At 70.6% G+C, this 346507-nt stretch carries 329 protein-coding genes, 3 tRNA genes, 1 pseudogene and 1 riboswitch; of the genes and pseudogenes, 179 read left to right on the top strand and 154 right to left on the bottom strand.

Annotated elements, in window-relative coordinates:
* Positions 1-27: 27 nt before the first annotated feature.
* Positions 28-1266, bottom strand: coding sequence for a glycoside hydrolase family 3 N-terminal domain-containing protein (locus ACIBHY_RS30045; protein ID WP_397308432.1), 1239 nt, complete (start codon positions 1264-1266; stop codon positions 28-30).
* Between the two features lie 151 nt (positions 1267-1417).
* On the opposite strand from ACIBHY_RS30045, the gene ACIBHY_RS30050 reads away from it, so the two are divergent.
* Entirely contained in the window at positions 1418-3046 is a 1629-nt protein-coding gene (locus tag ACIBHY_RS30050; protein ID WP_397308433.1) for a DUF3089 domain-containing protein, read from the top strand.
* A gap of 4 nt (positions 3047-3050) precedes the next feature.
* Here ACIBHY_RS30050 and ACIBHY_RS30055 read toward each other — a convergent pair whose 3' ends face one another.
* The 3 genes from ACIBHY_RS30055 to ACIBHY_RS30065 are packed head-to-tail and all read right to left on the bottom strand — an operon-like array spanning position 3051 to position 7027.
* Positions 3051-3929: an alpha/beta fold hydrolase gene (locus tag ACIBHY_RS30055; protein ID WP_397308434.1), complete on the bottom strand. Its 879-nt coding sequence runs from the start codon at positions 3927-3929 to the stop codon at positions 3051-3053.
* A gap of 47 nt (positions 3930-3976) precedes the next feature.
* Positions 3977-6013 carry a BTAD domain-containing putative transcriptional regulator gene (locus ACIBHY_RS30060; RefSeq protein ID WP_397308435.1) on the bottom strand — a complete coding sequence of 679 codons (2037 nt, stop codon included), beginning with the start codon at positions 6011-6013 and terminating at the stop codon, positions 3977-3979.
* 9 nt (positions 6014-6022) lie between these two features.
* Positions 6023-7027, bottom strand: coding sequence for a rod shape-determining protein (locus ACIBHY_RS30065; protein ID WP_397244553.1), 1005 nt, complete (start codon positions 7025-7027; stop codon positions 6023-6025).
* 163 nt (positions 7028-7190) lie between these two features.
* Between ACIBHY_RS30065 and ACIBHY_RS30070 the strand changes: the two genes are divergently transcribed.
* The 8 genes from ACIBHY_RS30070 (at position 7191) to ACIBHY_RS30105 (ending at position 13245) form a co-directional block, all read left to right on the top strand.
* Positions 7191-7763, top strand: a complete 573-nt coding sequence (locus ACIBHY_RS30070) for a CDP-alcohol phosphatidyltransferase family protein (protein ID WP_397308436.1) — start codon at positions 7191-7193, stop codon at positions 7761-7763.
* The gene (locus tag ACIBHY_RS30075) at positions 7760-8545 is read left to right on the top strand and encodes a phosphatidate cytidylyltransferase (RefSeq protein ID WP_397308437.1); all 786 of its coding nucleotides are present in this window, start codon (positions 7760-7762) and stop codon (positions 8543-8545) included. Before ACIBHY_RS30070 ends, ACIBHY_RS30075 begins: the two co-directional genes overlap by 4 nt.
* Positions 8542-9123 (top strand): lysophospholipid acyltransferase family protein, encoded by a 582-nt coding sequence (locus tag ACIBHY_RS30080; protein ID WP_397244544.1) that lies wholly within the window; start codon positions 8542-8544, stop codon positions 9121-9123. The genes ACIBHY_RS30075 and ACIBHY_RS30080 overlap by 4 nt, the downstream gene beginning before the upstream one ends.
* Before the next feature lie 6 nt (positions 9124-9129).
* Positions 9130-9918: a class I SAM-dependent methyltransferase family protein gene (locus tag ACIBHY_RS30085; protein ID WP_397308438.1), complete on the top strand. Its 789-nt coding sequence runs from the start codon at positions 9130-9132 to the stop codon at positions 9916-9918.
* Complete coding sequence (locus ACIBHY_RS30090) at positions 9903-10757, top strand: aldo/keto reductase (RefSeq protein ID WP_397244540.1); 855 nt, start codon at positions 9903-9905, stop codon at positions 10755-10757. Before ACIBHY_RS30085 ends, ACIBHY_RS30090 begins: the two co-directional genes overlap by 16 nt.
* A 72-nt stretch (positions 10758-10829) precedes the next feature.
* The gene (locus ACIBHY_RS30095) at positions 10830-11030 is read left to right on the top strand and encodes a DUF5302 domain-containing protein (protein WP_184960130.1); all 201 of its coding nucleotides are present in this window, start codon (positions 10830-10832) and stop codon (positions 11028-11030) included.
* 164 nt (positions 11031-11194) lie between these two features.
* Positions 11195-11332, top strand: a riboswitch (cyclic di-AMP (ydaO/yuaA leader).
* Positions 11333-11534: 202 nt separating this feature from the next.
* On the top strand, positions 11535-12356 hold the full coding sequence (locus tag ACIBHY_RS30100; RefSeq protein ID WP_397308439.1) for a hypothetical protein: 822 nt from the start codon (positions 11535-11537) through the stop codon (positions 12354-12356).
* A gap of 25 nt (positions 12357-12381) precedes the next feature.
* Positions 12382-13245: an alpha/beta fold hydrolase gene (locus ACIBHY_RS30105; protein ID WP_397244536.1), complete on the top strand. Its 864-nt coding sequence runs from the start codon at positions 12382-12384 to the stop codon at positions 13243-13245.
* A gap of 44 nt (positions 13246-13289) precedes the next feature.
* Here ACIBHY_RS30105 and ACIBHY_RS30110 read toward each other — a convergent pair whose 3' ends face one another.
* From ACIBHY_RS30110 to ACIBHY_RS30130, 5 genes are all read right to left on the bottom strand, one after another.
* Positions 13290-13661 (bottom strand): hypothetical protein, encoded by a 372-nt coding sequence (locus tag ACIBHY_RS30110; protein WP_184960524.1) that lies wholly within the window; start codon positions 13659-13661, stop codon positions 13290-13292.
* Between the two features lie 20 nt (positions 13662-13681).
* Positions 13682-14056, bottom strand: a complete 375-nt coding sequence (locus tag ACIBHY_RS30115; RefSeq protein WP_397244534.1) for a roadblock/LC7 domain-containing protein — start codon at positions 14054-14056, stop codon at positions 13682-13684.
* Positions 14057-14115: 59 nt separating this feature from the next.
* Positions 14116-14814 carry a hypothetical protein gene (locus ACIBHY_RS30120; RefSeq protein WP_397308440.1) on the bottom strand — a complete coding sequence of 233 codons (699 nt, stop codon included), beginning with the start codon at positions 14812-14814 and terminating at the stop codon, positions 14116-14118.
* Positions 14815-14818: 4 nt separating this feature from the next.
* Entirely contained in the window at positions 14819-15187 is a 369-nt protein-coding gene (locus ACIBHY_RS30125) for a roadblock/LC7 domain-containing protein (protein ID WP_397244530.1), read from the bottom strand.
* A 136-nt stretch (positions 15188-15323) separates the two neighbouring features.
* Positions 15324-16532, bottom strand: coding sequence for a DUF4032 domain-containing protein (locus tag ACIBHY_RS30130; protein WP_379610413.1), 1209 nt, complete (start codon positions 16530-16532; stop codon positions 15324-15326).
* 23 nt (positions 16533-16555) lie between these two features.
* Here ACIBHY_RS30130 and ACIBHY_RS30135 point away from each other — a divergent pair, with 23 nt between their 5' ends.
* Complete coding sequence (locus tag ACIBHY_RS30135) at positions 16556-18127, top strand: DUF885 domain-containing protein (RefSeq protein WP_397244528.1); 1572 nt, start codon at positions 16556-16558, stop codon at positions 18125-18127.
* A 239-nt stretch (positions 18128-18366) separates the two neighbouring features.
* On the opposite strand, the gene ACIBHY_RS30140 is transcribed toward ACIBHY_RS30135, so the two are convergent.
* The 3 genes from ACIBHY_RS30140 to ACIBHY_RS30150 are packed head-to-tail and all read right to left on the bottom strand — an operon-like array spanning position 18367 to position 20552.
* Entirely contained in the window at positions 18367-19014 is a 648-nt protein-coding gene (locus ACIBHY_RS30140; RefSeq protein WP_397308441.1) for a class II aldolase/adducin family protein, read from the bottom strand.
* Positions 19015-19038: 24 nt separating this feature from the next.
* A complete protein-coding gene (locus ACIBHY_RS30145; protein WP_397244523.1) occupies positions 19039-19920 on the bottom strand; it encodes a Clp protease N-terminal domain-containing protein in 882 nt (293 codons plus the stop codon).
* A gap of 38 nt (positions 19921-19958) precedes the next feature.
* A complete protein-coding gene (locus tag ACIBHY_RS30150) occupies positions 19959-20552 on the bottom strand; it encodes a TetR/AcrR family transcriptional regulator (RefSeq protein ID WP_397308442.1) in 594 nt (197 codons plus the stop codon).
* Between the two features lie 49 nt (positions 20553-20601).
* Between ACIBHY_RS30150 and ACIBHY_RS30155 the strand changes: the two genes are divergently transcribed.
* Complete coding sequence (locus tag ACIBHY_RS30155) at positions 20602-21546, top strand: carbohydrate kinase family protein (protein WP_397308443.1); 945 nt, start codon at positions 20602-20604, stop codon at positions 21544-21546.
* Between the two features lie 515 nt (positions 21547-22061).
* Positions 22062-23225 carry an aminotransferase class III-fold pyridoxal phosphate-dependent enzyme gene (locus ACIBHY_RS30160; protein ID WP_397308444.1) on the top strand — a complete coding sequence of 388 codons (1164 nt, stop codon included), beginning with the start codon at positions 22062-22064 and terminating at the stop codon, positions 23223-23225.
* Between the two features lie 679 nt (positions 23226-23904).
* Here the strand turns inward: ACIBHY_RS30160 and ACIBHY_RS30165 are convergent.
* From ACIBHY_RS30165 to ACIBHY_RS30195, 7 genes are all read right to left on the bottom strand, one after another.
* The gene (locus tag ACIBHY_RS30165) at positions 23905-24387 is read right to left on the bottom strand and encodes a hypothetical protein (protein WP_397308445.1); all 483 of its coding nucleotides are present in this window, start codon (positions 24385-24387) and stop codon (positions 23905-23907) included.
* Between the two features lie 70 nt (positions 24388-24457).
* The gene (locus ACIBHY_RS30170) at positions 24458-26083 is read right to left on the bottom strand and encodes a hypothetical protein (protein ID WP_397308446.1); all 1626 of its coding nucleotides are present in this window, start codon (positions 26081-26083) and stop codon (positions 24458-24460) included.
* The gene (locus tag ACIBHY_RS30175; RefSeq protein ID WP_397308447.1) at positions 26076-26852 is read right to left on the bottom strand and encodes an AAA family ATPase; all 777 of its coding nucleotides are present in this window, start codon (positions 26850-26852) and stop codon (positions 26076-26078) included. Before ACIBHY_RS30175 ends, ACIBHY_RS30170 begins: the two co-directional genes overlap by 8 nt.
* Positions 26852-27292 (bottom strand): Mu transposase C-terminal domain-containing protein, encoded by a 441-nt coding sequence (locus tag ACIBHY_RS30180; RefSeq protein ID WP_397308618.1) that lies wholly within the window; start codon positions 27290-27292, stop codon positions 26852-26854. The genes ACIBHY_RS30175 and ACIBHY_RS30180 overlap by 1 nt, the downstream gene beginning before the upstream one ends.
* Positions 27175-28281: an integrase core domain-containing protein gene (locus tag ACIBHY_RS30185; RefSeq protein WP_397308619.1), complete on the bottom strand. Its 1107-nt coding sequence runs from the start codon at positions 28279-28281 to the stop codon at positions 27175-27177. The genes ACIBHY_RS30180 and ACIBHY_RS30185 overlap by 118 nt, the downstream gene beginning before the upstream one ends.
* 418 nt (positions 28282-28699) lie before the next feature.
* On the bottom strand, positions 28700-29680 hold the full coding sequence (locus ACIBHY_RS30190) for a hypothetical protein (RefSeq protein WP_397308448.1): 981 nt from the start codon (positions 29678-29680) through the stop codon (positions 28700-28702).
* Positions 29681-29881: 201 nt separating this feature from the next.
* Positions 29882-30412 carry a hypothetical protein gene (locus tag ACIBHY_RS30195; protein WP_397308449.1) on the bottom strand — a complete coding sequence of 177 codons (531 nt, stop codon included), beginning with the start codon at positions 30410-30412 and terminating at the stop codon, positions 29882-29884.
* A gap of 280 nt (positions 30413-30692) precedes the next feature.
* Here ACIBHY_RS30195 and ACIBHY_RS30200 point away from each other — a divergent pair, with 280 nt between their 5' ends.
* Both ACIBHY_RS30200 and ACIBHY_RS30205 read left to right on the top strand, forming a co-directional pair.
* A complete protein-coding gene (locus ACIBHY_RS30200; RefSeq protein WP_397308450.1) occupies positions 30693-31640 on the top strand; it encodes a tyrosine-type recombinase/integrase in 948 nt (315 codons plus the stop codon).
* A gap of 83 nt (positions 31641-31723) precedes the next feature.
* Complete coding sequence (locus ACIBHY_RS30205) at positions 31724-32710, top strand: restriction endonuclease (protein ID WP_397308451.1); 987 nt, start codon at positions 31724-31726, stop codon at positions 32708-32710.
* Positions 32711-33005: 295 nt separating this feature from the next.
* Here the strand turns inward: ACIBHY_RS30205 and ACIBHY_RS30210 are convergent, their stop codons facing one another.
* The 9 genes from ACIBHY_RS30210 to ngcE form a co-directional block, all read right to left on the bottom strand.
* Positions 33006-33632, bottom strand: coding sequence for a Crp/Fnr family transcriptional regulator (locus ACIBHY_RS30210; protein WP_397308452.1), 627 nt, complete (start codon positions 33630-33632; stop codon positions 33006-33008).
* Positions 33633-33698: 66 nt separating this feature from the next.
* On the bottom strand, positions 33699-33905 hold the full coding sequence (locus tag ACIBHY_RS30215) for a hypothetical protein (RefSeq protein ID WP_397308453.1): 207 nt from the start codon (positions 33903-33905) through the stop codon (positions 33699-33701).
* Positions 33906-34991: 1086 nt separating this feature from the next.
* Entirely contained in the window at positions 34992-35315 is a 324-nt protein-coding gene (locus ACIBHY_RS30220) for a nuclear transport factor 2 family protein (RefSeq protein ID WP_397244514.1), read from the bottom strand.
* Positions 35312-36406, bottom strand: a complete 1095-nt coding sequence (locus tag ACIBHY_RS30225; RefSeq protein WP_397244512.1) for a low temperature requirement protein A — start codon at positions 36404-36406, stop codon at positions 35312-35314. Before ACIBHY_RS30225 ends, ACIBHY_RS30220 begins: the two co-directional genes overlap by 4 nt.
* A gap of 321 nt (positions 36407-36727) precedes the next feature.
* The gene (locus ACIBHY_RS30230; RefSeq protein WP_397308454.1) at positions 36728-37273 is read right to left on the bottom strand and encodes a superoxide dismutase family protein; all 546 of its coding nucleotides are present in this window, start codon (positions 37271-37273) and stop codon (positions 36728-36730) included.
* A 58-nt stretch (positions 37274-37331) separates the two neighbouring features.
* Positions 37332-37580, bottom strand: a complete 249-nt coding sequence (locus ACIBHY_RS30235) for a 4a-hydroxytetrahydrobiopterin dehydratase (RefSeq protein ID WP_397308455.1) — start codon at positions 37578-37580, stop codon at positions 37332-37334.
* A gap of 10 nt (positions 37581-37590) precedes the next feature.
* Positions 37591-38433, bottom strand: coding sequence for a carbohydrate ABC transporter permease (locus tag ACIBHY_RS30240; protein WP_184960098.1), 843 nt, complete (start codon positions 38431-38433; stop codon positions 37591-37593).
* A gap of 54 nt (positions 38434-38487) precedes the next feature.
* A complete protein-coding gene (locus ACIBHY_RS30245) occupies positions 38488-39330 on the bottom strand; it encodes a carbohydrate ABC transporter permease (RefSeq protein ID WP_397244506.1) in 843 nt (280 codons plus the stop codon).
* 76 nt (positions 39331-39406) lie between these two features.
* Complete coding sequence (gene ngcE / locus ACIBHY_RS30250) at positions 39407-40852, bottom strand: N-acetylglucosamine/diacetylchitobiose ABC transporter substrate-binding protein (protein ID WP_397244504.1); 1446 nt, start codon at positions 40850-40852, stop codon at positions 39407-39409.
* Positions 40853-41017: 165 nt separating this feature from the next.
* Here ngcE and ACIBHY_RS30255 point away from each other — a divergent pair, with 165 nt between their 5' ends.
* Entirely contained in the window at positions 41018-42253 is a 1236-nt protein-coding gene (locus ACIBHY_RS30255; protein WP_397308456.1) for an alkyl sulfatase dimerization domain-containing protein, read from the top strand.
* Positions 42254-42255: 2 nt separating this feature from the next.
* On the opposite strand, the gene ACIBHY_RS30260 is transcribed toward ACIBHY_RS30255, so the two are convergent.
* Positions 42256-43221, bottom strand: coding sequence for a pirin family protein (locus tag ACIBHY_RS30260; protein ID WP_397244500.1), 966 nt, complete (start codon positions 43219-43221; stop codon positions 42256-42258).
* A 63-nt stretch (positions 43222-43284) separates the two neighbouring features.
* Positions 43285-43929: a GntR family transcriptional regulator gene (locus ACIBHY_RS30265; RefSeq protein ID WP_184960088.1), complete on the bottom strand. Its 645-nt coding sequence runs from the start codon at positions 43927-43929 to the stop codon at positions 43285-43287.
* A 110-nt stretch (positions 43930-44039) separates the two neighbouring features.
* Between ACIBHY_RS30265 and ACIBHY_RS30270 the strand changes: the two genes are divergently transcribed.
* From ACIBHY_RS30270 to ACIBHY_RS30310, 9 genes are read left to right on the top strand one after another with little or no spacing between them, the layout of a single operon-like run.
* Entirely contained in the window at positions 44040-45974 is a 1935-nt protein-coding gene (locus ACIBHY_RS30270) for a beta-galactosidase (protein WP_397244498.1), read from the top strand.
* Positions 45971-47293 carry an aminomethyl-transferring glycine dehydrogenase subunit GcvPA gene (gcvPA, locus tag ACIBHY_RS30275; RefSeq protein WP_397308457.1) on the top strand — a complete coding sequence of 441 codons (1323 nt, stop codon included), beginning with the start codon at positions 45971-45973 and terminating at the stop codon, positions 47291-47293. The genes ACIBHY_RS30270 and gcvPA overlap by 4 nt, the downstream gene beginning before the upstream one ends.
* Positions 47290-48870: an aminomethyl-transferring glycine dehydrogenase subunit GcvPB gene (gene gcvPB, locus ACIBHY_RS30280; RefSeq protein ID WP_397244494.1), complete on the top strand. Its 1581-nt coding sequence runs from the start codon at positions 47290-47292 to the stop codon at positions 48868-48870. Before gcvPA ends, gcvPB begins: the two co-directional genes overlap by 4 nt.
* 21 nt (positions 48871-48891) lie before the next feature.
* Positions 48892-50055 carry an ATP-NAD kinase family protein gene (locus ACIBHY_RS30285; RefSeq protein ID WP_397308458.1) on the top strand — a complete coding sequence of 388 codons (1164 nt, stop codon included), beginning with the start codon at positions 48892-48894 and terminating at the stop codon, positions 50053-50055.
* Positions 50052-50792 (top strand): SDR family NAD(P)-dependent oxidoreductase, encoded by a 741-nt coding sequence (locus ACIBHY_RS30290; protein WP_397308459.1) that lies wholly within the window; start codon positions 50052-50054, stop codon positions 50790-50792. Before ACIBHY_RS30285 ends, ACIBHY_RS30290 begins: the two co-directional genes overlap by 4 nt.
* A 19-nt stretch (positions 50793-50811) precedes the next feature.
* Entirely contained in the window at positions 50812-52107 is a 1296-nt protein-coding gene (locus ACIBHY_RS30295; protein WP_397244488.1) for an ABC transporter substrate-binding protein, read from the top strand.
* Complete coding sequence (locus ACIBHY_RS30300; protein WP_397244486.1) at positions 52107-53036, top strand: carbohydrate ABC transporter permease; 930 nt, start codon at positions 52107-52109, stop codon at positions 53034-53036. Before ACIBHY_RS30295 ends, ACIBHY_RS30300 begins: the two co-directional genes overlap by 1 nt.
* 10 nt (positions 53037-53046) lie before the next feature.
* A complete protein-coding gene (locus ACIBHY_RS30305; RefSeq protein WP_397244483.1) occupies positions 53047-53868 on the top strand; it encodes a carbohydrate ABC transporter permease in 822 nt (273 codons plus the stop codon).
* Between the two features lie 2 nt (positions 53869-53870).
* Positions 53871-55409, top strand: coding sequence for an amylo-alpha-1,6-glucosidase (locus tag ACIBHY_RS30310; RefSeq protein ID WP_397244481.1), 1539 nt, complete (start codon positions 53871-53873; stop codon positions 55407-55409).
* Here the strand turns inward: ACIBHY_RS30310 and ACIBHY_RS30315 are convergent.
* Positions 55393-56733: a serine hydrolase gene (locus ACIBHY_RS30315; protein WP_397308460.1), complete on the bottom strand. Its 1341-nt coding sequence runs from the start codon at positions 56731-56733 to the stop codon at positions 55393-55395. The two genes, ACIBHY_RS30310 and ACIBHY_RS30315, sit on opposite strands and share 17 nt — an antisense overlap.
* Positions 56734-56842: 109 nt before the next feature.
* Here ACIBHY_RS30315 and ACIBHY_RS30320 point away from each other — a divergent pair, with 109 nt between their 5' ends.
* Both ACIBHY_RS30320 and ACIBHY_RS30325 read left to right on the top strand, forming a co-directional pair.
* Positions 56843-58552, top strand: coding sequence for an ATP-binding protein (locus ACIBHY_RS30320; protein ID WP_397308461.1), 1710 nt, complete (start codon positions 56843-56845; stop codon positions 58550-58552).
* Entirely contained in the window at positions 58545-59225 is a 681-nt protein-coding gene (locus ACIBHY_RS30325) for a response regulator (protein ID WP_397308462.1), read from the top strand. The genes ACIBHY_RS30320 and ACIBHY_RS30325 overlap by 8 nt, the downstream gene beginning before the upstream one ends.
* A gap of 19 nt (positions 59226-59244) precedes the next feature.
* Here the strand turns inward: ACIBHY_RS30325 and ACIBHY_RS30330 are convergent, their stop codons facing one another.
* On the bottom strand, positions 59245-60090 hold the full coding sequence (locus ACIBHY_RS30330) for a spermidine synthase (RefSeq protein WP_397244473.1): 846 nt from the start codon (positions 60088-60090) through the stop codon (positions 59245-59247).
* Between the two features lie 77 nt (positions 60091-60167).
* Here ACIBHY_RS30330 and ACIBHY_RS30335 point away from each other — a divergent pair, with 77 nt between their 5' ends.
* From ACIBHY_RS30335 to lat, 5 genes are all read left to right on the top strand, one after another.
* Positions 60168-61658 (top strand): penicillin-binding transpeptidase domain-containing protein, encoded by a 1491-nt coding sequence (locus ACIBHY_RS30335; protein WP_397308620.1) that lies wholly within the window; start codon positions 60168-60170, stop codon positions 61656-61658.
* A gap of 41 nt (positions 61659-61699) precedes the next feature.
* Positions 61700-62347, top strand: a complete 648-nt coding sequence (locus ACIBHY_RS30340) for a hemolysin III family protein (protein ID WP_397244469.1) — start codon at positions 61700-61702, stop codon at positions 62345-62347.
* Positions 62344-62709: a PPOX class F420-dependent oxidoreductase gene (locus tag ACIBHY_RS30345; RefSeq protein ID WP_397244467.1), complete on the top strand. Its 366-nt coding sequence runs from the start codon at positions 62344-62346 to the stop codon at positions 62707-62709. The genes ACIBHY_RS30340 and ACIBHY_RS30345 overlap by 4 nt, the downstream gene beginning before the upstream one ends.
* A gap of 46 nt (positions 62710-62755) precedes the next feature.
* Entirely contained in the window at positions 62756-63283 is a 528-nt protein-coding gene (locus tag ACIBHY_RS30350) for an HdeD family acid-resistance protein (protein ID WP_397244465.1), read from the top strand.
* Between the two features lie 82 nt (positions 63284-63365).
* Positions 63366-64637, top strand: a complete 1272-nt coding sequence (gene lat, locus ACIBHY_RS30355) for an L-lysine 6-transaminase (protein WP_397244462.1) — start codon at positions 63366-63368, stop codon at positions 64635-64637.
* A gap of 9 nt (positions 64638-64646) precedes the next feature.
* Here the strand turns inward: lat and ACIBHY_RS30360 are convergent, their stop codons facing one another.
* Positions 64647-65426: a helix-turn-helix domain-containing protein gene (locus ACIBHY_RS30360; RefSeq protein ID WP_397244460.1), complete on the bottom strand. Its 780-nt coding sequence runs from the start codon at positions 65424-65426 to the stop codon at positions 64647-64649.
* Between the two features lie 86 nt (positions 65427-65512).
* On the opposite strand from ACIBHY_RS30360, the gene ACIBHY_RS30365 reads away from it, so the two are divergent.
* A complete protein-coding gene (locus ACIBHY_RS30365; protein ID WP_397244458.1) occupies positions 65513-65845 on the top strand; it encodes a nuclear transport factor 2 family protein in 333 nt (110 codons plus the stop codon).
* Positions 65846-65965: 120 nt separating this feature from the next.
* Here ACIBHY_RS30365 and ACIBHY_RS30370 read toward each other — a convergent pair whose 3' ends face one another.
* The 10 genes from ACIBHY_RS30370 to ACIBHY_RS30415 all read right to left on the bottom strand — a co-directional run bounded on the left by ACIBHY_RS30370 (position 65966) and on the right by ACIBHY_RS30415 (position 77670).
* Positions 65966-66193 (bottom strand): helix-turn-helix transcriptional regulator, encoded by a 228-nt coding sequence (locus tag ACIBHY_RS30370; RefSeq protein WP_184960057.1) that lies wholly within the window; start codon positions 66191-66193, stop codon positions 65966-65968.
* Positions 66194-66352: 159 nt separating this feature from the next.
* A tRNA-His gene (locus ACIBHY_RS30375) sits at positions 66353-66425 on the bottom strand.
* 67 nt (positions 66426-66492) lie between these two features.
* Positions 66493-67086 carry an oligoribonuclease gene (gene orn, locus ACIBHY_RS30380; RefSeq protein ID WP_397244456.1) on the bottom strand — a complete coding sequence of 198 codons (594 nt, stop codon included), beginning with the start codon at positions 67084-67086 and terminating at the stop codon, positions 66493-66495.
* 22 nt (positions 67087-67108) lie between these two features.
* A complete protein-coding gene (locus tag ACIBHY_RS30385; RefSeq protein WP_397308463.1) occupies positions 67109-68503 on the bottom strand; it encodes a DUF2510 domain-containing protein in 1395 nt (464 codons plus the stop codon).
* 37 nt (positions 68504-68540) lie between these two features.
* A complete protein-coding gene (locus ACIBHY_RS30390) occupies positions 68541-69854 on the bottom strand; it encodes a hypothetical protein (protein ID WP_397308464.1) in 1314 nt (437 codons plus the stop codon).
* Between the two features lie 23 nt (positions 69855-69877).
* Positions 69878-71623 (bottom strand): serine/threonine-protein kinase, encoded by a 1746-nt coding sequence (locus tag ACIBHY_RS30395; protein WP_397308465.1) that lies wholly within the window; start codon positions 71621-71623, stop codon positions 69878-69880.
* A gap of 88 nt (positions 71624-71711) precedes the next feature.
* Positions 71712-74003, bottom strand: a complete 2292-nt coding sequence (locus tag ACIBHY_RS30400; RefSeq protein ID WP_397308466.1) for a serine/threonine-protein kinase — start codon at positions 74001-74003, stop codon at positions 71712-71714.
* A 473-nt stretch (positions 74004-74476) separates the two neighbouring features.
* The gene (locus ACIBHY_RS30405; RefSeq protein WP_397244445.1) at positions 74477-75238 is read right to left on the bottom strand and encodes an SDR family oxidoreductase; all 762 of its coding nucleotides are present in this window, start codon (positions 75236-75238) and stop codon (positions 74477-74479) included.
* On the bottom strand, positions 75235-76266 hold the full coding sequence (locus ACIBHY_RS30410; RefSeq protein ID WP_397308467.1) for a phosphotransferase family protein: 1032 nt from the start codon (positions 76264-76266) through the stop codon (positions 75235-75237). Before ACIBHY_RS30410 ends, ACIBHY_RS30405 begins: the two co-directional genes overlap by 4 nt.
* A 9-nt stretch (positions 76267-76275) precedes the next feature.
* Complete coding sequence (locus ACIBHY_RS30415) at positions 76276-77670, bottom strand: PLP-dependent aminotransferase family protein (protein WP_397244440.1); 1395 nt, start codon at positions 77668-77670, stop codon at positions 76276-76278.
* Positions 77671-77742: 72 nt separating this feature from the next.
* Here ACIBHY_RS30415 and ACIBHY_RS30420 point away from each other — a divergent pair, with 72 nt between their 5' ends.
* Complete coding sequence (locus ACIBHY_RS30420; RefSeq protein ID WP_397308468.1) at positions 77743-78381, top strand: pyridoxamine 5'-phosphate oxidase family protein; 639 nt, start codon at positions 77743-77745, stop codon at positions 78379-78381.
* 313 nt (positions 78382-78694) lie between these two features.
* On the opposite strand, the gene ACIBHY_RS30425 is transcribed toward ACIBHY_RS30420, so the two are convergent.
* Both ACIBHY_RS30425 and ACIBHY_RS30430 read right to left on the bottom strand, forming a co-directional pair.
* On the bottom strand, positions 78695-79090 hold the full coding sequence (locus ACIBHY_RS30425) for a hypothetical protein (RefSeq protein ID WP_397308469.1): 396 nt from the start codon (positions 79088-79090) through the stop codon (positions 78695-78697).
* Positions 79087-82104 carry a glycosyltransferase family 2 protein gene (locus ACIBHY_RS30430; protein WP_397308470.1) on the bottom strand — a complete coding sequence of 1006 codons (3018 nt, stop codon included), beginning with the start codon at positions 82102-82104 and terminating at the stop codon, positions 79087-79089. Before ACIBHY_RS30430 ends, ACIBHY_RS30425 begins: the two co-directional genes overlap by 4 nt.
* A gap of 448 nt (positions 82105-82552) precedes the next feature.
* Here ACIBHY_RS30430 and ACIBHY_RS30435 point away from each other — a divergent pair, with 448 nt between their 5' ends.
* Positions 82553-83695 carry a helix-turn-helix domain-containing protein gene (locus tag ACIBHY_RS30435; RefSeq protein ID WP_397308471.1) on the top strand — a complete coding sequence of 381 codons (1143 nt, stop codon included), beginning with the start codon at positions 82553-82555 and terminating at the stop codon, positions 83693-83695.
* Positions 83696-83747: 52 nt separating this feature from the next.
* Here ACIBHY_RS30435 and ACIBHY_RS30440 read toward each other — a convergent pair whose 3' ends face one another.
* Positions 83748-84830 (bottom strand): glycoside hydrolase family 26 protein, encoded by a 1083-nt coding sequence (locus ACIBHY_RS30440; RefSeq protein ID WP_397244431.1) that lies wholly within the window; start codon positions 84828-84830, stop codon positions 83748-83750.
* A gap of 55 nt (positions 84831-84885) precedes the next feature.
* A complete protein-coding gene (locus tag ACIBHY_RS30445) occupies positions 84886-86064 on the bottom strand; it encodes a DegT/DnrJ/EryC1/StrS family aminotransferase (protein WP_397308472.1) in 1179 nt (392 codons plus the stop codon).
* Between the two features lie 62 nt (positions 86065-86126).
* Here ACIBHY_RS30445 and ACIBHY_RS30450 point away from each other — a divergent pair, with 62 nt between their 5' ends.
* Positions 86127-87065 (top strand): glycosyltransferase family 2 protein, encoded by a 939-nt coding sequence (locus ACIBHY_RS30450; RefSeq protein WP_397308473.1) that lies wholly within the window; start codon positions 86127-86129, stop codon positions 87063-87065.
* On the opposite strand, the gene ACIBHY_RS30455 is transcribed toward ACIBHY_RS30450, so the two are convergent.
* The 8 genes from ACIBHY_RS30455 to ACIBHY_RS30490 form a co-directional block, all read right to left on the bottom strand.
* Positions 87003-88349 carry a lipopolysaccharide biosynthesis protein gene (locus ACIBHY_RS30455; RefSeq protein WP_397244425.1) on the bottom strand — a complete coding sequence of 449 codons (1347 nt, stop codon included), beginning with the start codon at positions 88347-88349 and terminating at the stop codon, positions 87003-87005. The genes ACIBHY_RS30450 and ACIBHY_RS30455 overlap by 63 nt on opposite strands.
* Positions 88342-89136: a polysaccharide deacetylase family protein gene (locus ACIBHY_RS30460; protein ID WP_397244423.1), complete on the bottom strand. Its 795-nt coding sequence runs from the start codon at positions 89134-89136 to the stop codon at positions 88342-88344. The genes ACIBHY_RS30455 and ACIBHY_RS30460 overlap by 8 nt, the downstream gene beginning before the upstream one ends.
* Positions 89133-90062, bottom strand: a complete 930-nt coding sequence (locus ACIBHY_RS30465) for a glycosyltransferase family 2 protein (protein ID WP_397244421.1) — start codon at positions 90060-90062, stop codon at positions 89133-89135. Before ACIBHY_RS30465 ends, ACIBHY_RS30460 begins: the two co-directional genes overlap by 4 nt.
* Before the next feature lie 16 nt (positions 90063-90078).
* Complete coding sequence (locus ACIBHY_RS30470) at positions 90079-90912, bottom strand: glycosyltransferase family 2 protein (protein ID WP_397244419.1); 834 nt, start codon at positions 90910-90912, stop codon at positions 90079-90081.
* A 152-nt stretch (positions 90913-91064) separates the two neighbouring features.
* Positions 91065-92183 (bottom strand): GNAT family N-acetyltransferase, encoded by a 1119-nt coding sequence (locus ACIBHY_RS30475; RefSeq protein WP_397244417.1) that lies wholly within the window; start codon positions 92181-92183, stop codon positions 91065-91067.
* A gap of 415 nt (positions 92184-92598) precedes the next feature.
* Complete coding sequence (locus ACIBHY_RS30480) at positions 92599-94140, bottom strand: RNA polymerase sigma factor (RefSeq protein ID WP_397244415.1); 1542 nt, start codon at positions 94138-94140, stop codon at positions 92599-92601.
* 108 nt (positions 94141-94248) lie between these two features.
* Entirely contained in the window at positions 94249-95907 is a 1659-nt protein-coding gene (locus ACIBHY_RS30485) for a substrate-binding and VWA domain-containing protein (RefSeq protein WP_397244413.1), read from the bottom strand.
* A gap of 252 nt (positions 95908-96159) precedes the next feature.
* A complete protein-coding gene (locus tag ACIBHY_RS30490; protein ID WP_397308474.1) occupies positions 96160-96795 on the bottom strand; it encodes a cation transporter in 636 nt (211 codons plus the stop codon).
* A gap of 120 nt (positions 96796-96915) precedes the next feature.
* Between ACIBHY_RS30490 and ACIBHY_RS30495 the strand changes: the two genes are divergently transcribed.
* Together ACIBHY_RS30495 and ACIBHY_RS30500 are read left to right on the top strand one after the other, a co-directional pair.
* A complete protein-coding gene (locus tag ACIBHY_RS30495) occupies positions 96916-97677 on the top strand; it encodes a DUF4184 family protein (protein ID WP_397308475.1) in 762 nt (253 codons plus the stop codon).
* Positions 97674-98489 carry a TrmH family RNA methyltransferase gene (locus tag ACIBHY_RS30500; RefSeq protein ID WP_397245288.1) on the top strand — a complete coding sequence of 272 codons (816 nt, stop codon included), beginning with the start codon at positions 97674-97676 and terminating at the stop codon, positions 98487-98489. The genes ACIBHY_RS30495 and ACIBHY_RS30500 overlap by 4 nt, the downstream gene beginning before the upstream one ends.
* On the opposite strand, the gene ACIBHY_RS30505 is transcribed toward ACIBHY_RS30500, so the two are convergent.
* Entirely contained in the window at positions 98486-99331 is an 846-nt protein-coding gene (locus ACIBHY_RS30505) for a D-alanyl-D-alanine carboxypeptidase family protein (protein ID WP_397308476.1), read from the bottom strand. The two genes, ACIBHY_RS30500 and ACIBHY_RS30505, sit on opposite strands and share 4 nt — an antisense overlap.
* Positions 99332-99448: 117 nt before the next feature.
* On the opposite strand from ACIBHY_RS30505, the gene ACIBHY_RS30510 reads away from it, so the two are divergent.
* Entirely contained in the window at positions 99449-99640 is a 192-nt protein-coding gene (locus tag ACIBHY_RS30510; RefSeq protein ID WP_397244405.1) for a YegP family protein, read from the top strand.
* Between the two features lie 72 nt (positions 99641-99712).
* Here the strand turns inward: ACIBHY_RS30510 and ACIBHY_RS30515 are convergent, their stop codons facing one another.
* Positions 99713-100228 carry a DedA family protein gene (locus tag ACIBHY_RS30515; protein WP_397244403.1) on the bottom strand — a complete coding sequence of 172 codons (516 nt, stop codon included), beginning with the start codon at positions 100226-100228 and terminating at the stop codon, positions 99713-99715.
* 161 nt (positions 100229-100389) lie between these two features.
* On the opposite strand from ACIBHY_RS30515, the gene ACIBHY_RS30520 reads away from it, so the two are divergent.
* The gene (locus tag ACIBHY_RS30520) at positions 100390-100893 is read left to right on the top strand and encodes a hypothetical protein (protein WP_397308477.1); all 504 of its coding nucleotides are present in this window, start codon (positions 100390-100392) and stop codon (positions 100891-100893) included.
* Here ACIBHY_RS30520 and ACIBHY_RS30525 read toward each other — a convergent pair.
* The 3 genes from ACIBHY_RS30525 to ACIBHY_RS30535 form a co-directional block, all read right to left on the bottom strand.
* The gene (locus tag ACIBHY_RS30525; RefSeq protein ID WP_397308478.1) at positions 100862-104230 is read right to left on the bottom strand and encodes a BTAD domain-containing putative transcriptional regulator; all 3369 of its coding nucleotides are present in this window, start codon (positions 104228-104230) and stop codon (positions 100862-100864) included. The two genes, ACIBHY_RS30520 and ACIBHY_RS30525, sit on opposite strands and share 32 nt — an antisense overlap.
* 63 nt (positions 104231-104293) lie before the next feature.
* The gene (locus tag ACIBHY_RS30530) at positions 104294-105346 is read right to left on the bottom strand and encodes a YbhN family protein (protein ID WP_397244397.1); all 1053 of its coding nucleotides are present in this window, start codon (positions 105344-105346) and stop codon (positions 104294-104296) included.
* On the bottom strand, positions 105346-106164 hold the full coding sequence (locus tag ACIBHY_RS30535; protein ID WP_397244395.1) for a PIG-L deacetylase family protein: 819 nt from the start codon (positions 106162-106164) through the stop codon (positions 105346-105348). Before ACIBHY_RS30535 ends, ACIBHY_RS30530 begins: the two co-directional genes overlap by 1 nt.
* Before the next feature lie 39 nt (positions 106165-106203).
* On the opposite strand from ACIBHY_RS30535, the gene ACIBHY_RS30540 reads away from it, so the two are divergent.
* The gene (locus ACIBHY_RS30540; protein WP_397308479.1) at positions 106204-107289 is read left to right on the top strand and encodes a glycosyltransferase family 4 protein; all 1086 of its coding nucleotides are present in this window, start codon (positions 106204-106206) and stop codon (positions 107287-107289) included.
* A 10-nt stretch (positions 107290-107299) separates the two neighbouring features.
* Here the strand turns inward: ACIBHY_RS30540 and ACIBHY_RS30545 are convergent, their stop codons facing one another.
* From ACIBHY_RS30545 to ACIBHY_RS30555, 3 genes are all read right to left on the bottom strand, one after another.
* Positions 107300-108088, bottom strand: a complete 789-nt coding sequence (locus ACIBHY_RS30545) for an NAD-dependent epimerase/dehydratase family protein (protein WP_397244391.1) — start codon at positions 108086-108088, stop codon at positions 107300-107302.
* Between the two features lie 228 nt (positions 108089-108316).
* Positions 108317-109765 carry a DUF2079 domain-containing protein gene (locus ACIBHY_RS30550; RefSeq protein WP_397308480.1) on the bottom strand — a complete coding sequence of 483 codons (1449 nt, stop codon included), beginning with the start codon at positions 109763-109765 and terminating at the stop codon, positions 108317-108319.
* 84 nt (positions 109766-109849) lie between these two features.
* Complete coding sequence (locus tag ACIBHY_RS30555; protein WP_397244387.1) at positions 109850-110230, bottom strand: hypothetical protein; 381 nt, start codon at positions 110228-110230, stop codon at positions 109850-109852.
* 109 nt (positions 110231-110339) lie between these two features.
* Here ACIBHY_RS30555 and ACIBHY_RS30560 point away from each other — a divergent pair, with 109 nt between their 5' ends.
* From ACIBHY_RS30560 to ACIBHY_RS30575, 4 genes are all read left to right on the top strand, one after another.
* Positions 110340-111692: an APC family permease gene (locus tag ACIBHY_RS30560; RefSeq protein ID WP_397244385.1), complete on the top strand. Its 1353-nt coding sequence runs from the start codon at positions 110340-110342 to the stop codon at positions 111690-111692.
* Positions 111693-111748: 56 nt separating this feature from the next.
* Positions 111749-112297: a hypothetical protein gene (locus ACIBHY_RS30565; RefSeq protein ID WP_397244383.1), complete on the top strand. Its 549-nt coding sequence runs from the start codon at positions 111749-111751 to the stop codon at positions 112295-112297.
* A complete protein-coding gene (locus ACIBHY_RS30570) occupies positions 112294-112704 on the top strand; it encodes a hypothetical protein (RefSeq protein ID WP_397244381.1) in 411 nt (136 codons plus the stop codon). Before ACIBHY_RS30565 ends, ACIBHY_RS30570 begins: the two co-directional genes overlap by 4 nt.
* 74 nt (positions 112705-112778) lie before the next feature.
* Complete coding sequence (locus ACIBHY_RS30575) at positions 112779-113882, top strand: aromatic ring-hydroxylating dioxygenase subunit alpha (protein ID WP_397244379.1); 1104 nt, start codon at positions 112779-112781, stop codon at positions 113880-113882.
* Here the strand turns inward: ACIBHY_RS30575 and ACIBHY_RS30580 are convergent.
* A complete protein-coding gene (locus ACIBHY_RS30580; protein ID WP_397244377.1) occupies positions 113852-114400 on the bottom strand; it encodes a DUF1707 domain-containing protein in 549 nt (182 codons plus the stop codon). The two genes, ACIBHY_RS30575 and ACIBHY_RS30580, sit on opposite strands and share 31 nt — an antisense overlap.
* Before the next feature lie 180 nt (positions 114401-114580).
* On the opposite strand from ACIBHY_RS30580, the gene ACIBHY_RS30585 reads away from it, so the two are divergent.
* The 3 genes from ACIBHY_RS30585 (at position 114581) to ACIBHY_RS30595 (ending at position 117465) form a co-directional block, all read left to right on the top strand.
* Positions 114581-115501, top strand: a complete 921-nt coding sequence (locus tag ACIBHY_RS30585) for an anti-sigma factor RsbA family regulatory protein (RefSeq protein ID WP_397244375.1) — start codon at positions 114581-114583, stop codon at positions 115499-115501.
* A 29-nt stretch (positions 115502-115530) separates the two neighbouring features.
* Positions 115531-116682 (top strand): low temperature requirement protein A, encoded by a 1152-nt coding sequence (locus tag ACIBHY_RS30590; RefSeq protein WP_397244373.1) that lies wholly within the window; start codon positions 115531-115533, stop codon positions 116680-116682.
* A 147-nt stretch (positions 116683-116829) separates the two neighbouring features.
* Positions 116830-117465, top strand: a complete 636-nt coding sequence (locus tag ACIBHY_RS30595) for a DUF998 domain-containing protein (protein ID WP_397244371.1) — start codon at positions 116830-116832, stop codon at positions 117463-117465.
* Here ACIBHY_RS30595 and ACIBHY_RS30600 read toward each other — a convergent pair.
* Positions 117426-117575, bottom strand: a complete 150-nt coding sequence (locus ACIBHY_RS30600) for a hypothetical protein (RefSeq protein ID WP_397308481.1) — start codon at positions 117573-117575, stop codon at positions 117426-117428. The two genes, ACIBHY_RS30595 and ACIBHY_RS30600, sit on opposite strands and share 40 nt — an antisense overlap.
* Before the next feature lie 99 nt (positions 117576-117674).
* On the opposite strand from ACIBHY_RS30600, the gene ACIBHY_RS30605 reads away from it, so the two are divergent.
* The 6 genes from ACIBHY_RS30605 to ACIBHY_RS30630 all read left to right on the top strand — a co-directional run bounded on the left by ACIBHY_RS30605 (position 117675) and on the right by ACIBHY_RS30630 (position 122481).
* On the top strand, positions 117675-118133 hold the full coding sequence (locus ACIBHY_RS30605; protein ID WP_397244367.1) for a universal stress protein: 459 nt from the start codon (positions 117675-117677) through the stop codon (positions 118131-118133).
* Between the two features lie 81 nt (positions 118134-118214).
* Positions 118215-119570: an APC family permease gene (locus ACIBHY_RS30610; RefSeq protein ID WP_397308482.1), complete on the top strand. Its 1356-nt coding sequence runs from the start codon at positions 118215-118217 to the stop codon at positions 119568-119570.
* Between the two features lie 59 nt (positions 119571-119629).
* Complete coding sequence (locus ACIBHY_RS30615) at positions 119630-120607, top strand: phosphotriesterase (RefSeq protein WP_397244363.1); 978 nt, start codon at positions 119630-119632, stop codon at positions 120605-120607.
* A gap of 41 nt (positions 120608-120648) precedes the next feature.
* Entirely contained in the window at positions 120649-121035 is a 387-nt protein-coding gene (locus ACIBHY_RS30620) for an STAS domain-containing protein (RefSeq protein ID WP_379610321.1), read from the top strand.
* Between the two features lie 10 nt (positions 121036-121045).
* Positions 121046-121939 (top strand): RNA polymerase sigma factor RpoD/SigA, encoded by an 894-nt coding sequence (locus ACIBHY_RS30625; RefSeq protein ID WP_397308483.1) that lies wholly within the window; start codon positions 121046-121048, stop codon positions 121937-121939.
* A gap of 110 nt (positions 121940-122049) precedes the next feature.
* The gene (locus ACIBHY_RS30630; RefSeq protein WP_397244359.1) at positions 122050-122481 is read left to right on the top strand and encodes a hypothetical protein; all 432 of its coding nucleotides are present in this window, start codon (positions 122050-122052) and stop codon (positions 122479-122481) included.
* Between the two features lie 273 nt (positions 122482-122754).
* Here ACIBHY_RS30630 and ACIBHY_RS30635 read toward each other — a convergent pair whose 3' ends face one another.
* From ACIBHY_RS30635 to ACIBHY_RS30665, 7 genes are all read right to left on the bottom strand, one after another.
* Complete coding sequence (locus tag ACIBHY_RS30635; protein WP_397308484.1) at positions 122755-124032, bottom strand: hypothetical protein; 1278 nt, start codon at positions 124030-124032, stop codon at positions 122755-122757.
* A gap of 296 nt (positions 124033-124328) precedes the next feature.
* Entirely contained in the window at positions 124329-126986 is a 2658-nt protein-coding gene (locus tag ACIBHY_RS30640) for a Tex family protein (RefSeq protein WP_397308485.1), read from the bottom strand.
* A 28-nt stretch (positions 126987-127014) separates the two neighbouring features.
* Positions 127015-128178, bottom strand: coding sequence for an amidohydrolase (locus ACIBHY_RS30645; RefSeq protein ID WP_397308486.1), 1164 nt, complete (start codon positions 128176-128178; stop codon positions 127015-127017).
* A gap of 32 nt (positions 128179-128210) precedes the next feature.
* A complete protein-coding gene (locus ACIBHY_RS30650) occupies positions 128211-128705 on the bottom strand; it encodes a hypothetical protein (protein ID WP_397308487.1) in 495 nt (164 codons plus the stop codon).
* Positions 128702-129139, bottom strand: a complete 438-nt coding sequence (locus ACIBHY_RS30655; RefSeq protein ID WP_397244349.1) for an RpiB/LacA/LacB family sugar-phosphate isomerase — start codon at positions 129137-129139, stop codon at positions 128702-128704. The genes ACIBHY_RS30650 and ACIBHY_RS30655 overlap by 4 nt, the downstream gene beginning before the upstream one ends.
* 15 nt (positions 129140-129154) lie before the next feature.
* Positions 129155-129227 (bottom strand) — tRNA-Arg (locus ACIBHY_RS30660).
* Between the two features lies 1 nt (position 129228).
* A tRNA-Met gene (locus ACIBHY_RS30665) sits at positions 129229-129301 on the bottom strand.
* 264 nt (positions 129302-129565) lie between these two features.
* Here ACIBHY_RS30665 and ACIBHY_RS30670 point away from each other — a divergent pair.
* From ACIBHY_RS30670 to ACIBHY_RS30700, 7 genes are all read left to right on the top strand, one after another.
* On the top strand, positions 129566-130627 hold the full coding sequence (locus ACIBHY_RS30670) for a DUF917 domain-containing protein (protein WP_397308488.1): 1062 nt from the start codon (positions 129566-129568) through the stop codon (positions 130625-130627).
* Positions 130624-132171 carry a hydantoinase/oxoprolinase N-terminal domain-containing protein gene (locus tag ACIBHY_RS30675; protein WP_397308489.1) on the top strand — a complete coding sequence of 516 codons (1548 nt, stop codon included), beginning with the start codon at positions 130624-130626 and terminating at the stop codon, positions 132169-132171. Before ACIBHY_RS30670 ends, ACIBHY_RS30675 begins: the two co-directional genes overlap by 4 nt.
* A 77-nt stretch (positions 132172-132248) precedes the next feature.
* The gene (locus tag ACIBHY_RS30680) at positions 132249-133856 is read left to right on the top strand and encodes an ABC transporter substrate-binding protein (RefSeq protein ID WP_397244343.1); all 1608 of its coding nucleotides are present in this window, start codon (positions 132249-132251) and stop codon (positions 133854-133856) included.
* Entirely contained in the window at positions 133856-134872 is a 1017-nt protein-coding gene (locus ACIBHY_RS30685) for an ABC transporter permease (protein WP_397244341.1), read from the top strand. The genes ACIBHY_RS30680 and ACIBHY_RS30685 overlap by 1 nt, the downstream gene beginning before the upstream one ends.
* Positions 134869-135714, top strand: coding sequence for an ABC transporter permease (locus ACIBHY_RS30690; RefSeq protein ID WP_397244339.1), 846 nt, complete (start codon positions 134869-134871; stop codon positions 135712-135714). Before ACIBHY_RS30685 ends, ACIBHY_RS30690 begins: the two co-directional genes overlap by 4 nt.
* A complete protein-coding gene (locus tag ACIBHY_RS30695) occupies positions 135711-136439 on the top strand; it encodes an ATP-binding cassette domain-containing protein (protein ID WP_397308490.1) in 729 nt (242 codons plus the stop codon). The genes ACIBHY_RS30690 and ACIBHY_RS30695 overlap by 4 nt, the downstream gene beginning before the upstream one ends.
* 86 nt (positions 136440-136525) lie before the next feature.
* The gene (locus ACIBHY_RS30700; protein ID WP_397308491.1) at positions 136526-137329 is read left to right on the top strand and encodes an ABC transporter ATP-binding protein; all 804 of its coding nucleotides are present in this window, start codon (positions 136526-136528) and stop codon (positions 137327-137329) included.
* Positions 137330-137355: 26 nt separating this feature from the next.
* Here the strand turns inward: ACIBHY_RS30700 and ACIBHY_RS30705 are convergent, their stop codons facing one another.
* Together ACIBHY_RS30705 and ACIBHY_RS30710 are read right to left on the bottom strand one after the other, a co-directional pair.
* Positions 137356-137712: a DUF742 domain-containing protein gene (locus ACIBHY_RS30705; protein WP_184959987.1), complete on the bottom strand. Its 357-nt coding sequence runs from the start codon at positions 137710-137712 to the stop codon at positions 137356-137358.
* A complete protein-coding gene (locus ACIBHY_RS30710; RefSeq protein WP_397244333.1) occupies positions 137705-139594 on the bottom strand; it encodes a nitrate- and nitrite sensing domain-containing protein in 1890 nt (629 codons plus the stop codon). Before ACIBHY_RS30710 ends, ACIBHY_RS30705 begins: the two co-directional genes overlap by 8 nt.
* Positions 139595-139756: 162 nt before the next feature.
* Between ACIBHY_RS30710 and ACIBHY_RS30715 the strand changes: the two genes are divergently transcribed.
* Positions 139757-141310: an ABC transporter substrate-binding protein gene (locus tag ACIBHY_RS30715; RefSeq protein ID WP_397308492.1), complete on the top strand. Its 1554-nt coding sequence runs from the start codon at positions 139757-139759 to the stop codon at positions 141308-141310.
* Here the strand turns inward: ACIBHY_RS30715 and ACIBHY_RS30720 are convergent.
* Positions 141286-141459 (bottom strand): hypothetical protein, encoded by a 174-nt coding sequence (locus ACIBHY_RS30720; protein ID WP_184959985.1) that lies wholly within the window; start codon positions 141457-141459, stop codon positions 141286-141288. The genes ACIBHY_RS30715 and ACIBHY_RS30720 overlap by 25 nt on opposite strands.
* 20 nt (positions 141460-141479) lie before the next feature.
* On the opposite strand from ACIBHY_RS30720, the gene ACIBHY_RS30725 reads away from it, so the two are divergent.
* The gene (locus tag ACIBHY_RS30725) at positions 141480-142106 is read left to right on the top strand and encodes a hypothetical protein (RefSeq protein WP_379610463.1); all 627 of its coding nucleotides are present in this window, start codon (positions 141480-141482) and stop codon (positions 142104-142106) included.
* Here the strand turns inward: ACIBHY_RS30725 and ACIBHY_RS30730 are convergent.
* From ACIBHY_RS30730 to ACIBHY_RS30760, 7 genes are read right to left on the bottom strand one after another with little or no spacing between them, the layout of a single operon-like run.
* A complete protein-coding gene (locus tag ACIBHY_RS30730) occupies positions 142096-143160 on the bottom strand; it encodes an ABC transporter permease (RefSeq protein WP_397244329.1) in 1065 nt (354 codons plus the stop codon). The genes ACIBHY_RS30725 and ACIBHY_RS30730 overlap by 11 nt on opposite strands.
* Positions 143157-144137: an ABC transporter permease gene (locus ACIBHY_RS30735; protein ID WP_397308493.1), complete on the bottom strand. Its 981-nt coding sequence runs from the start codon at positions 144135-144137 to the stop codon at positions 143157-143159. Before ACIBHY_RS30735 ends, ACIBHY_RS30730 begins: the two co-directional genes overlap by 4 nt.
* Position 144138: 1 nt before the next feature.
* Positions 144139-144831 (bottom strand): ABC transporter ATP-binding protein, encoded by a 693-nt coding sequence (locus ACIBHY_RS30740; RefSeq protein WP_397244325.1) that lies wholly within the window; start codon positions 144829-144831, stop codon positions 144139-144141.
* Between the two features lie 3 nt (positions 144832-144834).
* Positions 144835-145536 (bottom strand): hypothetical protein, encoded by a 702-nt coding sequence (locus ACIBHY_RS30745; RefSeq protein WP_397308494.1) that lies wholly within the window; start codon positions 145534-145536, stop codon positions 144835-144837.
* Complete coding sequence (locus ACIBHY_RS30750; protein ID WP_397308495.1) at positions 145533-146399, bottom strand: ATP-binding cassette domain-containing protein; 867 nt, start codon at positions 146397-146399, stop codon at positions 145533-145535. Before ACIBHY_RS30750 ends, ACIBHY_RS30745 begins: the two co-directional genes overlap by 4 nt.
* Positions 146396-146749 (bottom strand): GntR family transcriptional regulator, encoded by a 354-nt coding sequence (locus ACIBHY_RS30755; RefSeq protein WP_397308496.1) that lies wholly within the window; start codon positions 146747-146749, stop codon positions 146396-146398. The genes ACIBHY_RS30750 and ACIBHY_RS30755 overlap by 4 nt, the downstream gene beginning before the upstream one ends.
* 30 nt (positions 146750-146779) lie before the next feature.
* A complete protein-coding gene (locus tag ACIBHY_RS30760) occupies positions 146780-147826 on the bottom strand; it encodes an MFS transporter (protein WP_397308497.1) in 1047 nt (348 codons plus the stop codon).
* A 73-nt stretch (positions 147827-147899) separates the two neighbouring features.
* On the opposite strand from ACIBHY_RS30760, the gene ACIBHY_RS30765 reads away from it, so the two are divergent.
* Both ACIBHY_RS30765 and ACIBHY_RS30770 read left to right on the top strand, forming a co-directional pair.
* Entirely contained in the window at positions 147900-150548 is a 2649-nt protein-coding gene (locus ACIBHY_RS30765; RefSeq protein ID WP_397308498.1) for an ATP-binding protein, read from the top strand.
* Between the two features lie 119 nt (positions 150549-150667).
* On the top strand, positions 150668-151474 hold the full coding sequence (locus tag ACIBHY_RS30770) for an inositol-3-phosphate synthase (RefSeq protein ID WP_397308499.1): 807 nt from the start codon (positions 150668-150670) through the stop codon (positions 151472-151474).
* Between the two features lie 172 nt (positions 151475-151646).
* On the opposite strand, the gene ACIBHY_RS30775 is transcribed toward ACIBHY_RS30770, so the two are convergent.
* Positions 151647-152738, bottom strand: coding sequence for an FAD-dependent monooxygenase (locus ACIBHY_RS30775; protein ID WP_397308500.1), 1092 nt, complete (start codon positions 152736-152738; stop codon positions 151647-151649).
* 78 nt (positions 152739-152816) lie between these two features.
* Here ACIBHY_RS30775 and ACIBHY_RS30780 point away from each other — a divergent pair, with 78 nt between their 5' ends.
* From ACIBHY_RS30780 to ACIBHY_RS30790, 3 genes are all read left to right on the top strand, one after another.
* Entirely contained in the window at positions 152817-153731 is a 915-nt protein-coding gene (locus ACIBHY_RS30780) for a TetR family transcriptional regulator (RefSeq protein ID WP_397308501.1), read from the top strand.
* A 63-nt stretch (positions 153732-153794) separates the two neighbouring features.
* The gene (locus ACIBHY_RS30785; protein WP_397308502.1) at positions 153795-154739 is read left to right on the top strand and encodes a hypothetical protein; all 945 of its coding nucleotides are present in this window, start codon (positions 153795-153797) and stop codon (positions 154737-154739) included.
* 116 nt (positions 154740-154855) lie between these two features.
* Positions 154856-156565: a S8 family peptidase gene (locus ACIBHY_RS30790; protein WP_397244304.1), complete on the top strand. Its 1710-nt coding sequence runs from the start codon at positions 154856-154858 to the stop codon at positions 156563-156565.
* Between the two features lie 37 nt (positions 156566-156602).
* On the opposite strand, the gene ACIBHY_RS30795 is transcribed toward ACIBHY_RS30790, so the two are convergent.
* Positions 156603-156983, bottom strand: a complete 381-nt coding sequence (locus ACIBHY_RS30795) for a Cpe/LpqF family protein (RefSeq protein WP_397308503.1) — start codon at positions 156981-156983, stop codon at positions 156603-156605.
* A gap of 61 nt (positions 156984-157044) precedes the next feature.
* Here ACIBHY_RS30795 and ACIBHY_RS30800 point away from each other — a divergent pair, with 61 nt between their 5' ends.
* From ACIBHY_RS30800 to ACIBHY_RS30810, 3 genes are all read left to right on the top strand, one after another.
* Complete coding sequence (locus tag ACIBHY_RS30800) at positions 157045-157635, top strand: hypothetical protein (RefSeq protein ID WP_397308504.1); 591 nt, start codon at positions 157045-157047, stop codon at positions 157633-157635.
* A gap of 65 nt (positions 157636-157700) precedes the next feature.
* Positions 157701-158234, top strand: a complete 534-nt coding sequence (locus tag ACIBHY_RS30805) for an RNA polymerase sigma factor (protein WP_397308505.1) — start codon at positions 157701-157703, stop codon at positions 158232-158234.
* Entirely contained in the window at positions 158234-159145 is a 912-nt protein-coding gene (locus tag ACIBHY_RS30810) for a CU044_5270 family protein (RefSeq protein WP_397308621.1), read from the top strand. The genes ACIBHY_RS30805 and ACIBHY_RS30810 overlap by 1 nt, the downstream gene beginning before the upstream one ends.
* A gap of 5 nt (positions 159146-159150) precedes the next feature.
* Here the strand turns inward: ACIBHY_RS30810 and ACIBHY_RS30815 are convergent, their stop codons facing one another.
* Genes ACIBHY_RS30815 through ACIBHY_RS30840 form a run of 6 tightly spaced genes read right to left on the bottom strand, consistent with a single transcriptional unit; the run spans position 159151 to position 164367 of the window.
* A complete protein-coding gene (locus tag ACIBHY_RS30815) occupies positions 159151-159741 on the bottom strand; it encodes a dihydrofolate reductase family protein (RefSeq protein ID WP_397244295.1) in 591 nt (196 codons plus the stop codon).
* Entirely contained in the window at positions 159738-160568 is an 831-nt protein-coding gene (locus tag ACIBHY_RS30820; protein WP_397308506.1) for a metalloregulator ArsR/SmtB family transcription factor, read from the bottom strand. The genes ACIBHY_RS30815 and ACIBHY_RS30820 overlap by 4 nt, the downstream gene beginning before the upstream one ends.
* A gap of 33 nt (positions 160569-160601) precedes the next feature.
* Positions 160602-161681, bottom strand: a complete 1080-nt coding sequence (locus tag ACIBHY_RS30825; RefSeq protein ID WP_397308507.1) for a hypothetical protein — start codon at positions 161679-161681, stop codon at positions 160602-160604.
* Positions 161671-163356, bottom strand: a complete 1686-nt coding sequence (locus ACIBHY_RS30830) for a thiamine pyrophosphate-binding protein (RefSeq protein WP_397308508.1) — start codon at positions 163354-163356, stop codon at positions 161671-161673. The genes ACIBHY_RS30825 and ACIBHY_RS30830 overlap by 11 nt, the downstream gene beginning before the upstream one ends.
* The gene (gene fabI, locus ACIBHY_RS30835) at positions 163343-164113 is read right to left on the bottom strand and encodes an enoyl-ACP reductase FabI (protein WP_397244287.1); all 771 of its coding nucleotides are present in this window, start codon (positions 164111-164113) and stop codon (positions 163343-163345) included. Before fabI ends, ACIBHY_RS30830 begins: the two co-directional genes overlap by 14 nt.
* The gene (locus tag ACIBHY_RS30840; protein WP_397244285.1) at positions 164110-164367 is read right to left on the bottom strand and encodes an acyl carrier protein; all 258 of its coding nucleotides are present in this window, start codon (positions 164365-164367) and stop codon (positions 164110-164112) included. Before ACIBHY_RS30840 ends, fabI begins: the two co-directional genes overlap by 4 nt.
* 353 nt (positions 164368-164720) lie before the next feature.
* Between ACIBHY_RS30840 and ACIBHY_RS30845 the strand changes: the two genes are divergently transcribed.
* Genes ACIBHY_RS30845 through ACIBHY_RS30885 form a run of 9 tightly spaced genes read left to right on the top strand, consistent with a single transcriptional unit; the run spans position 164721 to position 175705 of the window.
* Complete coding sequence (locus tag ACIBHY_RS30845) at positions 164721-167333, top strand: aldehyde dehydrogenase family protein (protein ID WP_397308622.1); 2613 nt, start codon at positions 164721-164723, stop codon at positions 167331-167333.
* Between the two features lie 20 nt (positions 167334-167353).
* Positions 167354-168598, top strand: coding sequence for a beta-ketoacyl-[acyl-carrier-protein] synthase family protein (locus ACIBHY_RS30850; RefSeq protein ID WP_397244281.1), 1245 nt, complete (start codon positions 167354-167356; stop codon positions 168596-168598).
* Positions 168599-168621: 23 nt separating this feature from the next.
* Positions 168622-169707, top strand: coding sequence for a hypothetical protein (locus ACIBHY_RS30855; RefSeq protein WP_397244279.1), 1086 nt, complete (start codon positions 168622-168624; stop codon positions 169705-169707).
* Positions 169704-170564 carry an SDR family NAD(P)-dependent oxidoreductase gene (locus tag ACIBHY_RS30860; RefSeq protein ID WP_379610274.1) on the top strand — a complete coding sequence of 287 codons (861 nt, stop codon included), beginning with the start codon at positions 169704-169706 and terminating at the stop codon, positions 170562-170564. Before ACIBHY_RS30855 ends, ACIBHY_RS30860 begins: the two co-directional genes overlap by 4 nt.
* Before the next feature lie 20 nt (positions 170565-170584).
* Positions 170585-172057 (top strand): MFS transporter, encoded by a 1473-nt coding sequence (locus ACIBHY_RS30865; RefSeq protein ID WP_397308509.1) that lies wholly within the window; start codon positions 170585-170587, stop codon positions 172055-172057.
* Positions 172054-173286 carry an aminotransferase class I/II-fold pyridoxal phosphate-dependent enzyme gene (locus ACIBHY_RS30870; RefSeq protein WP_397244275.1) on the top strand — a complete coding sequence of 411 codons (1233 nt, stop codon included), beginning with the start codon at positions 172054-172056 and terminating at the stop codon, positions 173284-173286. Before ACIBHY_RS30865 ends, ACIBHY_RS30870 begins: the two co-directional genes overlap by 4 nt.
* Positions 173287-173327: 41 nt before the next feature.
* On the top strand, positions 173328-173879 hold the full coding sequence (locus tag ACIBHY_RS30875) for a Chromate resistance protein ChrB (RefSeq protein ID WP_397244274.1): 552 nt from the start codon (positions 173328-173330) through the stop codon (positions 173877-173879).
* Entirely contained in the window at positions 173876-175051 is a 1176-nt protein-coding gene (locus ACIBHY_RS30880; protein ID WP_397308510.1) for an MFS transporter, read from the top strand. The genes ACIBHY_RS30875 and ACIBHY_RS30880 overlap by 4 nt, the downstream gene beginning before the upstream one ends.
* 21 nt (positions 175052-175072) lie before the next feature.
* On the top strand, positions 175073-175705 hold the full coding sequence (locus ACIBHY_RS30885; protein WP_397244270.1) for a pyridoxamine 5'-phosphate oxidase family protein: 633 nt from the start codon (positions 175073-175075) through the stop codon (positions 175703-175705).
* A 6-nt stretch (positions 175706-175711) separates the two neighbouring features.
* On the opposite strand, the gene ACIBHY_RS30890 is transcribed toward ACIBHY_RS30885, so the two are convergent.
* Positions 175712-176308 carry a dihydrofolate reductase family protein gene (locus tag ACIBHY_RS30890; RefSeq protein ID WP_397308511.1) on the bottom strand — a complete coding sequence of 199 codons (597 nt, stop codon included), beginning with the start codon at positions 176306-176308 and terminating at the stop codon, positions 175712-175714.
* Between the two features lie 62 nt (positions 176309-176370).
* The gene (locus ACIBHY_RS30895; RefSeq protein WP_397244266.1) at positions 176371-177249 is read right to left on the bottom strand and encodes an NAD(P)-dependent oxidoreductase; all 879 of its coding nucleotides are present in this window, start codon (positions 177247-177249) and stop codon (positions 176371-176373) included.
* Positions 177250-177369: 120 nt separating this feature from the next.
* On the opposite strand from ACIBHY_RS30895, the gene ACIBHY_RS30900 reads away from it, so the two are divergent.
* Positions 177370-177729 (top strand): winged helix-turn-helix transcriptional regulator, encoded by a 360-nt coding sequence (locus ACIBHY_RS30900; RefSeq protein WP_397244264.1) that lies wholly within the window; start codon positions 177370-177372, stop codon positions 177727-177729.
* Here ACIBHY_RS30900 and ACIBHY_RS30905 read toward each other — a convergent pair.
* Positions 177726-178190: a MarR family winged helix-turn-helix transcriptional regulator gene (locus tag ACIBHY_RS30905; protein ID WP_397308512.1), complete on the bottom strand. Its 465-nt coding sequence runs from the start codon at positions 178188-178190 to the stop codon at positions 177726-177728. The genes ACIBHY_RS30900 and ACIBHY_RS30905 overlap by 4 nt on opposite strands.
* A gap of 72 nt (positions 178191-178262) precedes the next feature.
* Between ACIBHY_RS30905 and ACIBHY_RS30910 the strand changes: the two genes are divergently transcribed.
* From ACIBHY_RS30910 to ACIBHY_RS30960, 11 genes are all read left to right on the top strand, one after another.
* Positions 178263-179654 carry an MFS transporter gene (locus tag ACIBHY_RS30910; RefSeq protein WP_397244260.1) on the top strand — a complete coding sequence of 464 codons (1392 nt, stop codon included), beginning with the start codon at positions 178263-178265 and terminating at the stop codon, positions 179652-179654.
* Positions 179655-179781: 127 nt separating this feature from the next.
* Positions 179782-181287 (top strand): amidohydrolase, encoded by a 1506-nt coding sequence (locus ACIBHY_RS30915; RefSeq protein WP_397308513.1) that lies wholly within the window; start codon positions 179782-179784, stop codon positions 181285-181287.
* Positions 181288-181302: 15 nt separating this feature from the next.
* A complete protein-coding gene (locus ACIBHY_RS30920; RefSeq protein ID WP_397244255.1) occupies positions 181303-181428 on the top strand; it encodes a hypothetical protein in 126 nt (41 codons plus the stop codon).
* Between the two features lie 50 nt (positions 181429-181478).
* On the top strand, positions 181479-182564 hold the full coding sequence (locus tag ACIBHY_RS30925) for an ABC transporter substrate-binding protein (RefSeq protein WP_397244253.1): 1086 nt from the start codon (positions 181479-181481) through the stop codon (positions 182562-182564).
* A 30-nt stretch (positions 182565-182594) separates the two neighbouring features.
* The gene (gene menC, locus ACIBHY_RS30930; RefSeq protein ID WP_397308514.1) at positions 182595-183701 is read left to right on the top strand and encodes an o-succinylbenzoate synthase; all 1107 of its coding nucleotides are present in this window, start codon (positions 182595-182597) and stop codon (positions 183699-183701) included.
* Complete coding sequence (locus tag ACIBHY_RS30935; protein WP_397308515.1) at positions 183698-185068, top strand: serine hydrolase domain-containing protein; 1371 nt, start codon at positions 183698-183700, stop codon at positions 185066-185068. Before menC ends, ACIBHY_RS30935 begins: the two co-directional genes overlap by 4 nt.
* Positions 185065-186099: a FecCD family ABC transporter permease gene (locus tag ACIBHY_RS30940; protein WP_397244247.1), complete on the top strand. Its 1035-nt coding sequence runs from the start codon at positions 185065-185067 to the stop codon at positions 186097-186099. The genes ACIBHY_RS30935 and ACIBHY_RS30940 overlap by 4 nt, the downstream gene beginning before the upstream one ends.
* Positions 186100-186104: 5 nt before the next feature.
* Positions 186105-187166 carry a FecCD family ABC transporter permease gene (locus ACIBHY_RS30945; RefSeq protein WP_397244245.1) on the top strand — a complete coding sequence of 354 codons (1062 nt, stop codon included), beginning with the start codon at positions 186105-186107 and terminating at the stop codon, positions 187164-187166.
* Positions 187167-187178: 12 nt separating this feature from the next.
* On the top strand, positions 187179-188021 hold the full coding sequence (locus ACIBHY_RS30950) for an ABC transporter ATP-binding protein (RefSeq protein ID WP_397308516.1): 843 nt from the start codon (positions 187179-187181) through the stop codon (positions 188019-188021).
* Positions 188012-188653 carry an FMN-binding negative transcriptional regulator gene (locus tag ACIBHY_RS30955; RefSeq protein ID WP_397244241.1) on the top strand — a complete coding sequence of 214 codons (642 nt, stop codon included), beginning with the start codon at positions 188012-188014 and terminating at the stop codon, positions 188651-188653. Before ACIBHY_RS30950 ends, ACIBHY_RS30955 begins: the two co-directional genes overlap by 10 nt.
* Positions 188654-188875: 222 nt before the next feature.
* Positions 188876-190486, top strand: a complete 1611-nt coding sequence (locus ACIBHY_RS30960; protein ID WP_397244239.1) for a PucR family transcriptional regulator — start codon at positions 188876-188878, stop codon at positions 190484-190486.
* Here the strand turns inward: ACIBHY_RS30960 and ACIBHY_RS30965 are convergent.
* On the bottom strand, positions 190447-191304 hold the full coding sequence (locus ACIBHY_RS30965) for a GNAT family N-acetyltransferase (protein ID WP_397308623.1): 858 nt from the start codon (positions 191302-191304) through the stop codon (positions 190447-190449). The two genes, ACIBHY_RS30960 and ACIBHY_RS30965, sit on opposite strands and share 40 nt — an antisense overlap.
* Before the next feature lie 214 nt (positions 191305-191518).
* On the opposite strand from ACIBHY_RS30965, the gene ACIBHY_RS30970 reads away from it, so the two are divergent.
* Positions 191519-192487: an alpha/beta hydrolase gene (locus ACIBHY_RS30970; RefSeq protein ID WP_397308517.1), complete on the top strand. Its 969-nt coding sequence runs from the start codon at positions 191519-191521 to the stop codon at positions 192485-192487.
* Here the strand turns inward: ACIBHY_RS30970 and ACIBHY_RS30975 are convergent, their stop codons facing one another.
* Both ACIBHY_RS30975 and ACIBHY_RS30980 read right to left on the bottom strand, forming a co-directional pair.
* Positions 192488-192859 carry a MerR family DNA-binding transcriptional regulator gene (locus ACIBHY_RS30975; RefSeq protein WP_397308624.1) on the bottom strand — a complete coding sequence of 124 codons (372 nt, stop codon included), beginning with the start codon at positions 192857-192859 and terminating at the stop codon, positions 192488-192490. It abuts the gene before it with no gap.
* Positions 192859-194061, bottom strand: coding sequence for an MFS transporter (locus ACIBHY_RS30980; protein WP_397308518.1), 1203 nt, complete (start codon positions 194059-194061; stop codon positions 192859-192861). The genes ACIBHY_RS30975 and ACIBHY_RS30980 overlap by 1 nt, the downstream gene beginning before the upstream one ends.
* Before the next feature lie 121 nt (positions 194062-194182).
* Here ACIBHY_RS30980 and ACIBHY_RS30985 point away from each other — a divergent pair, with 121 nt between their 5' ends.
* Both ACIBHY_RS30985 and ACIBHY_RS30990 read left to right on the top strand, forming a co-directional pair.
* Positions 194183-194527 (top strand): VOC family protein, encoded by a 345-nt coding sequence (locus ACIBHY_RS30985; RefSeq protein WP_397244232.1) that lies wholly within the window; start codon positions 194183-194185, stop codon positions 194525-194527.
* A 135-nt stretch (positions 194528-194662) separates the two neighbouring features.
* Positions 194663-195373, top strand: a complete 711-nt coding sequence (locus ACIBHY_RS30990) for a hypothetical protein (RefSeq protein ID WP_397308519.1) — start codon at positions 194663-194665, stop codon at positions 195371-195373.
* Positions 195374-195377: 4 nt separating this feature from the next.
* On the opposite strand, the gene ACIBHY_RS30995 is transcribed toward ACIBHY_RS30990, so the two are convergent.
* On the bottom strand, positions 195378-195677 hold the full coding sequence (locus tag ACIBHY_RS30995) for a hypothetical protein (protein WP_397244228.1): 300 nt from the start codon (positions 195675-195677) through the stop codon (positions 195378-195380).
* 129 nt (positions 195678-195806) lie between these two features.
* Positions 195807-197573 (bottom strand): gamma-glutamyltransferase family protein, encoded by a 1767-nt coding sequence (locus tag ACIBHY_RS31000; RefSeq protein WP_397308520.1) that lies wholly within the window; start codon positions 197571-197573, stop codon positions 195807-195809.
* Between the two features lie 124 nt (positions 197574-197697).
* Between ACIBHY_RS31000 and ACIBHY_RS31005 the strand changes: the two genes are divergently transcribed.
* The 11 genes from ACIBHY_RS31005 to ACIBHY_RS31055 all read left to right on the top strand — a co-directional run bounded on the left by ACIBHY_RS31005 (position 197698) and on the right by ACIBHY_RS31055 (position 209030).
* Positions 197698-198348, top strand: a complete 651-nt coding sequence (locus ACIBHY_RS31005) for a methyltransferase (RefSeq protein ID WP_397244225.1) — start codon at positions 197698-197700, stop codon at positions 198346-198348.
* Complete coding sequence (locus tag ACIBHY_RS31010; RefSeq protein ID WP_397308521.1) at positions 198345-199481, top strand: pyridoxal phosphate-dependent aminotransferase; 1137 nt, start codon at positions 198345-198347, stop codon at positions 199479-199481. The genes ACIBHY_RS31005 and ACIBHY_RS31010 overlap by 4 nt, the downstream gene beginning before the upstream one ends.
* A 91-nt stretch (positions 199482-199572) precedes the next feature.
* On the top strand, positions 199573-200190 hold the full coding sequence (locus ACIBHY_RS31015) for a TetR/AcrR family transcriptional regulator (protein ID WP_397308522.1): 618 nt from the start codon (positions 199573-199575) through the stop codon (positions 200188-200190).
* Positions 200191-200468: 278 nt separating this feature from the next.
* Positions 200469-201266: an alpha/beta fold hydrolase gene (locus ACIBHY_RS31020; RefSeq protein ID WP_397308523.1), complete on the top strand. Its 798-nt coding sequence runs from the start codon at positions 200469-200471 to the stop codon at positions 201264-201266.
* 112 nt (positions 201267-201378) lie between these two features.
* Positions 201379-202491 (top strand): DUF3500 domain-containing protein, encoded by a 1113-nt coding sequence (locus tag ACIBHY_RS31025; RefSeq protein ID WP_397308524.1) that lies wholly within the window; start codon positions 201379-201381, stop codon positions 202489-202491.
* Between the two features lie 8 nt (positions 202492-202499).
* Positions 202500-203243: a YoaK family protein gene (locus ACIBHY_RS31030; RefSeq protein WP_397308525.1), complete on the top strand. Its 744-nt coding sequence runs from the start codon at positions 202500-202502 to the stop codon at positions 203241-203243.
* A gap of 508 nt (positions 203244-203751) precedes the next feature.
* Complete coding sequence (locus ACIBHY_RS31035; RefSeq protein ID WP_397308526.1) at positions 203752-205146, top strand: MFS transporter; 1395 nt, start codon at positions 203752-203754, stop codon at positions 205144-205146.
* On the top strand, positions 205143-206336 hold the full coding sequence (locus tag ACIBHY_RS31040) for an FAD-dependent monooxygenase (protein WP_397308527.1): 1194 nt from the start codon (positions 205143-205145) through the stop codon (positions 206334-206336). Before ACIBHY_RS31035 ends, ACIBHY_RS31040 begins: the two co-directional genes overlap by 4 nt.
* A gap of 34 nt (positions 206337-206370) precedes the next feature.
* A complete protein-coding gene (locus ACIBHY_RS31045; protein ID WP_397308528.1) occupies positions 206371-207486 on the top strand; it encodes a MerR family transcriptional regulator in 1116 nt (371 codons plus the stop codon).
* Between the two features lie 99 nt (positions 207487-207585).
* Entirely contained in the window at positions 207586-208245 is a 660-nt protein-coding gene (locus ACIBHY_RS31050) for a methyltransferase domain-containing protein (protein ID WP_397308529.1), read from the top strand.
* The gene (locus ACIBHY_RS31055) at positions 208242-209030 is read left to right on the top strand and encodes a hypothetical protein (protein WP_397308530.1); all 789 of its coding nucleotides are present in this window, start codon (positions 208242-208244) and stop codon (positions 209028-209030) included. Before ACIBHY_RS31050 ends, ACIBHY_RS31055 begins: the two co-directional genes overlap by 4 nt.
* 18 nt (positions 209031-209048) lie before the next feature.
* Here the strand turns inward: ACIBHY_RS31055 and ACIBHY_RS31060 are convergent, their stop codons facing one another.
* From ACIBHY_RS31060 to ACIBHY_RS31070, 3 genes are read right to left on the bottom strand one after another with little or no spacing between them, the layout of a single operon-like run.
* On the bottom strand, positions 209049-210626 hold the full coding sequence (locus ACIBHY_RS31060) for a bis-aminopropyl spermidine synthase family protein (RefSeq protein ID WP_397244202.1): 1578 nt from the start codon (positions 210624-210626) through the stop codon (positions 209049-209051).
* A gap of 35 nt (positions 210627-210661) precedes the next feature.
* On the bottom strand, positions 210662-211903 hold the full coding sequence (locus tag ACIBHY_RS31065; RefSeq protein ID WP_397308531.1) for an aminotransferase class III-fold pyridoxal phosphate-dependent enzyme: 1242 nt from the start codon (positions 211901-211903) through the stop codon (positions 210662-210664).
* 15 nt (positions 211904-211918) lie between these two features.
* Positions 211919-213469 carry an FAD-dependent oxidoreductase gene (locus tag ACIBHY_RS31070; protein WP_397244198.1) on the bottom strand — a complete coding sequence of 517 codons (1551 nt, stop codon included), beginning with the start codon at positions 213467-213469 and terminating at the stop codon, positions 211919-211921.
* Between the two features lie 276 nt (positions 213470-213745).
* Between ACIBHY_RS31070 and ACIBHY_RS31075 the strand changes: the two genes are divergently transcribed.
* The 11 genes from ACIBHY_RS31075 (at position 213746) to ACIBHY_RS31125 (ending at position 224608) form a co-directional block, all read left to right on the top strand.
* Positions 213746-214759, top strand: coding sequence for a streptomycin biosynthesis regulator (locus ACIBHY_RS31075; protein WP_397308532.1), 1014 nt, complete (start codon positions 213746-213748; stop codon positions 214757-214759).
* Entirely contained in the window at positions 214759-216168 is a 1410-nt protein-coding gene (locus ACIBHY_RS31080; RefSeq protein WP_397308533.1) for a condensation domain-containing protein, read from the top strand. The genes ACIBHY_RS31075 and ACIBHY_RS31080 overlap by 1 nt, the downstream gene beginning before the upstream one ends.
* Positions 216165-217025 (top strand): hypothetical protein, encoded by an 861-nt coding sequence (locus ACIBHY_RS31085; protein WP_397308534.1) that lies wholly within the window; start codon positions 216165-216167, stop codon positions 217023-217025. The genes ACIBHY_RS31080 and ACIBHY_RS31085 overlap by 4 nt, the downstream gene beginning before the upstream one ends.
* A 5-nt stretch (positions 217026-217030) precedes the next feature.
* Positions 217031-217321, top strand: coding sequence for an acyl carrier protein (locus tag ACIBHY_RS31090; protein ID WP_397244190.1), 291 nt, complete (start codon positions 217031-217033; stop codon positions 217319-217321).
* Entirely contained in the window at positions 217318-218448 is a 1131-nt protein-coding gene (locus ACIBHY_RS31095; protein WP_397308535.1) for an acyl-CoA dehydrogenase family protein, read from the top strand. Before ACIBHY_RS31090 ends, ACIBHY_RS31095 begins: the two co-directional genes overlap by 4 nt.
* The gene (locus ACIBHY_RS31100) at positions 218448-219632 is read left to right on the top strand and encodes a glycosyltransferase family 4 protein (protein ID WP_397308536.1); all 1185 of its coding nucleotides are present in this window, start codon (positions 218448-218450) and stop codon (positions 219630-219632) included. The genes ACIBHY_RS31095 and ACIBHY_RS31100 overlap by 1 nt, the downstream gene beginning before the upstream one ends.
* Positions 219629-220414, top strand: coding sequence for a PIG-L deacetylase family protein (locus ACIBHY_RS31105; protein WP_397308537.1), 786 nt, complete (start codon positions 219629-219631; stop codon positions 220412-220414). The genes ACIBHY_RS31100 and ACIBHY_RS31105 overlap by 4 nt, the downstream gene beginning before the upstream one ends.
* Positions 220415-220487: 73 nt before the next feature.
* Positions 220488-221303, top strand: a complete 816-nt coding sequence (locus ACIBHY_RS31110) for a phytanoyl-CoA dioxygenase family protein (protein WP_397308538.1) — start codon at positions 220488-220490, stop codon at positions 221301-221303.
* Positions 221304-221323: 20 nt separating this feature from the next.
* A complete protein-coding gene (locus tag ACIBHY_RS31115) occupies positions 221324-221845 on the top strand; it encodes a GNAT family N-acetyltransferase (RefSeq protein ID WP_397244180.1) in 522 nt (173 codons plus the stop codon).
* Positions 221846-221873: 28 nt separating this feature from the next.
* Positions 221874-222821: a phytanoyl-CoA dioxygenase family protein gene (locus tag ACIBHY_RS31120; protein ID WP_397308539.1), complete on the top strand. Its 948-nt coding sequence runs from the start codon at positions 221874-221876 to the stop codon at positions 222819-222821.
* Positions 222818-224608, top strand: coding sequence for an ABC transporter ATP-binding protein (locus tag ACIBHY_RS31125; protein ID WP_397308540.1), 1791 nt, complete (start codon positions 222818-222820; stop codon positions 224606-224608). Before ACIBHY_RS31120 ends, ACIBHY_RS31125 begins: the two co-directional genes overlap by 4 nt.
* Here ACIBHY_RS31125 and speB read toward each other — a convergent pair.
* Complete coding sequence (speB, locus tag ACIBHY_RS31130; protein WP_397244174.1) at positions 224605-225444, bottom strand: agmatinase; 840 nt, start codon at positions 225442-225444, stop codon at positions 224605-224607. The genes ACIBHY_RS31125 and speB overlap by 4 nt on opposite strands.
* A gap of 278 nt (positions 225445-225722) precedes the next feature.
* Between speB and ACIBHY_RS31135 the strand changes: the two genes are divergently transcribed.
* Together ACIBHY_RS31135 and ACIBHY_RS31140 are read left to right on the top strand one after the other, a co-directional pair.
* Positions 225723-226853, top strand: a complete 1131-nt coding sequence (locus tag ACIBHY_RS31135) for a YcaO-like family protein (RefSeq protein WP_397244172.1) — start codon at positions 225723-225725, stop codon at positions 226851-226853.
* Positions 226841-228532, top strand: a complete 1692-nt coding sequence (locus tag ACIBHY_RS31140) for a TfuA-like protein (protein ID WP_397308541.1) — start codon at positions 226841-226843, stop codon at positions 228530-228532. Before ACIBHY_RS31135 ends, ACIBHY_RS31140 begins: the two co-directional genes overlap by 13 nt.
* Here ACIBHY_RS31140 and ACIBHY_RS31145 read toward each other — a convergent pair.
* The 4 genes from ACIBHY_RS31145 to ACIBHY_RS31160 are packed head-to-tail and all read right to left on the bottom strand — an operon-like array spanning position 228507 to position 234442.
* On the bottom strand, positions 228507-229820 hold the full coding sequence (locus ACIBHY_RS31145) for a hypothetical protein (protein ID WP_397308542.1): 1314 nt from the start codon (positions 229818-229820) through the stop codon (positions 228507-228509). The genes ACIBHY_RS31140 and ACIBHY_RS31145 overlap by 26 nt on opposite strands.
* Positions 229817-231247, bottom strand: a complete 1431-nt coding sequence (locus ACIBHY_RS31150; RefSeq protein WP_397244166.1) for an asparagine synthase-related protein — start codon at positions 231245-231247, stop codon at positions 229817-229819. The genes ACIBHY_RS31145 and ACIBHY_RS31150 overlap by 4 nt, the downstream gene beginning before the upstream one ends.
* Positions 231244-233046, bottom strand: coding sequence for an alpha/beta hydrolase family protein (locus ACIBHY_RS31155; RefSeq protein ID WP_397308543.1), 1803 nt, complete (start codon positions 233044-233046; stop codon positions 231244-231246). The genes ACIBHY_RS31150 and ACIBHY_RS31155 overlap by 4 nt, the downstream gene beginning before the upstream one ends.
* Before the next feature lies 1 nt (position 233047).
* The gene (locus ACIBHY_RS31160) at positions 233048-234442 is read right to left on the bottom strand and encodes an asparagine synthase-related protein (RefSeq protein WP_397308544.1); all 1395 of its coding nucleotides are present in this window, start codon (positions 234440-234442) and stop codon (positions 233048-233050) included.
* 368 nt (positions 234443-234810) lie between these two features.
* Between ACIBHY_RS31160 and ACIBHY_RS31165 the strand changes: the two genes are divergently transcribed.
* From ACIBHY_RS31165 to ACIBHY_RS31205, 9 genes are all read left to right on the top strand, one after another.
* Positions 234811-236538 carry an AMP-binding protein gene (locus ACIBHY_RS31165; RefSeq protein WP_397308545.1) on the top strand — a complete coding sequence of 576 codons (1728 nt, stop codon included), beginning with the start codon at positions 234811-234813 and terminating at the stop codon, positions 236536-236538.
* A gap of 80 nt (positions 236539-236618) precedes the next feature.
* Entirely contained in the window at positions 236619-237416 is a 798-nt protein-coding gene (locus tag ACIBHY_RS31170; RefSeq protein WP_397308546.1) for a type II CAAX prenyl endopeptidase Rce1 family protein, read from the top strand.
* A 160-nt stretch (positions 237417-237576) separates the two neighbouring features.
* Positions 237577-238758 (top strand): lipid-transfer protein, encoded by a 1182-nt coding sequence (locus tag ACIBHY_RS31175; protein WP_397244156.1) that lies wholly within the window; start codon positions 237577-237579, stop codon positions 238756-238758.
* Entirely contained in the window at positions 238755-239159 is a 405-nt protein-coding gene (locus tag ACIBHY_RS31180) for a MaoC family dehydratase N-terminal domain-containing protein (RefSeq protein ID WP_397244154.1), read from the top strand. The genes ACIBHY_RS31175 and ACIBHY_RS31180 overlap by 4 nt, the downstream gene beginning before the upstream one ends.
* Positions 239156-239521 carry a MaoC/PaaZ C-terminal domain-containing protein gene (locus tag ACIBHY_RS31185; RefSeq protein WP_397244152.1) on the top strand — a complete coding sequence of 122 codons (366 nt, stop codon included), beginning with the start codon at positions 239156-239158 and terminating at the stop codon, positions 239519-239521. Before ACIBHY_RS31180 ends, ACIBHY_RS31185 begins: the two co-directional genes overlap by 4 nt.
* Positions 239518-240303 carry an SDR family NAD(P)-dependent oxidoreductase gene (locus ACIBHY_RS31190; protein WP_397244149.1) on the top strand — a complete coding sequence of 262 codons (786 nt, stop codon included), beginning with the start codon at positions 239518-239520 and terminating at the stop codon, positions 240301-240303. The genes ACIBHY_RS31185 and ACIBHY_RS31190 overlap by 4 nt, the downstream gene beginning before the upstream one ends.
* Positions 240296-241384, top strand: a complete 1089-nt coding sequence (locus ACIBHY_RS31195; RefSeq protein ID WP_397244147.1) for an acyl-CoA dehydrogenase family protein — start codon at positions 240296-240298, stop codon at positions 241382-241384. The genes ACIBHY_RS31190 and ACIBHY_RS31195 overlap by 8 nt, the downstream gene beginning before the upstream one ends.
* Positions 241385-241393: 9 nt before the next feature.
* Entirely contained in the window at positions 241394-242932 is a 1539-nt protein-coding gene (locus tag ACIBHY_RS31200) for a long-chain fatty acid--CoA ligase (protein ID WP_397308547.1), read from the top strand.
* Positions 242933-242945: 13 nt separating this feature from the next.
* Positions 242946-244079, top strand: a complete 1134-nt coding sequence (locus ACIBHY_RS31205; RefSeq protein ID WP_397244143.1) for a TetR/AcrR family transcriptional regulator — start codon at positions 242946-242948, stop codon at positions 244077-244079.
* Between the two features lie 4 nt (positions 244080-244083).
* Here the strand turns inward: ACIBHY_RS31205 and ACIBHY_RS31210 are convergent, their stop codons facing one another.
* Both ACIBHY_RS31210 and wrbA read right to left on the bottom strand, forming a co-directional pair.
* The gene (locus tag ACIBHY_RS31210; RefSeq protein WP_397308548.1) at positions 244084-245490 is read right to left on the bottom strand and encodes an MFS transporter; all 1407 of its coding nucleotides are present in this window, start codon (positions 245488-245490) and stop codon (positions 244084-244086) included.
* Positions 245487-246107, bottom strand: coding sequence for an NAD(P)H:quinone oxidoreductase (gene wrbA, locus ACIBHY_RS31215; RefSeq protein ID WP_397308549.1), 621 nt, complete (start codon positions 246105-246107; stop codon positions 245487-245489). The genes ACIBHY_RS31210 and wrbA overlap by 4 nt, the downstream gene beginning before the upstream one ends.
* A gap of 78 nt (positions 246108-246185) precedes the next feature.
* Between wrbA and ACIBHY_RS31220 the strand changes: the two are divergent.
* Together ACIBHY_RS31220 and ACIBHY_RS31225 are read left to right on the top strand one after the other, a co-directional pair.
* Positions 246186-246443, top strand: a pseudogene (locus ACIBHY_RS31220) (MarR family winged helix-turn-helix transcriptional regulator); the annotation flags it as partial.
* A gap of 159 nt (positions 246444-246602) precedes the next feature.
* Positions 246603-247091, top strand: coding sequence for a nitroreductase family deazaflavin-dependent oxidoreductase (locus tag ACIBHY_RS31225; protein WP_397308625.1), 489 nt, complete (start codon positions 246603-246605; stop codon positions 247089-247091).
* Between the two features lie 108 nt (positions 247092-247199).
* Here the strand turns inward: ACIBHY_RS31225 and ACIBHY_RS31230 are convergent, their stop codons facing one another.
* Positions 247200-247817, bottom strand: a complete 618-nt coding sequence (locus ACIBHY_RS31230; protein WP_397244137.1) for a TetR/AcrR family transcriptional regulator — start codon at positions 247815-247817, stop codon at positions 247200-247202.
* 50 nt (positions 247818-247867) lie between these two features.
* Here ACIBHY_RS31230 and ACIBHY_RS31235 point away from each other — a divergent pair, with 50 nt between their 5' ends.
* Positions 247868-248743 carry an alpha/beta fold hydrolase gene (locus ACIBHY_RS31235; protein ID WP_397308550.1) on the top strand — a complete coding sequence of 292 codons (876 nt, stop codon included), beginning with the start codon at positions 247868-247870 and terminating at the stop codon, positions 248741-248743.
* Positions 248744-248786: 43 nt separating this feature from the next.
* On the opposite strand, the gene ACIBHY_RS31240 is transcribed toward ACIBHY_RS31235, so the two are convergent.
* Positions 248787-249491, bottom strand: coding sequence for a TetR family transcriptional regulator (locus tag ACIBHY_RS31240; protein ID WP_397244133.1), 705 nt, complete (start codon positions 249489-249491; stop codon positions 248787-248789).
* A 69-nt stretch (positions 249492-249560) separates the two neighbouring features.
* On the opposite strand from ACIBHY_RS31240, the gene ACIBHY_RS31245 reads away from it, so the two are divergent.
* The 3 genes from ACIBHY_RS31245 to ACIBHY_RS31255 all read left to right on the top strand — a co-directional run bounded on the left by ACIBHY_RS31245 (position 249561) and on the right by ACIBHY_RS31255 (position 252996).
* On the top strand, positions 249561-250463 hold the full coding sequence (locus ACIBHY_RS31245; protein WP_397308551.1) for an alpha/beta hydrolase: 903 nt from the start codon (positions 249561-249563) through the stop codon (positions 250461-250463).
* Between the two features lie 70 nt (positions 250464-250533).
* Positions 250534-251775 carry an SGNH/GDSL hydrolase family protein gene (locus ACIBHY_RS31250; RefSeq protein WP_397308552.1) on the top strand — a complete coding sequence of 414 codons (1242 nt, stop codon included), beginning with the start codon at positions 250534-250536 and terminating at the stop codon, positions 251773-251775.
* A gap of 186 nt (positions 251776-251961) precedes the next feature.
* Positions 251962-252996: a TerC family protein gene (locus ACIBHY_RS31255; RefSeq protein WP_397244127.1), complete on the top strand. Its 1035-nt coding sequence runs from the start codon at positions 251962-251964 to the stop codon at positions 252994-252996.
* Positions 252997-253051: 55 nt separating this feature from the next.
* Here the strand turns inward: ACIBHY_RS31255 and ACIBHY_RS31260 are convergent, their stop codons facing one another.
* Entirely contained in the window at positions 253052-253873 is an 822-nt protein-coding gene (locus ACIBHY_RS31260; protein ID WP_397308553.1) for a serine protease, read from the bottom strand.
* 11 nt (positions 253874-253884) lie between these two features.
* On the bottom strand, positions 253885-255360 hold the full coding sequence (locus tag ACIBHY_RS31265) for an alpha/beta fold hydrolase (RefSeq protein ID WP_397308554.1): 1476 nt from the start codon (positions 255358-255360) through the stop codon (positions 253885-253887).
* Positions 255361-255537: 177 nt separating this feature from the next.
* On the opposite strand from ACIBHY_RS31265, the gene ACIBHY_RS31270 reads away from it, so the two are divergent.
* Entirely contained in the window at positions 255538-256707 is a 1170-nt protein-coding gene (locus ACIBHY_RS31270) for an alpha/beta hydrolase (protein WP_397308555.1), read from the top strand.
* Here ACIBHY_RS31270 and ACIBHY_RS31275 read toward each other — a convergent pair.
* Positions 256678-257328 (bottom strand): TetR/AcrR family transcriptional regulator, encoded by a 651-nt coding sequence (locus ACIBHY_RS31275; RefSeq protein ID WP_397308556.1) that lies wholly within the window; start codon positions 257326-257328, stop codon positions 256678-256680. The two genes, ACIBHY_RS31270 and ACIBHY_RS31275, sit on opposite strands and share 30 nt — an antisense overlap.
* Positions 257329-257406: 78 nt before the next feature.
* Here ACIBHY_RS31275 and ACIBHY_RS31280 point away from each other — a divergent pair, with 78 nt between their 5' ends.
* From ACIBHY_RS31280 to ACIBHY_RS31295, 4 genes are all read left to right on the top strand, one after another.
* The gene (locus ACIBHY_RS31280) at positions 257407-258798 is read left to right on the top strand and encodes a DHA2 family efflux MFS transporter permease subunit (RefSeq protein WP_397308557.1); all 1392 of its coding nucleotides are present in this window, start codon (positions 257407-257409) and stop codon (positions 258796-258798) included.
* Positions 258795-259559, top strand: coding sequence for an SDR family NAD(P)-dependent oxidoreductase (locus tag ACIBHY_RS31285; RefSeq protein WP_397308558.1), 765 nt, complete (start codon positions 258795-258797; stop codon positions 259557-259559). Before ACIBHY_RS31280 ends, ACIBHY_RS31285 begins: the two co-directional genes overlap by 4 nt.
* A 137-nt stretch (positions 259560-259696) precedes the next feature.
* Positions 259697-259993: a hypothetical protein gene (locus ACIBHY_RS31290; RefSeq protein WP_397244113.1), complete on the top strand. Its 297-nt coding sequence runs from the start codon at positions 259697-259699 to the stop codon at positions 259991-259993.
* Positions 259994-260208: 215 nt separating this feature from the next.
* Positions 260209-261081: a serine protein kinase RIO gene (locus tag ACIBHY_RS31295; protein ID WP_397308559.1), complete on the top strand. Its 873-nt coding sequence runs from the start codon at positions 260209-260211 to the stop codon at positions 261079-261081.
* 10 nt (positions 261082-261091) lie between these two features.
* Here the strand turns inward: ACIBHY_RS31295 and ACIBHY_RS31300 are convergent, their stop codons facing one another.
* Complete coding sequence (locus tag ACIBHY_RS31300) at positions 261092-261397, bottom strand: winged helix-turn-helix domain-containing protein (protein WP_397308560.1); 306 nt, start codon at positions 261395-261397, stop codon at positions 261092-261094.
* A 470-nt stretch (positions 261398-261867) separates the two neighbouring features.
* Positions 261868-262824 (bottom strand): GlxA family transcriptional regulator, encoded by a 957-nt coding sequence (locus tag ACIBHY_RS31305; RefSeq protein ID WP_397244105.1) that lies wholly within the window; start codon positions 262822-262824, stop codon positions 261868-261870.
* 114 nt (positions 262825-262938) lie between these two features.
* Here ACIBHY_RS31305 and ACIBHY_RS31310 point away from each other — a divergent pair, with 114 nt between their 5' ends.
* Entirely contained in the window at positions 262939-263874 is a 936-nt protein-coding gene (locus tag ACIBHY_RS31310) for an NADP-dependent oxidoreductase (protein ID WP_397308561.1), read from the top strand.
* Between the two features lie 58 nt (positions 263875-263932).
* On the opposite strand, the gene ACIBHY_RS31315 is transcribed toward ACIBHY_RS31310, so the two are convergent.
* On the bottom strand, positions 263933-264391 hold the full coding sequence (locus tag ACIBHY_RS31315) for a hypothetical protein (protein WP_397308562.1): 459 nt from the start codon (positions 264389-264391) through the stop codon (positions 263933-263935).
* A gap of 201 nt (positions 264392-264592) precedes the next feature.
* Positions 264593-265180: a hypothetical protein gene (locus ACIBHY_RS31320; protein ID WP_397308563.1), complete on the bottom strand. Its 588-nt coding sequence runs from the start codon at positions 265178-265180 to the stop codon at positions 264593-264595.
* A 159-nt stretch (positions 265181-265339) separates the two neighbouring features.
* Here ACIBHY_RS31320 and ACIBHY_RS31325 point away from each other — a divergent pair, with 159 nt between their 5' ends.
* Positions 265340-266929 carry a serine hydrolase domain-containing protein gene (locus ACIBHY_RS31325; protein ID WP_397308564.1) on the top strand — a complete coding sequence of 530 codons (1590 nt, stop codon included), beginning with the start codon at positions 265340-265342 and terminating at the stop codon, positions 266927-266929.
* Here ACIBHY_RS31325 and ACIBHY_RS31330 read toward each other — a convergent pair.
* Positions 266881-267300, bottom strand: coding sequence for a MarR family winged helix-turn-helix transcriptional regulator (locus tag ACIBHY_RS31330; RefSeq protein WP_397244099.1), 420 nt, complete (start codon positions 267298-267300; stop codon positions 266881-266883). The two genes, ACIBHY_RS31325 and ACIBHY_RS31330, sit on opposite strands and share 49 nt — an antisense overlap.
* Positions 267301-267379: 79 nt before the next feature.
* Between ACIBHY_RS31330 and ACIBHY_RS31335 the strand changes: the two genes are divergently transcribed.
* Together ACIBHY_RS31335 and ACIBHY_RS31340 are read left to right on the top strand one after the other, a co-directional pair.
* On the top strand, positions 267380-268021 hold the full coding sequence (locus tag ACIBHY_RS31335; RefSeq protein ID WP_397308565.1) for a TMEM175 family protein: 642 nt from the start codon (positions 267380-267382) through the stop codon (positions 268019-268021).
* The gene (locus ACIBHY_RS31340) at positions 268002-268907 is read left to right on the top strand and encodes an aminoglycoside phosphotransferase family protein (RefSeq protein WP_397308566.1); all 906 of its coding nucleotides are present in this window, start codon (positions 268002-268004) and stop codon (positions 268905-268907) included. Before ACIBHY_RS31335 ends, ACIBHY_RS31340 begins: the two co-directional genes overlap by 20 nt.
* A 5-nt stretch (positions 268908-268912) precedes the next feature.
* Here the strand turns inward: ACIBHY_RS31340 and ACIBHY_RS31345 are convergent, their stop codons facing one another.
* From ACIBHY_RS31345 to ACIBHY_RS31380, 8 genes are read right to left on the bottom strand one after another with little or no spacing between them, the layout of a single operon-like run.
* The gene (locus ACIBHY_RS31345) at positions 268913-271531 is read right to left on the bottom strand and encodes an AAA family ATPase (RefSeq protein WP_397308567.1); all 2619 of its coding nucleotides are present in this window, start codon (positions 271529-271531) and stop codon (positions 268913-268915) included.
* A gap of 51 nt (positions 271532-271582) precedes the next feature.
* Positions 271583-272734: an MFS transporter gene (locus ACIBHY_RS31350; RefSeq protein ID WP_397308568.1), complete on the bottom strand. Its 1152-nt coding sequence runs from the start codon at positions 272732-272734 to the stop codon at positions 271583-271585.
* Entirely contained in the window at positions 272731-273918 is a 1188-nt protein-coding gene (locus ACIBHY_RS31355; protein ID WP_397244089.1) for a glycosyltransferase, read from the bottom strand. The genes ACIBHY_RS31350 and ACIBHY_RS31355 overlap by 4 nt, the downstream gene beginning before the upstream one ends.
* A 13-nt stretch (positions 273919-273931) precedes the next feature.
* Entirely contained in the window at positions 273932-274216 is a 285-nt protein-coding gene (locus tag ACIBHY_RS31360) for an antibiotic biosynthesis monooxygenase family protein (RefSeq protein ID WP_397308569.1), read from the bottom strand.
* On the bottom strand, positions 274217-275317 hold the full coding sequence (tal, locus tag ACIBHY_RS31365) for a transaldolase (RefSeq protein WP_397308570.1): 1101 nt from the start codon (positions 275315-275317) through the stop codon (positions 274217-274219).
* 3 nt (positions 275318-275320) lie between these two features.
* On the bottom strand, positions 275321-276154 hold the full coding sequence (locus ACIBHY_RS31370) for a mycofactocin-coupled SDR family oxidoreductase (RefSeq protein WP_397308571.1): 834 nt from the start codon (positions 276152-276154) through the stop codon (positions 275321-275323).
* Positions 276141-276866, bottom strand: a complete 726-nt coding sequence (rpe, locus tag ACIBHY_RS31375) for a ribulose-phosphate 3-epimerase (protein ID WP_397308572.1) — start codon at positions 276864-276866, stop codon at positions 276141-276143. The genes ACIBHY_RS31370 and rpe overlap by 14 nt, the downstream gene beginning before the upstream one ends.
* On the bottom strand, positions 276829-277527 hold the full coding sequence (locus tag ACIBHY_RS31380) for an HAD-IA family hydrolase (RefSeq protein WP_397308573.1): 699 nt from the start codon (positions 277525-277527) through the stop codon (positions 276829-276831). Before ACIBHY_RS31380 ends, rpe begins: the two co-directional genes overlap by 38 nt.
* 217 nt (positions 277528-277744) lie before the next feature.
* Between ACIBHY_RS31380 and ACIBHY_RS31385 the strand changes: the two genes are divergently transcribed.
* Complete coding sequence (locus ACIBHY_RS31385) at positions 277745-278377, top strand: dihydrofolate reductase family protein (protein WP_397244077.1); 633 nt, start codon at positions 277745-277747, stop codon at positions 278375-278377.
* An 18-nt stretch (positions 278378-278395) separates the two neighbouring features.
* Here the strand turns inward: ACIBHY_RS31385 and ACIBHY_RS31390 are convergent, their stop codons facing one another.
* Positions 278396-278974 (bottom strand): TetR/AcrR family transcriptional regulator, encoded by a 579-nt coding sequence (locus tag ACIBHY_RS31390; RefSeq protein ID WP_397244075.1) that lies wholly within the window; start codon positions 278972-278974, stop codon positions 278396-278398.
* Positions 278975-279063: 89 nt separating this feature from the next.
* On the opposite strand from ACIBHY_RS31390, the gene ACIBHY_RS31395 reads away from it, so the two are divergent.
* A complete protein-coding gene (locus ACIBHY_RS31395; RefSeq protein WP_397308574.1) occupies positions 279064-280455 on the top strand; it encodes an MFS transporter in 1392 nt (463 codons plus the stop codon).
* On the top strand, positions 280452-280886 hold the full coding sequence (locus ACIBHY_RS31400; protein ID WP_397308575.1) for a GNAT family N-acetyltransferase: 435 nt from the start codon (positions 280452-280454) through the stop codon (positions 280884-280886). The genes ACIBHY_RS31395 and ACIBHY_RS31400 overlap by 4 nt, the downstream gene beginning before the upstream one ends.
* A 60-nt stretch (positions 280887-280946) precedes the next feature.
* Here the strand turns inward: ACIBHY_RS31400 and ACIBHY_RS31405 are convergent, their stop codons facing one another.
* Positions 280947-281747, bottom strand: coding sequence for a DUF4097 family beta strand repeat-containing protein (locus tag ACIBHY_RS31405; protein ID WP_397308576.1), 801 nt, complete (start codon positions 281745-281747; stop codon positions 280947-280949).
* A 213-nt stretch (positions 281748-281960) separates the two neighbouring features.
* On the opposite strand from ACIBHY_RS31405, the gene ACIBHY_RS31410 reads away from it, so the two are divergent.
* Positions 281961-283238: an NB-ARC domain-containing protein gene (locus tag ACIBHY_RS31410; protein ID WP_397308577.1), complete on the top strand. Its 1278-nt coding sequence runs from the start codon at positions 281961-281963 to the stop codon at positions 283236-283238.
* 8 nt (positions 283239-283246) lie between these two features.
* On the opposite strand, the gene ACIBHY_RS31415 is transcribed toward ACIBHY_RS31410, so the two are convergent.
* Positions 283247-283561 carry a hypothetical protein gene (locus ACIBHY_RS31415; RefSeq protein ID WP_397308578.1) on the bottom strand — a complete coding sequence of 105 codons (315 nt, stop codon included), beginning with the start codon at positions 283559-283561 and terminating at the stop codon, positions 283247-283249.
* 235 nt (positions 283562-283796) lie between these two features.
* On the opposite strand from ACIBHY_RS31415, the gene ACIBHY_RS31420 reads away from it, so the two are divergent.
* Positions 283797-284888 (top strand): hypothetical protein, encoded by a 1092-nt coding sequence (locus tag ACIBHY_RS31420; protein WP_397244063.1) that lies wholly within the window; start codon positions 283797-283799, stop codon positions 284886-284888.
* Between the two features lie 101 nt (positions 284889-284989).
* The gene (locus tag ACIBHY_RS31425; RefSeq protein WP_397308579.1) at positions 284990-285997 is read left to right on the top strand and encodes an RNA polymerase subunit sigma-70; all 1008 of its coding nucleotides are present in this window, start codon (positions 284990-284992) and stop codon (positions 285995-285997) included.
* Positions 285998-286129: 132 nt separating this feature from the next.
* On the opposite strand, the gene ACIBHY_RS31430 is transcribed toward ACIBHY_RS31425, so the two are convergent.
* The gene (locus ACIBHY_RS31430) at positions 286130-286696 is read right to left on the bottom strand and encodes a dihydrofolate reductase family protein (RefSeq protein ID WP_397244059.1); all 567 of its coding nucleotides are present in this window, start codon (positions 286694-286696) and stop codon (positions 286130-286132) included.
* Between the two features lie 198 nt (positions 286697-286894).
* Positions 286895-287602 (bottom strand): SDR family oxidoreductase, encoded by a 708-nt coding sequence (locus tag ACIBHY_RS31435; RefSeq protein WP_397308580.1) that lies wholly within the window; start codon positions 287600-287602, stop codon positions 286895-286897.
* Positions 287603-287660: 58 nt separating this feature from the next.
* Here ACIBHY_RS31435 and ACIBHY_RS31440 point away from each other — a divergent pair, with 58 nt between their 5' ends.
* From ACIBHY_RS31440 to ACIBHY_RS31485, 10 genes are all read left to right on the top strand, one after another.
* Positions 287661-288068 (top strand): MerR family transcriptional regulator, encoded by a 408-nt coding sequence (locus ACIBHY_RS31440; RefSeq protein ID WP_397244055.1) that lies wholly within the window; start codon positions 287661-287663, stop codon positions 288066-288068.
* A gap of 108 nt (positions 288069-288176) precedes the next feature.
* On the top strand, positions 288177-289388 hold the full coding sequence (locus tag ACIBHY_RS31445) for a serine hydrolase domain-containing protein (RefSeq protein WP_397244053.1): 1212 nt from the start codon (positions 288177-288179) through the stop codon (positions 289386-289388).
* 478 nt (positions 289389-289866) lie between these two features.
* Positions 289867-291309, top strand: coding sequence for an aspartate aminotransferase family protein (locus ACIBHY_RS31450; protein WP_397244051.1), 1443 nt, complete (start codon positions 289867-289869; stop codon positions 291307-291309).
* A complete protein-coding gene (locus ACIBHY_RS31455) occupies positions 291291-292331 on the top strand; it encodes an NAD-dependent epimerase/dehydratase family protein (RefSeq protein WP_397244049.1) in 1041 nt (346 codons plus the stop codon). Before ACIBHY_RS31450 ends, ACIBHY_RS31455 begins: the two co-directional genes overlap by 19 nt.
* Before the next feature lie 20 nt (positions 292332-292351).
* The gene (locus ACIBHY_RS31460; protein ID WP_397308581.1) at positions 292352-293320 is read left to right on the top strand and encodes a UbiA prenyltransferase family protein; all 969 of its coding nucleotides are present in this window, start codon (positions 292352-292354) and stop codon (positions 293318-293320) included.
* A gap of 45 nt (positions 293321-293365) precedes the next feature.
* Positions 293366-294541: a glycosyltransferase family 4 protein gene (locus ACIBHY_RS31465; RefSeq protein ID WP_397244045.1), complete on the top strand. Its 1176-nt coding sequence runs from the start codon at positions 293366-293368 to the stop codon at positions 294539-294541.
* Between the two features lie 2 nt (positions 294542-294543).
* The gene (locus ACIBHY_RS31470) at positions 294544-295509 is read left to right on the top strand and encodes a lysylphosphatidylglycerol synthase domain-containing protein (protein ID WP_397244043.1); all 966 of its coding nucleotides are present in this window, start codon (positions 294544-294546) and stop codon (positions 295507-295509) included.
* Positions 295510-295522: 13 nt separating this feature from the next.
* Positions 295523-296686, top strand: coding sequence for an endonuclease/exonuclease/phosphatase family protein (locus ACIBHY_RS31475; RefSeq protein ID WP_397308582.1), 1164 nt, complete (start codon positions 295523-295525; stop codon positions 296684-296686).
* Positions 296683-297459 (top strand): sulfotransferase family protein, encoded by a 777-nt coding sequence (locus ACIBHY_RS31480; RefSeq protein ID WP_397308583.1) that lies wholly within the window; start codon positions 296683-296685, stop codon positions 297457-297459. The genes ACIBHY_RS31475 and ACIBHY_RS31480 overlap by 4 nt, the downstream gene beginning before the upstream one ends.
* A gap of 396 nt (positions 297460-297855) precedes the next feature.
* Positions 297856-298656, top strand: coding sequence for a BTAD domain-containing putative transcriptional regulator (locus ACIBHY_RS31485; protein ID WP_397244037.1), 801 nt, complete (start codon positions 297856-297858; stop codon positions 298654-298656).
* 100 nt (positions 298657-298756) lie between these two features.
* On the opposite strand, the gene ACIBHY_RS31490 is transcribed toward ACIBHY_RS31485, so the two are convergent.
* Entirely contained in the window at positions 298757-299614 is an 858-nt protein-coding gene (locus tag ACIBHY_RS31490) for an alpha/beta fold hydrolase (RefSeq protein WP_397308584.1), read from the bottom strand.
* 68 nt (positions 299615-299682) lie between these two features.
* A complete protein-coding gene (locus ACIBHY_RS31495; protein WP_397308585.1) occupies positions 299683-300306 on the bottom strand; it encodes a TetR/AcrR family transcriptional regulator in 624 nt (207 codons plus the stop codon).
* Positions 300307-300421: 115 nt separating this feature from the next.
* On the opposite strand from ACIBHY_RS31495, the gene ACIBHY_RS31500 reads away from it, so the two are divergent.
* Positions 300422-300991 carry a DUF6506 family protein gene (locus ACIBHY_RS31500; protein WP_397308586.1) on the top strand — a complete coding sequence of 190 codons (570 nt, stop codon included), beginning with the start codon at positions 300422-300424 and terminating at the stop codon, positions 300989-300991.
* Positions 300992-300999: 8 nt separating this feature from the next.
* On the opposite strand, the gene ACIBHY_RS31505 is transcribed toward ACIBHY_RS31500, so the two are convergent.
* The gene (locus tag ACIBHY_RS31505; RefSeq protein WP_397308587.1) at positions 301000-301323 is read right to left on the bottom strand and encodes a hypothetical protein; all 324 of its coding nucleotides are present in this window, start codon (positions 301321-301323) and stop codon (positions 301000-301002) included.
* A 119-nt stretch (positions 301324-301442) separates the two neighbouring features.
* On the opposite strand from ACIBHY_RS31505, the gene ACIBHY_RS31510 reads away from it, so the two are divergent.
* Positions 301443-302264, top strand: a complete 822-nt coding sequence (locus ACIBHY_RS31510; RefSeq protein WP_397308588.1) for a hypothetical protein — start codon at positions 301443-301445, stop codon at positions 302262-302264.
* 6 nt (positions 302265-302270) lie between these two features.
* On the opposite strand, the gene ACIBHY_RS31515 is transcribed toward ACIBHY_RS31510, so the two are convergent.
* The gene (locus tag ACIBHY_RS31515; RefSeq protein WP_397308589.1) at positions 302271-302945 is read right to left on the bottom strand and encodes an SDR family NAD(P)-dependent oxidoreductase; all 675 of its coding nucleotides are present in this window, start codon (positions 302943-302945) and stop codon (positions 302271-302273) included.
* Positions 302946-303215: 270 nt separating this feature from the next.
* Here ACIBHY_RS31515 and ACIBHY_RS31520 point away from each other — a divergent pair, with 270 nt between their 5' ends.
* Positions 303216-303632: a winged helix-turn-helix transcriptional regulator gene (locus ACIBHY_RS31520; protein WP_397308590.1), complete on the top strand. Its 417-nt coding sequence runs from the start codon at positions 303216-303218 to the stop codon at positions 303630-303632.
* Between the two features lie 215 nt (positions 303633-303847).
* Here ACIBHY_RS31520 and ACIBHY_RS31525 read toward each other — a convergent pair whose 3' ends face one another.
* Positions 303848-304696 (bottom strand): arylamine N-acetyltransferase, encoded by an 849-nt coding sequence (locus ACIBHY_RS31525; RefSeq protein ID WP_397308591.1) that lies wholly within the window; start codon positions 304694-304696, stop codon positions 303848-303850.
* Between the two features lie 75 nt (positions 304697-304771).
* On the opposite strand from ACIBHY_RS31525, the gene ACIBHY_RS31530 reads away from it, so the two are divergent.
* Positions 304772-305425, top strand: a complete 654-nt coding sequence (locus ACIBHY_RS31530; protein ID WP_397308592.1) for a TetR/AcrR family transcriptional regulator — start codon at positions 304772-304774, stop codon at positions 305423-305425.
* Here ACIBHY_RS31530 and ACIBHY_RS31535 read toward each other — a convergent pair whose 3' ends face one another.
* Together ACIBHY_RS31535 and ACIBHY_RS31540 are read right to left on the bottom strand one after the other, a co-directional pair.
* Positions 305426-305986, bottom strand: coding sequence for a TetR family transcriptional regulator (locus tag ACIBHY_RS31535; protein ID WP_397244021.1), 561 nt, complete (start codon positions 305984-305986; stop codon positions 305426-305428). It lies immediately after the preceding gene.
* 30 nt (positions 305987-306016) lie between these two features.
* On the bottom strand, positions 306017-307486 hold the full coding sequence (locus tag ACIBHY_RS31540; protein WP_397308593.1) for an aldehyde dehydrogenase family protein: 1470 nt from the start codon (positions 307484-307486) through the stop codon (positions 306017-306019).
* 155 nt (positions 307487-307641) lie between these two features.
* Between ACIBHY_RS31540 and ACIBHY_RS31545 the strand changes: the two genes are divergently transcribed.
* On the top strand, positions 307642-308778 hold the full coding sequence (locus ACIBHY_RS31545) for a sensor histidine kinase (RefSeq protein WP_397308594.1): 1137 nt from the start codon (positions 307642-307644) through the stop codon (positions 308776-308778).
* The gene (locus tag ACIBHY_RS31550; RefSeq protein WP_397244018.1) at positions 308775-309425 is read left to right on the top strand and encodes a response regulator; all 651 of its coding nucleotides are present in this window, start codon (positions 308775-308777) and stop codon (positions 309423-309425) included. Before ACIBHY_RS31545 ends, ACIBHY_RS31550 begins: the two co-directional genes overlap by 4 nt.
* On the opposite strand, the gene ACIBHY_RS31555 is transcribed toward ACIBHY_RS31550, so the two are convergent.
* On the bottom strand, positions 309422-310027 hold the full coding sequence (locus ACIBHY_RS31555; protein ID WP_397308595.1) for a DUF2306 domain-containing protein: 606 nt from the start codon (positions 310025-310027) through the stop codon (positions 309422-309424). The genes ACIBHY_RS31550 and ACIBHY_RS31555 overlap by 4 nt on opposite strands.
* A 135-nt stretch (positions 310028-310162) precedes the next feature.
* On the opposite strand from ACIBHY_RS31555, the gene ACIBHY_RS31560 reads away from it, so the two are divergent.
* Both ACIBHY_RS31560 and ACIBHY_RS31565 read left to right on the top strand, forming a co-directional pair.
* Positions 310163-311146, top strand: coding sequence for an NAD(P)-dependent alcohol dehydrogenase (locus tag ACIBHY_RS31560; RefSeq protein ID WP_397244016.1), 984 nt, complete (start codon positions 310163-310165; stop codon positions 311144-311146).
* Positions 311147-311226: 80 nt separating this feature from the next.
* Positions 311227-314658: an NACHT domain-containing protein gene (locus ACIBHY_RS31565; protein ID WP_397308596.1), complete on the top strand. Its 3432-nt coding sequence runs from the start codon at positions 311227-311229 to the stop codon at positions 314656-314658.
* Here ACIBHY_RS31565 and ACIBHY_RS31570 read toward each other — a convergent pair.
* The 5 genes from ACIBHY_RS31570 to ACIBHY_RS31590 form a co-directional block, all read right to left on the bottom strand.
* Entirely contained in the window at positions 314651-315568 is a 918-nt protein-coding gene (locus ACIBHY_RS31570; RefSeq protein WP_397308597.1) for a hypothetical protein, read from the bottom strand. The genes ACIBHY_RS31565 and ACIBHY_RS31570 overlap by 8 nt on opposite strands.
* Positions 315565-316932, bottom strand: a complete 1368-nt coding sequence (locus ACIBHY_RS31575; RefSeq protein WP_397308598.1) for a hypothetical protein — start codon at positions 316930-316932, stop codon at positions 315565-315567. The genes ACIBHY_RS31570 and ACIBHY_RS31575 overlap by 4 nt, the downstream gene beginning before the upstream one ends.
* A gap of 252 nt (positions 316933-317184) precedes the next feature.
* Positions 317185-318162 (bottom strand): SDR family NAD(P)-dependent oxidoreductase, encoded by a 978-nt coding sequence (locus tag ACIBHY_RS31580; RefSeq protein ID WP_397308599.1) that lies wholly within the window; start codon positions 318160-318162, stop codon positions 317185-317187.
* Between the two features lie 71 nt (positions 318163-318233).
* Positions 318234-320294: a GTPase domain-containing protein gene (locus ACIBHY_RS31585; protein ID WP_397244011.1), complete on the bottom strand. Its 2061-nt coding sequence runs from the start codon at positions 320292-320294 to the stop codon at positions 318234-318236.
* Positions 320295-320458: 164 nt separating this feature from the next.
* Positions 320459-321142, bottom strand: a complete 684-nt coding sequence (locus ACIBHY_RS31590; RefSeq protein ID WP_397244010.1) for a multiprotein-bridging factor 1 family protein — start codon at positions 321140-321142, stop codon at positions 320459-320461.
* 575 nt (positions 321143-321717) lie between these two features.
* Here ACIBHY_RS31590 and ACIBHY_RS31595 point away from each other — a divergent pair.
* The gene (locus tag ACIBHY_RS31595) at positions 321718-322809 is read left to right on the top strand and encodes a glutamate decarboxylase (protein ID WP_397308600.1); all 1092 of its coding nucleotides are present in this window, start codon (positions 321718-321720) and stop codon (positions 322807-322809) included.
* A 219-nt stretch (positions 322810-323028) separates the two neighbouring features.
* Here the strand turns inward: ACIBHY_RS31595 and ACIBHY_RS31600 are convergent, their stop codons facing one another.
* The 3 genes from ACIBHY_RS31600 to ACIBHY_RS31610 form a co-directional block, all read right to left on the bottom strand.
* Positions 323029-323541, bottom strand: coding sequence for an SRPBCC family protein (locus ACIBHY_RS31600; protein WP_397308601.1), 513 nt, complete (start codon positions 323539-323541; stop codon positions 323029-323031).
* Positions 323538-323750: a hypothetical protein gene (locus ACIBHY_RS31605; RefSeq protein ID WP_397308602.1), complete on the bottom strand. Its 213-nt coding sequence runs from the start codon at positions 323748-323750 to the stop codon at positions 323538-323540. The genes ACIBHY_RS31600 and ACIBHY_RS31605 overlap by 4 nt, the downstream gene beginning before the upstream one ends.
* 126 nt (positions 323751-323876) lie before the next feature.
* Positions 323877-324878: a hypothetical protein gene (locus ACIBHY_RS31610; protein ID WP_397244006.1), complete on the bottom strand. Its 1002-nt coding sequence runs from the start codon at positions 324876-324878 to the stop codon at positions 323877-323879.
* 164 nt (positions 324879-325042) lie between these two features.
* Here ACIBHY_RS31610 and ACIBHY_RS31615 point away from each other — a divergent pair, with 164 nt between their 5' ends.
* Positions 325043-325420 (top strand): DUF4440 domain-containing protein, encoded by a 378-nt coding sequence (locus tag ACIBHY_RS31615; protein ID WP_397308603.1) that lies wholly within the window; start codon positions 325043-325045, stop codon positions 325418-325420.
* A 14-nt stretch (positions 325421-325434) separates the two neighbouring features.
* On the top strand, positions 325435-326592 hold the full coding sequence (locus ACIBHY_RS31620) for a hypothetical protein (protein WP_397308604.1): 1158 nt from the start codon (positions 325435-325437) through the stop codon (positions 326590-326592).
* Between the two features lie 229 nt (positions 326593-326821).
* Here the strand turns inward: ACIBHY_RS31620 and ACIBHY_RS31625 are convergent, their stop codons facing one another.
* The 4 genes from ACIBHY_RS31625 to ACIBHY_RS31640 form a co-directional block, all read right to left on the bottom strand.
* Positions 326822-327871 (bottom strand): pentapeptide repeat-containing protein, encoded by a 1050-nt coding sequence (locus ACIBHY_RS31625; protein WP_397308605.1) that lies wholly within the window; start codon positions 327869-327871, stop codon positions 326822-326824.
* 1223 nt (positions 327872-329094) lie between these two features.
* Entirely contained in the window at positions 329095-330021 is a 927-nt protein-coding gene (locus ACIBHY_RS31630; RefSeq protein WP_397308607.1) for a hypothetical protein, read from the bottom strand.
* A gap of 6 nt (positions 330022-330027) precedes the next feature.
* Positions 330028-330477: a hypothetical protein gene (locus tag ACIBHY_RS31635; protein WP_358153745.1), complete on the bottom strand. Its 450-nt coding sequence runs from the start codon at positions 330475-330477 to the stop codon at positions 330028-330030.
* A gap of 1073 nt (positions 330478-331550) precedes the next feature.
* Entirely contained in the window at positions 331551-331892 is a 342-nt protein-coding gene (locus ACIBHY_RS31640) for a hypothetical protein (protein WP_397308608.1), read from the bottom strand.
* Between the two features lie 671 nt (positions 331893-332563).
* Here ACIBHY_RS31640 and ACIBHY_RS31645 point away from each other — a divergent pair.
* The 6 genes from ACIBHY_RS31645 to ACIBHY_RS31670 all read left to right on the top strand — a co-directional run bounded on the left by ACIBHY_RS31645 (position 332564) and on the right by ACIBHY_RS31670 (position 338871).
* A complete protein-coding gene (locus tag ACIBHY_RS31645) occupies positions 332564-332851 on the top strand; it encodes a hypothetical protein (RefSeq protein WP_397243998.1) in 288 nt (95 codons plus the stop codon).
* Between the two features lie 3 nt (positions 332852-332854).
* Positions 332855-334000 (top strand): phosphotransferase family protein, encoded by a 1146-nt coding sequence (locus tag ACIBHY_RS31650; protein ID WP_397308609.1) that lies wholly within the window; start codon positions 332855-332857, stop codon positions 333998-334000.
* Positions 333993-334967 (top strand): T3SS effector HopA1 family protein, encoded by a 975-nt coding sequence (locus ACIBHY_RS31655; protein WP_397308610.1) that lies wholly within the window; start codon positions 333993-333995, stop codon positions 334965-334967. The genes ACIBHY_RS31650 and ACIBHY_RS31655 overlap by 8 nt, the downstream gene beginning before the upstream one ends.
* Positions 334964-336271, top strand: a complete 1308-nt coding sequence (locus tag ACIBHY_RS31660) for a lanthionine synthetase LanC family protein (RefSeq protein ID WP_397243993.1) — start codon at positions 334964-334966, stop codon at positions 336269-336271. Before ACIBHY_RS31655 ends, ACIBHY_RS31660 begins: the two co-directional genes overlap by 4 nt.
* Positions 336268-338007: an ABC transporter ATP-binding protein gene (locus tag ACIBHY_RS31665; protein WP_397308611.1), complete on the top strand. Its 1740-nt coding sequence runs from the start codon at positions 336268-336270 to the stop codon at positions 338005-338007. Before ACIBHY_RS31660 ends, ACIBHY_RS31665 begins: the two co-directional genes overlap by 4 nt.
* 462 nt (positions 338008-338469) lie before the next feature.
* On the top strand, positions 338470-338871 hold the full coding sequence (locus ACIBHY_RS31670) for a hypothetical protein (protein ID WP_397243989.1): 402 nt from the start codon (positions 338470-338472) through the stop codon (positions 338869-338871).
* A gap of 329 nt (positions 338872-339200) precedes the next feature.
* Here the strand turns inward: ACIBHY_RS31670 and ACIBHY_RS31675 are convergent, their stop codons facing one another.
* Positions 339201-339500, bottom strand: coding sequence for a hypothetical protein (locus tag ACIBHY_RS31675; RefSeq protein WP_397243987.1), 300 nt, complete (start codon positions 339498-339500; stop codon positions 339201-339203).
* Positions 339501-340092: 592 nt separating this feature from the next.
* Here ACIBHY_RS31675 and ACIBHY_RS31680 point away from each other — a divergent pair.
* A complete protein-coding gene (locus ACIBHY_RS31680; RefSeq protein ID WP_397308612.1) occupies positions 340093-340698 on the top strand; it encodes a GPP34 family phosphoprotein in 606 nt (201 codons plus the stop codon).
* Positions 340699-341128: 430 nt separating this feature from the next.
* Here the strand turns inward: ACIBHY_RS31680 and ACIBHY_RS31685 are convergent, their stop codons facing one another.
* Positions 341129-341404 (bottom strand): hypothetical protein, encoded by a 276-nt coding sequence (locus ACIBHY_RS31685; RefSeq protein WP_397308613.1) that lies wholly within the window; start codon positions 341402-341404, stop codon positions 341129-341131.
* Positions 341405-341484: 80 nt separating this feature from the next.
* Positions 341485-344640, bottom strand: a complete 3156-nt coding sequence (locus ACIBHY_RS31690) for a BTAD domain-containing putative transcriptional regulator (protein ID WP_397308614.1) — start codon at positions 344638-344640, stop codon at positions 341485-341487.
* 135 nt (positions 344641-344775) lie between these two features.
* Here ACIBHY_RS31690 and ACIBHY_RS31695 point away from each other — a divergent pair, with 135 nt between their 5' ends.
* From ACIBHY_RS31695 to ACIBHY_RS31705, 3 genes are all read left to right on the top strand, one after another.
* A complete protein-coding gene (locus ACIBHY_RS31695; RefSeq protein ID WP_397308615.1) occupies positions 344776-345912 on the top strand; it encodes a serine hydrolase domain-containing protein in 1137 nt (378 codons plus the stop codon).
* A gap of 243 nt (positions 345913-346155) precedes the next feature.
* A complete protein-coding gene (locus tag ACIBHY_RS31700) occupies positions 346156-346305 on the top strand; it encodes a hypothetical protein (RefSeq protein ID WP_397308616.1) in 150 nt (49 codons plus the stop codon).
* Complete coding sequence (locus ACIBHY_RS31705) at positions 346305-346436, top strand: hypothetical protein (RefSeq protein ID WP_397308617.1); 132 nt, start codon at positions 346305-346307, stop codon at positions 346434-346436. Before ACIBHY_RS31700 ends, ACIBHY_RS31705 begins: the two co-directional genes overlap by 1 nt.
* The last annotated feature ends 71 nt before the right edge of the window (positions 346437-346507 follow it).

The raw sequence follows: 346507 nt of genomic DNA on the forward strand, positions 1-346507 counted from the left end.
TGCGTGATGCTCCTGTGGAGTTGGTTGTTAGCCCACCCCGTGGACGGGGGGCGCCAACCCGTGGCCTCCGACGGGGGGGGGGGCGCGCGCCGCGACGGCCCGCGCCTCCTCCTCCAGCTCGGGTGAACGGCCGGCGTCGCCCAGCCGGTATCCGGGCGCGTACTCCAGCTCCCGCCCGGCCAGCGCGCGCATCTCGGTGAGCACGTCGTCCAGCCGCGTGGGCACGATGTGGGAGCTGCCCGCCCCCTGATATCGGGGGGTACGCGCGAGTTCGCCCACCACCGCCACCGAATCCTGGAACCCCAGAGGCAGCACGCCGTCGTTCTTCAGCAACACGGCACACTGACCGGCCACCTCGCGCGCCAGCCGGTGGTGTGCGCCGGCGTCGAACGTCCCCTCGCCGGGCTGGGCCCGCGCGACCAGCGCCAGGACGCGGGCGGCGGAGGCGTCAAGCAACTCCTGGTCGAGCGCGCCGGCCTCGACCGCCTTGACCACCGACGCGTCGGAGGCGCGGCCGGAGGTCGGCATCTCCAGGTCCAGGCCCGCCCAGAGCGCCGCCACCCGGTCGTCGACCGCGCCCCAGTCGGACACGACGACGCCACGGAAGCCCCACTCCTCGCGCAGCACCTCGGTCAGCAGCCACGGATGTTCGGAGGCGTACACGCCGTTGACCCGGTTGTACGCGCTCATCACCATCCACGGCTTCGCGACGGTGACGACGTGCTGGAAGGCGGGGAGGTAGATCTCGCGAAGGGTGCGTTCGTCGACCTCGGCGCTGACGCGCATGCGGTCGGTCTCCTGGTTGTTGGCCGCGAAGTGCTTGACGGCGGCGCCGACGCCTTGCGACTGGATGCCGAGGACGAGCGCGGCGCCGAGCACGCCGGACAGGCGCGGGTCCTCGGAGAAGTACTCGAAGTTGCGGCCGCACAGCGGGGAGCGCTTGATGTTGACGCCGGGACCGAGCAGCACCTGCACGTCCATCGCACGCGACTCCCGGCCGAGCGCCTCGCCCACCCTGCGCACGAGGTCCGGGTCCCAGGAGGAGCCGAGCGCCACGGCGGGCGGGAAGCAGGTGGCGGGCGTACTGTGCCCGACTCCCAGATGGTCGCCGTCGTCCGGCTGGCGGCGTACGCCGTGCGGCCCGTCGCTGAGCGTGATCGACGGTATCCCGGCCCGCTCGATGGCCTGGGTACGCCAGAGCGACTCGCCGGAGGTGAGCGCGGCTCGCTCGGCGAGGGTGAGCCGGTCGAGAGGGTTGTCTGTCATGCGTTTCCTTTCGCGGTCAGGGCGCGCAGTACGGCGAGGCTAACAAAAACTACCGATCAATTGGTAGGCATTCGCCGAGGCCGTTGACGGGGTGATTCACTGGCCCTACGGTGAGGCTACCAATCAGTCGGTAGGTTTTTTGGAGCAGCGCATGCGCAGACGCACCGCCGTACTGTCCGCCGCCTGCCTGATCACGGCAGCGTGCTTAACCGCGACCACCCCGGCCGCCGCCCACACCACCCCACCCCCAACCACCACCCAAGCGTCATCCGATCAGACCGGGACCGCCCTCACCCTGTCCGGCCAGCACAGCCCAACCACGAACGGCACGCCTGTGAACGGGACGCCCTTGAGGGGCACGCCGGTGAAGGGCAAGGCCACGGACGGACCGTCAGAGGACGGCCGAGCTACGAGCGGCACGCCTGTGAACGGGATTCCCGCGGAGGGGACGTCCGGGGATCGGAAGTCCGCGGACGGACCGGGGCAGCCAGAGGGCGGGACGCCCGCGGGCGGCTCGCCTGGGGACGGCGAGGCTGCGGAGGGCCTGGCGGCGGAAGAGGCGGCCAAGGATTTGCTGACCGGTCCGCTGGCCCAGCCCGTCTGGTTGTGCCGTCCCGGCAAGACGGCCAACCCCTGTGGCCAGGACGCCGCCGGCAACCCCATGGACCCCGTGATCACCGGCAGGTACCCGGACGGCCACCAGGTCGGCCTGGACGCCACCGTCATCCGCCCCGACGGCACCACGACGAACGAACCGCTGCCCCCACCCCAGTCCCCGAAGGTGGACTGCTTCTACGCCTACCCCACCGTCAACCTGCTGGCCAACCCGCTCCTGCTGCTCGGCGGCAATCCGCCGGTCGCCAGGGAGAGCGAGGCCGCCGTCACGCTGACGCAGATGGGCCGCTTGACGAGCAACTGCCGGGTGTTCGTGCCGCTCTACCGCCAGGTCGCTCTCACCGGCTACCTGCTGGGCGCCATCATCCCGCCGCACTTCGAGACCGCGTACCAGGACCTGAAGCAGGCCTTCCGCCAGTACTGGGACACCGACAACATCGACCCGGCCACCGGCAAGCGGCGCGGCGTCATCCTGCTCGGCCACTCGCAGGGCGCCTTCCATCTGGCCCGCCTGCTGCAGGAGGAGTTCGACGGCAACGCGGCCAACACGAAGAGCCTGGTCGCCGCCTACATCGTCGGCGCCGAGGTCAGGGTGCCGGTCGACGCGCCGTCCGGGGGCGGCTCGGACCCGGTCTCGACGTTCCAGCACCTGCCGGCGTGTGAACGGCCGAGCGGCCAGGCCCCCGTGCCGGTCGGCTGTGTGGTGGCGTTCAACTCGGCCGATCTGCAGCCCGGCCACGAGGAGACGGTCGCCTTCGGCCGCGCGCCGGACCCGGCGCACCGCGTCCTGTGCGTGAACCCGGCCGCAGTCCTGGCCGGCGGACCCGCGGACGCGACCACCCCCATGCGCCCCTACATGCCGACCAAGAAGCTCCTCAGGGGGAACCTGCTGGCACCGGCCGGTTCGCTCAGCCTGCTGCTCAACTTCACGCCGACCGCGCATCCGACGGGCTTCGCGGCGTACGCGGACCTGGCCACGGGAAGGTGCGCACGCACCGACACCAGCAAGGGCAGGCTCGACTGGCTGCAGGTGGACGGGCTGGACGGCATCCGCTCCTCCAACTCGGCCCTGGGCCTGCACGTCCTCGACTACAACGTCGACGGCGGCGGCCTGGCCGCACTCGCCGCGGCCCAGGCAGCGGCCTGGACCGCGAGCGCCGAATAGCACCTCACCCACGGGACAACAGGTCGCGGAGGGCCTTGAGCACCAGCTCAGGGTCCTCCTCGGCGACGAAATGCCCGCTGGTGATCGTGCGATGCTCGAGATCCGGCGCCCAGGCGCCCCAGAGTGCGACGGCGTCGTAAGGCAGCACGGCACCCCAGTCCTGCTGCAGTACGGTCACCGGCATGCCCAGCCGCCGCCCCGCCGCCCGATCGGCCAGATCATGCTCACGGTCGACGCCGGCGCTGGCCCGGTAGTCGGCCACGATCGAGGTCACCGCCTCCCGCGAGGCCCGCAGATACTCCGCCCGCACGCCGGCCGGGATCGCCTCGGCCCGGAGTACCCACGTGTCGAGGAAGTGCCCGAAGAACTCGTCGGACGCCGCGGCGATCAGCCGTTCCGGCAACCCGGGCGGTTGCGCCATCAGGTACAGGTGGAACCCGACCGCGGCCGCCACCCCGTTCATGACCTCCCACATGTCGGCGGTGGGCAGCATGTCGATCGGCGCCAGATGGGTGATCGCGTCCGGATGGTCCAGCCCGGCCCGGAAGGCGACGAGCCCGCCCCGGTCATGTCCGGCCAGCGCGAACCGTTCGTGCCCGAGCGCACGGGCCAGCTCGACGACGTCCTGTGCCATGCGCCGCTTGGAGTAGGTCTGCCCGTCGAGGTCGGCCGGCTTGTCGCTGGCGCCGTACCCGCGCAGGTCGGGGACGATCACCTGATGGCCGGCGGCGAGGGCGGGGGCGACGTGCCGCCAGATGAGGTGGGTCTGCGGGAAGCCGTGCAGGAGCACGATCGGCGAGCCGGAGCCGCCGACGGCCACGTTGAGCGAGACGTCCCCGTCGACGGGGACGCGCTGGTAGGTGAATCCTTCGATACCGGTCATGGGGAACAGCCTGGAGCGCGGGTGTTGAAGAACGATGGAATCCGTCTTCAACGCCCGAGCGCGGCGAGTGCGGCCTCCAGGGCGGCTTTGCCGTGGACGACCTGGTGCGTTCCGGCCTCCCACAGGCCGAGGGCGAGCAGGCCGCGGGCGTAGGCGATCCTGGGGTCGGCGGGGGAGAAGGGGTCGGCGGGCGGCGGGTCGAGCGCCCCGACCAGGGCCAGCGCGCGGGCCACCACGAGCGTGCTGCCCACCGTCAGCTCGGGGTCGGGCGCGCCGCGGTGACGCCGGTCCATGGCGGCCAGGCACGACGCCTCCTCCAGCAGAAGGTCACGGGCGCCGGGATCGGTCATGGCACGTTCCGCCGCGCCGGTGACGGCCGCCAGCCAGCTCGCCTGCACGGTGGCGAGCGCCGCGCGCCGCTCCGTCTCGGGCGTGCGGGCGAGCGCGAAGTCCCGCAGCAGGTCGTGGTAGCGGTAGCGACCGGCCGCGGCCGACTCCAGCAGGCTGAGGTCCACGAGTTCCTCGCAGGTCCGCTCGGCCTCCCGCGCGTCGCGGCCGAGCACCGCCGCCGCCAGCTCCACGGTCAGTTCAGCGCTGTCGGGTACGGCCAGCCGCCGAAACCCCCTGGCCAGTTCTTCCCCAAGCTGGTCATAACTCAGCGCGAACGACGCCTCCACCCCCAGATCCCCCACCCGCAGCTCACCCAGCCGCTGCTCGGACAGCCGGGCCAGCAGGTCATCGACGCTCCACCGGGGCCGCGCCGCAAGCCGCGCTCCGGCCACCCGCACCGCCAGCGGCAGGTACCCGCACGCTGCCACCACCTGCGCGGCCGTCCGCCCGGAGGGAACCCGGGCCACCGCGGTGAACAGGGCGACGGCCTCGCGCTCGGGCAGCACGTCGAGGTACACGTGCCGGGCCCCGATGAGGTCGGACAGCCGGGCGCGGCTGGTGACCAGCGCCCCGCTGCCCGGCCCTGACGGCAGCAGCGGCCGGATCTGGGCCGCGGAGGCCGCGTTGTCCAGCAGGAACAGCACCCGCCTGTCCGCGGTGAGCGTGCGCAGCAGGGCGGCCCGCGCTTCCTGGCCGGGCGGGACGCGCCCGGCGCCGAGGGCGTCGAGGAAACGTTCGAGCACCAGGGCGGGGTCGGCCGGGTCCGCTCCGGCGCCGCGCAGGTCCACGTGGAGCTGGCCGTCGGGGTACCGCTCCCTGACTCGGTGCGCGACGTGGACGGCCAGCGCCGTCTTCCCGACGCCGCCGAGCCCGGAGATCGCCACCACGCCGGTCCGCAGAAGCTCCTCGACTGCCTTCACGGCCTCCCGCCGCCCGGTGAAATCGGGAATGTCCCCCGGCAACTGGGCAGGGATCGGGCCCGCCGTACCGGCAAAGGGCGGGCCGGCGGGAAGCGAGCCCGTGATGACCTGCCGGTAGACGTCGGCGAGCTCGGACGACGGCTCGACTCCCAGCTCCTCGTCCAGGACGCGGCGCGCCTCGGTGAAGACCCCGATCGCCTCCGACTGCCGCCCGGCCCGGTACAGCGCCCGCATCAGCAGGGCGCGCACGCTCTCCCGCAACGGGTACGCGGCCACCAGCGCGCCCAGCTCGCCGGTCACCTCCACCCCGGCCTCCAGGTCGGCGGCCAGCCGCCGCTCCAGCACGGCCAGCCGCTCCTCCTCCAGCGCGGCCCGCCTGGCCTCGGCGTAGGGGCCGGGCAGGTCGGCCAGCGGTTCACCCCGCCACAGGGCCAGCGCCTCGGGCAGCCGCCCGGCGTCCCGCAGCCGCTCGAACTCCGCCAGATCGGTCGAGACGCGGACGAGCCGGTAACCGGATCCGACGGACACCAGCGACTCGCGGCCGAGCACGCCGCGCAGCCGGGAGGCGTAGGTCCGCAGGACGTTGCGGGCGGTGGCGGGCGGGTCGTCGGCCCAGAGCACGTCGATCAGCTGGTCACGGCCGAGTGTGCGGCCCTCGGCCAGGACCAGGGCGGCCAGCAGCAGCCGCTGCTTGGGCGAGCCCAGGTCGAGCTCGACCGGCCCGCGCCGCGCGCGGACCGGGCCGAGCAGGCCGAGGTGCAGCGTGTCGTCCATCCTTCGACCCTACGGGTGCATCAGCGCGTCCTTGCTGATCCGGCCGATGTCGTCCACGCAGCGGCCGAGGCCGAGCGCGACCGTCTCGACCGGGCGCTCGGCCCGCTGGACCGGCACCTCCAGTTCGAGCCGCAGCCGTCGCGCCAGTCCGCGCATGAGCGCGCCGCCGCCGGTCAACACCGCGCCCCGGTCGGCGACGTCGGCGGCCAGGTCGGGGGAGCAGCGCTCGATGACCTCGCGGGCGGCCCGTACGATCATGCTGACGGTCTGCCGGGTGGCCTCGTACACCTGCCCGGCGGAGATCGCCACGATGCCGGCCCGGCCGGAGCGGTCGACGCCCCGCACGCTCGCCGTCCGGGTCACGGGCCGCCAGGCCGAGCCGATGCCGCGCTTGGCCACCTCGGCGGACTGCTCGGTGATGTCGAGGCCGTGGTCGTGCTTGACCTGGGCGACGATGGCCCGGTTGACGTCGGCGCCGCCGGACTGGACGGTGGCGGCGTGCACGACGCTGGCGCACGAGACGACGGCGATCCTGGTGGTGTCGCGGCCGATGTCGATGATCATGTTCCCGGCGGCCTCCCTCACCGGCAGGCCGGCGCCCAGCGCGGCGGCCAGGCCGTGGTGGACGAGGTAGACGCGCCGGGCCTCGGCCTGGAAGGCCAGGTCGCGCAGGGCGTTGCCGGCGAAGCCCGTGCTGTCGGCGGGCAGCGCGATGACCATGCGCGGACGGGAGAACGGATGGCCGTGCACCTTGCGCAGGAAGTGCCGGATCATGCGCGTGGTCAGGTCCACGTCGGCGGGGACGCCGCCGACGACGGGCCGGATCGCGACGGGGTCGGGGCCGGTGCCCGGCGGGGTGTCCGCGCCGTAGCCGATCACCTTGCCGGTGGTGGCGCAGCGGACGACGAGTGAGGGTTCGTTGATGACGATGCCGCGCTTCCTGGCGTAGATCTGGGTGCTGGCTGCTCCGAGGTCCAGCGCCAGATCCTGGCCCAGGATGCGCATGGGGTTCATATCGCACCAATCGGTCGGCGGGTCATGTTGAGCCTCATATCCGGCGAAGTTCCACCACAACCTCAAGAACGTTCGATCCTTTGACGGGTTGAGTAGGGCTACTCACCTCATATGCGCTTAAAGCCCCATGTGTCGGACCCTCTCCAGGTCAGAACCTGGTCACATGAACGGCCTCTACGCACTCAAGCCCTGGTACGCCGCCCGGCTGGGTGGCGTGCGCACCCTCCTGGTCGCCCGCGAGGTACCCCCGTGGGCCATCACGGCCGCCGGGGTCGCCTTCGCGGCCGCGGCGGGAGCCGTATTGGCGACCGCTCCCGCGGGGCCGCTCGCCGCGCTCGCCGTCGCGCTGCTCCTGGCCGCCCGGCTGGCCTGCGCCAACCTCGACGGCGGCGTCGCCCGCGAGAGCGGGCGCGCCACCCGGTTCGGCGCCGTCGTCAACGAGCTGGGCGACCGCCTCGCCGAACTGGCCGTGCTCGCCGGCTGCCTCGTCCTGGCCCCGCCCGCGCTGGTGGCGAGCGCGGCGCTGGCGGCCACCCTGCCGTCGTGGGTCGCCCTGGCCGGTGCCGCCGCGGGGGCGCGGCGCGCGCAGGGCGGCCCTGTGGGCAAGACCGAGCGCTGCGTGCTGCTGGTCGCCTTCGCCCTCACGGGCTGGGCGCCGTGGCTGATCGTGCTCGCCGCCGGCTCGGCGATCACCGCCCTGGTACGGCTGGCGCGCATCGGAAAGGAACTGGCGTGATACTCGAGACCGCTCCCTTCCTGGCCGGCGCGCTCGGCGCCAGCGGCGTGGCCGTGTGGATCTCGCACCGGCGCGAGCTCGTCCAGCGCTGGCTGACCTGGGCCGTGGCCGCCCCGGTGGTGACGCTGGCGCTGCTGGCCGGTCCGGCCGGCGCGGCGGCGCTGGCCGCGGCGCTCGGCATCGTGTGCGCCGCCGAGTACGCCCGGCTGGTCCGGTTGCGCCCGCCGGAGGCCCTGATCCTGGCCGGCGCCGCCGCCGTGCTGCCGTTCCTGCCCTCGCCGCTCGCCGCGGGCCCGTTGCTGCTGCTGGCGCTCGTCCTCGTCCCGGTGCTCGGCGGCGACGCCGAGGACGGCGGCAGGCGGGCCGCGTACTCGGTCTTCGGACTGCTCTGGATCGCGCCGCTGAGCGCCCTGGTCACGCTCGCTCCGGCGACCGCGTTCGCCCTCGTCCTGGCCGTCGCGCTCGCCGACGTCTGCGCCTGGTGCGGCGGCAGGCTCCTGGGCGGGCCCGCGCTGTCGCCGCTGTCCCCGGCCAAGACCTGGGGCGGGGTGGTCGGCGGCGCCGTGGGCGGCCTGACCGTCCTGTTCCTGCTGGGCGAGCTCACCCCGGTCACCGCGCTGGCGGTGGCAGCCGGGGCGCCGCTCGGCGACCTGCTGGAGTCGATGCTCAAGCGGGGCGCCGGGGTCAAGGACGCGGGCACCTGGCTGCCCGGCTTCGGCGGCCTGCTGGACCGCGTGGACTCGCTGCTCGTGGCGCTGGCGGTCGTGGTGGTGCTGCCGTGAGGCTCGGGGCCGCGATGCGGCGGCGGCTGTGGCGTACCGCCTTCGCCTGCAGCGGCGGCCTGGCCGTCGAGGGCCCGGTGCCGGGCGGGCCGTGCGTCGTGGTCGCCAACCACTGCTCTCACGCCGACACCGCCGCCCTGCTGGCCGCGCTGCCCGCGCGGCTGCGCCCGTCGGTGGCGGCCGCCGCCGACTACTGGTTCGCCAATCGGGCGCGGGCGCTGGTCTGCCGGACGCTGGTCTCCGGCTTCCCGGTACGGCGGGGCGGTGGCGGCTCCAGGGACCTGGCGGCAGCCGTACGACTGCTGGACCAAGGCCGGGTCCTGGTCGTCTACCCGGAGGGCACCCGCTCGCGCGACGGCCGCGTCGGCGACTTCCACGGCGGCGCGGCGCGGCTGGCCGAGGCGGCCGGTGTCCCGATCGTCCCGGTCCTGCTGGAGGGGACCGGCCGGGTGCTGCCGGTGCACGGCCGCCTGAGCCGCGCCCCGGTGACGGTCCGCTTCCTGCCGCCCGTGTCCGACCTGGAGACGGCACACCACCTCATGCGCTCCCGACAGCTCCCGACAACTCCCGAAGGGTGAAATTTCATGAAGTGGGCACTTATGCGGCTCCTGATGCGCACCGTCGGCCGGACCAGCCGCGGCATCCGCATCGGCTACCGCCACGGCTTCGACAGCGGCACCATGCTCGACTACGTCTACGTCAACAAGGCCCACGGCCGGCCCCTCGACCGGATCTACCTGAACTCGGTCGGCTGGCGGGCCATCCGCGCCCGCCGCGATCTGCTCAAGGAGGTCATCAGGGACGAGGTCTCGGCCAGGGCGGGCCGCGCGCTGATCCTCGACGTGGCCGCCGGGCCCGGCCGCTACCTGCAGGACGTCGCCAGGGAGCAGCCCGAGGCCGAGGTGGTCTGCCGTGACCTGGCCGCCGACGGCCTGCGCCTGGGAAGGGAACTGGCCAAGGAACGCGGTCTGGCGAACATCCGCTACGAGCGCGGCGACGCCTTCGACCCCGAGCCGCTGGACCGGCCGGCCGACATCATCGTGGTCAGCGGACTGTACGAGCTGATCCTGGACGACGAGACGATCAGGAAGTCCCTGGCCAGGCTGCGCGACCTGCTCGCCCACGACGGCGTGCTGATCTTCACCACGCAGACCCGCCACCCGCAGCTGGAGTTCATCGCCAACGTGCTGCCCAACCGCGACGGGCGGCTGTGGGTGATGAAGTGCCGCTCGGCCGAGCAGCTGCACACCTGGGCCGTCGAGGCCGGGTACGCCGACGTCGTCAGCAGGCGGGAGAAGGTCGGCCTGTTCACGGTGACCACGGCGACTCAGCGGCCGAAATGTATGACCATGGACGCATGCAGACACGACTGATCGGTCAGATGAGTGTCAGTGCCATCGGGCTCGGCGCGATGCCGATGTCGGTGGAGGGCCACATGCCCGACGAGGAGCAGTCGATCAGGACCATCCACGCGGCCCTGGACGCCGGGATCACGCTGATCGACACCGCCGACGCCTACACGCCGACGGAGGCCGAGGTCGGGCACAACGAGCGCATCGTGGCCAAGGCGCTGGCGAGCTGGGGCGGCGACAAGGACGCGGTGCTGGTGGCCACCAAGGGCGGGCACACCCGGCCGCGCGGGCGCTGGGACGTGGACGGCCGGCCCGAGTACCTCAAGCGGGCCTGCGACCGCTCGCTCAAGGCGCTGGGCGTCGAGTCGATCGGGCTTTACCAGCATCACCGGCCCGACCCGGCGGTGCCGTACGAGGAGTCGATCGGCACGCTCGTGGACCTGCTCGACGCCGGGAAGATCCGGATGGCCGGGATCTCCAACGCGAACCCGGCCCAGATCAGGCAGGCCAACGAGATCCTCGGCGGGCGGCTGGTGAGCGTGCAGAACCAGTACTCGCCGAGCTTCCGCAGCAGCGAGCCGGAGGTGGACGTCTGTGAGGAGATCGGCGTGGCGTTCCTGCCGTGGGAGCCGCTGGGCGGCATGAACCACGTCGGCCGCCTCGGCCGCCGCCACGCCGCCTTCGGGGAGGTCGCGGCCGAGCGCGGGGTCTCCCCGCAGCGGGTCTGCCTGGCGTGGGAGCTGGCCAGGAGCCCGGTGGTGATCCCGATTCCCGGCTCAAGCCGCCCGGCGACGATCCTCGACTCGCTGGCCGCCGCCGACCTGGAGCTCACCGAGGAGGAGCTGGCCAGGCTGGGCTGACGCGGTGCCCGGTTTCGCGTCAGGTCGGCCGTCGTGCGAAGCTGTTGTGGTCCCCAACACCAGGAGGTCCTCATGGCGGAAACACCGGAGCCGGAAGTCAGCGAAACTCCCGAGGACGAGATGAAGCGCAAGTTCCGGGAGGCCCTGGAGCGTAAGCGCAATCAGCACTCCGACTCGGGTGCGGGTGGCAGGGGCACGGATCAGTCAAAGATCCACGGCGCACACGGCCCTGCTGCCAGCAAGCGTTCGTTCCGGCGCAAGAGCGGCGGCTGAGTCGGCGTTCTGAGGGGGTACGGCTTGGCCGTACCCCCCTTTTTCTTGACCTTCTTAGGTAGATCTTCGCCCGTTTCATGGCGATTGTTTTGCTTTTGCCGTCTTTGGCACTTACAGTCCTAAGCGTTACCAGCTGGCGACCCGACCCTTCACCAGGAAGAGGCGGCCGGCTGGCGCCGAATCCCGTACCCGCGGGAACCGGGGAACCAATGTTCCTTGGGGTGAATCCGACGTACGCGTCGGTAGGGCATCTCCACGCCCGAACCCGTCAGCTAACCCGGTAGGCGCGATGGAGAGGACTGATCTTTTCATGCACCACCGCGATGAACCCCCATTCCGCGTAGTTTCACCCGCCGCCTACTGAGCGGCCCCTTCCCCAGGCTTTCCCCCCGCGCTTTCGCGTAGCGTCCGTTCGGCTTTGTGCCCGGCTACGCCGCTTTGACGAGCGCATTTCCCCTGTCCCCGCACAAAGGACTTCTCTTCTTCATGTCTTCCCGCTTTGGCATGCGTTCTTTCACCATGCTCGCCTCCGTCGCCGTCATCGGCGCGGTCACCCTCAGCACCGGCGCAACCGCACACGCGGATGACTTCTCCGAGAAGAAGCCCCTTCTCAAGGGCTCCACCACCGCCTCCTACTACTGGGACGACGCCTCCGGCCGCAACGGCGACACCGGTCTTCCCGCCTCCGGCAAGCCCATGCAGAAGGGCCTGGCCGCCAGCCCGAGCTGGCCCCTCCTGACCGAGGGCTACGTCATCTACAAGGGCAAGAAGGAGCCGTTCTTCGTCGGCGACCGCGGCCCCGGGGTCCCGTCGAACAGGGGCATCATGCTCGACCTCGACGCCAAGACCTTCGCCTCGCTGACCGGCGGCAAGTTCAACTCCAGCTCGCTGAGCGTCGACGGCGTCGGCGGCCAGGGACACATCAAGATCGAATACGTCATCACCAAGTGGGGCCCCGGCGTGGGCAAGAAGAACCACCCCGTCGCCTTCTCCACCGGCGCCTGGTCCCGCAAGGACGCCCGGCCGGCCACGCCCCCGGTCGTGACCGCGGAGGAGAAGACCGAGAAGAAGGACGAGGAGAGGCCCGAGACCCCGGCCGCTCCCGCCCAGGTCGCCGAGAAGGCTCCCGCGCAGGCCCCTGAGAAGGCCCCTGTGAAGGCTTCAGCGCAGGACAAGGCGCCGCAGGCCGAGCTGGCCGCGGCGGTCACCACCCGCGAGACCGAGTCGAACGGCGTGGGCGGGCTCGCCCTCATCAGCGCTCTGGCCCTCCTGAGCGGCGGCATGTTCCTGGCCCGCGGCCGCATCCGCAAGGCGTTCGACCGCTGACCTCTTTACTCACGAGGAACAGAATGTGATTCTGTTCCTCATGGGTCAGCGCGCCGCCGTCAATGGCATCGAGATCGTCTACGACAGCTTCGGCTCGCCACAAGCACGGCCGCTGCTGCTCATCATGGGGCTCGGCGCCCAGCTCATCCACTGGGACGAGGAGTTCTGCGAGCTCCTCGCCGAGCAGGGCCACCACGTCGTCCGGTTCGACAACCGCGACGCCGGTGAATCCACGCATCTTCACGAGGCGGGCGTTCCGGAATTCGGATCGCCCGCTTCGCCGTACCTGCTGGCGGACATGGCGCGGGACGCGGCCGGGCTGATCGACGCGCTCGGCTGGCCCGCCGCGCACGTCGTCGGCGCGTCCATGGGCGGCATGGTCGCGCAGCAACTCGCACTCGACCATCCCGGGCGGGTGCGCACGCTGACCTCGATCATGTCCACGCCCGGACCGCAGGTCGCGCCGCCCACGCCGGAAGCCGGCGCGGCCCTGATGTCGCCCCCGCCGCCCGACCGCGCGGCCGCGATCGCGCTGGCCCAGCGGACCTGGGCGGTGATCGGCTCGCCCGGATACGACCTGGACACCGAGCGGATCGCCCTGCTGGCGGGGCTCGCCTATGACCGGGCGCACGACCCGGCGGGGACGGCCCGTCAATTGGCCGCCATTCTGGCCTCCGGTGACCGGACCGAAAGGCTGGCCCGGCTGGCCGTACCCACGCTTGTCCTGCACGGAGAGGACGACGCGCTCATTCCGGTCGCCGGCGGCCACGCAACCGCTGCGGCAATTCCGCGCTCAAGACTGGTCACGTTCCCCGGAATGGGGCACGATCTGCCCAAGCCACTCTGGTCGCGGTTCGTGGAAGAGATCACGAAACACACGGCCGGGTGACCCGCGTCGCGCGGCCGTTCCCCCACGGCGGCCGCGCGACGCCCTCAGACCTCCAGCTTCTCCTCCACGTTGCGCAGGTGGTGGCGGGCCATCGCCAGGTTGGCCCGGCCGCGGTCGAGCGCCAGGTAGAGGAACAGGCCCTTGCCGCCGCGCCCGGCCATCGGCCGGATGATGTGGTACTGGGTGCCGAGCGTGATGAGGATGTCCTCGATGGCGTCCTTGAGGCCGAGCGAGTCCATCGTGCGCATCTTCGCCTTGACCACCTCGGTGTTGCCCGCCGCCGCGACCTGCAGGTCGAGGTCCTTGGAGCCGCCGAGGGTGCCCAGCGCCATGCCGCTGCCGTGATCGACCACCGCCGCGCCGACGGCGCCGTCGATGGCCATCATCTCCTTGAGGGAGACGTCCATGCCGGCCATGCGTACCTCCTTGTGTGTGTTCACCGCTGTCGCGATGCGATGGCGGCCAGCGCGGCCGCCGTCTTGCGCCCCTCCAGCCGCAGCAGGCCGAGATTGGCGCCCGGCTCGGCCACGACGGTGAGAACGATGGTGGGTCCCGCGGCGTAAAGGGCGGCGAACCCGGCGCTGGCCGACACCAGCGTCTCCTGCAGCACACCCTTTCCCGCGAGGTCGGCCATGCGCCGGCTGAGCGCCAGCACCGCCGCCGAGAGCGCGGCGGTCTGGTCGCACCGGTCGCCGGGCAGGTCGCCGGCGATCGGCAGCCCGTCCACGGTGCAGGCGACGCTGCCGCTGACCTCGGGCACGCGCTCGCGCAGCCTGGACATCTCGCTGAGCACCCGCTCGCAGAGTTCCACGGAGGGTCTCCTTCCGTTCCGTCGCAGGGCGCGTAGGCGCAGGCTCGTCGCGGAGATCCTCACGCCAGCTCCTCCAGCGCCCTCTTCACCGCGGCCAGGACATTCGGGTCGCTCTGCGGGAGAGCCGGCGGCACGGCCCGATCCAGCGCCCGCCCGCGCCGGCGCGGCATCAGCGGCGCGACCAGGAGCCCCGCGGCGGCCAGGCGGCGGACCGCGAGCAGCACCGAGTAGGCGGGCTGCCCCAGCCGGTCGGCGAGCTCGGCCGGCGTCGCCACCCGGTCGGCACCGAGCAGGATCTCCCACTCCAGCGCGCTCACGGTCGCCCGATGTCCGGGCAGCCGCGCGGCCGGGGTCACCGGGACGTCGTCCAGCTCGGCCGAGGACCAGATCTGCGCCAACTGGGCTCTCCTTCGCGCGCATTCGCCGACCAGCCAGGCGAGCTCGAACTCCAGCCGGGTGTCCGGCCGCGGGCACTCTCCCGGCCGGAACTTCGGCCGCGCCGCCGGGAGCTCGGCCGGCAGCAGGAAGTAGGCGGCGTCCAGCACCGCGCCGGCCACGCAGAACTCCAGCTCGGCCCTGCTGTAGGCGCCCGCCCCGCCGCGCGCGGTCAGCAGCCGCTCGACCGACGGCGTGCGCGGGCACTCCAGGTGGGCGATCCGCCCTTCGCGCAGGTACGCCTTGCCGGCCGGCGGCACGTTGAGCGAACCGGTGGCGCGTTCCCTGGCCAGACCGGTGAGCAGCGTATGGACGGCGGCCACGACGTCAGCCCCGCAGCCGGCCGCTGATCGAGCTGAGCTGGTGGCGGGCCAGCGCCAGGTTGGCGCGGCCGAGGTCGAGCCGCACGTAGATCACCAGCGGGCCGTCGAAGGGCATCTCCACCGGATGGAGCAGGTGGTAGCCGTCGTCGGCGACGACGATCAGGTCGTCGATGCGGACCGTTCCACGGTGGGTGGCGCCGGCGAGGGCGTCCATGGTGACGCGCAGCGTCTCGCCGAGCGCGGGCGCCGACCGCTCGGCCTCGCCGCGCCCGCCGGAGGCCATCACGGTTCCGCTGAGGTGATCCATCACCAGCGCGTCGAGGACGCCCGGGATGTCCATCACGCTGAGGAGGCAGTCGTCAAGTGCGAGCACTGACGCAGCGTAGAGCCGGACGGCCATCCCGCCCCGGGCCGCGGGGAAGGGCTTTGCTCCCCAGCGGAAGATATCCCCACCAGGTGGCATATATAGCCCCCACCAGGCACAATGCCCGGCTACAAACGAAATTTCCTCACATTGTGGGCTCGTCGGGCAGCAGGGCCTTCTCATCCGGCTTGTGGACCAGCACCTCGTCGATGTACGACTTCACCGCCGCGCTCAGCCCCACATCGCTGCCCGCCGCCTCCGACAGGTACCACCGGTGGTCGAGCACCTCGTGGAACACCTGCGCCGTGTCGAGCTTGCGGCGCAGGTCGGCCGGGATCGCCTCTATCGTCGGCTGGAAGGCCTCGGCGAGCCACCGGTGCGCCACGATCGCCTCGTCCTCGTGCCGCAGGCCCTTGGCGACGCGGAAGCCGTCCAGGTCGTTGAGCAGCCTGCGGGCCTGGTTCTCCTCCACGTCCAGGCCGGTCAGGCGGAGCAGGCGTCGCTGGTGGTGTCCCGCGTCGACCACCTTGGGCCGCACGATCAGCCGCCCGGTGCCGACCTTGCGGCGCACCATCATCTCGGCCACGTCGAAACCGAGCAGGTTGAGCCGCCGGATACGCTGCTCGACCTTGTGCCAGTCGACCTCTTCGATGATCTCGTCCTGGGTGATCTCGCTCCACAGCCGGTGGTAGCGGGTGACGATGTCCTCGGCCGTCTCCATCGGATCGATCGACGGGTGCAGCAGGCCACCGGTCTCCAGGTCGAGCATCTCGCCGAAGATGTTGACGTGCGCGGTCTCGATGTCGGCCAGCCGCTGGCCCTCGCTGATCATCGGGTGCATCTCGCCGGTCTCGGCGTCCACCAGGTACGCGGCGAACGCGCCCGCGTCCCGGCGGAAGAGTGTGTTCGACAGCGAGCAGTCGCCCCAGTAGAAGCCGTTGAGATGCAGGCGCACCAGCAGCACGGCCAGCGCGTCGAGCAGCCTGGTCAGCGTGTCGGGGCGCAGCGTGCCGGACATCACCGCCCGGTAGGGCAGCGAGAACTGCAGGTGCCGGGTGATCAGCGCGGCGTCCAGGCCCTCGTCGCGGCCGGTGACGTAGGCGACCGGCTCCACCGACGGGGCATCCAGCCTGGCCAGGTCCCAGAGCAGCTGGTACTCGCGCTTGGCGTACCTCTCGCTGATCTCCTTGATCGCGTAGACCTTGCCGGACAGGCGGGCGAAGCGGACCACGTGCCGCGAGATGCCGCGGGGCAGGTCGACCAGATGGTGCTGCGGCCACTCGGCGAGAGGGGTCTCCCAGGGCAGCCGGATCAGGTCGGGGTCACCCAGCGCGCCGGTGATCTGTAGGGGCATTTCATCAGGATATGGTGCGATCCGTGGACGAGTTTCTCTCCTGGTACTTCACCAACCACCCCATCCTCGCCAACCACCTCGGCGCCGACGGATACGACCACACGCTCGGCGACTTCTCCGCCGCCGGGCTGATCGCCGTCGAAGACGAAGAGCGCCGCTGGATCACCCGCCTGTCCGAGCTGGAGCCCCCGACCCTCGACGACGCGATCGATCGCGACCTCGTCCTGTCGCAGCTGCGCGGCTCCGTCGCCATGGCGCAGTGGCCGGCGTGGCGGCGCGACCCCGCGTTCTACGTGGCCCTCGTGTTCACCTCCCTGAACACGCCGTTCCAGCAGAAGCTCAAGCCCGAGCACGAACTGGTCGCCGCCGCCATCTCGCGGCTGGCCGAGATCCCCGGCGTCCTGGCCGACTGCCGCGCCAACCTCGACCCCACGATCGCCGCGCCGCTGCTCATCCAGCGCGGACTCGGCCAGGCCCGCACCGGCCGCCGCTTCCTCACCTCCACGCTCCCGTCGCTGGTCGACGACCCCGACCTGCGCGCCAAGCTGGCCGCCGCGGCCGAACCCGCCGCCGACGCCTTCGACCAGCTCGTCACCTTCCTCGACGGCTTCGAGTGCGGCGGCACCTGGCGTATGGGCGAACAGCTCTACACCGTCCTCCTGCGCGAGCGCGAGCTCCTCGGGTACGGCGCCGCCGACCTCCACACCAAGGGCGAACACGAGTGGGCCGCCCTCGACACCCGCATGCGCGAGGTGGCCCAGCGCGTCAACGGCACCGAAGACTGGCGCGCCGCCATGGAATCCCTCATGGACGACCACCCGCCCACCCTCGAAGCCATGCGCGCCGAATACGAGGCCGAGACCCAGCGGGCCCGCGAATTCGTCCGCGACCGCGACCTCGTCACCTTCCCCGAAGGGGAGGAGTGCAAGGTGCTGCCCTCGGCCGAGTACACGCGCCCCATCCTCGCGGTGGCCCACTACCTCGCCCCGCCGCCCCTCAGCACCTCCCGCACCGGCATCTTCTACGTGCCCTACACCCCCGACGACTTCACCGACGAGCAGATACGGCAGCGCCTGCGCACCAACGCCCGCGCCCAGATGCCGTCGATCGCGGTCCACGAGGCTTACCCGGGACACCACTGGCACCTGTCGCACATCGCCGAGAGCCGCCGGACGGTCAGGAAGGTGTTCCGCACGCCGTACTTCACCGAGGGGTGGGCCCTGTACGTCGAGAAGATGCTGCACGAGCAGGGCTACTTCGACACGCCCGCCACCGAACTGGCCCACCTGGACTGCCGCATCTTCCGCGCCGCCCGCATTGTCGTGGACACGGCGCTGCACTGCGGGGACATGACGATCGAACAGGCCGAGACCTTCATGGCCACGCGGGCGTCGTTGTCGCCGGGGACGGCGCAGGGGGAGGTCAACCGGTACTGCGCCTGGCCCACGCAGGCGCCTTCGTACCTGACGGGCGCCATCGAGATCGACCGCATCCGGGAGTCCTACCCGGGCACCCTCAAGTCGTTCCACGACCGCCTGGCCGGCTCCGGCGGCCTCCCCCTCGGCCTGGCCGAAAAGGCCCTGACCCACCCCTGACCCCCGAGCCCCCAACCCCGCAGACCCGGGCTCCCACCCCTCCGGACCGCTGCCCTCCGGGAGCCCCGGAGCCCCGGTCCCGCTCCTCCGGCCGCCCTTCCGGCCCGAGCCCACGCCTCCCGGGGCCTTCGGGCTCTTGGGTTGTGGCCCTTCGCGTCTCCTGGTCCCGTCCGCGGGCTTCCCTTCCGGTGTTCTCCCCAAGCTCTGGCTACCGGGGGACCCCGGACCACGAAGGGTGGTCAGGGGGTGCGGCGGGGGAAGGTGGGTGGGTTGAAGGAGCGGTCGATCACCGCGGCCAGCTGGTCCTCGGTCAGCACCGTAGGCTTCCCGATCGACAACCCACGCACGTACACCTCACACAACCACTCAAGCAGCCGACCAGCCTCGAACGCCTGCTCCACCGTGCCGCCGATCGTCACCCCGCCATGGTTGGCCAGCAACGCCGCCTGCTTGCCCTCCATGGCCAGCCTGACGTTCGCCGCCAGCTCGGGCGTCCCATACGTGGCGTACTCGGCCACCCGCACCACCCCGCCCAGCATGAGCGCGTTGTAATGCACCGGAGGCAGTTCGGTCATCGTGGTGGCCACCACCGTCCCGAACACCGAGTGCGTGTGCACGATGGCCCGCGCCGACGTGGTGGCGTAGACGGCGAGGTGCATCGGGGTCTCGGACGACGGCTGGAGGTCGCCCTCCACCAGGTACCCGTCCATGTCGACGACCGGGCACGCCTCCGCGGTCAGCCGGTCGAGCTGGACCCCGGACGGTGTCACCGCGACGAGGTCGCCTTCCCTGGCGCTCAGGTTCCCGGATGAGCCGATGACCAGGCCCTGGTCGACGGCGCGCCGGCCGTACTCGCACATCTGTTGTCTGAGATCGGCCAGCAGCATGCCGGACAATCTACCGCGAACCGGTCAGGGGATCAGGCGGCGGCCGGGCGCGGTCGCCGCGCCGTGGGCGGTGTGGATGATCTCCGTGGCGAACCCGACGCATTCGCCGCAGATCCGCACGCCCGGCCCGTTGACCATCGCCCGCCCTGGATCCACGCAGCCGCAGAACGAGCAGGCCGAAACGTCCCGCTTGCCGAGCTTCCGTCCGCGTCGTCCGGGCCGGGGAGGGGGCGGGATGAGGTCGTTGAGCTCCTTCTTGATCCGCGCGGGGTCGACGCCGAGATCGTCCAGGACGCGCCGCGCCGACGAACCGGGGTCCATGGCCAGGATCCACAGCAGGTGCTGGGTGCGGGTCAGGTTCTGCCCCCTGCTCGCGGCTAGGCGGCGGGCGCGCATCACGTTGTCGTACGCCTCGCCGTCCCCCACCACGCCCCCACGCGGCGCGAGCAGCCGCGCGGCCGATTCGCGGATCCCTTCCCTGGTCACCCCCACCCGGTCGAGCACACTCGCGGCGACCCCCACCTCCAGCAGCCCGAGCAGCAGATGCTGGGTGCCGGGCACGCTTCCCTCCGCGTCCGCGAGGGCCTGCGCGACCTCGACGCACACCGACAGCCGCGGCGCGACCGGCGCCGGTTCGGCCGCGGGCCCGCCGCTCACCTCCAGCCTCGGCGCGAACCGCTGGCGAGCGGCCTGCTTGCTGATGCCGAGCCGTTCGCCGATGTCGGTCCAGGAGAGCCCGGCGGTGCGGGCGGCGTCGACGTAGTGGTCGACCATGCCATCGGCGGCGGCGCCCGCCAGCGCCGCGTAGGCGATGGCGGCTTCGAGCTGTGCCAGAGGCTCCGGCGAGGCGGCCCGCTCGGCCACCGCCTCGATCATGGCCTGAGTGTTCAGCGCGTGGCTGTCCATGCCGACAACGTTAAGTTGTCGACGCCCATTCGACAACCCTAACTTGTCGCGAGTCCGTCGATCGCCACCCTCATGAGCCGTTCAAGGTCCGCATCCCGCAGCCGGCCGGGATACAGCAGCAGATGCACACTCAACCCGTCGACCAGGGCGAGCAGATGCTCGGTGGCATCGTCAAGGTCCGTCTCCGCGCGTACCTCTCCCGCCGCCCGAGCCTCGACCAGCAGTCCGTGTACGGCGGCGCGCAACTCACCCGCCTCCTCCCGCTGCACCTCGGCCAGTTCTTCCGACGCCAGACTCCGGCTCCAGAAGCTGACCTCCAGCCGGGTCTCCTCGGTGCGCTCCGCGTCGAGCGGAAGGTTGTCCAGCAACACCTCCCGCAAGGCCGCGAGCCCGCCGAGCTCGCCGACCTTGGCGGTCAGCCGCTCCCGGATCCGCCGATGCGACTCCCGCAACGCCGACAGCAGGATCTCGTCCTTGTCGGCGAAGTAATGGGACAGAACACCATTGGAGAGCCCCGCCTCCTTGGCGATGGCGCGGGTGGTGGCCGCGTCGATGCCATCCCGCACGATGACCCTGCTGGCGGCGGTCAGCACGTCGCGCCGGCGCTCGTCGTGGTCCACGATCTTCGGCATGCGGGCATTGTATTGACTTTTTAGTCGGACGTCTGTCTACTAACGCGGTATGACGGTCGTCACAGTCGGCGTGCACATCGTCGACATCCTCACCCGCCCCGTGGAACACATCCCCCCGGGCCAGGACACCGTGCTCGTCGACCAGATCCGCCTCACCGCCGCGGGCGCCGCCGCCGGCACTGCCGTGGACTTGGCCAAACTCGGCAACCAGGTGATCTCCCTTGGCGCCATAGGCGACGACGAGCTCGGCGACTTCCTCCTCATGGTCATGGGCCGGCACGGCGTGAACGTCTCCCACATCCGCCGCCGCCCCGGCGAACAGACCGCCGCCTCCATCCTCCCCATCCGCCCCGACGGCGGCCGTCCCAGCTTCCACGTCCCCGGCGCCAACCTCTCGGTCACCCCCGCCGACGTGGACCCCGACATCCTGCGTACGGCCAAGGCCGTCCACCTGGGCGGCGTAGACGTGACCTTCGGCCTGGGCGACCCCGCGTTCTTCGCTCTCCTGGACACACTGCGCGCCGCCGGAACCATCATCACCATGGACCTCCTCTCGGAGATGCCCGACCTCCTGGCCATGGCAAAGGCGTTCCTCCCGCACGTCGACTACGTCCTCCCGAACGAGTCCCAGGCCCTCCTCATGACCGGCGCCCCAACCCTGGAAGAGGCCGCCGCAGCCCTGCTGGCCGAGGGCCCGAAGGCCGTCCTGATCACCATGGGCGAGAAGGGCAGCCGCATCCACACCACCCCCGTGGCCGGAGGCCCGGTGACCGTCGACGTGGTACCAGCCCTGAAAACCGAGGTCAGCGACACAACCGGCTGCGGCGACGCGTACTGCGCCGGCTTCATCACCGGCCTCCTGCACGGCCAGACCGTCCTGACCGCCGCCCACTGGGGCACAGCCGCCGCCGCCCGCGTCGCAACCGGCCTGGGCTCCGACGCCGGCATCACCGACCTCCCCTCCACCTTGACCCTCCTAACCACCCCGACCTAACACCCCCACCCCACCCCAACCACTCACCCCACCCCAACCACTCACCCCACCCCAACCACTCACCCCACCCCAACCACCCGCCCCACCCCCATGCACCACCTCACCCACCACCCGTCCACGCCACCGCTACCCGTCGCCCCGACCACCCCGCCGGACCATCCCGGCGACGCCACCTCGACCCGCCACTGTCCGCTCCTGTGGCCCACGACCGCACTGCCTACCCCCACTTGCCGCCCCAGGCAGCTGGCCCGATCAGCCCACCTCGACCCGCCACCACAACCCCACAGTTCGCCCCACGGCCGGGACGCGCCACCCGGCAGATGCCGCCCGAGAGGTGCGCCACCCGAGGAGCGCGGCATCCAGGACGCGCGAGACCCGAGACGTGCGGTACCCAGGTCGTGCGGTACCCGGGACGTGTGGCTTGGAGGGGTGACTCCTGGGGGGCGACGCCGGAAGGAATTGAGATGACAGATAGCGAACTTCGTCAGCGCGCTAACAAGGTTGTGCCGGGCGGGATGTATGGGCATCTCAACGCTGCCATCTTCGCGCCGGGCTACCCGCAGTTCTTTGAGCGCGGGGATGGGTGTCGGCAGTGGGATGTGGACGGGCGGGAGTACATCGACTTCATGTGCAGTTGGGGGCCGGTGGTGCTTGGGCATCGGCATCCCGAGGTGGAGGAGGCGGCGGCCGCTCAGCTGGCCAAGGGGGACTGTCTCAACGGGCCGGGCGCGGTCATGGTCGAGCTGGCGGAGTTGCTGGTCGACACCGTGCCCAGCGCTGATTGGGCGATGTTCTCCAAGAACGGCACCGATGCCACTACTCAGGCGTTGATGGTGGCCAGGGCGGCCACGGGGCGGAACAAGGTGCTGATGGCCCATGGCGCCTACCACGGGGCCGATCCCTGGTGTACGCCGTCGCCGGCCGGGACCACGCCCAATGAGCGGGCCGATCTCGTGGAGTTCGCCTACAACTCGCTGGCCAGTCTGGAGGAGGCCGCGGCCACGGTTGAGGGGGATGTGGCGGCGATCATCGTGACGCCGTTCAAGCACGACTCGTTCGAGGATCAGGAGCTCGTGGAGCCGGAGTTCGCGCGGGGTGCGCGGGCGCTGGCCGATCGGCTCGGGGCCGCGCTGGTGATCGACGACGTTCGGGCGGGGTTCCGGATCGATCTGCGCGGGTCTTGGGAGCCGTACGGCGTGCGGCCCGACCTGACCGCCTGGTCCAAGGCGATGGCCAACGGCTATCCGATCGCCGCGGTCACCGGCACGGACGCACTGCGCGGGCCGGCGCAGACCCTGTACTCGACCGGCTCCTTCTGGTTCTCCGCCGTGGCCATGGCCGCCGCCAAGGCCACGATCGAGACCCTGCGCGACACGAACGGCATCGCCGCCATGGAGAAGGCCGGCACCCAACTGCGTGAAGGCCTGTACGCGCAGGCCAAGTCCCACGGGTTCACGGTGAAGCAGACGGGGCCGGTGACGATTCCCTGGTTGAGCTTCGAGGGTGACGCCGATCTGTCGGTGGCCATGCATTGGAGTTCGGCGTGCTTGCGGCATGGGGTGTACATCCATCCGTGGCACAACTGGTTCATGTCCGCCGCCCACACGGAGGCCGACGTGGCCCGCGCCCTGGAAGGCACCGACGCCGCCTTCGCCGAAACCCGCGCTCACCTCGGCTGACACCGGCGAACGACCAGGCGACGCCTCCCCTCGCGCGGGGGCCGCCTCAGGGCATCGGGACCCGCGCCCAGGGAGGCCCGTGATGGAGCGGTCCCTGGGCGATCCGTGCTGCCAGGCAGTGCAATGCCTCGGTGTGCGGGTGTGCGGGTGTGCGGGTGTGCGGGTGTGCGGGTGTGCGGGTGTGCGGGTGTGCGGGTGTGCGGGTGTTGACCGCGCAGAGTGTTGAGCGCGGCGAGAATGTCGGTGGATGCGCGGACTTGATGTCAGTGCTTCTGCGGGTGGCGCGGATTTGATGTCAGTGGCTTGTGCCATCCGCAGTGCCAACCACGAAGTCGTTGTCGGCCTCGCCGTACAGCACCTGCTGGATGTGCGCCTCGCTGGTGCGTGTCGGCCGGCGCCACCAGGGCGGTTCGGCGAAGGGGCTGTCGGGCTCGGCGAGGTGGTCGCCTCGGGTGAGGCGCAGGCTGTACTGGACGTCGGCGGAGGCCTCCGCCTTGGTGGGGACGCCCTTGTCGCGGACGAGTCCGCGCAGCCTCAGCTCGCGTTCGAGTTCGAGGTGGCGGCCCCGGAAGTCGGTGTACTCCGGGGAGCGGCCGCACCAGATGACCGACAGCAGCAGGGTCGCCTCGGTTTCAGTGAGGGGCTGGTGGTAGTCGGCGGCGCTGTGGATGGCTTGCTGCTAGGCGCGGCTGAGCAGATCCAAGCGGGGGCGCAGGGTGTAGGTCTCGGGCGGGATGCGTTCGATCGCGTAGGGTCCGGCGAGTTCGGGGTGCGCTTGGGCGTGGTCGAGGGCGGTGTAGACGCGCTGCAGGTCCCACTGCAGCGCGGTGGCGACGTCGTCGAGTAGGAGCGGGACGGCGGCGTGCGCGAGCGCGGCGAGCAGAGCCTGGGCGTCGTTGGCCGGGTCGCCGCTCTGCTGGCGGGGCATGTGCGGTTCGAGGTCGCGCGGGTGGTCCAGGACGGAGTCGAGGTCGCGGATGAGGTCGGCCGGGTGGATGTCCAGGCGGCGGGCCAGTTCGATGAGCGTCTTGACGGGGAGCTGGTCGAGGTATTCGAGCTGCATCGTGTGCAGCAGGTGGGGGTGGACGCCGAGTAGGTCGCCCAGTTCCCAGATGGTGAGCGCGCCTGTGTGGAGGCGGACTTGGAACAGGTGGTGGTCCACGTTCGTCGCTCCTTCACCGTCGTCTGCTGATCGTCTGCTGGCCGCCCGGTCCCGGCGCTGGCGCGGAGGTTCACCCTTCGGGGCCTTGGTAGGTGCTGGGATGTTCGACGTGTGGCAGGTTGGTGGGGTCGAGCAGGTGCACGGTCAGGCAGCGTTCGGTGAGCCAGCCTTGGGTGCGGTGGATCAGGCCGCGGTCGGCGCCGAACTTGCAGTCGCCGGTGTGCAGCCAGGGCGGGGTGGGCAGTTGCAGGCTCTGGCAGGTGCGGCGGATGCCTTGGACCAGGGCGGCGGCCGGGGAGCGGTGTGGCTGGGTCGCGTGCAGGAAGTACGGGTCGTCCGCGCTGGCGCCTTGCAGGTGGCGGTGGGCCAGGTGCGCGGCCAGCAGCCAGCCGGCCGCGGCGGGCAGGTGGATGGTGGTGCCGAGGGAGAGCTCGCGGCGGGCGTCGGCCAGGAAGCGTGCTCTGACGACGGGCCAGGGGCGGCGGTGCTTGGGGTTGGTCGGCAGCATGTCGTGGTCGTCGATGTGGTCGGGGGTGGTGATGGTGGCGGCTTCGGGGTCGATGTCGGCGCAGCGCAGGGTCTCGAAGTAGGTGGGGCCGTGGTTGAGGTGGAGTGACAGGGCGGTCGCGGCGGCGAATTCGGTTCGGCACATCGTCGCCAGCCGGTGGGCGATCGCGGGGGTGAGGGTGCCGGGCAGTTTCTGGGCGGGCTGGGGGCCCAGGGTGCTGGGGTCCCAGCGCAGCAGGATGCCGTGGAGGAACAGGGAGGCTTGGACGGCGCGTAGCCGGATGAGGGCGTGGCCGGCGTCGTCGGCGGGGCCGAGGATGTGGTCGCGCAGCCAGGCGGCCAGGTGGGCGGTGAACACGTCGTCGGAGACGGCGGCGAGGCTCTGGTGGGTGAGGGTCCAGGAGTCGGCACGGGCGGCGATGGCGGAGAACTCGGCGGCGACGGGGGTGAAGGCGTGGCCGGGCAGGTGGCGACGGCAGGCGGCCAGGAAGGTGGTGAAGTCCGCCGAGGGCAGCTCGGGCCAGCCCGGTGTCCGGGACGTCGGGGTGATGTTGCGGCCCGCGAGAGGACGCGCGGACGCCCGGTTGGCGGGTCGGCCGTCGGGTGGCGGTGAGTCGTCGGCGGGCTCGAAGCTATAGCTCAGATACGACACCTCCCTCGTCTGGACGATGCGCCGGGTGAGGGCGGGCAGGCTGGTCTGGAGGTCGGCGAGGTGGCTGGCCTCGCGGGCGCACAGAAGCCATAAGGTCGCGCCGATCTGTTCGGCCAGGCGCAGGAGGTCCCCCAGCCGGTCGGGGTGGAGCAGGTGGGCGCGGTCGACGAGCAGGTCGCTGACCCGGGCGCCGATGAGCCAGGCCGCGCTGTAGTGCAGGGCGTGAGGCTGGGCGCGTTCGGTGCGGGCGGCGTGGGGGTGTTTGCCCAGTGCGGTCAGCACGTCGAGGGCGAGGGTGGCCGGGTCGGTCGCGCCGGGTGTGGGGCGGATGACGACGCGGCCGTGGTCGACGGTGAGCGCCTTGGCGATCGCGGGCGGGATGGGGGCCTGGTCGAAGACGTTGCGGATGACCAGCACGCGGGGCGGGTCGAACGGGGGACGCTCGATCTGCCCGTAGTCCGGCAGGCCGCCGTCCGGCGGAGCGGTGCCCGCGGTGCTGGGGCGGGCGGTTGCTGGTGTCGTGGTGTTGTCATCCATGGAGGCCGCCGCCGAGCAGGGTGCAGGCGTTGGCGATGACCTCGGGGTCGATGTGGTCGCGGCCGGCCTCGGTGCAGATCATCGCGGCGGTGTGGGTGAAGGCGGCCCAGTCGCGTAGGGTGCCGTGGCCGTAGGCGTCGTCGATCTCCCACAGCAGCTTGTCGTCGGCGCCTGTGTAGATGGGGTGGTAGCCGCGCATGAGGGCGGGCACCTGGTCGCGTTTGATCGCTTGGAAGGGCAGACGGCGAAAGACGCGTGAGCGCAGCATCGGTTCGCGTGAGAGCACTTCCCAGCAGCCGTCGCCGCCGACGTACAGCAGGGCGAAGCGGGTGTCGGGGTGGTCGTGCAGGTGGCGCAGCAGCTCGATGCAGTCGCCGGTCAGGCGCTGAGCTTCGTCGACCACCACAAGCCGTGGTGCCGCGGTGAGCAGGTCGGTGAGCGCGGCGGTGAGGTAGAAACGGCTGCGACTGGAGGGCACCTTGGAGCCGGTCAGCGCGCGCAGCAGTTCGTCGGCGACCAGGCGCATGGTCGGGCGGCTGGGGAAGGCCAGATTGACGGTGGTGATGCTGGTGGCGCTCCCGGCGGCCGTGCCACCGCGCAGCGCCTCCAGGGCGGCTTCGACCGCGTAGGTCTTGCCGGTTCCGGCCGGGCCGTGCACGACGCCGGTGGCATGGAAGTCGACCAGGTCGCCGATGATCCTGCCGACCAGCTGGAAGTGGTTGGTGGGCAAGGTGACGGCACCGTGCAGGCCGGCGAAGTGCCTGGGCATCAATCCTCCTGCGGAGCGTCGTCGGATCGCGGTGCCGCAGCGCGCGGGGTACGGCCGGGCCCGCTGGGCGCGGTGGGGTCGGTCAGGCCCAGCAGGCTGGTGCTGGCCCGCCTGCGCAGCTGATCGTCGCGGGTACGGGCCGAGGCCGCCGCCGCGGCGGTGGGCGGCACGATCCTCGACTCGGTCGGCGGGCTGCCTGCGCTGGTCTCGGTGATGGGAACGAGTTCGGCGCGGGCCCGGGCGGTGGCTCGTCGCCGCTCGGCGCCGAGGCGGCGGGCCTCGGCGCGGGTGTGCGCGCGAAAGGCCTCGGTCTGCTCGGGGGTCAGGCGTTCGGCCGGGTGCGCCGTGCACAGGTGGCGGCCCTCCAGGTAGACTTCGACGAAGCGGTCGTCGTGCGGCATGTAGCGGACCTCCACACGCTGGCCGCCGCGCCCTTGGATCTCGGGGGCGATGTAGGCCAGGCCGTGAAGCGGATGCCGTCCTTGCCGATGGTGCGTGTGGTCGCGGCCAGCAGCAGGTGCCGTAGCTTGTCGGCGCCTATCCGGTGCACCGGGCCGGTGTCGGCCTCCCACGCCTGCAGTGGGGTGCGCCCGTCCAGCATCCGGTGGGGCCGCTCGGTGTTGTACCAGCGCGCCCAGTCGGCGAACTTCGCGGCCAGGCGTTCGATCCGCATCGGCTTGGCATGTTGGGGATCGGCGTCGTCCTGCGCGGCGGCGCGGTCGTCGATCGGCCCGTACAGCTTGCCGGCCGCGTCTCGCGGGCCGCCGGTGAAGCCGGGCAGGCCGCGCAGCAGGGTCTCGTCGATGGTGCGGTGGATGCGCTCCACCTTGCCCTTGCGGTGGGCCATGCGGGAGGGCAGCCGGTGGCGGTCGACGCAGAGCGCGGCGAGCACGTCGTAGACGGCGCCGGCGGCGAAGTCCATGCCGCGGTCGATGCGCACCAGCGACGGGACGGCGCCGAACGGGCCACGCTCGACGTCGTAGACCAACGCCATGTGAAAGGCGGTCAGCACAGTGCCGGCGTGCGGGGTGACGGCGATCGCCCAGCCGAGCAGCGCGCGGGTGCCGTCGTCGACCACCGTGGTCAGCCACGGCTTGAGCGCCGGGCCGCGCGGTGGCAGCACCACGATGGGCAACTGTTTGTGATCGGCTTCCCAAGTGTGGTTGCGCGATGAACGGGGGCGGGTCAGGTACACCGAGGCTTGGCGGCGGCCTTCTTCCCCGGTTCGCCAGGCGGCGCGTTCTGCCGGGGTGACCTGGCGGGCGAAAGCCTCCTGCAGGGTGCGCAACGCGAGCGGTCGGGCGCCGGCCCAGCCGTAGCGCAGGAAGTCGGGCACGGTCACGCCCCCGGCCGTCTCGCCGTCGCCGACGACGTTGTGTTCGGCTCCAGCGGGCGAGGAGGCGGTAGCCGCGCTGCGAGCACGATGCACGGCGGCGATGTTGCCGCGGAAGTAGGCGTAGGCTTCCCGGTCGGCCCTCGACAGCGCGTAGGGCCGACGACCAGGAGCGTGAGGTAGTGGGTCGGTGTTCGCGTTCAGCCAGCGCCAGATGGTTCGTTCAGTGACGCCCAGACCGGAGGCAGCCAGTCGTACATGAGCTGAAGTCAGCGACGCTGATTCGCGTAGAGCGCGCAGCCTCGCCACGGTCGCGGCCCGGCGTTCACGATCGACGGCCATCGCGGTCCTCCCGGCCACGGCGTCTGACAGCCTCGATAGATCCCCTTGAGCTCAAGCGCTCATCTCACAGGGGCGAAGCGTTCATTCGGACCGTAGCAAGCGCCCCAGCACTCGTCTTGGAAACCGCCGCGCTGTCTACCGGCAGCGAGCCGACCATGGTCGGACCTCAGCTCTAATCCAGCTGAGAGTCCCTCCACGCGTCGTACGCCGCGTCTCCGTCATCATCGTCGGGCTGGTCGTCAACGACGGCTTCGAGCCCGGCCGCCGTGAACTCATCCGGGCCAGTCAGCCGAAGGCCGCACACACCGCATTCCAGCGCCTTGGCGTGCAGCAACCTGATTTCGCCGATGGCGACAGCGTCGTATCCGCCTTCACCGTCAGGTTCGACATCGACATCGAAATCGATCTCAACGTCGTACAGCACGCTCGCCTTCGGATCGGTGCAGGCTGGACAGGTTTCGTAGAGAAGATCTTCCTCGCGCTCATGGTCGGGGTCTGGTGTGAGCGCCAGCCGGATGCTCGTGCGGCGTGCGGCTCGCCATGGCTCACGAAGTTCTTCCGGGATGTCTCGAAAGATCGCTTCGAGATGGAGACGAGCTGCTGCGATTCGGCCGTTGACGTCCCGCTCGACCTCGGACAGATGCTCAGAGATCAGCGCTTCGACGACCGCCAGGTGGTTTCCCCATCGCTCCTGCGATGGCACCTCAAGTTCCTCGAAGAGGCGGTCGCTCATCCGGAGCCAGGCGACCAACGTCTCCTTGCGCTTGCTGTCGTCGAGTAGTCCTGCGTGGACGACTCCGTCTCTCACGTCGATCAACCGTTCAAGGGGAGTTTTCGACGCTGGCAGCAGCTTCAAGATCTCTTCCACGCGTGCCAGCGCCACGCGCCCACTGGCTGTCCGGATCTTGTCTGGCGTCTTGGAGGACTTGGTGCCGTTACCGGTCAGGTAGAGCAGCGAGTGGAACTGATCGTGCTTGAGCTCCAGCAGAAGGGCAGGGTGCAATGAGCACAGATATGCCTTGCACAAATGCTCCAGGCTGGTGGCTGCGTGCAAGAAGACGCCTCTTGCGTCGTTTTGCATGCTGGCTTCCAGCGCACGGCCGGCGAAGTCTCGGGCCGAGTCAAGCAGCCCATCCCGCGTGATCGTTTCCACGGGCAGAAGCTACGCGACCAGGACAGGCTACGCACGCCAATTTCACCTCCTGCGGATGGTCGGTTCACTCGTCGAGGCGCCGCCCCCGGTTGGAGGCCAGGCAGAGAACGTGGGCAAGGGCTGGCTCGTCAAGATGACGCACCTGAGATTGAGCGCTTCCAGAGCGGAGCAGCACGGATTCGGAATTCTCACAGCACTGGTTCACGCTATGGAGCGCCCGACCCAGGCCAGGTGCTGTCCTGCCACGAGGTCTCCTCGACGATGAAGACCCCTCAAGACGCCGACCCGAGTTCGGCCCTCGATGACCTGCAAACCGCTCCCGCCTGGAGTGAGCAACGCGCGGTCGATCAGGATCGGCCAGCGCTTCCACGTCCCGTGCGCCTGCCAGCACTGCTTCACACCGATATGCAGACCGGCGTTCCGTGCCTTCACCCACCGGTCGGGGTCCTCGGCATATTCCTCGATGCTGCCCTCGTCTGAGGGGCCGGTCGGCATCTCAAGGAAATCCTCCACGGCGATGACCTCGACATCCCAGGCCACCGCAGCCAAGTCCACATCCCCGTAGTCACGCAGGAAGCCGTCGTTGTCAGCGTGGTCGTACAAGAACTGCTCGACGACATCATCGGGCCACTTCAGGGACATCACCTTGCCGTCGGTACGAAAACCCTGGAATCCCACTCCCAGTCGCTCGCGACACGAGACCGCCAGCTTCGTGAACTCATCAAGTCTCACCGCACCCACCCTACGACCGGGGCAGCGGCCCATCAGGTGACGCACGACAGCACGGCTCACTCACCAAGCGCGCAATTGAACTCGCCATCTCGGCGCGTCGCCCACGAACTGAAGTGTCCGGCAGCCACTCGCTGCACAGACATCGCTCATGTACGTGATAATGACCTATTATCCCGTACATGAGCGCGGAGAGATCACTACCGAGCTGGGGATCCGCCATCGCGGCCGATGCGCGACTCCGGCACATTATCCGGTACATCGGACCTGCGGCGGGCGGCCGGTGAGCGCGGCAGGCGCGAAGGTCACCGCACTGCGTGGCCCCGCGATCGACCTCGGCGACGCCGCCGACGCCTTCCTCGGCACACACCGCCTCGCCAACGACAGCACCCGCCGCGCTTACGCCTCGGCGATCGACCGCACCATCACCGCGCTCGGCGGCCGCGACCGCGCCCTGGCCTACGTCGCCGACACCGAGATCGGCAACGCGCTCACCGCGCTGTGGGGGACGAGCGCGCCGGCGACCTGGAACCGCAACCGCGCCGCCATCTCCTCCTGGCTCACCTGGTGCCAGACCAAGAAGCATTGGGCCGCCCCATCGGTCCCGGCCGACGCCGAACGCCGCAAGGAGAGTGCCGACGAGACCCGCGCCGTGGCCAAGACCACCATCCACCGGCTGCTCTCACGCCGCGACATCCCGCTGCGCGAGAAGACGCTGTGGCGGATGCTCTATGAAACGGCGGCCCGGGCCGCGGAGCTCCTCGCGCTGAACGTGGAGGATCTCGATCTGGAGCATCGGCGCGCCCCTGTCCGGGCCAAGGGCGGCACCGTCGAGTGGGTGTATTGGGACAGCGGCACCGCCCACCTGCTGCCCCGTCTCCTCCGGCTCCCCGACGGCAGCACGCGCACCCAGGGTCCGCTGTTCCTGTCCGAACGCCGTCCCGTGCCCGCCCGGCGGCCGGCCGCCGCCGACATCTGCCCGCACACCGGCCGCGCCCGCCTCGGCTACGACCGTGCCCGCGTCCTGCTCGACAAGTACGCCGGGCTCGACCTGCACCAGCTGCGCCACTCCGCCGCCACCCACCTCGGCGAGGCTGAGGTGCCGCTGCAGCTCATCATGGGCAAGACCCGGCACAAGAATCCCCGCACCGCCATGCGCTATGTCAAACCTGGCCCCGAGGCCATCACCAAGGTCACCGAGCACCTCGCCCCGCCGCACCGCCGGCACTGATCCCGGCGGCCATTCCCGCCCCTCGTGGCCGCGCGCACTTGGGCGGGCCAGAAACCGTCGGCCTCCACCGCTACCGTGTCGACATGCCCGCGCGATCCAATGACTTCCAGGCGATCGTCTACTTCATCCGGTCACACATCGATGCCCACGCCGTGGTCACCGAGTCAGCGATGCTGCCCGACCGTACAGGGGCGGGCCTGCGTGAAGTCGACGTCCTCATCACCAGCCGTGCTGGTGATGGCAGGCAGATGCGGATCGGCGTCGAGTGCCGTGAGCACGCCCAAAAGCCGGACATCACCTGGGTCGAGCAGGTGGTCACCAAGCAGGCGGACTTGGAGCTGGATCAGATGGTCATGGTCTCCTCCAACGGGTTCACCGCGGGCGCGGTCGCCAAGGCCCGCTACTACGGCATTGAGCTGGTGACGCCGGAAAGACCGATCCCCGCGGACGGGCCTCTCGGCCGGCTGGGGCAGCCGCACCTGGAATTTCGCGACCTGATTCGAGAACGTCTGATCTCCGTCTCCGGCCAGATCAGCCGGAATGGGGACAGCCAGACCATTCCCTTGCCTGCGGGTGCTGCGGTCTTCGACGCCGAGGGCATCGTGCTGTGCAGCGTCGCCGAGTTGGTGGGGATCTTTCTGGATGGCGCGGACCTGCGTGAAGTGGTGGCTCAGGCTCCCGGCCAGTCCGTGGAGTTGCGCATACAGGTGTCCGATTTCGTGCTTCGCCGTGACGAGGGCGGCGATCCAATCGAGGTGTTCATCGGCACCCGGGACGGGCAATTACTGCACTTGACCGACTTCGACGCCGTACTCGGCGCACGGGTCGAGGCGCGGCCGGTGTTGCTGGCGGCGGCGGAGCTCCAAGGGACGGCCTACGCCGTCGGCGCGGGACGCGTTGGCGATAACCGCGCCTTGGTGATCTTCTCTGATTCCCCTGCCGGAGAGCGCATGTCGGTTCGGATGACTGACGCTGATGGCCAGGTCAGCGACTGGATTGCTGATCGTGCTATCCAGACCTTGCGCCCGCACATCTCTTCAGCCGACCCAGAGGTGAACGAAAGAGCCTGACTACATGGGCGCGAGCCTGAGACCGCACGAGGCAGCCTCTCGGGTCGAGCAGGCCGATCACTGACATTAGATCCGCGCAGCCACTGACATTCTCGCCGTGCCCAAAGGCAGCTCCTGCAGATAGGCCTCGTCGGTGCGTTGCGGCCCTCGCTGCCACGGCGGTTCGGCGAACGAGCTGTCGGGCTCGCACGGGTGGTCGCCGTGGGTCAGGCGCAGGCTGTACTGGATGTCGCCACCTGGCCTGCGACCGACCGTGACCATTGGGTGGGGCGGTAGCCCGCTGCTGTGCCAAGGATCAATCCGGTTCCGCTACCCGCTGGAGCCCAACCGGGTCGACGATCTCAAGCGTTCGATATCCCGTCCTGACGAGACCAAGCGAACGAAATCGCCTCAAGACCCTTTGTGCAGCAACTACTGAGGTCGCTGCCATGCTGGCGATCCCGGCCTGGGTGAGCGGCAGATTGCGGAGGAATTCGTAGCGCTCAGCTAGCGCTAGAAGCAGCCTCGCGATCCGTGTCTCCACGTCGACGGACGCTGCATCAAGGCGTCGGCGGTTCGCCCAGTCAAGCCGGGAACCCAAAGCTCTGGTCAGGATGAAACCCAGCTCCGGCTCCATCGACAAGACACGGCGGAAGCCGATACCAGGAATCAACACTGCCCGCAACTCAGTACCCGCTGTCACCGTAACCTGGCGTACCGCCTGTCCATCGATAGCCGCCATTTCCCCGATGAACTCTCCCGGGCCGCGGAGATCCAACAGGGCATAGCGTCCGCTGCTGTCGTGCATACCGATCGTGACGAATCCTTCAACGATAAACAGGACCTGCTCGGATCTTTCACCTTCCCGGACGAGCGTCTCTCCGGGCTGAAAGCGGCGATGCGTTCCCTGGGAGATCAGAGTGTTCCAAAGGGGCGAGCTCATGGTCGCCAAGGCCCCCGGCTGTGCCGACGACCTTGGCGACTCATCGTTCATGCTTGCCGCTGTCTTCTACCAGGTAGGTACGGCGTAGAGGGCATACACGATGATCGGCAGCACCACCATCAAAGATCCGACTGCGGCGAGGCCGCCAGCCAGCAGTTTGGTGTTGGCGCTCTTGGTACGCGTCAGGCTGCGCACGATGTAGCTGACCAGCAGAAAGAAGGCGAGAGTAACGATCACTCCCGCAACGATCGACACGACGAACTCGATGCGCATCGCGGGCGGCTCCTTCAGAATCTTGGCTGGGATGTGGGCCTTGACTCCTCGCAGCCGATCCGTGAGGCCTCCCGATAGCGAGCTGGAGAGTGGAAGTCTCTGCACGCCCTCGCGGCCGATGCGAGTTGGCGTGACAGTAACTCGAAACCAAGGGAAGAGGAAGGCTCATTTTTCGGGCACACCAAAGAGGCGGAACCGGTCCGGGCTTCCACCTCCGAACCGCCGCCTCTGGTGTCGGCGCCCACGTCCCAGCCAGAGACCTGACACCGTCTGCGCACTATCCTGCGCTAGCAGGCTCAAAAAGAATCCGTCACATGATGGGTTTTGATGACCGAGTTGTGGGCGGGTCCGGAAGCGGGCGGGCGACCCAGGGCCGTCGCGGGCCTGCAGTGCTGCCAGTTCATCGTCACTGCTTCGCTGCGGCTTACCGCTGCTGAAGCCCACCTCCGTGGACCCTTACCAGGCGCACAGATGTGGTCGACAATCGCTGAACGCCCCTTGCCCGGCTCCGAACTGATCTGGAGCGAAGAGTAGATCCGCCTGGCGGCGCATCGACCTCGGCACAGCGCTGACGGGCCACCTGTCTGAGCTTTGGACCCTGCTCTACTGACATTAGATCCGCGCAACGCACTGACATCCTCACCGCGCTCAACACAGAGAGGGCTGGTTCCGTCGAGGGAGTGGGGCGGCGCGATGTGGCCGTAGGAGTTGGGCGGTGCGATGTGGCCGAGGTAGGGGCGTGCGATGTGGCCAGGGGTAGGGGTGTGCGATGCGGCTGGGGGTGGAGCAGCGTGATGTGGCCGTGAGGGTGTAGGGCGGCGCGAGGCGGCCGAGGTAGGGGCGTGCGATGCGGCTGGGGGTGGAGCAGCGTGATGTGGCCGTGAGGGTGTAGGGCGGCGCGAGGCGGCCGAGGTAGGGGCGTGCGATGCGGCCGGGGGTGGAGCAGCGTGATGCGGCCGTGAGGGTGTAGGCGCGCGAACTGGCCTGGGTAGGGCGTGGGTTGTGGTGGAGGCCGGGTTGGACGGCGTACCGGATGAAGGGCGCCGCGCCTGAGGCGGTGCGGCGCGGTCGGGTGAGGAGGGTGGGCTACAGGGGGATGGCGGCGGCGGTTTGGCGCCAGATCCGGCCGTCTCGGATGATCAGGGTGCCGTAGGCGCTGACCTGGTTGTTGTTCACCGTCATGACGGCGTTGTAGAAGATGGTGTCGTTCACGGCCTGGAGGGCTTTGATCTCCGCCACCTGGGGCTTGAGCGCCAGGTAGGCGGTGAAGAAGGCGCGGATCTCCTCGGGGCCCGTTGCCACGTGGTCCAGGCGGACGATCATGGCGTCCTCGTGGTACTGGGCGAGGATGGCCTCCAGGTCGCCGTCGGCGATGGCCGTCAGCTGGCGGGTGAAGAGGTCTTCGATCATTGTGCGTCTCCGGTGACGGGGCGGGCCAGCAGGTACGCGACCTGACCGGCGCCGAGGAGCAGGACGAACAGGAGCACAGCGGTCACCGGGAGCCACGAGAACACGAGGATCAGCCCGGCGCTCGCGGCGCGGACGGTGGAGGAACGGCGGTCGCCGGAGCAGAGGTGTTGCAGGCCGAGCGCCGCCAGTACGAGCGCGGCGGGGATGCCCACCGACCAGCCGGACGATCCCGGATCGGCCAGGGCGTGCTCCACCCCGATGCCGAACGCGGCCAGCCCGAGCGCGAGCGGCAGGTGCGAATACACCCATACCTGCCCCGCCAGCCGCGTGCGCAGGACGACGGACTCGTCGAGGTGCCCGAAGTACAGCCACCAGAAGGCCATCGCCACCGCGATCCCGCTCAGCGCGATCAGGACGCTGCCCGGCGTCACGGCGTGGCTCTTGAGGCCGAACACGACCGCCGCCACGACCTCGCCCAGGACGATCACGACGAACAGTCCGAACCGCTCGGGGAGGTGTTCCGTCTGCGGCGGCAGTGAGCCTTGATGGCGTCGCGCGAGGAACGGCGTCGCCAGGTCGATGGCCACGGCGACGCCCCACAGGACGTACCGGATCGGCGGCTCGAACGCCAGCGACAGCAGCCAGATCGCCGCCGCGATCGCGAAGCCCTGGATGTAGCGGGTGGTGAGCGCGCGGGCCTCGGGGACGTGCTTGCGCGCTCTGATGTAGGCGACGATGAGCAGCAGACGTACGACGACGTACGACACGGCGAACAACGCCGACCGGTTGCCGATGTCGCCGACGCTGGCCGCCATGAGGGCGATCGCGAGGATCTGCGGCAGCATGAGCAGGCGGTGGCTGACATCGTCGGTGTCGAAGCGGTTGGCGTAGAAGACATAGCCCGCCCAGGCCCACCAGAGCGGGACGAACAGGCCGACGAAGGCCAGGCCGTTTCCGTGGGCCAGTACGTCGGCGAGCTCCGCGACGGCCACGACGAACACGAGGTCGTACAGGAGTTCCAGCCAGGTGGCGCGCCTGTGGTCACCCTCGAAAAGCCTTAAGCGGGGCGGCTGCCACCGGCGTTCAGACATTCTTCAAGCCCTTCGACGTAATTGTGTAAGCATCCTAGGGCCATAGCCGACAAGTCCGCCCAGACCTGGGCACGGGAGTGGGGCGCTTCAGTGGGCGTGCGCGAAAGGCCGAGCGCGAAGGGAGCGGCGGCGCGAAACGGGCGGCGGGCGCGGGTGAGCGGGGCGAGGCGAAGCGAAGCGCGCGGCGAGGGCGGGGCACGCAGCGATGCGGACGTGGTGGCGACGTGAAGCGGCGTTGCGAGGGAGAGCGGGTGGCGCGGCGCTGACAGCTGAATGAGCGCCGCCGCCTCCCGGGGAGGGGCGGCCGGGGGAGGGGTGAGGCTAGTTGAGGGTGAGGCAGGCTACTCGGGGGCCTGCGGTGCCCGCTGACGGTCCCGTGCTGGTGGTCGTCTGGGCGTGGATGACCAGGGCGCGGGGGAGATGGCCCGGCTCCAGGGCCCAGTCGTTGCGGGCTGTCGCGCGCCCCGTGCCCTCGGCGTCCGTGGTGAGGTCGAGCCACACCTCGTTCGCCGCACTGGCGCTCTTCCCGTGGTGCTGGAAGTGGGGCCCGGCGTCGTCGGGCTTGGCGCCGCACGGGTTGGTGTGCAGGTGCGCGCCGTACGCACGCTTGGGCAGCAGCCCCTCCACGACCAGCGACGACGTTGTCCTGCCGCCGATCGACTCGGCGGTCAGGCTGGCCTGGGATCCGGCGGGGGCGAGTGCGCGGTCGTAGGCGATGGCCGCGGTGTCGGCGTCGGTGAAGCGGCCGGCGCCCTTGAGCGTCACGGCGGCGGCGGGTGACGGGGCCGCCGCGGGGGTGGCGGACTGCGTGCAGCCCGCGGCCAGCAGCGGCACGAACAACGACAGAAGGATGGCGGGCCGACGCATGCTCTCTCCCCGGAGTGACGGGCTGTGGGCCCGCCAACTCTAGCGAGTGATCGGGCGCCTACGCTCCGTGTTTTGCCGCGATGTCGTCGATGACGGCCGCCAGCCGGTGGTCGAGGTCGGTCAGGCCGCCCGCGTCGTGCGTGGTCAGGACCAGGTGGAGGGTACGCCACCGGATGTCGATGTCGGGATGGTGGTTCATCTCCTCGGCCTTGACCGCGATCTCGTCGACGATGCGGATGGCCGTGGGGAAGTCCGGCGCGGTGATCGTGCGCCGGAGTTCCTCACCTTCGCGGGTCCACTCACTCATGAGGGCAACGTTACTTCAAGGCTCCCGCGCCGAGCCCGGACTGGATCTGGCGCTGGAAGATGATGTAGACGATCAGCACCGGGATGATCGCCAGGTTCATGGCGGCGAACAGAGCAGGCCAGTCGGCCTCATAGCCGGCGATGGTGGAGATGTCGGCGATGCCCTGCGTGATGACCCATTTCGAACGATCGGCCGGCACGAGCGCGAGCGGCAGCAGGTACTGGTTCCACTGGCCCAGCACGTTGAAGATGGTGATGCTGATCAGGCCGGGCTTGGCCATCGGCAGCATGACCTGGAAGAACGTGCGGGTGTGCGAGGCCCCGTCGATCTTCGCCGCTTCCGCTACCGCCTCGGGCAGCGTACGGAAGAAGGCGGCCAGGAAGAACACGGTGAAGGGCAGCGAGTAGGCGATGTAGACGATGATCAGGCCGAGATAGGAGTTGAGCAGCCCGACCTGCTTCACCACGAAGAACAGCGGGGTGATCGCCAGGAACACCGGGAACGCCATGCCGGAGACGAACAGCAGGTAGATGAGCTTGCTGCCGACGAACTTGTAGCGGGCCAGCACGTACGCGGCCATCGAGCCGAACAACATCGTGCCGAGCGTGCTGAAGAACACGACGATCACCGTGTTGATCATGTACTGCCCGACGTGGGCCTTCTCCCAGGCACGGGCCCAGTTGTCCCAGCGGGCCGCGCCGGGGAACTGGAGCGCGTCGCCGAAGATCTCGGTGTTGTCCTTGAACGCGGCCAGGAACGTCCACAGGAGCGGCAGGATGATCAGCAGCGCCCAGACGGCGAGCGCGACGTGCGACAGGCCGCTCAGGGCGCTGGGCTTCGGCTTGTTTCGCATGTCAGAGTCCTCTTGCGGAGCGATGACGGATGGATGCGTGTCGCTTCGGATCCATCACATCTCGATCTTCTCGCGCCGGGTGACGCGCAGGGTAAGCACCGCGAAGGTGACCGTCAGGAAGAACAGCGCCACGCCCATCGCGGAGGCGTACCCGACCTTGCTGTAGGAGAAGGCGGTCTTGAAGATCTCCACGGGGAGCACGGTGGTGGCGCCGTCGGGGCCGCCGGCGTCCAGGGTGAGCACCTGGACCAGGGCGAAGCAGTCGAAGGCGGCGATGCCCAGGTAGACCCAGCCGACCTGGATCGTGTCACGCAGCAGCGGCAGCGTGATGCGGAAGAAGAGGGTGAACCGGCCGGCCCCGTCGAGCGCGGCGGCCTCGAAGTAGTCCTTCGGGATGGCCGACATGCCCGCGGAGAACAGCACCACGTAGAAGCCGACCGCCTGCCAGACCATGACCGCGATGAGCGACCAGAGGGCCAGGTTCGGGTCGCTCATCCAGCCGATCGGCTCGCCGCCCAGTTTCATGACGGCGCCGTTGATCACGCCGCTCTCGTCGGGGCGGTAGATCGCCTTCCAGAGCACGCCGACGATGGCGACGGCCAGAACCTGGGGCGCGAAGAACACGACCTTGTAGAAGGTCGAGCCCCACACGCCCCGCATGCCGGCCCCGCGCGAGCCGCCGCCCAGATTGAGCAGGAAGGCGAAGACCAGCGCGAGGGCGAGCACGACGAGCGGCATCACAAGCAGGACGATCCCGTGGGTCCGCAGGGCGTTCCAGAAGACCTCGTCGTTGAAGAGTCTGGTGAAGTTCTCAAACCCGACGAAGGCGGGGTTCGCCTGGTAGCCGTTCCAGCTCGTCAGCGAGAGCTGAAAAGCCTGGATGTACGGACTGATCACGAAGACTACGTAAAGCGTCACCGGGACGGCGAGAAATCCCAGGACGAAACCGTACTTGCGAAGCCGCTCCATCGAGTTACGCGTTCCTGGTCTGCTTGGCGACGGAGGAGTCGGCCTTGATGTCGTCGGCCTTCTTCTGGACCTTGTCCAGGAACTCGTCGACGGTCATCCGGCCGCCCATGAGGATGTTCTGCTGCGCCCAGGCGTAGTCGAACAGCTCCTTGTACCAGCCCTCGAAGCGCGCGGAGGTGATGAGGCTCTGACCGGCGGCGGTCTGCACCTTGTTGGCCGAGGCCAGGCCCGGGGGCAGGTCGACGCCCTCGGCGGAGCCGTTCACGATGGTGAGGCTCTTGGTCTGCTGGACGAAGCCCTTCGCGCCCTCCTTGGAGAGCATGATGCGCAGGTACTCCAGCGCGCCCTGCGGGTTCTTGCCCTTCGCGGTGGCGAAGAAGACCTCGCCGGTGCCGACCTGGATGGCGCCGTAGGGCATCGTGTCGTTGGCGGTGACGGTGGGGAACGGCGCGAGGGCGTACTCGAAGGTGTCGGGCTTGTCCTTGGCCATCTCACCTTCCAGCCAGGAGCCGGTCGGGTAGAACAGGAACTTGTCCTGCAGGTGCTTGATCTGGGTCTGGGTGTGGTCCAGGCCGAGGTAGGACTTGTCGCTGTACTTCGTGAAGATCTCGTGCCAGGCGGTCACGGACGCCTTGAACGCCTCCGACTTCCAGGCGTTGTCCACCAGGTTGTCGATGTCGATGATGGCCTGGTTGCCGCCGATCTTCGCGGCCTGGTAGAGCATGTTCCACAGCATGTAGTACGGGCCCTTCTGGCCCGGGTAGGCGAACAGGTGGATGCCCTTGGCCTTGGCCTTGTCGCCCAGCGCCTTGAACTCGTCGAGGGTCTGCGGGAGCGTCCAGCCCTCCTTCTCGAAGAGCTTGCTGTTGTACCAGAGCCCGCGGTGGGACACGACGTAGTTGAGCGTCATGTCCTTGCCGTTGAGCTTGCCCTCCTCGAGCGCGGCCGGGGTGACGGTGTCACGGACCTTCTTGCCCGGGTCGTCGAGCGCCGGGGCGTCCCAGAGCGGGCCCAGGTCGGCGACGTGGCCCTCGGCGGCGAGCGCGGCCACGTCCATGGCCTCGGGGCCGGAGTTGTTGACGACGTCGGGCGCGTCGCCGGCCAGGAAGCGCGGGCGCAGCATGGTGCCGACGTTCTGGGTGCCGGTGTGCTTGATGGAGACGCCGGCGAAGGACTTGGTGTACATCGCCTCGTGGACGAGCTTGGCGTAGTCGTCCTTGAAGCCGCCGGTGAAGATGACGACCTCGAGGCCCTTCTTGGCGTCGACGCCGAAGGGGTTCTTCGGGTCGGAGCCGGCGCTGGAGGCGGGTGCGGGGGCGGAGGCGGACGGAGCCGCCGTCCCGCCGGTGGCGCAGGCTGAGAGCAGGCCCACCCCGGGGCCGGCGACGAACGCGGTCAGGCCGATCCGGCGCAGCAGCTGGCGCCGTGTGATCTCTCCCGGGTGGGACATACGGATCTCTCCTGAAGGGGATCAATTAGGAAAGTTTCCTAAACGTTTTGCCGAACGTACGAATGTCCGGTGACTCCCGTCAAGAGGGCGCAATCGACCCGTGACCTTGTGAGGCGCTTCCGTGACCCCTTGCCTAGAATCGTGTTCTAGAACAAGGTGATGCCCATGATTGAGGAGTACGCGGACCGAATCTGGAACGGCGAGTCGGACGACAGCATCGTGGACACGGGCATGGACGGCAAGGGCGTCCAGCCGATCGCGGACGGGCTCGGGTGGTGGCCGGGCTTCGGAAACGTGATCACCTTCGAGACCGAGGGCGAACTGGTCCTCTTCGACACCAGCAGCCCCTTCTCGGCTGCCCAGCTCCACACCGACGTACGCGCCTGGTCGAAGGCCCCGCTGACCACGGCTTTCTACTCTCACGGCCACATCGACCACGTCTTCGGCACCGCGCCCTTCGAGGAGTCCGGACCCCGCGCGACGATCTACGCCCACAAAGCAGTTGTAGCCCGTTTCCACCGCTACGTGCTGACGAACGGCTACAACGCGATCATCAACCAGCGCCAGTTCCAGGCCCCGAACCTGCGCTGGCCCATGGACTACCGTCACCCCGACGTCACCTTCGACGACTCTCTGACGGTACGGCGCGGCAGCCTCACCTTCGACCTTTTCCACGCAAAGGGTGAGACCGACGACGCGAGCGTCTGCTACGTCCCGGAACACAAGCTCCTGCTGCCCGGCGACCTGTTCATCTGGGTCACCCCGAACTGCGGCAATCCGCAGAAGGTCCAGCGCTACCCGCGCGAGTGGGTCCACGCCCTGCGCCGCATGGCGGCCCTGGACGCCGAGATCATGCTCCCGAGCCACGGCGCGCCCGTCTTCGGCCGCGACCGCGTCCGCACGGCGCTCCTGGAGACGGCGGAATGGCTGGAGTCCCTGGTCACCCAGGCGCTCGGCCTCCTCAACACCGGCGCCCGCCTGGACGAGATCATGCACACGGTACGCCCGCCGGCGCACCTGTCCGACCGGCCGTACCTGCGTGCCCGCTACGACGAGCCCGAGTTCGTGGTCAGGAACCTCTGGCGGCTGTACGGCGGCTGGTACGACGGCAACCCCGCCACCCTGAAGCCCGCCCCGGACGCCACCGTGGCCGCGGCGGTCGCCGGGCTGGCCGGCGGCGCCTCGGTGCTGGCCGACGCCGCGCTGAAGGCCCTGGGCGAGGGTGACGAGCGCCTGGCCGGCCACTTGGCCGAGATGGCCGCACTGGCCGCCCCCGGCGACCCGGGCGTGCACCGGGTCCGCGCCGAGGTCTTCGCCGCCAGGGCGGCGGGCGAACAGTCGCTGATGGCCAGAAGCGTCTTCGCGTGGGCGGCCGCGGAATCGGAGAAGCGGGCCGGATGAGGTCAGGCGTGTTCGGCCGGGATGACGCCCAGCTTGCCCGCCTGGTAGTCCTCGAAGGCCTGAACCAGCTCGGCCCGCGTGTTCATGACGAACGGCCCGTAGTGCGCCACCGGCTCCCCGATGGGCTCGCCGCCCAGGACGATCACCTCAAGCGCCGAACGCGGCGCCGCGGTGAGCGTGATCGCCTCACCCGAGGTGGCCATTCCGGGCCGGTTGCCGAACCCGTCGAACACCGCCAGTTGCCCGCTGCCGAACGCCGTCTTCTCCGTCCCGGCGCTGCCGTTCCCTGACAGCGCGTACGCGAGGGCGTTGAAGTCCTTGCGCCACGGCAGCGTCAGGCGCGCGCCGGGGCTGAGCGAGGCGTGCAGCAGCGTGATGGGCGTCTGGGTGGAGCCGGGCCCGGCGTGCCCGCCCAGGTCGCCGGCGATCAGGCGCACCAGCGCGCCGCCGTCGTCGCTGCTGAGCAGGACGACGCTGGACCTGCCGATGTCCTGGTAGCGGGGGGCGATCATCTTCTTGGACCCGGGGAGGTTGACCCAGAGCTGGATGCCGTGGAAGAGGCCGCCCTTCTGGACGAGCCACTCCGGCGGCGCCTCCTTGTGCAGGATGCCGGCGCCGGCCGTCATCCACTGGGTGTCGCCGTTGGTGATCGTGCCGCCGCCGCCGTTGGAGTCGAGGTGGTCCATGACTCCGTCGATCATGTACGTGACGGTCTCGAAGCCGCGGTGCGGGTGCCACGGGGTGCCCTTGGGCTCGCCGGCGGCGTAGTCGACCTCGCCCATCTGGTCCATCATGACGAACGGGTCGAGGTACTGCGGCTTGATGGCGGCCAGGGCCTTGTGGACGGGGAAGCCCTCGCCCTCGAAGCCGGTGGGCGCGGTCTCGACCGCCAGCACCTTGCGCTGCGGACCGGTGTGGGCCGGGATGCGCGGGAGGGTGAGCGGGTTCTCGACGGTTACGGCGGGCATGTCGGGCTCCTTCCTGCGGTGTCTGCAGGGCCTAACCCAGTTTATCTTTCAACTATTCCGGGTCTAAGCGGAGGGGATGCGGGACATCATGCGCTCCATCCCGTTCACCCAGTTGTCGCGCAGCGCCTCGGTCGCCTTGTCGAGGTGCCCGGCCATGAGCAGTTCGGCCACCTCGCAGTGCTCGGCCGCCTCGCGCTCCAGGGGGGCGTCGTCGCCGGCGATCAGGTGGGCGTAGCGCCGCATGCCGGCCTTGACGCTGGTGATCAGGTCCAGCAGCCGTTCGTTCTGGCAGCCGCTCAGCAGCAGGTCGTGCCACTCGTCGTCGTGCCGTTCTATGATCTGCTGCTCGGCGACCGGGTCGGGGAAGTCGCGCGCCAGCCGTAGCAGCTCGGGAGCGATCTTGCGCAGGTAGCCGGGGTCGGAGGTCTCCAGCGCCAGTGACTCCAGGGCGGCGACGATCTCGCACAGCTCCCTGAACTCCCTCTTGCTCACCGGTGCGAACCGGAAGCCCCTGCCTTGGGAGCTCTCCAGCACGCCCTCGCCCGCGAGTGTGATGAGCGCCTCACGCAGGGGAGTACGGCTGACGCCGAGCTCGCCCGCCAGCGCCGCCTCGTTGATGTCCGTGCCCGCGGAAAAGTCGCCGCGATCGAGCCTTCTCAAGAGCTCGTCCCTGATCTGCTCGCGCAGTGGTCGCCGCTCGATCGGCATGGCACTCCTTCGGTGTGATCTTCCCTGATCAGCGTAGCGCTTGACGTGATGCAAAATACTGCACTATGAATTCTGTGTACAAAATAGTACACAGCACAAGAGGAGTAAGCGTGGGGCTGACCCGGGTGCCGGGGTTGCTGTTCGGAGGGGACTACAACCCCGAGCAGTGGCCCGAGGAGGTCTGGGCCGAGGACATGCGTCTGATGGCCGAGGCCGGCGTGAACATGGCCACCGTCGCCGTGTTCTCGTGGTCGCGGCTGGAGCCGAGGCGGGGCGAGTACGACTTCGGCTGGCTCGACCGCGTCCTCGACCTCCTGCACGAGCACGGGATCGCCGCCGACCTGGCCACCGCGACCGCCACCCCGCCGCCGTGGCTGGTGCGCGAGCACCCCTCGGTGATGCCGGTGAGCGCCGACGGCGTGCGTCTGGAGTTCGGCTCCCGGCAGGGCTACTGCCCCAGCTCCCCGGTCTTCAAGGACCACGTCGTACGGCTGGCCGAGGCGATGGCCGAGCGCTACAAGGACCACCCGGCCCTGGCCATGTGGCACATCGGCAACGAGTACGCCGACCACACACTCGAATGCTTCTGCGAGGAGTCGGCCCGGCACTTCCGCCGCTGGCTCGCCGAGCGCTACAAGGACGCCGACGGCCTCAACGCCGCCTGGGGCACGTCCTGCTGGGGCCAGCACTACACCGACCTGGCCCAGGTCGAGCCGCCGCGCACCGCCCCCGGCCCGGTCAACCCCGCACAGCTCCTCGACTGGCGCCGCTTCTGCAGCGACGCCCTGCTGGAGCTCTTCGAGGCCGAGAAGGCCGTGCTGCGCCGGGTGACCCCCGAGGTCAAGGTCACCACGAACTTCATGAGCATCCTGCACGGCCTGGACTACTGGAAGTGGGCCGCCGCCGAGGACCTCGTCAGCGACGACGCCTACCCCGACCCCGCCGACCCGCGCTCGCACGTGGCCGTGGCCCTCAGCTACGACCTCATGCGCTCGCTGAAGCGGCAGCCGTGGCTGCTGCTGGAGTCGGCCCCGAGCGCCGTGTCGTGGCGCGAGGTCAACGCGCCCAAGCCGCCCGGCATGATGCGCCTGCACAGCCTGCAGGCGCTGGCCCACGGCTCTGACGGCGTCATGTTCTTCCAGTGGCGCCAGGCCAAGTACGGCCCGGAGAAGTTCCACTCCGCGATGCTCCCGCACGGCGGCACCGACACCCGGGGCTGGCAGGACACTCTGCGCCTGGGCGCGGACCTGCGCAGGCTCGGCGAGGTCGCCGGCTCCCACAGCGACGCCGAGGTAGCCCTGGTCCTCGACTGGGACAGCTGGTGGGGCCTGGAGGCGCCCGAGTCGATGCCGTCCAACCGGCTCAAGCTCAAGGACCTCCTGCTGGCCTGGTACGCGCCGCTGCACGCGCGCGGCATCGCCGTGGACCTCACGCCGCCCGGCCGGGACCTGTCCGGCTACAAGCTGGTGATCGCGCCCAACCTCTACCTCGCCGGTGACGAGCTCGCGGCGTACCGGGGAGAGCTGGTCGTGGGGCCGTTCAGCGGCGTGGTCGACGCCAACGACCAGGTGCACGACGGCGGCGCGCCGGGACCGCTGCGCGAGCTGCTCGGCGTGGCCGTGGACGAGTGGTGGCCGCTGCCCGACGGCGTCCGCCAGCCCGTGGAGGGCGGCAGCGCGCACACGTGGGCGGAGTGGCTGCGGCCGATCGACGCCGAGGTGCTCGCCCGCTACCAGGGCGGCGACCTCGACGGGCGGCCCGCGATCACCCGCAAGGGCCGGGCCACCTACCTGAGCTGCCTGCTCGACGACGTGACCCCGATCCTCGACGACGTGCTCGCCCGCGCGGGCGTCCGCGGCGTCGAGGTTCCCGAGGGGGTGGAGGCCGTGCGGAGGGGCGCGTACCTCTTCCTGCTCAACCACACCGCCGAGACCCGGCGGGTCACGCTCCCGCACCGCGGCGAGGACCTGCTCACCCAGACCAACCTCCACGGCGAGATCGAGCTCGCCCCCCGAGACGCCATCGTGTTGAAGGAGATCCGTTGACACACCCCTATATCCCGAACACCGAGCCGGGTGTCAGGGCCGAGATGCTGGCCGCCGTCGGCGCGCGGAGCGTCGAGGAGTTCTATGCCGACATCCCGGCCGAGCTCCGCCTGAACCGTCCCCTCGACCTGCCCGCGCCGCTGGTGGCCGAGCAGGACCTGGTGCGCCACATGGAGGGCCTGTTCGCCAAGAACGTGGCCGGGCTGAGCTTCCTCGGGCACGGCAGCTACGCGCACTACGTCCCGGCCGTCTGCGACGAGGTCAACTCCCGCAGCGAGTTCCTCACCGCCTACGCCGGCGAGCCGTACGAGGACCACGGGCGTTTCCAGGCCCTGTTCGAGTACGTGAGCATGATGGGCGAGCTGCTCGAGATGGACGTGGTCAACGTCCCCACCTACGACGGCTACCAGGCGTCCGGCACCGCCATCCGCATGGCCTGCCGCTACACCGGCCGGCCCAAGGTCCTGCTCAGCGGCGCCATCGCCGCCGACAAGCTGAGCAAGCTGCGTGACTTCCTCGGCCACGACATCGAGATGGTCTTCGCGCCGGTCGCCGCCAACGGCGAGATCGGCGAGGTCGCGATCGACGACACCTTCGGCGCGATCTACCTGGAGACCCCCAACGTCTACGGCGTGGTCGAGACCCGGGGCAAGGAACTGGCCGACCTGGCGCACGCCAACGGCGCGCTGCTGGTCGTCAGCGCCGACCCGATCTCCCTCGGCGTCCTCGCGCCCCCGGCCGCCTACGGCGCCGACATCGCCTGCGGCGACATCCAGCCGCTCGGCATGCACCCGGGCTTCGGCGGCGGCCACGCCGGCTACATCGCCACCCAGGACCACGAGCCGCTGGTCGCGGAGTTCCCCTCGCGCCTGTTCGGCATCGCGCCGACGCAGGTCCCCGGCGAGTACGGCTTCGGCGACGTCTACTACGACCGCACCTCCTTCGCCCACCGCGAAGAGGGCAAGGAATGGGTGGGTACGGCCGCCGCCCTGTGGGGCATCACGGCCGGTGTCTACCTGGCGCTCATGGGCCCGGAGGGCATGAAGGAGCTCGGGGAGACGATCCTGTCGCGTACCCGCTACGCCATGGACGCCCTGGGCCGGCACGTCACCGTGCGCCACAAGGACGCCGTGCACTTCCGCGAGTTCGCGATTGAGGTGCCCTCGTCCGGCGCGCTCCTGGACGGGCTGCGGGACAAGGGGATCTTCGGCGGCGTCGCCCTCGACGACCGCACGGTGCTCGTGTGCGTGACCGAGTGCCACTCCACCGACGACATCGACCGGCTCGCAGCGGCCGTCAAGGAGGTTCTGGGCGCATGAGCGGTCACGGAGAGTCGTTCGCCGAGCTGCCGGTGGCGCCGAAGCCGCCGCTGCGCCGCTTCCACCAGGCCCGGTGGGACGAGCCGATCATCTTCGAGCTCTCGCACCCTGGACGGCGCGGCATCGCCGTGCCCAAGGCCGAGGGGCCCGCGGTGGAGCTGCCCGCGTCGGTGCGTCGGGAGCACGCGCCGAAGCTGCCCGAGATGTCGCAGCTGCACGTGCTGCGGCACTACCTGCGGCTGTCGCAGGAGAACCTGGGCTTCGACCTCAACATCGACGTCGGCCAGGGCACCTGCACGATGAAGTACAGCCCCAAGGTCAACGACCTGTTCGCCAAGGCGACCGGGCCGCTCCACCCGCACCAGCACGAGGACACCGTGCAGGGCGTGCTGGAGATCTACTGGCGCATGGAGCGGATGCTGGCGGAGATCTCGGGGATGTCCCGGGTCTCGCTGCAGCCGGGCTCGGGGTCGGCGGCGATCTACGCCAACATCGCGATGATCCGCGCCTACCACGCCGCCAACGGCGGTGAGGGCCGCGACCAGGTCATCACCACGATGTTCTCGCACCCGTCCAACGCGGCCTGCGCCAAGACCGCCGGGTACGAGGTCATCACGCTGATGCCGGACGCCGAGGGCCTGCCGGACATCGAGGCGCTGAAGGCGGCCATCGGCCCGCGCACCGCCGCGCTGATGATCACCAACCCCGAGGACACGGGCGTCTTCAACCCGCGGATCAAGGAGTTCGTGGACCTGGTCCACTCGGTGGGCGGCCTGGCCTGCTACGACCAGGCCAACGCCAACGGCATCCTGGGCATCACCCGGGCGCGTGACGTCGGTTTCGACCTGTGCCACTTCAACCTGCACAAGACGTTCTCCACCCCGCACGCCTGCGGCGGACCGGCGGCGGGCGCCTGTGGCGTCTCGTCCGCGCTGGAGCCGTTCCTGCCCGAGCCGACCGTCGACCGGGTTGAATCCGACACTACTGAATTCGACGGCACTGAGCGTTTTGTGCTGAAATATCCGGAAAAGTCCGTTGGCAAGATCCGCCCGTTCCTCGGCGTCACCCCGAACGTCGTCCGGGCCTACGCATGGATCATGTCGCTGGGCGCGGAAGGGCTCCGTCAGGTCGCCGAGACCGCGGTGCTCAACAACAACTACCTCATGCACAAGATCCTCCAGATTCCCGGCGCCTCCGTCCCATGGAACAGTCGCCACGTCGAGCAGGCCCGCTACTCCTGGCAGCAGTTGTCGGAGGAGACCGGCGTGCACTCGGAGGAGATCGGCGTGCGCGCCGCCGACTTCGGCGTCCACTACTGGACCTCGCACCACCCCTACCTGGTGCCCGAGCCCTTCACACTGGAGCCGACCGAGTCCTACGCCAAGGAGGACCTCGACGAGTACGCCGCGATCCTGGCCCACGTCGCCGATGAGGCGCGCCGGGATCCGGAGTTCGTCAAGGGCGCGCCGTACAACCAGACGATCCACAAGATCGACATGACGTCGCTGGACGACCCCAAGCAGTGGGCGCCCACCTGGCGCGCCTACGTCCGCAAGCACCTGCAGGGCCGGGACTGAGCCATGTTCACCGTGGGGTTGGTGGTCAATCCGGTGGCCGGGCTCGGCGGCTCGGCCGGGCTCAAGGGCAGCGACGGGCCGGACGTCCAGCGCGAGGCCCTGGCCAGGGGCGCGCGGCCGCGGGCGGGGGAGCGGGCGGCGCAGGCCGTCCGCACGCTGCTCGCCCGCCGTCCCGGCGTCCGGATCGCCACGGTCCCCGGCCCGATGGGCGTCGAAGGCGCCCACGAGCTGGTACGGCCACCGGCCCCCCACAACCCGGAGCCCGGCCGGATCGCCGGCGGGGTGGGGCTGACGACGGCGGCGGACACCAGGGCGGCGGTGGCCGCGCTGGCCGATGTCGACCTGCTGCTGTTCGCCGGCGGCGACGGCACCGCGCGCGACGTCCTGGACGCCGTCCGGGAGCTGGGTGAAGCGGCCCCTCCGGTCCTCGGGATCCCGGCGGGTGTCAAGGTCTACTCGGGCTGCTTCGCCCTCAGCCCGGCCACGGCCGGGTTCGTGGCCGCCGACTTCGACGGCACGACGGCCGAGGCCGAGGTGGTGGATCTCGACGAGGAGCTCTACCGCCGCGGCGCGGTCAGTCCACGCCTGTACGGCTCGCTCAGGGTCCCCGCGGCCCGTGCGGCGCTGTCGGGCAGGAAGGCGGGCTCGTCCGCGACGGCCGAGGGGACCGTCGAGGGCATCGCCCGCGAGGTCGTGGCCACGATGCGCCCCGGCATCCGCTACGTCCTGGGCCCCGGCGCGACCACGCTGGCCGTGGGCAGGGAGCTGGGGCTGGCCACGACCCTGCTGGGCGTGGACGTGGTCGAGCGTGGCGGCTCGGGATTCGGCGGCGTCGGTGGTGTCGTGGTCGGTGCGGACGTCTCGGAGCCCGAGTTGTTCGAGCTGGTGAGCGGCGAGCGGTCGGCGCTGGTCCTGTCGGTGATCGGCGGGCAGGGCTTCGTGCTCGGCCGCGGCAACCAGCAGGTCTCGCCCCGGGTGCTCGACGCGGTCAGGGACGGCGGAGGGGAGCTGTTCGTGCTGGCCACCCAGCAGAAGCTGGCCGCGCTCAACGGCCGGCCGCTGCTGGCCGACACCGGCGACGACGAGACAGACAGCAAGCTCAGCGGGCACGTCCGGGTGATCACCGGTTACCGCGAAAGCACGATCTACCGGATCTGTCCGGCAAGTGAGGAGTTCCAGATATGAGCACGCTCGACGGCAAGGTAGCGATCGTCACCGGCGGTGCCTCGGGCATCGGCCGCGCGACCGCGATCCTGTTCGCCAAGGAGGGCGCGAAGGTCGTCGTCGCCGACGTCGACGCCGCGGGCGCGCGGGCCGTGGCCGAGGAGATCGGCGGCACCGCCGTACCGGCCGACGTGTCGCGGCCGGAGGACTGCGAGCTGATCGTCCGCACGGCGGTCGAGACCTACGGCGGCCTGCACGTGCTGTTCAACAACGCCGGCATCATCCGCCGCACCACCGCACTCGACCTCGACGTCGAGGAGTGGGACCGGGTCATGGCGGTCAACGTGCGCTCGGTGTTCCTCATGAGCAAGTACGCCATCCCGGCCATGACCGAAGGCGGCTCGATCGTCAACACCGGTTCGGGCTGGGGCCTCAAGGGCGGCGGCAACGCGATCTCCTACTGCGCCTCCAAGGCGGCCGTGGTCAACATGACCAGGGCGCTGGCGATCGACCACGCCAAGGCCGGGATCCGCGTCAACTCCGTCAATCCCGGCGACACCAACACCCCGATGCTGCGCGACGAGGCCAAGCAGCTCAACGAGGACTGGGCGGCGTTCGAGAAGGACGCCGCCGACCGGCCGATGGGTCGCTCGGGCACCCCCGAGGAGATCGCTCAGGCCGTGCTCTTCCTGGCGAGTGACGCCGCCAGCTACATCACCGGATCAGCGCTCGTCGTCGACGGCGGCGGGCTCGCGTAACACCCCTCAGGAGTAAGACATGAAGCGTGCGGCGGCCGTCATCGGCATCCTCGCGATCGCTGCCACTGCGTGCAGTGGCGGCGGCGGCGCACCGGGCGTCGCCGGCTCCGGCGGCAAGGACGCCGCCGGCGGCCCGGTGACCATTCGCTGGTCGGCCTGGGGGTCGGCGGAGGACATGAAGCTCTACGAGCCCCTGGTCAAGGAGTTCGAGAGCAAGAACCCCAACATCAAGCTCAAGCTTGAGCCGGTGGCCAAGTACGACGACTACCACCCCAAGCTCCTCACCCAGCTGACCAGCAAGACCGCGCCCGACGTGTTCTTCGTGGGCGACGACAACATCGGCAAGTTCGTCCAGGCCGGTGTCCTGACCCCGCTCAACGACAAGCTCGCCGGCGCCGACTCCAAGAGCAAGCCCGAGGACTTCTTCGACGGCGTGTACGGCGGCGCCAAGAAGGACGGCCAGATCTACGGCGTCCCGAACGACGTCAACCCCGAGGTCCTCTGGTTCGACAAGCAGGCGCTCAAGGACGCCGGCATCACCGAGAACCCGGCCGAGCTGTACGCCGCCGGCCAGTGGACGATGCCCAAGTACCTGGAGATGGGCCAGAAGCTGGTCAAGGCGGGCAAGTCCGGTTCCCTGTTCTGGAACTGGTACGGCTCCACGTACAGCATGATCCACGGCTTCGGCGGCAAGGCGTGGGACGGCGGCAAGTTCACCGCGACGACCGACCCCAAGTCCCGTGAGGCGCTGCAGACGCTGGCCAAGGGCTACCAGGACAAGACGTTCGTCTCGATCGACCTGCTCCCGGCCAGCAACGGCGGCAACACGCAGTTCCTCAAGCACAAGGCCGGCTTCTACGCCGGTGGCCGCTGGGTGATCGACATCCTCAAGAAGGGCGGCGACAAGTCCAACTACGACATCGTCCCCTTCCCCTCCCCGGACGGGAAGCCGATGTCGGGCGCCGTGGCCGCCTCCTACCTGGCGATCAACAAGGACACTCCGCACGCGAAGGAGGCCTTCCAGTTCTTCACGAACTTCGTCAGCAAGGAAGGCCAGATCACCCGCATGAAGGGCGGCGGCGCCGTGCCGTCGATCAAGGGCGCGGAGTCGGTCGTCCTGGACGGCTACCCCGAGCACGCGCAGACCCTGATCGACGTGCGTGACAACGGCTTCGCCAACTACCCGGAGGAAGTCGCCGTGCCGGGCCTGACCAAGGACATCAACGACCATCTGCTGAAGGTCTGGCAGGGCAAGGTCCCCGTCGAGCAGGGCATGACCGAGCTGCAGAAGCTCGTCGAAGGCAAGCTCGGCTAGTGGCGACGCTCACCCGCCCCACGGCCGCCCCGGCCCGGACCTCCTCCAAGAAGGTCCGGAACCGGGACGGCCTGTGGGCCGCCTTCTTCCTCGCGCCGCAGGTCCTGGGCCTGGTGTTGTTCCTCATCGTGCCGCTGCTGTTCGCCGTGGTCCTGGCGTTCATGAAGTGGGACGGTCTCGGCGCCACGGAGTGGGTCGGCTTCGACAACTTCGCCGCCCAGCTGAGCAGCCCGGACTTCGGCAGGGCCGTCTGGAACACGGTGGCGATCGCGCTGATCACCGTGCCCGTGGGCCTGACCCTGGCCGTGTTGGTCGCGGTGGGGCTCAACAACCTCAAGGGCAGCAACGTCTACCGCGTGCTGTACTTCATGCCCGTCGTCACCAGCTCGGTCGCGGTCGCGCTGATCTGGCAGGTCATCCTGGCCAACGACGAGAACGGCGTGCTGAACACCACGCTGCAGAACCTGTTCGGCATCACGGGCCCCGACTGGCTGGGCAGCCCCGCCTGGGTGATCGTCTCGATCGCGGCCGTGACCATCTGGTCCTCGCTCGGGCTCAACGTGGTCATCTTCATGGCCGGGCTGCAGACGATCCCGCCGGCGATCTTCGAGGCGTCCAGGATCGACGGCGCGACGGCCTTCCAGACGTTCCGCCGGGTCACGCTGCCGCTGCTGTCACCGACGATCTTCTTCTCCACCGTGGTCGCCGTCATCAGCTCCCTGCAGGCGTTCGACCTGATCTACGTGCTGGTCGACCCGAAGGACAACGAGGGCGCGCAGACGATCGTGTACCACCTCTTCGACCTCGGCTTCAAGAAGTTCGAGTTCGGCATGAGCAGCGCCGCGGGCGTCCTGCTGCTGGTGCTGACGCTGATCGTCACCCTGGTCCAGTTCATGGCGCAGAAGCGCTTCGTCCACTACGACTCCTAAGGGATCCGCCATGCGAACCAGGCAGGTCGCCCTGCACGTCTCGCTGACCGTCGGCGGGCTCCTGATGCTGTTCCCCTTCGTCTGGATGCTGCTGACATCCTTCAAGGGCACGCACCAGATGCTCAACAACCCGACCGACTGGCTGCCCAGCCCGTGGCAGCCGCAGAACTACGGCGACGTGCTCGGCGAGAGCACGATCCTTCCCGCGTACTGGAACAGCTTTTACATCGCCGTCGTCAACGTCGCGCTCACGCTGCTGACCTCGGCGATGGCCGCCTACGCCTTCGCGCGGATCAAGTTCAGGGGCTCGGGCGCGCTGTTCGTGCTCTTCCTGGCCACCCAGATGGTGCCGCCGCAGGTGACGATCACGGCGCTGTACCTCATGCTGGCCAAGGTCGGCTGGGTCGACTCGCACCTGGCGCTGATCGTGCCCACGATCGTCAACCCGTTCGCCGTCTTCCTGCTGCGCCAGTTCATCCGGGCGGTGCCGATGGAGCTGGAGGAGGCGGCCAGGATCGACGGCGCCGGCCGCTGGACGATCTTCTGGCGCGTGGTCCTTCCCAACATCAAGCCGGGCCTCGGCGCCATGGGCATCATCGCCTTCCTCGCCGCCTGGAACTCCTACTTCTTCCCGCTGATCTTCCTCAACACGCCTGAGCTGTTCACGGTGCCGCTGCTCCTGGCCACCTACGCCAAGCAGTTCGGCGCGATCGACTACGGCCTCATCCTGGCCGCCTCCTCGATCGCGGTCGTGCCCACGCTGATCGCCTTCCTGATCGGCCAGCGGAAGATCATCAACTCGATGGCCGCTTCCGGCCTCGGAGGACGCTGACCTTGTTCACCCTCGACCTGCGCGAGCGCCCCTTCACCGACCGCGGTTCCCGCCTGCTGGTGATGGCCGCCGCCGACGGCTCCCTCTGGATCGCCCGCGCCCAGTACGAGACCCGCCTCGGCGAGACGACCGTCCTGACGGGCCTGCGGCTCTTCCGCGGCGACCACGAGCTGCGGGTACGGCAGGCGCTGCCCGACCGGATCGACTTCGAGGACGGCGTGAGCCTGGCCTTCGCCGGCCCGGAGGCCCTCGTCCTGGTCGGCGCCGGCGCCCGCGCGGTCTGGGACCAGGGCGAGGCCGCCGTGGAAGGAACGTTCACCCTCGTCGGCGAGGGCGTCCACGAGGACGTCCTGGAGAAGGCGGCCGCCAGGTGGGCGGCGTGGTTCGCCAAGCTGCCCGCCGTCCGCGCGGACCTGCGCGAGCGCGCCCAGATGGCCTGGTGGACGCTCGCGGTCAACCTGATCGACATCAGGGGCCGCGAGTCGCTCGTCCCCTCCAAGTACGGCTACGTCGGCCTGTGGAACTGGGACTCCTACTTCCACGCCATCGCCCTGCGGCACGCCGACCCGGAGCTGGCCCGCGAGCAGATCCGCATCCTGCTGGACAACCAGCGCGAGGACGGGCTGATCCCCGACGTCGTGCACGACCACGGATCGCTGGCCGAGACCACCGACCTGCCCCGCTCCGACCTGGCCCGCCTGGCCGAGCACGTCGGCGGCGAGCCGATCAGGGAGGTCGTGCCGGTCACCAAGCCCCCGCTGACCGCGTGGGCCGTCTGGAAGATCCACGAGGCCGCCCCCGACCGCGGCTTCCTGGAAGAGGTCTACCCGAAGCTGGTCCGCTCGCAGGAGTGGTGGTTCGAGCGCTCCGACCCGGACGGCGACGGCCTGGCCGAGTACCTGCACCCGTACTCCTCCGGCCTGGACGACAGCCCGATCTGGGATCACGGCCCCCGCGCCGAGCCCCCGGACCTCAACTCCTACCTGGCCCTGCAGTACGACCGGCTGGCCGACATCGCGGCCGAGCTCGGCCGACCCGAGGCCGCGGACTGGCGGGCCAGGGCCCAGGCGCTCACCGATCTCATGGTCGGGCGGCGCTGGACGGGCGCTCGCTTCCGCACCCTGGTCGGCGAGGTTGAGGCCGAGGTCAGAACCCCGCTGGACCTGATGCCGCTGTTCACCGGCCGGCTGCCGAAGGAGGTCGCCGACCGCCTGGTGGCCGACCTCCGCTCGCCCTCCTTCTGGGGCGAGCGTCCGGTGCCCACCGTGGCCTTCGACGACCCCCGCCACGACCCCGACGCCATGTGGCGCGGACCGGTCTGGCTGAACGTCAACTACCTGCTCGCCGACGGGCTGCGCCGTTCCGGGTACGGCGAGGCCGCCGACGCCCTGGTGGCCAGGACGCTGGCCATGGTCCGCGACGGCGGCGGCCTCTACGAGTACTGGAACCCGGAGACGGGCAGGAAGGCGAAGCGGGCGACCAGCGGCTTCGGCTGGTCGGCCGCCCTCTTCCTGGATCTGGCGATCACTTCGCCAGCTTGACCGCGCCCCGTGTCAGAGACACCAACTCGGGCGTCGCGGTGGCCGGGAACGGCGCGGACGGGTCGGCCGCCAGCGTGGTGATGACGTAGACCTTCCCGTTCGCCGCCCGGTAGGAATGGCCGAGGGCCAGAAGGCCCACCTCCGAGCCGCCCTTGTACCAGGTGCCCTCCGCCAGGCTGCCGGGGTTGACCGACATCACCCGGCCGACGTTCGGGTCGGTGAACCTTCGCAGCTCGGCGTGGGCGCGGGCGATGTCGGTGGGGGAGGCGAACCATTCGATGGTGTCGAGCTCGCGCGGCGGCTTCAGCCACGGCGTGATCGAGGTGAGCGGCAGCTTGCCGATCGTGTCACGCAGGTAGGCGCGCTTGGCCGCAGTGCCGAGCGCGAGGTAGGCCTTGGTGTGCTTGGGATAGTCGGCGCCCTTGAGCGTGAACATCTCCCGGGTGCTGAGGACCGGGAAGTTTCTCTTGTCCCGGGCGCCCCAGGCTCGCATGGTCTTCTCGACGGCCTTCTTGCCCACCTTGTGCAGGAGCATGTCCGTGCCGGTGTTGTCGCTGATGGAGATCATCAGCGTGGCCGCCTCGAGGACGCTGACCTTGCTGCCGTTGGGACGGTCCTGCAACTCGCCGCTGGGCAGGCTCTTCAGCTCTGGCGTGATCGTGAGCTGAGTGTTCCAGGACAGCCTGCCCTGGCGGATCTGCTTGGCGAGCGTGCCGAGAATGTAGAGCTTGAACATCGAGCCGATCGGCCGGTCGGTGTTCTGGCCGATCGCGTGGATCGGGCGGATCCGGCTCCCCTTGAGCTCCGCCGCCAGGTAGGCATGCCGGGGCGCCACCTTGGCGAGGCGCTCGTCCAGCTCCTTCCAGGTCTTGGGCTCCGGAGGCAGGGGCAGGATCGGCTCGGCGCCCAGGAGATCGATCTTGCCGGTGCCGTCGACTCCCAGCGTGACCGTGAACTTGTGGCCCGCCAGAGTGGCCGTGACCTCGATCTGTTTCGGCCGGGAGCTGTCTACGGCGTTCAGCGTCAGCCCCGACAGCTGCCGGAGGAACGTGTTGACCTCTGCCGGCGGCACCGCGGCGAGGTAGCTGTCGGCGATGTGCTCCTTGATCTCGCTCTCCGGGACCGGCGCGCGCCCGATGGCGTCGAGCACCCAGCGCAACTGCTGCCCGGCGGGCGTCGCGGGGATCTCCACGCCGGGCGAGCCCGTGGGGGAGGGCGACGGGCCGGCCGTGGCACCGGCGGCGGTCGCGACTCCTGATCCGGCCAGTAGCGTCGCGGCGACGGCCAGGGCGAGCAGGGACTTCGATGTCAGTCGAGAGATCATGGTTCCACTCTGGCGACGCGGGCCCGCCGTACCCACCGGGTTGACCGCACACCGGTATGCGGTCAACCGCATAGACGTGGCGCATGCCCTCTGAGCAGGATGGACACCCATGAGAGCGTTCGCGAGCGCCCTGGCGGCGCTGTCCGGGGCGAGCCTGATCATCGGCTCGATGATGGACGGCACCGGGGCCGGCCAGTGGCTCTACATGCTGATCGGCCTGCTCACGCCCGTGCTCGGCTGGCTGATCACGCTGCGCCGTCCCGAGATCCCGTACGGCTGGCTGCTGCTGGCCACCGCATGCTTCCTCGGGGTGGGCACGCTGGGCAGCTCGCTGGCCCGGCACGTCGGCGCGGATGTTCCGGGCAAGTGGTTCGCCGCCTTGTTCGCGGTCTTCTACGGGCTGGTGTGGGTCTTCCTGCCGTTGCTGTTCCCCGACGGCCGACTGCCCTCGCGGCGGTGGCGGCCGGTCGCCTGGATCGCCGGAGTGGCGATCGTCCTGCACGCGGTGGCGACGACCCTGTCGTCCCTGGACCCGCTCAAGCAGGGGCCGCCCGTCATGACCGGACCGGCCGACCTGGTGGCCTCGGTGGTCAGCGGGATGGCGCAGCTGGTCGTGTACATCATGGCGATCGTCGTGCTCTTCGGGCTGGTCGTGCGGTGGCGGCGCGCGGGGGCGCGGGAGCGGCCGCAGTACCTGTGGATGCTCTGCGGAAGCGCAATCGGCGTCATCGGGTTCGCGGTGGTGCTGATCTACGTGGTCGTCGGCCACCTGGCGATCGTGAGCATCGGCACCCTGGCCGTGCTGGCGGCCGTGCCGGGGGCGATCGGTGTCGCGCTGGTGCGGCACCGGCTGCTCGACATCCGGCTCGGCATCCGGGGCTCCAGGCTCTCGCTCGTCTTCGACATGCGGCCCACGGTGAGCGAACTGCTGTCCGAGCTGTCGCCGGAGCTCCAGGACGCCGAGCCAGGAGAGCAACTGGCCGGGCTGGCGCGGGCCGTACGGGAGGGATTGGACGTGCGGTGGGCGGAGGTGTCGCTCACGGGCGGCGCGCGGTTCACCGCCGGCGGCAGACAGGGCGAGGCGACCGTGCGCGAGCGCGTGGCCGGCGGGCTCGGGGAACTGGCCGTGGGGGAGAAGAACCAGGGGCGCTTCACCGCGGAGGACCGGCGGCTGCTGCACGCGTTCGCGGTGCCGGTCGGGCTGGCCATCCGCAGCGCCGCGCTGGCCGGGCGGCTGGTCAACGCCCAGGAGGCCGAGCGGCGGCGGCTGGAGCGCAACATCCACGACGGCGTCCAGCAGCAGCTCGTCGCGCTCATCGCCGGGCTGGAGCTGGCCCGCGCCTCCGGCGGCGCCCCCGAAATGCTGCCGCCGCTGCGCGAGCAGGCCCGCCAGACCCTCGACGACCTGCGGGAGCTGGCCGCCGGCATCCACCCCTCCGTGCTGGCGCAGGGCGGCCTGGTGGAGGCGGTGGAGTCGCGCTGCGCCCGCCTTCTGGTGCCGACGACCGTGCTGGCCGATCCGGAGCTGCGCGCGGCCCGCTTCGCCGACGAGATCGAGGGCGCGCTGTACTTCACCGTCAGCGAGGCGCTGGCCAACGCGCTCAAGCACGCCGCCGCTGGGAAGATAGAGGTACGGCTGTCGCACCACGACGGCCGGCTGCGGGCCTCGGTCCGTGACGACGGCAGGGGGTTCGAGCCGGCCGCGACCGCCCTGGGCGCCCTGGCCGACCGGCTGAGCGCGCTCGGCGGGGGCCTGGAGGTGACCAGCACGACAGGAAAGGGGACCACGGTGAGCGCCTGGGTGCCGGCACATGGCTGAGCCGCTGCGTACGGTCGTGGCCGACGACCACTACCTGGTGCGCGAGGGCGCCAGGCGGCTGCTGGAGACGTCGGGGCGGGTGGAGGTGGTGGCCGCTGTGGGCAACGCCGACGAGCTGCTCGACGCGGTCCGCAGGTTCGCGCCCGACGTGGTGCTCACCGACATCAGGATGCCGGGCGGGGGCTGGCGGGCCGGGTTCGAGGGCATCGACGCTGCCCACGCCGTCCGGTCGGCGTATCCCGGGGTCGGGGTGGTGGTGCTGTCGCAGTTCGGCGACGCGCTGTACGCCTTCGAGCTGTTCAAGAAGGGCACCGAGGGCTTCGCCTACCTGCTGAAGGACCGGGTCGGCGACCTCGACGAGCTGCTCGGCGCGATCACCGCGGTGGCCGAGGGCGGCTCGGTGATCGACCCCAAGGTGGTCGAGGGGCTGATGTCGCGGCGGGAGGTGCGCGGCGGGGGCGACTCGCCGCTCGGCTCGCTGACCGAGCGGGAGCGCGAGGTGCTGCGGGAGATGGCGCGGGGGCGGTCCAACCCGGCGATCGGACGGGCGCTGCACCTGTCGCTGTCGTCGGTGGAGAAGAACGTCAACGTGATCTTCTCCAAGCTCGGGCTGGAGAACACCGGCGACGTCAACCGGCGGGTGGCCGCGGTGCTGGCCTACCTGGAGGGCTGAGACCTCATCCGAAGTCGCGTCATCCGAAAACAGAAGGCGGCGGCACCGGGGCGAGGACCGGGTCGCCGTCGCGGATGGGGGCGGCGCCGGCGACGAAGTTCGTGAGGGCCTCGCCGTACACGCATCTGGCCTGGGTGAGGCCGCCGGCCGCGCGGCGGGTGAGCAGGTCGACGGGCAGGGCGGTGCGGGAGGCGGCGACGATGAGGTTGCCGAAGCGGCGCCCGCGCATGATGGCGGGCTCGGCCAGCAGCGCGACGTGGCCGTAGGCGGCGGTGACGGTGGCCAGCAGGCGGCGGGCGAAGGACAGGCCCTTGCCGTCCGCGATGTTGATCAGCAGTGTCCCGGTGGGACGCAGCACGCGCGCCAGGTCGGCCAGGTACTCGGCGGTGGCCAGTTCGACCGGCATCGTGGCGGCGGTGAAGGCGTCGAGCACGACCAGGTCGGCGCTCTCGTCCCAGACCTTCTGGGTGCCCTCCCTGCCTCCGGCGACGATCACCTTGAGCTTGGGGACCGAGCGCAGGTCGAGTTGCTCGCGCACGAGGTTGACCAGCAGGCCGTCGGGCTCGAGGACGATGTGGCGGGAGCCGGGGCGGGTGGCGGAGACGTAGCGGGGGATGGAGCACGCGCCGCCGCCGACGTGCAGACAGCTGATCGGGCCGTCGTCCATGACGTCGATCACATCGGCCATCAACCGCACATACTCAAATTCCAGGAATGTGGGGTCTTGTAGGTCGATATAGGACTGAGGTACGCCATCCTTGGACAGCACCCAGCCGTCCTGCCTGTCCAGATCCCGGAGAAGCTCGACCTCACCGAACGTCACCGGGTACCGGCCGGGCATCGGCTCCCGCTGTCCACGTGCCACTTTCTGTCCCCTTTCCTGGGAGAAACGGTATGCGACGACGAAGGCTGATTGTCCTCCTTATTGCGCTTCTGGCGGTGATGGGGGCGGGAGCCTTCGCGGTCCTCGCGGCCAACAGCACGCACGGAAGCCCGGAGAAGACGGCCGAGTCGTACTTCACCGCCTGGCGCCGCGGCGACGTGCAGGCCATGAGCAGGCTCGTCTTCCAGGTGCCCGACGATTTCATGGCACGGCACCTGTCCCTGTCCAGTTCGCTGCGCGTGGACGCCATCGAGCTGGCCCCCGGCACGCTCACGATGACCGGCGAGGAGAGCGCCGAGGTGCCGTTCTCCGGGAGGCGGAAATTACGCGAGCTCGGCTGGTGGGAGTTCCAGGGCACGCTGAGGCTGGCCGTACGCGAGAAGGGCTGGCACGTCCTCTGGACCCCGGAGACCCTGCACCCGCTGCTCAAGGACAACGGCATCCTGGAGCTGGCCACGGTGCAGGCGCCCTCGGTCGAACTGGTCACCAGCGAGGGCGAGCGCTTCCCCGAGAACAGCTACGCCGAGTACTACCTGGAGAAGCTGGCCGACGCGTACCCGCACAAGAAGGGCACCGCGCTCCAGGCGATCCTGCCGGACGACAGCACCCAGACGCTGATCAGCAAGGTGTCGAAGCCCAAGGCGCAGAAGACCACGCTCTCGCGCGCCGTGCAGGCCGCCGCCGCGCGGGCCCTGGACGGCGTCTCGGACGCGGCCATCGTGGCGATCCGGTCGAGCACCGGCGAGATTCTGGGCGTGGCCGACCGGCTTGAGGGCGGCAGCAAGGCGTTCACGTCGTTGTTCCCGCCCGGCTCGACGTTCAAGACCGTGGTGGCCGCGGCGTTGATGGGGACGGGGCTGTCCGGATCGTCGCAGGTCGAGTGCCCGGCCACCTACCAGATCCCCGGCTTCAGATCCTTCAGGAACGCCGGCGCCGCCGACCGGGGCACGATCAGCTTCACCGAGGCGTTCGCGCACTCCTGCAACACCACCTTCGTCGAGGAGGCCACCACCCGCATGGAGCCCGGCGACCTGATCGAGGCCGCCGCGCCCTGGGGCTTTCGCGGCCTGCGGCTGCCCACCGGCGCGGGCGGCGCCTGCGGTCAGATCCCCGAGCCGGAGAAGATGAACCTGGACTGGTTCGGCGAGGCCGTCATCGGCCAGGCGAGCGTGCAGGCCACGCCGCTGTGCATGGCCGCCGTCGCCGCCGCGGTCGAGAGCGGAGTGTGGCGCTCGCCCCGGCTGCTGCCCGCCGACGAGGCGGCCGACCTGGAGGGCCCGCCCCTGCGCGACGTCGAGCTGGACACCGACGTGGCCGAGGGGCTGCGCGAGATGATGCGGGCCGTGGTCGAGTACGGCACCGCCGCCGGCGCCGGCCTGCCCGAGGGCGTGGCGGGCAAGACCGGCACGGCCGAGGTGGACGCGCAGAGCGAGCACGGCTGGTTCATCGGCTACCGGGACGACCTGGCCTTCTGCGTGTTCGTCCGCAACGGCGGCTCGGGCCGTTCGGCCGCGGTCCCCATCGCGGCGCGGTTCCTGCAGGGACTGTAGGGGTTGCTAAGGGGTACCTAACCTACGGTACCGTAGGTTATATGACGACCACTTTCGCGAAGCCCAGGCTGCGCGGCTGGTTGCACACGGGGGCGCTGCCCGTGACGCTTGTCGCGGGATTCGCGCTCGTGGCACTAGGCCCGACGCTGCAGGCACGGCTGGCCTCGGCGATCTACGCCGTCACCTCGGGGCTGCTCTTCGGCATCTCGGCCACCTACCACCGCGGCACCCTCGGCCCCAGGCTGGCAGAGGTGCTGCGCCGGTTCGACCACGCCAACATCTACCTGATCATCGCGGGCACCTACACGCCCTTCGCCCTGCTCGCCCTGTCCGGCGTCGCCCGCATCGCGGTCGTCTCGGTCATCTGGGGCGGAGCGCTGATGGGCGTGCTGTTCCGTGTCTTCTGGATGGGGGCGCCGCGCTGGCTCTACACCGTCCTCTACCTCGCGCTCGGCTGGGCCGCCATCTTCGTGATGCCCCAGCTGCTGGAGGGCGCGGGCCTCGCCGCCGTCGTGCTGGTGGCCGTGGGCGGCGTCTTCTACAGCGCCGGAGCCATCGTGTACGGCCTGCGCCGCCCGGACCCGTCACCCGCGTGGTTCGGGTTCCACGAGGTCTTCCACGCCTTCACCCTCGCCGCGTACCTGGTGCAGTACATCGCCGTCTCGATCGTGGTGTACTCCCACGTGTGAACCTCGGTGATGAGCAGTACGTGTCGGTGACCTCCTTCAAGCGCGACGGCACCCCCGTGGCCACCCCGGTCTGGTGCGCCCGCGACGGCGAGGCGGTCGTGATCTGGACGGTCGCTGACTCGTGGAAGGTCAAGCGCATCCGCGCCAACCCGCGCGTGAGCGTCGCCCCGTGCGACCTGCGCGGCAAGGTGAGCGGCCCGGCCGTGGACGGCACGGCGGAGATCCTCCCGGCCGGGGAGACCGAGCGGGTGCGCGTCCTGCTGCGGCGCAAGTACGGCCTGATCGGGCGGATCACCCTGCTGGGCAGCCGGCTCAGAAGGGGCGCCACCGGAACTCTTGCCATCCGGATCACCGATATTTGACCCCATCGGGGTCTCCATGAGTGATCTTTCTGGAAAGCATCGGGGCATGGAGCAAATCGCGCGCACGTGGTGGCTCGTACTCATCCGAGGCATCTGCGCCATCATCTTCGGCATCCTCGCGCTGGTCTGGCCGGGGATCACGCTGTACGTCCTGGTGATCTTCTTCGGCGCCTACGCGATCGTCAGCGGCCTTTTCTCGCTCTTCGCCGCCTTCGGCCACAACGTGCAGTCGAGGGCCTGGCTCATCATCTCCGGCATCATCGGCATCCTCGCCGGCATCGTGGCCTTCGCCTGGCCGGGGATCACCGCGCTCGCCCTGCTCTACGTCATCGCCTTCTGGGCGATCTTCACCGGCATCGCCGAGATCGTCGCCGGCATCGCGCTCCGCAAGGAGATCGACAACGAGTGGATGCTCATCCTGGGCGGCGTGCTCTCGGTGATCTTCGGCATCCTGCTCATCATCTGGCCGGCCACCGGGATGCTCACGCTGACCTGGCTGCTCGGCGTCTTCGCGATCATCTACGGCATCGCGATGGTCGTCCTGTCCTTCAAGGTGAAGAAGCTGGCGCCGTGAAGCGGTGGGCACGGAAAGTTTACGGGTATTTACGGCATCTATAGGGAAGGTATGTCGTGTCTGGCTCACCCGGGAGGAAGACATGGATGTACTCGACCGCCTCGCCCGCCATCTCCTCGTCGACGGCTACCGGCTGGTGCTCGACCTCGAACGCAGCCAGGGCTCCTGGCTCACCGACCTGCGCACCGGCCGCAGGTACCTGGACTTCTACACGTTCTTCGCCTCGGCTCCGCTGGGCGTGAACCCCCCGTTCGACGCGGAAACGGCCCGGCTCCTGGGCGAGGTGGCGCGTAACAAGCCCGCCAACCCGGACATGTACACCGAGCACCTGGCCGACTTCGCCGACACCTTCAGCCGCGTGCTCGGCGACCCGGAGCTGCCCCACCTGTTCTTCGTGGAAGGCGGGGCGCTGGCCGTCGAGAACGCGCTCAAGACCGCCTTCGACTGGAAGAGCCGGCGCAACGAGGCGGCCGGGCGCGGCCGTACCCTCGGGACCAAGGTCCTGCACCTGACGCGCGCCTTCCACGGCCGCAGCGGCTACACCCTCAGCCTCACCAACACCGACCCGGCCAAGACCGACCGCTTCCCCACCTTCGGCTGGCCGCGCGTCGAGGTCCCCGCGATCCACCACGGCGACGTGGAGGCCGCCGAGGCGCGCGCCCTCGCCCAGGCCCGCGCCGCGTTCGAGGCCCATCCCCACGACATCGCCTGCTTCATCGCCGAGCCCATCCAGGGCGAGGGCGGCGACAACCACATGCGCCCGGAGTTTCTGCGGGCGATGCAGCACCTGTGCCACGAGTACGACGCGCTGTTCGTCCTCGACGAGGTGCAGACCGGCGGCGGGACCACCGGCACCCCCTGGGCCTACCAGCAGCTCGGCCTCGAACCCGACATCGTGGCCTTCGCCAAGAAGGTCCAGGTGGGCGGCATCATGGCCGGGCGCAGGGTGGACGAGGTCGCCGACAACGTCTTCCGTGTCAGCAGCCGGATCAACTCCACCTGGGGCGGCGGCCTGGTCGACATGGTCCGCTCCCGCGCGCTCCTGGAGATCATCGAGCGCGACGACCTCATCGCCCGCGCCGCCACGCTCGGCGAGCAGGCGCTCGAAGGCCTGACCAAGATCCAGGCCGAGCACCCCGACCTGATGTCCAGCGCCCGGGGCCGCGGCTTCATGATCGCCTTCGACCTGCCCGACCCGGCCCGGCGCGACGCGCTGGTCAGCCGGCTGAGGGAGGACGAGGGCGTCCTGGTCCTGCCGTGCGGCGAGCGGTCGGTACGGCTGCGCCCCGCCCTGAACATCCCGGAAGAGGACCTGGACCACGGACTCAAGGCGATCGCACGCGCCCTGGTCTGAGGGGCCCGCTCAGGCCCTGGTTTTGAGTGCCCGCTCGCGCAGGGCGGCCGCGGTGGCCGCGTCGGCCGGCAGGAACGCCTCCAGGTGCAGCTCGGCGACCGTCACGTCCGTCGCGGTGGCGAACGAGGTGATCGTGGTCAGCAGGCACAGCTCGCCGTCCCGTGAGCGCAGCCGCAGCGGGACGGCGAAGCCCAGGTGTTCGGGCCCCGGCGCCGCCGCGGGCAGGTACGACTCCAGCTCCCCGATGTAGACGTCCAGCCGCGGATCCGGGCTGCGCAGCAGCTGGGCCCGCAGATTCTCCACCACGTGCCGCCCCCAGTCGGCCAGGTTGGCCACCCGCGCGCCCATGCCACGCGGATGCAGCGCCAGCCGGAACAGGTTGACCGGCGGCTCCAGCAGCTCCGGCGCGGCGCCCTCGGTGAGGACCTCGAAGGCCGCGTTGGCGGCGAGCAGCTCGCCGTAGGGCCGGACCACCACGGCCGGGTACGGCAGGTGCCCCTCCAGCACGCGCTCCAGCGCCTCTCTGACCGGCTCCAGCACAGGATCGTCCAGGCTGGACTCCGGGAAGGCCGGAGCGTATCCAGCGGCCAGCAGGAGCCCGTTGCGCTCGCGCGGCGACAGCCCGAGCGAGTCGGACAGGCGGACCACGATCTCCCTGCCGGGACGCGAGCGCCCGCTCTCCATGAAGCTGAGATGCCGCTGCGTCGTGCCCGCGCGCCCGGCCAGCTCCAGCTGGCTGACCCGGCGGACGCCGCGCCAGTGCTTCAGCGCGCTTCCGAATCGTTCCACAAGCACTTTCTAGCCCAAACCGGGCGCTAGCCACGATTCCCTGCCGGGAATTGCCGCGCCGCGCGCCGCCGAGCAGGATCGTCGGCATGACGAAGAACGTGATCGACGGTTTCAACGCCGCCTTCCGCACCCACGACCCCTCCGGCCTGCCCGCTTTGGTGGCCGACGACTGCGCGCTGGAGAACGTGGACGGCGCGGCCTACACGGGGCCGGGCGAGGCGCTGCGCTTCTGGTCGGCGCTGGCCGAGGACAAGACGCTCACCTGGACGGTCGAGGACGTCAGCGTGCAGGGCGACCAGGCGGTCATCCGGTGGCGCTTCGTCTCGGGCGGCGCCGTCACCAGGGGCCTCAACCTCATGCGGCTGCGCGACGGCCTGATCGCCGAGGCGAGCGGCTATCTGAAGGTGGGCATGGGGTGACCACCCGGCCGGTGCGCGGGCGCGCGTCACGGCGGTCAGGCGGTGCGGCGGAGGAGCGTCGGCCTGGAGGGCCCCCAGCCCTTGTGGCGGTTCGGGGTGGGGGCGGCTCTGCCGTACGGGCTAGTCGTCAGACCTTGAGTTCCACAGGCCTATGGCGGTGACGCGGGAATCCACGCCGAGTTTTGCGTAGATGCGATTGACGTGGTTCTTCACGGTCTTCTCGCTCAGGAACAAGCGCTGCGCTATCTGGCCATTGGACTGACCTGTGGCTATCAGATCCATGACCTCTGCCTCGCGCTTGCTTAAGGATGTGAACACTCCGCCGAAGGCGGTGTCGTCGACTCTCATCCGGCCTCCGTGGGCACGATGTCGGTCAGATCGCCGAGGGACCCCCGTGCTTCCGGCGCTAGCGGTAGACAGCGAGCATAACTCGCAAAGTCTTGGTTTGGGGACGATGCCGGAGAAAACGACGATGGCCGGTCCCTCAGGACCGGCCATGTCACCAAGGGTGAGTGACGGGACTTGAACCCGCGACATCCAGGACCACAACCTGGCGCTCTACCAACTGAGCTACACCCACCATGCGTGCCGCATCGCGGCGGCACAGGAAAAGTGTAGCGGTGTTCGGGAGTCTTTACGCCACCCGATTAGCCGCTGACACGTTCGGCGAGTCCGCGGGCCGTCACCGAATCGGGACCCGGCTGGCTGACGAACACCGCGGCCCGATAGTAGCGCAGCTCCCTGATCGACTCGGTGATGTCCGCGAGGGCCCGATGGCCGCCCTGCTTCTCCGGCGCGGCGAAGTAGACCCGCGGATACCAGCGGCGCACCAGCTCCTTGATCGACGACACGTCGATCATCCGGTAGTGCAGGTACGCGTCGACCGCGGGCATGTCACGCGAGATGAACGTGCGGTCGGTGCCGATCGAGTTGCCGCACAGTGGAGCCTTCTTCGACTCCGGCACGTGGCGGCGGATGTACTCCAGCACGAGCGACTCGGCCTCGGCCAGCGTGACCCCGCCGGCCAGCTCCGGCAGAAGACCCGAGGCCGTGTGCATCTCGCGCACCACCTGCGACATCTGCTCCAGCGACTCTGGCGGGGGCTTGATGACCACGTCGACGCCCTCGTCCACCTGGTTGAGCTCGCTGTCGGTGATGACGCACGCCACTTCGACGAGCGCGTCGCGACCCAGGTCGAGGCCGGTCATCTCGCAGTCGATCCATACGAGCAAGTCACTCATGGGCCCAGCCTAGTGCCCCTGCTCAGGCGGGCTTGAGTGAGCCGATAACCTTGTCCACCACATCGGTGCCCAGATTGTCGGGAACGGAGATGTAAACCAGCGCGGGACGCTCGCCCGGACCCCGGTCCATCAGCACCACCGCGCCGTTCTCCTTCTTCCACTTGTACTTCTTCTCCGCGGAGATCTTGGAGAAGTCGAGCTCGAACTGCAACACCCACGCGTCCTTGTCGCCGATCTTGAGCGCCTCGTTCTTGACGATCTTGCGGGTGTGCGTGAGCTGGTAGTAGTTGCTGAACGAGGCCAGCACCGCCCCGGCCGCCGTCTGCAGGCTCTGCCCGTTCTCATAGGGGTAGAGCTCGTTCAGCGCGCCGGTGTAGACGTTGCCGATCCAGTTGGACTCGCCGTTGTACTTCTCGTGCGAGACCGCCTCGACCGCGCTGCTCCACCTCTGCTGCGTCGGGTCGGTGCCGTTGACCCGGTTGGCCGGAGGGACGGTCCAGCCCTCGGGCGCCTCGAAGGACACGCCCGCCTGGGGGTCGGTGATGCGGCCGTCCTGGATGCCGGGCATCGTCGAGGGCGCCGGGTCCGGGGTGGGCGTGGTGCCCGGGTCCTCGGTCTCGGTGGGGCTCGGGAAGATGTCCGAGGAGGGCGGCGGGGACTCCTGGGCGGTCGTGCCGCCGGTCCTGTTGACCACGACGACCGCGGCCACCACGATCAGCGCCACCACGACCAGCACGCCCACGCCGCCGAGGATCCAGGGCAGGGGGCCGCCGGACTTCTTCGGCTGCTGGCCGTAGGCGGTGGGGCCGGGGAGCTGGCCGTACTGCCCGTGTGGAGCGGTCGGCTGCTGGCCGTAGGGCGGTTGCTGGCCGTACTGGCCCGGCTGCTGGCTGTACTGGCCCGGCTGCTGGGCGTACTGGCCGGGCTGTTGCTGGGCGTAGGGGTTCTCGGCGAAGGACGGCTGCGCGTACGGGTTCGCGCCGGACGGCGGCTGTCCGTACGGGTTCGCGCCTGATGGCGGCTGGCCGTAGGGGTTTCCGCCGGAGGGCGGCTGGCTGTACGGGTTTCCGGCGGGCGGCTGTTCGTGGGCGTTCGCGCCCGATGACGGCTGGGCGTACGGGTTCGCGCCGGATGACGGCTGGGCGAAAGGTGTGGACCCGGGGGGCGGCTGCGGGTTCGGGCCGGACGACGCCTGGGGGTCCGGCTGGCCGTACTGGCTCTGGCCCTGCGTGGGCTGGCCGAACTGCAGCGTGGGGTTGGCCGGGTGGGCCGACCAGTCCGTGCCGCCCTCGACAAGGGTCGGGGGAGCCTGCTCCTGCGCGTGCGTGGCGTCGGTCCACTGGTTGCCGTCCCACCAGCGGAGTTGGGGCGATCCGTAGGGGTCGGGGTACCAGCCCGCCGGGGTCTGCGAGGTCATGTCGCCAGAGTAGTAAGAACTGCTATGAGATGCATTGTCAGCACTTGTAGGTGAAGCTCGCCTTGTCCTGCAGGCGCTGCGGCGAGACGATCGTCAGCGTCGCCGTGAGCTTGGCCGTGCTCTTGCCCGACACCTTCCACTTCAGCGGCACCGTGTAGGACGACTTGTCGGAGGTGATGCGCTGCGTCTGGCGAATCTTCTCCTTCCTGTCGCTCTGCGCCCACTCGTAGACGATCTCCCCGGACGCGCCGTTGGTGACGATCTTGCCGCTGATCAGCACGTCCGCGTCGCAGCCCTGGGCCTTCTTCGGCGCCGACACGTCGACCGAGGTCACCGCCAGCGGCGTCGAGGGCCCGCTCAGCCGGAACCACGCCAGCAACGCCCCCGCCACGATCACCGCGAACACCGCGGCCGCCAGGATCGTCCGCCGCCGCCGGGCCCGCGCGACCCGCCCGCGCCGCTTGCCCGGTGTCCCGGCGGCGTCGGCGCGGCCCTCCCGCCAGATCCGCTCCGCCGTGGTGCCGATGGACGACGACACCCCCGGCCCGAAGTGCTGCTGCTCCAGGGCGGGAACGTGCAGCAGAGTGACGATCTCGCCCTCGTCGCGGTCCGGGATCGGGTTGACGCCGATCTCCAGGGTCGTCCGGTTACGCACCTCCTGGGCCAGCCGGTCGCGGGTGATCTGCCCGCCGGGCAGTACCTCGCGCTGGCCGAGCAGTACGTCCCTGGCCGCCTCCAGCCCGTGGAGCGTGGCCGTGGCCGCCGCCCGGTCGAGCAGTTGCGCGGACGGCGCCGGGCAGTCCGCGCCCAGCGCCCTGGCCAGCGACGCCCACGCCGCCACGTCGCGTTCCGGCTCGGCCCGCAGTCCTCTGATCGCGTCGGCCAGGCCGCGCTCGATCAGCACCGCGGAGCCGTCGTCCCCGATCACGACCGTGCCCGGGTGCAGGGCGCCGTGCGCCAGTCCCGACGCGTGCAGGGCCCGCAGCGTCTGCGCCGTCTCCACGAGTACGGCCGCCGCCCCCGGCGGGTCCACCGCCCGCGCCGCCATGAGATCGCCCAGCGACGGGCTGGCCGGTCCGGCCGTGAGCAGCCACACCTCCTCGCCCGCCGCCACCACGTCGGCCACCTGCACCAGGCCGCTCAGCCCGTTCTGCGCCAGCGGCCGATCGGCCACCACCGTGGCCACGACGCGCTCACGCACGCCGGGCAGGCCGACCACGCCGCTGTCGAACCGCAGCGCGCCCGCACGGCGGCCGGACGGCGTGATCGCGTCGAACCAGGTGCCGAGCTCGGTGATGCGGGTGTGGTCCGTGAGCCGGTAACCGGCGATGGACTCGCTCGCGTTGCTCATCGCCGTCCTACCCCCGGGGTCTCCTAGCGCCTCCTACGGTGCCTGCCAGACATGCGGCGCTTCACCGCAAGTGTGACGGGAACCGCGCCGGACGTCACCAGCCCGAAAGCCAGCACCGCCGCCACGCCTCCTCCGTCGAACCCTTCGGAGGCGACTCCTTCCAGGGCCGCGTCACCGTCCCGCGAGGCGCCGTCCTCCTGGGCGGCGGCTCGCGGCGCCGGCTGTGCCTGGGAGCCGGCCTGCTGGGATCCCGTGTCCTGCTGGGCGCCGCCCTTCTCGCCGCGGGTCGGCTCGCCCTCGGGCGGCTGGGTCGTGGCCGGTGGGGTGGTGGACGGGCGGCCGGTGGGCGGCTGGCTCGTGGGCGGCCGGGTGGTCGGCGGAGCCGAGGTGGCCGGGGGCGAAGAGCTGGGCGGCGGCGAGGTCTCGTCGGCGCTGGAGCGTCCCGTGATGCCCTCATCCGGTGTCTCGCTCGGCGACGGCTTCTTGGTCGGCTTCTTCGTCTTGGTCGGTGTCGGCTTGGGGGTGGGTGTGGGCTTCGGGGTGGGTGTCTTGGTGGGCGGCTTCGTCGTCTGCGCCACGGGCGGCGGCGCCGCGGTCACCGTGTCGGACGGCTCCGGGGTCGGCTCGGGCGTGGTCACCTCGGGTGTCGGCTCCTCGGTGGTTTCCTCGGGGAGCGGCACTTCGAGCGAGGACGCGCCGGCCGTGGGCGTACTGCGTGCCGCCTGGAGCGTGGGCTCGCCGTCGGAGGAGTTGACCACCACGATCGCGACGGCCACGAGGACACCGGTGCAGACCGCGCCGATCGCGACCTTCGCCCCCAGCTTGCTCATGAGCTTGGCCGCCGGAGTCGCGAGGTCGGTGCGCGCCATCGACGTCGCGACCTCCGCCACCTCCTCGGGCGGGGTCGGGAACATGAGCAGCAGCAGCCCGGCCAGCCTGGCCAGACGCCGGTGCCCGCGCTCCTCCCAGCCCGGCCCGTACGCCTCGACCGCCACCGCCTCCAGCTCCGCCAGCAGCGCGTCGGCCGTCTCGGGACGCTCGGCGGGATGCTTGGCCAGCCCCCGCTCGACCAGCCCCCTGAGCGACTCGGGAACCTCCTCGACCGGCGGCGGCGTGCTGTGGTGCTGGCGGGCCAGCGCGGCCAGGTTGGTCGCCCGGTAGGGCCGGGCGCCGGTCAGGCATTCGAAGAAGACGATCGTGGCCGCGTACACGTCGGTCGTGGGCGACGCGGGCGCGCCCGACCACTGCTCGGGCGCCATGTACGGCGGCGTGCCCGAGGTGTTCGCCCCTTGCCCGGCCCGTACGGCGATGCCGAAGTCGACCAGCTTGCTGGTGCCGTCGCCCTGGACGATCACGTTCTCGGGCTTGAAGTCCCGGTGGACCACGCCGACCGCGTGGGCCTCGGACAGGCCGAGCAGCGAGCCCTTCAGCACCGTCAGCGCGGCCTCGGGCCCCGTGGGGCCCTCGGAGCTGAGGACCTCGCGCAGGGAGACGCCGTTGACCAGGTCCATGATGATGGCGGCGCCCTCGCCGGTCTCGACGTAGTCGATCAGCCGGGCGTTGTACGGGCTGCGCATGGTGCCCAGCAGCCGGGCCTCATGGCGGAACCGCGCGACGAACGTGACGTCGGCGCGCAGCTCGTCGGACAGATACTTGATGGCGACCTGCTCGCCGTCGTGGTCCCGCGTGGCCAGGACTACGCGTCCCGACGCACCGGCTCCGAGTTCGCGTACCTCGGTGTAGCCGGGAACCCCCCAATGCCCATACATAACGCCTCTTCTCTGGAGTCGTCAGGGCCCCCACCCACAGCAGACGCTCGGCAGTGTAACCCGTCTTACTCCAGAGAAGTCGGAAATTTCATCGTTCCGGTTTGGGGGTTTCCGACATCTTCTCGGAGGGTTTCTGTTCTGTTGGCGTCTCCGACGGGCTTTCGGAGGGTTCGGAGGGGCAGGCGGGGGTTTGTCCGCTCGCGCTGTCCGCCTTCCCTCCGGCCGACGCCGTCACCGACCACCGTGACCCGCAGGGCGTCTTCCCGGCCGCGAACGAGACGGTCCTGGTGTAGGCGGTCTCCCCGGACAGGTCCATGGCGTCGCTGCCGATGGTCCGTCCGGCCACGGTGAACGTGACGCTCAGCCGTACCGCCTGCTCGTTGAGTGTGGTGACGGCGACCGTCGCGCTCGCCAGGCCGCGCGCGCCGAGCGCGGCGCGCAGCACGCTGATGCGCTGCACGCCCGCCGGACACCCGACCGTCGCCCGTGACGAGGCCTGCCGGTCGCCCGCGGTCACGGTGACGGTCAGCGTGCCGCCGCAGGGGCGCTTGGCGAAGCTGTGGCTGTAGGCGCGGGTGTAGGAGGTGTCGCCGGACAGCGTCGTCTCCCGGGTCAGGACCGGCTCGCCGTTCAAGGAGAGGCTGGCGCGCATCGGGATCGCGGCCGTTCCGCCGGCCGCGGCCGTGATCCGCATGCTCACCGAGCGGCCGGGGGACTCGGCCACCGACAGCGCCACGCGCAGGCGGGTGACGTCCGTGGGGCAGTCGGGGACGTTCACGCTCGCGCTCTTCGCGCCGCCCGTCGCGGCGGGCGAGGTGGTGACGGTCAGCGTGACCGTCTCGCCGCACGCGCTGTCGTCCAGGGTGTGGCTGAAGGCGCGGGTGTAGCTGAGCGCGCCGCTGAGGCGCGCCGTCGTGGTCTTGGCGACCGCGCCGCCCACGGTGAAGCGGGCCGTCAGCGTGATCGGGCCCTTGCTCGTGGCGCGTACGGTGGCCGTTCCGGCGGCCGCGTTCCCGTTCGAGGAGGAGAGCGTCAGCTTGCCCAGGCCGATGCCCGAGACCGTCGCCGGGGGAGCGGGCGTCTTCGTGGGTTTCGGGGTGGGCGTCTTGGTGGTCGGTTTGGTCGTGGGCTTGGTGGTGGTGGGGGTGTTCGTGGTGGGTTCGGTGGTCCCGGCGGGTTCGGTGGCGTCCGGGCTGGATGGGCTGGACGCCGACGGGATCACGGCTGTCGGCACGGAGGCCACCGCGCTCGGATCGACCGCCTCGGGCGACTCCGGAGGCGTGGTCGTCGGGGGTGTGCCCAGCTGGGCGGGGCTGAGCGGCGCCGGAGTCTGCGAGGCCGCGACCACGTCCACCGGGGTGGTCGACGGGCCGCGCGAGCTCAGGATCACCACCGCGGCGACCGCCACCGCGACCGCCAGGCCCGTGCCGACGCCCATCCTGACCGCGTTGTGCCGCATCGCCTTGAAGACCGTCCGCGTCACGGACGTGCCCACCTGAGGCGTCGCCACCGGTTGCGGGACCGGCCAGAGCGTCGCCAGCAGGGCCACCAGCGCGGCCAGGCGGCGTTTGCCGCGTTCCTCCCAGTCCTCGCCGTAGGCCGCCCTGGCGGCCTCCTCCAGCTCGGCCACGAAGTCCGCCGCGCTGGCCGGGCGCTGGCCGGGATGCTTGGCCATGCCTCGGGTGACGAGGTCGCGTACGGGCTCCGGCGCGTCGTGGACCGGGATCGGCGCGTGCAGATGCTGATAGCCCAGCACGCTCGGCTCGGTCGAGCGGTAGGGCCGGTGCCCGGTCAGGCACTCGAAGAAGACCGCCGTCGCCGCGTAGACGTCGGTGGCGGGGGAGGCGGGCCCGCCCGCCCACATCTCCGGCGCCATGTAGGGCGGCGTGCCCTCGGGATGGGCGGCCGTTCCCTCCCGTACGGCGATGCCGAAGTCGACCAGCTTGCTGATCCCGTCCTCGCGGACGATCACGTTCTCCGGCTTGTAGTCCCGGTGCACCAGTCCGATCGTGTGCGCACGGGCCAGCCCGAGCAGCGAACCCTTCAGCACGACCAGGGCCGCCTCGGGGCTCGTGGTGCCGTTCTCGCGGAGCAGGGCGCGCAGTGACACGCCGTTGACCAGCTCCATCACGATGGCGGCGCCGGCGGGCTCCTGGATGTACTCCCACATGGTCGCGATGTGCTGATCGCGTAACGTGGTGAGCAGCCGCGCCTCCGACTGGAACCTGGCCAGCGCGGCCGGATCCTGTCTGAGCCGTTCGGCCAAATACTTGATCGCGACTTTGACACCGGTGTCGTCATGCTCGGCCAAGACGACCCGGCCACTTCCGCCCGTACCGAGCTGTCGGATCTCGGTGTAACCGGGGGCACTCCACTCCATCGCCAACTCCCATCAGGAGGCGGCCCACCAGATTGGACGTGCGATCTAGCGGTCAGGTTTTCATGAAACTACTGCCATCTCCGGATGTGAACGGCTATACCGATACCTTCTCTAACCGATTCCCCCACCCAACCCCCTGACCAGCCCCAACCTCACCCCGCCACCTTCGCCCTCCCCGGCCTCCCTCCCCACCCACCCCCGAAATGCCCCACCCGGCCTTCGAGGCACCGGCATCCGGGCCTTCCGCGATGCCCCACCCGGCCCCGAGGCGCCGGCGCCCACGGCTCCGGGCGCTCCGGGTTCGGGGTGCTCCGGGGTGTTGGCACCACGATCTTCCGGGCAGCGGGCTCCGCCGTCTCCGGGGTTTCCCCGTCTCCAAGGGTCCTGAGTTCCGTCAGCCGCGGAGGGAGGCAGCACTTGGCGTGGGGGTGAGGGCGCGGGTTGCCGGGTGGTGCGGCGGAGCGGATGGTGGGTCAGGGGGTGGTCAGGGGGGTGGGTGGGCGTTCGCCGCCCGCCGGGCCCGGGACGCCGGAGAACCGGTAGGGGACAGGGGCGCGTCCCGGCTGGACGACCAGGATGGCGCCGGGCTCCTCGGAGTAGAAGGCCGTCTCCACCGCCGCCGCCACGTCCTCCGCGTCCAGCAGCGGGAACCCGGCCCCCAGGAACACGTCCCGCATCCCGGCCACCAACGGCGTGTCGGTGAAGCCGGGACACACCGCCCCGATCCGTACCCCGGACACGGCAAGAGGCTTGGCCAGCCCCCTGACCAGCCCCACCACCGCGTGCTTGGTCATCGTGTACACCGGGTCCCCGTCATAGGCGACGAGCCCGGCCAGCGATGAGGTGACCACGATCGCGCCGCCGCCCCCGCGGGCGAGGGCGGGCAGGGATTCGGCCACGCCGTACACGACGCCGTCGATGTTGACGCCGACGGCCTTGCGGTACTGGTCGGGGTCGAAGGCGGTCAGGTCGACGCCGCTGGAGATGCCGGCGTTGAGGTGGACGAGGTCGAGCCGCCCGTACGCGCGCTCGGCCGTGGCGACGGCCCGCGCGGAGGTCTCGCGGTCGGTGACGTCGCCCGCCACCGCGGTGCCGCCGAGCTCTCTGGCCAGCCGTTCCGCGCCGTCCGCGTCAACGTCGACGAGCACGCAGCGGGCGCCGCCGCGGGCCAGCCGCCTGGCGACGGCCGCGCCGATCCCGCCGGCGGCTCCGGTGATCAACGCGACCGTACTCATGGGGCCTCCTGGTCGAGCATGCGGTGGGCGCGGGCGATCAGCGTGGGTACGGCGGCGCCGATGCCGTCGAAGCCCTCTCCCACGGTCTTACCCTGCCGGAACCGGGCATGGATACCTTCGACGATGACGGCCAGCTTGAAGTTGCCGAAAGCCACGTAGTAATTGATGTCGGCGATATCCCGCCCTGACACCTTGGCGTAGCACGCGGCGAACTCGGCCGCGTTCAGAAACCCCGGCGCCAGCGTGACATCCCCCGCCACCGGCACGCTCGCACGTTCCGCGTCGCCCGGATCCTGCCAGTACGTGAGCGTCAGCCCCAGATCGGCCAGCGGATCGCCGAGCGTGGACATTTCCCAGTCGACCACCGCCAGAATCTCCGGCGGATCCCGCCTGACCAGCGTGTTGTCCAGCCGGTAGTCGCCGTGCACGAGCGTGCTCTCCGAGCGCGACGGCATCCGCTCGCGCAGCCGCCCCACGAGCCGGTCGTACTCGGGCAGGTCGGCCGCCTTCGACCGCTCCCACTGTTGTTCCCACCGGTTCAGCTGCCTGGCCAGGTACCCCTCCGGCCGCCCGAAGTCGCCCAGCCCCACCTGCCGGTAGTCGACGTCGTGGATGGCGGCGAGGATCTCCGCGAGCCGTTCCGACAGCCGCCGCGCCTGCTCGGGCGGCGGGTCGCCGAGCTCCGCCCGCGTGCGTACGGCGGCGCCGTCCACCTGCCCCATCACGTAGAAGGGCGCCCCGATGACCGTCTCGTCGGCGCAGAAGGCGAGCGCCTCCGGCACCGGAACCGGCGTGCCGTTCAGCGCGGAGATCACCCGCCACTCGCGGCGCATGTCGTGCGCGGTCGGCAGGACGTGCCCGAGCGGCGGGCGGCGCAGCACGACCGGCCGCTCGCGGCATTCGACGAGGTAGGTGAGGTTCGACTTGCCGCCGGAGATCAGCGACGCCGACAGCGCCTCACCCGCGCCGGGCACGTGGGCGGCGATCCAGTCGGTCAGTCGGGGCCAGTCCAAGCCGGGAACGGTCATGGGACCACATTAGAACCTTGCTCTGGTCGGCGGCGCAATGAGGTCCGCGACAATCGCGCAGCCCTTGCGGACGTCGGCCAGCGACGCGGAGCCGTACCCGATGACCAGTCCGTGCACCCGCGGCGCGCCGTGATGGTGGCGCTCCACCGAGTCCAGGCGCACGCCGCGCGCGGCGGACTCGCGCACGATCTCCGGCACCACGTCCTCGGGCAGCTCGGCCAGGACGTGCAGGCCCGCGGTGTCGCCGTGCAGGCGGCACACCGGGCCCAGGATCTCGACCACGGCGGCCCGGCGGCGCGCGTACTCCAGTCGCATCCGCCGCAGGTGCCGGTCGAGGTCGCCGTGCTCAAGCAGCGTCCCGACCGCCTGCTGCACCGGCCCGCTGGTACGGTCGCCCAGATCCTTCCTGATGCCCGCGATCCTGGCCAGAAGGTCCCGCGGTCCCACCAGCCAGCCGACGCCGACGTCCGGGGCGAGCGACTTCGACAACGTCCCCAGCAGCACCACCCGCGACGGATCGAGCCCGTAGAGCGCGGGCAGCGGCGCCACGTCGTAACGGAACTCGGCGTCGTAGTCGTCCTCCACGATCATCGCGCCGGTCCGCCTGGCCCACGCCAGCAGTCGCTCCCTGCGCGGGATCGGCAGCCGCCCGCCCATCGGGTACTGGTGCGCCGGGGTCGTGTACAGCACGCTCAGATCCTCGGGCAGCCCCTCCACGATCACGCCGTCGCTGTCCACCGGGCACGGCACCACCTCGACGCCGCGCCCGGCGAAGACGTTCCGCGTGACCCGATAGCCCGGATCCTCCACCCCGGCCCGTCCGCCGCGCCCGAGCAGCGCGAGCGTGACGAGGTCCAGGCCGTTGGCGGTGCCGCGCGTGACAAGGACGTTCTCGGGCCCGACCGCCACGGCCCTGGTCCGTCTGAGGTGCGCGGCCAGCAGTTCTCGCAGGTACGGCAGGCCGTACGGGTCGGGGTCGTCGCCCGGGGGCAGGTCGGCCGCCTTGCGCCAGGCCCGCTTCCACGCCGCACGGTCGAAGTCCCGCACCCAGGGCTCTCCCGGCGCCAGATCGATCACAGGCTTCGCGGCGGCGGCGGGCGGCGGGGGCACAGTGGTCGTGGCGGCATCCACGGCAGGCGGCGGCGCGTACAGCTGAGCCACGAACGTCCCCGACCCGTGCCGCCCGTCCAGCCACCCCTCCGCGTAAAGCTGCTGGTAGGCCTCCGTCACCACCGTACGGCTCACGCCCAGCTGCGCCGCCAGCCCCCGGCTGGACGGCAGCCGTTCACCCGGAGCCAGCGTCCCGCCCCGCATGGCCTCCCGCAGCCAGGCGGTCAGCTGGGCGGCGAGCGGCTCCGCCGAGTCCCGGGAAAGGGCTACGGGCAGGTCAACAAGGCTGCGCACAGGAAGTGGTCTCCATGTATCGGCATTTAGTGGCCCTAATCTACAAGTCCACTTCCGAGCAGTATGGACCGCATGCTCTCCACCACACCCCGCACCACGCTCGGCCGCGAGAAGCACCGCGCCAGCATCGACCGCGCCGACCTGTACGAGGTGCTCGACACCGGGCTGATCTGCCACCTGGGCGTGGTGCACAACGGGCACCCGATGGTCGTCCCGACCGGTTACGGCCGCATCGACGACACTCTCTACCTCCACGGCTCCACGGGCGCCAAGTCGCTGCGCTCCGGCCAGGACACGGAGATCTGCGTGACGGTGACGCACGTGGACGGCATAGTCCTGGCGCGCTCCGTCTTCAACCACTCGTTCAACTACCGCAGCGCCATGATCTACGGCACCGCCCGCCTGGTCACCGACCCCGACGAACGCATGGCCGGCCTCCGCGCCCTCACCGACCACCTGGCCCCCGGCCAGTGGGACTACGCCCGCCAGCCCAGCCGCAAGGAACTGGCCGCCACGTCGGTCCTGGCCCTGAGCCTCACGGAAGCCTCGGTAAAGCTCCGCACCGGCCCGCCCAGCGACGAGGACTACGACTACGCCCTCCCCATCTGGGCCGGCATCCTCCCGTTGGTCACCACCTACGGCACCCCCATCCCCGACCCGGTCCTGGACCCCACCACCCCACCCCCCACCCACATCCATTCCCGCACCTGACCGCCCACCCACCCGGCACCCGCGACCCAAGAGCGGTGCCGAAGGACTGAGACGCCAAGGACTGAGACGCCAAGGGGGTGTGAGGCCGAGAAGCTGAGGTCGGGTTCCCGGGCTTTTCCCCGCGCCGGGACGGCGGGAGGGGGGACGGTGGTGATCGGCGCGTTGTCGCGGCGGGAGGCGTGGGCCACGGGCAGTGGCCCAACGTGCGGCGTTACGGCGAGAACCCCGTCCGACTGCCGGCCGGCCTCGCACGGGTGCGAGCCCGCGACGGCGGGAGGCGCCCACTTGGCCTGCCGTAACGGATAGGAGAGAGCTAGACGCGGCGGCGGAGGACGCCCTCGTGGGGGGCGCGGGTGCGGAAGGTGGTGATGAGGGCGGCGAGGGAGGCGGCGGAGGTGATGGCGGCGAGAGTGATCAGGGCGCGGTCCATGGTGAACGTCGAGGTGAGGAAGTACGCCTCGCTGACCAGCATCCCCAGCCCCACACTGATCGCGAACGCCAGCGCCCCGCTCTCCATCGCGTCACCCGTGTGGTCCCGCCGCCCCAGCAACGGCCGGACCAGCCCCAGCACCGCAGCCCCCGGGCACAGCACCAGGAACAGGATCGTCACCACCACCCGCACGGCCGACCCCGCCGCCAGATGGCCGACCAGGACGGCGAGCCACCCGGACAGTCCCAGCAACAACAACGACACCCGCGAGAACGTCATGATTTCTCCGGCAGCAGTTCGTAGACGTCCCCACCTGGGTTGCTCAGCACCTTCTTGAACCGCTTCGACGCCTCGACCTCCCGTTTGAGCCGGTCGATGGTGCCCTTGGGCAGGATGCCGGGCGTCTCGGTGGCCGGGCGCTGGGTGCGGTTGAGCACGAGGTAGCCCTTGGCGCCGGGCGGGAGCTTGGACATGAGGTTGATCAGCGACGGCGCCGGCTTCTCGACGAACTCGGCGAGCGTCGGCACGTACGCGGGCAGGTTGGGCAGGGCCTCGCGCGAGGGCGGCAGTTCGTCGAGCCAGCTCTGGTCGAAGCGTTCGTACTGGTCGTAGGCCCCGGGCAGGAAGAAGGTGGGCGCGACGATGAGCGAGTTGACGGGCGCGATCCGGTGGAGTTCGTTGACCAGCTCGACCTCGTCGAGGGTGAAGTAGTTGCCCTGTTCCTTGCCGTAGTTGCCGAAGAAGAAGCCGGAGACCATCAGCAGCAGGACGACGGGCAGGACGGCCAGCCGTACGAAGGCGCGCTTGCTGGGCAGGAAGACGGCGGCGGCCAGGAACGCGGTCATCGGCAGCGTGAACAGGTAGACGCGGAAGAGGATCTCGCCGCCGTAGCTTCCCGCGGCGAAGAAGACCAGCGGCGCCAGCCCGATCATCAGCAACGGCAGGCCGGGGCGGCGCAGCCACTGGCGGCGCAGGATGGCGCCGCCGATGGCCAGCAGCCACAGGCCGACGGACAAGGCGCGGTCGGCGTAGGCGACGATCACCTGGCCGGGGGCGACGTCGCCGAGTGCCACGAGCCCGGCGTCGAGGTTGCCGCCGGCGTCGCCGAGAGAGCCGACGATGAAGTTGATCTTGCTTTCGAGCACCTGCCAGGCGATGCCCACGGCCCAGCCGGCCGCCAGCCCCGCGCTCACCATGAGGATGCCGAAGTTGCGGTAGCGGCGCAGGATGAACAGCAAGCCGAGCGTGGCCACCAGCATGAGCGGCGTGAGCTGGTGGGAGGAGGCGATCGCGGCGATCGGGACGATCAGCAGCAGCGTCCAGGTGAGCCGCGCGTACGTCGTGGTCATCGGCGGCGGCTCGGCGGCCAGCCCGTGCGGGTCGTCACCGGCCCTGATGGGCCCTCGCCTGAACCTCCGTACGACCACGGCCAGCACGATGAGGTAGAGCACCAGCGTGGTGGCCTGCGGCGAGAAGTAGTCCTGCCCGACCCACGAGCAGGAGAAGTACACCCAGATGCCGCCCCAGATGAGCTGCCTGTTGCGGGTCACGGTCCTGAACAGCAGCAGCAGCGGCAGCAGCGTGGCCACGTTGAAGACCAGCGGGCCCCACTTGGCGATGTCGAGCGCGTTCTCCAGCCCCGCCGCCTCGGTCATGAGCGCGAAGAAGGAGAAGAACCCCGGCCACTGGTGGTACGCCGACAGCGAGCCCGCGGCCGGGTCGGTGGCGCCGTGCCTGATCAGGTAGTCGATGACCGAGACGTGCTTCCACGCCCATGGGTAGCGCAGCGTGGGATAGAGCAGGCTGGGCGTGGCGTGCAGGACCGCGATGAGGATGAGCGCGTACCCGGCGTGCCACAGCTCCAGCGCGTGCCGGTCGTTGAGCAGCGCCACGAACCCGACGATCATGACCACGATCGCGATCCAGAACGTCGCGGGCAGGACCGTGAGCAGTCCGAGGTCGGTCATCTGGTCGAGGTTGACCCGGCGCAGCGACAGCCCCCACAGGATCGTGGAGACCGGCAGCGCGGTGCGGGCCACGAACCAGGTCAGGTTCCCCGCGGCGGGGATCAGGTCGGCGCGCGTGGAGTCCATGCGGCCGCTCATGTAGCCGATGACGGTGGCGAGCATCGCCAGCAGCCGGGTGATCAGCGCCTGCCCCGGCCGGACGTTGCCGGGCCCGGTGACGGTGATCGCCTGGAAGGTCGTGCGCGGCAGCGAGGACTTCACCTGCGCCAGGTGCACGCTGAGCGCCCGCCGCCCCCGCCCGCGGTGGGGGACCGCCGCCAGCGACTTGCCCTCGGCGACGCAGCGGGAGATCACGTACGCGCGCGTGGCCCGCCGGGCGGAGATGCCCGCCCGCAGGTGCGCGGAGGGTTCGAAGTGGACCCTGCCGTTGGGGTTGAGCTCCTTGAGCAGGTGGAACAGCTCGGCCTTCACGCCCCCCGGCGGCTCGGCGAGCACGTCGCCCGCCTGGTGGTCGAGGTCGGCGGGAAAGCCGCCGGCCTCGGCCAGGGGGGCGCGGCGGAAGGCCACCCCGGCGCCGTAGAGGTCGTCGATCGGCCCGGCCTCCTCGGGCGAGCCGGTGCACGAGGCGCCCATGATCCAGGCGAGCTCCTCCGGGAACCACCTCGGCCGCCCCGCCACCCACCGCAGCGTCAGGTTGCTCCGCACGGCCAGGACCTGCCGCTCGTCGAAGGCGCGCAGCAGGCAGGTGGACCAGTCAGGCTCGGCGGCGGTCTCGTCGTCGTGGAAGGCCACGACGTCGCCGGTCGCGACCGTCAGGCCGAGGTTGCGGGCGGCCGCCACCCCGCGCTGCCCCTCGTTGTGCAGCACGACGACGTCGTCCAGCCCGCCGCGGGCCAGGTCGGCCAGCTCGGGGCAGTGGTCGACGACCACGACGATCTGCTCGGGCGGCTCCAGTTGGGCGCGCAGGGAGGCGATCGTGACGCGTAGCTGGTGCCAGGCGCCGACCTCTCCGGTGACGACGACCACGGAGAGCGTGGGCACCGTCTTCTCGTCGATCGGGGGCGGCGGCTCGGCCGTGATCTTCGGGATCGGACGGGTGCTGGTGGCGTCGTCCTCGTCCTCGTCCGGCTCCGGTTCGAGCAGCTTGCGCGCGTCCCAGACCAGGACGCCGGTGGGCGCGTCGTCCTCGTCGTCCGTACGCGGCCTCGGCAGCCGGGCGACCTTCGTCGCGTCGTCGTCAGGTAAGGCCGCCCGATCGGCGGCGGGCCGCTTCAGCTGACGTGTCGTCTCGTCATCGAGCGCCTCGTCGGCTTGCCTGCCCTCCACCGTGTGTACCTTTCCCGACCCAGAGCTGAACGACGGCTACCCGTGACTTTACTCGGTCCGAATCGCCTGATCGTCGTCTCGATCAGAGTGTTCCGAACAGTTCGGAACGTTGTTCGATCTTGGCAGCGGGCGGCCGGGTGGGCGAGCTTCTGGGTGGTCCTTGAAGTCTTCCCGACGGAGGTCGCCCGATGCGCATCCCACGTCCGTGTCCGCTCCGAGGCGGTCAGGAAGCACGAAGCCGGAAACAGGGGCATCGGCTTCGGCTCCGGCCGAGGCGGGAGCCGCGCGGCAAGGCTCTACGCGGAGCTGACATCTGCTGCTGACGGGCTCGATCGAGCGTCCCCCTGCCTCCACTTCCCGCGCCAAGGCAGGGGGATGACCCGCGTAAAGATCCTTTGTTAACATGACCGCCCGAGCCGGGAGTGGGCTCCGAGCGGAAGAAGCAGCGTTGGACGAGGACGGTCCCCCCGACCCGGCGCAAGCCACCACTGCCGCCGAGTACGTCGCCGCGCTGGCCCGATTACGCCGCTGGAGCGGCCTCACCTACCGGCGGCTGGCGAGCGCGTCGGGCGGCGCGCTCCCCGTGAGCACGGTGGCGGGCGTCCTGGGCAGGACGACCCTGCCCAGGGAGGACTTCGTGGCGGCCTTCACCGCCGCCTGCGGCCTGGACGAGGCGGAGACCGACCGCTGGATCCGCGCCCGGAGAAACCTGGCGGCCGGCACGGGCGAGCAGCACCCCACAGGCGAACAGACCATCACGGGCCAGGCGGGCACGGGCCAGGCGGACACAGGCCAGGCCGACACGGTCCAGACCGACACGGGCCAGGCGGGCCAGGCCGGCACGGGCCGGGCCGGTTCGGGGCAGGCCGGCGTGGGTGGGCAGGCGGGTTCGGGGGAGATCGGACCTGGCCCGGAGACACCCGTGAGCCCGTCCCCCGATCCGGCGGAGCTCGACCCGCCGCGCCGGTCCCTCGTGCGCCGGTGGTGGCCGGTGATCGCCGTGGCCGCCGGCCTCGCGGTCGCGCTCCTGTTCGCCCCCACGCTCATCAGAGGCATGGGCGACGTCCTGGAAGGCCGCGCCGACGCCAACCAGAGCGCCGCCGCGCAGCCCCCGCAGGACGGCTGGTATCGGATCGTCCCCCTACACGTCGCCGACCGCGGCCTGTGCGTGAGCGAGGGCCGCGAACGCTCGGGCAAGACCGACCGCCCGCTGGCCGTCCAGACCTCCTGCGCGGCCGAGGGCCCGGCCACCTACCTCAAATCCCTCGGCCCCGGCGTCTACGAGATCCAATGGCACCACCCCAAGCAGGGCGTCGGCTGCCTGAGCGTGGACGGCGCCTACCTCGGCGACGAGGCCCTGCTCGCCCCCAGCGACTGCATCGCCGCCGCCCACCAGCGCTTCCTGCTGGAGCGCGATCGCAACGGGCTCAGGCTGCGCCCCGTCCACAGCGGCAAATGCCTCGGTGCCCTGTACGGCGAAGCCGACATCCACCCCGGCGCCGAGATAGCCCAGCTCGCCTGCTCCGGCAAACGCGACCAGATCTTCCGCTTCGAGCCCGTGGAACGCCCGTCCTGGGCGGAATCCGGCTAGGACCCCGAGCCCGGGGTAGAACCCGGGCCCGGGGCAGAACCCTCACGTCAGGCTAGGACCCCGGCCGGGTGACGGCGGCTGGCAGGCTCTGCCGGACGTAGGCCGCCTTCCCCGCCTGCCCGAACTCGGTCAGCGTGCCGGGACCGGTGAGTGTGAAGTCGCAGCCGTCGGCGTCCACGGCGTTCCACTGGACGACCGCCTTGATGTGGGGAAGGTCCTCCAGCACGCCTGGCACGTCGGCGTACCAGCGCCCGCGGGCCCGGTCGTCGCGCACGTTGTGCTCGCTGCCGTACTCGCTCAGGATGAACGGCTTCTTGCCGAACCCGTTGCTCACGAACCAGTCGTAGGTGGGCTTGATCGTCGTCTTGAAGTCCTGCCACTCGGCGTTGCGGCAGCGGGCGAAGTTGTAGGGGTCGTAGCTGACCCAGTCGACGTAGCCGTCGCCCGGGTAGAAGGCCTTCCAGCGATGACGGAACGGGTAGTAGCCGGTGACACCCCACACCCAGGCCACGTTGGTGACGCCGAGGGCGCGGAAGCGGTCGACGATGTGCCGGTAGGCGGCCACGTAGTCGGCCGGGGTTCCGGCGTTCTTGCGCATCTCCATCTCGCCGTCGAAGCCCAGCAGGACGGGCTTGCCGTACTCCTTGATGCGCCGCGCCTGGGGGTCGATGACGCTGTGGTCGGCCTCGCCGCGGGCGATGCTGGCCCAGGGGATGTTGTCGGAGGTGTTCCAGCGTTCGGACTCCCAGCCGAGCAGCAGGAGCCGGTCGCGGCCGAGCTGGGGCTCGTCGTCGCGCAGCATCTGGCCGTTGGGCGTCTCGGACATGTCGTGGTAGGCGAACACGACGTCGAACTTCCTGCCGACCTGGCGTTCCAGCGTGGTGACCGAGTTGAGCAGGCCGCCGGCGGCCGGCGGTGTGTAGACGCCCCACCAGGCGCCGCACGCGGGGCCCTGCTTGAGCGTGGCGGGGGAGCCGCACGGGCGGGTGCCGTCGGCGCCCGCTTCCGGGTCGGAGTAGGACGTGACGTACACGACGGTCCCGGTGGCGAGGACAGCGAGGCCGACGACCAGACTCCACAGGATCCGGCGGCTCTTGCGGGGCACGGCGTGCTTGCCCGCCGATTCCTGAGGCATGGGTGCTCCGTACGGATGACGCGTGAATCGGCCTCCAGTGTAGGGAGGGCCGCCTTCAATCGGCTGTACTGACGGCCGGCCGTACCGGCGCGGCGAGGGTGCGCAGCACGGGCAGCGCGCGGGCCGCCTGGAGCGGGTCGACGGGCAGCACGTGGCGGGTCCACCAGGACGCCACCTCGGGGGTGGGGCCGGGCTCGGTCAGCGGCGCGCCGAAGTCCTCGTCCAGCGGCGGCGTGTACAGCGCCGTGGTGATCACGCCGCGCCGTTCCAGCGCGCGGATCGCCTCGTCACGCTCCTCCACCAGCAGCGGTACGCGGAAGAGCGGCTGGTCGGCCAGTTCCCGCACCGGCGGGGCGGTCACGGGCAGCCCGGCCAGCATCCGCACGCCCGCCACCCGCCGGGCCCGCTCACGCTCGGCGGTGCGCTGGCGGGCGGCGGCGAACCGGCGCTGCACGGCGCCGTGGGCGTTGCGGTAGCCGCCGGAGCCGACGGACATCCAGCGGTCGAAGGCGGGCAGGTCCTCGGCGCCGACGGCGGCCAGGTCGCGGGCGCGCGAGTCGTCGCTGACGTAGGTGGCCTCGATGCCGAGCGCGCGGGCCAGCCGCCAGGCCGGGGTGCTCAGGCGTAGCGCGTAGACGGCGTCGCGCAGGAGGGGGGCGGCGACGGTCCGCAGCTCGCCAGCGGTGGAGGGGGCCAGCAGCAGCCGGTCGCGCAGGTCCGCGGCCCGCCGGGCGGCCTCGGCATCGCGCAGCAGCAGAACGCCGCCGGAGCCCGCCCGCGCGTGCTTGGACAGGCTGAAGGCCGCCGCCGCGCCGAACGTGCCCACGTGCCGCTCGCCGAGCCGGGTCTGGAAGGCGTGGGCGCAGTCCTCGACCAGGACCGCGCCTCTGGCCGCGCACTCGGCGGCCAGGCGGTCGACCTGGCCCGGCAGGCCGTACATGTGCGTGGCGACGACCGCGCCGATCCCGGTCCAGTCGACGCGCTCGGCGTCGATGGTCGCGTCGTCCGGCGAGACGGGCGCCATGACCGGGCGCAGCCCGGCGGCGACCGCCGCGAAGAGCACGGTCTCGCAGTTGACCGGGGACATCAGCACCCGCTGCCCGCGCTCCACGAGAGCACGAAACGCGAGGTAGAGCCCGAGCCTGGCGGAGGGCAGGTACACGCCGTGCAGACCGGTCCGCTGAACCAGCGGCGCGATCAGGACATCGTCCTGTTTTCCCTGGTTCTTCGGCACTCCTGGAACGATACGCTGTAACTTCAGCGATCGCAGGTCTTGTCTCCCAAGGCGGTCTTTCCATGGAGTCTGGCACGTGGCCCGAAGTGGGCGTCGTGGTGTGTACGCGCGGTGACCGGCCGGAGATGATCAGAGACACACTCAAGGGCATCACCTCCCAGGACTATCCGGGCCAGGTCACCACCGTCGTCGTGTTCGACGGCGGCGACCCCGATCCCGAGCTCGCCTCCGACGACCCGGCCCGCCCGGTCCGGCTGATCAGGAACGAGCGCTCGCGCGGCCTGCCCGCCGCCCGCAACAGCGGCATCCTCGCCCACGCCGGGAGCGTCGAGTGGGTCGCCTTCTGCGACGACGACGACACCTGGCTGCCCACGAAGATCACCGCGCAGGTCCGAGCGGTCCAGAAGCATCCCGACGCCGTCTTCTCGACCTGCGGCTCGCTCATCGTCCACGACGACTGGACCCGCCACATCCACCTGGAGAAGGAGCGGGTTCCCTTCGCCGACCTGCTCGACGGGCGCCAGCCCGCCATGCATCCCTCCGGCTTCCTCGCCCGCCGCTCCGCCCTGACCGGCGAGGCCGTCGGCCTGTTCTCCGAGACGATCCCCAGCGGCTACGGCGAGGACTACGAGATGCTCCTGCGCGCCGCCAGGTGCGCGCCCATCGTGCACGTGCCGGAGGAGCACCTCCACGTCCGCATGCACGCCCAGTCGCACTTCGCCGGCCGCTGGGACGTCATCGCCGAGGCCCTGCAGTGGCTGCTGGAGCGCTACCCGGAGATCAAGACCTCCCGCAAGGGCTACTCCCGCCTGGCCGGGCAGGTCGCCTTCACCCGCGTCGCGGTGGGCCGCCGCTCCGAAGCCCTGCGCTGGTCGATGCGGGCCTTCACCACCGACCCGCGCGAGGTCAGATCGTACGGCGTCGCCGCCATCGCCCTGCTACGCCTGAGCCCCACCTGGGTCGTCCGGCGGATGGAGGCGCGCGGCCTGGGCGCGCCCTGAGGCGATCCGCCACAGCCCCGGTAGCACCGCCAGCGCGGTGATCGTCTGGCTGGCCAGAATCGCGAGGCCCACCCCGGTGATCCCGTGGACGGGCAGGAGCAGTTGCGCCCCGCCGATCGCCATCACGGCCATCCCGAACTGCACGAACACGATCATCCCCGCCCGCCGCAGCGCCCGCAGCGCGCCCAGGTAGAGCTCGACCACGGCACGGGGCAGCGCCGCCAGCGCGATCAGCCGCATGAGGTCGGTGGCGTGCTGCGCGTACCCCTCGCCGAACAGCAGCAGCGCCACCGGGGCCAGCAGCGTCGCCACGACGACCAGCGGCGTCAGGATGAGGAACGTGCGCCGCAGCGCCCTGCGGCAGTTGTCGGCCAGCGTCGCCTTGTCGAAGGCGCCCTCCACGGTCAGCGAGGAGGCCATCGTGTAGCTGAGCATCTCCAGCATGGCGCCGAGGGTGATGGTGAGCCCGTAGTAGGCGTTCATCTCCTTGGAGACCTGGGCCGCGACCAGCACGGGCACGCCGTAGTTGAACAGCAGCGTGAAGATCGAGCCGGCGTAGTCGCCGGCCAGGAAGCGGCCGATCTGGCGCGGGGGCGGCAGCGTCTTGTCCGCGGTGAGCCGGGCGTGCTGGGGGATCAGCTTGCGGAAGACGGCCGTGTTGAGGCACAGGGAGACGACCAGGCCGGGAGCGATCCAGGCCAGGAAGACCGCCCAGGAGACCGAGACGCCGGCCGAGTTGCCCAGCAGCACGGCGCACACGGCCAGAACGCCGAAGCGGACCACCCAGAAGACCAGGTTGGCCACCGGCACCCAGGGGGCCTTGCGCAGGCCGGTCAGCACCACGTCCTGCAGCGTGCAGATGCTCCAGACGATCACCATCACCGTGAAGACCAGCCCGGCGGTCCAGCCGGACAGCAGGCTGTAGGTCTCGCCCCAGCTGGTCAGCGTGAGCAGGAAGACCGCGCAGCCGGCGACGGCCAGGCCGGTGGCGGCGCCGTAGACGGTGCCGACGAAGCGGGCGGTGTGCCGGCCGGCCTCGGGGACGAAGCGGGCGACCGTACCGACGAAGCCGAAGGAGGTGATCGCGGCCAGGAACCTCATCGCGGCCAGGATGGCCATGCCGACGCCGACGTCCTTCTCGTCGAAGACGCGCGCGGTCACGGTCCAGTAGGCCAGCCCGATGACGGCGCCCGCGCCGGCGTTGAGCATGAGGGAGTAGGCGCTGCGCAGCAGCGGGTCGTTGAGGTCGGCGGGCAGGAACCTCTTCAGGCCGCGCTCAGCCACCGGGGGACACCTGGCGCATCGCGTAACGCGCGCGGCGGACGATCGCGTAGCCCTTGGTCAGCGTACGTTCCCTCAGGTAGATGAGCGGCACGCCGCGGCCCTCGACGGCGCGGCGGAAGCGGTCCATGCTGGTGCGCCTGGCCACGGTCAGCCGCGGCACGGCCAGCACGTCGTGCCGGTCGGCGGCGATGGCGTTGCTGACCGCGCAGGCGGCGAAGTACCCGGCCTTGCGCACCTCGCGGCGCACCCGCGCGCTGGAGTAGCCGTAGGGGTATGCCATGGTCACGACAGGTGTGCCCACCTTGTCCTCCAGCAGGCCCTTGTTCCTGCGCAGCTCCTGGCGGAGCTCGGCGTCGGCCAGCTGGTCAAGCTGCGGGTGGCTGTGGCTGTGGCCGCCGATCTCGATGCCGCTGGCGGCGGCCTCGCGGGCCTGGCCCCAGGTGAGCATGTCGTCAAGCGGTCGGCCCGCCGCGTCCTTGCCGGCGTCGGCCAGCCAGCCGCTGGTGACGAAGATCGTGGCGGGCATCCGGAGCCGTTCCAGGACGGGCAGCGCGTGGGAGTGGAAGTCGGCGTACCCGTCGTCGAAGGTGATCACGACCGCCTTCTGGGGCACCTGATTGTGGTTGAGCGCCGCGACGAGGTCGGCGAAGGTCATCGGCGTGTACCCGCCGTCGGCCAGGTACGCCACCTGCTCGGCGAAGTCACCGGGTCGTACGGCCAGCGGCCTGGTCGCCTCGTTGGGCCGGTCGGTGACGGAGTGGTACATCAGGATCGGCACCCGGATCATCGCAGCCTCCAGGAGCCGACGGCGTAGCCCCACGCGGTCCAGGCCAGTCCGATCACGATCGCCCCGGCCCGGCCGAGCCCGCCCGGGTCGCCGCGCAGCGCCTCGCCCAGGCCGCGCAGGGCGCCCTTGGGCAGCGCCTTGAGCGCGTGGGCGCGCTCGCTGGACAGGCCGTCCTGCGTGCCCACCTCGCGGGTGACCAGCGCCTTGGACAGCCCTTCCGCGTAGCAGCGGGAACGGAAGTAGGAGAACGTCTCGCGCTGCCTGGGCACCTTGTGCCCGATCAGCGCCCGCGGCTCGAACAACATGACCGACCCGGGCCTGCGCTGGGTCAGCCGGATGCAGAACTCGGTCTCCTCGCAGCCCAGCGGCCGGCTCTTGCGTCCCTGGACGCTGCGGCCGATGCCGCTGTGGAAGCCGCCGACTCCGGTGACGGCCTCGCGCAGGAAGGCGGCGTTGCCGCCCATGACGTTGCGGACCGGAGCCCGGACCGCCGGCATGCCCCGGTAGCTGCAGCCGACGGTCCAGTCGAACTCGTGCGGGAACCACCGCGGGCGTCGCTCCGACGCCCACAGCGGATCCGTACGCCCGCCGACGCCGACCACCCCTGGTTCCTGGAAGCCCTCCTCCAAAGCCTCCAGCCAGCCGGGATCGGCCACCGCGTCGTCGTCGAGGTAGGCGACGATGTCACCGCCGGCCACATCGGCACCGGTGTTCTTGCCCCCCGACAGGCCCTGCTCGTGGGAGTTCTCCACGACGACGGCCTTCGGGTAGGCCCGGGTGAGCTTGAGGTGCAGGCCGGGGTTGTGGTCGACGACGAGGATCAGCTCATGTGCCCTGCGGCGCTGGTTCTCGATCGATTCCACTGCCTGCCTGATGTCCTCCCAGCGCTCCTCGGTGTAGACGCAGATGACGACGGATGTAAGCACGGGTGGGCCTTCGTGGCTAAGCGACGCCCCGGTCGGCGGCGGGTGTGGCGGTGGGTTCGGGCAGCTGGAGAGCGGGTGGCCGCCGCCATTCCCGCAGGATGGTGCTGAGCACCCGGAACCCGTCGCGGAAGGTGCGCAGGTTGCTCTGCCCGTGGATGCGGTGCCGTTCGTGGCTGGGCACCTCGTGGATCGTCAGCCCGCCCTTGGCGGCGCGCACGTTCATCAGGGTCTCCACCTCGAACCCGTCGCAGTCCAGGTCGAGCACGTCGAGGTGGTGGGCCCAGAAGGCGTTGTAGCCATAGCACAGGTCGGTGTAGCGCGTGCCGTACATGAGGTTGACCAGCGCGGTCAGGGCCTTGTTGCCGACGCTGCGGCCGAAGGTCAGGTCGTCGCTGCCGCCGCCGGTGGCGTAGCGCGAGCCCTTGACGAAGTCGGCGCCGGTCACCAGCGCGCCCACGAACGTGATGATCTCTCTCCCGTCCATGGAGCCGTCGGCGTCGATCATCACGATGATGTCGCCCGTGCAGGCGGCGAATCCGGCGGCCAGGGCGTTGCCCTTGCCCTTGCCGGTCTGCGTGATGATCCTCAGGTTGGGGCGCAGGCGTCTGGCCACGGCGACGGTGTCGTCAACGGAGTTGCCGTCGACGAGCACGACCTCGTCGATCCATTGGGGCAAGGTGGCGAACAGATGCGGCAGGTTCTCCGCCTCGTTCATCGCCGGCACCACCACGCTGACTCTGGGCGATATCGCCAGGTGGGGTGTCACAGGGGTGAAACGCTCAAGCGGCGGCATGGACCGCAGTGAGGTCACCTGCGCCTTGCCGTTGTGCCTGATGTTCTCGGGACTCATTTCGGGAACAATCCTTCCGGGACCACCCGCCGCAGGCCACGCTCGGCCACACCCGGGTGCTGTGGGGGTGCCGAAAGCGGTAAACGATGCATTGCCGGTCCAGTGGGAGTGAGGGTGCTGGTGTTGTGCTGCCGAGGGGGTGGGAGCGCTGCTTAGAGCGCTCCCGATGGTTCTTTGACGTCTGACTCTTGGCCTCGAGTACTACGCATACGCCCAAAGCCCTTCAACACACGATCCGCCGCTCTATAGAGAGACGGCGAATCGGTGACAATTGTTCGCGCCTTGTTGAAGGGAACTCTGCCGATCCAGTGCGCGGCGGCCGCCGCGGACGGCCGCGAGATGCGGCCCTCCGAGACGTGGAGCGTGCCGCTCTTCAGCCAATGCTTGTAATCCTTGCCACCCTTGCCCATGTCGACCGTGTGCAGTCCCGCGCCGGCGGCCGCCTCCGCCATGCGGAGATGGTGGACGATGCCGGGCGAGTACTTCCCGAATTCGGAGTCGTAGGCGGGGAACCAGCCCACCAGGGTCGTGGCGGTGCGCAGGCCGAAGTGCCCGGCCACGGGGACGTCGCCGGCGTAGAGCATGGTGAGCACTCCGGCGAAGCCGGGGGAGCGCTCGGCGTGCATCTGCTCGGTCAGCTCGACGATCCACGGCTGCGCGAACCGGTCGACCCGGCCCGTCCTGCGGTACTGGTCGGATTTCCAGGCGAGCAGCTGGCGCAGCTCGCCGTGGTCGGTGGACGCCCAGGACAGGCGGAGCTCACCGTGTTCCCTGGCGAGCTTGCGTTCCTTGTAGCGCCAGGTCTTCAGGTTCTTGGCGGAGTTCTCCTTCACCTGGGCGAGCCAGGCCTCGTAGCCGGCGGTGAAGTCCATGACCGCGGCCGGGCGCACGTCGCTCTCGTACGGGGCGAACGTCGGCTGGCCGGCGACCATGTGGTCGAAGGCGAAGACGTTGAGCCCGCACGCGCGCAGCAGCGCCTTGGCCTCGACCTTGACCTCCGGCACGCCGATGAGGCCGTGGCAGGTGGTGAGAAAGCCGCCGAGAGGCTTGCCGATGCCGAAGTGATGGCGTTCGTAGGGGAAGAATCCGATGATCTCGCCGGCGTCCTCCACGACCGCCGTCCTGACATAGTCACGCAGACGGTCCATCGCCAGGGCGAACTCCACCGAGAGGAAGGGGTTGTCCAGGCTCGGGTCGGCCTTCTGCAACTCCCGCCAGCGCGACCTTTCGGTCTCGCCGAGGTCTCCCGGGCGAACGACGGTGATGTTCACCTGGCCCCCACTTCGGTCAGCACGGTCTTCCCCCGACAGTTGCCCCGGCTCCTCCTGATTGAGCGGCGAACAGATCACGATCACGCAACAGACCGACGGTAGCCGCAACGGGATGGCTTGTCAGCCGCGTCCCAGAGGCGTGATCGGGCATTTGGCTCGTCTCTCCTGGCTCTAAAAACGGTGATGGCACGATTGATCGCCCATTCATGGGACCAATCGTGCTGTGGGCGCGTCAATGGCGACGCCTGGCGGCGCGTGCCGGTTTACCCGGGTCACCAGGTTTCTCGCACATGACCTGCGAGTGCGAGAAAGGTGAGCCTGAGTCCCGATACGCGCCCCAAGCCCCCCAGGATGCCCTATCACGGAGGGGAAGTTCGACCTAGAGCCTGATATATCCCCTAATATCACCTAAGTGTCACTCTGGGGCTTCTCCTGGTGTTTCGGTGGGTTCGCCGGTCGGAGTCGGCTCCTCGGAGGGGGAGGGCTCCTGGGTGGGCGCCTGCCGTCCTCGCCAGGAAAGGGCGCAGGTGGCGGCGCCGCCGTTCGAGCTGAAGGTGACCGTGCCCGAACCGGCGGCCTCGGGGTCGTCCACCGTCACCCAGATGGACGCCGACGCGCCCGCCTTGATCGTCCCGCTCGCGGGGAAGACGCCCAATCCCTCCGACGGCCCGGACGTCCAGGACACGCTCGCGTTCCGCGCGGTCAGCCCGACCTTCGCGGCGCCGCTGATCGAACTGGGGCAGCCCACCGTCAGCCGGGCGCCGGGGGCGGGCCTGCGCGTCCTGGTCGGGTCGCTCGCGGGCTTGGTGGCCGGCGGGTCCGGCCGGTCGCTGGGCGTCACCCGGGGCGCCGGGCCGGAGCGCGTGGGCTCCGGGTCCGGCGTGGTCGGGTCCGGAGCCGGCTCCTCGGTCAGCTCCTCGTCCACCGGCTCGTCGGTCGGCACCGACATCGGCGCCCGCGACTCCGAGGGGGAGGACGTCGGCATGGCCGCGGCGGGGGCGCCGCTCTCGCCGTTCATCAGCGCCATCGCGCCCGTGCCCGCCAGCACCGCGACCCCGGCCAGCACCACCGGGGCGAGCCTGCGCGGGCGCCGCCGCCGCGAACCGCGCCCGCCGCGCTGCTCGACCGGGAACCCGGTGCGGTCGAAGCTGTCGCCCCGCTCCATGATCAGCGTGCGCGCGTGGTCGAGCTCGGGGTTGACGCAGGTGTCGACGACCCGGCGGCGCAGCGAGATCGGCGGGTAGGCGACCGGCACCAGGTCAAGCAGCTTCGCCGCGGCCACCTGCCGGTGGCGCCCCTCGGTGCAGACCTCGCAGCCGCCGATGTGCCCCGACAGCCTCCGGCGCAGCATGAGCGTGAGCGGACCCTCCCACGAGTCCACCATCGCCGACAGGTCCGGGCAGTGGGCCCGGCCCGTCCTGGCCAGCAGGACGGCGGCAGCCGCGTTCTCCAGATGGTCGCGCGCCCGCCCCAGCCGCGTCGCCGACTGCCGCGAGGTCAGCCCCAGCACCGAGCCGACCTCCGCGGGCGTCAGCCCGTGCCGCAACGACAGCTCTAGAACCTCCCGCTCGTTCTTGCTGAGCTCGCCCAGCACCTCGTACACCAGCGCCGCCAGTTCGGGATCCTCCGGCTCTTCGAGCACCGGCGGCGGCGGGCCCGCGGGCGCGCCGTCCTTGCGCGCCATCCTGGCCGCCGCCTGGAAGCGGGTCAGCGCGTAGAGCCAGGCGCGCAGCTTGGCCGCCTCCTGCAGCCGTGCCGCGCCGCCCTGAGCGGTGACCAGCGCGTCGTGCACCGAGTCCGCCGCGCTGTCGCGGTCGCCGGTCAGCGAGCAGGCGTAGTCGTGCAGCCGTTCGGCGTAGGCGTCGTAGAGCTTCGCGGGAGCGTCGGTGTCGCCGCGACGCAGCCCCTGCGCCAGCTCATGGTCGTCGGCGCGATCGACATTAGGCCATCCAGCCACAAACCCTCCCCGCAGGTGCAAGTCCCGGGTGGAGGACGCCGCCTTTCAGGCAGGGGTTGCCACCTCATGCCGATCCGGCATGAGGTGGGAAAGGTGTGACGGGCGAGGTCAGCCGTCGCAGCGCGGCGCGCACAGGCGCCGGGCCATCCCCTGGGCGAAGAAGTCGCGCACCTGGAGGATGTTCTTGGCGATGTACGCCTCGCCGCCGGTGGCCTTGGCGAGCGTGTCCATCTCGGCCCTGCCCTTGGGGGCGTCGGGGCCGAAGGCGATCAGCAGGATGCTCACCGGGCGCTTGGGGTTGTAGGTCTTCTTCAGGTAGCTCAGGATCTCGGCGTTGCTGATGCCGCCCTCGGGGTCGTCGTTGCCGGCTCCGTCCGTGAGGATCAGGACGGTGTTGATCTTGTCGTCGGCGTATTCCTTGGTCATCTGGGCGTAGGCGGCCTTCAGGGTGTCGTTCAGGCCGGTGTTGCCCGTCGGCTTGGCCTGGATGCTGCCGAGCTGGGTGGAGAAGGCGTCCTTGCGCAGCACGCCGTTGACCGACTCGCTCAGCGGGCCGACCGAGATCAGCTCGCGCCAGTCCTGCGTGCCCTGCAGATGTGTGGAGAAGGCCCACACGCCGATCTCCGAGTCGGCCTCGAACAGGCCGAGGCCCTCACTGGCGATCTTGGTGATGGCCTGCATGCGGGTCATGCCGGCGCCGGCCACCGGGTAGGCCATGGTGCCGGAGACGTCCAGCAGGGCCAGCATCCGGGTGCCGAGGCTGAGCCGGGACCACGACTGCGCCATGGCGGCGATGGTCTTGGCGTCCGGGGGCTTGAGCGCCGCGGGGGTCTTGGGGTCGAAGCCCTTGTCCTTGGTCAGGACGTCGCCGGCCTTGCCGTCGGGGCTGCGGAAGCCGTTCTCGCGCAGGGTCTTCTGGGCCGACTGCCCGGCCAGCTCGGCCTTGAAGGCGTCGGCGGCCTTACGGGTGTCCGGGCTCTTGGTGGTGATCACGATCGGGTAGTCGAGGCTGAGCGTGCCCTCTTCCGGATAGAGCGGGACGATGAGCGAGTCCGGCTTCTTCTGGTTGTGGGCGTAGATGGCCTGCTCGGGGGCGACGCCGACCGGCACCTTGCTGCCCGACTTCACCGCGAGGCTGGCCAGCAGCGCGTCGGGGCTGGGGACCACCTGGTCCGACAGTTCCTTGAGCGCGCCGACCATGGCCTTGTCGTCGAGATCGGCCTCCTTGGCGGCGCCCGAGGCGGCCAGCAGCGCGCCCAGCCCGGCGGAGTTCTTCTTCGGGTCCAGGGCCAGCACGCGGACCTTGCGGCCGGGGCCGTCGGGATTGGCCACGTTCGCGGCCGAGATCATTCCGGCCCAGCTCGGCTGCAGGCTGCCGGAGAGCTTGCCGGCCATCGACTTGGCCGCCGCCAGCACGATCGGGGTCCTGGCCACGGAACCCGACGGCTCGGGCATCGCCGCGCCCGCCGTGGTGGCGCGTACCTCGGAGACCATGAGGCTGGAGTCGGCGATCCACACGTCGGGGGTGAGCTTGCCGGAGGCCATGTTGTTGGCCGCCTTGAACGGGTTCTCCTTGGTGACCTTCACCTCGACGCACTTGCTGTCGATCGACTGCAGCGACTTGTTGTAGTCGCCGGCGATCTTCTGCAGCGCGGGCTGGATGTCGGGGGCTGCCACCACGTTCAGCGGCAGCTTGCCGCCGGAGCAGTCGTGGTCGCGGTTGAAGATGACGAACGCGGCCACGCCCAGGAGCACCGCGAGTGCCACCGCACCTGCCAGCGGGACCAGAACCTTGCCACGCCCGCTGCCACGGCTGCGCCGGCGCGGGCCCGGATCCTGGCCTCGATACCCGTCATCGAGTTCGTCTGTGCGATGTCGCCCCACGATGTCCTCTTCGGTGTGTCGAGACCTTTCGGAGATCCTGGCGGTAGATGCTCCTTTAATACTCCGGGAACGATACTCGGTGGGCTTGGCGCAACAAAACAGGTCTTTTGGTGTGATGATGACCCTGCGTGTGCGTCAGTGGCAGCATGCGTGACCGCGCCACGCGCGCACTCCTTCGCGTACGGCGACCGCCGCCAGCACCAGTGCGACGGCCGGATCCACCCACCACCACCCCAGCGTGCCGGCCCACAGCCCGAGCAGAACCCCCGCGGCCATCACCGCGCAGATGAGGTTCTGCGCCGCCTCGCCCGCGGTCGCGCCGGAGCCCAGCCGCCGGGCCAGGCGCCGCTTGAGCGCCGCCAGAACCGGCATAGTGACCAGGCTCACCGCCGTCACCGCGATGCCGAGGAGGCTGGGCGCGGCCCGGTGGCCGGCGTCGAGGTCGTGGGCCACGTGCACCACGAGGTAGGGGGCCAGCACCCAGAAGCTCACCGCGACCGCCCGGCGCGCGGTGTGCTCGGCCGAGGGCGACAGCGTGCGCGAGCCGGTGAAGCGCCACAGCACGATCAGGCTGGCGCCCGCCTCGACCAGGGCCGACAGCCCCCAGCCGATCAGCGCCACCGAGTGCGCGGAGAACCCCGCCGCCAGTCCGAGCGAGCTCTCCGCCGCCAGCCACGCCAGCGTGACCAGGCTGAGCAGGCGGGCTCTGCGCGCGTCGCGCAGCCAGTCGACTGACGCGGCCGGATGCGCATGAACCAGCTGGTCAGGCACCTTAACCCCCGAGATCCCACGTCCGGCCGCCGACAGCGATCCGTAACATACCCACTACTCAAGGTCACCTTAGGGGGTTTGCGCAAAGAAGGGTCAAGATTCGCCGGGTAGGGTGTCCCGGTGCCGTTCACCCCCGCTCACGTGGCCGCCGTGCTGCCCCTGATCTCGGCCGCCCGGCTGCGCGCCTGGCTGGACCCGTGGGCGCTGGCCATCGGGGCGATGGTGCCCGACCTGCCGATCTTCCTGCCCTTTCTGCCGGACTACGCCGACTGGCACTCCTGGCAGGGCATCCTCACCCTCGACCTGCTCTCCGTGGTCGTGCTCGTGTCCGTCTTCCACCGGGTGTTCAGGGAGCCGCTGATCGCGCTGCTCCCCCCGGCGCTGAGCGGACGGGCCGCGACGCTCAAGCCGTCCTACCGCCTGCTGCCCATCGTCCTTGGAGCGCTCCTGGGCGCGGCCACGCACGTGTTCTGGGACTCCTTCACCCACTCCTACAGCGTCGACGTGTGGGGCTGGAGCTTCTTCGACGCGCGGGTGCTCGGCGTGACCACCGTCTTCCGCGTGCTGCAGTACCTGTCCTCGGCCGTGGGGCTGGCGATCGTCGCGTGGTGGGCGGTGCGCGGGCTGTCCAGGATGGCGGCGGTCGCCGTACCGGACCATCTGCACACCCCCCAGCCGGTACGGCGGGCCGTCCTGTGGGCCTGCGCCGCGGGCGTCGTGGCGGGCGGGGCGCTCTGGCCGTTCCTCGACCACCCCGACCACGGCAGCCTGGCCAGCCTGTTCACCAGGATCGGCGCGGGTACCCTGATCGGGCTCGGTCTCGTGCTCACCGGCTACTCGATCGTCTGGCAGGTCAGGCGGCGCGGGGTGCGTACCATCTGAAGGTGCTTGAGTACGTGAGCGACGCGGCCGACCCCCGGCTGGCCGACTACACCGGTCTGCGGGATGTCGGGCTGCGCAAGAGCCTGGAGGCCGAGCGCGGGTTGTTCCTGGCCGAGGGCGAGAAGGTGATCAGGCGGGCGGTCGGCGCCGGATATCCGGTGCGGTCGGCGCTGACCACCGAGCGGTGGCTGCCGTCGCTGGCCGACGTGCTCGGCGACGCGCTGGTCTACGTGGTGAGCGACGAGATCATGACGGGTGTCGCCGGCTTCCCCGTGCACCGGGGCGCGCTGGCCTCCATGGAACGCCTGCCGCTGCCGCCGGTGGAGGAGGTGCTCGCCGGCGCCTCGCGCGTCGTGGTGCTGGAGGACCTGGTCGACCACTCCAACATCGGCGCGATCTTCCGGTGCGCGGCGGCGCTCGGGGTGGACGCGATCGTGCTGTCGCCCCGGTGCGCCGACCCGCTCTACCGGCGCTCGGTCAAGGTCTCGATGGGGTCGGTGTTCTCGATTCCGTACGCGCGGATGGGCAACTGGTTCGACGGGCTGGCCAGGCTCCGTGAGCTGGGGTTCCGGTCGCTGGCGCTGACGCCCGACCAGTCGGCGGTCCCGCTGGACGCGGCGAAGATGGGCGATCGGGTGGCGCTGCTGCTCGGCTCGGAGGGCGACGGCCTGTCCTCGCGCTGGCTGCGCGAGGCCGACGAGGCGGTCTGCATCCCGATGAGCGCGCAGGCGATGGCCGCCGGGGTCGACTCGCTGAACGTGGTCGCGGCGGCGGCCATCGCCTGCCATGGACTGATGCGCAGGGACGTCTAACCCGCGCTGATCTGCTCCCCGGCGTAGTCGAGCAGTTCCTCCGCCTGCGTGAACCGGCGCTCGTTCGTGTCGCCGAGCAGCACGCCGACCACCTGCCTGCCGTGGCGCTCCGCGGCGAACACCAGGCAGAACCCGGCCGCGCGGGTGTAGCCGGTCTTGATGCCGAGCACGCCGTCGGTGCGTCCCAGCAGCTTGTTGGTGTTGCGCCAGGTGTGGGCTCGGTGCGCGCCGGACTTGGCGACCTTGTGCACCTTGGCGGAGGCGACCTGGGTGAAGACGGGGTTCTTCAGCGCGATCTGGGCGAGCTTGACCTGGTCGACGGCGGTCGAGTAGCCGCCGTTCGCCGGAGTCGGCAGGCCGTCGGCGTTGGTGTAGCGGGTGTCGGCCAGGCCCAGATCGCGCGCGGTGGCGTTCATCTTGGCGATGAAGGCCTTCTTGCCCGGTCCGTAGACCCTGGCCAGCGCATTGGACGCGTCGGCGCCGGAGGGCAGCATGAGGCCGTAGAGCAGGTCGCGGACCGTCAGCCGCTCGCCCTTGCGCAGGGCGGCCGTGGTGGCGCCGTTCACGGCGGCGTGCCGTATGTCGGCGGCGGTGATCGTGACGGTGTCGGTCAGCTTGGCCTCGCGCAGCACCACATGGGCGGTCATCACCTTGACCAGGCTGGCCACCGGAACCCGCTTGGTCTGGCGCTTGCCGTAGTGGATCGTTCCGGCCGAGTCGACGACGTAGGCCTGCTTGGCGCCGACGTCGGGCTTCGCGGTCGCGTGCGCGGGCGCGGAACTCGACGTGAGACCCACGAGTACGGCTACCGCGGCAGAGGCGAAGATTCCCCCAATATGCATGTCAGCCATGGTGACAGGTGATCTAAGGTCCGTTTGCCGAACTTGACTCCATGGCGGGAAAACAACAGCTAGATGGGGGTAAATGATCGTTACATCGGGCAATCCGGGGGGTTCATCATGGCTGGGAAATTCGTTATTTCCAAGGACAAGCGGGACGAATACCGCTTCAAGCTGGTCGCCGGCAACGGCCAGACGATCGCCGTCAGCGAGGGCTACACGACCAAGGCGGCCTGCGTGAACGGCATCGAGTCCGTACGCAGGAACGCGGCCGCGGCCGAGATCGACGACCAGTCGCTCGCCGCGGTCTGAACAGCCGCGGTCAGATCAGCCGCGGTGTGAAAAGCCGTGGTCTGAACAGCCGCCGTCCGAACAGCCGGGCCGTCAGGCGGCCAGGGCCTTGTCCGCCTTGCGCCGCCTGCGCCTGACGACCAGGAACACGATCACCGCCACCGCCGCCACCGCCACGACCACCGCCGTGACGGGGGAGTGGGTGGCGAGCTGCAACCAGCCCCAGATCACCCCGTACAGCGCGAACGACGTCACCGGCACCCACGTGAGGCATCCCAGCGCGCTGGCCACGACGTACCAGGGGTAGGAGATGCGCAGCACGCCCGCGACCCACGGCAGCGTGTGGCGCAGCACGGGCACCCAGAAGCACCCGTAGACGGCCAGCGCCCCCCACTTCTCCACGACCTTCTCGACCCGGGCGATCTGCGCGCGTGGCAGCCGCCGGCCGATCCGGGAGTCGTAGAGCTTCTCGCCGAGCTTGTGCCCGATCCAGTAGTAGGCCTGGAAGGCGCCGAAGAGCGCGATCGCCCCCACCAGCACGATGACCCAGTACGGCAGGCCGAAGAACGACGCTCTCGTCGGATCAGGGATGCCCGCAAGGTACCGCATTCCAGACATCACCCCACCAAGCGAATATAAGGCCAGGCTTACCTTATTTGATCCCCGGAGCCCGTGTCACCTCGCCAGTCTTCCCCGATTGCAAGTGCGCGACAAGCAACCCTCAACCCCCCGCGCGTACACCTGAGGGTGAGAACGAAGGAGTGGTGACCATGAGCAAGGCAACCACAGCGGCGCTCACCGCCGGATCGGCCAACGCCGTCAAGCTGTTCGTCGCCGCCTTGGCCGCCACGGGCGCGTACGCGGGCGTCACCGCCTACGACGCGGCCAGGTCCGCCCCGCGGCCCCAGCAGGCGATCACGCTGCAGGCCCGCGAGGTCCCGATCACCTCACAGACCGCCGCCGTCGCGCCCGGCGCCATCTCCGTCACCGCCAGGTCCGGCGGGCAGGGCTGCGACCGCGTCTACCTGGCCAGGACCGTCGTGGTCAACCCCGATCCCGCGCAGACCGTGCTCTACCGCTGGCAGCTGTCGCGCTGGAGCCCGTACACCAAGCGGTGGAGCGTCTACCTGGTCGACCACTCCGGGTTCGGCGCCGCCCGGCGTACGATCTCCTGGCAGGCCAGGGTCGCCGACAACCCCGGCTGGTACCGGGTCGAGTTCGCCGTCCAGGGTCAGAAGACGATCAAGAGCGACCGTTTCCAAGTGAGTTGCTGACCGAACGCCGCGCCGCCTCCACCCAGCGGGCCACGCCGACCCGCTCGGCCACCTCCAGCGCCTTGCGGTAGTGGTCGAGGGCGGCGTCGGGCTGGCCGAGCCGTACCGCGAGATCTCCCAGCGTCAGCGCCACGGGCCAGAGCGCCACGACGCCCGTGCCCGCGCCGGCGACGCGGTCGGCGAACGGCTTGAGCTTGTCGTAGCAGTCGACCATCCGCGCACGGTCGTCGAGCAGCATCCCGGCCAGGGCCCGCCAGGTCATCGCCAGCTCGTACAGGAAGTCGGGCCGCACCGGCGGGCGCGTGGCCGCCACCGCCTTGGCGTCGGAGATGTGCCCGGCCGAGGCCAGCGCGAGCGCGTAGGGGTCGAGCGTCCACTTGGAGCCGCCCAGGTGCTTCTCGCTCAGCAGCTCGACCGTCTCGGCCGCCCGCCCGTCGACCAGGCGCAGGCAGAACGTGGTGATCAGCGGGAGGTCCTGGCGGCCTTCGAGCATGCCGACCCGGGCGGTCATCCTCGCCGCGTCGCGGTAGGCGCGCTCGGCGCCCGCGTAGTCGCCGGCGATCATCAGCCGTTGCCCGGAGTACCAGGCGCAGACCGCGGCGGGGGCCGACAGGTCGTACTGCTTCGACAGCCGCTCGGCCGCCGCCGCGTGCTGGTCGGCCGCCGCGAACTCGCCGCGCGCCGCCGCGCACTCCAGCAGCACCAGGTGGGCCAGCGCCTGCGTGGCCATCTGGCCGGAGCGCTGCGCCACCTCCAGCAGCTCGCGTCCGATGCTCTCGCGCGTGTCGACGGCGGGGATGTCGTAGGACTGGCGCAGCCTCCCGCTCAGCGCCGCCGCGATCAGAGCCGGGTCGCCGCTCTGCCGGGCCAGCTCCAGCGCCTCCAGCGACGCCTGACGGCCCCGCTCGGGAGAGGAGGAGCCCTCCAGCTCCAGCGCCAGCGTGGTCAGCAGGCTCGCGCGCAGCGTCTGCTCACCCTCGGGCAGCTCCATGAGCGCCTTCTCGGTGACGTCGACGATCTCCCACGCGGTGCGGGTGAAGTCGCGCGCCATTCCCTTGTGCGGCACCGCCAGCGACGCCGCCACCCGCGCGGTGATCTCCAGGTCCTGCAGCGGCAGCGCCAGGTCCATCGCCTGGCGGCGCAGCAGCCTGGCCGCGGTCATGTCGCCGCAGACCGCGAGGGCCTTGATCTGGCGCAGCATCAGCCGCAGACGTTCCTTGGTGTCGCCGCCGGTGCGTTCGAAGGCCGCGATCGCCTGCTCCCACAGCCGCGCCGCCTCGCGGTGCGCGAAGCGCCGCTCGGCCTGCTCGGCGGCCAGCCCGGCGTAGTGGACCGCCTTCTCCGCGGCGTCGGCGAGGAAGTAGTGGTGGGCCAGCGCCGCCACGTCCGCGGGGCTGCGCTCCTCGATCTCCTTCGCGACGGCCGCGTGCAACCGGGTACGGCGCAGCCGTGAGGCGTCGGAGTAGATCGTGTCGCGCACCAGGTCGTGGTCGAAGCGCAGCATGCCGGGGCCCGGTTCGGTGACGAGCCCGGCCAGCAGCGCCGCCTCGACCGCCTCGACCACCGGCTCCTCCGCGCCGGCCACCCCGATGAGCACGTCGATGTCCACGTCGCGGCCGATCACCGCCGCCTGCAGCAGGATCTGCTGCGCCTCGGCGGGCAGCCGCGAGATGCGCCGCCGCAGCACGTCCCGCACGCCGGACGGCACCCGCGACAGCACCGCGGTGGTCGTCGTCTCACCGGCCGCCGCGGCCTCGGAGTCGAGCAGGCGCACGGTCTCGCGGACGAAGAACGGGTTGCCGCCGGTGCGTTCGACGATCGACTCGACCGCGTCCTCGTCGATCTCGCGTACGCAGGTGGCCCGCACCAGCTCGGCCACCGCCTTCGGGTCGAGCCCTGACAGCCCCACCCGGACCGGGCCGAGCCTGGCCAGCGCGGCCAGCACGTCGGACTGCCCGTCGTCCAGCTCGCTCTCCCTGCAGGTGACCACGAGCATGACCCGGCTGGTGGCCAGCAGGCTCGGCAGCGCGCGCAGCAGCGCCAGTGTCTGGTCGTCGGCCCAGTGGAGGTCTTCCAGGGTGAGCAGCACGGGGGAGCGGCGGGCCACTCCGGCCAGGTAGCCGCCGACCGCGCGGTGCAGGCGGAAGCCGCCGGACAGCTCGTCGTCGTCGGGATCGGGGTCGGCGTCTTCGAGCAGGGGCGCGAGCAGTTGCGCGTACTCGCCGGCGCCGGTCACGCCGACCAGCGTGCGCAGGATCTCCACCCAGGCCCAGCCGGGCGGGGTGGCGGTGGAGTCGGGGCAGGCGCCGGAGGAGGTGATCCAGCCGTCGGTGGCGAGCTTGCTCTCCAGCTGGCTCAGCAGCGTGGTCTTTCCCGCCCCCGCCACGCCGGTGACGATCGCCACCTGGAAGCGGCCCGTGCGGGCGGCGGCCTGCGTCAGCCTGGTCAGCTCGGCGTCGCGGCCGACGAACGGCTCCGGCTCCAGCGGCGGCGGCTCCACGGGCGCGGCGGGACGCGGCGGCCAGGTGTCGTTGACCGGCTGCGCCGGGCGGGACGGGCGGGCCGACGGGACCAGCTCCAGGCCGGGCGCCTGGGCGAGGATGTCGGACTCCAGCTTGCGCAGCGCGGGACCGGGGTCGATGCCGAGCTCGTCGGCCAGGATGCCGCGGGCCCTGCGCAGCGCGGCCAGCGCGTCGCCCTGCCGGCCGCTGCGGTACAGGCCCAGCGACAGCAGCCGCCACCCCTCCTCGCGCAGCGGATGCTCGGTGGTCATCGCCTCCAGGTCGGGCACGGTCTCGGCGTTGAGCCCGAGGCGCAGCCCGGTGTCGGCGTGGCGCTCGCGCGCCACCAGCCGCAGCTCGGTCAGCCGGTTCACCTCGGCCTCCGCCCACGTCTGGTCGGCGAAGTCGGAGTACGGCGTGCCGCGCCACAGCCCGAGCGCCTTCTCCAGGAACGTCCTGGCCGACTGGGGGTCATCGCCCTCCAGCCGCTCTCCGGCGCTGCGTACCAGCTGCTCGAAGCGGAGCGCGTCGACCTGGTCGGGCGCGACGCGCAGCGCGTACCCGGAGGCGACCGTCACCAGCAGCCGGTTGGGACCCCCGCGCGGACGGCCGGGCTCCAGCACGCGGCGCAGGCGGGAGATGTAGACCTGCAGGCCCGACTGGGCGCCCTTGGCGGTGTCGTCCGCCCACAGGTCGTAGAGCAGGGTGTCGACCGGAACGACCTGACCCCTGGCCACGAGCAAGCGGGCGAGGACGGCTCGCTGCCGCAACCCGCCGAGGTCGAGTTCGTCGTTTTCGTACGCCTCGACTGGCCCCAGAACTCGAAACGCCACCATGTCAGCCGCCACGCTATGCGCGCTTCCGAATCACGCACAAGGTCTTTGAGGGGTTTGGAAGGGTCACTGCGGGGCCTTCATGCTCTCGGACGGGGATTTCGCGGCACCGTTGCGGCTGTCGCGCCTGCGCAGGAGCGCCCACGCGCCCAGGGCCAGGCCGCCGAACGGGATCTCGATAGTGTAAGTCCAGAAGCCGAACAACAGTGCGGTCGCGGTCGCGGGAGCCGTGGAGATGCCGAAGGAGACGAGCAGGAGCACCACCCCGCCCTCCATGATCCCGGCGCCGCTCGGCGTGATCAGCGCCGCGGTGAGCACCCGCGACAGCGCGAAGACCGCGATCGACTGCGCCAGCCCGGGGTACGCGCCGGTGGCCTGCATGCAGACCACCATGATCCCCCACTGCAGCACCAGGAACGCGATCATCGCCAGCGACAGCCCCGGCCAACGCGTCCTGACGATCCCCGCGGTGTCGGCGCGCAGCTTGTGGAACGACGGCGCGATCTCCTTCTTGAACGGCCGGCCCAGCCCGTCGAGCACCTTGCCCAGGAGCACCGCCGCGCGGTCCCAGTACAGCGCCGCCGCCACGACGACCACGAGCACCAGGATCGAGATCGCGCCCGCCCAGCCCGCCCGCTCCACGGTCGTGTTGACCACCTCGCCCGCCATCAGCAGCGCGATGATCCCGACCGCGGGCAGGATGAACCGGAACAGCGTGTTCCACACGCCGCTGACCAGCGTCATCACCACGATCGACCGGTAGCCGAACCCCCAGCCCTTGCACATGGCGAACGTCAGCGCCACGCCCGCGGCGCCGCCGAACGGCAGCAGGTTGCTGACCGCGCTGCCCGCGGCGTTGAGCGTGAGGCCCTGCAGGTTGCTGAGGCCGGGCTGCGAGTTGGTCAGCACGAACGTGTAGGCCAGCAGGCTCAGCAGCCACAGCCCGGCCATCAGCGCGATGGTGCCGGCGCCGAGCTGCCCGAACTCCGCGCCGATCTCCCGCCACGAGACGGGCTTGCCGGTCAGCGTCTGCACGATCTGCGGCAGGTAGACCACCAGCGTGACCGCCAGAGCAAGGGACAGCACGGACAGAGTGACCTGCAGCCACTTGTTCTTCATCACACCTGCTCGAAGGGGTGGGTGAGCCGGGTGCCCGGGGGGACGTCCCTGCGGACGAACCACTCGGTTCCGAACACCAGGCGGTAGAGAGGGCCGGGGATCTTCAGCATCACGGCCAGAGTACGGTCGCTGTCGCCGCCGCTGGCCTGGGAGACGTGCGCCTCCATCGACGCCCGCTTCTGCTTCGTGTACTTCCTGACGTTCACCCGATGGGTGATCTGATCGCCCGCAGTGTAGGCGCTCTCGAACGTCCGGGGATCGAACTCCGGCGGAAACCGGTATACCTTCCCCGCCAGCTTGAGCGCCTTCAGCAACGGATCGCGGTTCACCGTCGCCTCCAGGACGATCTCCGTCCCCGCCATCTCCGCCGCGCGCCTGCCCACCCGGTGCACCTGGACGTGGTCCGGATGCCCGTACCCGCCGGCCGGATCGTAGATCGCCAGCAGGTCGGCCGCCTCGTCCTTGAGGATCTCGGCCAGCTGCCTGGCCGCCTTGTCGGAGTCGGCGTCGATGAAGGCGTTGTCCGGCCGTTCCTCGGCGACGCCGCCCTTGGGGCTCAGCCCCGAGTCGCCGTAGCCCAGGCACTCCACCCGGGCGCAGCCCAGCAGCGCGGCCGAGGTGTAGAGCTCCCTGAGCCGCGTCTGGCCCAGCTCGTCGCCCGGATCCATCTCCGCCAGCCCGCGCTCGCCCGCCGTGGCCACCACCAGCACCACCCGGTGCCCCTCGGCCGCGAGCATCGCCATGGTGCCCGCCGTCAGCAGGGCCTCGTCATCGGGGTGGGCGTGGAAGAACACAGCTGTGCGTGGCTTTGTTGGCACAGGGCCCAGATTAGTCTGGGAGAGGTGCGGATCTTTCACGTGAGTGACTGTTACCTGCCGCGGCTCGGAGGGATCGAGGTCCAGGTGGCCGACCTCGTACGCCAGCAGCGGGAGGCGGGCCACGAGGTCGAGGTGGCCACCGCCACCCGCGGCGAACCCCTCGACGGCGTGCGCAGGATCGTCGCCAGAATGCCCTTCGACCTGCCCGTACACCCGCGTGGTGTGGGACATGTCACCCGCCTGCTCACCTCCTCCCGTCCCGACGTCGTGCACGTGCACACGGGGGCGGTCTCGCCGTTCGCCTGGATGGGGGTACGCGCGGCCGTGCGGGCCGGACTGCCCGTGGTGGTGACCGTCCACAGCATGTGGGACCCGGGCACCCGCGCCGTCTACCGCCTGCTCCGCCTCGTGTACGAATGGCACCGCTGGGGCGTGGTCGCCACCACCGTGAGCAGCGCGGCCGCCGTCCCGATCCGCCGGGTCGCGGGCCGGGGGGTACCGGTCCACGTGGTCTCCAACGGCCTTGACCTGACCGGCTGGCGGCCGTCGGACCTGCCCTCCGCCGAGGGGGGCAAGGACGGGGTCCACATCGTGGCGGTGGGCCGGCTGGCTCCGCGCAAACACCCGGTGCGGCTTCTGAAGGCCCTGAACACGGCCCGCGCCCGGGTTCCGTCCGGCGTCCCGATGCGCGCGACGATCGTCGGCGACGGCCCGGCGAGAGGCTCCATGGACCGCTACCTGACCCAGCACGGCATGACGAGCTGGGTGACGCTCCCCGGCCGCCAGAGCCGTGAGGAGATCGCCAGGCTGCTGGCCTCGGCCGACATGTTCGTGGCGCCCGCGCCCTTGGAGTCCTTCGGCATCGCCGCCCTGGAGGCGAGGGCGGCGGGGCTGCCGGTGGTCGCCCGCGAACGCAGCGGGGTCGCCGACTTCGTCCGGCACGGCGAGGAGGGCCTGCTGGCCCGCGACGAACCGGACCTGGCCCGCTGCGTCGCCCGCCTGACCACCGACACGACGCTCCGCGAGTCGATCGCCGCCCACAACCGCGCGACCGAGCCGGCGGCCGGTTCCTGGAAGTCGGTCCTGGAGGGCTTCGACCGGGCGTACCGGCAGGCCATCGGCTGACCGCTCGGGCTTACTGCAGGTGCGGGAGGGTGTAGGCGGGCTCGGCGAACGAACCGCCCTGGGGCATGCCGTCCACGAAGAAATCGTCGGCGCCGGGGATGCGGGCGGCGAAGGCTTCCGCGTTGTCCAGCGGGGTGTAGCCGAGGTCGGGCAGTTCCCAGAAGCGGCGGGCGTTGGCCGAGACCGCGTAGCCGGCCACGAAGCCGGTGACCGGGGCGGTGAGGGCGGCGGCGAAGTAGCCGGCGCAGTCGCGGGGGCTGAGCCAGGTGGCCAGATGGCGGGCGTCCTCTGGTTCGGGTTCGAGGCTGCCGATCCGCAGGCTGACGATCTGGAGGCCGAACTTGTCCGCGTAGAGGTGGGCCAGGGCCTCTACGGCGGCCTTGGAGACGCCGTAGAGGCCGTCGGGGCGCGGCGCGAGATCGGGGGTGAGCGTCCGCGCGGCGGGATAGTGGCCGGTCAGGCGGTTGCTGCCGGCCAGCACGACCCGCGGCACCCCGGTCAGCCGGGCGGCTTCGAAGATGTGGTGGGTGCCGAGCACGTTGGCTTGGAGCAGGTCCGGCAGGGGCGCCTCGTCGGGGATGCCGGACAGGTGGACGACCACGTCGGCGCCGCGGACCACCTCCAGGACCGCGCCGAGGCCGTCGAGCTCGGTGGTGACGACCTCCTCGTTGCCCGCCCGCGCGTCCAGGGGCACCCGGTCGACCAGCACCAGCTGCCCGGCCCGCGCCCGCAGGGCATCCCGGATCGCCGCCCCCACCCGTCCGGCGGCACCGGTCAGCACGATTTTTCCCAGCCTCATGGGCAGGAGTGTGCCGGACACCACCGACAGTTTCCCGCACGGTCGCCGTGATGGCTCGCCCCACAATCGCCGTGACGGCGGGGACCACGTCCGACGTGAGAAGCGACCCCCACGATCGGCGCCCGCCGTCGTCGGCGGGTGGCGTGGGGGCGGCTTGCCGTAACTGCAAAGGGAGCCGCACGTCGAGAGGCCGCACACCCGCCGCACACCCCGCCGCACGCCAGAAGATCAGCGGCGGAGAACGACAATGCCGTCGCGGTCGAAGACGCGGGTGTAGCCCTGGGAGAGGAGGGCGTCGACCTGGGCGCGCTGGTCGTCGGCCGAGCCGAAGGGGAACTCCCAGCGGGTCGTGTCCGCGACCACCCAGGGCGCGTTGTGCGATTCGGCCGTCCACAACAGCACCGTCGTACGCCCCGTCAACGCCGGCCCGAAGCTGTTGGCCGCCTCGACCACCACCCCGTCCGGGACCTTCGCCACCGCCTCCCGAGCCGCCACGATCTTGGCCTGGTCGCCCTTGTAGAAGTCAGGGTGGTAGAGCTGGTCGAGGGCGAAGCGGGGCACGAGGGTGACCGCGACCACCAGCACCGCCGCCGACCACACCACCGCGAGGTCCTTGCGCCCCAGCCACCGCTGCAGCCGGGCCAGACCGTCCACCCCCGCGCAGAACAGGATGATCACCGTGAACGCGCTGTACTGGAAGTCGGCCTGCCACCACAGCTCCCGGTCCGACAGCATGCGCTCCAGCACGTGCGGCAGCGCGATCAGCGACAACGGCGACAGCAGGCACAGCAGCAGCGTCGGCCACACCAGCAGGAACAACGTGTCGACCTTGGCCTCGGCGCTGAAGGGCAGCAGCAGCGTCCCGAGCGGGTCGCGCAGGATGCCGAGCAGCGCTCCGGGCAGGTCGGGCCCGAGGTGGTTGTAGGCCCAGAAGTCGGAGGTGTCGCCGCCGAGCATGGGGATGATCGCGCCGCGGGTGAGCATGACCCCGGCCGCGCCGATCACCGCGCAGCAGATGCCGCGGAAGCGGTCGCCGGTGACGAGAAGGTAGAGGCCGAACCCCATCACCATCAGCCCCATGTCCTCCTTGACCAGGAGGAGCCCGAACATCGCCAGGAAAGCGGGCAGAAACCGTCCGGCCTGGTAGCGCTCGATCATGATGGCGGTCAGAACCGGCACGAACATGACCTCGTGCGCGTCGAACGCGATCGCCTGCGCCACGGGCCACGACAGCGCGTAGGCGACGGAGACCAGGTACGCGGGCCCGATCCCCAGCACGCGCCGGGTGAACAGCCACAGGAACGGGATCGCCGCGGCGAACAGCAGCGCCTGCGCGACGATCAGCGAGCCGGGCCCGTCGTGGATCCAGTAGAACGGCGCCAGCAGCGCGTAGATCGGCGAGAAGTGGTCGACGATCTGGAGGTAGTCCATGCCCCGGTCGTGCCAGCCGCCCACGGCGGGGATGTACGGCGGGCGGAAGCGCGAGTAGTTGCGCACCGCCTGGTCGACGATGACCAGATCGTAGGTACTCGCCCTGAACGTGATCAGCTTCACCAGCCCGATCACGGAGTACGCCGCCGCGGCCACCAGGGCGAGCAGCCCGACGCGGTAGCGGTGCCGCGGAAGGCGGCGGCCGGGTGTCGTCACGGTTTCCGCCGCCATGGTCTCCGCCGTCACGGACAGCAAGAGTAGTGCTTGTGCGTCACGGCCGCCGCGCCGCGCTGCCCCCCACAGGCGGAGCGGCGGCCGTGGGCTCAAAGGTCAGCCGCAGGCCTTCTGGACCTTCGCCTGAATGTCGGGGATCTTGCCCAGGGCCTCGGTGGCGGAGGCCGGGTTCTTCTCGTCGACCTTGATGCCCTCGAAGACGGCGGCCAGGTCGTTCAGCGCGCTGGCGAGGTCGCCGTCGTGCTTGCCGGCCAGGGTCTTGATCTTGCCGGCCGCGTCGGTGCTCGCGGTCTCGATCGCCTTGATGTCCGTGCCCGCGCTGGTCATCGAGGTGGTGAACTCCTGGGTGATCTTGTTGAGGTCGGCGCTCATGCTGGCGCAGTCGACCGCGTTGCCCAGGCCACCACAGGCGGTGGTCAGTCCGGCAAGAGTCAGCGTCGCGATCGTGATGGCGATGCGACGGCGGGAGGAAGTCATGGTTGTGCCCTTCGTAGGTGTAGAGACGAAGGGACATTATGGACCATTCCTTGAATCTCGCTTGCACATTGCCAACATCAGTGGTGACAGACCTGGGTAGTCCAAGGTCATGAGCACTGGTCAGGTAGAACAACACTCACTGAAGCGGGTCATCGGCCGCCGGGTCCTGCTGCTGTTCGTCGTCGGCGACATTCTCGGCGCGGGCATATATGCGCTGGTCGGGAAGGTCGCCGGGCATGTCGGAGGGGCGCTGTGGCTGCCGTTCCTGGTGGCGTTCGTCCTCGCCGCGCTGACCGCGACCGCCTACGCCGAACTGGTCGGCAAGTACCCGCAGGCGGCCGGAGCGGCGCTGTATGTCAATAAGGCGTTCGGCATCCCGTTCGTCACCTTCATCGTGGCGTTCACCGTCATGATGAGCGGCATCACCTCGGCGAGCGCGGCGGCCAGGGCCTTCGGCGGTCGCTACCTGGCCGAGTTCGTGACGCTGCCGGTGCTGGTCGGCGCGTTCATCTTCCTGGGCCTGGTGGCTCTGGTGAACTTCGCCGGAATTTCGGAGTCCGTCAAGGTGAACGTGGCCCTGACCATCATCGAGGCGTTCGGCCTGCTGGTGATCGTGGCCATCGGCATCTTCGCGCTCTTCACCGGGGACGGCGAGCCGGCCAGGGCGATCGAGTTCCACCCGGCCAACGGCGCGTTCCTCGGCATCCTCGGCGGCACCGCGCTGGCCTTCTACGCCCTGCTCGGTTTCGAGGACTCGGTCAACCTGGCCGAGGAGGCCAAGAACCCGCAGAAGGACTTCCCCCGCGCCCTGTTCGGCGGCCTGATCGTGGCCGCGGTGATCTACATGGCGGTGGCGTTCACGGCGACCATGCTCGTCGACACCAAGACGCTGATGGACTCCTCCGGCCCGCTGCTGGAGGTGGTCAAGGTCGCGGGGCTGGCCTTCCCGCCCAAGCTCTTCGCGCTGATCGCGCTGCTCGCCGTCGGCAACACCGCGCTGATCAACATGCTGATGGCCTCCAGGCTCGTGTACGGCATGGCCCGCCAGCGCATCATCCCCCCGTTCTTCGGCACGGTTCATCCGACCCGGTCGACACCGTGGATCGCCATCGTGTTCACGATCGCCATCGCCGCGATCCTGGTCTCGACGGGCGACGTGGCGCCGCTGGCCGACACCACCGTGCTGTTGTTGCTGCTGGTGTTCGCGCTGGTCAACATCTGCGTGCTGATCCTGCGCAAGGAGGACGTCGGCCACGACCACTATCGGGCCCCGACCTGGGCGCCGGTGCTCGGGGCCGTGGTCTGCCTGTTCCTGGCGCTGCCGCTGACCGGCAGGTCGGCCGACATCTATCTGCGCGCGGCGGCCCTCATCGTGCTGGGCGTCATCCTCTGGGGCATCAACTGGATCTTCGTGGGCCGGGTCACCAAGGTGGATCCGACGAAGATCACCCCGAGCGACTGAATCCCTGACGCGTGGGCGGGCCGTACAACAGGTGCGGCTGTCCACGCGTTGGAGGGATGATGACCGCCATACCGATGTCCACGGGCCTGACCGGGACGCTCAACGGTCCCCGTCACCGGACCGCGCTGAACGTGTTCCTGCTCGTCGTGCTCGCGCACTGGGCCGAGCACATCGTGCAGGCCGTGCAGATCTGGGTGCTGGGCTGGCCGGTGCCCGAGGCCAGGGGAGTGCTGGGGCAGTTCTTCCCCTGGCTGGTCACCTCGGAGGCGCTGCACTACGGCTACGCGCTGATCATGCTCGTGGCGCTCTGGGTGCTCCGCAAGGGCTTCACCGGGCGCGCCCGGCTGTGGTGGAACATCGCCCTCGGCATCCAGATCTGGCACCACGTCGAGCACCTGCTGCTGCTCATCCAGGTGCAGTCGGGCTGGTTCCTGGCGGGCCGGCCGGTGCAGACGAGCGTGGCGCAGCTGCTCTTCCCCCGTGTGGAGCTGCACCTGTTCTACAACACGGTGGTCTTCGCCCCGATGGTGATCGCCATGATCCTGCACGCCCGGCCGAACAAGGAGGAGCGGGCGCGCATGTCCTGCTCGTGCGCGCGGGCGTGAACAGCCGTTTCACCGTCGTCGTGGCGACGGTGACCGCCGCGCTGCTCCTGGCGCTCGCCGTCCCCAACCTCGGGCCCGTCGTGCGCGCCGCGCGGGCCGAGGGAACCTGGGGCACGTTCACGGCGAGCCGCCTGTCGTGCGTGACGCATCCGGGCGGCCACGAGGCCTGCGCGTGGTACGGGCGGTTCGCCACCGCCGCGGGCGCGCGCGAGGTCTCCCTGTACGGCAGCGCCCGCGACACCATGGCCCCGGGCCAGGCCCTCAGAGCCGTCGACGTGGGCCGCCCCGCGCAGGTCTACACCGAGGGCGGCTCCAACGAGTGGATCCTGACCTTCGCGCTGGTCCTGATCGGCCTCGGCCTGCTCTATCCGCTGCTCTCCCGCCTGCGCCGGCGGATCACCTATTGACAGGCTCGCGAACCCGACCCGACGATGTCGCATATAGAGCAACTCGTCGCGTAATACGCAACAAGCGGGTGAACATGTCGAGTCTGGTCTCCACCCTTCCCGGCCGCTCCTACACCGACCCCGAGATCTTCCGCGAGGAACAGGAGAAGATCTTCGAAGACCTCTGGTTCTGCGCGGTCAGGACCGACGAACTCCCGCGACCCGGCGCCTTCAGGACCGTCAGGATCGGCAGGGAGAGCGTGATCGTCGTGCGCGGCCGCGACGGCGTCTTACGCGCCTTCCTCAACGTCTGCCGGCACCGGGGCGCGCAACTGTGCGCCGAGCCGGAAGGCGAGGTCAAGCGGACCATCCGCTGCGTCTACCACGCCTGGTCCTACGACCTCGACGGCAAACTCGTGGCCGCGCCCAACCTCGTCAAGATGCCGGACATCGACCGGGTCGAGTACGGCCTGATCCCCGTCCACCTGCGCGAATGGCTCGGCTACGCCTGGCTGTGCCTGGCCGCCGACCCGCCCTCCTTCGAGGAGACGGTCACCGGCGCCGCCACGGAACGGCTCGGCGACCCCGCCGCGATCGAGCACTACCACGTCGACAAGCTGGCACTCGGCCGCCGCATCGTCTACGACGTACAGGCGAACTGGAAGCTCATCGTCGAGAACTTCATGGAGTGCTACCACTGCGCCACCATCCACCCGGAGCTGACCGCGGTGCTGCCCGAGTTCGCCGGGGGCTACGCGGCCCAGTACTACGTCGGCCACGGCGCGGAGTTCGCCGAGCGCGTCGAGGGGTTCACCGTCGACGGCAGGGCGGGCTTCGGCAAGCTGCCCGGCGTCTCCGACGAGCAGGACCGGCGCTACTACGCGATCACCGTCAAGCCGCAGGTCTTCATCAACCTCGTGCCGGACCACGTGATCATGCACAGGATGTTCCCGCTGGCCGCCGACCGCACGGTCGTGGAGTGCGACTGGCTCTACCATCCCGACGTGGTGGCCGCTGGCGCCGACCTCACGCACTCCGTCGAGCTCTTCCACCGGGTCAACGAGCAGGACTTCGACGCCTGCGAACGGACCCAGCCCGGCATGTCCTCACGCGCCTACCGCGCGGGCGGCGTGCTGGTGCCCAGCGAGCACCACATCTCCGCCTTCCATCAGTGGGTGAACCATCGCTTGCGCGGATAGCGCACGCGCAGCGCGCCGTACTTGCTCTCGCCGCTGATCCTGAGGTGCGGTACGCCGGGACGCGGCCGGCTGGGGACGTCGGAGGAGGTCGAGCCCCATTGGTTGGCGAAGCCGTCCACGTTGGCCGAGGCGCCGGGCGGCAACACGACGCTGGCGGAGCCGTACGTGAGATCGAAGACGATGTCCACCACGGGATGGGACACGACCGCCTCGGAGAAGTCGAGGTCGACGCTGCCGTACTTGGACGTGACGCGCAGGTGGCGCGGCACGTCCCAGTCACCGGAGCGCTTCACGTGGCCGTTCTTCGTCTCCAGGTGGACGGTCTCTTCGGCGATGTGCGGCGCGGGCAGATCCGAGACGACCGCGAGCAGGTCGCCGTAGGTCCGGCCGGAGAAGACGAGGCTCAGGCGTTCGTCCAGCTCGGCGGGGGTGAGGCGGCCCTCGGCGAAGGCGTGTTGCAACTGCTGGGCGGTGCGATCCCGATCCTCGTCGGCGACGCGCACGTGCAATTCCGACATGGTTCGAGCATAGGTTCGCAGTCCTCAGAACGGGAGTTTCCTTCCCGAGGGCGTACGCAGATCGAGGGGAAGCGGCCGGCGCGGGAGGTGGGGGCGCCGCACGACCTGGATTCTCTTCACACCGGAGAGATACCCATCAGGAAGCCTTGAAGTCATCCGCGCGGAGTAACGTGTGGCTTGATGCTGGCGGACCCGTTCGCGCACCCGGCCCTCTTCTATCGGGGCGACCGGGAGTACGTCGCTGCCATCACCTCGTTCGTGCGCGAAGGGCTGGCGAGCATGGAGCCGGTCGCGGTCGCCGTCCCCGCGGAACGGCTGGCCGTCCTCGTCCCCGCCCTGGCCGCGGACGCCGAGCGGATCATGCTCGTGGACATGGCCGACGCCGGGCGCAACCCCGGCCGGATCATCCCGGCGGTGCTGATCGACTTCGCCGACCGCCACGACGGCGAGCGGGTGCGGATCGTCGGCGAGCCCGTCTGGCCGGGCCGCTCCTCCGTCGAGTACCCCGCCTGCGCCCAGCACGAGGCGCTGATCAACTACGCCTTCGTCGGCCGCCAGGCCACGATCCTGTGCCCCTACGACGCGGAACGGCTGGCGCCCGGCGTGCTGAGCGAGGCCGAGCGCACCCACCCGGTGGTGCGCGAGACCGGCGGCGAGCGCCACAGCGACGCCTACGCGCCCGAGCTGGTCATCACCTGGCACAACCGGCCCTTCCCCGAGCCGATCGAGCCGATCTCGCTCCGCTTCGACAGCACCAACCTCGGCGCCGCCCGCGCGCTGGCCGCCTCCCAGGCCGCGCTGGCCGGCTTCACCGGCACCCGCCTCGACGACGTGCGGCTGGTGATCGCCGAGCTCGGCGCCAACAGCCTCGACCACGGCGGCGGCTCCGGCCTGGTCCGCATCTGGACCGAGAACGGCCACCTGGTGTGCGAGGTCACCGACGCCGGCCACATCACCGACCCGCTGGCCGGCCGCCGCCCGGTCGACCCGCGCATGGCGGGCTCACGTGGGCTGCTCATCGTCAACCTGCTCAGCGACCTGGTCAGGGTCCACACGTGGGCGGGCGGCACTGTGGTGCGCACATACTTCGCCATGACCTGATCGTGTCCTGGCGGGGGTAGACCCGACTCATGAACGGCCTGCGCCCGATGCGCCCGCGCGACACCGCCGAGTCACACCGCGTGGCGACCCCGCTGGAGCTCTTCTTCGACCTGTGCTTCGTGGTCGCCGTCTCCTTCGCCGGGAGCCAGTTGCACCACGCGCTCTCCGAAGGGCACCTGGCTCAGGGGCTGAGCGGCTACCTGACGTGCTTCTTCGCCGTCTGGTGGGCGTGGATGAACTACACCTGGTTCGCCTCCGCGTACGACGTGGACGACTGGTGGTACCGGATCACCACGCTCGTGCAGATGTCGGGCGTGCTGGTACTGGCCGCGGGCGTGCCGAGGGCCTTCCAGGACGGCGACATCAGCCTGTTCGTGCTCGGATACGTGATCATGCGGCTCGCCATGGCCTCGCAGTGGCTGCGCGCCGCGGCCGGGCACCCGGAGGGGCGGCGCACCGCGCTGCGGTACGCGGCCGGGATCTGCGCGGTGCAGCTGACGTGGATCGTGCTGCTGTTCGTGCCGCAGGAGTGGCGCCTGGCCGGGTTCGTGGTGTGCGCCCTGGCCGAGCTGGCGGTGCCGGTGTGGGCCGAGACGGCCGGCCGTACACCGTGGCACCCGCACCACATCGCCGAGCGCTACGGGCTCTTCACGCTGATCATGATGGGCGAGAACGTGCTCGCCGCGACCATCGCGGTGCAGGAGGCCGGCCGCGAGCACGGGATCCAGTCCGGGCTGATCGTGCTGGCGGTCTCCGCGCTGGTGATCGTCTTCGCGCTGTGGTGGATCTACTTCGCCCCGCCGACCGCCGACCTGCTCACCTCCAACCGGCGCGCCATCCCGTGGGGCTACGGCCACTACCTGATCTTCGCCGGCATCGGCGCGCTGAGCTCGGGCATCGAGGTCAGCCTGGACCATCTGACCGGCAAGGCCCACATCCCGGCCGTCGCCGCCGGATACGCGGTCGCGGTGCCGGTGGCCCTGTTCCTGTTCATGGTCTGGCTGCTGCACCTGCGCCCGCACCGTTACGGCGGAGCCGACACGGCCGCCTTCCTGGCCGCGACCGCGCTGGTCCTGCTGGCGCCGCTGACCCCGCAGCCGGTGCCGGTGATGGCCGTGGTGTGCGCGGCGCTGGTGGTCCTCACCGAGGCCGGCCGGTGGCGCGGGCGGGCCCGACCCTGAGGAGGCAGGCCCTACCAGGGTCTGTCTCCCCGCAGGTCAGAGGTGTCCTTCGGGGGGACCCCCGACCAAGGTAGTAGGGGGCCGATCAGGGCTGCTTAGGGTCGATCTCGGATACTCGCGAAAGCCGCATTCCACGACCTTTGAGGCATGAAGGGATTGCTCGTCAGCGGATTCGCGGCCATCGGCACCGGAAGCGGCGCCATGCTCACCTTGCACGCCGAGGCAGGGCTCGACCCGTTCCACAGCGTGATCAGCGAATACGCGTGGGCATCGGGCGGCTGGATGCTGCCCGCCTCGCTGACCCTGTTCGCGCTCGGCTCGGCGCTCATCGCCGAGGCGCTGCGCCGTTCGGGCACCGACCGCCGGGTCGTCTGGCTGCTGGTGGCCTGGGGGACCTGCATGTTCCTCATCGGCGCCTTCCCGACCGACCGTCCCGGGGTCCCGCTGTCGCTGTCGGGCGGCATTCACAGGTACGCCGCCTTCGCCGCCTTCCTGGCCATGCCGCTCGCGGGCATGCTGCTGGTCAGGGCGCGCATGCGGTACGCCCCGGCCATGAAGGTCCTGTGCGGCGTCGCACTGGGCGCCCTGCTTCTGGTGGTCGTGCCCTACGTGGTGCGCATGTTCGGCATCCCGCTGGACAACGCGGACATCCCCGCCGGGCTCACCCAGCGGGTGGTCGTGGTGTCGGAGCTGGCGGTGCTGGCCCTGATCGGGTTCTCGATGCTGGCCAAGGGACGCCGCCGTCAGCGCTCCCAGGGCGCGCGCTCGTCCATCTTGGCGTAGGACATCACCGCCCGCGGCACCACCTTCAGCTCACCGTTGACGACGTCGGCGATCGGCAGCTTGTACGCGCCGGACTCGCCGGCGTCGTCGCGCTTGTCGGCCGGGGGCATGTCCTGGAGCCTGTCACTGTCTATCGGACCGGCTGCCTGATTCCCGGGCATGAATCGGGGCAGGAGGAGATCAGTGACTCCTACTTTGGGATGGCCGAAATGACGATTCTGATCGCGTACGACGGTTCGGACGACGCCAAGGCGGCGATCTCCTTCGCTGGCCGGTCGCTCAAGAGTGAGAACGCCGTCGTGCTCACCGTCTGGGAACGCCTCGCCATGAGCGCCGCCCGCGCCTCCGTGGGCATGGTCATGGCCCCCGAATTCTCCGCCGCCGAGGACCAGGCGGTCGGTGACGCCATGCGGAAGCTGTCCGAGCAGGGGGCCGAGCTGGCCAGGAAGGCCGGCTTCGAGGCCACGGCCAGGTGCGAGCTGGACGGCGTGGCGGTGTGGTCGACGATCGTGGACGTGGCCGACGAGCTCGACGCCGCCCTCATCGTCACCGGCACCCGGGGGCTCGGCGGGGTGAAGTCCCTCCTGCTCGGGAGCACCTCCGACCGGGTGCTGCACCACGCGAGCCGGCCCGTGCTGGTCGTGCCGGCGCCGGAGCGGGAGGAGTAGCCCGGCCGGTTCACCGTCCGTTCACCGAAGTGTCGGTCCGATGGTGCAGAGTCTCCTTCCAGGACGGATCTAGGGGGACTGGTGGCCGAACGGCTCGCGCGCAGGCTCGGCACCACCGACGCGGTGGTGATCGGGCTGAGCGCGATGATCGGCGCGGGCGTGTTCGTGGCGTTCGCGCCCGCGGTCCAGGCGGCCGGCTCGTGGCTGTTCCCGGCCCTGGCGATCGCCGCGGTCGTCGCCTACTGCAACGCGACCTCCTCGGCGCGGCTGGCCGCCCTCTACCCCGAGTCCGGCGGCACCTACGTCTACGGCAGGCGCCGGCTGAGCCCCTTCTGGGGCTACCTGGCCGGCTGGGGCTTCACCGTCGGCAAGACCGCCTCCTGCGCCGTGATGGCGCTGACGTTCGGCGCCTACGTGGCCCCGGCCCTGGCCCAGCCGCTGGCGATCGGCGCGGTCGTGGGCGTGACCGCGCTCAACCTGCTCGGTGTACAGCGCTCGGCGGGTGCTGCCCGCGTCATGATCGCCTTCGTGCTGGCGGTGCTGGCCATGGTCGTCGCCGCCGGGCTGCTGTCCGGTCCGGCGCCGCCGTTCTCGCTGATGGACCCGACCGCGTACGGCATGCCGGATCCGCTCGCGACCCCCGGCTGGCTCGGGCTCCAGCCCGAGCCGGAGCCGGATCGGGGGCTCAGCATGACCGCGGTGGCGGTCGCCGGCGGAGGCTCCTGGAGCCCCCCGGGCGTGCTGCAGGGGGCCGGGCTGCTCTTCTTCGCCTTCGCCGGCTACGCGCGCATCGCCACGCTGGGGGAGGAGGTGCGCGACCCGTCCCGCACGATCCCCCGCGCCGTCGGCATCGCCCTGGCCGTCACGCTCGTCGTCTACACGCTGGTGGCGCTGGCCGCCCTCCGCGCGCTCGGCCCTGAGCGCCTCGGGCTGTCGCGGGCGCCGCTCGCCGACGTGGCCAGGACCGCGGACGTCGCCTGGCTGGTCCCCGTCGTCTCGGCCGCCGCCGCCGTGGCCGCGCTGGGCGCCCTGCTGGCGCTGGTGCTGGGCGTCTCGCGCACCGTCCTCGCGATGGCACGCAACCGCGACCTGCCGGCGTTCCTCGACGCGATCCATCCGGCCCGGCAGGTGCCCCACCGCGCCGAACTGGCCGTGGGCGTGACGGTGATCATCCTGCTGTTGCTGGCGGATCTGCGCGGCGCCATCGCGTTCTCCTCCTTCGGCGTCCTGGTCTACTACGCGATCGCCAACGCCGCCGCCCTGACCCTCACCAGAGACGAGGGCGCCCCGCGCCGGGTCATCCCGGTCGTGGGCCTCGGGCTCTGCCTGCTCCTGGCGTTCACGCTGCCCTGGGCGGCCGTGGTCACCGGTCTGGCCGTGTTCGCCTTCGGCGCCGTGCTGTGGTTCCTGCGGCACCGCTCGGCCGCGGGGCGTTGACCGCGCCACGCGGGCGACTTACGGTTGCGCGATCAGACCAGCCGGTATGGAGGTTCGGGATGCCCACCGTCAGCACCGTCCGCGGTCCCGTCGACGTCGAGGAACTCGGCCAGACGCTCATGCACGAGCACGTCTTCGTCGTCTCCACGGAACACCTGGAGAACTACGGCAAGGGTGGCTGGTGGGACGAGGAGTTCCGGGTCGAGGACGCGGTGCGGAAGCTCGGCGCGATGGCCGCCAAAGGGGTCCGGACCATCGTCGATCCCACGGTGTGGGGGCTCGGCCGCTACATCCCGCGCATCCAGCGGATCGCGGCGGCCGTACCGGAGCTGAACATCATCGCCGCGACCGGGATCTACAGCTACCACGAGCTGCCGCACCAGTACGAGCACCGCGGTCCCGGGCTGGTGCTCGACATGCCGGACCCGATGATCGACGACTTCGTGCGCGACCTGACCGTGGGCATCTCCGACACCGGGGTCAAGGCGGCGTTCCTCAAGTGCGTGGTCGAGCAGGACGGGCTCACGCCCGGCGTCGAGCGGATCTGCCGGGCGGTCGCGCGGGCGCACACGCTGACCGGGGCGCCGATCACCGTGCACACGAACTCGTTCACGCAGTCCGGGCCGGTGGCGCTCGACATGTTCGCCAAGGAGGGGGTGGACCTGACCAAGGTGGTCGTGGGACACGCCGGGGACACCAATGATCTCGACTACCTGATGAGGCTGGCCGACACGGGGGCGACGCTCGGGATGGACCGGTTCGGCCTCGAGCTCTACAACCCCACGGCCCAGCGGGTAGCCACGATCGCGACGCTGTGCGAGAGGGGCTACTCCGATCGGATGGTGCTCAGCCATGACGCGGCCTGCTTCATGGACTATTTCGGGGGGATGTGGGACGAGGCCCTCGCGACGGCGGCGCCCAAGTGGCGCTACGATCACATCCACGACGACGTGCTGCCCGCCCTGCGCGCCTCGGGTGTGACCGATGAGCAGATTGAGCAGATGCTGGTGTCCAACCCGAGACGCCACTTCTCGTAAAGTGGTGGGATCGGAAGACCGACGCAGGTAGGTGGAACTGGGTGACTTCGGAGCAAGCCCTGTCGATCAGCCTGGGCCTTCAGGGGCCCTGTGTCATCGCAAGGCTCACGGGGGACTTCGACTTCGGCTCCGCGGCCGAAGTGCGCGACCGCGTCACCAAGGCCCTCGACCTCACCCAGCCACCCATGCTCGTCATCGACATGCAGGCGGTGAGCGTCTGCGACTCCTCAGGTCTGTCCGTCCTGGTCTACCTGCACAAGGCCGTCACGGCCTCCGGCGGGCGGCTGCTGCTGGCCGGGCTCAACGGCCGCTGCAAGCACCTGTTCGCGATCACCGCGCTCGACAAGTTCTTCGACATCCGCACCACGGCGGAGCTGGCCATCGCCGAACTCAGCGACGACGGGAATTCGCCGCCGTTTACCGGGTAGTCGCCGGTGCATGTCATCGGAAGAGCCCGACCTGCTGGGCATGTACCTGCGCCAGATCGGCAGGACGCCGCTGCTGTCGGCCGCGGACGAGGTCGATCTGGCCAAACGCATCGAAGCCGGCCTCTACGCCGGCCATCTGCTCGCGGGCGGCGCGGACTGCGCTGACCTGCGCCAGCTCCGCGCGGACGGCGAGGACGCCAAGGACCGGCTGATCCGGGCGAACCTGCGGCTGGTGGTGTCGACGGCCAAGAAGTACGCGCACCGCGGGCTGCCGCTGCTCGACGTCATCCAGGAGGGCAGCCTCGGGCTGATCCGGGCGGTGGAGAAGTTCGACTACCGGCGCGGGTACAAATTCTCGACCTATGGGATGTGGTGGATCCGGCAGGCGATCGAGCGCGGCATTCACGACAAGAGCCGTACCGTCCGGTTGCCGATCCACGTGGCCGAGAACGTTTCCCGATTCTTCCGGATAGAGCGGCGGTTGGCGATCGACCTGGGCCGCCCGCCGTACGACACGGAACTGGTGGAGGCGTCGGGGCGCTCACTCGACGAGATCACCGGACTGCGCCGGCTCGCCCGGGAAACGGTCAGCCTCGACCTGCCCGTGGGGGAGGGCGGCGACACGAGCATGGGCGACCTCATCCTCGACGAGGACGGGTTCAGCGCGGCGGAGTCCATGGAGTGGCGGGCGTTGAGCGAGGAACTGGAGGTCGTGTTCACGACTCTCCCGCCGCGCGAGGCGTTCATCCTGAGATTCCGGTACGGCCTGGCCGGCACCCGTAAACAGACTTACACCGAAATAGGATCCCGGCTCGGGCTGACCAGGGAGCGCATTCGGCAACTGGAGAAACAAGCCCTGAAACGCCTCCGCCAGTGCGAGCCGTTACTCGCGTGGGCTTCATAACGCGCCCACTAAAGGTGGATTGACTGTCCAGAACGCCTGATGGTTAATCAAGGTAACTGAGGCCGCTTCAAACAGGGGGAAGCGGCCATCCAGCTAGTTCTGGGGGCAGAATGCTCAGACGTCTCGCCGGAGCCTTAGCGATCACCACGGCCGCCACGACCTTGGTGATCGCCGCACCCTCCGCCGCGAACGCCTCGTCCACCACCACCATCGCCACCATGGAATCCGCCAAGAGACAGCTCATCCGCACCAAGATCTACTGGGGACGGTGCAAGGACACCTGCCGGGTCCGGGTGCGCATCAAGAACATCTCCTCCAAGCGCCTCTACGACGTGAACCTGCGCGCCAAACTGCGCGTGAACGGCCGCTACATGGGCCTGTGCCGTGACCACGTGGGCCAGATCCGGCCACGCGGCGTCCGCTGGGCGTCCTGCACGGTCCGCGGCGCGAAGCTCAACCGCATGTGGGACCGGTACCTGGACGGCCGGATCCGCTGGGACACCCGCGTCAACACCGTCGTCCACTACGAGTGGTACGGCTGACCTGCCCCAGCGCTGGACCGTGCCATCAGCACGCGAAAAAGGGGTCGAACCCGGTTCGACCCCTCACCGTGGTTCGTGGACCTAGGCGGTGATCATCAGAGCGAGACCGATCAGCACGACGATCGGGACGACCCAGACCACGGCCTCAGCAGCGAACTCCTTGTACATCGTGTAGATCTCCCTCTGGTCGCCCGCATCCGGGCCGCGGAAACGTCAACGTGCAGCATAGCCGTACGACATGAGAACTCCGTCCACACGACCTTGTGCGAGAGGTCACTCCTCCGGCTGCCGTCGCTGTGCCAGCGTCTTGCGCAGGCCGGCCAGCTTCTCGTCGGCCATCCGCGCGGGGAGCCCGGGGGCGTCCGCGTCGATCTGGGCATGGATCGCCGGCTCGTCGGCGACGCGTCGCGTCCATGCCCGTACCACCGCGGGCATCGCGTCCGCCGCCTCCCGGCTGAGCGTCGCCTCCCTGGGCAGCCACACCGTCAGGAAGGCCGACACCCGCGCCGGACTCCACCACAACCCCCGATCCCCCACGAACTCCACCAACACCCGATACGCCTCCACCACCCCGGGCACGCCGGCCAGCTCGGAGAACTCCGCCAGATCCGGCACGTGGAGGCCGCTCACCGGACCTGCCGTCGGCCCGGCGGGCGGTGGCGGGTCTGCCGGCCGGGGCTGCGCGTGGTCCGGTCGCGCCGGTTCTTCGGCCGGCGGCGCTTGGGCTTCGGCCGGCCAGGTGTGCCCCGGGTCAACGGCCGACTGGGTCAGGGCGTCGGCCGCTTGGGCCGGATCGTCGGCCGGCCGGGGCCGGGCGTGGTCTGGCTGTGCTGGTTTGTCGGTCGGCCGGGTCTGGGCCGGTTGGGTCGGGTCTTGGGCTGGCCTGGTCTGGGCCAGGTGGGTCGGGTCTTGGGTTGGCCCGATGTGGGTGTGGGCTGGGTCGGTTTTGGTGGGGTGGGCCGGGATGGAGCGGGTGCGGGCGAGGGTAAAGGCGCGTAGCGGGGGGAGGGTGTCGGCCACGGGGGCGCCGAGCAGCATGTCCAGCAGCGAGAAGGCCTCCAGGACGCGTCCGGCGACCAGCGCCGGGTCGGCCGGGCTCAGGCCCAGGTCGTCCAGGAACTTGGGCTCCTCGACCGCGGCGTCCACCGCGATGCCGCCGTTGACCTGGTCGATGGCCACCACGACGGTGTGGGGTTCCTTGCCGTTCCGGTACCGGAAGGTGAGCGCCGCCAGGACCTGCTCACCGTAGGGGTCGGCCTTGCCGTACCAGGCGGACTCGCACGTGACCTCACCCATCCGCCCAAGCCACTCCGGCCCCGGGCCCGCAGCCCGCACAGGTGTACCCACCGAGGTGAGCGCAGCGGCCACAAGAGCCGCCTCCGCCCCGGAAGCACCCTCCAGCAGCCCGCCGAACGCCTCCTCGTCACCGCCGTCCTCATCGAACTCGGCGACCAACCGGCTGGCCCACAGCTCAGCCCGCAGCGGCGACCGCCACCTCAGCAGATCGCCCGCCTGCGCGATGGCCACCCCATACCGGTCACTCGTCGTCATCCCTCGACCGTATCGCCTGCCCACCCACCCCACGCACCCACACGACAACCCCCCGGCCCTACACGGGGTGGCGCTGCGCACCGTCTCTACCGCGGTGCCCGGCTGTGCGGGGGCCAGCGTGCCTGACCACCGGCTCTGTAAGCAGGACCGACTGGCCGAGGCGCACGGGCTTGTGCTGCCTGGTCTCACGGCGGCAAGGGGGCGGGTGCTGCCCGAAAGGGTGCCGGAGACGGCTCATGCCGCCTGGACGTGTGGGTCCGGGCGGCATGAGGTGTCTGGCTGCAGGCGGGGTTGGGTCAGCGGGGGTCGTCGCCGGTCAGGCCCGCCTTGCGGAGGGCTTCGGCCATCGCGCCCGACGGGGCCGGGCGGCGGCCGCCGTCGCGACCGCCACGCTGGCTGCCGCCACGCTGGCCGTCGCGGTTACCGCCCTGGCCGCGCGCGTTGTCGCGACCGCCGCGGCCGTCACCGCCGCGGCCGTCGCCACCGCGATTGTCGCCGCCCCCGCCGGTGCCGCCCTGGCCGTCGCTCCGGCCGGAACCGGGCTTGCCGTCGCCACGGGTTCCGCCGCCGCGGGCGTCGCCGGTCCTGGCGTCACCACGGCCGCCCCTGCCGGAAGCGCCCTGGCCCGAACCGCCACGACCGGAGGCGCCACGACCGGAACCGCCCTGGCCGGGACCGCCGCGACCGGGGCCGCTCTGGCTGGGATCGCCCTGGCCCGAACCGCCCTGGCCCGAACCGCCCTGGCCGGGGCCGCCGGCCTGGCCGCCTCGGGGGCGGTCGGTTCGGGGGCCTCGGGGGCGGGAGTCGGTCTCGGTGTCGTCTTCCAGGCGCAAGGTCAGGGAGATGCGCTTGCGGGGGATGTCCACGTCGAGGACCTTGACGCGGACGATGTCGCCCGGCTTGGCCACGTCGCGCGGGTCCTTGACGAAGGTGCGGGACATGGCCGAGACGTGTACGAGCCCGTCCTGGTGGACGCCGACGTCGACGAAGGCGCCGAAGGCGGCCACGTTGGTGACGACGCCCTCCAGGATCATGCCCGGCGTCAGGTCGGACAGCTTCTCCACGCCCTCCTTGAACGTCGCCGTCTTGAAGGCGGGTCGCGGGTCGCGGCCGGGCTTCTCCAGTTCGCGCAGGATGTCGGTGACGGTCGGCAGGCCGAAGGTGTCGTCGACGTAGTCGTGCGGCTTCAGGGAGCGCAGGGTCGCGGTGTTGCCGATCAGCGTCTTCAGGTCGCCCTCGATCGCGCCGAGCATGCGGCGCACCACCGGGTAGGACTCGGGGTGCACGCTGGAGGAGTCGAGCGGGTCCTCACCGCCGGCGATGCGCAGGAAGCCGGCGCATTGTTCGAAGGCCTTCGGGCCCAGCCGCGCCACGTCCTTCAACGCGGTGCGGGTGCGGAACGGGCCGTTGGTGTCGCGGTGCTGGACGATGTTGTCGGCCAGGGTGGAGCCGATGCCGGACACGCGGGTCAGCAGGGGCGCCGAGGCGGTGTTGACGTCGACGCCCACCGCGTTGACACAGTCCTCGACGACCGCGTCGAGCGAGCGGGAGAGCTTGGTCTCCGACAGGTCGTGCTGGTACTGGCCGACACCGATGGACTTGGGGTCGATCTTGACCAGCTCGGCCAGCGGGTCCTGGAGCCGGCGGGCGATCGAGACCGCGCCGCGCAGCGAGACGTCCAGTTCGGGAAGCTCCTGCGACGCGTACGGCGAAGCCGAGTAGACCGAAGCCCCCGCCTCCGAGACCACGATCTTGGTGATGCCGGGCATGTGCTTGACCAGCTCCCCGGCGAGCTTGTCGGTCTCGCGGGAGGCGGTGCCGTTGCCGATGGCGATCAGCTCGACGTTGTGGCGCTGGGCCAGCGCGCCGAGGGCGGCCAGCGACTGGTCCCACTGCCGCTTGGGCTCGTGGGGATAGATGGTGGCGGTCTCGACGACCTTGCCGGTGGCGTCGACGACGGCGACCTTCACGCCGGTGCGCAGGCCGGGGTCGAGGCCCATGGTGGCGCGGGTGCCGGCGGGCGCGGCGAGCAGCAGGTCGCGCAGGTTGGTGGCGAAGACGCGCACCGCCTCCTCCTCGGCCTCCTGCCACATGCGCATGCGCAGGTCGAGGCCCAGGTGGACGAGGATGCGGGTGCGCCAGGCCCAGCGCACGGTCTCGCCCAGCCACTGGTCGGCGGGCCGCCCCTGGTCGGCGATGCCGAAGCGGGCGGCGATGCGCGGCTCGTAGTCGGTGCCCTCGTCGGGTTCCAGCGTGAGGGAGAGGATCTCCTCCTTCTCCCCGCGGAACATCGCCAGGATCCGGTGGGAGGGCAGCTTGGTGAACGGCTCGGCGAAGTCGAAGTAGTCGGAGAACTTGGCCCCCGCCTCCTCCTTGCCCTCGCGTACCTTGGCCGAGAGCTGCCCGCGGCTCCACAGCTGCTCGCGCAACTCGCCGATGAGGTCGGCGTCCTCGGCGAAGCGCTCGATGAGGATGGCGCGCGCGCCTTCGAGCGCGGCGGCGGCGTCGGCCACGCCCTCGGTGAGGAAGCCCTCGGCCACGGCCAGCGGGCTCAGCGAGGGGTCGGCGAGGAGCTGGTCGGCCAGCGGCTCCAGCCCCAGCTCGCGGGCGATCTGCGCCTTGGTGCGCCGCTTGGGCTTGTAGGGCAGGTAGATGTCCTCCAGGCGGGCCTTGGTGTCGGCCGCCATGATCTGCGCCCTGAGCTCGTCGTCGAGCTTGCCCTGCGACTCGATCGACTCCAGGATGGCCGCCCGCCGCTCTTCCAGCTCGCGCAGGTAGCGCAGCCGTTCCTCGAGCGTGCGCAGTTGCGCGTCGTCGAGAGTGCCCGTGACCTCCTTGCGGTAGCGGGCGATGAACGGCACGGTGGCGCCGCCGTCGAGCAAGTCGACGGCCGCCTGAACCTGCCCTTCGCGCACCCCGAGTTCTTCCGCGATCCGCTGGTGAATAGAGAGCACTTGCCTGCCTTTCGATGGTCCCCGCCGGTCAATTGTGCAGGACCGCGCCGTCTTTCATGACCAGAGAGCGGGGCGGATGGGTCACCACTGCCTCGGCCGCGCCGCCTGCCGGCACCACGACGAGGTCGGCCCGGTCGCCCGCGGACAGGCCGTAGCCGGTGAGGCCGAGCGCCCGCGCGCCGCCGTAGGTCGCCGCCTCCAGCGCGAGCTCGATGTCGGGATCGGAGCGGAAGGTGCTGCGGTAGGCCAGGTGCATCGCCCGCTCCAGCATGTCGCCGGAGCCGTAGGGCCCCCACAGGTCGCGGATGCCGTCGTGGCCGCAGGCGACGACCACCCCGGCCGCGCGCATCTTCTTCACCGGTGGCACCGGGAAGTTGTAGACGGCGCCGGTGGCCAGCGCCACGCCCGCGTCGGCGAAGCCCTCGGCCAGGCGGCCCTGGTGGGCCTCGTCGATCTGGCCCAGCGCGTAGGCGTGGCTGACCGTGACCCGGCCGCCCAGCCCCAGCGCCCTGGTGCGCTCGGTGATGAGCTCCAGCTCCCAGGCGCCGAGCGTGCCGCCGTCGTGGAGGTGGATGTCGAGGTGGGCGCCATAGCGCTCGGCCAGACCGAAGATCAGGTCGAGGTGGCGCACCGGGTCGCGGTCGATGCCCGCGGGGTCGAGCCCGCCGACGGCCTCCACGCCGCTCTTCAGCGCCGCTTCGAGCAGCTCGGCGGTGCCGGGGTTGGTGAGCACGCCGTGCTGGGGGAAGGCGACCTGCTGCACGGTGACCGGGACGCGGCCGGCCGCCTCGCGCACCGCCTCGACGCCGCGCAGGCCGGCCTCGGGGTCGATGTCGGTGTGGGTGCGCGCGTGGGTGGTGCCGCAGGCGCTCATCCGCCGCAGCAGCCGCTCGATCCGCTCCACGCTGGGCACGCCCAGCTCGGCCCGTCTGGCCAGGTCGTTGCCGATCCGTCCGGCGAGGGTGTCGTCGGCGGAGTGGGGCACCCACGGCCCGCCGTAGAGCGTCTTGTCGAGGTGGCAGTGTGACTCGACGAGGCCGGGCAGCACGAGCTGGCCGGTGACGTCGACGACGTGGGCGGCGGGGACGTCGAGCGCGGCGCCGACCTGCTGGATCAGGCCGTCGCCCACCAGGATGTCGGCCGGCGCCCCCTGCCCCCAGGGGTGGCCGCCGCGCAGGAGTGTCGCGGTCATGGCAGAACCATAGACCCGGGGACCGACGAAACTCAGCCCTCGCCGAGCCTTCCCACGGGGGCGACCACGTGGCGTTTCGCCCCTGTACAGACCCATTCGGGGGTGTTGTTCACGTGCAGTCCGAAGCCGTGAACGGGGCAGAGCGGCCAGCTCGTCCAGAGCACCTCGACGATGATCTCCTGGGCGAGGTCGGCCACCTCCGCCAGCGGGTCGGCGCTCTGGCGCGGGTCGAAGCCGGTGGACGAGGCCTGCCCGCCGTACTCCACCCGCAGCCACCCGTCCCCCCACGCGGGCGCGCACACGCGCAGCCGCCCGGGGACCGCGGTCGCGTCGAGGTCGCGCTGCACCGTCCGCACGGCCAGGTCCAGGCGCGCGAAGCCGGTGAGGAGAGTACGAAGGTCCAGGTCGGCCGGTACGGCCACGCCAAGCCCCTCCAGCTCCACGGCCAGCTCCACGACCCGATCGCCGGAGAGCTCACCGGCCGAGACGGCCGCGTGGACCTCCCCCGCCAGCTCCTCGAACGTCACCTGATCTCGCCCAGCCGCGCCACGTTGGCCACGTCGTCCGCGTCGGTGCTCGGCGTGCCCGCGAACCACGCGTCCAGGATCTCGGTGAGCAGCGCCGGCGACGTCAGCCGGATGCTCAGGGCGAGCACGTTGGCGTCGTTCCAGGTACGCGCGCCGTCGGCGGTGTAGGCGTCGGCGCACAGGGCCGCGCGCACGCCGGGGACCTTGTTGGCCGCGATGGCGGCGCCCGTGCCGGTCCAGCAGGAGACGACGGCCTGCTCGGCACGTCCCTCCGCCACGTCGCGGGCGGCCGCCTCCGACGCCCACGCCCAGTCGTCGCGCTCGGCGTCGTCGAGGGCGCCATGGGTGATCACTTCGTGGCCGCGAGCGCGCAGCTCGGCCACCACCGTCCCGGCCACCCCGTCGAGGCTGTCGGCCGCCACTGAAATGCGCATGCTCCGATGTTCTCGTGCCTTCGGCTGGAATCGAACCAGCGACCTCCTGCTCCGCAAGCAGGCGCGCTCTCCACTGCGCCACGAAGGCGTGACGGGTGCGGGGATCGAACCCGCCTGGAGCGGCTTATGAAACCGCCGGGCACACCAGCGCCCCCACCCGTCCGGACATGCGAATGCCCCGGGAACCATGTCCCGGGGCACGAGTCGTACGTTCCTAGGCCCAGGACATGCCGCTACGGCGGTCACGCATTCGGAGGGTGTTCATGACTGGTCCTTTCGGGCGATGTGACGAGGATGTCGTGAAGGGGGCGTGCGATGCAACGGGATTAAGGCCGGTCTCCACCAGGTTCGCAGCCGGGATTGCTCATGTGGGCACGAACGGGAGTTCGCGGGGGTAAGTGATAAACGACCACTACGGTGGCTTGTGTGCTGATCAAAGAGGATGACATCCCTGCTCTCGCGAGGGGCTGCGCGGTGCTGGGCACCGGAGGCGGCGGCGACGTACGCACCGGTTCGTTAGCTGCGCGGCGGGCGATCCAGGCGTACGGCGGGGTTCCGCTCATCGAGCTCGCCGATCTGCCGGAGGACGCCCTGATCCTCCCGCTGTCCGGGATCGGCGCGCCGACGGTCAGCCACGAGATGATCCACAGCGTGGACGAGCCGAAGCGGATCGCCGAGGAGGTGGAGCGCATCTTCGGCCGTGCTCCGGCCGCGGTGATGTCCTCGGAGATCGGCGGCGGCAACGGGGTGGCGCCGGTCGCCTGGGCGGCCCAACTCGGGCTGCCCCTGCTCGACGCCGACGGCATGGGCCGGGCGTTTCCCGAGGTCCAGATGGTCTCCATGTACGTGGCAGGGCTCCCCGCCGACCTGGTGATCATGTCGGACGTGGCGGGAAACGTCGTGACCATCAGGCCCGTGGACGGCTTGTGGTCGGAACGGCTGGCCCGCGCCGTCTGCGTGGCCGCCGGATCGAGCGCGCTGATGGCCGACTATGTGCTGACCGCCGGGCAGGCGCGCGGCGCGGTCATCGAGGGTACGGTCACCCGCGCGATAGCCGTGGGTAGGGCCACCGAGCACACCGCCGACCCGCTCCACGCCCTTCAGGACGAACTGGGCGCCCGCCGCCTGGTCACCGGCAAGCTCACCGACGTCGAACGCCGCACCTCGGGCGGCTTCGTCAGAGGCTCGGCCGTGATCGAGGGCACCGGCGCCGACCGCGGCCGCACGCTCACCCTGGAACTCCAGAACGAGAACCTGGTCGCGCTGGAGGACGGCCGGGTCCGCGCGATCGTCCCCGACCTGATCACGGTCGTGGACACCGAGACCGCGATCGCCGTCCAGACCGAGTCGCTGCGTTACGGTCAGCGCGTCACCGTGCTCGCCTGGGCCTGCGACCCGCTCTGGCGGACCGAGAAGGGCCTGGAGACGGCCGGCCCGGCCGCGTTCGGCTACGACCTGGACTACGTGCCCGTGGAGGAGCTCGCATGACGTTGCGCATCGGAATCGACGTCGGCGGCACCAACACGGACGCGGTGGTGCTCGACGCGGCCGACCGGGTGGTGGCCAAGGCCAAGCGCGCCACCACGGCCGACGTCACCGGCGGCCTGCGCGCCGCCCTGGACGCCGTCCTGACCGAACTGGCCCGCACCGGCCCGGCGGACCGGGTCGGCAGGGTCATGCTGGGCACCACCCACGCCACCAACGCGATCCTGGAGCGCCGCAACCTCGGCCGGGTCGCGGTCGTGCGGCTGGGCGCGCCCGCGACCACGTCCGTGCCGCCGCTGTCGGACTGGCCCGCCGACCTGCGCGCCGCGGTCTCGGCCGGTGAGGCGATCCTGCCCGGCGGCCACTACGTGGACGGCCGCCCGATCAGCCCCCTCGACCTGGACGCCGTCCGCCGTTTCCTGGACGGCGTCAAGGCCGACGCGGTGGCGGTGTCGGGTGTGTTCAGCCCGGCGGACGCCGAGCACGAGCGCCTCGTCGGCGAACTCGTCGAGCGCGAGTACGGCCTGCCGGTCAGCCTCAGCCACGAGATCGGCTCGCTCGGGCTGCTGGAGCGCGAGAACGCGACCGTGCTCAACGCCGCCCTGTACGGCGTGGCCGCCGCGGTCACCGGGGCGCTGGTGGAGGCCCTGGCCGAGAGGGGCCTGACGGCGCGGCCGTACCTGGCGCAGAACGACGGCACGCTGATGACGGTGGAGTACGCCGCCCGCCTGCCCGTCTCCACGATCGGCTCGGGACCGGCCAACTCGCTGCGCGGCGCGGCGTTCCTGTCGGGGGTGAAGGACGCGATCGTGGCCGACGTCGGCGGCACCTCCACCGACCTGGGCGTGCTCATGGGCGGATTTCCCCGGGAGTCGGCCGCGGCGGTGGAGATCGGCGGCGTGCTCACCAACTTCCGCATGCCCGACATCCTGGCCATCGCGATGGGCGGCGGGACCCGGTTGCGCCCCGGTGCGATCGGCCCGGACTCGGTGGGGTACCGGCTGGCGGAGTCCGCGCTGGTCTTCGGCGGTACGGTGCCCACCATGACCGATGCGGGCGTACAGGCCGGGCGCATGCCCGGCGCGCCGCGCGAGTGGCGCTCGGCGCTGGACGAGCACGTGGGTGCGGCGGTCATGCTGGCGGATAGCCTGGTCATAGCCGACGAGATGGTGGCCGACGCCGTGGACCGCATGTCACTGGGCCGGGCCGACCGCCCGCTGGTCGCGGTGGGCGGCGGCGCGTTCCTGCTGGCCGGGCGGATCCCCGGCGTCAGCCAGGTGATCAGGCCCGAGCACGCCGAGGTGGCCAACGCCGTCGGCGCCGCGATCGCGCTGGCCAGCGGCCGGGTGGACACGATCGTGCCGGCGGGCGCCGGTCGCGCGCGGGCCATCGAGCGGGCCAAGGAGGAGGCGGCGGCGAAAGCCGTGCAGGCGGGGGCGGATCCCGCTCGTGTTGAACTGGTGGATGTGCACGAGGTTCCGTTGAGCTATCTGGCGGAGCCGGCGGTGCGCCTTCATGTAAAGGCCGCAGGTCCGCTATCGAATTGACGCCCAACGGCGGACGTTCGTCGCTACGATCTTGCCGCGGCTGAAGCCGGACAAAACCCATTGAAAGGACCCCATATATGCACTGGCACAAGCGACTGGCCGTCGCCGGGGTCGCCGGCGCCGTCGCTCTGACCGCCTCCGCCTGCGCCGGCGGACAGGTGCGCGGAGCCGGCGGGACGCCGGGGCCCAGCGAGTCGGCCGCCGCCACCGGCGGGGCCGCGCCCAAGCAGAACGACGCCACCTTCGTCTACTCGCCCAACCTGGGCGTGGTCACCGACTGGGACCCGGCCACCTCGTACTCCAACGAGATCGTCGCCATGTCCAACATCTACGAGGGCCTGACCAGGTACAACGCCGAGACGAAGAAGCCGGAGCCGCGCCTCGCGACCGAGTGGTCGTCGGCCAAGGACGGCAAGGAGTGGACCTTCAAGCTTCGCCAGGGCGTGAAGTTCCACACCGGCAAGCCCATGGACGCCGAGGCGGCCAAGAAGGCCATCGAGCGCACGATCAAGATGAACGGCGGCCCCGCCTACATCTGGAGCGCCGTCGACACCATCGAGGCCGTCGACCCGGCCACGTTGAAGTTCACGCTCAAGTACGCCACCCCGCTCGACCTCGTCTCCTCCGCCGGGTACGCCGCCTACATCTACGACGTGGACGGCGTGGACAAGGACGGCAAGAAGGACGGCGGCACCGGCCCGTACACGATCGACCAGTGGCAGAAGGGCAAGGAGACCGAGCTCACGCTGAAGGCGTACGAGGGCTACTGGGGCGGATGGAAGCCCGACCAGTACAAGAAGGTCGCCTTCCGGGTCACCCCGCAGCTCACCACCGCCTGGCAGCTGCTGCAGCGCGGCGAGGTCAACTACGTGCAGCGCCTCAACCCGCAGCTGTTCGAGCAGGCCGGGATGACGGAGGGCGTCCAGGTGAAGCAGACGCCGTCGTTCCAGAACCTGCTGGTGTTGTTCAACACCGAGTCGGGCCCCACCAAGTCCGCCGAGGTACGGCAGGCCCTGCAGCTGGCCATCGACTACGACGGCCTGGCCGCGGCGCTCAAGGGCGCGGGCACCAAGAGCAGCGGCCTGGTCCCGCAGGGACTGCTCGGCCACGTCTCCGGCATGGAGCCCAAGCAGGACCTGGCCAAGGCGCAGGAGCTGCTGCAGTCGGCCGGTTACGGGCCCGACAACGAGGAGCTGAAGCTCAAGCTGACCTACGCCCAGGGCGACGACGACCAGAAGCTCCTGGTCACGCTGCTGAGCTCGGCGCTGAAGAACGTCAACGTCGCCGTCGAGGCCAAGCCGATGGCCTGGGAGGCGCAGTGGGACCTGGGCAAGAAGAAGGGCCAGGACATCTTCGTCATGTACTGGTACCCGGACTACGCCGACGCCTACAGCTGGTTCCTCAACGTCTTCCGCAGCAAGGAGCCGCCTGAGTTCAACCTGTCATACCTGAAGGACGCCGAGATCGACAAGGCGATCGACTCGCTGCCCGAGCTGACCGCCACCGACCAGCTCAAGGCCGACCAGGTCTACTCCGAGCTGCAGAAGAAGATCATTCAGGAGAAGGCGGCGGTGGCGGTGCCGTACGTGCAGACCTACCAGCGCGCGCTCACCGCCGACGTGAAGGGCTACGTCGACAACCCGGCCTACCCGAACGTGGTGTTCTTCTACAACCTGTCACGCTGATGTGGCGTTACCTGCTCCGCCGGCTCGGCCAGGCACTCCTGGTCGTGGCCGGCGTGGTCACGCTCACCTTCGTGATCATGCGGCTGGTGCCGGGCGATCCGGCGGTGGCCTTCGCGGGGCCGAAGGCCTCGCCGGAGGAACTGGCGGCGGCGCGGGCGCGCTTCGGGCTGGACGACCCGGTGCCGGTCCAGCTGTGGAACTACGTACGCGACCTGGTGACCGGCGACTGGGGCACCAGCCTGCACACCCGGCGCCCGGTCCGCGAAGATCTGATGACGGCCTTCCCCGCCTCGCTGGAGCTGGTGGGGGCGGCGCTGATCCTGGCCATCGCGCTGGGCATCCCGATCGGCGTGCTCGCCGCCCGCTACAAGACGGGATTTCCGGATCTGGGGGTACGCGTCGGCTCCATGCTGGCCGTCTCCATCCCCGTCTTCTGGCTGGCCCTGGCCGTACAGACGGTCTTCGCCAGCAACCTCGGCTGGTTCCCGGTGGCCGGTGAGTACGACGGGAGCCTGGACAGCACGAGCCCGCTCACCCTCTGGACCAACATCACGATCGTGGACGCGCTCATCACCGGCAACTGGCCCATCTTCACCAGCACGCTGCAGCACCTCGTCCTGCCCGCCCTCGTGGTGGCGGCCTACCCGGCCGGCGTGATCGCCCAGCTCACCCGCGCGGCCCTGATCGAGGAGGCGGGCCAGGACCACGCCAGGCTGGAGCGCGCCCTGGGCTTCTCCGAGTCCAAGATCCTCACCAGGTTCGCGCTGCGGGCCGCGCTCAACCCGGTGCTGTCGCTGATCGCGCTGGTCTTCGCCTACGCCATGGTCAACGGCTTCCTGGTCGAGGCGGTCTTCAACTGGCCCGGCCTCGGCCGCTACGCGGTCGACTCGATCCGCTCGCTGGACACCCCCGCCATCGCCGGGATCACCCTGCTGATCGCGATCGTGTACGTGCTGAGCAACCTGGCCGTCGACCTCCTGCAGGGCGTCGTGGACCCGAGGGCGAGGGCCCGATGAAGGCACCAGAACCGCGCAGGACGCTGCCCCGGATGCCCGACCGGTTCGCCGCCGCGGGGGCCGTGCTCATCGTCCTGGTCGTGCTGGCCGCGCTCTTCGCGCCGTGGCTGGCGCCGTACCCGGTGGACGAGCCCAAACCGCTGGAGGCGCTGCTGCCGCCGAGTGGCGAGCACTGGTTCGGCACCGACCAGGTGGGCCGCGACGTGTTCACCCGCGTGCTGTACGGCGGGCGCACCTCGCTGGGCATCGCCGTGGCGGTGCTGGCCTCCTCCGCGCTGGTCGGCGTGAGCCTGGGCATGATCGCGGGATACGCGGGCGGCTGGCTGCGCGATGTGATCATGCGGATCACCGACATCTTCCTGGCCTTCCCCGCGCTGCTGCTGTCGCTGGCGCTGGCCGTGGTGCTCCAGCCGAGCGTCACCACGGTGATCGTGGCGATCGCGGTCACCTGGTGGCCCTGGTACGCGCGGCTGGCCGCCTCGGTCGCCGCCTCCGTGGCCAGCCGCCCGTACGTGGACGCCGCCCGGTGCCTCGGCGTGCCCGCGCCGCTGATCGTGGCGCGCCATGTGCTGCCGAACTCGCTGACCCCCGTGCTCGTCCAGGTCTCGCTCGACGCCGGTGGCGTGATCCTGACCGCCGCCGCCCTGTCCTACCTGGGACTCGGCGCCCACGAGCCGACCGCGGAGTGGGGCCTGATGGTCGAGCAGGGCCAGACCCTGTTCACCACGAACTGGTGGGTGGTCACCTTCCCCGGCCTGGCGATCGTCCTGACCGCCTTCGCCTTCAACGTGCTGGGCGAGGGCCTGCGCAACGCGCTGGATCCGAGAAGGGTGGTGCGATGATCGAGGTACGTGACCTGGAGGTCCGCTACGGCGCGCGGACCGTCGCCCGCGTCCCCGAACTCGACGTGGCCGCCGGTGAGTGCGTGGCGATCGTGGGGGAGAGCGGCTCGGGCAAGTCGACGACGCTGATGTCGCTGCTGGGCCTCACCGAGAACGCCGACGTCACGGGCAGCATCAAGGTCTGCGGCCTGGACGTGCGCGCGGCCTCGCCCCGCGAGCTGCGCGCGATCAGAGGCGCCCGCGCGGCCCTGGTCATGCAGTCGCCGCAGGCCGCGCTCAGCCCGACCACCCGCCTGGGCACGCTGATGCGCCGCGCGCTGAAGCTCCATAGCGTCACCGCCGACCCGGTGGCCGCGGTGAAGGCGGTCATGCTGGACCCGGCGATCCTGCGCCGCTACCCGCACGAGATCTCCGGCGGCCAGGCCCAGCGCTTCGCGATCGCGCTGGCCATCGCCCTGGGCGCGGAGGTCGTCCTGGCGGACGAGCCCACCAGCGCCCTGGACGTCACGGTCCAGGCCGAGGTGATCACGGTTCTGCGCCGCCTGCAGCGCGAGCGCGACCTGGCCATTCTGCTCGTCTCCCACGACCTGGCCCTGGTCAGCACCATCGCCGACCGGGTGCTGGTCATGAAGGACGGCGAGGTCGTGGAGTCGGGCCCGGCCGCGCGCGTCCTGGCCGACCCGTCCCACCCCTACACCCGCGACCTGCTGGAGGCCACGCCGTGACGATCCTGCGCGCGCAAGACCTCACTCTCGGGTATACGAAGTTGAGGAGCTCGCGACGATATGGCGAGCAGTCCGTCGTCCACGACGTGAGCCTGGACGTGACCGCGGGCGGCGTCGGCCTGATCGGCGAGAGCGGCTCCGGCAAGACCACGCTCGCCCGCGCCTTCCTCGGCCTCCTGAAGCCCCAGAAGGGCACCATCTGGTACGGCGGGCAGGACCTGAGAAAGGCTGACATGCGGGCCTTCCGGCGTGACGTCCAGCCGGTCTTCCAGGCCGAGTCGCTCAACCCCCGCAGGCGCGTGGGCGCCTCGATCGCCGAGGGCCTGCCCGGCCGCGACCGCGTCGGCGAGCTCATGGAGCAGGTCGGCCTCGACCCCGCCCTGGCCGTCCGCCGCCCCCACGAGCTGTCCGGCGGCCAGCGCCAGCGCGTCGTCATCGCCCGCGCCCTGGCCGTCGGCCCGAAGCTGCTGATCCTCGACGAGCCGACCAGCGCCCTGGACGTCACCGTGCAGGCCAAGGTGCTCGACCTGCTGGCCGGGCTGGACACCGAGCGCCTGCTGATCACCCACAACCTCGCCGTCGTGGGCAGGCTGTGCGCGACCAGTCACGTGCTGTTCGCCGGGCGGGTGGTCGAGTCGGGACCGACAGCCGAGCTGCTGGCCGCGCCTGCCCACCCCTACACCAGGGCGCTCAGGGACGCCGTGCCCACGCTGGGCGGGCAGCCGCCGCAGGCGGGCACCAGCGCGCCGCCTGCCGAGACGGGGTGCCCGTTCCGGTCGCGCTGCCCGCTGGCCGTACCGGAGTGTGAGCGCGCGCCGGAGACGCGCGAGGTGGGTGAGGGGCGCACGGTGGCCTGCCACCGCGCGGAGGACGTGCTCACCGGGCCATAAAGCCGCTCACCGGGCCCTTATGCCGCTTACAGGGCCTTGAGGCCGCTGATCACCTCCAGCAGGACCCGCTTGTCGGGCGCGGGCGGCGGGTGCTCGACCTGGACGAGCTGCTGGGCGTGCAGGTCGCCGACCAGGACGCGGACGACGCCGATGGGCAGGTTCAGCTCGGCGGCCACGTCGACGAGCCGGGTGGGCTTGGTGCACTTCTGCATGATGATCAGGTGCTCGGGGCCGAGGCCCATCGGCGGGGTGAGGCCTCCGGCGGTGATGATCACCGCGATCAGGTCGATGGCCTCGCTCGCGGGGACGGTACGCCCGCGGGTGAGGAGGTACGCGGGCACGATCGGCCCGGCGTCCTCGTCGAGCCAGCGCTCGTCACTCACCGCGCACCACCTTGATGGGGCGGGCGGTGGGCTCGGCCGGCGTCTCGCTCTGCTGCGTCACATGCTCTGCCGGGATCAGCACGATGGCGGTGGTCCCTCCATATGGTGAACCGCGCAACGTCACGCGGATGTCATGCCTGGCGGCCAGGCGGGCGACGACGAACAGGCCGAGCCTGTCGCTGTCGGCAAGGTCGAATTCGGGCGGGCTGGCCAGGCGCGTGTTCAGGTCGGCCAGCTCCTCGGGGCTCATGCCGAGCCCCCGGTCCTCCACCTCGATGGCGAAGCCCCGGGCGGCGGCCTCGCCGCGCACCATGACCGGGGTGTGCGCGGGCGAGTACACCGTGGCGTTCTCGATGAGCTCGGCGATCAGGTGGATGACGTCGCCGACGAGCGGCCCGGCCAGCGCGTGGCTGGGCATCGGCTCGACCGCCACCCGCTGGTAGTCCTCCACCTCGGCGGTGGCGCCGCGCGCCACGTCGTGCAGCGGCACCGGCTTGCTCCAGCCTCGGCCGGGCGTCGCGCCGGACAGGATGATCAGGCCCTCCGCGTGGCGGCGCATCCGGGTGGTGAGGTGGTCGAGGCGGAACAGGTCGTCCAGCGCGTCCGGCTCGGTGGCCTTGTGCTGCATGCCCTCCAGCTGGATGCGCTGGCGGTGCAGGAGCGTCTGGCTGCGCCTAGCCAGGTTGCGGAAGACGTGGCCGACGCCCTCGCGCAGCTGCGCCTGGCCGACGGCGGCCTCGACGGCGGTGCTCTGCACGGTGGAGAAGGCCTGGCCGACGTCGTCGATCTCGGTCGTGGTGCTGGCGACCTTCACCTCGGGCACGTCGATCTGCTCGCCCTTGCGCAGCTTCTCGACGACCTGGGGCAGCCGGTCCTGCGCCACTTCCAGCGCGGCCAGCCGGAGCGTGACCAGTTCCTTGGACAGCCGGTTTCCCGCGCGCATCGAGATCACGATGGACACGATCACGAGCGCGAGGCCGGTGCCGCCCAGGATGACCGCGCGCAGCAGCACCGAGTCGGCCACGGGGGCGGCGCGCGCGGTGAGCATCTGCGAGGCGGTCATCTGGAAGTCCTGGAAGGACTTCGACAGCGACTCGGTGGTGGTGACCCAGCCCTCCGGGGTGCGCCCGGCGATGATCTGGTCCTCCATCACCCGCATGCGCTGGTAGAGCGGCGAGGTGAGCAGGGCCACCTGCGCGTCGCGCATGGCCGGGTCGAGCTCGGCGACGGACTGGTCGACGAGGAAGCGCCGGTTGCCGACGAGCTGGGTGAAGATCCGGCGCTCCTGCGCGGTGGTCGGGCCGGAGGCGACGGCCTGCTCCCTGGTGAGCAGTTCCTTGGCGTAGCCGAGGTCGATCACGATGCGCGACTGCTCGTAGATCGGGATGTCGTCGACGAAGGCGACCCGCCGGTGCAGGCCGAACAGCGAGTCGATCATGGCGCTGTAGGTCTCGATGGCGTGCACGCGCGCGGTGAGACCGGCGTCGATCTCGCCCCTGAGCGCGTCGATCCGGCCGAGCTGGATGAGGACCTGGTCGACCTGGGAGCTGATCGAGGGGGAGGCGTCCTTCGACTTGGCGGTCTGGACCTTGAACTCCTCGGCCGCCTGGTCGGTGCGGGCGCGCTGGGCGTTGGCCGACGAACGCTCCATGCTGCCGCCGGAGCGCAGCAGGCGCGTCGAAGCCAGCCGTTCGCGCTGGATCTCACTGATCAGGCGATAGGCGGGATGGCGCAGGTTGGACCACAGCGTGGTGTACTCCCTGAGCTCCAGGCTCTCGCCCGCGGTCACCGCGGCGATCACGCCCCACAACACCACCATCGACATGAGCGGAACCAGCAGCAGACCGACGATCTTCATGCGGATCGTTCTGCTGCGGGTCATTGACACCTCACTCCGGCCGGTCCCCAACTGGAAACCCCGGACGGGACAAGCCTTGAGGATAGCAATTCGATCACCAGAATTCCCTATTTTTCAGGACTTTCGGGCATCTGTGGCGTCATCTTGCAGTAGTTTCAGGCGCAACATCGGTCACAGGGGAGATGCATGCGCCGTCGTCTCGCAGCGGCCGCGCTGGCATTCACCATCGCGGCGTGCTCGGCGCCCCCTCCTCCGGTACGGCAGGCGCCCCCCGGCGAAGCCGCCTTCGTCTACGCCCAGAACCTGGACGTCGTCACCGACTGGGACCCGGCGACCTCGTACTCCAACGAGATCATCGCCCTGCAGAACATCTACGAGACCCTGACCGTCTGGAACCCGGTCACCAAGAAGGCCGGCCCCCGCCTGGCCACCGCCTGGAACGCCAGCTCCGACGGCAAGACTTGGACGTTCACCCTGCGCCCCGGCGTGAAGTTCCACAGCGGCAGGCCCCTCGACGCCGCCGCGGTCAAGGCCGCCGTCGAACGGACGATGAAATCCGGCGCCGGCGCCTCCTACATCTGGGACGCGGTCGAGTCGATCCAGGCCCCCGGCCCGCTGACCGTGACCTTCCAGCTCAAGTACGCCGCCCCGCTGGACCTGACCGCCTCGGCCGCCTACGCCGCCTACATCTACGACACCGCCGCCGTCGAGCAGGTGAAGGACGGCAAGACCGACGCCGGCTCCGGCCCCTACACGATCGCGAGCTGGCGCAAGGGCGAGGAGAACGAGCTCACGCTCAAGGCCTTCGCCGGCTACTGGGGCGGATGGGACCGCCCGCACTACCGGACCGTCAAGTACCGCGTCGTGCCCGACCCGCGCCGCCGCTGGGAGCTGCTCCAGAGCGGCGAGGTCAGCTTCGTCAACCGGCTCAGCCCCCGGCTGTACGCGCGGGCCACCAGGACACCCGGCGTGCGGACCGCGTCCATGCCGTCACTGCAGACCGCGATGCTGCTGTTCAACACCGCCCACGGGCCGCTGCGCGACGTCCGGCTCCGCAAGGCGGTGCAGAAGGCGGTCGACTACCGGGGGCTGATCAGGGCGCTGGACGGCTCCGCCGTACCGGCGAGCGGGATCGTGCCGGAAGGGCTGCCGGGACACCAGCGCGGGCGGATATCCCGTCAGGACCTCGCCATGAGCGCGCAGTTGCTGCAGCGGGCCGGCCACGGCCCGGGAGGCAGGCCGCTCAAGCTCACGCTCACCTACGCCGAGGGCGACGCCGACCAGGCCACGCTCGCGCGGCGGCTGACCGAGACGCTGCGCACGCTCAACGTCACGCTCGACGCCCGGCCGATGCCCTGGATCGCCCAGTGGGACCGGGGCAAGAAGCGGGGCCAGGACATCTTCGTCATGTACTGGTGGCCCGACTACGCCGACGGCTACTCGTGGTTCGGCAACGTCTTCCGCAGCGGCACTCCGCCGGTCTTCAACCTGACCTACCTCAAGGACCCCGTGGCCGACAGCATGATCGACATGTTGCCGGTGCTCAACGTGAGCGACCGGCCGGCCGCCCAGAAGAGCTTCAGGCAGCTCACCGGCAGGCTGCTGGACGAGCGGGCGGTGGCGGCCTTCCCCTGGGTGGTCAACTACCAGCGGGCCTACCTGGGCGCCGTCGCCGGGTACGACGACAACCCGGCCTATCCGGACGTGGTCTTCGTCTACGACCTGCGGCCGTCGGCCTGAGCGGACTCGGTCTCCACGCGCTCGCGCAGGCGCGTCCTGATCTCGTCGGGCGTGTAGGCGCGGCGGCGCCGCTCGTCCCGCGCGATCACCACTCCGGTCGCCGCGACTCCCGCGATTCCGGCAAGTCCGAGCCATTTCCACCAGCGCATGTGCTTAGGCTAACAAGGTGCTGACTCTCGATGAGGCTGTGAACGTCACCAGGACGGGAGATCTGTGGATCTTCCGCGGGCGCTCGGTCCCCGACCGCGCCATCCAGACGATGACCAACAGCCCGGTCAACCATGTCGGAATGGCGATCGTGGCCGAGGACATGCCGCCGATGATGTGGCACGCGGAGCTGGGCAAGTCGCTGCTCGACCTGTGGTCGGGCACCCATCACCGCGGCGTGCAGCTGCACGACCTGCGTGACGCGGTGACGGTCTGGGCCGACCGCTACGGCCAGCGGGCCTGGCTGCGCCAGCTGGAACCGCAGGCCACGCCCGAGATGGAGGACGCCGCCCTGCGCGCGGTGGCCAGGCTGGACGGCACGCCGTTCCCCTCCACCGCCCGCCTGGCCGGACGCTGGGCCCGTGGCCGCGTCCCCCAGTTGCGCGGCCGGGTCAAGGACCGCACGCTCGAAAGCGCCTACTGCGCCGAGGTGGTGGCGGTGACCTACGAGGAGATGGGCCTGCTGCCGGGCGGCAAGCGGCCCAACTGGTACGACCCGGGCCGCTTCTGGAGCGGCGACGAGCTCGACCTCATGCTCGGGCACAAACTCGGCAACGAGATCACCGTCGGCGTCGAGCTCACCCGCTGAGCGCCCGGCGCAGCCGCCACGTGCCCAGGACGAACAGGACGACGGCAAGGGCGCCGAGCACGGCGAGCTGCGGCAGCACGCCCGTGAGACCGTCGCCGTGCCGGACGAGGCGGGCGAAGGCGTCATAGCCCCACGCGTGCGGAGTGAGGTAGGCGAGCGTCCGCATCGGCTCGGAGAACGACTCCAGCGGGATCGTCGCGCCGCCCAGCGTCGGCAGCCCGAGCCCGAACACCATGGCCAGCGAGATCGGCGGCCCCGGTGTGCGGAACGCTGCGCCCAGCAGCATGCCCGCCCCGCCGCCGACCAGCGAGAAGACCAGCAGCACCGCCAGCGCCCCCGCCGGGTCGCCCCACGAGACCCCGAACAGCGCCATCGACCCCAGCATGATCAGTACCGCCTGGAACAGCGCGATCGCGATCCGCCCCGCCGCCTCGCCGGCGATGATCGTGCGCAGCCGCGTGGGCCCGGCCGACAGCCGCGCGGTCACCCCGATCGCCCGCGACTCCACCAGCCCCAGCGCCGCGGTCAGCGAGGTCAGGAACGTGAACATGAGCAGCAGGCCGGGCGCCGCGATGGCGTAGGCGTTCAGCCCTTCGGGGAACGGCGTCGTGCCCGCCGTCGTGACCCGGACCGGCAGCGACGGCTGCCCGCGCGCGGCCTCCTGGCGGACGATCGAGCGGATCCAGGTGCCGGTGTCGTGGCTCTTGATGTCGGTCGCCCGGACCAGGTGGTGAACCGCCCCGCCGCCGTCGTCGTAGGAGGCGGGGATGACCAGGCCGGCGTGCAGCCGCCCGCGTTCGACCGCCTCGCGCAGCGTGCCCTCGTCGCCCAGCCGCTCGACCGTGACCCGGCTGCCCGAGGCCAAGGCGCTCGCCAGCCGCTCCGACGGGGCTCCCGGCCCGGCCACGACGCCGAGCTTGAGCTGCTGGCCGCCGCCGTAGAGCTGGCCGAGCACCAGGATGAGCAGGAAGGGGGCGACGAGCACGAAGAAGATGTTGGTGCGGTCCTTGAACATCCGGCGCAGGTTGAGCCCGGCCATCAACACGACCTTCACGGCGCCACCATCCTTCCGACACGGACGGCCGCCACGGGGAAGCTGAGCGCGGCCACGGCGAGCAGGACGGCCAGCGCGGGCAGGATCGAGGCGCCGCCCCGCAGCTCGGCCAGCCCTTCCAGGAACCAGTGGTGGGGGGTGAACATGCTCAGCTCCGGCGCCACGGGGAAGAACGAGCCACCGAGCAGCCCGAGCACCGTGGCCGTCGCGGACTGCCAGTTGGCGGCCTGCTCGGCCGTACGGGCGAAGGAGGCCAGGGCGGTCATCAGGCCGGTCGCGGCCAGCACCCCCGCCGCGATCAGCGCGGCGACCCCGGCGGGCGGTCCCCAGCGCACGCCGAGCAGCAGGGTCGTCGCGGCGACCAGCAGCGCCATTCCGGCCAGGCCGACGATGACGCCGACCAGCAGCTTGGCCGTCAGGATCGAGGCGCGCGGCACCGGCATCGACAGCAGGCGCGCCAGCGTGCCGTTGCGGCGCTCCTCGAACAGGCCGGTGACGCTGAGCATCACCGCGAAGAACGCGAAGAACATCGCCGCGCCCGCCGCGTGGTAGGTGCGGGTGTCGAGCTCGCGGGTGCCGAGCGTCGCGTCCTGCGTCACCTGGACGTTCTGGCCGCCCGGCAGCGCGTACGACTCGGCCACCTCCCTGGCCACCTGTACGGCCAGCGGCGCGTCCACGCTGCCGACGACCTCGATCCCGGCGGGGGAGACCACGAAGACGGCGTCGAGCTCGTTCGACTCGGCCAGCTGTCTGGCCCGCGCGACGCCGGCGACCGGTTCGAGGTCCGGCAGGCCGGTGCGCTGGGTGAACTCGGCGGCCGACGGGCCCGCCACGCCGTACCGGCCGGAGGGCTGGGAGCCGCCGGACAGGGCCACGCCGAACACGAACGCCATGCCCAGCGGGAGCACCACCCCGAAGACCAGCAGCATGCTGTCGCGCGAGCGGCGGCGCAGGTCCTTGAGCAGGATACGCAGCATGTCAGTCCCTCAGCTCGCGGCCGGTCAGGCGCAGGAAGGCCGCTTCCAGGTCGGGTTCGCCCAGCTCGGCGGGGGTGCCCTCGGCCAGCAGGCGGCCGTGGTCGATGATGCCGACGCGGTCGCAGAGGCGCTGGGCCTCCTCCATGTAGTGCGTGGTGTACAGGACCGCGAGGCCCTCGCCGGTCATCCGCTGGACGCTGTCGAGGATGGCGTTGCGGCTCTGCGGGTCGACGCCGGCCGTGGGCTCGTCGAGGACGAGCAGGCTGGGGCGGTTGAGCAGGCCGACGGCGATGTTGAGGCGGCGCTGCATGCCGCCCGAGTACTTGGCGACCGCCTCGTCCGCCCGGTCGGACAGGCCGACCAGCCGCAGGATCTCGGCGGTTCTGGACTTGGCTTCGGCGCGGCGCATGCCGTACATGCCGCTGAAGAAGCGGAGGTTCTCCCGCGCGGTCAGGTCCGGATAGACGGCCAGCTCCTGCGGGACGTAGCCGACGCGCGCCTTGGGCGGCGCGCTCACGCTGCCCGCGTCGGGAGAGAGGATGCCGACGATCATGGAGATCGCCGTGCTCTTGCCCGCGCCGTTCGGCCCGAGCAGACCGTAGGTCTCCCCTTCCTGTACGGCGAAGCCGAGCCCGTCCACGGCCACCAGATCGCGATAGCTCTTGCGCAGTCCCTCGACGGCTAACACCGCCATGACCTAACCCCCGTTCCTCAGTGGTGTGTCCCTGATCACCGACCAGGTCAGCAGCAGCCCGAGCGCGAACGTGCCCAGCCCCATGACCAGCGTCAGCAACGGCCCGGCCTGAATACGGAGGCCGAGCGAGAAGGCGCTCATCGGCACCCCGAACCGGGCGCCTACGGCGCTCAGCCCGAGCACGACCAGCCCGACGCCGACCGGGATGGTCAGCAGGCCGCCCGCCTGCCAGCGGTAGAAGCCGGCGCCCATGAACATGCCCGCGGTGATCCAGGCCATGAACTCCACGGTGTGCTCAAGGAAGACCAGCGGCACCTGCGTCGGGTCGGTGTACAGGTGCGCACGCTCCAGCGACTGCGGCCGCTCGATGATCATGTAGAGCACCCGTTCGACCAGGTACCCGGCGCTCATCAGCAGGGCCACGAACGGCGTGTAGAGCGCCGTGGTGATCGCCGCCTGGAAGCCGAACTGCCGCCTGGTCTGCCCGTTGGCGATGAACAGCGGCAGGAACTGGCGCACCATCGCCACCCCGACGAACAGCACCACCCAGCGCGGCAGTTGGCCGGCCTGCTCCCACACGCTCTGCGTGAGGTTGCCGAAGAAGTGGATGGCCAGGGTGATCGCGATCACCACCACCAGGTACGCGGCCCAGGCGAAGAAGGCGACCCACAGGTTGGCGGCCAGCAGCCGCGTGGGGAACCTCACTTGGGGCCTCCGGTCAGGTGGATGAACAGCTCCTGCATGGCGATCGGCCCGAGCGTGAGCCCCGCCTCCGCGGCCTTGCGGCGGCGGGCGGCGTCGAGCTCGCCGTAGACCATCGCGGACTTCGTCGGCCCGAGCACCTTCTCGCCGAGGATGGTCAGCCCGGCCACGAACTCGTCCACGGCGGCGGCCGCCCCGGTGACGGCGTGGCCGCGGGCCAGCAGGCGCTCGGTCTCCTCGTGCACGATGAGGCGCCCGCGGTCGATGATGACGACCTCTTCGAACATCGGGCTGACCTCCTCGATGAGGTGGGTGGACAGGATGATCGTGCGCGGGTGGGCCATGTAGTCGGCCAGCAGCGCGTCGTAGAAGGCGTGCCGGGAGGGCGCGTCCATGCCCAGGTACGACTCGTCGAACATGGTCAGCGGTGCCCGCGAGGCCAGCCCGACCACCACGCCCATCGCCGAGCGCTGGCCCTTCGACATGGCTTTGACGCTCGTCTTCGGCCGCAGCCCGAACAGCTCCATCAGTTCCTTGGCGTAGGCGGCGTCCCAGGTGGGGCGGAGCCACTCGGCGAAGTAGAGCGCGTCGGCGGCGGTGCCGAGGTCGACGCTCTCGCCGGCGTCGCGGATCAGGCTGACGGCGCCGGTCACGGCGGGGTTCTCCCACACAGGGGCGCCGTCCAGCAGCACGGTGCCCGCCGACTGCTTGCGGAAGGCGGACAGCACGGACATCAGGCTCGTCTTGCCGGAGCCGTTACGGCCCAGCAGGCCGTAGATCTTGCCGCCCTCCAGCTCGAACGTCAGCCGGTCGAGCGCGGTGACCTCGCCATAGCGCAGCACCAGGTCCCGGGCTTCGATCCTCACATTTCCCCCTTGATCCGCTCGATCACGTCATCGAGGGAGATGCCGATGGCCTTGGCCTCCTTCACCATGGGGTCGACCACGTCGGTGAAGAAGCCCTCCCTCCGGCCGGCCCTCAGCGCGTCCCGGGCGTCCGGGCTGACGAACATGCCGATACCTCGCTTTTTGTAGAGCACGCCTTCGTCGACGAGCTGCTGGAACGCCTTGGCGGCGGTGGCCGGGTTGATCCGGTAGAAGGCGGCGTACTGGTTGGTCGACATCACCTGCTCGTCGCCCTTCAACGCCTCGCTCAGCACATCGGTTTTGATGCGATCCGCGATCTGCCGGTAGATGGGGCTCCGGTCGTCGAACATGGACACCTGCTTCTATGGTTCATTACTCCACTAACGAACCATAGAAGGTCGGCGGTTCCCGGTCAACGGAAGAGCCGCCAGAACCACCACGGCCACCAGCGCGAAACCCAGCGGGTAGCCCGTCACGCCCATCACCACGCCCAGGCCCAGGGCGCCCACGCCCATGCCGGCGTCGAAGGCGAGATTCCACAGCGCGCTCACCCGCCCCGCCTCGCCGCGCTCGAACATCAGCGTCAGCGTCAGGTTCTGCGCCACCCCGAACCCGGCGCCGAACAACGCCATTCCCGCCACCACCGCCACCGGCTCCGCCGACCAGAACAGCAGGCCGATGCCCGCGGCCGCGGCCAGAACCGACGGGGCCAGCCAGCGCGTCCCCGCGTGACGGCCCGCCCACCAGCGGGCGGCGGGGGTCAGGATCGACTGCGCCAGCAGCGCCGCCGAGGCGAGCTTCGGGGAGGTGGCCAGGGGCAGGAAGGTGATGGCCACGCCCGCGGCCAGCGTGATGGCGCCGAAGACGGCGATCGGCGCCGCCAGGCCGCCGCTCTTCTGGTGCTGCCGCGGGGCCGGCCTCAGGTCCGGCAGCCCCCTCGCCGCGGCCAGGCCCGCCAGCGGGACCAGGCCGGCCACGAGGAAGATGGGCACGAAGCCCAGGTGGTCGCCGGCCCACAGACCCAGGGGCAGGCCGATGATCGAGGGGACGCCTACGGCGACGCCGTACAGGCCGAGGCCCTCGCTGCGGCGTTCGGCCGGGACCAGCTCGGCCACCAGCGCGGTGCCGGCCACCACGACGATGCCCAGGCCGGCGCCGCGGAGCAGGGAGATCGGCAGGACCAGTTCGTGGATCGGCAGGGCGAACGAGGGCGGGCCCAGGAGGAGCAGGCCGGTGGACAGGACGCGGCGGTAGCCGTACCGGCTGAGGAGCCAGGGGACGGCGAGTTCGAGCAGAACGGTGCCCAGCATGAGCGCGCCGGTGGCCAGGCCGGCCGACATGCCGTCGCCCAGGTAGGCGGGGACGGCGGAGAACAGCAGGTAGAAGCCCAGGAGGCCGGCGGCTGACGCGAGCATGAGGCGGTTCATGGGGGTGACGGTGCCAGCCTGGCCTTCCTCGCGGATCCGGCAGGATGCGTAGATGACTCTTTAAGCTGCCTACGTGTTCGTGGGCAGGGATGCGGAACTGGCGGCGCTCGCCGAGGCGTGGGCCGACACGCCCTCCGCCGTGCTCGTCGTCGGTGAGGCGGGGATGGGGAAGACGCGGCTGGCCACGGAGTTCGCCGGGCGGGTGGATGCCCGTGTGGTGACGGGGGGCGGGGATCCCGGCGGACTGCCGTACTCGGTGTTCGTGCCGGTGCTGCGGCGGCTGGTCAGGGAGCATGGCGCGCCCTTCGGGCCCGGTGAGCTGGCTCGGTTGCTGCCTGAGCTGGGGGTGCCTGCCGTGGATCTCGGGCGGGCGCGCTTGTTCGAGGAGGCGCTGCAGGTGGTGGAGAAGGCCGGTCCGCTGGTGCTCGTCCTCGACGACCTCCACTGGGCTGACCAGGCCAGCCTTGATCTGCTCGCCTTTCTCCTGCGGAATCTGACCGGAGGCGGGGTGATGGTGGTCGCCACCTCGCGGACCGTCGTGCGGCTGCCCGGGGCGCGGACGTTGTGGTTGCCGCCGCTGGGGCGGGATGAGGTGGCGCGGCTGGTCGGGTCGCGGCCGGGCGCCGGTCTTGACGTGATCATGGCCAGGAGCGAGGGGAACCCGCTGTTCGCCGAGGCCCTCGCCGACTGCGGCACCGCGGTGCCGGACTCGCTGCGTGACGTGCTGCTGGGGGCGGCCGACAAACTTCCCTCGCCGTGCCGTGAGGTGCTGCGCGTGGCGGCCGTGGCCGGGCGGCGGGTCGATCATCCCGTGTTGCTGGCGGCGGCCGGGGTGGGGGAGCTGGCGCTGGACGAGGCGTTGCGGCCCTTGGTGCGGGCGCGGTTGTTGCTGGTGGACGGTGACGGGTACCGGTTCCGGCACGCGTTGATACGGGACGCGGCGTACGACGAGTTGTTGCCGGGGGAGCGTAAGCGTCTGCATGCCCGGGTCGCCGCCGCCCTTGAGGGGCTGACCGGTGACGGGGTTTCCGAGACCGCTTCTGGGGCGGCGGGGCATTGGCGGGCGGCGGGGGAGCCGGAGCGGGCGTTCGCGGCGGCCGTGGCGGGACGGCGCTGGGACCTGGCGCTCGACCTGTGGCCCCCGGCCGAGCCCCCACCCGGCCTCGACCACGCCCGAGTGCTGGAACTGGCCGCCCGCGACGCCCTGCACGCGGGCGAGGCACGACGAGCGGAGGACCTGACCACATCGGCTCTGTCCGAGGTCACCGGCACCCGGCGGGCGCGCCTGCTGGAACTCCGGGTGACCGTGCGCGACCAGCTCGGCGAGGACGGCCTGTCCGACCTTCACGAGGCGGTACGGCTGGCGCCCGGCGACGCCCGCCTCCTCGGCGCCCTGGCCACCACCCTGGCCTGGAACGGCCAGGACACCGAGGCCAGACGGCACGCCGAGCAGGCACTCCACCTGGGCGACACCCGCTCGCTCACCACCCTCGCCGCTCTGACCGCCCTGGAGGGCGACCTGGCCACCGCCGCCACCCTCTACACCCAGGCCCGCACGTCTTCGGTGACTTCCTCCGGTTCCTTGGGCTCTGGGCGTGTCCCGGGGCTCGGGGCCGGAGCGGAGGTGGTGGACGAGGACGCCGTGCTCATGGCCTACGCCAGCGAAGCGGACGTCCTGGAGGCGGCAGGCGAGCACGCCAGGGCCGAGGCCGTGGCCAGGGCGGGGATCCAGCGGGCCGAGCGATCTGGGATGGCCAGGTCGCGGGGGGCGCTGCTGGCCGCCAACCTCGCCGAGCCGCTGTCGTCGCTCGGCCGCTGGCGGGAGGCGCGGGAGGTGATCGGGGTCGCGCTGGCCCTGGACCCGCCGCCCATCTACCGCGCCTGGCTGCTCATGGTGCGGGGCACGGTCGCGGTCTGGGAGGGCGCGCTCGACGAGGCCGCGGCCGTTGTGGACGAGGCGCGGCCGCTGATGCTGGGGCGTTCGCGTGGGTACGACTCGTGCCTGGAGCCCGATCTGCTCGAATGCCGCCTGGCCGAGGCATTCGGGGACCGGCTTCGCGTGCGCCGCCTGGCCGGGCATGTGCTGGAGGCGCACGACCTGACGCTCAGCCGGCGGTACGCCTGGCCGTTGCTCGTGATCGCGGCTCGGGCGGGGGCGCTGACCCGGGCGCCGGACGGCGTGGCCACGGTGGGACGGGTGCAGCGGGCGCATCGGGCGACGTTCGAGGCTGAGCTCGGGGGGTCGTGGGAGGAGGCCGTGGGCGCGTGGCGGTCGGTCGGCCAGCCGTACATGCTGGGGTGGGCTTTGCTGCGTGCCGCGCAGGACGGACAGGTGCGGGAGGCGTCGGGGCCGCCGCGGTCCGGGCGGCGGGATGGCGGGGAGGCGCGGAAGGGTCAACGTGGGCGGTCGCGGGTGGGGGACGGGCTGCGGGAGGCGGGGGAGATCGCGGCGCGGCTGGGGGCGGGGCCGTTGCGGCGGGAGGTGGAGGCCTTCGCGGCGGCGGGGCGGGTGGATCTCGACGGTGCGGGGCACGGGCTGACGGCGCGGGAGCTTGAGGTGCTGGGGCTGGTGGCGGAGGGGTTGAGCAACCGGCAGATCGCGGAGCGGTTGTTCATCTCGGCACGTACGTCGGGGGTGCATGTCTCGAACATCATGGCCAAGCTGGCGGTGTCGTCACGGGTGGAGGCGGCGGCGGTGGCGCGGCGTAGCGGGTTGATCTGACATGCTCGGCCTTTGTGATAAATGTCGGGTTGGTTGGGGTGGGGAACTGCGCGTCCTCGCTGGTGCAGGGGGCGGTCTTCTATGACTGGCCGGATATTTCGTTCAGCGTGGCTTTTGATGTGAATCCTGCGAAGGTCGGGCGGGATCTCGCGGACGCGATCTGGGCGGCGCCCAACAACGCCCGCGCCTTCGCGGAGGTGCCGCCGACGGGCGTGGTGGTCGCCGAGGGGCTCATGGCCGGCGAAGAGGGGCCGCTCGCCGGGGAAGCCGTGGCTGGGGTTCCCGACGCGCGTGGCGAGGCCGTTCTGGAGGATGTCGTCGCGGCGTTGCGTGGTACTGACGTGCTCGTCAACTTCCTCCCGGTCGGCGCGCAACGCACCACCGAGCTGTACGCGCGGGCGGCGCTGCTGGCCGGATGCGCCTTCGTCAACTGCATGCCCTCCGTGATCGCCCGCGACCCCGCCTGGGCCGAACGGTTCGCCGCGGCCGGGCTTCCGCTGATCGGCGACGACCTGAAGAGCTCGTTCGGCGCCACGCTCGTACACCGGGCGCTCGTCGACGCTCTGACCTCCGGCGGCGTCGCGCTCCACGATGCCTACCAACTGCTCGGTGGGGGCAACGCCGACTTCCTCAACCTCCAGGACCCGGCCCGGATGTCCGGCAAACGCGCGACGAAGGTGACGGGCGCGGGGGCGTCCACGCATGTGTCGGCCGCGTACATCCCGTTCCTGGAGGACCGCAAGGTCGCCTACATCCGGCTTGAGGGGGAGGGGTTCGGCGGGTCGCCGGTGGAGGTGGAGGTGCGCATGACCGTAGAGGATTCCCCTAGCGCCGCGGGCAACGTCCTTGAGGCGGTACGGCAGGCCCAGGCAGCCCTCGACACCGGAACAGGCGGCGTCCTGCCCACCACCCTCATGAAGTCCTAACCTGCACAAACACCAGGCCATGGGGGCGGCCTCCGGAACCCGGCCCTGGGCGTAGCGCGGCCTCCGGGGCACTGCTCCGGGCACACGTGGCCTTGGGCAGCGCGGCGTCCGGGAAGCCCGCGCGGAGCGTGGTGGGCGAAGGGGCGAAGGGTGAGGGGCGGGGAGCGAGGGGTTAGGGGGTGGGGAGGAGGCGGGTCAGGAGGTTGCGGGTGGTCAGGCCGTAGCGGGTCTTGGGGATCAGGAGGCGGGAGACCATCGTGACGTGGCGCTGGCGGGGGCCGGCCAGGGTGCGGTGGCGGTGTTCGTAGCGGGGCAGGGCGGTGGTGGTGGTGTCGGCTGCCAGTTCGGCTGCCAGCGTGTACGCGGCTGACATGGCCAAGGTCGACCCGTCGCCGAACAGGGACACCGATGACGCGGCGTCGCCCACCAGCGTCACCCGTCCCGCCGTCCAGGTGTTCAGGCGGACCCGGCTGACGGCGTCGAAGAACAGGTCGTCCGTGGCCGCGACCTGTTCCATCAGCTCGGGCAGGCGCCAGGCGGGCTCGGGGTAGGCGGTGTGCAGCAGGCGCCGGTGCCGCCCGGTGTCGCGGTGGTCGAAGCCGGGCAACGTGGGCGCGTGGAAGATGAAGGCCGCGACGGCCTCGCCGTTCGAGGGATGGAGGGTGGCGGAGCGGCCGGGGGCGTTGTACATGACGACCTCGCTCGGATCGGGCACCCGCCCGGTGAAGGGGAGTGTCGCGACATAGAGCCCCAGATGCCGTACGAACCGGGATTCCGGGCCGAATGCCAGCCGCCGCACGTTGGAGTGCAGGCCGTCGGCGCCCACCACCAGGTCGAACCGCCGCCGCGTGCCACTGTCGAACTCGACGTCCACGCCGCCGCCGTCCTGCGTGAGGCTCGCGATGGAGTCGCCGTGGACGAACTCGGCGTGGTCGCGGGCGGCCGCCGTCAAAATCCCGGCGAGGTCGGTACGGCGCAGCTCGACCTCCCCGCCATCCGGCCGCCCAACGCGCATGCCGCCCACGCGCCGACCGGCGGCGTCCACGAACGACATCCTGTTCACGCGGGTGGCGGCCTCCCGCAGCCGGGGCAGCACGCCCATCCGCTCGGCCACCTCGACCGCGTGCCCCCGGACGTCCACGGGGCTGCCGCTCGAACGCTGTCCCGCCGACCGCTCGACGACGGTGGCGCTCATGCCGTGCCGCGCCAGCCAGTACGCCAGCGTGGAGCCCGCGATGCCCGCCCCTGAGATGAGGATGTTCATGATGGTCCTTCCTGACCATTGGTCAGTTGCGACCATAACCCCCTGACCAATGGTCAGGCAAGAGATAGGATGCGCGGTGTGATCGACACCAGGGACAGGATCCTCGCCGCCGCGAGGGAACTGTTCGCGCGCCAGGGCAGCCAGAACACCTCGGTCAGGGAGATCGCCGAGGAGCTGGGCCTGACCAAGACGGCCGTCCTGTACCACTTCCGCACCAAGGCCGACATCCTCGCCACCCTCGCCCAGCCGCTCATCGACGACACCGACGCGGCAGTGGAGCGGGTGGCGCGGGAGGGCGGCGGCGGGTGGGGGACGGTCGAGACGCTGCTGGAGGTGTACCTGCGGCACCGGGACGTGCTGAGCACCGTCGTCGCCAACATGCCGGCGCTGCCGCCGGAGGTGTTCGAGCGGTGGTTCACGGTGATGAACCGCGCCAACGAGATGGTCGCCGGCCCCAGCCCCGACCTGGGTGGACGGGTGCGCGCCATCCAGGTGGTGGCGCTGCTCAGCGACCCGGTGATCCTGCTCGCCGACGTACCGACAGACGAACTACGCCACCACATCCTGAACGGCGCCCGCCGCCTCCTCACCGAACCCCCCGAGCCACCGGAACGCCCCGCGCAAGCGGCGCCCCCCGGAACCACCAGCCCTTCGGCCGGCAGGAGGCCCGCGACCGGAGACGAGCGACCAACCGGAAGCGAGGGGGCGTGGGCCGAGGAGGGGGAGCTTTCCGTGGGCGCGGGAGCCTTGGCCGAAGGGGAGCGGTCTTCGGCCGAAGGGGAGCGGCCTTTCGCCGGAGGGCGGCGGCGTGCGGCCGGAGGTGAGGGGGCGTTGGCCGGTGGGGGTGGCAGTGGAGCGGGGGGTCGGCCTCGGAGTATGAGTGAGGAGATGGTCGCCGAAGCCCGCCGCCTCCGCCAGAACGGCGACACCCCTATGTCGGAGATCGCCCGGATCCTGGGTGTCTCACGAGCCACCCTCTACCGAAACCTCTAGTTTTGAGACACAGCACGAAACCCGTTGCGCCTGGTTCGAGGCACGGGCAACGATGGAGCCCTTATGGTGACCGGTCAAGATCTTGAAATCGCCTGTGACGAGTCCGGGGCGGAGGGGGAGAACCTGACCGCCGCGATCACCGACGTGTTCGCGCACGCCAGCGTGTCGATGGAGATCGAGGCGGCCGACGACGTCATCCGCGTGCTACGGGACCGCATCCGCTCACCTGCCACCGAGTACAAGGCCAACCACCTGCTGCGCGGCAAGCACCGCTCGGCCCTCGTCTGGCTCCTGGGCCCCTCCGGTCCCATCTACGGCACCGCCCGCGTCTATCTGGTGGAGAAACGCTTCTTCATCGTCAGCAGGATCGTCGACCTGCTGGACGACCCCTACAGCCCCAGCCTCGGCTTCTACCGCAGTTTTGAGACAGAGGCCCTCTACCGCACCGGCCCTGCCCTGGATGGCTGGATCCCGTTCCTGGAATCGTTCAACGACGTCATGCGCGCCCGCGTACCCGCGCAGACCTTCTACGACCGCCTGAACGACCTGCGCGCTCCGGAGCTGACCGGCCCGCTCGCCGCGACCCGCCGGAACATGGACGCCTTCCTGGCGCGCCTGGCCGAGGATCCCCGGACGATCCCCGTCCTCGACCCGCTGATCCCCGCGATCATCCAGGCCGTCGTGGCATGGAGCTCGTCGGGCCGTCCCGTCGAGGTCGTTCACGACCGGCAGACCACGCTGTCGGAGGAGCGGATCGTCGAGCTGAAGGGCGTCTTCAACGACCCCCGCCTGGCCTCGCGCGCCCGGCTGACGGGTCTGCGCCTGACCGAGTCCCGGCTCGACGCGCGTATCCAGATCGCCGACTTCCTGGCCGGGGTGGCGAGGAAGATCGCCTCGGAGGAGCTGAACGGCCGGGGCGACGCCGAGCTGAACGACCTCCTGCGCCACTACGTCGATCCCGCCTCCCTCTGGGGCCACGAGGCCAGCTGGTCCCACCTGCACCCCTGACTCGCTCCGACCGGCGTTGGTCACGCTCGGGTTACGGATCTCATCAAAGGTGGTCGAATCCGGCAAATCCCTTCAAAGTGGCGGGCGAGCTCTTTCCGCCCCTACGGGAGGTACGCGTGAAACGCGTCATCATGGTCTCCGCCGCGGCCTTACTTGTCGGTGCCGCCATGTCGGCACCGGTACAGGCACAGCGGCAAGGACCAGAAGCCGAGTACGTGGTGCTCTACAAGGACGGTGCCACCGGCGCCCGCCAGGCCATCGAGGCAGCGGGCGGCGTCGTCGTCAAGGAGAACACCGCGGTCGGCCTGGCCACCGTCACCACCAGCCGCGCCGACTTCGCCGCCGCGCTGGCGTCGGACGGGGCGATCGAGGGCGTCGCCCGCAACCGCACGATCGGGCAGGCGCCGCCCAGCGCACGGGCCGCGGGTACGGCACGCCGTACCGACACGGTCGAAAAGGAAGGGCACGACGCCGGGCGCGGCAAGGCGGGCCCGACGGCCGGAAGGCCGAGGCCGGGCGCCGAGCCGCTGGCCGAGCTGCAGTGGGACATGAAGCAGATGCACGCGACCGCCGACGGTTCGCACCGGTACAACCAGGGCGGACGCGACGTGGTCGTGGCCATTCTGGACACCGGCGTGGACGGTACGCACCCGGACATCGCGCCCAACTTCAGCAACTCGCTGAGCCGGAACTTCACCACCGACATCCCCGCCGACGCCAACGGCGCGCCGATCGACGGCCCGTGCGCGGATGAGGCCGACGGTTCGTGCGAGGACGCGGCCAACGTGGACGAGAACGGCCACGGCACCCACGTGGCGTCCTCGATCGGCTCGCCGATCAACCGGCTGGGCATCGCGGGCGTGGCGCCCAAGGTCACGCTGGTCAACCTGCGGGCCGGCCAGGACTCCGGCTACTTCTTCCTGCAGCCCAGCGTGGACGCGCTGACGTACGCCGGCGACCACGGCATCGACGTGGTCAACATGAGCTACTACATCGACCCGTGGCTGTTCAACTGCACGGACAACGCCGCCGATTCCCCCGCGGACCGGGCCGAGCAGGCAGTGATCATCAAGGCGACGCAGCGGGCGCTCGACTACGCCCACCGGCGCGGCGTCACGCTGGTGGCGGCGGCGGGCAACCAGGCCGCCGACTACACCAAGCCGTACGTGGACGCGAGCAGCCCCGACTTCGCCAGCGAGCCCGGCGAGGCGCCGTACGAGCGGACCATCCCGCCGAGCTGCGTCTCCATGCCCGGCGAGGGACGCAACGTGATCAGCGTCTCGGCCACGGGCATCAGCAAGCGCAAGTCGTACTTCTCCAGCTTCGGCAACGGATTCGTCGACGTGTCCGCCCCCGGCGGCGACGTCTACGACACCGCGGCCAACACCCGCGACGTCACCAAGGCCACGCTGTCGGCCTACCCCGAGCAGCTCGCCAAGGACAACGGCGAACTCAACCCCGACGGCTCGCCCAACGTCGACTACGTGGTCCGGGACTGCCAGCGCGGCACCTGCGCGTACTACCAGTACCTGCAGGGCACCTCGATGGCCTCCCCGCGCGCCGCGGGCGTCGCCGCGCTGATCGTCAGCCGGTACGGCCACCGCGACCCGAGGCACGGCGGCAAGACCCTGAGCCCGAGCTTCGTCGAGTCGGCGCTCAAGGGCTCCGCGACCAGGACCTCGTGCCCGACGCCGCCGGCCTTCACCTACACCCGCCACCTGCCCAACGGCACCACGGTGACCGCCACGCACCTGTGCGAAGGCGGCCGGGCCCGTAACGGCTTCTACGGCTCCGGCATCGTCGACGCCCTGGACGCCGTCCGTTGAATCCCGGCCAGGTGCGGCCGCCGGGCCGCACCTGGTCTCAGCCCGTGATCAGGAGATAGTCGATCTTCCCGGCGTCGTCGACCGAGATCTCCGTCTTGTACTCCTGCCCGGACGCGGACGCCCTGCCCTTCAGCGCGTCCGGCTTCACTTCGGTCAGCTCCGTCATCTTCAGCCCGGCCAGCGTCTTGGCGAGCCGGTTGAACTCCTCCGGCGGGATCTCCTTGAGGAAGGTCGCGCTGAGGTGCTCCTTGAGCTCCTTGTCCGCGACCGGCGTCCGGTTCACGGCGTCCATGTACCAGCTCAGCTGCTTGCCCGCCGGGCTGTCGGGAACGGCGACCGCCGCCCCGCCACCGCCGCCGCACCCCGCCGCGATCGAGACGGCGGCCAGCACCGTGGCCAGCACCCTGACAGCTTTCACCAAGACTCCTCATGATCTCGCCGGGCGGGAGGAGATCATACCGTTCAGGCAGAATGAGGCGATGGTGCTGGCAGCCGGCCTGATCCGGGTCACGTCGTCGCCGGTGGTGCAGATCGCCGCCGACGGAATCTGGGAGACGGCGCTCGTCGTGCCCAGACGGCACCCGCGCGCGGACGCGGTCCACGAGGTCGCGCGCCGGGCGCGCGAGTCCGTCGCCGTCGAGGTGCTGTGGCCGGGGCAGGCGTTCGTCGGCGTCCGCTGGCCGGTGCGGGAGGCGGGCGAAGCGGTCCACGCCCTCGGGCGTCTCGGGTCCGGCCCCGGGTCCGTCGCCGCCGACCTCGCCGCCCTGCTGGGTGCGCAGGCGCGGGCGGAAACGGCCTTCGTGGAGGTCGGCGCGGTCAACGCCTGGCGCTCGACCGGCTCGCAGGTGATCTGGCGCAGGGAGCGGCCGGTGACCGCGCCGCAGGCCGTACACCGTCTGAGCGCGCGACCTGACCTGCTGCTCTGCGCGCACCCCGTCGCCGCGGAGTTCGCGGCGACGCGGCCGCGCCCGCACTGGGTCGGGGTGACCGTCTCCACGCCGGAAGGGGCTCGCCACCGGCTCGACGCGGACGCCCTCGCCGCGCTGCTCACCGCCGTACTCGAAATCTGATGGAAGGCCCGGCCGGGAGCGGGCAATCACAGGTGTCCAGACTTCCCGGCAAGAGAGATCGCCGTATGACCCTGTCACTCGACGGCGCGGTCGCCGACCCCGAGCGATTCGCCACCGTCTTCGACGCGCACTACGAGGAGATACGCCGCTACGTCGGCCGCCGCCTCGACCTCGACATCGCCGAGGACCTCGCCGCGGAGACGTTTCTGATCGCCTTCCGCCGCCGCGGCAGCTTCGACGCCGCCAAAGGCGGCATCAGACCTTGGCTGTACGGCATCGCCACCAACCTCATCGGCAAACACCGGCGGGCCGAGCTCCGGCGCTACCGCGCACTGGCCAGATCAGGCCCGTCCCCCGGCGACGACGGTCACGAACAACGCGTCGTGGACCGGATCGCCGCCGGGGTGACCGTGCAGAAGCTCTCGGCCGCGCTGGCCGGGCTGTCGCGCGGGGAACGCGATGTGGTGCTGCTCGTCGCGTACGGCGAGCTGACCTACGACGAGGTGGCCGCGGCGCTCGGCGTCGCCAACGGCACCGTCGCCTCCCGGCTGAGCCGGGCCAGGAACAAGCTGCGTGACGCGTTGGGAGTTGAGGTGTGATGAAGGAGTTCCAGCTCATCGACGAGGTGATGCCGGACGTGCCGCCCGCCGACCCGGCCAGGGCGATGGCGGTCCGCGCGCGGATGCTCGGCGGCGCGCGACGCCGCGGCCTGCCGGTCTGGTCCAAGATGGCGCTCGCCGCGGCGGCGGTCGGGGTGGTGCTGACCGGTGGCTTCGTGGTTGCGCCCGTGCTGGGCGGCCCCCGGATCGAGACGGCGGCGCTCGTGCCGGATCCGGCCGCGGTGCTCGGCACGGCGGCCGACCGGCTGGCCGCGCGACCTGCGGGCGAGGGCGCCTGGTGGCGGCGGGACCTGCTGCGCCTCTCGCGGACCAGGACCGCCGCCGGCTACACCGTCGAGCACCGGATCGAGGAGGTGTTGTGGGTGAACGGGGAAGGACGCCGGCACACCGACCGTGGCCAGGTCACCACCAAGCCCCTCACCCCCGCCGACGAACAGGCGTGGAAGGACGACGGGTCGCCCGCGCTCTGCCAGGGCGCCGACGGCTGCGACATCGGCAGGACCTACTTCATCCCCCTGGCCCTGACGCCCGTCACCAGCCTGCCCACCGAGGCCGGAGCGCTCAAGGCCGAGATGCTCAAGGAGTTCCCGGCCGACGGGGCCGACAGCCAGGAGAGCTGGCTCTGGGCCTCGGCCAAGTGGATGCTCCTCGACGCCGAGAGCACCCCGGGCACGAGGGCGGCGCTCTACCGGCTGCTCGCCGGGCTGCCGGGCTTCCGGGTCGCCGACGGGGTCACCGACGCCGAGGGCCGCGCCGGGGTCGCGGTGGAGTACGGCGAGCAGCGGATCATCATCGACCGGGACACCGGCGAACTGCTGGCCGTACAGGACGAGATGACGTCGTACGTGGTCACGCGGCTGGGCTGGACCGACGAGACGCCTCGGGGCTGAGGTGTTCAGCGGACCCTGTCGTACACCATGGCCATCTCGCCGAGCCGGCCGGTCACCTGGTGGGTGAGCGTCCACTTCGTGGCCGGCAGGCCGTCCTCGAACAGGCGCTGCCCGCCGCCGGTGATCTCGGGGAAGATCATGAGGTACAGCCGGTCGAGCAAATCCGCCGACAGCAGCGCCTTGATGATGGTGGGGCTGGTGTTGGCCAGGATGTCGCCTTCGCCGGTGGCTTTGAGCTCGGTGACGACGTCGGCGACGGGGGCGTTCACCATGCGCGTGCGCTCCCACGGCGCTTCGGTCAGGGTGGTGGAGAAGACCACCTTCTCGGTGTTGACCAGCCATTTGGCGTAGCCGCGATCACGCGGGTCGGCGTTGTCGTCCGCGGCGACCGTGGACCAGTAGCCGATGAAGCCTTCGGCGTTGACCCGGCCGAGCACCGCCGTCGTGGCGTTCTCCCAGATGAGGTTCATGTGGTCGCGGGCGACGTCGCTGGTCACGTACGGGGCGAACGCCCCGAAGTCGCCGGGACCGCCGGCGCCGTGGTAGCGGCCGTCGAGGGTGAGGGAGATGTTCGCGGTCACCTTGCGGCTGGTCATTTCGTGCTCCTTGCGTCGGCGGCGACGGCCGCGGTCAGTTTGTCGAGGCTCTGGCCGAAGCCGATCTCGATGCCGGCGATGAAGTCGGCGGAGTCGACGGTGCTGTCGGTGATCCGCCAGTGGACGTCGAGTTCCGTGCCCGTGTCGGTGGGCCGGAGCCCGAGGTCGACGTGGGCGGTGAAGGCGGTCCCGCCGCCGGGGAGCAGCGGGGAGTTGCGGTAGGTGAGGCGCTCGCGGGGGCGTACCTCGCCGACGGTCCCCTCGGCGCGCCCGACCACCAGGTCGGAGCCGTCGGCGTCCTCGACGTCGCGGTACTCGTGGATGATCCGGCCGCCCGGCCACGCCTCGAAGACGAGCTCGGAGACGCGCAGGTCGTCGGGTGTCCACCAGTGGGCGAGCAGGGAGGTCTCGGTGAGATGGCGCCAGACCAGCTCAGGTGGTCCGGGCAGCGCGCGCTGGAACCGGAACGAGCGGCCGTCGGCCCACCCCGCCTCATCCGCCGCGAGCCGCTCCGCGTCGAGGCTGCGCTCGTAGCGGTCGAAGGTCTCGCGGTGGCCGCCGCGTTGTTCCGCGGTCTCGGCCAGCCGGTTGATCGCGGCCGCCAGGTCCCGCAGGGGACCCGGCTGCAGCGCGTAGACGCGGCGCTGGCCGGTGCGGTGGGAGGTGACGACGCCGGCGCGTTCCAGGGTCTGCAGGTGTTTGGTCGTCTGCGGCTGGCGCGCGTCGGCGAGCTGGGCGAGGACGCCGACCGAGCGGGGCCGCTCGGCCAACAGGGTGACGAGCCGCCAGCGGGCCGGGTCGGCCAGTGCGGTGAGGAGTGCGTCCATGGCCTTGAGTATTCACCATGGCGAATATTCGTGTCAAGGAATAACTTCGAACAGCCGGCGGTAGATCGGCTTCGTCCCGAGCCGCGGCGTGTGGTGCCCGGACAGGATCGACCCGCTGGTCACCCCGGCGGCCGTGACCAGCGTCCCGCGTACGTGGTAGTCGGGATGAACGCCGTCGTCGCTCGTCCGGCGCTCGAACTCCACCGTGAGCTCGTCCCCCCGCCGCACGGGCACGACGGAGTCGAACACCGGCAGGTACACCGGCATCCAGTTCGTCTTGTCCCGCAGCGAGTCCAGCCGCCTGGCGCCCGCGCCCGCCTCCAGCCCGATCCAGCACAACAACCCGTCCACGGACCCGTCGCGCTCGATCGTCAGGCTCACGCGCGAGGTGTCCTCCAGCGGCGCGGACCCGTCGAACCGGAGCCTCTCCACCGCCCCGGCCGTCGACAGCAGGACGTCCGGCCCCGGATCGGCCACCGACAGCCGCACGTCGAAGGGCCGCTCATAAAGATCGAAGATCTTCCTGAGGTACGGCAGCGCCTTCCGCGAGAAGGCCGGGCCACCGGGAAACAGCTCCCGCGACGACACCGCCCCGACCAAGGTGTCACAGGCGGCGGGCACGACCACGCCGTCGTGGGTGAGCAGGCGCGCGTGCGCGTCGGTCATGGCCGCGAGCATGCCCTCCGAGCTGGCGATCGACCCGATGAGCTCGGCCACGCACACCTCCGCCCGCGCCGCCGGCCGCACGTCGAAGGAGGTGCCGTGCACGACCTCGATGATGTCGGCGTACGGCGAGGCCGCCCCCCTCTTGGCCGCCATGGTGTGGCTTTCCCGGTTGGCCTCGACCGCGTACACGTGCTCGGCCCCGTGACCGGCGGCCTCCAGGGCCCAGTTGAGATCGCGGCCCGTCCCGATGTCGATGACCCGGCGGCCCGCCGCCACCGCCCGGAGCGCGTGGCCGAGGGCCGCGTTCCTCAGGTGGTCGTGGGTCATGACGTAGTACAGGACCCGGTCGTAGAAGGGGTATTCACCGACGGACGGCCAGAGGGCGGGGCTGTCGCCGACCGCGATGCCGACCGATCCACCCTGCCAGGTGTAGATGTCACGCGTCATGGGCGTCCGCCTTGCCTGGGGACTCTGGGGCGCCGCCGTACGCGCGGAGCACGCCAGGAGGGATGTCGGTGTCGGAGACGGGGACGGCGACCAGCGCGAGCGCGCCGTTCTTGGCGTGCTTGGCGGCTTCCTCCAGCGCGGCGTCGAGATCGCCGGTCGTCCGGCAGCGGGTGCTCCAGCCGCCGAGCGCGCGGATGACCGCCTCGTAGGGCGGTTCGCCGGCGGCGAACCGGGTGATGCCGGTGTCGGATCCGGCCAGGGCGCGGACGTAGCGCGGCCAGCCGAAGCCGCCGTTCTCGAAGACGACGAAGACGATTCCGCGCCCTTGCTCGGCGGCGACCGGCAGCGCGTTCATGCTCATCGTCATCGCGCCGTCACCGCAGATCACGACGGTGGGCAGCGACGGCTCGGCGAGCGCGGCGCCCAGCGAGGCGGCGACGCCGAAGCCCATCATGGTCTGCTCGCCCGGCGCCACCACCTTGGCCCGCTCGGACAGCGACAGCAGGGGGTAGTGGTAGCTCCACATGTCGTGCAGGCCGTTCTCCTGGACGAGCACGAGGTCGCGCCCGAACCTGGACCGGACCGCGCGCAGGGCCGAAGCGGCGAAGGAGCCGGTGTGGGGGAGTTCGGTCTTCACCGCGGCGACGCGCTGCGACCAGGCCGGTGACGGGTGCGCCGTGAGGCCGTCGGCGAGCAGGCGCGCGGTGAGTGCGGCGTCGCCGGCCAGCGCGATCTCGGGGCGGACGGCGAGGTCGAAGGCGTCGGGATCGGCGTCCACGTGGATCAGGCGCTGCCCGGCCAGGCTCCACCCCGTGCGTACGGTCTCCTCCAGGCGGGTGCCCAAGGCCAGGATCACATCGGCGTCGTCGAGCAGTTCGGCGGCGGGAGCGGCGGCGTAGAGCCCGGCGAGTCCGCAGTAGCGCGGGTGGTCCTCGTCGAGCACGCCCCGCCCGGCGGCGGTGGCGAACACGGCCGCGCCCCAGGTCTCGGCCAGCGCCCGCAGGGGAGCGCCCGCGCCGGCCGCCTTGGCGCCGCCGCCCGCGATGATCACCGGCGCGGTGGCCCGAGCCATCACGTCCACCGCCCGGTCGAGATCGTCGCCCGCGGGGGCGGAGCGCAGGCGACGCGGGGGAGCCGCCGGCGCGGCGTTTCGCGGTGGCTCGCCCTGGAGCGCCTCCTCTGCCAGCTCGACGACGGTGACCCCGGGCGCGCCGTTGATCGCACGGTGTACGGCCTGCCGCAGGGCCCAGCCGAGTTGGTCCACGTCCTCGGCCAGCACGTACCACTTGGCCACGGCGGCGCTGACCGCACGCTGGTCCACCTGCTGGAATCCGCCCCTGCCCAGACCGGCCCTGGGGATTCGCGTGGTCACCACGACGACGGGCGCGTGCAGCGACGCCGCCTCCAGCAGGCCCGCGAGGGCGTTGGGCAGCGAAGGGCCGGAGTTGGTCGCGAGGACGGCCGGGTTGCCGGACACCAGCGCGTGCCCCGCCGCCAGGCAGGCGCCGGCCCGCTGGTCGCGCACCGGCACCGCCTTGAGGCCGGGTACGGCGAGGGCGGCGTCGAGCAGAGCGGGTTCGTCGGAGGGCACGCCGGTCACCAGGTCGCATCCGGCGTGCGCGAGGGTCGTGGCGATGTGGCGCCACATGGCCGTCCCGGGCTCATCCGACGGCATGCGCGCCGCCGTCCACGTGCAGGATCTCCCCGGTCGTGGCGGGGAACCAGTCGGAGAACAACGCCACGCAGGCCCGTGCCACAGGATCGGCGTCGGCCTCCCAGCCCAAAGGAGACTTGGCCTGCCACTTGGCGTAGAAGTCGTCGCCGGGCTGCTTGTCGAACTCCGCGGCCGCCACGGTCCTGATCGGGCCCGCCGCGACCAGGTTCACCCGGATGCCCTGGCGGCCGAGGTAGTACGCGAGGTAGCGGGCGCAGGATTCGAGCCCGCTCTTGGCCACGCCCATCCAGTCGTACTCGGACCAGCTCACCGTCGAGTCGAAGTCGAGCCCGACGATCGACGAGCCCGGCTTGCGCAGCAGGGGCAGGAGCGCGATCGACAGGCTGTGGAGTGAGTAGGTCGAGGTCCGCAGCGTGGTGGCGACGTCCGGCCACGTGGTGGTGGTGAAGTTGCCGCCCAGAGCGGCGGGCGGCGCGTAGGCGATCGAGTGGAGCACGCCGTCGAGTTCGCCGACATGCTCGCCGACGCGGTCGGCGAGGTCGGCGAGCTGTTCGGGGTCGGTGACGTCGAGGCCGACGACCGGCGCCGGACCCGGCAGCCGGCGTACGAGGCGCTCGACGAGGCTGACCCGGGGAAAGGCCGTGAGAACGACTTCCGCGCCATTTTCCAGCGCCAGCCTGGCCACATGGAATGCGATGGACGAGGGGGTGAGAACACCCGTGATGAGCAGTCGTTTTCCGGTCAGAATCCCGTTCAATCCCGGGCCGCCATCGCCTGCTCGATGTGGTCGATCAGGTCCTCGACCGTCACTATTCTCGGCATCTCGGCGTCCGTGATCTCGACTGCGAACTTGTCCTCGACCGCCACCCCGATCTCGACCATCGACAGTGAGTCGATATCGAGGTCATCGACGATGGATTTCTTCGGCGATACATCTGCCGCTTGCATTCCTGTTACTTCCTGGATGATGGCGCTGACCTCGCCGTATATGTCTTCGCGAGTTTCGGTCATTACCCAGCCTCTCGATGGAAGTTACGCCGAATGAGGTTATACGTCGGAACACTTGTAAGCGTCAAGGATGGTCGATGATCCTTTTCGGACCGGCCGTTATCCGTGTCCAAATGGCGGGCAATCTGGCTAGGTCGATTTCCAGACTTCTCATAATCGCTGGTAGGAGCGCTGTCCCTGCCCTGACGGACGGTGGGTGACCCGATGCATGAGGTGAGTATGCAGATGCAAATACCTTGCATGACTAGGAAGTACCGCGCGGTCAGCCGCCGGAGTTTGGAGGTCGGATGACCGGAAAGACCGACGTTGACCCGTTATTCGGCGTCACGTAGGAAAGTCCTCGGTAGGTGATGCTGATGCTGATCTCCGATGGATCGGCAATAACGAATGAACGGGTGGCGAGCATCGCAGCCGCCGTCTCGCAGGGGCTCGCACGGGACGGCATAGCACCGGGGGATCGCATTCTCCTGGTCGCGCGGAACTCGCCGGACTTTGTCGTAGGATTCTTCGCTCTCGTCAACCTAAACATTTCCATCGTGATGGTGGACGCTCATCAAACGCGTGGTGAACTCGAGCGGATGGCCGCCGTCTCGGGAGCGAACATCGCACTGACGGATGACGCCACACCGCCACCGGCCGGTATGCGAACCATCGAGCTCGGCCGGCTGGTCTCGACGGTGCAGGACCCGCCCGTGCGGTCACTCGACCTCAACGCCTGGACCGGCCGCCGCGACGCGCTGATCGCGTGGTCCTCCGGTTCGACCGGGCACCCCAAGGGCATCGTGCGCTCCGGCCGTTCGATCATCGCGAACACCGAGCGGACCTCCGCCCGCATGGCGTACACGCGCGAGGACGTGCTCCTGCCGCTCCTCCCCTTCTCCCACCAATACGGGATCTCGCTGGTCCTGATCTGGCTGATGAGCGACTGCTCGCTGCTCATCACCCCGTACAGCCGGCTCGACCGGGCCCTGCGGGCGGGCGCCGACGCGGGCGCCACGTCCGTGGACGCGACCCCCTCGACGTACCACACGATCCTGAATCTCGCGGAGCGCCGGCCGGAGCTGCTGGCCGATCTGTCCCGTGTCCGCATGTGGTGTGTGGGCGGCGCGCCCCTGGATCCGACGCTCTCCGACAGGTTCCTCACCGAGGTCGGCCAGCCGCTGCTGGACGGCTACGGCAGCACGGAGGCCGGCAACATCGCGCTGGCCACGCCGGACAACCCGAACGGCTGCGGCCGCCCGCTGGCCGGGGTGGACGTGACGATCGTCGACGACGACGGCAAGGAGCTGAGCGCCGGCCAGATGGGCGAGGTCGTCGTACGCTCCGCCGACCTGATGGAGGGCTACCTGCCTCTGGAGGAGGAGGCGGCGCCCCTGACCGAGCTGCGCACCAACGACCTGGGCCACATGGACACCGAGGGCAACCTCTACGTGGTCGGCCGCAAGTTCGCCGTCCACCGCCTCGGGCACACCATCTATCCGGAGGCCGTGGAACGGCGGGCGGCGGCCGTGCTGGGGCGTCCGGTCGCGGTCGTCCCGGTGGAGGACGAGCGGCTCGGGTGCCGGCTCGTCTTCTTCGTCGCCGGAGCCGGTGAACCGCAGCCCGCGGACTGGCGGGCCCGGCTCACCACGCAGCTTCCCGCGCACGAAGGCCCCAACCAGGTCATCGTGCTCGACCGGATCCCGGTCACCGCCCGCGGCAAACCCGACATGGCGGCGTTGCGGCGGCTGACCGCCACCGGCGGCGTCCAGGTGCCGGCGGGGACGTCGGCCATGATGCCGCCCGAGGAACGGGTGCGAGGCCTGCGGGCCGTGGAGGAGATGCTGCGGGACGATCCGCAGCCGATCATCGACATCCTGACCGAGATCTCGCTGCACCGGTCGGTCATGGACGAGATCGAAGCCTCCCGCGCCACCCTGGCCGGCGCGGTCGAGGAGGTCCTCACCCACGGGCCGGCCAGGGTCCGCCGCCTGGCCGCGTTCATGCCGTCGAACGTCCTGCTCTACAGCTACGTCCTCTACCTCCTGGTGCCCGCGCTGTTCACCGAACGGCTGACCGCCAGGCCGGCGAGCGTGATCGCCGGCCAGCTCCACCGGCTGCACGCCCTCCTGGCGCCCGTGCACAACCTGCCGATCGAGGTGGTCGAGGCCAGCCAGCGGGAGTTCGTCACCGGCCAGGTGGCCTCCGCCGACGTCGTCATCTTCACCGGCACCTACAAGAACGCCGAACAGGTCCGTGCCACTCTGCGCGACGAACAGCTCTTCGTCTTCTTCGGGCAGGGGGTCAACCCGTTCATCGTGGGGCCGGACGCGCAGGTCGGCCGGGCCGTACGCGATGCCATGCGGGTGCGGCTGCTCAACTCGGGCCAGGACTGCTACGGACCCGATGTCCTCTACGTCCACGACTCCGTCAAGGACAGCTTCATCGACGGCCTCACCCAGGCGGTGACGGCGGCCAAGTACGGCAGCAACCGCGACCCGGAAGCCGACTACGGAAGCCTCTGGTACGACACCGCGGTGGAGGCCTCCGCCGACTACCTGCGCCGCAACCACGAGAACATCGTCGCCGGAGGCGCCATCGACTTCCGTACCAAACGCGTCGAACCTACCGTCCTGGTACGGGACTGGGCCCCGCGCGTGCCCATCGTGGAGTTCTTCGCCCCGATCTTCAACGTCGTCGGCTACTCCACGGCGCAGCAGGTGAACCAGCACATCGACTCGCCCTTCTTCGCCGAACGGGCGATGGGCGCCATGGTGTACGACGGCGAGCCCGGCCTCGTCGACACCCTGCGCAAACGGCACACCGTGGCCGTGAACAGCACGCTGATCGACGTCGACAACGGCAACCAGCCGTTCGGCGGGCACGGCGTCATGGCGGGCTACGTCATGCGGTACGGCAAGCGCTGGACCGGGCCCGCACTCATCTCCCAGGTGGTCGCCGAGCACCTGACCACGCCACGACTCGACTGAACGCGAAAGGCAGCCTGCCCATGCCGATCCGCCATCCCCGACGCGTGGTCATCACCGGCGCGGGCGTCATCTCTCCCGTCGGCCGGGACGTGGACACGTTCTGGACCAGCCTGCTCCAGGGCCGCAGCGGCATAGCGACGATCGACGCGTTCGACCCGGCCGGACTCAGCACCACGATCGCCGCGCAGGTCCGCGACTTCGACCCTCTGGAGTACATGCCGCACAAGGTGAGCCGCAGGCTCGACCACTTCGCGCGGTACGGCCTGGCGGCGGCGGTCCAGGCGGCCGACGAGGCCAAGCTGGCGCAGGGCGGGGACCTCAACCCCCGGCTGGGCGTCCTGGTCAGCTCGGGGTACGGAAGCAGCTGGCTGCAGCAGTCGCTCTACAGCCGCTTCGCCGAGCGTGGTCCCCGTGGCGTGCCGCCGTACGCGGCGGCGGCGCTGTCCGCCGACAGCCCGTCGGCGGAGATCGCCCTGCGCTTCGGCGCCGCGGGACCTTCGGGCTCCATGAGTACGGCCTGCGCCACCGGCACCATGAGCGTCGGCGAGGCGGCCATGTGGATCAGGACCGGCCGGGCGGATCTGGCGATCGCCGGCGGCTGCGACGACTCGATCACCGCGTTCGACATGGCGACCACCGGCATCACCGGAGCGCTGTCGCGGCGCAACGACGAGCCGGAACGCGCCTGCCGCCCCTTCGACAGGGACCGCGACGGCTTCGTCGTGGGTTCTGGCGCGGCGGTGGTCGTCCTGGAGGAGGCCGAGCACGCCCTGCGAAGGGGCGCGGCGATCCAGGCGGAGGTCGCCGGCTACGCGGCCACCACCGACGCCTTCCATCCCACCGCGCCGCATCCCGACGGGCTGGGCGCGGCGACGGTGATGCGGCTCGCGCTGCAGGATGCGGGCCTCGAACCGGACGGCATCGACTACATCAACGCGCACGGCACCGGGACCGTGCTCAACGACAGGATCGAGAGCCTGGCGATCCGCAAGGTCTTCGGCGCGCGGGTGCCGCCGATCAGCTCCATCAAGGCGCTGACCGGGCACATGATCGGCGCCGCGGGCACCGCCGAGCTCATCGCCACCGTCAGGGCGATCGCGACCGGCCTCGTGCCGCCCACGTTCAACTGCGACGCGCCCGAGGACGAGGACCTCGACTACGTCCCGAACCACGTGCGCCGCATGGACGTGGGCGCCGCACTGAGCAACTCCTTCGGATTCGGCGGTCACAACGCGGCCCTGGTGGTCCGCGCGTGGACGCCGTGACATCGCTATCGGAAAGGGCAACGATGTCTGGACCCGTCAGTTCGCACAACGAGTGGGACCCCCTGGAAGAGGTCGTCGTCGGCGTGGTGGACGGCGCGATGCTGCCCGACTGGAACGTGATCAACAAGGTCACCGTGCCGCCGGGGTCGTGGGAGACGATCGAGGAGGTCAGCGGGGCGGACGGCACCCCCTACCCGCCCGAGATGATCGAGCCCGCCAAGGCGGACCTGGAACAGTTCATCGACATCCTCCAGACGGCCGGGGTACGGGTGCGCCGGCCCGACCCCATCGACTTCGCCGCCGGTTTCTCCACCCCGTCCTGGCAGGTCGGGACCGGATTCTGCGCGGCCAACCCCCGTGACGTCTTCCTGGTCATCGGCGACGAGATCATCGAGGCGCCGATGGCCGACCGCGGGCGGCAGTACGAGACCTGGCCCTACCGGCGGCTTCTGAAGGAATACTCCGCGGCCGGCGCCCGGTGGACGGCCGCCCCCCGCCCGCAGCTGCTCGACGACCTGTACGACGACGACTACCGCGTGCCCGAGCCCGGCGAGCCCATCGGGTTCGTCACCACCGAGTTCGAGCCGACCTTCGACGCCGCCGACTTCGTCCGGGCCGGCCGCGACATCTTCTGCCAGCGCAGCCACGTCACCAACCAGGCCGGCATCGACTGGCTGCGCCGCCACCTCGGCGACGACTACCGCATCCACGTGCTGGAGTCCCGCTGCCCGCAGGCCATGCACATCGACACCACGTTCATGCCGCTGGCGCCCGGCAAGGTGCTGGTCAACCCCGAGTTCCTCGACCTGGCCAGTCTCCCGCCGGTCCTGCGGGACTGGGACGTGCTCGTGGCGCCCGATCCGGTCCACACCGACTCCAACCCGATCGGCGTGGTCAGCGGCTGGGTCAACATGAACGTCCTCATGCTCGACGAGCGCCGCGTGGTCGTCGAACGCAGCCAGGAGCCCATGATCCAGGCGTTCAAGGAGTGGGGCTTCACGCCCGTGCCCTGCTCGTTCGAGTCCTACTACGCCTTCGCCGGGTCGTTCCACTGCGCGACGCTCGACGTCCGGCGTGACGGCCCGCTCCGCTCGTACTTCCCCGCATGACCGACGGCCGTACCGTATTGATCACCGGCGCGGCCGGCGGGATCGGCTCGGTCACCGCACGGGCGCTGGCGGCCAAGGGATTCCACGTCTTCGCCGGCGTACGCGACCCCGAGCGGGCCGTCACCGAGACCTTCGCCGACAGCCCGGAGGGGATCGAGGTGATCCACCTCGACGTCACCTCGCCCGATTCCGTCGAGGAGGCGGTGGCGAAGGTGCCGGGGCCGGGGCGGCGCCTGGTCGGCGTGGTCAACGCGGCGACCGCCGAGTACCACGGCCCGCTGGAGATCCTGCCCATGGAGTTCGTCCGGCACGAACTGGAGGTCAACTACCTGGGCCCGCTGGCCGTGACCAGGGCGTTCACACCCCATCTCCGCACGAACGGCGGCCGCGTGGTCAACATCAGCAGCATCAACGGGCTGTGCGTCTTCCCCAGCATCGGCGCGAGCTGCGCGGCCAAGTACGCCCTGGAGGCGTCGTCGAACGCGCTGCGCATGGAGCTGCGCCGGTGGGGCATCCACGTGGTGCTCGTCAACCCGGGCGCGGTGCGCACGGCCCTGTGGCCACGCTCGCTGCGCGCGTTCGAGTCTCTGCCGGACAAGGTGCACGCCGACCAGCTACGCCTGTACTACCCGGCCTGGGCCCGTTCGGTCGAGCGGGCGCGGGTCGACCAGGACCGCATGCTGAAGCTGGCCGCCCATCCCACGCGGGTGAGCGAGGCCATCGTCCATGCCCTGACCTCGGCGCGGCCGCGCAGCCGCTACCTGGTCGGCTGGGACGCGCGAGTGCTCGCCATGGCCCGATGGATTCTGCCCACGCGGGCCTTCGACACTCTCGCCTCGTACACCTTCCGGGAATAGGACGACCAGGACAGGACGATATGAAGGGTTCGCAAAACCCGTGGGTCGTGCTGACGATTCTGTGCGCCAGCCTGTTCATCGTCGTCATCGACATCACGGTGCTCTACACGGCGCTGCCGATGCTCTCGGCCGAGCTCGGCCCGAGTTCGTCGCAGGTGCTGTGGATCGCCGACGTCTACTCGCTCGTCTGCGCGCCCCTGCTGCTCCCGTTCGCCGCCCTCGGCGACCGGTACGGCCGGCGGGCGATGCTGCTGTGGGGATACGCGGTGTTCGGGCTCGCCTCCCTGGCGGCGGCGTTCGCCCCGAACGTCGCGATCCTCATCGTGGCCCGCGCGATCCTCGGACTGGGCGGCGCGATGATCATGCCGTCCACGCTCTCGATGATCAGGCAGGTGTTCACCGATCCGAAGCCGCGGGCGACGGCCCTCGGCGTGTGGAGCGCCGTCGCCGCCGGAGGCGCCATCATCGGCCCGCTCGTCGGCGGCGCGCTCGTCGAATGGACCTGGTGGGGCGCGGTGTTCCTGATCAACGTCCCGGTCATGCTCGCCGCGATCCCGCTCACCCTGCTGCTGGTGCCGGAGTCGCCGCGCGCCGACTCGGGACGCTGGGACGCGCTGGGCGCGCTCCTGGCCACGGGCGGGGTGCTCAGCCTCGCCTTCGGCATCAAGACGGCGGGGCACGAGTCGTTGTTCGCGCCGCCGGCCCTGGCGAGCTGGGCCGGCGCCGCCGTCCTGCTGATGTGGTTCGTGCGCAGGCAACTGCGCGCCGCCGAGCCGTTGCTCGAAGTACGGCTGTTCGCCAACCCCGCCTTCTCCACGGCGGCCGTGTCCATCCTGGTCACGTTCCTCGTGCTGGTCGGGCTGGAGCTGTTCTTCACCCAGTACCTGCAACTGGTCGTGGGTCTCGGCCCGCTGTCGGCCGCCCTGCGCATCCTGCCGATGAGCGTGACCAGCGTGCTCGGCAGCCTCGCCGGCGGCCCGCTCGTCGCCCGCTTCGGCGCGCCGCCGCTGGTCGCGGCCGGGCTGGTGGGCACCTCGGTGGCACTGGCACCCCTGGTGACGCTGACCACCACCGACCAGCCGTGGCTGATCGGCCTCTGCTTCGCCGCGATGGGTTTCTCGCTGTCCGTGGCACTGACCGCGGCGTCCAACGCGATGATGAACGCCGTCGCCACCGAACACGCCGGCCAGGCGGCGGCCGTCGAGGAGACCTCCTACGAGCTCGGCGGCGGGCTCGGGATCGCCGTCCTGGGCAGTGTCATGTCCGCCGCCTTCGCCGCCTGCTTTCCCCACGCGGGAGTGGTCAGGGACTCGGCCCTCGCCCTGCGCAGCGCGTACCCCCAGATAGCCGAATCCGCCCGGGAGACGTTCGTCGCCAGTCTGCACCTGACCGTCATCGTGTCCGCGGCGCTCCTGATGATCACCGGGCTGGTCATCGTGGTCGTGCTCCGCAGACATCCCCGAATCGCCCCGAACCTAGGAGAAAAGGCATGACCAGCTCCGGCGCCGTGGACAAGTGGGGCTTCGAGACCTTCACCCAGGTCCTCGAAGAGGGATCGGGCCTGATCGGTGAGCCCGCGATCGTGGACGGCATCACCGGCCCCAGCATCACGCAGAACGGCCGCACGCTGACCAACCTCGCCAGCATCAACCTCCTGAACATGCACCAGCGCTCCGACCTGCGGCAGTGCTTCACGGAAGGCGCCCACCGGTACGGCCTCACCACCGGCGGCTCCCGCATGACGCAGGGCGTCTGCCGCGCCCACCTGGAACTGGAACACGACGTCAGCCAGGCGACGGGCAAGGAACGCGCCCTCACCTTCGCCACCGGCCTGCTGGCCAACGTGGGCTTCGTCCATGCCATGAGCCAGGACATCGACCTCGGCGCCGGCGTCCGCATGAACAACTCCGACTCGGTGTTCGTCCTGGACCGGGACTCCCACTGGAGCCTGTGGAAGGCGGTGGAGGGCCTGGGATACGGCAAACGCGTCTTCTTCTTCCGCCACAACGACCCGGACCACCTCGACCGCGTCCTCGCCAAGGTCGGCGGCGGCAAGGTGGTCGTGGTCATGGAGAGCGTCTACTCGGCGGACGGCACCATGGGCCCCCTCCCCGCGCTCCTGGACCTGTGCGAGAAGCACAACGCCATCAGCTTCGTCGACGACGCCAACGGCTTCATGATCTACGGCCCCGCCCACCGCCCCTTCGCCACCGAGTACCAGCACATGCGCGACCGGGCCGACTTCGTGATGATGTCCTTCTCCAAGGCGGTGGGCCTTGAGGGCGGGGCGATCGCCGGTCCGTCGGCGGCGGTGCAGTCGTTCGAGCTCCTGTCGGGAACCTCGATGTTCACCGCCGCCATGCAACCGCCCACCGCCGTCACCGCCCGGGAGATCATCCGCCGCCTGAGCCACGATCCTGAGATCGTCGACTCCTACCTGGCGAAGGTGACCGCGTTCCGCCGGCGGCTGGCCGACATCGGCTGCGAGACCAGCGAGACGAGCACCTACATCGTCTCGGTCCCGGTCAACGACGACGACATCGCCGTGGAACTGCGGCAGGCGTTCCTGGACCACGGCTACCTCGTGCCCGTCTTCGTCTACCCGGCCGTCAAGCGCAACAAGGCCCTGCTCCGCCTGATCATCAGCGACGGCCACACCGAGGACCAGCTGGACGGCTTCCTCTCCACCCTGGCGACGCTCAAGGAGCAGTTCAGGTTCTGAGCTGCTTCACTCCGGAATGTAACGCGTGTTACTTTCCTCTGGTGAATGAATGGGTGGTGCTGATCGTGCGCTTGCCCGCGCAGCCGTCCCGGCATCGGGTCGCGGTCTGGCGGGAACTGCGCAAGGTCGGCGGGCTGTCGCTCGGGCAGGGCGTGTGGGCGGTGCCGCGGGTGCCGGTGTTCGCCGACGGCATCGAGCGCGCCGTCCACCTGGCCGGGCGCGCGGACGGCGAGGTCGTGGTCCTGCGCGCCAGCGGACGTGAGCCCGCCGACGCGGCCCGGTTCCAGGCGATGTTCACCGCCGCCCGCGAGGAGGACTGGGCGGAGTTCACCGCCGACTGCGGCAAGTACGAGGCAGAACTGGACAAGGAGATCCGCACCGCCAAGTTCACGCTGGCCGAACTCGAAGAAGAAGAGCAGAGCCTGGAACGGCTGCGCCGCTGGCACCGCGACCTGAAGGCCAGGGACGTGTTCGGCGCGCCCGGCGCCGGTCCCGCCGAGCAACGGCTGGCCGAGTGCGCGCGCCGCTTCGAGGACTACAGCGAGCGGGTGTTCGCCCACCTGCACGCGTTCGGTCCGGGCGAGGAGCCATGACCCTCTCCGCGCCGCCCGTCTCCGTCCGGCGGACCTGGCCCCTGTACGCGGCCGGGTTCACCACCGCCTTCGGCGCCCACGGCATCGCCGCCAACCTCGGCCAGGGCGAGGCCGACCTGGTCAGGTCGGTGCTGTACCTGGGGCTGCTGCTCGCCCTGTACGACGGCGCCGAGGTGGTGCTCAAGCCGGTGTTCGGCGCGCTGGCCGACCGGATCGGCGCCCGGCCGGTCCTGCTCGGCGGGCTGATCGGCTTCGCCGCGGCCTCCGCCCTCTTCGTCCTGGTCCGCGACCCCGGCTGGTTGTGGGCGGCCCGGCTGGGCCAGGGCGCGGCCGCCTCGGCGTTCTCCCCGGCCGCCTCCGCGCTGGTGGCCCGGCTCAACCCTCAGGCGAGGCACGGTCGCGCGTTCGGTTCCTACGGCTTCTTCAAGAGCATCGGCTACACCGCCGGACCCCTGCTCGGTGGCGCGCTGGTCTGGGCCGGTGGGCTGACGTCGCTGTTCGTGGTGCTCGCCGTTCTGGCCGCCATGGTGGCGGTGTGGGCCTGGCTCGCGGTTCCGGTGGTGCCGCCCCTGCCCAGGGCCAGGCAGAGCGTCGTGGACCTGGTCCGGCGCCTGACCGACGGCGCGTTCCTCCGCCCGGTGGCCGCACTGGCCGCCGCCACGGCCGCCCTGTCCGTGGGGGTCGGGTTCCTGCCGCTGTCCGGAGCCACGGCCGGGCTGTCGCCGCTGGCCACCGGTGCGGCCGTCTCGGTCCTGGCCCTGTGCGCCGCGCTCGTGCAGCCGTGGGCGGGGCGCGCACTCGACTCCGGACGCCTGCGCACCGGCAACGGGGTGGCGGCCGGTCTGCTGCTCGCCGCGAGCGGCCTGGCCGCCGCCATGCTGCCCGGCCTGCCCGGATTGCTACCGGCCGCCGCGCTGATCGGGGCCGGAACCGGACTGATCACCCCGCTCGCCTTCGCCGCGCTCGCCGCCGCGACCCCGCCGGAGCGGCTCGGCCAGACCATGGGCACCGCGGAACTCGGCCGCGAACTGGGCGACGCGGGCGGCCCGTTGCTGGTCGCCGCCGTCGCCAGCGCGGCCACGCTGCCCTGGGGCTTCGCCGTCCTGGCCGCGGCCACCGCGGTGCTGCCGCTCTTCCTCCGGAGATCCGGCCCGACCTCGCAAGTTAGATGAGGCTTACCTTATTCTCGGGAGATGAGCTCCTCTGAGATGCGTGTGGTGACGACCGATGCCGAGCTCCGGGACATCGTCAAGGAACCGCATCAGGTCATCTGGGACAAGGACATCGCCCGCATCGACGAGCACGCGCGCACGATCATCGCGCACTCGCCGTTCGTGCTGCTGGCCACCTCGAACACCGACGGCACCTGTGACGTCTCGCCCCGCGGTGACCCCGCCGGATCGGTGCTGGTGCTCGACGACCAGCGCCTCGTCCTCGCCGACCGGCCCGGCAACCACCGGCTCGACAGCTTCCGCAACATGCTGCGCAACCCCCACGCCGGACTGCTGTTCATCGTGCCGGGGATGAACGAGACGCTCCGGGTCAACGGGCGCGCCTCGCTGGTGGCCGACGCGCCGTTCTTCGACGACCTGGTCGTGCAGGGCAAGCGGCCGCGGCTGGCCGTACTGATCGAGGTCGAAGAGCTGTACATGCACTGTGCCAAGGCGTTCCTGCGCTCCTCGCTCTGGAAGCCGGAGACCTGGCCGGACCGCAAGAGCCTGCCCACGCTCGGGCAGATCGCCAAGGACCAGATGAACCTCAAGGACGTCCCCGTGGCGGCGATCGACGAGGGTCTCGCCCTGGACGCCAGGACGAACCAGTACTGACGCCCGTCACACCACCTTGTACGTCAGGTGGGTGACGAGGCCGGTGCCCCAGGGCGCGCCGACGGGTTGCAGCGCGTGCTCCCCGACTCCGTGCAGCAGCCGCTCGCCCCGGCCGAGGGTCAGGGGCGCGACGTGCAGGCGCAGTTCGTCGATGAGCCCCGCCGCCAGGTACCGGTTCACCGTCTCGGCGCCGCCGGCGATCGCGACGTCCCGGTCTCCGGCGGCCGCGCGCGCCTGGGCCAGGGCCGCTTCGATCCCGTCGGTGACGAAGACATAGCTCGTGCCGCCCTTCATCGTCAGCGGCTCGCGCGGGTGGTGGGTCAGGACGAAGACCGGCGCGTGGTACGGCGGCTCGTCGCCCCACCAGCCCTTCCAGTCCAGGTCCCAGGCGCCGCGGCCGGGGCCGAACATGTTGCGGCCCATGATGAACGCCCCGGCGGCGGTGACGCCCTCGATCACCTTGGCGTGCCGTTCGGCCTCCTCGAACATCCACTGGTGCAGACGGTCGCCCACGCCCTCGCCGAACGGGTTGTCCATGCTCTGGTGCGGCCCGGCCACGTAGCCGTCGAGTGACATCGACATGTCACAGATGACCTTGCTCATCGTGCTACCTCCTGCGACTCCGGTGCGCTTTCACAGGAGGGTCGGAGCCGTCCGCGCGTCCTCTACATGTCCTGCGGAGAATTCCTGATGCTCTCGATGATCCGGGCGAAGCCCTCCTGGCCGTGGCCCGCGTCGATCTGGCGGCGGACGAGCGTCTGGACCATGCCGATCACCTCGGTGCTGACGCCCTGCTCGGCACTGGCGGCCACGAGGTCGTTGAGGTTGGAGAACTCCAGGCTCTGCTGCCCGGCGACGGTGTAGTCGCCGCCGTCGACGACCGCGGCGAACCCCTGGAAGGAGCCGGTCATGGCGCTCAGCCAGGGCGCGGCCATGGAGGCGAACTCGCCCGCCGTCACCCCGGCCGGCGCGACCATGGCGGCGCCGTGCAGGAATCCGGCGAACATCACGTACATGCCCGCGAGCAGCGCGAGGTCGTACAGAGACGCCAGCCCGGCGTCCTGCCCGAAGTAGGTGCTCGTTCCCCACAGATCCAGCAGTGGCTTGTACTGCTCGAACACCTCGGCGGAGCCGCTGTAGAGGATCGACGACCCTGGCCCGCCGATCATGGCGGGCACGGCCATGATCCCGCCGTCCAGGTACGCGATCCCGGCACGGGCCGCCCACTCGGCCAGCTCCCGCGACTGGGCCGGTGACGTCGTGGTCACATTGACCAAGGTACGGCCGGCCAGCTCACCGGCGATCGGATCGAGCACCTCGTGGACCGACGCGTGGTCCAGCAGGCACGCGATCACCAGCGGGCCGGCGAGGACCGCCTCACCGGCGCTGCCGGCGTTCCGCGCGCCGAGGGCCACGAGGTCGTCGGCCCTGCCGGGGGAGCGGTTCCATACGGTGGTCGGGTGCCCGGCCTTCACCAGGGCGCCCGCGAGCGCGCCGCCCATCGCCCCCAGCCCGAGAACGCTCACCTGGACGTTGTCCGTCATCTTGGGTCCCCCTTCGAATTCGTCGTTCGGGGCCCATCCTTTCCACCGCCGTTAGAGTTGACCAGTACCGACTATTTAGTGGGGTACCCACCCACAGGTAAGTATGTCTGAGGAGGGCGGATGGCGACATCAGCACGAAGGGGCCCGTACTTCTGCGGCATCGACGCGGCGATGGACGTGGTCTCGGGGAAGTGGAAGTCGCTGATCCTCTGGGAGCTGAACAACTACGGGACCCGCCGCTTCGCCGAGCTCCGGCGCGGGCTGCCCGGCGTCAGCGAGAAGATGCTGATCCAGCATCTGCGCGAGATGGAGGAAGACGGGCTCGTGCACCGTGAGGTGTATCGCGAGGTGCCGCCGAAGGTCGAGTACTCCCTGACCGAGGACGGCCTCTCGCTCAACGCCGCCCTGAGCTCCCTGGGACGCTGGGGCACCGAACGCATCGAGCGGATCGGGGCGGAGAAGGTGAACCTGCCGCTCTAGCCGCGCAGGCGTTCCTCGAGGATCGCCGTCATCTCCGTGGAGAGCTTGCCGAGCAGGCGCGTGAGGTCGGCGCGGTCCTCGGGGTCCCAGGCGGCCATGGCGGTCTCGAAGAGCTCGAGGTTGACCCGCAGGCAGACCTGGGCCACGTCGGTTCCCCGCGGAGTCAGCCAGATGCGCCATGCCCGGCCGTCGTCGGGGTCGCGCACGCGTTCCAGCAGGCCCTGCCGTTCGAGCTTGGTGACGGTCCTGGTGACGTGCGGGCTCTCCACGTGCAGGGCCTGAGCGATCGCGCCGACGCGCCGCGGCTCACCGGAGTCGAGCAGGTGGATCAGGACTTGCGCGTCCGGCTGATCGACCCGCATGCCGGCGACGGCGCCCAGCATGTCGTGGGTCTTGGCGCGCTTGAGCGTCGACACGACGCTGCGGAAGGCGGCGACGGTGGAAGCGAGCTCCTGATCCATCTATTTGCTTACCTAACTTACGTATGTATTATCGCTTCTCAGTTACTTACCCAAGTTACCTAAGGAGCCGTCATGGCGACAGTCGCCGCGACCGCCGAGCGCATGACACCCACCAGGAACCCATGGCCAGGAGTGGTGGTGCTGGCGTTCGCCGCCTCCGTGGCCGCCGTCCAGAACACCGCGGTCGTCCCGTTGCTTCCCATCCTCCAGCGCGAACTGAACGCCTCGTTGACCGCCGTGAGCTGGACACTCACGATCAGCTTGCTCGTCAGCGCGGTCGCGACACCGCTGTTGTCGCGATTCGGCGACATGTACGGCAAGCGCCGCGTGATCCTCGGCGCGCTGGCCCTGCTCATCGCCGGCTCTGTCATCGCCGCGGTGGCCACCACCTTGCCCTGGTTGATCGTGGGCCGCGTGCTCCAGGGCTTCGTCGCCGCCCTGGTCCCGCTGGCGATCGGCGTGGTCCGTGACGTCCTGCCACGAGACCAGCTCGCCACCGGCATCGGCGTGCTCAGCGCGACCATGGGGTTCGGCGCGGGCGGCGGCATGCTCCTGGCGGGCCTGGTCGCCGGTGACTACCACATGCTCTTCTGGGTGACGACCGGGCTGTCGGTGATCGGCTCGGTCTTCGTCTTCTTCCTGGTACGCGACACCGCGCCGGCCGGCGGCGGCCGCCCCGACCTGGCCGGCGCCGCACTGATGATCGTCTGGCTGGTGGCGCTCCTGCTGGCGATCAGCCAGGGCGGCACGTGGGGCTGGACCTCGGCGGCGACGCTCGGCGTGTTCGCGCTGGCGGCCGTGGTGGCCGTCGTCTGGGTGCTGGTCGAGCGCCGGGTGTCCGAGCCGCTGGTGCAGATGGCGATGCTGGTCCACCGCGGCACCGTCGGCGCGACCGTGGCCTCGATGCTGCTCGGGTTCGGCTTCTTCATGAGCATGACCGGCATCTCCGGCTTCGTACAGGGACCCGCGCTGCGCGCGAGCGTCCTGCAGGTCGGTCTCTACCTGCTGCCCAGCACGCTGTTCATGCTGGTGATCTCGCTGTTCGCGGGCCGGCTCATGCGCCGCTTCGCCGCCGCCTCGCTGGTCGGGACGGGTTCCGCGATCGCCGGCGCGGCGGGCCTGTGGCTCGTCTTCGCGCACACCGGCCCCGCCGACATCCTGGTCGCCACCTCGCTCATGGGCATCGGACTGGGCGTCAGCTACGCCGCGCTGGGCACGATGGCGGTCGAACACGTCCGGCCCGAGCAGACCGCGGTCGCGGCCGGGATCAACGCGCTGGTACGCATCGCGGGCGGCAGCACGGCCGGCGCCGTGATCGCCGCCATCCTGGCCTCGCTGCCCGGGGAACACGGCTACCAGTGGGTCTTCGGCGTCGCCGCCGGGGCGGGCGCGCTGGCCGCCGCCTTCGCGTTCCTCTACGGAAGGCTCAACCGCGACCTGACGGCCACGGCGAACCGCGCCTGAGCGTCTGAGCGGACGGCTGACGACGGCGGGGGTGACGCCGGCTTTTCGTTGACCGCGACGATGCGCCGCGAGCAAATCCGTGCGATGGCCCGGTGCCCGCGTCAGGCGGGCCCTGGACAGTGTGAACATGATTTCGAACCCCACCGAGACACCCCGCACCCTCACCCTCACCCGCGCCCGCCTCGCGGGCCCGCTCCCGGACGGTGACGGGCAGCTCATGGACATCGTGCTACGGGACGACCGGGTGCACGCCATCCACCCCACCGGGACCGTTCAGACCAAGGGTGAGACCGTCGACCTGGACGGCCGGGTGGTGATGCCCGGCCTGTGGGACCACCATGTGCACTTCGACATGTGGGCCCTGCGCGAGAGCCGCCTGGACGTCTCGCCGGCCCGGTCGGCGGCCGAGTGCGCGGCGCTCGTGCGCACCCGGCTGGCCGAGCGGCCGCCGGACCCGGGCGCCACGCTGGTCGGCACCGGCTTCCAGGACGGGACCTGGCCCGACCTGCCCACCGCGGACCTGCTCGACGCCTGCGCCGGACCCATCCCGGTCGTCCTGATCAGCCACGACATCCACTGCGCCTGGCTCAACACCGAGGCGCTGCGCCGCTGGGCGCCGTCCCTGCGCTCGGACGGGCTGGTTCGCGAGCAGGACTGCTACGAGCTCGTCGCCCGGCTCAACGACCTTCCCGTCGAGCACCTTGACGCACTCGTGGCCGAGTCGGTCCGCCGCGCGCACGCGCGCGGAACCGTGGGGATCGTCGAGTTCGAGCGCCGGCCGAACCTGGACAGCTGGGCGCGCCGGGCACGATCGGGGGTGACGATGCGGGTGGCGTGCGGGGTGTACACCGACCACCTCGACGACGCGATCCGGCGCGGGCTGGCCACCGGTGACGTGCTGCCCGGCACCCGGGGCCTGGTCGAGATGGGGTCGTTCAAGATCGTGGTGGACGGTTCGCTGAACACGCGCACCGCCTGGTGCCACGACGCCTTCCCCGGTCTCGACGGGGAGGACGCCTTCGGCCTGCAGGCGGTGGAGGCCGGCGACCTGCGTGACCTGGTCGGCCGGGCACACGCCGCCGGCATCGCGTCCGCCGTCCACGCGATCGGCGATCGCGCCAACACGCTCGCCCTCGACACGTTCGAGACGACCGGCGCCCGCGGGACGATCGAGCACGCGCAGCTCCTGAGCACGCGGGATCTGGGCCGCTTCGCCCGGCTCGGGGTGGCGGCGAGCGTGCAGCCGCGCCACGTCATCGACGACCGGGACGTGGCCGACCGGCACTGGCAGGGGCGTACCGAGCGGGCCTTCCCGCTGGCGTCGCTCCTGTCGGCCGGCGCCCGGGTCCTCTTCGGGTCGGACGCGCCGGTGGCGCCGCTGGATCCGTGGGTCTCGATGGCCTCGGCGGTGTCCCGGGCCGGCCGCGGTCAACGGCCGTGGCACGCGGAGCAGCGGGTCTCCGTCGACCAGGCCCTGCGCGCCTCGGCCCGCCACGACCGCCTGGCACCCGGCGTGCCCGCCGACATCGCCGTCCTCGCGGCGGACCCTCGCGCCCTCGATGCCGAGGAACTGGCCGCCATGCCCGTCGAGGCCACGGTGGTGGCCGGTGAGCTGGTCCACCGGCGCTGGTGATCTTCGGCGAATCGGGTGAACCTCCTGCCCGACCGGCTCGACGAGCGCGAGGAGGTCGTCAACGGCGTCTGCCGTACGCACGGATCGGCGGCGCAGAGTTCGTCGGGATCACTGACGAAGTGCGGCGATGTGCCGACCTAAGGTATGCCGCACCCCAGACCGGGTTCCAGAACGTGGAGGAGTGGTCCGGCATGATCAGGCCGACGGCAGGCAGCGCGCTGCGCGCCACCACACAGAAGAGTTTCGGACGGCGAGGCTTTTTGACCGGGCTCGGAGCGCTGGGCATGGCGCTCGCGGTGCCGGGCTGCGCGAAGGAGGACGGCAAGCCGTCGCCGGCCGGGGCCACCGGCAGCGCCGACAACGCCGACAAGGTGGTCGAGCACGCGTACGGCAAGACCACGGTTCCCAAGGACCCGAAGCGGATCGTCGCTCTGGGCCAGACCGACATCGACGTCCTCGTCGCGCTCGGCGTGCCGCCCGTGGCCGTCGGGGTGTTCAGCGGTGACTGGTACTCGCCGCTGCACCCGTGGAACAAGGACGCCTTCCCCAAGAACCCGGACTTCCTCGACTTCGAGGAGTACTCCATCGAGAAGATCCTCGCGCTGAAGCCCGACCTGATCACCGGGGTCATGGGCGGCATGACGAAGAAGGAGTACGACAAGCTCAGCTCGATCTGCCCGGTGGTGGCGCAGCCCAAGGGCTTCACCGACTGGAACGCGCCGCTGGAGCAGCAGACCCAGATGCTCGCGACCGCCCTGGGCCGGGAGGACAAGGGCAAGACGCTGGTGGACGGCATCACCAGCCAGGTGAAGGCGGCCGTCGCGGCCAACCCGGGCTTCGCCGGCCTGACCGTGGCGATCGCCGAGTGCTGGGGGGACACGTTCAAGGTGATCGGTCCCGCCACCCCGCGCTCCAAGTTCTTCACCAACCTCGGCTTCAAGAGCCTGCCCGAGCTGGATGCCCTGGTGGGCACCGCCTACAGCGCGGACATCTCCTCCGAGAAGCTCTCCCTGATCGGAGCGGCCGACCTCGTGCTGTGGACGACCGACGGCGGTCAGGTGGAGGCGCTGAAGAAGAACCCGGTCGTCTCCGGGCTGAAGTCCACCAAGGAGGGCCGCTCCCTCTGGTCGACCGGGATGAAGATCGACTCCGCGTTCTGGTCGATGGACTGGGGCACGGTGCTGAGCCTGCCGTACGCCATCGAGCACGTCATCCCGCAGATCAAGGCGGCGATCGACGGGAACACGGGCACCAAGGTCGAGAACTTCTCCTCCTGACGGCCGGACCAGAGAACACAGGAGGAACGCATGATCGAGTCCATCGAGATACGCACCGTGCGGCTGCCGCTCCGCGCGCCGTTCCAGACGTCGAACGGCGTCAGCACCGAGCGCGAGCTCGTCCTGGTCCGGATCGCGGGAGGAGGGGCCGAGGGCTGGGGCGAGTGCGTGGCGGAGCGGGAGCCGACCTACTCCAGCGAGCACAGCCGCGGCGCCGTGGACGTCATGCGTTCGTTCCTGCTGCCTCGGCTGCTCGCGGCGGAGGTCCGCACCGCGGAGGAGGTGGCGCCGGCGCTGCGCGGCGTGGTCGGCCATCCCATGGCGAAGGCGGCGCTGGAGCTGGCCGTCCTCGACCTCGTGCTCCGTCTGCGCGGGGTGTCACTCGCCCAGTACTTCGGCGCCACCAGGACGAGGATTCCCGCCGGCGTCTCGGTCGGCATCCAGCCGTCGGTGGCGGCGCTGCTGGACGTCGTGGGCGGGTTCGTGGACGAGGGCTACCGGCGGATCAAGCTCAAGATCCAGCCCGGCTGGGACGTGGAGCCGGTCCGGGCGGTCAGGAAGAAGTTCGGCGACGAGCTGCCGCTGCAGGTCGACGCCAACGCGGCCTACGACCTCGCCGACGCCCCGCTCCTGCGCCGGCTCGACGAGTTCGGGCTGCTGCTCATCGAGCAGCCCCTGCATCACGACGACCTCTATCAGCACGCGCGGCTGGCCGAGACGCTGACGACGCCGCTGTGCCTGGACGAGTCCGTGGTCTCGGCCCGCTCGGCCGCGGCGGCGATCTCGATGGGCGCCGCGAGCATCATCAACGTCAAGCCGGGACGCGTCGGCGGATACCTGGAGGCCAAGCGGATCCACGACCTGGCCCAGGCCCACGGGGTGGCGGTGTGGTGCGGCGGCATGCTGGAGAGCGGCCTCGGCCGCCGGGCCAACATCGCCCTCGCCGCGCTCCCGGGTTTCACCCTCCCGGGCGACACGTCGGCCTCCGACCGCTTCTACGAGACCGACATCACCGACCCCGTCACGCTTGAGACGGACGGGCACGTGCTCGTCCCCACCGAACCCGGCATCGGCGCCACGCCCGACCCGGACCTTCTCCGCACGTACACCGTGGACACCTGGAGCTACGAACAATGACCGACAGCACGCTCATACCGAGCCTCGACCAGGTCGCCGACCGGATCGAGGACCTGATGGCCCGGCACCGGCTGCCGTCGGTCTCGCTCGCGATCGCCCAGGGTGACCGGGTGGAGGCCCGCGGCTTCGGGATGGCCGACCTGCGGGGGCGGCCGGCGACCGGCGACACGCCGTACCTGCTGGCCTCGGTCACCAAACCCGTCGTCGCGACCCTGTGCGTCATGCTCGCCGAGCGCGGGCTCATCGACCTCGACGAGCCGCTGGCCGACCGGCTGCCCTGGCTAGACCGGCAGCGGCCGGGCCGCGCCGGCCGGCCGACCGCCCGTCAGGCGCTGAACCACAGCGCCGGGTTCGGACGCTACTGGGATTTCGCCTACGACGAAGAGCCCCTGGGCATCGAGCGGGCCGCCGACCGGTACGGCGTCCTCATCCACGCGCCTGGCACCCGCTTCGAATACGCCAACCTCGGGTACGGCGTGCTGGAGCCGTGGCTGGCCGCGGCGACCGGCCATCCGCTGGGCGAACTGCTGGAGCGGTATCTGTTCGGGCCGCTGGGGCTGGGCTCCGGCGCCTATGGTCCCGGAGCCGGAGGGGCGGACGCGGCGGTGCCGTACACGGCCGAGCGGCATGTTCCCTACCCGACGATCACCACCAGCCACCCGGCCGCGAGCATGGCCTGGATGTCGGCCGCCGACCTGGCCAGGTTCGGGCTGACCCACACGTACGGGTCGGCGGTGCTGGCGCCGGGTTCGGCCGCGGCGGTGCGCACGCCGGGCCTGGAGGACGGGGAACGCTACGGCCTGGGACTGAACGTCCGCCACCCCGACGGCGTCGAGGTGCTGGCCCACGCCGGGGACATGTGCGGGGTGGGCGCGTCGCTGGCCATCCTCCCGGAGTTCGGGGTGAGCGCCGCCGCCGTCGTCAACCAGACCGGATCTTTCGCCCCTGCGCGCACGGCCTGCGAGATCCTCCTCGAGACCCTGGTGAGCCACATCGGACCGGAGGAGGACACGACCTCGCCCAAGCCCGTGCCGGCCGGAGAGTGGGCCGGCCAGGTGGCGACCCCCTTCGGCGCGGTACCGCTGCGAGCAGAGGTGGACGGCGCCGGCTCGGTGTGGATCGAGGTCGCCGGCTCCGGCCGGGTCCAGGCGCGGGTCGAGGAGGACGAGTCGTACGACGTGATGCTCGCCGCCGAGTTGCAACTGCCCACTCCTGACGCGCTGCGGGCCAGCCCATGGCTCGAACTCGCCCTCGACGTCGGCGACGACCGCCTGGCAGGGTCCGCCAGGGCGGTCAAGCACGGCGAGAGCGGGGACCGGGTGGGCAACTGCCTCACCCACTGGTGCGAACTGGAGCGGGTCCGTTGAGCACCCAGACGCTCCCGGCGCCCGCCGTCGCACGGGCCGGTCAGCGGCGGCTGACACTCGGACTCGGGGTCGCGGCGGCGATCCTGCTCCTTCTCATGGCGGCGAGCCTGGCCCTGGGCGCCGAGAACGTGCCGTTCGCCGACGTCTGGCAGTCACTGACCGTGGGCGGCACCGACGCCGACGTCATCGTGCGGGGCGTACGGTTGCCACGGACGATCCTCGCGGTCCTGGTCGGCGCCGCACTGGCGGTCGCCGGAGCGCTGATGCAGGCGCTGAGCCGCAACCCGCTCGCCGAGCCCGGCCTGCTCGGCGTCAACGCCGGCGCCGCGCTGGGCGTGGTGATCGCGATGGCGCACCTCGGGGTCGCCTCCCTCACCGGCTACGTCTGGTTCGCCCTCATCGGAGCCAGCATCGCGACGGTCGCCGTCTACACCCTCGGCTCCGCGGGCACGGCGGGAGCCAGCCCGGCCCGGCTCGCCCTCGCCGGCGCGGCCATCACCGCGGCGCTCACGGGAGTGATCTCCGCGATCGTCCTGCTGTCCTCGACGGTGTTCAACGGGTTCCGGGCCTGGAGCGTCGGAACGTTGTCCGGCCGCACGGCTCCGGTGGTGATCCAGGTGGCGCCGTTCATCGTCGCCGGCATCGTGCTGACGCTGTTCCTGGTCTCCTCGCTCAACGCGCTGGCCCTCGGCGAGGACGCGGCGAAGGGGCTGGGGGCCAACGTGGGGCGTACCCGCCTGCTGGGAGTCGTCGCGACGACGCTGCTGTGCGGCGCGGCCACGGCGGCGGCCGGGCCGATCTCGTTCGTCGGCCTGGTGGTGCCGCACATGGTCCGCACCTTCACCGGCCCCGACCATCGCTGGCTGCTGCCGTACTGCCTGCTCGCCGGGCCGATCCTCATGGTGGCCGCCGACCTGGCCGGGCGCCTGATCGCCCGGCCGGGTGAGCTGCCCACGGCACTGGTCACCGCCATCGTCGGCGCGCCCGTGTTCGTCTACCTGATCCGCCGTCGCCGGATGGCCGGACTGTGAGCGCCGTGAAGACGGCCCGCCGTGAGCAGGCGGCCCCGCACACGGCCGCGCGGCTGTCCTGGCGCGGATGGTCGGTCCTGTGGCGTCCGCGCGCCGTGCTCGCGAGCGCCGCGGTCGTGCTGGTCGCGCTCGGCTTCGCCCTGGTGCAGCTGGGCGTCGGCGACTACCCGATGTCCCCGGGAGAGGTACTGGCGACGCTGACCGGCAACCGGGGCGCCGCCCAGGAGTTCGTGATCTTCGATCTCCGGCTTCCCCGGCTGCTCACCGCCGGGCTGGTCGGACTCGCGCTGGGAGCCAGTGGCGCGATCTTCCAGTCGGTGACCCGCAACCCCCTGGGCAGCCCCGAGATCATGGGCTTCACCATGGGCGCCTCCGCGGGCGCCGTGGCGATGGTCCTCGTCTTCGGCGGCCAGGAAGGCTCCGGCATGGCCGGCGCCCTCATCGGCGGATTCGCCACCGCCGCCACCGTCTACGGGCTCGCCCATCGCCGCGGCATCCAGGGGTTCCGCCTGATCCTGGTCGGCGTCGCCGCCACCGCGCTGCTCGACAGCCTCATCTCCTACCTGCTGCTGCGTGCCCGGCTGCAGGACGCCGAGAGCGCGTACACCTGGCTGGTGGGCAGCCTCAACGGGGCCGACTGGCAGCAGGTCCAGATCATCGGGCTGACCGTCTGCCTGATGATCGTCCCGGTGCTCGCGATCGGGAGCCAGATGCGCCTCCTGGAGATGGGCGACGATCTCGCGCAGGGGCTCGGCGTCCGCGTCAAGCCGACCCGCCTGCGGTTGCTGGTGATCGGGACGGTGCTGTGCGCGGGAGCCGTCGCGACCGCGGGGCCGATCGCGTTCGTCGCGCTGGCCGCACCGCAGATCATGCGCCGCCTGACCGGCGGCTCGGTGTCGATCGTGCCCGCGGCCCTGATGGGCGCCCTGATCCTGATCGTGAGCGATCTCGCCGCCCAGCGCGTCTGGCCGGACTCCCAGATGCCGGTCGGCATCCCGACCCTTTGTATCGGCGGTACCTACCTGGCCTGGCTGCTGTACCAGCAGAGCCGTGCCTCCCGACTCTGACCTGGAGTGCCCATGAAGATAGAGAACCCGCCCGCGCCCGACGCGCTCCACGGCAACCGCCTGCGCGCGCACAACCTGTCTCTGCGGTACGGCGAGCGGGTCGTCGCGGAGAACCTGTCGATCGACATCCCCGACGGTTCGCTCACGATGATCGTCGGCCCGAACGCCTGCGGGAAGTCCACCCTGTTGCGCGCGCTCGCGCGGCTCCTGCCACCGGAGCGCGGCAGCGTCGTACTCGACGGCGAGGACATAGCGAAGTACCCGTCGAAGGAGGTCGCGCGCCGGCTCGGGCTCCTCCCGCAGACCTCGATCGCCCCCGACGGCATCACCGTGGCCGACCTCGTGGCCCGCGGCCGGTTTCCACACCAGAAGTTCCTGCGCCAGTGGTCGGCCGACGACGACGTGGCCGTGACCAACGCGCTGGAACGGACGAACACCGGCGATCTCGCGACCCGCTACGTCGACGAGCTCTCCGGCGGCCAGCGCCAGCGCGTGTGGCTGGCCATGGCCCTCGCTCAGGAGACTCCGCTGCTGCTGCTCGACGAGCCGACCACCTACCTCGACATCACCCACCAGGTCGAAGTGCTGGACCTCTGCGCCGAGCTGCAGGAGAGCGGGGAGCGCACGATCGTGGTGGTGCTGCACGAGCTCAACCTCGCCGCCCGGTACGCCACCCACCTGATCGCCATGCGCGACGGGTCGGTGGTGGCCAGCGGGTCGCCCAAGGACATCGTCACCCCGGAGCTGATCGAGAAGGTCTACCAGCTTCCCTGCTCGATCATCGACGACCCCGAGACCGGAACGCCGCTGGTCATCCCGGCGGCCCGTAACAGGACCGGCGCACCATGTACGTGAACCCCGACTTCGCCGCCGGCACGCGGCAGGCCCACGACCTGATGGAGCGCTGGCCGTTCGCGGTCGTCATCGCGCTCGACCCGGACGTCCGGCTGTCGTTCGTGCCGGTGGAGCTCCGCCGGGACCAGGGCCGGCACGGGACGCTGGTCGGGCACGTCTCGGCCGCGGACCCCGTGGCCGGCGCGCTCCGCCAGGGCACCGCCCTGCGCGTCGCCTTCACCGGGCCCGTCGCCTACGTGAGCCCGGCGTGGTACGCCCAGCCGGGCCTGCCGACCTACAACTTCGGCGCGGTCGAGGCGGCGGGAACCGCCCGGCCGCTCGATGACCCGAAGCTGGTCAGGCAGCACCTGATGGCGCTGGTCGCGGCGCACGAAGGGGCGCGTACCGACGGGCTGGACAGGTGGCGGCCCGACGGCTGGGCGCGGCACCGCACCGAGGAGCTCCTGGGCGAGCTGCAGGCGTTCGTGATGCCGATCGACCGGCTGGAGGTGAAGCTGAAGATCGGTCAGAACCGCACGCCGGGCGACCGCCTGGGCACCATCGCCGGCCTGGAGGCGGCGAACCCCTCGCACCACGCCGAGGCCGCCGCCTTGATGCGCGCGCGATACGGCGCCGACGGGTGCCCCCACTGACCGTCCGGTGGGTCGGGCGCACGAATCCGCCGGGCCGCTCTCGTCGTTTCCACCGAGATCCGCGCTGGTGGACGTGCCTACCATGGGCGGACCACTCCGGGAACGACAGGCAGGTGAACAGTGGGAACCACTCCGAATCCCACCGAGGACGGACGCTCCTCCCACGGTGAGCCCGCCGGTCGAGGACCGACCCTGGGCAGGGTCCTGCAGCATCTGGGACCGATGCTGCTCGCGACGCTCGCCGGCACGCCCCGCTACCTGGCGCCCGTCGGCGGTGTCGTCGTCCACGACGCGGACGACCCGCCGCCGATTCCCGTGGGGGCGATCGTCCTCGGCGTCGGCGTCACGGCGCCCGACGACGTCCGTTCGCTGGTCCGGCTGGCCTGTCTGCACGCCGCCGCCGCGGTGCTCATCCGGCAGCCGCGCGAACGCGGGCTCGCCGTCGACGACCTGCTTCCCGATGAGGGAATGGTCGTGCTCGGCCTGCCGGCGGGAGTGTCCTGGCAGCAGGTGATCGCGGTGCTCGGGACGGCCCTGCAGTCGCCCCCGCACCCGAAGGTCCACGATCTGGGCGGGCGCGAGGTCGGCGATCTGTTCGGCATGGCGGGCGCCATCAGCGATCTCATCGGCGCCCACGTCACCATCGAGGACCGCAACTCCGTCGTGCTGGCCTACTCCGACCACCAGGGGGAGACCGACCCGATCCGCGTCGAGGTGATCCTGGGACGCCGGACGCCCGAGCCCTACTGGGTCTTCGACGAGGAGCGCGGGGCGCTGCGCGCGATCCGCGAGTCCGTGCGCCCGGTGTTCCTGCCGCCGCTCGACCTTCCCGACGGCCGCGTCACCCGGGGCCGGGTCGCGGTCGCCGTCCGCGCCGGCGACGAGATCCTGGGCTCGATCTGGGGCGTCGTCGACAAACCGCTCACCACGGAGAAGGACGACCTGCTGCTCGACGCCTCCCGGCTCGTGGCCCTGCACATGCTCCAGCTGCGGGCCGGCGCCGACGGAGCCAGACGGCTGCGGACCGACCTCGTGGCGACCGCCCTGACCGGCGGTCCCGAGGCCCGTTCCGCGCTGGACCGGCTGCGCCTGGCCGGGCATTCGCTGATCGTCGTCGCGCTGACGCTGAACGAACCGGCCGACGGCGCGTACACCGGGGCGGCGGCACACGTCACCAAGCTGCAGCGGCTGGCGGTCTCCTTCCAGGTCCACCTGGCCGGGACCTGGGCCGACACGGCCGTGGCGCTCCTGGACGACACCGTCTACGCGCTCGTGCCGTCCCGCCGCGAGGACACCGAGGTCAGCCTCGAACTCACCTGCCGGAGCTTCATCGGACGAGGCGCCGAGGGCGCCGTCGTGGGCATCGGCAGAGTCGTGCACGAGGCCGCGGAACTGGAGCTGTCACGGGCGGACGCGGACCGTGCGCTGCGGGTGCTGGGACGGCGTCCGCCCGAGCCGTCATCGGCGCCCTGGGCCGACCGGGTGGCCCGCGCGTGCGACATCGAGGTGGAGGCGCTCATGATGGAGCTGCGCGACCTCGCCGCGAGCTCGAAGCGCGGGCCGTTCGGCGCCTACGCGCGGCTGCTCGCCTACGACGAGACCCGGGACTCGACGTTCATGGTGGAGACGTTGCGCGCCTGGCTGGACGCCCATGGCGACGTGATGGCCGCCTCCGCGGCGACCCACGTCCACCAGAACACCTTCCGGTACCGGCTCAAGCGGATGTCGGAGATCGGGGAGTTCTCCCTCGACGACCCGGCGGCGAGGTTCACGCTGCAGCTCCAGCTGCATCTCTATCCGCCGGAGCCCGCCACCGGGCGCTCCAGCAGGTAGCAGCCGTCGCGGCGGACGTCAACGACGGCCCAGCCGTCGGAGAGCGCCCACGTCATCGCCTTGCGCAGACCGGCGCGCCACGCGCTGGCGGCGCCCGGGTTCGTGTGCCGCAGCGTCTCGATGTCCGCCGGGATCTGCAGCGCCAGCAGTTCGGCTCCCGAGCCGGGGCTGTCCAGGAGCGGGCGGTCGCCGTCCTGGCGGAGCAGGTAGTGCGGCTCTCCGCCCATGCCGGCGGAAGGGCGCGGGTACGGGCGCAGCAGGTTCCAGTTCGCCAGCGCCCGGTCCGAGTCGTCGTGACCGTTGAGCGTGTCACCCATGCTGCCGTAGAAGTTCTCGAAGTAGCGGTCGATCTGCGCGCCCAGGCGGTGCACGTTCAGGTAGGCGTTGCGGGCCACGAGGGGGTCGAAGGTCCACGTGATGTTCGTGGCCCCCACGCTCAGCGCCCAGTGGCGCTGGTGCAGTTTCAGGGCGTTCCCCGCCCCACGCCCCCGCAGCTCGGGCAGGACGCCGGCGAGGTGACTGTGCAACGTACGCGCCCACGGCGGCCCGAAGAAGCCGGCCGCGGCGCCCACCACCCGGTCACCGGCCCGCACCACGGCGACGTAGTTGCCGCTGTGGGCCAGAGCGATCAACGCGCCCGGGATGAGCAGGCTGTTGTCCCGCTGGTTCCAGACCCGATCGAAGAGCCGGCTCGCGGCCTCGCAGTCGGCCTGGGAGGAGGCCAGGTCGATCGTCACTCCGGCGCGCTTGGCGGCATCGGCCGCGAGCGAGGCCGCACCGAGCAGCCAGCCGTCCGCAACCTTGTTGTCATTCGTCATCACGCTTCTGCTCCACCTCACGCCTTGTCACGGACCGGGCCATCCTGACCGGCGAGGCATGGGCAGCGGCACAGACCGACTCACAAATTCCGCCGGGCTCCTTGGGTGATCCAAACGAACAGGCCCGCATGACCCGGCTTTGCCGAAGCGGCAAAGGCATTTGCGGCGATCTCCGCCGAGGTCGCATGCTGACGCCGACAGGAACGGAGAACGCATGTCGAGGCTCACACACCGGCTGGTTTCCTCTCCGGCGGGCAGGACGCACCTCGTGGAGCAGGGTGCCGGCCCGCTGGTGCTCTTGGTGCACGGGTTCCCGGAGTTCTGGTACTCCTGGCGCCACCAGCTGCCGGCGCTGGCCGCCGCCGGATACCGTGCCGTGGCCGTGGACGTCCGCGGCTATGGGCGCTCCTCCAAGCCGGCGGAGGTGTCCGCGTACCGGATGCTCGAGCTGGTCGAGGACAACGTCGCCGTCGTGGAAGCGCTCGGCGCGGACAGCGCGGTGATCGTCGGGCACGACTGGGGCGCGACCATCGCCGCGACCTCCGCGCTCACCCGGCCGGACGTCTTCCGCGCGGTCGCCCTGCTGAGCGTTCCCTATACGCCGCCCGGCGGCCCGCGCCCCAGCGAGGTCTTCGCCGGCATGGGCGGCGACGACGAGTTCTACGTGTCCTACTTCCAGGAGCCCGGCAGAGCCGAAGCGGAGATCGAACCGGATGTCCGTGGCTGGCTGGCGGGCTTCTACGCCGCCTTGTCCGCCGGCACCATGCCCACGCCCGGCGCCCCGGACCCGCACTTCGTGAGCCGCGGCGGGAGGTTGCGCGACCGGTTCCCGGCCGGGCGGCTGCCCGCCTGGCTCGGCGAGGGCGACCTCGACCTGTACGCCGCGGAGTTCGAGCGGACCGGCCTCACCGGGGCGCTCAACCGCTACCGCAACATGGACCGGGACTGGGAGGACCTCGCCGCCCATTCCGGCCGGCCCATCACCCAGCCGTCCCTGTTCGCCGGCGGGGCCCAGGACGCCTCCACCACATGGCTGGCCGAGGCGATCCAGGCCTACCCCGCGACGTTGCCCGGCCTGATGGGCTCACACATCCTCGACGGATGCGGCCACTGGATTCAGCAGGAGCGCGGGGACGAGGTCAACCACATCCTCACCGGCTGGCTCGCGTCCCTCCCCGCCTGATCACCTCGGGTCGCCCATCGTCTCGGCCAGGCGGTCGATCTCGGCGGCCAGGCGCTCGCGCACGCCGTTCATGGCGGCGATGCGCTCGTCCAGCGCCCCGAGGCGCTCGGAGTAGGTCCGGATCAGGGACAGGCAGTCCTTGGGCGGGTCGGGCTCGCCGGTGCCCAGGCAGTGCACGAACCGCAGCACGTCCTCCGAGCTCAGCCCGGCGTGCAGCAGGCGGGCGATGTCGCGCACGAGCGAAACGGCGTGACCGTCGTACCTCCGGTAGCCGTTGTGATCGCGCTCCGCGCTGATCAGGCCCTGCTCCTCGTAGTAGCGCAGCGCCCGGGTGGATACACCCGCGCGGCGTGCCACCTCGCCGATCCGCATCACCGGTCCACCCTTCTTCCACCGGACGTGAACGCCCTATCGAACAACGCCAGCGACACCAGCACGCATCCCGCGGCGGTCGCGGGCACGGCCACCGGGCCGAACGCCTCCAGAGCCAGGCCGCCGATCCCGCCGGCCAGGGAGAAGCCGAGGAACATGGCGCTGTTGTTGAGCGCGATCAGCTCGTTGGCGGCGCCGGGGCCGTCGGCCCGCTCCAGCAGCCAGGCCTGGGTGGCCGGTGCGATTCCCCAGGTCGCGAGGCCGTACAGGATCACGAGCACCGTGACGACGGGGAGGGGGTACGGCCCCCCGGCGAGCCCCAGGACGGCCATGAGCGCGGGCGCGGCGAACACGCCGAGCAGGAGGATCATCAGCGCGCGCAGGGCGCCCACCGCGTCGACCAGCCGGCCGCCGGCGAACGCGCCGGCGATCCCGGCCAGGCCCACGACGGTGATGAGCGGGGCGACGGCGGCGCCGCGGATGCCGCCGATCCGGCCGACGATCTCGGTGATGTAGACGTAGGACATCATGCCGCCGGCGCCGCTGGGGATCATCGCCAGGAGCGCCGCGGCGGTGCCGGGACGGCGTAGCGGCGCCAGCCGTTCCTTGAGACGGGACGCGCCCGTGCCCGGCAGGGCGGGCAGGGACGACAGCAGCCCGACTCCGGCGAGCAGGGCGATCGCGGCGACGTAGACCATCGTGGCCCGCCAGCCCAGCTCGCCGCCGATCCAGGTGCCGACGGGCACCCCGGCCACCAGCGACGTCGTCAGCCCGGCCCCGACGACCGCGAGGAAGCGCCCCTGCCGGCCTTCGGGGGCGGCCGTGGCCGCGACGGCGAAGGCGGCGGGCGAGGCGGTCGCGGCGGCCAGCCCCGAGACGATCCTCGCCACCATCAGCAGGCCGTACGAGGGGGCGACGGCGGCGGCGAGGTTGGCCAGGACGAACACGGCGGCGGCCCCGACGAGCACCGGCCGCCGCGGCAGCCGGGAGGTCAGGAGGGCGGCGACCGGCGCGCCCAGCGCGTAGGTCAGCGCGAACACCGTGACGAGCTGGCCGCTCATCGCGACCGACACGTCCAGGTCGCGGGCGAGGTCCGGGAGGATGCCGGCGATGATCAGGTCGTCGGTGCCGAAGGAGAAGGCGAGGAGGAAAAGGCTCAGCAGCCACAACGGCAGCCGGGGGCCGCTCCCTTGCGTATTCATGCGGCGACGCTAGAACCTTCACGCAGGCGTCAAGGTCAAGGCGGATCGCGCGGTCACCGATGAGTTCGGGACGCCGCCGGGGTCAGTATCGGCGACCTGCCGACCCAACCCGGAGGACATCATGGCCTTGGACCTCTTTGCCGGTATCCCCGTCACCGACTACGCCACGGCGCTGCCGTGGTACGAGCGCTTCTTCGGCGCGCGGCCGTCGTTCCTGCCGAACGAGATCGAGGCGGTGTGGGAGGTGGCCGAGCACCGGTACGTCTACATCGTGCAGGACCCGAAACGGGCGGGGAACGCCCTGGTGTTCTCCTTCGTCGAGGACCTGGACGAGCGGGTCGCCGCGCTCGCCGGGCGGGGCATCGAGCCCGCGGAGCGCGAGACGTTCGACGGCGGCGTGGTCAAGATGATCTACCGGGACCCGGACGGCAACGAGATCAGCTACGGCGGCGGTCCCGTGGCCTGATCACGCTGCCTGACGTGTTCACGATGGGGCCGATGTCCGGCGAGAGTCATGTGGTGAAACCTGACTTTCGGCAGGGGCGGCGGTTGACGATCGGCCGATGATCCGCCCGGCCCTCCGTCGCCAGACTCGCCCTCCATGAACACAGACTTTCCCGGGCGTTGGATCGGTGGGCTGACGCTCGTCCTGGGGCCGGTGGTCCTGTGCGCGGGACTGCTGCTGCGCCACCTCGGCACGGTCACCGCCCTCACCCCTCAGCAGCAGGAATGGGCCGAGGCGCAGCCGTTCGCCGCCTACGGGCAACTGCTGGCGTACACGGCCGAACCCGCCCTGTTCGCCCTCGCCTACGCGGTCTTCGCGCTGGGGGCGCTGCTGCTCTTCCCCGCGTTCATCGCCCTGGCCCAGCGGGTGGGCGGCGGCCTCGCCTCCTGGGGCGCCACGCTGCTGGCCGCCGGCCTCTTCGCCCGCCTGTACTTCGCCGGCGCCGACCAGACCGCCTTCCAGCTCACCGAGGCCGTCGGGCTGGACCAGGCCACGGACGCGATCATGAAGGAGTACGTGGACATCTCCTACGGGCCGTGGCTGGTGCCGGTCTGGGCCTCGGTCGGCCAGTACGCGGGCTCGCTGCTGCTGGCCGTCGCCGCCTGGCGTTCCGGGCTCCTCGGTACGGCCCGCGCGGTGATGCTGCTCCTGGCCGGAGGCACCTGGATGGGCGTGCTGAAGAGCGCCTCGATCCCCGACGCGCTGGTCGCCGGCCTGCTCTGCGTGGCCTTGGTCCCGCTGGGCGTACGGATCCTCGGCGACCGGCCGCTCACCCCACCGGGGCGGTCGAAGGTGCTGAGCTGGTAGCCGGTCAGCGTTGCTTGATCAGGCCGTTCAGCAGGTCGGTGACCTGGAGGGAATTCGGCTTGTTCGCGGGGGCCGGTGTGTGCGACTTGGCCCGGCCGTTCAGGAGCGCGCACCGCTTCTTCGCGTTCTTCATGGAGACCGTCTTGCCGGCCTTCTTGGCCTTCGCCACCAGCCTGGCCGGGTCACAGGCGGCCGTCACCGTCGTGTGCGCCTCGGCGGGCGCGGGCAGGGCGGGCAGCACGCCGATGGCGGCGCCGACCAGCCCGATGGACGTCAACCGTGCCGCCGCCCGCATGATGGTCATGCTTTCTCCCTTGGTGTTGTCCGGGGTGGTACCGATCCGGCGACCACCGCCCACAACCCAAACCCAGATGCCGCCCAGGCAGCGCCGCGTTGATACGACCCAGGCCAAACACCGACCCTTCGATGACCGTCAGCGGCCGGCCGCGTAGCCCTGGGCGCCGCGGGGGTTGGCCGCCGCGCGCAGGAACGTGCCGTCGCGGGACACCGCGCTGAGCCTGCCGATCGACCACCCGTCCTGGACTTCCACCTCGTGGCCGCGGCGGCGGAGTTCCGCCACGACATCGGGGGCGATCCTGTCCTCGACGTGCATGACGCCGGGTCGGGACGCGCGCGGGTAGAAGGAGCTGGGGAAGTGTTCGGAGTGGAACATCGGGGCGTCGACGGCCTCCTGGAGGTTCAGTCCGCCGCCGTGGACGAGGGCGAGGAAGAAGTTCACGCTCCACTGATCCTGCTGGTCGCCGCCGGGAGTGCCGAAGGCCATCCAGGGCCTGCCGTCGCGCAGGGCGAACGACGGGGACAGGGTGGTGCGGGGCCGGATGCCGGGACGCAGGGAGTTGGGCAGGCCCTCCTGGAGCCAGAACATCTGCGCGCGCGTACCCAGGCAGAAGCCCAGGGACGGAATCGTGGGAGAGCTCTGCAGCCAGCCGCCGCTCGGGGTGGCGGAGACCATGTTGCCGTACCGGTCGACGACGTCCACGTGGCAGGTGTCCCCACGTACCCGGCCGTCGGCGCCGACCGTCGGTTCGCCCACGCCGCGGGCGCTCAGCAGGCCTTCGGGGGCCGGGTAGTCGGGGAGCCGCGGTTCGCGGCCGCCCGGCGAGCCCGGGCGTAGGTCGAAGGAGGACTCCGTGCCGACGAGGCCGCGGCGCTCGGCGTTGTAGGCGTCGCTGAGCAGGTCGTTCATGGGGACCTCCGCCGCGTCGCCGTACCATGCCTCGCGGTCGGCGAAGGCCAGCTTGGCGCACTCGATCACCGTGTGGATGTAGTCGGCGCTCAGGTGGCCCATCGCGGTCAGGTCGTAGCCGGACAGCAACGCGAGCTGCTGGAGGAACGCCGGACCCTGACCCCACGGCCCGGTCTTGCACACCGTGTGGCCGTGGTAGCCGAACCGCAGCGGCTCCTCCACGGTCGCCGACCACGAGGCGAGGTCGTCGCCGGTGAGCAACCCGCCGTGCACCTCGCCCGAGCTGTCCCGCCACGCGGTCGTGGCGCTGAACTCGGCGATCGCCTCGGCGACGAAGCCGCGGTACCAGGCGTCGCGGGCGTTGGCGATCTGAGCCTCCCTGGTGCCGCCGATCGCCTCGGCGACGATGCGGCGGTAGGTGGCGGCGAGCACGGGGTTCGTCAGCCGTGACCCGGGCGCGGGCACTTTCCCGCCGGGCAGCCACGTCGCGGCGGAGGTCGGCCAGTCGCCGGTGAACAACTGCTCGACCGTCGCGATGGTGGACGAGATGCGGTCCAGGACGGGCACGCCGTGCTCCGCGTAGTGGATCGCGGGTTCGAGCACCTCGGCGACCGACCAGGTGCCCCAGCGCTCCAGCATGAGCATCCAGCCGCCGAACGCCCCGGGCACGGTGGCGGCGAGCAGGCCGGTGCCCGGCATGACCTCGACGCCGAGTCCGGCGAGGCGGTCGATGGTCGCCGAGCCGGGAGCGACGCCCTGGCCGCAGACGACGGACACCTTCCGCGCGGACTCGTCCCAGAGCAGGATCGGCACCTCGCCGGCCGGCCCGTTCAGGTGTGGTTCGGCCACCTGCAGGACGAATCCGGCCGCGACCGCCGCGTCGAACGCGTTGCCGCCGCCTTCGAGCACGCTCATGCCTGTCGCGGAGGCCAGCCAGTGGGTGCTGGCGACCATTCCGAAGCTTCCCGCCAGTTCGGGCCGGGTGGTGAACACTCTGGATCCTTTCGGCTGCGGTGGATCGATGGGGTTCGTCGAGCCCGCGTCATTGTAGACGGGCGTCTTAAGCGTTATGGTCATCTCATCTGAGAAGAGTATCTCATTTGAGAATGGAGTCATCATGTTCATTGTTGCGGCGACGGACAGCGTGTCCATCGCTCCGGGCTGGGACCGGGTGGCGGCGGAGGAGACCCGCCGGCTCGGGGAGGTGCCGGCCGCCGACGTCGGCGACGCGCTGCAGCGGATGACCGTCATGGACGGCGGCATCCGGCTGTTCACCGAGCGCGCCGCGCTCCTCGGGAACGCCCTGCCGGTGGACGTGCGCTCGGGTGACAACCTGGCCATCCACCGGGCGCTCGACGAGGCCCGGCCGGGCGACGTCCTGGTCGTCAACGGGCACGGGGACATGACCCGTGCGCTGATCGGCGGCCTCATCGGCGAGATCATGGTCAACGCCGGCGTCGCCGGCGCGGTGGTCGACGGCGCCGTCCGCGACGTACAGACGCTGTCGGAGATGGGCCTGCCCGTGTACGCGCGGGCGATCACCCCCGCCGGCCCCTTCAAGAACGGCCCCGGCGCCATCGGGGCCCCGGTGGCGGTCGGCGGCGTCGTGGTGGCGGCGGGCGACGTGCTCGTCGGTGACGCCGACGGCGTCGTCGTGGTTCCACGGGACCGGGTGAAGGAGGTCGTGGCCGCGATCGACGGGATCGTCGAGAGGGAGGAGGCGCTCCGGCGGCGCATCCTGGCCGAGCGTACGGCGGCGGCCCGGTGACCGCCTTCCGGATGGAGGAGCTGCGTCGTCGCTCGCGGCGCCCGGCCCTCGCCCCGGCCCCGCCGGGAGCCGTCTCCCTCGCCATGGGCGAGCCGGACTTCCCCACCCCCGCGCCGGTGATCGAGGCCGCCGTGGCCGCCCTGCGCGCGGGACACACCCACTACGCCGACCAGAAAGGCCTCCTGGAACTGCGCGCCGCGCTCGCCTCCGGGCTGCCGGCGCGCCCCGGCAGGACCTGGACCGCCGACGACGTCGTGATCACCCACGGCGCCACCGCGGCCCTGGCGGCCGTGGTGCTCGCGACGGTCGGCCCCGGCGACCGCGTGGTCATCCCGGAGCCCGCCTACTCGCTCTACTCCGACCTGGTCGTCCTGGCCGGAGGCACCGTGGACTTCGTCCCGCTCGCCCCGGACCTGCACTGGGACCTCGGCGCGCTGGCCGCCGCGCTTCCCGGGGCCACGATGATGATCTTCTCGAATCCCTCGAACCCGACCGGCATCGTGCACGGCGAGCAGGAGCTCAAGGCGCTCGGGGAACTCCTCGACGGCTCCGACGTCCTGGTCGTCAGCGACGAGGCCTACCACCGGCTGGTCCATCCGGGGCACGTGTTCACCTCGGCGCTGGAGATCGCGTCGCTGCGGGACCGGACGGTCTACGTGCAGACGTTCTCCAAGACGTACGCGATGACCGGCTGGCGGGTGGGATACCTGGCCGGGCCGCGCGAGGTGGTGGACGCGGCGGCGCACGCGCACCGGACCGTCGACGGATCGCTGAACACGGCGGTCCAGCACGCGGCCCTCGCCGCCCTTGACCTGCCGGACGACGTCGTCGAGGGCATGGCCGGCAGATACCGGCAGCGTCGCGAGCTCGTGGTCGCGCACCTGTCCGGCGTTCCCGGCCTGCACCTGGTTCCGCCCGAGGGGGCGTTCTACGGGTTCCTCCGCTACGACGCCGGCCTGCCGTCCGAGGTGGTCGCCCGCGAACTCGCCGAGCGGAAGGTGATGGTCCGGGCCGGCGCCGAGTACGGGCCTTCGGGCGAGGGGCATATCCGGATCTCGTTCGCGGCCTCCGAGGACGACCTGCGGACCGGGCTGGCCCGCATCGTCGCTCACCTGGGCGGTGCGAGATCCTGACGCGGCCGGTCCGCGCGGGTCCGAGCGGTCGAACGCGGGCCACTCGGACGGGATATCCTTCGCCTGCACTTCGATGAGGGCGGAGGAGCCTGTGACCGATCAGCAGGACGCCCCACGGGGGGAGGGCAAACTGCGCAGCGACACCCGCCGCAACCGCCGGCGCCTCCTTGAGGCCGTCGGAGAGCTCGCCAGGGAAGCGCCCGACCAGCTGACCATGCAGGCCGTCGCGTCCCGGGCGGAGATCGGCCCGGCCACCGCCTACCGCTACTACTCCACCGTGGAGGACGTGCTCGCGGCCTATGTGCTCAGCGTCGTCGAGGAGCTTCGCGACTTCACCGCGGCCTCGACCGCGGAAGGGCAGCCGCTGTTCGACTCCGTCGTGGACAAATGGGTGGACCTGCTCGCCGAGCACGGCCCGGCGTTGGTGCAGATCCGGTCCCGGCGGGGCTACCTGGAGCGGCTCCACAACGGGAACGAGATCATCACCGCCCTGCGGGACGCCTGGGCCGAGCCGGTGCGCGGGCTGCTCGCCGACATCGGCCTCCCGGACGACATCATCGAGTACGCCCTGTTCCTCAACAACATGATGTACGACCCTCGGGAAATCCAGGATCTGCTGCAGGAGACGGACCTGTCCCGGCGGGAGGTCATCACCCGGCTGACCGAGGCCTATCGCGGCGCGCTGCGCGGGTGGTCACGCGCGGGCTGATCGCCGGCGGGCATGACTCGGTCACTTACCTGGCTGCCGTCGAAGGCGCCGCCGTACCGCCGCGTCGAAAGGCGCGCTGACGACGATCGTGGGCACCGCCACCGACTCCACCGCCCTGGACGGGCGAGGGGTGTGGCGAGGTGCCGTTCCATGCGCGCATCATGAAGCCGGACGCCTCTAATCGTGGGATGCGGGCCTCCCTAAACAAGCAGTGAAGTGATACGCTCATCTCAAATCAGATAAGTGTCTAAGTATCGTGTCGACGAAGGGGGCCAGCAGTGGCCACTCATCAGGTAAAGCGCGAACCCGCCACCTCCCTGCGCGCGGGTGAGCTCGAAGTCGGATACATCGATGGCGGTAGTGGCGTGCCGCTCGTGCTCGTTCATGGCGGAGAGAGCGACCGGACCCAGTTCGCGACACTCCGCACGCACCTCGGCGCGGGAATCCGGGCGATCTCCTACGATCAACGCGATTCGGGGATCACCGTGAACCCGCCGGTGCCGTACACGCTGGGCGACCTCGCCGATGACCTCGTTGCCCTGCTGGACGCGCTGGGGCTCCAGCGCGCGCACCTGCTGGGCACCTCCTTCGGCGGCGCCGTCGCGCAGCACGTCGCGCTCCGGCACCCCGGACGGGTCGCATCCCTCATCCTGGTCGCCACCACGCCGAGCTACGCGATGTGCGTCGAGGCGGTCGACGAGCTGCTGGGCATGACCCACGAGGACCGGCAGAACGCGGTCTCCGGCTTCTTCCTCACCCCCGAAGGCGAGGCCGACCTGCGTACCCGCGCCGCCCAGACACTCACCGTCCGCGATCCCGGGCAGAGCGCCCGGCGCCACGCCGTCGCCCGGCAGCACGAGGTCTGGGACCGCCTCGGGGAGATCGCCGCACCCACCCTGATCGTGCACGGTACGGCCGACCGGCTGGCCCCCTACGCCGGCGCCGTTCTGATGGAGCAACGAATCCCCGACGCCGAACTGCGTTCGATCGAGGACGGGCGGCACGCGATCACGATGGAGTTCGCCGACCCGATCGCCCGCTGGGTGCGCGAGTTCCTCAAGGTGACGGCGGCGTGAACGGCACCACGCGCGCCCGCGTCCGGGCCGCCGCCGCGGCGAGCGTCGCCGGGCGGGCCCCGCACGTGCGCGGCGCGGCGTTCGTGCCCGCACACGTTCAGCGGGGGCGGCGATGATCGACGCCGGCCGCGAGGTCGCGAACCGGATGGCCGAGGCGGCCCAGGCGTGGCTGGCGTCCCTGGACGCGGAGCAGCTCGCCGTCGCCACCGGACCGCCGCCGGGCGCCGACGGCCCGGCCGACGCCGAACGCACCCGCTGGTACTACACGCCCACCGACCACGGCGGCCTCACCTTCCACCAGCAGCGCCCCGCCCAGCACCGGCTGGTGATGCGGCTGGTCGCGAGCGGGCTGTCCGAAGCCGGGTACGCCACCGTCGCCACCGTGCTCGGCCTGGAGAACGTGCTCGACCGCGTCGAGGGCTTCTCGGTGAACTGGGGGCGGGAACGTTCCCGCGACCCCGGCATGTACTACCTTCGCGTCTTCGGCGAGCCCGGCGGGCGGCGGCCGTGGGGATGGCGGTTCGGCGGGCACCACGTCTCGCTCAACTACCTCGTGGTGGACGGGCGCGTCGCCGCCACCACCCCGTGCTTCCTGGGCGCCGACCCGGCCGCGTCGCCACTGCTGGGCGGCGCGACGCTGCGCCCGCTGGGAACGGCCGAGGACCTGGCCCGCGAACTCGTCCGCTCCCTGCGCCCCGAGTCCGCCGCCCGCGCGGTGCTGCTGGAGCGCGCCCCGAACGACATCGTGGCGGGCAACAGCGACCGCGTCGACGACCGCGTGGTGAGGCGTAGCGAACTCTGGCGCCCCGGCCAGCACACCCCGGACCGTGCCGAGAACCCGGCCACCGGCCTCTACGGCACGGACCAGCGGGCGCTGGCCCTCACCCCGGCGCCCAAGGGCGTGCCGGGCGCCGAACTGGACACCACGCAGCGGGAACTGCTGCGCGCCCTGCTCGGCACCTACCTCGACCGCGTCCCCGGCGAACTGTCGCCGCTGCCCCTCTACGACGACCCGGCCGCGCTGGACGCCGTGCACCTCGCCTGGGCCGGCTCCACCACGGCGGGCGAGCCGCACTACTACCGCCTGCAGGGCCCGCGGCTGCTCGTCGAGTGGACCAACATCCACCGCGGCGTCAACCACGCCCACGCCGTGTGGCGGGACCCGGAGAGCGACTTCGGCGGCGACGTCCTGGCCGCCCACCACGCCGCCCACCACCGGCCATAGGACGAGACGTGAACGCCAGTGTCAGCGCCCGCGCCCGCATTCGTGCCCCCGCCCCCGCCCGCGCCCGCATCCGCGGTCGGCTCGTGCGAGGGCGGGTCACGCCGCTGGGTCTGATGCTCGCCCTCACCTTCGCCACAGGCGTCGTCGACGCCGTCGGCTACCTGCGCCTGGATCAGGTGTTCGCGGGCAACATGACGGGCAACGTGGTCATCCTCGGCATGGCGGCCATCGGCGGGACGGGGCTGCCCGTGCTCGGTCCGGTCGTGGCGCTGGTGTCCTTCGTCGTCGGCGCGGCCGTGGCCGGGCGGGTGCTGCGTACCGCGGCCCCGGGCTGGACCGGCAGGTGCACGGGGCTGCTGGGCGGTGTCGGGCTGGTTCTGGCCGCCACGGCGCTCGGCCTGGCCGTGATCGGGACGGGCACCCCCGCCGCCCGCGCGTCGATGGCGGCGTCGCTCGCCCTCGCCATGGGAGTGCAGGCGGCGACGGCGCGCCACCTGGGGGTGAAGGACGTCACCACCGTGGTCGTCACCTCCACGCTGACCGGCCTCGCGGCGGACTCGCGGCTGGGCGCGGCCCGCGGCCAAGGGGCACTGCGCCGGGGTACGGCCGTCGCGCTCATCATCGCCGGAGCGGTCACCGGCGCGGCGCTGTGCCAGGTGCACGAAGGACTCGCGGTGGCGTTGGCGGCACTCGTCGTGCTGACCGTGACCGGCCTCGGCCACGCGTACACCCGACCCGGCAACTCACCCTGACCGCCCCGAACCCACGCCCGCCACCCTGACCGCCCGGTACCCGAACCCACGCCCGCCACCCTGACCGCCCCGTACCCCATGACCGGTATTGCACCTCTGACCGCCCCATCTCCGACGGAGACCCTGTGATGAAGCACCCGCGAAGTCCACCGCCGCGGTCGAAGACCTGACGACCGTGCCATCGACGGCCCGCGCGTGCCTGCGCTCCCGGCCGTCCCGACCGGCCACCGGCCGCCCGGCGGCTTCGCCCTCGACATCGGCGGCGGCCCGCACGACGCCGGCCGCGGCCGAGGATGCCGTCCTTCGCGGGACTGATCGTGGCCATCGCGAAGTTCGCCCGGCTTCTGAAGACCCTTGGGCCCGCACCGGCACGCCCGCCGCGCGGCGGCGGGCGGGCTCGCGGCGGGCTTCGTACTTCGCGCTCGCGGCGTGAGTACTCCCGGCGAGGCGGCGGTGCCAAGCGCGCCGCCGACCTCCTACTCGCCCGGAAACGAGGAAAGGACCTTCCATGACCACACCCCTTGCTCCCCCGATCCGCATGGGGAAGGCCGCTGTCGTGGCTCTCGGCATGCTGGCAGCCGTCACCGGTGTCCTGGAGTCGGTGGTGGCGCCGACGCTCCCGCTGTTGCAACGCGAACTGTCCATCAATCCCGCCCAAGGGGCACTGCTCAGCACCGCGATGCTCATCACCGGCGCTCTCATCGCGCCCGTCGCGGGCAATCTCGGCGACCGCTACGGCGGGAAGTGGGTCCTGGTCCGGCTCATGGCGGTGGTCTCGGCCGGAGGTCTGGTGTCCTCGCTGGCGCCGAACATGGCGGTGCTGCTGCTCGGTCAGGTACTGCAGGGCGCGATGGTGGGCACGCTGCCGCTGTCGATCATTCTGGTGCGCAAGTACCTCTCGCCGGGAGAGTCCCAGGTGGCCATCGGGGTGGTCAGCGGGTTGTTCATCGGCGGCGGCATGCTGGGCACGCTGATAGCGGGGCCCATCGCGGAAGGGCTGTCCCGGCACTGGATGTTCGCGATTCCGACGTTCGCCGTCGTCGTGACGACCCTGTTCGTCCACAAGCTGATGCCGCACGATCCGCCCTCCCGGTCGGACGCCAGGATCGACTGGCCCGGACTGGTGCTCCTGAGCGGTGTTCTCCTGACGCTCATGCTCGGGCTCTCGATGGCCCCCGAGGTCGGCAGCCGTCCCCTCGTGCTGGGCGCCGTCGTCGTGCTGCTGGCCGTCCTCGTGGCCGGATGGGTCTTCGTCGAACGCCGCTCGCCCGCGCCGATGGTCGATCTGCGGCTGCTCGCGCAGCCCGCGATCTGGAGTTCCTACGTGATCACCTTCGCCGTCTGCGTGGGTACCGCGGTGTCGATGTTCCTCGTTCCGCAGCTGTTCTCGCTGTCCGCCGACGGATACGGCTTCGCGGCCAGCTCCACCGACATCGGGCGTTATCTGTTGCCCGGCGCCATCGCGGCGGCGGTCAGCGGGCCGCTGGGCGGGGTCGCGGCGCGGCGGTTCGGCGCGAGTGCCGTGGTCAGTGCCGGCGTCGGCGTCATGACGGCCACCTTCGTCGCCCTGGTCTTCCTGCACAGCGAGGTCTGGCACCTCGTCGTCGCCAAGGCGCTGATCGCCCTGGCCAGTGGTGTCTGCATCACGGCGATGGTCGTCAAGACCGCCACCTCCGTCGACCACGGCAACACCGGCACCGCCACCAGCCTGGTCCTGGTGACTCGTGTGATCGGGTTCGCCACGGGCGCGCAGGTCAGCGGTGCCTTCCTCGCCGCCGGGACCGACGCCGGGTCGGGCGTCCCGGCCGAATCGGCCTACGTCACCGGATTCGTCATCGCCGGCGTCGTCACGGCGCTGTCGCTGCTTGTCGTCCGTACCATGAGCAAAGGAGTCAAGGAATGACGCCGAGGCGCACGATCCTCGTGTCGGGGGCGAGCATCGCGGGGCCCGCCCTCGCGTTCTGGCTGAACCGCTACGGCTACGCGGTCACGGTGGTGGAGAAGGCGGGCACGCTCCGTGCCGGCGGTTACCCCATCGACGTGCGCGGCACCGCGCTGGAGGTCCTCCGCAGGATGGGACTCCTGCCGCGGCTGCGGGACGCGCACATCGACCTGCGCAGGCTGACCTTCGTCGACGGGGACGGCGGCGAGGTGGCCTCGATCCATCCGCATGCCGTGACCGGCGGTGTCGAGGGGAAGGATCTGGAGGTGCGGCGCGGGGATCTGACCAACGCTCTCCACGCGGCGGTCCGTGACGACGTGGAGTTCTTGTTCAACGACTCCATCGACACCCTCGACGAGTCCGTTCACGGGGTCGACGTCACCTTCCGCGGGGGCGGCAGCCGTACGTTCGACCTGGTGGTCGGCGCTGAGGGCATGCACTCACGCACCCGCGAGATGCTGTTCGGGCCCGAGGAGGGCTTTCACCACTACCTCGGCTACTGCTTCGCCGTGTTCACCATGCGCAACACCTTCGGGCTCTCCCACGAGACCGTGATGTGGAACACCCCGGGCAGGGCCGCCGCCCTCTACGCCGTGGGGGACAACGACGACGTGCACGCGTTCCTGAACTTCGCCCGGCCGGAACCGCCGTTCGAGGCGTTCCCGGACCCGGAGGCGCAGCGGAAGCTCGTCGCCGAGGTCTTCGCCGGCGCGGGGTGGGAGGTTCCGGGCATGCTGGCCGCCATGCGCGAGGTGGACGACGTGTTCTTCGACGCGGTCGGCCAGATCCGCATGCCCCGCTGGTCCAGCGGCAGGGTCGCGCTGGTGGGCGATGCCGCCTACGCGCCCTCGTTCCTCACCGGGCAGGGCACCAGCCTCGCGCTCGTCGGCGCGTACATGCTGGCCGGTTCTCTCGTCGGCAGGGACCACGCCGCGGGCTTCGCGGCCTACGAGCACGGCACCCGCGAGTTCGTGACCATGAACCAGGGACTGGTCGGCCAGGGCGGTGCCACACTCTTCCCGACCACCGCGCAAGCCCTGGAGCAGCGCAACGACAGGCTCCGCAAGCTCAGCGCCATTCCCCCGGCTGAGGGACGACCGGCCCATTCGGCCCTCACCCTGCCCGACTTCACATCCACCTTGACCGGTTGACCCTCACGTGGCGTGAGGCGGCATAGTCGATGCCGTGGAGGAACACCGGACCGTGGGGCACGTGGCCGAGCTGGCCGGCGTGAGCGTCCGCACGCTGCATCACTATGACGAGATCGGGCTCGTCCGGCCGTCGGCGCGGACCTCGGTCGGGTACCGGGCCTACTCGGCGGGCGACGTGGAGCGGCTGCGGGAGGTGCTCGCCTACCGGCGGCTGGGCTTCGGGCTGCGCGAGGTCGCTGAACTGGTCGGCGACCCGTCCACCGACGCGGTCGCGCACCTGCGCCGGCTGCGCGGCCTGCTGCTGGAGCGGCGCGAGCGCGCCGACGCCATGGTGGCGGCCATCGACAGGGAACTCGAGGCACGCGCGAAGGGGCTGAACGTGACACCGGAGGAACAACTGGAGGTGCTCGGCGCACAACTGTACGACGCGATCGGCGGCGCCTACACCGCGACGCGGCGGACCGACCCGCGCATCGCCGCGCAGATCTGGGACGCCCTCGGGGACGCGCGGACGGTGCTGAACGTCGGGGCCGGCACCGGCTCCTACGAGCCCGCTGATCGCGACGTGACCGCGGCGGAGCCGTCGGCGGTCATGCGGGCGCAGCGGCCCGCCGGGTCGGCGCCGTGCGTGGACGCCGCCGCGGAGAACCTGCCGTTCGAGGACCGGTCCTTCGACGTCGCGATGGCCGTCTCCACCGTTCACCACTGGGGGGACCCGATGGCGGGGCTGCGCGAGATGCGGCGCGTGGCCCGTCGCGTGGTGGTGCTCACCTTCGACACCGACGAGCCAGGATGGCAGGACCGGTTCTGGCTCACCCGCGACTACCTGCCGGAGTTCGCCGGCGTCCTCGCGGCGTTCCCCTCGCTCGCCGGGATGGCCGATGCCATCGGCGCTCGCGCCGAGCCGGTGCCCATCCCGTGGGACTGCGCTGACGGCCTCTTCGAGGCGTACTGGCGTCGGCCGGGGGCGTACCTGGAGGATCACGTGCGCCGCGCGATGTCGGTGTGGACGAAGGTCGGGCCGGAGGCGGAGCAGCGGGCGGTGCGGAGCCTCGGCGAGGACCTCGGCTCCGGCCGGTGGGCCGAGCGCAACGGCGACTTCGCCGGCCTCGACGCGGCGGATCTCGGCCTCCGCCTGCTCATAGCCTGAACCGCCTCCGGCGCCTGTGCCGCTCACGTGGTTCTTGCCCGGTTTCGGGGGCGGGTGCGATGCTGCTCCCCGCATGATCGTGACCGAGGGGAGTGCGGGATGGACGACCTCGGGCCGTCGTCGTGGGGAGTTCTGGACAGGGCCGAACCCTTCAGCGACTGCTTCGGCTACGACCGTGGCACCCCCGTCGACCGCCGCCACATCGACGCCTTCCTGACGGCCGCCGCCCACCTGATCCGCCCGCCGCTCCTGGAGGTCGGGGAGAACGAGTACGCCCGGCGGTTCGCGGGAGAGACGGCGCGGACCGACGTCGTGGACATCGACCCGGACAACGAGGACGCGACGCTGATCGCCGACCTGGCCGGGCACGAGACCCTGCCCGCCGCGCGCTATCGCTGCGTCCTGCTCATCCAGACCCTTCAGTACGTAAGGGATCCCCGCGCGGCGCTGGTCAACGTGCGGCGCAGCCTGGTGCCCGGAGGCAGCCTGCTGGTGACGGTGCCGGGGATCAGCCGTACCGACCCGGTGGACGACGCCCTCATGGCCGACCGGTGGAGGTTCACCCCGGCGGGGCTGCGCGACCTGCTGGCGGAGGTGTTCGGGCCCGGCTCCGTACAGTGCCGCGGTTACGGCGGGCTGCGCGGCGCCACGGCCTTCCTGTACGGCCTGGCCGCCGAGGAGAGCGGCCCGCCGGAGGAGGACGGAGGCGGCGCGGAGTTCCCCATCGTGGTCTGCGGCACCGCGCTGGCCGGTCCGTGAACGCGGAACCGACCCCGGCGCCCGGGGTGATCGTCGTCGACGGGGCCGCAGACGACCTGCTCGCGACCCTGGTGCGCGTCCTGCGGCGGTTGTGCGCGGGGGAGCGGGTGCGCCACCTGCGGGCTCCGCCCGTCCTCGCCGCCGCGGTGGCGGAGCGGGCGGGTTACGCCGCGTCCTTCCCGCACTTGCTCGGCACCGTCGGCCGGGGCGGCGCCGCCACGGACCTGGTGCTGACCCCGGCGGCCTGCTACCACGTGTATCCGCGCTACGAGGGCCGCACCCTCGCCGGGCCGGAGGAGCTGAGCGTGGTCGCCGACTGCTTCCGCCAGGAGGCCACGGCGGAGCCCGGCCGCCTCAGGTCCTTCCGCATGTACGAGACGGTCCTGCTGGGTACGCCCGAGCAGTGCCTGACCTGGCGCGATGACCGCCTCGACCGGCTCACGCGCTGGCTGGAGACCCTGGGCGTGCGGCCGGTGACCCGCCCGGCGAACGACCCGTTCTGGGGACGGACGGGGAAGCTGCTCGCCGCCGCGCAACAGGCCGACGGGCTCAAGTGGGAGCTCGCGGCCGACGTCGCGCCGGGCGTCCGGCAGGCGGTGGTGTCGGTGAACTACCACAAGGAGCACTTCGGAGCGGCGTTCGGCATCCGGGCCGCCGGCGGTGCGCCCGCCCACACCGCCTGCTTGGGCCTCGGGCTGGAGCGGCTGCTGCTGGCCCTGCGGCACGCCCACGGCCCCGATCCGGAGCGCTGGCCAGTTCCGGTGAGTGGCGCCCTGACGCCGTAGTCGGGGGCCGGGGCTTGGTCAGGTCGCCTCGGCCGCCTCGCGCAGCGTCGTGCGGACGGCCTCGCCCAGCTCGGCCAGGCGGTGGAGCGGGAGCTCAAGCGCGGTGACCTCGTCGGCCCAGGGAGCGATCCGCAGGACGAGGTCGCGCGCCTGCCGCTTGGTCAGCCCGTCATGGGCACGGATCAGCCCTTCCCGCCAGGTGTTGATGAGTTTGCCGTGGGCCCGGTCGAGGAGCCGGCGTAGCAGAAGCTCGGCGGGGTCGTCGGCGGGCGGACGCCGTACCGCGTCGACGGCGGTGTCCTGGACGGTGATCGTGTAGACCGGCGACAGCAGCGCGGCGGTCTCCGTCACGTCGCCCGGGGGCTCGGCGGGGAAGGCGCGGACGTGGCCAGCCCTGGCCGCGAGCAGCAGGCGGGGCAACGCCGTCTCCAGGCCGGCGGGCACGGCGACGGCCACCCGCTCCGGCGCGGCGGCGTACGGCTTGGCCAGCCAGGTGGCCAGGCGCACCCGCGGCGTCTGCGGCAGGAATCCGGCGGGCCAGTCGCCCACCAGCAGATCAGGGGCGAAGCCGGTGGCCTGCTTGAGCAAGCGCTCGTCACCGGCGCCGGCCTTGCTCTCCACCGACTGCGGCCCGTGCGTGTAGATGGCGGCGGCGAAGCGCTCCACCCGGGCGGCCACGGCGGGCTTGGTCTTCGTGGTGGGGCGCAGGATGTAGAGGTCCGCGGCCGACCCGATGGCTTCCGCCCCGAAATAGCGATTGAGGTCGGGATACATGGCCTCGTAGGCCATGTTGAGGTCGTGCAGGGAGGTCTGCACCTTCAGGGCGAGCATCGGCGTGCGCTCGCTGGCCCCGTACGCCAGCATCACCCGCCCCTGCTCCGGATCCCGGAGCCCCTCGACGCACCGGGCGACGAACAGGCCGATGCCCTCCGGGGTGTAGGGCGGGTCCGTCACGGTCACGTCGGCGTACCCGTGGAGAGAGGACGGCAGGCCCAGCCGCAGGTCGGCCCACCGTGTACGCACCGGCAGGCCGAGCTCGGCGGCGCACCGGTCGATGTAGGCCAGGATGCGCTCGTCGATGTCGGCCACCGCGATGTCCACCTCGGGGTGGAGGGAGGCGATGGCGAGCGACGTGAGGTCGTGGTCGCCGACGCACAGCACGCGCGCCCCGGGCGGCCAGGATCGCGCCCCGAACAGCAGCGCCCGCCGCACCACGGTCTCCGGGGTGGCGGAGACGTGGTCGAGCGCCTGCCGTGCCCGCGGCGCCCCCGCGATCAGCTTCGCCATCCGCTCGACCACGTCCGCGTGGCCGGGCAGGAGATGGTCGACGGGACCGGCGGCGCTGACGGGAGGATGACCGGTGCCGAGCAGGTCACGTACACGATCGGGAGACAGGCGGTAGCGGTCGCCGGAGCGTTCCGGGCCCACCTCGCGCAGCATGGCCTCGATCGAGCGCCTGGAGACGGCCGTCCGTCGCACCAGATCGGGAAGTGCCCACCACGAGCCGTCGCCCAGCACGGTCAGCACCTCGCCGGCGCGCCTCGGGTCCAGGCCGGTCGCCGCCGCCAGGTCGCGTACGTTCTGCTCCTCGTCCACAGCGGAACCCTAACGGGGGTCGCGGGTATGCGCGATCAAGCCGCGGAGCGCCACCAGCGCTCGACCGTCTCGCGGGTGGCGGCGAAGTGCTCGCCGGCGTAGCGGACGGCCGCCTCCGTGCCGTCTCCGCGTGCCCCCGCGCCGCCGCGGGGCAGCGCGCGGGCGGCCGCGTCCAGGAAGCCGGAGATGTCGTCGTCCGTCAGCGCGGCCGAGGGCATGAACCGCTGGCCGTACGCCATCGGGTAGCCGCTGTCCCGCAGTGCGGCGAAGAAGCGCTGTCCCAGGTCCGGATCGGCGAAGACGACGTCGAACATGGTCGGCCTGGCACGTGCCCACGCCGCCACGGACGCCTCGTCGAACAGGCCGTCCAGCCCACGCATGAGCCGCTCGCCCGCCGCCCGCATCGCCTCGACCGCGGCCCCGCCGGCACTCGCGTCCAGCGTCGCCAGCGCCGCGGCGAACGGCGTGGTCTCCCGCTGGTAGGTGTTGCCGAGGTGCGTACGGCGGGCAGCCTCCATGACCGCGGAGTCCCCGGCGACGGCCGAGAGCGCGAACCCGTTGGCCAGGCCCTTGCTCAGCGTGATCAGGTCAGGGGCCAGCCCCGCCGCGGCGTGGTAGCCGCCCCACGCGTAGCGGAAGCCGGTCATGACCTCGTCGACGATGACCAGGCCGCCGTGGGCACGGGCGATGCGCTCGACCTCGCGGGCGAAGGCGGGCGGGAAGACGTTCACCTCGGGTGTCACGATCACCGCGGCCAGGTCGCCGCGCCGGCGCGCCAGCCGTTCGAGCAGATCCAGGTCGTAGCCGAAGTCCGCGGTGTCGGGGTCGCGGTCGGCCAGCCCCATCGCGGGCCGGTACTGCAGCTGCCAGTCGTGCCATCCGTGGTAGCCGGAGGTGAGCACGGTACGGGCGCCGGTGTGCAGCCGGGCCAGGCGGACGGCGGCGGTCGTCGCGCAGGACCCGGTACGGAAGAACTCGACGGCCCGCGCGCACGGGAAGATCTCGACGATCCGGCGGGCCACCTCCTCGCGCAGCGGCGAGGTCGCCTCGGGCAGGATGCCCGCCCGGTGCATCTCCGCGACCGCCGCGTCCACCACCGGCCGGTACCCGGCGCCGAGCGGCGCGGCGCCGCTGCACGACGACAGGTCCACGTGGCAGCGGCCCCGCGTGTCCCACACCCGCGTGCCGGAGGCCCGCTCGAAGGCCGGTCCCGAGCCGGGCGACGCCAGCGCGCTCGCCCGCCCGTCCGGGATGGACGTGGCAGCTGTTCTGGCCATGGGTTCTCCCTCGAATCAGATGGTGGCCGTCGCGAGGTCCCGGGCGATCCGCCGGGCGATCCGGGAGGCGTTCGCCAAGATGGTGAAGGTCGGATTCACGCCGCCGGGGTAGGGGAAGAACCCGCCGTCCACCACGTAGACGTTCTCCTGGTCGTGGATCCTGCCGTCGGCGTCGACCACGGAGGTCCTGGGGTCGTCGCCCGCCCGGCATCCGCCGTGCAGATGGCGGCTGCCGCGTTCGTATCCGGATTCTTCGAGCCGGATATCGGCGGCGCCCGCCTGCGCGAGGAGTTTCTTCGCCTTTTCCGCGAGGTAGCGGAGTCGTGCCGCGTCCAAGGGATGTGTGGCGTATTCCATCATCAGCTGTGGCGCGCCGAGTCCGTTCTTCTTTTTGGACAGGCGTACGCGATTGCGCCACATGGGCTGGTCGGCGGCGAGGTAGTGCACGCGCAGCGGCAGCCTTCCGTCGCGGGGAGCGCGTTCGGCGGGGCTGGCCTCGTACAGGATGCCGCCCAGGCCTTTCGGGCAGGCGTCGTCGAGGTAGTGGTCGGAGAAGGACACGGTCGAGAACGGCCCGCCGGCGCTGTGGGCGCTCCGGGTGGGCGTGGAGACGGTGCCGGCCGCGTACCCGCTGACCTTGAAGCAGAGACCGCGTCCCACGACGTCGTGGCGATTGCCGAGGCCCGCGGGGGACCAGCGGGAGGGCGAGCGCAGGAGCAGGGCCGAGGACTGCACGGCGTTCGCGGCCAGCACCACGCACCTCGCCCGGGTCGTGTGCCGGACCTCGGCACGCTGGTCGAGCCATTCGACCGCGCTCACCCGATCGCAGGCGGAGGCGCGGACGCGCAGCGCCCTGCTCCCCGTCGCCACCACGAGCGAGCCCTCCTCTACGGCCGGGTCCAGCAGGGTGGCGACGACGTCCGCTTTCGCCCCGGTGGGGCAGGCGTGTTCGTTGCAGGGCCCGCAGCGATGGCAGGCGGGGCGGCCGCGGTACTCGGCCGAGTTGATGAGCAGGGGCGTCGGAAAAGGGCGCAGGCCCAGGTGGCGGCCGGCGCCGGCGAGCAGGCGGCCGGGCGGGCTGTAGGCGTGCGGCGGCAGCGAGGCGGGCGCGCCGTCGGGTTCGAGCGGGTCGGCGCCGCGGGTCCTGGCCACGCCCAGCAGGCGTTCCATCTCGTCGTAGTGCTCACGCAGGTCGGCGTACGCGATGGGCCAGCGGGGGTCGAGGGCGTCGTCGGCGACGTGCTCGCGGGCGTCGAAGTCGACGTGTCTCAGCCGGAATCCGATGCCGGCGAACAGGCCCATCCCGCCACCCAGCGCCCGAGCGGACCACGGGCGCCCGACGAGGGCCGGCCGGCGTCGTCCCAGCCGGGCGAGCGCGGGCTCCCATCCGGGTTCGAGGGCTTCGAGCGTCGCGCCCGGGCCGACCCTGTCGCCCTCTTCCAGCAGCAGGACCCGCAGGCCGCGCCGGGCCAGTAAGTGAGCCGTGACGGCCCCGCCGGGACCGCTGCCGATGACGCACACGTCGGCCGAGCGATAGATGGCCGAGGCGTCCCGCACAGCGCTCACCCGCCCCCCGGAGTGCGTGATCTTCGCAAGGGTCACAGGTTAGCAACGAACCCGGCGATCACGTCAAACAGCTCATTATTACCATGCGTCACAAATGCTGACAGATTGCGGTAGTTCAAATATGTAGCAATATGAGGGAATTCCCGGGAAACGGATCGACCGCAGTTGGGGTTATGGACTGAGTGCGATCTTGTGTGCTCTTATATGGCCCTCGCAAGCCGTCGTCCACACCGTCGTGGGCTAGCACCGGTGGCCGTCTCACACACCGGGAGTATCGTGGGAGTTGAATCGGAACGCGACAACGACGACACGCGCCAGGTATACGCGCTGCATATCAAGCTTCTGAAAAGGGGAGACTCGCCACGCCTGCTCGGAGTGGATGAGGACCACGTCCGCCGGCTGGCCGCTGTCGAGACCGAGCTCCCGCCCATCCTCGTCCACCGCGAGACCATGCGCGTGATCGACGGGATGCACCGGCTCGGCGCCGCCATACTCAACGGCCGCCAGATGATCGACGCGCGCTTCTTCGAGGGCGGCGAGGAAGCGGTCTTCCTGGCGGCGGTACGGGCCAACGCCACCCACGGCCTGCCGCTGTCGCTGCAGGACCGGCGCGCGGCGGCGCTACGCATCATCGAATCCCACCCGGGCATGTCCGACCGGTCGATCGCCGAGGTCACGGGGCTGTCGGCGAAAACGGTGAGCGGACTGCGCCGGTGCTCGACCGTGGATTTTCCACAGTTGAACGCCCGCGTCGGCAAGGACGGCCGCCGCCGCCCGCTGAACGCCGAGGAGGGCCGGGTACGCGCGGCTCTCGTGATCGCCGCCAACCCCGACGCCTCCCTGCGGAAGATCGCGCAGGACGCGGCGGTGTCCGTCGGCACCGCGCACGCCGTACGTCAGCGGATCCGGCGCGGCGAGGACCCCCTGGCGGCACAGACCGCGGAACGGCACGCCGACGCCCCCGACACCGCGAACACCACCAAACGCCGCCGCCCGGAGCACCGGACCACCGATGTGGTCATGCGGCTGCAGTCCATTCAGCGCGACCCGTCGCTGCGGCTTTCCGAGGCGGGCAGGCACCTGCTGCGCTGGATGCACATCCACGTGACGGCCAAGGACATGCAGCCGAACCTGCTTGACGCGGTCCCCTCGCACCTGGCTCCGATCGTGGCCGACCTGGCGCTGCAGTGCGCGGAGATCTGGATCGACTTCGCCCACGACGTACGGGAACGCCTCGATGATCAGGCGGAGGGCCCGCCGCACTCCCGCTCGCAGGCAAGGGGGCAGTAGTGGAACGACGATCCGTCGAGTTCACCCGGCAGAGCACCGGGTCGGGGCCCGCCACCTGCGGACAGGCGTCCATGTGGCTGGACATCACCGACAAGGACCCGAGCGAGGCCTTCTTCAATCCCTCCGGCGAGGTGGAGATACCGTCCGGGCTCACCGTCGACGACGTGCTGGACGAGCTCGGCGCGCTGATGTGCCGGCACGAGTCGCTGCGCACCTTCCTGGCCGAGGACGCCGGCGGCGGGCTGACACAGACGGTGACCGGCGCGGGCCTGCTGCCGGTGGACCTGGTCGACCTCGGCGCCGACGGCGACGGGCTGTGGGCGGCGCTCGCCGGGCGCCGCCAGGTGGTGGAGCGGTTGCCGTGGGACCTGGCCGCTGAGCTGCCGTTACGCCCCACGGTCTTCCACCGTGCGGGTGAGCCGCTGGCCGTCCTGCTGAGCGCCGCGCACACGGCCGCCGACGGCACCGGGGTACGCAATCTCGTCGCCGACCTGGCCAGCATGGTCGAGGCCCGCGCCAAAGGACTGGAGCGGCCGGCGCCGCCCGCCGCCCGGCAGCCGCTGGAGCAGGCCCGCCACGAACGCTCCGGCGAAGGCCGCCGGCGGCTCGCGGGCGCGCTGGACCACTGGCGCGCCAGGCTGGCCGCGGTGCCGCCCACGATGTTCCCCGCGGCCGCGGCGTCCGGCCCGCCCTCTTACCACGCGGCGGTCCTCTTCTCCAGGGCCGCCGATCTCGCGCTGAACCTCCAGGCCGAGCGCCACGACGTGAGCGGGACGGCGATCCTGCTCGGGGCGACGGGGCTGGTGCTCGGCGCGTACACCGGGATGCCGGTCTGCGCCGTTCAGCTCATCTGCGCCAACCGCATCCAGGAGCCGGAGCGGCGCGCGGTCGCCTGCATGATCCAGGGCGCGCTCGTCACGCTGGACCTGCGCGGGGAGAGCTTCGGCGACGTCGTCACCCGGGCCTGGGCGGCCTCGCTGCGCGCCTACCGCAACAGCCTGTACGACAAGCGGGAACTGCGCCGGATCATCCGGTCGGCCGAGGAGGAACGCGGCGTACGGCTCGACCTGTCCTGCGTGTTCAACGACATGCGCGAGGAGACCCGCCCGGACCGGCGGCTGATCGGCCCCGCCGACGAGGCGGCCGTGCGGCACGCGCTGCGCGACAGCCTCATCCGGCCGGAGCCCGCGGTGGAGCAGGAGAAGTTCGCGCTGTACGCGGAGGACACCCCCGAGATGCTGCGGCTGACCCTGCACGCCGACGCCCGCTACCTGGACGCCGGAGCCCTGCGGGACGTGCTGTCCGGCATCGAGCGGCTGCTGGTGGAGTCGGCGTTCGGCGAGATCCGCCCGGACGAGGTGGGCGCGCTGACCGGGATCGCCCCGCCCCGACGGGAGGCGACGGCGTGAGCGTGCCCGACGCGACTCTGCGGTCGCTGCGGCTGATCCCGGACGACGCCCGGAACCCGGAGGTGCCGTGGAGCTCGGCCGAGCACGAATACGGCCTGCCCCCCGACGTGCTGCGGGCCATGCTCGCCGCCGGGCTCGGCAGCCCGAGCGGCTTCGACCACTTCGACCTGCTCAACGTCGCGCTGGACCTGGGCGTCCGTTCCCTGTGGACGTTCGGCCCGCCCTCATGGGCGAAAGGCCTGCGCGCCGGTACGGCCGCGCGAGCCGAGATCGAGTACGTGCCGGAGTGCGCGCACGAACCCGGCGAGGACCGGGACTGCGACTTCCACGTCCTGCTGCCGACCGGATGGGCCCCTTGCCCGGAAGGCTCGGCCGTCGCGCACTTCGACCTGCCCGCCGCCTGGCCCGCGCCGCGGCCGCGCGCCGCGGAACTGCTGGAGGAGTTCGGCCGTGTCCGGTTCGTGCGCCTGCCCATGACGGTCGGGCTCGACCCGGACTTCGTCGGGCGCACCGGCATCGCGGACTGCACGGGCGGCTCGCTCTTCCTGGTGCGGGAGGGGCGCCGCCGCGGCCTGCCGATCCGCCTCGCCCAGGGCGTGATCATCTCGCCGCCGTTCTCCGTCCTGCACTACTGGGCGGAGATCGAGAACGACGGGGTGTGGGTGCCGCACGACCCGCTGATCGTGGGGGCGATGCTGCGCTGGGGGCTGCTCAACCCCGCCGAGTGGGGCGTGCTGCGCTCCACCGGAGCCGTCCTCGCCCGCATCTCCGGGGAGATGGGGCCCGTGGGACTGGACGCCGGCCGCCCGGCCGGGGTGTCCTTCGCGACTGTTGTGCAGACCGGACCGAGAGGATGAACGCGGTGCCTGCGAGAGCCGTACACGGTGACGAGCGCACTCACGTGGAGCGCCGCGTGCGCGACCTGCTGGTCAGAAAGGACCTGCTGCCCGGCGTCATCGAGTCCGTCGACGCCGGGGCCGACCTGTGGGAGCTGGGGATGGAGTCGCTCGCCATGGTGGGCGTCATGGTCGCCGTGGAGGACGAGTTCCGCGTCGAGTTCCCCGACGAGCTGCTCACCCGGTCGACGTTCCGGTCGCTGGCCGTCATCACGGACGCGGTCATGGGCCTGACGCACGGGGAAGTCCGCCCATGACCGAAGATCCGCGGAGGACCTGCCGGGAGCTGGCCGACGGGGTGCTGGCCGAGCACGCGGCCGCGGTCGACAGGGACGCGCGCTTTCCCAAGGAGGCGCTGTCGGCCCTGCGCGCGCACGGCCTGCTCGCCGCCGCGGCCCCGGCGGAGCGCGGGGGTCTCGGCGCGGACGTGCCCGCGCTGGCCGGCATGGCCGCGGCCCTGGCGCGCGGCTGCGGCGCCACCGCCATGATCTGGGCGATGCACCAGGTGCAGCTCGCCTGCCTGCTGGCCGGCGAACAAACGCCGGAACTGCGCGAAGCCGTGACCAGGGTGGTACGCGACCAGCTCCTCATCGCCTCGGCCACCAGCGAGGCGGGCATCGGCGGCGCGCTGCGCACCAGCTCCTGCGCGGTCGAACGCGACGGCGCCGGGGCCCGCCTGGACAAGCGCGCCACCACCGTCTCGTACGGTGTCGAGGCCGACGCTCTGCTCGTCAGCGCCCGCCGGGGTCCCGGCTCACCGCCCAGTGATCAGGTCGCGGTGCTCGCCGACTCCGCCCGTACGCGCCTGGAGGTGCTGGGCGGCTGGAATCCCCTCGGCATGCGCGGCACGTGCAGCCCGGCGCTGCGGGTCGTTGCCGAGTTCGAGGAGTGGCGGATCCTGCCGGTGCCGTTCGGCGACCTGGTCGCCCGGGTCATGACCCCGCTGTCCCACGTGCTGTGGTCCGGAGTCTGGTACGGGCTGGCCGCCGAGGCCGCCGACCGGGCCGTGCGCCACGCGAGGGCGCGCGGGGAGGCCGCCGGGCCGCCGAGCGCGAGCCTGGCCGAGATGCGCTGGCGGCTGGCGGGCCTGGAGGCGCAGCTCGACGCCGCGGCCAGGGACACGCAGGACGTCATGACCGGGGCGGCGGAGCCGACCGTCGCCTTCACGCTCCGGGTCAACGCGCTCAAGCTGGCCGTGTCACAGGTCGCGGTGGATGTCGCGCTGGCGGCCATGCGGGCGTGCGGCATGGCCGGCTACTCCGAGGAGGGCCCCTTCTCCGTGGCCCGGCTCCTGCGCGACCTGCTGTCAGCGCCCCTGATGATCAACAACGAGCGCCTGGTGGCCATCAGCTCCCAGCTCGCCCTCGTGGCCAGGGAGCGTTGATGGGCGAGACCCGGGCCCCCGTGCTCCCTAACGGTGAGACCTGGGCCCACGTGCTCCCGCCCGGCGAGGCCTACTCGCCGGCCAGCGGCGGGTCGCTCGGCACGGTCGCCGCCGAGCTCACGCGCGAACACACCCGGCACGGCGGCGCCACGGTGATCGTCGCCGACCGCGGCGGGGAGCACACGGCGCGTGAGGCGCGGCTGCTGGCCTACCACAGCCCCGGCGAGACGCTGGAGGAGCACGAGCGGCGGGCGGACGACGAGTCGGCCGGGCGGGGCGAGCGCCGCGCCCACTACGCCAGGTTCTTCCGGCCGGCGCTGGAGGCGCTGCCGGCCGGCTTCGACGGACCGGTCGTGCTGCACAACGCGGTCGCCGCCGTCCCGGAGCTGCGCCGGATGCGACCCCGGGCGCGGGTGTGCCTGTACCTGCACGCCGACATGTTCCGTTCGTTCCCGGCGGCCGAGCGGGCGCGCGTGGTGGCCGAGGCGGACCTGGTGGTGTGCGTGAGCCGGTTCGTGGCCGAGCGCTTCCTCGACGGTACGGGCCTGCCGCCGTCAGCCGTCGCGGTGGTGCACAACGGGCACGACCCGGCCAGGTTCCATCCCGGCCCGGGGCCGGAGGGGGAGGCGCCGGTGGTGCTCTTCACCGGCCGGCTGGCCCCGGAGAAGGGGCCGATGGCGCTGATCAACGCCTGCGTGGAGCTGGCGCGCGCCGGCGCCGGATTCCGGCTGCGGATCGTGGGCAACGCCGAACTGCACGCGTCCTCGGTGCCGGACCGGTACGAGCGGCAGGTGAAGCACCGCGCGTCCTTACTGGGTGACCGGGTGGAGTTCTCGCCGTTCGTGGACCGCGCCGTCATCGGACAGGTGTACCGCGAGGCGGACGTGCTGTGCGTGCCCTCGCTGTGCGAGGACGCCAGCCCCCTGGTTCTGACCGAGGGCCTGGCCAGCGGTCTGGCCTGCCTGGTGAGCGCGCGCGGGGGAGTGCCCGAGGTGGGGCGGGACGCGGTGCGCTACTTCGACTACCGGCGGCCGGGCGACCTCGCCCGGCAACTCGGGCGCCTGGTCGGCGAGCCGGGCCTGCGGGCCGAGCTGAGGCGGCGGGCGCTGGACCGCGGGCGCGAGCTGACCTGGGAGAGCCGCTACCGCCTGCTGCGGTCGCGGCTGGCGGAGGGGGTCCGATGAGCCGCACGGCGCTCGTCGTGTCGGCGCATCTCGACGACGCCGTGCTGTCGCGTGGCGGCACGATCGCCGCGCTGGGCGCCCAAGGGGCGCGGGTCGTGGTGGTGACGGTGTTCGCCGGGTGCGCGGGCGATCCGATGCCGGCGTACGCCGAGCGGTACCACGGCTGGTGGCGTAAGGCCTGCCCGGCGATCGGCGACTCGGCCGCCGACGGCATGCGGCTGCGCCGGGAAGAGGACCAGCGGGCCTGCGCGGTCCTGGGAGCCGAGCCGGTGCACCTGGACTTCCTGGAGGCGCTGTACCGGCGAGGACCCGGCGGGACTCCCCGCTGCGCCGTGGGGGACGACCTGTTCTCGCCGCCGGGGCCGGACGACCTCGCGCTGGTGAAGACCGTCGCCGCCGAGCTGGGCGGGTGGATCTCCCGGCTCGCGCCGGACGAGGTGCACGCGCCCGCGGCGGTGGGCGGTCACCTCGACCACGTGCTCACGGCGCGAGCCTGCGCGGCGGCCCTGCGGGACACCGCGGACGGGCCGCGGGCACGCTGGTACGAGGACCTTCCCTACGCACTCGAACAACCCGCTCACCGCCAGTCGACCGTCGAGCCCCTGACGGCCGACGACTGGCGGCGCAAGATCGAGGCCGCCGCCGCGTACCGGTCACAGCACCCCATGCTCTGGGACGACGACTGGCCGGAACTGTTGCTCGCGCACGCCCGCGCGGCCGGCGGGGACGGCCCGGCCGAACGTCACTGGGACGCCGTCCCGCCCCCGGATGGAGATCATTGACATGTCCGCCAAGCCCGTTGATAACATCCTGCCCGTCTCCGGAGCCGGAGGTCCTATGGCACCGTCCCCGTCCGTGCGGTCCTTCGACGTCTCGCCCGGCCAGGCCACGTGGCTGCCCGCCGCGGCCGGGGCCCTCGCCGCCGACGGCGCGGTGCTGCTCACCGGTACGGGCCTGGCCGGCATGGCCCGTGAAGTCGGTGAGCGCATGCTCGCCGAAGTCCCTCTGCTGGTGGACCACCACGACGTGCTCATGGCCTACGACGACGGCCACCTGCGGCACCGTCCTCCCGGCGGCGGGCACGTGGCGGCGTTCCTCGGCCATCCGGCCGTGCTCGCCCTGTGCCGCGAGCCGCTGGCGGCGCCCCGCGTGCTCAGCTACCACGGGCACACCGTGCTGCCCGGATCCCGGCCGCAGCCGGTCCACGCCGACTGGGAGCCGCTGTGGCCGCGGAGCGCGGCCGCGCACCCGCCGTTCATGCTGGCCGTCAACATCGCCCTGGTGGACACCGGCGCGGACAACGGCAGCATCGAGGTCTGGCCGGGCACCCACGAACTGGCCTCGCAGGACGTCTACCGTCCCGGCTCACTGTGCGTACGCGAGGAACTCCTGGAGGAACGGCGGCGGGCACGGCCACCCGGGCGCGTCGCGATGCGCGCCGGTGACGTGCTGGTGCGCGACGTGCGCCTGTGGCATCGGGGCACCACGAACACGACCGGCACGGCCCGCCCGATGTTGTGGCTGCTGCTGGCCGCGTCATGGCTGCGCGCCGAGCCGTCGGTCCTGCTGGAGGCGGAGGTACGCGGCGAGGTGGAGGCGCTGGCCGTCGAGGTGGCCGCCGAGTACGTCGGCCACCCGGTCGGCGCCCTGTCGGAAGGCGGGGCGGAGTGAGCACCACTCAGGGAGGGCATGTGCCGTACGAGGTCCGTCTGATCACCGAGCGGGACGTCGAAGAGGTGCTGGTGCTGTGGGGCCTGAACGCCGGTGAGCACGTGCCCCTGCTCTCCTACGATCGCTGGGGGCCAGGCGTGGCCGTTCCGGCGCGGCCCGAGGTGACGGAGGTGGAGGCGTTCACCCGTGACCCGCTTGAGGGCACGAGGGATCTGCTGCGGGCCGCGCTCACCGACGAGCTGTCGTTCTGCCTGGTGGCCGACACCGGGCACGAGCTGGAGGGATTCCTGAGCGGGGAGATCCACACCCAGTCCGTCAACGACTTCCGCATCGGCTCCGTCCGCGAGTTCTACGTCCGCCAGGAGAGCCGGCGCCGCGGCATCGGGTCCGCGCTCGTCGAGGCGGCGATCGAAGAGTTTCGCCGGCGGCGGGCGCGGATGTTCCGCGCCGAGGTCAACCCGAGCTGGAAGGACGGCATGGCGTTCTGGCGGGCGCGGAGCGCGTGGCTGCAGGACGCCGTGGTGTTCAACCACTACGAGTGAGCATTCATCCGCGAAACGCCTGGGGAGCATGATGAGCCTGCAGAACGACGGCGCCACAGTGGTCGCCGAGGACTCCACCCCGATCGCCGGCGATCCCGACGCGCTGCGGCGGCGCCTGCGGGAGCACGGCATGCTCCTGTTCAGGGGCCTCCTGCCGGAGACGCGGCTGGCCGAGCTGCGCGCCCGGTTCACCGGGGTGCTCTACCGCCACGAGTGGCTGGCCGAGGACGGTGAGGACACCGAGCCGCGCCCGGCGGCCAACCGCCGCGACGGCAGCCCCCGCTGGTGGCGCATGTACCAGGACCTGCAGCGAGTCGAGCTGATGCACGAACTCGCGCACGCGCCGGAGGTCGTCGGGGTGATGCGGGCCATCCTCGGCAAGCACCTGCTGAACCACACGCGGCGCCAGGTCAGCCTCGTGCATCCCGGCTTCTGGGTGCCGCCGCACCAGGAGCACACCTACGTCCAGGGCACCCCGGACGTGCTGACCGCCTGGGTGCCGTTCACCCCGTTCCCGGCCGGCGGCGGCACGCTGCGCGTGCTGAGGGAGCGCTCGGTGCCCGGGGTGCGGCCGCTGACCGTGCTGGACACCGGAGGGGTCGAAGCCGAGGTCGGGCCGGGCGAGGGTGACTGGTGGCGGGCCCCGGACCTGGGTCCTGGCGACGTGGTCGTGCTGCACGCGCTGGCGACGCGGGCGGTGGACGAGAACCGCTCGCCGTACCTGCGCGGTGCCGTGGAGTACCGCTACCAGTCCGCGCGCGAGGCGGTCTGCTTCGCCTCGCTGCGCCCGCACCACTACCCGCGCGTGCCGGGCTGGGAGGAGCTGGCGACCGGCTGGGCCCAGCGGCGCTGGCTGCGGGTGCCGCTGCGGGTCCGGCAGGTGGACTTCCTGCTGCCCGACCGGCAGGAGAGCTGGCACGAGCTCCTTCCGCACCCGGCCTCCCGGCTGCTCGACGTGGAGTCCGGTCGGAGGTGACGTCGACCCGCCGGCCCGGGAAGGAGGGCGGGGCCGGCGCGGCCAGGGTGGCGATCCGGCTCTGCTTCGAGGCCTCACCCAGGCTCCTGATCCTCGTCCTGCTGCTGTCCACGGCCGTCTCCACGCTGCCCGCGGCTCTCCTGCTCATCGTGCGCGAGATCGTCGAGGCGTTCTCGCAGGGCCAGGACGGCCGGGCGACGACGTGGATCCTGGTGCTCGGCGGGCTGACCGCGGCGCGGGTGGCGCTCGGCGCGTTGATGTCCGTGCGCCGTGAGGAGCTGACCGAGCTGGTCGGCATCACCGCCGAGCAGCGTCTGCTGCGGGTCACGGGCTTCGCGCCCCTGGAGCGCTTCGACGATCCGGCCTGGTACGACGCGGTCGCGCGGGCACATGACGGCGTGACCTGGCGACCGGCCGCCATCGCCGGGATCCTCATCGAGTTCTGCGGCCAGATCGTCTCGCTGGCCGGCATGGTGGGCGTGCTGGCCGTCCTGGACGTCCGGCTCATCGGCCTGGCCCTGCTGGCGGGCGTGCCGCTGCTGGTGCAGCGGCGGCTGGAGGCCAGGGCCATCTATCTCGCGCGACGGGGCACCACCGAACTGGAGCGCCGCCGCGACTACCTGACCGAGTTGCTCGTCCGCTACGACCTGGCCAAGGACGTGCGCAGCTACGGGCTGGCCGCGCCGTTCACGCGGATGCACGACGACGTCAGCCGCCGCGCGCTGCGGGCCGTCGTCGCGGCGAGCCGCCACAGCGTGGCGCGCGGGCTGGTCGCGGGGGTGCTGAGCGCCGTCTGCCTGGTCGTGGCCTACTACCTCGCCGCCGGTCAGGCGCAGTCGGGGGCGCTGACGGTGGCCGAGCTGTTCCTGGTCTTCACCGCCTTCAACACTCTCGTGAGCAGCACGGTGGACCTGTTCACCATCGCGGTGGACATCGAGGAGCACGCCGCCTACCTCACCGACTTCGTCGCGCTGGCTTACGGTCCCGCCCTGCCCGCCGACGAGCCGTCCGAGGCCGCGCCCGAGGCCGTGGAGCACCTGCCGGCGGTCGAGTTCCAGGGCGTCGGGTACGCCTACGCGGGCGGGCCGCCGGTGTTGCGCGAGGTGTCGTTCACGCTCCGGCCCGGCGAGTTCACCGTGCTGGTGGGACGCAACGGCGCGGGCAAGTCCACGCTCGTCAAACTCCTGCTCGGGCTGCTCGGCCCCGTCGGCGGGCGCATCCTGATCGACGGGGCCGACCTGGCGGAGCTGGACCCGGCCCGGCTGCGGGAGCTGATCGGCGTGCTCTACCAGGAGTACGGGCGCTACGAGTTCACGGTGGCGGAATCGGTCCGTCTCGGACGGGCGGACCGGCCGCTCGACCAGGACCGGCTCGCCTTCGCGCTGCGGGCCGGCGGGCTGGACGGGCTCGTCGGGCGGCTGCCGCGCGGAGCCGACAACCTGGTCGGCCGGATGTTCCCCGGCGCCCGCGACCTGTCCGGCGGCCAGTGGCAACGCCTGGCGCTGGCGCGTGTCCTCTACCGCGACGCGCCCGTCTGGGTGCTGGACGAGCCCACCGCGGCGCTCGACGTCCAGGCGGAGGCCGCCCTGATCCAGCGGCTGCGCGCCGAGCGCGGCAGGCGGACCGTGCTGCTGATCACCCACCGGCTGGAGACGGCGCAGACCGCCGACCGCGTGCTCGTGCTGGACGACGGCGTCCTGGTCGAGCACGGCTCCCACGAGGAACTGCTCTCCCGGGGCGGCAGCTACGCGCGGCTGTGCGCCGAGTACGCCGACCGGTCCGGCTAACCGGCGACCCTGCGGCGGGCCGTACCGGCCAGGAACTCCAGCACGCAGCGATTGGCCACCAGCGCGGTGACGTCGGCGTGGTCGTACGGCGGCGCGACCTCCACGACGTCCATGCCGACGACGTCGGTGTTGAGCACCAGGTCGCGGATGCCGCCGAGCAGTTCCCTGCTGGTCAGGCCGCCGGGCTCGGGGGTGCCGGTGCCGGGCGCGTACGAGGGGTCCAGCACGTCGATGTCGATGGAGATGTAGACCTTGCCGGTGATCGTGGAGATCACCTGCTGGATGATGTCCGTGAGCCCGGTCTCCTCCACGTCCATCATGGTCCAGTGCTCGACGCCGTTCTCCCCGGCCCAGGCGAAGGTCTCCCTGGACGGGCCGTAGCCGCGCAGCCCGATCTGGAACACCTGGTTGGTCAGGCCTTCCTCGATGACGCGCCGGACCGCCGTGGCGTGGGTGAGCAGGCGTTCCGGGCCGCCGTCCCAGGTGTCGGCGTGCGCGTCCCAGTGCACGAAGCTCACCGGGCCGTGCTTGGCGGCCACGGCCCGCAGGACCGGTAGCAGCACCGAGTGGTCGCCGCCGAGCACGACCACCTGCTCCGTCACGGACATGAGCTCCCGCACCCACTTCTCCGCGGCGTCCAGGTTGCGGTCGTGCTGACCGGGGGTGACGGGCACGTCGCCCACGTCGACGATCCGCAGGTGCTCGAAGATCTCGGTCTCCAGGCCGACGTGGTAGAGGTTGCCGGAGATGAGCGTGGACGCGTCGCGGATGGCCGCGGGGCCGAAGCGCGCGCCCGGCCGCCCGCCGGTGCCCGAGTCGACGGGTATGCCCAGCACGGCCACGTCACTCGGACGACCCTCGAACCTGCCGTCATTTGACTGGGGAATGTCATGAAACGTCCGCGTGGGCACTCATATCCCCTATCGCACACTTGTCTCTTTGGTTATCGGTCGGCAGCATAGATCAAAGATCGCGCGCACAACACCGTCCACCGGGATGCGGCAATAGGGGGAAACTCATTTCTCATTCCTTTGTCAGGGAATTATCCGGCCGCTGGGCCGCCGAATGGGCGCGGCCGATCCGCAAGGAGTACCGCGACGGCACGGATCGAGCGGTGAGCCCGGCCGCGACCCTCGAACGGGTGTCGCCCGCCATGGCCGTCGCCGGAATCACCCGCGTGGCGAACGTGACCGGAATGGACCGGATCGGGATCCCGGTCTGGTGCGCGATCCGCCCCGCCTCGCGCAGCCTGGCCGTCTCGCAGGGCAAGGGCGTCACGGCCGAGGCCGCGAAGGTGTCCGCGATCATGGAGTCGCTCGAACTGTGGCACGCCGAGACCCACCACCTCCCCCTCCGCTACGACAGCTTCCGCGCGCTGGCCGCCGGCGGCGCGGCCGTACTCGACCCGATGACCCTCGTACGCTGCCCGTGCAGCGGGTACGCCCCGGACCGCGCGATGCGCTGGGTACACGGCTGGGACCTGATGAAACGTGAGCCGGTCTGGGTGCCGTACGAGGCGGTGCACTGCGACTGGCGGGTGCCGATCGCGCCGGGCGACCACTCCGTGCAGAACGGCTCCAACGGCCTGGCCTCCGGCAACAGCCTCATCGAGGCCGCCGTCCACGCCCTGTGCGAGCTCGTCGAACGTGACGCCATCGTCGCCGCGCAGGACGCCGGCGACATGTTCGCCGCACGGCGGATGGTGCGGCCGGAGTCGATCACCGACAGCGGCTGCCAGGCGCTGCTCGAACGCTTCCGTCAGGCCGGGATCGACGTGCTGATCTGGGACCTGACCTCGGAGATCGGGGCGCCCGTCTTCAACTGCCTGGCCGTGGAGACCGACACGCCCTGGTACCACCCGCTGCCCCAGACACAGGGCTCCGGCTGCCATCCGCGCCGGGCCATCGCGCTGTCGCGCGCCCTCACCGAGGCGGCGCAGGCCAGGGCGACGGTGATCGTGGGGTCGCGCGACGACATCGGCCGCGAGCGGCAGACCTGGTACTTCGACCCCGACCAGCGGCGCGCCGTCGGCGACGCGACCGGCGACCGCCCCGCGCACGACTACACAGAAGCGCCCGACGTCGACCACCCGACGACCAACGAAGACCTGGACTGGCTGGTGGCCCGGCTGGAGGCCACCGGAGCGACCTCGGCCGTGGTGGTCGATCTGACGATCGACGATCTGGGTGTGCCGGTGGTCAAGGCGGTCGTGCCCGGAATGCGGTGGCGGCCATGGGAAGAGTGAGAGCGGCCGACCGGCGTCCGCCGGTGGTGTTCCTGGGGCCCACGCTGCCGGTCGAGGAGGCCGCGCGCATCCTGCCCGCCGACTACCGCCCGCCCGCCGAGCTCGGCAGCGTCTACCGCGCGGCCCGCGAGCGCCCGGCCGCCATCGGGATCGTGGACGGGTACTTCGAGCGCGTCCCCGCCGTCTGGCACAAGGAGATCCTCTACGCCCTCTCACTCGGCATCAGGGTGTACGGCGCGGCCAGCATGGGCGCGCTGCGGGCCGCCGAGCTGGCCCCGTTCGGCATGATCCCGGTGGGCGAGGTGGCGGAGCAGTACCGCCTGGGTCTCCTGACCGACGACGACGAGGTGGCGGTGCTGCACGCCCCGGCGCAGGGTGGATACCGCCCGATGTCCGAACCCATGGTCAACATCAGGGCGACGCTGGCGGCGGCCGTACGGGAGGAGATCCTCGACGCGGACGCCGCCGCGGCGCTGGCGGCACGCGCGAAGGACATGTACTACCCCGACCGGGACTGGGCGGCGCTCCTCGCCGCCGAATCCGAGGCCGCCGAATCCGGGAGCGCCGGGTCCGGGGCCGCCGCGCACCTCGACCGGCTGCGCGCGTGGCTGCCCGGGGGCGCGCTGGACCAGAAGAGGCTGGACGCCGAGCGGCTGCTGGCCGAGATGGGACGGTGGCTCCGGACGGGAGCCGGCCCGCCCCCGACACCGGCGTGGCCGTTCGAGCAGACGGAGAACTGGGGGGAACTCGTCGTGGGCGACGGGAACCCGCCGTCGGGAGCGGCCCACGGTGACAGGCGAAAGGAGTCCAGGGCAGTGAACGGTGACAGCGAGAGGCAGGGGGACGGCTTGCCCGCCCGGAGGGCGATCCGCGCGGCCGAGGTGCCCCGGCGCCGGGCCGCGGACATCGGTGACGTGCGAGAGCTCGAACGGGCACGCCGGCCGGTCCTCCTCGAAGGCGCCCTGGACGGCTGGCCGGCCCTGGACCGCTGGAACCCCGGCTACTTCCGCGAGCGGGTCGGGGCGACGCGGGTGCCGGTCGAGTTCTACCCGTCCGGCTCCTACTACGGCAGCTGGGTGCATTCCCATCTGCGCATGGACCGCTACCTCGACCTCCTCACCTCACCCGGGGAGGCGGAGCGCTGCTACCTCGCCCAGGCACCGCTGCTGGACCTGCTGCCGGAGCTGGCGGACGACCTGTCGGTCCCCGGCTGCCTGACCGGGGCGCCGGAGCTGGGGCTGGCGTTCTTCCTGGGCCGCGACACGGTGACCGCGCTGCACTACCACAGCACGGAACAGGCCCTGCTGTGCCAGGTGAGCGGGGCCAAGGACGTGCTGCTGTATCCGCCGGAGGACCATCGGTTCCTGAACTTCCATCCGTGGTACTCCTACCGCTTCAACTTCAGCCGGATCGACTTCTCCGCCGTGTCGGAGGGGCCGGGCTCGCCGCTGCGGTGCACCGTACGGGCGGGTGAGGCGCTCTACATCCCCCTTTACTGGGGGCACCTCGTCGAAGGGCCGGGCACGACGTCGTCGGTGACGTTCTTCTGGCAGCCCACCACCGGGCGCACCCGGCCCGCGCCCGGCATGCGGCTGCGGTCCGCCCTGGGCGGGGCCGTACGTCGCCGCTTCGTGAGCCCGTTCGGCGAGGCGTTCAACCGCCGTTTCGGTCTGGGCTGACCCGCCCGTACCCCGACAGCCACTCCTCCAGGACCGTCAGCCTGGTCCTGACCTCCGCCGGCGCGTCCTCTCCCGGAGCCAGCAGCCCGAGCTCGCGGCACAGCGGGTACTCGCCGGCCGCGCCGGGGAGCTCGCCGGAGGCCGGGGGAGGGGGCGTGGCGGGGAGGGCGTCGCGGGCGGCCCGTGGGACGAGCGAGATCAGCAACCTGTTGCGTCGCAGGTGGGGCGTCGGCCGGCGGGCGTCGTAGCGGGCGCTCTGGGGTAGCCGCGGCGCCCACGCGGCGAAGCCGGGGTCGAGGAACGGCGCCGCGCGCGGAACCGGCGCCGCGGCGGCCACCGCGGCCGGGTGCGGGCCGGCGAAGCGTGCCATGCGAGCCCGCACGCACGCGCGGACCGGGTCACGCTCGCCGGCCAGATCTTCGGCCAGCCGGCCGACCCAGCCGGCCGTCCAGGCCTCCACGTGGGCGCGCAGTTCCGGCGCCAGCACACGCGGCGGCCCACCCAGCACCCGCGCGAACGGCGCCTGGGCCAGGTGGAGGCGGGCACGCAGCCGCCGGGCCGCCGGGCCCCGTCCCAGCGCGGCGGCGGCGTCCGCGAGCGCCGCGGCGACACCCTCCGCCTGCCACCGGTCGGCCAGTCCGCGGCCCGCCGCCCGCACATCCGTCAACCCGGAGGGGCCGGCTTGAAGAAGCTCTTCGCAGCCGTCCGCGGTGAGGATCACGGTCGCCCCGAGCTGCTCCGCCCTGGCCTCGGCCGCCCGTACCAACGGGGTCCGCGCGAGATCGGGCGCGACGGGATTCCACCCGTCGCGACCCCCGCGGCCCTCCTCCTGCGGGGTACGGTCCCAGGATCCGCGGCCGGGCAGCCGGTCGGCCTCGGCCAGGAGGAAGCGGTGGCGCCCGCCGAGAAGCGCGATGGCCTGCTGAGCCGGCACCGCCACGCTCGCGCCCCGAGGGTCGGGATGGTCGGCCACCACGACGGCCACCTCGGCCCCCAGCTCCCTCCCGGCCGTGTCCGCCGCCGCCAGCAACGCCGTCGCGCCCAGGCTCCCGTCGTGCAGGACGGCCACCGTCCGGTGGGGCCCGACGGCCCGGCGGACGGCCTCCGCGAGCCGCTCGCCCAGCTCACGCGCATCGGCCGGGCCCCGCTCGTCCGGGCCGGTCTCCACCCGCGACGAGGCCGGATAGACCCCCAGCACCAGCGACGGACGCGACAGGTACAACGCTAGCGCGGCCACGTCGACCCTGCCGGGAGCGCTCACCGGAACGCCCGGGACGGCCCGGGTCACGCCGTCGCCCCGATCCCGGCCGCGCTCGCCCCGCGCTCCTCCGCGCCGCGCAGCCACAGCTCCACCGCGCTGGCCGTGGCCACCTCGAACGTGTCCCGGCACCGCGTCCGCCAGTCCGGCCGCAGCAGCCCCCGCTCCACGGCCAGCGAAGGTTCCACGCGCGTCAGCCGCCAGTACCGGGAGTACGACCGCGAGCCGCGCTGCCGGTACGGCGGCAGAACGGAGCCGATCCCGTCCGGAAGCAAGTCCGTGACCAGGTGTTTCCTGCGCAGGTACTCGTTCTCGTAGGCCGAGGAGTAACGGGCGTCCGCGGGCAGGTGCAGGGCGTACTCGGCGAAGGCCGGGTCGTAGAAGGGGGCGGCCTCGGGCAGTTCGGTGGCCGGTACCACGACGTCGTACGGGAAGGTGCGGTGGATCATCAGCGCCTCGGCCCAGGACATGCCCGCCTCGGCCGCGATCCTCGCCGACTCCCGCCGGTAGTCCCGCTCCCAGGCGCACGCCGCCTCGTGGACCTCGTCGGTCAGCAGAGCCGAGCCGGGTTCGCGTGTCCGCTGCGGCCAGGCCGTCGGCCAGTAGAGGGCGGAGGAGATCCCCCGGTGCAGCCCTCCGGCGAGCACGGCCGTCAGCTCCCGCAGGGGAGGCCCGCCGCCGGCCGCGGCGTCCTTGAGATAGGCGGCCAGATCGCCGAAGGCGCCCCGGCCGGCCAGCCGCGCGGCCATGTAACCGGGCGCCTCCAGCAGTTGGTCGGCGCCGCTGCCGTGGAGCAGGACCTGCGCGCCCGCGTCGGCGGCGAGCTCGGCCATCCCGCGGTGCAGCCGGGGGAAGCCGTCGAAGCGCGGGCCGTGCTCGCACCAGTCCGGCTCCGGCCAGCGGCGGGGGGCCGTGTCCACGCGCAGGTGGAGGCAGCGCAGCCCGAGGAAGTCCAGCAGCCGGTCCACGACCACCTTGGGGCGGCGGCCCCGGTCGTCCGGGATGTCCATGGTGACGGTCAGCAGCCGGCGGCCGGTACGGCGGCAGAGCCGGGCGGTGACGGCGAGCAGCGCGGCGGAGTCGAGCCCGCCCGAGGTGGCGACCGCCACGTGCTCCCGGTCGCCGATCGCCCGCTCGACCGCGGCTTCGAGCCGGTCGCGCAGTTCGCCGGGGCGGGCGTGGCCACGGGGCCGGGGCGGCGCGTGCCGTACGCGCTCGAGACCGGCCCACGGCGCGGCGGGGAACAGGTCGGTGCTCAGCGCCGGCCAGGTGAACCAGGTGGCCAGCGCGGCCAGGGAGTAGGAGGAACTCGCGGCGCGTTCCGGGCCGGTCTCCCGGTAGGCCGGGCCGGTCACGAACGGCGCGAGCCTGCCGGGGGCGGCGACGTAGCGGAAGGACGGACGCTCCCCGGCCGCGGTCGGCGGCGGTGTCAGGTCCGTGTCCTGGGGGCTGGTCATGTGGGCCTCCCTGCGAGGTGGAACGCGAGCTGGCGGCCAACCACCCGGGCGAGCCGGATCCGGTTGGCGGGGCTGGTGATGCCGTGGCCCTCGCCGGAGAGCACCAGGCAGTGGTGGGGACGGCGATGCTCGGTGAGCGCGGCGGCCATGGCGGTCGCGTGGGTATAGGGGACCAGCGGGTCGTCCCGGCCGTGCACCAGCAGCACCGGCGTATGACAGCCGGCGGCGTGGGTGAGGGGCGAGCGGGCGCGCAGGCGGCCGGCGTCGTCGTCCGGGTCGCCCACGCGGTGCAGGAAATGCGCCCGCTCGTGGTGCGACGACCCCTTCACGTGCCGCAGGAAGGCCACCAGGTCGGTGGGCGCGCACACGGCCACGGCCAGCGCGAAGGCCTTCGGCCGGGCGGTCGCGGCCATGAGCGCCGCGTACCCGCCGTACGACTGCCCCATGATGGCCACCCGGTCCGGGTCGAGGTGCCCTTCCGCGACGGCCCAGCTCAGTGTGTCCTCCAGGTCGTCGTGCATCGCGCCGCCCCAGTCGGCACGGCCGAGGTCCAGGAAACGCGTGCCGTACCCCTCCGAGCCGCGGAAGTTGACCCGCAGCGACGCGTACCCCAGCTCAGCGAGCCACTGGGCCTGCGCGGACAGGCCCCACACGTCGCGCGACCACGGGCCGCCGTGCACGAGCAGCACACCGGGGTACGGCGGCGCGCCCCCGGCCGGGGTGACCAGGTAGCCGTCGAGCACCAGGCCGTCACGCGCGGGAACGGCCACGGCGGCGGTGGGCGCGAGCGCCCGCGGGTTCGTCCTGCGGGCGAGGCGCGGCTTCGGGAGCCCCGGGGTGAAGGGGAGCGCGGTGCCGTCGCCGCGGTTCCACAACAGGTGCCGGGGCGCGGACGCGCCGTCGTCGAGCCGGACGAGCCAGACGGTGTTGTCCCTGGTCAGGCCCACGAGGTCGAGCTCGCCCGGATGGCGGGAGGTGAGCTCGGACAGGTCCGCGGCCGGCTCGGGGCCGAGCGCCCGGAGACCCTGGCGGGCTCCCGACACCAGCGCCAGCTGCGGGACGCGCGTCGCCGGATGCAGCACGACGTCCAGGTCGTGCCCGCCGTCCTCCAGAACGATCCGCGTCCTGCCGGTACGCAGGTCCAGCAGGCGTACGCCGAGGAACCCGTCGCGGCAGGGGCCGGACAGGTAGAGGCCCAGCCCGTCCGCGGTGACGTCGACGGGGTGGGTGACCAGGGAGCCGGGCGGGCGGGCTCGCCACACCTCGTGCCAGGTGTCCGCCTCCGCCGCGTACACGGTGAGGGAGCCGTCCTCGTCGCGGGCGGTGGCCGCGCACGGCCGGTCACCGGCGTCGCTGAACAGGCGTCCGGCCGTGCCGGGCGCGGGTACGCGGCGTGCCGGCCCGCTGGGCGAGGACAGGAGGTGCCACGCCGCTCGTCCGTGCGCGTCGGTGCCGCCCAGCAGCAGGCTTCGGCGCCGCGGCTGGTCGCGGTCCACGACGTGGATCCGGCCGAGGCCCTCCGGCGTGACGTCGTCCGTCCGTCCGGTGGCCTCGTCGTGGACGATCACCCGTTCGGTACGGCCGGCCACGACCGCGAGCAGCGCGCCGCTCCCGGGCAGCCAGGCGTGATCCACGATCCGGCCACGGCCGGGCCGGAGCGCGCGCACGCCGTGTTCCCGGCGCCAGACGAACAGGCCCCGCTTCTGCTCGCTCTGCCAGCTCACCGCCCGGCCGTCGGGTGACAGGGCGAGGTTGACGGCCGGTTCCGCGCCGAACCACCTGCGTGCCGGGCCGTTCATGCTAGGCGGCGCTCACCGGCTCGGCGCCGGCTTCCAGCGCGCCCGCCACCCACCGCTCCACGTTGCGCACCACGATGGGCAGCCGTGGATGGACCCGTTCCAGGTCGAGCCGGTCCATGGGCTGGATCAGCCCCAGTTCCTCGATCAGCGGCGGCTCCTCGGGCAGCACGTCGAGCACGTAGCGCCGGAAGGCGTCGGAGTAGCTCTGCTTGTAGCCCGGCAGCATCGGGCGCAGCGCGGCGGGCAGCAGCCGCAGGTGCAACGCCTTGTACCACTGGTACGGGTACGGCCCCTCGGCCCGGAACCGGGTGGCCGGCGGCAGCCCGAAGGCGTAGCGCACGAACAGCTCGTCCACGAACGGCGAGCGCTGCCGGATCGGAGCTCCGAGCGGATGCGCGTCGTAGGCCCAGGGGAAGATGGAGTCACGCAGGCTGGCCGTCGTCCAGTCGCCGCCCGCCTCCCTGAACGACTCGAACCTGTCCGCCAGCCAGCCCTCGGTCCAGCCTTGGACCGACTCGCGGTAGCCGTCCGTGAGCACCGACGGGCGCCCGCTGTTGACGACGTCGCGCAGCGCGGTCGCCACGTACAGCTGGAAGGAGAGGTGCGGCGGCAGCCGTCGTGCCGCGATCGCGGCGGCCTCGCCCGCCACCTCCACCAGGGAGTCGGCCTGGCCGAAGCTCGTGAGGTAGCTGCGCAGGTCCCGCCACCTGCGCCCGCGTGCCAGCGAGGCGGACAGGTGGTTCCAGGCGCCGAGCACCTCGTCGCCGCCCTGGCCGCTGAGCAGGACGCTCGCCCCGATGTCGGCGGCGTGATCCACGGTGGCCTGGTGCAGGCGCGTGTAGTAGTCGTGGCGGGGGCCGAGCGGCGACCACCGCGGCTCGGGCAGCGCGTGCCACTCGGCGGGCAGGACGTGCAGGTCGCAGGAGATGTCCACGGCCTGGAGCTGGCGGTGGACGAGGGAGGCGGTGGCCTTGCCGAACTGGTCGCGCAGGTTCCACACGACCGCGCTCAGCCGGCGTCCCTCCCGCCGCGTCTGGCGCCAGGCGTGCGCGAAGACGGCCCACGAGTCCATGCCACCCGAGAGCAGGACCACGGCGGACTCCGCGTCGCCGAGACAGCGCGAGACGGCCGCGGCGAACTCCTCGCCCAGTGCCGCGTCGTCGGTGGAGCCCAGCGGGGGAAGGTCGAGGGGTGGGCGGTGCCGTACCACGCCCTCCCAGGGGCTCTCGGGCGGGAACTCCGCCTCGAACGGCAGCCCGTCCAGAAGCAGCGCCAGTCGTTCCAGTGAGAACCGCTTCGCCGAGGTGACCAGGCGCAGCGGATCACGGTCGAGCGCGCCGTCCTCCGGCCGCAAGTAGAGGGGCTCGGACAGAGCGTCCGAAACCCCTCCAGTCATGCTGGTCTCTGATCGCAAGGAACAGTTACCGGCTCTTGTTCAGCATCTTGCGGGATGCCCGGAACGTTGACCAGAACTCGGATACCGCCCGGACATTGCGGCGGACGGCCGATTCTTTCGGCTGCACGGCGTTGGCGACGAGAAGATTGCCGCCGCATCGGCGTACGCCACCACAGCTGTCACGTGGCAGGTCGCTGTGCCCCATTTCGTACCTCCTATCGGTGCGAATTTCGAGGCCGATTCTTAGAAATAGCGGTAATAGCGTCAACGATGAACATTTATCCTTATTGAGTGGTCTGATCAGGGCGACTTGCGGTGCGTATGGTGAGACGATCGCCCGGTACGCCATGCGCGGGGAGGGACCACTTTTGCCCGGGTTACTGCATGACGTCCTCGCCCGGAGGGCGGCCGCCCACCCGGCGGCGCCGGCGTTCACCGTCGACGGGGTGGGCACACTCGACTACCTGAGCTGGCACCTGGGTGCGCGGCGGGTCGCGGCGGGGCTCGCCGCCCGCGGCGCGCGGCCGGGGGAGCGGGTGGTGCTCGCCTTCGAGGACGGCGACTGGCTCCGTTTCGCCACCTGCTTCATGGGCGTGCTGGCGGCGGGCGGGGTGGCCGTTCCGGTACGCGCGCCCCTCCCTCTGCCGCACCTGTCGGCCACCGCCGCCCGGGTGGGCGCGGCCGGTCTGGTCGCCGGGGAAGAGCATCAGGGGGCGGCGTTCGGCGGATGGGTGGCGACCGCCGCCGACCTGACCGCCACGCCGCCTTCGCCGGAGACGGCGCGTCGCGCGGAATCGGATCCGGCGGCGGTGATCCTCACCTCCGGCACCACCGGCGCGGCCAAAGCCGTGCTGAGCAGCCACGTCTCCCTCACCGACGACTGGCCGCAGGACGACGACGTACCGGCGGCCCAGCTCAACGCCCTGTTCACCTCCGTGGCGATCGGCACGAACGCGGCGCAGTCCGTGCTCAAGAGCTGCCTGATCAACGGCGTGCACGTGGTGCTCGGCCAGCCGTTCGCGCCGGAACGGCTGGCCGAGCTGATCGACGAGCATCGGGTGAGCGCCATGAGCCTGGTGCCGACCACCGCGCGGCTCGCCGTGGCCGCGCTGCGCGGGCAGGGCCGCGCACCGGCGCGGATCCGGTCGGTGGTGTCGTCCTCGGCTCCGCTGGACCAGCCCACCGTGGACGGCCTCGCCGAGGTGTTCCCGCGGGCGGAGATCTTCAACGTCTACACGATCGCCGAGGGAGGCTCCGGGCTTCAGCACCGGTGCCGGCCCGGCCACCCGCCCGCGCTCGGCCGGCTCGGCCGGGACGCGCGCGTGGTGGACGGCACGGGCCGCGACGTGGCCCCCGGGCGGGTGGGGGAGCTCTGGCTCCGCGACACCGGCCCGGCGCTGAGCTACCTGGAGCCGGCGGGCACCGCCGAGACGGGCACGCGTTACCTGGACGACGGCTGGATCGCGACCGGCGACCTGTGCCGGCTCGGCGACGACGCCCTGGTGTACTTCGTGGAACGAGCCGACGACGTCATCGTCTCCGGCGGGCTGAACATCGCCTCCGCGACGGTCGAGGCCGCGCTGCGCACCCATCCGGCCGTCCGGGAGGTGGCCGTGTTCGGGGTGCCGCACGCCGCGCTCGGCCGGGCCGTCGCCGCGGCGGTCGTCCTGGAGACGCCCGGCGAACAGGCTGCCGGGCTGCGCGAGCACTGCGCGCAAGGGCTGCCGGGCAGTCACGTGCCGGTGGACATCGTGCTGCTGGACGAACTGCCCGTCACCCCCAACGGCAAGGTCCGCAAACGGCTGCTGGCCGAGGACTACGCGGGCGCGCGCCGGACCGAGGTGGCGGCGGCGCCGGCTCCCGGCGACGAGGTGGAAAGGACGGTCTTCGCCGCCTTCCGCGCCACCCTGGCCGCCGGGCCGATCCAGCGGGACAGCGACTTCTTCCGGCTGGGCGGTCACTCCCTGCTGGCCACGCGGCTCGCCGCCGAGCTGGAACGCCGCACCGGGCGGAGCGTCAAACCCGCGCTGGTCCTGCGCCATCCCCGGGCCGGAGACCTGTCCGACGCCCTGCGCCGGTCATGGCTCACGCCGTGATTCGCGCCTTGCACGGCGGCCCGTAGCCGTATCAGAGCGATGTCAGGTCCGTGTTGGGGCGCGGAGCCAGACTTCCCGGCATGAACACAGCAATGCGGCCCCCGGCCGAAAAGGAAGGCTTCGTCGCGAAGCTCCTCGCCGACCGCCACTCCGTCCCGTTCTCCATCGCGCTGCACCTGGTGCCCGGCGCGTTCATCGTCGCCGTGTACGCGTTCGTCGCCGCCCCCCTGGTCCGGGCGACCGGTTACCCGATCTTCATGGCCTGGGCCATCGCCCTCGCGGCCGTGCTCTTCCCGCTCCAGATGTTCCTGCTGTGGCTGGGCAAGAAGCAGACCGGCCGCTTCACGATGAAGGGCGTCGTCCGCCACCACGACAGGCCGCTCTCGCGCCGCAAGGTCTTCTGGCTCGGGGCCGCGTGCCTCGTGTGGATGACCGTCGTCTCGCTCTCGCTGACCCCGCTGGACAACATCGTCTACGACTGGTTCTTCACCTGGGTGAACTACCAGGGCGCCGGCCCCGACGGCACCGCCTACCTCCAGGGCTACTCGCCGGACCTCGTGCTCACCACGCTGCTCATCTGCGCGCCGTTCACCGGTTTCACCCTGCCCCTGATCGAGGAGTACTACTTCCGCGGCTTCCTGCTGCCCCGCCTCCCGCAGCTCGGCAAGTGGGCCCCGTTCTTCAACACCTTCTTCTTCTCCGTGTACCACTTCTGGGCCCCTTGGACGGTCCTGTCGAAGCTCGTCTTCCTCTACCCGGGCGTCTGGCTCGCCTGGAAGGAGAAGGACATCCGCGTCTCGATCGCCATGCACCCCGGCTCGGCGCTGCTGATGACCGTGGTGGGCGTCATCGCCCTCGCCTCCGGTTACACGCTGTGAGAACCGCCCTCCCGCCCGGCGGCTCTCACCGCTCTTCCTCGACGGTGACGGCGGCGGGCGGGTCGGTAAATGACTGATAGGTCATTTGGTCGCCATCTCCTCTTGACATAGAGCCATGCATGCAAAAAAGTAAATGGTGATTAGTGTCTGGAGGAGAGCGATGCGCGTCAGTGTGCTCGGTGTGGGGATGATCCCCTTCACCAAACCCGGAGCGAGCGAGCCGTACGACGTCATGGGGGAGAAGGCGGCCAGGGCCGCCCTCGCCGATGCCGGGATCGGCTACGACCAGGTCCAGCAGGCCTACGTCGGCTACGTCTACGGCGATTCCACCAGCGGGCAGGCCGCGCTCTACGGCCTCGGCCAGAGCGGCATCCCGATCGTCAACGTCAACAACAACTGCTCGACCGGCTCCTCGGCGCTCTGGCTGGCCAGGCAGGCGGTGGCCGCCGGCGCGGTCGACTGCGTGCTGGCTCTCGGCTTCGAGCAGATGCGCAAGGGCGCGCTGCGATCGGTGTGGGACGACCGCCCCCAGCCGATGTCGCGCAGCGCGATGACCATGGTCGGCATCCAGGGCGCCGACGAGAAGGCGCCCTTCGCCGCCCAGTACTTCGGCGGCGCCGGCCGTACCTACGCCGAGCGGTACGGCACCCGCCCCGAGACGTTCGCGAAGATCTCGGTCAAGGCCCGCAGGCACGCGGCGCACAACCCGTACGCCGTCTTCCGCGACCCGCTCACCGAGGAGGAGGTGATGGCCTCCCCGCACATCTACGGGCCGCTGACCAGGCTTCAGTGCTGCCCGCCCACCTGCGGGGCCGCGGCGGCCGTACTGTGCTCGGATGATTTCGCCCGGCGTCACGGACTTGTCCCGGACGTCGCGATCAGGGCGCAGGCGCTGACGACCGACACCGCCAGCACGTTCGACGAGCGCGACATGATGAAGGTCGTCGGCTACGACATGACCGCGAACGCCGCGCGCTCCGTCTACGAGAGCGCCGGCGTCGGTCCCGAGGACATCGGGGTCGTCGAGCTGCACGACTGCTTCACCGCCAACGAACTGATCACCTACGAGGCGCTGGGGCTGACGCCCGAGGGCACCGCCGAGCGGTTCGTCGTGGACGGCGACAACACCTATGGCGGGCGGGTGGTCACCAACCCCAGCGGCGGGTTGCTGTCCAAGGGACACCCTCTGGGCGCGACGGGTCTCGCGCAGTGCGCCGAGCTGGTCTGGCAGCTGCGGGGACAGGCCGGCGCACGCCAGGTCGACGGGGTACGGCTGGCGCTGCAGCACAACCTGGGCCTCGGCGGCGCCTGCGTCGTCTCGCTCTACGAGAAGGTGACATGAGCACCGTCGAGGTCGAGCGCGGCAGGCTGCGCTTCTTCGCCGAGGCCACCGGCCAGAGCGACCCGCTCTACACCGACGTCGAGACGGCCGTGAAGGCCGGGCACCCCGACCTGCCGGTGCCGCCGACGTTCCTGTTCTGCCTGGAGATGGAGTGCCGGGACGACCCGTTCGCCTTCCTGTCCGAGCTGGGCATCGACCTGCGCAAGGTGCTCCACGGCGAGCAGGGCTTCACCTACCACGCCATGGCTCACGCGGGCGACACGCTGACCTTCGACAGCGCGCTCACCGGCGACTACACCAAACGGGGAGGCGCGCTGCGCTTCCTGGTCAGGACCACCACGGTGACACGTGACGGCGAGCCGATCGCCGACCTGACGAACACGATCGTGGTGACCTCATGAGGCTCGAACTCCCGGCGATCAGCCGGACGACGCTGGCGCTGTACGCGGGCGCCTCAGGCGATCACAATCCCATGCACATCGACCTGGACGTCGCGCGCGGCGCGGGCGCGCCCGACGTCTTCGCCCACGGCATGCTGTCGATGGCCTACCTCGGACGGTTGCTGACCGGCCTGGTTCCGCAGGAGCGCATCCGCTCCTACGCGGTGCGCTTCACCGCCATCACCCCTCTGTACGGCAGGCCGATCTGCGAGGCCACCGTGACCCGCGCCGAAGACGGGCTGACCCACCTCGACCTGACGGTCACCCTGGACGACGGCACCCTCACGCTCAAAGGCCAGGCGATCATCGAAGGAGCACTGTGAAGCTGAACGGCAAAGCCGCCATCGTCACCGGATCGGGCCGGGGCATCGGCCGCGCGATCGCGTTGAAGCTGGCCGCGGAAGGCGCGTCGGTCGTGGTCAACGACCTGGACGCCGAGCCCGCCGAGGAGACGGTCGCGGCGATCAAGGCGGCCGGCGGGGCGGCGGTCGCCTGCCCCGGCAGCGTCACCGAGCCCGGTATCGGCGAGCGGATGGTGGACACCTGCGCCGAGTCGTTCGGCGCCCTCGACATCATCGTCAACAACGCCGGCTACACCTGGGACAACGTCGTGCAGAAGATGTCCGACGATCAGTGGGACGCCATCCTCGACGTCCATCTGAAGGCGCCGTTCCGGATTCTCCGGGCGGCGCAGCCGTACCTGAAAGCCCATCCCGTCGAGCACCACCGCAAGGTGGTGAACATCTCCTCGATCGCGGGCCTCGGCGGCAACGCCGGTCAGGCCAACTACGCGGCGGCCAAGGCGGGCGTGGTCGGCCTGACCAAGACCATGGCCAAGGAGTGGGGCCGCTACCGGGTCAACGTCAACGCGGTGGCGTTCGGCCTCATCGAGACCAGGCTGACCCAGGACGCCTCGATCGAGGTCGAGGGCCAGGAGATCAAGGTCGGCGTGAACGCGAACCTGATGGCGACGCTGAAACTGATGATCCCGCTCGGCCGCGGCGGCACGCCGGAAGAGGCGGCGGGCTCGGTGTTCCTGCTCTGCCTGCCCGAATCCGACTACGTCAGCGGGCAGGTCCTCGTCTGCGGCGGCGGCTATGAGTAGCGATCTGCTACGCGAGACGGCACGCGCGTTCCTCGAGGCCGAGGCCGTGCCGCACCTGGAACGCTGGGAGGCCCAGCACCACGTCGACCGCGACTTCTGGCTCAAGGCGGGCGAGGTCGGGCTGTTGTGCTGCTCGATCCCCGAGGAGTACGGCGGAGGCGGCGGCACCTTCGCCGACGACCTGGCGGTCCTGCAGGAGCAGGCCAGGATCGGCGACTCGGGCTGGGGCAACGCGGTGCACAGCGGCATCGTCGCGCACTACATCCTGGCCTACGGCACCGAGGAGCAGAAGCGGCGCTGGCTGCCGCCCATGGCCACGGGCGAGGTCGTGGGCGCTGTGGCGATGACCGAACCGGACGCCGGGTCCGACCTGCGCGGCATCCGGACGAAGGCGGTGCGCGACGGCGACGACTACGTGGTCACCGGGTCCAAGACCTTCATCTCCAACGGCGGCTGCGCCGACCTGGTCATCGTGGTGGCCCAGACCGGCAACGGCATCTCCTTGATCGTCGTGGAGCACGGCTTCCGGCGCGGTCGGGTGCTCGACAAGATCGGCATGCCTGCCGCGGACACCTCCGAGCTGTTCTTCGACGAGGTCAGGGTGCCCGCGGCGAATCTGCTGGGCGTCGAGGGGCGAGGACTCGGCCACCTCATGCAGCAGCTCCCGCAGGAACGGCTGATCATCGCCGTGGTCGCGGTGACCGTAGCCGAGCGGGCGCTGGAGGAGACCGTCGCCTACGTGAAGGAGCGGCAGGCGTTCGGCCAGTCGCTGATGGCGATGCAGAACACCCGCTTCGAGCTGGCCGAATGCGCCACCCTGACCCGGGTGGGCCGGGTGTTCGCCGACTCGTGCGTCGAGCTGCACCTGCGCGGCGAGCTCGACGCCACCACCGCCTCCATGGCCAAGTGGTGGCTCACGGAGGTGGAGTGCCAGGTCGTCGACCGATGCCTGCAGCTGTTCGGGGGATACGGCTACATGCGCGAGTACCCGATCGCGCGCATGTACGCCGACGCGCGCGTCCAGAAGATCTACGGCGGCGCGAACGAGGTCATGAAGGAACTCATCGCCAGATCCCTGTAGGAGCACGACATGTACCTGACCCAAGGGCTGCATCGGGCCCTTCAGCAACGCCCCGACAGCCCTCACACCGTCTTCGGCGACAGAACCCGCACCGTGCGCGAGTCGGCGGACCGCGTCGCCAGGCTGGCGGCCGCGTTGCGCGCGCTCGGCGTCGCGGCGGGCGACCGGGTGGCGACGCTCGCGCTCAACTCCGACCGCTTCCACGAGTACCTGCTGGCCACGTGGTGGATCGGCGCTGTGGTGAACCCGGTGAACATCCGCTGGGCGCCGCCGGAGATCCGCTACTCGCTGGAGGAGTCGGACTCCCGGGTGCTCCTGGTGGACGACGCGTTCGCCGCCGTGGCGCCCATGCTCGCCGACGTACTCGACGTCGTCATCCACTGCGGTGAACGGCCCGCCCCCGACGGCATGCTCGCCTACGAGGACCTGCTCGCCGCCCACGAGCCGATCGAGGACTCGCGTACGGGCGGTGACACGCTGGCCGGGATCTTCTACACCGGCGGCACCACCGGCTTCCCCAAGGGCGTCATGCTCAGCCACGGCAACATGATCACTTCGGCGATGGGCAGCCAGGCGGGCGGCAGCTTCACCGTCCCGGGCGGGCGGCTCCTGCACGCCGCGCCGATGTTCCACCTGGCCGCCCTGTCCGCGTGGACAGCGCAGAACCTCGTCGGCGGCACCCACGTCATCATCCCCATGTTCGAGCCCGTGGCCGTCATGAAGGCGATCGAGACCCACCGGGCCGACAGCGGCGTCCTGGTCCCGGCGATGATCCAGCTCGTCGTCGACCACCCCGCGCTGGACGAGCACGACCTGTCCGGCTTCAAGACCATCCTGTACGGCGCCTCGCCCATCCCCACGTCCCTGCTCACGCGGGCCATGAACGCCTTCCCCAGCGCCGGGTTCGTCCAGGCCTTCGGCATGACCGAACTGTCGCCCGTGGCCACGCTCCTCACCGCCGCCGACCACCGCGACGGAACCAAGCTGCGCTCCGGCGGCCGGGCGGCCCCGCACGCCGAAGTCCGCATCGTCGACCCCGAGGGCCGGGAGGTGCCCCGCGGAACGGTCGGCGAGGTGGTGGTGCGCGGCGGCCACGTCATGCTCGGCTACTGGGACAAACCCCAGGAGACCGCCCAGGCGCTGCGCGACGGATGGATGCATACCGGCGACGGCGCCTACATGGACGAGGACGGATACGTCTACATCGTCGACCGGCTCAAAGACATGATCGTCTCCGGCGGAGAGAACGTCTACTCCGCCGAGGTGGAGAACGCCCTCGCCCAGCACCCCTCCGTCGCCGCCTGCGCCGTGATCGGCGTGCCCGACGCCGAATGGGGCGAGCGCGTGCACGCCGTCGTGGTGCTCAAAGCCGGTTGTACGGCAAGCTCCGAAGATCTCCGGGCGCACGCCAAGACCCTGATCGCCGGGTACAAGGCTCCGCGCAGCGCCGAATTCGTCAGCGAACTGCCCCTCTCCTCCGCGGGAAAGATCCTCAAGCGTGAGCTACGCCGGCCGTACTGGGAAGGCGCCGACAGGGCGGTCACCTGAGACAATCGGCGCGATGACCACGACCAGGCGGCGCCCGCGCGACCGCAAGCAGCAGATTCTCACCGCGGCTCTTGATCACTTCCATCGGTCCGGCTTCCACGCCACCGGCATGGACGAGATCGCCAAGGCCGTCGGCATCACCGCGGGCGCGCTCTACCGCCACTTCAGGGGCAAGCAGGAGCTCCTCGGCCAGGTCGTCCTCGACGGACTGGCCAGGCTCGACGCCGCCCTGGCCGAGGCCACGCCGGACGAGATCGTGGTCACGCTCGCCCGCTACGTGCTCGACCACCGCCAGCTCGGCGTGTTGTGGCGGCGGGAGGCCAGGCACCTCTCCGCCGCCCAGGCCGTCGGGGTGCGCGAGCATCAGCGGGCGATCCACCGACGCGTCGCCGGGCTGCTCGACCGGCCACGGGACGAGGCGGACCTGCTGGCCTGGGCGGTGCTGAGCGCGCTGTCCAGCCCCTCCTACCACGCCGTCGAGCTGCCCAGGGCGCGCTACGAGAGCCTGATGGCGGAGATCGGGCAGGTGCTGAGCCACACCTCCCGGCTGCGCCCGGCGCCGGCAGGCGAGGTGAGGAAGAGCGCCGGGCTGGCCCGCGCCTCGCGCAGGGAGACGCTGCTCGCCGCGGCCACCACGCTGTTCCACGAGCGCGGCTACCAGGCGGTCGGCATGGAGGACATCGGCGCGGCGGCGGGGATCGCGGGACCCAGCGTGTACAACCACTTCGGCAGCAAGGCCGAGATCCTCATCACCGCGCTCAACCGGGCCAACGACGGACTGCAGCTGGCCTTGGGCCAGGCGCTGACGTCCAGCTCCGGCCCGCGCGAGGCCCTGGAGGCGGTGCTGCGTTCCTACGTCGACAACACCCTGGCGCACAGCGAGCTCAACGCGATGCTGGTCACCGAGGTCATGCACCTGCCCGGTGAGCAGCTCCGCGCCATGCGCCGCGCCCAGCACGACTACATCATCGAATGGGTCGGCCTGCTGTCCGCCCAACGCCCCGAGCTGACCCAGGACGAGGCCAGGGTGCTCGTCCAGAGTGCGATGACCCTGGTCAACGATCTGTCCTTGAGCACCAGGGCCCGCTCCCGCGCGCACCTGGCCGGCGAGCTGACGGGGCTGTCGCTCGACGTACTGGGCGTGTGAATCGTCAGCCGCGCCGGTGCCGGGGCAGCAGCAAGCCGACCGCCGCGAGGGCGAGGCCGAGCCCGGCCGCCACGAGGAAGACCAGGCTGTAGCCGGCGGCGAGGGCGGCGGGCGAGGAGCTTCCGCCGCCCTCCGAGGCGGCCCTGGCGCCGGCGGCCGTCGCGAGCACCGCCAGGCCGATCGCCCCGCCCACCTGACCGGCGGTCTGGGCCAGCCCGCCGATGATCCCCGCGTCACTCTCCGGACCGTCGGCGGTCGCCACCGCCATGAGGGTGGGGAAGGTCAGCCCGATGCCGGCCGCGACGAGCAGTGTGGGCCCGAGCACGCCGGTGACGTAGCCGCTGCCGGCGTGGGCCAGGGAGAGCCAGCCGAAACCGGCCACGAAGAGGGCGCTGCCGATCAGCACCGGAGGGCGCGGACCGGTACGCGGCAGCAGGGGCGCGGCCCATCGCGCGGTCACCATGAACATCACCGCCGCGGGCGTCTGCCCGAGCCCCGCCTGCAGCGCGCTGAAGCCGAGTACGTTCTGCTGGAACAGCGAGGTGAAGTACCACATCGCGATGGCGATCCCGCCGAACAGCAGCAGCATGCCGTTGCCGACCGCCACCGCCCGGACCCTGAACAGCCGCAGGGGCATCATCGGCCGGGTGGCGAAACGCGCCTCCACCGCGGCGAAGACGACGAGCAGGAGCAGGCCCGCCACCACCGGCCCCACGACCGGCCCGGACGACCAGCCGTGATCGGCGCTCCCCATCACACCGTAGACGAGCGCCGCCAGGCCGGCCGTCCCGGTGACCGCGCCGGTGAGGTCCAGCGACTGCCGCCGGGTCCGCGTGGCGGCCAGTGAGAGCAGGGCGGCGACGATCAGTACCGCCCCGATCGGCACGTTGATGAGGAGGACCCACCGCCACGACAGGCCGGTGGTGATGGCGCCGCCCGCGAGCGCGCCGACCATTCCGCCGACACCGCCCGCGGCGGACCACGCGCCGAACGCCTTGGCCCGCGCACCCGGCTCGGTGAAGGAGGTGTTGATCACGGCCAGCGTCGCCGGAGCCATCATGGCGGCGCCGGCGCCCTGTACGAGGCGGGCCGCCACCAGGACCTCCGGAGCGGTTGCCAGGCCGCCGGCCAGGCTGGCGGCGGAGAAGACGAACAGCCCGGCGACCAGCGTCCGGCGCGGGCCGAACAGGTCGGCGGCGCGGCCGCCCGGCAGCATGAGGCCGGCGAAGGTGAGCAGGTAGCCGTTCACCACCCAGGCCAGGCCGGTGGGAGTGAAGCCGAGGTCCCGGCGGACGGAGGGCAAGGCGACGTTGATGATGGACGCGTCCAGGATGACCATGAACTGGCAGGCGCACGCCAGCGAAAGGATCATCCAGGCGAGGCCGGCCCGCCGGGTCGCGGTGCCGGTCACGCGGTCTGGGAGGTGGTCGCGGCGAGGGCTTCCCCGTCATCGGCGGGGCGGAGCCTGATCGTGATCTGGGCCAGCCGACGGCCCTGGTACCTGGCCGCTTCCAGCGCCGCGGCGTCCGGGCCGTCCCCGCTCGGGCCGCTCGCGAACGACGTGCCGTACGGATTGCCGCCGGCGGCGTACACGACTGGATCGGTGAACCCGGGCGGCACGATCAGCGACCCCCAGTGGTAGAAGACGTTGCCCAGCGACAAGATCGTGGCCTCGCTGCCGCCGTGCCGGTGGAACGCCGAGGTGAAGGCGGTCACGGGCTTGTCGGACAGCCCGCCTCCGTGCCACAGCCCGACGGCCTGGTCGATGAACAGCTTGAGCTGCGCGGCCGGCGCGCCGAACCGGGTCGGCGTCCCGAACGCGAACGCGTCGGCCCACGCCAGATCCTCCACCTCGGCGATCGGCCCGGCCTGAGGCTCCTGGTCAATGGCGCCGTCGGGCGCCAGTTCCGCGACCCGTCGCAGCCGCACCTCGGCCCCGGCCGAGGCGGCGCCCTCGGCGACCGCCTGCGCGAGCGCGCGCACACTGCCTGTCGCGCTGTAGTAGATGACGGCGACCTTCACGGTCATGCCCGGCTCCTCGTTGTCGGCTACGATTAATTATGCGCATAATAGTTATGCGGATAACTAAACTGTCAAGGAGGAGCCATGGACTTCGAGCGGGCTGACGCGCTCAACCAGGCCATTCGCTTGCTGAGCCTGCGCCACCGGGCCAGGGCCGCGGCGCTGCTGGATCCGCTCGGCCTGCATCCGGGCCAGGAGGCGCTCCTGCTCGAACTCGACCGGACAGGACCGATGATCCAGGCCCAGCTCAGCGAGGCGCTCGGCTGCGAGCCGCCCAGCGTCACGCTCATGAGCCGCAAACTCGAAGCGGGCGGCCACATCCGGCGCACGCCCGCCCCCACCGACAAGCGCGCCAGCGTCGTCGAGCTCACCGACAGCGGCAAGGCTCTGGTCGGCCAGATCAAGCGACTCTGGGTCGCCCTGGCGGAGGAGACCGTGGACGGCCTGCCCGCCGGCACGGTGGCGGAACTACCCGGCATCCTCACCACCCTGACCGCCAACGTGGACACCAGGCGCCCCCGTCACCGGCCCGTCGATCAGGCCGGTGACTACGAACCGAGCGCGTCGGCGTGGGTTCGCGAGCACGTCGAGCGGATCATGCGCACCGGCACCACCGACGGCGTGACGATCCGTGGCCTGCCCACCGTGCTGCTGACCTACCGGGGCGCCAAGACCGGCAAGATGCGCAAGACGCCGCTGATGCGTGTCGAGCACGACGGGCACTACGCGGCTGTGGCCTCCCTGGGTGGCGCGCCGGCCAACCCGCAGTGGTATTCGAGCCTGGTCGCCGGGCCGGACATCTCGCTTCAGGACGGCGCGGTGACCGGGGAGTACCGGGCCCGCGAGGTGTTCGGGGAGGAAAAGGCCCTCTGGTGGCGCCGGGCGGTGGCCGCGTACCCGGACTATGCCGACTACCAGCGCAAGACCGACCGTCAGATCCCGGTCTTCGTCCTCGAACCGGTCGTCAGGCCGGGCACGGGCACGTCATGAGCGTATGGGCGATGGCGTGGATGGCCGGGCGGTGATCGCCGGACTCGTGTCCGCCTTCACCGCCCTGGGACACATCGGCCCGCTGGATCACGGGCCACGTTCTCGACGTCATGGGCGGCTGTTTCCTGGGCCCGGCGTCGGGGTGAAAAGCCCGTCGAGATGAGCTCCCAGCAGGCCGATGGCCACCTGGGGCGTGTGCTGTCCGGCGAGTACGGCCGACTGGAGGCCGGTGACCAACGCCAGGCAGATGGGCGCCGCCCTGCCCGGATCCACGTCCGGCCGGAGTTCGCCTGCCTGGGCGGCCTCGCGGAACTTGGCGGTGATCAGATCGTGCAGGGCTCCCGCGTGGGCGAGGCCGGTCGGTGCCAGGTGCGGCTCGGTGAGCGTGAGGGTGTAGTGGGCGGTGTAGGCCAGCACGATGCGGCGGCCCTCCTCGTCGGTGGGCAGGAGTGCCGTCATCGCGTCGCGGAGATAGGAGCGGGGAGTGGCCGAGCCGGCCACGGCATGGGCCATCCGCCTGCCCAGCTGGGTGCCGAGGCGCTGGAGGACGGCGCGCAGCAGTTCCTCTTTGGTCTGGAAGTAGTACTGCACGAGGCGCAGTGAGACGCCGGCTTCGGCGGCCACCTCCCGCATGCTGGCCGCGTGCAGTCCGCGGGTGGCGGCGATGGTGACCATCGCTTCGGCGATCTGGTGGCGGCGCTCTTCATGGCTGACCTTGCTCGACACACATCCATGATACACATGTATCAAGAATGGTGTTCGGGAAAGGATGAAGCATGGAGCGCATTGGTCGTTTCCGGAGCGATTCGGCGAGGCGGAAGTATCTCGCGGACTACGACGCGGAGATCCGCGCCTGGCCGGAGCCGCTGGAGGCGCTCGACGTGGGCACGAGCTACGGCACCACGCGCCTGTACCGCACGGGCGCGGCGGAGGGGCTGCCGGTGGTGTTCCTGCCGGGTATGGGGGGAAACGCGCTGGGGTGGCGCTACAGCAGCGGTCCCGTCGGCGCGGCCCATCCGGTCTACCTCGTCGACCCGCTCGGGGCCGTCGGCCGCAGTGTGCAGACCCGGGCCCTCACCGGGCGAAGCGACCTCGTGCGCTGGCTGACGGAGACGCTCGACGGGATCGGCGCGCCCGCCGTCTACCTTGTCGGCTTCTCCTATGGCGGCTGGCAGTCGCTGCTGACCGCCATACACGCCCCCGAGCGGGTGGCGGGAATGACGCTGCTGGACCCCGCGGCCTTCCGCGTGGCCGACTTCCGGCACTACGCCTGGGCCATCGCCTGCGGCCTCGGGCTGTACCTGCCATCGCCGCTGCGGCGCGCACTGGCCGGCATGTTGTACACCGACTCGGTGAACCGGCCCGAGGACATGCGAACCGCGGTCTTCGGCTCGTACGTGTACGAGACGGCGCTGCCGGCCATGGTTCCGCTCACCGACGCGGAACTCGCCGCCGTTTCCGTGCCGGCGTGCATTCTGTTCGGCGCGCACAGCACCATGCAGGACTCCGCGCACGAGGCCCGCCGGCTGGCCGAGGTCCTGCCCTCGGCCGAGGTGGAGCTGGTGCCGGGCACCGGGCACTCGATCGCGCTGGACGTGCCCGAACTGTGCAATTCCAGGATCCTCCGCCACGCGGCCCGCGTCGCCCTGTGAGGTCAGGCCGGAGCCTCTTCTCAAAAACTAAGTCTCAAAATAGTTAGATTTCGAGACGGCGATAGATGGTGGCCCTGGAGACGCCGAAGCGGGCTGCTATCTCCTCGACGGCAAGGCCTTCGGCGTACAGGGAACGCGCCTGCGCCAGTTGCTCCTGGGCGAGCGCGGCAGGGCGCCCGCCGCTCCGCCCCCGGGCGCGGCCGCGCGGCGTGGGAGGGCCCGGTTCGCCGAGGAGCGCCCGAGCCCCGTCGAGGATGAGGCCGCGCAGCCGCTCGGCGGGTTCGTCGCGGAACAGCACCACGGGGTCGGCCAGCCCGGCGACCACCTGGGAGGCGCGCACCCGCTGCGCCAGGCCGCCCCCTGGACCGGCCACCAGCTCGTTGGCCAGGGCGATCGCGGCGCGGAAGCGATCGGCCACCGGAGCCTGCACCAGCAGCGTCATGTCCTTGACCAGCATGGTGAGCGTGCCGCGGTGGCGCAGGTGCACGTCGACGTAGCCCTCGATCGCCCGCCACCGCACCTCGTCCGGACCGCCGCCCCCGGACTCGGCCTCGGCCAGGACCAGCTCCAGTTCGTCCAGCAGCGGCAGCGTGAGGCGGCGAAGGATGTCGTCCTTGGAGTCGAAGTGGTAGTAGAGGGCGGCCTTGGTGATGCCGACCCGGTCGGCGATGGCCTGCATGGAGGTGGCGCGGTAGCCGCGGGCGGCGAACAGATCGCGCGCGGCGTCCAGAATCCGCTGAGATGTCACGTAGCTCACTTACCCGTGGTCAGTTCTTTCGCTATATTGCTAACCACCAGTCAGTCTATTGCTCTGGAGATGATCCGTATGCGGACCAAGGTGTCCTTCACCGCCGCCGGCGTCCGGTGTGCCGGCTACCTTTACCTGCCCGCCGGATCCGGGCGATCGGCGTGCGTGGTGCTCTGCCACGGCTTCAGCGGGACGATGGACCGGCTTTTCGACTACGCCGAGCGCTTCGCGGCCGAGGGTTTCGCGGCGCTCGTGTTCGACTATCGGGGCTTCGGCGAAAGCGACGGCAAGCCTCGCCAGTTTCCTGACGTCGCCGGGCAGATCATCGACGTCCGCGCCGCCGTCGCCTTCGCGCGGGGGCACGAGCGGATCGATCCCGACAGAGTCCTGCTGTGGGGCAACTCGCTGGGCGGCGCGCACGCCATCACCGTGGCCGCCGCCGACCCCAGGGTTCCCGCGGTCGTGGCGCAGATCCCGTTCAACGGATTCCCGAAGAAGGTGCGGGGGCGCTCCACCGGCAGCACCTTGCGGTTGCTGGGCGCGATCTTCTGGGACACGATCCGCGGCAAGCTGGGCCTCAGGCCGTACTACATCCCCATGGTGGGACGGCCCGGAGACCTCGCCGTGACCGCGACCGAGGAGGCCGATCAGCACATCCAGACACTCACCGGCGGCGGCGAGACGCTGTGGCGGAACAGCATCGCGCCCAGAGGGCTGCTGCAGATGATGCGCTACCGGCCCGCGGAAGCCGCGGCGCGCCTGGCCTGCCCGCTGCTGGTCTGCGTCGCCGCCGACGATCAGGAGACGCCGTTGGAGACCACGCGGGAGCTCGCCGACCGCGCGCCCGAAGGCGAACTGCGCGCCTACCCGGGCACCCATTTCACCTTCTACACCGACCCGGCGCTCCGGGCACGTGTGGTCGCCGACCAGATCGACTGGCTGGCGAAGAGGGGAACCCCGCACGCGGCCTGACCACGCGGGGGCCGCGTCGGTCATCAACGTGTCTGTACGGCAGGCACATCACCACGAAAGGACGTAGCACGTGTTTCGCACGCCGTTGATCGCCTTGCTGGGCGCATGGTCTCTCGTCGCCCTGCCCGCATCGGCCACAGCCACCCCGCACAATTGGACGAGGGGGTGGGCGGCCGCCGTACAACATCCCAGTCAGAGCGAGTGGATCTCCAACTGGGCCTACGAGGGGTTCAAGAACCATTCCGTACGCCAGGTCGTCCGCGTCGGCGCCGCGGGCTCAAGCCTGCGGCTGCGACTGTCCAACGTGTACGGCACCGCCCCCCTCCGGCTGACCGGCGCGAGCATCGGCAGGTCGGCGGGCGGCGCGACGGTACGGCCGGCGACGATGCGGACGGTCAGGTTCGGCAGGTCCGCGTCCGTGACCATCCCCGCCGGCGGGCGCGTGGCGGCCGATCCGGTGGACCTGCGGGTGAAGGCCGGCGAGCACGTGACCGTGACCCTGTATCTCAAGGACTCCACCGGCCCGGCGACCAACCACAACCTCGCGGTCGCCACGTCCTACCGGGCCACCGGAGACCACCTGCGCACTCCCGGGGCGGCCCCGTTCACCGAGCGGAGCACCTCCTGGTACTACCTCGCCGCCTTGGACGTCTCCAGCCGCCGCCCGGCGCAGAGGGAGACGATCGTGGCCTTCGGTGATTCGATCACCGACGGCCAGGCCGCGACGACGGACGCCGACCGCCGCTACCCGGACGTACTCGCCCAGCGGCTGAAGCGCGCGGGCCGCTCGGAGGTGGTACTGAACAGCGGCATCGGCGGCAACCGGGTGCTCAACGACTCGGCGTGCCTCGGCGAGAGCTTCCTCAACCGGTTCCGGCGCGACGCTCTCGACCACCCCGGAGTACGGACGGTGATCACGATGGGCGGCATCAACGACATCATGCACGGCGACACCTCGCCATCGGCCTGCACGACGCCGAACCCGAAGGCGACCAGCGAAGCCCTGATCAACGGCTACCGGAAGCTGATCCGCACCGCCCGCGCCGAGGGCGTGAAGATCATCGGCGGGACCCTTCCGCCCTTCAAGGGCTCCCCGCTCTTCACCGACCACGGCGAGTCGGTACGCGACGCGGTCAACCGGTGGATACGCAGCGGCGGCGAGTTCGACGGCATCGTGGACTTCGACCGCGCGCTGGCCGACCCGGCCGACACCGACCGCCTCCGCCCCGCCTACGACAGCGGAGACCGACTCCACCTGAACGACGCCGGCTACCGGGTCATGGCCGAGGCCGTCAACCTCGCCGCCCTCTGATGCCGGGGGGTATATCGGACTACTGCATTCAGTATGTAAGATCACAGACGAAGTGGAGGGGAGTACTCCTTCGCGGCCGCGTCGTCATCACGGACCCGCCCCCGGGGCCCGGCGCGGTCGGTCCGCGACATCGCGGGCGGAGAAGACCTCCGACGGACGTGCCAACGCCAAGTCGGAGGAGCTTTCATGCCCCCACCCCTGTCCGTGCCCGCCTGGCTGTGGGCGGCCACCATCGCCACCCTGCTCGGGCTGATCCTGCTCGATCTGATCATCGTCAACAGGAGACCCCACAAGGTCACGATCGCCGAGTCGGCGCGGTGGATCGCCTTCTACATCGGCTGTGCCGCCGCTTTCGGCGCAGCCGTGTGGATCTTCGGCGGCGATGACCACGCGGCCTCCTACATCACCGGCTACATCACCGAGTACACGCTGAGCGTGGACAACCTGTTCATCTTCATGCTCATCATGGCGAACTTCGCCGTGCCCGCCATTCACCAGCACCGCGTGCTGCTCATCGGGATCATGATGGCGCTGGTCATGCGCGGCGTCTTCATCGGTGTGGGCGCGCAGGCCGTACAACGGTTCAGCTGGGTGTTCTGGCTCTTCGGCGGCATCCTCATCTACACCGCGTGGAAATTCGCCTTCGACAGCAAGGACGACGACGAGTACGACCCCAACGGCGGCGTGGTCCGGCTGGTGCGCAGGCTGTTCCCGGTCACCGACGACTACCACGGCTCGCGGCTGACCATCAAGCGGGACGGCCGCCGCATGCTGACCCCGATGTTCATCGTCATCATCGCCATCGGCGGCGCGGACCTGGTCTTCGCGGTCGACTCGATCCCCGCGATCTTCGGCATCACCCAGGACGCCTACCTGGTCTTCGCGGCCAACGCGTTCGCGCTGATGGGGCTCAGGCAGCTGTACTTCCTGCTCGGCGGCCTCGTGGAGAAACTCGTCTATCTCACGTACGGCCTGGCCGTCATCCTCGCCTTCATCGGCGTGAAACTCGTTCTGCACGCGCTGCACGAGAACGAGCTGCCGTTCATCAACGGCGGCGAACACGTCACCTGGGTTCCCGAGATCAACAACTGGATATCGCTGGCCGTCATCGTCACCGTTCTCGCCGTCACGACGGTGGCGAGCCTGGTCAAGTCCAGGCGAGACGGCCGCCGGATCACCGAGCCGGCCGTACCCGAGCACGCCGACCAGCCGCGCGACTGACGAGAGGGCGGGCCCGCCGCCGGTCGGCGGGCCCGCCCTCTCGGCGACCGTCGGACTATTGTCCGGGTCTGGGCAGCAGGCAGCCGGGCCGGTTCAGGTCGATCTTGTTTCCTGGCGCGACGCACGTGGTGAGCCAGTACGTCTGGGTGCCGTAGGCGGCGGCCTTCTTCGCGGTGATGACGCCGTCGCGGTTCATCTCACACGGGTTGTTCAGCGTGCACCTGTCGCCGTCGCGGTTGCTGGTGTTGTTGATCCCGACGACCTCGCCGCTCGCCGCGTCGAGGACCGGGGAGCCCGAGGTGCCGGGGCCCGTCTTGCAGGCCGGCGTGTAGCGCAGGACGTCCTTGGTCATGTAGCCCGACTCCAGCACGCGGTACGCGAGCCGGTCGACGGCGCACGAGTAGACCTTCTTCAGGCTGCCGGAGACCACCCGGATCTCCCTGCCCGGTTCCGGGCGTCGCTCCGAGATCGTGCGCGGGCGGATGCGGTGGTCCCGCTCCAGTTGCCGATACGTCGTGCCGAGCTGGTACAGCGCGATGTCGGTACCGGTCATGGTCACATAGAGCGCTTTGGCGGCGTGCAGGGCGGCCGCGGTCTTGCCGGTGGCGTCGAGCAGCTCGAACAGCCGGTGGGAGGGCTGGTCCACCAGAACCTCGTCGGGAACCGGCCACGCGCCCTCGTAGCAGTGGCCGTTCGTCAGGATGAGCGCCGGGTCGGCGGGGGTGGAGGCCGGCAGCCGTACCAGCGCTCCCGAGCAGCCGTTGACGTTGACGCTTCCGGCCAGGTCCGCGGTCGCGGCCTGCGCCGGGTGCGTCACCAGCGACAGGCCGAGAAGGGTGACGGTCAGCGTCGCGGTGATTCGTTGAAGTCTGCGCATGTCAGGTCCGTTCATTGCATGCCGGGGCAGGAGCCCCCGCTGGTGCGGCCGGTACGGAAGAAGTCGATCGCCTTCGCGGCGCAGGGCAGGCGGCTCAGCGAGCCGTGCATGCCGTCCTGGATCGTCAGCAGGGTTCCGCCGACGGCCTTCTCCGCGTCCACCGCCCAGGCGTACGGCGTGACGGATTCGCCGACATGGCCGGACAGTTGCAGCGGGCTGCTCCCCTTGACCGGCTGCAACGGGATCGCGGGCCACGGCCATCCCGCGCACCAGCCGCCGAACTCGATTCTGCCGCCGGCGCCCGGGAAGCGTTGCCGGCGATTCTGCGCGTCGGCCCACACCTGTTCGAAGTCGCGCCCGCCGGTTCCCTCGTTGCAGAAGATCGCGTTGTACTGGGTGGTGTTCATGCCCAAGGGCGCGTCGTCGAAGCCGTACACCTGCGCGGCGGCCGGGTCCGGCCGCGCCGAGCGCGGGATGCCGCCCTCCCGGACGGTGGCCAGATCCCTGGCGGTAGCGGCCCAGCCCTCGGCGCCCACGCCGAGCAGCCCTCCGACCCAGTCGCCGTCCAGCCGGATCTTCTTGCCGACCACCACCGGCTTGCGGTCGAGCCGGTCACGGAGGGCGAAGATCGTCGTGCGGACGGCGGCGGCGGTCGTTCCGAAGTGGTACTCGGCGTCACGTCCGGCCGTCCAGGCGAGGAACCCCTCGAAGGCCTTCTCGGCGACCGCGTCGGTGACGGCGTCCATGGCGGCGAGGTCCATGACGGGTGGCATCACCGAGTCCACCCACATCCGGTCCACCCGGTCGTCGAACAGCGACCTGTAGGTCAAGCCCACGGAGGTGCCGTACGACACCCCATAGAAACTGATCTTCGGCGCGTCGAGCGCCGCACGGATCGCGTCGACGTCACGGGCGATGTTCGAGGTGGTCAGCTGCCGGACGAAGTCGGGATCCTTCGCGGTGCACCGCTTGTTGGAGGCGGCCATCCGGCTGAAGGCGGCCTTCGCCATGGCCTTGGCGGACGCGCCGGGCGGCGGCTCGCCGGGGGAGCCCTCGTCGCAATGGATCTTGTCGCTGTAGCCCACGCCCCGGGGGTCGAACCCGATCAGGTCGTGGTCGGCGGCCAGCGTGCCGAGGCCGTTGGTCGCATACGAGGCCGAGGCGGTGATGTTGGAGATCCCGGGGCCGCCGGGGCTGATCACCAGCACGCCGCGGCGCCTGCCGGGGTCGGTGGCCTTGAGCCGGCTCACCGCGATCTTGATCGTACGGCCCCGCGGGTTCGCATAGTCCATCGGGACCGTCAGCATCGCGCACTCGGTCCCGGGGTCGTTCGCGACGGGCCAGTCCTTGGCCGTCGTGGCGCATCTCTTCCAGGCCAAAGGCTCCGTCGCCGCGCCCGCCGTACCGGCCGCGGGCGGCAGGCCGGTCAGGCACACGGTCGCGGCCAGCGTCAGTGCGGCACGTGAGAGATGACGAGTGCCGAGCATCGTCGCACCCTTCGGTGGTCCGGCCCGCGCGCCCTGCGGCACGCGAGGTACGCCGTCGGGCGTACTCCGGTCATCCTGGGCACGCCTTGTATCCACGCCGTGTCGGCCGCCCCGCGGCCGTCCATCGGTTCCACCGCTGTTTGACCTTGACGCGACGACAATGCCTAGCGTGGCGGCATGAAAAGAATCGGCGATCGGCGGTACGGCGTCCGCCGTCTCAGCCGTCCGGGTTTCGACCTCGCCTACGTCCGGGCGGGCAGGCGCGGCGCGACACCGCTCCTGGTGATCCCGGGCGGCCCCGGCCTGGCCTCGGTTCTGCCCTACCGCCGCCTGCGGCGGATGGCGGCCGCGGGCGGCTTCGACATCATCATGGTCGAGCACCGCGGGGTCGGGTTCTCCCGCCGTGACCGTGACGGCGTGGACCTGCCGTGGCCGGCCCTCACCATCACCGCGGCCGTCGAGGATCTGGTGGCGGTGCTGGACGCGTGCGAGGTGGAGCGGGCCGTGGTGTACGGCACCTCGTACGGCGGCTATCTCGCCCAGGTACTCGGCGCCACCCACCCCGGCCGGGTGGCCGCCATGGTGCTGGACTCGACCTACGCCTCGGTGACCGACTTCGACATCTGCCGCGACCACCTGCGGCGACTGCTGTGGGACGGCGCGGATCCGGGTACGGCCGGCGTGGCCGCGACGCTGCGCCGGCTGGTGGCGTCCGGGTCGGTCGCCCCCGAGGAGGCCGGCGCCGTGGTGCCCCTGGTCTATGAGATCGGGGGAGTGCCGCTGCTGAGCAAGCTGCTGGCGGCCATGGCCAAGGGACGGCGGCGGCTGTGGAACCGGCTGGCCGCCCTGATCACCGCGGAGCTCACCCGGGTGCGACCGTACTCCATGGAGTTCGACCTGGCCGGTGTGATCTACTTCCGCGAGGCCTACGCGCAGCGACCGGACGGGCGTCCCCTCGATCCGGCGGTCGCCTACGCCGGAATCGCCGGCCGCTACCCGGCGTTCGCGGGCGAGCCCGTCGACGTTCCCGCCGCCCTGCCGGGCTTCACCTGGCCGGTGGCCGTGCTGTCCGGCGCCCGCGACCTGCGCTCGGTCCGGTCCGTCGCCGAGCGTATCGGCGACCTGGTCCCGGACGGCGTTGTGGTGCCGTTCGACCGCCTGGCGCACAGCATCCTGGACTCCCACCCCGCCGCGGCCCTGGCCGTCGCGAAAGCCGTGGCCCGCGGCGATCATCACCTCCTCCCGGCTCAGGCGAACGGATTGGCGGAACGACGCGGCGGCGGCCGGGCACGCCTGGCCGCCGCCGCCCTGCACGTCTCACTCGCCGTCACCAGCCCCGGCAGGTAGGCCCGAGGGGGCGTAGGCCTGGAGGAAGGTGCCGACGGCGATCCGGGCCAGCTCCCGCAGCTCATCGTCGCCGAGGAGCCGGGTGCCCATGCGGGAGCGCGCCTCCAAGGGGCCGATGAGCAGGGCGAGCAGCTGCTCGGCCGCCAGTTCGGGGTCGGTGGTACGCAGGCGGCCGGCCAGGATGAGGCGGGCCAGCCGGTCGGCCAGCGCCTGGGTGAGCCGGTGGGGACCGGACTCGGTGACGACGTCGAGGATGTCGGGAAAGCGGATGATCTCCGAGTAGAGGAGGCGTCGCAGCGCGCAGGAGTGCTCGTCGCAGTGCAGGCGCAGCAGTGCGTGGCCGACGTTCTCCAGGGTGGCGCGCAGGTCGTCGCCCGGTTCGACGAGCGGCTCCAGCGCGGCCAGGCGCTGCCGCAGGGCGGTCTGCGCCGCGTCCTGGACGGCGTGCCTGAACAGCGTCGCCTTGTCGGTGAGGTGGTTGTAGACCGTCGGTTTGGCCACACCCGCCTCGTCGGCGATCTCCTGGACGCAGGCCTGGGCGTAGCCCTGCCGGGCGAACACGGCGAACGCGCCCCGCAGGATCGCCTGCCGCTTGTCGATCCGTCCGCGCGATGTGGTCATGGACCGACTATACCCGTGGGTTCACTGCAGCTGACTTGCTAGTTGCATGCATACGCATCAGATAACTATGTTGAACCCGTGAGTTCAATAGACGATCGTTTGGATCCCCGCCTCCTGGCGATGATCGCCGTGATCCTGCTCGGCGGACTGCTGGGCATCCTCAACAGCACGATGGCGGCCGTGGCCACCGGCACCCTGGCCACCGCCTTCGACACCTCGCTCAACACCGTCGGCTGGGCCTCGACGGGATTCCTGCTCGCCGTCACCGCCACCATCCCGTTCACCACGTGGGCGGTCGACAGGTTCGGCGGCAAACGGCTCTGGCTGGCCGGCCTGGTGGTGTTCATGGCGGGCTCGCTGGCAGCGGGGCTGGCGTGGAACGTCGGCAGCCTGATCGCCTTCCGGGCCCTCCAGGGCGTCGGCGCCGGGATCCTGGACCCGCTGGTGCTGGTCCTGCTGGCCCGCGCCGCCGGACCGCGACACGCGGGACGGGTGATGGGGCTGATGGGAGTGGTGCTGTCACTGGGGCCCGTCCTCGGGCCGATCGCGGGCGGGGCCGTGGTGAACGCCCTGGACTGGCGCTGGATGTTCCTGCTCAGCGTGCCCGCCGGCCTGCTCGCGTACCTGCTCGCCCGGCGCGTGGTGCCCGACGAGGCGCCTGCGGACCAGGTACGGACCCGGCTGGACGTTCTGGGCCTGGCCCTGCTCGCGCCCGGATTCGCGGCTCTCGTGCTGGCCGTGTCGCAGTCGGCCGAGCAGGGCGGGCAGGTCGCCCTCCCGCTGATCGCGGGCGCGGCACTGATCGCCGGCTATGCCGTGCACGCGTCGCGGACCCGCCGTACACCGCCCCTGATCGAGCCCAGATTGTTCGCCAGCCGCGGCTTCGTCGCCGGCGTCACCATCATGGGGCTCGGCGGCCTGGCCAACTTCGCCACCCTGTTCGCCCTGCCGCTGTACTACCAGCAGGCACACGGGCACGGCGTGCTGGCCGCCGGACTGCTGATGGCTCCCGCGGGCCTGGGCGGGGCGATCGCCATGCCGCTGGCCGGACGGCTGTCGGACCGGTTCGGCGCTCGCGGCCTGGCCACGGCGGGCGCGATCCTGGCCGGGCTCAGCGCGCTCGCCTTCACCCAGATCGGCGCCGGCACCGCCGAGGTCTGGCCCGTGCTCGCCGCGCTGGCGATCGGGCTCGGCATGGGCTGCTTCAGCGCCCCGACCATGGGGTCGCTCTACCGCAGCCTGCCCGGCCCGCTGGTGGCGCAGGGCAGCTCCGTCATCTACATGCTCAACCAGCTCGGCGCCGCCCTGGGCGTCGCCATGGTCACGCTCGTCCTGCAGCTCGCCGGTGACCCGATCACCGGCTTCCACGGCATCTTCTGGCTCGCCCTCGCCATGATCGCGATCATTCTCGCCGTCATCCCGCTCCTGCCCTCTCGCGAACCCGCGCTGACCGGAAAGGCCTCCCAGTGAAGACCCTCGTGATCACCGGTGGCACCGACGGGATGGGCAGAGAGCTCGCCCGCACCTACCTGCGCCGCGGCGACACCGTCGTCATCGTCGGCCGCGACAAGGACAAAGCCCTCCCCGGCGCCCACCTCATCGCGGCCGACCTGAGCCTGGTCAGCGAGAACCGGCGCGTCATCGCCGAGATCAACGCCGCCTACCCGGCCGTCGACGCACTCGTGCTGTGCGCCCGCTACTTCCGCTCCGCCCGGTCCGTCACCTCAGAGGGGATCGAGGCCACCTTCGCCCTGGAGTACCTGAGCCGCCACCTGCTCAGCCACGGCCTGACCGACCCGGGAGTCATCGTCAACGTGTCAGGGCCGGGCGTACCGATCGGACGCATCCACTGGGACGATCCGATGTTCGAGCGCGGCTACGACGGGGTGGCGGCCCAGATGCAGGCCGGGCGCGCCAACGACCTGCTCGGCACCGCCTTCTCCGCCGGCCGTACCCGATATGTCCTCATCAACCCCGGGCCGGTGTCCACCGCTTTCCGCGGCGAGTACGACGCCGCCACCGCCGCCCACGTCGAATCGCTCAAGAGGTACGGCGCGCCCGTCGCCGAAGGCGTCAAACCGATCGTCGCCCTCATCGACGACCCACCCGGCGCCCCGCTCAGCGCCTTCACGCAGGGCAGGCCGATCAGCCTGGACCACCCGTCCTTCTCCCCGGAGGCCGCCGCGCGGCTCGGCGACCTCACCCGCCACCTGCTGAACTCCCTGGCGTAACCACCGGCGCCGGTGGTGCGCATGGGTCCGGTCATCAATGGGCAAGGTCCGTTCCCACCGGGCACGTTCATCATCAACGGCCGCGACCGATGCCTAGGATCAACTGAACCCCGGCACCGATCCTGGAGCGTTCAGCCATGTTCACCGTAGAACTCACCTGTCCTGGCAGCAGAGACAATGCGGTCACCATCAAGACCGACCTGGATCTCAATCGCGGCGGCCTGGACACCATCTCCAACTCCGGAACCTGCCCCTTGTACATCGGATCGCTCGACGCGTCGGGCAATGTGCTCAACGACCTGGAGGTGAAGCCCCAGGAATCCGTCAGCCACTATCAGCCGCCGGCCGGCGCGACGAGAATCTATGCCGTGTGCAACAACGCCTGCGACGGGTTCGCGGTGCTGACCTACGACGACCCCGACCTCCGCTCCTGAGCCGATGGGATGGTGCGGCCCCGCCACAACGTCCAGGCGGGGTACCCCCATCGCGCTCAAGCCATAAATACGTTGCGGGGCCCGCGACGGGCGGGCAAGCTGTGTCGATCGAGCGGCGGCGAGCGCTGCCTGAACTAAGGAGGGCTGACGGATGGCCATCACCGTGCTGCGGCATGTCCGCATCGGTTCCACCTCTTTGTTCAGGAGCACACCCGTTGTCTTCCGAGTACGAACTCTCTGACTCCCCCTCCCAGCCGGCCGATGCCTTCGCCTTCACGTTCCATTCGGTCGACGAGGCGCTGGGCCCGAATCAGCGGTGGTCCACCTGGCTGGACGTCGAGCGCGGTTCGCGCGGCCCGGAACCACGCCCCTCGTGGGTCGTGACGGAACAGGCTGCGATCGACACCGAGCTCGGCATTCTCAAAACCGGCAAGGAAGCCGACGTCTTCCTGCTCGAACGGGCCGTCGAAGCCATCGGCGACAACCCGGCGAAGTCCTCGCTGCTGGCCGCGAAGCGGTACCGCACCGAGGAACACCGCTCCTTCCACCGCAGCACGTCGTACGTCGAGGGCCGCCGTACCCGCAACAGCCGCGACAGCCGGGCGATCGCGAAGAAGACCTCGCACGGCCGCAGCGTCGCGGCCGGTCAGTGGGCGTACGCCGAATGGGACGCACTCAACCGGCTGTGGACGGCCGGCGTCCCGGTGCCGTATCCCGTGCAGGTGGACGGCACCGAGCTGCTGATGGAGTTCATCGACGACGGCGAGGGCGGCGCCGCGCCCCGGCTCGCCCAGGTCCGGCCGTCGAAGGAGCTGCTCGGCGTGTACTTCGAGCAGCTCCGCGACAGCATGCGTGAACTGGCCCGCGCGGGGCTCGCGCACGGCGACCTCTCGCCGTTCAACGTCCTGGCGCAGGCCGAGCGGATCGTGATGATCGACCTGCCCCAGGTCGTCGACATCGTGGGCAACCCGAAGGGCATGGACTTCCTGATGCGCGACTGCCACAACATGGCCACGTGGTTCACGAACCGGGGGCTCGAGATCGACGAACAGGAGCTGTTCGCAGACCTGCTCACGATGGTGTTCTGACCGCGGTGTCTCAGGGGTGTTGTCCGCCCTCCGTGATCCGCCGGAGCACAGTTGTGTACTCCTGGAACGCGGCGCGCCCCTCCTTGGTCAGCGTCAGCCAGGTCCTGGGCCGCTTGCCGACGAAGCCCTTCTTCACCCGCACATAGCCCGCCTTCTCCAGCGTGTCGAGGTGCTTGGACAGCAGCGAGTCACTGACCTCGATCGTGTCCCGCAGGAAGCGGAAGTCGGCCGTTTCGGCCGCCGCGAGCAGCGCCATGATGGACAGCCGCACCGGGGCGTGGATGATCTCGTCGAGCGCGTGCCGGGGATGGTTCACCGTTCACCCGTGGAGCGGAACACGCGCAGCGCGCCCCGGCGGCCGGCCTTCCGTACCGCGCTCCGCGCGCGATCCACTTCGCGAAGCGCGGAATCGGCCGACAGATCATCATGACCAGTCATGTTTCCTCCTGCTCATGTACTTGACTCTTCCTAGAGTACTCAACTCCCGTTCAAGTGGCTAGGTCACTCGGCCGGGCAGGTCGTGCCCGGTGCGGGGAGCACCGCTGCCAGGGCCACCGCGCCTGTGAGAATCGCCAAAGCTCTTCGCATGATCGTCTCCTCGCCGTCACCGGTCCCACCGCCGCCCCGGGCGCGCGCCGCATCGCGTCGTGCGCGTCAGCCCCCGTGCGTGGGTAGTCATGACCTCCAGTCTCGGCGGCGCCGTACTGGGAAACCTCGTCCGCACGGGGGATCGTCGACTGGGAACAGGCTCCTAGCCTCGATCCAGCCAAGGCCGGCGATCGGCCTTCACCCCTCGGACGCGCGGAAGGTTCGCCGGTAGGCCAGGGGCGATACGCCGAGGGCGGTGCGCATGTGCTGGCGTAGTGAGGCGGTCGTGCCGAACCCGGCGCGGCGGGCGATCCGGTCGATGGTGAGATCGCTGGCCTCCAGCAGGTGGCGGGCGAGTTCCACCCGCTGCCGGGTGAGCCAGTCGCCCGGGCTCATCCCGACTTCCTGCTGGAAGCGGCGGCTGAGGGTCCGTACGCTCATCCGGGCGTGCCCGGCGAGTTCGCTCAGCGACAGTGGACGGTCCAGCCGCTCCAGCGCCCAGGCCCGCGTGGCCGCGGTCGCGGTGGTGGACGGGCTCGGCACGGGACGTTCGATGTACTGCGCCTGCCCGCCCTCGCGCCAGGGCGGCGTGACGCAGTAGCGGGCCGCGCGGTTGGCGATCGCGCTGCCCTGGTCGCGGCGGAGGATGTGCATGCACAGGTCGACGCCGGCGGCCACTCCGGCGGAGGTGAGCACGTCGCCGTCGTCCACGAAGAGCACGTCGGCGTCCCATTTCACCTTCGGGAACAGCCGCTGGCAGCGCTCGGCCTCCTGCCAGTGCGTGGTGGCGGGGCGGCCGTCGAGAAGCCCGGCCGCGGCGAGGAGGACGGCGGCGGTGCAGATCGAGATGACGCGTGTGCCCGGCCGCAGCATGGCGAAGACGCCGACCGGCAGCTCGAGCACGTCCCCGTCCACGGGATCCCACACGAACGGCGGGACGACCAGGGTGTCGGCGGTCTCGAGCGCCTCGGGGCCGTGTTCCACCATGAGGGCGAAATCGGCTGAAGTGGTGACGGGACCGCCGTCGGGCGAGCAGGTGATCACCTCGTAGAGCCGTTCGTCCGCGGGCCCCCGGGCCGAGCCCAAGATCCGCCCCGGGATCCCCAGCTCGAACGGGTAGACCTTGTCAACGGCGAGAACCACAACCCGGTGCATGGCCTGATCCTTGCGCATGATGGCCATGAGGTCACTTTTGGCCGCTGGTCCGTTCCGGCACGCTGGCCGGGGCCGTCGTCCGACGGAACGTACCCGCGAAGAAGGAGGTCGTTGATGCGCGCGATCAGCCAAGAGGTCCTCGGCGGTCCGGAGGTCCTCACCCTCGTCGAGCTCGACCGGCCGGCACTGGGGCCCTCGGACGTCCTGGTCCGGGTTCATGCCGCCGGCGTCAACCCGACCGACTGGATGCACCGCAAAACCGGTCTATATCTGGGCGCGCCGCCGTTCGTCCTGGGCTGGGATGTTTCCGGTGTCGTCGAGGCCGTCGGAGCGGGCGTGACGCTGCACAAGCCGGGCGACGAGGTCTTCGGCATGCTCGACTACCCACGGGGCGCCGGGGCCTACGCCGAGTACGTGGCCGCCCCGTCCAGGAACTTCGCCCGCAAGCCGGCGGGGGTGGATCACGTGCGGGCCGCGGCGCTGCCGGTGGCCGGGCTCACCGCGTGGCAGGCCCTGGTGGACACAGCTGAGGTAGGGCCCGGCCGGCGGGTCCTCATCCACGCCGCGGCCGGCGGGGTGGGCCATCTCGCCGTGCAACTCGCCAAGGCCCGCGGCGCGTACGTGATCGGCACCGCCAGCGCGCCCAAGCACGACTTCGTCCGCGGCCTGGGCGCCGACGAAGTCGTCGACTACACCCGGACCGACTTCGCCGAGGTGGTGTCGGACGTCGACGTCGTGCTCAACGCCGTCGGCGGCGACTACGGCCCGCGCTCCCTGCGCACCCTGCGCGAAGGCGGCACTCTCATCTCCATCCTCTTCGCGCACTCGGAGAACATGGAGCCCGCGGCCAAGAAGCGTGGTATCCGGCTGGAGAACCTGACCGTCGAAGCCGACCACGCCGCCATCACGGCGATCGCCGGACTGGCCGCCGAGGGCCTCCTGCGCGCCGAGATCGACGGCGTACTGCCGTTGGAGCAGGCGGCAGAGGCGCACCGGCGCGGAGAAACCGGCCGAACCACCGGCAAACTCATCCTCACCGTGTCCGGATGACCGTGCCCGCCACATCACCCGGTCGAAGGGCGACCCGCTCGTGAAGCGGCCTGGACAATCAACGGCTATCAGCGCGAAGACGAAGAACGGCCTGCCTGCCGTGCCGGACATGTCGCCAGAAGCCGCAAGCCCTGATCGACGCCGACCGCGTGCGGACGTTCAGCGCGCCCTGCACGAAGACCTGGGCCATGCCGGTCCGGGGGCTGACCGTGACCTCGCGGGAAGCCGTGATCGAGGACACCGCCAACAGCCCGGCCTCGATGAGCGCGGCGAGGACGTCCGCCGTGCTCCGTGCCCGGTACCAACTCGTCAAGCCCAGAACCATGGCGGCGATGAGCGCCGGCCACCAGACCGCACCGAGGAGGAGATAGAGGAGCGCCCAGCCGCCGAGCCGGGCGGCGGCGGCATGGCCGTCCTGAACGGCAGTGATCTCCGCGCGGGGCGGGTCCGGGAGGAGCAGCCACAGCCTCGGCCACGCAGCAAGCAGATCGAGCGCGTACGCCCGGCGCACTCGCACGGCAAATGACCAGGCCGCCCTGGAAATCGCCGACGCCTTCTACTCTGCCCTCACCGACGGCGGTACAGCCCCGCCCGACGTCGAGCACGCGCCCACCGCACTGCACCGCGCGGTGCGCGGACTACGCGACAAGTACCCCGACAGCCCCGCCCTGTGGGCCTCGCATATCCATGCCGGTTCGTGAAAAGTCCAAGCCGGGTACTACTGCGCGGACAACCGTCGATCCGGTACGGCCGTCGCCAGCCTGATCGCGAGAATCAGCACGGCTACCAGGGCTACCGCGACCAGAGGGAGGCCCATCAGGAAACTCGCGCGCCATGACATCAACTCGGTGACGATCATCCCGATGAGCAGTCCCGCACCGAGGCCCGCCACGATCGCGGCGGCGGGAACCGGGATCGCCTTCCACAGTTCTGGCCCGGGGAACGCGGCTCTGACGAGGCCGGTCCCGGCCCACAGGACGACCGCTCCGGCCAGCGCCTGCAGCAGATGGCCGCCGATCAGCAGGCTGACCATGGGAGTGAGCGCGCACAGCAACGTAGCCACGCCGAAGGCGACCAGGCCGAAGGCGATCAACACGGTCAACAGCACCGTCTGGCGACGGGGCGCCGGGACCAGCACGCTCAGGAACGCGAGCAGGTAGCCGTAGACCCCCACCTGCATGATCGCGCCGGGCGCCGCAAGATCAGCGATGACGATCGGCATGATCGCGATCGTCATCGTCGCGTAGACGGACACGAGGAAGGCGCAGAAACCGAGGGCGACGAGCAGGGGCCAGCGTCCAGACATGCCAGAAACCATATCCGCGGGCGATCCGGACCGTATTCCAGGGGAAGGCGACCTCCCCGGACTGTGAGCTGGATCACCGTTGAGGTTGACCATGGGTCAGGGTGGAGGCTCGGCGCAGCGGCGAGACGCCGACCCACGAACGTCGAAGGACGGACCACCATGACGATCACCCTTTCCGATCAGGACAAGAGCACCCTGCGGATCGCCGCGTACGGCGCCGTGACGCTGATGGCCGCCGCCGGTGCGATCGGCAAGCCGCACAAGGTCGCCGCCGCCGGCAGCCTCGCGCTGGGCTCGGCCACCGGCCTGGTCGGGCATGTGCTCGCCGACCACCCCGAGGGCAAGGACCTGACCGGCAGGTCCGTGGCCGAGATCGCCGAGCGCGTACTGCCGGCCCTGACGGCGGCCATGAACCTCCTGGGGCGGCAGGATCCTGCCGAGGCCGGCAACTTCCGCGGTACCGTCCTCGTCGCCGTCGAGACCGCCCGCGCGCAGCAGGACCGGCCGAGCCCCGCCACGGCCGAGATGGTCCGCAAGGTCACCGAAGCCCTCGACGCCGCCGGTGTAGATGGCCGGGCCGTACCGGAAACCGCGGCCGGGCAGGATCGCCCGGAGCTGCGGAAGACGATCGAGGAGATCGTCGAGTCCGGCTTCGTCGGGGTGTCGTTGCGCGTGCGCGACGAGCGGGGCGAGTGGGCCGGCAGCGCCGGGGTGGCCGAGCTGGGCGGGACCGCGAAGCCGCCGGTCGACGGGCATGCCCGGATCGGCAGCAACACCAAGACCTTCACCGCGACCCTGGCGCTGCAACTGGTGGCCGAGGGCAGGATCGAGCTGGACGCACCGGCGGCCGACCACCTGCCCGAGTTCGGGCTGGACCGGCGGATCACGGTGCGGATGCTGCTCCAGCACACCAGCGGGCTGTTCAACTTCGTCGGCGAGGTGTACGACGACGGGTCGATCGCGCCGGGCATCCCCGTGCCCTTCGGCAGCACGGGCAAGGAGTGGGTGGACAACCGGTTCACGACCTACAAGCCAGAGGAGCTGGTACGGCTGGCGCTGTCCAAGCCGGCCCGGTTCGAGCCGGGAGCCGGCTGGAGCTATTCCAACACCAACTACGTGCTGGCCCGGCTGCTGATCGAGAAGGTCACCGGCCGCTCGCTGGCCGAGGAGATGCGGGAACGGATCCTGGAGCCGCTCGGCCTGTCGGGCACGGTGGTGCCGGACGCCTCGCCGGAGATCCCCGAGCCGCACGCCCGCATCTACTACCGCTACGAGGAAGCCGGTCGGCAGAAGACGATCGACATCACCCGCTACAACCCCTCCTGGGTCTGCACCGGCGGTGACATGATCTCGACCAGTCAGGATCTGGCCACGTTCATCTCCGCGCTGATGGGCGGCAGGCTTCTGCCGGCCCCGCTGCTGGCCGAGATGTGCGCCCCGCACGCCACGGGCCTGCCGAACATGGGCTACGGGTTGGGCGTGTTCGTCACGAAAACCGACTGCGGCGCCACCCTCGTCACCCACAACGGCGGCAACGTCGGCTCCATGTCGCTGATGTACGGCACGCCCGACGGCGGCAGGACCCTGACAGCCGTACTGAACTGGGTGGACGACGCCGACATGTCCATCACCGCAGTGGTCCGGAAGGCCCAGCAAAGGCTCGTCCACGAGGTGTTCTGCGGGGAGCGGGCCGATCCGGCTCAGTCGGATGCGAGGATCTCCGCCAGCCGCAGGGTGTCTTCGAGATAGCGCTCGTAGGGAAAGCCGGCCGCGACGAGCCCGGCGCGCAGCTCGTCGTAGAGCGGCTTCCCGGCCGTGTGGAAGGCGGTCCGGCCGGCGTCGGTGAGGCGGACCAGCCGCCGCCGCGCGTGTTCGGGGTCGATGGTGATCCGCACCAGTCCATCCGCTTCGAGCGGTCGCAGCGCCCGGCTGATCGCCGGGTCGGACACCGACAGCGCCTGCGCGAGCCGATGCTGCGTCACCGGCTCGATGTCCTCCAACGTCCCCAGAAGTCGTATCTGGCTGTAGGTCATACCGTCACGGCCGTCGGTGCGGCGCCGGGCCGCCTCGCCCAGCAGCATGACCACGCGGTGCAGCAGATCTGCGAGTCCGTCATCCACCCCATCACCATACGCGAGTCTTACCCGGTTAATATTAACCGGGTAAGACTGATGTCGAGCCCCGGGAGCTGTCCTCACCATGACTACTCAAGCCGGCCACCAGGTGCGGGCGGTCGCCGCCGAGCGGCTCACCATGTTCGTCGACGCGGTGATCGCGATCGCACTCACCCTGCTGGCGCTGGATCTCCCCGTTCCCACCGGCGACACCACCGACGCGATGCTGAGTTCGATGTCGGCCCACGGCAGCGAGTACCTGGCCTTCGCGGTCAGCTTCGTGGTGATCGCCGCCCACTGGCGCGCCCACCACGAGATCTTCAGCCATGTCCGCGCGCTGGGCGGCCGGCTGACCAGCCTCACCCTGGCGTGGCTGTTCATGCAGGTCCTGATGCCGTTCGCGACCAGGGTGCTCACCGCCGACGGCGCCTTCCCGCCCCGGTTCAGTCTGTACGCGATCGTCCAGGTCCTGGCGTCCGCGTCGTTCGCACTGATCATCCGGGAGATCCGTCGCGCACACCTGTACACCACGGACGTCCCGCCCCAGGTGTTCGCCCAGAGCCTGGTGCGCAGCATCTGCCTGGCCGCGGTCTTCGCGGTGTCCGTTCCCGTCTCGTTCCTGACCAACGGCACCGGCGCGTACCTGTGCTGGCTCACGGCACCGATCGTGCTCACCGTCGCCCGCCGCCTCGGTACTGTGAATTCGCATGACCGACACCGAGCTTGAAATCACCGCGGACCTGGTCCGCGATCTGCTGCAGGAGCAGCATCCCGACCTCGCGGGGCTGGCCATCCGTGAGGTGGCGGGCGGCTGGGGCAACCAGATGTGGCGCCTCGGGGACGAGTTGTCCGTGCGCATGCAGCGCATGGACCCCACCCCGGAGCTCCAGCTCAAGGAGCGGCGGTGGCTACCCGTGCTGGCCCCGCGCCTGCCGCTCCCGGTGCCGCTCCCGGTGCGGTTCGGCGAACCGTCCGAGCGTTTCCCCAAGCACTGGACAGTGATGACGTGGGTTCCCGGCGAGCCGCTGGACCACGGCTCGATCAGCCGCGGCGACCACGCGGCCGACACGCTGGCGAGCTTCCTCCGGGCGCTCCATGTGGAGGCGCCCGCCGACGCGCCGACCGCCACGGACCGCGGCGCCCATCCCCGGGACTGCACGGGCGGTTTCGAGTACTTCTTCCAGGCCGTCGACCCCGACGTGATCGCCGGCATCGCCGACGACGTCCGGGACGTCTGGGACGACGCCGTCGCGGCCTCCGCATGGGAGGGCCCGCCGGTGTGGGTGCACGGCGATCTCCATCCCGCGAACGTCGTCGTCTCGGACGGAACGCTCTCCGGCATCGTCGACTTCGGCGACATGTTCGCCGGCGATCCGGCATGGGACCTCGCCGCCGCATGGGTGCTGCTGCCCGCGGGCGCGGCCGCACGGTTCTTCGACGGGTACGCGCGGGCGGACGAGGCGGCGATCCGGCGCGCCCGCGGGCTGGCCGCCATGAAGAGCCTCTTCCTGCTGCTCATGGGGCAGAACGGAGACCGGGGTCTTCCCGGCGGCAAGCCGCACTGGGGACCCAAAGGGCGGGCGGCACTCGATCGGGTTCTTAAGGGCGTCTGACGCCGTCATCCCGGCTCCTCGGCCGGGGAGGTGGCCAGCAGGGCGGCGAGCTGGGCCCGGCCCGAGATGCCGAGCTTGGTGTAGGCGCGGGCCAAGGTGTTGTTGACGGTCGCCACCGACAGGCCCAGCTGTGCGGCGATGGCCCGGCTGCTGAGGCGCACGGCCAGCAGAGCCACCTCGCGTTCGCGGCGGCTGAGCACCCGCAGGATCCGCTCGTGGCTGAGCAACGGCGTGACGGCGCCCTCGCAGCGCGCGCGCAGGCCCGCGGCCCGCTCGCGCGCCAGCGCCGCCTTGCTGGCCAGGCCGGACTCCCGGTGGATCCTGGCCGTGCACGTCGCGACCTCGGCGGCGAGCAGGTGCTGGCCCAGCCGGTCGAAGGCGTCCACGGCCGCGGAGAGCGCCTCGCCGTCCTCCTTCCGCAGCCCGCGGGCCGCGGTCGCCAGGGCGTGGCTCATCGGGGTGCGCAGCGCCGCGTCCAGCTCTTCGAGCCGGCGGCACTGGCCGTCGCCGCCGAGCCGTACCACGTCGTAGCGCGCGAGTGCCTCGACGGTGGGAAGCCCCAGGCCGAGGGCCTGGTCGGCGGCGTAGCGCGCGACGATCGCGGCGTCGGTCAGGCGGTCTTCGGCGGCCAGGGTCCAGGCGTTGCCCAGCGTCATCCAGGGGGCGTACACCCGGTTGGCGTCGTTGGCGGCCTGGTCGGCGCGTTCCATCCAGGTACGCGCGTCGGCCGCCTCACCGCCCACGGCGCACGCGGTGGCCAGCCCCGCCATGAACGTGCGGGTGAGCCGCAGCGTGTCCTTGCCCTCCAGGCAGGTGATCGCCTCGCGCAGCGACCAGCCGGCGCTGACCGGCCTGCCCTGGCCGCATTCCACGAGCCCGCGGAAGCCGATGTAGCCGACCGACATCAGCGGGCTGCCTCCGGACAACACCTGGCGGTACCCCTTGTCGGCGACCATCCACGCCTCGTGCGCCTCGCCCATCGCCAGGGACGCCAGGCAGCGGGCGATGTCGAGTTCGACCACGCCCCATGGCAGCTCGGCGCGGCGGGCCGTACCCACGGCCAGGCCGCGTTCGTGGTAGCCGGCGACCACGGGGGCGCGCCCGAGAAAGCCCGCGGCCGCCGTGGCGGCCGCGGTGGCCCAGATGACCGCCTGCGCGCTCGCCGTCTCCGTGGAGAGAAGCCGCTCCGCGATCTCCAGTACGGCGCCGCAGCGCCCGTCGTGCAGCAGGATCCACGAGCGGATCCCCAGAGCCAGATCCTCGCCCGGCCGGTCGGCGAGATGGTCGAGCACCCGCTCGGCGGCCACGGCGTCGCCGTCACCCCAGTACGTGGTCTCGGCCCGGACCAGTGCCCACCGGAGCAGCTCGTCGTCGGCGGACGGCGGCTCCTCCGGCAGGACCGCCGCCGCCTCGGCGCTGCGGCCCCGGTATTCCAGTACCTCGGCGAGCAGGGCGTCGGCCTCCACGGACGGCTCGGCGTCCCGGGCCGCCCGCGCGAGCCGTTCGGCGAGCGCGAGGTCGGCGCGGTCGATGGCCTGGCGGGCGCCGCGCCGCACGACGTCGGCGCGCACCACCGCTCCGCCCTCGACCTGCCAGAGCGCGGCCCGCAGCAGGTCGTCGCCGCGGCGCAGCGGGGACTCCAGCAGGGCATGCGCCAGCCGCCACCACAGCTGGCGGGCCCGGCCGGCGGGCAGCCCTGCGCGTACCACCTCGCCGTAGAGCGGGTGCGTGAGCCGTACCTGCGTGCGGTTGCCCTCGCGCTCGAAGACGGTCAGCCCGTGCGTCTGCGCCTCGTCGACGGCGGCGGGCTCCGCGAGCTGGGCCAGCAGGGGCAGGGGGAGCGGCTCACCGCACGCCAGCAGCTCCAGAACCAGGCGGATCCGGGGCGGCACGGGACGCAGCCGGTCGGCGAGCAGGCGGCGCATGGCTCCCGTGGGGTGGTAGTCGCCGGTGAAGTGCCACACCCCGTGCCGCGGGCGCAGGGCCCGGTCGGCGATGGCGGTCGACAGCAGCTCGCGCAGTGCCAGGGGATTGCCCGCGGCCATGGTGTGCAGCCTGACCCGGGTCACGCCGTCCACGTCGGCGGAGAGGGTGTGGTCGACCAGGTGGTCCACGGCGGACGGCGGCATCGCGGGCAGTTCGAGCCAGGGCGCCATGCCGTCCTTCCACAACGTGGTGATCGTCTCGTTGCCCTCTCCGGAACGGCACGTCGTCACCACGAACGCCAGCCGGTGCGCGGCGAGGTAGCCGATCAGGGCCGCCGATCCGGCGTCGAGCAGGTGGGCGTCGTCCACGCCGATGATCACCCGCCGGGTCTCGCCGTACCGGCGCAGGCGGGTGGCCGTCGCCGCCAGGACCGACACCCCCTGCTCACCGGGCAGCCAGCCGTTCGGCAGCAGGTTGGCCACCGCGCCGAACGGGATCGACGCCAGCGCTCCGGTCGCCGCGACCCATTCGGTGTGGCAGCCGCGCGTCTCCAGCCTTCCGAGGACCTCCCGGGCCAGCCGGGTCTTGCCGATGCCGGCCTCGCCCGAGATGACGACGCCGATCGCCTCTTCCCGGTCGAAGCATGACCGGATCGTTTCCAGTTCTTCGTCCCGCCCGACGAACGGCCATCCCCGCATGAGCGCCTCCCGGGACTATTCGCCGTCCCGGGCATCGCGGATGACAGGTGGTCAACGGCCCTGTGGGCCGCGCAGCGCCTCGACCGCGCCGAGGCGCAGCGCGTACGCGAAACAGGCGACGACCACGATCGCGAACGCGACCACGAGTCCCAGCGCGACGCCGACGCCGGACACGGCGGCCAGCCCGCCGACCAGCGGCGGCCCGCACATCATGGCGCCCCACGTAAGGCCGGAGACCGTGGCCAGGGCGGGACCGGGCGCGATTCCCGGGATCTTGGAGCCGGCCCGGAGCGCCGCCGGGATGACGGGCGAGAATCCGAGCCCCACGGCCATCAGGCCGGCGATCGCGGTCACGGGATGGGGGACCAGGAGCGCGGGGAGGAAACCGAGCCCGGCGAGGACCATGAGCGCGCGCACGGTACGCACGGTCCCGAACCTGCCGAGCACCCGGTCGATGAACAACCTGCTGGTGAACATGCTGACCGCGTACACCGCCAGGCCCAGCCCGGCCAGATCCCGCGGCGCTCCGGCCGTGTCGGTGAAGAAGACCGAACTCCAGGTCTGGGCGCTCCCTTCGGCGAGGTTGGAGCAGAAGGCGACCACGCCGAGCAGGACGAGAACCGTGCCGGCAGGCCTCCCGCCGCTGTCCACGGGCCTGGCCTTCGTGGCGACCGGACAGGGTGCGAGCACGACGAATCCGGCGAAGGCCGCCAGACCGAGCTCCGCTCCCTGCAGCGCGACAGGCTGCCCGGCGTATCCCGCGACGGTGCCGGCCACGCCACCGGCGAGCGCGCCGAGGCTCCAGAAGCCGTGGAGCCTCGACATGATCGGTTTCGCCGTGGCGGATTCGACGTCGACGGCGTGCGCGTTCATCGCCACGCCGACGATCCCTTCGACGCCTCCCCAGATCCCCAGGAACAGCGCCAGGCTCCAGAGCGAGTCGGCGAGGCCCGGCAGCGGCGCGGCCGCGCACATGAGGGGAACCGTCCGGCGCAGCGCGCGCCCGCCGCCGATCCTCTTGACCAGCTGCCCGGCGGCGAACATGGCCGCGACCGAACAGAGCGGCCCGGCGAGCAGGGCGAGGCCGAGCTGCGCGTCGGACAGCCCGAGACCGTGCTTCAGAGACGAGATGCGCGACACGCAGGCCGCGACGAGGAGCGCGTGCGTGAAGAAGACGGCCGAGACGGCGGCCGCCGGTCTCACGCGGCGAACTTGCCGGGGTCGCCAAAAGGCGAGTCGAGCGGCCATGTGCACCATTCCACCGAGGCGTAGAACGAGGTTCCGTCGTCGTTTCTGGCCGTGGCGCGCGGGTGGTCGAGATGGAAGGTCGGATCGGCGAACCGGTCGAGCGGGCCGTGGTGCTCCACCCGCCGCACGAAGTCCAGGTCCTCGCCGCCCCAGCCGGAAAAACGTTCGTCGAAGCCGCTGACGCGGGAGAAGAGCGAGTCCCGCACCCAGACGCAGCAGCCGGGCGGACGCCGGAGATAGACGCCCCGCGCGGCGCGCTCGTCGACGCGGGCGTCCGCGTGGAAGCGGCGCCGCTCGATCGCTCGCGCGCTGGACTCACGATCGAGGAAGAGGATGTCCCTGAACGGCAGGTGCGCCTGGGTGCCCGGCTCGGAAAAACGGTCCAATGCCCGGCTGACGAAGTCGCGGTCGACGAGCATGTCGGCGTCGAGCACACAGATGGTCTCGGCGGGCCGCGCGCCATGGGCGACCCCCACGTTGACCGCCCACGCCTTGTTGAACCGGCCGGAATGCCGCGCGAAGACGTAGCTGTCGACCACGGGCTCCAGCCTGTCCCGCTGTTTCGGGGCGTCGTCGGCTTCGACCACGACGATGCGGTAGTCGTGCCGGGCGGCGCTCTGGTCGAGGAGCGCCGCGATGGTGGCCGCCAGGTTCCGCGAACGTGCGCCGCCGGGTGTGGCGTCGCGGAACGGGATCACGATGGCGGCCCCGACACGGCGTCCGCCGATGTTCCCCGGGCGCCGGGGGAGACCCGACAGGATCGCGGTGGCGGTGGGGGAGCCGTGCGCGGGAGCCGGGATGTCGTCGCCGACGTGAAGACGGAGCCGGGACCTGCACTCGGTCGCCCAGGCGAGTTCGGCGAGCCGGGCGCATCGCTCGCTTTCGTTTCTGGCGATCGCGTCGTTCAGGCGGGCGCGCAGGTTCCGGTAGAGGACGGGACTGGCGGGCTCGGCGGTGAGAAGCCGGCTCAGCCGCGCGACCTCGCGGATGTCGAAGCCCAGCAGCGTGGCGGCCATGCGCTGGTGGACCTCGCGCGACCAGTCCCAATAGTCCGGCGCCTGGGTCTGGCAGAACGCGTCCGCCGAGATGACCAGGCTGCCCACCGCGCTGTCGGTGACGGCCGAGGCCGGCATGGACATGGCGACCCCCTTCTCACGCTTCGAAGTGACGGAGCTCCGGCGGCTTCGCGAAGTAGGGCTCGATGGCCTTGGCCAACTCCGCCGCGTTCTCGCTGCCCGGGAAGACGTCGAGGTGGTGGGACAGGCTCTCCCAGCCGACGCGGACCAGGTAACGGCCGCTCGTCTCGGCGTCGCGACGCAGTTCGGCGGACATGCAGCCCTCGGCGGCCAGGAGGATCGGGCTCGCCTGCCGGAAGGCCCTCTCGAACTCCTCCTCCCGGCCGGGGGTGACGTACAGGTAGGCGTACTCGAAGATCATCTACTTCTCCTCGCTCAGGTACCGCTCGACGGCGCCGAGCAGGTCTCGCCATGAGGTCAGGAACTGCGCGATGCCGTCGGCTTCGAGCCGGCGCACCATCTCGTCGTAGCCGATGCCGAGGTCGGCCAGCGCGCGGAAGACCCCGGATTCCTCTGGTACGGCCCCGCCCACCGAACCGTGGTCGGCGAAGGCGTCGATGGCCGATTCGGGCAGGGTGTTGACGGTTCCGGGGATCGCCAGTCCCGCGGTGTAGTAGGTGTCCGGGTAGGCCGGGTCCTTGACGCTGGTCGAGGTCCACAGCAGGCGTTGCCGGTGCGCGCCCGCCGCGGCGAGCGCCCGCCAGCGGCCGGATTCGAGGTCCCGCACGTGCCGCCGGTGGGCGAGGCGGGCGTTGGCCAGGCCCGCCAGCCCGCGCAGGCGCCGCGCCTCACCGGTGCCGATGGCGTCCAGCCGCCGGTCGGCGTAGGTGTCGAGGCGGGAGACGAAGAACGAGGCCACCGATCGCACCCGTGCGGGGTCGGCGCCCAGCTCGATCGCCTGCTCGACGCCTTCCATGTACGCCGCGTGCACGGCCGCGTACCGGGACAGCGCGAAGATCAGTGTCACGTTGACGCTGATGCCGTGCGCCACCAGATCGGTGATCGCCGGCAGCCCGGCCGGGGTCGCCGGGACCTTGATGAGGGCGTTGGGGCGATCGATCGCCTCCCACAGCCGCCGCGCCTGCTTGACCGTGCCCGCCGTGTCGTGCGCCAGGCCCGGGTCGACCTCGATGGAGACGCGGCCGTCCCGGCCGCCCGTACGCTCGTACACCGGGCGCAGCACGTCCGCCGCGTCACGGACGTCGGTCGTGGTCAGCCGCTCCACGGCCACCGCCGCGCCGACACCCTGCCGGGCCAGCTCGCGGAGCTGGGCGGCATAGGCGGAGGTCCCCCGGACGATGGCGTTGCGGAAGATCGTCGGATTCGTGGTGACGCCGGCCACGTGCTTGTCGCGCACCGCCGCGGCGAGACCGCCCGTCGCGATGCGCTCGCGGCTGAGGTCGTCGAGCCAGATCGAGACGCCGTGCTCGCTCAACGCCCGCAACCGATCGTTGCCCGCCATCGCCTACGCCTTGATGAAGGCGCCGGCGTCGACCGGGACCGTCGCCCCGGTCACGTAGCGCGTCTCGTCGGAGGCCAGCCACAGCACGGCGTTGCTCACGTCGATCGACTCGACCCAGGGCACCGGGATCGCGTTGAGCCTGGCGGCCGACTCGGCGATCTGCTCCGCCGTCGGCCGGTCCACGCCGGGCACCAGCAGCCGCAGGCCCACCGGGTTGCGCACCATGTCGGTGTCGACGTTGCCGGGATGCACGCTGTTGACCCTGATGCGGTACGGGGCCAGTTCGTTGGCCAGGGAGCGCATCAGCCCGACCAGGCCGTGCTTCGAGGCGGCGTAGTGCGCCATGTTCGGGCGTCCGAGCAGCCCGGCCACCGAGTTCGTCAGGACGAGCGAGCCGCCCCGCCCGGCCTCGATCATGTGGGGGATCACGCTGCGCAGCGTGTTCCAGACCCCGGTGAGGTTGACGTCGATCATGTCCTGCCACTGCTTGGCGGACAGCTCCCAGCCCCGGCCCAGCGAGCCGATGCCGGCGTTCGCGCACACGACGTCGATGTCGCCGAACGCCTCGCGTCCGGCCCGCACCGCCGCGCCGAGCTGATCGACGTCCCGCACGTCGGCCACCGCGGTGATGATCTTCGCGCCGCGGGCCTCGACGAGACTCCTGGTCTCGTCGAGATCGTCCGCGCGGGCCAGCGCGTAGTGCGTGCTCCCGACCTCGTGGCAGATGTCGGTGGCGATGATGGCCGCGCCCTCCTCGGCCAGCCGTAGCGCGTGCGACCTGCCCTGCCCGCGCGCGGCGCCCGTGATGAGGACGACCTTGCCGTCAACCCGTCCCATTGTGGTCCCCTTCGCGATTCGTGGGTTGTCCGAAGTTCGCGGCGGCCAGGCCTCGGGCCTCTTCGGCGGTACGGCGCAGCGCCGCGACGGCCGCGCCGGGATCCTCGGCCCCGTAGACGGCCGACCCGGCGACGAAGGCGTCCGCGCCGGCCGCCGCGCACGACTCGATCGTGCGCAGGTTGACGCCGCCGTCGACCTGGAGCCACAGCGGCAGCCCCTGCTCGTCGATGACCCGCCGGGCGCGGCTGACCTTGGCGAGCAGGTAGCCGAGGAACTCCTGGTTGCCGAAGCCGGGTTCCACCGTCATCACCAGGAGCATGTCCACCTCCCGGAGCAGGGCCTCGTACGGCTCCAGCGGCGTCGCCGGATTCAGCGCGAGTCCGGCCTGCGCGCCCGCGCCGCGAATCGCCCGCAGCGTGCGTACCGGCGCTTTGACGGCTTCGGCGTGAATGGTGACGCTCGCGGCCCCGGCCTCGGCGTACCGGATGGCCCAATGGTCCGGGTCGGCGACTCCGAGATGGATGTCGAGCGGGAGTTCGGCGCTGCGGGCCAGCGACTCCACCACAGGCAGTCCCACGGTCAGGTTCGGGACGAAGTGGCTGTCCATCACATCGACGTGGATCATGTCCGCCGCACCGGCCACCCGGTTGGCCGCCTCGGCCAGGCGGGACATGTCAGCCGCGAGAATGCTGGGCGCCATACGGAGTGCCACGGTCTGCTCCCGGGGTACGAAGAACGAGCGAATGGTCGTTGATCTCGAATTCGATCCGGCCGAGGTCTTCGGCGATCAGGTCCGCCTCGGCGAGGGTGGCGCCGTCGTGCCGGAACATGACGGCGAGCGTCGTCATCCCGGCGGCCCGCGCGGCGCGTATCCCGCTGGGCGAGTCGTCCACGGCCAGCGCGCCGGCCGGATCGACGCCGAGCAGGCCGGCGGCCAGAAGAAAGCCCTCCGGATGCGGTTTGGCGTGCCGTACGTCATCGGCGCTGACCAGCACGCGCGGGACGGGAAGCCCCGCGCCGCGCAGCCGCGCCGTGGCCACCTCGGTGTCGTTGGAGGTGACGATGGCCCACCTGTCGTCCGGCAGGGCTTCGAGCAACGCCGCGACGCCGGGCAGCGCGACGGTGTTGCCCGTGCGGTCACGCTCGGCCAGCCGGACGGCCTCGGCCTCCGCCGCGATCTCCGGCTCGCCGAGATGCGGAAGAAGGGAACGCACGATGTCGGTTCTGCGCCGCCCGTAATGCTGGGCCAGGTCGAACGCGGCGGCTATTCCCTTGGACGCGGCCCACGTTCCCCAGCAGGCTTCGGCATCCGCATAGGAGTCGACCAGGGTGCCGTCGAGATCCAGCGCGATGGCGCTGAAAGAAGTCCGCATGAATTTCCCTTCCCGGAGTGGTTCTGGGCGAACGTATGCCGGGCGGCCGCCGGGGCAATAGATCAGGCGGATTAATCAGGCGGCCGCGTACGGCCCGGCCAACTAACCAGCCGCCGCGGCCGGTGAATGGCCGCTCGGTGGCCTGGTCCTCTGTCTCATCCCCTTCCAAACTCGGACGGGCACAGATCATCCGCGGTCGGATTATCAAGGGGGCATCGTGAAACTCACGACGACCACGTTCGTCTCACTTGACGGAGTGATGCAGGGGATCGGCACTCCGGACGAGGATCGCAGCGGCGGATTCGAACGGGGCGGCTGGACCACGCCGCTGCTGGACTCCCACGCAGGCGCCTTTCTCAGCCGGCTCTTCGAGCGTGCGGACGCCTTCCTGTTTGGCCGGCGGACCTACGAGATCTTCGCCGGTTCCTGGGGGATCATGCCGGATCCCGGCATCAACCCCATCGGGACGGCGCTGAGCACCAAGCCCAAGTACGTCGCGTCGGCCACGCTCACCGATCCGCCGTGGGCCGGCACGACGGTCCTGTCCACGGACGTCGCGGCGGCCGTCGGTGAGCTGAAGGCCGGGCCGGGACGCGAACTCCAGGTGCACGGCAGCGGTGCTCTGGTCCGATGGCTGCTCGGCCGAGATCTGGTCGACGAGATCAATCTGCTGATCTTCCCCGCGGTCGTCGGCCAGGGCACGCGGCTGTTTCCCGACGACGGCCCGGACCTGACGCTCGATCTGATCGAGTCGCGGACCACGCCCGGTGGCGTGATGATCCAGGTGTACCGGCCCAACGGGCGCCTGCGCTATGGAACGTCCACGGCGGACATGAAGCATGTGAAGTAGCGCGCGTGGCCGAGGTGCTCAGCCGGTCAGCAGCGACTGTACGGATCTGGCCACCACCTCGGCGGCCTCCGCCGGAGCCAGGCGCCCCGCGCGCACCTCGGTCGCCGCTCCGTGCAGGATGTAGTGGACCACGTTGACCAGCCACTCCAGCGGCAGGTCGGTGCGGAAGACGCCTTGATCCTGGCCTCGGCGGATGAGTTCCGTGATGCGCCGGGCAGGCTTCTCGTGCAGTTCCCTGACCCGTCCCGCGGGGAGGATCTCCTCTGCCGCGGCCAGCAGCGCCGCGGACTCGGCCATGGTCTGCCAGCTCGAAACCAGCAGGCGGGTCATCGCCTCGCGGGCGTTTCCGGTCAGGTCGATCGACGCCAGGACCTCGTCACCGGCTCTCAGCGCCTCCACCAGCGCCGCGTCGATGAGCTCGGCCCGGGTGCCGAAGTGCCCGTACAGGGTCATGCGCCCCACGCCCGCGGCCTTCGCTATGTCGTCCGTCTTCGCGTTCGGATCCCTGCTCAGCAGTTCGCGGGCGGCGGCCACGATGGTGGCGATGCTGCGCTGGGCATCGGCCCGGCGTTTGGGGCGTGCGGACGGCTCAACCATGACAGCACCCTAACGCGTATGTGTGAGTACGAGTTATAGTGGTGGCAAAAATCGTACATGGAGTACGAGTTACTGGAATGGAAGCATCAATGAACCAGTCAGCCGCGCATCCGGCGCGATGGCGCATCCTGGGCCTGCTCGGCGTGGCCCAGCTCATGCTGATCCTCGACGTCACCGTCGTCGCCATCGCGCTGCCCCACATCGAGGCGGAACTCGGCCTCAGCCGCGAGGCGATGACCTGGACGATCAGCGCCTACACCCTCACCTTCGGCGGGCTGATGCTGCTCGGCGGCCGGATCTCGGACCTGGTCGGCCCCAAGCGGGTCATGCTGACCGGGCTTCTCGTCTTCACCGCGGCATCGCTGGGCACCGGGCTGGCGGGGTCGGCGGCCATGCTGGTCGGCGGCCGCATCGCTCAAGGCGTCGGCGCGGCCCTGCTGTCTCCCGCGGCGCTGTCACTGGTGGTGGGCCTGTTCGACGGGGAGGAGCGGAACCGGGCTCTGGGCATCTGGTCCGCCCTCGGCGGAGGCGGCGCCGCTCTCGGGGTCCTGCTGGGCGGCCTGCTCACGGCGGGGCCCGGATGGTCATGGGTCTTCTATGTCAACGTGCCCATCGGGCTGGTGATCGCCGTCGTGCTCGCCGCTCTCCTGCCGGCGCGGCAGGCATGGACCGCCGACCGGCCGCGGCTCGACGTCCTCGGCGCGGTTCTGGTGACGGCGTCCTCCGCGTCGCTGATCTACGCCTTCATCGCCGCCGGCGAGCGAGGGTGGCTCACCGGGCTCACGGGCCTGCTCGTCCTGGCCGGCGCCGTGGGGTACGTGCTGTTCGTGGTGTGGCAGCGGCGGGCCCACTCGCCGCTGATGGACGTCCGGCTGCTGGTACGGCGGCCCGTCGCGACCGGCGCGTTCCTCATCCTGACGGCGACGGCTCTGATGATCGCGGTGTTCTTCCTGGGCACCTTCTACTTCCAGCAGGCTCGCGGGTACGGCGCCCTGCAGACCGGGCTGCTGTTCCTGCCGGTGGCGGTGGCCACGATGATCGGGGCCAACCTCACCGGCCGCCTGATGGGCCGGTGGAGCCCGCGAGCCCTGGCCGTCGCGGGCCCGGCGATCGCCGCCGTCGGCATGGCCGTACCGGCGCTGTCGATGCATCCCGTCACCGTCGTGGCCGGCGTGTCGGTCGCGGCGGCCGGCACGGGTTCGATGTTCGTCGTCGCCTCGGCCACCGCGCTGGGCCAGGTGGCACCTCATGAGGCCGGGATCGCCTCCGGCATCGTGAGCACCTTCCACGAGTTCGGCGCCTCGCTCGGCGCCGCCGTCGTGTCGAGCGTCGCCGCCGCGAGCCTGGTGGGTGCGGGGAGTCCAGTGAACGGCTTCGCCGGCGGATTCGCCGTGGCCGCCGTCGCGGCGGCATTCGGCGTGGCCGTCACCTTCCTGGTGACACCCGGCCGGGCCCCCTTCCCAGTGAAAGGCACACCATGACAGAGATCCGCCGTGCGACGCCTGTCGACGCCTCCATCCTGCACGCCCTCATCCTCGATCTGGCCGAGAACCAGGATCAGGCCGCCGCCATCACGGTGACGGTCACCGGCCTCGAGCGGATGCTCGCGCGCCCCGAGATCACCTATCTCATCGCCGAGCGGCACGGCCGGGCCATCGGTTACGTCTCCTGGATGCAACGCATCAACTTCTGGTCCGGTGAGGACTACCTCGCGCTGGACGATCTGTTCGTGGCCGCCACCGAACGCGGCCGCGGCGTAGGAGAGCGGCTGATGCTGGCCACGGCCGAGGCCGCCGCCGGCAAGCTCATCCGCTGGGAGGTGGCCGAGGCCAACGTCGCCGCGCAGCGCTTCTACAGACGCATCGGCGCCGCCCTTGTCACCAAGAAGATCGGCCGCTGGAAGCCCGCGTAGCCTGTCGCCGCCGAACACCCCCGGCCGGCGAGGCGGTCGGGGGTCGGGGGCTCCTCCCTCCTACTTCCGCACGTGCGGTCGTACCACCACGTCGCCGTACACGGCCGAGGCGTGGATCTCCACGCTCTCCTCCGGCGGTGGCCACGCCTTCAGCAGGTTGCGTACGGCGCCGTACGTGGAGTCGAGGCTGAGCCGGGCGCCACTGCCCCTTCTGACGCCGACCTCGACCCGCCCCGAGGCGACGAGTGTCACCGAGCCTCTGGCCACCTCGCCGAGGACGATGTCGCCGTCCGCGGCCGTGATCTCGACGTCGGAGTGGGCCCGGCCGACCTCGACCCGCCCGCGGCCGGTCGTGACCCGCAGGCCGCCGGCGGCCTCGCCGAGGCAGAGGTCACCGGCGCCCATCGTGATGACGGCAGGACCCTCGACGGCGGCGACGTCCACCTCGCCGGAGCCGGACTCCACGTCAAGCCTGGCGGTCTGGTCAAGCTGAATCGCGCCTTGGGCGGTGTGGATCCTGGTCTCCCCGAGGCGGCCGAGGGCCCGTACCCGACCTGCCGACAGGTCGATCGCCAGGTCGGAACCCTCGGGGAGCTGGATCTTCACCTCGATCGCCCCGGAGCGCCGGGGGCGCGGCATACTCACCCGCAGGCGGCCGCCGGCGAACGCCACCTCGGCCAGGCCGGCCGCCGTGGCGTCATCGTCGTCGGCCGGGTCGAGCGGGTTCACCCGGATCCGCGTGTCCGCACGGCGCTCCGCCTCGACCCGGACGTCTCCCGCCGCCACGTCGATGACGGCCTGGATCGGCTTCGGGGTGTTGAACGCCTTCACGCCGCGTACCCGAGATGAGCGGTGTCGCATGCCATGGCCCTTCGCACGGTCGACATCCTGATACTCACAAGTGACCCCGGTCCAGGACAAAGACCGGACATTTCCGCCTGCCTTCCGCGCCTGCGCCAAGGCTTCATCGATCGACACGCATGGGACATCCGTGCGTTCCGCATCTGCCGTTTGTGCGGCGCCGGATCGATCGTTGGATCACGGAACCCGCACCGGCCCCGGCGGCGCGCGGTCATGACCGAGGAGCCCATCGTGCAGGAGTTCACCGGCCCCTCCCTCGGGGCGATGCTACGAGGGTGGCGGGAGCGGGCACTGCTGACCCAGGAACAACTGGCCGAGCGGGCCGGCTTGAGCGTCCGCACCATACGCAGGCTGGAGGGGGACCATCCGCACCGCCCGCGCGGCACCTCCCTGTCTCTGCTGGCCGCGGCGCTGAGCCTGAACGCCGCGGAGCAGAGACGACTCATCACCACGGCGCGGGCGGGCATCGCACCGGCCGGCGACGCCGCCGCACCCCGGCAACTCCCGCGCGCGACGGCGCCTTTCGTCGGCCGCCGCACGGAGTTGTCCGCCCTGGACGCCGCCCGGGCGACCGCCGAGGTGCTGGCCGTCGTCGGATGCGCCGGCATCGGCAAGACCGCGCTCGCCGTGCACTGGGCCCACCGCGTCGCGGACCGCTTCCCCGACGGTCACCTCTACGTCAACCTGCACGGGTTCGATCCGAACCCCCAGCCCCTGCACCCGGCGGAAGCGATCCGGAACTTCCTGCACGCACTCGGTGTACCGCGGCAGCGGGTTCCCGCCGACACGAACGCGGCGGCGGCGATGATGCGCAGCGCGATGGCCGGCAGGCGCCTTCTGATCGTCATCGACAACGCGCGCGACGCCGCGCACGTGCGACCGCTCCTGCCCGGCGGCACCGGCTGCCTCGTCATCGTGACCAGCCGCAACCAGCTGCCCGGCCTCATCGCCGCGGGCGCCGCGCCTGTGGTCCTGGACCCGCTGCCCGACGCCGACGCCCGGCAACTGCTGACCGGGCGGCTCGGCTCCGTACGCGCCGACGCCGAACCGCAGGCCGTCGCCGAGATCGCCGCTCTGTGCGGAGGTCTTCCGCTCGCGCTGTGCATCATGGCCGCACGCGCCGCGACCCACCGCGGCTTCAGCCTCGGCGCGCTCGCCGCGGAGCTACGCGCCACCGGCGGCCGGCTGGACGCACTGTCGGGGCACGACAGCTTCGCCGACCTCCGCGGCGTCTTCTCCTGGTCCTACCGCATCCTGAGCGCGGCGGCGGCCCGCATGTTCCGGCTGCTCAGCCTCCATCCAGACCACGACATCGGCGTCCCCGCTGCCGCCGGCCTGGCCGGACTACCGGCGCGGCAGGCGCACCGCCTCCTGACCGAACTCCACCACGCGCACCTGCTCGCCGAGCCGACGCCAGGCCGCTACCGGCAGCACGGCCTGCTGCGCGCGTACGCCGCCGAACTCACCGAGATCCACGACGCCTGCCCCTGAGACGCGGTCTAGCACGTTCTCTGGCCCGCCCTGAATCCCGCGGCGAAGCCGATGTTGTAAGCCTCTTGGTTAGATGGCTGATAGTAGGGATTGTTGCATTTCGCTCCGGCTGCGAATCCCTCGGCGTAGCCGTTCGAGCAGATCTTCCTTTGCTTTTTCCCGAGATTTCTGCAGACGGGCGGAGCGGCGTTCGAAGCCGCCGTGATCTGACTGTCGTCGACGCTTACGGACCTCGGAACGACCGAGGCTTGCGCGGTCCCGGCCGTCCCGAACAGGAGGGTGGCGATCAGCGGACTGGCAAATAGCGCACGTTTTCCGTACATCCTCGTCTCCTTCCTCATGAAGGCATCCGGTCCTCATGAAGATGAATCTTGGAGTTTCTACTGCCGCACCCTCTCGAACGAGAGTCTGTTGACCGCGTGTCATCGTGGGAAACGCGTTATACCATCATAATCATTTGATTTGTCGGCGAGTCCAGACAGTTGGCGTCAACATCAGCGCGGCTTTGCCCGGCACGCTCACGGCTTGACGATGACGCGGGCGTGCGACAATCCGCCGATGCCCTCACCCGTGGATGTCGTTTCCGCTGAGATCGAGGATCTGCTCGCCGTCCCCGTCGCCCGCCTGGAGGAGCTGGACGGGCACCCCTGGGTGCTCCGCGTCCATCTCGCCGACGGCTGCCTCGTCATCGTCAAGCGCCCGCGCCCCGACGGCTACGGCCTGCGCTCCGCCGCGGAGTTGATGCGCTGCGAGCGCGCCGCGCTGGAACTGCTCGAGGAGGACCTGGGCCCCCGGCTGCTCGCCGCTCCGCCCGATACCCGGATGCTGGTGTTCGAGGACCTCGCCCCGCGCACCGAGCTCTCCCGGCTGCTGCGCCGCGACGGCCTCACCCCGGAGCTGGACGACCGGCTCACCGAGTTCGCCGTCACCCAGGGCGAGATCGCCGCCGCCTCCGCCGGCCGCGCCGCGGACTTCGCCGCGCGCCGCACCGAGTTGGGCACCCCCGCACGGGACCTCGGCGACGGGGAGCACGCCTGGACGGGGTTGTGGCGCACGGCGCCCGAACGGGCCATGGAGTTCGGCGTCCCGATGCCGGACGCCGCGGAGCGCGACCTGCGCGCCGCCGGAACCGAACTCGCCGAGCCCGGGCCCTTCCTCGTCCTCACCAACGGCGACCCCGAGGCGCACAACTACCTCACCCTGCCGGACGGCGACGGCCGGCTGATCGACTTCGAGGGGGCGGGCTTCCGCCATGCGCTCACCGCCGCGGCCGGGTTCACCGTCCCCGGCCCACAGTGGATGGCGGTCTCCGGGGAGCGTCAGATCACCGCGTTCCGCTCCGCCCTGGCGCGCGGCGTCCCCGAAGCCGAGGACAACCGGAGGTTCGGGTACGGCCTCGCCTCGGCGGCGGCGGTCTGGACCGCGATCCGCGCCAACGACCTGCGCAGGCGGGAGGCGCGCGAGCCCGGCGACGACTCCCGGCTCCAGCTGGTGGCCGGTCTGGAGGCCGGGGCGCGCACCGCCTCCGAGGTCTTCCCCCACTTCGCCGGCTGGTGCCGGTCGACGGCCGAGGTACTGCGCCGCCGCTGGCCCGACACCGACGTGGACACTGCGGCGATCGCGCCCTACACCTGGAGACGGCGGCCCTAGCCAAGGCCACCGGAACCGGCGCGCAGATCCCGCCGATCAGAAATCCTCCGCCACGTCGTCAGTTCTGGTGCCCCCTCGCACCGGTGGAAGGATGGATGACCATGACCGACGCCATACAGCCGGGCTCCGACGAGGCCGTGTTCATCGCCGCGGTCCGCTCGGACGACACGGCGAGGTTCGCGCTCCTCACGGAGCACCACCGCCGTGAGCTGCAGGTGCACTGCTACCGGATGCTCGCGAACTACGAGGACGCGCAGGACCTGACGCAGGAGACGTTCCTGCGAGCGTGGAACAAGCGGGAGACGTTCAAGGGCCATGCCGCGCTGCGGACCTGGCTGTACCGGATCGCGACGAACGCCTGCCTCGACTTCCTGGAGAAGCGCAACGACCGCACACCCGTGCTGTCGGAGCTGCCGGACCCCGCCTCCGAGGTGCTGTACCTGCAGCCGTACCCCGACCGGATGCTCCCCGAGGACCCGCAGGAGTCGGTCGTGGCGCGGGAGACGATCGAGCTGGCGTTCATCGTCGCCGTCCAGCACCTGCCGCCGCGGCAGCGGGCGGTGCTCATCCTGCGCGATGTCCTGGGCTGGCCGGCGTCGAAGGCCGCCGACGCCCTGGAGCTGACCGTCGCATCGGTGACCAGCGCACTGCAGCGGGCGCGCGTGACGATGCGCGAACAGCTACCCGGCCGCCGCCTCGACTGGCGGAGCCCCGCCACCCACGAGCTGTCGAAGGACGAGCGCGGAGTGGTGAAGTCGTACATCGACGCCCATGAGCGCAACGACCTCGACGGGCTGACGTCCCTCCTGCGCCACGACCTGCGCTTCGCGATGCTGCCCGAGTCCGGCACCTTGATCACGACGGCCGAAGACGCGGTGGACGGCTGGGTCTCCGGCGGGCTCTTCCAACGCGGCCACGACGACTGGCGCGGCATCACCACGACGGTCAACCGCATGCCTGCCGCCGCGCTGTACCTCCGCGCCCCCGGCGACCCCGAGTACCGGCTGTTCGCCATCGCGGTCCTGCGCATCGTCGACGGGAAGATCGCCGAGCTCACCGGATTCGACGTCACCGGCCAACCATGGCTGGGCCTGCCCCCGACACTGTGATCAGACGAATCCGGCGCACGGCCGCCGTCACCGAAGTCACCACCACCACCCCCCCGCCGGCGTCACCGGCGGGGCCTCCGAAGAACGTCGTCCTCAACGGCCGGCGTCACGAGCCGGGCACGTGGCCCGTGCTCATCGCCTCGTCTCGTAGCGAGTCAGCACCACGCCGCCGGGAAACGTGCGTGTCTCCACCAGGGTCAGGTTCACCCAGCTGTCCAGTGCCGTGAAGAACGGCGTGCCGGCGCCCACCAGGACCGGGTAGGTGGCCATGGCGTACTCGTCGATCAGCCCGGCCCGCATGGCCGCCCCGGCGAGCGTCGCGCCGCCGATGGTCATCGGGGCGCCGTCCTCGGCCTTGAGCCGGGTGATCTCGGCGACCGCGTCGCCGGTGACCAGGCGGGTGTTCCAGTCGACCTTGTCGACCGTCGAGGAGAACACCACCTTCGGCGTGTCCCGCCAGTTCCGCGCGAACTCGACCTGCGCCGGGGTGGTGTCGGGCTGCTGGTCGCCGGTCGGCCAGTAGGAGCTCATCGTCTCCCACAGCTTGCGCCCGTACAGCGTCAGGCCGCTCGCCCGCTCCCCGTCGAGCCACCACTGGAACAGCTCGTCGCTCGGCGGCCCGCTCCAGCCGATGTCGTCGCCGGGCGCGGCGATGTAGCCGTCCAGGCTCAGGTTCATGCCGAAGATCAGTTTCCGCATCGTGCCAGCCTCCTGTGAGTCGGTCTCACACATACAGACGGCCGCGGCGCGGAAACCTCATCGGTGCACGGTCCCGGACCCAGTGCGTTCTCAGACACCACCCACCGGCTCTCGATCTCACCCTCGCACGGTACGGCTTCCCCCGGCCTGGCGCCGGCTCGTGGCTCCAGGGCGACGACGAAGGGGCCGGGTCTGAGGTCAGGCCGTGAGGGCGGCCTCTGCTTCCCGGTAGATGACGCTCGGGTCCTCGGACAGCCACGCCTTCACCTGGCGGCTCCAGGCGTCGGCGAGCACCTCCGGCCGGTGCGCCTCGATGCCGTCGAGTGCCGCCGCGACGATCGCCTCGGGGGCGGCCTTGTCGCCGTCGTACCAGGCCATCATGTCGGTGTCCGCGGCGCCCAGGTGCAGGCCCGTCACCAGGGTGCGCTGGCCGGCCAGCTCCAGGCGGGCGCTGTTGGTGAGCGCCCATTCGGCGGCCTTGGCCGCGTGGTAGGCGCCCGCGCCGTTGAAGGCGAGCCAGGAGATCGCGGACAGGACGTTGAGGATCGCGCCGTCGGCCAGTTGGGGCGCGAAGGCGCGGATCATGTTGAGGGTGCCGTAGAAGTGGGTGTCCATCTCGCGGCGGATCGTGTCCAGGTCGCCGGTGATGAGGTTCGCGCCGGTGGAGACGCCGGCGTTGTTGATGACGATCTTGACGTCGGGTGCCGCGTCGGCCGCGGCGGCGACCGACGCCGGATCCGTGATGTCCAGGCGCAGCGGGATGACTCCCGGTACGTCGATGAGCTCCGGACGGCGGGCCGTGGCGTACACCTTGCCGGCGCCGCGGTCGAGGAGGGAAAGGATGAATTGCCGGCCCAGGCCCCGGTTCGCGCCGGTGACCAGCACATGTGCTCCGTTGATCTGCATGCCGGTAGGCTAAAACCTGACGTTGACGTCAGAGGCAAGTGTTGTGATGGAGGTCACGGTGCGTATCGGCGAGTTGGCGGCGCGATCGGGCGTCAGCGTACGGGCCCTGCGCTACTACGAGGAGCAGGGGCTGCTGGAGGCGGACCGGAGCGAGTCCGGGCAGCGCCACTATCCCGAGCCCGCGGCCGACCGCGTTGAACTGATCCAGATGCTCTACTCCGCCGGACTGTCCAGCCGGACCATCGCCGAACTGCTGCCCTGCGTCGATGCCAAGGTCAGCACTCCCGAATCCCGTGCCCGGCTGGCCGCCGAGCGCGACCGCATCGACGCGCAGATCACCGCGTTGACCCGCACCCGTGACAACCTGGACGCGGTCATCGCCTCCACCGGAGGGCCGGCCAGCGGCTGCGCGTGGATCGAGGACCAGGATGTCGCTGCGCCCGCGAGTCACTCAGCCACGCCGTGAACCCTCTGGCCCGCGAAGTAAAGGGAAGCAGGGACAGAAGCTCACTCCTATGGTCACCAGCCAGGTGAGGACCCTGCTTACAGGGACCACGCCGCCTGTCGTAGCGCTGTGAGTGCGCTGTCATCGTCGATCGGCATCGTCGAGAGCGTCAGAGAACAGCTCCGCGAAAGGCACGACATGACAGGCAACGGGCACGACAAGACCCAGCAGATCCTCGACCGGGCGGTGGCCGAGCTCGACATCCCCGGCATCGCCATCGAGGTCAAGAACGCCGACGGCTCCTGGTTCGGCACCGCCGGAGTGTCCGACCTCACGACCGGAGCACCGCGCGTACCGGGGGAGTTCCTGCCCATCGGCAGCGGCGCCAAGGGCATCACCGCCGCGACGCTCCTCACCCTGGAGGCCGAGGGCCGGGTGGACCTCGAGGACCCGGTGAACAAGTGGCTGCCCGGCGTGCTGACCAACGGCTACGACGGTGACCGGATCACCATCAGGCACCTGCTCGGCAACACCGCCGGCCTGTTCGCCACGGGCCTCGCGCCGGGCCTGATCGGCAACTACGCCAGCCGGTCCACGTTCGACGAGCACCGCTTCGACGAATGGACCCGTGAGGACCTGCTGAAGCTGGCGGTGTCCGAGCCGCCCGTCGGGCAGCCCGGCGAGCGCTTCCAGTACGCCAACGGCGGCTTCTCCATCGCCAATGCGATCATCGAGAAGATCACCGGCAACAGCTACGCCGAGGAGATCCAGCGTGTGGTCATCCAGCCGCTCGGCCTGACCAACACCTACCCGCGCAGCGGAGGGGACACGGGATACCGCGGTCCGTCGCCGCGAGCGTACTCGACCCAGTTCTACAAGGACGGCGTCGACCCGTCGGACGTCACCACCGAGAACTGGGAGTCGATGTTCGAGGAGCCGGGGCTCGCTCCCCTCGACGTCACCGAGTTCAACACTTCCTGGGAGACCGGGAACATCGTCTCGACCACCAGCGACGCCATCCGGCTCCTCGACGCCCTGGCCGGCGGCACGCTGCTGCCTGCGGGACAACACCGCAAGATGTGGACCACGGTCTCGACCGCCGGCTCCGGCTGGCTGCCGCACACCCGCTACGGCCTCGGCATGTTCGAGCTCGACAAGGCGGTGACGGGCGGACTCACCATCCGCGGCATGGCCGGCAGCTACTGGGGACACATGTTCTTCGCCCTGAGCAACCCGGACAGCGGGGTCGCCTTCGCCTTCCACACCAACACCGAGGCGAAGAACTGGGACGTGCCCTTCAACATCGCCGAAGCGGAGTTCGGCTTCACGATGAGCGCGTAGACACGGGGGCACGGGCGGCCGGGCGGAGTTCCGCCCGGCCGCCCGTTCTGCTTGACACACCGAGTGCTGCGGTACGGCGGCCGCCACGAACATCGAGCTTGAGAAACGCACGACATGGCGCCGGAGGCGCTCGGCCGCGATCCGGGACAACGGCCCGCCACTGAGGCCGGCTGGGGATGTTGCACTGCCCGGCACCATGGTTCACCGGCCGGGAGCGAGCGCTGGAGCAGGTGGCGCGGGTGCATTTCCCGAAACACCCGTGGAACCCAGAACGCACCATGGCCGAATCGGCTCTCCACCCGCCTTGGGCGGAAGTTGGGCGGGAATTGGGCGGTGATCCTGTCAGCCTGGAAACGCCACGCGCGGGAGGACACCAACACCAGTCAGGGAGCAGGCGTGACGCGCTATCAATGGCGCGTATCCGCGAGTGATTACCGATGTGCATGCGGTCTTCGCGCCTGGGAAAGGGAACATCCACGTGTCTGAGCTGATCACCGTCGATGAGTGTGAGCGTCTCACCGCAAGCCAAGTTCATGACCTGTACCGGAGATACGTCAGCCGCAGTCAGGTATCCCTCATGACCTCGTTCGGTTTCGGTCGTGAACTGGTCGACCGGGCCGAGGGCGCGTGGATCTGGACGCGTGACGGCCGCCGTATTCTTGATGTCACCGGAGGGGTCGGAGTTCTCAATCACGGGCACAACCATCCGCGCATTCTGGCCGCTCGGCGCCGCTTCGCCGACCGGCAGCGCATGGAGGTGCACAAGACCTATTTCTCTCCCTACGTCGCCGCGCTCAGCCACAACCTCGCCCAGTTGCTGCCGGGCGATCTGAACATGTCGTTCTTCCCGAACTCCGGTGCCGAGGCCGTCGAGGGCGCGGTCAAGTTGGCGTACAAATACCACGAGGGCAGAAGAGGTCAGATCCTCCACGCCGACATCAGCTTTCATGGCAAGCTGCTCGGGTCCTCCGGCCTCACGGGCGGGGCACAGAGGCACTTCGCCTTTCCCACGATCCCCGGTATCGGGAGTTTTCGGTACGATGACCTCGACTCGGTGCGGGATGCGGTTTCTCGGGCTCGCCGCCAGGACGGTGGCTGCGATGTGTATGCCATTCTTATCGAGCCGTTCAGCGCGTCAACGATGCAGCTGTGCTCGGAAGAGTTCCTTCGCGGGCTGCGAGAGCTCTGCACCAAAGAAGAAATCATTCTGATTTTCGACGAGATCTATACTGGATGGGGCAAGGCCGGGAGCCTGTTCTACTTCATGCGCTATCCCGATCTCGTCCCGGATGTTCTCACGACGTCGAAATCCTTTGGCGGTGGCAAATCCTCGGTCTCGGCATACATCGCAAGAGAACCGGTATTTCGCAAGGCGTACGACAATCTCACCGACTCCCTGCTGCTCAGTACGAGCACGACATACTATGGGTTCGGCGAAGAGAACGTCACTGCCATAGAGGCCATCAATATCGCCGTCGAGGACGACTATCCGAAACGGGCGAGGGCCATCGAGCAGATCCTTGCGCCGGGTCTGGATCGAATCCGCAAGGAGCATGGCAATTCGGTGGCCGAGGTGCGTGGCGCCGGTGCGCTGTACGGGGTCTTCTTGGACGGCGGGCCGAAGATCCTCGATCTCGTGGCCAAGTTGGCCCCCAGCGGCCTGGCTCGTGACCCGAACTTCCGCGTCAAGCTGATCACCTGCGCGGTCATCGACGCTTTGTATCACGATCACGACGTCTATGCCTATTACACCCTCAATGGCCGCAACCCGCTCGTCGTGGCACCCCCCTTGGTGGCAGAGCCCGCGGATGTCGAGTACTTCCTGGACGCGCTGGACCAGACCTTGGCCAAGGGCCTGTCGCGGCTCCTCGTCCGGTTCGTACGGGAGAAGGTGACGCCGCGATGGCCGAGCGGATCGTAGTGACAGGAAGCGCCGGAATGCTCGGCGGCGAACTGGTCCGGCATCTCGTCGGTGAGGGTCGTGACGTTCTCGGCGTGGACCTGCGTCCATCGTCCGGCTCCGAGGAGGGCTGGCGGCAACGGATCGGCGACATCCGCGACACCGCGATGCTGGCCGAGGCGATGGCGGGGGCCGACGCCGTCGTCCACTGCGCCGGCGCACTGCCCACCTACCCGGCCGCCCAGATCCATGACTTGATCGTCGAGGGCACCCGCAGTGCGCTTGAGGCCGGTCGCCGCGCCGGCGTCGAGCGCTTCGTCCACATATCGTCGACCGCCGTCTATGGGCTGCCCAAGCTGGTGCCCACCCCGGAGGATCATCCACGCGAGCCGGTTGATCCGTACACCCGGGCCAAGAGCGCGGCGGAGGAAGTCGCGGAAAAATACCGGGCGGACGGAATGTGCATTCCGATCCTGCGTCCCAAGACCTTCGTCGGCCCCGGCCGGATGGGCCTGTTCGCGATGCTCTTCGAATGGGCCGACGAGGGACGCAACTTTCCTGTTCTGGGCGATGGTAATACCCGCAACCAGATGCTGGCCATCGAGGACCTGGTGGCCGCTGTCGCCGGCGTCCTGTCGGCTCCGGCCGACGTAGCGGATGACACGTACAACATCGCCGCCGCGGAGTTCGGAACGGTGCGGGACAATTTCCAGGCGGTGCTCGACGCCGCCGGCCACGGCAAGCGGGTGGTCTCGCTCCCGGCTCGGCCGGCTCTGGGCGCGCTCCGCATTCTGGAGCGGATGCGACTCTCTCCTGTGTACGGGCGCCTGGCCCACAAACTGCTCGACGACTCTTACGTCAGCATCGACAAAGCCCGCGACCGGCTCGGCTTCCAGCCCCGGCTGTCCAATCGAGACGCGATCCTCCGCACCTACGAATGGTGGCAGGAGCAGCGCAGGAAAGGGGCGTCTGGGCCCGCGGGCCGGACCAGTCGCGATGCCTGGAGGCAGGGAGCATTGTCACTCGCGAAGATCTTCTTCTGAGCCGGGCCGGAGGTTGCAACATGCATGTCATGGGATCTACCGGTGTGCCAAGAAACTCGCGGCACCCGGACTCACCGCCGGATCAGGCCGCGGGCGGCCGGCTGCAGTGGGTCGTGGATCTTGTCCATTTGGCGCGGCCGCTGCACTCTGTCAAGGCGCTGATCTTCGTGCCGCTCGCGCTTATCGATGCTTGGCCGTGGAATATAACAGTGGCCGGCGGAATCGCGTGGGCTGTGACCGCGTTCATGCTGGCCTCCGCCGCGGTGTACGTCGGCAACGACATCGTCGACCGGCACCGTGACGGCCGCCATGAGATTAAGCGCCATCGCCCCATCGCCTCCGGCCGGGTTCGGGTATCGGTGGGGTACCTCTACTGCGTCGGACTGCTCGCCTCGCTTGGCGCGGTGCTGGTCTTCGCACCCTTTCCGAGCTGGCCCGTGCTGGCGTACCTGGGGCTCAACGTGGCCTACAGCCTGGTTCTCAAGCACGTTCCGCTCGTGGACCTGGGCGCGGTGGGGCTGGGCTTCGTGCTCCGGGTCGTCCAGGGTTACCTGGCGATCGGCGGAGCCATCGCCGGTTGGCTGCTGGTCACGGTGTTCGCCATATCCGTCCTGTTTCTCATCGGCAAGCGACGCCAGGAACTCCTGGGTGCGGGAGCCACGCACCGGCCGGCGCTACACGGCTACACGGTGGAGCTGACCAGCTGGCTGATGCAGGTCACAGCGGTGTTCGCGCTCATCTCCGGCCTTATGTATCTGGGCACCGGCGCTCCGCTGAGCCGCGACTACGGCCAGACGGCGATGGTGCTGTCCGCCCCGTTCGCGCTCTTCATCGTCTTCCGGTATCTGCAGATCCAGCTTATGGACCGAAACAACGGCGATCCGGTGCGGAACCTGCTTCGTGACCGCGCCCTGCTGTGCGCTTCCGCGTTGTGGGCGATTACGCTCAGCATCCCATTCATGCTTCATCACAGTTCTGTCTTTGTGTAAATTCCAGACCTTCGCCGCGTCCCACATGAGGAACCGAAGACTGTTATGAGTGTCCATGAGTTCGACGTAGCGATAATCATCAACTATTACGCGCCGTACGTCAGCGGACTGACGATATATGCCCAGACGCTGGCTGAGGGATTGGCCAAGCGCGGGAGCCGGGTGGCGGTCGTGGCCGTCCAGCACGATGAGTCGCTGCCTCTTCGAGAGTTCCGATCCGGTGTCTCGATCTTCCGCAGCCCCGTCCGCTGCAGAATCGGGAGGGGGCCGGTGAGTCCGCAGTTCGTGCCACTTGTTCGACGGGTCGCCCGCCGGTCGGCCATCGTCAACCTGCATGTGCCGATGCTCGAAGTGGCGCCGATCACGCTGAGCGTGCGAGATCGGCCGCTGGTGATAACGCACCACACCGACCTATGGCTGCCGTCAGGAATGGTGAATGCGGTCGCGACGCGTGCGGTCGATCGTTCCACGTGGTTGGCCATGCGGTTTTCCGATGCCATCGTCCTGAACAGCGCTGATCAGGCACGTGGCTCCAAGCTGTGGTCCATGATCAGGCGGAGGCACTGGCGCGGGATCGCGCCACCGTGCCTTGATCGTCGTGGGGCTGAGCCGAGCTACCGTGACGGACCGGGGCTGCATATCGGATTCCTCGGCCGCATTGTAGAAGAAAAAGGGATCGAATATTTGATCCGGGCTTTTCAGCTGCTTGATGATCCGGATGCTCGATTGCTGATCGGTGGCGACTGGGTCGAGGTGGCCGGCGGCGGAATTGAAGATCGGCTTCGTCCGCTCATCGGCGACGACGATCGGGTGCGGATGCTCGGCATGCTGCGCGGAGCCCAGATCGACGACTTCTATGCGTCCATCGACGTCTTCGCTCTGCCGTCTATCTGGGAGTCCTTCGGCATCGTCCAGGCGGAAGCGATGATGGTCGGCGTCCCGTCGGTCACCACGGACCTTCCCGGAGGGCGCTCTCCCGTTATGGAAACGGGGTTCGGTCGCCGGGTTCCTATGCATGATCCTGACGCGCTGGCCCGCGCGATCACCGAGCTTGCGGCGCTGACTCCTGAAGAGCGCGCGGAGGGAGGGCGTCGGGCTCGGGAACTCTACGACAGGGAAATCTGCTTCAAGGCCTACGAGGAGCTGTTCCATCAGCTTGTTCCCCTCCAGGATCGTCCCTTCTTGATCGGTTCGCATCGTCAGACCACGATGGTGCGCTAGCGGTGCGTTCGTCGAAGGGCGCATTCAAGCTTCTGAGAGTGGTCATCTATTTGGCCCTCGCCATCTTCTTGTGCTGGCAGGTATGGCGCGTACGACATGAGCTTGAAGACAGCCTGAGTTCCGTGGGTCTGGGCGCCGTTGGTCTCGCGGTGGGGCTCACCGTGCTGGGGAATTTTCCTGGATTCTTCGGATGGCGGTTGCTGGTAACGCGTACCTGCGGTCGCCTTGCTCTTTCCGATGCGGCCTGGCTCTTCTTCGTCTCCGGAGTGACGATCTATCTTCCCGGAGCGATGTGGCCCACTGTCACCCAAGCCGCGCTCGCGCGGAAGGTTGGGGTGCCGGCGACCGGGCTTCTCGGTGCGGGCCTGGCGACGATGATCATGACCGCGATCGGCGGCACCATGGTCGGGTTGCTCGCCCTCCCGCAACTGGTGTCGAACGGTCCTCAATGGTGGCTGATACTGCCACCTTTGCTCTGCGCCTATGCGGTCATGCTGGCGCCGCCCCTGCTGAGACGACTGATCGGACTCGGCCAGCGGATATTGCGACGTGGCGAGCGTGAGATCACGCTTCCCACCGGCAAGGTGTCAACGGCGGTGATCGCCCTGAGCGTCCTTGGATGGTGGTGCACGGGCCTGCATGCGGCGGTCATCGGGATCGCCCTTGGCGCGCCGGCGATGTCTGCCATGACGCTTGGCGTGGGGGGCTTCGCGCTGAGCGCCGTTGCCGGAGGGCTGTCGTTCGCGCCCGCCGGCTTGGGGGTACGCGAGGCCGTGCTCAGCCTCACCTTCGGCGTCCTGCTCGGTGGCCCGGATCTGGTCACTCTGTTGTTGTTGAGCCGGGCCATCACGACCTTGGGCCACGTGGGCGCGACCCTGGGCGTTCTGGGGTTGCTGGCCGGAATTCGCTGCGTAAAGGGCGGCAGAACAGCGAGAAACCGTCAGGCACGCTATCGACAGGCTAGTTAGGACGCACGTTTCGATGGAGAACACGCAGGCGCCAGAAGCCCATTCGTCCTTGTCCTCGACCGGCGAAGACGTCACCGGGGATCCACAACAGATTCCGACGGCCCGCCGCTGGTGCAGGGGAACGCGACTCCTCGTAGCCGCCACAGCGGCGTGGATCACCTACCTCGGCTTGCTCATCCTGTTCGCCGGACGCTGGTGGGTGTGGTCCATCTTCGAAGCCACCCCTCCGGTGGCGGCGGTGGCGGTGCCGCTGCTGCTCCTCGTATTCGTGTGGTTCGCGCGCCCGGTCCGCCGTTGGCTGTCGATTGTCCTGGTTTGCCTGCTGGTGGTCGGGGGCTATCTGGCTGGCTATGGCCGTGGATGGTCGGGTACCACCACAAGCGCCCCCGGGGGGATCAAGGTGTTCTCGTGGAACACCGGATATTGGCAGATGTGGGATGACAAGGAAGCCTTCTACGCCTTCCTGCGACGGCAGAATGCCGATGTCTATCTCTTGCAGGAATATCTCTACGCGAAGGAGGCCGCGCCGTACAATCACGTGTTCCGCATTGATGAATCGGCTCGGTTGCGCGCGGAGTTCCCGGGATACCAACTGTCCGTTGACAGTACATTCGTCACTCTTTCTCGGCTGCCCATCGTCGCGACGCACCATCAGCAACTTCCCGATACTGGGTCGGATTGGTTCTGGAAGGCGGCCAAGGCCCAGCGCACCGACATCCGGGTCGATGGGCGCACGGTCTCTTTCTACAACGTTCATCTGCCGACGCCCTTCCGGCTGGGGGACAACCCCTTTCGCGGAAGTCTCTCCGGCGTCTTCACGAACCAGACCCTCCCGCTCCTTGAGGAACAGGCCAAATGGCGGCTCAAGGAGTTGCACGGATTGCGGACGGATATCGCCGGCAATCCCCATCCGGCGGTGCTGGCAGGTGACTTCAACACGCCCTGGATGGAGCTGTACCCCCTCGGAGCCGGTACGCAGGCGTATTGGCCCCAGGGCTCCATGGCACCACCTCACACGTGGCCTGTCCGCGACTACTCGTTGCCCCCGCTGTGGCGTCTCGATTGGCTGTACACCAAGGGCGACGTGGCCGTCTCGAACCACCAGCTCGCCGGTGGAGGGGCCTTCTCCGACCATTTGGCCCAGCAGTTCCGCGTAGACGTTCTCCGTCCCTCGTGACCAAGGACAGCGCGGCCGACGAGAAAGGAACAGGCACGATGCAGGTCATGGCTACCGGGCTCGGCCGTACGGGAACGACCTCCCTTGAGGTCGCGCTGGTACGGCTCGGGTTCGGACCGTGCTTCAGCGCGGGGGAGATATTTAGCAGAACTGAGTTGATCCGGCCGCTTCTTGGGATCATGCAGGATGACTCGGCGCATTGGGGAGACATCCTCGACGGCTATGAATCACTTCTCGGCGAACCGGCCTCCGCCTGCTGGCAGAGGATTTTCCACAGTTATCCGGAGGTGAAGGTCGTCCACACGGTGCGCGACCCCGAGCGCTGGCTGGACAGCATGCAGAAGACGCTCTTCAAGCGGCGCGGGCGCGTCAATTCGCTACCAGGCAGGGCCGCCGTCCTCCTGTCGTCGATGGCCGGTACGGATCTCGCTCCACTTGTCAGGCTCTTTCAGCTCACGCTCGAAGCGCGGGCCCAGCGACTGGTGGCCGAGCGGAAACCGCAACGCGCCATCGAGCTGTTCCAGGAGCACACGGCTCTGATTCAGGAGACCGTTCCCTCTGACCGGCTACTCGTTCTCGACGTTCGCGCGGGCTGGGAGCCTCTCTGCGAATTCCTCGATGTACCGGTGCCGGCTGAGCCGTTCCCCCGGATGAACGACACAGCGGAGTACCGCAGAAGCCGCGGCGGTTTCGGCGGAAGGGCCGTACCGCTGCTCCTGGGCCGGACGAGGCCCTGGCCGGGGCGTGAAGTCGGACAGTCCGCCTCGTCCTGAGAAGACGATCTCGCCGGACGAAGGTCATCGTGCCCAGCCGTCGCGTGGGTGCAGGTCACCGGGGCCTTCGTCATCGCGCCGCCTCATCCGGTTCCGAATCGACATGGCCGCGGTCCGTTGTGCGCGTTCCATAACCATCGGTGCCCGCCAGAACTGCGGGCCGTGTCGATGGTCGATAACGGATCAAAAGCGCGCCAGGCTAGCGTCCAGCACGACATATCAATTCGCGATGACCACGGGAATGGCCGCTCTGTCACACGCTGCGCGAAGGGTTGACGCCTACCGGTAAGCAAATATCAACTACGGAGGTTTTATGCTCCACATCGCAGGCGGCCGGTTCGAAATCGTCGGGAGGATCGGGGCATTGACATGCTGAACTCTGGGGTGACAGGACAGGTGGAGTTCCGGCTGTTGGGTGCCATGGAAGTGCTCAAGGACGGTACTCGCGTCAACCTCGGTGGGGCGCGGGAACAGACCCTGCTCGGCGCGCTGCTGTTGCATGCGAACGAGCCCGTGAGCGTCGGCTATCTCGTCGAATCCGTGTGGGATCGCCCGCTGGCATCTCCGGAAACCAATCTGCGGAGCTATGTGTGCAGTCTGCGCCGTCGCCTGCACGCGTTCCTGGGCGGCGGAGACCGGCTGCTCACCCGCAGCGGTGGCTACCTGTTCGTGGTTCAGCCCGGCGAACTGGACGCCGAAGTCTTCGAGAGGTTACTGGACGATGCCGAGCGCGTGCTCGCCGCCGATGACCTGCCTCGGGCGGTGACCGTACTGCGGGAGGCGGTAGGACTGTGGCGGGGCGCACCCGTGCAGGGCGGCCGGGCGGGGCCTGCCTTGCGTTCGGAGCTCACCCGGCTGAGCGAGCGGCGGTTGTGGGCGTTGGAGCAGTACCACCTGACGAGAATCCGGCTCGGCGAGCACGCGGCGGCCTCCGACGACCTGCACCGGCTGGTCACGCATCATCCCCTGCGCGAGGAACTCTGGGCCCTGCTCATGGTCGCGCTCTACCGGTCCGGCCGTCGCGCCGAGGCACTGGACGCTTACACGCGCGTTCGCAGGCGGCTGGCCCACGAGCTCGGCATCGCTCCCGGGCCTCGGCTTCGGCAACTCCACGCCGCGGTCCTGCACGACGATCCCGTGCTCGCGCTTCGCCGGCCGACCGGTGTGCTGGCGGAGCCCGTACCTCAGCCGACATAGCTCCCCGATCCTGGGCGAATCGTCGACCTGAACATACCCCGACGGCCGGCGCACGCCAGGTGGTCGCCGGAACGGGCACCGGCCGGGATTCCAGCGGGGTTCAGGCGGTGTGCTGGAGGATGGCGGCGGCGATGCGGGGGAGTGCCGGCGCGGGCAGGCCGTGGCCCATTCCCTCGATGGGCACCAGGACGCCGCCGGGGATCGCCGCGGCCAGCGCGCGGCCCTGTTCGAAGGGGGCCATGGGATCCTCCGTGCCGTGGATGACCAGCGTGGGGGCGGTGATCGAGCCGACAAGATCGGAACGGTCGCGTGAGGCCATCACCGCGAGGATGTGGTTCCGCATCGAGTGGGTCATGTCGCCGGCTCGGGCCGCTTCCCGCTCGATGACCCGGCGCGTGGCCGCCTCGTCGAACGGGGCGATCGAGCCCGACAGGATGCGGGCCAGGTCGATCCGGGACTGGATGCGCTGCTCGTCGGTGGTGGGAGGGTCGGTGGTCTGCCGGGCGTCCCACGCGACCAGTCGCGGGTCGCGCTCGGAGCCGCGGAAGCTGCTGGTCTGAGGGTCGACGGCGGCGGCCGCGGACATGACGGCCGTCAGGGTGCGCACCCGGTCAGGGTGTTCCAGGGCGATCTCCTGAGCGATCATGCCGCCCATCGAGGCTCCGACCACGTGCGCGGCCTTGACGCCCAGCCCGTCGAGCAGGCCGATCGCGTCGTCGGCCAGGTCGGTCAGGGTGTATGGGCGTGTCTCGTAGTCGACGGAGCCGGACAGGCCGGTGTCGCGGTTGTCGTAGCGAATGACATAGCGCCCTCCGGCCTGGAGCATGTCGCACAGGTCGTCCGGCCAGGAGGTTCCCTGGGCGCCGAGCCCCATCACGAGCAAGATCGCCGGGTCGTCCGGATCTCCCAAGGTCTCGCACCACAGTCGGATCCCGTTGCTCTCGATCCAGCGTTCCATCGCGTGCTCCCGTCTCGGCAGACTGCTTCCGCCAAAAAGTATAGACGCGTTAACTTTTTGGCGGAAGGTCAGGGGGCGGGCGCCCGCATCGCCGCGAGCATCTGCGCTCTCAGGTGGTCACGGACAACCGCGACGTCGCCACCGAGACGGGCGGCGATCACCGGCGTGACCATGCCCATGGCGGATATGACCGCGATCTGGGCGCCCAATGCGGACAGGTCCGGCCGTACCTGGAGAAGGAGGGAGACCCACTCCTCGCGCACCACGCGCATCTCACGGATGAGACGTCGGCGGTCCTCTTCGGGGAGCCTCGGCAGCTCACCCTGAAGGATCAGCATCAGCTCCTGGTTCTCCAGGGCGAATGCCGCGAACCACTCGATGAGCGCGACCAGTCGCTCCTCGGGAGACTGCTCCCGCGCGGTCAGTACGGCCCGCCCGCCCTCTCCCAGCCGTTCCAGCGACAACTCGATCAACGCGATGAGAATGGCCTGCTTGCCCGCGAAATGCCGGTAGACCGCGGGCCCGCTGACGCCGGCCGCCGCGCCGATGTCGTCGATCCCGGTGAGGTCGTATCCGCGCTCGACGAACAGGCGGGCGGCCTGCAGCAGGATGACCCGCTTGCGCGCCCCGTGCTTGCGCCCGCTGCCGACGAAAGCCTCCAACTCGGCCATCACGGGCCCGTCTGATGTCACCGCCCGCCTCCGTTCCTGTCCTGGGTGACGCTCAACGTACGACACCGAGACGCCGGAGGGCGATGAGGCCGCCGATGATTGACCTCAATATTGGTTGAGGTTGCAGACTGAGCTCATGAGCGAAGACAGAGTGATCATTTATGAAGAGGTGGGCGCCGACCCACTGGCCGACGTCCTGGTGATCGAGAACGAGCACGGCAGGACCCGGGTCCGGGCAGTCCCGGAACCCGGGCAACTGGCCGGACTGGTGAAGCGGCTGGCCGCCGAGGGTGTGGACCGGTTCGAGTTGTGCGGCGGGTTCGGGGCCGTGGGGCATGCCGAGGCGCGCCGGGTCCTGGGGGAGAGCGTCCCGGTCGGGGCGATCTACTACGGGTTCGAGTCGCTGGCCTCCGTCGCCGACTACAAGGCGCGGTTCGAGGCGGGCGAGGTCCTGGCGGAGGCGTTCCTCATCGTGCACCCGGGTGCCGACCCCGGGTCCGACCGCGTGGTGCGGCATCGGGACGAGGGCGGGCGTACGACATTGCTGGGGGTCCCCGACCTCGCCGGCGCCGCGGCGGCGGCCGCCGCGATGGCCGGTGAGCTGCAGCTCATCGAGGTGTACGGCGGGCGCCGTCCGGACGACGCCGAGCCGGTCATCCGAGCGGCCGTCGAGGCCGGGGTTCCCGTGGGCATGAGCGCGTTCTGAGAACGGGGTCAGCGCGGCCAGGGGTGGTGGTAGACGACCCGCTTGCGGGGCGCCTCGTTCAGCATCCACAGGCGGTCGGAGGCCGGTTGGCAGGCGAGGTTCTCCAGGTTGGTTCCGCCGCGGGTCCACAGCTTGGTGGGCTCGCCGGTCCCGGCGGTGTAGACGCAGCTGGGGATGTCGTACATGCCGCCGACCCACTCCGGGCACGGTCCGGCCAGCACGTACCGGCCGTCGTGGGAGGTGCCGCCCTGCAGGCCCGGGATCCGGGTCCGCAGGCGGGCGCCCGCGGTGCCGGTGAGCAGGCCGGTCGCCTGGTCCACCGGCCAGCGCACGATGTCGCCGGTGGACGTGGTGACCTGCGCGGGGCCGCTGGACTGGCCCGGCGTCGAACGTGCCGCTTGCCTCGCGGACGCCGACCTACCAGAATGTCATTCTAGAAAGGGGGTCGGACATGAAGGCAGCACGTGTCGCCTGGCGCCGCCTCGAACCGGTGCACGGCATGATCTACTTCGTCCCCGAGGCCCATGACCGCTATGCCGCGCTGGGTCTGAAGGACCGGGCGGGCTACTTCGCCTCCCGCTCGGCGCCGTTCGGGCGGGCGTCCGCGGAACTGGTCATCGCCACCTTCTACAACTTCAACCCCGATCTCGTACGGCGGGCCGTACCGGCGGCATGGGACGTCACCACCCCCGACAAGATCCTCGGCGCCCGCCGCGAAGCCGCGGCCGCGGCCCTGCGCAGAGCCGGGATCCACGAGCAGCCGACCATGCCGGAAACGCTCACCCTGGCCAGAAGGGCGGCCGAGGCGGCGTGCGAGCATCCGCACGGCCGCCCGCTGTTCGCCGCGCACGCCACGCTGCCCTGGCCGGACGAGCCGATCGAGCAGCTGTGGCACGCCCAGACGTTGCTGCGCGAGTTCCGCGGCGACGGCCACGTGGCGACCCTGCTCACCGAGGGCATCGGCCCCCTGGAGGCGCTGGTCCTGCATGCCGCCAGCGGCACGGTCCCGCCGGTGTTCCTCAAGGTCAGCCGGGCCTGGCCGGAGCAGGAGTGGACGGCGGCCGAGCAGCGACTGCGTGAGCGCGGCCTGGTCGAGGGCGAGGAGCTCAGCGAGCAGGGCAAGACTCTGCGCAAGCACATCGAGGACCGCACGGACGAACTCGCACTGCCCGCCTACGCCGCGCTGGGCGAGGACGGCTGCGAACGGCTGGCGGAGATCTCCCGCCCCTTGGGCAGAGCCGTGGTGGATCAGGGCCTGCTGAATCTCGGCTGACCGCCGTCAGGCGGTGAAGACGCGTTCCGCTTCGTCGCGTTGGGTGTGCAGGTCCCAGTAGAGAGGGGCGATCTCCTCGGCCTGCGCGGTCGGGGCGCCGGGAGGGCCGCCCGCGCCGATCCACACGCCGATGGCGACGTGCGCGGCCTGGATGCCGGTGCCGGCCAGTTCCTTGCGCAGGTTGAGTACCCAGTTGCGCAGCGCTGCCTGGGCGGCGTTGACGTTGCCGAGTATCGGGTGGGGGTCGACCGAGCCGCCTCCGTTGGTGTAGAGCAGGGTGCCCGCGCCGGCCTCACGCATCGCGGGGAGGACGGCCCGGGTGGCGGTGATGGCGCTGTAGAGGAGCAGGTCGATCAGCCCCTGCACGTCGGACGGGTTGGTCTGGGACGGGGAGGCGAGGGCCAGGGAGCCGATGCTCGGGGCCGGGGAGTGCTCCAGGACGTCGATGCCGCCGAAGCGGGTGGCGGCGTCCTTGAGGGCCTGGGTCAGCGCGTCGTGGTCGAGCACGTCGGCCGGGAACGCGGCGGCGGTGACGCCCTCCGCGGTGAGCCGGCCGACGAGGTCGTCGAGCTTGGCTCGGTTGCGGGCGATGAGAGCGACGTCGTAGCCCTGAGAGCCGAAGGTGCGGGCGATGGCGAGGCCCATGCCGGGGCCGGCGCCGACGATGGCGAGAGTAGGCATGATCAGTTCACTTTCTCTTGGGTACGGGTCAGGAGGTGCTCCAGCGAAGACGGCTTCAGCAGGCGCGGAAGATCGCCTCCCATGCCGCCCGGTTCTTCCGTACCGAAGGTGCGGAGCGTCACGGACGGTGAAGAGGGAAGGCGCTGCCGAGCGGGAAGGACCGGTGGATTCCCTCTGATTCCTACTATTTGTGCGTAACGTCAAGATAGGACAGCATGGAGAGGCTTACAAAAGGCACATCACTGTGCGTCACGGAGGGGAATGTGCGTCATGGAGCACGCGGAGGGATCGGCGACCGCCGCGAGCCGAGGGCCCTGCGCGGCGATCCCGGCCGACCAGATGGCCTTCGTCCGCCAGATCCTGGACCGGGTCGGCGACAAGTGGAGCATGCTGATCATCTCGATCCTTGAGGACGGCGCCCTGCGCTACACCGACCTGCAGCGCGACGTCCCCGGCATCTCCCAGCGCATGCTCAGTCACACCCTGCGCCAGCTCCAGCAGGACGGGCTGATCACCCGCACGGCCTACGCGGAGGTTCCGCCGCGTGTCGAGTACACCCTCACCCCGCTCAGCCGCGGCCTGCTCGACATCGTCAAACAGCTGATCGGCTGGGCCTCCGACCACCACGACGAGATCCGCGCCCACCGCGACCGCGCCGCGGCCACAGGTCGGGGGTCGGCGCCGTAGCGGGCGCCGCCGCATACCCGCCGCGCCGAGCCAGCTGCCGGCCATGAGGCTGAAGCGTCACGTGGGAATGACGTCGGCGGAATCAGGGTCGAGTACGTCCCGCCCCACAGCAGGGTGCCGTCACCGGGAACCAGGCGTGGAGGCCGTCCGCGCGTACCGTGCCGCCGGTCAGGCGTTCGACGTCGCCCCACCACGCGCCGGCGTTCGGGTTGAATCTAGGGGGTGTTGCTGACGCGTGCGCGCCACAGGTCGTCCTGGGCGCCTGTCTTGTGCCAGAGCTGTGCGATGCCGTTCTGGCCGAGGTCGTCGAGCGGGACGAGGAAGTCCGCGGACAGCGTTCTGGCGAACTCGTCCGCGTCGCCGATGGTCCGGGGTGCCTTGTCGTCGGCGCCCAGCCGGCGCACCGTACGCGACAGCAGTACCAGCGTGTGGCCGGAGCTTGGCCGGGCGGCCATGAGCGTGGTGACGTACGCCGAGCCGGCGGAGGTGGACAGTTCCCGGGAGCGGGCGGCGAAGTCCGCGATGTCGCACGGTCGCAGCCGGAAGTCGTAGGAGGCGATCGTCCCGCCGGGGTGGTGATGGAAACGCCAGGTGTCCGGGTCGAGCCGCTCCAGCCGGTAGGTCAGGTCCCCCTGGGCGTGCGATCCCTCGCGCAGGGGCAGCGGCTCGACGAATCCGTCCCCGATGCCCGCGTCGGCCAGCCAGCGACAGCCGTCGAGGTCGACGAGCAGCGCGTTGTGGTTGCCCCACATCTCCTCGCCGCGTGACGCGCGCATGACGCCCGCCTCCACCATCGTCACCGGGAAGCCGGCCAGGCGCAGCAGCATGGCCAGGCCGCCGTTCTGCTCGAAGCAGTAGCCGCCGCGGCGCCGCCGTACGAGCTTGTCGAACAGCGCGTCCGGTTCGAGGCTGATCGGCCTGCCGAGCTGGATGTCGAGGTTCTCGTACGGCACGGCCTGCCGCCAGGCCCGATGCAGGGCGAAAAGCGTCTCCAGGTCGGCGGCCACGGACCCGTGGTGCCCGATCCTGTGGAGCATCGGGCCCATGGTCATCTCTGCGGCCATACCCGCCTCCTAAGTAAGAGAAGATCACCCACTTATCTAGCATAAGTGATGGGAATTCATCCGTATACTGGCGGAGTGACCGACGAGAGCCCCGGCCGCAAGCTCCGAGCCGATGCCAGGCTCAACCAGGAACGGATCATCGAGGCGGCCCGCGTACTCATCGCCGAGCGAGGCGCCGAGGCGCCGATGGATGAGATGGCCCGCCGCGCCGGCGTCGGGACCGCCACTCTCTACCGCCACTTTCCCGATCGCGAGGCACTGGTGCGCGGGGTCGCGCTGGACGGCTTCCACCGCGTGGTCGCCATCGCGCGCGACGCCGAGGACGAGGAGCCGGACGCCTGGCGGGCGCTCTCGCGCTTCATCCACCGAGCCGCCGCCGAACTGCGGCTGGCCACCTGGCTGTCGATCTGGTTCGCCAGCACCTGGGAGCAGGTCCACGCCGACCCCGAACAACGGCGGCTGCGCCAGATCCTGCTGAAGATCCTCGACCGGCTCGTCCAGCGCGCCCAGGCCGACGGCGACCTGCGCCGCGACGTGGACGCCGGAGACCTGGCGATGATGACGGCCCTGCTGCTGCGGCCCATGCCCGGCCTGCGCACCGAGCTCACCCAGCGCGGCGTGGACCGCTACCTGGCGCTCATGCTCGACGGCCTGCGCGCCCACCCGGACGTCCAGCGGCTGCCCGACGGCGAGGTCGGCCTGGCCGACCTCGGCGGCGACTCAGTGTGATCAGCGGCCGGCGGTAAGGTTGCGCACCGCCTCGGCGATCGCCCCGCCGATCTCGTCGGCGTGGCCGGGCCGGTGGGGGAGAGCGGCGGCGCCGACGGGGCCGTCGGAGGTGGCCAGGGCGACGATGAGCGCCAGGAGGATGTCTGGTTTGAAGGTGTCGCTGAGGCGTCCTTCGCGCTGGGCGGTTTCGATCGCGCCCAGCTTGGCGGCGTGAGAGGGCGAGATCGCGGTGGGATCGGGCCGGTCCGCGCGTTCCAGCCGGTGCCAGGCGACCAGCCGGATGACCGAGGGGTGCCGATGACAGTGCTCGTGGACACGCCTGGCGTACCCGGGCAGGTCATCGACCGTGAACGGAACCGCGTCCAGGCCCTTGGCGACCTCGGCGTCGAAGACCGTCTCGAACAGGGTGTCCTTGTTCGTGAAGTAGACGTAGATGAGGTTCTTGTTCACCGAAGCCGCCTTGGCGATACGGTCCACCCGGGCGCCGGCGAATCCGTAGGCGGCGAACTCCGCGGTGGCGGCCTGGAGGATGCGGCTTTTGGTGGCCTCGGCGCGGGACATGGCGTCCATTGTGACAGAGTGACTAACCGGTTAGATGGCGCCGACCGGCCAGGAGATGTACTTGTGCTCCAGGAACTCGGCAATGCCGTAGGCGCCGCCTTCGCGGCCGAGGCCGCTGTGCTTGAACCCGCCGAAGGGCGCGTCGGGGTTGATCCCCCAGGAGGCGTTGATGTTGACGGTGCCGCTGCGGATCCGGCGGGCGACGGCGTGGGCGCGAGCGAAGTCGCGGGTGAAGATGCCGGCGTTGAGGCCGTAGTCGCTGTCGTTGGCGATCTGTACGGCCTCGTCGTCGCCGGAGAAGGGGATGACCACGTTGACGGGGCCGAAGAACTCCCGCTGGGCGATGGTCATGGAGTTCTCGACCCCGGTGAACAGGGTGGGCTCCAGGTAGAAGCCCTGGGCAAGGCCGGGCGGGCGGTTGCCGCCGTAGGCGAGGACGGCGCCTTCGGCCTGGCCTTGGCGGATCATCGCCTCGACGCGGTCGCGCTCGGCGGCGCTGATGAGAGGGCCCATGACCGTCGCCGGGTCCGCCGGGTCGCCGATGGTGACGGCGGCCAGCATCGGGATCACCTTGGCGACCAGTTCGTCGTGCACGCGTGCGTCCACCAGGGTCCGCGTCAGCAGCAGGCAGCCCTGTCCCGCGTTGGTGACGGTGTTGCCCACGACCTCCAGCGCCGCCCTGTCCAGGTCGGCGTCGGCGAAGACGATGTTGGCGGACTTGCCGCCGAGTTCCAGGACCACCTTCTTGAAAGTGGCCGACGCCTGCGCCGCGATGGTACGGCCGACTGTGTCGGAGCCGGTGAAGCTGACGACGTCGACGCCGGGGCTGCTGGTCAGCTCCACTCCCGCGGCCACGTCACCGGAAATGATGTTGACCACGCCGGGCGGGAACCCGGCCTCCTCGACGAGTTCGGCGAGCAACAGGACCTGCAGGCTCGTGTGCGGGGACGGCTTGATCACCGTGGTGCATCCGGCGGCCAGCGCCGAGGCGAGCTTGTGCACGGTCAGCGGGACCGCGGCGTTGAACGGCGTGAGCAGCGCCGCCACCCCGGCCGCTTCCCTGGCCACCACGCCCTGGGTGGTCTGCGGCCGCCCGGTCATCGACGGGGCCGCGTGCGGGTTGAGCGGCGTGGTGAAGGTCATCGAGGGCAACAGCCGGTCGGCCACGTCGTACAGGAAGTCGATCGCGCTCCGCACGTGGACGGCCTCGGCCAGCGGCCGGGGGAAGCCGCTCTCGCGCACGACCAGGTCGGCGAACTCCTCCCGGCGCTCGTGCAGGGCCTGGCCCAGGCGGCGAAGCAGATCCGCGCGGTGGCGGGGAGCGGTGTGCGGCCACGGGCCATGGTCGAAGGCCCGGCGAGCGGCGGCCACCGCCCGTGCGGCGTCGCCTCGTGAGGCCGAGGGGGCGGTGCCGAAGGGCTGCCCGGTGGCGGGGTTGACGACGGGCATCACCTCCTGAGTCGGTACCCACTGGTTGTCGATGAACAAACGGTCGGCCATCACACGGTCCTAACTAACTGGTTATCCAAGTTGGCTGCCGCAAGAGAACCTAGAACTAACCATCCGGTTAGTCAATCCGACCGTCGACCGTGTAGCGATGGGGTGTGAAGCGGTACGGGGATCTCAGCTGAGCGGGCGAGTCGTACCATGAGGCCGTGCACGCCGTCATTCGTTCCCTGTGGAATGAACCGCGTCCCCCCGATCCGCCCGCGCGAGTGCCGCGTGACTGGGTGCTCGTGGGCGCGCTCGTGCCGGTCGCGCTGCTCGAAGGCTTCCTCCGCCCCGACCTGCCCCACCGGGTCGTCGCCGTGTCACTCACCCTCGTCCTGCTGCCCACGCTGCTGTGGCGGCGGACGCATCCGCTGCGGATGCTCCTGATCGTCTTCGCCGCCACGGCACTCGCGCCGCTGCTGACCGGTGGCGCGCCCTCGGAGGCCTACTCCCTGGCCTACCTGCTGATCCTCGTCTACGCGCTGGCCCGCTGGGGATCGGGACGCGAGATCGCGATCGGACTGGCCGCCATGATCACGGTGGTCGGGCTTTCGACCGCCTTCGGCCGCATGGAGCCTTCCGACGTGGTCGGCTCGTTCGCCGTGATGTCGGCGGCCACGACGCTCGGCATCGCCCTGCGCTACCGGGCCAGAGCCCGCTCGCGTGAGCTGGACCAGGTCAAGCTGCTCGAACGCGCCCAGCTCGCCCGCGACCTGCACGACACCGTGGCCCATCACGTCTCGGCCATGGCGATCCGCGCGCAGGCCGGGTTGGCCACCTCCGCGTCGCGGCCCGACGCGGCGACCGACGCGCTGAAGGTGATCGAGGAGGAGGCGGCTCGGGCGCTGGCCGAGATGAACAGCATGGTCCGCGTGCTGCGCCAGAACCAGCCGCCCGAACTGGCGCCCGGACGCGGGGTCGCCGATCTCGCGGAACTGGCCACGCGGGGCTCCGCCGTACCGGCTGTGAAGGTGAATCTCCCCGGCGACCTCGGCGAGCTGCCGGCGTCGGTCGGGGCGGCGCTCTACCGGCTGGCGCAGGAGTCGGTCACCAACGCCAGGCGGCACGCGCGCCACGTCGGCCTGATCGAGGTGAGCGTCAGCGCGGAGGAGGAGTGTGTACGGCTGAGCGTGACCGACGACGGCTCACCCCCGGCCGCCCCCAGGCCCGGCTCCGGCTACGGCATCATCGGCATGATCGAACGTGCTGAGCTGCTCGGCGGCACCTGCCAGGCCGGACCCGGCCCCGAGCACGGCTGGACGGTCACCGTCGTCCTCCCCAGGGCGGGGAGGCGGTCGTGAGCGTGCGAGTGCTCGTCGCCGACGACCAGGAGATCGTCCTCACCGGCCTCACCATGATCCTCGACGCCCAGCCCGGCATCGAGGTCATCGGCCAGGCGGGCGACGGCAGGCGCGCGGTCGAGCTGGCCCGCCGCCTGCGTCCCGACGTCTGCCTGTTCGACATCCGCATGCCCGGCCTCGACGGCATCCAGGCCACCCGCTCCCTGGCCGGTCCCGACGTCGCCGACCCGCTGGCCGTGGTCGTCATCACCACCTTCGACCTCGACGAGTACGTCTACGCCGCGTTGCGCGCCGGTGCCAAGGGCTTCCTGCTCAAGAACGCGGGCGCGGCCCTGCTCTCGCAGGCCGTCCACGCCGCCGCCTGCGGCGACGCGCTCATCGCGCCGAGCGTCACCGCGCGGCTGCTCGGTGTCTTCTCGCGCACCGGGCCGGCCTCTCCGCCCGTACGGCCGATCGAGACGCTGACGGAGCGGGAGGAGCAGATCTTGCTGACCGTGGCGCGCGGACGCACCAACGGCGAGATCGCCGACGAGCTGCACATTTCGCTCAGCACGGTCAAGTCGCACATCGCCAGCCTCATGGCCAAGCTCGGCGCCCGCAACCGCGTCGAGATCGCCATGTGGGCCTACGAGACGAACCGCGTCTAGGGCCTGCGGATGATCCACTCGGCGACCGCCAGATTGATCAGCCAGCCCGCGGCCATCAGCAACGCCTTGGGAAGCTGACCAGGCGTGCCGGCGACCAGAAACCACGGCAGCAGCGTGAACGCCTGCGTGCCCGCGCCCAGGGCGATCGCGTAGGCGCGCATCATCCAGGCCCGGTGGGCGGCGATGTCACGGCGCAGGATCGCGAGCAGGCCGAGGGCCAGCGAGGCGGCCATGGCCGTACCGAAGATCACGCGAAAGACGCCCAGCAGCGTGCCGTCGGTCTCCGGCAGCGGGCTGAACAGCGTCATCCACATTCCGGCGAGCGCCGCCACCAGCCCCGCGGGCACCAGTATCCGCCCGGCGGCGCGATGCCAGCCGGGACGGTCGCGCCGCAGACCGGGCGCGAACTGGAAGGCGCCGACGACGGTATAGACGGTCGCGCCCGCGATGTGCAGGCTCACCGGAAGCGGCGCGGCGAAGAAGCGCGCGTTGTCCGGCGTGATCGCCGCCCCCACGGACAACTCGGTCATGCGGATCGCGCCCGCGACGATCGGAACGGCACTGAGCGCCAGCAGCGCGGCCGGGATGGTACGACTCCTCATGCCTTCGATCGTGGCGAGCCGGGCCGCGCCCGGCATCGCTCCTCAGGCTCCCCCGGAGACGTCCTATCGGCCGCCAATCAGGCGTACTTTCGGCTGATGAGCGGCGCGGGCGCCGTTCCTACCCTGACGAGTGTGATGAGAGCATTCCTCCTGAGCTCGTACGGCTCAGCCGACGCGCTGCGTCTCACCCGGGTCCAGAAGCCCGAACCCGCCGCCGGCGAAGTCCTGGTCAAGGTGCACGCCACCTCGGTCCAGCCCTACGACTGGCACCTGATGCGCGGCCAGCCGTACATCGCCCGCCTGATGGGCGGCGGCCCCGGCCTGCGCCGCCCGAAGATCTCCATCCTCGGCGCCGACGTCGCCGGCACGGTCGAGTCGGTCGGCGAGGGCGTCACCGCCTTCCGGCCGGGCGACGAGGTCTACGCCATGCCCAAGCAGGGCGGCTTCGGCGAGTACACCCGCGTGCCCGCCGGCGAGCTGGTCCCCAAACCCCGTAACCTCTCCTTCTCCCAGGCCGCCGCGGTCCCCATGGCGGCCAACACCGCCCTGATCGCCCTGCGCGGCTGCTACCCCGGCCAGAACGTCCTCGTCAACGGAGCCTCCGGCGGCGTCGGCACCTTCGCTGTCCAGATCGCCAGGGCGCTCGGCGCGAAGGTCACGGCCGTCTGCGGTCCTCGCAACCTCGCCCTGGTCGCCTCGCTCGGCGCCGAGGAGGTCATCGACCGTACTCGTGAGGACTTCACCCAGCGCCGCCAGCGCTACGACCTCCTGCTGGACATCGCCGGCGGTCCCTCCACCGCCGCCTGCCGCCGCGCCCTGACCCCCAAGGGCGCGCACGTGCTGGTCGGGGGCCCGGGCGGCCGCTGGCTCAGCCCAGCGGGCCGGATGCTCACCACGATGCTCGCCGGGCCGTTCGTCTCCCAGCGGGTCGCGATGGCCGACGTGGTCCGCTGCACCGACAACCACCGCAACCTGACCACGCTGGCCACCCTGCTCGAATCCGGCCAGATCTCTCCGGTGATCGATCGCAGTTACCCGTTCGAGCAGATCCCGGACGCGATCCGCTACCAGGAACAGGGCCGTTCAGCGGGCAAGGTCGTCATCACGTTCGGGGATTGATGACCTTCTTGACCGGCCATACGCCCGCCCTCGATAGCTGTTCGCCGATGCTAGGGCGGCCATTCGCGTAAGTTGCTCGCATGCGGCGCAGAACGCTGAGCTATGAGGACGCGGTGCGGGTCCTGGGCAAGGAGAGCGCTGTGGTCCGGGCGCTGGGACAACTCGCCGGTTCCGGGCTGACGGTCGCCTCGGCGGGGGGCAGCGAGGTGGCGCTGAGCCTGTTCGACCTCAAGGGGGAGGCGGAACGCCTCGCCCAGGACGCGGTCTCGGTCGTTCGCGAGCGTGTCTCCGGTCTGACCCGGTTCGAACGCAGCGAGTTACTGGAGGCCGCCCATGCTGTGGTCATCGTGGCCGCGTTCTTCGGCGCGCTGGACGATCTCAACGAGGAGCATCGCACCGCGCTGAACTCCACGACACTCGACCTGACGCGGGCCGAGCAGGCCGGGCTGGCGGTGGGCCGCTCCGTGCGGCGCGGACGGCTCGCCGACCTGGTGGAAGTGCTCAACACCCCCGGCACCCTGCCCGACATGTACGACCGGTGGGTCGGTACTCCGCTCGTCGCCTACTACGAGACCCTGACGGAGCGGTTGCTGAGGTTCGCTCCCGGCACAGCCGCCTGGGACAGCACGGACGAGACCACCCGCCGACGCTGGACGGCCGCCCTCAAGGCCGATCTGCCCAAGCTGGCGACCACCCGATACGAGAAGATGCTGCGGCAACTGGCCGGCGACTATCCGGAAGTGGCCTTCTGGGCTCATCAGGCAGGCGTCCGAGTGCTTCTGGACGAGCTCAGAGCCGCCCGGCAAGACGCCGCGGACACGGGGACGATGCTGGCAGGGCTGGCCCGGATGGTGCGCTGGATGTCCCAGGGCCGCGCTCCCGACGAGCTGCGTTCGGCGCTCGCCACCGAGTATCAGGCACAGGTCGACCGCCCGCTGGCCGATTCGGACGCGGTTCCCGACGGGGTACGACCGCCAAGCTGCATGGACGTCTACATCAATCCCTCCTACAGGCGGCTGACCCGGCTCGGCCGAGTGGCCGAGCAACCCGAGCAGGTCAGCGAAGGCGGCTGGCAGAGCGCGGAATCCGGCGAGGACCTGGAAACCTTCCTGCTCCAGCACCTCATCAGCCCGGCCGCCACCAGCGCTCCACTGGTGGTCCTCGGCCAGCCGGGCACGGGGAAATCACTGCTCACCCAGATGCTCGCCGCGCAGCTCCCGCCGGACGACTACCTCGTCATCCGGGTGGAACTGCGCAATGTGCCGGCCGACGCCGACATCCAGCGCCAGATCGAGGAGTCGCTGCGGACGCTCACCCAGGTGGAGCACGAGTGGCCGACGGTGGCCGCCTCGTGCGCGCCCGCGCAGCCGGTGGTGCTCCTGGACGGCTTCGACGAACTGCTCCAGGCGAGCACCACCGTGCACTTCGACTACCTGGAGAAGGTCAAGGACTTCCAGGACAGGGAAGCGCGACGCGGTCGTCCCGCCGCTGTGATCGTCACCAGCCGCTCCTCGGTCGCCGACCAGGTCCGCTACCCCCGGGAGTCGGTGGTACTCCGGCTGGAGGAGTTCACGGACGAGCAGGTGCGCCGGTGGCTCCGACGCTGGCACGCCGGCAATCCGGCTCGCGCGCTGAGCACCGAGGAGGCGCTGGCCCACGGCGTGGTCGCCCGCCAGCCCCTGCTGCTGTTCATGCTGGCGTTGTTCCGCGCCGACGGCGGAGAAGTCCGGGGCAGGATGGGCAGCACCGAACTCTACGAGAGCCTGTTCAGCAGGTTCGCCGAACGCGAGGTCGACAAGCGGGGCCGGCACCTCAGCGAACGTGACCGTCGCGTGCTCGTCGCTCGCGAGCTGTATGTGATGTCCATGGTGGCCTTCTCGATGTTCAACCGCAGCTCGCAGAGCGTCTCAGAGGAGGACCTGGCCCGCGATCTGGAGATGTTGCCGTTCGCGGACGAGGCCCGGCGCCGTGCCACCGCCCAGGAGGTGGCCGGGCGCTTCTTCTTCAAGCTGTTCGTCCATCAGAGCCAGGCCGTCGAAGGCCACGTCATGATCCGCCGGTATGAGTTCCTGCACGCCTCGTTCGGGGAGTTCCTGGTGGGACGGTGGATCGCCGACGAGCTGGCGCGCATGGTCCAGCGGGTGCTGAAGAACGCCGACGACCCGCTCCCCATGCCGCCCGACGACACCCGGCTCCGCTCGATCGCGAGTTTCGCCGTCCTGGCCGACCGGGCCCGCGTCACGGAGGTCGTCGCCGATCGCCTGCTCACACGGCCTCCGGAGGAGCTCGTGGAGCTCCGAGTGCTGCTCATCCGGCTCCTCCGTGAGTGCATGGACAGCCGGGCGGCGGAGCTGGTGTCGCCGACGTACGAGCCGATCAGGCTCGGCCTGCCTGCCAGGTTCGCGGTCTACAGCGCCAACCTCTGCACTCTCCTCGTTCACACGGCCACGGCGTTGGAGGGCCACGACCCGAGCCTGGCGCGGATCCCCGTCAGCGCCATCCCGGACTTCTTCTCCATCACCCGTTCCTGGTACGCCCACCTCACCCGGAAGAGCTGGTACGCCATTCTCGAGGCCATTCAGGTGGCGGAAGATTCGCAAGAGCTCCACATTTCCTCATACAGTGTGGCGTGGCGGCCCGATGCGGAGCCTTACCGGGCATCTGAATTCTTGGGATACGACACAGTGCGGGCAGATCCCCTGATTCTCCCGGGAACCCGGGTCGCGCGGATATTCAGAGAGACCGCGATGCTCGAGTCCGAGACCCAGCACGCCCTGCTGCAGACCTTGCTCCCGTTTCTCGGCGCGGTCGGCCTGGAGTTAAGGCCGGACTTTCCCATTGGCCTGTCCGGCGCGCTCGCCATGGAGTTACTGACCCGTCGGCAAGGGATCGACCCTGTCAGCCGATCACAGATCTACCTGGGGATACTGGCCAGTCCGCCCCGGCTTAACGTCCGCTTCGCGCGGCTGTTGCTGGACGCGTTGCGGAGCGACTCCGACCGGGTTCAGACCTTGGTGGTCGCGCACGCCGGGCCCGCGTTCGAGCGCCTTGCCTGGGCGAATGTTCCAGCTTTCCTCGACACGATCCGGACGACCCGGACGAGCCAGTTCGATGTGCCTCCCGACTGGGCATCCCACCCGGATCTCGCTGAATCGGTCGACGTTCACAACTACCGCACCCTGCTGGGATTCCATGAGACGCCCCACAGCCTCGACGTGCGGGATCTGGCGCACCTGCTGGTTCTTCGCGACCTCATGGACCTGAAAGACCTCGATCAGGTCCAAGCCCTGTGCCGGCTGGTGCCGAACTGGGAGTATTCCGGTCACGGGCTCGTTCGGCTCGCGGTGTGGGCGGCGATGGCGGAGCGGGATCTCGTGGCGCACGCGCCCCCGTTCATCGAGCTGAGCCGGGCACAGGCTGATGGGCTCGACGCGATCGCGCCCGGCTACCTGGCAGGATTTCGCGAACTCGCTGCCTTCTGGGTGGATGAGGATCCGGTCCTGATCACTTGACGTCGGCGGCGGGCTGATCGGCCAGCCAGAGAATCGGCTCCAGCACGTTGATGGGCTGGACGGAGCCGCGGATGCGGTGTCCCTCCTTCATCGGGATGATGTTCTGGAAGTCTTCGGAGTCATAAGCTTGACGTCGCTGATCGATGTAGAAGCCGATCGCCGAGGTCGCGAAGAAGCGGACCTGCTCAGGGCGGAAGAACTGCCTGATCCCTCTGAGGAGCATGTCGGCGTTGCCGCTGGCGGAGACCGTACACAAGGACCTGAAGAGTTCTTCGGCCGCGTCGGAGGACACTCTCGGCCCTTGATGGGAGACGTCCGGGTCCGTTGCGATCAGGTTGAGGCGCTCGGCGGTGTTCAGAACCCGGGGGTCGTCGAACTTGGTGATGCAGACGGCGAGACGATGAGGTAGCCGCGCGGAGGAAGCGTCCGACGCCATGACGCGCTGGGCCAACCGGGACAGCACGCCGTAGAAGTAGTCGAAGCTGTCGCCCGACTGGAATTCACGGATCGGATCGAAGAGGAACAGCAGGCCGTGGCTGGCGGTGAGGTCGTCGATCAGATCGCTGGTGGGCGAGTTTCCGAAGGCGCCTCCCGGGAGGTCGAAGATGCTCAGATCCACGTGAGCCGGTTCGGTGACGGTCGCGCGGCGGAAGAACCACCCGCGACGTCTCACCCGCGGCGGCCCGAGCAAGACGTAGTCCAGCACCTCCAGCTGGTTCGTCATTTTGGGAAACTCCCGCTCCCGCACCAACTGGGCGGTCAGGCTCGCGAGCCGAACGCCGGAGGCATCGTCCTTCGCCACGAGGGCCCAATCCCGCTTGTTCCTCATCATCGCGATGGGCAGGGCCGCCAGGAAGGTGGTCTTACCGCTGCCGGGCGCCCCCCAGAGCGAGATCCGGTGATTCGTCATGGAGCCGCCTCGATCAGCGGGAGCGGAATCCGGTTGAGCCCGGATGTGGCCAGCCCCAGATCGCTGCACAGCCGGGTGACGCCGGCCTCCTCCGCTCGCGCCCGAGAGGACGCGCCGAGCACGCTCCAGATCGGATGAGCGCTTTCCGTGATCGCACCGAAGGCCACTCCTGCCCGTTCGAGCCAGGTCGTCTGGCGATTCCAGTCATAGCGGTTCGGGCAGGCGAGGAGCGTCTCGTGGCGGCCTGGCGGGTGTGGCGGTCGGTCGCCCGCGGTCAGGAGCACGGTACGGCCGGGGCTGCCCTCGCTCAGTCGTGTCACCACCTCGGCCAGCATGTCCTCCACCTGGGCCGCGTCCCGATAGCCGTCGGGATAGACCGGTTGGGTTTCGAGCCGTTCCAGGGCGGTGAGGGCGCGTTCCGGCGGGGCCAGCCAGCATCCTGGCCGCACGGGACGCTCCGGAACCTGCCAGTCGTAGGAATGCGTCGCGTACGGCACCAGCGAGACCAGGCACTCGGTGATCCCCGTCGCGGCCTCGTGGATGACGCGGCGCACCAGGTCGATACGACGGGTCACGAGACTCCTGTCCTCGGACAGCTCGATCCCCACCACGAGGTGGATCCGGCCGCCTTGGGCGCCGATCAGCGGCCACGCCCCGACGACCAGTTCGGCCCAGCCCCGGCCGTCCTCTGCGAACAAGGCAGGGGAGGAAAACTCCACGCTGCCCGGACCACCGAGCATCAGCCGTACCTCCTGCCGTCCCGGCGGCAGTTGCGCGACTCGGATGGCGACCGGGCGCGGGTGCTTCTCGGTCATGGAGACGACGGCGAACACCACCTCTCCGCTCGCCTGCGCGACGATCTCAGCCGTCGCGCCACGGGCCGCGCCCACCGGGAAAACGGTCACGGCAGCGGGCCGAAGCTTACCGCTCAGCGGATCCGATGTGAGGCCGAGCAGCCCGTACGGTTGCTGGAGCGGCTCGTCGGTCAGGATCTCCCGCAGGAGCGCCGCGACCGACAGACCGGAAACCCGCGTCGACACCGAACCCGGCCGAAGATCGGCCAGCCAGGACGCCGCCAGCTCCGGTAACTCCTGACCCGGCGCGGAACACACGACGATCACCGCTTCGTCGCTGACCCCGCCGGCGGCCCTGGCGATCCGCCGCTGCTCCAGCGGGGTGCCCAGCTCGTGCCACGGCAGCATCAGCCCAGTCGCCGCGCACGGGGTGCCGGACTCGTCGCGGTGCACGTCGAACGTGGTGACTCCGGTCGCCCCGAGCTCGACGACATTGAGATGCCGTGGCCCCTGAAGCGCCCCTACGGCCGAGGCAAGCGTGTCTCGCAGCCGCGCATCACCCTCGCCCACCCCGCTCCTCTCCACCAGAGCCTTCTGGACAGGCTATCGCCGCCGGCCTGCCTTCCGCCTGCTCGGTGCCATCGTACGAGCGACCGCCGCCCAGCAGGTCCAAAAGGACAGCCGGTCCGCCGGCGGTCATGGTGCGCATCGGATGCGGAGCCTGGCCGCGGTGCCGGAGTCCCGGCGCGACACACGCGAGGGGCGTCGCCGCCGGTGCCCGCGTCCTGCCCGGAGCGCCGAGTTGGTCGGTCCGAATCCACGTCACACCTCGCGACGGAGCAGGTCGGGGAACACGGCCGCCAGGGTCGGGCTGTCGGGCCGGTACAGGTCCAGCGGGTCGGCACGCATCGCCGCGTCCAGCGCGTGGGCGTCATCACCGACCAGGATGCGCCACGTGCCGGCGCGTACGCCATCAAGGATGACGGTCGCGGCGTCGGCGGCCGACAGCGGCGCGGTGTCGCGAAACCACTCACCCATGCTCTTGACCGCAGCTCGGATCTCCTCATCACTCAACCGTTCGGCGGCAATGCCCGAGACGGCGGCGGCGTGCATGCGGGTGTCCGCGAGTTCCTCGGCGGTCATGTCGTCAGGCTCGGAGTGGCCGTGGATCCGGCGGGAGTTGGTCACGATCTCCGTGCCGACGTGCCCCGGCATCACCAGCGCGACCCGTACGTGCGGCGCGTTGATCCGCAGATCCGTCAGCATCGCCTCGGAGAAGCCCTTCACCGCGAACTTGGCGGCACTGTACGCGCTCATCGGCAGACCGGGGCCGGCCGCCCAGAACCCGTTGACACTGCTGGTGTTGACCAGGCACCCCTCATCGCTGGCGATCAGGAGCGGCATGAACGCCCGCGTGCAGGTGTACACCCCGCCCCAGCAGACGCCGAACGTACGCTCCCACTCGGCCCGCGAGCTGGTGACGAAGCTGTTGCCGCCGCCGATGCCGGCGTTGTTGAACAGCAGGTTGATATGGCCGGTCCGGTGCCGCTCGACCACCTCGTCGCGGAACCTCGTCACCTGAGCCTCGTCCGACACGTCGCAGTGGTGGGTGGTGACCCGCACCTCACCGCCGCCGGGTACGGCTTCGGCGGCGCGCTCGGCGGTGGCGGCCAGCCCGGCCTCGTCCACGTCGCACGCGGCGACCGAACAGCCTTCGGCGGCCAGCTGAACGACCAGTTCGCGTCCCATCCCGGCGCCGCCTCCGGTGACGACGGCCATCTTGCCCGTGAACGATCTCATCGCTCAACCCCCTCCGTCGCTGACCACCCTCACACGTACCGGGGCGGCCATCAACGCCTGCGCCTCGGCACTCAGCCGAACTCCTTGAGCGCGATCAGCAGCTTCTTCCCCGCCTCGCAGTGCGGCGCCAGACGGCTGACAAGATCACTGCGATCGGCGTTCTGCGGCTCCGCCAGCCGGTGTTCGATGAGGATGATCTCGCGCGACAGCTCCTCCCGGCGCTCGGAGAGCAGTTCGGCCACCCGGTCGATGATGAGCGTGCCCTGCTCCTGAACCGCGAACGCGTAGGCCCCCCGGAAGTGCTCGGCGGTCTTGTCAAGGCTTTCGATCCACTCGGTACGCAGATGGTCGAGCGCTGTGGACTTGCTCTTGCTGCGACGAATCGCGCCGTACATGACGCCGGCCACCACCGCGACGCCACCGGACACCAGCAGGGCCGGGCTGCCCACGAGTCCGGCCGCCGCGGCGATCGCCGCCAGGACAGGTGTGGACACCCCGACGACGCCGGAGATCGTCTGCACCAGATCCTGAGTGCTCGTCCGGTATCGCTGCGAAGGCGGGATCGTGAGCTGCTGAAGGTCCACTCTGGAAGTGGCCGCGACCAGTCCCTCGGAGGAGTTCGTCTCGCTGATGGTTTCACGGACCAGCCTCAGCGCGCTGCCCGTGAAGTTCTTGTACTCGGCCTCCCAGATCGTCCGGGGCCCCCGGTCGTTCGCCCAATCCCTCAGCAGGTTCTCCTTGCGGGCCTCGATGCGCAGCGCCTCCTTCTCCTTCGTGAGGTCGGCGTTGCGGATCTCGGCGTCCAGTTCGTGGTGGAGATGGGCTTCGAGTCCCTCGAAGCTCCGGTTGACCCGGCGGGAGTGGCCTCCCAGGGAGGTTTCCAGATGCTTGTGGACGACGGCCATCGCCGCCTGGAGTTGGGTCAGCCTGCGCCTGAGGTCGACGTGCCGGTCGGACAGCTCGCTCAGCGGCGTCTGCGCTGAGTCGAGCAGCGTCGTGAGCGTGTGGTAGCGGCGCAAGACATGCGTGCGCGTCTCTCTGGACATCGCGATGAGATGCTGCCGTCCGGCCCCGGCCTCGATGACGTCGGTCAGCGCCTTCCGTAAGCGGTCCATCTGGCTCATCGCCTTCCGGCTGCTGGCCGCCGCGCGCTCGCCCTCCCGCTCGTGCCACCGCCCGAGGGCCTCCCAGGCCGGTGAGACGGGGAGGAACCCGTCGATGCCGAAGAACGTGTCGATCTGGTCCGGCGGCAGCGGGAACTCGCTACGGATGAAGGCGTTGTTGGTCTCGATCGCGTCCTTCCACTCGGCCTTGTCGTAGATGTTCTTCATGGCCGCGCGATCGATTCCACTCATCACCCAGATGACCGGCTTCTTGGAATCGAGGTGGTGATTCCGGAGGCGGCGGATGAGCTCCATGTCAACCAGCGACAGCGTGTGCGTGGCCTGAATGGTGTAGACGAAACAGTCAGCCGCGACCCACGCTTCGTTCGCGATCCTCTCGTGCTCCGGATTCTGTGCGCCGTGCCCGGGGAGGTCGTAGAGTTTCGCGGGCAGGGGAGCCGACCCCAGGAGGATCTCCGCTTCGGCGACTCTGAGCTGCCGATGCTGTGGCGGGCGCCAGTCCGCGATGACCCGGGGGTCCTGGGTGGTGTAGGCCGCCACGATTCCAGGGGAGGGCGAGTTTCCGATCTCCTCCCACTCGCTCTCGCCCTCGAACCTCACCCGCATCAAGCCCCGGCCGGAGTACTTCTCGCCCTCGCCCTCGACGGGCACCACCGTGGCCGGACAGGCCGTCGAGGCCTTGGCCGCCGAATGCAGCAGGCCTATGTACTGGTCCGATATCGTTCCGTCGGTTTCCGGAATAGGCGTGTATTCGAGACGCTGCTGCAGTCCGCTGATGAGGAAGCTCTTTCCGGAGGAGAATCCTCCGAGGAAAGCGACGTTGAGTAGCGACGATGCCGTGCGCGTCCGCATTTCTCCGATGGCTTTTAACGCGGTCATGACCTGTTCGGTCTGTCCCACCTCGCCCGCGTCATTATCGAGTTTGAATGCGAGCCCTGTATTCAGCCACTTTTCCGCCTGCTCCTGGAGGTGTCGAAGTTCTACGCGCATGCTCTCCAGTTCGCTCATGGGTCTACTTATATCCCGGAACAATTGCGACGTCACTCGATTGCCTGGTTCAGGTGATGAACAGCCCCCGTTCGAGCTGTCACCAGACCTTGTGCGGCTCACTGGGAGGACGTCTCATGAGGCGGCCATCAGGCTCTGGGTTCCGTGCCTCAGGCGGAGTCCGGTCAGGTTGACGAGTCCCCTCGGTCATGAGGCAGATCGTTGTTTCCGGTGGGCGGCTTGCCGTCGCCGCCGCTGTCGTCGAGGCCGGCGATCGCGCCGACGTCTGCCGCGGACATGCCCAAGGCCTTGGCGATCTCCTCGGCGAGAACGGGATGCGGATTCAGCCTGCCGTTGCGAAGCATGTGGATGGTGGACATCGACCTGGCGGTTCGCCGTGCCATGTCCCTCACTGGAATTCCGCGCAGGTCCATCAGCCGGCTGAACACCGCTGCGAACGGATGGGGCTCCAGTCGCCCGGCCGGTGTCTGTGCCGGGCCGACGACCATGTCGCCGATCTTGGCCTGGAACCGGATCAGCCGATCCCCGCGGAATCTGACCTTCGCGACGAAGGGCAGGCTCTCTCCGGCGTCGGTTCCGGCGGTGCCTGGCACCGACACCTCTGTGAACCTCGTCATGGAACGGTCGTGATCACTCTCGATCTCCAAGGGGGTGCCCGGCTCGACCTGCATGACCTTCCAGTTACGGTTCCACCAGGGCAGGTCTCGCAGCACCTCGTTGAAGAACGGAGGCAGGACGGTGAGATCCGCTGGGTCCGGAGGATGCTTCTGGCTGCTGTGGATGACGCCGGGCCAGTACCTCAGCGCCGCGATCACATCTGCCGTCAGCGTGCGGCTCGCAGTCTCCATGCCGCCACTTTCCCATCAAGCGAAATCCACGTGGATCCCCTGCCTGCGCCTCTCTGCGCCGGGTTTTGAGATGTGGGGCGAGCCCCACGGGCCGCAGCCTGAGTGCTGGAAGCGCTCGGCCCAGCCATCCCGCGGCCTGTGCCGCCCAGAAGTCTAAAGCGCCCTTGTATGTCCACTTTTTGGTGGGTTTATGGGCCGGTTGTGCCGATGCGTTGATGCGTCGTCGGGCATGTCTCCCATGATCAAGATATTCAGCCGGACGGGGGAGTGGATCATGGCGTTGCACAAGGCCACGGACCACAAGCAGGCCGACGACGCCACCGACCTCTTCGCGGGCCCGGTGGGCACGAGCGTCGCGGCGAAGAACCGCATGCCGGAGCAGCCATCGCGTCCGCAGGCCGTCTACCAGATGCTCCGTAACGAGTTGCTGCTGGACGGCAACGCCGCGCAGAACCTGGCCACGTTCTGCACCACCTGGTCCGAGGACGAGGTGCATCGGCTGATGAACGAGTGCCTCGACAAGAACATGATCGACAAGGATGAGTACCCGCAGACCGCCGAGATCGAGGCGGTGCGTGAACATCCTGGCCGACCTGTGGAACGCCCCGGCCGGCGCGTCGCCGATGGGTTGCTCCACGACCGGTTCCAGCGAGGCGGCGATGCTCGGCGGGCTGGCGCTGAAGTGGCGCTGGCGGCAGAAGCGCCTGGCCGAAGGCAAGCCCGCCGACAAGCCGAACATCGTGGCCGGCCCGGTGCAGATCTGCTGGGACAAGTTCGCCCGCTACTTCGACGTCGAGATCCGCCAGGTGCCCCTGGAGAAGGGCGCGACCGGGTTGCGGCCGCACCAGCTCGCCCAGTACGTCGACGAGAACACGATCGGCGTGGTCGCGATCCTCGGGGTCACCTTCACCTGCGACTTCGAGCCGGTGGCCGAGCTGTCGGCCGAGCTGGACCGGATCCAGGCCGAGACCGGCCTGGACATCCCGATCCACGTGGACGCGGCCAGCGGCGGGTTCATCGCCCCGTTCCTGTATCCGGAGCTGGTGTGGGACTTCCGCGTCGAGCGGGTCGCCTCCATCAACGCCTCCGGCCACAAGTACGGCATGGCCCCGCTCGGCGTCGGCTGGGTGGTATGGCGCGAGCCCGCGCTGCTGCCCGAGGACCTGATCTTCCGCGTCGACTACCTCGGCGGCGACATGCCGACCTTCGCGCTGAACTTCTCCCGCCCCGGCGGTGAGATCATCGCGCAGTACTACCTGTTCCAGCGGCTGGGCAGGCAGGGCTACCGCGAGGTGTACGAGGCCTGCGCGGCCACCGCCCAGTACCTGGGCGAGGAGGTCGCCGCCATGGGCCCCTTCGAGCTGCTCTACGACGGGCGGGGCGCGCTGCCCGCCATCTCCTACAAGCTCAAGGACCCGGCCGGAGCGGGCTTCACGCTCTACGACCTGACCGACCAGCTACGCATGCGCGGCTGGCAGGTGCCCGCCTACCCGCTGCCCGCCGACCAGCAGGACACGGTGATCCAGCGCATCCTCATCCGGCACGGCATCGGCAGGGACGAGATGGCGCTGCTGGCCGAGGACATGCGCCGCGCCCTGCACCGCCTGACCGCGGGCAAACCGGCCGAGCTGCCCGAGGACGTGTCCCGGATCGGATTCCACCACTGATGACCACGCCCACCGCGCCGCTCGGCGCGCCCGAGACTCCCGGCCTGCCCGCCGATCTCGACCTTCCCGCGATCGTCGAGCAGGCGGTGGCCGCCGCCACCCCGGCACATCGGCGCGGGCAAGGTCGCCGACCACGTCCCGGACCTGTGCAGAGGCGAGCGAGTGATCGTGCAGAGACGGTCGGCGCGTCGGTCGCGGTGAGGAGTCTCTTGGTGCGCGTCATCTGAGAGCGGTTCCGAGGTCCTCGCTCTCGTGGTGCGGCTGATGACGACCGGGCGTCCGCGGTCGGCGGCGCGGCCCGAGATGGCGGGCGATCTCCACCTCCCACGACCGCAGGAAGTCCGGATAGCGCTCGGCGAACTCGCGCAGAGGCGCCTGGCCTTCTGCCGTGAGTGCGGTCAGGCCGTACGTGACCCGTACCGTGCTGCCGCCCTGCCCGTCCGCGTCCACCTCCACGGTGACGGTCCCGGCCCGGGAGCCGGGGGTGACCCTGGCGTACGAGACGCGCCGTGCGGGCTCGCGCTCGACCACCACCCAGATGGTCCGGTCGTCATCCGCACCGGTCTCGAAGACCGTGCCGGGAGCGGAGTCGTCACTGGTCTTCGCCGGGAACCGGGGCCGCCATCCGGCCGCCCACCGCTCCTCGCCGCGCGGCGTGAACAACGTGAATGCCTCCCCGGGCGGCAGCGCGACCGTCAGCCGTCCGGTGAGCGTGTACTGCGCGGCGCTCATCGCTCGGCCAGCCGGTGCGCGTCGGCGGATGTCAGCGTCAAGCCGTACACGACCTTGAGCTGCTCGATCTTGGCCAGGGTCGCGGGCGTGAAGGGCGCCTTGCCGTCGAAGGAGTGCAGCGCGATGCCCTCGACCAGGTCACCGAGCGAGATGTCGAGGTACTCGGCCAGCCCCTTGAGTACCTTGAGCACGTTCTTCTCAAGCCGCATGCCTGTCTGCGTGCGTTCGACTGTTACCATGGTAACAATGTACCACCTCGGGCGGTCTCGTTACCGAGCGCTTCACGGTGTGGTTCGCCAGCACCTGGGGCAAGCGCCGCCGGCTCCGGTGTCCGATCAGCGGGGATCCAGTACCTGACACAGGCGCGACAGGATGATCTCGTCATTGGGGCAGGTGAGCTCGATCCTGACGATGCCCGGCCCAGTGAGCGCCAGCGTCTGGGTGACGCCCTGTGGCGCGGTCATGACCGCCGAGCTCAGGGCGTTCCCCGCGGCGTCGTAGGCGGTGGCGGTCGCGGGCTGGGCGAAGCGGGCGAGCGTGAGCTCAACCTGCCCGGCCGGGGCGGCGCAGGTCACGGTGGCGGAGTAGTTCAGGTTGAGGCCCGTGATGCCGCTCCAGGTGACCACGGCCGAGTCGGGGGCCGTGGCTCCCGTGAAGTCGCGCAGTTCGATCGTGAAGGGGCCCTCGACGCGTGGATTGGGACCCCCGGCGCCCAGTACGGGGAACTCGACGCACTCCGGCTCGTCAGGCCGATCGGGGCAGTCGCGGATCACCACCGCTTCGAGCGTGCCGGTGACGGCGCCTTGGCCGCCTTCGCGCGAGGGTTCGAAGCTCAGGCAGTAGGTTCCGAACACCCGCGCGTCGCGCAACTCGGGGTTCCGCGTGCGGACGATCTCGCCGCACAGGCGCCCCTCCATGATGCCGGTCGCATCGCAGGTCTGGACGGTGTCCAAGGCAGGCGCCCGGTGGGTGCCCACGTTCGTCATCCCCGACAGGCCTCCCTGGACGAAGGTCGCTCCGGCCCTCCAGAAGAAGTCACCGGCGTGGACTCCTCGCCTGCGCCCGTCTCCGCCGACGAAGACCGTGGTCAGGTTACGCACGTCCATGCGCCCGTCGAAGGCGGCACCGAGGCGTGAGTCGCAGGGGAGGTGCGACAGCAGGTCCAACCAGAGCGTGTGAACGCTCTTGAGGCTGACACAGTCCCGCTCCCGGCACGGCTCCCGTACCGCAGTCGGCCTCGACAGCTCACCGCGGATGTCCTTGGACAACTCGTCCAGGCACATGGACGTGACCAGGATCTCGTTGGGCTGGTCCAGGCACCGCGAGCGTTCGACCATGGCAGGGTCTCCCGTTCCACCGGAGAACTCGGTCATATCGCGGGCCTGGTCGCGCTTCAAGGGCGGCGGGGTGTCCGATAGCGGCCTGGCCGGCGCTATTTACCGGGGCGCTTGCCCGGCCTACCGTGAGGCGAGCCGTGGCCTGGCCGCAAAGGATTCTGCTCGTGCCGGAACAGTCGCGTGAACACGCCCCACCCGAAGCCCTGGTGAGGTCACTCATCGAAGCCGAGAACAGCTGCGATCGTGAAGCCGCAGCCAGGCTCCCGTCCGCGGGCTCTATCGCCATCACCCGCGCGAAGGGCCGTGAGCAGAACCGGGAGTCCCTGCTCGACGAGATCGCCACACCTGCGGATCCCACCCTTCGCCGGCGGCTGGAAGCGGTCGAGGTGGTGCCGCCGAGGGCCATCGGCCGGTGCGCCGTTCGCAGCCTTGTGGCCACGGACGGCCCGCAGCCCGGCCGCTTCCGCAACCTCCACCTGCTGGAGGACGAGGCTGGTTCATGGCGGTGCGTGCTCTGGCAGGTCACGGAGCTGAGGACGTGACAAAGCCGTACTTTGTGCTCCTCGCCCGGCATGGCAGGCACTCCCGGCATGTCCTGTTGCGCAGCGAGCCGGGCAAGGAGGACTCCCCCTACCCCAGCGAAATCGTCGGCGACGTGCTGAGCGAGCATCTGCGGTGGCTGCCGCCGATCTGGGGCAGGGACGGCCGCATCAATCTGGGCGCGGCGCTCTTTGCCCCCTCACCCGAGGCCCGCAAGACCCTGGAGCTGCTGGGTCACGCCCTGGGCCGAATCACCCCAGACGGCCGCATGTCCGTGACACGGCATGACCCGGATCTCCCTCCGTTCGAGTTCGTGGCCGTGGAGGATCCCGACCTGCATGCGGGCCGCGCCCTGGCAGGCAAGAGCCAGAAGGGCCTGGTCCGCCGTGTGCGAAAGGCGGCTGTGACCGGCGAGGGCAATGCCGTCCTCGTCGTGGGTCACCAGCCACAACTGAGCCGTTTGGCCGACGAGATGGCCCATGACCCGGAGTGCCCCGGACATCGCCGGTGGAGCCGGTTACGGATTCCCATCGCCCCAGGTGAGGTCGCCTGCCTTATCCTCGCCGAGCCGTACCGGATTCGGCCCGGCCACCGGCCGCCCCGCCTGCTGTGGACGGTGGGCCCGTCGGACGGCGAGGCGATGAGTGAGCTACACGACAAGATCAAGTCGAAGAGCGACACCGCGAAGATCCTCGGTACGGCCATCACCTTCGTCCTCGGCGCGGTCGTGGCGCTGCTCACGAACGGCGACCGGTGGAACGAGCTGGGAGAAGCCGGGCGCCTCATCGCCCAGATCGCCGCCGCGCTGCTGCTGGCCTCGTTCGTCCTCTATCTCGCCACCGTGTATGCGTACGACCGCCTCACCATGCCGCCCCGGTTCTGGACAGACCTGGGCCCACGCCGACGACGCCCACTTCGGCGCGGCCGCGGCATCGTCGCCCGCCCTCCCAGCTCCGCCGTCTGGGTCCTGTACCAGCACATGCAGCGGGTCTGGTGGGGGCTGTTCACCACGGCCACCGTGGGCTTCGTTGCCGCGCTGTCGCTGATGGCGGTCGTCTTCCTCCGCGGACACGTTCATCCTTCGCCCGCCTGGCTCGGCTGGGCCGGATTCGGCGTCACCTTGGTGGCCGGACTCTGTTACTGGTTCCGTCCCGTCCTGGGCAGCGAAGACTGAGCCGCCGCACTCAGGCTGGCCACTCGTGGTAAGCGAACCCGACCGCCGAACTCATCCCCAGCTGTGGTGCCCCACCTCGTTGGGGTTCCGGTAGCAATGACCTGCGGTAACGGAGGTCGCCGCCGGTCGAGGTCGACCTGGGCTCGTGACAGAACCGGCTGTACGGATCCTCCTCGGCCCCGACCCACGACTCGTGCTCTCATCGGCTTCCGCCACCTCCCCCTACGCCTTACCTGTTCACGCCGAGGGCGCCGGTCAGGTCCGCATCGGTCAGGAACGTCCCGGTCAGGTCGGCGCCGGTCAGGTCCGCGCCGCGCAGGTCCGCGCCGGTCATGTTCAAGCCGATCAGAGGTAGGCCGCGCAGGTCAGTGCGGGGGAAACGCACCTCGGAAAGATCTGGAATGACGACGACGTTCCCCACGCGCTCGCTAGCTATCGCGGACGCGATGTTCATGGCGGCGCGCACGTCGGCTCCAGGCCGGACGTACGGGAGGTCGGCGAGGACGTCGGGATCGGTGGTGGTGCACTGCTTGGGCAGGGACTTCGTCTTCTGCCCGGAGGGCAGGGCGCAGGTGTCGCGGCTACGGACGAAGGCGCTCAGCACGTCGATGACGATTTCCCGGTCGCGGGGGGAGTCGACGGACAGGAACCGCAAGGCGTGGATGCCGCCCAGCCGCACCTCGATCTTGTCCGAGCCCAGTTGCTCGAAGGCCTTGGTGTAGCGGTCGGTGATCTGCCCCTGCTGAGCGGTCTCCACCGTGCGGGCGGTGTACCACAGGCCCAATGCGGTGAAGGCCACACCGCCGATCACCACCAGGCCGGTCGCGGCCTGAATCAGGGTGTGCCGGGCGGCGTTGACCGCCTCTACCCGCTCGGCGACCGTCATCTGCGCGCGTTCGGCCGCGCTCAGCGGGGCGCTCTCCCCAGCCAGGCGCCATGCCGCCGGGCCGACCAGGAACGCCAGCACCCAGCCGGCCGCTCCCACCAGCGCGATGCCGGCCAGCAGCCAGCGTAACCAGCCCGGTTCCGGCACCACCGCAGCCATCCCCGCACAGCCCGCGATCACCATCACCGACAGGATCAGGCCGGCCAATCTCAGCCGTGACCAGCGCCGCGAGGGCGCGGCCGGGATCGGCTCCTGTACGGGCGAAGGCTCAGGGGCCGACGGCTCACGCAGTGCGGGAGGCGGCGCCATGTCGCGGAAGCCCCGGCGGGCCCGGGCCGCGGCGGCAGCGGCGATAGCCGCACGCGGCGGCACGCGGGGGGATCGGATAGCCATACGCCCCATTCCACCGCACTGGCGGTTGATGGATACCCACCCGCTGGACCTTAGCTCGCGTTCGATGACCGCGCCGCCGAAAGGCGAGCCGGTCGAAGATCCTCTTGGCGGTGTGGCGCTGCTTTCAAGGAGCGCCCGAAGTGCGCCGGCAGCACCGCCCCGCTACGTCATGCAGCTCTTGCGGTAGGTCAGTTCGGGGATGTACTGCGACCATTCGGCGGGTGTGAGGCTACGCGCGAGTGTGGTGCAGATGCGTCGCGCGGTACGTTCTGCGTCGGTGTCCCACAGGTAGGTCCGGCTACGCCCCTGACGATTGCCTCATCCCTCCTGGCGCGTAATCGCCGGATCCGGCCGCCCAGCCCAACCGGCCGGTGATCCGGTTGGCGCCTGTCTCACCGGCTCCGGTGGACTGTCTCCTGTGCTCCATGAGGAACAAGGTCGCTCCCCGCGGCCCGGAAGGGCGGGTGCGTGGGGGAGCGGCCTGCGTCATCATGAGCGGGCGCCTTCACTCTCCTTCGCCCGTTCGGACTGCTCACAGGATGGTCCGGTGGAGAGGAGGTCCGGAGCGGAAGAAGCGCCACGCACTCCTGCCGGCAGGAGGCCCATCACCCACCGTAGGGGCGAGAGCTGGGCGCTGCCGTACGCCCAGATGATCTTGGGGGTGAGATCCCCACCACCGCGGAGAGCCGCGCACCACCCGAGATACCGGTGCGTACTACCGAACCCCTCAGGAACCACCCCGGCGTCGGGGGGCGAGACCATCGAAGCCCTCGAAGACGCGCGAGCGGAGCCTGTCCCTGAGGTGAGGCGTTCCTGCTGTTCCGGGGCGGGACAGGACTTGGCGCGACGTGCGTACCCGCGCGGTGGTTGAGACGATCTCCCGGGCCCAGCGCGGGTCGATATCCCACGCCATGTCGCGCTGATCCCGCACACCATCCGGGAACCCAAGCCCAGGCAGGCTGCTCGCCCTAGCCATACGCGAGGCTACGTTGGCGCGAGGCCGTCTTCGAGACAAGCCCTCAGGACGGGGTGAACCACACGCGCCGCGCCACCACCGCATCGTGAAAGGCCTGAACCCCTGGTACGCGGACCTGCGTGATTCGGGCCTTTGCACTTGCCTCACCGGCTACCAGCCGCCCGCGTGGCGCATACCTCCGGTGACGTCCGCCGCTACCCAAACTAAGCGCGGCGGCGCTGTGGCCGTCGGCCACGGTGAGTGAACTCTATGCAGCCCAGGTGATCTTGCCGTCGGCGTTCACCGTCACCAGGCGGCCCGTCTCGGTGAAGCTGGCCGCGACCACGTCCTCGCGCCGCTCGCGTACCTCCCCTTTGATGCCGAGCATTTCCAGCTCTCCATCGTGGACCAGGCCGACAGCCGTACCGGACGGATCGACGATCACACCGGCCCGAGCGGCGACATCGCGCGACCACGTCTGCCGCCCGCTCGGGTCGATGCCGCGAACCTCGGTGTGATGGGTTCCGCGCTGGTCGACGTAGCGGGACACCACCGCGCCCCCTCGCGTACCGGCCACACATTCCCCCGGCTGGTCGAGATTGACCTGAAGGGGAACGACGGTCCTGTCCTTGAGTATCCCTCCGCGCTCGCCGGTCAGGACCGCCCAGTCTCCGCCGACGCAGCCACCCCAGAAGCCCCCAGCGGGCACGCGCTCCCCTGTAGCCCGCCATCCGTGAGCGTCGCGCTGGAAGCGCAGGATCTCACCGCCGGGCAGCGTGGGGTCGGCATAGAGCAGCAGAGCCGTCGTCCGGTCGGGGCTCTCCCGCCAGAGGACGTTCTCCACGCTGGCGACCTGATGGCTCTCCTGCCTGCCGTCCGAACGCTGGATCTGGAGCGTGTCTCCCTCGGCGACGACCGCGTCCGCGTCGCCACGCCGGCTCAGCACCTTCCGGGTAGCGGTGGAGAAGGCCGCTTCAGGGCAGCGGGCCGCGCAGACGGCAGTCTGCTTGCCTGTCCACACGTGCCGCCCGTCCGAGGCGTACCCGAGGTGCGATTCGGTCTGCGGGTCGTACACGATCGCCCCCGTCGAGGAGGCGGCGACGAAGACCGGCGGAATTTCCTGCTCACCGCCGGTGGAACACGATGTGACCGCCACCAGCGCCAGCAGGGCCGCGACAAGTGCGCGGTGGTTCATCGGCCGCTAGATCCGCTTGGTCTGGAAGCTGCACGTGGGGTCGAGGCCCGGAAGGTCCCAGCGGACCCAGAACTTCACGTAGACCTTGTCCTTCGACGAGGCGGGGATGCTGACGGTCACGCTCTTCGTGCCCACCTTGGCCTTGTCGGTGCTCCAACCGCTCCACCACGTGTCGGGTGCGTTGTTCTTGTCCGAATAGACATCGATGGCCACGTCGGTCTTCGATCCAGCGCGACCACCCACCGTGTACGTGAACTTGGTGAAGACGTCACGACCTACGCCGTTGAAGTAGTAGCGTGCCGAGCCGCTGAAACCCTTGGGGTCCGACTCGCAACTGCCGCTGAGAGTCTTGTCAGCCGACGCAGAGGCGGAAGCGCCGCCGGCGCCGACGATCGACAACGTCAGTCCCGCGGTCCCGACGATCGCCGCATGCCGAAGTATGGTGCTCAGTCGCATGATGCCCTTTTCGTTGCCCTACTTGCATCCATCGCGAGGATCGTAGGGAGCGGTGGTATATCGGCGGTATGCCCAGCCGTAGATGATCGTGTCTGTGCGGATTTCGGGGAATTGGCCAACCGTTCATCGATTCCCGGGCGTGGCCGCGCAGCAGGAGCGGTGCGCCGGATCCGCGGTCTGGTTCCCTGGCTCGTCCGTCCGCAACGTCCTCGAAAGTGTTGCTGAGACCATCGGGCGGATTGGCGCCAGGTTGCCGCGATCGCGGGTTGATCTCGTCCGCCAGGCGCATGCGCCCATCACGGGCGAGGGCATCGGGGAGTTCATGGACCGCGTCGGTGATCCCCCGTCACCGGGCAGTCTCGCGAGGACCTACATGGCGTTGGTCTGGCTGCGAACGGCTGTGGTGTGTCCGCCCCGGCCGGCGTTCGCTCACCCACGAAGGCCGCCCCCTCGTTATCCGCTGAGATCCCAGCCTGTCTCAGTGGATGATGTCAGTTTCCACTGAGATTCCGTACACAGCCGAGGATCCGCACATCGCACCGATCACTACGGAACGCACTAGATCGATCGTCCGGGTCGCCGGCGGGGCCTGGCAGCCCGGGGGTCGTGGTCATATCCTGCCGAGATTTCTCGCTACGGCTTGTTCCCGCAGGCCGGCGACTTCTGAGAAGGACCGCTTCTCGGAAGCCCTCGTGCCGTGGGCTTCCGAGAACGCGCACCAGCCGTGCCGTACACCCGACTCGGCGCTTCCGAGCACAGGGAGAGCGCCGACGATCAAGGCACTACGAGATCTCGCAACGCCACGACAACATGCGCTGCGGGAACAACGACATCAACCGATGCACGTCACGCCCCGACCACCGCGCCACCGAACGCGCCGCGACCCCACCCAGGGCCGCGATCTCAGCCGCTGACCTCTGCGCATCGGGGAATCGCCGCCCCCATGGTCCGTCCGCGCCCTGGGCGAGCCGGACAGGACCGGCGGACGCTGCTGCCGAGAGCCTCGCCCACGACGCTTCGCGGGTGATCAGCTACCTACGGCCAGGTGTCACCAAGATCTCGGCCACGTACATCTATTGCGTCATGATCCACCAGCGCGTGAAGTGCTTGCCGCCAGGGTGGTAGGCGGTCGACCTCGAGCGGTTCCAGGACCAATTGCCCAGGACCGTGTCGCAGTTGAAGCCGGAGCTGCACCATTTTCCGACAACGCGCCACAGTCGTGCGGGGCTGGCGTCGCAGTTCACGCCGACCATCGTGTCAGTCGTAATGAGGTACTCACACGAGGTGGCACCGGTGCTGGCGTTGGCGCCGGCTCCGAAACCGGCGGTGGTGAGGACTGTGGCGAGGGCCGCGACGGCGGCGGCCTTGGGAAGGAACGTGGTGCGAAGGGCGGGCAGGAAGCGGGGGATTCGCATGACTATCTCCTTCGGCTCAGGTGCTGGTTGCGGACAAGACCGGGCTGGCCATTGTCTGCATCGGCCTGCCAGAGGCCCGCGACGGGCGCTTTGTGGCCGTCTCGGATTCACACGTTCGGTGTGAACAGGTCCATGGCCCTGATCTTGGCGGGCCACGTTCACCACGGCCTCACCGCGCGCTCACCGGCTCAACGTGGTGACCGTCGTCAGCGGTGAAGCAGGACCGGTTGGAGCTTGTGATACGCGCTGGTGGGCGTCGCACTAGGAGCGGCTGACCGTCCCACTGCCGCTCAGGGGCTGGACCAGGCGCGTGGACTCACCTGCTGCGGTGGCGTTGGGAGGCTCGCGGCTCCGGCGCGTTCCGAACCAGGAGCAATAGCCGGAAGGCCCGCTCGCTGCGCTCCGGGGAACCGTACAAGGCGGTGGAGATGACCAGGATCAGGAGCGCGAGCTCAGTGCCGAACAGCAGCAGGGCAGGCGAAGGGCCGGCGAGGTGGACAACCACCCAGTCCGGCCGCGCCCAGGCCCAGGCACCAGGCAGTACCGGTTCCGCTGGAACGCGCTGGAACGCGATGGAACGCCCAACTGTGTGAGGCGCTGGGCCTTCCCCAGCGAGCACGGCGACGCACAGGCGGCGGTGAATCGATCGCCGCCGTCATCGAAGGAGCGACATGCGCAGTCAGTTCGGCAGTAACGGGTTCGCCTCGAACCCACAAGCGTCTTTCCTGCAGGGCGGCATTGTCGCCAGGCACCTTCAATCGGCCGACGTCACCCCGTTCGTCGAGCACGGCCGGCCGTATCTTCCACAAGCGGCGTTTTCGGAAGCCGTCACGTGCACGAACAACATGCACGTTCCGGCCTGCCGGATCGAGACCGACGGTTGCCACACCACCGCGCTTCCGACCGACTTCGGCTGCGCGACCGACCTCCAGGTGTGCAGCAATACCTTCGGCTGCTAACCCATGGTCCTCGGCCTATCGGAGCTGACCGGCTATCTGCTGGATCGGCAGCATGTTCACCCGGACGCGGTAGTTGACGGCGGTCTCGGCATGGTCGATGTGTCCAGCCGTCATAGCAACGTCATTGTGCGTGCCGACCCGGCGGTCGGGCTGTTCGTCAAGCAGGGTAGGTCCGATCCGGTCCAGCCGGTCACCGGCTGGACCGGGCCGGGAACCACCGCACACGAGGCAGCGGTCTATGCGCTGTTCGACTCGCTTCCCCGGCGACATCCTTCCAGCGGAGCCTCGGTGCCGGTGCCACGCTGCCTGGGGTTCGACGCAGACCACGGCGTGCTCGTCCTGGAACTGTTCCCGGACGCAGCGGACCTACTCACCCACCACGCCCGTACGCGGCGTTTTCCGGTCACCCTCGGAGCCCGGCTCGGGGCCGCGCTCGCCGATCTGCACGAACATGCCACCGGCCCGGCGCGGGAACGACCGTCGGAGTTTCCCGGCTACCTGCCCTGGGCGCTGCGACTGGACCGGCCGGGAACGGCGTTCTATCGCCAGATGAGCAACGCGGGCATCGGGCTGGTGCGGATCGTGCAGTCGTCTCCGGGGGTGCGGGCGGCGCTCGCGGAGCTACGCGCCGGCTGGCGGACCGATGCCTTCATCCACCACGACCTCAAGCTGGAGAACTGTGTGGTCCTCGCGGCCGGTACCTCCGGCCGGCATACCCGGCTGGCGCTCGTCGACTGGGAGCTCGGCAACCTCGGCGACGCCTGCTGGGACACCGGTTCGATCTTCTCCTCCTACCTGCACCACTGGCTGATCTCGTTTCCGCTGACCGGCAGCGAGCAACCCGACCACTATCTCGACCAGGCTCGCTTCCCGCTGGGGCGCATGCACGATGCGATGCGGGCGTTCTGGGCGACCTACGCGCGCGCCCGCGGGTGGGACGCCGCGACGGCGGACGCGGCACTGATCCGCAGCGTTCGTTACGCGGGCGCACGGCTGTTGCAGACCGCGTGCGAGCGGACCAAGCCCCTGTCCCGAGTATCCACGGTGGTGGTCTGCCTCACCCAACTGGCCGAGAACGTGCTGGCCAGGCCCGAAGAAGCGGCCGAGCACCTGCTTGGCCTGTCTCCGCGAGAGGGAAGTGATGAGTGACACCCGCGCGCTGGTGGCCGAGGCCATTGCCGCCACCCGCATCTACCCGCCGGCGCGCTACTCGTGGTTCGGCGTGATGTCTGCTCGGCCGCCGGCCCACGCCGCCCGTACGCTCAGCTCGCGCGCGACCCGGGACTATCTCGTGGACCAGTTGTCCAGCCGGTTGTACACCGACTTCTACCGACACGGTCGAGCCGAGCGGACGCGATGGCATGTCAACAGGCTGTCAGCGAGCCGGCACGATTTCGAGGCCGCGTTGTCGGCGGCGAACTGCGGGCAGGGACATCTGGACGGCGGCTGGCAGGTGCGGGGAACCGACGAGTACGGAGTGATGGTCGTCAAGAACGGGCTGGAACTGACCGTCATGGCGGACGAGCTGAGCCTGACGGCACCGGCCGCCGGCGAGTGGGCTGCACTACGGCTGCCCAAGGAGCTTTTCTGGGTCTCTCCCGGTTTCTACCTGGCCTGCGGCGACCGCCCGATGGACAGCCGAAGGCCCGTACGCCTGTACTGGAACTTGCGCCCGGACGGGGCCGCCCCGTTCGTCGCGGCCGCGACTCGGCTGCTCAACTCCGCGGGAGCGGCGTTCAACCTCAAGGTGCCGAACGACCCGAGCACCTTCATCCGGTGCGACGCGGGAGTCATCTATCTGCCCCGCGACGACCATCCCGCGCTGGCCGATCTGATGCTCGCCCTGCACGCCGAGATCGCCGGCTTCCTCTCCCCGCGTACGCCGGTGTTCACCGCCCAGCTGGCCCCTGGTCTGGGTTTCGCCGAAGACCCGGGAACAGGGAGAAGCTTCGGGGAGCACCGCTGCCGGCTGCTCGCCGAGGCATTGGTGCGCTCGCACGAATCGGGATGGGCCGACGACGCGACCGTACTGGCCGCCGTGGAGGAACGCTTTGCCGAAGCTCGCATCGATCTGGACGCCGCGCACCTGAGTCCCGACCTGGTTGGCGTCTCATGACCGCGCCCGGTCACAGCCCCGCCGCCGACACCGCGGACCGGCAGCTGTCGGCTGCGGTGGGAATCGGCGCCCGGCTGGTGGCCGAAGCCATCTGGTCGGGAGACCGCTGCAACTGGGTCGGCGCCGAACCGCTGGATCTGCGGAACCGGAACGGCGCGAGGCTCGCGTTGACCTACCGGGCGCTCGGCCCGAACCTGTACGCCGGCAGCAGCGGCGTCGCGCTGTTCCTCGCCCAGCTGTGCACAACCACTGGCCAGGATGAGTTCCGGCCGACAGCGCTGGCGGCGATGCGGCATGCGTTCTCCCGGCGCGAGGAGCTCGATCCCCACATGCGCGTGGCCTTCTACACCGGCTGGTCCGGAATGGGGGTGGCCGCGCTTCGCACCGGGCTGCTGCTGGACGCCGCGGAGTTCGTCCACGCCGGGACCGGCCTGCTGCGTGAGGTCTGCCGGCTCGTCGAGGCGGTCGACGGGCAGGACGTCGAGTCGCCGGGCCGGCCGGAGTTCGATCTCATGTCGGGCATGGCCGGCACCGTCTTGGCGCTTGTCCTGGGACATCGCTACACCGGCGAGGACGCGCTGGCCGAGGCGGCGGCGACGGCCGCCGGCTGGCTGCTACGAACCGCCCGCAAGACCCGCACCGGCTGGTCCTGGCACTCATTCCGGATACCCGCTCAGCGAGATCTCACCGGACTCTCGCACGGCGCGGCGGGAGTGGCCATCGCGCTGATCGAGGCGTACCGGCTGACCGGTGAAGAGTCGTTCGCGACAGCCGCCCGTAACGCGATGCGCTATGAGAACCGCTGGCTGAGCGTCGAAGAAGGCGACTGGCCGGACTTCCGGCGCCACACCGACGCCGGCCGGGCCCGCGTGTACACCCCGCTGTGGTGCACCGGAGCCCCGGGCATCGCGCTGTCCCGCCTGTACGCCTACGAGCAGCTCGGCGAGCCGCGGTGGCGGCAGGACGCGACCACGGCGCTCGCCACCACCGAGCGGGTGACGCGCCGGCTGCTGGAAGGCGGCGGCGCCGACTACTCGCTCTGTCACGGGCTCCCCGGCAACGCGGAGTCCTTCCAGCAGGCGGGCGCGATCCTCGGCGCCGACGCCGGCGGCCGCGATATCCCATCGCTCGTCGCCGACCACGGGCTGGAGCGGAACGCGAGCACCGGCGCCTGGCCGTGCGGAACCCACAGTGAGGAGAGCCCGAACCTGATGCTCGGCCTGGCCGGGATCGGCTACTTCTACCTCCGGCTGGCGGCGCCGCAGATCCCATCCCTGCTGCTGCCCGTGCGGTGGGGCCGGTGACCGAGCCGGCCGCCCCCGAGCACAGGGTGCCGCTGCGCCGGCTGGGCGGGCTGTTCGCGCCGCACTGGCCGGCGCTGGTCCTGATGCTGACGGTCACCGTCGCCACGTCCGTGGTGGGGACGGTGTCACCGTTCCTGGTCCGGGCGGTCATCGACACCGCGTTGCCACGGCGCGACCTTGCTCTGCTCTACCAGCTCGGTGCCGGTCTCGTCGCGGTGGCGGCGCTGGTCGCCGTGCTGAGCATGGTGCAGGGCTGGATCAGTTCCCGGGTCGGCTTGCGGATCATGCACCGGCTGCGGACTGAGGTGTTCGCCCACCTGCAGCGGCAGTCGCTCGCGTTCTTCACCCGGACCCGGGCCGGGGAGGTGCAGTCGCGGATCGCCAACGATGTCGGAGGCCTGCAGAACGTGATCATCTCGGCCGCCTCCTCGGCCGCGTTGCAGCTCACGACGGCCGTCGCCGTTGCCGTGGCGATGGCCGCGTTGTCCTGGCGGCTCATGCTCATCTCACTCGTGGTGACGGCACCGGCGGTGCTGGTCACCCGCCAGGTCGCCGCGCTGCGCCGGAGAATACTCGGCCAGCGGCAGCTCGAGTACGAAGATCTCACCGTCACGGTTGAGGAGAGCCTTTCGGTCAACGGCATCCAGCTGATCAAGACGCTCGGCACCGGGCCCGGCCAGGTGGCCCGGTTCACCGAGATCTCCACCCGCCTGGTCGACCTCGAGCTCCGCGCCCAGCTCGCCGGCCGGTGGCGGATGGTGGCGCTGAACGTCCTGTTCTCCGCGATCCCGGCCATGATCTACGTCGGCGCCGGCTACGCCGAAACGACCACCATCGGCACGGTGGTCGCGTTCACCGGCCTGCAGTCGGCGCTGCTCCAGCCGATGATGGGCCTGCTGAACACCGGCGCCATGGTGAGCAGCTCGCTGGCCCTTTTCGGACGCGTCTTCGAGTACATGGACCTACCGGTCGAGATCGACGACCCAGCCGACCCCGTACGGATCGACCCGGCCACCGTCACCGGCCGGCTGCGCTTCGAGGACGTCACCGTCGCCTACCCCGGTGGCGGCGCGGCCGCGGTCGCCGGCGTCACCATTGACGTACCCGCTGGGACGACGCTGGCCGTGGTCGGCGAGACCGGAGCCGGCAAGAGCACCCTGGCATCACTCGTACCGCGGCTGCGCGACCCCACCGGCGGCCGGGTCACCCTCGACGGCATCGACCTGCGCGACCTCACGCTCGCCGACCTCGCCGCGACCGTCGGCATGGTCAGCCAGGAGACCTACCTGCTGCACGGCACCGTACGCGACAACCTCCGGTCCGCACGGCCGTCGGCGACCGACGCCGAGATCGAGGCGGCCGCCACCGCCGCCCAGATCCACGATCTGATCACCGGCCTACCGGACGGCTACGACACCGTGGTCGGGTCCCGCGGGCACCGCTTCTCCGGCGGCGAACGGCAGCGGATCGCGATCGCCCGCACGCTGCTGCGCGACCCGCGCGTGCTCGTCCTGGACGAGGCCACCAGCGCGCTGGACACCGCGACCGAGCGAGCGGTACAGGAGGCGTTCGACCTGCTCACCCGAGGCCGGACCACGATCACCGTCGCACACCGGCTGTCCACGGTCCGGAACGCCGACCAGATCGTCGTCCTGGACCACGGCCGCGTCGTGGAGACCGGCACGCACGCCGGCCTCCTCGGCCACAACGGCCGATACACCGCCTTCGTCACCTGACCGGCGCCGCCCGCTCGGGTCGCCAGGGCGGTCACGTCGGCCGGCTTCGGCGCGTCGCAGGTCCCCGGCGCCACTCTCGCTCCGCAGGAGCATTCCGGCTACGGCACCGGGTGGTACCGGTTCGGCGACGGAACGGAACGCCCTATTGAGGCTTCTCAGCAGGATTCACCTGAGCTATCCGTGCTCGAAGTGGGTGAGACCAAGCGCCGCGCACACTCGTGAGGGGCTGAGCGTCAAATGCTGAACGGTGTGCCAGCGCTGCTTCAAGAGCGCGAAGCGTGGAACCCGGCAGCGGGTCGGACAAATCGCCGCCCGAGAACTTGAGATCGAAAGGCTCCGCAGCGCGCTCGCCCGCGCCGACGAACTCAGCGACAACGTCGCAGCGGCCTTGGAAAACGCAGCCTGACCGCATCGTCGCTCACCCCCTGACACCCATCAGTGCGAAGCGCATATCGTGGGGTCATGGCCGTCATGGAGGTTCGCAACGACAACACGGGATGGCTCATCATGTGGTTGGAGCCTCTGGGCGAGGACCGTTGGCTGGCGCCGGGAGAGGTCTTCCAAGTCCGGTCGGACTACACCGGCGACGATCAAGCCTTCTCGATCACCTGCTGGGTGAACGACGAGGATCGGGCAGCGGGAATCGAGAACATCGCTGTCTGGATCGACAATGGCGACTGCTACGCGCAGGTGACCGACCGCGCCGGGAACACCATCGAATGCGGCCATCGCCGACCCGAAGAGATCAACCGGAAGTGGGCCGCCGCCGCGGAGGAGGCCCACAGGCTCATGCAAGAGCGCGAGGCGAAGCGGAACTCTTGCGACAAGACCTCATCAATACGCAAAAGGTCGACGAGGCCGTAGCGGGCGATGGTCTTGGTTGTACTGTCTGATCTGAGCTTATTACCGACGAGTAGAGCCATTCTCTGCTCCGGCGCTCCTCAACCCCGTAGTCGTCGGGAGTGCTCTCCGGGATCAGTTCGTAGACCCGGCGCACGATCCAGGCATCCGTTGTGTAGACATCGTCATTCTCGTGGGCACGAGCGCTCTCAGCTGGTCCAGCAGGTTGGCCGGGTCGATTCTCACCATGGAGCCGGAGGCAAGCGCATTCGTGCGCTTACCTCCGGGTGCGTCGTTCAGGTGGCGGGTGTGGCGGGCGGGCGTACGGCGGAGCCTCAGGAGGAGGGCGCCGGTCAGCCGCGCTTCGCCACCCACGAGTAGGTGACGTAACCGCTGGTGTAGGCGACGGACAGGCCACCCACCGGCGCCCAGTCCCCCGTCGCCGACTGCGGGTGGCCGCCGGAGTTGATGTAGACGGCGGAGACGCGATGTTCTCCGGTGCCGGTGGTGCACGTACTCGTGACCATCCAGACGCCATACGTGTTCACGGTGCAGTTGTCGGGGACGGCGTGAGCCGGTGTGGTGGTGCTCAGCACCAGTCCTGCGCTGAGCATCGCGGCGGAGATGGCCGCTACTCGCTCCCTGAGCCTCACGTGCGCTTCCTCCGGTTTCGTTCGAAGGGCGACTTGCGCGGGTTCTGTTTAGGAAACTTTCCTAAACAGGAAATACCCTGCCCGCAGGTAGGCGTCAAGAGGCATCTCACCGCGATCGCCGCAGTGACGGGCCGTTCGAGGTCGACGTGCTGGTCGACGGCGAGCCGGCGGCCGCGGCTGGGGCTCATGACGCGATTCTTACCGGCACCCCTACTTCGGGGCCGGGGTCAGGTCAGCTTCGGGAGCAGAGGGCCGAGCAGAGTCGTGTAGTGGGCGAACACTTCCCGCATGCTCATCGTGTCGGGATCGTCAACACCAAGCACCCGCTCCTCCATTGGCAGCGGTTCGGCGAACCAAACGCACGCCCCGACCGCATCTCCCGCCCGTCGCGTCCAGAAGGCGAGGTTGCTCCGGGTGGCCGGGTCCTCCGGTCCAAGCAGCCGCTCCTTTCCGCGGACGTGCTGAGCAAGCTCGACGACTTGTTCCCCATCGGGAACGGCGGTCCGGGACCGGAGGCGTGGGCATGCTGAGGCGGACTACCCTGAACAGTCCGCGTCGGCCAGACTCCAGAACCATGGATGACCCGGATCTGATGATCGCCGAAGAGCTCGTTCTCCTGACGTACCAGACGGATGGCCGCCCCCTCCTCGCCCCGGAACCCCTTGGCTTCGTCAGCACCGCCGGCGTCCTCTCCGAGCTTGCCGTCCGAAACCGGATCGACATGCGGAACGGAAACATCCGGGTGCTGGACGCGGCCGCGACCGGCGACGGGGAGCTCGACGACGTGTTGAGCACCCTGGCCGGTGAGACCGCTCCGATCGGAGTCCTCGAGTGGTTCAACAGGCTGTATTCCGCGCAGCGGGCGCAACGCCTGCTGGACCGGCTCATCTCCCGAGGCACCCTGTCCATGCGGACGACCATGCTCCGCAACAAGCGATATCCGGAGGCAGACCCCAGCCTGAGGCTGGAGATCCGCGGCCGTATCGACCTGGCGCTCGGCGGTGAGCCGCCGAGCAGGCGGACCGCTGCCCTCCTGGCCCTGCTGTCCGCGTGCGAGCTGGCGATGGGGCTGTTCCCCAACGCCGACGGCGGCCGGATCGCGGCGATCATCGAGAAGGACTGGGTTGGCGAGGCGGTCCGGTATCACTTCCAGCGCTCTCGTCGGGTGGCACTCAGATCTGCCATCAACATGGACTGATCCTTCATGCCACGGTGCAGCGCACGATAAGCACTGCGGCGACCGCGGTGGCCACCGAGAGCATATCCGCGGGGCGGAAAATCCACCTCAGACCGGCACCGGAGCACCGTCCGAGGCGCCCGCCGCGCGCACCCGGAACGGCCGTCCGGCAGCCGCTTCGACGACCGGCGCATTCGCTCCTCCCACCCGGCATTGGGCCACCGGGTCTCCATCTCCCACACCGTGTCGGTCAGCACAGCGCTGATGAGGACCGTGTGCCGCTCGAATATTGAGTGACGTTGGCTGAGCTGCGGTTAAGCGGCGTGGTGGTATTCGCTGGCCATGCCTGCGACGACGGGTCTTCGGCGGATGGATCGCGGATCGTTGAGTTCGGTCACGTCTCGGGCGGACTGCGTTGCGGCGTCCGGGGGCTGTTGGTGCCGGTGCCTGCTTAGTGGATCAGGTACTGCCGAAGCACCAGGGCCAGTTGGCGTTCGCCGAGGATCAGGATCCGGTCCAACAGTTCGCGGCGCGGGGTGCCGATGACTCGCTCGCAGATGGCGTTCATCCTCGGCGTCCGCGGCAGAGTGGTGACGATCCGAAGTCCTTCGGCTGTGAAGACCTCCCGAAAGGCGACAGTGAAGAGCGGGTCCCGATCGTGGATCACGAACCGCAGCCCCGTGATGCGCTCTCCCAGGTCCATCACCAGGTTGCGGGCTTGCTGCATCGTGTAGTTTTCGGCAGGCGCACTGTCCCCGGACGCGGGGGCAGGCGGGGGACAAGATCAGCTCTGGTCCGGCCGATGCTCTAAACGCCCAGTGCTGTGAGCCAGTCGGTGGCCTCATGCGGTGTCAGGTCGGCGCCCCGCTGGTGGGCGATGTCGTAGTCGGTGCGGCCGAGTTGTTCCGTGAGCACCTCGACAAGGGAACGCAGTTCGGTGTCGCCGTGGTCGAAGGTGCCGCGGATGGCCTGACTCAGGCCGAGCGCGGTGGCCGCGCCGGCCGGATCGCCCTCCAGGAACAGCAGTCTGGCCAGGAGCTGAGCGGCCGAGAGGACGTCCCTGATCGCTTGCGCGGCCTGGACGGCGCGGGGCAGCAGTTCGCGGGCGCGTACGGCGTTCCCGGCGGTGAGGAGGTTGACCACCCGAGCGAGGAGCAGCCGATTGTCGGTGCTCTCGGCCGACAGGGTCAGCGTGCGGGTGAGTGTCTCCATCCGGTCGAGTTCCTGATCGGCGCGTTCGACCTCTCCGGAGCGGCGGTACAGCTCGGCCAGGACACCGAGAACCTCGATCTCCAGCGCCGGCTGACCACGGTGCCAGGCCGCTCGTTCGGCGGCCTCGAAGTCGTGTCGGGCTCCTGTCAGGTCGCCGGCGCGCATGCGTTCGGTGGCGAGCCCCAGCCGGGTCGAGATCTCGTCCTGCGAGCCGAGGTCGGTGGCGATCGCGAGGCTGTCTTCGTAGGCGGCGATCGCCTGGTCGTGGCCACCGGCGATGGCATGGATCTGCGCCCGGCCGTACAGCGCCTTCGCCGCCCACCAGCGATCGCCCACCTCCTCGAACGCGTGCAACGCCGTGGTCATCGCGGTCGCGGAGCTGTCCCAATCGCCCCGTTCGCGATGCATCAGGGCCTCGATCATGAAGGTGCAGGCGATCGCCCAGCGGTCCGAGCCGCCGCGCACCCGGGCGATCTCCTGGTCGGCCAGCTCATCCAGCCCGAGTAGCGGCGCCATCACCAGCACGATCGTCAGCAGCATCGGGTAACGCCGCAGTGCGCCCGTGCCCACGCATTCGGCGATGAGCGCGCGCAGCTGTTCGGCGTCGGTGAGCGGCCCGCCCTCTGCACTCACCCGGTGAATCGCCGTGAACGCGACGCGGGCGTCTGCGGGCAGCGCGTCGCCGAACTCGGCGACCTTGGCGAGGTAGTCCTCGGCGCGGGTGTCGTAGTGGTGCATGACCCAATACCAGTACAGCGGCCCGAGAATCCGGGCGGAGCCCAAGGCGTCGCCGCTGTGGATGGCTGTTTGCAGGGCGTACATCAGGTTGTCGTACTCGGACTGGAACAGCCGCAGGGACTCCGCCTGCTTGTCCGAGCGCAGCCGCGGTTCGTGTTCCTCGGCCACGTCGGCGAAGTGCCGCGTGAGCCGCCTTCGCAGGACGGCTTCGTCCTCGTCCGCGAGCCGGAGCTTGTCCGCCGCATGGGCCCGGATGGTCTCCAGCATCCGGTAGGTGTCGCCGGTCCGTTCCACGATGGACTTGTCGACCAGGGAGTCCAAGAGGTAGCCGACCTCGTCCGCGGGAAGCGCCCCAGCCGAGTCCGCGCAGACCGCCTCGATCGCGGCCATGCCGGTGCGCGCCGGAAACACTGACATCCGGGCGGCCAGCGCGCGCTCTTGTGAGGTGAGGAGATCCCAGCTCCACTCGATGACCGCATGGAGGGTCCGCTGGCGGGGCTGGGCGGTCCGGTTGCCGGTGCTCAGCAGCCGGAAGCGGTCATCCAGCCGCCGGGAGACCTGGTCGACGCTCATGGTCCGCAATCGCGCCGCGGCCAGCTCCAGCGCCAGCGGCAGTCCGTCCAGCCGGCGCACGATGTCCACGATCGGGGCCGCGGTGGTCGCATCCAGGACGAAGCTGGGCTGTACGGCTGCCGCCCGGTCGAGGAACAGCCGCACGGCGGCCGATTCGCGCGCTCGAACTGGATCGGCGTGCGCGTCGGGCAGGGCGAGCGGGCCGAGGCGGCACAGCGTCTCTCCCATGACCTCGAGCGGCTCTCGGCCTGTGGCCAAGATGGTCAGGTACGGCTGGCGCTCTAGCAGCTGTCCGGCGAGCTCGGCGGCGGGTTCGGAGATCTGTTCGCAGTTGTCCAGTACCAGCAGGCCTTCCCCTCCGGCGAGCAGGTTGACCACCCGTTCCAGCGGTGTACCGGACGGCTGGGCTTCGGCGACGCTGAGCGAGCCCAGCACCGCTTCCAGCAGACCGTCAGCCGTGTTCACCGTGGCCAGGGAGACGAGCCAGACCCTGCCGCGCCGATGGGCCCGATGCCGACTCACCGCCTCCACGGCCAGCCGGGTCTTGCCCACTCCTCCGGGTCCGATGACGGTGACCAGCCGGGCGGTCTCCAGTAGCCCGGCCAGCGACCTCAACTCTTCCTCCCTGCCGACGAAGCTGGTCAGCCGGGCCGGCAGCCTGTCTCGCACCGCCGCGGGCTGGACCTGTCCCCCCTCGGGGATCTCCAGCTCACCCCGCAGCACGGCGAGGTGCGTCTTGCGCAACTCCTGGGAGGGATCGATGCCTAGCTCTTCGGCGAGCGTGTCGCGGACTTTGTCGAACACCGCCAGCGCATCGGACTTGCGGCCCGCCGCATGCAGGGCCCGCATCCGCAGCCCTGCCAGCCGTTCCCGCAGCGGATGCTCCGTGGCCGCCGCCTCCACATCGGCCAGGATCTCGCCATGGCGCCCGAGCCGCAGCTCCGCCTCGAAGCGGTCTTCGGTGGCGCCGATTCGAAGTTCGTCCAGGCGCGCGCCGGCCGTACCGGCGAAGGGAATGCCGCGGACGTCGGCCAGTGCCTCTCCACGCCACAGCGCCAGCGCGTCCGCCAGCAGCGAGGCCGCCCGTTGCGCGGCGCCCGCGGCCAGTTCACGCCTGCCTCGCCTGGCCAGCTCTTCGAAGCGGACCGCGTCGACCTGCTCCCGGCCCAGGCACAGGCGATACCCGCCGGCCACCGTCTCCACGACCCCTGCCCCGCCCAGGGCTTTGCGCAGCCGGTGCACCAGTGCGTGCAACGCGTTGACGGTGCCTCCGGAGGAATGCTCGCCCCACAGGGCATCGAGCAGCGAATCGACGGACACCACGTCATTCCCGGCCAGTGCCAGCTTGGCCAGCAGCGCGCGAACCCTGGTGCCGCCCAGGTCGATCGGCGCGCCGTCGTCGGTATACGCCAGAACCGGCCCCAGCAGCTCAATCCGCATGCGCAACAGGCTAACGGGCAAGGACAGCCGCTCTTACAGCGAGCCGATGCCAGCTGGAAGAGGGATATAAGAGGCCTGTCAGAGCCGCCGAACATCGTGGAGGACATCACGAGACAGCGACTGAAGGGCAGTGACATGGCAAGCAACGAGAACGTGCAGCAGGTGCTGCACAGCGCGGTGGCCGAGTACGGCACGATCGGTGTCGTCGCCGCGGTGCAGGACGAGGACGGCGGCTGGGCCGGGTCGGCCGGATTGTCCGACCTGGAGGCCGGCAGCCGCCGCGAACCCGGGGAGCAGTTCACCATCGGCAGCGGGGCCAAGACGTTCACCGCCGCAGCGATGCTGACGCTGGAGGCCGAGGGCAGGCTGAGCCTCACCGACACCGTGGAGCAGTGGCTGCCCGGCGTGGTGCGCGGCAACGGCAACGACGGCCGTCAGATCACCATTGGGCAGTTGCTCACCCACACCAGCGGCCTGGGGATCACCGGCCTGAACGTCGACATCGCGCGCAAGTACCACACCCGGCCCGGGTTCGCCGCGCATCGCCACGACGTCTGGACCGTCGAGGAGTTGCTGAAGCTCCAAATGGCCATTCCGCCGCTGTATGCGCCGGGCACGGACTTCGCCTATTCCAACGGCGGCTACCACCTTGCCGGGGCGATCATCGAGAAGGCGACCGGGCGAAGCTACGAAGACGAGGTCGACCGGACGGTCGTCCAGCCGCTCGGACTGACCGGCACCTACGCGCGCCCCTTCGCGGAGCGCCGGTTCCGGGGACCGCACGCCAGGATCTATACCAGGCAGTTCCTCAGGGACGGCGTTGACCCTGCGAGCCTCACGCCCGACAACTACGAGTCGCTCCTGGAGAGCCCCGACTCCGATCCGGTCGACGTCACCGACAGGACCATCTGGGGGTGGGCCGCCGGCGGCGTCGTTTCGACCACCAGCGACATGCTCCGGTTCACCAACGCGCTGATCACCGGCTCGCTGCTGCCGCCCGCGCAGCATCGCACGATGTGGAACACGGTCCCCACCAGGGACTGGATGCCCAACACCCGCTACGGCACCGGCGTCAGCCAATGGGCGCTGGCCGACGGCCGCGTACTCCACATCGTGGCCGGAGTGGAGCTGGGTGCCGCCAGCTTCACCATGGGCACCCCGGACGCCCGACGCCTGGTCTCGGTCAACATCAACTGCGACTGGAACTGGTACCCGCTCTTCAGCCAGATCGCCGAGGCGGTGTTCGGCTCGCCCTTCCTCCCGCCTCAGTAGCGCCTGCTGACATCGCCCGGACGTGGCGGCTGCGCGCTGCCGCATGCGGGCGATGGACCAGCGCCTGGCCGCGAGAGGGCGCAGGGTCCGGCCGAGGCCGACACTTCCGCAACACCATCAACGTCGCCATCGACGCGGTCTCCCAAGCTCACAAGGGCGGCGACGGACAGGATTTACGCGTGCGCAGAAAGGCTGAACGTCATAGAACGCAACCCCCGGCGGTGGTGGATTCTGAGCGTGTTGATGACCCGCACGCTGGTGCTGGTGATCGACAATGACGTGCTGCTGGTGGCGATCCCGTCGCTCACGCAGGAGCTCGCTGATGCTGCCGAGCACCCTGTCGATCATTATCACCGTCTTCGACGACACCGAGCGTCGCCGTGGTGGCGCTGATGCCCGAGTCCACCGGGCCCTGGCGCAAGGCGGACCCGCTCGGCGGGGTGCTGTCGGTGATCGGCATCACCGTTCTGGTGTGGGCGACCGGGCGTTCCACCTGGCCGCTAGTCCGAAAATCGGAGAGTTAGCGGGCAGGCGGCAGCGGACCCTGGCGTGTGGTGGCGCGTCGGGGTTCGTGATCAGCGTGGCTGGTCAGGCA

The organism is Nonomuraea sp. NPDC050547, assembly GCF_044457345.1.
In the GTDB taxonomy this organism is placed as follows: Bacteria; Actinomycetota; Actinomycetes; order Streptosporangiales; family Streptosporangiaceae; genus Nonomuraea.

What these genes read in the sequence shown, in the direction of transcription:
- ACIBHY_RS30045 (WP_397308432.1), bottom strand. Translation starts at nt 1,266, where the DNA reads ATGACAGACAACCCTCTCGACCGGCTCACCCTCGCCGAGCGAGCCGCG.
- ACIBHY_RS30050 (WP_397308433.1), top strand. Translation starts at nt 1,418, where the DNA reads ATGCGCAGACGCACCGCCGTACTGTCCGCCGCCTGCCTGATCACGGCA.
- ACIBHY_RS30055 (WP_397308434.1), bottom strand. Translation starts at nt 3,929, where the DNA reads ATGACCGGTATCGAAGGATTCACCTACCAGCGCGTCCCCGTCGACGGG.
- ACIBHY_RS30060 (WP_397308435.1), bottom strand. Translation starts at nt 6,013, where the DNA reads ATGGACGACACGCTGCACCTCGGCCTGCTCGGCCCGGTCCGCGCGCGG.
- ACIBHY_RS30065 (WP_397244553.1), bottom strand. Translation starts at nt 7,027, where the DNA reads ATGAACCCCATGCGCATCCTGGGCCAGGATCTGGCGCTGGACCTCGGA.
- ACIBHY_RS30070 (WP_397308436.1), top strand. Translation starts at nt 7,191, where the DNA reads ATGAACGGCCTCTACGCACTCAAGCCCTGGTACGCCGCCCGGCTGGGT.
- ACIBHY_RS30085 (WP_397308438.1), top strand. Translation starts at nt 9,130, where the DNA reads ATGAAGTGGGCACTTATGCGGCTCCTGATGCGCACCGTCGGCCGGACC.
- ACIBHY_RS30090 (WP_397244540.1), top strand. Translation starts at nt 9,903, where the DNA reads ATGCAGACACGACTGATCGGTCAGATGAGTGTCAGTGCCATCGGGCTC.
- ACIBHY_RS30095 (WP_184960130.1), top strand. Translation starts at nt 10,830, where the DNA reads ATGGCGGAAACACCGGAGCCGGAAGTCAGCGAAACTCCCGAGGACGAG.
- ACIBHY_RS30100 (WP_397308439.1), top strand. Translation starts at nt 11,535, where the DNA reads ATGCGTTCTTTCACCATGCTCGCCTCCGTCGCCGTCATCGGCGCGGTC.
- ACIBHY_RS30110 (WP_184960524.1), bottom strand. Translation starts at nt 13,661, where the DNA reads ATGGCCGGCATGGACGTCTCCCTCAAGGAGATGATGGCCATCGACGGC.
- ACIBHY_RS30130 (WP_379610413.1), bottom strand. Translation starts at nt 16,532, where the DNA reads ATGCCCCTACAGATCACCGGCGCGCTGGGTGACCCCGACCTGATCCGG.
- ACIBHY_RS30140 (WP_397308441.1), bottom strand. Translation starts at nt 19,014, where the DNA reads ATGCTGCTGGCCGATCTCAGACAACAGATGTGCGAGTACGGCCGGCGC.
- ACIBHY_RS30145 (WP_397244523.1), bottom strand. Translation starts at nt 19,920, where the DNA reads ATGGACAGCCACGCGCTGAACACTCAGGCCATGATCGAGGCGGTGGCC.
- ACIBHY_RS30150 (WP_397308442.1), bottom strand. Translation starts at nt 20,552, where the DNA reads ATGCCGAAGATCGTGGACCACGACGAGCGCCGGCGCGACGTGCTGACC.
- ACIBHY_RS30155 (WP_397308443.1), top strand. Translation starts at nt 20,602, where the DNA reads ATGACGGTCGTCACAGTCGGCGTGCACATCGTCGACATCCTCACCCGC.
- ACIBHY_RS30160 (WP_397308444.1), top strand. Translation starts at nt 22,062, where the DNA reads ATGTATGGGCATCTCAACGCTGCCATCTTCGCGCCGGGCTACCCGCAG.
- ACIBHY_RS30170 (WP_397308446.1), bottom strand. Translation starts at nt 26,083, where the DNA reads ATGGATGACAACACCACGACACCAGCAACCGCCCGCCCCAGCACCGCG.
- ACIBHY_RS30175 (WP_397308447.1), bottom strand. Translation starts at nt 26,852, where the DNA reads ATGCCCAGGCACTTCGCCGGCCTGCACGGTGCCGTCACCTTGCCCACC.
- ACIBHY_RS30205 (WP_397308451.1), top strand. Translation starts at nt 31,724, where the DNA reads ATGCCCGCGCGATCCAATGACTTCCAGGCGATCGTCTACTTCATCCGG.
- ACIBHY_RS30210 (WP_397308452.1), bottom strand. Translation starts at nt 33,632, where the DNA reads ATGAGCTCGCCCCTTTGGAACACTCTGATCTCCCAGGGAACGCATCGC.
- ACIBHY_RS30215 (WP_397308453.1), bottom strand. Translation starts at nt 33,905, where the DNA reads ATGCGCATCGAGTTCGTCGTGTCGATCGTTGCGGGAGTGATCGTTACT.
- ACIBHY_RS30220 (WP_397244514.1), bottom strand. Translation starts at nt 35,315, where the DNA reads ATGATCGAAGACCTCTTCACCCGCCAGCTGACGGCCATCGCCGACGGC.
- ACIBHY_RS30225 (WP_397244512.1), bottom strand. Translation starts at nt 36,406, where the DNA reads ATGTCTGAACGCCGGTGGCAGCCGCCCCGCTTAAGGCTTTTCGAGGGT.
- ACIBHY_RS30230 (WP_397308454.1), bottom strand. Translation starts at nt 37,273, where the DNA reads ATGCGTCGGCCCGCCATCCTTCTGTCGTTGTTCGTGCCGCTGCTGGCC.
- ACIBHY_RS30235 (WP_397308455.1), bottom strand. Translation starts at nt 37,580, where the DNA reads ATGAGTGAGTGGACCCGCGAAGGTGAGGAACTCCGGCGCACGATCACC.
- ACIBHY_RS30240 (WP_184960098.1), bottom strand. Translation starts at nt 38,433, where the DNA reads ATGCGAAACAAGCCGAAGCCCAGCGCCCTGAGCGGCCTGTCGCACGTC.
- ngcE (WP_397244504.1), bottom strand. Translation starts at nt 40,852, where the DNA reads ATGTCCCACCCGGGAGAGATCACACGGCGCCAGCTGCTGCGCCGGATC.
- ACIBHY_RS30255 (WP_397308456.1), top strand. Translation starts at nt 41,018, where the DNA reads ATGATTGAGGAGTACGCGGACCGAATCTGGAACGGCGAGTCGGACGAC.
- ACIBHY_RS30260 (WP_397244500.1), bottom strand. Translation starts at nt 43,221, where the DNA reads ATGCCCGCCGTAACCGTCGAGAACCCGCTCACCCTCCCGCGCATCCCG.
- ACIBHY_RS30265 (WP_184960088.1), bottom strand. Translation starts at nt 43,929, where the DNA reads ATGCCGATCGAGCGGCGACCACTGCGCGAGCAGATCAGGGACGAGCTC.
- gcvPB (WP_397244494.1), top strand. Translation starts at nt 47,290, where the DNA reads ATGAGCGGTCACGGAGAGTCGTTCGCCGAGCTGCCGGTGGCGCCGAAG.
- ACIBHY_RS30290 (WP_397308459.1), top strand. Translation starts at nt 50,052, where the DNA reads ATGAGCACGCTCGACGGCAAGGTAGCGATCGTCACCGGCGGTGCCTCG.
- ACIBHY_RS30295 (WP_397244488.1), top strand. Translation starts at nt 50,812, where the DNA reads ATGAAGCGTGCGGCGGCCGTCATCGGCATCCTCGCGATCGCTGCCACT.
- ACIBHY_RS30305 (WP_397244483.1), top strand. Translation starts at nt 53,047, where the DNA reads ATGCGAACCAGGCAGGTCGCCCTGCACGTCTCGCTGACCGTCGGCGGG.
- ACIBHY_RS30315 (WP_397308460.1), bottom strand. Translation starts at nt 56,733, where the DNA reads ATGATCTCTCGACTGACATCGAAGTCCCTGCTCGCCCTGGCCGTCGCC.
- ACIBHY_RS30320 (WP_397308461.1), top strand. Translation starts at nt 56,843, where the DNA reads ATGAGAGCGTTCGCGAGCGCCCTGGCGGCGCTGTCCGGGGCGAGCCTG.
- ACIBHY_RS30325 (WP_397308462.1), top strand. Translation starts at nt 58,545, where the DNA reads ATGGCTGAGCCGCTGCGTACGGTCGTGGCCGACGACCACTACCTGGTG.
- ACIBHY_RS30335 (WP_397308620.1), top strand. Translation starts at nt 60,168, where the DNA reads ATGGGGGCGGGAGCCTTCGCGGTCCTCGCGGCCAACAGCACGCACGGA.
- ACIBHY_RS30340 (WP_397244469.1), top strand. Translation starts at nt 61,700, where the DNA reads ATGACGACCACTTTCGCGAAGCCCAGGCTGCGCGGCTGGTTGCACACG.
- ACIBHY_RS30350 (WP_397244465.1), top strand. Translation starts at nt 62,756, where the DNA reads ATGGAGCAAATCGCGCGCACGTGGTGGCTCGTACTCATCCGAGGCATC.
- lat (WP_397244462.1), top strand. Translation starts at nt 63,366, where the DNA reads ATGGATGTACTCGACCGCCTCGCCCGCCATCTCCTCGTCGACGGCTAC.
- ACIBHY_RS30365 (WP_397244458.1), top strand. Translation starts at nt 65,513, where the DNA reads ATGACGAAGAACGTGATCGACGGTTTCAACGCCGCCTTCCGCACCCAC.
- ACIBHY_RS30370 (WP_184960057.1), bottom strand. Translation starts at nt 66,193, where the DNA reads ATGAGAGTCGACGACACCGCCTTCGGCGGAGTGTTCACATCCTTAAGC.
- orn (WP_397244456.1), bottom strand. Translation starts at nt 67,086, where the DNA reads ATGAGTGACTTGCTCGTATGGATCGACTGCGAGATGACCGGCCTCGAC.
- ACIBHY_RS30385 (WP_397308463.1), bottom strand. Translation starts at nt 68,503, where the DNA reads ATGACCTCGCAGACCCCGGCGGGCTGGTACCCCGACCCCTACGGATCG.
- ACIBHY_RS30390 (WP_397308464.1), bottom strand. Translation starts at nt 69,854, where the DNA reads ATGAGCAACGCGAGCGAGTCCATCGCCGGTTACCGGCTCACGGACCAC.
- ACIBHY_RS30395 (WP_397308465.1), bottom strand. Translation starts at nt 71,623, where the DNA reads ATGTATGGGCATTGGGGGGTTCCCGGCTACACCGAGGTACGCGAACTC.
- ACIBHY_RS30400 (WP_397308466.1), bottom strand. Translation starts at nt 74,003, where the DNA reads ATGGAGTGGAGTGCCCCCGGTTACACCGAGATCCGACAGCTCGGTACG.
- ACIBHY_RS30405 (WP_397244445.1), bottom strand. Translation starts at nt 75,238, where the DNA reads ATGAGTACGGTCGCGTTGATCACCGGAGCCGCCGGCGGGATCGGCGCG.
- ACIBHY_RS30410 (WP_397308467.1), bottom strand. Translation starts at nt 76,266, where the DNA reads ATGACCGTTCCCGGCTTGGACTGGCCCCGACTGACCGACTGGATCGCC.
- ACIBHY_RS30420 (WP_397308468.1), top strand. Translation starts at nt 77,743, where the DNA reads ATGCTCTCCACCACACCCCGCACCACGCTCGGCCGCGAGAAGCACCGC.
- ACIBHY_RS30425 (WP_397308469.1), bottom strand. Translation starts at nt 79,090, where the DNA reads ATGACGTTCTCGCGGGTGTCGTTGTTGTTGCTGGGACTGTCCGGGTGG.
- ACIBHY_RS30440 (WP_397244431.1), bottom strand. Translation starts at nt 84,830, where the DNA reads ATGCCTCAGGAATCGGCGGGCAAGCACGCCGTGCCCCGCAAGAGCCGC.
- ACIBHY_RS30450 (WP_397308473.1), top strand. Translation starts at nt 86,127, where the DNA reads ATGGAGTCTGGCACGTGGCCCGAAGTGGGCGTCGTGGTGTGTACGCGC.
- ACIBHY_RS30460 (WP_397244423.1), bottom strand. Translation starts at nt 89,136, where the DNA reads ATGATCCGGGTGCCGATCCTGATGTACCACTCCGTCACCGACCGGCCC.
- ACIBHY_RS30470 (WP_397244419.1), bottom strand. Translation starts at nt 90,912, where the DNA reads ATGAGTCCCGAGAACATCAGGCACAACGGCAAGGCGCAGGTGACCTCA.
- ACIBHY_RS30505 (WP_397308476.1), bottom strand. Translation starts at nt 99,331, where the DNA reads ATGCATATTGGGGGAATCTTCGCCTCTGCCGCGGTAGCCGTACTCGTG.
- ACIBHY_RS30510 (WP_397244405.1), top strand. Translation starts at nt 99,449, where the DNA reads ATGGCTGGGAAATTCGTTATTTCCAAGGACAAGCGGGACGAATACCGC.
- ACIBHY_RS30515 (WP_397244403.1), bottom strand. Translation starts at nt 100,228, where the DNA reads ATGCGGTACCTTGCGGGCATCCCTGATCCGACGAGAGCGTCGTTCTTC.
- ACIBHY_RS30520 (WP_397308477.1), top strand. Translation starts at nt 100,390, where the DNA reads ATGAGCAAGGCAACCACAGCGGCGCTCACCGCCGGATCGGCCAACGCC.
- ACIBHY_RS30525 (WP_397308478.1), bottom strand. Translation starts at nt 104,230, where the DNA reads ATGGTGGCGTTTCGAGTTCTGGGGCCAGTCGAGGCGTACGAAAACGAC.
- ACIBHY_RS30530 (WP_397244397.1), bottom strand. Translation starts at nt 105,346, where the DNA reads ATGAAGAACAAGTGGCTGCAGGTCACTCTGTCCGTGCTGTCCCTTGCT.
- ACIBHY_RS30545 (WP_397244391.1), bottom strand. Translation starts at nt 108,088, where the DNA reads ATGAGGCTGGGAAAAATCGTGCTGACCGGTGCCGCCGGACGGGTGGGG.
- ACIBHY_RS30555 (WP_397244387.1), bottom strand. Translation starts at nt 110,230, where the DNA reads ATGACTTCCTCCCGCCGTCGCATCGCCATCACGATCGCGACGCTGACT.
- ACIBHY_RS30560 (WP_397244385.1), top strand. Translation starts at nt 110,340, where the DNA reads ATGAGCACTGGTCAGGTAGAACAACACTCACTGAAGCGGGTCATCGGC.
- ACIBHY_RS30565 (WP_397244383.1), top strand. Translation starts at nt 111,749, where the DNA reads ATGATGACCGCCATACCGATGTCCACGGGCCTGACCGGGACGCTCAAC.
- ACIBHY_RS30575 (WP_397244379.1), top strand. Translation starts at nt 112,779, where the DNA reads ATGTCGAGTCTGGTCTCCACCCTTCCCGGCCGCTCCTACACCGACCCC.
- ACIBHY_RS30580 (WP_397244377.1), bottom strand. Translation starts at nt 114,400, where the DNA reads ATGTCGGAATTGCACGTGCGCGTCGCCGACGAGGATCGGGATCGCACC.
- ACIBHY_RS30585 (WP_397244375.1), top strand. Translation starts at nt 114,581, where the DNA reads ATGCTGGCGGACCCGTTCGCGCACCCGGCCCTCTTCTATCGGGGCGAC.
- ACIBHY_RS30590 (WP_397244373.1), top strand. Translation starts at nt 115,531, where the DNA reads ATGAACGGCCTGCGCCCGATGCGCCCGCGCGACACCGCCGAGTCACAC.
- ACIBHY_RS30595 (WP_397244371.1), top strand. Translation starts at nt 116,830, where the DNA reads ATGAAGGGATTGCTCGTCAGCGGATTCGCGGCCATCGGCACCGGAAGC.
- ACIBHY_RS30600 (WP_397308481.1), bottom strand. Translation starts at nt 117,575, where the DNA reads ATGCCCCCGGCCGACAAGCGCGACGACGCCGGCGAGTCCGGCGCGTAC.
- ACIBHY_RS30605 (WP_397244367.1), top strand. Translation starts at nt 117,675, where the DNA reads ATGACGATTCTGATCGCGTACGACGGTTCGGACGACGCCAAGGCGGCG.
- ACIBHY_RS30615 (WP_397244363.1), top strand. Translation starts at nt 119,630, where the DNA reads ATGCCCACCGTCAGCACCGTCCGCGGTCCCGTCGACGTCGAGGAACTC.
- ACIBHY_RS30625 (WP_397308483.1), top strand. Translation starts at nt 121,046, where the DNA reads ATGTCATCGGAAGAGCCCGACCTGCTGGGCATGTACCTGCGCCAGATC.
- ACIBHY_RS30630 (WP_397244359.1), top strand. Translation starts at nt 122,050, where the DNA reads ATGCTCAGACGTCTCGCCGGAGCCTTAGCGATCACCACGGCCGCCACG.
- ACIBHY_RS30635 (WP_397308484.1), bottom strand. Translation starts at nt 124,032, where the DNA reads ATGACGACGAGTGACCGGTATGGGGTGGCCATCGCGCAGGCGGGCGAT.
- ACIBHY_RS30645 (WP_397308486.1), bottom strand. Translation starts at nt 128,178, where the DNA reads ATGACCGCGACACTCCTGCGCGGCGGCCACCCCTGGGGGCAGGGGGCG.
- ACIBHY_RS30655 (WP_397244349.1), bottom strand. Translation starts at nt 129,139, where the DNA reads ATGCGCATTTCAGTGGCGGCCGACAGCCTCGACGGGGTGGCCGGGACG.
- ACIBHY_RS30675 (WP_397308489.1), top strand. Translation starts at nt 130,624, where the DNA reads ATGACGTTGCGCATCGGAATCGACGTCGGCGGCACCAACACGGACGCG.
- ACIBHY_RS30680 (WP_397244343.1), top strand. Translation starts at nt 132,249, where the DNA reads ATGCACTGGCACAAGCGACTGGCCGTCGCCGGGGTCGCCGGCGCCGTC.
- ACIBHY_RS30685 (WP_397244341.1), top strand. Translation starts at nt 133,856, where the DNA reads ATGTGGCGTTACCTGCTCCGCCGGCTCGGCCAGGCACTCCTGGTCGTG.
- ACIBHY_RS30690 (WP_397244339.1), top strand. Translation starts at nt 134,869, where the DNA reads ATGAAGGCACCAGAACCGCGCAGGACGCTGCCCCGGATGCCCGACCGG.
- ACIBHY_RS30695 (WP_397308490.1), top strand. Translation starts at nt 135,711, where the DNA reads ATGATCGAGGTACGTGACCTGGAGGTCCGCTACGGCGCGCGGACCGTC.
- ACIBHY_RS30710 (WP_397244333.1), bottom strand. Translation starts at nt 139,594, where the DNA reads ATGACCCGCAGCAGAACGATCCGCATGAAGATCGTCGGTCTGCTGCTG.
- ACIBHY_RS30715 (WP_397308492.1), top strand. Translation starts at nt 139,757, where the DNA reads ATGCGCCGTCGTCTCGCAGCGGCCGCGCTGGCATTCACCATCGCGGCG.
- ACIBHY_RS30720 (WP_184959985.1), bottom strand. Translation starts at nt 141,459, where the DNA reads ATGCGCTGGTGGAAATGGCTCGGACTTGCCGGAATCGCGGGAGTCGCG.
- ACIBHY_RS30735 (WP_397308493.1), bottom strand. Translation starts at nt 144,137, where the DNA reads ATGCTGCGTATCCTGCTCAAGGACCTGCGCCGCCGCTCGCGCGACAGC.
- ACIBHY_RS30740 (WP_397244325.1), bottom strand. Translation starts at nt 144,831, where the DNA reads ATGGCGGTGTTAGCCGTCGAGGGACTGCGCAAGAGCTATCGCGATCTG.
- ACIBHY_RS30755 (WP_397308496.1), bottom strand. Translation starts at nt 146,749, where the DNA reads ATGTTCGACGACCGGAGCCCCATCTACCGGCAGATCGCGGATCGCATC.
- ACIBHY_RS30760 (WP_397308497.1), bottom strand. Translation starts at nt 147,826, where the DNA reads ATGAACCGCCTCATGCTCGCGTCAGCCGCCGGCCTCCTGGGCTTCTAC.
- ACIBHY_RS30775 (WP_397308500.1), bottom strand. Translation starts at nt 152,738, where the DNA reads ATGAACATCCTCATCTCAGGGGCGGGCATCGCGGGCTCCACGCTGGCG.
- ACIBHY_RS30785 (WP_397308502.1), top strand. Translation starts at nt 153,795, where the DNA reads ATGGTGACCGGTCAAGATCTTGAAATCGCCTGTGACGAGTCCGGGGCG.
- ACIBHY_RS30800 (WP_397308504.1), top strand. Translation starts at nt 157,045, where the DNA reads ATGGTGCTGGCAGCCGGCCTGATCCGGGTCACGTCGTCGCCGGTGGTG.
- ACIBHY_RS30805 (WP_397308505.1), top strand. Translation starts at nt 157,701, where the DNA reads ATGACCCTGTCACTCGACGGCGCGGTCGCCGACCCCGAGCGATTCGCC.
- ACIBHY_RS30810 (WP_397308621.1), top strand. Translation starts at nt 158,234, where the DNA reads ATGAAGGAGTTCCAGCTCATCGACGAGGTGATGCCGGACGTGCCGCCC.
- ACIBHY_RS30815 (WP_397244295.1), bottom strand. Translation starts at nt 159,741, where the DNA reads ATGACCAGCCGCAAGGTGACCGCGAACATCTCCCTCACCCTCGACGGC.
- ACIBHY_RS30820 (WP_397308506.1), bottom strand. Translation starts at nt 160,568, where the DNA reads ATGGACGCACTCCTCACCGCACTGGCCGACCCGGCCCGCTGGCGGCTC.
- ACIBHY_RS30825 (WP_397308507.1), bottom strand. Translation starts at nt 161,681, where the DNA reads ATGACGCGTGACATCTACACCTGGCAGGGTGGATCGGTCGGCATCGCG.
- ACIBHY_RS30830 (WP_397308508.1), bottom strand. Translation starts at nt 163,356, where the DNA reads ATGCCGTCGGATGAGCCCGGGACGGCCATGTGGCGCCACATCGCCACG.
- ACIBHY_RS30840 (WP_397244285.1), bottom strand. Translation starts at nt 164,367, where the DNA reads ATGACCGAAACTCGCGAAGACATATACGGCGAGGTCAGCGCCATCATC.
- ACIBHY_RS30845 (WP_397308622.1), top strand. Translation starts at nt 164,721, where the DNA reads ATGCTGATCTCCGATGGATCGGCAATAACGAATGAACGGGTGGCGAGC.
- ACIBHY_RS30850 (WP_397244281.1), top strand. Translation starts at nt 167,354, where the DNA reads ATGCCGATCCGCCATCCCCGACGCGTGGTCATCACCGGCGCGGGCGTC.
- ACIBHY_RS30855 (WP_397244279.1), top strand. Translation starts at nt 168,622, where the DNA reads ATGTCTGGACCCGTCAGTTCGCACAACGAGTGGGACCCCCTGGAAGAG.
- ACIBHY_RS30860 (WP_379610274.1), top strand. Translation starts at nt 169,704, where the DNA reads ATGACCGACGGCCGTACCGTATTGATCACCGGCGCGGCCGGCGGGATC.
- ACIBHY_RS30865 (WP_397308509.1), top strand. Translation starts at nt 170,585, where the DNA reads ATGAAGGGTTCGCAAAACCCGTGGGTCGTGCTGACGATTCTGTGCGCC.
- ACIBHY_RS30870 (WP_397244275.1), top strand. Translation starts at nt 172,054, where the DNA reads ATGACCAGCTCCGGCGCCGTGGACAAGTGGGGCTTCGAGACCTTCACC.
- ACIBHY_RS30880 (WP_397308510.1), top strand. Translation starts at nt 173,876, where the DNA reads ATGACCCTCTCCGCGCCGCCCGTCTCCGTCCGGCGGACCTGGCCCCTG.
- ACIBHY_RS30885 (WP_397244270.1), top strand. Translation starts at nt 175,073, where the DNA reads ATGAGCTCCTCTGAGATGCGTGTGGTGACGACCGATGCCGAGCTCCGG.
- ACIBHY_RS30890 (WP_397308511.1), bottom strand. Translation starts at nt 176,308, where the DNA reads ATGAGCAAGGTCATCTGTGACATGTCGATGTCACTCGACGGCTACGTG.
- ACIBHY_RS30895 (WP_397244266.1), bottom strand. Translation starts at nt 177,249, where the DNA reads ATGACGGACAACGTCCAGGTGAGCGTTCTCGGGCTGGGGGCGATGGGC.
- ACIBHY_RS30900 (WP_397244264.1), top strand. Translation starts at nt 177,370, where the DNA reads ATGGCGACATCAGCACGAAGGGGCCCGTACTTCTGCGGCATCGACGCG.
- ACIBHY_RS30905 (WP_397308512.1), bottom strand. Translation starts at nt 178,190, where the DNA reads ATGGATCAGGAGCTCGCTTCCACCGTCGCCGCCTTCCGCAGCGTCGTG.
- ACIBHY_RS30910 (WP_397244260.1), top strand. Translation starts at nt 178,263, where the DNA reads ATGGCGACAGTCGCCGCGACCGCCGAGCGCATGACACCCACCAGGAAC.
- ACIBHY_RS30915 (WP_397308513.1), top strand. Translation starts at nt 179,782, where the DNA reads ATGATTTCGAACCCCACCGAGACACCCCGCACCCTCACCCTCACCCGC.
- ACIBHY_RS30925 (WP_397244253.1), top strand. Translation starts at nt 181,479, where the DNA reads ATGATCAGGCCGACGGCAGGCAGCGCGCTGCGCGCCACCACACAGAAG.
- menC (WP_397308514.1), top strand. Translation starts at nt 182,595, where the DNA reads ATGATCGAGTCCATCGAGATACGCACCGTGCGGCTGCCGCTCCGCGCG.
- ACIBHY_RS30935 (WP_397308515.1), top strand. Translation starts at nt 183,698, where the DNA reads ATGACCGACAGCACGCTCATACCGAGCCTCGACCAGGTCGCCGACCGG.
- ACIBHY_RS30950 (WP_397308516.1), top strand. Translation starts at nt 187,179, where the DNA reads ATGAAGATAGAGAACCCGCCCGCGCCCGACGCGCTCCACGGCAACCGC.
- ACIBHY_RS30955 (WP_397244241.1), top strand. Translation starts at nt 188,012, where the DNA reads ATGTACGTGAACCCCGACTTCGCCGCCGGCACGCGGCAGGCCCACGAC.
- ACIBHY_RS30960 (WP_397244239.1), top strand. Translation starts at nt 188,876, where the DNA reads ATGCTGCTCGCGACGCTCGCCGGCACGCCCCGCTACCTGGCGCCCGTC.
- ACIBHY_RS30965 (WP_397308623.1), bottom strand. Translation starts at nt 191,304, where the DNA reads ATGACGAATGACAACAAGGTTGCGGACGGCTGGCTGCTCGGTGCGGCC.
- ACIBHY_RS30970 (WP_397308517.1), top strand. Translation starts at nt 191,519, where the DNA reads ATGTCGAGGCTCACACACCGGCTGGTTTCCTCTCCGGCGGGCAGGACG.
- ACIBHY_RS30975 (WP_397308624.1), bottom strand. Translation starts at nt 192,859, where the DNA reads ATGCGGATCGGCGAGGTGGCACGCCGCGCGGGTGTATCCACCCGGGCG.
- ACIBHY_RS30980 (WP_397308518.1), bottom strand. Translation starts at nt 194,061, where the DNA reads ATGAATACGCAAGGGAGCGGCCCCCGGCTGCCGTTGTGGCTGCTGAGC.
- ACIBHY_RS30985 (WP_397244232.1), top strand. Translation starts at nt 194,183, where the DNA reads ATGGCCTTGGACCTCTTTGCCGGTATCCCCGTCACCGACTACGCCACG.
- ACIBHY_RS30990 (WP_397308519.1), top strand. Translation starts at nt 194,663, where the DNA reads ATGAACACAGACTTTCCCGGGCGTTGGATCGGTGGGCTGACGCTCGTC.
- ACIBHY_RS30995 (WP_397244228.1), bottom strand. Translation starts at nt 195,677, where the DNA reads ATGACCATCATGCGGGCGGCGGCACGGTTGACGTCCATCGGGCTGGTC.
- ACIBHY_RS31005 (WP_397244225.1), top strand. Translation starts at nt 197,698, where the DNA reads ATGTTCATTGTTGCGGCGACGGACAGCGTGTCCATCGCTCCGGGCTGG.
- ACIBHY_RS31025 (WP_397308524.1), top strand. Translation starts at nt 201,379, where the DNA reads ATGATCGACGCCGGCCGCGAGGTCGCGAACCGGATGGCCGAGGCGGCC.
- ACIBHY_RS31035 (WP_397308526.1), top strand. Translation starts at nt 203,752, where the DNA reads ATGACCACACCCCTTGCTCCCCCGATCCGCATGGGGAAGGCCGCTGTC.
- ACIBHY_RS31040 (WP_397308527.1), top strand. Translation starts at nt 205,143, where the DNA reads ATGACGCCGAGGCGCACGATCCTCGTGTCGGGGGCGAGCATCGCGGGG.
- ACIBHY_RS31050 (WP_397308529.1), top strand. Translation starts at nt 207,586, where the DNA reads ATGGACGACCTCGGGCCGTCGTCGTGGGGAGTTCTGGACAGGGCCGAA.
- ACIBHY_RS31065 (WP_397308531.1), bottom strand. Translation starts at nt 211,903, where the DNA reads ATGGCCAGAACAGCTGCCACGTCCATCCCGGACGGGCGGGCGAGCGCG.
- ACIBHY_RS31095 (WP_397308535.1), top strand. Translation starts at nt 217,318, where the DNA reads ATGACCGAAGATCCGCGGAGGACCTGCCGGGAGCTGGCCGACGGGGTG.
- ACIBHY_RS31100 (WP_397308536.1), top strand. Translation starts at nt 218,448, where the DNA reads ATGGGCGAGACCCGGGCCCCCGTGCTCCCTAACGGTGAGACCTGGGCC.
- ACIBHY_RS31105 (WP_397308537.1), top strand. Translation starts at nt 219,629, where the DNA reads ATGAGCCGCACGGCGCTCGTCGTGTCGGCGCATCTCGACGACGCCGTG.
- ACIBHY_RS31120 (WP_397308539.1), top strand. Translation starts at nt 221,874, where the DNA reads ATGATGAGCCTGCAGAACGACGGCGCCACAGTGGTCGCCGAGGACTCC.
- ACIBHY_RS31140 (WP_397308541.1), top strand. Translation starts at nt 226,841, where the DNA reads ATGGGAAGAGTGAGAGCGGCCGACCGGCGTCCGCCGGTGGTGTTCCTG.
- ACIBHY_RS31150 (WP_397244166.1), bottom strand. Translation starts at nt 231,247, where the DNA reads ATGACCAGCCCCCAGGACACGGACCTGACACCGCCGCCGACCGCGGCC.
- ACIBHY_RS31155 (WP_397308543.1), bottom strand. Translation starts at nt 233,046, where the DNA reads ATGAACGGCCCGGCACGCAGGTGGTTCGGCGCGGAACCGGCCGTCAAC.
- ACIBHY_RS31160 (WP_397308544.1), bottom strand. Translation starts at nt 234,442, where the DNA reads ATGACTGGAGGGGTTTCGGACGCTCTGTCCGAGCCCCTCTACTTGCGG.
- ACIBHY_RS31170 (WP_397308546.1), top strand. Translation starts at nt 236,619, where the DNA reads ATGAACACAGCAATGCGGCCCCCGGCCGAAAAGGAAGGCTTCGTCGCG.
- ACIBHY_RS31175 (WP_397244156.1), top strand. Translation starts at nt 237,577, where the DNA reads ATGCGCGTCAGTGTGCTCGGTGTGGGGATGATCCCCTTCACCAAACCC.
- ACIBHY_RS31180 (WP_397244154.1), top strand. Translation starts at nt 238,755, where the DNA reads ATGAGCACCGTCGAGGTCGAGCGCGGCAGGCTGCGCTTCTTCGCCGAG.
- ACIBHY_RS31185 (WP_397244152.1), top strand. Translation starts at nt 239,156, where the DNA reads ATGAGGCTCGAACTCCCGGCGATCAGCCGGACGACGCTGGCGCTGTAC.
- ACIBHY_RS31195 (WP_397244147.1), top strand. Translation starts at nt 240,296, where the DNA reads ATGAGTAGCGATCTGCTACGCGAGACGGCACGCGCGTTCCTCGAGGCC.
- ACIBHY_RS31200 (WP_397308547.1), top strand. Translation starts at nt 241,394, where the DNA reads ATGTACCTGACCCAAGGGCTGCATCGGGCCCTTCAGCAACGCCCCGAC.
- ACIBHY_RS31205 (WP_397244143.1), top strand. Translation starts at nt 242,946, where the DNA reads ATGACCACGACCAGGCGGCGCCCGCGCGACCGCAAGCAGCAGATTCTC.
- wrbA (WP_397308549.1), bottom strand. Translation starts at nt 246,107, where the DNA reads ATGACCGTGAAGGTCGCCGTCATCTACTACAGCGCGACAGGCAGTGTG.
- ACIBHY_RS31235 (WP_397308550.1), top strand. Translation starts at nt 247,868, where the DNA reads ATGGAGCGCATTGGTCGTTTCCGGAGCGATTCGGCGAGGCGGAAGTAT.
- ACIBHY_RS31245 (WP_397308551.1), top strand. Translation starts at nt 249,561, where the DNA reads ATGATCCGTATGCGGACCAAGGTGTCCTTCACCGCCGCCGGCGTCCGG.
- ACIBHY_RS31255 (WP_397244127.1), top strand. Translation starts at nt 251,962, where the DNA reads ATGCCCCCACCCCTGTCCGTGCCCGCCTGGCTGTGGGCGGCCACCATC.
- ACIBHY_RS31260 (WP_397308553.1), bottom strand. Translation starts at nt 253,873, where the DNA reads ATGCGCAGACTTCAACGAATCACCGCGACGCTGACCGTCACCCTTCTC.
- ACIBHY_RS31265 (WP_397308554.1), bottom strand. Translation starts at nt 255,360, where the DNA reads ATGCTCGGCACTCGTCATCTCTCACGTGCCGCACTGACGCTGGCCGCG.
- ACIBHY_RS31270 (WP_397308555.1), top strand. Translation starts at nt 255,538, where the DNA reads ATGAAAAGAATCGGCGATCGGCGGTACGGCGTCCGCCGTCTCAGCCGT.
- ACIBHY_RS31275 (WP_397308556.1), bottom strand. Translation starts at nt 257,328, where the DNA reads ATGACCACATCGCGCGGACGGATCGACAAGCGGCAGGCGATCCTGCGG.
- ACIBHY_RS31290 (WP_397244113.1), top strand. Translation starts at nt 259,697, where the DNA reads ATGTTCACCGTAGAACTCACCTGTCCTGGCAGCAGAGACAATGCGGTC.
- ACIBHY_RS31305 (WP_397244105.1), bottom strand. Translation starts at nt 262,824, where the DNA reads ATGCACCGGGTTGTGGTTCTCGCCGTTGACAAGGTCTACCCGTTCGAG.
- ACIBHY_RS31310 (WP_397308561.1), top strand. Translation starts at nt 262,939, where the DNA reads ATGCGCGCGATCAGCCAAGAGGTCCTCGGCGGTCCGGAGGTCCTCACC.
- ACIBHY_RS31320 (WP_397308563.1), bottom strand. Translation starts at nt 265,180, where the DNA reads ATGTCTGGACGCTGGCCCCTGCTCGTCGCCCTCGGTTTCTGCGCCTTC.
- ACIBHY_RS31325 (WP_397308564.1), top strand. Translation starts at nt 265,340, where the DNA reads ATGACGATCACCCTTTCCGATCAGGACAAGAGCACCCTGCGGATCGCC.
- ACIBHY_RS31335 (WP_397308565.1), top strand. Translation starts at nt 267,380, where the DNA reads ATGACTACTCAAGCCGGCCACCAGGTGCGGGCGGTCGCCGCCGAGCGG.
- ACIBHY_RS31340 (WP_397308566.1), top strand. Translation starts at nt 268,002, where the DNA reads ATGACCGACACCGAGCTTGAAATCACCGCGGACCTGGTCCGCGATCTG.
- ACIBHY_RS31345 (WP_397308567.1), bottom strand. Translation starts at nt 271,531, where the DNA reads ATGCGGGGATGGCCGTTCGTCGGGCGGGACGAAGAACTGGAAACGATC.
- ACIBHY_RS31355 (WP_397244089.1), bottom strand. Translation starts at nt 273,918, where the DNA reads ATGTCCATGCCGGCCTCGGCCGTCACCGACAGCGCGGTGGGCAGCCTG.
- ACIBHY_RS31360 (WP_397308569.1), bottom strand. Translation starts at nt 274,216, where the DNA reads ATGATCTTCGAGTACGCCTACCTGTACGTCACCCCCGGCCGGGAGGAG.
- tal (WP_397308570.1), bottom strand. Translation starts at nt 275,317, where the DNA reads ATGGCGGGCAACGATCGGTTGCGGGCGTTGAGCGAGCACGGCGTCTCG.
- ACIBHY_RS31370 (WP_397308571.1), bottom strand. Translation starts at nt 276,154, where the DNA reads ATGGGACGGGTTGACGGCAAGGTCGTCCTCATCACGGGCGCCGCGCGC.
- ACIBHY_RS31380 (WP_397308573.1), bottom strand. Translation starts at nt 277,527, where the DNA reads ATGCGGACTTCTTTCAGCGCCATCGCGCTGGATCTCGACGGCACCCTG.
- ACIBHY_RS31390 (WP_397244075.1), bottom strand. Translation starts at nt 278,974, where the DNA reads ATGGTTGAGCCGTCCGCACGCCCCAAACGCCGGGCCGATGCCCAGCGC.
- ACIBHY_RS31395 (WP_397308574.1), top strand. Translation starts at nt 279,064, where the DNA reads ATGAACCAGTCAGCCGCGCATCCGGCGCGATGGCGCATCCTGGGCCTG.
- ACIBHY_RS31400 (WP_397308575.1), top strand. Translation starts at nt 280,452, where the DNA reads ATGACAGAGATCCGCCGTGCGACGCCTGTCGACGCCTCCATCCTGCAC.
- ACIBHY_RS31405 (WP_397308576.1), bottom strand. Translation starts at nt 281,747, where the DNA reads ATGCGACACCGCTCATCTCGGGTACGCGGCGTGAAGGCGTTCAACACC.
- ACIBHY_RS31410 (WP_397308577.1), top strand. Translation starts at nt 281,961, where the DNA reads ATGACCGAGGAGCCCATCGTGCAGGAGTTCACCGGCCCCTCCCTCGGG.
- ACIBHY_RS31415 (WP_397308578.1), bottom strand. Translation starts at nt 283,561, where the DNA reads ATGTACGGAAAACGTGCGCTATTTGCCAGTCCGCTGATCGCCACCCTC.
- ACIBHY_RS31420 (WP_397244063.1), top strand. Translation starts at nt 283,797, where the DNA reads ATGCCCTCACCCGTGGATGTCGTTTCCGCTGAGATCGAGGATCTGCTC.
- ACIBHY_RS31425 (WP_397308579.1), top strand. Translation starts at nt 284,990, where the DNA reads ATGACCGACGCCATACAGCCGGGCTCCGACGAGGCCGTGTTCATCGCC.
- ACIBHY_RS31430 (WP_397244059.1), bottom strand. Translation starts at nt 286,696, where the DNA reads ATGCGGAAACTGATCTTCGGCATGAACCTGAGCCTGGACGGCTACATC.
- ACIBHY_RS31435 (WP_397308580.1), bottom strand. Translation starts at nt 287,602, where the DNA reads ATGCAGATCAACGGAGCACATGTGCTGGTCACCGGCGCGAACCGGGGC.
- ACIBHY_RS31455 (WP_397244049.1), top strand. Translation starts at nt 291,291, where the DNA reads ATGGCCGAGCGGATCGTAGTGACAGGAAGCGCCGGAATGCTCGGCGGC.
- ACIBHY_RS31460 (WP_397308581.1), top strand. Translation starts at nt 292,352, where the DNA reads ATGCATGTCATGGGATCTACCGGTGTGCCAAGAAACTCGCGGCACCCG.
- ACIBHY_RS31465 (WP_397244045.1), top strand. Translation starts at nt 293,366, where the DNA reads ATGAGTGTCCATGAGTTCGACGTAGCGATAATCATCAACTATTACGCG.
- ACIBHY_RS31475 (WP_397308582.1), top strand. Translation starts at nt 295,523, where the DNA reads ATGGAGAACACGCAGGCGCCAGAAGCCCATTCGTCCTTGTCCTCGACC.
- ACIBHY_RS31490 (WP_397308584.1), bottom strand. Translation starts at nt 299,614, where the DNA reads ATGGAACGCTGGATCGAGAGCAACGGGATCCGACTGTGGTGCGAGACC.
- ACIBHY_RS31500 (WP_397308586.1), top strand. Translation starts at nt 300,422, where the DNA reads ATGAGCGAAGACAGAGTGATCATTTATGAAGAGGTGGGCGCCGACCCA.
- ACIBHY_RS31510 (WP_397308588.1), top strand. Translation starts at nt 301,443, where the DNA reads ATGAAGGCAGCACGTGTCGCCTGGCGCCGCCTCGAACCGGTGCACGGC.
- ACIBHY_RS31515 (WP_397308589.1), bottom strand. Translation starts at nt 302,945, where the DNA reads ATGCCTACTCTCGCCATCGTCGGCGCCGGCCCCGGCATGGGCCTCGCC.
- ACIBHY_RS31520 (WP_397308590.1), top strand. Translation starts at nt 303,216, where the DNA reads ATGGAGCACGCGGAGGGATCGGCGACCGCCGCGAGCCGAGGGCCCTGC.
- ACIBHY_RS31525 (WP_397308591.1), bottom strand. Translation starts at nt 304,696, where the DNA reads ATGGCCGCAGAGATGACCATGGGCCCGATGCTCCACAGGATCGGGCAC.
- ACIBHY_RS31535 (WP_397244021.1), bottom strand. Translation starts at nt 305,986, where the DNA reads ATGTCCCGCGCCGAGGCCACCAAAAGCCGCATCCTCCAGGCCGCCACC.
- ACIBHY_RS31540 (WP_397308593.1), bottom strand. Translation starts at nt 307,486, where the DNA reads ATGGCCGACCGTTTGTTCATCGACAACCAGTGGGTACCGACTCAGGAG.
- ACIBHY_RS31555 (WP_397308595.1), bottom strand. Translation starts at nt 310,027, where the DNA reads ATGAGGAGTCGTACCATCCCGGCCGCGCTGCTGGCGCTCAGTGCCGTT.
- ACIBHY_RS31560 (WP_397244016.1), top strand. Translation starts at nt 310,163, where the DNA reads ATGAGAGCATTCCTCCTGAGCTCGTACGGCTCAGCCGACGCGCTGCGT.
- ACIBHY_RS31565 (WP_397308596.1), top strand. Translation starts at nt 311,227, where the DNA reads ATGCGGCGCAGAACGCTGAGCTATGAGGACGCGGTGCGGGTCCTGGGC.
- ACIBHY_RS31570 (WP_397308597.1), bottom strand. Translation starts at nt 315,568, where the DNA reads ATGACGAATCACCGGATCTCGCTCTGGGGGGCGCCCGGCAGCGGTAAG.
- ACIBHY_RS31580 (WP_397308599.1), bottom strand. Translation starts at nt 318,162, where the DNA reads ATGAGATCGTTCACGGGCAAGATGGCCGTCGTCACCGGAGGCGGCGCC.
- ACIBHY_RS31585 (WP_397244011.1), bottom strand. Translation starts at nt 320,294, where the DNA reads ATGAGCGAACTGGAGAGCATGCGCGTAGAACTTCGACACCTCCAGGAG.
- ACIBHY_RS31590 (WP_397244010.1), bottom strand. Translation starts at nt 321,142, where the DNA reads ATGGAGACTGCGAGCCGCACGCTGACGGCAGATGTGATCGCGGCGCTG.
- ACIBHY_RS31600 (WP_397308601.1), bottom strand. Translation starts at nt 323,541, where the DNA reads ATGAGCGCCGCGCAGTACACGCTCACCGGACGGCTGACGGTCGCGCTG.
- ACIBHY_RS31605 (WP_397308602.1), bottom strand. Translation starts at nt 323,750, where the DNA reads ATGCGGCTTGAGAAGAACGTGCTCAAGGTACTCAAGGGGCTGGCCGAG.
- ACIBHY_RS31610 (WP_397244006.1), bottom strand. Translation starts at nt 324,878, where the DNA reads ATGGTCGAACGCTCGCGGTGCCTGGACCAGCCCAACGAGATCCTGGTC.
- ACIBHY_RS31625 (WP_397308605.1), bottom strand. Translation starts at nt 327,871, where the DNA reads ATGGCTATCCGATCCCCCCGCGTGCCGCCGCGTGCGGCTATCGCCGCT.
- ACIBHY_RS31630 (WP_397308607.1), bottom strand. Translation starts at nt 330,021, where the DNA reads ATGAACCACCGCGCACTTGTCGCGGCCCTGCTGGCGCTGGTGGCGGTC.
- ACIBHY_RS31635 (WP_358153745.1), bottom strand. Translation starts at nt 330,477, where the DNA reads ATGCGACTGAGCACCATACTTCGGCATGCGGCGATCGTCGGGACCGCG.
- ACIBHY_RS31640 (WP_397308608.1), bottom strand. Translation starts at nt 331,892, where the DNA reads ATGCGAATCCCCCGCTTCCTGCCCGCCCTTCGCACCACGTTCCTTCCC.
- ACIBHY_RS31645 (WP_397243998.1), top strand. Translation starts at nt 332,564, where the DNA reads ATGCGCAGTCAGTTCGGCAGTAACGGGTTCGCCTCGAACCCACAAGCG.
- ACIBHY_RS31650 (WP_397308609.1), top strand. Translation starts at nt 332,855, where the DNA reads ATGGTCCTCGGCCTATCGGAGCTGACCGGCTATCTGCTGGATCGGCAG.
- ACIBHY_RS31655 (WP_397308610.1), top strand. Translation starts at nt 333,993, where the DNA reads ATGAGTGACACCCGCGCGCTGGTGGCCGAGGCCATTGCCGCCACCCGC.
- ACIBHY_RS31660 (WP_397243993.1), top strand. Translation starts at nt 334,964, where the DNA reads ATGACCGCGCCCGGTCACAGCCCCGCCGCCGACACCGCGGACCGGCAG.
- ACIBHY_RS31670 (WP_397243989.1), top strand. Translation starts at nt 338,470, where the DNA reads ATGGCCGTCATGGAGGTTCGCAACGACAACACGGGATGGCTCATCATG.
- ACIBHY_RS31680 (WP_397308612.1), top strand. Translation starts at nt 340,093, where the DNA reads ATGATCGCCGAAGAGCTCGTTCTCCTGACGTACCAGACGGATGGCCGC.
- ACIBHY_RS31685 (WP_397308613.1), bottom strand. Translation starts at nt 341,404, where the DNA reads ATGCAGCAAGCCCGCAACCTGGTGATGGACCTGGGAGAGCGCATCACG.
- ACIBHY_RS31690 (WP_397308614.1), bottom strand. Translation starts at nt 344,640, where the DNA reads ATGCGGATTGAGCTGCTGGGGCCGGTTCTGGCGTATACCGACGACGGC.
- ACIBHY_RS31695 (WP_397308615.1), top strand. Translation starts at nt 344,776, where the DNA reads ATGGCAAGCAACGAGAACGTGCAGCAGGTGCTGCACAGCGCGGTGGCC.
- ACIBHY_RS31700 (WP_397308616.1), top strand. Translation starts at nt 346,156, where the DNA reads ATGACCCGCACGCTGGTGCTGGTGATCGACAATGACGTGCTGCTGGTG.
- ACIBHY_RS31705 (WP_397308617.1), top strand. Translation starts at nt 346,305, where the DNA reads ATGCCCGAGTCCACCGGGCCCTGGCGCAAGGCGGACCCGCTCGGCGGG.